The organism is Sporosarcina sp. FA15, assembly GCF_051550195.1.
GTDB lineage: Bacteria > Bacillota > Bacilli > Bacillales_A > Planococcaceae > Sporosarcina > Sporosarcina psychrophila.
Map to the genome: position 1 here is coordinate 3,615,172 of NZ_CP188818.1, position 461,373 is coordinate 4,076,544.

A 461,373-nucleotide genomic window follows, 5' to 3' on the forward strand; every position below is an offset into this window, starting at 1 on the left:
TTGGGGTAGTAGTGGGGCTCGTGTGGCCAAACGTCGGAAAAGAAATGAAGCCACTAGGAGATACTTTTATAAATGCTGTGAAAATGGTCATAGCCCCTATTATATTCTTAACGATTGTACTTGGGATCGCGAAAATGGGAGATATGAAAAAGGTTGGTAAAGTTGGTGGTAAGGCTCTTATTTACTTCGAGGTTGTTACAACATTAGCGCTTGTTATTGGGTTAATCGTTGTTAATCTTGTAAAACCAGGAGCAGGACTCAACTACAATGAACTTGAAAAAGGCGATGTATCAAAATATACTGCTGAAGGTGGACAAAGTATTAACTGGATTGAGTTTGTCACTCAGATTGTTCCTTCTAATATGGTCGATGCGTTTGCAAAAGGCGATATTCTACAAGTGTTATTCTTCTCCATTTTATTTGGTGTAGGCCTTGCCGCTCTTGGCGAGAAGGGCAAATTGGTTATAGAGTTCATGGATAAACTCTCGCTCGTCTTCTTTAAAATTATAGGTTATATCATGAGAGCAGCCCCGATTGGCGCATTTGCAGCGATGGCATATACAATTGGTCATTACGGGCTGACTTCACTGGTACCACTGGGTAAATTAATGATGTCAGTCTATATTACAATGTTTTTATTCATCTTTGTCATATTAAATATCATTTGTAAGATGAATGGATTTAGCTTATGGAATTACCTGAAATTCATCAAGGAAGAAATACTAATCGTCTTAGGTACAAGTTCTTCAGAATCTGTTCTGCCAAGAATGATGGATAAGATGGAGCGTTACGGAGCATCAAAATCTGTTGTTGGCCTCGTAATCCCGACAGGTTATTCCTTTAATCTTGATGGTACATCTATTTATCTTTCAATGGCGGTCGTCTTTTTGGCGCAAGTGTTTGGTGTCGACTTAACACTAGGACAACAAATTACAGTAATATTAATATTAATGTTAACCTCTAAGGGAGCTGCGGGCGTTACAGGCAGCGGCTTCATCGTTTTAGCTTCAACTTTAGCGGCATTACAAATCATTCCTCTTGAAGGGTTAGCATTGCTTCTTGGTGTGGATCGTTTTATGAGTGAAGGACGTGCGATTGTGAATTTAATCGGAAACGGAATCGCTACAATGGTAGTGGCGAAAAGTGTTAATGAATTTGATACAACGAAACATCTGGAAGCTATTTCCGAAATGAAAGCCACCAAGAAGGCTGGGCAAGTAGCTGTATTGAACTCGACGCTTAAGTAAGGATGGAGAATGATAGTAAGGCATATAACGCTAAATTAACCACAATAGCAAAGAGTATATATGTTGAACAATTGGATACCTAAATAAACTGAGCGAAGGCGCCTTATAAGGAGTAGCCGATGCCCTAGGACTGGCGGCGAAGCTACTTGGCTTAGGGCGGGAGGCATCCCCGAGCGCTGTAGCGGATTTAAAGGGAATCTTTATTTCAACTTATCTAGAATAAAAAACTTGGGCATGTTTTCAAAATGTCCAAGTTTTTTTCGGGTGTTTTGATACAATGGGTATAAACAAGTTGGGAGAAATGGCTATGTATGATAAAGAATGCGATCGGTTACTGCGCATTAATACTGTTGGAGTGCGTGAATGGCTGCATCAGTCCTCTCATTATAACCGCTACGAAGCGACACCCTATAAAGCATTGGATGATTTTTTTGAGGTCTATGAATTAAAGAAAACCGACAGATTAGTGGATTTTGGGTGTGGCAAAGGCAGGCTGCCATTTTATATACATAATCGATGTGGTGTTTCGGTTACAGGCATTGAAATGAGTGGGCAACTGTATCAGGAAGCACTTGAAAACCAAGCAAGTTATATGCAAAAAGTCAAACGGTCAAACACGTTCATCAGCTTTGAATGCTGTCTGGCAGAGGAATATGAAGTGGAGGCGGAGGATAACCGGTTTTATTTCTTCAATCCTTTTTCAATCCAGATTTTCATGACGGTTATTGCTAACGTTCTACGGTCAGTCGACCAGCACAAGCGATCTGTAGATATTATCCTTTACTATCCAACAAGTGATTATATTGAGTTCCTTGAAACGAGCACTCCTTTTGAGCTGATAAAGGGAGTAAAGGTGTCCAGCATGCATGAAAAAGACCCCAACGAACTTTTTTTGGTGTTTCGACTTGGAGATTAATCCGACAAAAAGTAAAGCCACGTTCCAGGCGGAACGTGGCTTTACTTTTCTCTTATAGATGAAGTATTTCGTTATTTTTAAAAAGCTTTAGGAGTATTCGTTGTTAGTAAGTTGCGAAGATCTTTTAAAGCAGAAACGCCCGATAATGAAATGGAAACTTTCATTTCTTGAAGGATATTCTCCAATACTTTTTCAACGCCTTTTTGTCCATCTACCGCTAATCCGTACACGAATGGCCTGCCGATTAAAACTGCATCAGCCCCCAGTGCAAGTGCTTTGACAACATCTGTGCCTCGACGAACTCCGCTATCTAATAGTACAGGAATTTCACCTCCTACCGCTTCTACGATTGCTGGTAGAGCATCAATACTAGTAATAACCCCGTCAAGCTGACGCCCGCCGTGGTTTGAAACGATAATGCCATCAATGCCGTTTTCGATAGCGAGCTTTGCATCTTCCGGATGTAAAATCCCTTTTAAGAGGATTGGCAAGGACGTTCTTTTCTTTAACTCCATGACTTTGGCCCAACTTAGTGTAGGGTGGTAAACATTATCCAGTATCCCTTGAATGATGGAGTCAAAATCGTTAGTTGGAATGGAGGACAAAAATACCGGATCTGTTTCATAGTTCGCTTTGCCGAATCCTAGTTTCAAAGGGGAATATTGATTGCGTACGTCCTCTTCACGCCATCCCATCATCACTGTGTCAACTGTTAAGACAATGGCCTCAAAACCAGCTTCCTCGGCTCTCTTGACCATGCTATAACCAATTTCATCGTTAGTGCTTGACCAGTAGAGCTGAAACCATTTTGGACTGTCGCCAGTAGCTTCTGCAACCTCCTCAATTGAAAAGCCAGATACTGTACTTTGAATGAATGGAATGCCAAGCGTGGCTGCTGCTTTAGCGGTAGCAATCTCGCCCTCTTCATGTGCGATTTTTTGCATGCCCACAGGTGCAATTAATAGAGGAGAAGGATATGTATGGCCGAATAATTTTACAGACGTGTCCAATGTAGAAACATCATTTAGAAATCGGGGGACAATGGAATATTTTGAAAAAGAGGAGACGTTTTTTCGCAACGTCTCTTCACCACCCGCCCCAGATTGGATATAGCCGAATGCACCAGCGGGCATCTTTTCTTTAGCAGCCGCTTCCAATTCTTTGAATGAAACCGGAAATGATTCATCAGGTGTGATGTTTTGTAATAGTAAGTCGTTGTTTCTAGTTAAAGTCAAATCGATTCATACCCTTCATAAGGAAATTGGTTTTCTTTTAATAAAAAACACTTGAATCTTTGAAATAAGTTTTACTAGCTGGCCGCTCTTCTAAGAAGTTTTTCATAGAATTAATAATAGTAGTAATCGTATATTCATTTGAAATTAAAGTCAATCGCAATTTATTTAAAATAGTCTAAAAGTACAGGCGGTCTATGCTGCATGAATAAAACAACAATGGGTCACGTCTGTTGATTAACCATTTATTCGAATAAAATACTGGTGAGCAGGGCTTAAAATAATCCTTTTTCACTGGATCATTTCCGGTTCGCTTTCGGCGAATTAATCACGACACATTTACCGTGAGGCAAGTGTGGCTAGAAGTGACTCCGTCACTTCTAGCCACACTTTTTTCAGTAATCCTGTTGCGAATAGTTGCGTGTCGCATTCCTACATATCTAGACGTCCCGGTAATCGTATAGAAGTCACTCTATCCAAAGCAGTCCAAAGTCAACTATACACATAGCGCCCAGTAGGTGGTCACGTTACTCACTGGTTACTTTGGTTAATCAACAGACATGACAATGGGTTTTATTTATAAACAATGCATTGCCTTCTCGGCTTCATCCCACGGGACGGAATAGCCTTTTCCTTTGGTCAAGAAAATGGAAGTGGATGAGTATTCGGGATCCGCTTCTTTGTTATAACCGATTTCTTCAATGACTTGTTCCTGGTTATGACAGCGGTCATAGCCCCCGAATAACAGGCTAAGCGTTCCTTTACCGTGGGTGAATGAAGCAAAGACGGTGCTGTAATTCATAAAAGTAGCAACTGGCACACGCCCTTTTACAATAACTTTTTCGCCAATTGTTTCTGGTGCGTCAAAGCTGCCATGTGCTTGTTGAATGTCTGACAGCACTCTTCCCATATTATCCAAGTCCACTTTTATTTTGAAATCGTAGTAGGGTTCGAGCAACTTATTGGGTACTTGTTCTAAACCTTGTCGCAGAGCCCGGAAAGTAGCCTCTCTAAAGTCACCTCCAGATGTGTACTCGTTATGACTTCGTCCTGTCAGTAACGTTACTTTGACATCTGTGAGAGCTGAGCCGGTTAATAAACCATGATGCTCTCGTTCGAATAAATGGCTGCGTACTACGTTTTGGTGACCAATAAGTAAATCGTTTGCATGGCAGACGTTGTCGAACTGTATGCCACTATTCCTTTCGGTTGGTTCAATTAAAAGATGTACTTCCGCGTAATGCCTTAAAGGTTCAAAATGACCATAACCCGTTACGGATGTTTCAATGGTTTCCTTATACAGGATTTTAGGTTCACCGAAGGAGACTTGAATCGAAAAACGCTCGTTAACAATTTGTTGGAGTACTTCGAGCTGGATGACGCCCATAACGTGAACATGAATTTCTTGAAAATGTTCATCCCAGAAGACGCGCAAAGAAGGATCCTCCGCATCGAGTAGGTTAAAACATCGAAGTACTTCTTTCACATGGATGGCAGCGTCGAAAATAACTTTTGACTTAAGGGTAGGCATCATGTCAAAGGTCGCTTTTTCTTCTAGTGCTCCAACGCCATCACCAATGGCCGCTTGCGTTAATCCAGTAACGGCGAACAGTTCACCGGCATGAACATGATCGATTGCTTTGAACTTATTACCGTTATAAACGCGTATCTGTGTCACTTTCTCCGTGTAATCTCCATAATTCACTCCATCCCTGACGCTTAGCGTACCGCTTAGTGATTTAAGGAAAGTGACCCTGTTACCACTGTCATCATGGCGGATTTTATAGACCTGTGCAGCGAAATCACTATCATCATCGTAAGAAGTTGTTGTCAATAAATCGAGCTTCTCGAAAAACGCCATGACACCAATGTCCTTGAGTGCAGAACCGCTGGAGAGGGCGAAGATTTTATTGTCGCTAATCATTTTCTTTAATGTTGCAAGCCACAAATCGTTGTCGTAACCTGATTCCAAATAGGTCTCAAGAAGTGCTTCATCACGTTCTGCGATAAATTCAATGAGTTCATCTTCCATAATTCCTTCATTGAAAGAGGATGTAAGGTCACAGATGTCTTCCGATAGATTGGTGCGAATTTCATGGAGTACACTTGCAATGTCGGTTCCTTCACGGTCCGTTTTATTGATGAAAAAGAATGTGGGTACCTGATGTTTGCGGAGCAGTTGCCACACGGTTTCCGTATGACCTTCCACGCCATCGCTTGCGCTAATGATAATAATGGCATAATCCATTACTTGAATAGCGCGTTCCATTTCAGGAGAAAAATCGACGTGTCCAGGTGTATCGATAATGTAGTAGGTAGATCCGTTATAGGAAATGGATGCCTGGTCTGCAAAAACCGTAATACCTCTTTCTTTCTCAATTGTATGGCTATCGAGGAAGGCGTCTTTATGGTCCACGCGTCCTCTCTGCTTAATGCTTTTTGTATGATAAAGCAGTTGTTCAGAAAAAGTTGTTTTTCCTGCATCTACGTGTGCAAGTATGCCAATTGTTTTATACATGATGTCGCTCCTGTCCATTTCTTGCTACTACCAGTAGTATAGCAAATCTGAATTGGGCGAATGACCTTAAATAGGTGTTATACTGTAAAGACAAACTGAATGTGAAGGAGGAATCAGATTTTGAAATATTCAAGAACGAAAATGGAACAGCTTGTAAAGAATGATAAAGAGCTGTCAAAACGTTTGAAACAGATAATGGCAGAGCTTGACTTAGAGAAGAGTTTTGCTTTGAAAGCGTTGTATCATGCGGATGTAAAAGACGGTGGTACGCATCAGAGGAATTATCAGGAACTGTAAGTACATTAAAAGCGTGGAAAGTCTATTATGACTGCCACGTTTTTTTTGATGCCTTTTTCACTGGATCATTTCCAGTCTGCTTTCGGCGAACTATTTATAACATCTTTACCGATGGGCAAGTGTGGCTAGGAATTGCAGTTCATTGCTCCTAGATAATCCTGTCGCATCCCTACACATCAAGACATCTCGGTAATCATATAGAGGTCAGCAATCCAAAGTAATTGTACAAGAAGCGGCTATATATGTTGAATTAAAGAATCCTATTGAATCAGTTGTGGTGCTCAATAATGAGAGAGCTGTTATTCGGGTTGTGGATTGTAGATCGCTTGGCGCTTTGGGGATGCCTCTCGCCCTAAGCCTGGATTAACGCTTCGCATCCAGTCTTACGGCTTCGGCGACCCCTTTGCCGCGCCTGCGCTAGGTTATTCATTATCGAGAGAAATGTCATTTTGAGATGTATAGGGCGAGATTGTAAGGTGATTACTAGTTGCTACTATAAAAATTGAAATAAAGAATTCCATTGAACCGCTACGGCGCTAGGAGATGCCTCCCGCCATAAGCCAAGTAGCTTCGCCGCCAGTCTTATGCCCCTGTTAAGGCGCCTTCGCTCAGTATATATACCGAATTCAACATATATAATTATAGTCAAGAAAGACGCAATCCAGGTTGCAGATTTCATCCCAGATAATGAAATGCGCTTTCTCAAATAGAACACCCAGCGCAGGCGCGACTTCGCGGGAGGCATCCACAAAGCGTCGAAGCGGTATTGGTAGGAATTCTAATTTGCTCTAATTATTAGGGCTTTTTCAGTGGCCTCCCAAAAGCCCTTGTAGCGTAAACGCCGTATTCATTTGTTCAACATATATAGTGTTGGATTCAGTTATTTACTGGTTGTTTTTTAAGCTTAATCTTCTGGTGAACCGATTACTTCGTGTTTGATTTCATCGAATGCTTTTTGGAGGTTACGTGAATAAAGTTTTTTTACCTCTTCGTTTATAGACGTTGTTTTTCCAATCTGTTCTTCGTAATAAGAATAGGTTGAAGACAGTGATTGTGATTCGCTTATGATGAGATTTGTCATTAAGACATGTTTGAATGCGTCCAGATAATATTCTTTTGTTCCAAGTTTCATTGGCTAAAATCCCTTTCTTTTATGGAAATAAAAAAGCATCTTCCTAGTTAAACGTAAGGAAGATGCTAGTATGCGTAAATTTGTATGGTCGCTTGTTGCCGTAACGAATGGTTCGTAAACAGAAGTACACTATTGACTGCACAGTGAAATAAGAGGTATTGAGTCCTCTTATGTTTCTTTTGTATTACGTTCTTTCGTACGGCGGCTTTTACAAGAAATTGCTCGATCATAGCCGCACTTAACACCTCCTATCCGCGTAGGGAATTGGTGTGTACTGAAATAGGCAGGTCTCCTGGCTCATGATCATCGCGTTCTTTTCCCTTCCCATTCGTAACGAACAGTGGATTTGAAAAGAGTACTCCCATTTACAGTTGCGGGACAGCGTCGGTTTTTCACCGAACTTCCCTTTTAAGCTTTTATACAAAAGTAAAAAAGCACCTAATTTCTACACGTTATTCAGTTGTGCTTTTACTATAACATACATATTGTCTGACTTAACACGATTGCTAAACAAGGGGTTCATTAATGGCCCATTACCGCAAATTTGGACAAGAAAATGTCTATCCCTCTTACTATAATCAAGCTGGGGGGATAGAAAATGAATAAAATAAAAACAAAAGATCCATATCGAGTTTACATTTCTACATGCTTCTTATCACAATTATTTTTCACATTTATATTTACGGTGAACTTGTTGTACCATGTGCAAACTGTAAAGCTTGATCCGCTTCAACTTGTGTTAATTGGGACCGTTTTGGAGCTTTCCGTTTTTCTTTTTGAGATTCCAACTGGGGTTGTTTCGGATTTAAAAAGTCGGAAGTTATCTTTAATAATTGGGTATATATTAATAGGAATCGGTTTTTTAATTGAAGGGGTATTTCCCTATTTTGTAACAGTGCTAGTGGCTCAAATTGCATGGGGGATTGGCTATACCTTTACTAGCGGCTCTCAGCAAGCCTGGATTGCAGATGAAATAGGGGAGGAACGTGCTTCACTGGCATTTATAAAAGGGGCAAAGGCCGGTAATCTTGGCCAAATTATAGCTATTCCGCTCAGTATTTTAATGGGCTATTTTATGATTAACCTACCAATCATTATCGGCGGGCTATGTATGATTGGATTAGCCGTCTATTTAATGATTTTTATGAAAGAAGAAAACTTCAAACCGTTAGATAAAGAAGGAAGAATATCTACGCTGGGAAGTATGAAGGAGAATATGGGCAATATTATTTCCTATTCCAAAGCGAGCTTCATCATAAGGATGCTATTTCTCATTGCTTTATTTATTGGGTTTTATAGTGAAGGTTTTGACCGATTATGGATCGCTCATTTTTTGGAGGTCTCAAATATATCTTCGTTAACGATTGAGAAGTTAGTTGTGATAATGGGGGGAATTCAGTTCATTGTCGTGCTTATTTCCTTTGCAGCACTCCATTTTCTGAATCGAAGTGCTATCCACCAAAATCTAAGGCAGATTTATGTTGTTCTTTTTGTGGCCAGCTTCTTCATCGTCATTTCATTAATTGGCTTTGCGTTCTCAACGTATATGATCAGCTTGCTGATTTTTTATGTAATCATTCAAGTGACAAGGCAAGTCATGTATCCATTAGAGGATATTTGGCTTAATAAAATTATTCCTGATTCCTCTGTACGTGCAACATTCTTTTCGGTAAAGGGACAAGTGGACGCTATTGGTCAAATTGGAGGTGGTCCGGTAATTGGGGGTGTAGCATCGAGCTTTACGATAAAAATTGCTATCATTGTTAGTGCCATTTTGTTAACTCCTGTATTACTTTTATATAAAGTTGTCTTAAACAAGTCTAGAGAGTGAATCGATCACTCTCTATTTCTTTCTTTGATCGGCAAGTAAATTTCCATATATATTTTTTCATAATCCCAGTCATGACAGTGTTCATCGTAATACTCAAAGTCATAGCTTGTTTCATCGACTTCATAAAGAGATTGAGGCAACCAATCTTCTAAAATATAGAGCCAAGTTCCCTTGATGGAAGAGACAAACTGTTCGACTTCAACAAGTGGAGTCCTAAAAACCGCATAAGTAGCATCTGGAATTTGCAGTTTTGTCAGTCCAGCAGGTAGTTGAACATCTCGATCATAATTTACCGCGAATAAATAAGTAAATCTATCATCTATTTCGACGCTACTAAGATTGATACAATATTCTCCATGTTTTTTTGGAGATAATGCTTCGTACAGAGTGCTTTCGATTGATTCATCCGGGGAAATTCTTTGGTCCCAAAAGGCAGGTGCATCTCTTGTGTAAAAGACATTTTCGATAACACTCTCAAATGTTTTACCGGCAATAGTAAAAGCTGGTTTCTGAACAATTTTCGGTTGCATAACAATGCCACCTACTTTTTTTTGCCTAAGGCTCAAAAGGTCAATTTTTTGAGGTAATGATAGCGGACAGTGGAGCCTATATAAGCTTGGTGGACTGCCAAAATATTTCTTGAAAGCCTTTGTAAAGCCAGAATGCGTCTCAAATCCATAGTCTAATGCAATTTGAATTATTTTTTCGCCTTTTACTAATTCATATAATGCGTATTGCAGTTTTCTTTTTAAAACATAGTCCATAATTGTATAACCAACATGGTTATTAAAAATCCTATAAAAATGATAAGGAGAATAACCAACCAGTTTAGCTAGTTCCTCAGGTTTAATGTCCTCTTTAATATGGTCCTCTACATAATCAATTACTTGCTGCAATAAAATTAACTGTTGGATATCAATCGCCTGCCTCTTCGCTCTATAAAATAGCTAATCATCCCTAACAGAGGGAACTGTCCTATAGCAACTCTATCATTTAGAAGGGGAATGTGAATACAATTTTTGGGCTATAGGGACTCTTTTTTATTTTGGTAATACGTTATAAAAATAGGATAATCAAAGTTTGAGAAGTTATTTTACTATGATCCAAGATTTGAATGAAAGTACAACAGGCACATGATGCATCCTTTCTTTCTTGTTAATGATGTATTTGGTTAAGTGAAAAACTAAACAACAGCAACGTTTAGTGTTAAAATTTGGGTAATGGGAAATTGATTGAAAACATAAGAAATAAACTTACTCGATCTTTTATGCACTCTATATGTTGAACAAATGTATACCTGCATAAAGAAAGCGTGGGCACCTTAAAAGGATTTAAACGATGAAAGTGGAAAAGTTCAATTCAATAACTTTGAGGGAGGAAGTTACTTTGAAGAAAATAATCATGTTATTAATAGTAATACTGGTTTTAACAGCTTGTGCAAAAAGGGTTAGCAATGATTATAAATTTAAAGGAGAAAGTGAACACTGGGAAGCCGAATATGTTTATAGGGGAACGGAAGTGTGGAAGAAAGATAACGGCGATAGAACGTACTCCAACGAAGATAGCTATCAATTTTTATTGAAATACAAAGGATCTTTAGAAGAGTTGTCTTCAATAAGGAAACTTGAATACGCTCATAAAACGAATTCTAGTGACGGGGAAACGACGAAAGAATTTGATGGCCCCCCTGAAGAGCTATTATTTACAGCTAGCGGGGCTTCAGAAGGTGGAACAAAAATAAACGAAGATGAAGTTATACAAGTAAATGTAAAATGGGGTGACCTTGAAGAGTCATTTGAATTGCATAATAAAAGTAAGTAACCTTGTTTGGGTACTTGGTACTTGCATAAAAAAGGGGAAATAGGGGGTTTTGGCGAAAAGAAGTTTTAGAAAGATATTTGGGTGGGGATTGTGGGCTCAAATACTTACATAAAATGAGGTGTGTATATGAAAGATCACGTGATTACAAACATTGTAGAATGTATGGCTTCCAGTGAAGAGGTTCAACGAATTCAGACAGAGCATCGTCTTAAGCTCGTTGAGTCCTGGGGAATAAAAGAAGGAAGTAGTGTTTTAGAAATTGGTTGTGGGCAGGGGGATACGACGGCTGCGTTAGCTTATATCGTCGGAGAACAAGGATTTGTTCACGGGATAGATATTGCATCTCCAGATTATGGAGCCCCGATAACTGTAGGTGATTCTGCTCGTTATTTACAGCAGTCTAAGTTAGGAAAGCAGCTTAAAATGGAATTTAACGTTGATGTTTTATCAGCAGAGGTAGATTTTCCTGAAAAAAGTTTTGACTATATTGTTTTCTCACATTGTTCCTGGTACTTAAAATCATTTGAGGAACTCGAGGGGATTTTAAAGAAGGTTAGAAAATGGGGCAAGACCTTATGTTTTGCTGAATGGGATTCAAGAATTCAAATGATTGAGCAATACCCTCATTTCTTGGCCGTGCTTATTCAATCCCAGTATGAGTGCTTCAAAGAAAGCAGTCTTTCAAATGTACGTACCTTATTTACACCAATGGATATAAAGCGTGTTGTCGAAATTGCAGGCTGGACAATTGTAAATGAGCAATCCGTCCATTCACTTAAGCTACAAGATGCGGAATGGGAAATTGCGATGACCGTAGCTGATTACAAAGAGGAGATTAATAACCTTGTTGATCTGCCTGGAAAACTAAAATCACTAATTCAATCTGAAGTGATTTTGTTAGAAGAAGCTCAAAAGAATCATGCGATTAAACCGATGTCAACCTACGTATTTATCGCAGAATAGTGAAGTTGTACGATTGTAAAGTTTTGATTTTTCATTATTTTTCAACACCCCTTATTGTACACTGTAAGTAGGGAGTGAGAGGGGGAATGAGGGCGTGAAGAAGTACAGTAAAGAGGAGAACAGTTGGATTTTCTATGACTGGGCAAACTCGGCATATTCGATTATTATCACGACTGCAGTGTTTCCGCTTTATTATAAGGCGGTGGCGACAGATGCAGGCGTGAGTATGTCGAATTCAACTGCTTATTTGGGGTATACAGTTGCTATTGCAACATTCATACTCGCGATGATTGGACCTCTTTTAGGAACGATTGCCGATTATGAAGGATTAAAGAAGAAGTTCTTTCTATTCTTTTTCCTTATGGGGACAGCTGCGACACTTTCATTGGCATTCGTACCGGGCGGTAACTGGTTATGGTTATTGATCATCTACACCATCACAGCCGTTGGTTTTCATGGGGCAAATATATTTTACGATGCATTTTTAGTGGACGTTACACCAGAGGAGCGAATGAACAAGATATCGGCAAGGGGCTTCGGGTTGGGCTATATCGGGAGCACGATTCCGTTCATTATCAGTATTGCTATTATTCTTTTAGCTGGTAAAGAGATTATTCCACTTACGACGTCAACCGCAAGTAGGATAGCCTTTGTCATTACAGCGATTTGGTGGTTTGTGTTCACAATTCCGATGGTCAAAAATGTTCATCAAATCCATGGTATTAAGCGTGAAACAAATTTATTGGCAAGTAGTTTCAGACGTCTTGGCGGTACATTTAAAGAAATCCGCAAATACCGGACAGTTTTTTTATTTTTATTGGCTTATTTCTTTTATATAGACGGAGTTGGAACAATTATTTCAATGTCCACGGCTTACGGATCGGATTTAGGGATTAGCGCAGAAAACCTTCTTATTATCTTGTTTGTCACGCAGGTTGTGGCGGCGCCATTCGCAATTCTTTACGGCAAATTGGCGCAGAAGTTTACCGGGAAAAAGATGTTATACGTGGGAATCTGTGTTTATATCATTGTGTGTATTTATGCATTTTTCATGAAAACAACGATGGACTTCTGGATCTTGGCGATGCTTGTTGCAACGTCACAAGGCGGCATTCAAGCATTGAGTCGTTCATATTTTGCAAGGCTTGTACCAAAAGAAAAGTCGAATGAGTTTTTCGGCTTCTATAATATTTTCGGCAAATTTGCGTCCGTCATGGGGCCTTTACTGGTAGCAGTGACTGCCCAGATGACTGGAAGCTCTGCATACGGGGTATTCAGCCTGATAATCCTGTTCATTATCGGAATCATTATTCTCTCACGTGTTCCTGAACCAGATGTAAAGATAACAACGACATATTAAAATTGAAAAGCGTTGCACACATTGTAGGATGTGTGCAACGCTTTTCGATTTGTCTCTCAATCAACTTTATCGATTTTATCGACTTGCAGAATTCTGAAACCGCCTTTTTCAAGTTTTTCGGTTAGTTTATCGATTTCTGCATCAGTCTTTCCGCTTTCAAGTGTGATAACTACTCTTCTAGCAAGAACGGAGCCATTATCCAGCGTAAACATGCCTTCAATATTTTCACCGCGTAACGTTTTCGTCAGTTTTTCAATCATACCTTTAGCTTCAGTTGAAGATAGCGTAAGATTGATGCCCCCCGTTTTTAATCCGAAGGCATCTTCCAACACACTTTCAACTCTATTATGCGTTAATATCCCAACGAGTTTCTCGTTTTCTACAACGCTTAAAAAAGGTAGTGACTTAATTTCGATGAGTGCACTTAAAAAAGAGGAACGTTCTGTTATGAATGTATCTTGATGCTTCAACAAATGGTCGATTTTTGAATTCTCATCCCCATTGTCTTCGTACAGATATTCTATCAAGTGAACTTTATAAATCATACCTTTATAGAAGTCTTCGCTGTCAACAACGGGAATACATCTATATCCACTCGCATTGATTTGATCCAGCACTTCTCTCACGGTTTGATCGATCTTCACTGTGGCAACGTCAAGTCGCTCTAAAAGTAGGTCTCTTACATGCATGCTTGTTCCTCCTCGTTATTTCATTTTTGTTATTATCACAATTTTTAGTCTATGATAGTATTTATTATAATCAAGATATAGGAAGTTGTACAATTAATTATACAACAAATCTTGTTAATCCCAGTATACATAGACTCCAAAGGGGGGCACTGAAAAAGTACGATATCTTTCAATCTCGTTGATTTCCGTTCCGAGCGGACGCTTTCCGCGGGCACGGCTTCAGCCAATCGAACTACGAAGAGTTCGATTGGCCGTATTTCTGCGTTCTTGGCAGAAATTAAGGCATCATTCCCTCGCGTTCCTGCGGGGTCTTCAGCTCGCGCTGTTCCCGCTGGAGTCGCCGCTCTTCACTATAATCAACTAGTTCTTACTATATAAAAAAACTTTTTCAGTGGCTTCCAAAGGGGTTCCATATTTTTTGCCAATCAATTGCACGAACTTCTAGTATAATAGAAAGAACGCAAAAGAATAAATCGTGAAATGAGTAAAAGGGGTATTAAAAATGGAGAATTTAAGTCTCAGTGCGCTGTTAGATGTCATTGGGGAAGTGTTTTCAGATGAAATCTCTATAGTGGTGTCGAATACGGAGGAGTACCTCTATTATCTGCCCAGCAAGCGGGTTGATTTAAAAATTAGGCCGGGGGATCCCGTGAAGGAAGGCACGATCGCACAGAAGGCTATTTCCCAGAAACAAAAAGTGTCGGAGTTCATCAACCGTGATGTGTTTGGTGTCCCTTATCATGGGATGGCGGTTCCGTTTTATCATGACGGGGAACTAGAGGGGTGTGTAACTGCAATATACCCCGTGTATACGGATGGGAAATCTGTCGTTACCGTAAAGACACATGATGGATGGATTCCTGTTCCTTTCGCAAGCGTAAAATATGTTGAGGTGAAAGACCGGAAAACATATGTGATGGCGGAGGGTTTTTCAGGAACTCATAAAAATACGTTACAAGAGTTTGAATATTTATTGCCGCGAGAGTCATTTGTACGATGCCATCGCTCCTTTATCGTTAATGTTCATCACATCAAGGGGATTTATCCTGATACGCACTCGACTTTTGTCTTGGAAATGGATAATGGAACAAGAATCCCAGTTAGCCAATCCTATTCCAGTTACTTTCGTAAACTTTTAGGGTTTTAACTTGATTCGTGCTGCTTTAATCATGTATTTTAGTGCTTCACCGGATAATTCCTTGTCCAACGCCTAATTCCTCATTCATGTAAGTGCTTAAGTTAAAATTAACTAAAAGTTATGAATTGAGGCGTCTATGGATGGAAAATCATATGGATCGAATTAAAAATGTTCAATTGAGAGACGTTGTTGTCTCACCGACAGAGGCGGCGTCTTGGATTGAAGACGGTATGACGCTAGGGTTAAGTGGATTTACACGTGCGGGTGACGCAAAAGCGGTTCCACTGGCATTGGTGAAACGTGCGGAAACGGAAACGTTCAAAGTGAATGTGTTTACGGGCGCATCGTTAGGGTCTGATATCGATCGACTGTTTGCTGAAGCTGATATTATACATAAAAGATTACCATTCCAAGCAGATCCAACGATGCGGAAAAAGATTAATGACGGCGATCTTCTGTTTGTGGATCATCATTTGTCGCATACCGCAGAACTTATTCGTGCTGAAGTTGTCGAGCCAATTGACTTTGCAATTTTGGAAGCGGTTTCAATAACGGAAGACGGAATGATTATTCCAACGACCTCGGTTGGTAACTCATTGACGTTCGCGCAACATGCAAAAGCAATTATTATAGAAATTAATATGGCGCAGTCTACACAATTGGAAGGGCTGCATGATTTATACGATCCGGGTAAACAGGGTGAAAGGTCGCCAATTCAGTTAATGAAAGTAGATGACCGGATTGGTACGATTGGCATTCCTATTGACATGAAAAAGGTAAAAGGAATCGTCTTCACAGACCAACTGGATTCTCCTTCTACGATTGTAGCGCCTGATCAAGAAACAGAAATTATGGCAGAGCATTTATTAACGTTCCTTCGTACTGAGATTCAAGCAGGTCGATTAACTGAACGTCTGGCACCATTACAGTCAGGAATTGGATCGGTAGCGAATGCAGTTCTTCACGGAATGATCAACTCAGAGTTCAAGGATTTAGAAGTGTATTCAGAAGTACTGCAGGATTCCGTGTTTGATTTGATTGATGCAGGAAAAGTACGTTTCGCATCTTGTGCATCAATTACATTATCTGAAGAGAAGATGGATCAGGTCTTTAATAACTTTGAAAAGTATCGAGACAAGCTTATCATGCGTCCGCAGGAAATTTCGAACCATCCGGAAATTATCCGTCGTCTCGGCTTAATATCCATAAATACAGCACTTGAACTCGATATCTACGGCAACGTCAATTCGACGCATGTTTCAGGGACGAAGATGATGAACGGTATCGGCGGATCAGGTGATTTTGCCCGCAATGCACGCCTTGCTATTTTCGTTACGAAGTCAACGGCAAAAGGCGGTAACATTTCAAGTATCGTCCCGTTCGTTTCACATGTGGACCACACAGAGCATGATGTCGACATTATTGTTACAGAGCAAGGCTATGCAGATTTACGCGGACTTGCCCCAAGGGAACGTGTGGAGCTCATAATCGAACGTTGCGCACACCCGATGTACCGCGAGCAACTTCGCGCTTATTACGAAGAGGCGCTTGAAAGAGGCGGTCATACGCCACATGTCTTGGAAAAAGCATTCTCATGGCATGCGAATTTGGCGAAGAACGGAACAATGCGCGAGCTTGTTGAAGAGTTGGTATAATAAACAAATAGAAAAAGGGTTACCTGACGAGGTAACCCTTTTTCTGTTTTTTTGGTGGGGGGTTATTTGATAGCATGAAGCTTGCCACCCGATCAAATAGCGTGCGACCCGAGCATATAGGCTTGCTACCCGATCATATAGCATGCGACCCGAGCATATAGGCTAGCTATCCGATCAAATAGCATGCGAACCGAGCATAAAAGTTACTACCCAATCAAATAGCGTGCGACCCGAGCATATAGGCTTGCTACCCGATCATATAGCATGCGACCCGAGCATATAAGCTTGCCAACCAATCAAATATCGTGCGACCCGAGCATATAGGCTTGCTAACCAATCATATAGCTTGAGAGACCGAGCATATAGGCTTGCCACCCAATCATATAGCTTGAGAGACCGAGCATATAAGCTTGCCAACCAATCAAATATCGTACGACCCGAGCAAATAAGCTAGCTACCCAATCATATAGAGTGAGAGACCGAGCATATAGGCTTGCCACCCGATCATATAGCGTACGACCCGAGCATATAGGCTTGCCAACCAATCATAATAGCATGAGAGACCGAACCATATCCCCTCCGCGAACGGATCAATACATCACACTGCTGTTATGCTTTTGCTGCAAGTGCTCTTTCAAATTCCTCTTTCACGCGATGAAGAAGTTCGGCATCCGTTAGCAGCCTATACCCCGTAGACGCAAGTGCTTTCGCTCCTGTAATCAATGCTTGGTTGCCAAGCTCCGATTTTGCAGCTTCCCTGAATTCAACCGTATGGGCAATCAAGTCATCTGGCCCGATTTTAATGTATGGATGTGCAGTCGGAACTACATAGCTAATGTTGCCCGCATCCGTCGAACCTTTGCCTTTCCGTTTTTCGGTATGGACGACTTCACCAAGTGTTTCAAGTTCCACGTGTAACGTTTCATCCAATACGGAGTTCAGAACGAGGTCTTTCACTTCGTTTTGGAAACGTTCAATTTTAACGGTTGCACCCGTTGCAAGGGCGGCGCCTTCAGCAATATTCCGGACTTTGTCAGAAGTCTCGACTGTTTTCTGCCAAGATTCCGCACGGATGTAAAAACGTGCAGATGTGTATTCGGGAATAATATTGGGTGCATCGCCGCCGTGTGTAATAATACCGTGGATGCGGACCTCAGAAGGCAGCTGCTGACGCAGGGCGTTAATGCCGTTGAACAGTTGGATGACAGCGTCCAGCGCATTGATACCTTGTTCAGGAGAACCTGATGCGTGAGCTGGTTTTCCGTAAAAATGAAAATCGAGTGGGTCCACAGCGAGTGATTCACCTGTTGTAGCTGTCTTTCCAGATGGATGGATCATGAGCGCAACATCTACGTCCTTTAAATAACCGTGTCTAACGAAGCTGCCTTTTGCGCTGCCATTCGGACCGCCTTCTTCAGCTGGTGTGCCTAAAACGACAACGCGGCCGCCCGTTTCAGGAAGCGCTTCGGCAAGTGCAATCCCCGCTGCAACACTTGTTGTTCCAATAATATTATGTCCGCATGCATGTCCTAACCCAGGAAGTGCATCATATTCAGCAAGGTAAGCGATTGTCGGACCTTCTTTTCCACTGTCTTTCACAGCATAAAACGATGTTTCATGACCAGCAACCGCTGTTTTTACTTCAAACCCTGCATCTTCCAACAGCGCAACATGTTTAGCACTTGCATACACTTCTTCGTTTCCGATTTCCGGGTTTGCATGAATTTCCTGACTCGTTTGAATATATAAGTCATGGTTCTGTTCAATTGAATGGAATAATATGTTCGTCTTTTCATTTACAATGCTCATTATGAATGCCCCCAGTTCAATTATTTTTTAAGGTCTTCAAAGACGGTATCAATCTCTTCCGGTGTTAACTTAATAAGATATGATCCGCCTTTTGTATCTTCTTCGATAGCTTTTTCAATATCTTCTTCTTGATATAACTCAACGATCCGTTTGAATGTTTTATTGTTTTTTTCTTTCCCGCTTGCTACGATTAAATTCACATATGGGTAAATACTCTCATCGTCACTTGATTCTCTAAAGAGTGGATCCTCTCCTGGTGAAAATCCTGCTTGTCCAGCAATTCCGTTGTTAATAATCGCGGCAGTCACATCTGGCAATATACGAGGTGTTTGTTGAGCAACCATAGGAATGATTTCTAGGTTCAATGGATTTTCAGTGATTTTTGTCGGGTCACCAAACAATCCAAAGTCATCTGAAAGTGAAATTAAATCAGCACTTTCTAGTAGGCGTAGCGCACGTGCTTGGTTTGAAGGGTCATCTGGAATCGCAATTTTGTCGCCTTCTTTGATTTCAGAAATATCCTTAATTTTTTCAGAGTAAACGCCAAGTGGTGCAAACATCGTCGAGCCAATTGGAACAAGTTCATTTTTACTTTCTTTTACATATTGGGATAGGAACGAGAAATGTTGGAATGCATTTAAGTCGATATCGCCTTGTGCAAGTGCATTATTTGGCAATGTGTAATCTGCGAATTCGACAAGTTCGATTTCAATTCCTTCTTTTGCCGCTTTTTCTTTCAGCAATGGCCATTGGACACCATCTGCACCGTTGACACCAATTTTCACTTTGACTGTATCACTATTTCCGCTTTCTTTCCCGCCGCAAGCAGCGAGTACAATAGCAGTTAATACTGCTAAACTTACTAACCATAATTTCCTCATTTAATTCGTCTCCTTTTAGTTGAATGATTGTATTTTTTAAAGATTATTAAGTATAAGATTCTTTGACCTGGAACAGTGTCTAGCTCCAGGCATCTTGCACTTTTCCCAGATTACCGACGCATGATTTTTTTAGAAAGTGTATTGCCAAGCCATTGTGCTAATTGCACCATGATGATTAAAATGACGACCGTAACGAGCATGACACTACCGTCGAACCGTTGATAACCGTATGTCATCGCGACATGTCCAAGACCTCCGCCGCCAACTGTTCCGGCAACTGCCGAGAAATCGATCAGACTGACGGAAACGAAGGTAAGTCCTAAAATAAGTGGACCCAATGCTTCTGGTATCAAAACCGTGAAGATAATCCGAAGAGGGCTTGCACCCATTGCCTGTGCTGCTTCAATAACGCCAGGATCAATGCTGACCAAGTTATTTTCAACAACTCGGGCAATGACGAATGTTGCAACAATTGTCATCGGAAAAATGGCTGCTGCGGTTCCGATTGTTGTCCCGACAACTAATCTTGTCAGTTGTGAAATGGCTACTAAGAAGATGATGAACGGAACAGGCCGAACGATGTTAATGACTATATTTAATATTTGAGAAACAAGTTTGTTTTCCAAAATATTATTTTGCCTAGTGACAAATAATAGCAGGCCAATTGCAATTCCAAAAATGGAACCAAAAACGAGAGTGGCGATTACCATGATCAGTGTTTCACCGGTTGCTTCTACAATCCGGGGCCAAAATGTAAGCCAATCAACGTTCATCTTGTAGGACCTCCTCTATGTCTACAATTAATTCAAGTTCTTTTAATACATGGCTTACAGCATCCGTTTCTCCTTCAAATGAAACAAGTAGATTGCCAAAAAATCGTTCCTGTAATTCTCGAACTGAACCGTAAACGATGTTGAAATCAACATCGTGTTTACGTGTAACTTTTGAAAGAACAGGATCACTTGCAATATCTCCTTTGAAAATAACTCGATATAACTTGGTACCACCTTTTGATTGCCACTCATTAATCAATTTTTCTGAAGGTAGATCCTGCTGCACGGATTGGATGAATCGTTGTGTTGTCGAATGTTGAGGATCAGTAAATGTTTCAAAAACATCACCTGTTTCGATTACTTCTCCATTTTCCATGACCGCTACTTTGTCGCAAATTGTTTGAATAACATGCATTTCATGTGTGATAAGGAGGATTGTAATACCCAAATCCTTATTCACCTTTTTCAACAACCGCAGTATATCGGCGGTCGTATCAGGATCTAGTGCAGATGTGGCTTCATCACAGATTAGGATGTCTGGTGAAGTGGCGAGTGCTCTGGCTATACCTACGCGTTGCTTTTGCCCTCCTGATAGTTGGTCCGGATAATCTTTAGCTTTATCGGCCAGGCCAACGAAGTCCAATAATTCCTCGACGCGTTCCGCAATTGCTTTTTTTTGCATTCCGCCAAGTTTCAAAGGATACGCGATGTTTCCTGCAACTGTCCGTGAGTTCAGCAAGTTGAAGTTCTGAAAAATCATGCCGATGTTGCGACGTTGCGTCCGTAAATCTTTTGAGGATAATGTACTGACGTCGATGTCTCGAATGAAAACAGAGCCTGAAGTCGGGCGTTCAAGCATATTTACTAACCGTAGCAATGTGCTTTTTCCAGCGCCGCTAAAACCGATGATGCCGAAAATTTCACCTTTTTCAACGAAAAGAGAAACATCTTTTACCGCATGTACCTCACGCTTCCCAAGGGCGAACGTCTTGGATGCATTTTTAAATTCAATCATGTATTGACCCCCTAAGTACTTCGTTAATTCTGTGCGGACAACGGATGCAACTAGCAAAATGACTTGTGACCCCGAGCATCTGGCCGCTGAAGCTAGATAGTTGTAAGAACGAAAAAAATCCCTCTTTTTCTTAAAATAGATAAGAAAAAGAAGGATTCTAATAAAAGAAGCCATCTCGTTCTCATCTTCCAAACGCATACGCGTCTGTAGGAGTTGGCACAGTGTTCATTGGTCATGAACCTGTTGCCGAGATGTCATAGGGCCTGTCCCTCGATCTCTCTGGATAAGAAAGTGATGTAGTGCTATTCGATTGTTGCAAGAATTGAATCTAACTCTAGTGTGCAAATTAGGTAAAGTCAATGAATTTACTAAAGTAAAATAATTCAGATTACTAATAGTCGTAAACAATTTCAGAATTCTGATACACTTAAAGTGATAGAGAAAGCGGTGTGAGAATGACAATTTTTATATTTATTAGCATTATACTTTTTGCGTCCATTTTACAGACAAGTACAGGATTTGGTTTTTCGATCATGGCGACACCTTTTCTACTCATGATTTTCAATCCGATGGAGGCCATTCAGATAAACCTAGTTTTGTCGCTTGTTATTTCGAGCGCACTTATTGCTAAAATACGTAAAGATGTGGATACAGACCTATTAAAAAAGTTGATAATCGGGAGCTTATCTGGACTGCCAATTGGTATCATTTTGTTCATTTCGGCGGATATCAACAAATTGAAAACGGGCATAGGCATTGTTCTTCTTTTGCTAACACTGCTGCTTGTCCTGAACCTTCGAATTAAGAGAACTAAACGTGGGGACTTTGTTGTTGGCGGATTATCCGGTACATTGACGACAGGAATTGGCATGCCAGGTCCGCCGCTTTTGCTCTACTTTGCAGGAACAGCTATGCAAAAAGAAACATTACGTGCAACGACACTCGCGTTTTATTTATTCATCTATTCCGTTAGTCTACTCATTCAAGTGCTTTTTGTTGGTACAAATAAAGGTATCTGGACCTCAATCGGAATGGCACTGCCGCTAGTATTTGTTGGATTGTATCTAGGACAACTACTATTCCGTCATATCAGTCAAAAGACCTTTCGGATCTTCACATATGGTATTTTACTATTTACGGGCGTTTATTTATTAATAAAATGAGAAAGTAATTTATAGAATGGAGATGTTTCTTATGAAAATCGCATTGTTTGGGGCAACAGGGCGTGTGGGTGGGGAAGTCCTAAAATTAGCATTAGCAGAAGGGCATGAAGTGACGGTACTTGTCCGTTCACCTGAGAAATTGGCGCCACATGATAGGTTGACGATTATCCAAGGTGATGTCCGTGATGTTGTAGCAGTTTCGGATGCCGTTGCTGGAATGGACGTTGTATTCAGTTCGCTAGGTACAGACCAGACAACAACGTTGACTGAGGCAGTTCCTCATATGATAAGAGCGATGGAGGATACGGGAATTAATCGGCTAGTCACAATTGGGACAGCAGGCATCTTGCAAAGTAAGATTGATCCCGAAAAACTGCGTTATGAAGCTGGAGATACAAATCGTCGACTAACTTTTGCAGCGGAGGAGCACCATAAAGTGTATGACAGGCTGCGTCAATCGAGGCTTGAATGGACAATTGTCTGTCCTACTTATTTGCCGGATGGTGTTGCGGTGGGTGACTACAGAACTGAGCGCGATTTGTTGCCAGAGGAAGGTAAACAAATATCCGTTGGTGACACAGCTGCTTTTGCTTACGGCGAACTACTGCAAGGCGATAATATCGGGTTTCGTGTAGGAATTTCATATTAGTAAACAGAGTAGTACTGTCGTTGACAGTGCTATTTTTGTACGGAAAAGCATCACTCTTTTATGGAGTGATGCTTTTTATTTGGAAAATAAAAAGTTACTTTGCTGGCCACCATAGTAACAATGTTTCATGTGAAACACTGCGTTGTTAACCCCATAGTAACGGGCAGAACCCCCATCCCGATTGAAGTTTCACTTTATAAATAAGTTCCAAAAAATGCCTGAAACGAAAATAAAGATCATCCGTCAAATCAGTTAGCAGCCAAAGTAACTGCTAGTTGAAAGGTTGGGGAGGAATTTTTTATGAAAAAAAAGTTTGGAATGCTTATATGTGCAATGGTTATCTTTACGATGGTGGGTTGTTCGGGATCAGGATTAAATGACGGTATAAAGGACGAAGTTTCCGTCAAAGACATAATGGAAAGTGTTAAGGGGCAAGTTGTACAAGATATAAAAGATGCAGGATTCGACGATGGACAAACTGATGAGGAAATTCTTCAAAATTATGTGGAGACGAATTTAGTAAATGCTAAAACAGACGATTCAATGACACAAATATTTATGGAGCGAACAGAACTTGATAAAGAGTTACTAGCAGAAGGTTTGATGTTCAACTCTATGTTTAATATCAATTCGGATGAAATAATTGTCTTGAAAGCGAAGAATGAGGAGGACGCAGAATCATTGAAAGCCTCGATGCAAAAAGAATTAGATGCACAAATACAAACATGGGAACAATATCTTCCTGATCAATATGAAAAAGTGAAAAACAATGTGTTAAAAACGACAGGTGATTTTGTTCTATACGTTACGTATGGCAATGTAGATGCAGTAGAGCAGATTTTTGATGAAAAAGTAAAGTGAATTCTAAAGGTGCTTATTTCGCGACTTTAGAAGCCTCTAGCGGATGTCACGGATTTTGAAGGAATCTAAGTTTGCCGCGTCCTGCGTCAATGTTTGCATGCCTGTATCCTGCAGGCACATGCTCAATTCAAGATTCGGACTAAAACACAGGCCGAGGCGTATTTGAAGGGCGCTGAATATAAGCGCCTTTCTACATAGCAAAAGCTAGGAGAGTGATTGTGTGGTATTCAGTAGCTTATTATTTCTATTTTTCTTTTTACCAACTACATTACTCCTTTATTTTTGCGGTTCTAGAAAGATGAAAAATGGCATTCTCCTTATCGTTAGTCTTATCTTTTATGCATGGGGAGAACCTGTTTATATATTTTTAATGATTTTTTCGGCTATTACAGATTATTTTCACGGGTTATTTATTCAAAAATACAGGTTAACTGCGCCGCTTAAAGCGAAGCTCGGATTACTTTCATCTATTGTTATTAATCTAAGTTTATTGTCTTTTTTCAAGTATGCAGACTTCCTAATTGAAAACATCAATAATTTATTCGGCATGAATGTAAATGCCTTAGACCTTCCATTACCGATTGGCTTATCTTTTTACACATTTCAAACGATGTCGTATGCAATCGACGTGTATCGTGGACGGGTGAAAGCACAACAAAATCCGTTGACGCTTGCGCTATATGTTTGTTTGTTTCCACAGCTTATTGCAGGACCTATCGTACGATACGAAATTATTGAACATGAACTTAAAAACAGACGTGTTACGCTTAATCAATTTTCAGAAGGTGTGAAGATTTTTCTTATCGGGCTTGGTAAGAAGGTGTTGCTCGCCAATAACATAGGATTTTTATGGAGTGAAATTCAGCAGCAAAGTCCTGCTGAATTGTCAGTATTATCGGCTTGGATGGGGATTGCAGCATTTGGTTTGCAACTGTATTTCGATTTTAGCGGTTATTCTGATATGGCCATTGGCCTCGGGAAAATGTTCGGTTTTAATTTTCCGCAAAACTTCAATTATCCGTTTGTTTCCCGCAGTATCTCTGATTTTTGGCGAAGGTGGCATATGACGCTTGGCGGTTGGTTCCGGGACTATGTGTATATACCACTAGGCGGGAGTAGAAAAGGTAAATACAGGCTCTATCTAAATTTATTCATCGTTTGGGGTCTGACCGGATTATGGCATGGGGCTGCATGGAATTTCGTGGCTTGGGGTCTTTACTTTGGTGTATTGATTGCGATTGAAAAGGCAGGGTTACTGGTGCTACTCGAAAAAATGCACCCGATTTTCCAACACATTTACGCGTTTGTTATCATCATGATTAGTTGGGTACTATTCGTTTTTGAAGACCTCTCCATGAGTTTTACCTATTTGGAAATTATGTTTGGGTTTTCGGGACAAGCATTGGTAAATGAGCGATTCATGTATGATGCGTATACAAATGCTATTCTCTTTCTGTTAGCTTTTATTGGCTCGGTTCCAATTTTGAAAACGTTGAGGAATAAAATGACACGTTGGCATAAAGTGATTGACGAAATTTTAATTCCTGTATTTTGTTTACTTATTCTCGTCTTGTCGACCGCTTACTTAGCGGATGATTCATACAACCCATTTCTTTATTTTCGCTTCTAGGAGGTGACACATTGTCTATTCATAAAAAGTGTTTTGTAGGTGTATTTTTGGTATTCATTTTTGGAATAGGGTTATTCAATGTGGTAGCTAGCGACCGTGCTTTCTCTGAGAGAGAAAACCGTCCATTAGCTCAAATGCCTGAATGGACATTGCCAAATTTTTATTCTGGAAAGTTAACGGCGCGTTATGAAACGTATATGTCTGATCAGTTTATTTGGAAAGATGGTTGGGTGAGGCTGAAGGCGATGTCGGAAAGGGCTTCATTGAAAAAAGAAAATAACGGGGTTTTCTTTGGCAAAGATGGATTCCTTATTGAACCATTTGAAAAACCTGGCGAACAGTTTGATAAAAACATTGAGTATGTGAAAAGGTTTGCTGCAAATGCAGAAGGTATTCAGTCGTATGTATTACTTGCACCAACTTCGATAGCGCTATATGAGGATAAACTGCCCCTTTTTGCTCAAACTTCCAGCGAAAGAGAAGCATTTGAAACCGCGAAAGAAAAGTTGGATTCCATAATGGAGGTAATTGATGTATACGATGCGCTCAAATCGCAAAGTAACGATCAAATCTATTTTAAAACAGATCACCATTGGACGATGCGGGGGGCATATCTAGCTTACAGAGATTCAGCAAGAGCGTTGGGGATAAAGCCATATGAAGAAGACGACTTTCGTATTAAAACGGTAGCTGAAAATTTTTTCGGAACACTCCATTCCAAGACGAATGCGATCGGTGTTGAGCCGGACAAGATTGAAGTTTATTTGCCAAAGTTTGAAACTACTCAAACAGTGACCTATGAAGACGGACGACAATCTGAATCATTATACGAATGGGATTATCTTGAGAAAAAGGATAAGTATTCGCTATTCTTGGATGGTAATCATACACTTGTAAAAATTAAAACAGGGGTCGGAAATGGCCGTAAGTTGGCGATTGTTAAAGATTCCTATGCTCATGCATTTATCCCCTTTTTAGCGAATCACTTTGAGGAAATACATGTACTAGATCTTCGATATTATCATTCGGATGTCCTTATGTATTTGAATGATCAAAACATCTCTGAAGTATTATTTTTATACAATGTTGCTAATTTTACAAAGGACCCAAATATGATTTGGTTGTCGCAAAGTACATTGAAATAAAATTTTAGTACGAATGGGATCGTTGGTTAATGCGAAGATGCCGTAGAACGAGCGATGCTTTATTAGTGGATTACGCTTGATGATAAGAAAAGGAGTTGCTTTACTCATAATGAGTGAAGCAACTCTTTTTTTAACATGAATAAGTGAGTAGTATATTTCATTAAATAGTTATACGGCTACTTCACTCATCAGCGCATGCGTATTCCCCTCGGTATCATTGAAAAACACCATCCACGTTTCTGTGGAATCCATTTTTGCGACGACATGCGGTTTATCGATAAATGAAACTCCTTTTTCTTTCATCTGACTATAGCTTGCTGTGATGTCATCTACTTGGAAATAAAAGACGGAACTTGCGTTTGTGAATTGTTCCTTTTCGGGAAGACTAAGCATTAAGCGGATACCGTCGCAGTCGAAGAAAGCCATTGTGTCAGTGTTGAATAAAAGCGGTAGTTCAAGTAAATCTTTATAAAATAAAATAGCTCGATTAATATCTTTTGCGGGAATCCCAATTTGGCCGATACTTTTTAAACTTGTCACAAAAGTAATCCCCCTATTCAGTAATCTTTTCATTTAGTATAGCATACCGGTTTTTATCCAACGAAGCGGAGGGACAAGAAGATGGATATTCTTTATAGTGGTTTGTTAAAAGATAATCATCCGTTTTATATTCGACGACTGCACCTGAAAGACCTTCATGAAATTATACGTGTACAGAATGAGGTGGTTTATGTACTTGATAATCCAAGTTCGTTATCTTCATTATCCCAAAAAGAGTACGAATATATTTTGGCTGACGGCGGTAAGATGGTAGGGGTGTTTGCAGATGAACGGCTCGTCGCATTCCGTGCATTACTTGTCCCAGGAGCAGATGAAGAGCATCTCGGTTCCGACGTTGGGCTTGATTCGACGGAATTTGAGTCTGTTATTTATCAGGAGATATCGACTGTTTCGCCACGCTATCGTGGCTACCGTCTGCAAAAGATTATGGCAGACGTCTTAATGGAGCAGTTGAAAGTGGCAGACTATAAGTACGTTTGCGCAACGGTTGCTCCGTTTAACATCGCAAGTCTCAAGGACAAGTTTTCACAGCAGATGGAAATTGCCGCGCTGAAAAAGAAATATAACGGGGTGTTGCGTTACGTTTTTGTGAAACATCTTCATAAAGAGGGGGACGAATGGGAAGTGGAGCAATTCATTCCGATGCAAGATACAAAAGCTCAGCAAAAACTGCTTGAAGAAGGATGGCGAGGGACTGGGATTTCAGGAAGTACGGATGGCTGGCTTGTACGGTATTGTAAATAGTTTATCGACTTTCATGACAAGTAGAAAAGGAGCGACTTCACCCAAATGAGTAAAGCCGCATCCTCTTTGATTCACATCAATTTTGAAATGAACATTGTCGCGATTCCGAAATAAATCAAAAGCGACAATATATCATTGATGGTAGTAATAAGCGGACCCGATGCAACTGCAGGATCCACATTGAATTTGTGCAAGACGAGCGGGATGATTGTACCCGCCAGCGTTCCGATAATAAGTGTGATAAGTAAAGAGACGCCAACGACAAGTCCGAGTACAAAACTACCTTGCCAAATATAAGCAATAATTGAAATGACGATGGAACAGACAATACCGATTATAATTCCGACTAACAGCTCTCGAAAAATAAGTTTCAGCATTTTTTTCGTATCAAGATCCTCGGATACAAGACCGCGGACAACGACGGCGAGTGATTGAGTTCCAGTATTCCCGGTCATTCCGGCAATCATAGGCATGAAGAAGGCGAGCGCGACAACGGCTTCAAGCGTCGCTTCGAAACGGGATATGATACTTCCAGAAACAAGTCCAATGAACAGCAGTAAAATTAGCCATGGTAAACGTCTTCTGGCGGCAACTAACGGCTTCGTTCTGAAGTCAATCGCTTTTCCGGAGGCCAGTAGCATTTCAATATCTTCATTCGCTTCCCGGACGACAATATCAAGGACGTCATCCACCGTGATGATACCGAGCAGAACACCTTCATCATCAGTGACAGGCATTGAAACGAAATCGTAACGGCCAATAATCTTAGCAACTTCTTCTTGTTTGGTCATCACACCTACCTTGACGATATTCCGTGACATGATGTCTTCTATTTGAGCTTCGGGTTCTGCGAGCAACAGGTCTCTGTACGATGCGACACCGATAACTTTTTTGTCATCATCTAGAACGTACAGATAGTTTAGATACTCCGCAAGTGCAGCGTAACTCTTTAGTTTCTTTACTGCCCGCTCGACAGAATATGATTTATGAATCCATACGAAGCGGTTCGTCATCGCTCTTCCGGCCGTTTTTGGCGGATAATTCATGATCTGCCGGATGATGTCCATTTCTTCTTGTTTCATTTCGGCAATTAATGCATCGGCTTCTTTTTGGGGAAGTCCCGATAACAGGAAAGCAAGGTCATCATTTTTCATAAGATCCAATATATCCGTGGAGCGGGCAGGACCGATTGTTCGCAAAGCACGGAGCTGATCATCCTGTGATAAATGACGTAATAACCCGGTTAATTCATCTAACGTAAGGAATTCTAAAAATAACGGCCGATGTTTCACTGGTAAATTTTCATATTGGTTTGCAATATCGAAAGGTTTCAATTCCTTCATGATTTCATGGAATGTCTCTCTTTTTCCTTCTTTTAATATATGGATTAGCGCAGTTGCGATTCCATTCTCAGGGTCTTTATGAGCCAAAATATACACCTCTCTAAAAAAATGGTGAGAGATGGATCAGAGTGCTGCCGTTTCTCTCTCTATAGCTTTATCCCCTATTTCATTCATCGGAAAACCATTTTGATTGTTTATTAAAAGGAATAATTTACTTAACTGGGTGGGAGGCGAAGATCGATTGAAAAAGAGCCAGCAATTGAAGTTGATAAGCGTACTACTAGTAATTGTAATGATTGTCTTGCTGATAAACGGATTTAAAGGTAAGGATAACCATACCACCGCTCCGGACAATACGACAGTATCCGTTGCTAAAGTTGATGAACCAGTCGATAAACCGCAAAAACCGTATGCATTTCATGACATTGATGAAATTTTGAAAGACCCGAGATTACAAGGTGCGACGACTGTGGTAAGTATTCGTGAGGCAGCAACCGGCGAAGTTGTCTATTCCCATCTAGGAGATACGCGAGTCCACCCCGCATCCGTCATGAAATTACTGACAGGCGCTGCGGCATTTGAAACACTTGGAGAAGGGCATACGTTCAAGACTGAGTTGTATATGGATGGGCGAATAGAGAACGGCGTGCTGCACGGCAATCTCTATTTAAGAGGAAGAGGCGATCCGACACTGACGAAGAACGACCTGAAGGCATTCGTATCCGAATTAAAAGCGAAGGGAATCAGCTCCATCGCAGGAAACGTCTACGGGGATGATACTTGGTACGATGACATTAGACTTTCCCAAGACCTAAACTGGTCTGATGAACCCTACTATACAGGTTCCCAGGTGTCTGCACTGACGTTATCTCCAAATGACGACTATGACGCAGGTACGGTCATTGTCGAAGTGAATCCTGCCAAGAAATCAGGACAGGCGGGACAAGTCGCCATGGTACCAGCAAATAACTACCTGACAGTCGTCAACAAGACTCAAACGGTAGCTAAAAAAGGCAAGAAAAGTATTACGGTTGAAAGGCAACACGGTACAAATACGTTTATCGTATCCGGGACGATTCCAGAAGGCTCAACAAAAACACGCACTTGGGCATCTGTCTGGGAACCGACAAACTACACGATTAGCATCTTCAAAAAAACAATTGAAGAACTGGGCATTACGTTTTCGACAGCTCCGAAAGTCGAGCGCAAAAAAGTGACTAAAGGGGCTACTTTACTGACGTCAAAAAATTCAATGCCACTACATGAATTGTTCATTCCCTTCATGAAATTAAGTAATAACGGACATGCTGAAGTACTAGTTAAAGAGATGGGGCGTACTATAGGTGGCGAGGGCAGTTGGGATAAGGGGCTTTCGATCATAGAAGCAACACTCTCTACTCTAGGACTTGATACAAAAAATATGCTGCTTCGCGATGGATCAGGCATGTCCCATAAAAACCTTGTCACGGCGAATGAAGTGACAAAACTGCTTTACACAGCACAGACAAAACCATGGTATCCAGCATTTTTGAATGCGCTTCCTGTAGCAGGGAATGGAGAACGGTTTGTTGGAGGAACATTGCGCAATCGTATGACAGGGACAACGGCAGCAGGCAACGTCCAAGCGAAAACGGGCGCATTGAACGGAGTCACCGCGTTGTCTGGCTACGTTACAACAAAAGATGGAGAAATACTTACTTTTTCTATTATGATTAATAACTATTTGAATGACACGACGCCTGAAATACTAGACAAAATCGCTATTACACTTGCGAACTATCAGTCAAAGTGAGCAATTTGATATGCAATAAAATGCATATTTCGTGCATATTTATGTTTAGCAGAAAAAGAATAGGGAACGAGATAGAGAGTAAGGTAAAAACCGGAAAAACATCCGGGATGATAAAAAGGGGAGAACTTTTACTATGGGGAAGTTGAAAGTACTATTTCTATTGTTAACTGTTTCGGTGTTGGTGTTATCGGCATGCGGGACAAAGAAGGATGCCGGAGCAGAAAAAAGTGACGGCGATGGAAGCTATGAACTTATGAAAAAAGGGAGTCTGACTTTTGCCGCGAGTGGTGTTTATAAGCCATTTAATTTTGAAGAAAAAGGGAAATTAACTGGTTTTGATATAGAGATTGGTGAGGCAATTGCTGACAAGATGGGGCTAGAGGCGAACCCAGTGACAAATCCCTTTGAAACAATTATGCAGGGGCTAATCGGTAAGAAGTTCGATGCAATCATTGGATCGATGGCTTATACGAAAGAGCGTGCAAAGCAGGTGAACTTTACTGAACCTTACTATTACTCGGGCGGAATGATTTTTGTATCCGAAGATAATAAGGATATTAAGTCTGAGGATGATTTGAAAGGTAAAAAAATCGGTGTCGTGGCCCAATCTACATATGAAAAACCCGCACAAACCCTTTCGGACAATATCCAGTATTATAGCAGTGATGTAGTTGCACTAAAAGATTTGACTATAGAAGGCCGTCTCGATGCAGTTATCACAGCCGATATCGTAGGCTATGAAGCGATTGATAATGATTTTAAAATTAAGGAAGTCGGAAAGCCGCTATGGGTAGAGCAGCCATCCATCGCTGTACGACCTGACAATGATGCATTAAGGGAAGACATTGACAAAGCGCTGAAAGAAATAATTGAAGATGGTACGTATGATGAAATTTCAAAGAAATGGTTTGATCGAAATCTACTAGACCTTGATCTGGAAGGTGTGGAGCTTTTAGAATGAATGACTCCACAGACTTGACTACAGAAAGAGGGTATAACTAGTGCCAGAGATATTTATAACACTTTATGAGGTATTCATACGAACGTACCCAGGATTTTTAAAAGCTGCACTTATCACGTTGGAAATTACAGCAATTGCACTCGTGTTAGGTACTGCACTAGGTATAGTTTTTGCATTAATGAAGATATCCAAATCAAAAATTTTACAGACAATCGCAAACCTGTATATTACTTTAATCCGGGGGACTCCGCTGATTGTCCAAATCATGTTTCTCTATTACGGAATTACGAATATCGTCGTCCTTTCGAATTTCTGGGCCGGTGCAATCGCGCTAGGTATTCATAATGGTGCTTATATTGCGGAAATTTTCCGGGGCGCCATACAGGGAATCGATCGCGGGCAAGAAGAAGCAAGTCTTGCGGTTGGTATGAACCGCCGGCAAGCAATGCGGAGAATTATTTTTCCGCAAGCGCTTCGCCGTGCGATTCCGCCACTTGGAAACCAGTTCATAATTACCATGAAAGATTCATCACTTGTGTACGTTATTGGTGTTTCGGAAATGTTCGGACTGGCAAACAGGGAAGCGGCAGCATCATTCCAACCATTCGAAACATTCCTAGTCGTCGGGGTTTATTATCTCGTACTTGTACTAATCTTCTCGGCACTGCTGAAATGGTATGAGAAAAAGCTGGATGTTGACAGTATATGAGGAGGAAATTAAATGATTAAAACAAAAAACCTCCACAAGTCATTCGGCGATCTTGACGTGCTGAAAGGAATCGATCTAGATGTGGAGACCGGAGAAGTTGTTGTGCTTATCGGAGTCAGCGGATCGGGTAAAAGTACGTTGCTTCGCTGTTTGAACTTCCTTGAAATGCCGAATGAAGGTGAAATTATAATTGATGGACGACAAGTCGATCTGAAGAAAGATGACTTGTCGAATGTGCGTGCCGAAGTAGGAATGGTGTTCCAGCATTTTAACCTTTTCCCACATAAGACAGTGCTTGAAAACATCACGGAGGCACCAATCATTGTCAAAAAGATGAAGAAGGAACGCGCAGAGAAAGAGGCGCGTATTATCTTGGAAAAAGTCGGCTTATCTGATAAAGCAGACGTCTATCCAGGTAAACTATCAGGCGGGCAAAAACAGCGTGTTGCTATTGCTCGGGCACTCGCAATGGAACCCAAAGCGCTCCTGTTCGACGAACCGACATCAGCGCTTGACCCAGAACTTGTCGGGGAAGTACTTCAAGTAATGCAGGATCTCGCCAATGAGGGTATGACGATGGTCGTTGTCACCCATGAAATGAAGTTTGCAAAAGAAGTTGCCGACCGAATTGTTATGCTGGACGAAGGCTGTATCATTGGAAATACAGATCCGCATACATTTTTCAACCATTCGACCAACGAACGGACACGCCAATTTTTAGAGATGGTTGACGTATAAGGCAGTGAATAAAAAAGATATCCAACACCGGTGTTAGTAGGTGCGGGATATCTTTTTTATATTAGCGTTTCGGTTCATAATTCAACATCTTGAACATTTCCGACAGTTCCTCGTCGGTCAAGTCACGCCACTGACCATTCGGCAAGTCACCAAGATGGATGTTCATAATGCGCGTACGTTGTAATTTTCGAACATTATAACCAAGTGCGGAACACATGCGGCGGATTTGGCGGTTTAAGCCTTGCGTCAATGTCATGTTGAATTTACGTGGTCCTAGTTGTTTTACTTTACATGGTTTTGTTACCGTATCTAAAATCGGGACGCCTGACTCCATCTGTCTGATGAATTCCTTCGTGATTGGTTGGTCGACAGTGACGATATATTCTTTTTCATGGCCATTTTCTTCGCGCAAGATTTCATTGACGATATCGCCGTCATTTGTCAGAAGAAGAAGTCCATCTGAGTCTTTGTCGAGTCGACCGATATGGAAAACACGTAGCGGATGATTGACGAAGTCGACGACATTACCTTTAATATGGCGTTCCGTCGTGCTAGTAATGCCAACGGGTTTATTGAGGGCAAGATAAACGAGTTGCTCTTCCGTCTTCACTAGTTTTCCATCAGCATGGACTTCGTCGCCATCTTCGACTTTACTGCCGAGCTCGGCAAGTTGCCCGTTAATCGTAATGCGTCCATCTTCTATCCATTTATCCGCGCCACGACGGGAAACAATCCCGGCTTCGCTTAAATACTTATTAATTCTCATGTATGTCATCCTATCTAAGAAAGTTCTTTCTTCTATTGTAGCGCGTCTACGGAAAATGTTCAAAACCGTGGAGTTGGTATTAGAAGTGCAGAGTTGCTATTAGAATCAAGAAGTTGACATTAGAAGTTCGAAGTTGACATTAGAAGTTCGAAGTTGCAATTAAAACCAAAAAGTTGCAATTAGAATTCGGAATTTGCAATCGGCGCAAAAGAAGATGCCCCGATTTTAAATCAGATACGAATGAAACAGAAAAGATTGACAACTAACTCGCCTTGTAATACGATGGGAATAACATTTTACCAAAGACGGGCAGAAGGTACCGAGAGCGGTGCCGCCCACGATAGACGAGTTGAGAAGAGCATAGCTGAGAAATTGATGAATAAGAAGAGTAGCACAGGAGCGCGATTGTAGAGAGTCAGTGGGTGGTGAAAACTGATTCGCGGCCGGTGTGAATGGACTTATGAGAGTCTACTTGAATCGTTTTTCAAGTAGGACGTGAGATCCCACGTTACGGGATGTGTCTTATGGGCACGCTAAGTGGAAGCAGCAATGCTTCAATTAGAGGTGGCAACGCGGTCTATTCCGTCCTCTGCAATCGGACTAATCTGTCCTTTTGCAGAGGACTTTTTTTATACCTAAAAAGAGGAGAGTTGAGCTGAGATGAGTAGAGAACAGACGAGTTTACGGACGACCATGAAGAAGTTAAATGGGGATTCATTAACACCCATATTGATTTTCAGAAGAATGCAGGGCCAGCGAAAGTTTTTACTAGAAAGTTCTTCGAAGCACGAGGGATCAGGGCGCTACTCCTTCCTTGGGATGGATCCACTGAAGTCTTATAGCGGGCGCGATGGGAAACTTGAAGAACATGTTTATGCTACTGGCAAGAAATATGTACACGAGGGCGATTTGTTTGTGCTGTTGAAACGATTGATGCCGCGAATTACGGACGATATCGATTTTCCTTTCACAGGCGGAGCGGTCGGCTACGTTGGTTACGGAGCGGGTTCCGACAGTGTGACGCGTTCCCATGACGATATGGGATTTCCGGATGTTAATTTTAATATTTACGAAACCATTATTATTTTCGACCATGTGTTGAATGAAGTGACATTGCTGCATACGGAAATTAATCCGGAACAAAGTGCTCCTGATTTGGACGCACTGGCAGAAAGTATGTTGTCCGGACCGGAAAAAGAAGAGTTGGCTTTTGCGCTCTCGGATTATAGCTGTTCTGTCACACAACAACAATTTGAAAATTTGGTACGCGAAGCAAAAGGGTATATCGAGCAAGGAGAGGCTGAGCAAATCGTACTGTCTAGACGTTTAGTGGCGGACTTTAACGGCGATCCATTTTCATTATACCGAAAGCTAAGAAAGCGTAATCCTTCACCCTATATGTATTATATGGAATTCGATGATCACGTCGTTTTAGGTACGTCCCCGGAAAGTATCGTAAGTGTATCAAATGGCAAAGTGATGACGAATCCAATTGCAGGGACGCGCCGACGTGGTGTAGATAAAGCAGAAGATTTAGCACTTGAAAAAGAGTTGTTGGCGGATCCAAAAGAACTCGCGGAACACGATATGTTGGTCGAACTTGGCCGTAATGATTTGAAGAAAGTATGCCTTCCAGATTCGGTGCAAGTCACAAGTTATATGGAAGTCGTCCGTTACGAGCATGTTATGCACATTGTATCGGAAGCAGAGGGGACATTGTCGCCGGTGCTACATTCATTGGACGCGTTAACGGCATGCCTTCCGGCGGGTACAGTAACAGGTACACCGAAAAAACGAGCAATGGAATTGATTGATGAATTGGAGAAAATGGACCGGGGTATTTACGGCGGGGCAATTGGGTATATCGGTTTCAATGGTAATATGGATTTTGCGTTGACGATCCGCACGATGGTTGTGAAAGGCGGTAAAGCATACGTCCAGGCAGGAGCAGGAATTGTGCAAGCGTCAGATCCAACAGCTGAGTTTATGGAAACGGCCAATAAAGCCAAGTCCTTGTTGGAAGTCATTAACTAAATCGATGATGAATTGATTATGAGAAAGAGCAGAGCAGAGGAGAGATTGAGATGAGAAGTTTTGTTAGAAGAGTAGAGTTGGGCGAGCATTTGATGTATGAAGAAATGGTGGAAGCTTCTAAGCTGATGTTTAATGAACAAACCGAATCGCAGGACATAGTAGATTTCCTTGTGGCGTTGTCACGAAAAGAAGAAACGGCCCATGAAGTAGCGGCTCTTGCTTCGGTTATGAAATCGTTCGCGCTGCGGGTAAATGTTCCACGGGAAACATTTATGGATAACTGCGGAACAGGCGGAGACGGCTCAAATACGTTCAATATTAGTACAGCATCCGCGTTCGTATTGGCAGGAGCCGGCGCATCCATCGCTAAGCATGGTAATCGGAAAGTTTCGAGTGCCGCGGGAAGTTCTGATGTATTGGAAGCCCTTGGCATTCATATAGACTTCAGCTTAGATGAAACCATCGAACTTCTTCAACAGGAAGGAATCACCTTCTTATATGCGCCAAATGTTCACCCGAAAATGAAACGAATTGGTGCAATCCGGCAGCAAATTGGCAAGTCGACTATCTTTAATCTAGTAGGTCCTTTGACAAATCCAATCCCTTTGAAAACACAGTTCACGGGTATTAACAGACCGGACTTCACGATGGAATACGCATCCGTATTGCGCATGCTTGGCAGAGAGCGGGCAATTGTCGTATCGGGAGCGGGAGGAATGGACGAAGCGTCACTTGCGGGACAAAATGCATTTGTTCTTCTTGATAAAGGCGATTTGATCCCATTTTCGCTAACCGCAGATGATGTGGGGCTTGCATATGCTCCGATTTCAGCTATACGTGGAGGCGACGCAAAGGAAAATGCAGCAACCATTCGGGCAATTTTCAATGGACGACGCGGTCCTCATTTCGATACAGTCGTTTTCAATGCAGGCATCGGATTATTTGCAAATGGGCGAGCAGCGACAATTCAAGAGGGCGTAAAACAGGCGACTGAAAGTATTTTATCTGGCAAAGCATTGCAAAAGCTTGACGCTGTCGTAGCATTCAGTCAGAAAATCGGTGCAAAGGCGGTGGCAAGATGACGATTTTAGACAAGATTTTACACGAGAAACGGCGTGAAGTACAAGACATGTTGGCAGAGCAGGATGTACGACAAGAAGCACGTCCAGCGCGTCCGTCTTTATTCAACAAGCTATATAAAACAGAGCATTTGCAAGTCATCGCGGAAATGAAGCGCGCATCTCCTTCGAAGGGGCTTATCGCGGAAGGCGCTGATCCCGTTGCACAGGCAATTTCTTACCATCGCGCAGGTGCAGCGTGCATCTCTGTATTGACGGATAGTCACTTTTTCAAGGGGTCATTCGAAGACCTAGCAGCTGTCGCAGACAATGTTCCTATTCCGTTGCTATGCAAGGATTTTATCATCCATCCTGTACAGATTGACCGAGCAAAAAGGGCCGGAGCCTCTGTCATCCTGTTGATTGTTGCTGCACTTACTGAAGATGAGCTCGCTGAATTTCATACCTACGCGCTGCAATCTGGCTTGGAAGTATTGGTAGAAGTACATGATGAGGCGGAACTGAAACGCGCAATCGCCATCAACGCAAAATTGATTGGTGTAAATAATCGCGATCTCCGCACATTTAAAGTGGATTTAAAGAGAACAGAAGAGATTGCAGCCATTTTTCCGTTCGATGAAGAACGTGTCCTCATCAGCGAAAGTGGTATCTGGGAATCAGAAGATGCGTTATTTGTAGCAGATGCTGGTGCAAGTGCAGTGCTCGTCGGCGAATCGTTGATGCGAAGTGGTGAAGTCGCTACAGCTATCCAATCACTGCAAGTCGCATTACCGAGGGTAGTCCGATGACGAAGGTGAAAATTTGTGGACTAATGGAATCACAACACGTGAAAACGGCAGTCGATGCTGGAGTAGATGCAATCGGCTTTGTCTTTGCTCCAAGCCGACGACAAGTGACAATTGCCAAAGCGCAAGAGTTGGCAAAGAATATTCCACCTGGAGTGCTGAAGATAGGGGTATTTGTTGATGCATCACAAGATGATATTGAGCAAACTTTCCGAGAAGTACCGCTAGATTTTGTTCAATTTCATGGTGATGAAAGTTCAGATTTCATCGAAAAAGTCGGACTTCCTTCCATTAAAGTGTTATCAGTTTACAGTGATGAAGATGCAAAGCGATTCGCACACTATGAAACAGACTACTTTTTGTTTGATACACCTGGAACGGACTTTAAAGGTGGAAGCGGAAAAACTTTTGATTGGCAACTAATGAAAGATGCTGGTGTACAATCGGACAAAGTTATTCTGGCGGGTGGACTGAACGCGGACAATGTTGCACAAGCAATCAGGACGGTACAACCATATATGGTGGACGTTTCAAGCGGAGTAGAAGTTATGAGAAGAAAAGATGACAAGTTGATTCGCGCATTCATTAAAGCAGTCAAAGATGAGGAGAGATAAGCAATGGTACAAGAATTGGGTGCAACTCAAACTACACAGGCAGGACGATATGGACGATTTGGTGGGCAGTTTGTTCCTGAAACATTAATGACAGCACTTATCGAACTGGAAGCTGCTTATGATGATGCGATTGCCGATCCAGCTTTCACGGACAAAGTAAATTATTACTTAAAGGATTTTGTCGGACGGGAGACGCCGCTGTACTTTGCAGAAAGACTTACTAAAGAAGCGGGCGGTGCGAAGATTTATCTCAAACGGGAAGATTTAAACCATACCGGCGCACATAAAATTAATAATACGGTTGGGCAGGCACTCCTTGCGATGCGCATGGGCAAAAAGAAAATCGTTGCGGAAACCGGGGCGGGTCAGCACGGAGTAGCGACAGCAACAGTATGTGCTTTGTTTAATCTCGAATGCGTTATTTACATGGGGAAAGAAGATATTCGCAGGCAGGAATTGAATGTGTTCCGTATGGAGTTACTTGGAGCGAAAGTCGTTTCAGTCGATAAAGGATCAGGCACACTGAAAGATGCAGTCAATGAGGCGCTGCGTTACTGGGTGGCAAATGTGGAAGACACGCATTATATATTAGGATCTGCGCTTGGTCCGCATCCATTCCCGAGAATTGTTCGTGATTTCCAACGTGTAATCGGTGTGGAAACGAGAGGACAAATTATGGAGAAAGAAGGGCGTTTGCCGGATGCAATTGTGGCGTGCATCGGCGGTGGGAGTAATGCAATCGGCATGTTCCATCCTTTTATTGATGATGAAGACGTTGCTTTGTATGGTGTTGAGGCGGCGGGAAGTGGTATTGAAACAGGGCTTCACGCAGCTGCAATTGCGGATGGCAAAGAAGGCGTTCTACACGGAGCATATATGTATGTATTGCAAGACGCCGATGGATTTATCCAGGAGGCGCATTCCATTTCAGCGGGTCTCGATTACCCCGCAGTTGGTCCGGAACATAGCCATTTACATGATATCGGGCGCGTTACATACTCGTCTGTCACGGATGCGGGTGCATTGGAAGGATTGCAGTTATTGGCGAAAGTGGAAGGAATCATCCCTGCCCTTGAAAGTGCACATGCGGTTCACTATGCAGTCGAATTGGCAGGTACGATGGGGGAGGAAGAAATTCTCGTTATTTGCCTTTCAGGACGTGGCGATAAAGATGTCCAAACGGTACGCGATGCTTTAGGAGGTGGCTTGAATGACTAAGCAAGACTTAACTAACGCGATTACTGATTGTGTAACCCGAGGCGATAAAGCATTTGTGCCCTACATAATGGCGGGCGACGGCGGTCTTGAAACGATTAAGAAAAACATATTATTTCTCCAACAAACAGGTGTGACTGCAATCGAACTGGGTATTCCTTTTTCGGATCCGGTCGCAGATGGCCCAGTGATTGAACAAGCGGGAGAACGAGCACTTGCTAAAGGGGTAACACTTCGTAAGGTATTGAAAGAACTCACTTTATTCAAGGATGAAGTCACTGTTCCGCTTGTAATCATGACTTATTTGAATCCGATTTTGAGCTATGGCATTGATCAATTTGCGAAGGATTGCCAGAACAGCGGTATCAGTGGACTTATTGTGCCTGACTTGCCACACGAAGAAAGTGGACTATTGCAGAATTCTCTTACAAAATCCGAGATTGCACTCATTCCACTAGTCTCACTAACGAGCCCACCAGAACGGATTAAGAAAATAACAGCGGCAGCTGAAGGCTTTGTGTACGCAGTGACGGTAAACGGTATTACAGGGGTGCGGGATGGATTTGGCGATGATCTTGCTGCCCATTTGGAGCAGCTGAAAGCGGTGAGTCCTGTCCCTGTACTAGCAGGGTTCGGGATTTCAACACCTGAACAAGTCCGGTCAATTGGTGCGCTTGCAGACGGAGTCATTGTTGGAAGTGCGATTGTTGCTGCTTTTCATAGAAATGACTTAACAGCAGTCGAGGCATTAGTAAAAATGTCGAAAAAAGAAATATATAGTTAAGAAAAACGCCCTTCCTTGCGTGAGAAATCACACGAGGAGGGGCGTTTCTTATACAGTGATGCTGCTTTGTCGTATAGTGCTAGAATAGGGTTGTACAGTTTCTATTTTTAGTCAACGACCACTTCTGACATTCTTTTTTCAGTTATCCATACAGTCCCAAACTCAACAAGCGGTTTCATCGGAACGACTTTGCAAAGGGCTTGTCCTAACTTGCCGTCGATAGCAATGCCGGGGTTCATTTCCTCGAACGCGGTACCCAATTCGGGGAAAATATCCGAATCGACATCGACCATATCAAAAGTGGCCCAAATTCGTTCACCGTCTTGCATGATGGCTGCACCTTGAGGAGAGACTGTATATTCAGGAGCTAGGTATTCAGCTAAATGAAGTGCGGTGCATGATTCATAACTGACTCCAATCATAATGACCTTCACATCCACATTCAACATTTTTCCGAGTGGAGAACTCGTTCCGAATGAATCATCGAGCGGATGTTCACTCATCCAGTCATCTGCGTGGCGGCCCCACGCCATGAACGAATGGGCGGGGTGAGAACTTCGAATTGTTTTTGGATGGCGATGGAAGCAGTCAGCGATTTTCCCCATTCCACGTAGATGGGTTAAGTTCGGGTCGTAAGCGGGAATAGATTGACGTATAGGTTCATGCCACGCTTCTGGGACAGGGGGAAGCATCCAGTAAGATGGTTCCGAATTGTCGGCAGACTGCGCGGGCATGATGATTGTCCCGTTTAACGTCACTGTTTCCATCAGCGCTTCGACGACGGCTTGTGCACCACCTGCAATCCACCCCATCAATTTAAGGGATGAATGGACAATAATATGATCACCCGATTTAACACCAAGTGAGTTAAGCTGCTCTTTTAGTGTCTCTTTCGATTGGAATGAATGGGTATCGAGAATCGTTTCAAATTCGGTCATGTGGATCACTCAATTCTATAGATATTTTCGAAAAGCATAGCAAGCAAGAAAGGTTTTGCCAAGTTTTATGAAACCTTTCTTGCGGACGAGCGTACATATATAAAAGGAGATGTGTTCAATGGATGCGAATGTGATTAGACAGGAAGTTGAAACGACATATGAAAAAGTGAAGTCGTTGGCAGGTTGGACGGTGGATAAAAACGTCGTGCTGACAATTACATCGTACTATGTCACATCTGAAAGGGAGTTTGACGCGGAAAGTTTGAGTCGAGTAATGGATGCACTAAAAAGTAAATCCAGCTGGCTTTCTCCGCTACGCGGCAATCTACTTCCGATGATGGCTGCATTTCTAGATAAGCCTGGGACAGATATCGACAAAGAGGTGAATCGTTTATTCGCGAAGCAACAAGTCTTAAAAGGTATAGGCTTCCGCAATACAATCCATTCATATTTGGCTGCGCTCCTGTTGACCAACGATACAGAGCTCTATGAAAACGAGGCGCGTCAAGCTAAAAAACTATATGATGCGATTAAGAAACGGCATTTTTTCCTGACGTCAGACGATGATTACGCATATGCAGTATTGTTAGGGAAAAGGGGCGCTGATCCAATGGAGCATGCGAAGTCGATGCGTGCGTATTATGACTCATTGCGAACCGAGGGATTCCGTTCGGGAAATGAACTACAATGGCTGTCACAAGTGATGACTTACATACAGATCAAGTTTGATCCAAGTCTCATAACCAGGGCTGCGGAAGTACTAAATCATTTCAAGCGCAATACGAAAGTAAGACCTGTGCATTATCCGATGATTGGATTTCTTACCGTATTTGGAATAGATGATATAGAACTGCAGAATATTGTCGAACTTACGCATTCATTGGAGGAATCTAAACCTTTTAAATGGAATCGGGAAATGGCGTTGTCTATTGCGATTGGGTACATTATGCATAAATTGACTGAAAGTGCAGAAGCAGAAAGTGTTAGTCTTGCGACGTCAGTGGAATTGATTATACAAGCACAGCAAGCGGTGATGGCTGCGACGATTGCAGCGATGGTTGCGTCTACGTCAGCAAATTCAGCAAATAATTGATTGTGATTCGCTTAATTCCCATCCAGTTTCGATTGGCTTTTCCATCGTGGGAAAAGTAGACCTCCAAAACTCGATTTCAACTCCGTGTACCTCGTCGATGAACTGGTAACACCTAAAAATTTTTTTATGATGAACACGTCCTGTTGAATACAAAAAAAGATTTCATTCCAAATCGGAAATGGAATCTTTTTTGCGTTTTATAAATAAAATGACAAATTTTTATTTTTAAAAAGCTAAAAGTATTTCGGGTCAGGAAATGCTTTCAGGTCAACGTTTGTAACCTATTTGTAACCTAATTGTCACACGCGGAGTTTTTTATGTATTTGGTATTCTGGAAAAATAGTGTTGTCATCCATAAATTTGTATAGTATATTGGTGCAAGTGATTCAATATCAGAAAATTTACTATTAATAGTTTGGGAGTTTAAGTAATGTAGGGAGGAAGTTTTCTTGGGAAACCCGGTATTGGAAATTAAAAATCTCCGCACATCGTTTCGAATTAAAGATAACTACTATGCAGCAGTTGATGATGTATCATTGACTGTTGAAAAAAATGAACTGCTAGCCATCGTAGGAGAATCGGGTTGTGGGAAGAGTGCATTTGCTTTTTCAATAATGGGTCTGCATAGTCAAGCAAAAGTGGAAGGGAATATTTACTTTAAGGATCAGAATATAGTGAATATGTCTCCAGCTAAGCTAAATGAATTGCGTGGGAATAAAATGGGGATGATTTTTCAAGACTCGCTTTCCGCATTGAATCCATTAATGACTATTGGCGATCAAATTGATGAGATTATATATATCCATAACAATAAGCTACCGAAAAAGGAACGGAAAGAGAGAGTCATTGATTTGCTGAATAAGGTTGGAATTGTCAATCCAGCATTTACTTACGATCAATACCCCCATGAATTATCAGGTGGAATGAGGCAGCGGGTAGTGATCGCGATGGCGATTGCCAATGAACCGGAGCTATTGATCGCCGACGAGCCGACGACCGCCCTGGATGTGACCATTCAATCTCAAATACTTGATTTAATAAAAAAGCTCAAAGAAGAGATTCACGCGGGGATTATTTTGATTACCCATGATTTAGCGGTTGTTGCTGAAATGGCGGACCGAGTTGCTGTCATGTACGCAGGTCAAATTGTTGAGATTGCAGATGTTTATACGTTATTCGAAAACCCTTTGCATCCTTATACAAGGTCGTTACTGAACTCAGTTCCGAATTCAAATGAAGAGCAATCTGAACTTCATGTAATTGAGGGTATTGTCCCGTCCTTGCAGAAGTTGGTCCGTAATGGTTGTCGGTTTAGCCCTAGAATTCCTTGGGTGGATGAGTCAGCTCATGAGGAGAATCCGGTATTGCACGAAGTAACCCCGGGTCACTTCGTACGCTGTACCTGTTACCGACAGTTTAGCTTCCCTGATAAAAGCAAGGAGGATCAGTACCATGGCGTTTCTTGAAGTAGAAGATTTAAAAGTCCATTTTCCGATTCAAGGTGGCGTATTTGGTAGGACTATTGACCATGTCAGAGCAGTTGATGGTGTCTCATTTTCGATTGAAAAAGGGAAAACATATGGGCTTGTTGGTGAATCTGGGTCCGGTAAAACAACAACTGGACGGGCAATCATCGGTTTAAATAAAATTGCTTCTGGAAAAGTTACTTTTGACGGACAGGACATAACTGATATGAGCCGTTCAAAAGTGGGTGCACGTAGGGATATACAGATGATTTTTCAAGATCCCTATTCCACATTGAATCCAAAAAAACGAGTACTTGATATTGTATCCGAACCGCTTCGTAATTACGAAAATTTTTCAAGAAGTGAAGAAAAGAAGCGTGTCGGAGAACTATTAGAGCTTGTCGGTTTAAGTCCAGAAAGTATACATAAATACCCGCATGAATTCTCAGGTGGACAACGCCAACGGATTGGGATTGCTCGAGCAATTGCTCTAAAGCCAAAGCTAATTATTGCTGATGAACCTGTGTCAGCGCTTGATGTTTCCGTTCAAGCACAAGTCTTGAACTTTATGCAAGAGATTCAGAAAGAATTGGGTCTTACTTATCTTTTTATCAGCCACGATCTTGGAATTATCAAGCATATGTGTGATCGAATTGGGATTATGTATAAAGGACGTTATGTGGAGGAAGGGACTCCGGAAGATATCTTTAAAAATCCACAGCATATTTACTCAAAACGGCTGGTTGCTGCAATCCCTGATATTGATCCTAGAAAACGTGAGCAACAGGTACAATTCCGCCAAGCGGTAAAAGAAGAATATGAGCAGTCGTACGACAATTATTTCGATGACTTGGGCTTGGCCTATAAATTACAGCCTGTATCGGACACACATTTAGTGGCTTTGCCTGGGAAAGGGTGAATGGTATGTGGAAATTCACTGTACGTCGAATTGGAATAATGATTCCGCAAATTGCATTACTCAGTATTTTGATATTTATCATGGCAAAAATGATGCCTGGTGATGCGTTAAGTGGTTTGATCGATCCGAATATTGATCCAGCTACGATTGAAGCGATGAGACAAAGATTGGGCCTAGATAATCCTTGGTATATTCAATACCTGGACTGGGTTAAAGCGTTGTTTCAAGGAGATTTAGGACAATCCTTCCGCTTTAAAATGCCAGTCACCGAATTAATTTCTCAACGACTTGTTAATACATTTTGGCTGTCTCTAGTTACGTTAATTTTGACTTATTTAATCGCGATTCCTCTTGGCATAACAAGTGGACGGTATAACGATTCATGGGCCGACCGATTAATAACTGGTTATACGTACGTAGGATTCGCGGCCCCATTATTTATCTTTGCTCTTGTTATGGTTTGGGTCTTTGGTTTCCAATTTGGTTGGTTCCCTACTGGTGGTAGTGTAACTCCAGGGCTTAGTCCAGGTTCGTTCGAATATGTACTAAGTAAAATAAATCATTTATTGCTCCCTTCATTATCAATGGCTCTCATCGCAACGGTTTCGACCGTTCAGTATTTGCGAAGTGAGATTATTGATACAAAACAGAAGGAATTTGTGGTGACAGCACGGGCGAAGGGTGCATCTGAGTCAAGGGTCTATAACCGTCATATTTTAAGGAATTCATTGTTGCCAGTTGCCGCATTTTTCGGGTATGAAATTACGGGATTAATCGGAGGAACTATTTTTATTGAAAGCATCTTTGGATATCCAGGAATGGGTCAGCTGTTCCTAGAATCAATTTCACTACGTGACTTCAGTGTGGTGACATCAGTTGTTCTAATATTTGGGATTGCAGCGATTTTAGGTGCATTACTTTCAGATATTATATTAAGTATTGTTGACCCACGTATTCGTATAAAATAAGAACTCGATAGACTTTGAGGTGGTTAAGGTTGGAAATGAAAAATGTCCATTTACCCGACAGTACACTGGATGCAGATAGAAGCCCATCCGGTTGGAGTATTATCTGGCGCGAAATTGTTCGAGATAAACTAGCTTTTATATCATTAGTTTTTCTTACACTCATTATGGTATTTGTATATGGTGTATCCCTGTTTTTAGATCAGAAAGAAATTGTGACAGTAGACTTGTTTTCTATTCATAAACCTCCGTCCGCGGAGTTTTGGTTAGGCACAGATTATGGGGGACGAGATGTTTTTGGGCAGCTGATTATCGGGACACGGAATTCACTTTCGATTGGGATTCTTGTAACAGTAATGACAGGCGTCATTGGAATTACTGTTGGCTTAGTTTCAGGTTATTTTGGTGGGAAAATTGATAATATAGCCATGCGGATTGTTGACTTTTTCATGATTTTACCGTTTCTGATGATTGTCATTGTGTTTGTATCAGTTTCGCCTAAATATACCATTTTGACATTTTCCTTGATTATGACAGCCTTTTTGTGGATGGGAAAAGCACGGTTAATCCGGTCGAAAACATTGCAAGAAACAGAACTAGATTATGTGCAGGCTTCGAAGACGCTCGGCTCCTCTAATCTGAAAATTATGTTTACGCAGGTGTTACCGAATTTAAGTTCAATTATTATCGTTTCGATGACATTGAGCTTAGCTGCAAACATTGGTTTGGAATCCGGGCTGTCATTTTTAGGCTTTGGTTTTCCGGAAAGTACGCCAAGCCTTGGGACACTTGTCAGTTATGCAAGAAACCCACAAACTTTGGAGTATAGATGGTGGATCTGGTTACCTGCATCACTGCTGATTTTAGTGCTGATGTTGAGTATAAATAATGTCGGTCAAGCGTTAAAACGTGCGACTGATGCACGACAAAGAAGAGGATAAGAAGGGGGAGAAATTTATATGGTAGGGAAGAAAAGTCTAAGAAAAGTTCTATTCGCAATGATGCTTGTTCTATTACTTGCGTTAGCCGCTTGTAATAAAGCAGAAGACGCGGAACCAGCAGATTCTGGAACTAAGAAAGAAGAAGGTAAGAAGGAAGAGACCAAGAAAGAAGAAGTCGCAGATGATGGACTCTATTCGATCGATGATTTTAGTAAGATTAAAACAAATGAAGGTGAGGCAATTGAAGGGGGTTCGTTTACATACGGACTTGTTTCAGATACAGCCTTTGAAGGAACGTTGAACTGGAACTTCTATTCAGGCAAGCCTGATGCATATGTTCTTGATTGGTTTGACGAAGGAATGTTGACATGGGATTCAAGTTTTGTGTATACACAGGATGGTGCTGCAACATATAAATCATCTGAAGATGGAAGAACATTCACGTTTACGATTCGTGACAATGTAAATTGGCATGATGGTAAGCCAGTTACAGCTGAAGACTGGGCATTTGCACATGAAATCCTTGGTCATGCTGACTATGATGGTCCGCGTGCAGGAGATGTACTTAACATTGTAGGTATGGATGAATTCCAAGCAGGTACATCGGAAACAATTTCCGGTATTGAAATAGTAAGTGATAAAGAATTAAAAATCACATATAAAGAGGCAACGCCGTCACTTATCACAGGTGGTATTTGGACATACCCACTTGCTAAGCATATCTTTGGCGATATGCCTGTTAAAGATATCTCATCTTCACCGGAAGTACGTCAGAAACCAATCGGTTTTGGTCCGTTTAAAGTTGACACAATCGTACCTGGTGAATCAGTTACGTTTACTAAAAACGAAGACTATTGGCGCGGGGCACCAAAGCTCGACACAGTTACTTTAAAAGTAATCAATCCAAACGTCGTTGTTCAATCACTTGAAAAAGGTGATGTAGATACAGTAAGTGATTTCCCAGTACCTCAGTACCCTGATAATGCTGAGATGTCAAACGTCGAATTTTTAGGCGATGTAGATCGCGCTTATTCGTATGTTGGCTTTAAACTTGGTACTTGGGATAAAGAAAAGAAAGCAGTGAAACCTAATCCCGATGCGAAGATGGGGGATGTGAATTTACGTAAAGCTATGTGGCATGCGGTTGATAATAATACGGTAGGTGAGAAGTTCTATCACGGCCTACGTTGGGCTGCAACAACATTGATTCCACCATCACACCCAGAATATCATGATGCTACAAATCCTGGTACACCGTATGACCCTGAAAAAGCGAAACAATTGCTTGAAGAAGCTGGATTTAAAGATGTTGATGGTGATGGTATCCGTGAAGACAAAGAAGGAAAACCATTGGTTATCAATTATGCTTCTATGTCAGGCGATGACATCGCTGAACCATTGGCACAATATTATATTCAAGCGTGGGAAGCTGTTGGCTTGAAAGTAGCACTGTTAGATGGTCGCTTACAAGAATTTAATACATTTTATGAAGGCGTTGGCCAAAATGGAGATGACAATCCTGAAATTGATATTTATTCAGCTGCTTGGGGTGTAGGTATCGACGTAGATCCTAGTGGTCTATACGCTAAAAACGTATTATACAACTTCGCGCGTTGGGAAAATGCAGACAATGAGCGCCTGTTAGCTGAAGGTATCTCTGAAGATGCATTCGACGTTGAAAAGCGTAAAGAAATATACAATGAGTGGCAACAACTGATGACAGATGAAGTTCCTGTATTCCCAACATTGTATCGTGCACAATTGGTACCAGTTAACAACCGTGTGCTAAACTATGCAATTGGTGATGGAACGGAAATGTATAAGAGTGATATCGCAGTAACGCAAGATAAGTCTATCCCTGCGAAAAAGTAAGTTAAGACGCATATCTGTAACTTGTAGAGGAAAAGAGTCATTTTTCTTCTACAAGTTTTTTTATTGTTAAAAGAAAGTGTGAATACACTTGAAAGTAACCTGAATCTGAACAGGAAAACATGATTGGATAGCGGAATATGATAAGCTTATAAGGACACTAAAAATAGGCGTAACAGCTTCTTAATGAAAGGAAGTTAGCAATATGAAAATAAGACCACAGCGTCTCCAAAAAGGAGACACAATTGGCATTATTGCACCGTCGAGTCCGCCTAATCAGGAAAACTTAGAGCGCTCACTCGCGTTTCTTGAACAGCTAGGATTGAAATGGAAGTTTGGGAAACATGTCTTGAATGTGCACGGATATCTAGCAGGGACGGACGAAGAACGACTTCAAGATTTGCATGACATGTTTGCCGATCCTACTATTAAAGGAATCATCTGTGCGGGCGGAGGATACGGCTCAGCTCGCTATACGGATAAAATCGATCTGCAGCTTATGAAAGAGAATCCGAAAGTCCTTTGGGGATTCAGTGATATCACATTCCTTCATACAGCGATGGGTCTGTATTCCAACCTTGTCACATTCCATGGCCCGATGCTTGCATCATGTGTTGGGAAAGACACGTTCCACGAATTGTCTGCGAAAATGTTCCAGCAGTTATTTGAGCCCATGGAACTTCATTACACGGAAGCGATTTCACCCCTTGAAACCATTACAGCGGGCGTCGCACAAGGTGAACTTGTTGGTGGGAATCTGTCGTTGCTCGCCAGTGGAATCGGCACTAAGTTTGAAGTGGACACGAAAGGCAAGCTTCTCTTTATAGAAGATGTCGGTGAAGAGCCATACAAAGTCGATGGTCTTCTCAATCAATTGCGCATGGCTGGAAAGCTTAAAGAGGCAGTGGGAATTGTCATAGGCGACTTCTCAGATGCGGAACCCAAAAAACGAAAAGAAACACTAACTCTTGATGAAGTATTCGCAGATTACACGGCTAATCTTGGAATACCGGTTGTCAAAGGATTCAAAATTGGCCATTGTCAGCCGCACTTTGCCATACCACTTGGTGTCGGTGCAAAGCTCGATGCTGATAACAAGACGCTGACGATATTACCTGGCGTCGAGTGAAACTAGATACGAAAGCGGTTTACGCAATTCAATCACATGGAGATTTGCCGCGAAATTGAGGCGGCTCTATGTGTTTGGGCAATAATGCTTTTGGGTATCATATAGGAGAACGCAACCAAGTAATGAAGCTGAAAATACAAGTATTTATTTGTGATAGTTAAAAGTAAAGTTTCCAGTAGAATTGTAAAAAAACAATTCGATTTTCCTATGCCTTTTTAAGTCATTAAGTTGAAAAAAAAGCCATAAACCATTATAATAGTTTAGTCATCGACATTCTTCGACACATTCCGCAAAAGCCCGATTTAGAAGGGCCCCAATCCACTGGACGGTTGTCCAAAATGGCATATTCATGCAAACTAAGTTAAAAAAAGTAACAGAGAACATTAATTCAATTAATTTTCTGAATCGTACAAGATTTGGTTTTTTTATTAATTAAAAAAAGAGGTGCTTTGAATTGAAATTATCACCGGTCGAACAGGAAAAATTGCTGTTGCATGTTGCAGGAGAACTGGCAATTAAGCGTAAGGAACGCGGAGTTAAGTTGAATTATCCGGAAGCTATCGCACTAATTTGTCACTACATTATGGAAGGCGCGCGTGACGGAAAGACTGTTGCACAACTGATGAGCGAAGGGAAACAAGTGCTTACGGTTGAGGATGTAATGGAAGGCGTCGGCGATATGATTAGTGATGTGCAGATTGAATGTACATTCCCAGACGGTACAAAACTTGTGACGGTCCACCGTCCAATTCAATAATAGGAGGCTTTAACAATGATTCCAGGAGAAATTAGAACAGCTGAAGGCTTGATTGAAATAAATGCCGGACGCCCCGTGAAAGCGGTACGCGTTGCAAACACTGGCGATCGTCCGATACAAGTCGGATCTCATTTCCATTTCATTGAGGTTAATAAATTTCTTGAATTTGACCGTGAACAGGCAGTTGGAATGCATTTAAATATCCCATCTGGTACCGCTGTGCGTTTTGAACCCGGCGAAGAGAAGGAAGTTGAATTAGTTGAGTTCGGCGGAAAACGTCACGTGTTCGGACTGAATAATTTGACGGAAGGTTCGACGCATAATAAGGACGAAATTTTAGATAGAGCAGCAGAAGCAGGATTTAAAGGAGCCGAGGATAAATGAAAGTAACACACGAACAATATGCGAAAATGTTCGGACCGACAGTAGGCGATAAAGTGCGTCTTGCTGACACGGATCTTTGGATTGAAATTGAAAAAGATTATACATCATACGGTGATGAAGGTGTTTTCGGTGGAGGAAAATCACTTCGCGTATCGATGGGCCAAAATGGTAAAAATGTTCGCGCTGAAGGTGTTCTCGACACAGTCATTACCAACGTTATGATTATTGACCATACAGGTATTGTGAAAGCAGATATTGGTATTAAAGATGGCCGTATCATCGGAGTCGGAAAAGCAGGAAATCCGCTTTCGATGGATGGTGTAGATCAGGATATGATCATCGGCGTGGGAACAGAAGTGTATGCGGGTGAAGGATTGATTGCAACTGCGGGTGCTGTCGACACGCATATTCACTTCATTAGTCCTCAGCAAGTCGAAACTGCACTTAACGCAGGTACGACTACATTCATCGGTGGTGGGACAGGCCCGGCCGCAGGTTCGAAAGCGACGAGTTTGACGGCGGGCGAGTGGCATCTTCATAGAATGTTACAAGCAGTTGAAGATTTACCAATCAACGTTGGGTTACTTGGAAAAGGGAGCGCATCTACAACGGAACCAATTATTGAACAAGTCCGTGCAGGTGCAATCGGTATGAAAATTCATGAAGACTGGGGTGCGACTCCAGATGCTCTTAATCAGAGTCTTATCGTTGCAGATGAATTCGATATCCAAGTCGCGCTTCACTCCGATACGCTCAATGAAGCTGGATTTGTTGAAAATACGATTGAGGCAATTGACGGGCGTGTTATCCATATTTTCCATACAGAAGGAGCAGGCGGCGGACACGCGCCAGACCAACTGAAATTGGCTGCATACCCAAATATTTTGCCGGCATCGACGAATCCGACAAAACCATTTACGACAAATACAATCGATGAACATTTAGATATGCTTATGGTATGTCACCATTTGAAACACGATGTACCTGAAGATGTAGCATTCGCAGATTCACGTATTCGTCCTGAAACAATCGCTGCAGAAGACATTATGCAAGATCTAGGTATTCTTAGTATTATGTCATCCGATTCACAAGCGATGGGACGTGTAGGTGAAGTTACAATGCGTACGTTCCAAACAGCAAACAAAATGAAAATGCAACGCGGTCCACTTCCGCAAGACGAAGGAAAAGACAATGATAACTTCCGTGTAAAACGTTATATTTCAAAACTAAATATTAACCCAGCGATTGCACACGGAATCAGCCATGAAGTCGGTTCACTCGAAGAAGGGAAACTGGCGGATATTGTCCTTTGGGAGCCTGCGTTTTTCGGTGTGAAAGCAGAAGTTGTTATTAAAGGCGGAATTGCTGTTTACGCAATGACTGGTGATCCAAACGCGTCTATTCCAACTCCGCAACCGATGATGGGACGCCGTATGTTTGGTTTCCACGGTCAAGCACCACAACACGCGGCAATGACGTTCCTTCCTAAAATTGCAGTAGAAGAAGGCCTACCTGAAAAATTGGGTCTTAAGAAAATGATTGGTACTGTTAAAAACTGCCGTAACATTGGTAAAGCAGACATGAAACATAACAGTGAAACACCAGAAATTGACGTCAATCCAGAAACATATGAAGTGAAAATTGACGGTGTACTTGCTACGTGTGAACCAGTAAGCGTTCTCCCGATGGCACAACGTTACTTCCTGTTTTAATTACTAAAAATAATGAAGGGGAAAGCTCGAAATGGTTGAAAAGATATTTTACAGCCATTTCGGCCTCATCCTATTGAACATGCCGATAAAGGAGGATGCCAAATGCTTATAACTAAAGTCATTGGTAACATTGGAACGGAAGAAGAAATTGCTGGTAAACAGACAGAGTGGATTGAACTTGACTGGGAAGAATTGAGTAAACGCATTCTACGCAAAGAAACAGATCAAGGTACAGATGTCGCGTTGTCACTTGAACAACAAGAGCACCATGAGGACCACGAACATCATGACCACGACGATCATCATCATCATGAACACCAGCCGTTACAATATGGCGATATCTTATTCGAGGATGACTCACGTCGTATTGCCGTTCGCACAAAAATGGAGCCGGTTATCGTGATTAGCCCGAAAAACATGACGGAAATGGGTAAAACGGCTTTCGAACTTGGAAACCGCCATACACCGGCATTAATCGAGGAAAACGAAGTCATCGTGCGTGCAGATCATACGTTGAATAAATTGCTAGATGAAGTGGGTGTCGCATATGAAACAACTGAAAGACGATTCAAACAACCATTCAAATACCGAGGACACTCTCACTGATCTTGCCCTTTTACGATTAATTCAAATTCATGATTCCGCGTTTCCGATTGGGTCCTTTACGCAGACGTATGGCATGGAGACGTATATTCAGGAAGATGTGATCCGGACGAAAGAGGATTTGGTCGCTTATTGTACGTCGTTTCTTTTTCAAAACCTGGTGCGTGGGGATGCGATTTTAATTCAAGAAGCGTATGCTGCGGCTCAGGAACAGGATATCGAGCGACTTCTCTATTTGGAGCAATTATGCGGGGCAATCAAACTTGCGAAGGAATCACGTGAGGCAAGTGTGAAACTAGGAAGACAGTTTATTAAAACTGTGTCTCCACTCGGAACAGATGATTTCCTTGCGGACTGGAAAGCCCGTATTGATGCAAAAGAGATTAAAGGTCATTACGCCATTCTTTATGGTATTTACAGTGCGACGACAGGCGTCAGTGCGCATCATGCGGTCATGACGTATTTGTTTGCATCGCTTAACGGACTCGTCCAAAATGCGGTCCGTGCTGTGCCGTTCGGTCAAACAACTGGCGTCCAAGTAACGTATGAATTGATTGGACATGTGACGGAAGCGGCTAAATTAGTTGCTACGTTGACAGAAGCCGATATTAGTAATAACGCGTTAGGTATTGAACTTGCTTCTATGAAGCATGAGTATTTGTTCTCAAGATTATTTATTTCATGATGGATTGAAAGGAGTTTTTATAAATGAAACCAGTACGTATTGGCATAGGTGGACCAGTTGGATCGGGCAAAACATCGCTCGTCGACCAACTTACACGTGCGATGCACAAAGAATATAATGTAGCGGTCATTACGAACGATATTTACACGCGTGAAGACGCTCAATTTTTAATAAATAGCGGTGTACTTGAAGCGGATCGCATTTTAGGTGTTGAAACGGGAGGTTGCCCACATACGGCTATCCGCGAAGATGCTTCTATGAACTTCGCAGCAATTGATGAACTGAAAAGTCGTTTTGAAGACCTCGATATTATTTTCGTGGAAAGCGGCGGAGACAACTTGTCCGCTACATTTAGCCCAGAGCTTGTCGACGGCTATATTTATGTTATCGACGTTGCAGAAGGTCAGGATATTCCGAGAAAAGGCGGACCTGCTTTGACGCGTTCTGATCTTTTATTGATCAATAAAACGGATCTTGCTCCATACGTTGGCGTTGATCTTGAACTAATGGATAGCGACGCAAAAAAAATGCGTAACGGACGTCCATACATTTTTACAGATGTAAGAACACAGAAAAATGTTGACCAAGTCGTTGCTTGGATCAAGCACAATATGCTATTAGAAGGTGCGGGATCCGCTGGTTCAAATGCTTAAGCCGTCTCGCGCCATCCACCACGGAAAACTTGACTTGGAATTTGAGCCAAGAAGAGGCTACACACGGATGCCTCATGTTTTCCAACAGCCTCCATTGAAGGCGAGTCGTGAACTGTACGAAGGGAAAAACCCGACAGCGACTGTCTACATAATGGAGTCCTCTGGAGGCATGGTCGCCGGGGATCGAAATGACATTACAGTGAAGCTTGCTCCAGATAGTAGCGTAAGGTTGGTTCAGCAGTCCGCTTTAAAGATCTATCCATCGCATACCGGAGACACTTGTGTACAGACCATTAACATCGAACTCGGAGAAGGGGCACGCCTTGAATGGATGCCAGAAGTAATTATTCCTTTTGTAGATGCAAAATTCCGAGGTGACACGACACTTCGAATCGCACGCGATGCAACCATATTATGGGGTGAAATCGTTGCCCCAGGACGTGAAAAGCGCGGTGAGATATTTGACTACCAATCGTTCAATACGAATTTCAAAATTTTTGTCGAGGATGAATTAATTGCTTTTGACTCTCTGCATTTCTCACCAAAAGAAACGGCACTTGGTGATATCGGTGTACTGGAAACTGCAATGTATATCGGTTCAATCTGGCTCGTATCGCCGAAAGCCGCAGATGTCGACGTCCGCGCAATACAAGAAACATTGCGGGTTGAAGAAGGTTTAAAAGCTGGTATGACAAGGCTTGAAGGAAATGCAATCCATTGCAGATGGCTTGCCGTTGATCAGTGGACGATGCAGGAAGAGATGAAGCGTGTATACGCGTTGTTGGCAGAAATAGTTTAAGAGGACACTCCAATGAGGGGTGTCCTCTTTGGGTTTGATGTTTTACATCACTTCGATACCCTTTTTTTATTCCATTTTTTTATTAAAAAATCCATCAACCAGGTATAGAGAAACATCGAACCGACTAGGACAACAGCGATGTAAATGTATTGCAAGAAAACTGGAATGTTATACTTCTTTATGAAATCCCCTGAATAAAGCATGATGAAAACCAGCGCTATAAGAAGTACAATCATACCTATCGCATAAATAACCATAGTACTTAGAGGCGTTGTCCGAAGTGTCTTACGGATGGAATCCCTAGATTTTAAAGCTCTTATAAGTAGATATAAAAATAATACGAGTGATAGATAGTCATTTGCTACAAACAATAAAATAAGTCCAAGTAATATAATCGACCAGGTGATTTTTTCATAGTATTTATCAATAAATTTCAGCATTAATCTTCCCCCAGTATGTGTATACTATATATACGGAATGATTGATGGAAAAGTTTCCTTTTATCACAAATTGAATATGTTCTACTACAAAGGAGTTTGTCGTATGCAAGAAAAAAGACCAATGGGCCAATCACGAACAATCCAGACGAAGCTAGTACTGCCGCCAGATACCAATCATCTGCAGACAATTTTCGGCGGAAAAGTTCTCGCGTATATAGATGAAATCGCTGATATCACGGCAATGAAACATTCAAAAACAGCGGTTGTAACTGCTTCAATCGATTCAGTCGATTTTGTATCGTCGGCGCGTGTTGGAGATGTACTTGAACTTGAGGCAATTGTCACGTCAACAGGCCGTACATCGATGGAAGTGTTTGTATCGGTCCATTCAATGAACCTGCTTACGGGCGAAACAAAACTAACAACCGAATCCTTCCTAACGATGGTTGCCATGGATGAAAATAACAAGCCTACTCCTGTGCCGGGCATTTATCCGGAAACAGAGGCTGAAAAGAGTCTATTTGAAACAGGCCCCGCACGCCGTGAACATCGGAAATTGCGGAGTGAGATGAAACATTAAATAATTTGTTATGGAAAAGCCCACGCAAGTTGTGGGTTTTTTTCCGTTGTGCCGCGTATCATTTCAAAGCCATTTCTACTTTTCACATAAAATGTTTCATTGTAAAAACTAGTATAATCTAAATAATTAATGTTTTGTGTATTGACAATCTATTCGGAAGACTGTATTGTACTAATTAACAACTAAATACGTAACTTTCTTATCCAGAGAGGTGTAGGGACTGGCCCGATGATACCTCAGCAACAGACTTGTAAAAGTACTGTGCTAATTCCAGAAGCGTAAGTGTAATGCTTACTGCTTGGAGATGAGAAGAGCAAATAGCGAATTCGCCAAAACCTCTTCTTGAAATTTAGAAGAGGTTTTTTGTTTCGTCTAGGCTCCGGGCGCCAGATGCTTGGGTCATAAGTTAAAGCTGCTCTGCGGCAAAGAACGCCGCTACGCATCTTCATCTTATGCCTGACGCATCTAAGCGGGCGCCCTTCGCTTTTGTTACTTCTGGAGACTAAAGTTACCTTCAAAAAATGAAGGGAGAATTATTGTGTCAAATGAATTAATCAATGCAATTGCTTTATTAAAAAAGAAAGAATGGGTTGATTTAACACATACTTTCGGGCCTGACTCACCCCGTTTTTCAGCATTTGATGCAGCAGAGTTTACAACATTATTTGATCACGATGATGGATTTTTCGCACAGAGCTTTAAATTTGCGGGACAGTACGGCACACATATTGATGCACCAATTCACTTCGTTCGTGATACAAGATACTTGGATGAATTGGGTTTGAAAGAATTGGTATTACCGCTGGTGGTCATCGATAAATCGAAAGAATCTGATGCAAACCATGATTTTACATTAACTGTTGAAGATATTCTGAAGTTTGAAGCTCAGCACGGGCAAATTGAGGCAGGTACATTTGTGGCATTACGCACAGATTGTGGCAAACGCTGGCCGGATAATGAGGCATTTTGCAATAAAGATGCCGATGGGAATAACCGTATACCGGGTTGGGGCCTTGCTGCTTTGAAGTTTTTATTTGATGAAAGAAAAGTAAAGGCTGTCGGTCATGAAACTTTCGATACGGATTCAGCCATTGATTTTCAAAAGAACCAAGCTCTGTTAGGTGAATATTATGTTCTTGAACAAGATACCTACCAAATTGAGCTATTAACAAACCTAGATAAAGTGCCCTCAAAAGGCGCGGTCATTTTTAACATCGTTCCGAAGCCAGAAAAAGCATCGGGATTCCCAGTCCGCTCATTCGCGATCCTGCCGTAAGAAAAGAAAAAGGGCCCGCTCATTCGCGCTCCCGCCGTAAGAAAAGAAAAAAGGTCCGCTCATTCGCGTAATAGCCATAAGAAAAAAAGAGGATTTGCTCATTTGCACTCCTGACCTAATAAAACCGTAATTTACTTCTAAAAAAGAAAGAAGGAATATACCATGACAAATCAATCGACAACACTAACGAAAGCACCATTCAGAGCGGATCACGTTGGAAGTTTACTACGACCAGATAATTTGCATAAAGCGCGCAAAGACTTCAAAGAAGGCATAGTTACTGCACAACAATTACGAGAAGTAGAAACACAGGAAATTAAACGGGTGGTTGATAAGCAAATCGAAGTTGGCTTGGAACTTGTAACAGACGGTGAATTTAGACGTACGTGGTGGCATTTAGACTTCTTGGAGCATTTGAACGGAATTGAAGGGTATGTGCCAGAGACTGGCTACGTATTTGATGGTATTGAAACAGAACGATATAACGTTCGAAACACAGGCAAGATTTCGTTTGACCCTAATCATCCATTCATTCAAGACTTTGTTGAGTTTAATGAAATCGTAGGCGGCCGTGCCGTTGCGAAACAAACGATTCCAAGTCCGAATCAGCTCTTTAATATCGGAATTCGTGATGAAACGATTTACCCTGACATTGAAGAATTTGCCAAAGATGTTATTCAAGCATACAAAGATGCTTTGAAAGCATTTTACGAAGCTGGTGTACGCTACTTGCAGTTGGATGATGTCTATATTGCGGGGCTTTCTGCGCCGAATATCCCGTTTAACGACGGAGCCTATTCAAGAGAACAACTAATCGACTTGGCACTACGCGTCATTAATGGCGTTTTGGAAGACAAACCTGAAGATCTTTTCGTAACAACACACCTATGTCGTGGAAATTACCAATCGACGTGGGCGTTTGAGGGAAGCTACGCACTGATTGCACCCACACTTCTTGCAAAAGAAAAAGTGGATGGCTTCTTCCTTGAATATGATGACGAGCGTTCAGGAGACTTTAAACCGTTGGATCATGTGCCAAACGGCGGAGCGAAGGTTGTCCTTGGTGTTGTTACTTCGAAAAATGGAGAAATGGAAGACAAGGATGCGGTCATTGCGCGTATTCAAGAAGCCGCACAATACGTGCCACTTGAACAACTATGCTTAAGTCCGCAATGCGGATTCGCTTCAACGCATCACGGCAATAAGCTAACAGAAGAGCAACAATGGGAAAAGTTGAAATTCATTGTGGACGTGGCAAAGGAAGTTTGGGGTTAAACTGATAAACCGGAACAAGGCTCATATGCTTTGTTCCGGTTTATTTCTTATTCCACTGAAAATGGCACAGCAACGGATAATTCGTGCATTGGCGCGCCTGTTGAAATAAATGTTTTCACAAGACGGTATTCACCTGGAATCAGTGTCACGCCGAGCGCGTCGACCGAAAAGGTCTGCCGTGCTTCGCTGCCGGCTGACAACACATTTCCAAAGTCTTTAAAGGACGGGTTCTTTAAGAATACGGCATCTGAATATGTAATAATATACCACTGGCCATCTGTATTTACTTCTATATGATAAAATTCGCCCAACTGGTAATCGGATGTGCTGTTATTTCGTACAAGCGTCTTAATGATGGATGGCGAACCGACGAATGAATCTTCGTCCAATACAAGTGATAAACCTTCTTCTGATGAAAACATTTCCTGGTCAGGCACGGGATCGGGCAGTGTAGAAACTGCGGGTTCTTTTCCGCAGGCGGAGAGGGGGAGTATAAGAACGATTGCAATTAACAGCAGTTTATTCATGATGGAAACACCTCCACTTCTAGCATATACCTTTAAGGGTGGATAAACCTTGATTGATAGCAATAAATAGCTGTGGATAAGTTAATTCCCATGAAAATTCATTGATTGTTATCCACATGTGGGTAAAATATAATGTGTAAATGAAACTTCATCCACTTATTTTCGTATAACAGAGAAAGGGGTGGAGTCAATGAGACAGGAAATACAAGAACGACAAATGGGATTGACGATGATACGTACTGAGCACAACCGTGTGAAAAGGCGTCTTGAGGGCACGGAGGTAAAACTTAAAGACGCAATTATACAACGTGATAACTTGCATGAAAAACTGACAAAAGAACAACAGGATGTAGTGAAGCTTGGCAAGTTTTCTTTTATGAATAAGATAAGTGAGTGGACAGGCAAGTGGGATGAAAAAATGGAGAAGGAGATTTCAGAAGCAGCGGATGCGGAGCTCCATTATAATGAAGCAGAAAAAGTAGTGGCGGACTTGGAAGCGGAAGCGGTCCGATTACGTGAAGAGATTAAAAATCCAGACTTCGACTATATCGAGGAAGAGTGGGCGGATTTTCTGAAGGAGAAAGAGACGTGGATTCGATTCAATGACACAATTGCGAATGGGACGTTACAAAAAATAGCAGATGATAGAGTAAGACTGCGTTCAATGCTGCGTGAAATTGACGAAGCCTGCGATGCAGGTAACAAGGCAAATCGGGCACTCGATGCGGCGCTGGAGAAGCTTGGGGCGGCAGAAGGATTGTCGGTATGGGATACGTTCCTTGGCGGTGGCTTGCTAGTATCGGCTCTTAAATACTCCGAAATTAATAGCTCCGATGATCTTGTCCATCGCGCGCAACGTGCCCTCCGCCATTTTGAGACGGAACTGATGGATGTCCAAAATGCCGCGACTGAATCATTCACGGTGAACAAAAGTGACATCTTTACATTTACAGATCTGTTTTTCGATAATATTTTTTCAGACTGGATGATTCATTCCCGCATTACAGACGCGAAAAGTAAGCTGAACGATGTGCTTCAAGATGTGCGCAAGGTTCAAGACCGACTTGCGAGAAAGCGTGATGAATTGCTGCATGAATTAGAGAGGCTAGATGTACAGGAGCGAGAAATTATTGAAGCGTAATGGATTGCAAAGGTAATTAGGACGACTGTCATGGCAAGCGAAGAAACTGTGAGGACAATCCATGGAACTGTCATGGCAATCGAAGAAACTTTGAGGACAATCCATGGAACTGTCATGGCAAGCACAAACTGTGAGGGCAACACGTCAAACTGTCATGGCAATCGAAGAAACTGTAAGGACAATCCGTGGAACTGTCATGGCAAGTACAAACTGTGAGGACAACGCGTCAAACTGTCATGGTAACCGAAGAAACTGTGAGGACAACGCGTCAAACTGTCATGGCAATCGAAGAAACTGTAAGGACAATCCGTGGAACTGCCATGGCAACCGCAAACTGTGAGGACAACGCTTCAAACTGTCATGGCAACCGAAGAAACTGTAAGGACAATCCATGGAACAGTCATGGCAAGCGCTAACTGTGAGGGCAATGCGTCAAACTGTCATGGCAACCGAAGAAACTGTAAGGACAATCCATGGAACTGTCATGGCAAGCACAAACTGTGAGGGCAACACGTCAAACTGTCATGGCAACCGAAGAAACTGTAAGGACAATCCATGGAACAGTCATGGCAAGCACAAACTGAGAGGACAACGCGTCAAACTGTCATGGCAACCGAAGAAACTGTGAGGACAACCCGTGGAACTGTCATGGCAACCGCTAACTGTGAGGGCAACGTGTCAAACTGTCATGGCAACCGAAGAAACTGTGAGGGCAACGCGTCAAACTGTCATGGCAACCGCTAAAACTATAAGTGAAAACCACCTCATTCTTGAAACAGCAGGACGGAGCTTTTGCATCCTGCTGCGCTATGAAACGAATTTTGAGCAACTTCCGTATTGCTTCATTCAAATTCCAAAAACTCAAGTCGGTTGCCAAAAGGATCATGTGTAAAAAAGCGTGATCGCCCTTCGATTGGAAGTTCTTCACTAAACGGATAATTAGCTTCTTCCAACCGTAATTTCAATTGCTCCAGTGCATTCACTGTAAAACCGGGATGCGCTTTTTTCGCAGGCATGAAATCCTGCTGAATACCGATATGCACTTCTTGTGAGCCACAAAGGAACCAGCAACCCCCGCGCCCCTTCAAGTTTTCTGGTTTTGGAATCTCCTCCATACCGAGCAATTCCCCGTAAAACTTCCGTGCTTTATCTTCAGACTCGGGCGGCGCTGCAATTTGGATATGATCAATTCCTGTTAGAAACTTGCTCATTGCTCAACACTCCTCTGAACGTAATACCTTCAGTATAATCTCCATTCAGCTGTTTCACTAATACCATTTTCCGAGACTAGTACATAAGGAATCCTTATCAGCTTGAGTGAAAGTGATTGATTTTCCCAATTGGTTAAATAATCGTATACTATAAATGAAGGAAGTGTGGGGAATGGATTACATACTTATATTTTTCATTGGAATGGCTGCGATGACACTTGGAACGCTTGCAGGTGGGGGTGGCCTGATTACGGTCCCGGCTATGTTGCTCATGGGTATCCCAATTCACTCTGTCCTTGGGGCTGGGAAGATTTCAACAACAGTTAGTTCGTTTTCTACTTTTATAACAGTCCTACTGAAAAAGCAGGTTACATTTAAAGAATCATTTTGGATTATACCTATATCACTTTTCGGTGGATTTACAGGTGGTTTTATAGCAACACGCTTGACGGAAAGTACAATGTACATTATAGCGGTTATTCTTCTTATCATTGCTTTTCTTACATCATTCCTTTCCAAAGTAGACTTCTCAGGGGAAGAAAGCTTAAGGCCGACGAAAGTAGCGATTCCGGGATTACTCGGAATTGGAATATACGATGGGATGTTTGGACCGGGGCAAGGCACTCTACTTCTGTATTTGTTCGGTCACTTACGAATTGCGTACATTCGGGCAATTGGCTTTGGCCGTCTAGCAACGTTTTCAAGTGGATTTGGTGCAGCCATCAGCTATATTGCCATGGGTAAGATTATTTGGCCAATTGCCTTTGTACTCATGGCCGGTTCCTTATCGGGCGCACAAATCGGTGTGCGACTTGCTGAAAGGTTGAATCCGGATCACGTTAAAATATTATTGCGCATTATTACGATAGCGTTGATCGTCCAGCTTATCGTCAATAGTTTTCTTTAACTAAAACACCTCATCCGCTTGAAAGGAAGAGGTGTTTTTTGAATGGGTGAATTTATCCCAACAAATCCCTTTACAACATCCTTGCATATAGTGTACTATTTAACTAATACACCGACATGTAGAGGGGGAACGCTGATGAAGCAGTGGAATGGATTGTTGAAAAAAGAATGGGTGACGTTGAAGTGGCCGTTACTCGTTAGTGCATTGCTTGGGATTATTGTAATGTCGTTTGTTCCACATCTAATAGCCAACATTTTTGGTCTTGAAGTACATGTTTTTGAAGTGGTGCTTGTTATCTGTTTTATTTGGGCGGGTGCAAGTGTATTAGCACCGGTTATTGCATTGTTTATTATGTTGGAAAGGGAAATAAAACGTCCGGATGTGTGGTTTCATTCGACGGCGTCCATTTTTAAATTGGTTGGAGCGAAAGCATTTTTTGCATCCCTTATTGGTGCTGTGGGATTGTTAATTCCAACACTGGTTCTTGCCGTTCAACACGTATTATTCAGCTCTACAATGGCTACATTTGATGATTTGTTTTTCTTTGGAAGTATTTTTATAGTCATGATTTTTGCAGTATCGATAATATTCATGAGTATCGGGTTTTTCTTCTGGGTCATAGACCGACTTATGAAGCCATATTTAAAGGGATTTTCAATTGTTGCTACGATTATTATATTCCTTGTTGCTTCTCGGCTATATAGTTTATTTGTCCTCTCCGAACTATATGAGAAACTAATTCTAATAGGCCCTATTGATTTAATGAAAATCAAAAATCCGAAAATTAATGTGGATTTTATTTACCTCGAGCATGCTGAAACTTTTTTTTACACGGGTGAAATTGTATTCGATATTTTCTTCACGTTCATAATGTTCATCATTGCAGCTGTCCTTTTTGAGAAGAAAGTGAGGTTGTAGACCATATGAAAAAATGGAAAGGATTATTGCGAAAAGAATGGGCGCAAATGAAATGGAGACTTGTTATCTTTGTATTAATCACTAGTGTGATTCAATACTTGGGAGTAAATCGCATAGCTTATGGGTTGCCGGAAGACTTTTACGCTTCAATTCAACCGATGATTGCACTTTGTTTCATGCTCCATTTGATTATGGCGGTATCGTTACTTTTCGATAGCCTTGGAAAGGAAATGGGGCATCTAGACATTTGGCTTCATTCCCCGACATCAATACGGCAGCTTGTTTACGCAAAGTTCTCACTGATTGTCCTAACTGTCGGCTGTTCGCTTTTGTTGTGCGGGACGATTGGAGCTATCTCCAATTACGCACGCGATGGGGCGGTTCCTCTTGTAGATGATCTGTTTTTATATCTTAGTGTGGGTGTTGTCATTTTGTTGAACGCTATTTATGTAATGGCAATCGTTTTTTTCTTCTGGTCGACATACCAAGTGTTTCGTTCCCATATTGGCTTGTTCTCAATCATCGTGATTATTGCCTTGGTCAACATATGGATCATTGGTTGGGGATATGTCTGGTTTACGGAAATACTCCAACTAGTAATGGAAATGGGGCCAATGCACGGCCCGATTAAAACGGTAGACATCTTAATGTTTAACAATTATATTGTCCCGAGCGGATCGATTTTAACAATCGGCAGTCTTATCCTCTACGGTTTGTTGACGGCACTCTATTTCGTTGCTGGAGCAATGTTGTTTGAAAAGAAAGTGAGGTTGTAATGATGGGCATAGATTTTCTTCCAGACAAACCAATTTATCAGCAGCTCATCGACCTGATTACGGGCGATATTATTCGTGGAACGCTGAATCCTGGGGAGAAATTGCCATCCGTTCGTGATTATGCTGTTGAAGCCGGTGTGAATGCCAATACGATGCAACGCGTCTATAAGGAGCTGGAGCAGATGGAAATCACCGAAACGAAGAGGGGCCAGGGATCTTTTGTGACGGAAGATGAATTGAAGATCGCTATGCTTCGTAATGAAATGAAGGAACAGCTTGTGACGTCATTCATTCAAAGTGTTGAAGCACTGGGTTTTACGACGACTGAAATGCTGCAGCACCTACAAGAACGGGGTGGAAAAGATGATTGAACTGAAGAATATAACGAAAAAGTACGGCCGGAGGAAAGCACTTGAAGACCTTACGCTTTCCTTGCCGCAAGGAAAAATCATCGGCCTTGTCGGAGAGAATGGTAGTGGAAAAACGACGCTGTTGAAACTGATTTCTGGGTTAGTGACGCCGGATTCGGGAAGGGCAACGTTCAGCGGAAGTCGCATTACACGCAAAGTGGCAAGCAATATTGCTTATATGCCAGACGCGGATCTATTCTATCCGTATTTTACGGTAGGTCAGCTTATTGAGTTTTATGAATCTCAGTTCGTTGATTTTAATACGGCGAAAGCTAAAGAAATTGCGCAGTTTTTGAATTTATCTCTGGATTCGAAAATAAAAAATTTGTCAAAAGGGAACCGCGGACGTGTCAAAATTGCAGTGACTCTTGGGCGTGAAGCTGATTACTATTTGTTAGATGAACCGTTCTCCGGCCTGGATCCGATGGTGCGTGATGATATCGCGAAAGGGCTTATCCGTTTTACTGATCCGGAGCGACAAACCGTCCTTTTGTCGACGCATGAATTAAAAGAAGTGGAACCATTGCTCGATGAAATCGTAGTACTAAGAGGGGGACGAATAATCGCGCACGAAGCGGTTGACGTAATCCGCGATACGTACGGGAAAGATGCCACCTCATGGATGGTGTCACTGTTTAGGGAGGGAAGTTGACATGGAAATGAAACCGATAGTCGAATTGAAGAATTTATCGAAAACGATTGGCAAGAAAAAAATTATCGACAACTTGAGTTTGTCACTGTATCCGGGACAAATTACAGGATTCCTCGGTCCAAACGGGGCGGGGAAAACGACGACAATTCGTATGATGGTTGGACTGATGGAGGCGACGGGCGGAGATATCATCATCGACGGAAAATTACTTGCTGATGATTTTGAAGAGGGGCTTTCCAAAGTCGGCGTTATCGTTGAAAACCCGGAAATGTATAAGTTCATGTCCGGCTATAAAAACTTATTGCATTTTGCACGTATGCACGATGGCGTTACGAAGGCACGAATCGAAGAAGTTATTAACCAAGTGGGCATGCAGAACCGTATCCATGAAAAGGTCTCGACGTATTCACTTGGGATGAGGCAACGACTGGGGCTTGCGCAGGCACTTTTGCACCGTCCGAAGTTTCTGATCCTCGATGAGCCGACGAACGGACTGGATCCTGCGGGAATTCGCGAGTTCCGGACGTATCTCAAAATGATTGCAGAAGAAGAAGGTGTTTCTGTTTTTGTTTCGAGCCATATGCTGTCGGAAATTGAACTTATGTGTGACCGGATTGCGGTCATTCAGAATGGCAAACTAATTGATATTCGCGATATGACAGAGGAACAGGAATCGCATTATTATATTGAAGCATTCCCAGCGGAAACAGCGGAAAGTATGCTAAAAGCTGAAGGGTTCAATGTGGAAGCGCACAAAGGAGGATTTATCATCAATGCAGAGAAAACACAAATTCCAGGGCTCATCCAGCAGATTGCGGCACATGAGATGCAATTGTTTGCAGTTCAGCCACACCGCAAGACGCTCGAAGATCAATTCCTAGAAATGACTGGAGGTGGCCAGATTGCTGAAGCTCATACAAAATGAATGGATGAAACTATGGAGTAAAAAAGCAACTTGGATTATGACCGGTCTACTCGTTGTTGCGATTTTAGGAATGTTAGGTCTGACGAAATGGATCGACACGATGTCTAATTACGATGAACCAGATTGGAAAACATCTGTGCAAGGCGAATTGACCATTACAAAAGAGCAGCTTGGAACCACAACACTTGTGGACAGCGAACGGGAACGTCTAGAAGACAAAGAGAAAGTTCTTGAATACCGCCTTGCGAATTCAATAGAACCGCTGAACGGCAATAGTCGGGAAAGTATGATTATGAATTCAAGTGGTATCGGCTCCATCGCTGTTTTACTGACGGTTATTGTTGCTGCGGGGATTGTCGCTTCTGAATTTACGCAAGGAACGATTAAGATGTTATTATCCCGTCCTGTAAAGAGATGGAAAATATTAACGTCGAAGTATGTGACAGTCATCTTGTTCGGTATTCTACTTATGCTCATCGGGTTCATTGTATCTATACTTGGCGCATATCTCTTCTTCCAATCCGGCCAAGGGCAAGAACTTGTTTGGAATGGTAAAGAAGTTGTTGAAGTATCTGTTTGGGGGAAAGGGCTCTATATATTGCTCCTGTCATTCGGAAATGTTTTTGTGACAGCAACGTTTGCATTCATGATTGGTAGCGTCTTCCGTTCCAGCTCACTTGCAATCGGGCTATCATTATTCATCTACTTTATGGGCTCGACATTGGTTATGCTGCTGGCAAAATATGAAGTCGTGAAATACATTGTCTTTACGCATATGGATTTGACAATCTATGAAACGGACTTTCGGATTGTAGAAGGCATTACGATGTCGTTTTCACTCGCCGTTCTTGCAGTTTATATCGTGATCTTCCTCATTATCAGTTATACAACATTCATCAAACGCGATATAACCGCGTAACATGCAAAAAAAGCCCTCCGATAATGGAGGGCTTTTTTCATGTACTTATTTATGACTGCTGAATGTACGAATTAGACCTGCGATATTACCAACGAGTACGAATGCAAACAGTGCGAACATGATGTATATGAACCACATTGACTATCACTCCTTTTAGACAATAAATCCTGTTTCCATTGTACCACCACTGAGATTGACAGGCAATGTTATCTAGGGCGTAGTGTTGCCAATTGTGGCGGATTGGTTGTTGGATTAAATCTGTTCCTGCTTGGTGAGTGATTATATTATCTACCTTGACCGAGCATAAGCGTCGCCTACCGATTATATCCATGCTAAACCAATCATGTATTTAACCAATCGATCATATCTGACTCCAACCGAGCATATCCATTGCTAGACCAATCATATATTTATCAAACCGATCATATCCTGCTCCCGCCGATCATATCTATTGCTAAACCAATCATAAATTTATCAAACCGATCATATCCTGCTCCCGCCGATCATATCCATTGCTAGACCAATCATAAATTTAGCAAATCGATCATATCCTGCTCCCGCCGAGCATATCCATTGCTAGACCAATCATAAATTTAGCCAATCAATCATATCTGGCTCTAACCGATCATATCTTTAGCAAATCGATCATATTCATTGCTAGACCAATCATAAATTTATCAAACCGATCATATCCAGCTCCCGCCGATCATATCTATTGCTAGACCAATCATATATTTAGCCAATCAATCATATCTGGCTCTAACCGATCATATCTATTGCTAGACTAATCATATATTTAGCCAATCGATCATATCCATTGCTAAACCAATCATATATTTAGCCAATCAATCATATCCGACTCCAACCGAGCATATCCGTTGCTAGACCAATCATATATTTATCAAACCGATCATATCCAGCTCCCGCCGATCATATCTATTGCTAGACCAATCATAAATTTATCAAATCGATCATATCCGGCTCCAACCGAGCATATCCATCTGCCAACCGATCATAAATAACCTCAAACCGATCAAATGCCTGACAATCTGTTGTTTGGAGGAAGATTTTTTGGCTTTTGATAATTGGAATCGTAGAACACTATCTCTCACTATAATCAAAAAAGGACAATCCCAACGTCGGGGTTGTCCTTTTTCAAAATAAATCTTAAAGTGTTTTTCCTTCTTTCAGCAAGTCGCGGATTTCTATGAGTAGCGCTTCTTTAGGGTCCACTTCAGGTACTGCTTCTTCAACTAGAGGTTCTTCCTTACGTTTAAACTTCGCCATCAGACGAATTACCATAAAAATTACAAATGCGACGATGAGAAAATCGAAAATCGATTGGAGGAAAACGCCGTATGTAACATCTGCTTCTCCGATTTTCTGATGCATACCTGAAAAGTCAATACCACCAGAAATTACTCCTATAAGCGGAGTGATAATATTTTCAACGAGTGAGGATACAATTTTACCGAATGCAGCACCAATTACAACCGCAATGGCGAGGTCGAATACGTTTCCTCTGAGTGCGAATTCTTTAAAGTCTTTTAGCATATTTTTCATTCCCTATCTATTCATAATTTCATAACACGGGTAAGCGGTAAAACGTTAATACCCTCTATGGAAACAGTATAAGTTAGTTCCATAGAACTTTAATATAGATAAACGAAAGTTCCCTAACACATCCTATCATATCGATTACAGATTTACAAAAAGGGATGCTGAGAATGTACCAATCCCTCTTTAACCCTCCTCGCCGTCAAGAGGAAACCAGCGATATACAGTTAAATCTACCTTTCCATCCTCATTAAATTTAATTCCTTCCATCTCGAGTAATCCCCGTTGGTCATACCCTTTGCTTTCCGCATTGGCGGGAGCTGAAATACCGCCTTGCACATTGATGATCCGATGCCAAGGTAACTCATATTTTTTACTCATTGAATGCAATACCCGCACGACTTGTCTAGCACCGCGTGGACTTCCAGCTGCAGCTGCAACTTGGCCGTACGTCATGACATGGCCAGCAGGTATACCTTGGATGATTCTGATGACACGTTCTGTGAATAAATTCATAAACAACAGCCTCCTCGCGTTATTTTCATTGTACCAAAATCCGAATGAAACTAATTCCATTAACGTACGTATAGTTACATAGAAGAGTTCGAAAATGGAAGGGATTGACTTGTATGGGCGAATTATTCGCAAAGCGCACAGGTATTGGGTTCGCGTTAAAAGTTGTCGGACTGGCTGTGATTGCATGGGGCATTATTCAGGGATTTGTATTTATCATGACGTTCGGTGGGGTATTTTCGAATGGAATCGGGATAGGCAGTTTTCTGTATCCCATTTTCACATATTCTATTTACGGGATTCTAATCATCGGTTTCGGGGAGGTTATTGATTTATTGCAAAAGATTCATGACCAGAATGACCCGAAAGCGCAGGCGTTACAGTCTATTGAAGATAACTCGGTCGCTATTGCTAACGCGTCAATCCCTTTATCTATCGCGCAGGAAATAAAAGATTATTATTCGACTAAAAATATCTGGGCCGACTCGATATCGCCTACGAAAACCAGTAATGTTTTCATTATAAAAATAAATGGACACACAGAGTACATTGAACTTGGAGGGCTTACGCCAAAAATACTTTCAGAGGAAGAAAAAACCAGGTATTTTGGATAGATTGTAGTAAAGCTTTCCTAATCGGAGTTTAATACGATTTTTATGGGGATAGCGAGTTTTATAGTAGGTATTAAAGCAATTAAATCAAAAGAAATTGGTTCCTTAAAATATATTGGAATGGGAATTATTTCGCTAATTATTATAGGCGATGCATTGCTGATTGTCATAGTTGGCGTTGGTGGTTTTGGAGCATAGTACTACCTTGTGGGGATTTCCCAGGAAATGAATTAAAAAAGGCCAGTCTCTTTAACTGACTAGTCGTGCAGCTTAAATAGACAGCTTCACGTCATTCATCGACGTGAAACGGTCTTCTTAAGTTTGTTCTGAAAATACGCGTACGCTGAAATGGCAATCGTTACCCAAAGTGCACTTACTGCGTATCCTCCAACAATATCGCTTGGATAGTGGACACCAAGGTAAATACGACTTGTGCCGATCATGATGATCATAACGGCAGTGAATAGAACAAGAACAACACGGCTCGTTGTTGTTTTTACATTACGCCAAGCGATATACGCAATAATTGCGTAAAGAGCGAATGCCATCATCGAATGACCACTCGGAAAGCTAAAGCCGTTTGCATCCATAATGCGATGAATTTCCGGTCGTTCTCGCTTGAAATAAATTTTGAGCGCGCTGTTTAACAAGACGGTTCCGGCAATCACAGCAATCAGTAGAAACGCCTGATGACGATAGCGCAGTACAAAGTATAATACGATAAATCCGATCAAGGCAATTGGAGCAACGACGTAACCTGAACCAATCCACGTAAACACTTTCATAATAGATGTCAGCCATGGTGCTTCCAGTCCTTGGACAAATCCAATAACAGCAGTATCGAAATGTACAATCGATTCATTCCCGACAGCGGCAGCGATATATCCAAAAGCTATACCGAAGAAGATGCAAAGAACAAATGCTACTAGAAGACGAAATGATAGTTCCCGCACTGAATGCACTCCTTTCAATTAACTATAATTGTATACTACTTCTAAGTGAAAACGACAAAGAATAATCAAGACGGACAAGTTGAAAAGTTTTTATAAAAGTTCAAGAAAGATGCTACACTAGAAAGAACCTATCATTTACCATAAAGGATCGATTATGACACTCATACTTTTAGTAGTTGGCTCGTACATATTGGGAAATGTGCTGACAGGCTCGATTATTAGTAATTTCTTTTTTAAGAAGAATATACGAATAGAAGGAAGCGGAAATCCTGGAGCGCGTAATGCCGGGAGGGTGCTTGGCAAAAAAGCATTCGTTGCGACATTCATCGGAGACGCATTGAAGGGGGCACTGGCTATTTTCGTTGCCAAGTGGCTTGGATTCGGAGTGGTCGTAGAACTTTGTGCGCTATTCGCTGTGACTTTGGGACATGTGTATCCACTATTCTTGAAGTTTCGTGGCGGGATGGGAGTATCCACTTTCATAGGCGGTATGCTTGCATTCAATCCACTACTGTTTGCTGTGTTTGTGGGCTTATTCTTCGTATTCTATCCGTTCCTAAAAAGCTTCACATTAGCCGGACTAACTGCTGTCCTATTGATGCCGATTTTAGTACTAGCATTTTCATATGGAATTCCTGTATTCATTGCAGCCTGCTTATTATCGCTACTTCTTTTATTTACACATCGAGCTGACTTGAAGCAGAAACTTATGCCAGAAAAGGGTTGATAGAATGAGTTTTATTTATAAAATTGCAGAAACGGCTTTGGAATTCGAACAGATTCATGAGTTGAATTACCGTACGTTTGCCGAGGAGATTCCGCAGCATGACCAAAACGAATCAAGAAAGCTTGTCGACAAATTTCATGATGAAAATACATATATAATTTGTAAGAAAGATAATCGGGTCGTCGGAATGATCGCGATACGAAGTGAACGTCCATTCTCGCTCGATGGAAAAATTGGTCCAGTTGAACATCACTTACCGTTTCAATCCAAAAACCCTGTAGAAATCAGGCTTCTTGCGATTGAACAGGACTATCGGAATGGCAGGGCATTTCTTGGCCTTACCCAGGCGTTAGTCCAATATTGCCTTAAAGCGGGCTATGATGCTGCGCTCATCTCGGGAACGGTTCGAGAACAGAAATTATATGGACAACTAGGGTTTTTACCATTTGCACAATTGACGGGGACAGCGGAAGCCGCCTTCCAGCCGATGTATTTGACGAAAGAAACATTTAAAGCGGGCATTGCGGGAAGGATTTCAAAACCACTCGTCAATTTCCTACCAGGTCCTGCAACAATTTCTGAAGACGTAAGAAAGGCCATGATGACAGAACCATTCTCACATCGCTCATCTGAATTTGAAAGTGTTTTGCAACGCGTGAAGGACAAGCTGACCGCGCTGACTGGTGCAAAGTACGTCCAACTTCTTCAAGGGACAGGTACGCTTGCGAATGACGTTGTTGCGGCTCAGTTAAGTATGCACAGTGGTAAAGGTCTTATACTTGTGAACGGGGAATTTGGCTTGAGACTCACTGATCATGCCCAGCGTTTTGGAATGGGGTTTGACACAATGGAAATCGAGTGGGGGACCCCTTTCGATGCCGATGAAATTGAAGCTGCATTATGCTCGGGTCGCTACAGTTGGTTATGGGTTGTCCATTGTGAAACGTCGACAGGTGTGCTGAACGATTTGAATTCATTCAAAAAGTTCTGTTCACAATTCGGCATTACACTCGCTGTGGATTGTGTGAGTGCGATTGGGACAACAGCAGTTGATCTCACTGGAGTTGCTTATGCAACAGGTGTCAGTGGCAAAGGACTATTAAGTTATACAGGTCTATCTTTCGTATTTCATAATGAAGAAATCGCCGCAAATGATAACTTGCCGCGCTATTTGGACTTAGGTACTTATGCAGCAGCACGAGGGATTCCGTATACCCAGTCATCCAACTTGGTATCTGCGCTCGACACGGCTTTACTGACATTTGAGCAGCCGGCAGAAGTCTTTGCGGCTATTTCAAACCGTGCACGTAAAGTTAGGAACGCCGTTGAACAGGCAGGTTTGACAATTTTGGCGTCGGAGAAATATGCTGCAGATGCAATTGTTACGATTGCTTTACCGAAAGGTTTATCCGCAATGCAGCTGGGGGATAACCTGTTTTTGAATGGTTTCAATGTTCATTACGAGAGCGCTTATTTACGCGAAAGAAATTGGCTTCAAATTTCATGTATGAACAATGTAGCGGATAAAGAGTTAAACAGAATGCTTGAACTGCTCTCTTGGTTAACATCCATAGATGAGCAAGTGTTTACGACTAACACTAACGGGAAAACATATTAAATAGAAGGAGCTGAAGATCATGAAAGAATTACGCACTGTTAATGAGTGGTATGACGTATTGGAACAATCGAAAGAGAATCCTTTGTTCGTTTTAAAACATAGTACGACATGTCCAGTTAGTGCAGCAGCCTACAATGCATTTGAGTCATCTGCAGAGGAGGTACCGAAATACTTTCTTAAAGTACAGGAAAGTCGGCCCGTTTCCAATGAAATCGAAAGTAATCTGCACGTTGAACACCAATCGCCTCAACTGTTTCTATTGAAAGATGGAGCAGCGGTTTGGCAGGCGACTCATTACTCGATTAGCGGCCCCCAGATTAAAAAAGCAGTGGAAAACTACGGAAGTTAATAATGTGGAACAGGTACTCCATTCGAGGGGTATCTGTTTTTTATTGTCTATGAAATTATACAATCTCGTCCTGTATGAGGCTTTCCAGGAGAGATTGAGCTGCATCCTTACTATTAGATAGGGTTGAACAAACGCTTGCGCTTATGTTCTTGGAAATTTCCTTATGGCGTGCTAATAAATATGGTAATATAAGAGTTATTAAAATAGTCTATTAAATCATAAGCGAAAGTAGGTTCTTTACATGCGTTTACAATATAAAACCGTGGTCATAACAGGTGGAGCAAATGGAATTGGTGCAGTCGCTGCCAAGCTTTTTGGGAAAAATGGAGCACAGATTGCTATCGTTGATTTTGATAAAAAGGCTGGAGAGGCGAAAGCGCAACAACTGCATGAATTGGGAATCGAGGCCGCTTTCTTCCAGGCGGATGTGTCCGATAGTGAAAATGTCAAAGAGATGGCCACAAAAGTGATTGAACAGTTTGGCAAAGTGGATATCCTCATTAACAATGCTGGTATTACAAAAGATGCGATGATGCTGAAGCTTGAAGTGGATGATTTTAAGCGAGTGATTGACGTGAATTTGACGGGTGTTTTTAATTGTACGCAAGCGTTCCTTCCGACAATGCTTAGCCAAGGGAAAGGGAAAATCATTAATACGTCTTCGATTGCGGGAACGGGTGGTAACATCGGTCAAACGAATTATGCCGCAGCAAAAGCGGGCGTCATTGGTATGACAAGAACGTGGGCGAAGGAATTTGGTCGACAGGGCATCAATGTAAACGCTGTCGCTCCCGGTTTCATCGAAACAGATATGATTGATACGATTCCAGAAAAGATCTTAGGGCAAATTAAGATGATGACGCCGTATACTCGACTTGGTACGCCAGAAGACGTAGCGAATGCTTATCTGTTTTTAGCTTCCGATGAATCTGATTTTATAAACGGGACCGTCCTAGAAGTAGATGGTGGTATGTTGAAATGACGGTGAAGGAAAAGAGATGGGGTGTGAAACCGAACGCTATTTTCAACCTATCCCTTTTTCTAGCTGCAGCTGCTTTGTCTCTCACCGCGGAAAAAGTGGAGATTGAAGCGCAGCATTTCTACTTCGGCCTTTTCTTATTTTGGTTATTTTCGATATTGTATAATCATTTACAAACCTGGACGAAAACAGGGAAACTTAATATTGAATATGGCATCAGTTATGGCTTGGCATTCGTTCTTTTTGCTGGTCCATATGGTGTATTTCTCTATCAGGTCGTATACAGGACGTCTGTCTATCTGCTAAGGAAAATAAAGAATGAAAAACGCTCAGATTCAGTCATTGATACACTGTACAATATCGGGGCGTTCACGTTGTCGAATGTGGCAGGGTATTATTTGTTTTATGCATTCATCCCTTATTTTACCCCGTTCCCATTTGGCTTCTGGTTGCTCATCCTTTTACTCAATGGCATAACGATGTATATATCGGATTTGACGTTATTAATTTTGCTGTACTTGGAAAAAAGTATTCAAACCCGTCAAGCTGCATGGGCGTTCCTAAAGGATCGGAGTATACTTGATCTTTGGAAAACGGGTTTTACAAATGCCCTGCTATTCGTTTTTCTGATAGAAGGACGATGGGAATCACTCATCGCACTGTTCATGCTGAATTACATCGTCAGTCGTTCGTTTGTATTGAAGTCGCAAAATATGCAAGACAAATTGGAGCGCAACCAATTTGAAGAAATGGCATACACAGATTTTCTGACAGGGGCTAGAAATCGGGCGTTTATGGATAAACAAATGGGACAGCCTAAATTGTACGATGCACCATTCGGGGTAGTCGTATGTGATATCGATCAGTTCAAAAAGGTGAATGATACGTTTAACCACGCGGTCGGTGATACTGTAATCATCCATTTTGCAAAGCTGCTGCAGAATCATCTAGAAAAAGATGATTGCCTGTTTCGGACGGGTGGTGAAGAATTCACGCTCTTTATACGCAATCGTAACTATGACGGGGTAAAGGAACTTGTTGAAAGTTTGCGTCTGGATGTGGAAAGAAGTTTTGTAGAAGCTGAGTTCAAAGGCGAGCTACAACATATCTCATATACTGCTTCGTTCGGCCTTTTCTACAAGCGTTTTACAGATCATACAAGCATCGAAAAGGGCCATACATATGCAGATGACTTATTGTTCGATTCAAAACGGACAGGACGTAATCGTGTGACTGCTGAAGATGGTAGTTAAATAAGGACAATGTAAGAAGGGCTTAACCCGGAAATCTGAGTTAAGCCCTTTTTGTATCGAAAATCTATCCTTGTGAATTAATTCACAATAAGTGACACCTGTCATATCGAAAATCATGACAGTTATGTCTTCTGTGAAGTCCGAAAGTTCTTTATCATTAGATTCAAGATAGCGAATCAGAAAAAGAACATAAGATTGAAGGAGGATAATACAACATGTCTAAAGAAAAAACAAAACAGCTACACAAAGACGTTGCCCCTTTTGCTAAGTCAGATAAAAAGAAAAGTATAATGCAGCTTATCAATACTGTTATACCGTTTATAGTCCTATGGTTCTTGGCGTACCAAAGTTTGTCGGTGTCAATTTGGTTAACGCTTGGACTTTGTGTTATTGCAGCAGGATTTGTCATTCGGACATTCATCATCTTCCATGATTGCACGCACGGTTCATTCTTTAAAAACAAAAAAACAAATGATATTGTCGGTACCATTACTGGTGTTCTTACACTGTTTGCCTATGAAAAATGGAAACGTGAACACTCGATTCACCATGCAACAAGCTCGAATCTCGACAAGCGCGGTACAGGTGACATTTGGGTCATGACGGTTGAAGAGTACGTTGAAGCATCAAAATGGCAGCGTTTTGCTTACCGTTTATACCGTAACCCAATCGTTATGTTTGGTTTCGGACCGCTTTTCCTTGTACTTATCTCAAGTCGTTTCAACCGTAAAGATGCACGCAAGAAAGAGCGTAACAATACGTATTTGACGAACGCAATACTTGTTGCCCTTTACACAGGTATGATTTTACTTATCGGCTGGCAGGCATTCGTTCTTATACAAGGAACAACCATGTTCGTTGCAGGAGCACTAGGTATCTGGTTATTCTACATTCAACATACATTTGAAGACTCGTATTTTGAAGAGGAATCTGAGTGGGATTATGTGAAAGCTGCTATTGATGGCAGTTCATACTACAAGTTACCGCGTGTGTTGCAGTGGGCGACAGGAAACATCGGTTTCCATCATGTCCATCACTTGTCACCACGTGTTCCGAATTACAACTTGGAAATAGCACATGAATCGACACCACCTCTTCACCAAGCAACAACGATTACGATTAAAGAAAGTTTGTCGTCAATCCGTTACCGTTTATATGATCCCGAGAAAAAAAGGTTTATCGCGTTTAAAGACGTGAAGCATATGCTGAAATCAGCAAGTTCTTCAATCGATTTGAAACCGAAACGCACAAGTTTCGACGCAGAATAATACTTAAAACAGCCATCTCTTCAGAGGATGGCTGTTTTTTTTGTCTCACTATTTGGTACAATGGAAAGTATAGACAGGACGGTGAAACAAAGATATGCAAAGTTGGTATAGTATTTTCCCGAAAAACCCTTGGCTTAGTATTTATGCGTGGGCAGTATTTTGTTTTCTGCCATTCTTTTTCATATTCAGATCATCGTCGCCCATTGAAATTTCCATTGGAATTTCATTGTTATTCTTATTTTTCCTGTCGTATCGATTTTCATTCAAATCGAAAAGTGGACTTGTTTATATGTGGATCAGTTTTGAAATTGTGATTAACGTCGTTATGACACTGTTATTCGGCTATGTGTATTTATCCATATTCACTGCGTTTTTCATAGGTAATATTCGCAATCAAGTTGGATTCTTCATTATATACGGGCTACATATTGCCATTACAATCATTGCGATTGTCGCAGGTTTTTTCATCGAACTCGAGTTATTTCTTCCGCAAGTTCATTTCATCCTCATCTCGGTGATTGGTATCGTATTATTGCCATTCAATTTATACAACCGAAATAAGCGTGAAAACTTGGTAGGTCAATTGGAACATGCCAACGAACGGATTTCGGAGTTAATTATAGTGGAGGAGCGGGAACGGATTTCTCGTGATTTACATGATACACTTGGCCAAAAGCTATCATTGATTGGCTTAAAGAGTGATTTAGCTGGCAAGCTAGTGTCTCGTGATCCTAGAGCTGCCGAAAGAGAGTTACAGGATATAAGACAGACAGCCAGCACAGCGCTGAAGGAAGTTCGGGAGTTAGTGGCGGGCATGCGGGCAACGAAATTGGAAGATGAAGTGATTCGCATTAAGCAGATGTTGAAGGCAGCTGAAATGGAGTACACCATTAAGGGGAATCCATCGTTCACCAACATCCCGGCCATCGTGGAAAGCGTGCTAAGTATGTGCTTGAAAGAAGCAGTGACAAACGTTGTGAAGCATAGTTATGGCAAAACTTGCTGCGTGTCGTTTGAACAATTGCCGAATGAATTTGTCATCAATGTGGTAGACGACGGAATCGGCATTACTAGGGGCGGAGAAACGTCACCTGGCAATGGTTTGACTGGCATGCGCGAGCGACTTGAATTTGTTAATGGAAGCCTTCGAGTCGAGGGTGGCGAAGGAACAAAATTATCGATTCGTGTTCCTGCGGTCATACAACATATTATGGAGAGTGATTGATGTGATACGTATTGTCATAGCGGAAGACCAAGGGATGATGCTTGGAGCACTTGGATCATTATTGAATATGGAAGATGATATGGAAGTCGTCGGAAAAGCAAAAAATGGGGAAGAAGCGGTTACGCTGGTGAAAGAACATCAGCCGGATGTCTGCATCATGGACATTGAAATGCCGGTGATGACGGGGCTTGACGCAGCAGAAGCGCTGCATGATGAACCTTGTAAGATCATTATCCTGACGACATTTGCCAGAACAGGTTACTTCGAACGTGCGAGGAAAGCAGGCGTACGTGGTTATTTATTGAAAGACAGTCCGATTGAAGAGCTTGTCAGTTCAATCCGAACGATAATGGACGGCAGACGGATTTACGCACCAGAACTCGTTGACATTGCCTACGGGGACGGGGATGAGACGGTAAATCCGCTGACGGAGCGTGAAAGCCAAGTGCTCGGACTTATTGCTGAAGGGAAGACCACGAAAGAAATCGCTGGCGAGTTGTATTTGACGCCTGGTACAGTGCGAAATTACATCTCCACGATTTTAGATAAGCTCGGCGTTGGGAACCGGATTGAAGCGATATCCCGGTTTAAGGAGAAGGGCTGGTTTAAGTGAATTGAGTATATAAGAAGACGGTAAGCCGACAGTGATGTCGGTTTTTTGTCGTCTGGGGTTGGTGTAGTGGGGTTGAAGTATGTATACCGAGCATAAATTCGTCGAACCGATCATATCTCGCTGGCAATCGAGCATAAACTCGTTGAACCGATCATATCTCGCCTGCAATCGAGCATAAATTCGTCGAACCGATCATATCCCGCTGGCAATCGAGCATAAAACCGTTGACCCGATCATATCTCGCGGGCAACCGAGCATAAAACCGTTGACCCGATCATATCTCGCCGGCCCCCGAGCATATACCCGTTGACCCGATCATATCCGCAGGCAATCGAGCATATCCGCGCCGCCCCGATCATATCTAGCCGACACCCAAGCATAAAACCACTGACCCGATCATATCTTGCCTGCACCCAAGCATAAAACCGTCAACTTGATCATACCCGCTGGCCCCCAAGCATATAACCGTCAACCCAAGCATATCCCACCCCAAACCAAGCATAACCCCACCCTTACCCCAGTAATAAACCTCGTTACGAGCACACCCCAAATATGTTACACTTTTACTAAAGACGGAAAGTTCACGCAAGGGGGAACCGAACATGTTTGGTATCGATTACGCAAGAAAACTCGACGGAAAAGACAATCTCGCAAAATATAAAGACGAGTTTTATCTACTCGAAAACACCATCTATATGGATGGTAATTCACTAGGATTACTGTCAAAGCGAGCGGAGCGAACGCTGCATAATTTACTCGATTCATGGAAAACACTGGGCATCGACGGCTGGACAGAAGGTGATAATCCGTGGTTTTACCTATCTGAGTCGGTCGGCGAAAAGATGGCGCCACTTGTTGGGGGAACAAAAAGTGAGGTCATTGCAACGGGCTCGACAACGACGAACTTGCATCAGCTTGCCGCAACATTCTACAACCCATCAGGGACTAAAACAAAGATTCTCGCCGATGAACTCAATTTCCCTTCGGACATTTATGCGCTAAAAAGCCAGTTAGCACTGAAAGGTTTTAATCCAGATGAACATCTTGTCCAGGTGAAAAGCAGGGATGGTCGATTTTTAAATGAAGACGATATCATCGAAGCGATGACAGAAGACATCGCACTCATCGTTTTGCCAGCTGTTTTATACAGGAGTGGGCAAATCCTCGATATGGAGAAACTTTCGAAAGCTGCGAATGAAAAAAGTATCCCGATTGGCTTTGATTTATGTCATTCGATTGGTGCAGTTGAACACGCCTTGCATGATTGGGGCGCGGATTTCGCTTTCTGGTGTACATATAAGCATTTGAACGGGGGGCCAGGGTCCGTCGCAGGACTGTTCGTCCATGACAAGCATTTCGGCACAACGCCAGGTTTGGCAGGGTGGTTCGGTTCGAAAAAGGAATCGCAATTCGATATGGATCATACAATGGATCCGGCACTGGACGTCGCTGCCTATCAAATTGGGACGCCTCACGTACTCAGTTTAGCGCCGGTCATTGGTACGCTGGAATTGTTTGAAGAAGTAGGCATTAAAAAAGTCCGTGAAAAGTCACTTCAGCTGACGGACTATATGCTGGCGTTAATTCAACAGGAACTGTCTGACCACGACTTCACAATTGGCAACCCAGTAGACGCCTCACGTGGGGGCCATATCTTGCTTGAACATGTCGAGGCTGCACGTATTTGTAAAGCGTTGAAAGAAGATGGCGTCATCCCGGACTTCCGTGCGCCAAATGGTGTTCGACTTGCGCCGGTTGCGTTATACAATTCCTTCGAAGACGTCTGGCATACTGTGCAGAAACTAAAACGGATTATGGATGAAAAACGCTATGAAAAATTTGAGAATAAAAGAGGTGTCGTCGCATGACGGGGAAATGGATTGATATTTCACAACCGCTGCAAAATAATATTGCCGAATGGCCTGGTGACACACCATTTTCATATGAAGTTGCCTACTCTAAAGCAGAAACAGGTTCAGTCAATATTGGTAAGTTAACGACAAGTACGCATATGGGGACGCATATCGACGCACCGTTTCACTTCGATGATAACGGATTAAAAGTGCTCGATTTATCAATTGATTTATACATCGGACGGGCGCGTGTACTCGATGTTTCAGGAAAAGAGAGTATTGGAAGGGCTGATCTAGAGGACCTTGATTTCGGTGGAGCAGAACGGATTTTATTGAAAACTGGGAGCCGTCCTGATCCGAATGTATTTCCGGAAAATTTTACGTATTTGCGTGAGGATATCGGTCCTTTATTGAAAGAGAGAGGGGTTCGGCTCATCGGTATTGACGCGCCATCTGTTGACCCTGAAACAAGCAAAACAGTCAGTACCCATCATTCCCTCAATGAAAACGGCGTGATGATTTTAGAAAACATCGTCCTCAGCGCAGTGGAACCGGGCGATTATGAACTGATTGCATTACCGCTTCCGCTAAAAGACGGCGATGGTAGCCCAGTTCGTGCCGTATTGCGATCAATGGCAGGGGGGCATATCAATCATGACTGAAAAAGGAATTCACACGGATTTTAAAGATAATATGACCTACAGCGAGTATTTGAATCTCGATAAATTGCTGTCGAGCCAGCAACGTTTGTCCGGCCATCATGATGAGATGCTGTTTATCGTCATTCATCAAGTGAGTGAGTTATGGATGAAACTCATTTTGCATGAGCTCAATACAGCCATCGACTTAATCGAAAAAGATGAATTGCCGGAAGCATTCAAAATGCTGGCACGCGTGTCAAAAACACAGACGCAAATTATCCAGGCGTGGGATGTGCTGTCGACATTGACGCCTGCTGAATATATGGAGTTCCGGGACAGTTTAGGTCGTGCATCTGGCTTTCAATCCTACCAAAACAGGCTTATTGAGTTCGCACTTGGTTATAAGCAACCGCATATTTTGAAGATTTACGAGAAAGATCCCGAGCTCGCAAGTGATTTAGAGGACGCATTCCGTTCACCGGGGATTTACGATGTGGCAATACGTGCGCTGTCACGTGCCGGCTTCGCGATAAACCCAGAACTGCTCGAACGCGATTTCTCAGTTACATACAAAGGGGATACGACAGTGGCGGATGCGTGGCTAGAAGTATACCGCAACGTCGATGATCACTGGAATTTATATCAGCTGGCGGAGAAGCTTGTCGATATCGAAGACAGCCATCAGCAATGGCGCTTCCGTCATATGAAAACTGTTGAACGGATTATCGGCTTTAAAATGGGGACGGGCGGTTCGTCAGGTGTGAATTATTTGAAGTCTGTCCTTGATCATCAGTTCTTTCCGGAGTTATGGGATGTTCGGACGAAGTTATAATCAAGCAAAGAATGATGATCAAAAAAAATAGCCCTAGAAACTCCGCCAACAAATATAGTTGGCGGAGTTTTAGTATTGTATTTATAACAACTTCAAATCTAATTTTCTTGTTCACTAATTGGAGGCAAGTGTGCCAGCAATAAACCTGTCGAACTGATTGCCCGTCGACAGTAGTTCCCCTCCGCGAACCGCTGTGGTTCATTGCCACAACCTTGAAATATCCAGTAAGCGAACTATGTGCTTGAATTTATGTTTTCCTATCGATGTTTGTGAATGAAATTACCAATCATCGATAGGTGGACTCATTGTTAATTCCATTAATAAGCACCACCATTACTGAGTTGTTATAGTAGCATATTCCGGAAGGACGGGGGTTGTGTGTGCGTTCCAAATTATGGGCAGTCGCCTGCAATCAATGATAGAATTAGCGCATTGGATTTAATAATCGGGGATCATGATTACAGTAGAAATGGGGGAATAAACATGCGTTGGATACTAATTATTATCTTGGCAATTGCGGTAGAGTTATTTGTACGTTTTCTGACGAGAAATATGGAAGATAAGCAGAAGAGGGAAAAATTGCTTGCACGTATTTGGTTTGTGTTCGGTGCAATTTTAATAACAGTTTGGTTAATTAATCGTTTTTATAAGTAACCCGTGTACTAAAACTTAAGAAATTCTTCATGTTTATACTAGGCGATTCTTCATTATTATCATTCATAATTAAGGTAATGAACTCTTATTACTGCAAAGGTGTGGAAAACATGAAGAAATTAATCTTTATACTAGTGATCATTATATTGAGCGTTACAGTTGTGATGAATAACAAAGAAAAAACCTTGGAGACAGTAGATTTAGCAACTGCTGCAAAAGCGATCATTCTTATCGATGCGGATACGGGTAAAGTAATTTACGAAGAAAATAGTGCAGAACCATTACCAATCGCAAGTATGTCCAAATTGATGACGCAGTATCTCGTGCTGAACGCCGTCAACAGCGGTAATTTAGCATGGGAAAACACATACAAGCCAAGTGAGGCGCTACAACAAATTGCAGGACAATCAGCTGCCGTCAAACTAGGAATGACAGCGGGAAACGTTTATACATTGAAAGAATTGTTTACTGCGATGACGGTCAACTCTGCAAATGACGCGGCGATGGCGCTTGCCGAAATGGTTAGCGGAACGGAAGAAGCGTTTGTTGAATTGATGAATAAACAGGCGAAAAGTTTCGGTCTGAAAGAGACGACTTTCTTCAATGCCAGCGGACTTGACGGCGATTATATTGGCAAAGGGTATGAGCAAACGAATCATGCCTCTGCAAGTGATGTGTCAGTAATTGCACAAAAGCTCATTGCCAAGCATCCCGAAGTGCTCGACTATACAAAGTTGCCGAGCTTCAAAACGGGTAATGGCACTACGTTGTGGAGCACCAACTTGATGTTGGCGGGTATGCCTCAAGCATTGGCGGGAATCGACGGATTGAAAACCGGCTTCACAGATCAGGCGGGTTCCTGCTTCGCTAGTACTGGAGTCTTTGATGGCCGACGCATTATTTCAGTTGTCATAGATGTTGCAGCAGAGGGCGGAGATACCGCAACTCCTCGATTTGATTTGACGAGAGAGCTGATTGAACGATTTGTGTTGAATTAATAGATATGTGCTTAAAGTGGAATATAAATTAACTAAATATTTGAACACATATAACCTACGTTCTATAATGAAGTGAATACTAAAACAGGAGGCGCTTAAATGGTCGCACTTGTAAGGGAAGAGCCGGAGAAGTATTCAGGTAGGTTATTAGACGTAAGGAATGATCTTGTGTTTAAAGCAATTTTTGGGAAGGAAAAAAATAAGAGTCTTCTTATTCTTTTGCTGAATGCAATATTGACTGAAGAAGTAGAAGAGATTATGTTCCTAAATTCATACCTCGGGGCAGAATATGTGGACGAGAAATATTCGATTTTGGATATTCGGGTTCGAACAACTGAAAATGTAGAAATTGATATCGAGATGCAATTGGAGTATCATAGCGGTTTTGAAAATCGTATGCTGTTGTATTGGGCAAGAATGTATCTTGGACAATTAAAGTCTGGTGAGGCTTATGAAAAACTTAACAAAACAATTCAAATATCTATTACAAATTTCAAGTTCTTGCAAAATGACCATTTTCATAGTACGTTTCATTTAATGGAAAAAGAAAAGCTTATCAAATTTACAGACCACTTAGAAATTCACGTTTTGGAGCTGCCCAAAGTGCAGATGACTGAAGAATTGACTGATGAAGATCTATTAACCAAGTGGATGTTATTTCTGTCTGGAGATGATAAAACAAAGGAGGAGGTTGCGATGACTGACATGGGAATCGAAAAGGCCTATGATGAATTGCATCGGATTAGTGAAGATGAAGTAATGCGTGAACGTGCAATAGCACGCGATAAATGGCTATCGGACCAAGCGACGAGAAGGGAGCAAGCTAGGAGGGAAGGTAAAGAGGAAGGTGAAAAAGAAACTGTTCTCAGCATGCATGCAGAAGGGTTTTCAGTTGAAATGATTACGAGGGTTATGAAAATGCCCGAAGAAAAAGTACATGCTATCATCAATCAAATACAATGAAAAAAGTGTAGCCTTACCGATACTCTTGGTAGGGCTGTATTTAATTATTAGAGGTATTCATGAAGGGATACGACGAGGAATATGATTCTAAATCACCTCTCATGTTATACTGTTCATACAACATTCAAAAAAATGAGGCGATAAAAATGATGGAAAAAGCACAAGTAAATGAATGGAAAGAGAAGCTTCCGCTCATCGGACAGATGACAGCACGTGAAGAAGTGCTCTGGCTCAATCCCTTAGTTGAATCAACATCAACTGGTCTTCAAAAAACAGGTGTGACTGCAGAAAACGTCAAAGATGCATCAGACCGTCTGAAACGTTTCGCGCCATATATCGAGCGTGTCTTCCAGGAAACAAAAGTGTCGAACGGTATTATCGAATCACCGATTACCGCTATTCCAAACATGAAAGAAGCGCTTTCCAATCAATACAAAGCAGCTATTTCAGGTGAACTTCTCCTGAAAGAAGACAACGCACTGCCGATTTCAGGTTCAATCAAAGCGCGCGGTGGCATTTACGAAATCCTAAAACATGCCGAAGCACTTGCGATTGAGCACGGATTGATCACAACTGCTGACAACTATACTAAATTTGCAGAGCCTGAATTTCACAACCTGTTCTCAAAACATAAAATCGCTGTCGGATCGACAGGAAACCTGGGCCTAAGCATCGGCATCATGAGCGCCAAGCTCGGTTTCGATGTTACTGTCCATATGTCAGCAGATGCGAAACAATGGAAAAAGGATATGCTGCGCGAAAAAGGCGTCACAGTTGTTGAATACGCCGATGACTACAGTAAAGCTGTTGAAGAAGGGCGTCGCCAAGCGGATGCAGATCCTTCTTGTCATTTCGTTGATGATGAAAACTCACTCGACTTATTTTTAGGCTATGCAGTGGCGGGGGAACGTGTTGCAGCGCAGTTGAAAGCGCGTGGCACAATCGTTAACAAAGACAACCCGCTGTTCGTTTATCTGCCTTGCGGTGTCGGTGGCGGCCCTGGAGGTGTAGCATTTGGACTGAAGCTCGTGTTCGGCGATGCAGTCAGCTGTTTCTTCGCAGAGCCGACGCATTCCCCGTGCATGATGCTCGGCATGATGACTGGTCTTCACGACAAGATTTCAGTTCAAGACTTCGGTCTAGACAATAAAACCGTTGCAGACGGACTCGCAGTTGGCACAGCATCTGGTTTTGTTGGCAAGACAATGGAACCGTTATTATCCGGCTGTTATACGATTGCCGACGAAACGATGTTCAAGTTATTGAAACTGATCGCAGACACAGAAAATATTCGACTCGAGCCGTCCGCACTCGCGGGGATGACTGGTCCAGTACAAGCTATCCATGGAAATGTAAAGGGTGCTAATTCAGCAAATGCTACCCATCTTGTCTGGGCAACAGGTGGCAGTATGGTCCCTGAAGCAGAGATGAATTCGTATTATGATATGGGCGGGAAATAATCCCGTTATTTCCCGGGAAATCGACATTAAGTTGGGAAATAATTGCGAATAATAAAAAACCTCACACTTGTGTGAGGTTTTTTGTCTTTATTGGGTACCAACTAGCTCATCTTCTCTTTATGTGAAAATGGACATTGTCCTTGAATCGGTTCCACATCATCCCCAATGAAAAACTGTTTCCATTCGTTGTGCTCTGGATCTCCGAAATGGCTAATATCCGGATGCTTTGGTAACTGATCCCACACTTCGACGCGTTCACGAACTTTTTCGCGCGACATGACCCCGCCTTTTTCCGTTCCTTTCAATCCCTCGAATATGCGACGAGGCTGAAAACCGAGTACCATTGCATTGCCAAGATTCCGCGTCTTCCGTTGCTTGTAGGCCGGTGCATTGCCAAACACAAAAATCGGCTCGCCATGAAAACGGAAATCCCATAGATGATGAGCAGGATCGTGGGGACTATCGGCAGGCCATTCAATTTCATCTACTCCGTGCAAGTACTGCAACATTTCCCAGAACTGCTGTCGATACTCATCCAAAGAACCTTCTGTTTCAAATGGCTCAACAAACACGAATAATCCATGCCGTTTATGCGCGGGGTTGTCGAAAAGCGCCAAAAACGACTTCAACGTTTCCGGCAAATTGGACCAGTCATTCTGTGTCACATATCCATAGCGTAATTCGCCCTTGAGCTCTCCTCCCATACCGAAATAACAAGGAAACGTCTTATCCGTCACCGTCTCATGGAACGTTTGGTATTCCTTCAACAGCCAATTAGGCAGATCGGTACGCTCCGTAAAATCCTCTTTTGTCAATAAAAACTTATCTTTCAGAATCATTGTTTCCCCTCCATTTATCTCAATCTCTATATATACCCATTCCCCTTAGGCGGGGGACAAAACCATTAAAATGTTTAAATAGAATTTGATGGGGAAGTGTAAAGAAGACAAAAAATAATTGGAGGATCCAGCATGAATTCCCCTATAGAAAATTCAGACACTACAAAATGCAATACAGAGTATGATACGCTACGCCGTGTAATCCTATGCCAGCCTAGGTTTATGGCTATTGAAGAAGTGATTAACGACGTACAGAAAGAATACGAAGATGAAAATATAAATGTTGAAATGGCAATGAAACAACATAAACAATTTGAAGAACTCCTTAAAGAACACGGAGTTGAAGTCATCAAACTGCCATCATCCAAAAAATTTCCGGAACAAGTCTTCACAAGGGATATCGGATTTACTGTAGGAGATGACATTTTTGTCTCCGAAATGGCAAGCGATATTCGTAAAGGGGAAGAAGAAGCACTCGAGGAATGGCTTGAGGACGAGGATATTTCATTCCAAACCACAACCGATCATGTAGAGGGTGGAGACGTCATCGTCGATCGCGGCACATTGTTTGTCGGCATTAGTAGCCGGACATCCATAGAAGCCGCTGAAAAGTTAAAAGATGATCTTCCAGATTACACGATTATTCCTGTTCCTTTCGATGAAAAATACCTGCATCTAGACTGCGTATTTAACATCTTATCACCCGAAGTAGGACTTATTTTTTCGAAAGCATTTGATCCAAGCATTGTCGATATGCTGACAGCAACATACAAGCTCATTGAGGTTTCCGAAGAAGAACAATTCACAATGGGCACCAATGTCTTGTCAATCGGCGATAAAAAAGTATTCAGCCTTCCTCAAAACAAACAAGTCAATGCACAAATACGTGCGCACGGATTCGAAGTTATTGAAGTCGAATTCGATGAAATCATTAAATCCGGTGGCTCTTTTAGGTGTTGTTCAATGCCTGTCCATAGGGAATAGAACGATTGTGAACCTCGCTGTGAAGTGGGGTTTTTTGATTGTTAGGGAATATAAAGGTATTCCTACATAGCCATTGTCTTAATATCAAAAAGAAAGCACCCATCGAGGGTGCTTTCTTGTGCATCAGCTATCAAGCAAATTCCCTTGTGCCGGAATTGGATGTTCTTTCAGCATTCTAGCAAGATGGATCGTATTATAAGCAAGCAATTCAACATGCTTTTTTGTGAAATCATTTGTTTGACCTGCAGCGATATAAGATGGTCCTGGTCCTGCTTCTCCAACCCAATATGTATCGACATTCGGAGGAATGACAAACCCAATATGCGATAACCCATAAAGAATGGAAGCGGCGGCATGCTTTGCTCCGTCTTCGTTACCTGTTACAACAACACCGCCTACTTTATTATAATAAATGGCTTGTCCTTTATCATTTGTCTCTCCGCTACTTCCATACAATCTTTCAATGGCAAGCGTTGCTATACTACTTTTTTCTCCAAGCCAAAGCGGTGTACCAATAATAAGAATATCGGCTTCTTTGACCTTTTCAAATACTTGTGGCCACTCATCGCCATCTCCCATATCAGGACTCATTCCGTAGGAGATCGCGTAATCTGCCAGTCTAACGACCTCTGCCACGATATTTTCATTGTCATAAATTTGGTAGACCTTCTTCGCAAGTGCCTCCGTATTCGATTCCTCCTCCGAACTTTTCAACGACGCATTCAAAATTAGTGCTTTCAACGAGCGCATCAAAATCCTCCTCTGTAATTTTGTCTTCTACTCTATGAGTACCCTGTAGGGCCAATCAAAAACGTCTTGAAGAACAATTCAGAATGGACATGAACGTCCTACCGATTGGGAACAAAAAGGATCATAAACCCACAGCTAAGGGGGATTTTAAATTTTGAGCGACAATAAAAATAGTACGTCAAAGTAGCCAATAATAATTGTCTGCCGTACAGGGCGAAACGGTCAGTCGGCTAACTACCTATCGTCATATAGTATGGTAGGGGGGCAATAAGATCATGGAGAGACATAAAAAGTGTAAAAAAGTAGTAAGAATGATTGATTACAAAAACTATAGCAAAAAGATTGTATGCCAGACACCTATAGAAGTTATCCCAACAAATAACACTGAATTTAGTATCATACCGACTGTGAAAAGATATTTTTATATCCCAGTAGCTAATATTAATGTGACTAACGGGGTAACTATTCCAGCAAATCTATTTTATAACGATGATGGGAGTCCAACGATTGAATTTATGAATTTCAGCCCAAATGGCTATGCTAATTTATACATCAATGCATTAATGCAAGAAGGTGGAATGTATGAAGTGAGTACGAATAGCCTAACGATTAGCCCGGCTAATGCCATAATTTATGCGCGTACGCCCATTATTGTTGAATTGCTGTCATTTTCGACTAAACTAATTTAGTGAAATTAGTTTAGCTTTTTAGATGGACAGCCCTGTCATTTTATCGAATTTCGCATTTACTATACTATAGACGAAAGGAGGTGAATTAAATGGCGCTTACCCTTATTAATATTAACGTGAACGTTTCAGGTACTTCGACGAGGTTTTTTAATGTATTGGCAGCACCTTTAGTTGTCGAAGATGGTACTACTGTCGCTGCAACTACTTTTTTGGATGACAGTGGAACGGCTGCAACGGCTTTTCCTGTAGTAACAAATGGCTACTATAATTTTTATTTAAATGGTGTGTTACAAGAGGGCGATTCGTATACAATTTCTGCAACAGAATTGACCTTTAATACTGTCACCGGCAGTATATCTGCTGGAACTCCATTGGTTATAGAAGCAGTAGAGTTAGTAACAGTAACTTAACTGGAACTTTTGGCTATGTGGGACAAGCTTATCGATGGATATGGGTACCAACCTATACCCGATTTAAATTACTCACAGGAAGAAATTCCAATCCTCAAAAAGTAATTTTCCCCGCGAATCTGCCAATTTCAGCTATCAAAAAGAGAAGATATCCGTGATGGGTATCTTCTCTTTTTCTCATGCTATTCCACTTTAGAAAACAAATCATTCAGCGCCTCACTCATCGAGGGATGTGTAAAAATGGTATCCCGCAAAAATGTATACGGCAGTTTTGCTTCCATTGCAATACGTACTGTATTGATCATCTCACTGGATTCAGCACAAAATAGTGTGCAACCTAAAATCTCTTTGGTGTCTGGATCTACAAGGGCTTTCAATAATCCGTCCGTTTGTTTCACGATACGGGCACGAGGAATCGCGGCTGCCGGAAGTGTGACCACTTTGTAGGCAATCCCTTTTTCTTTAGCCGTTTTTTCATTCAACCCTACCTGCGATAAAACCGGATCGATGAAAACAGAGTAGGGTACGTTGCTTCGGGCTTTCCTCGTGTAGTTACCATCGCCAACTAATTGGTCTTTGATAATACGGAAATCATCTAGTGAAATATAAGTAAACTGTGGTCCACCATTCACATCACCCAATGCCCAAATGTTTTTAGCGTTTGTTTTCAATGAATCGTCAACCATGATTGCCTCTCTATCATTTACTTCTACAGAAGTATTTTCGAGACCTAATCCTGCAGTGTTTGGTTTTCTGCCTGTAGCCAGTAAAACTGCGTTTCCGTAAGCTTCTGCATGATCAGCGTCACCCGTCTTATAAGAAACGACCACACCGCCATCAAGATTTTCAATTGACTCGACGCTGCTGTCTACTACAAACGTGATATTTTTTGCCTCAAGCACTTTTTTCACTTCTTCTGCGATATCACGATCATCATTCCGTAAAAACTCAGGTGAATGGTCAATAACCGTCACCTCTGAACCAAAGCTCGCATAAATCGAAGCAAACTCCAGACCAATATAACCTCCACCAATGATGACCAACTTTTCAGGAAGTGTATCTAATTGTTGAAGAGTAGTCGAATTATAAATGAAATCAGCCCCCTCTAATCCCTCAATTGGCGGAGTAATAGGGGAAGATCCTGTGTTAATAAAGAATTTATCCGCTGTTAACTCGAATTGTTCATTGGCAGTTTTCACTTGAATCTTATCATCGTCTAAAAAGGAAGCGACTCCTGTAAAGACCGTAACCTTTTCAAGGTCATCTAGCATATGAAAATTCTTATCGCGCAGAAATGAAGTTAAATGATTTTTTTCTTCAATCGCTTCTTTATAAAATTCCATTTTAGGTACTTCTGAGTATTTACGATTATTAGATTGAAAAACGAGTGATTTCGTTGGAATACAAGCAATGTTGATGCACGTTCCACCATACATTTCTGCCGACTTTTCAATCATTGCAACGTTCTGACCCTCTTTAGCGAGCATTGCCGCCAGTGTCTTTCCACCTTTACCAAACCCAATAATGACTGCATCAAATTTCTTCATTGTTCACCCTCCTTGTCTATCTATTACCTTGTTAGTGGAAGTGTAAACGGAAGGTTTTTAAGAACTATGAAGGAAATGACTAATGGATGGGCTACTAACGAGGGGGCGTACCATGTGAGAACTACATAAAAAATTCTTATTGAAACTAATCCTGCTTTCAAAACGTATCTTAAGACAATGAGATTATTAGAAAGGAGACACCATATGAACATTTACGCGTGGTTTGGGTTAACGGCAGTTGTTGTCCTCACACTATTACCTTTGTTAAGTAAAAAGTCCCGTACAAAAATGGAGATACGGAAAGCATTATTGAATGTGGCTGTTGTATTCGGGATTATCATTGCGGTACTAGTATTTAACGTGAATTATTTATTTGCCTTACTGGTCGCGTTCTTTATCTTTATATTGTTCGATAAAAAAACATATACGAAAAAGCGGTTGATTATCTATGGATCCATTATTTTAGTCATAGGAATCGCGGGCTTCGCCATATTGAGAGACAATCCGGAGTATGTCTTAAACCATCTGAAGGACAATCCACAAACGACATCCCTGTACCTAGCGGAAAACGGTGTGGCATTAATCACGTACCAATCGGATGTAGTACGACCGCTAGCAAGTACCGTGAAGATACTGATTGCTGCCGAATACGCTATGCAAATCGATGCAGGCCAGCTGAACAAAGACAGTTCCGTACCGCTTGCAGATTTAAACCGCTACTACTTAAAAAACTCGGATGGCGGGGCTCATGAAGAGTGGTTAAAAGCGATGCAAAGTGAAGACAAAATCAAAAATAACGAAGTGACATTGCATGATGTCGCAAAAGGGATGGCCACCTATAGCTCCAACGCCAACACGGACTACCTAATCGACCTGCTCGGAATATCTGCCATCAACGAGCGGGCAAAAACCCTCGGACTAACACAGCATGAGGACGTCTACCCGATTGTCAGCGCAGTCTTAATTCCAAATCAAATAAAAAGTGAATCGATGAACGATAAGCAATTAATCAAAAAGCTCGAGGCCATGTCGATGGAAGAGTATCGCACATTAGCTGAAGAACTAAGTGTACAAATGAAAGAGAAAACCATCAGAATTGAAGATGTGATATTTGATTCGTCTAGTGACGAACAAAAAGTGTGGTCAGACCGTTTAATAGGTGCAACCGCTAACGATTATGGAAAATTACTATCCGCGATTTCGAATGACCAACTCCCAACGACAGCCGCCGAAACCATAAGAGATTTACTCGAATGGCCTATGCAGCTAAACGAGAGCAATCATTACCGTTTTGTCCATGTAGGAGCAAAGGGTGGATCAACCGCATTCGTACTGAACGACGCATTGTATGCAGAATATCACAATGGGGATAAAATCGAAATCGTCCTCATGACAGACGACCTGAACTTCTGGCAAGGAATGCTCGTCGGAAAAAACATGCATTTGTTCGAATCGAAATTACTCGAAAGTGAAGATTTCCGAGACGAGGTCCAGAGGAAACTCATGGGGTTGTAATGAATCTAGAAAAGCCATCGTCGATTGAAATGTCGACAATGGCTTTTTCACGCTTATTGCTTCATGGGGGTAATAAAGAACCAACCAAGCTAAACTAATCGCTTCTTCTGTTCAATCAACCAGCCCTAGTTCGAGCCCTCTAGCGAATTAGTCCAATACTTATCATTCGTTAATTCATTATAGTTAAGGCTTTCTTTTAGGCTGTTTAAAAGGAATATGTGATTACTTTTCTTCTAAAAGAAGTAAGAATTTCATATCGAAGTCGAGAGGTAAATTCATCGTGTCGCGAACTTTTACATAGTTTATAGGATCTGTTTTTTTATATTCATCGAACATTTGGTTTAGGGTAGAGATATAGGATATAAGTCGCTCTTTATCTGTTGAATAAAATTTAGCGATTGCAATTGAAAGTGTGTAAAAGTCATTTTTTCCTATCCCTTTTACAAACATATCTTTTGTTATATCAAATTGGTTATAAAGTTCTTTTGAAAAGGGAAGTTCTTCCCTTGTTTGGTGATTGAAAATACGGCTACCGTGTGCGGCCCAATTTCTAAAACGTCTAAATATATCCATGGATTTACGGAAAAACTCTTTAGTGTGCTCAGTAATTTCAGAGGCGTCAATTTGATAAACACGTGAAATCATTTCAATTTTTATATCTGATTTTGAAAGCTGATGAAGGTTACAGAGATTCCCAAAACTCATTCCTTTCACCAATATCCATGGAGGAACGTTTTGATATTTCGTACGATAATACTTTATTGGATCAGAATCCCTTTTGCATATAGTTTTAAATTCTTGTAGCATTATATCTCTTTGGTACAATTTGTTTATTTTATTGAAATAACAGGATTTGAAGTTATTTGGGTTGAGATAATCGGATTCAAGATGTCCATATTTTTCAGAATATAAATATGCAATATTAGCATTATAAATATTTTCAATCTCTTGGAGAGTAGATAGAATGTGTATTCTCAAACTCTTATCGAATAAATAAAGATTTACAATATGCTCAAAATGGATTTCATCTTGAAATTTTTCTTCTTTAGAATTTGGACATAAAAAAATATCTTTATATCCATTTATTAAATTGTAATAGGTTTCTCTTGATAACATCTTTTTTGCGAACCCAAAATCGTCGATTATTAGATTACGTCCTCTTAGAATTTCAATCTGCTCTTCTATAGCTTTGAAGGGTTTTTCCAACTCATCACCTCAAATTAGCTAACGTATGTGCATATGCTAATTGTACTACATTAGTGCATAAAAGTATAAAAAAAGAAAAACTCCCTAAAAGGGAGTTTTTCTCTAGCTGATAAGCCAGCCTCATTAATCTATTGTATTCAATTTATCACCAAAATATACTTTTGTAAAGTGAAATGAAAATCTGAAACGATCTCCATTATCAACTTGCCGCGCAAAAATCTATGTTCTTAAACTTCTAAATTCCCGAAATAACAATTCAGTATCCTTATCCGTTATCCCTTTCAATTAGTTGATAGGGAATAGAACGGGATTGGAAACCTCACTATGGAGCGGTTTTTTCTAGCTTGATTAAAGAAATTAAGCCATGGTGGTAATAATTCTCGCCATACTGGAAACAAGGCTTCACATCAATACCTTCCATATGGACTATCTTTAATGTGTTGAACGATAATGTTTCTTGATATGTTGGGTGAATTGCAGACAGCCCATCCACCAACGTCCTACACTGTAAACCGCGCCATATCAACTTGAAGCGTTTCTGCAATTTCTGCCAACGTTTGTGCACTGGCCGCTATTTCTTCTGTTGCCGCAAGTTGTTCTTCCGTCGCGGCGCTAGAGGCCTGTGCTTCGACTGAGGCTTGCAGGGCAAGCTCTTGCACTTTGAATGATCCATCTGAAACAATAACTGTCACTCCACGAATCTGTTCAATTGCTGCGGAAACCGTTGCGAGCTTTTCGCTCATATCGTTCGCTGCATTTTCAATCTGATGAAAGACGTCGTCCGTTTTCCCTGTTGCAACGAGTCCTTCCGCCACACGACGGTTGCCGTCTTCCGTATGGGCAACAACGCTTTCCACGTCGTGCATCATCGTGTCAATCATTCGCCCGATATCGGCTGTGGATTTTTTCGACTGTACCGCGAGTTTACGGACTTCATCTGCGACCACCGCAAATCCTTTTCCATGTTCACCAGCATGCGCCGCTTCAATCGCCGCGTTCAAAGCCAATAAGTTCGTTTGTTCCGCAATTGCTGTAATGAGTGCTGTCACACTTCGAATTTGTCCCGAATGTGTAGCCATGTCACGTATCATACTGGCGGATTGCTCGTTTGTTAGTCGAATGGTATCCATTTGCTGTGTGAAATCTTGCATGAGTGCGGCTCCTTCATCGACGAGTCGAACCACTTCTGCGGAAGAAATAAGCAAAGCCTCATTGTCATTCGTCATCCGATGGATACCTGTCGCCATTTCATCCATGGACATAACAGATTCCTTCACAGTGTCCGCTTGAAGTTCACTCGACACCAAATTCCGCTCGGTAATGTCTGCGACCATTTCAGAAGCCGCAAGACTTTCTTCCGAGCTTGCAGACAATTCTTCTGCATGAACCGCGAGCTGACCAGCAGAATGTCGTGCATTTATGATAATCCCACGCAGATCTCCTACCATGCCATTCAAAGCACCTGCCATTTCCCCAAGCTCATCTTTGTTGCGAATCTTCACGGGTTCCACGGCAAAATCCCCAGTAGCGAGTTGTTTAAGCACCGCCGTCATCGTTCCGACAGGACGTGCAATACTTCGGCCAATAAGATTTGCAATGGTTACGGTAACGATGACGGCAATCCCGATTAGGCTAGCAATCAGTATTCGAATCCAAGCTAGTCCATCTTGTAACTCCTTTTCAGTCTGGGTGTGCTGGATAGCTTGATACTCAATCAATTCTCTTAGCGTGTCACTAACGATTTCCTCGTAAATCTCACCCTCAGTCGCGATTTTTTCTGCTGTTTCCAAATTGCCTTCTTGGACATCGCGTATCGCAATGTCACTGATATCCCGGTAACTTAAAGAAGCCTCTTTCACCGTTTTCAGCAGTTCACGCTCAGCAGGTGTTTGTACAAGTTTATCCAATTGCTGAACTTTATCTTTAAATGAAGCAAGCACTTCATTTCGCTGCGTTAAATACGATTCTTCTTTGTAAATAAGAAAGCCATGCATATTTTTGGCGTCTTCGTTTTGATTGGACAATAATTGCTCAAATAACAAAACACACTTTACATTATTGTCAATGAAGTTACGATACTCCCCATCCAACTTCGTCAATGCCCATAATCCAGACGCACCGACAACCATCAAAATAGCCAATATGGCCGTAAAGCCAATCCATAATTTTTTCCCTACAGTGATGCGCGTGACTAAAGACCTCCTATGCCTGATAGCTCTATATAATTATAGAGTGTAGGAGAGACGTTGAATGTTATAGTGTTGTAAAGTTTGTAAAGGAATGGTGAAGGTGTACCTGCGCTTATTTTAGACACTGTATTCGATACTCCAATCTATATGTCGTGGGATTTCCCCTTAATAAGGACCAAATAGGGAGTCTGAAATCGAAAATAAGAACCACTATCAATGGAAGATTATTGAACCTAAAATGGACTTTTGAAGCATACAAACCTAAAGCCATCATCGATTGAAATATCGGCAATGGCTTTTTCACGCTTATTGCTTTAAGAACCAATCAAGCTAAACTAATCGCCTCTTCTGTACGATCAACCAGCTTTAGTTCAAGTCCTAAAGCAATCGATAGTTTCAATAAAGTCGACACTTTAGGCACATCAATTCCATTTTCGATTCTTGAGATAGTTTTCTGCGGGACACCCGATAACGTTGATAATTGGGCTTGGGTCATCTTTTTAAGATCCCGTGTAGCCATTAAAGTTCCTACCATCCCCATTCAGTTCAAGCTATCTTGAAGGATGAACTGTTCTGTGATAATCCCGTTGATACCTTTTCTTGCATTCATAAAACCGTTCCCAAAAGGGACTTTCATTACGTCTAAGATTGGTGTTGAATATGCATGCTTTTTTGCAGGTTTTGAAGTACCGAGAAATTATATAAGAAAAGCTAGGCTACATTGTTCATATAATATCTTCCTTGGATATAGAGGTAAGGATTTTACGAATGGAAACAATTTCAAGTCTTAAACCGTGGTTTGATGGGACCACTCTTCTATTCATTATGTTTATTTTATGCTAAAGTATTGTGTATAAGTAAGATTCAATAAGGTGTTCATTTGGATTGAATTGAGAGTAAGAGAGAAAATAAGATCCTTATATAAGATGAAATGAAATTGAATAACAGTAGTATTTTATTTTATTAAAAGTCGAAATTTCAATTGTCACTGTGAATATAAATCGTGAGGGTGTGCCGAGAAATGTTTAATGTAATTGATTTATTTAGTGGTTGTGGTGGGCTTTCTTATGGTTTTGAGATGGCCGGCTTTGAAGTACTATTGGGCGTTGATAATGATAAGGCCGCACTTGATACTTTTTCACATAACCATGAAGGCAGTAAAACGCTCTATGGTGATATCACAGAGATCACCAGGGAGGATATCGTTAATCTAATTGGAGACAAAGAGGTAGATGTAATAGTAGGTGGTCCACCTTGTCAAGGGATGTCGTTAGCTGGGCCGCGACAGTTTAATGATCCACGTAATAAACTATATTTATCTTTTATTAAAAGTGTTTCTGATTTTAAACCCAAAATTTTTGTAATAGAGAATGTACCTGGGCTAATAGGATTATTTAAAGGTCAAATTAAAGATAGTATCATTTCTGAACTTACTGAACTAGGATATCATGTAAAGTTTCAAATGTTAAATGCAGCAGAATATGGTGTCCCTCAATTAAGAAGGCGAGTATTTTTTGTAGGCGTGCGAAATGACATTAATATTGATTATGAATTTCCAGCACCAACAAAGTTATTTGACCATGAAATGGTTACTGCTCAAGAGGCAACAAGCGATCTACCCCTATTAGGAGAAGATTTGGGTGAGGAAATCCAAGAATACAGAATTGAAGCCCAGAATGAATATCAAAAAGTAATGAGAGATAAATCCCTTAGGATTTATAATCATATTGGTACAAACCATACTATGCAAACTAAAAAAATAATTTCCTTGGTTCCTGAAGGTGGGAATTTCAAAGACTTACCAGAAGAGTTGAGAGAAACCAGGAAATTTAATGTTGCTTGGACGAGATATCATAGTGAACGACCAACCTCCACGATTGACACCGGTCACAGACATCATTTTCATTATAATGAAAACCGTGTCCCTACAGTAAGGGAAAATGCACGATTCCAGTCTTTTCCTGACCATTTCATCTTTAAAGGGAACAAAACCCAACAATATAGACAAGTGGGAAATGCTGTACCTCCACTACTTGCGAAACAGCTGGCAGAGAGTATACTTCCAATACTAAAAAAGGAAAGTGATCTAATTGGTATATCAAATCCCAGATAAGAGCTTTGTTAGATTACATCATCCTAGGCCGAGATTTAAAGGTAATATTGAAGAAGTCTTAATTTATATGGCTAGTGAAATAGCACGTATTGGAAAAAAGGAAAAAGGGATATTTAATAAAGAACTTAGAGAAGCAATCAGGAGATTCCCTGGTAATTTGAGAAAAAAGGAAAAGACAATAAATAATTGGCGGACTGAAATAGATGCACTCTTGGGATTAATCCAATTTGATGAGAAGTACTGCTGGCCTACACGATTAGCCATAGAACTCGCTAATGAACAAGATTTAGTTAAGTTCTTTAAGATTTTTTGTTATAGATTTCATTATCCTTCAGGTGCGATGAAGCCTAGGAAGGTGAAAGAATTACTAGACCTGGGTGTTAACTTCCGACCTGCCATTTATATAGTGCAATTATTGAAAGAGGCCGAAAGCAAAGAGGGGAAAAGAATCGGAATTAAAAAGTCTGAGGCTACCCATTGTATATTCAATGATCTAAGAGTCGTACGGGATGGAAGAGATGTCTTTGAAACTTGGGAACTAATAAAAAGTAATCGCGAAAGTAATATTCAGTACGATTGGAATGGAGACATTATTCGTTATGCAGGAGACATTTTAGATTACTTAGAGCAAGCAAACATTTTAAAAAGACAGCCGAACTCGAAGTACTATTTAAACCATAATGAAGATCTAGCTATTCACAGATTTATATCTCCGGATGCCAATTTCATCGATTATGCGCTTTTATCAAAACCCTATAGCGTCATAAGTATTAAGAGTATCGAAAACTCCTGGATTAATTATCTTAATATAGACGTCGGAGAGAGATATTTCGATACGGATGTTCTTGCATTGGTATCCGAGACTAAGGAAGAATATGTGAGCTTAAGGGAAAATTTCAAGATAGAGCAGTTGTTCGATCCGGGTTCTGATGTTAATATTGGATATGCAGGAGAAAGTTTAATATTTAATCACGAACAACTCTATTTAAAGAAAAATGATCGAAAAGATTTAGTTCATTTAGTACAACGTATTCCCAGCAATTATGCAGTGGGTTATGACATCAACTCTAGGGATATTAATACTCAACATAAAATGATAGAGGTTAAGACTACAGCAAGCTCTAGTTTAGTGAATTTCTCCAGATTCCATTTAACACCAAATGAATGGTCTGCTGCTGAAACACATAAAGAAAATTATTATGTCTACAGATTGATAGTAAATAAGAATGGGGCCAAACTCCACGTTATTCAAAATCCAGTTGAACGCTATAAAGCAGGAGAACTTCGTATACATCCTCGGGATGGTATTGATATAACTTTTGATCCAAAAGTATGTGGGCATGAGGCACCGTTACTTATTACTGAGTAGTGGGAGGAATAGCATTGTACAAAATTGTTTCATTATTTTCAGGTTGTGGTGGGGGTGACGTGGGATTACACGGAGGATTTAAGTTTTTAGGTAAGTATTATGAGGAATTACCTTTTCAAACGATATATGCAAATGAAATAGATCCTAAAATTGCAGGATTATTTGATCTTAACTTTGGAATAAACCCGGAGATTAAGGATATTAGGGAAATAAATCATAAAGATATACCCAACCATGACGTTTTGGTAGGAGGGTTTCCTTGTGTTTCCTTTTCTATGGTTGCTCAAAATCCACCGAGGTTAGGAATTAACAATGATTTAAGTGGGAAACTATTTTTTGAAATGGTTCGAATCTTAAAAGAAAAGCAACCTAAGGCTTTTATTGCGGAAAATGTAAAAGGCTTACTTTCCGCAAATGCGGGGAAGGCATTGCCTTTAATTTTAGAGTCGTTTACAGATGCAGGTTATGATGTTTTTTATCAATTATTGAACTCGGCGGATTATGGGGTACCCCAAAAAAGGGAAAGAGTATTCATCGTAGGAATACGAAAAGATATAAAAGGGAATTATACTTTTCCAAAGCCTTTATTTTTTCCAGAAGGAGAAGATGGCCCTAATTACGTCAACCTTAATCAGGTAATATTCCCTGAAAGTGAGATTGATGAAAAGTATTATTTTAGCGAAAAAGCTATTCAAGGAATGCTAAATGCTAAAAAGGATATGAATAAGGGACGAGCGCAAGATACATCAAAACCGTGTAATACGGTTGGTGCCCATTTAGCGAAAATGAGTCTAAATAGTACTGATCCTGTTTTAAAAGTAAACGGAAGGTATCGTAGGTTTACTCCTCGTGAAGTGGCTAGAATTCAATCTTTCCCTGAAACATACCAGTTAGACTTTGCAGATAGTGTTCAATTTAGAGCTTTAGGAAACGCTATTCCACCAGTTATGATGTGGCATGTTGCTAGGGGCTTAATGACTTCATTGGGTATTTACGGATTAGTATCTGACGGCCAATTATCCTTACATGTATAAAAGGAAAAAGTATATAATAAATAGTTAAGTACCACTCCCGATTTTCATGAGAGAGTGGTTTTTTTGCATAGAGGATTAATTAAATGGTCTTGTGGTAGATTAAATATCAGGTTCTTCTGCAAGAAATAATCATGACCGTTTAAATTTCCGTGGTTGTACTTCAAGTAGATTCATTTTGTTGGCATTAACAAAATGAATCTATTTGAAGTATCTGTGCAAAAAAAAATGGGGATTTAAACAATTGTGAATTTGAATTACGAAGGAACGCAACATTAATTCGATTTAGAGATGTTCTGAAAAAAATGGGTGCACAAAATTATTATATACAATTGAGACTAATAGGCGAATACTGAGCACCGGAAGTAGTTTTGATTATTTCTCACAGGTATGATTCTAGGAACTTCCGTAGGTTTCTTTTACCTTTTTAATAAACTCCACTGTATCAGTTATAGTTTTATTGAAATTCTCCTTGATTTCATGTTCTCAGATCCTCTTCACATACCAATTATTTTCGGTGTAATAAGCTGTCACCTCCAGATCTCTTTCGATATTTCTGGCAAGCTTTTTGTCCCAATACTCTTGATTACTCTTCGGCATTTTGAAATGAATAGGGCATGCATGCCAAAAACAAGAATCGATAAAAATAACAATTTTATACTTTTGGATTGAAACATCTGGATTTCCATAAAGTTTGCGTACGTTTTTACGAAAACGTACGCCCTTTTTCCATATTGCTTTTGTAAATAGGTTCTCTAGTTTAGATTGTGACTTAATTGCAGACATATTTTTACTGCGCTGTTCCTTAGATATGATATCAGCCAGTATAATCATTCCATTTACCATAATAAGCTTAGTTATTGCCGAGGGACTTTGCGTTTATACTGTAAAATAGAAAAGATACTGCCATTGAAGTTGACAGTATCTTTTCTTAGAATTAGTCGCCTAGGATTCAATTTAGCCAGCCTCCATTTTAAATTAAGAATCTTACTATCTCCACCTTTGCTCTTGTCGATGAACCGGTGTATGCACTACCGTTTCTGTGATGAACAATGCTTTATAAGAAATGAATCAAGTTCAGGAAATTTTTTATCCGAAACTAACTAACAGTATGACGACTACAACCTACCAGGGACAGCTGAAACACAATTGAAAGAGATCTTTACTTCAATTTATATTGTTCGTGGATGAAATACACATTATGTATACCTTTTGTTCAGAAAACACAATGATGGTTGACTTTTTTCGTTATATATGCAATATTGTATATATAATTATCGTTATTATAGATCGGGGGATGAATATGGCTTCTATTAAGAGTAATGTAAACTTGTTGAAAAAAATGACACAAGCTTTTTCGGATAGTTGTAACGAAGAATTAGTAGATATTAAAGCTGTTACTGGTGGGAAAACTAGTAATGGCAAAAATCAAAACATTTGGGATACTAAGTATTCCCGTTTACATGCAGTAGCAATGGAAACGGGAAATACACCCCTGCATATTAAAAGAACTGCTTTATGGGAATGTGTCACTATTTTAGATAACGAAACGAAAGAGCTATTTGTATTTTTCAGGGATCAGAATTATAAAAGTATTATGAGGAGTCTGGGAAAAAAGCCATTTCATTACTTAGATTGTTTACTTGTGAAAAATAAATATGTAGATAATCAAGCTCCTTTCTATCAACCCGATTTTTTAGATGACACTTCCTATAATGATGAAAGGGAAAAACAATCTAGAGTAATATTGGGGAATTCATATGAACAAGTTAATAACATTGTTGTTTTTACGCTAGAAGAAGCAAAAGGAATTGCCACAACCGTTAAGGCTATCTTGTTAACAAGTAATGGCGAGTTGATTGATGAAATGAATCTATCTAGATATATGTCAACTAACTATTCTACTAGCGCTGCAATTAATGACAAAGCACCAGAAAAAGCTATTGTGAAATTAAAAGATAAAGTGAAAGATAAAAATGAAAAAATTAATAAGATTAAGCTATCTAAAAAAGCAAAAGAGGAGAATAATGACACGACCTCTTCTTAAGCTAACTTGGAGGAATTAGTAATGTCTGATGTTAAATTTAACGGAAATAGGTTAAGGGAGGCAAGACGCTTTAGAATGAAATCCATTACTGATTTAGCTGATGAAATTGGTGTCACTAAACAAATGATATCAAAGTATGAGAACAACAAGGCTGTCCCCAGTCTCGAAATCCTTTTTCAAATAATAAATATTCTTAAGTTTCCAAGAGAGTTTTTCTTTGGGGAAGATACCTTCCATATGGAAACGGAAGGAACATTTTTCAGATCTCGCTTAACATCGACCCAAAAGGAAAAGAAACCGAGTGAATTCACGAAAAATATGACGGTTGTCATAAGAGACTTTTTGGAAAACTATATAGATTTTCCGACATTACCAGTCAAGCCGAATACTGATGATTTTGAGTCGATTGAAGCCCTTGCCTATCAGGTGCGAAAAGATTTTGGATTATCCGATAAGCCTATAAGTAATATCTTAAGAATTTTAGAAGAACAGGGTTTTGTCGTTGCATTAATTTCGAATAATATGGATAGAGTCGATGCCTTTAGTAGTCAAACAAAAATCAATGGGAATGTTTACTACACTGTAGTACTAGAAGGAGTAGATTATTCATATTACAGACAACAATTTAGCGTAGCGCATGAATTAGGGCACTGGGTTTTACACTCTGAGGTATTAGACCCACAAAGTTTAGATAAAGGTGAATATAAGGAAATGGAAGAAGAAGCTAATGAATTTGCTGCTTGTTTTATGTTACCTAAGGAATCCTTTTCAAAAGATATAGGCTTAGATCCTCTGAATTTAGATTACTACGTTAATTTAAAGAAAAAATGGCAAGTCTCTATTGGTGCTATGGTAATGAGAGCTTTTAATTTGGGATTGATTTCTAATGAGGATTATCAGAAATTACAAAGACAAATAAGTTATAGAAAATGGAGAACTAGTGAACCCCTAGATAATATAAAATCAATTTCGAAACCAATCGCACTAAAACAGTCCACGGAATTATTGGTTGAAAATAATATCTTCAAAGGGCATGAAATACCAAAAGAAATTTTAAAACACTATAATTTACTACTACCTACAGACTTCATTGAAGAAATTACAAATGTTGAGCATGGCTACCTCGAGTATGCGGAACCGCAAATTGTAACATTAATTAGTAAGAAGGAAAATAGAAATAAAGCATAAAGCAATAGCGTGGATTGATTTAAGGTATTTGTGTAAGAAGTAATCATGAATTTGCTTTCCAAAGGAACACATCATTATTTCATTTTAAAAATGTTCCTAATAAAACACTTGAAATCCATAGGCAGAACAACGATGGATTTCAAGTGTTTTTTGTTGTTAAATGAATCCAAATAAATTTCAGGTACCTGTGCACTATTCCGACAATACAATTACATATTTATAAGGTGTGGATTAGGTATTTACTTCAATATCTAATATTATTTGAATTTTTATGTAGTTCTGTTAATTGTTCGTTGTTTTTTGTTACACAGGTGCCGATTTTAAATTCAAAAGACAATCCCTACAATACACGACAGCTCGGAACGTTCATTATTCGGGAATTGTTTCAACCCTAAAACAATTAAGGTGCCTGGTCCTCAACACGTAAATATTGTTGGGACCCAAGCACCTTATTTCATTTCACATAATCCCTAGCGGCATAAACCCCAGATCCATATAGACGGTACTGGACATCATTGATAGTATGAGAAAAGTAAGACTACTTTCAAATAACGCGAAATAATGCAGATATGGAGAATAAAATGAAGAAATTTGTATGGATTGCTTCCCTAATTTATTGTTTGAATGGGTTTGGTCATATTATTATTGGGACCGTTTTAGAACCTATGGTGGATTCGTATGGGATTCATTACAAGGATGGCGGACAGTTGATTATGAATCAATTTTTAGGTTTTTTAGGTGGAGTAATGATCGCGCCGCTTATCGTCAATCGAATTGGTCGGAGAATGACGATTTTTCTTGCCTTACTCATTTTTGCGCTTTCCCAGTTTGTGTTTAGCGTCTTACCCAATTGGAATGTGATGTTAGCTATTGCTCCATTTGGTGGGGCGGGAATAGGGATTGCTGAAACAATTGTTGCTTCCCTTATTATTGGCCATTTAAAAGAAAAGAAGGCTACGACACTTGTTATAGTTGAAATCTTTTTTGGGGTAGGCGCATTGGCGATTCCAGTCATTTCTGCATTTTTGATTATGACGGGTGTATGGAACTTTTCGTTTACATTTGTAGCCGTGTTTGCTTCGGTCATTATGCTACTCTGGTTATTTCTTTCGTTTGGAGAATTGGATCCGATTTTAACAAGGCAGACGAAGGCTTTACCTGAAGATGGGCAAAAACCTGAGAGAAAGCGTTACTCTAAGAGGCAATTGCCGATTATTGCGACGGGTGCGTTGTTTTTCTTTATGTATGTGGGAACGGAAATGGTTTTGCCAAACTACTTGCCAACAATCTTGAGCAAAACAACGAATTTAGATGCTTCCACGCTGGCTTTAAGCATTACGGTCTTTTGGGCAGCGATGACACTTGGACGTATCAGTATGACTGGTATTATAGATAGAATAGGTTATAGCAAGCTCTTTATTATTTGCTGTACGGGTCAGTTTTTCACCCTCTTAATGTTTGCTTATTCAACCTCTGTCATGTTTAGCTTTATCTCGATATTTTTAACGGGTTTATTAATGGGAGGGGTTTTCTCAATTGGTCTCTTGATTATTAATGAAACGTCTAAAGGATTAGAGGAATGGACAACAAGCATACTGATGGCAATGGGGGGATTAGGTGGTGCATTCCTGCCAAGAATTGTTGGCGAACTGATAGACCGATACCCAATCAGTGTTACCCTATGGTCACTTGTATTATGTACCTTTATTCTTGCGTGTTTAATGGCCGTCATTTTTCACTTTAGAAAAAAAGCAATGGACTTTAAAGGATTGCAACCGATAAAAGCGAGTAATGTTGTATAAACTACAGTGAAGCCTAGGTGCAAGGGAGCACCTGAAGAGATCAGCTCATGATAGTGAAAGTGCCCTTAGTAAGCAGGCGACGTTTCAAAACTATATGTTGAACAAATGAATATCTGCATTAACTAAGCGAAGGCACCTTATTTTAGGTACCAGTTTAGAGTAAGTCTGGAATTATATATGCTGACAAATGCATGATAAAGCTGATTGAATGGATCAATGAACCACGGAGGGCTTTCTGCAAGTATGGAGCCAGCATGCAATTTTAAAAGGTTTTATAAACAGCCATGACGGAACAAACATATAAATACAATAAGGGGTAGTTCCCACAAGTTTATTTGTGATAAGGGACTGCCTTTTTTGTATAAGCATTGGTTAACGTAATTACATGTGATATAGATTAATTTTGCTGGAAAGGAGGATATTCGAGTGAAGAATAAAAGCGAAATCATGACGATTATTCAGCAATTGGACCATCATATTGCAGATGATTTTGAAGCGCAGGACCTAGACTTTAAACAGTGGAATTATAGTTCTGAGGAGGAAAATGTCAATAAAATGATTAAATATGCTGTTTGCATGGCGAATGGCGGCGGGGGCAGCGTTGTTTTCGGCGTGGCCGACAAAGTGCGGGGAATAGACAATGTTTTAATAGGGATCCCATTTGATGTAGACATAAAGGAATTAGAAAAAAGGGTATTTGAAAATACAGATCCACATATTATTCCTTCATTTGATGAACTATTTTATAAAGATCATTCGATTCGGCTCCTGGTCATGAACGTTTTGCCGGAAACCCCACCTTATACAACAACGAATGGTACAGCAACCATTAGGCAAGGAAAAGAGTGCCTGCCGTATAGGAACAATTCGTAGGGATAGTCTGATTTTATGATTAGGTAAAGGGGTCCTTATAAATAGTGACTGCAATGAATTGTTCTCCGTTTTGATCACTAATAATACGATAAAAAGAATATAACCCACTATGGTGAGGAGGATTTCATGTTCCTAGATAAACTAAAAAACCAGTTAAATGAAAATCAGCCCCTGTTTATTGGGGAGGAAACAGCTTTACGTTCAGCGGTTTTAATCCCACTTGTTCAAGTGGATGAAGAATGGCATATCCTTTTCGAAGTACGTTCATTCACCATGAGAAAACAGCCAGGTGATATTAGTTTTCCTGGCGGTCGAATCGACTCCACAGACCCATCCCCAATGGCAGCTGCTTTACGAGAAACACATGAAGAATTAGGTGTCGACCCAAAAACGGTTACGATAGTAGGGGAATTAAGTCCTTATGTTGCCTCCTCTTCATTTGTTATCTATCCATTTGTAGGAACCATTGATTACAATCAACTTCTTCCCTCATATAACAAGGAAGAAGTTGAAGAAGTTTTTACGATACCTCTCAAATGGCTATTGAATTATGAGCCTTATATGCATGTAGTATCCGTTGAACCAGTGCCTTCGCTAAACTTTCCTTATGAAAAAATAATGAATGGCACACAGTATCAGTGGAGAGCTCGTTCAATGGAAGAATAGTTTTACGATTATGAAAACTATACAATTTGGGGTTTAACGGCTAGGATTTTGAAACATTTTATAGGAATTATAAAATGAGTGTAACTTGTAATCTTGAAGAAGCGCCGATTATGAAAATTAATAAACCTCACTTAGTACCATAAGTAAATGAGGTTTTAAATGGCTTGCCTTTGCCCGATAGCTTACTTAAAAGTAAAGGCTGTTCCACTCAAAAGTGTTGAGTGGAGCAGCCTTTTCATATTAACTTTCATTCTTTGTCGTAAAATCAGGGACGAGCCAATAAATGAGCAATCCAGCGATCGTCGCGTAGGCGATACCATGAGCATATCCAACTCCGATGATAAAGATAACTGCGACAATGACCAAGTTTTTCATATTCGCCAGATTAACTTTTTCCTCAATGATGTGACGGATCCCCATGCCTGCAATCATACCGAATAACAAGATACAGATGCCGCCCATCACGGCAACTGGAATGGATTGGATAGCAGCTCCAACTTTACCGAACAGACCTAGAATAATCGCAATAACAGCAGCACCTTGAATGATTCTACTGGAAAATTGGCGTGTGATGGCTAAAACTCCGAGGTTTTCCGCATAAGTCGTTTGTGCAGGCCCGCCGATGAAACCGGAGACTAATGTTGCAAGACCATTCCCCCATAGGATTCTTGAAAACCCAGGATCCTTTGTTACGTCTTTACCTGTAATCTCTTTTAGTACCATCATATGTCCAAGGTCTTCGATGATGGTAACCAAGGCAATCGGCGCCATCCCCAAGATGACGACCCATGTGAATTCTGGCATTACGAACTGTGGAAGGGCAAACACTGGTGCATTGGCAATGGTACCAAAATCAACTAATCCACGCACCGCAGCATAGACATAACCTACTCCAAGACCAATGAGGAGCGGGAAAAGGCGGATCATCTTAGTACCTGCAAGCGTAGCAAAGATTGCTGCAAGAAGGCTGACGATAGCTACATCCCAATTGACAGCAGCCATGTTGTTCACCGCCGTGCTTGCTAGTGCAAGACCGATGATACTGACTACTGGTCCAACAACAACTGGAGGAATTGCCTTTCGGACTTTTTCAAAACCGACATATGAAATGATAATAGATACAATGGCATAAACAATGGAAACACCGATAAGACCTGCAACGGCCTGACCGGGTGAATTTAACTCTCCTACATACAATGCTAGAGGAGCAATGAAAGCGAAAGATGAACCTAAATAAGTAGGAACTTTTCCTCGTGTAATAAGATGGAAAATTAACGTTCCTACACCACTGGCAACAAGTGCACTCCCTGGATCAAGACCAGTTAGTGCTGGAACTAAAACTGTCGCACCAAACATTGCAAACAAATGCTGTAAGGATAATGGTATAGCTTTCAAAAAACCTTTCAAATGTGTCCCCCCTTTACTAGTGTTAATACATGATATTTCTCCTATTTAATATTTAGAATAAGAATTAAAGAGTAATACTGAATAATACTTTACGCTTACATGGAAAAGTAATTTTCACATCACAAGAACTATCATAAGAAAGAAAAGGATATCACTTATAATTTTATTCAGGAGTGAGACAAATGAATGAGTATATACAGCTTATGATAGATTGGGTTGAAGAACATTTAAACAAAGAGTTTTCACTAGATGAATTGGCTAATTACATGGGTTATTCCCCTTATTACTGTTCTTTTAAATTTCATCAGGCAACAGGGATCAGTATTAGGCGCTATGTTCTTTTAAGAAGGCTATATTTATCTACAGCAGATTTGTCGAGCAATCAGAAGGTAATTGAAATAGCTTTTGAATATGGCTATTCATCTCAAGAGGCTTATAGTAGAGCCTTTAAAAAAGTTTTTGGTGTAACTCCAAGAGAATTTCAACTAAATAAGTTGCCTGTACAGTCATTTGTTAAACTTACTGTCGATCAAAGCGAGGATGGGGATAGCGTGTATATGTCTAGAAAAAATGAGGTTGAACAGTTACAAAAAGTGAAGAGAGAACTGTTTGACAAAGACGTACTTAACGTATTGAATGGTCAAGTTATGTATGAAGAGTTTAAAGCAGAAAAACTGATGGGGGATTCTGATTATGTACCATTCAATGAGGCGATGTGTGTACATGCGACGACGGCACAAGTTTTTGACGACGAGTTTATTCAAACAAGAGCATTAGGACATCATGTGTCAGTAGAAAACTACATCAGGAAGGTTATTTATCCCTTCAATACTATTTTTAAGGAGGAGTATAAATATATCGTTCTATGGTTTGGTGAAGACATGTTTTGTCAGATGAATCTTCTTACAATTCTTACTTACTTTGAACAGTCCGGATACAAAGGAAAAGTATTCTTAAATAGCTTTAGAGAGGATGAATTTAAAGTCAGCCAAACTGAGCTTCAATTAGGAGATTATGAATCTGTATATAAAGAAGTATTGATAAACCATAGAAAGCCATCGAATGAATTACTCCCAGTAATGTATCAGGCAATAGATATATTTTTAGATATGTTAAAAGAAAATAATGAAGTAGTAAAATATATTTCCAAAAATAAAGATCTTTCAACAGCGGAATTAGTTAATAGGTTATTTGATCTTTTTCCCACAATAGGATACGGAGATTCGCAATATATAGAGCTTATTAATAAAGCTAAGTGAACTTAAATAATTTTTATACAAAAAACTTCACTTAGTTACATCACGGAGAACCGTATCAGAAGTAAATGCGGTTTTTTCAGAAAAATAAAAAGCCAAAAATGAACAAGTTATGAATAGAACCTTGCTCATTTTTGGCATTTATAAGGAAGAACAGCATTCGTTACAATAGTAAAGCCTTTCTAATTAAAAATTAAAGGAAAAGTAAATGTAACGAAAGCTGCCCAAAGTACGTAGACCGGCAAATACTTAGTAACCGCATCTTGGATGGTTGAAGGCCCGGTTTTGTTTTGTAGAAAACGCATATAGGAGACCATGATCCAGATTAGATTTCCCCAGATAAGTATGTTTACGCCTAAAACAGCAATTCTGTTGGGTGTAATCCCATAAGAAGAAAGTCTGAACACTATGGCTGACAAAGCCACACTGTCAATGATAAGAGCAAGAATAATTAGGGCGAAGCTTATATAATCAGAAATGTTCTTTTTCTTGTCTGTACCGCTTTCGGTAATGGAAAATATGGTAACGGCCAATACACTAAAGAGTATCCCGTTGAAGACTAGCAGGAAATTGCGATCCAAGAATGGATTTTTTCCGACCCAAATAACCGTTATAAGATAGACCAACAATGTGGCCAGAACAAGAGGACTAAAAATTTTAGCGATATAGGGTGTAATATTCTTAGCAAGTCTAAGATTCATCGATACCAGGTATGTAGCCACAATAGCGAGAGCGGCAGCACCGAATAAAACGACATTTCTAAAATAGAAGTCTTCTATATCCAAACCGACAAAACTAAATAACTGCATGGTTAATGCTGCTAGCAACATTCCGCTAATTGCCATGCTGGCGTAGAGTATGCAAAATTCCAAATTAAATTTAAGATAGGCTAATCTTGTGCTGCCTATACCATATTCATTTCCTATAAATGCAAGCCCAATCAATCCCCATAAGAATATGGGAAGGTGTAAATAAGCAAGGATAATACTGTCATTATGATTTGATGGCAGCATATTAAGATACAACCCAGAGAGTAGGAACATCAATACAATGGTGTAAAGAACCTTTTTTTGGGGGGTATTTTTGTATACAAAATAAGCTGCAATGAAGGGAAGAATCCCAAAAGCAAGGTTAATTGGGGCAATTGCTTCCTGTTCGACAAAATGGAAAATGATCCTGGTGCTTATCCCCGCTAGAATGGCTAAAATGCCCATGAACAAGAAACCTTTCTGAAGCAAGGAGGTTTTTTCTGTATGTGCCGCCTCCTTGAAATTCAATCTTTCATACCAAACGGCAAGAACCAGCGAATCAGGGTTTTGTTCCCAGGCGTGTGAGAATGACTTTTTAAAAGCTTTGGGGTCTTCTCTAAACATTCTCTCCAGCTCACGGGGATTGGCAATGTTTTTACTAATCGAATTGTCGATTTCCACGGTTATACCTCCTCTAATAATTGTCAGACTAAGTCCTACTTTCCTCCACAATGCATTTAACCAAACTTTAAATGTCTTCGTCACTTTTGTATTCTGAAATATCTCCAGGTGACATTCTAAAGCCTTACGAATCGCCTCTAGAGTTGACAATCGAATGGGTTTTGCCTTTCCATATTTTCAATATAGAAAGGTTAGCCATTGATTACACCGCATATCGTTAAATCATTTCTGGTTTCATGAAAAGCAATTCACATATATATTGTATGTTTCATTTTAACGCATTATTTATTGTTTATCAATAAATATTTATTAACTTTAGCGACATTATTGTTGTTATAGTATGAATTAGACAAAATATAAAACATTCCTCATTACAAATAAAACTCATGCAACTAACCTGTCTGTGACTTCCATAATGAATAAGGGCTAAACTGGAATTAAACTTTTGAGGCATAAAAGATGGATTCTAGATAAAATTGAAGGCTATAAAGAAAGTTAAAATAAACGTAAGTAATGTAGGTGCACACGGGGAACCGTATCATAAGTAAATGAGGTTATTTATTAACGGAAAAACAAAGGTCGATTTTCTAAGTTAATAGAAAATCGACCTTTACAAACCTTATATGGATTTTTCATGTATTAATATTATTGTGCAGTTAATCCACCATCGATAACGAATTCTGAACCTGTTGAATAGCTAGACTCATCAGAAGCTAAGAATAGTACCATGTTAGATACTTCTTCTGGTTGTGCTACGCGTTTTAGTGGAATATGTTTAGAGAATGCTTCTACAGCTGCTTTTGTATCTTCCTGAACCACCATTGGTGTAGCGATTACGCCTGGGTGTACAGAGTTTACACGAATACCCATTGGCGCTAAGTTGATGGCAGCTGCTTTCGTCATACCACGTACTGCAAATTTTGTATCAGTGTAACCTACAGCGCCAGCAACCAAGCCGTTCATAGAAGAAATATTGACGATTGAACCACCGCCAGCTTTTATCATTGAAGCTGCTACAGTCTTCATGCCCAAGAATACTGACACTTGGTTAATGTCCACGATACGACGGTATTCTTCTACTGTAATATCAAGCATATTTTTCGCCATTGTAATACCGGCGTTATTTACTAATACGTTTACTGGACCGAAAGTTTCTTCTGTTTTCGCAATAACTGTCGCCCAATCTTCTTCAGATGCTACATTTTGTTTAATGAAAAGTGCATTTTCACCTAATTCAGCTGCGAATGCATTTCCTTTTTCCTCATTTAAATCTGTTAAAACAACCTTTGCACCGTGCTCAATGAATAATTTTGCATGTGATGCACCCATACCTTGTGCTGCTCCTGTAATAATCGCTACTTTACCTGATAACCGACTCATATAAAATTCCTCCTAGAATAGATTCGCAAAAGGTGATAGTCGACTATCACTTTTATACTTACTAGTAAACAGCTTTCTCATGCGAATGTCAATTCATATGGCCCTAATTTTATGGCTGAATATAGCGTAAAAATACATCCTTCATCATCGCCAGCTGCTTGTCCGAAGTAAGCAATGTCGAAAGATTGGTATCATGCTTTGTTAGGCTTGATTTATAAGTGAATAAGCTGAAATTTTGTACCATTGTCATGATAAATAGATCCAAATCAACATCCGATCTTAACGAACCGTCTCGCTTGCCCTGTTCACTTACTGTTAATAAAATACGAGCTAATTTGCTCCGTACAGATAAGTATTCAGCATAGTCTTCAGGCGATTCTTCTGCTATTTTTTCATATAAATTAAAGGACTCGAAATATTTTGCTAAACGCAGTTGTAGATCCTTCGTTATGCTCATATAATACTCCAAAATTTGTTCGGTTTTTTCATATGCCGTCACCGGCTGCTCGACAATCTGCCCAATATCCGTGGCCATTTCATCTGTAATCGCATTCGTCGCCGCAATCATTAAATACTCTTTTTTAGGGAAATAGCGGAATAACGTTGCAATCCCAATACCAGCAGAAGTCGCAACATCTTGCATTTGTATAGTTTGCACACCTTCTTCCAAAAATAAATCCTTTGCAATTTGGATGATGTTTTGACGACGTTGCTGTTTTTGTTGTTCTCGTTTACTCATTTTCGTCACTCCAACTGTTTTTCATGCATTGATTGTAACATGTTTATTTTGTATCAACTTGTATTCGCATCGGGGTAAATACTAAAATTTAAGCATGATATTTTAAAGAAGTTGATAGGGGAGTGGTTCGATTATTCCCCAATATATTCAATTGAAAATATGTGAGTTTTCGTTAACGCAATAACTTCTTCGATAAATTCTTCTTGAGATTCTTTGAAGTCACTGTTAATCCAATTCAGAATAAGTCCGTAAAATCCAAAGGCAGTATAACGTTTAAAATAATCCATGTTTACAGGGATATTGTTAATCGTTTGGAAATTAAATTGTTCTTGATAAATTTTTAAAATTGTTTGAGGAAATCTTGTATGCAATCCTGGTAAAGGCTCATCATATTTGATCAGAAAAAAAGTCCGGTTTTCATATATGTAAGAAATGATATTAAAGAAGGTGTATTTAGCTTTGTTGTATAAAATTTTTGACCAGGTATATATGGCTTTCCTACTGAATTTTCTAAGCCTTTCAGCATCGATTCAAGTAAGTCTTCTGCCAATTGAATTTTATCTTGATAATGTACATAAAACGTACCGCGATTATATGAGGCGTGATTGAGGCATCCCCAAAGCGCCAAACGTTCTACAATCCACACCTCGAATTACAACTCTCTCATTATCGAGAACCACAGCAGATTCTATGGGATTCTTTAATTGTCAATCTTTACATGGTACGATAAAAAGAATATAACCAACTATGGAGAGGGGGATTTCATGTTCTTAGATCAACTAAAAAACCAGTTAAATGAAAATCAGCCCCTGTTTATAGGGGAGGAAACAGCTCTTCGTTCAGCGGTTTTAATACCACTTGTTCAAGTGGATGAAGAATGGCATATCCTTTTCGAAGTACGTTCATTCACTATGAGAAAACAGCCCGGTGATATTAGTTTTCCTGGTGGTCGAATCGATTCCACAGACCCATCCCCAATGGCAGCTGCTTTACGAGAAACACATGAAGAATTAGGTGTCGACCCAAAAACGGTTACGATTGTAGGGACATTAAGTCCTTATATTGCCTCCTCTTCATTTGTTATCTATCCATTTGTAGCAACCATTGATTACAATCAAATTATTCATTCGTATAACAAAGAAGAAGTTGAGGAGGTATTTACAATACCCGTTAAATGGCTATTGAATTATGAGCCTTATATGCATGTAGTATCCGTTGAACCAGTGCCTTTGCCAAGCTTTCCCTATGAAAAAATAATGAATGGTACGCAGTATCAATGGAGAGCTCGTTCAATGGAAGAATGGTTTTTTGATTATGAAAACTATACAATTTGGGGTTTAACGGCTAGGATTTTGAAACATTTTATAGGAATTATAAAGTGAGTGATGTTTTTAATTATGAAGGAACTACTTATTACATTGAAATAACCTCACTTTGTACCATTATGGAGAGTCTTTTCAATGTAATCACATGTTGACTATGAATCTGCCGAGGGAGTCAATTCATCTGGAAACTGCATGTAATAGTATTAAATTTCAGGTGCCTGGTTCTGATACAATTCGGGATTGCGTTAGCACCTTTCATAACTTTATAAATATAGAATTGCAAAAAGGAATCGGAAACGAGTACAAATTATACTGTATTCCATTCCTATTTCAAGGAGGACTTTATGGGCTTTAAAGACGATTTTAAACGTGAGATGCGTAACATAAAGAAAGACGTAGAAAAAGAAGTACATAAAACCTGGGAGATGGATTACAAAGGGCATCGGATTGAAGTTATAAACCAGATGAAAGAAGAGTTACTTATCATTGATGGTGTAACAGTTGATCGAAATAAACGAAAATCTTTACTTTCTCATATTATCCCGTATTCCAAGTTATCAGGCATACTTGATCTGCAAGATGGCAGAAAGCATGTCATTTCCGTTAAACTCGGTGGTTATGTAAAACTTATTTGTATTGTGAAAATAGATAATGAAACGGTTTTAGACGACTCCCTGAAGTTAGATTTTCTTCCGTGGGATAATAAAGAAAAAATTGTGGCCTTTATTCAACAACAAATTCAAACGCACAACAAAATAGTAGATGATCATTTACCAGATGAAGAATATTTGTATGATGAAAATCATCTACGAATGGCTTCAGGTATGTTCGATAATGTTGCAGATGATATACCTACACCATTTTACGTGAAAAAACTACTGAAGCTCTTTGAAGAGCAGCTAAATCATCCTTCTATCAAAACACGAAAAGGTACATATGAAAAAATCACTTTTGACAATATGGCCAACTACAGTGATGAATTCATTGAACGATTCAAGCAAGCCCAATTTGACGAATCCCGTGTACAACAAGAGGCATTATGGCTTCTAGAGCATGCAGCACATAGGGAGGTTGTAAAATTTTCAATCACTGTACTTGGATGTACGGATTGTGAAAAATATAAAGAGCTATTATTCACATTGGGTATGCATGAAGAGTTTACACCCTATGTCCTATTTGCATTGAAGAATGGTACAATGCGGGCAAACAACCAAGTTTGGCAACTTGCTCAATCCGTTCATGGTTGGGGGAAGATTGCGGCTGTTGGCCAACTGGAAGCAACAACGCCAGAAATAAAACAATGGTTACTGACAAAGGGCTGCAGAAATAAAATTATGGATGAGTATTTAGCCTATAGTTGTGCCGTAAAAGGAGAGCTTGACGTAGCTCTATATGAAGAAACGATTTCGAAAGAGCTATATGATGGAGCAGGTCTTATCATCCAAGCCCTTCTTAATGAGCGTGCTCCAGAAAGTATCGAAGATTATCCATATGCAAGCGCGGTTCTTTCACGCTTCGTTTACCATGCACGTACTCACTGTAAAACACTTGAGGATTTTTATCCGTTAATGAAAATAAGTGAATTTTTAAATGCCGATAGTGAAGTTTGGGTAGAACGTTTTAACGATCAGTGGAAACAACAAGAGTACGCTTCCATTCAGCAAGCGATTCAACCTATTATAAATGAACCTAAATGGTCACAGCTTGTATTGGAAGCACTACAGAAAGAAAACAATATGAAAGCACTTAAAATCGCTCTCTTTTATCAAGTAGACGTTACACAGAATTTGTTTGATATGCTAGAGAAAGATCCCGAAAACAGTGAACTATATGTAGTGGTTATGGATACAAAAAATCATAAGTATATCGAAGACATCTGCATATTTGCAGAAACGCATTTATCGTTATCAAGTCTGTCAAATGAAGAACAACATTGTCTGCAATGCATTGTTCAAGATTTGTATGGGTATGAAGGAGTGGGATTACCACTGATTCAAGCTGCTCTTGCATCAGATAATGGGAGTTTGCAATACCATGCACTCAGTGTGCTAGAAAGGTGGTCTCCATCGATTTCCCAACAGCCTGCTTTGCAGAAAAGCATTAAAAATATTGCAATTACGACAAAAGATAAAGAAGACCGCCAGCTAGCAAATAGATTATTGGTAAAATAATAAAAGAGATTTATTCAGTATTCCTCGATTTCCTTGACGCTTCTTGCAATTGGTGAATTACCTTCATTCACTGTAATTTAAGGTACCTGGTTCAGATGCAATTCCGAATTGTATTAGTATCGGGTACCTTTTTGAAATTAATTCCATTTTCATAATTTCTCGCTTTTAAGACAAGCTATATAAAAGGAGAAAGGTGATTAAATGGATATTAATTATGGATTAGGTAGTTCGCAGTATGAATAAACCCTTCACACCACAGCTTGTCTATTTTGAGCCTAATGCACTTGAATATCCGCTTGGAAAAGAATTAAAGGAAAAGTTCGAGAAAATGGGGATTGAAACGCGCTTTACGACCTCACATAATCAGATTCGGGACTTGCCGGGTGATACGGACGCTCAAAAATACCGTATCGCGAAATCTACCTTGGTCGTAGGCATTCGGAAAACGTTGAAATTTGAGACGTCGAAACCATCAGCCGAATATGCAATCCCGCTTGCGACAGGGTGTATGGGGCATTGTCATTATTGTTATTTGCAAACGACGATGGGCAGCAAACCCTATATTCGAACTTACGTTAACGTGGAGGAGATTTTAGAAGCTGCTGATCGCTACATCGAAGAACGTGCGCCTGAAATTACCCGATTCGAAGCTGCGTGTACATCCGATATTGTAGGAATTGACCATTTGACACATTCATTAAAAAGAGCAATTGAACATATTGGTCAAACAGAATTAGGTAGGCTGCGTTTTGTGACGAAATTCCATTTTGTAGACCATCTATTGGATGCTAAGCATAATGGCAATACGCGATTCAGATTTAGCGTAAACGCTGATTATGTTATCAAGAACTTCGAGCCCGGCACTTCTCCTCTGGATAAAAGAATCGAGGCTGCAGGGAAAGTCGCGAGAGCTGGTTACCCACTAGGCTTTATAGTTGCTCCCATTTACCTTCATGAGGGCTGGGAGGAAGGCTACCGCTACTTGTTTGAGCGACTTGACGAGGAATTGCCGCAAGATGCAAGAGAGGATATTACTTTTGAATTCATTCAACACCGATTTACGAAGCCTGCGAAAAAAGTAATTGAAAAGAACTACCCGAAGACAAAATTGGAGTTAGATGAAGATAAAAGGCGCTACAAGTGGGGCAAGTATGGAATCGGTAAGTATATTTACCAAAAGGACGAAGAGGATGAAATCAAATCATATTTATACGGCTACATGGAAAAGTACTTTCCGAATGCGAAGTTGGAGTATTTTACTTGAGCCACCAAAAAAGCATAAGGGCCCAGGTAAACCGTGGCTTTACGGGGATTTGTATGAAATATGGATGATATAGATTGAGTGCAACAAGAAAACAGCCACCTGATTCAGGTGGCTGTTCCATGTTATTGAACTATTCCTATAAAGTCTTCGAGTGCATCCTGCCAAATGGTTACACCTTGGCTCATTGCGGAACCGCCGCCTAGAGCCGCAGCCACCCCAATTGCCTCCATCATTTCTTCCTCAGTGCCACCCGCATCCAGGCAACCCTTTGTATGATAGAGGATGCAATATTCGTTATTTGCGTGCACGCTAATGGCGAGAGCGATTAGCTGTTTGTCTTTCTGATTCAATTTGCCGTCTTCGAAACACGACTCAGTGAATGCATGAAACGCCCTAGCCACCTCCGGCAATTTTTCTGAGAAACTGCCCATTCCAACTTTGTATTCCTGTAATACGGCTTCTGAATAAGTGATTTCATCCATTTAGTACCCTCCTATTCGAAGGTAGTATTAGCGAGACGGAGGAAGGCATGCATGCATTGTTTTTAAGATAAATAAATTCCTTGCTTTTAAATTGATATAGCCTCTTCCGTGCATACTTTTAGAATATTTCACAATACTAAGTGCGCTGTAACTTATTTTATTTGTAGGAAGGGAAGAGGTATAAATGGCTAAGCGTTCTGATACAAGTTGGAAGAAGGATAATCCAAACACATTTTTAAGCAACTCTGTTCAAAAGGCGGATCGTGCAGTGAAGCAAGCCATGACGCACCCAGAAGAGATTGCAGTTGAGCATGCTTTCAATTCGATATCACGCGCTGACAAGGCACGCTTACATGCAGAACAGCAGGATGAGCCAGCAAATTCAGTCCAGCAAAACAAAGAACAGCTAGATTTGATAAAGGGGCAATTAAACGAAGCCAATGGGATTGTGAAAGATCATTAAAATGAGGCAATCACCCCCACAGGTTCCGTAAAGCTTTTGGGGGAGAAACAGTCCTCGTTTTACGTACCTAGTTTAGTGTTTCCCTTCAAATAGGATGAAAAATAGCATGGGATAAATTACGAAAGAAACACTACAGTGACTTGCTGTAGTGTTTCTTTCGTATGAACGGAAATACCTGGCGAATAATTAGGAGTAAGTAGGGGGAGATGGGGTAATTCAGATAATAGAGTAGCTACCGAAACGCTCCATTGTTTCGGAAACAGCTAACCTTTGAAAAACGCAAAGGAGGAATAGACTAAAATGGATAAAATGCAACAGCCGATACCAACACACCCGCCCACACTCGGGCAATATCTTTTCGACAGTCTAAAAGCGGAGGGTATTACCGAAGTTTTTGGCGTTCCAGGCGATTATAATTTCACCCTTCTGGATACGTTGGAGCAATATGATGGAATTTGTTTCATAAATGCACGCAACGAGCTAGGGGCGGGATATGCAACTGATGGCTACGGACGACTTCATGGCTTGTCAGCGTTCATTACAACTTTTGGTGTTGGCGAGATGAGTGCCTGCAATCCTATCGCGGGTGCGAACAGTGAATATGTGCCACTCATACATATCGTCGGAGCTCCCAAATCAATGGATCAGCAGGCGCATAAATTAGCGCACCATTCCCTACTGGACGGCGATTTTGACGTATTCCGGCAAGTGTCTACGCATCTGTGCGCCTATACAGCAATCGTGACGCCGGAAAATGCCGAACAGGAGATTTCAGCAGCAATCCGCATAGCTAAACAAAAACGCAAGCCGGTCTATTTGATGGTAGCTATGGATTTGGTCACGAAGCCCATCGTTCAGCGGGGTGTTCCGGAAGTCACTAAAGTCACGACGTATAAACCAGCGCTTGAGGCTGCGATTCAGCATATAACGAGATTGTTGAACGGTACGAACAATGTAGTTCTTTTATCGGATATGCTGTCGCTCCGTTATGGACTTAGAGATAGCGTTCACCAGCTGGCATCGAATTTTAACGTACCGGCTGCTTCGCTTATGATGGGCAAGAGTAGCTTCGACGAACAGCACCCGAATTATATCGGTGTGTATGGCGGAGCATTAGGAAGTGAACAGGTCAGAACAATCGTTGAAAGCGCGGACTGTGTGATTGCGATTGGTATGATTTGGAACGACACGAATTCTGCGAAGGAAACGGCAATGCTTCATCAGCTTCGTCTCATCGACATTCAGCCTGAGTTTGTACGGGTCGGGGAATCCATGTACGAGCAGGTGATGGCGGCAGATCTCGTCGCTGCCTTGAACACGTGCGGGTGGACCCGAAGCGGGGCTTTACCTCAAGTTTCCTTCCCTTATGATGAACTATCTGGTGAGCCGGAGCAGCCAATTCGAGCAGCATCTTATTATCCACGCTTCCAGCGGATGTTGAAGGACAAAGACATTGTTGTGGTTGAGACTGGAACCTTTGGGTATGGGATGTCACAAGTGCGACTGCCGGCAGGAGCCGAATATATTAGCCAGCAAGGTTGGCAGAGCATCGGTTATGCAACGCCGGCTGCATTCGGGGCATGCATCGCGGAACCGGACAGACGTGTGCTGCTGTTTACTGGGGAAGGTTCGCTGCAGGTGACGGTTCAAGAAATCAGTACGATGCTGGATAATGGCTGCCGACCCATTCTGTTCATCCTCAATAACAGCGGCTACACAATTGAAAAATACTTAAATATCAAGACGTCTAACCAGCAGTACAACGAGATTCCAAACTGGCATTATACGCAGCTAGCTGAAGCCTTTGGCGGAAAGGCATTCACGGTTGAAGTGCGCACAAACCAAGAGTTGGATGAGGCGATTTCCGCAGCGGAGCAAGCACAGACGAGCCAGCTGTGCATGATTGAAATGATTGTCACTGACTCGATGGATGCACCGGATTATTTAATCCGGCTTCGCAAGCACTTAGAAGAACAGGAACGTCTGAAAGAGTAGCTGTATGCTGATATTTCAAATAAGGAATTGCATTGAGCGCACTTCTCGGAGTGCGCTTTTATGTTTATTAGACTACAAGAACGTTACCCGCAACCCGTAACACAACAATGCATAAACCTAAGTGAAAACATGGGGAATAAGTAATCCCAATTATTTTTCCAATCGATTTACAACTACCGGCAGAAAAACCCCTCAACTGGCAAGTCGTAATCCATAAATGCATCGCTGAATAAAGCCTTGCCGATGAGTTCGCGCAAGACACCTGAATAATAGCCGGGCAAATTCCGGACTTTTTTCTGTTTCGTTGTTTGAACCGCAATACGAAGGGCTTGCATGGCCAATTGCTCGAAAAGCTCCCCCTTGTCTTCGTGAATGCTGAACTTTAGCATTTGCAGGGACTGTTTCCGGTAGACGCCGTAAAAATTGCGTGCTAATTTACTTTCTCCGATTGTTGAAGAAAGAAGAGATTTCATCTTGCCGAAAAGTGTAGTAGGCACAACTTCCGTAGGAGACGTTCTTTTAAGGTCTTTAGGTTTTATCGCTTTAGAAAGAAAAGCTTCGGTTTGTAGATTAGCGGGTTCAAACTTACTGCTAGAAGGTTTTTCGTCATTCTCTGGGGTGTTCAATTTCGACTGGTCATTAGTAGGTTTAATGACATAAATGTTAGCGCCTAGACCGCTCATGACTGGGCGGATATAGTGAATCCTTTCGATGATTTCGAGCTTTTCTAATTTGCGGATGGCGCGTCGTACAGTTGCGTTGGATTTCTTGATAGCCTTTTCGATTGTTTCGTGTTTCAAATGTGCAGCACCGTATTTAACGGAGTAACGACGAATCATATCAAGAACAGCCCGCTCTGTTTGATTCATGTCGTTCCAGTGCGTGAGTACATGTTGCCTAGTCGCCGCGTCTAAATCGTGTTTGTTTGTGAAGTGCGCGTATTCCGTTAGGTAAGTTGTCATAAAGAATATCCCCTTTATTCTTTATATAGAAGGGAATTGAGGTTTAGGGGACAATGTTGTGAAAAAAGTTTTTGTGATTTTATCAGAAGAGCGCAAGCAAATTTAAACTTGTTTGCCTGGACTCATCTATTCAGTCAAAATAGTGAGATCTGGATGTAAATCGTTTTTTACTAAATTGGATTAAAGTCTGCCATGATTGTTGAGCGTTCTACAATCGTAGTGATGTTCATTTGAAAATTATATTCTGAATAGAAAAAAGGACTGAATGGCACATTGGCCATTCAGTCCTTTTATAAGCTCAGCGCTTAGTGGTTTTGCTATTAACCATCTGTGCCGGCATCAGTATCCGTACCTTCGTCAGTATCTACATCCGCATCCGTATCTGCATCGGTATCTGTGCCCTCGTCAGTGTCTACATCCACATCCGCATCTGTACCATCGTCAGTATCTACATCCACATTTGTATCTGTACCGTCATTAGGATCGACATCTTCTACAGGGTTATTAACATCCACGTCGACGTCGTCTTCACCGTCGCCGCACGCTGCAAGCATCCCGACAGACAGGATTGTTGCTGCACCAAGTTTCAACCATTTCTTTTCTCCTGTGAGTTTCAAAGCCATTATAATCTCCTCCAAAATTTTGTCTAGTTGTATAAGTGAAGCATGTCCTTGTTATACCCCGATTTTAATCTCTTAATCATGTGGAAGACGTCGCCGTATCATTCGAAGTTGATTGTGGTTCTACCATCATCAAAAACATTGCTATAATAAGGGAGTGTCAAATGCTGAATCAAAGCATTGACGCTCTTTTTAAGTTTATAATGTGAGTTTTACATTCGACATGACAGAATATACTAGTTGGGGAGTTGAAATAGAGATGAATAAGAAGGACATTGCAGCGATTCGCAAGCAATTTAAGTTGGATACGGATTTACTGAAAATCACTGACATTTACAAAGTGTATATTAAGCAGGAGAGCAGTGATTTCTATCATGAGGAAAGCCAGCCATTTGCCCTATTGGACAGAGAGCAACAGGAGTTGTTTCTGACCAACTTTAAAAAAGTGTTAGGTGGAAAACTGGGTTTGAAATTATTTGAGGTGAAGTTTCAAGAGCAAGCGGAGGAGCAAACGGACCATACGCAACGGCTTTTATATGAGGGTCTCCATACGAATGAAGTAGAAGAGTGGAAAACGAATATGGAAAGCATCGCCCGAAAGATGGTGCAAGACGCTCAATATGAAAAGGACGTCGTAGTGACTTTTATTCGCGGTAATTATTATAAACCGACGAAAAGGAATCATGATGAAGAGGAAGTCGCAAAGCAGGATGAAGTGTACAAGAACCCATTCATTCTTTGCAGCATGAATCAGACTGAACTGCCGAAACGGTCACTTATATTTGATTTCAATGAGAAGGAATTTAAGTCGCGTGACATGCTTGATCCGATTATCAATTTAACTTCTCCAATTGGTGGATTTGTGTTCCCTTGCTTTACTGACAATGCAGCAGACGTCAATCACATCTTGTATGCTGCTGGCAAAGCGAATAAGCCAGATTACCACTTCATTGAGAATGTGCTGGACGGCGAAGAGATTATGACTGCAGAGGATGATAAAGCCGTCTTTGAAGAAATCGTAAAAGAAGTGGCTGGTAATGAGATGAATACAAAAACCCTTGCCAGTGTATATGATGAATTAAACAGTATGTTGCTTGTGGAAAACGAGGAAGAAGATGAAAGCCTTTCTACTTTGGATACTAAAGAAGTGGAGCGTGTGCTGAAGGCAAGTGGAGTGAAAGATGTGAGCGCAGAAAAAGTGGAAAGAGCATTTCAGAAAGTAATCGAAGACAAAACATATGAAATGAAGGCAAGCCACATCCTTCCAAGTTACGCATCCAAGTCCATCAAGATTGAAACGAAAGTAGCAAATATTGCTATCAGCCCGCAAGACTTGAGGTATGTGAGGCAGGTCACTGTTAATGGAAAACGTTGCATATTGATTGAGGTGGAAGAAGACACGATAATTGAAGGGTTTACGCTACTTGAAGAAGAATTGTTGGAGTAGACAAGACAATAACCTCATTTTGATGCGCTATGGTAGCCTTATCATTAGTAGGTGAGGTCTCTTATTTGAGAAAAATACTAGTACTATCAAATTTCAGGTACCCCTCATTCAAAGGAGTTGTCAATTATGCATATCCGTTGTACGAAAAAACTTTTAGTTGAACTCAAAGTCGAACCTGAATCAGTTACCGAGGACAATCCACTTTTCTCTTGGCATGCAAATTTAATCACGGTTAATCGTAGGAAAGCGGTTGTGTTAGTGAATGATGATAATCGTTATGCCGTTGTGTTGTACGGACTGAAAGCAAAAGACTTTAAAAGGTTCAACGAGATTGCCTTGCAAGGAATCCGCGAAACATTTCAGGCAGAAGGGATATCGGACAAGGTGATTGACCAGTATTTACTTCATACTGGTGAAGTTTGCATTACAAAGACAAAGAATCGGACTTCTGTGGCAAGGATGAATAAGGCTTGTGATAATGTATACTTTTTTGATGAGTTATGGGATGTAGATTCTATTTTCCAGCCGGACATGGGTATCAAGATTAGTCGCATGTTAGTCGGAGACGGAAAGAACAGTTATTTTCTACCGCATGAAGAGATGTATAAGGATCTCAACCTTTTTGCTGGCCAATCAACTTTTGAAGCGAAAGCCGCAGTCCTGAAAGTTACACTTAGGTTCGAAAATCGTCAAGTATGGCGGCGACTTGTGGTCCCTGTAAATAAAACATTTAACCAATTACACCAAATTATACAGACGGCCTTTGGATGGCAAGATTACCATCTTCATGACTTTTTTGTTTATGGTAAGGCGGACAATACGGGGAATCACATCACTGAAGGGCATAATGAAAAAATCCAAAAACCAATCATCAATCTTGTTTGCACCGAAGAGGCTTTTGATTATCCCGGGCAAGTAAACATGAAGCTTGAAAAAGACGTGAAGCTATCGGAATATATTCCTGCATACGAGAAGCTGACATACAATTATGATTTTGGTGATGACTGGAACCATGATATCGAAGTAGAAAGCATTATAGAGAACTATGAGTCCAACTATTCTGCTTGCTTGGAAGGTGAAGGGAATACACCACCAGAAGATGTAGGCGGTGAGTATGGTTATGAAGAATTTCTCAAGATTCTTGCTGATCCCGACCACCCTGAGTATGAGCATATGGTTAATTGGGGACGGATGCAGCGTTATCAGGAATTTGCTATTGACTCTATAAATAGAGGGTTGAAGGGACTTTAATCGACTAAGGCAGAAGTCTCCTTCCTCAACGCAAAGCGTAGGTGGGAGATGAATGCTTGCCGAATTTATGGAAATGTTGCTTTATAAATTAGAAGACTGAATGATTCTATCCACTCGATTTACTATCCTATCGCCAATAAAACCCCTCCACTGGCACATGAACCTCCTGAAAACAGCACTAAACAAAGCCTTCCCAATGAGTTCAAGAAGCACTAGATACGTTTTTTCTTTGTTATTTTACCCCCGCGATTCCGTATCATTGAACGAGTTTTGATGGAGAATTGCGAGTAATTACCCGCTTAGTTCCGTCTTGATTGCGTAATAAATTAAATTTAACATATTGAAACTCCTCAGACTTCAAGTTCGAATGAAAAGATTCAATCACCGCATTGTCCCAACAGTTTCCTCTACGCGGCATACTGCAGACAAGGTCGCGCATATGACGTGTAAATACTTCCTTGATCTGAATCCACAATCACACCTTCAGCTAATTTGTTGTATAGAAAAAGCACCTACAATAAATTCGTTTTCTTCAGCTGTATAAATCCATCCTTTGATCGATGCGCTATTTTGTAGTTCACTAATATTCATTATTAATTAGAATAGCAGATAATAAAAAAATAATAATGGAGGAAGAACAAAAAAATTATTAAAGTAAAAAAGATTTAAGTAACAGAGGGCAATGCTGAGTAAATGGGTGATCGTTTTGCAGGTCATCGTGCCAACAGAGTCAAACCAGCACCTTCTTATATTATCGATAGCCGTCAAGAGCTTTATCATATGCGTAGTCAAAAAAAGTATTTTGATGCGTCAGTAACTTGAAAGGTAGAACATAACGCCCGATTTATAGAAGTTATTAAATAGGGCGTTTCTGCTTATGCTTTTGTTCTTAGAGTGCCCTGCACCTATCAAAATGGTAATCATCATTTTTTACTGTGACCTGTTTTGGATCAATAGGTCCTTTGACAGTTGAGACATTTTCAATATTCATGTAATATGTACTCATAAATGATAATGATAATCATTATCATTTATGAGTATGATGTGTAGCTATTAGTCTATTGTTATCCTGTAAATTCTTAATTTTCTTTTTAATTAACAGGAAGGTATATCATATGTCAGCAACAAATTTGTTTCCATTTACTTCTTATATGAGTCTTTCTAATTAGGAAGACTAATTTTTTTGGCGGTAAATGATAATAGTTATCATTCACTAGTGAAAGGCTCTATGAAAGGATGGTAAATTACATGCAACAGGTTGCTAAACAGATTGCAGAAAATGCAACGTTTCAGGCGTTTATGAATTGTTATATACGAGAAGTGAGTAGCGGACACTGGGTCAAAAAGGAGGAGTGGATAAAAGAACAGCGACTATCTATCCTGATTACAGATGCACATATGTTAGAGCTTGAGTTGCCGATGCAAAACACCCGTTTTGCATTTGGTGTGGAATACAAATCTCTTGTTGGAAGACATACATTTGGTGTCGCGTTGAAGTATTGTACGAAACAAAAACAATGGCTTCTTGAAGATAAATTAACGATACTCATCACGCTCATTCAAGAACTACATTTAATGGCTAAGGCAGATGGATGTTCTGAACTTTCTTCCTGTTTTGATGAACTCATTCTTCGCATAATTGAGAGCTATCAAACGATGGCAAATTATATTGAAAAGAGTTTGGAAGATAAGAAACCAAATGGAGCTAACGATACGTTTATTGAAGCTGAGCAGTCTCTCTTATTTGGACATTGGCTTCATCCGACACCTAAAAGCAGACAAGGGATGGCAAATTGGCAACAAACGAGTTTTGCTCCAGAGCTACAAGGTTCTTTCCAGCTTCACTATTTTCGTGTCGACCGTAAAATTGTGAAAGAGTCCTCTGTATTAGAAAGAAGTGCGAGTGAACTCATTTCTCAGTCTTTAACAAAATCACAACCTGATTTTGTTAAGTCAGAGAAGGATTGCCTCATTCCGATGCACCCGCTTCAAGCACAGTGGCTCTTACAGCAACAGTATGTAAAAAAAGCAATTGCCGAAGGATTGATAAAATACGAAGGTGCGCTTGGAGCATTTTATACAGCAACCTCTTCGATAAGAACGGTATATAGCTCAAATGAGGAAATGATGTATAAGTTTTCAATTCCAGTCAAAATAACGAATTCATTGAGGGTAAATCGAACTCATGAACTAAAAGCGGGAATTGTTATGGCTCGGTTGATGAATAAGATTGATTTCTTACAGAACCATTCATCTTTTCAGATGATTGATGACCCAGCCTATATGACTGTAGAGTTTCCAAATCAGACGGAATCAGGGTTTGAAGTTATTTTTCGCTCAAACATATTTCCTAAAGGACATGATGAAGGAATCTGCATGATCGCTGCTCTTGTTCAAGAGCCTCTGCCAAAAGAAAAATCGAGACTGTGTCAGCTCATCATGAAACTCTCTCAATCAGAATTCCGCTCATTAGAAAGTGTAAGTTTAGATTGGTTTAAAGCCTATTGGAAATGTGCTATTGAATCATTATTAAGGTTATACGATGAGTATGGGATAGCTCTCGAAGCACATCAGCAAAATAGTGTGTTAAACATTTCTTCAGGTTATCCAACTACTTATTATTATCGTGATAACCAAGGATATTACTTATCAAAAACGTATAAAGAAGAACTTCTTTCAATAGAGCCTTCTCTACATGAAACAGAAGAGCTATTTTACGAAGATGCCCTTATTCATGATAGATTTGCCTATTATTTGTTTATGAATCAATTATTTCCCGTTATTTCCCGATTTGGAGCAGATCGGCTAGTCGATGAAAAAATTCTTTTGAAGTGGTCTATCGATCAACTGCACTTATTAGAAAAAGAATTTACAGGTCACGGGAAGGCATTTGTTCGTAACATTCTAAAACAAGAAAATCTTGCGTTCAAAGCAAATTTACTAACAAGGTTTCATGATGTAGATGAACTAGAAGCCGAGCTTGAACAGGCGGTATACACGAAAATTCCAAATCCGTTTGTGCTTCAGTATGAGGAGGCAGAATATGCAGCAGCTACAGCCTTTAGCTTCTAAACAAGGAGAGCTACGTGTAAGACGGCAGCTTGTGGAAGCAATGATTTTTGAAGGATTAATCAAATATGAAGAAACTCGTCTAGATAAATGGACTTCAATCCTTACTCTTGTTGGACAGAAGTACACCTATCGTTGTGAAGGCCGAAGAATGGCATTTGATCGCATCCGAATAAAGGGAGATAGCATTTTTCAAGTAGGAAGAGATGAAACTTTACTAGAGGCGACGCTTGAGGATCTAGTAGATGAATTACTTTCGACTCTTAGTGACAAAGTTCGATTACTGAAAGAACTTTATTTAACGAGTAAGCTTTGTGAATGGAATGATCGTCATCTACAAATGCCAATGTCGAGAAGAAATTCGAGTTATGAAGAATTAGAATCAGAAATCATTGAAGGACATCCATATCACCCTTGTTATAAATCAAGAACCGGTTTTACAATCGACGACCATAAAGACTACGGCCCTGAGGCAAAGCAATCATTTACCCTCCAATGGGTTGCAGTGAGAAGAAGCTACGTACGAATCACTGTTCTTGAAGAGGAAGAGAGTTTTTGGAAAAGAGAGCTAGGGCATTTGATGTGGGAAGGCCTTCTTGCAAAGCTTGCAGTATTCAATGGAACATATGAAGAATATACGTTTTTACCGGTTCATCCTTGGCAGTGGTATAACCTGAAACATGAACTAGCTGAATTAATTGAGCAAAAAGATCTAATTCCTCTAGAAGTGAAAGGAGATTACTATCGGGCATCCCAATCGGTGCGAACATTATGGAATTTTTCAAATCCTGAAAAGGCGCAATTAAAATGCTCGATGAATATGGTGAATACCTCTTCATTACGAAATTTGCATTCTCATGCTGTTTGTGCCGCTCCTCATATTTCAACATGGCTTAAACAGGTGATTCAATTAGACTCCTATTTACAAAAAGAAGCGTCTCTTATTGTACTGGAAGAATATGCAGGGATTATTTTTGAACCGAATGCAAAAGAGCATAGCAAAAAATTAGAAGGTCAGCTTGGCTCGATATGGCGAGAAAGTGTGCGCTCGTATATGAAGGATGATGAAGAAGCGGTACCATTTACGGTGCTAATGATGATGGAGAAAGATGGGCGTCCGTTTATAGATGATTGGCTTTTCCGATATGGAACGGAGAAGTGGGTAAAACGCTTGATCGAAGTGAGTGTTATTCCTGTGTGGCACTTGCTTGTCGCTCACGGTATTGCTGTTGAGGCCCATGCGCAAAATATGATTTTATTACATCAAAATGGCTGGCCGACTCGGGTTGTACTGAGGGATTTCCATGACAGTATCGAATATACTGAAGAATTTATTGCAGACAGAAGCCTCATTCCAGACTTTGAAACGATACACGAACGTTTTAAAGATGCACCTGTCGATCATTATTATTGGATGTCTTCTGTAGAGGCTTTACGAGAGTTAGTGATGGATACATTATTCGTGTTTCATTTAAGTGAACTATCTAATTTGCTAGAAGAGCAGTATGGATTTGCAGAAACATGTTTTTGGAGTCAAGTTAGGGACGGAATACAAAAGCACTTTGAACGGTTTCCATCATTATGCTCAAGAAATGAACAGCTTCAGCATACTAACATACATATTTATGTTGAATCTTTGTTAACAAAAAAACTTCGAAATCAAGAAGAAGGTAACTTTCGACATATCGTCAGCAATACATTGGCGCAAGCGAATAAGAAGGGGAAATGATGATGTTTTATGTCAATGATCAATTTTATACAGTAGAAGATATAGAGAAGCAATATGAAATATATGAAAGTTTATCTCATCTAAGAGAGTGTAATAATCGCAGACTAGCAATTTGTACGGATGATACTTTCCAATATATAGCTCTTTGTTTATATATTCGCCAAAAAGGTGGATCAGTCGTCCCAATCCATTCAGCGACGCCAAAAGAGGGAGCTGTGCGGCTTGCTTCTTCAGCAGGTAGTCATCTTTTGTTGTTCCAATCGATCGATTCTTTCATCGAACTATCAAATCATTCCAATAACCAAGAAGGAGTATTAATTCAAATGAGTTCAGGTACAACAGGAGCTCCGAAATGTATTGAACGAACGTGGAGTTCAGTGGAAGAAGAGATTGAAAGCTATGTGAAGACATTACCTGTCGATTCCTTGACAAATTCTGTTGTCGCTTGTCCAGTTACTCATTCTTATGGATTCATTTGTGGTGTCTTGGCCTGCATAAGAAGGGGAGCAAAGCCGGTTATTATTACGAATAGTAATCCTAAATATATTCTGAAAAAGCTAAAAGAATATCCTAAGCACATACTCTATGCGGCTCCAGCGTTACTTTATACATTAAGTCGATTATTGCCTATTGATCAACAATTTGATCGTGTGATGACGTCAGGAACTGTGATGCCGCATAGTTGGTTGACATTATTAAGAGAGAAATCTCGCCAAGTATTACAGCAGTATGGATGTTCTGAATCCGGGTGTGTTGCGATTCACCCTAATATGGAGGATCCGAAAGAAATGGGCTATCCCCTTCCTCATGTGAAGGTGACAGCTGGTGACAAACAAACACCGAGCGAAATTATCATTGAATTGTCTTCACAAACGATTTATACAAAAGATCTTGGCTATATAGAAGATAATGTTCTTTCTTTTCTTGCAAGAATGGATGACACGATTAATGTAGCAGGCTTGAATGTGTATCCGCTAGAAGTTGAAACCGTGTTAATGGATGACCCAAGAATAGTCGAAGCGGTCGTCTATAAGAAACAAAACAACCTATCAGGAGAGAGAGTATGCGCACAATACGTATCTACTGAACCAATCGATAATATGGAACTTAGAGAATGGTGTCGGAAATTTCTCGCTCCACATCAAATTCCGATGGAGTTTGTATTTGTTCATGAAATTGAAAAACTGCCAAATGGAAAGGTAAGTAAAAAAAAACTTGGAGGCATACCAGTATGACGAGACAACAATTAATCAAGGGCATCTATGACATTATGGAAAATTCATTAGAGTTGCAGACACTGTCTTCTTTTAGTGAAGATGCTCGGTTAAATGAGGATTTGTATATGGATTCAATTATGGTCCTTCAACTGATTCTTCATTTAGAGTTGGATCTTGGCATTTCCATTCCCGATGAGATTCTCGTTCCTAAAGATTTCAAAACAGTAGGAACACTAGCAAGCTTTCTAGAAAAACAGCAAAAAGTACAATAATCGGAGGGGAAAAATGATAAAAGTACATTGTTTTGTAAGCTGTGTTTGTGAAGTTATTAAGAAAACGAAAGGCGTTGATCATAGGCCCTACTATTTTGGGGTATGGGATGCAGATTTTGATGTGCTCGATAATGGAGTGCTAACATATCACTCAGATCGAATTGATCATCATTTCTTTCAAACATGGTATGAAATGCTCTATGGAATCAAGCTTTACAAATGGTATGACGAAGAACAATCAAAACAAGAAAATATAAACAAGCTGCTAAGGTTATTAGAAAATAAATCTCCACATCAACATGTGATGGTGATGCTGGATTTATCGATGCTTCCAGAGCGAGAGAATAAATTTCATCAACGTCCATTTCCACATTATGTGATGCTAGAATCGACAGAAAATGAAGCAGAGTGGTTTATGTATGATCCTGATTTTCGCTGGGAAGGGATTTTGCCGAAGGAGAGGATTATAGGTGCAATCCAAGAGCCAACTGTCGGTGGTGGCTATTACTTTGATTCAGAGACAATTATTGCTCCAACTACAGAGGCAGTTGAAGCCTATTTTAATACATGTATAAAGCTTCATTGTAATCCGGTGACAGACGCAATTACCGAGATTATTAAAGATTATACCGTAGGAAAAGAAAAAGAAAGTATGTCAAAACTTCCAACTGCATTAAAACAATTGCCGGTTTTAGCGATTAGAAAGTATGCATATGAACATGCATTCGCCTATTTTTGGGAAGCTCTTGGACGCGATGAGGAAGGCTTTGAAACTTGGTGTGATGAAATTGAGCGTCTAGTGAATGGTTATACAACGATTCACTATCGAGCGATGAAACTTGCGATGACGCAAGATTTGTTATTAGCTGAAGATATTTTTGCGAAGTTAGAAGAACAAAATCTCCTTGAGTTCAAGATTAAGCAAGGATTACAAGATTGTTTTCAAGCATGGTTGACATTACAGCACAGGAAAGAGGTTGTACTATGAAACTATCTATCTGTACGATCTCGTTTCGGCACCATCTCCACTCGATTGATCAATTAGCTCACTTTGCAAAAACTCAAGGTTTTCAAGGAATCGAGCTCTGGGGTGTTCATGCAAAGAACTTGGCAGATGAACTTCATTATGGAGCAGATTGGCTAAGCTCCTACGGTTTGGAAACAAGCATGCTTAGTGATTATTTGCCATTAGAAGCACCAATTTCTGAGATGATGGCTGAAACAGAAAAGTTATCTTCACTTGCAAAGCGCTGGGGAACGAATAAGATTCGTACATTTGTAGGAAAACAGGGCAGTTCAGACACGAGTAAGAAAGAAAGGAAAGAACTGATTTCCAGGCTCAGAATGCTCTGTGATTATCTTGAGTCAAAAGGACAAGATTTGCTTGTTGAAACTCATCCGAACACATTGACAGATAATCTACCTTCAACGATGCAGTTACTCGAAGAAACGAATCACTCAAGCCTACGAGTGAACTTTGACGTTTTGCATATATGGGAATCAGGGATAAACCCTATTGTCGCCATGAAGCAACTTCGTCCTTATATCTCACATTTCCACTTTAAAAATATTGCCTCACGTGCACAACTTGGTGTTTTTTCTCCAAACAATGTTTATGCTGCATCAGGGTCTAGAGAAGGGATGGTCCCATTGTTTGAAGGTGCAATTGATTATGATGAATTCCTAGCAGGAGTACTATCACTGAAGGAGGTAGATGCGTCATTGGAATGGTTCGGATCAAATGTGAAGAGCGTATTAGCAAAAGATGTTCAGGAGGTTAAGAAGGCGTTGCAGTTGGTGCAAGTATAACGTAAGTTTGTTTAAAATATATATGAGAATCGCTTGATTCAATCTAAATTTAGTTTTTGGTACCTATGTAAGAAATATTCATGAATGTTTGCTAAAAAGATCCCTTTTGTTGAGATTAACAAAAGGGATTAGGAGTCTAACGAGATAATAGATGGATGGTCTTTTGCGTAATATGGAAGTTTATCTAACAAACTCTGTGTAGACAGTTACATATAAAGCAACGTTGTCCGATTTTGTGGCAGGGTTGCTTTATAAATTAGAAGAATGAATGATTCTATCCACTCGATTTATCATCTCTATCCTATCGCCAATAACCCCTCGATATATGGTACTCCAGAAAAATAACACTAAGCAAAGCCTTCCCAAAGAGTTCGAAAAGCACAAGGTATGTTTTTTCTTTGTTATTTTAGCCCCGCGATTCCGTGTCATTGAACGAGTTTTGATGGAGAATTGCGAGTAATTGTTCGGCCATATAATCCGGTGAATATAAGAATTCGCTGTCTATCCAAACAGTAATCATCCCCCAAATTGCGTATGCCTGGTAATTGGCTAACATCTTGATGTTGATTTTTGTGTGTATGGTTCTATTGGAAATGTCTTGAAGGACAAGTTGTGATAATTCGTTGCAGACACGGGCTTGTAAACCTGCTAATATATTTGATTTTCCTAGTAATGTATAAAAATTGGCGTTAGTAGCCACGTGTTCGAATATTTTAATGGCTGAAGCAGTAAGCTTGCTGACTTCGAAAACAGTCAGACTTTCATAAGGTGCACGGTATGATGTGATTAAATCCTTCATGACTTCATCGATTATTTCTTCCAACAGTTCTTCTTTGTCTGGGTAGTGTTTGTAAAATGTTCCCCGATTAAGATCGGCAAGTTGGACAATATCTGTAATTGAAATATGTTTGAAGTCTTTTGATTGCATTAAGCTTAAAAGCGCGTTTTTTAGTGCTACTTTTGATTTTCGAATTCTTCTATCCACGCTTGGTGGTGTAGTGGACATTAGTAAACCTCCTCATTTTTTTTTGATAAACGAACAAAATTCGGATAGATTGTCTAGTAATCAACAAGTTGATGTTGATTTGCCGATTGAATGAAGTAGCTTGAATTGATTATACTATAATTGAAAGATATTAAACATCTGTTCATTATCGTAATTGTGAAAGCACATTCAGTTAAAAATAGGAGGGAATAAAATGAAACTTCAAGACAAAGTAGCGGTTGTAACAGGGGCTGGTTCAGGCATGGGGAAAGCAATAGCTACGCTCTATGCGCAAGAAGGGGCAAAAGTGGTTGTGTCCGATATTAACGGTGATTCTGCTAATACGGTGGTAGAAGAAATTAAATCAAATGGTGGGGAAGCCATTGGTGTCGTTGCGAATGTTGCTAAAGAAGAGGACATTCAAAATTTAATAGACACAGCTGTCAGCACGTATGGCACGGTTGATGTGTTGGTGAATAATGCGGGTATCATGGACAATTTTGAAGCCGCGGGTGATATTGAAGATGACAAATGGGATCGAATTTTTGCGATAAATACGACGAGTGTTATGCGTTCAACTCGTAAAGTATTGCCGATCTTTTTGGCGAAAGAGCAAGGCGTGATTATTAATATAGCTTCAGCAGGGGGATTATACGGTGCTCGTGCGGGTGCAGCATACACAGCTTCTAAGCATGCTGTTGTTGGCTTTACAAAAAATACGGGCTTTATGTACGCTAAGCAAGGCATTCGTTGTAACGCCATTGCACCAGGGGGAGTAGAAACGAACATCGGAGCTTCGATGACATCCATCAATGCGTTTGGGATGGGACGTATTCAACCGGGACTAGCAATTAATCCGCGTACGGGCAAATCTGAAGAGATTGCGAAGGTGGCATTGTTCCTAGCTTCAGACGATTCGAGCTTCGTCAATGGTACGGTCTTAACGGCAGATGCAGGATGGACCGCTTATTAAATGAAATATAGGTACCTGGATCTGAAACGACTCTAAACCGTTTCGGATCCAGGTATTTTTATTAGTAGCGGTTTATGGAGACTAAATTTCAGGTGCAGGGAGTCGTACCATAAGTAAGTGATATTTTTGCTTTAAATTTTTCAAATTAGATATGAATACAAAAATAAAGCCGATTTTCTGAGCAAACAGAAAATCGGCTTTTACAAATTTTTATGTACTTCAAGTTATATAATTTTCTAAGATTTTATATTGAATCAGGAAACACAGAATCGTCTATTCGGCATAATTATATTTACTTAGGAAAAAACTAAGAAAGTCTTAAGAATTGGTGTGCGTGTTTGTTAAGATTTAAATAGTATCATATCCTTATACAGATCCTATAGGGGTGATCACATGAGCCTAAAGAGATGGAGGAATGAATGTAGTTGAACATTTTGATTTGTGATGATGATAAAGAAATTGTAAGAGCGATTAGCGTTTATTTGGAAAATGAGGGATATCAAGTATTCAAAGCTTACAATGGGATAGAGGCAATCGATCTTATTCGAGATCACGTTATTCACCTAATTATTATGGATATTATGATGCCAAAAATGGATGGGATTACGGCGACGATGAAGATTCGACAAGATAATATGATTCCGGTAATTATGCTTTCTGCCAAGTCTGAGGATTATGATAAAATACTTGGATTAAATATCGGAGCAGATGATTATATGGCCAAGCCGTTTAATCCATTAGAACTTGTGGCTAGAGTGAAATCGCAGCTAAGAAGGTATACGACATTCGGGAGTCTTGAGGCGAGTAGTTATGTACTTCAAACGGGCGGGCTCATGATTGATGATGAACAGAAAATCATTACCGTTGATAAACAAGAGGTCTATTTGACACCAGTGCAGTATAAAATTTTAAAGCTTCTCACAGCAAATGCTGGGAGAGTATTCACGATTGAAGAGATTTATGAAAAGGTATGGAATGAAAGGGCTATTAATCCAGAAAATACGGTTTCGGTTCATATTCGAAAGATTCGAGAAAAAATTGAAATTAATCCGAAAGAGCCGAAGTATTTAAAAGTTGTATGGGGAGTTGGGTATAAAGTTGAGAAATATTAGTCATGCACTCATTACGAAAGTGGTTGTGTTTCTGATTGCCATCGTTTGTTTAACTGGTGCAGCGAAGGCAATTATCAACATGGAATTTAATGAGGTTCATCTAAGTAGTATAAATCAAGATAATTATTTTGAGAGCCGAGTATTTGCTGATGAAAGTTACGATCTTATTACCTCTTTAACGCAATTAATCGGAAAGTATAAAAGTGAAGAATATATTTTAGGTGGTAAGGCACTGACTAAAGAAGATAGACGAGGAATTGAAAACGAGTTATTCAATGAATTTCATTACAACGGATATGATTACGACTTAAGTGAAGGGGACAATAAGCGCATCTTTAAAGAAGAATATGCAGATGACATCAATCGTAAAAAAGATGAACGCATGAAAGAACAGGTAAGAGAATTTTATCGGTTACTCAGCACACTAGAAGCATATGAAGGAAGCGTGTATTATGCGAGTGATGGTGAACATGTATTCTCCAATAGTGAACTAAATAAGAAAGAGCAATTTGAATCATTTGGTGCATATATGCTATTTGAGGATTATCAACAAAAGCTTTATCCAAATGAAGTGAAAGAAAGTCAATACCTCGATTACTTTACACACAATGTTGAAAAGTTGAATCCACAAAAAGACGTCATTTTTGTGGCGTTTAAAGAATCTTTCTTACAACAAAAAATGCAGGGATGGGAAAAAGACAAAGCGATTGCCAAAAGTTTTCTTAATGAATTAATTGTATTTCTAGCAGGATTTATTTTATCTTTTGTTTATCTAATCATGGTTATTGGAAGAACGTCATTTAAAGATAAAGAAATTCATTTTCATGTCATTGACAAACTATATAATGATCTCAATATTGTGATAGTCGTTTCTTTAACAGCGATGTGGATAGCAATGATTGTTGAAGTGTTGCACGATATGCACACGCTTCTCACGGCACCTATTTTTATCATTGCCTTACTGATGATTTTATCGCTCGTAAAGCATATCAAAAATAGATCATTACTTCAGCATACACTCATCTATCAAATTCTCAAAAAGGTTTTTCTTTCGGTGAAAAATGTATTTGATAGTGGCAGTATAGGTGTAAAAACTGTGCTGCTTGTCATCGGTTATCCAATAGTAGTTGCAGCAACGTTTTTCATGTTTCCCGTTACCATTGGTCTAGCTGCCTGGTTTGCGATGAAAAAGGTGAAGTCATTTAACCGCATTAAAGAGGGCGTAGAGCAAATTAAGAATGGGGATATTCATCATCGAATTGAAGTAGACGGAAAAGGGGAGTTTAGCCGACTCGCAGCGAATATTAATAGTATTAACGATGGGTTAAAAAAGTCAGTGGATAGTGAGATCAAGAGCGAGCGTTTAAAAACAGAGCTCATTACAAATGTTTCGCATGATATCAGAACGCCATTAACGTCAATCATTACGTATGTCGATTTATTAAAAATAGAAAACGACCCTGAAATAATTGCAGAATATGTAGACGTGTTAGATCAAAAATCGAAAAGACTCAAGCTCTTAACGGATGATTTATTTGAAGCGGCTAAAGCGTCAAGCGGAAGTATGCCTGTTCAGTTAGAACGAATTGATATCGTATCATTACTAACTCAAGGAATAGGAGAGATGGATGAAAAAATTGAAGCGTCATCATTAGATTTTAAGTTAGCTCACCCAACAGAAAAGGTGTATGTGAAGGCTGATGGTAAACTCCTATGGCGCTCCATCGAAAACTTATTCTCGAATATTTTTAAATACGCACAGCCTGCATCAAGGGTCTATATTGATGTTGAAGATTTAGGGAATGAAATACTCGTGACATTTAAAAATATTTCGGCATATGAATTAAATATTTCAGTCGATGAACTAATGGAACGCTTTAAACGAGGGGATGAATCTAGATCAAGTCAAGGTAGCGGATTAGGGTTGTCGATTGCTGAAAGCCTGATTCACATCCAGCTCGGACGGTTCTTAGTTCAAGTAGATGGCGATTTATTTAAGTCGATGATTTATCTACCGAAATTTCCAAATGAATAATGTAGCAAGGGAATAGGACATGAGAGTGTCCTATTCTTTTTCTGTGTATAGATGTAGCTAATAAAAGTGATAGAGATGTTGTTAAAGAACTTCAACGTTCTTCAAGTTTAAAAAACATGCTTATGCTAGAGAATTAGAGGATTGCGGATATTTAGAAAGAATACTGAAGGTAAGTATTGATGTGCAAATCGAAAATAATAATCAAATTGTAAAAGTATCTTATTCATGTGAAATGGACAAGGTACTTTTTTTCATGAAAAACCGCACTTAGCCACATCACGGAGAGCAGTATCATAAGTAAGATAATTAAAAAATTACCCATTTCATTTGGCCGTCACTTGATTGAAGACATTCACACTGTCTATTTGACAGGGGGTAGCTCAAATGGAATCAACTTTTGAAATTTTTATATAACTATTTTTTCTTCGATTTCATGGATGTATGAATTTAAAATACCAATTTGCTCTTCTAATTTTTTCTTATGCTGAAATAAAATTGCTTTAGTATTCATATCTTCATATTCTAAATTTATATTTGAAATGCTTGCTCTTATATCTTCAATCGACATTCCTAGATGTCGGAAACATCTTATTAAATTAAGGATTTCAATGTCTTTATCATCAAAGGTACGATGTTCTTGTTTATTTCTTTTTATTGGAGGAATTAAATTTATTTTTTCATAATATCTGATCGTGCTTGAAGGAATTTGAGCTAATAGGCTAGCTTTTTGAATAGAATACACAGCACGTCCTCCTTGACTTAAAGTATGGTTTAACCTTTAAGGTTCATAGTATCAAACAAAAAGGAGCATGTATAATGAAAAACATTTTAGTAGTTGTAACTAATATTTCTAAATATCCAAATCTGGAACGTGCAACAGGATTATGGTTAGGAGAAGCTGTTCACTTTGTAGATGAGATGGAAAAAGAGGGATATAAAATAGTTTACGTTAGCCCTAAAGGTGGATATACATCGATTGATCCACACAGCTTACAACCAGATCAAATGACTGAATTAGATTGGCAATATTATTCAAACGATGATTTTTTAAATAAGCTAGGTGCTACTTTATCGGCAGAAGATGTTAATCCTGAAGATTATGATGCCATCTATTATACAGGTGGACACGGTGTAATGTGGGATTTCCCTAATGATGAAAAGTTACAAAACATTGCTAGTAAAATATATGATAATGGCGGGATCGTCTCTGCTGTTTGTCATGGTACTGTTGGTTTATTAAATATTAAAAATGCGGCAGGTAACTATTTAATTGCCGACAAAAAGGTTGCAGGTTTTGCAAACACTGAAGAAATCGCACTTGGATTAGATAAAATAGTTCCATTTTTAACAGAAGATGAACTTGTTAACAGAGGAGCCAATTACGTGAAAGGCGAAGACTGGGCAGCGTTCGCTGTAGTTGATGACCGTGTTGTCACTGGACAAAATCCAGCATCAGGTGGTGCAGTTGCCAAAGGGGTATTAAAATTATTGAAATCAGCACGATAATATAACACTCGAGCTTCTGAAAAAAGCACTTCCTTGATCATTGATTGATCAAGGAAGTGCTTTTTTTTGCTTTCGAAACGGCGCTAAAATACTTCGGTTTAATGAAAGCTAGCGCAACTGGTCAATTAAAGGTACAAGGTATATTTCAAGGCATCTATGCAACGATGAGATAACTACGGCATGCAGACTAAGTCATCTTTTAAAAGATCTATTTAAAAAAGGAACTTTTTTTAGTGCAATGCAAACCGGAATAGCTACACAGATACCTACAATATTTTGAATGAGGTTTCCGGGAATTGAGGCTACCGGTATAATCCAACTACCAAATAGGACGCGTTCACAAATATAATAGACGCCTAACATAACGGGAATCGAACTGATGGTAGCTAGTAGATTGAATGTGAAACTGTTTCCTTGGCGGCCATTCGACCAGGCAATTTTTCCGACGATATATCCTTGTAAGCCTCGGGCTACAATCGTAAATGGTGCCCATAATGTCCAACCAGATACTAAATCAAATAACCCCATACCAACAGCACCGGCAATTGCTCCTTTTTTAGGACCAAATATGATGGAAATAATAAAAAGCATGCCTGTTCCAAGATGAACCAAACCGCCATTTGGTGATAGAGGTAGTTTGATATTTATTAAGAGAGTTGCAATGAATACGAGTGCAATTAACATTGATGTTTGAATTAAATCAAAAGTGCGTGATTTTGTGCTTGAATAACTTTTTGTTGTATTCATAGATATGATGTTCTGGTTCTTAGTCTTTTTGTCGGTTTGAACCAAATCAGATGTCTGTGAGTCTGTGTCGGAATAACCTTTTGTTGCGTTCATAGATCATTCCCCTTTTTTAGTAGTACTCTTATTTGTTCATAACCTTATCAAAGTTTTGGTACTTCTAAAAGTATCAATTTACACTAAAGTTTAGGGGTCAGTTTGTGGAAGAGGGATAAATTTTAGCAGGAATAAATAAGGTATATATGTTGAATTAAAGAATCCCATTGAATTTGCTATGGTGCTCAATAAGGAGAGGGTTTTAATTCGGGGTGTGGATTGTAGAACGCTTGGCGCTTCGGGAATGCCTTTCGCCGTAAGCTTGGATTAGCGCTTCGCATCCAGTCTTACGGCTTCGGCGACCCCTTTGCCGCGCCTGCGCTAGGGTGTTCATTATCGAGAAAAGTGTAATTTTGAGATGTATATGCTGAGATTATAAAGTGATTACTAGTTGCTGCTAATTATATTCAAGAAAAACGTGCTCCAGCTTGCAGTTTTCATCACAAATAATGAAATGCTCTTTCTCAAATAGACCATCCAGCGAAGACGCGACTTCGTGGTAGCCGGAGCGATAAGACTGAAAGCGGTCTCCTTTCTGGGTTATCGCGGGAGGCATCCACAAAGCGTCGAAGCGGTATTAGTGGGAATCCTAATTCATTCCAATTACAAGGGCTTTTTCAGTGGCCTCCCAAAAGCCCTTGTAAAGCGCATACGCCATATTCATTTGTTCAACATATATGGTTTCAAAATCAATCAACTAAAAACCGTGTAGGAGGGGTAATACATGGCTAGAAAAAATGATAAAGAGCAATTGGTATCTTACGATAACAGTATTAAAAAGAGTAACGAGTTTTCGATGGCGAATTTAAACCACGGCTTAACGTTAAATCAAATGCAGTTACTTGCTTACTCTATCTATTGCACACAACAAGACGGTAGCACAGAGTTTATCAAGGCTGATTTTGAAAGGAAATTCGGTCTTAAAAGATATAAGACCGAAGATGCTTATAAAGATAGCGAAAAGGTTTCTGCATTAAGATATAGCACTCAAAATTTAGAAGAAAAAAAGTTTAGGTTTACAGCTATCTTCACTGATCTCCAATATGACAACGGAACATTTAAAATTGAATGGAATCAAAAATTTGTCCCTCATATTTTGGAGTTGAAAGATTATTGTGTAACAACTGATTTAACGATTACATCAAAATTCAAAAGTAGCTTTAGCTGGACATTATACGAGTATTTAAAAGCTCGTTATGGGGCTTACTATGTATCTGCTTCAAAAGAGGCTTTCCTGCGTTTGTTTGGTGTTGAAAATAGAAAGACTTACATAGATAGTACAGCCCAATTTAAACGTGGTGTATTAGATGTAGCTATCAATGAAATTAACCAATATACCGAACTTGAAGTGTGGTTCAAAGAAAAGAAAAAAGGTCGGGCTATTGTCGGATTTGAAATACATTGGTCAACAGGTAAAACAGTTCCGTTAGCAACAGACAATCAATCAGAAGAATTAAAAAGACTGATTGACGATGTGTTTGCGCTATGGGGCGTTGTTCACAAAATGCAAAATGAAGATATTAAAGAAAGAGCGACCAAGCTAGTTATAGAAACAGAGGGTATGCGAAAAGGCAAAGGAGAACAAGTGACTTCAAAAGAAGCAAGTGAATATATTCCAAGGGCGAAAGGTTGAACAAGAACAGCCAACTTTCAATAATTTATTTATCCTTTTTTCTAACAAAGTAGTTTTTCACCGCAACTAGACAGGTTAGTTGAATATTACCCATAAAGGGGTGAGAGTTGAGGAAACTGAATGGTTGAATAAAACTTTTTTTACAAATATAACCTTTACATTATTTTACTATGCGGTAATATGTGGTAGTATTATAAAAAACGACATAGGGGAAATGATATGTATTCAATTCCGAAAAAGGGGATAATGACTTTAGTAGCAGCAGCGTGCTTCGCTTTGCCATTATCCATTGTCCAAGCTACAAACAGTGATGCCAATGAATCCAACGGAGGATTTGAAATTGTCTATGATACTGATGGTATGGTTTCAGCAAGGGCAGCCTTAGAATCTGGACCTAAAAATGGTGGGTATTGGATTCGTGGTAAAAAAGACAGTAATGTTTATTCCAGTTATAAACATTATGAAAAAATGGGATATGCTTCGGTAGTCAATGGTGAAGGGGATGCTGTTGAAGATGTATATAAGCCAGCGAACGAATATAGTACCGCTAAAGTAAAATGGACGTTGAAGGGGACAAATAAAGCTTATTACGATTTCAAATAACAAAATATATAATTAGTCTAAAAAAAGGGATGATAATCATCCCTTTTTTCAGTTAGGAGAATATTTACTAATGAAAAAAATCATCATGCTCCTTGTTTTTGTTCAACTAGTCTTATTGTCTGTCTTTTCGTTGAATGAGTATAATGCTTTTAAGAATAATCAATTGCTTTATAAAGACACTTCTAGTATTACTATTGAGATTAAATCACAGGTGGAAAGAGGAACTTCATTAAAATCGTTTGACTATTTACGGAATCTATCAGAAAAGTATCAGGTTAGTATATCAAAATATATTTTTCGAAATGAGAAGGATCTTATAATTTATACGACGGATACAATGTTAAATGGCCAAGTGGAGTTGGAAAAAGGTGCTTTTCCAAGCTTACATTCTAATCAGTTTGTATCTATGAAAAATAGAATTAGCGAGGATCAAGTCGGTATTATAAAGCAATCGGAACCTCAATTAATGATTACCATAAAAAACTTAAATGAAGCAAATAACTTCGGTGAGAATGGCATTTATTACATAGGAACTACAAATGATGTAACACTAAAGCAGATTGTATCAGATTTAAATCGCGATATAGCCACAGCTGAAATATTTAATGAGAACAATAGCTATATGAACTATACGACCTTTGGAGAAAATCTCTTATTAGTGGTGAGTATTGGAATCGTTGCTCTTTGTATATTTATCGCTTTTGCGTACTATATAGTTGATAAACTAAAGGTAATATCCATTTTAAGAACTGTAGGATTCAGTTCAGAGAGAGTAAGTCTATACCTCATTAGAGATATTCTAAAACCAATGCTACTCTCAACTCTCAGTGCTTATATTGTGTGTACTACTTATTACTGGTTATTTTACCAGGCTGATTATTTAAAAGAATTAAGTTGTATATACATGTTATATTCATTTTTTGTAGTGTTCATTTACGTCTTATTTCTATTTCTCAGTCTTTGCTTCATAGTGAGAAATAGTAGAATAACGGTCTCTATTAAAGGAAGGAAACCGTTTGCTGTTTTAGCATTTGTCAACTATTGTTTAAAGTTTATATTTGTCGGATTTTTATTGTTTTCTATTAATCAGTTACTGGAAAACACATCTACATTAGAAGCAAAGTTGTCTAACCTATCGGTATGGGAGAAAACGCAAAACGTATACACTACTGTAACTACATATACCGGGCGTGGGAATGACTATGAATTGAATAAAAAATTGAAGAATTATTATATAGATCTAGAACAAAATCACAAAGCTTTTTTAATGAATGCAGCTAACTATTCAGATACCGGAGACGGTGAACTTCTATATGAATTAAATACAAATGGTGAGGATACTCTTATATCACCAAGTGGGAAAATGGTTATTATAAACACCAACTACTTAGAATATAATCCAATTAAAGCATCTACTATTACAGTCGAGGACCAGATTATTGATAATGAAAATACTCTTAATATATTTGTCCCTAATAAATTAAAATCATTAGAGGAGAAAATATATGAGAAGTATAAAAGGTGGTTTTATTTCCAAAAGGTTGAGGTGGCTAATGTATACAACAAAGAAGCAAATAAAAAATTAGATAGTACTAAATTAGAAGAATTATCTATCAACATTATTTATGTAAAAGATAATCAAAATTACTTTACGTTCAGTCCAGATATAGGAGAAGAAAACGGTTTTCTTATTACAGATCCTATAGCTATTATTTTAAAACAGAATCTCGCTGATCAAGTATACAAAGCCTTTCTTTCTAGCAGTTTTTATTTTCACTCAAATAGTGCCGACCCTTACAGTATTTTGAGGCCTTTAATTACAAAAAATGATGTTCAATCCTCAATTCAGCGTGTAAAACCTGTCTATAATGTATATGGAAAAGAAATAGAGTCTTTACAATCACAAAAGAGAATGAATAGTATTATTGTTTTCATTTTAGCTATGTCAAATTTTATCGTGACATTTAATATCGTTGCAAGCTATTATCAAAAAAACAAGATAAAATTATACATCCAAAAGTTATTTGGCTATAGTATGTTAAAAAGAAATTGGTCAATGCTTATTTTACTAATCCTTATTAATGTTGTTCCAATTCTTATTGCGGTTATGATGTATGGGGAAAACCTACTTGTTTATGGAGGACTTATAATCGGGTTGGAAATTTTAGTTGGTATCTTTATTGACCAAGTTATATTTAAAAAGACTTTTAATTCTATAATCAAAGGAGAACATTAAATTGATAGAACTAATTAATATTTCAAAGAAATTTCATGGTAGAACAATATTTGAGGAGTATAATTTGAAAATTAAAAAAGGGGATTTTATATCTATTGTTGGAGAAAGTGGCACAGGAAAAACAACTCTATTAAACGTAATTGGACTGTTAGAACGACCTGATAGTGGTGATTTAATCGTTGATGGAAAAAGTAATTTAACAAAAAAGCAAATCTTGTTATTGCAAAGGAATAGTTTTGGATACTTGTTCCAAAACTATGCATTGATTGATAATGAGACAGTAGAGAAAAACTTATTAATAGCTCTTGCATATAGAAAAAACATAAATAAAAAAGAGGAAATTAAAAATGCTTTAAAAGCGGTTAATCTTTCTAACTATGAAAATAGAAAAGTCTATGAATTGAGTGGTGGGGAACAACAAAGAATAGCGTTAGCTAGAGTTATCCTGAAGAAATGTGATTATATATTAGCGGATGAACCTACAGGTAATCTCGACAAAAATAATAGTACTGTCATTTTTGATGTTTTAAAAACCCTTAATCGAGAAGGTAAAACTATTGTGTTTGTAACACATGACCTTGAATTAGCAAACCGCGCAACTACCAGAATTGAGTTATAGTCTTTTGGCACAAGTTTATAGGATCTAGGCAATAAGAAAAGCGTAGAAGAACATGCAAAAGCCATATGTGAAAATTCTAAGAAGTACGGATTCCCATTAAAATATAAACCCAAACAGAAAAGTTGAGCCCGAGAGCTCAACTTTTCTTTATTGAGTAGTTATTTTCTGGCCAAATACACGTTGATCACTTCAACTCGTTCATGACCAACTTCTTTTGTGACAATTGCTGCAGCTTGTAACTTAGAATAGCCTTTATCTATTTCTTGAACTTTCCGATAATAAAGGACTGAAAGATACATTTTCTATCCTATTGAAGCGAAAAATGGGAAATGGCGACAGGTTCCGTTGTCTGCTCAAGGTCGGCAGGTGATGGAAAGCAGAATTCAGGACGTTCCAAGAGGTGGCCGGCTGTTTATTCGTCCTGGAGAGAGGACACATGCAGCAGTAAATCGTTCGATTCTGGATGTAGTTGTATCGCAAACCGTGATAGGTTAAAGCATTGGCCTTTCCCTCATACATACGGATTTCTCGGCCTTCGATCGTTTCGAATTTTGGGAACATCCTTCTTGATTTTTGTATGATATTCCGTATTGCGAATTTTGATAACTCGCCATGAATCGAATGAAAAAAAGCCCCTGGTCCGATTTTTAATCACAGCAAAAAAGAACTGTGTCTCAATCGGTCCAAAGACCTCTATTAGTCATCACCGATCCCGCATGGGTTCGGTATTAAAAGTTAAAGTAAGTTGATATGCAATAAGTTTATCATTTCATTTCGAAGTTTTCAATTGCTATATTGAATTGTTTTGAAATATAACAGCGACCCTGTTTTTGTTACCTTTTAACTCTCATATAGATGCGGTTGACATAACACCCGTTCACGGAAGTAGTTAACTCCATTACTATTGAGTAATGGAGTTTGTAAGAATGTAAATACAGATAACTTGTGAGACAATTAGCACTTCCGTTCAGATATATGGATAGGTCGCTTTTTAACAAATCATCTTGACTTTGATTTCAGCTTAAAGGTTCATCGTGAATAGTATCAAAAATACCCTTATAACCCATTTTTATATAATCAATATTCTTAGGGTCTTTAGAAAGGATATTGATTACGTCTCCGCTCGCTCCGAAATGGATTAGATACTTACTCGTAACAATAATAAATAAAGCATTGAAAGCACAAGTGTTTTTATTGAGAAGTACATCTATTGTATATAAGATTGCCTCACTTACTGGTACATCTTTTATTGATGCAATCTTACCAAACCCATCGTCAAGATCAAACTCTTCACTTGTTAGTTTATATTCTTTCCAATTAACTAAACATATACGCTTTGATAAGTTTTTAGCAATATATTTCTTTCTCCTATTGTATTCTAGGGAAATGAATAGATCGATAGTTGGCTCACCCAACGTGAGGTCGTTAATAAACTTTTGAATACCTTTTACTCGAACTTCACTAAAAAAATCCGTGGAGAATCTAACACGATTCTCCACGGGTGCATCAAAATACATAGAAGAACTCCACGGTTCAGTTAGGAGAACCCCGGACTTAGTATTAATGGATTTAGTCGGCGACCCTGTCGAGTTTCGTATCATACGTACCACTCCTTCTATCTTTTGAACAGAGATTTTGCGGCGAAGTGCCACCTTTCCAAGCAGCCTTACCGCTATGATTATCTATATCACGAGATATATAACCAGGCCCTTTTGTGGATTTTTTCACCTTATCAAAAATCGCGGCTTTACCACATTTCTCACTAATTTTTTTATAACCAAGTTTTTTTGCAGCTGCTTCTGCTTCCTTATCTGTCTTGTATACAGGATCATTTTTAGAAAAAAGTAAATTTATGATATTCTTTGCAACTGAAGTAGTGGCTTCCCACATCACATCTCCAATAATAACAGCACCTGTTACAAGTACCATAACTGTTCTTCTCGGAAGTAGTTAACTTCATTACTCAATAAGATAAAGCTGCCCTGTAAAGGCAGCCGATACTTAAACTAAAGCAACCCTTTTGTTACTTCTCTTTTGGCACGGATTAGTGTGCTTTTAGAAATCCCTATAATTTCTTCTACTTGCGTATAGGAATTTGTTTCTAATAGCTGTAAAGCGTGTGCTACTTGCTTTTTAGTGAATTTCTTCGGTCTACCTTCACGAAAATCAGGATTCTGCTTCGCAATTGCTTTACCCTCTGCTAATCGTTCAACTATCATATCCCTGTCAAATTCCGCAATGGCTGATAACATTCTTAAAATTAATCTGCCCATTGATGTATCTTCTACAAGTCCCATATTTAATATGTGAACCTTGATTCCTTTTGAAAGCAATTCTTTGATTAGATTTACCCCATCTTCTGCCGATCTTGCGAAACGGTCTAGCTTCGTAACTACCAATGTATCCCCTTTTTTCAGCAATGAAAGTAACTCTACAAATTGGGGGCGATCCGCTTTAGTTCCAGTGAATTTCTCGGAATAAATTTTGTCACAACCTTCACTTTTCAATGTCTGTAGCTGTAACTCTAAATCTTGTGATGCTGTACTTACGCGACCATAACCATATTTCATATGTATTTGCCCCCCTTTTTTGCGGTCTATTTATGACACTTAGTTACGACACCGATTGATGCCTTGATATTACTGCATCCTGATTTTGGTGTCAATACTTAGAAGTTACGACACCTAAAGAGAATAAAAAAAAGACGGTCTATTGACAGTCCTGTTTAATAAGTTATCCCTTTATTAGAAAACACTTGTATATCATATTGTGCTAAATCTACTTTAGATAATTTTTTTTGTAAGTATGATTCAACTTTAGGTATATCATTTTTATCGTAAACATCTATCCGAATTACGAATCTCGTTTTATCAACTTCATCAATTACACCTTCTTCACCAACTTGGATACTTTGCACTTCATATCTGTCCATTGCAGACACAACAACGTTCTCTGCACTATATGACTCTTTTTGTGAATACCAAAATAGTGCAGATCCTATAACAAAACACGTTAAAAAGAAAATTACTGGCTTTCTTTTCAAACTCATTTTTCCACCTCCGTTTTTGTTCGATTATCTTTTTCCTTATTATACCATAATTGCGGCGACACCACTAGCACCACCACACCACGGATAGATGGAAAGGCAGACAGCTAGACAGTAAGGCGATGACAGCCCACCAAACCAACAGCAGCAGCGAGAGAGAACGCGAGATCCGCGAGGCTGAGATTGTCACAACCCAACACATATGACGGTCAAACAAGAACCCACTACCTACGCGGTTCCAGTACTATCTAAAGTCTATGTCTAATGTAGGGGGGGCCAATGCTACGGATTCGACGATTAACGATTAACCACTACCATTAGATTAGTAATCACTGTCATAGTCGGAATGGATACCCACCGAGGTACCTTGTCTGGGGGGTGGCTGTCTCCTGTACTTTTTGCATACATAGTAAATTTGAGAACCTCGTCGGGGGATTAATACTACATAAACACCACAAACAGCATACCTACAGTCAATATAGGAACGACTTCTCGATGTCCTACCCATCTAACCGCTAAATAGAAGGAAGGGTATACTTTCAATTTCAATATTCAATAGCAGCCATTAAAAAAATAATTTTTTCGGTGGGGAAATCCAAACCTTTTTTGGGAATGCTCACTTCAGTTGTAGAGGTTATCGAAATTATGTTACGAAAACGGTGGAATAATTTCCATTATCATACCGTTATTCTTCGTTTACCCCCTCGTTATACTCACCAATTCATTTTCCAGTTCACTTTTGGATTCATTTTCGATATGCCACCTAATAGTGGAAACATTGAGTCCCAGCTGCAATGCAATAAATAAGATACTTACATTCTTTTCTTACGCCCCCCTATACTCTACATGTTTGGTATATATATCTTTTGACCTTATTTACTTGACTTTATCCTTGACGCTTTTCACACTAGACGATTGCTTGCAAGTTGGGAGAGGAAGACAGATTTTAATCCCGTAGAAAATTTAGGGACTCAATACGCAATAAAAAAGCTACCTTGTAAAGGCAGCCGATACTTAAACTAAAATACCCGTTAGTTTATGTAGATTAAGGTGAAGGGATTGCAGTAGTTGAGAAATACATCAATAGTGAAACAAGCATTAAAGCCAGGATAAGTAAAAAGATACGTTTCATCAACTTCACCTCCCTCAAAAAGGAATGTTTCCATTTGTGAACATTAATCTGTCCCGTTAGTTTAACAAGTAATTGGATTAATTCCACGAGATCAAACTGTAAATACAGCGAACAGAACGTTGGACGATTGTGATTTATATTAAAAGAGTTACTGGGTTAATTGAATTACAGAATTTCGGAATCGAGTTAATCCGGAATTTGAATTTCTCGTTTTCTAGTGGAATCTTGTTCAAAATGAAAAACGGAATGCGGAATTCGGGATTTTGATTTTTGAAGAAAAAATGTATATGGGTTCTGGGAAACGTAATGTGAAATAGTGTATTTGATACTAAAGTGTGTTCGGGGTTCTTCGAATAGCGAGTTAATAGTAATTGTGGAAAATTGGGGAAAATTTTATTTTTTTGTGCTAATATGGAAAAGAATATCCTTCATTTTACATTTTATAAGTTTATTCAAATAAAAAAAGGCGTGATTCGAATGAAAAAAAGTAAAAATTATTTAGTTTTAGTTCTGTGTTTTGTATTATCATTTAGCACTATTTTTACCATGAGTAGGTCTGTTGAAGCTGAAGAATACTCGGCAGATGAGTTTATTGAATTATTTTTGTCTGGTGAAGTGAATAATGAGGTTTTAGAACTAGAACCATTTGAAATTGAATTGATAAATGAAGCTATAAAAGTTCATGAGAGAAATGGAAAATCTGAGATTAAAATGTTTGCAGCAGCAGTAGGAATCGGCAATTTTGTTACTAATATAACAATTATAGGTGTAGGGACGGTTGCAATTTATACTGGTGGCGTTATGATAGGAAATATTATAGCGAGTACGGGAAGTGCACTTTTTAATACAGTAAAATCTGTTGTTTCTCCATATATTACTGGGGCTACTATTCCAAAATCATTGAGGAAAGATGGTAACACTGTTGATTTAGGGCAATTTAAAGATAAACATCTTAATACTCCTTTGAATAAGAATTCCGGTGAATTTTTCAATGGAAAATGGAGTGTCGATAAAGATACAGGAGGACATGGAGGGAGGAAGTGGAAAATAAAGAAAAACGGAGACAGAAAAGCGTCCTTAGACAAGAATGGAAAAATTTTAGCTGATTAAAGGAGAGAGAGTATGAAAATTAATGAATGGACAATCGATATTTCTGAAAATCTTAAAACTTACTGGGATAAGGATAATAAGCGATTAGCTGTATTGACAAAAGATGATGACGAAATTCATTTAACTCTAGAGTTTGATGAGGAAAATAATGTTGTTATTCATCCTAGGTGGAACGTGAATTTCATTTTAAATGGTGAAAAGTCTATTAAAATTACTACCAATAGCTAATCTAGTAAATTAGAGAAAAAAAGCGTGGCAATTGCTACGCTTTTTTTTTTGCCTTTTCAAAAGGGGCAAGGTCTTATTTCCAAAACATCCACCATTTTTTTGTTGGGTGGATGCAATTTGTTTTTTTACTTCTTGGGTTTCTCTAAGAGCGATCAATAAAATTTTATCTCTTTCGACCTGGCGTATTTCGTGAGCTTCGAGTAGCTCCAATATTTTTTGATTAAATTCATTCTGTGATTAGTGAATTTGTTTTCACACAATTATGCTACATGCACAACAGGTTAACATAACGCGAGTTCACGGCAGTAGTTAACTCCATTACTCAATAAGAAAAAGTTGCCATGAAAGGCAGCCAATACTTGAACTAAATCACCCGTTAGTTGAAGAAGAAAAAAGAGACGCATATTAAACAATCGCGCCCGTTAGATAGAGTAAAGACTATTTCTAAAAACTTCTATAAAAATCATTGGGTAACTGGCACTTTTTCAATAGTCAACAAATGCCCTTCTTGCAATAAAAGTTGTTTTGGATCAATAATTTCGTGTAGCAGTAATTTATGTTTCTTCTGTACTCTCAGCTCCACTTTATTTGAGTTTAATAAATTAGCTACTTGCATTGTACACGCTTTATAAGGTGCGGTGTGGTTACGAATATATTGCAATAGCTCCCGCGATTCCCGTTCTTTTTCAATGCCATTATAAATTTCCAACTGAATTGGATAATCAAAACCTGGGATTACACCTGCATGTGTCTCAGTAAAGTCAACTGAACCATTGCCTAACCTCATTATTTTATCTGAGGCTAAATAATAATAATTTGTCATCTTACTACCTCTTTTCGATAAAATGGCCCGATTGTTGAACAAGAAATTGGATTCGCTACATGAGATCAATCTGCAAACCTTCGAATTGATCGCTGAACAATCTTGCATGCGCCATACACAGCAGGTTGACATAACACCAATTCTCGGCAGTTGTTTCCAACAGGCAACCCCTTGTCATGCCTCAGTTTCTCTCCTATAGCCCTTCCCTTTTTTATGCATCAAATTTTTATACATCGTTGAATTAACGGGCTTTCTGGTGATCGCTAGACGTGTCTAAACGAATAATTATACAAAATCCTTTCGCCATTTCTGCTGATCTTCTTCGGTTTTCTAAAAACGCTCACAGATAGTCTAGAATCATCCGTAAAAGAAGAGGTAAAGACATATACACCTATTTCCGTTTATCATTGGTCTATGAGCAACCTGTGCGTTTCCGTGGCTATATTTGATAGTCTGAGAGAGTAGGACTTGTCCTTTTTGAGGATTTATCCTCTTTTTTTCTAGTAAGATCCTTTTGTGTCTAAGTGTAATAATTCGTCTTGATTTTTTATAGAAAAAGAGAAATGCATGTTAATTAGCGAATTCTATATAATGATTTTATTTAAAGACTTAATAGACTTAGTAACCTTTAACAGACTCATGAACCTAGAGCCACAAGGTTTTGCGAGTTTAGGGTGGACCCTGCCGCAAGGGGGAAGTTTCGCTATTTGAGAAAACAGTAATATCCGAAAAAGCACATCAACGTATAAAGCAGATGTGCTTTTTCGGATAGCTTGCATTGATGTAGTTGATTGTTACTCTATCTCCATTTGGTCAATGCCCTTTTTCACAACAAACCCCAAATGCCTCCCACATTGTCTATCCTCTCGATAAGAAAAACCATCCGGATCTACATACGTGCAAGTTCGATCAATCGCAATCTGCTCAGCTGGAATTCCCGCCAACTCACATTGCCTTTTCACGGCGAGCTGATTATCGATGTGATATTTGTGAGTGTCGTCATTGTAATACATAAAATCATCCGCATAGCCAAGTGCTTTAAATTTTAAATAGACATCTTCATCGACTTCAAATTTTTCCTGGCTTAGCGCCGCACCAATCTGGACGTGAAAATCGCTCGGATTACAGCGTTCAACTTGTGTTAAATGTTCGAACAGTTTCGACGTGATTTCTTTGACTGTGCCTTGCCATCCAGAATGGATCACGCCGATGAGGCCGTTCACTTCATTGTAAAAAATCACAGGTACACAATCAGCAGTAAAGCTGCATAATACAAGATTGGGCTCATAGGTATACAAGGCGTCTGTGTCCGCAATGGCGGTGTCCATTCGCTCGGCACCTTGTCCTTTATCGTTGAGCGTCACGCGATAGAAATTAGCGCTGTGTGTTTGAGTGGCACAAACGAAGTCACTCAGCTCGAGTTGTAAGGAAGCGGCTAATCTTTTTCGGTTTTCAATTATATTATCGGTTTTTTTGCAGGCATGGAGCGCCATGTTGTTGTGTTCAAGTTCGGCTCCGTCTTTCATGGTCATCCCTGCTATAAATTTGTCATTGTTTACGTAAATCTTTGTTTTCATATCATCACCTAGCTTTACTATACCTTACTATCTATTCAAAAAAAATCATGGCTTTCGATAATGTTGATGAAGAAATTCATGAATTTTATGTTGCGGCTTACCGCTATATACTAGGCACTTTAAATTTATATTTAGAATTCAATAGAAACTTTAATAATCTCCTTGTACGACGAAGCGGTATTGGAAAATGCTCCCTAGTATTAAGCACAAAAAAACAACTTGCTTCCATTTTGTTAAGTACCGAGTATCTAGTTGCAAGAATGTGAAAATATGGTCACCCATTAAAGGATATAATTGTCCTTCAAATGGATGTCTGTTTACCTTGCGCTATCTGGTTGTCTTTAAAGGTGAATCTCAGTTAAATCACCTATATTGGTGACGAGTTCTCATTAAACTTCAAACTGTTCCAGAACCCCTACATTACCGAAAGCTTGTTTGGTATACTCAAGGTAATAAGCGAGAACCCGGAATCCGAAACGAGGGAGGAGGCAGACCAATGAATATAAAATTAAACCGAGAGTTAATTAAAGACAAGTGCGGTACAGTCTCCTTCAAAAGAGGTGAAGCTTTTTATCGGGCTAATAAAGTGACAGTTAAAAACTACGGTCCTAATGGTTGTGAAGCAACAGTTGCAGGAATGGATGATTTCCATGTCACCATTAAAAAGGATGAAAAAGGTGGTTTACTTACGAAATGTAGCTGTCCTGCACTAGCTTCCTTTCAAATGGATTGTCAGCATATTGCAGCCGTTTTACTATCGATTAATGCACTTCAGCGTCAGGAAATCCCCAATAGTCTAAGTGGATTCCAGTCTGATTCATTAACAAATCAAGAACTAACGGAAGGCTTACTGACACTTTTCAATGCCCAACCTAAACGCTCTAGCAGTCATCAGCTTCACTTTGAAAACAGGCAAGTGCTTGATGTGGAATTTACGTGCAAAGCCGTTACCCTAGGAGAGGGGCGGCATATATTTGGAATAAAGGTGAGGATTGGTCCGACTAATGTGCAGAATATCAGGGACTTTCTGAAGCATGTGAAAGACGGACATACTAGCGTGCTTTCTAATTCATTCACGTTTAACCCTAATCTTCATTGCTTTCAAAAAGAAACAAATGCTTTGATCCAGCAGCTTATCCAAGTAATTCATGATGAAGATGTATATGTTGATGAATTGTTGGGGAAATCAAATTATGTCAGCGATTATCATACACTACTGATTCCTCCATCTTCTTGGGACAGGCTATTTCCCATACTTGAGAGAGTACCATCGATTAAATTGGAATATGGCGGGAATATGTATGCCGGTCTTCGTGTATCGAACGAACCACTTTCTTTACAGTTTGACTTTGCTGAAGCTGAGGGCAAAGGCTATCAACTGAAGATCAAAGGGTTGAATCAAATGGTTGTGCTGAATTCATACAGCTCTGTCTTATCTGAAGGGAAACTAATCCAGCTGAAAAGTGAGGATTGTAAACGTCTCTCGGACCTAAAGGAGTTGCTTGATGGTTCAGGAACGAATCAAATTTCGATTCCTCAAGAGCAGGTTAGTTTTTTTCTAGAAAAAGTGGTGCCTGGTTTGAAGAAACTAGGCAATGTACAACTATCGGACAGTATGTATAAGCACCTTCTTAAGACACCGCTAATTGCTAAAGTGTACTTGGATCGTGTGAAAAACCGATTGCTCGTTGGGTTGGAGTTTCATTATGAAAATATTATGATCAATCCATTGGAACCTACTGGGGATATCCCGGCAAGCTCCACTTTTGTGAGGGATATGGATAAGGAAGAAGAGATCTTGCAGTTAATAGAAAAAAGCTTGTTTTCCAAGACAGACGGCGGTTATTTTTTGCACAATGAAGAATTGGAATATGAATTTTTGTATCATGTCGTTCCGAAGCTTAAAACGTTTGCGCAAATATATGCAACTACGGCTGTGAAAAATCGGATATTTAGAGGCAAAGCTCACCCGAAGATTACTGTGAAGATGAAAAAAGAGAGAACCAATTGGCTAGAATTCAAATTTGAGCTCGATGGTATCCCTGAAAAGCATATACGTGAAGTTCTATTGGCTCTAGAAGAAAAACGGAAGTACTATCGATTGGGTAATGGATCCATACTCTCATTGGAGACGAGGGAGTTTGAAGAAATGAACCGCTTCTTGAATGCACTTCCTGAACAGCATGAAGAATTGGAAAGCGGTTTGATATTACCATTTACTCAAGGTCTTCAGCTTCTTGATTCAGTCGATAATCGTGATGTGTTCACGTTAGAGAAATCGTTCCTGCAATTTTTGGAGAACGTCCACAATCCAGACAGTTTGGGGTTTGAAGTCCCAAAAAGTTTGGATCCAATATTACGGGACTACCAAAAAGATGGCTACAAATGGATGAAAACACTTGCTCATTACGGATTCGGCGGGATTCTTGCAGATGATATGGGGCTGGGTAAAACAGTGCAAAGCATCACGTTTATTTTATCCGAGCTTCCTAACATCCGTAAAAAGAAGCTCCCGGTTCTTATTGTCTGCCCATCATCTTTGACGTATAACTGGTTAAGTGAAATCATGAAGTTTTCTCCAGAGATTCAAGCTGTTGTGGTAGATGGTAATAAGACAGAGCGGAGCAATTTACAGAAGGATGTAATAGATATGGACGTTCTTATCACTTCCTATCCGTTGTTGCGCAGTGACATCATGTGGTACGAAAAACAGTTCTTTCATACCGTTTATTTTGATGAGGCACAGGCATTTAAAAATCCTGTGACACAAACAGCAAAAGCAGCGCGGAAGATACAGGCAGATAACCGCTTCGCCCTAACTGGTACACCGATAGAGAATTCATTAGAAGAGCTATGGTCCATTTACCGAGTTGTCTTTCCTGAATTATTTCAGGGTCTTAAGGAATTCAGTAATCTTCCGAGGAAGACGATTGCTCGGAGGATTCGTCCATTTTTGCTTCGTAGGTTGAAAAAGGATGTCCTTGCGGAGCTTCCTGAAAAAGTCGAGTGGCTGGAATCGGTGGAGTTGCTACCTGATCAGAAGAAGCTATATGCTGCCTTTTTGGCTAAGCTCAGACACGACACACTGAAACATCTCGACAAGGATACACTCCGAAAAAACCGCATCAAAATTCTCGCTGGTTTGACTCGGTTAAGACAGATTTGCTGTCACCCAGCCTTATTTGTGGATGGCTATAAAGGGAGTTCGGGGAAATTTGAACAGCTAATGCAGATTATAGAGGAATCAAAGCTGTCGGGAAGAAGGGTGTTGATTTTTTCCCAATTCACGAAAATGCTTGGACTTATAGGTAGAGAGTTAGCGAATCAAGAACTGCCTTATTTCTACCTTGATGGACAAACGCCATCAGAGAAACGAGTGGAAATTTGTAATCGATTCAATGCAGGTGAACGTGATTTATTTCTCATTTCCTTGAAAGCAGGCGGTACAGGTCTCAATCTGACGGGAGCAGATACCGTTATTCTATATGACATTTGGTGGAATCCTGCGGTTGAGGAGCAAGCAGCTGATCGTGCGCATCGTATTGGCCAGACAAATGTTGTACAAGTCATCAAGCTTGTTGCCCGCGGTACAATCGAAGAAAAAATAAATGAATTGCAAGATAAAAAAAGGCATTTGATTGAAGAAATCATCGATTCTGAGGAGAAAGCGTCATCTACTTTAACCGAAGAAGACATTCGGGAAATATTAATGTTATAAAGCAAGTTAAGAACAGTGTGAACACGAGGTGGCAATTAGTAGTGTTTACAAGGGAAAAGTCTTCAGTGACCTTTAAGATATTAAAGAAAAGTAATGGTCGCAAACCCGTTTACTACAAGTTAAAAAAGGTATCTGGTTCTGAAACAATTCTAAATCGCTTCAGGACCAGGTACCTTTGTCTATACTTCCATTATCTGAAGAACATGGTCAACGTTTACTGAAAATAGTGTGGGTATAAATTCTTGTGTGTCCAAATCCATTGTTTCATCTCTATGATCATATTTTCATAACTGGGTACTTTGAATGAAAAATCCTGTCGGTTATTTATCAATGTTTTATCAGCATTGACGGAATCGCTAGGCAAGATTGTTAACTCATCCGCTTTAAAATTTGCATTGAATTGATTTAATAAATCAAACTTACTTATACTCTGATTATTTACAAGGTGATATAACCCTGTTAAATCTTCGATTGCAGCCTTTTCCATAGCTTTTGCTAAAGTCAAAGTAGTGACGCCAGTCCAGATGGCTCCTGTAAATCCATTAATAGTTCCTTGTTGTTTCATAAACCAATCAAATAAACCAATTCCATTCCTTTTCATATCCGGACCAATAATTGAATTTCTAAAGGTTAAATTTTTGTTATCATTAACTTCGCCCAGAGCTTTTGTTCGATCATAAAAAGTTTCACCATCACGAATGCTATCTTCGGAATAGGGTCCTGATTTACCTGAGAAAACACAATCTGTACTCATATGAATTAATTTAGTGTTGGTGTTTTTTAATTTATCGGCTATAAGGTGTGGTAAGTAACTATTTAGATAGACAGCTCTTGACGGTACTAACTCACACGCTTCGTTTAAAATACCTATGCAGTTGATCACTACGTCATAGTTTTCTTTTACTAGAATTGAATTCAACAAAAAATCATCCATAATATCCCCATTTATGTTCTTGCAATAAGGAAATGCTGTTCTTGAAAAGGTAGTAACTTCATGCCCTTTCTCACTTAAAAATAATGAGATGGTGTGACCTGCCATTCCAGTTGCCCCAAGAACTAGGAATTTCATGTTATCCTCCATTCCATTTACGCAGTTCGTCTTTAACGAAATCTAGTTTTAACAACTTTTCTTTTATTTCATCTACTGAAAGGGTCTTTGTATTATTAGAGTTATATTCATCGGTTAACGTAATTTTAGGGGAACCTTCTTCGAGGTATTTCCCATAATTTAGATCTCGGTTATCAGCAGGAATTCTATAAAAATCTCCCATATCAATTGCTTTGGCTGCTTCTTCTTTCGTAAGAAGTACCTCGTAAATTTTTTCTCCGTGACGGGTACCAATGATATTAACTTCGTTTTTCGCATTAAATAATTCAATCAATGCTTGTGCTAAATCTTTTATATAACAAGCGGGGGATTTTTGAACCACAATGTCGCCATTCACTGCGTTTGTAAAGGCATATAACACCAATTCGACTGCTTCTTCAAGGCTCATCATAAAACGAGTCATTTTGGAATCAGTAACCGTTAACGGCTTTCCGTTCTTAATTTGTTCTATGAACAATGGTATGACTGATCCACGGGATGCCATCACGTTACCGTAGCGAGTTCCACAAATTAAGGTTTTGTCAGGAGTAACCATTCTAGATTTTGCAATGAATGTTTTCTCCATCATCGCTTTTGAAATCCCCATTGCATTGACGGGGTATGCCGCTTTATCTGTAGAGAGACAAATAATTTTTTTCACACCTGCGTTTATCGCTGCAGTTAATACATTTTCTGTTCCAAGAATATTTGTTTTTACGGCTTCTAAGGGGAAAAATTCGCAAGAGGGAACTTGTTTAAGGGCTGCTGCATGAAAAACGAAGTCTACATTGTACATAGCGTTATTTAAACTGCTACTATCACGTACATCTCCGATGAAAAATTTAATTTTGTTATTCTGATATAAAATGCGCATATCATCTTGTTTTTTTTCGTCTCTTGAAAATATCCTAATTTCCTTGATATCAGTAGTTAAGAATCTTTCTAATACAGCGTTACCAAATGAACCAGTTCCACCTGTTATTAGTAGTATTTTATCTTTAAACATATAGTTATAGGTCAACTCCTTTCATTGGAGAGGCTGTTCCAGAAATAGAACGACATTCATTTCCTTATTTCAGCCCTCTAAGATGCAAATCAGATTCGGAAGTTTCTCTAGGATAGTTATACCAATAGGCAAATAGTCCAGTATATTTACATTTGGGGTTATTATCCATTAATACTCTATTAAAATCCCAATCTCCGGCAAAATCTTTTCTCGTTGTGAACACTGCATCCCCTATAAAACTTCTTCGAATGATCTTAAATTGTCCACACCACGTATAAGCATCATCTTTACTTTTCACAAATTGTAGTCCGTGTTTCGTTAACATATTGTAGTAATAAATGTCATATTCACCGTCAACTTGTGCTAGTACATCCCGAATCGGAGGTAAATATTGATCATCGCTATCAATGATTGCTACATAATCCCCGGTTGCTTCAGCAATGCATCGATTATATGATTCACTAGCACCTCTATTTGCTTCATGCGTTATTATTTTTAATTGTGGACAAGTTTTTTCATATTCCTTTAGTAGTTCTACTGTTTTATCAGTGGAACCATCGTCGCAAACAATAATTTCATAAGCATATTCTTTCGGAATACTATCCAGCATTATCTTAATCCATTCTTCACTATTGTAAGCTGGAGTTAGAAAACTAATTTTCATTCAAAGACCTCATTCCTTTATTGATCAATTAATTAATACCAAGGTAGTAGAAAGCATGCATCATCTACCGTTAAATTTTCCAATTAGCGCAATTCGTAACAAGTTATTGTTGATACCTTGTTAAAAAGAAATCTCATACCTTATGCTTATCAAAAATACGTCTGTCCTCGATTAATATATGCGTGTGATTATTTAAACTTTAGGCCGATGCGTTTTCTGTAGGTAGAAATCGATTATGTATGAGGATGAGTAGCTGAGTTAATAACGTTTTAAGTCAAAATATCCAAAACAAATCCCCCTAGTCAGATGCTCATCTGACTAGGGGGATTTATGTTAGATGCGATAAGTAGAATTCAGTGCATCAGTTAACAGTTCTCTAGGGGGAAACTGACAGGCACTGTTTTCAACGCTTTCTTTTGTTTTTCTTACCATCTAAATTTAAAAATTCGCTTTCACGTGCAAACTCAACATCGTCTTTCGGCTTTGTATCGTATTTGAGGGCATTCCGCTGTTTACCTTTGTCTTTGTTTTTGTTTTTATTTTCTTCCGACATGACTTGAACCTCCTTTTGTAGAAAGATTTCATCCTAGCTATTGTGTCCAAGGTGCAGAGTTCTATGTAGGAGCATGCAAAATAGGTACCATTCCTTTTTGGATGAATTGCTTGGGTGATGCGATAGACTATCAGAAACCTTTTTGGTATTTCCTGTAATCGTATTGATTTCTTTCATTTTTCTCAGTTTCTCTACTATACTAATCATAGGCGTCATGAATGCTAAGAGACAGCATAGTAAAGGGGAATGAGTAAGATTCGAATCAAATGGAAGAGGCTACTTGTTCTTTTTGCTACAGTTTTCTTGCTGATCCAAATCATCGGCAGTTTCTTTTTTTATGAGCTAGCAGTCAAGCGGGGACCGAAAGATTTCTTGCAGAAGAATGCAGATTTGGAAGTATCCGATAAGGCAATGAACCTCTTTTTGAATGGAGATTGGATAGGTTGGGTCGCGGATCAAAATTTTGAACGACTCACTTTAACGTCACGCGACGGACTGAAACTGTCAGGTTACTATTTGCCGGCATCCAAGCCAACGGATAAATTGGTCATTTTAACGCATGGCTATTTAGGAAACGCGAAGCAAATGGGGCTATTCGGACAGCATTATCATAACGATTTGGATTATAATATTTTCATGCCTGATGCACGAGGGCATGGAAAGAGCGAGGGTAATTATTATGGATTTGGCTGGCCAGATCGGCTCGATTTGATTGATTGGACACAATTATTGGTGGAGAAACTTGGAACTGATATTAAAGTGGCCTACCATGGTTTATCGATGGGGGCGGCGACCGTCTTGATGGCTAGTGGAGAAGAAGAACTTCCTCGCCAGGTCAAAGCCATCATAGCGGACAGTCCCTATGCGTCCGTCTATCAATTATTCCAGTATCAAATGAATCGGATGTTTCATCTGCCAGCATTTCCATTGTTAGATAGCACCAGTGTGTTAACCAAAATCAGGGCAGGTTATTCATTCAGGGAAGCGAGTGCACTGAAAGAGGTGGAGAAGACGAGTGTCCCGATTCTGTATATTCATGGGGAAAGCGATACATTTGTTCCAACAGAGTTGACAAAGGATTTGTATCGACATACTTCAAGTGACGCAGAACTCTATCTTGTCCCGAATGCAAACCACGGTGAATCCATTGCATTGGACGAAGACAAATACAATATGAAAATAGATCAGTTTCTTAACCGTTATATTGAATTAAAATAGGTGCCACTGGTTCTAAAACAATTTGAGTTGTTTTCAGAACCGGGCACCTATTTTTTACTATCTACTAGTTAACTGAAAATTTACCATCAACTTCAACCGTCTCATAAATATTAATAAATGCGTCTTCATCATGCTTTCGGACAATCTTTTTAACATGCAGCGTTTCATAACGCGTGACGACCATCATTAAAATGTCTTTCTTCTCTTGAGTATAGCCCCCGTAACCTTCCGTAATCGTAATCCCACGATAGATGGATCCCAGTAACTCATTGCGTATTAAATCACCTTTTGTCGTGACAATCTGCATCGTCAGTTTGACGTGATCTGTGAAGATTGTATCGATCATTTTACCAGTGATATAGATAGACAACAGGGTATATAACGCGATTTCCCAGTCAAAGACAAATCCTGAAAGTAGCACGATTACGCCATTCATCCCCGTGAGGAGAAGGCCGATACTGAAAGAACTTGTACGGGAAACGATAATCGCAATAATATCCAAACCGCCAGAAGTTCCTGAGTATTTGAGGATAAGACCAACGCCCATACCACCAATGCCGCCACCGAAAACCGTTGATAACAGGATATTGTCTGTCACAGCAACGACTGGTATCACGTATAAGAATGCCGAGAGCGACACGACGCAAACCAGTGTGTTAATGGTAATTGTTTTTCCGAGTTTGTAGTAGCCTAAAACAATCAAAGGCAAGTTAAGGACTAGATTTAATAGACCGGTGTTAAATGGGCTGATTAGGCCGAGTAAAATTGCGATTCCGCTAATACCACTACTTAAAATCCCGAAAGGAACGAGAAAGCAGTTAAAAGCAAATGCAATAATGAGTGAACCTAAGACGACAATTAAATTTTTCATAACTAGTAAATCTCCTTCCAGCTTTGGCAAATAAAAAAACTCGACCCTAAAAAAGGGACGAGTTCGTGCTCGCGATTATACCCATAACTCCGCAGGTTTCTAAAAACAAACGGCTTTCAGTCAACGTATTCTCATACGTGCCCCAGATAACGGTGGAAAACCGTCAAAGCTAACTGACTTATCGGCTTTGTATCTCAGAGATGAATTTCGGATAAGGGCTGTTCGTCGACTTTCATTAAGCGCCAACTTATTAGGGAACAGGGGCCTTTTCGTACTTTTTCTCGTCATAGACTTTTAGTGTTAGATGTTAATTTAGCAGAGAAAAATTGACGTGTCAATACGTGTTTACCTGCCTTACTATGAATTGAATACCTTTTGCTATCAAACGGTAATGATTATTTAGTGTGCAATGTCTAAAGGGGTGGAGAAGAACTTCACATACCGTCAAGAAAATCCAGTTACGTTCACAGGCATCCGCATAATAAGTTGAATTTTGTTAATTAATCATACATATAACCCTGCTAGAAAAATCCCTAACGTCTCTTGATAAATTTCATCGAACTGGTCCAAGGGAAGCGGGTTTTTTCCTGAACCAAGTTCAACTGTGAATCCAGGTCTCCGCCATTCCTGAATAAACCAATCCTTATATCCAGCATAGCTTTCAATTGTTTGAACTGATTCGTATCCGCTGACCCTACTGAACTCGTTAACAAGAACTTCAGACTCAGGGGGTTCAAGGTTCTCGTACCCCCAATAAATAACTTCTCCCTGTGTATGAAGAGCGAGTACTCTTGCAAAATCCCGCCTTCTTGTCAGGTCCGCAATTGCAATTGCCTCAGGTTCGGACAAAGGACGCTCACCGCCATAATCTCTTGGACCCGGATACTTAGGATTACGAGCTCTTTCCCGATCCCAATTGGCAGGAAATTGATCATTCAGATCCACACCCCTTATATTGGCTTTCCAGTCCGAAAAGTCCAAGCTACCATTATTCAATTCAACAACTCTGCTTCGCCATGGCTCATTTGCAGGCGGACCATTTAACACCAAATTAACTCCGTCCGGATTGACCATCGGAACAATGGATAATGTCGTTTGTTGGTAAAAGGGGAATGTAAAAAGACCGCGGATAGTAGTTTGGTTCGTTAATGAAAGCAAATAATCATTTAAAAAGGTCAAAATGATAGGGGTAGTAATCCATTCATTCGCATGAAATGAACCATTATAATGAACTCGTTTAGTTCCACTACCAACCAAGATTTCTGGTATTTCTCGTTTTAAAACGGAATTTCCGATAGGAGCGGTTTGCAAAAATGGATAAACGGCTAGTAACCTTCTGATATCATTCATCATAATGTCGTAATCAAAATTTTGTTTCCCGTTTATAAGCCTCCAGGTAATCCTCTGAGGAATTTTAATCATCTGTCCAACTTGCAGGCCGTTCGGTTCAAGATTAGGGTTGACAAGAAGAAGTGAATACAAAGGAAGATTTAGTCTTTGTGCGATCAAACATAAAGAATCTCCTGTTTGAATTTTATAATTGGTAGCAACAAATCCAGGGATTTGAATTCGCTGACCTGTCGTAAGTATTTGTGTGTTGATGTTTCGGTTGGAATCGATAATCAGTTGAAGAGGCATCTTGAATACCTGGCTGAAATTCCAAAACGAATCTCCAGGTCTAGCAAATATGTCCATGCATTTCCTCCTCTTAGTTGGAAATACTCAGTAATAAGAGTATGTGAAGTATTGCTTAACAATTACATAAAACTAAAAAGGGAAATTAAAAATCTATATACGTTGAACAAATGAATACGGCGTATGCGCTTTATAAGTGCTTTTGTGAGGCCACTGAAACAGCCCTTGTACTTGGAATGAATTAGGATTCCCCACACTAATCCCGCTTCGACTACCACGAAGACGCGCCTGCGCTGGATGGTCTATGTGAGAAAGAGTATTTCATTATTAGTGATGAAATCTGCAACCTGGATTGCGGATTTCTTGACCATAATTATACAGTTAATGCCAAGAGGTTATTCCAGATAGGTTAAAGAATACCTCATCTGGCTTAAGGCGAGATGCCTCCCCTAGCGCCGTAGCGGTTCAAAGGAAATAAATCTACGTGGAAATGAAAACGATAAACAGGCACTAGGAAAGATTCCCTAATGCCTGTTTATTTTCTTTAAGCTTTACAGATTTTCATATGAAGTCATCTTATCCATATTACTCGCAACCAAAGCAATGAGTGTGCTCGCCTCTTCTTTTGTAAAGACGAAGCTGCTTTCCTCTTTGTGAAGCTCGTTGCCTTCCGACCAAAAGCGCTTGACCCTTCGAAGAACACCATCTCCAGTAGCATTGACTACCCCAAATTGATGCGTTATTTCTATTGCATCTTCGATTTGGAAAGCAGTGACTTCAGGTGTTTCCCATTCGACGCTCAATTCCTCAAACTCTGTATCAGCAATTTCACCCACGTAGTATTCTCCACTATTGACGGCGTCTAAAACGAACTCCTCGTCAAGATCATCTAGTTCATCATCACTGATGAAATCATGGAAGATATCATGAATAGCGTCAATTATATCTTCAATGTCAGTAAGAATGATTCTGGTTTGCTGTTCGAATTCAAAGTCAAAAGTTTCCACGTAAAACTCTGCGTTATGTGGATCAAAATGAAGGGTACAGAAGTAGTCCCTTTCGTCGTCCTCCGTTTCGACAAAAAATTCGATACGTGGATGTTTTGCACTTTGGTCAATCGACATATGACCGACTTGATCATATTGATCGCAAATTGAATTCAGATGATCATGAAGCTCAGTAGTTACTCTGTTAAACCATTCCATTGACATGCTTTAACCGCCCCTTTATTTTTATTCCTCAATTCATATCTTTTCCCAATTCGTGTATTTTATCTAAAAAAAATAAATAAAAAGTGTAAAATGTTCAAATGAAGCAAAAATCATGAAAATGGTGCAACTCATATCACGAAAATCACAAGAAATCGTTAGTAATTGGTTGGTCATATAATCAGATGAATACTTGAATTCACGATCGATCCGGTCGAATAGTATCGCCCCAGATTGCGCAGGCTTGGTAATTGGCAAACATCATAGAACGTTTCAGCCGCCAAAATTGCATCTTTGGCGGCTTTTCTCCAGTTAATAAGCCAGCTATTCTTTCATACCAAAGAGCTTCAGCACTCTGTGTACTTATACATTCAGACATCTCGGTAATCGTAATAGAAGTCATTCAATCCGAAGTAATCCAAAAACGCGACTATACAAGTAGTGCTAAGGGGGAGATCAAGTTATTTACTGGTTGATTTGGTTAATCAGCACGTGTGGTAGGTGTTTTTTTAATGGAACAATGCATTAGAGTTGCTTAACATATAGATGCAGAATAAAGTAAATAGGTAAGTTGTTGCTGAATAAAAGGAGGAGTTGGGATGCTTTATCTGAATTCAGATCATTTTATGTTGAAACCATTTTTGGCCACTATTCATTGTGAACCGAGCTGGCAATGGAAAAAACGTGATAAACCAATTCCCAACTATGATTTATTTTATGTTTGGGCTGGGGAAGGGACAGTAGTGCTCAATGGTAAGCCATATAATGTAGAAAAAGGGCATTGCTTTCTTTTTAAACCCGGCGATGAGACAACAGCCACACATAATCCGCAAAATCCCCTCGTGTTAACTTACATTCATTTTGATATAACTGAACCGTTCCAATTGGTACCTTCAGGTCACCGGGTCTTCAAAAATTCCATTACCTTTGAATCGCTTTTAACTCAATATGTTCGATTATTTCTAGTGCAGGCATTTGGTGCAAAAATTGAGGCCCAGCTAATCTTGAAGCAATTGATGATCCATTTATTAAGAGAAGAACGAGGACAAGAAAAACAAATGACTAATACGAGCAATAAATTACTAGAAACGATTCGAGAAATTGCCAATTATATTCAACAAAATCCAGGGTCGCCGCATACGATTAATAGTTTGGCTGAACGTGCAAATCTATCTCAACGGTATTTTTCACAGAATTTTAAACAAGTCATCGGCCATACCGTCAAGTCTTATATTGTCTATTCTCGTATAAAGCGAGCTGAGCATTTATTGCTTTTTACAGGACTCACAGTGACAGAAGTTGCTGATGCTCTAGGATATAACAACATCCATTTTTTCAGTAGACAATTTAAAAAGTACACTGGTAAAAACCCCTCAGAGATACGATAAGCATATTCGGAAATCTACCCATACGTTCAAGAGCCAGGCATTTAGTTGCCTGGCTTTTATGTATTTCATGAACTTTATCTATGAACATAAAAGTGTAAATGTTTGATCAGATAATCTAAATATCTTGGATCCTCTGGCTGATAGTATTGAAAGAGAAAAGGAGTTGAGGAGGATAGCCAATGAGCCAGTAAGTTTTTTTTACGAATGTTTATTCAGAGTTGTTGCTTGAGGATTTGCAATACTGGCGAACATAAAAGGGGGAGTATCCAGTACAGTCATGGCGCAAGCATGAACCGCTCTTGAAAGACTTAAGTGCTATTTATTGAGCACGTACGATTATCATTCGTTTCTTATCAAAGTTTCTGGGTTCGGCCTGCTCATGATAGGATCATAGCTCATTGCCTGCCTAAAGCAAATCAACATGTGGCTAAAACATTAACATAGTAACGGTATTGAAAACTGAAAGTGTCCTGGTGCTAGTTCCGCGTCACAAATAAATTAGAAGTATTAAAAAATAGGAGGAGGGAATTTTAGATGGATAACTTATTCTTATTAAATAGTGTCTGGATTATGTTGGGCGCTATTTTAGTCATTTTGATGCAAGGTGGATTTATATTATTGGAAGCGGGCTCGACAAGGATGAAAAATGCTGGTCACATTGCCGGTAAAACTATATTTACATTTGGAATTGCCTCACTTGTTTTTTGGGCAGTTGGTTACGGATTTATATTTGGTGAAAATGGGAACTTTTTTGTAGGGTGGTCTGACTTCTTCTATTCAGGCTATGAAATAGAGGGAAGTACCTATTCGACTGCCGTATTCTTTGTATTTCAGCTTGCATTTGCGGGCATTTCATTAGCAATTGCATTCGGAGGCTTTGCAGAGCGGGCTAAACTTTCCACCTATCTTGTCTTTGCCTTGCTGTTCTCAATTATCGTTTATCCGGTAGTAGCCCACTGGATCTGGGGCGGTGGATGGTTGGCAGAGCATGGAAAACAGGATTTTGCAGGGTCAACAGTCGTCCATTTAACAGGAGCAATGGCAGCATTGGCAGCTACGATTTTATTGAAGCCAAGAGCTGGAAAGTACAACGTCGATGGGACTGCTAACAACTTGAGCGGACATAACCAGGTTTACACTACTTTAGGTGTCTTGATCTTATGGGTAGGTTGGTTCGGTTTTAACGCTGGAAGTACACTTGGAGTAGAGAATGGATTCTTCGGATTTATTGCCTTAAATACTAGTTTGGCAGCATCAGCGGGAGCGATAAGTGCGTTGCTTATCTCATGGGTTGCTTTAGGAAAATCCGATGTTCCGACAATGCTGAATGGGACATTGGCCGGACTTGTTGCGATTACTGCTTCATGTGCTTTTGTAGAGACATGGGCGTCGGTAATCATTGGCCTTGTTGCCGGAATACTGGTATTTTATAGTGCTAGATTTTTTGAAAGACGAAAAATAGACGATCCAATTTATGTGCTTTCAGTTCATGGTATTGCAGGCGTATGGGGGACCTTATCAACTGGGTTTTTTGCCTCACCCAGATTGGCAACTGTTGGGCATGAGGGGTTATTCTATGGTGGAGGATTCACTCAACTTGGGGTCCAGTTCATGGGCGTGACCGTATCGGCTGCCTATGCGTTTTGCGTATCCTTCGCAATTTTGTTTGTCATGAAAAAGGTGATGACGGGATTGAGGGTGACGGCAGAACAAGAAACAGTCGGTTTGGACTATAGTGAACATGGAAGCTTCGGATATCCTGAAGCATTATCGATTACAGGGAAACTTGACGAAATGAACACGGTATCTCCGTACGGAATTGAAACGCCTGTTCCTCAACCGATAACATCAAGTTCACTAAAAAAACCACCGAAAAAGGCACTATCAGTCAGTCCTCTTAGCACGCTAAATAAGTAGCCAGGTAAATGTTAAACTGCTTTCTCTTTTGGGAGTTGAACAGAATTACGTAATACCTAGCGTGCAAAGTTTCTTAAATTGCATATTCACAGAGTAGAGGTTAGATATGTACGTTATATCTAATCTCTATTTCTTTTCTTATTTTAGGAAGTGTCACTTTCTATAGGGGCTTACATGATGTGGAGTATAGGTCTTACTAAAGAACACATTGTACAATCTCCCTCGTTCGTACAAAATCCTATCAACGAAAAAATCAACATTATAAAAGTAGGCAATATAACAGTTTTAAATTTAATAGAAATCACCACCATATTGTAATAGGAAACTAAATTTTCGGTAAAATGAAAGAGTAAAGAAGGGTTTTTCAGTGTTTATCTAATTTTACAGTATCAGAAGAAAGAAATGAATGAATAATTTATTCTTGAATTATGGTAACTTGGTTAGAAAAACAGAATAGTATGCTATAATATGTATAACTTTAAAAGAGGAAGGAATGACGTGTGGACAATGAAGTACTAATCTTTTGATTCCGGAAACTGAATTTTTTATTCGAACGGAAAATAGGATTAGTCTGTCCACATTTAAATAAGTTCCTTCCTCTTTGCACGAACAAGAGGCTTTTTAGAGAACTTTGAATTTGGATGAATAATGACTAATCCTTCCGATTTTATGTCGGAGGGATTTTTGTATTCCCTCCGAACTTGGAGGAATGGATATGCTTATTGGAACATTAAATCAAGTATCAGTAGCACATGGTGAAACGGTAATCTTTGATGGAGTGTCTGCGGATATTCCGGAAGGGGTGTGCATTGCGATTGTTGGAGCAAATGGTGCGGGGAAAACGACGCTGCTGTCATTACTAGCAGGGGAGAGAGTGCCAACGTCAGGTTCAGTTAATTGGAATGGCAAGCCGCCGTCCATCACCTATTTTAGGCAGGAACAGGAAGACGAAGGGACAATCGATTGGGAACGGGCAGAAACCCATACGTACCGGCGGAAGTGGAAAGTACCGGAGCGTGCTGAATATAGTTCTGCAAGCGGCGGAGAGCGGATGAAGATGCGGCTGTCGTCTGCGCTCGCTGAGAAGAGCAGGCTGAACCTTTTGGATGAACCAACGAATCACTTGGACAGTGACAGTCTGGAAGAATTGATCCGGATCATCAATGAGGATGTTGGTACGTATCTGATCGTCTCCCATGATCGGCATTTCATCGACAGGACGGCGGATTTCGTATTCGAAATTGAGCACGGCAAACTGACGGTCTACAAAGGAAACTATACGCAATACCGGAATCTGAAGGACGCGAATCGGGAAGTCCAGTTGAAGCATTATGGACAGCAACAGCGAAAGATTGAGCAAGTGGAAGAACAAATCGCCGAGTTGGAAAATTGGTCTGCGAAGGCACATGCGGAATCGACGAAAAAGGGCGGAAGAATGATGGGGGCAAAGGAATACTTCCGGATGAAGGCGAAAAAACGCGATGTCCAAATCCGCTCGAAGCATAAACGGCTAGAAGGGGAATTGGAAAAAGATCGTATTGAGAAGCCTAAAGACGAAATTGGCGTGTCTTTTGACGTCAAAGGTGGGAAGAAAAAAGGGAAGCGAGTCATGGAGTTAAAAGATGTCCGAAAGTTATTCAGCGGGCATGAACTTTTTGCAGACGTCTCGTTTACTGTACAAGCGGGTGAGCGGATTGGTCTTATCGGTCCAAATGGTGCAGGGAAATCGACGCTTTTCCGGATGATACTTGGAGAAGAAAATTATAAAGGAAATCTCTGGAAAACGAACGGAATGACGATTGGTTATTTGAGTCAGACAGCAACTGACTTTCCAAAAGACATGACGATGGCGAATTATTTTCATGTGGATACGTTCCGCGAACAGGGCGTAATCCGTACACATTTGACAAACCTTGGATTTTCAAAGCAACAGTGGGACCTGCCGTTGTCGGACCTCAGCGTTGGCGAGCGGGTGAAGGTTAAATTGATGCAGTTCATTGTCGAGGAAACGGATGTATTGCTGTTGGACGAACCGACGAATCATCTTGATTTACCTTCTAGAGAAGAGCTCGAAAAGACACTGGAGACGTTTCCAGGAACGTTGCTTTTCGCCTCACATGACCGTTATTTCACAGAGCGAATGGCAGACGGGCTGCTTCTATTCGAGCAAGGGACAGTGCGGAAAATACCGCTAACATATGCTGAATGGCAAGCGCGCAGTGCCACAGTGCAACCTGAAAAGACTGCTGATGAACGTTTGCGGCTTGAAACGGAGCTGCAGGCAGTGCTGGGACAGTTGAGTATGATGAAACAAGGGGATAAAAGGTATGCTGACCTCGATAAGGTTTTTAATGAGTTAAGTAGAAGATTAAGGGCATTGAAGTGAATGGAGAACTCTACATGTTGAACAAATGAATAGGGCGTATACGCTTTACAGGGGATTTTGGGAAGCCACTGAAAAAGCCCTAGTACTTGGAATGGTTTAGGATTCCCACTAATACCGCTTCGACGCTTTGTGGATGCCTCCCGCGATAAGCCAGAAAGAAGACCGCTTTCAGTCTTATCGCTCCGGCTACCACGAAGTCGCGCCTTCGCTGGATGGTCTATGTAGAAAGTGCATTTCATTATCTGTGATGAAATCTGCAAGCTGGAGTGTGTCTTTCTTGAATATAATGAGTAGCAAAAAGTAATCACATTATATACATCTCAAATTCACATTTCTCTCGATAATGAACACCCTAGCGCAGGCGCGGCAAAGGGGTCGCCGAAGCTGTAAGACTGGATGCGAAGCGCTAATCCAGGCTTACGGTGAGAGGCATCCCCAAAGCGCCAAGCGTTCTACAATCCATACCCCGAATTACAACTCTCTGATTATTGAGCACCACAGTAGATTCAGTGGTATTCTTTAATTCAACATATATTGACAATGTTTTTTCCGAAACAAATAGTCTAGTAGTGTGAAGATAGTGGAAACAAAGTGTTTTGTGGATAGAGACCACTGAAAGGGTTCTGTATTTGCTTTAAATGAAAATAGTCATTCAAAACAGCGTCTGCCAAAAAGGGACGCTGTTTTTCATTCCATAAAAAAGTTTCAGCATCTAATGGCGAATACACAAGTTTCTGTAGATAAAACTTTCCGCTAACAAGTAAGAAAAGGTGGTGTCCATTTGGTATAATTTGAGTATAAGTAAAAATGAGCGGGGTATGGAAGACCAGTCTTGTCAAAGGGGGAGTAAATTGTGGAACGGTTTCCGGATAACATCCAATTCTGTTATGAGTGGCGTTCATATCAGAGACGCATACTGAACGAACTGGAAAGTCATCTTGTGAATGGGCATCTTCATCTCGTGGCGCCACCGGGATCTGGAAAAACGGTCCTAGGTCTTGAAGTTATGCTTCGGCTTGATCGACCGACCTTGATTGTTGCGCCGACCGTGGCCATTCGGGCGCAGTGGATGGAGAGGTTCACCGAGCTATTCCTTGGAAATGAACTTCCTACCTGGATGTCGACTAATTTAAAGAAACCTGCATTTGTCACGGTGACGACCTATCAATCGTTACATAGTCTATTTAATAGACGAGAAGAAAAAATAACCGATGATGATGAAGGTCAGACTGACGATGAAACGGTAGAAGACAGTTTTACTGGAAGTGGTGACGATCTAATCCGTGAACTGGATCAGATTGGTTTTGGCACACTAATATTGGATGAAGCACACCATCTTCGCACATCTTGGTGGAGGACGATGATGGATGTGAAGGAGAGACTTGGTGAACCTGTTGTCGTTGCGCTGACTGCTACACCGCCTTTCGATGTAGGTGCTGCAGAGTGGCAGCGTTATGTCGCATTGTGCGGACCGATTGATCTGGAAATATCGGTACCCGAGCTTGTGAAAGCGTCGGAACTTTGTCCACACCAGGATTTTATTCACTATTCAATTCCCGAAGCGGATGAAATGATGCGAATTCTAGAGTTTCGTGACGAAGTGGATAAGTTCATCGAGCAACTGATCAAGGATAAAGAATTTGTGATGTATCTCGAAAAGCATCCATGGATAGCTGAACCAGAAGCACATGTAGAGCAGATTTTGTCCAGTCCAGGTGTTTTTTCCAGTATGCTTTTGTTCTTGAAAAATAACGGTTCACAAGCATACGTCCATGCCCTGCCTATCATCGGAATGAAAGATGAGCAAATGCCGGAGTTGTCGCTTCCTTGGCTTGAAGAGTTGCTTACGGGCTTGTTATTTCAGGTGGATGATAAAGATGTCATTTTAAAGGACATACGAAAACGTTTAACGCGTATCGGGGCGGTGGAACGTCGGAAAGTCGTACTTCTTTCAAATGCGTCCATAAAGAGGGGACTCATACATAGTGCATCAAAATTGAAGAGTATAGAAGAAATTGTGAAAGCGGAAAAAGCGCTTCTCGGTGAACAGCTCCGCATGGTTATTTTGACAGATTACATTCGAGCTGCGGATATGCCATTAAAAAAGGGGGATGAGCTTCCATTTGCTCGCCTTGGTGTCGTCCCCATATTTGAAGTGCTGCGTAGAAACCTCGGTCCGTACGTTAAACCGGGGATCCTAACTGGATCGATTGTCGTCCTGCCAGTGAGTGCATGGTCCATATTTGAGGAGGCAGCAAATAACCGTGGGTTGACAGTCGTTGCATCACCGCTTGACGTTGATGCGTCCTTTATCCGAATTGAGGTAGGCTCGGGTGATCGGCAACAGATGGTCGCAATAATGACCGAAGTTCTCAAAAGGGGCGGCGTGGATGTACTAACCGGGACGGCCGCCCTCCTTGGAGAAGGATGGGATGCGCCTTGCATAAATTCACTTATTTTGGCGTCTAATGTCGGTTCCTTTATGCTGTCAAATCAAATGCGCGGACGTGCGATTCGGACAGATCGAAATGATCAGGCTAAAACGTCTTCCATCTGGCATCTGGTCTGTGTGGATAGAATTGATGCAGGTGGAGGAGCGGATTATGATAATCTAACGCGGAGATTTCGATCACTAATTGGCATAGGAGCAAAGCGAGATATCATCGAAACGGGCATTGCTCGACTGGAGACTGGGGCTCCCCCAGGCACGGTGGAGCGCGTTACCATGTTAAATCATGAAATGGTACAACGTGCAAGCAAACGGGACACTTTTTTCGTCCGTTGGCAAAGAGCCATTGATGGAGGCCGTGAAATGACCGAGGAAATCGTGGCGGATAAACGCTCCTTGCCGCGTCCATATTATTTAGATAACACATTGAGAGGTCTTTTGTGGATCACGGGGTTTATCGCTTTAGAAGCAGTAGTCGATTTTAGCAATCTTTTCCGAAAGCTTGGTGCGTTTTCATTCGGAGAAGGAATGGCGATTGCGACAGTGCTCGGGCTCCTTTTTGCAGCACCTTCTTGCTATAAAACGGTGAAGTTGTATAGCAAGCATCCTTCCATAGAAGCGAGTATGAAAGAGATTGCGGAAACTGTCTATGCATCCATGCTTCATGCAGGTGCTGTTATAACGCCACTCCATAACAAGATGATCCGGGTGACGCGAGACGGCGGAGGGACATATACATGCTGGCTTGAAGAAGGGACGACGCATGAGAAGACAATCTTCATGACCGCATTGAAGGAATTTCTTAATCCAATTGAAAATCCACGATATATACTAATTCGTAAGGCAGGAAAACTTTGGAAGAGATCTGATTATCATGCTATCCCGCAAGTAATCGGACAAAAGAAAGAATACGTGAGCTTTTTCTTGGAAGAGTGGAAACGCCGGGTTGGAAAGTCAGATTTCATCTACACAAGAACTGTCGAGGGGCGTCTTAAACTGCTAGAAGTGCGGATGAAGGCATTATCCAGTTCGTTCGTACCAACAGTAGAACGGACCAGTGGATGGCGATAAGAAGGCATGTATATATGTTGAATTAAAGAATCCCATTGAATCTGTTATGGTACTCAATAATGAGAGAGTTGTAATTCGAGGTGTGGATTGTAGAACGCTTGGCGCTGTGGGGATGTCTTTGCCTCGCGAGCGCTAGGGTGTTAATTATCGAGAGAAATGTAATTTTGAGATGTCTATACCGAGATTATAATGTGATTACTAGTTGATACTATTCATAGTCAAGAAAGATGCACTCTAAGTTGCAGATTCCATCACAGATAACGAAATGCGCTTTCTCAAATAGGCCATCCAGCGAAGGCGCGACTTCGTGGTAGCCGGAGCGATAAGACTGAAAGAGGTCTTCTTTCTGGCTTATCGCGGGAGGCATCCACAAAGCGTCGAAGCGGTATTAGTGGGAATCCTAATTCATTTCAAGTACAAGGGCTTTTTCAATGGCCTCCCAAAAGCCCTTGTAAAGCGCATACGCCGGATTCATTTATTGAACATATTTAGTGTAGTTTTAAGTCGGAGATAGTCGCTAAGAATTAGCTCCAATTGGTGGTAAAGTAAACGAAGAGGTCATGTAAGAAGACTGCAGAATGGAGGCTGTTCATGAAAACGATTACGATTGAAGAGATAGTCAATACGTTTTCATTGGAAGTGTTAAGCGGACACGACCAATTGCATCGTATTATAAAAAAATCCAAAGTGCGTCGTCCAGGATTAGAGTTTATGGATATATTTGACTTTATTGCAAAAGAACATGTTCAAATTCTGGGGAAAAATGAAGTTAATTACCTTCATACGCTGACGTTTGAGGAGTGTATGCTACGGATTGCAAATATTGTTCAATATGCGCCCCCATGTATCATCATTACATCCCAGCAGGAAGAGCCACTGGGCCTGATTCAATACTGTACGGAAGAGAAAATTCCGGTGTTACGTACTCGTGATTCCACGAGTGAATTGAGTGCGAAATTAGATGCGTATGTTGTGAAAGCAATGGCTCCAGAAATTGCAATACACGGCGTTTGCGTCAATGTATCGGGAATGGGTATTCTACTCCGCGGCAAGTCTGGTGTAGGGAAAAGCGAGACGGCTCATACATTGATTGGTCGGGGACATCGGCTTGTAGCAGATGATGTCGTGGTGTTGAAAAAGCTTAGCCCACAAACATTACTCGGCACGCACGACGAAAACAGCAAAGAATTTCTTGCGTTGCGTAGTATTGGCTTGTTAAATGTGGTGCGCCTTTATGGAAGAGCCGCTTTCCAGGATGAAACGCGGATTGCACTGGACATCGAATTGACTAAGTGGAAAGAAAATGACTTGAATAATGAATTAGAGCAGGAAACGAAGTTTGTGGAATACATGGACGTCCAGATTCCGCATATCCAAATTCAACTTCAACCGGGGCGTGATATCGCAGGTTTGATTGAAGCCGCGGCGAATAACTGGTATTTAAAGCAGCAAGGTTATAGCGCAGTAGAGGAATTCATGAAACGGATTGAGTCAGATACGCCTTAGTATTGAGTAGCTGCGTTTGGTGGGTTTGGAATAATTAGTAGGAGTACGTAAACACGTGAAAAAGAGTAGACATTCAAATAGATGTCTACTCTTTTTCACGTTTTTTATTTTGGTGTATGAAATGGTTGTCATTTTGTCTTGTTTGGCCACCTATTATTAGTCAGGTTACTCCTAGATGTAGCTGGGGGCCTGGAGTGTGGCGTAAGCTAATTGGTGATTGATGATACTATTTAACCCGTAAAGGCATGTTAGAGGTGAATCTGAGAAGCCGAAATTGCTTGGTCAACAGCTCGCATGCTTGTAATGAAGGTGGGAACAGATCGAATAACAACTTATAATCACTGGCACTTTAGAAAAGTAAGGGAATGTCTAATGGGTTTTATTTGTGAAATACCCTTTTTATTGAATGGTAAGCAAGCTCTGCTTCAGCTTGAAGTTAGGAAGGGAAGGGGAAGGAGGGCTTATATCGAACTTGAGTAAACGTCCATCTTAACTATTTTTGTGGATGTATACATTACAGTGTACTTGTATACGTTAATGTATACATTTGTAAACATTAATGTGTACAAGTGTACAAACACGTACGCAACCAGTGGTGGCGCGTGTATACGCTAATGTGTACAAGTTTACAGCTGGGTACACATTATTACATTTGTGTGTTAAATAGTTGAATTGGATTGACCTGCCAACAAAATTCCAGTACCATTTCAATAGAAAGATAGAATAATTGGGGAGGATGATTTTTATGACAGAAACACGTATTGCAGCAATTGACGTAGGAAACGATTCATTAAAAGCCATTTTCGGTAAATTGGAAGCAGAACTCAATATACCCAATGTAATTGCACAAGATATTGCAGATCGTCCGATTATCGGCATTGAAGAACTAGACAACCAAGAGCCTACTGATGGCATTCATATTCGTTTGCACTCTCCAACATTAAAAGATAACAACGCTATTTACCGTGTTGGGAATCTTGCTACGAAAAGTGGTAATTCAACTGAACTAGATCCAGGTAGCAACAAATCTGAGGAAGATCAAACTTTGGTGATGTTGTTCGCGGCACTTGCAATAGATGCAGCTCGTGATGAGAATAAAGGTATTTTTAAACGTAATAATAATGTAATTGAAGCTACGTATACACTAGGTACAGGACTTCCACTGAGAGAAGTAAAGGAAGGGAAAGACGTTGGTTATCGTTCCCAATTGCTTAGCTCTGTTCACCAAGTAGAGTTTTTGGTTACACCTAAATATCAAGGTATAAAAGTAAATATTAAATTTGATGAAGTAAAGGTTTATCCGGAAGGCTTTGCTGCGTTTATCAACCTTGTAATGGATAATAATTTAAACATCATTAATAAAGAATTAATCGATAAACAAATCTTGATACAAGACATCGGTGGGTTATCAACGGATGTTGCGGTTATTAGGAATCGTAAAGTTGATGATGATAAGGCACAAGGCTTTAACTTGGGTGTTTCAGAGTCTCTGGATGCTATTCGGGAAGAAATTTATGTTAGACATGGCGTAGAGTTGGACAGTCGTCTAGATGTTGTGGACATTATAACGAAGAAAAATAACCGTAATCATATTATGGTAAAAGGAAGCCGGACAAGTGTTCATGACATTGTAGACCGGATTCTCTTGGAGCTAGCGAAAAAGCAATACCGCCATTTACGGAATGTATGGGCAAGAAACTCGCAATCTGAGATTTGCTATTTCATTGGCGGAGGCTCTATTGTCCTTAAAGACTATCTTAAAACGTTAAATAATAGCTTAGATGGTTATAATATCGATTTCTTTGAAGATGAAAAAGAAAGTGTTTGGATGATGGCCAACGCTTATTACAAGTTAATTTCAGACTTTGCGAAAAAAAATCAACAAGTCAAAATTAAAGAAGAAGAAAAGTTAGTTAAAACAAAGTAAGGTGACTATGCATGAATGACGCGGGATTAAAAAGGGGACAGCCCATTACATTTCGTCTCCCATCAGATACATCTGACCACACACTAAAGCAACTGCAAAAGTTAAAAGAAGTCGAAAGAAGAAACTTTTCCAGTAAAATTGCGGAGTTCGTGATAGATGGGGTGAATGACTCACTTTTAAAGCATAGAGAGGCCATAACAATTCCGCTCCCAAAAGGGTTAACTAAAGCGCAACGTGATTGGTTAAAGCACGAACATTCCGAGGCGCTACTAGGGAGTATCGTCTATCAGTTGATGTCCGATCCAATCCGCACAGCATCTCTCTTTGCATCATTGAACAGCAATGCAATAGATGTAAATGCAGCATTATATTTGCAGGAAGAAACGAGCGCTGCCGTTGAGGTGGAAACAGAACATCAATTGATTAACATAGAGGATGATCTGGATAATTTTGATTGGGAACAGTTAAAGGAGCCAGAAGAAACCTCTGTTGTAGAAGAGGAAGACCCTCTAGCTGACTTCCTTGCTCAGATGAATAAATAATAGTGAGTGCCTGCATAAGAAACCACCATGAATGTTTAAATTTTCATGATGGTTTATTGTACAGGCACTTTTTGTCGTGATTTCTAAGGAATCTAAGACATTGAGATGTTTTCTTTGGAGCATACAAGGGAAAAAGAGTAATAGGGATGACTACAGCTAGTTTGCGAATGGGTTGTATGTCTATTTAGTAAGAAGAATGGGGTGAAGCGGGTATGGAAAAAGTTATTTACATCGTGCGTCATTGCTCCGCAGAAGGACAGGCACCACACGCGGAATTGACTGCTGAAGGGATTTTGCAGGCGGATCAGCTTGTAGCGTTTTTCGAAGATATCGAAGTGGAACGGATTATTACGAGTCCGTTTTCTCGTGCACGTCAGACGGGCTGGCCTATAGCTGAGCGGAAGAAGTTGCATGTAGAGGTGGATAGTCGGCTTATGGAGCGCGTGCTAAGTTCAATGGATTTCGAGGATTGGTTGATAAAGCTGGAAGATACGTTTTTTGACCTTCATCTAAAATATGAAGGTGGGGAATCTTCGAGTGAAGCGATGTCGAGGGTCTGTGATGTTGTGGATGAGCTGGGTGACGGTTCGCGGACAGTGCTTGTGACACACGGGAATTTAATGGCGCTATTATTAAGGTGTTATGATGAGCGATTCGATTTTGGGCAGTGGCAGGCACTGACGAATCCAGACGTGTATGTTATACGGATTAAGGATGGGGACTCAGAAGTGGAAAGAATTTGGGGTTCTGAATAAAAAAACAGGCCGCTGTGATGTCGGCCTATCTAGGTTTTAGTGAATGTTAACCCATTGTAAGATTAGTAATAATGACCACTGCAATAATAACGAGTGCCCCGAAAAGACTGATCCACATGGATTTGTCGGGATTATTCGGTCTGCTGTCTGCTTTATGCATAAACTGCGCCTTCTTTCTGTTTATGTCATTAACTATACTCTTATCGACGATAGAATGGAATAAACTGTTACCACGTGAAACGAGTTTATTATATATATTGAACCTATTTGATGGAGTTTTTTATTTCCATTACTCTATGCTTCTATTGAAAATGGACCAAACATTCCCACAATCTCACACTAGATATGTTACACTTGCTACAAAGCTGAATAGTTTAACAACCACTAGGGGAGCCTTTTTTAGGCTGAGACGTGCATGAATGCGCGGACCCTTGGAACCTGATCCGGATTATACCGGCGTAGGAAAGTGGGTACGCCTTTTACGAATAGTTAAATGGCTAGCCGCTTTCTTACGCCACCGGGAAGCGGCTTTTTAGTATAAATAAAAGGGTGGCGAATCGAATGGTACGTGTGGCATTGACAATTGCGGGGTCGGATAGTGGTGGTGGTGCGGGTATTCAGGCAGACTTGAAGACGTTCCAAGAATTGGGTGTTTTCGGTACGTCGGCACTGACAGCGGTGACAGCGCAAAATACATTTGGAGTGACGGCGATACAGCCGGTTGACACCGCTATTATTAAAGCGCAAATACAGGCAGTTATTGAAGATTTTGATGTTAAAGCGATTAAGACAGGGATGCTCTTTTCGACAGAAATTATCTATGCAGTGGGAGAGGCGTTTCATTGGAGCGGAATTCCACTTGTCATTGATCCGGTAATGATTGCGAAAGGGGGTGCTTCATTGCTAGAAAGACAGGCGGTTGAAGCGTTGAAGACTGTACTTGTACCTCTTGCAGCTATTGTTACACCTAATATTCCAGAAGCAGAAGTGCTTGCAGGAATGGAAATAAAGACGAATGCAGACATAGAACGAGCGGCGAAACATATAATAGCGTTGGGCGCGGGGGCGGTTCTTATTAAAGGGGGCCACCGGAAAGAAGCGCCTTATGCGGAAGATCTGTTCATGGGGGCTGACGGGGAACGGTTCTCGGTTCGCGCACCATGGATTGATACGAAAGATACGCATGGAACAGGGTGTACGTATTCGGCGGCACTGACAGCGTTTTTGGCAAATGGGGAAACGGCAGCGAATGCAGTTGTTTCTGCAAAATGTTTTATCCACGCAGCAATTGAAGATGGACTTAAAATTGGTGGCGGCCATGGTCCGACGAATCACTGGGCATATGGACGCCGCGGTAACAAGACAATGGAAGGGGTTGTAGTTTATGGATAAGCAAACAGTTAACTTATATTTCATCATGGGTACAGTGAATTTGGCGGGACGCGACCCGTTACATGTCTTAGAAGAGGCGTTAAAGGGTGGTATAACGAGCTTTCAATTACGTGAAAAAGGGCCTGGTGCATTAACGGGTGAAGAATTGAAGGCTTTTGCACAAGCGTGTCAGCAATTATGTGAACAATATAGTGTACCTTTCATTGTCAATGATGATATAGGTCTTGCGATTGAAATTGGTGCAGACGGTATTCATATCGGGCAGGAAGACGGATATATTTCAGCAGTGCGTGACAAGGTTGGTCCAGACATGCTAATAGGTGTTTCTACGCATAATGTAACAGAAGCGATTGCGGCAGCTGATGCTGGGGCTGATTATATCGGTCTAGGTCCAGTTTATGAGACACAGACGAAAATGGATACGCAACCGGTTATTGGTATCGAGACAATTAGGGAAGTGGCATCGTTGTTACCTGGCTTACCAATTGTTGCGATTGGCGGAATTTCAGAACGCAGAGCCGGTGCTATCATTAAAGCGGGTGCGTCAGGGGTAGCGGTTATTTCTGCAATTTCTGGAGAAGAAGATCCTGGAGAAGCAGCAAGTCGTTTAAAAGGTGCGGTCCTTCTTTCATTAACAGGTATTGAAATGTAATGTTTAACTGCTCGCGAAATATACCACACTTCCAAGTAAGGGGTGTGGTGTGCGGATGAAAAAGAAACTGTTTGAAATACAAACCGTTTTGCATAAGGCAGATCTAATCTATTTCACATGGAATGATGTCGGCGGAACTTACAAAGTTTATAGAGACGGGCATCATTTGTATGAAGGAACGGTCTCTGAATTTAGTGACGGTGATTTCAAGCATGCGAAACTATATAATTACGTAATCGAACGTGTTGAAGATGGTATTGTAATTGACGTTATTGCATTGCAAACGTCAGCATTTGCTGAACAGAAAAACAAAGAAAGTCCGCTTCAGTCACTTGTCATGACAACGATTGTCGCAAAGACGCAAATTGCATTGTCTTGGGAGGAAATTAAAGATGTCGCTGAATATGATGTCTACCGAAATGGGACGCATATGACAACGGCGGTCGGTAATTCTTACATCGACAGGGATTTTTCGTTGGATGAAATCTATACGTATACGATTAAATCTAAGCGTTCACTTGCGAAGTCGGAAGAACGATTCAACGTCTTTCAGTCGATTGTCTCCACTGTTTTTGGGCTGTTGAATCCGGTTTCGTCGAAGGCAGAAGCGGTGATTGAACAGTTTTCGGTGACAAAATCCATTGCCAAGCCGAGGGAGTTGCTGACGCCTGTTCAAGACAGAGTTCGTCTCCCGAATGTAGATAGGTGGGGGTTCCGCTACATGACGTTTTTGCAGGATGACTGGGTGTTGAATCCGAATCTTTTATCGCGAAATCGTTATTTTAAAGGGGATGACAGGGGATTCGATTCAAATGGAGCCAGTTATCGGACCCGAGTGGACATCGAACTGGCATATGACCTTGAACGTTCTCCGTTGACGTTTACAAGGGATGTTGGGCCATCGATTGTCTATGATGCTTTTAAGCGCTTTAGGAAACAAGCAACCGCTTCACACGATGGGATTACGTTGAAACGGACAAATCACGGGGAAGACGAAGCGGGATTTCATCTTCTGCATGCTGTCGGCAATCCCCTTACAACGGCCCCTGACATTAACTATGAAGTGCGGGCAGTTATGAGGCAGGACGGAACGTTTGATATGACGGGTTACCACGATCAGGCGCCCCATCATGAGATTTACCTGATGCGCGGTGAAGAGAATGAATGGAAACCAATTCACCAAGCGGAAAGTAAGGGGCTCGCGTGGATGTCCGAGGTAATTGCTTGGCAGTACTGGCGAATCTCTAATTTTGAATAGTAAACAATGAACTCCTTCCGTTGTCATAAATGGAAGGAGTTCATTGTTTATCCGGAAAGGAAAAATATGAGTTGCGTAGATAGCGAATTATGCATCCCTACTATTCGATAGGATGAACCTTGGTAATAATGAATGTACTGTGACAAGAGGTTATCTTAGATAGCCTCTTTATTTATTTTTTAGCGTCTATCATTTAACAAGACAGGCGGTGACTCGTTTCTTACATCTGATTTATTCACTTCAAGCCAACTCGTTGACAAAGAAAACTCTGCTTGATATGATTACCTTGAATTCAAGATAAATAACTTTCTACTAATTCGAGGAGAGAATTGATATGACGAAAAAATCAATGGGCATTCATCACATAACTGCAATCGTCGGACATCCGCAAGAAAACGTCGACTTTTACGCGGGTGTTCTTGGGTTGCGTCTTGTCAAGAAAACCGTCAACTTCGATGATCCGGGGACGTATCATCTTTACTTTGGTAATGGAAACGGTGCACCGGGTACGATCATTACGTTTTTCACATGGGCTAATGCTCGCCAAGGAACAATTGGGGATGGTCAAGTCGGTGTTACGTCGTACGTAGTACCGGTCGGGGCAATGACTTTCTGGGAAAACCGTCTTGAGAAATTTAAGATTGCGTTTAGCAGATCAAACCGCTTTGGTGAAACGTATGTATCATTTGATGATCCACACGGTTTGAGAATTGAGATTGTCGAGCGAGAAGATGGGGTAAAGAATGAATGGATGGTTGGTGAAATAACAGCGGATGTCGCTATAAAAGGGTTTGGCGGCGCAACGCTATTATCTACACAACCTGAAAAAACGGCTCATCTTCTTGAACAAGTTATGGGGCTTGAAAAAATCGGTGAAGAAGGCGAATACATCCGGTTTCGCTCAACAGCGGACATTGGCAATGTCGTCGATTTGAAAACAACATCATCAGGTCGTGCACAAATGGGTGTCGGCACTGTACACCATATCGCTTGGCGCGCTGAAGATGATGCGGATCAACTGGACTGGAAATCACTTGTTGAAGAGAATGGTTATGGCGTGACTCCGGTGAAAGACAGAAACTATTTCAATGCGATTTACTTCCGAGAACACGGAAATATTTTGTTTGAAATTGCAACGGATGCACCAGGCTTTGCACATGACGAGTCCGTGGAGACGATGGGAGAAAATCTTATGCTTCCAACGCAATATGAGCACAGTCGCGAACAGCTGGAATCTTCTTTGATCCCTTTTGAAGTGCGAGAAATTGATTGATACGAGGAGAGATATACTATGAAACATATTTATAAACCAGGAAAAGATGCTTCAAAACCGGTGTTACTTTTGCTTCACGGCACAGGAGGCACAGAACAGGATTTACTGGGACTTGCCGACTTAATTGACCCCGATGCTGGGGTACTAAGTGTTCGAGGAAATGTCCTTGAAAACGGCATGCCGCGTTTCTTCCGTAGATTGGCGGAAGGGGTATTCGATGAGGAGGATTTAATCTTCCGTACGAAGGAATTGAATGCGTTTCTGGATGAAGCTGCAAAAGAAAATAGTTTTGACAGGTTGAATGTCGTTGCGGTTGGTTATTCTAATGGAGCGAACATCGCAGCAAGCCTGCTGTTCCATTATGCAGAGGCTTTGAAAGGCGCAATTCTTCATCACCCGATGGTACCGAGGCGTGGGATCGACTTGCCAGATTTAGCCGGCATTCCGGTGTTCATCACCGCAGGAAAAAATGATCCGATTTGCCCTGCGAAGGAGTCAGAAGATCTCAAGGAATTATTGGCAGGCGCGGGCGCAGTGACGGAAGTTCACTGGGAAATGAATGGTCATTCGCTAACGCGTACGGAAGTGGACGCAGCGGCAGAGTGGTACAAAACAACATTTGTGAAATGAAAAGAGAAGCGGAGATAAAAAAATGAGTTTTTTAGACAGGTTATTCGGCAAAAACACTACAACAAGTAAAGAGGAGACGGTAAACATGACAAAAACAAAAACAGCAATCGTATATTACAGTTCAGGCGGTACGAACTACCAATTGGCACAGTGGGCTGCAGAGGCGGCTGAAGCAGCAGGTTCTGAAGTACGACTGATGAAAGTGGCTGAAACAGCTCCACAAGCTGCAATCGATTCATCTCCGGGCTGGAAAGCGCATGCTGAAGCAACGAAAGATGTACCTGTTGCAACAGGAGAAGATCTTGAGTGGGCGGACGCGATTATCTTTAGTGTACCGACACGTTTCGGTAATGTACCTGGGCAAATCCAGAGTTTCATCGATACATTAGGTGGTCTTTGGTTCCAAGGCAAGCTCGCTAATAAAGCAGTAAGCGCAATGTCTTCAGCACAAAACCCACATGGCGGTCAGGAAGCAACAATTCTTTCCTTATACACAACAATGTACCACTGGGGAGCAATTGTTGCGGCACCAGGTTTCACCGACGCAGTTACATTTGCAGCTGGTGGTAACCCGTACGGTACAAGCGTAACTGTCGGACAAGATGGAAAAATAGCGGATGACGAAGCGGCAATTAAAGCGGCAGTTGCTCATCAGGCGGGACGTACAGTAAAAGTTGGAACAGCATTGAAAAGTATGAACGCATAACACGTAATACGAAGAAAGCCGACCTTATGATAGGTCGGCTTTTTCAATTTTTATACATAAGTAGAACGTAGATGACAGGCTAGGTGTATTTTCAAAGAGTCTTCATTGTCGTTTAAGTCGAGTTGCAGTACGTGTTCAATTTTTCGAATGCGCTGATATAGTGTGTTGATGTGAATATGTAGTTTTTCAGCTGTTTTTGTAGCGGAACGGTTTGATTCGAAATAGGTCAGCAAGGTTTCTTCCAACTCGGACTTTTTTTCATGAGGGTAGGATAGGGGAAGAAAGACCTCATCGATAAATTGTTGGATTTCCCTGGGCGGCTGATTTAAAAAAAGCTTGTTTAATCCAATGTTTTCGTAACGAATGATATCCAGTCGATTACGTGAGGTTAGGTAGGTCAGTGTTTTGTTCGCTTCTTCGTAAATCTTTTTAATGGCGTGTAATCCTTTATAAGTCGAGCTAATGCCAGCGCGGAAAGAATGTTGATCCTTCGCATCCCACTCTTCTTTGACGATGTCGAACTTTTGTTGGAAGATCTTAAAGTGGCTGGATTCTGTTATAGAGGCGAAGAAGATGACTCGATTTTGTAACCCATAAATCATTGTTTCAGTCTTGGTTAGTTCGTTTTTTAATTTCAGGACTAGATGGTGAATCTTGATTTCCAGTAGCTGCAAATCTGTGTAATTCGGTATTTCAAAAATCGCCATAAACCAATGTGTGGAGGCGTTTAGACCGAACTCCTTTGCTAGTGTTTCAAGATGTTCATCGTTTTTTGCGTTTAACAGCGCAAGGAATTGTTCGTGCGTCTTTTTATAAAAGTATTCAGTGACGGTTTGATTTTTGATTAATTCCAAAGCTAATATGGAACTGCCTTGTTCGAGTGCAATTCGGTCTGACTCGGAAATTTCTTCGGTCACGTGAATCAGGAAACACCCAAGAAAAACAGGGCCATTATAAACAGGGTAGATATAATAGGTTTTTACGGAAGGGTGATTCGCTTTGAGGTGGATAGGTTTCCTTCTTGTTAAAAAGATTTTTTTCAGTTCAAATTGATCGAAATTAGGTATTTCATTAGGGTCATGTAAATAGAATTTGTCTTCAATGACGTTGAAAAAGGTAACGGGTGAATTGAGCATTAGGTTGAATTCATGGACGATTGCCTCGAGACCTTTATTCTCCAACGAAATAGTGGTCAATGTTTCATGCACTTTATGCCTTTTTTGAAGTTGAATATTTCGTTCTTCCAGCTGCGCACTTAATTGTGTGATTTTTTCGATTCGATTATTTGCTTCTGTAAAGTACTGTGCATTTTGAATGGCGATAGCGGCTTGTTCAGCAAACGCCTGCAGTAGGAGAAGATCATGTTCATCTAACACTTTTTTTCGATGCCATTGATGGGTAATCATGATGCCAATCCTTTTATCTTCAATGGAAATGGGTACGCAAATAAGTGCTTCTGGGATGTTTGCGGATGAAATAATATGATGAAAGTTCGATTTTGAAACATGGTGCTGATCCATTGCCTTGAGTATTTCTTCTTTGGAGTTGAATATCAGTCCTAGCCCATCCTCGAATACAGTCCCTGTAATAGATTCTCCTGGTTTCACTTTGAAATTGTAAATGTTGTCATTAAACCCAAGTGGTGCTTTTACTAGTAGCCGCTCTGTCCCCACGTCGTAAAGCATTAAATACCCTGCATCTGTAGCTGGAATCACTTTGAGTGCATTCCGCATGATTTCCCCCAAAACTTCGTCAAGGTCCAAACTGGAAGTGATTGAACGAATGCTGTCGACTAAAACTGTCAGTTCGACATCCCTTAACTTCCCTTGTAATAAAGGATTAGTTGTCTTATCTGTTTTCATCTCTTTTCTCCTTTCGGTGGTGTAGAAATATCTATATAATTCACTAAAACAGTGTATGAATGAACATTGTTATCACACTAATTCCAGTGTATAGTAATGAACATAAATTGAAAAGAGTAAAAATTCTAACAATGTGAGCGCTTTATTATTTACCCTATGAATTAGTTGTAATACGAAAATAGTAACCGTATAAAATTGCCGGTGACAAAACGTAATGAGGAGGAAAGAAGATGGAACAAGTTTTGAAAGTAGCAAACAGCTTCCCAATATGGATTATTGCGGCTCTCGTCATTGGTATTGTTATATTTCAAGCAGTTGTCTTCATCAGGCTTGCTTCAAAAACAGCTCCCTCTGTTGGACTGACAACTTTGGAGGTGAGGTCGGTCGTGCGGACGGGGGCAATCAGTTCGTTAGGGCCTTCTTTTGCAATTATTATCGTCGCGATTTCCTTAATTACTTTCCTTGGAAATCCGGTTACACTCATGCGAATCGGTATCGTCGGATCGGCACCAATCGAAACGGTCGGCGCGAGTCTAGGAGCACAGGCGGCCGGCTCGGAACTGGGTTCGTCGACATTTACTGAACAAGCATTCACGACTGCAGTTTGGGTCATGTGTCTTGGTGGAATGGGCTGGTTATTGGTTACTGCGTTATTCACGAAATCACTAGGTAAGTTTCAAGAGAAAATTTCGAGAAAAAATAGCAATGTTAGACTGTTGAGTATTGTTTCGACTGCAGCAATGATAGGGGCTTTTGGTTATTTTGGTGCAGGGCAAATGATAAGAGGGATCAATGAGACGGTGGTATTTATAGCTGCATTTCTTGTCATGCCGGTTATCATATGGGCTTCTAATAAGTTTAAAATGAATTGGTTAAGAGAATGGTCTCTCGGATTAGTGATTGTTGTGGGGTTATCAATAGGACTGTTACTAACTTAACGAGGAAGGCAGGAGAAACGGTATGACGATTATGAATGAAGGGGAAACTGAAGTGATGATGCAAGGGGATTTACGGACGGACGAGACAGATGCAACACTCGACTTTGCAACGTTTCATGCTAAATCACATTTTTGGGGACGCTTGACGATTTGGAGTGTTATCGTACTGACGTTGGCTTTGCCTCTCTATCTATCGTTTGGTCTTGATTTTCATCCGGGATGGTCACCAATACTGTCCGGGTTCCTTGCTTATGCATCGATTATTGCGGTAGTGTGGTTTATTGAGCCAATTAGTTATTATCCGATTTTGGGTGTTTCGGGCACTTATCTTGCTTTTTTAACTGGCAATATAGGTAATATGTGTCTGCCAAGTGCATCAATTGCTCAAAGTGTAGTCGGTGCAGAACCTGGGACGAAAAAAGGGGAAGTAACAGCAACACTCGCTATAGCAGCCGCTTCCATCGTCAATACAGTCATTCTTGTGTTCGCGATTCTTTTCGGTTCATATCTGATTGCATTGTTGCCGGCAACATTGACAGCTAGCTTCCAGTTTGTCCTGCCAGCCATTTTTGGTGGGGTTATTGCTCAATTTGCCATTAAGAAACCGCTATGGGGCATCGTTGGATTGGCTTTTGGACTACTGGTTAACTTGGGCCCAGTGCCGGCTTCAATGAAAACGTTTCTTTGTATACTAGGAACAGTCGTTGCTTGTATACTTCTTGAGAAGTATACAAGCAAAAAGGCAGCAGAATAATAAAGGGGGCTACTAGTTATGAGTCAACGAGTAGAAGAAGTAATTGAGACGAAAAAGGAATTAATGCAACTGCTAGAAAGTCGTAAAGACGAAATGATAGCAATTCGACGCTTTTTACATGAGAATCCGGAACTGTCTTTTAAAGAAGAAAAAACTGCACAATATATCGCTGACTTTTATAAAGGAAAAGATGTAGAAGTGCAGACGAATGTTGGCAATGGATATGGAATCATCGTAACAATTAAAGGGGATAAGCCCGGTAAGACAATCGGACTCCGTGCTGACTTTGATGCGTTGCCGATTCATGAAGCGACAGATGTTCCGTTCAAATCGAAAAATGACGGCGTGATGCATGCATGTGGACATGACGGGCATACCGCGTACATGTTAATTCTTGCGGATTGTCTCATTCAGATGAAATCATCGATTGCGGGTACAATTAAAATTATTCACCAACATGCGGAGGAAACGCCGCCGGGTGGAGCAAAGAGTATTGTTGAATCAGGTGTGCTAGATGATTTGGATCTGGTTTTTGGGACGCATTTATTCCCTTCGCATTCAACAGGTACGATTGGTTATCGCAGCGGCTTTGCAATGGCGGGGAGAACGTATTTTAAATTGGTGATTCAAGGAAGTGGCGGTCATGGATCATCCCCGCATCAGTCGAACGATCCGATTATTGCAGGTGCTCATTTTGTAACGGCAATCCAGACCATTGTCAGTAGGCGTTTAAATCCGTTTGAAATGGGTGTTGTTACAATCGGTTCATTTGACGGAAAAGGTTCGTTTAATGTTATCAAAGATAGCATAGAGCTTGAAGGTGATGTCCGGTATATGAATGAGGATACCCAGCAGTTAATTTCCCGGGAAATTCATCGTATTGTTAGCGGCATTGAACTGGAGTTTGACGTCACGTGCGAGTTGACGTATACGGCTGATTATCCGCCGCTTTATAATGACCCAGCGGTGACTGCAGAAGTTGTCTCCATTTTGAAAAAATCAGATGATCCCGATATCAAAGAAGTAGTGGAATTCCCCGTCTTTTCGGGGTCAGAAGACTTTGCGTATTACTTGGAAAAAGTTCCAGGCGTTTTCTTTAATATCGGTTGCAAGCCTAAAGGTGTAGAAAGGGCGTTCATGAATCATCACCCGAAATTTGATATTGATGAAGATGCTCTTCTGGTTTCAGCAAAGTCTGTTGCTGAAGTAGTTTGTAGTTATTACGCGATTGATTAACGAAACGAAAGCCGGCCTATTGAATAGGTCGGCTTTTTTGTTTGGAAACTAGTTGACCTTTGGTGAAAGAATGGGTGATCATAAAACCTCAGTGCGTCCGAGCGTATATGTTGTGAACCAAGCATAACCCCGGTGTGGCCGATCATATATGTTGTGAACCGAGCATAACCCTGGTGTGACCGATCATATAACAAGTGACCCGATCATAACCCCGTGCTTCCGATCATATAACAAGTGACCCGATCATAACCCCGTGCAGCCGATCATATAACAAGTGGACCAAGCATAACCCACGCGCGTCCGATCATATAACAGGCGAACCGATCATAACCCCCATGCGTCCGATCATATAACAAGTGACCCGATCATAACCCCCGCGCGTCCGATCATATAACAGGCGAACCGATCATAACCCCCGCGCGTCCGATCATATAACAGGCGACCCGATCATAACCCCGGCGCATCCGATCATATATCAAGTGAACCAACCATAACCCCATACACCCGATCATATGCCTTATAAAAACCGAAGTATGTCTAGGCATCTGGAGTACTATTAAACGATTAGAACAGAAATAAGTAACTTCATCTCAAAAGCCGATCTTTCGAAAAGATCGGCTTTTGCAATTAGCTTATTTAACTTTCTCTGGACGCGGCCAGATGAAGTACGAAATAGAAATGACAAAGTCAATCCCGAGGACGAGTGCCCATACTTTCAAAGTAGAGGATAGTACTTCTGTCCTTGCTGGATCCCCAATGAAATAAATCATTGCGACAAGGAAAGCACCGCCGATAATATAAGCGAGCAGATGCTGCAATGTGCCTTTCATCGAGTGTCGAGCGTATTCAAATCCGGCTTTACGCACCGGTTTTGTGCCCGTTTTTTGAATGTAGTAACGAAACCGTTCATCAGCCCAGCGGATTATGCTTTTGCCGAACGCGATAGAAGATCCGAGATAGATTGCAGCAATGGCGTGCACTTGTGTTGCGGTTGCCCCGTTGTATAAATCGGTGGCTGTGACGATGAGTAAAAGTAAATCGATAACTGGTGTCAAAGCAAGGAAGAAAAAGCCGAGCTTATCGCGTTTGAAAATATAGCGGGTGATAAGTCCGAGAGCAATGACGACCCAGAAACCAATTTCGCACGCAACGATTGTCCAAGCAATGAAATTCATAGGAACACCTCTTTTCAATCGAGTTGTAGTGAGTAGATTTATCATAGCACACCGATTATATGACTAACTGCAACAAGATTATCACCGCTGCGGAGTATATTGTCACCGACACAACTGTGTTTATCACCGGCATGGAGCGTGTTATCACCGACTCAACTGTGTTTATCACCGCCAAGCACAAAAAAACGGAAAAGCCAAATCAGCTTTTCCGTTCCTTTAATCTATCACTTATTCAAATAAGCCCATGCATACTGCGCATATAGTTCTGCTCCAGTAACGAGCGCATCTTCATCGATATCGAAGTTTCCATGGTGATGTGACCACTCCGTATCTTTTTCAGGATTACCACTACCAACAAGTGCAAAACTGCCGGGCGCTTTGTCGAGGAAGAACGAGAAATCTTCGGCGCCCATCGTCGGTTTTTCATCATAGACAACGTCTGGACCGAATGCTTCAGCTGCAACTTGTTGAACAAGGTTCGCACTCTCTTCGTCGTTGATAACTGGTTCTGTTCCACGAATATACTCAACTTCCGCAGTTGCGCCGAACATGTCAGCGACGCTTTTGGCGTATTGTGAAATGCTTGTTTCGATTTGATCGCGGACGTCTTGATTGAACGTACGAACGGTTCCTTCAATCAGAGCATTCTCAGCGATAATGTTGAAACGCGTGCCGACCTCCATTTTACCTACAGTCAGGACCGCTGCTTGTTGCGGGTCAATCGTCCGTGAAACGACAGTCTGGACATTCATGACGAACGAAGAAGCAACGAGTGCTGCATCGATACAGTCTTGAGGCATGGCACCATGTCCGCCTTTACCTGTGAAGTGGACTTTGAAAATGTCAGCTGCAGCGAATGAGGGGCCTGGTGTACAAGAAACTTTATGCGTCGGCATTTGCGACCAAATGTGGATGCCGAAAACATTGTCGACGCCGTCCATGGCACCTTGATCGACCATCGCTTTTGCGCCTTGCGCAATTTCTTCTGCGGGTTGGAAGAGCAGGCGTACGTTACCCGGCAGTTCATCTTTCACATCGGATAATGCTTTTGCAGCGATTAGCAACATCGATGTGTGTGCATCATGGCCGCATGCATGCATTTTCCCTTCAATCTTGGAGGCATAAGGTACATGCGTGTTTAATTGTTCAACAGAGAGTGCATCCATATCGCCGCGCAGTGCGACTGTTTTGCCGCCCGACGTACCTTTGATTTCAGCAATAACGCCAGTAGGTTCCGTCTTGCGGTAGGGAATACCGAGTTCGTCTAGATAGGCGCAAACGAACGCTGTTGTTTTTACTTCTTCAAACGACAGTTCTGGTTCGCTATGTAATTTGCGTCGCAGTGCCGTCAGTTCGTCGCTATAGTTTGTGATAGCATCTTTTATTTTTTGATTGATCATGTTGTTTTAGCCTCCGTTAATCGCTTTACCGCTTCATAGATAATAGTCGTGCCGTCTGCAAGGTGACCTGGATCCGACCATTCTTCCGGACAATGACTTAGCCCGTCTTTGCTTGGGATGAACACCATTCCGCAAGCCGTATAATCTGAGAATACCATTGCATCGTGGCCCGCACCGCTATTAATTGAACAATAAGGAATTTCAAGATGGTCGCTCGCTTCTTTTAATAAAGAGCGGATGCTGCTATCGAGTTCTTTCGGTTCAATGTAGAGTTGCTGTTCAATTGACGTGCGAATACCATTGCCATCTTGTTGTACAATCAATTCTTCCACTTTGCGAACTGCATTCAGTACATGCTCTTCTTTACCTGAACGAATGTCTACGCTGAAGACAACTTTATCTGGGATAACATTTGCGCCATTCGGAAAGACATTCAATCGACCCGTTGTAATGACAGTACCTTCGCCTTCACCGCTCGCAATACCTGGGAGGGCGGCAATGATGTGCGCCGCGGAAACAAGCGCATCGGAGCGCCGATCCATTGGTGTTGTACCGGCATGTCCAGCTTGGCCTTGCACAGTCACCTCTAATTGTGTTAGTCCAACAATGGCTTCAACGACACCAATTTGAATGTTTGACTCCTCGAGAATAGGGCCTTGTTCGATGTGCAACTCTAGGAAGGCTTTAATCGTTTTCGGATCTCGTTTTTTCTCATTCGCTGGGTTGACCGAGATATCTGCCATCGCATCTACTGCTAAAACGCCATCTTTATCAGCAAGTGTTTTGAAATCTTCTGCTGTCAATAAACCCATCATCCCACGTGAGCCCATTAGGCCACCGCCAAAACGGGAACCTTCTTCTTCAACAAGCGCAATGATTTCAAGCGGGTAGGCTGGCTTAAGATTGTTCTCTTTGAACAGTGCAGCCACTTCTAATCCGACAACAACACCTGCAGCACCGTCATACGCGCCACCATTTGGAACAGAGTCAAAGTGAGAGCCGACGATAACGGAAGGTGCGTCAGGTAAAGCTCCTTCAAGCTTGCCGAAGATATTGCCGAACCCGTCTTCCGTCACTGTTAGATCGTACTCCACCATTTTTTCTTTAATATAATTCCGAGCCTGTAAATCTTCTTGGCTATATGTAAGCCGCGTTACACCCGCACCTGGTGTAGCTGTAAATCGGCTCAACAATTCGATATGTTGTTCAATCCGTTGTTGATAGGCTGTCATATCTAGTCCTCCTCGTTTGATTAGTTTCTAAATTAGCTCATTACAAGAATCCGACGAAGAGGCCCGCAAGGATAACCGAAACCATCGTGACACTTATAAATCCGCCGACGAGCATTGGCGGTAACATGTGACTTGTCAGTGCTTCTCTTTCTTTTTCATCTTCCGTTAATGAATTGATGACTTCGTTGGTAATAATATAGTCCGCTGGGAAGCCGTATAACGCAGTTAACGAAACAGCAAATGCCATTTCTTTACTGACTTTCAGTACTTTCCCCATGAACAACGAGAAGATGTACATACCGACGACGCCCAATACGATACAGCCGACGAGTGGATACAAAATTTCCATCATCATGGAAGGTGTCGCTTTTTTCAAACCGTCAAAGATGAACAGCATAAGTGCCATCATTGCTAATCCAAACCCATTTGCTTTTTGCAGTACGTGACGTTCCAAAAAGCCGATACTTGTTGCAATAATACCAAACAATAAGCAAAGCACATAAGGACTAATTACCACGATAGGTGCCAGCAATGTAGAAACGAGATACGCAAGGAATCCGACGAGTGCGAGTCGGAAAAACTTAAAGTAGTCTGTATTGAATTTATCCGGCATCTTCTTAAATAGCTTAAGTTCATGTCGTTCTGAAACTGAAGTTTGAGTACCGGTCTTTTGTTCCTTCAGTTCGCCTTTACGATACTTTTCAAGAAGCATTTTACCTTCTTTTTTAAGAACAATTGACGTAAGAGGATAACCCGCGAAGCCTTGCATCACGTAAATGACAATCGCGAATACAGCCAATGTTGCGAGTCCGGCGTTGGCAGCGCCTTCCGACATGATCAACGCAGATACAACGCCGCCGACGAGAGGTGGAATTGCAACGATAATTGTTTCAATACCAAATAGCATTGTGCCGATTCCGAATAGAGCAACGATAATCCCTAAAATTCCAGCAAGGGAAATTAAAATGGTTTTCCATTGTTCTTTCAGTTGTTGAAGTGATAGCAATGTACCCATATTGGTAATGAGTAGATAAATCATCATTGATGCGACAGTAGGCGGTACACCGGCAAGCGAAACAATATCTTGCGGGAAAAACGTCCAATAACCTAGCAGGAAGAGGACAGCGCAGACGAAAACGGATGGAATCCACGCTTTCGTCCGGACAGAGACGACATCTCCGATATATAAAATAGCGACCAAGATAACTAAAGCTAGCATTTGAGACATAGTATTCTCCCCTTTCAGACAATATAGAATTTTAATTAGAATAGCATAAAATTCTGTCGAATAGTAGCGAAATTTATACATTGTATATAATATATCGCGAAGGGAGTGAGTGAAAGCGCTTTCTAGCAAGTTGTAGTAAATCGACTATTTTAGTAGGTGAAATTCATCTGAAATGAATCAAATTGTTATGTATGTACAGCATATTGAAGGGTTTTATTATTCGTTTAACTATGTAAGCAGAACGAATAATAAAACCCTTCAACGCAGTATCTATCATTCTGCATTGAAGGGAGTCCGTTTTTTCGATATTTAACTTATTCTGTGAGTAACGAATTCTTAATCTTATAGTCTGATTTTACTTCATCTAACCAATTAACGTACTCTGCTTGTACACCTTCTTCTAGTAATAGTCCTTTTATTTCTTCTTTATGATCATCAAATGTTGCAGCTTTTGCTGCTTTCTTATCGGTTACATGAATAATATGATAACCGTGTTCTGTTTTTATAGGGTCGCTAATTGCATCAACTTTCATGGAGAATGCTGCTTCTTCAAATTCGGCTACCATTTTACCACGTGGGAAAAAGCCTAATTCTCCGCCACTTTCTGCACTCATTGTATCTGTTGAGAATTCTTTTGCAAGTGCTGCGAAATCCTCACCAGCTGCAAGTTTCTTCGCAACTTTTTTCGCTGTGGCTTCATCTTCCACTAAAATATGGCTGGCTGCGACTTGTTCTTCCTCGTTAAAGGACTCTTTGTTTTCTTCGAAGTACGCTTTGATGTCCTCGTCAGTTATTTCAATACGTGGCTCAATTATTTTTCGGATAGATAAATAGTCAATAATATTCTCTTTGAATTCTTTCTCAGTCATTGTATTCTGCTTAAGTGCTGCGTCAAACGCTTCTTGTCCACCTGCATTTTCGATATATATTGCAAGTTCTGCATCTACTTCTTTATCTGAAATAGAGATTTTTTCTTTTTTCAACTCAAGTGCAACGACTTTATCGTCAATCATTGCAGTAAGTGCTTCTTTTCCAGCAGATTGAACGAGAACTTCATATAATTCATCTTTCGTAATTTTTTCATCACCGACAGTTGCAACAGTTTCATCTGCCGCCTTTGAATCTTTTGAGCAGCCTGTTGTGACAGTTAGAATAATTGCGAGTAGACTGACTGCTAACAATGGGAATAACCTTTTTTTACGCATTTTTTAATTCCTCCAATGTTTGATATAACTTCATTCTACAGGAGAAATATGAACAAACTATTACGGAGAATAAAAAAACGAAAAAACAGATTCGTTTTTTCGTTCAGTCTTTTTATTCTTGGGTATTACTTTTTTCTGGTACTTGTGATTTCCCCCCATTGTCGTCTTTGTCATGGTCACGTCGACCTTCAAAATGTTCTCCTTTACCATCACGTGGTCTATCGAAGAAAAAGTCTTTTTCTACCTTAGAAGGGAACAAGTCCAAATCTTCAACTTTGTCGGCGTAATTTGTACGGATTTCATTCATTAGTTCACGTGCGGATTTGTTCGCTGTATCGATGCCAAGTTTTTCAGCAGCATTGAAAATTTCTTTGTCGCGTACTTCTTTCATTAAGTCATGATGATCTTTGTCATCTGTTTCAATACCCAGTTCTTTTGCTTTTTTTAAAACTTTAGCCTGCCCAACTTCTTTTGCAAGTGCTTTGAATTCTTTGCCAACAGTGGAGATACCAAGCTCTTTTGCTTCTTTCGTAATTTGTGCTTCGCGAATTTCTTTTGCTAACGTTTCATCGTCCTTGCCAGTTGCATCAATGCCCAACTCTGTAGCTGCTAGTTGAAGTTTCGCATTCCAAATTTCTTTCTGAAGGGCTTTTATTTCTTTACCTTCAGTATCAATGCCTAGTTCTTTCGCGTGTTTTAGGGTCATGGCTTTTTGTACTTCTTCGAAAATTACTTTCGTGTCCTTGCCGTCAGTTTTAATACCAAGTTCTTCTGCCTTCTCCGAAATAAACTTTTTAGCATCTCCTTGATCACCATGTTTATGTTCGAACGAAGGGGAGCTTTTCGTCGTCTCGCTGTCCTCTTTCGCATAGGCAGTCACCGACCCAATTACACCCAGAGTCAATACGGTTGCTAAAACATATTTCATTGCATTATTCTTCATTTATTTTCCTCCTTCATGGAACTGATTAATTTTAGTATGCCCGAAGAATATGAACGAATTATGACAGGCGTATGAACGAGATATTAAAAAAACTGCTATGCACAATACATAGCAGCTAAAACAGATTTTTAGTTTTCATTTTGTACAGGGAACGACAGCGTAAATTTTGTACCTTTTCCTTTTTCGCTTGTTACATCGATTGCGCCGTTATGCATCATGACGAGACTTTTTACAATCGACAAGCCAAGTCCGAATTCGCCGTATGGATTCGTTGTTCTAGATACAATGGCTTTATAAAAACGACCCCAAATTTTCTCGACATCATCAGGGTCAATCCCAATACCTGTATCTTCGATTTCAATGATACAGTTTGTATTGCTCATATAACCGCGAAGATAGATCCTACCGTTGTCGGTGAATTGGATACTATTTTTTGTGATATTGATCAATATCTGGGTGAGTCTGTCGTAATCTGCAAACACCAATATATTTGGGTCTACAGCCACAAAAATCTCGTTATTTCGTTCCGCCGCAACGCCATCGAGCTGATCTTTAATGATTTCTAATAGTTCAACGAGCTGGATGTCCTGTTTAAAGAGTGTGACTTGGTTGGAGCGGATTTTTTCGTAATCCAAGTTTTCATTGACCAGACGGATAAGTCGCAACGTTTCATTAGTGGCGAGTTGCAATCCCTTTTCTTTTTCAGATTCAGGAATCATATTATTTTTTAGTCCTTCAATCATGCCTCTTATTGTTGTAAGGGGTGTTCGTAATTCATGTGACACATCGGCCATGAATTGACGACGCCTGTTTTCGAGATTTTCAATTTCCTCCATTGAGGCATCCAACTTTTCAACCATCTCGTTGAAATCACCCGCAAGTTCACCGATTTCGTCAAAATCCGAGGAGGGGATGCGTACTGAGTAATCACCTTGTGCGACGGCAGAAGTTGCATCTTGAAGCCGTTTAATACGCCTAACGTGAAAAGTCGATAAAATCCAGCTGAGAAGAAGCGAAATGGTCAGTGCGATGAATGTTGTAATAAGCAAATAAGTATTCATTTGCGAAATAACTTCACGTGAGCCCTTTATGGGTGACGTCAAAAGTATACCGCCGACAAATCGATTGTTTTGGACATAGGGAAGTAGAACAAATGTGACGGCTTCGTTGAATCGTTTGAAATCCTGCTTCACAGTTACAGGTTGACCATTTTTAATATCGTGCCATTCTTTTTCACTCAAACTAATGAGCGGCGTTTTTATGCCTGTCGAATAAATGATGGCCGAGTTTTCGTCGAATAAACTATATTGAATATCCCGACCATTTAGGACTTGCCCGTAAGATTTTAAGATCCTGTCAGAACTTCGCTGATCTTGTTGGATGTCTCGTAAAATAGATTGCCCATATGTCTGAAGTTCTTCTGTTTTATTAGCATAGACAAATTGCTCGATATAGTGTGAAAATAGCAAGCTTAATAATAAAAATGCAATGACGATTACGCTAAAGTGACTGACAAGTTGCTGGTATAAGTATTTTACTTTCACTTTGAGTCACCTATGGTTTCGTCGAATCGGTAACCGACGCCCCAAACAGTATGGAAAAAAGGTTGTTCATCCGTCGAGACTTTTGTGCGAAGCCGTTTGATATGCACGTCCACAGTTCGGTCATCACCGTAAAAGTCATATCCCCAAACGTTATCCAGCAATTGTTCACGTGAGAAAACTTGTTTCGGATGCTGGACAAAATGGTACAGTAGATCGAATTCTTTTGGAGTCAGGTTTTGTATTCGTACTCCATCGAGCAATACGTCACGTGTGTTGAGGTTAATCTTAAAATGGGCGGTTTCGACGACGCCATCTTGCAGTGGTTTGTCTTTCAGCGTTGAATACCTGCGTGTTACCGCCTTAATGCGAGCCATTAGCGCCAGTGGACTGAAGGGTTTTGTGACATAATCATCTGCACCCATTTCAAGTCCGAGCACTTGGTCTGATTCACCATCTTTTGCGGTTAGCATAATAATGGGCGTAGCAATGTTTGCTAGCCGTAGTTTATGGCAAATCGAAATCCCATCCATGCCAGGCAACATCCAGTCGATAATGATGCAATCCCAGCCGCCTTGCTTCGCAATTTCGAACCCTTCCAAACCATTTTTTATGAATGAACCATGGATTTCTTCCTTCAAGAAGAATAGCTCAATCATGGAAGATACACTTTCATTGTCTTCAATTACTAAAATTCTCACTAAAACACGCCTCCTGTTGCACTGCCATTCCTTTCAAGGTAAATCGAAAACGAGAAATTAGCAACTGCAAACACCCCTCCCATGGAATGAAGGAGAGGTGTTTGGACGAATATATTAATTTGCCGTGGATACATTGCTCGTAAGTAAAACGTCAACCGTTTTCAACTCGGAACCGCGATAAATCGTAAATGTTGCTTTGTCACCGACAGCAAGATTCGTGTACAAGAACTTCCGTAGCTCTGTTGAGTTCTTCACTTCAGTACCATTAATCGCTGTTATTATATCTTCTACATCGAGGCCCGCTTTTCCTGCTGCAGATTCAGGATCAATATTTGCAATTACCACGCCAGCTTTAATTTCACTCGGAAGACCTTGCAAATAGGTCCGTGGCACCTGATCAAGATCCGCAAGTCCAATCCCGATATATGGGCGTTCAACTTGTCCATTTGTTGTCATTTCTTCAATTAATGGAATGACTTCGTTACTTGGAATCGCAAAGCCAAGTCCTTCGACACCACTTTCAGAAATTTTTAAGCTGTTAATGCCAATGACTTGTCCTGCTGCATTGAGGAGTGCGCCACCGCTGTTCCCGGGGTTAATGGCTGCGTCCGTTTGGATTACATTCATTTCCCATTCGCCCGCAGAAGTCTTCACGTTGATGGACCGATTGACTGCACTAACAATCCCTTGGGTTACTGTACCGGAGAAGTCGAGGCCAAGGGGATTACCGATGGCGATGACATCGTCTCCTGCACGAAGTTTATCGGAGTCGCCGAATTCTAGGGAAGTGTCTGCATACTTCGCATCGATAGTTAGGACAGCGAGGTCACTTAGTGCATCTTTTCCAACGAGCGTAGCCGTTGTTGTCTCTCCGCTTTCAAGTGAAACCTCAAGCTTTTCTGCGCCTTCGATGACGTGGTTATTCGTCACGATAAATGCTTTGTCACCATCTATTTTATAAATGACACCCGAACCGGAACCGCTCTTGGTACTTTCAGCTTGCTGTGAAAAAGGATTATTCCCTTTTTGGTAATTGACAATCCCGACAATTGCACCGGAAGACTGTTCTACCATATCGGAAAGTGACGGTATATCTTTAGTGCTTGTTTGCTGTACATTATAGGGAACCGTATCCGTAGTGACAGGTACCACTTCAGCGGAACCGCCTTGTAGTAGATCTGTATTGACTACGACCGCTAACGTTAATACCGAACCAATAACACCTGCTCCTAGTGTTGCTAAAAATCGTTTACCCGGTTTGTTTCTATTTTCTGTCTCCATGATAATTCCTCCCGTTTCATCTGATACTCTTTATTCTAGTTGGAAAATATGAACAAACTATTACCAAGAAGTTAACGATTGATGAAGTAGCTGTTTTGAGGGTATAGTTGAATCAATAATATGATTCCAAAGGTGTGAGTGAAGTGCAAAAGTTAATTACTGCGATGGATGTCGCAAAACATGCGGGCGTATCTCAATCGTCTGTGTCCAGAGTTTACTTTGAAGGTGCCACAGTGTCTGCGAAAACAAGGGAAAAGGTGCTAGCTGCCGCGAAAGAATTAGGCTATCGGCCAAATGAGTTGGCGAGGAGTTTAATTACGAATCGAACGAAAATCATTGGTATAGTGATGAAGGGTATTCAAAATCCTTTTTATCCTCAAGTTTTAAAGCAATTTACAACGACCTTTAAAAGTTTGGGCTATAGCATTATGTTTGTATACACGAATAATGACGAAATACAAAAAGAAGATATCGATATTTTATTTAATTATAATGTTGCAGGTGTCATTATTACAGACGCGTCACTGTCTTTAAATGCTATAGAAGACTTTAAAAGATATAAAATTCCTTTGGTGCTTTTTAACAGAAAAATCGCGAGTAATGATTTTTACTCTGTGTGTTGTAATAATTTAGAGGCAAGTAAGGAAATTGCACAATTTCTTGTTGATAAAGGTAGTTCGGATATCATTTATATTGCAGGGAATCAAAATACATCGACAAGTAAAGAGCGGGAACAAGGCTTTACTGAAGCTCTTACGAAAAATAACATTGCCCTGAAAAGGATTGGATCGGATTATACATATGAGGGCGGATATAAAATTGCCCAGCAAGTGATAAATGAAAATGGAATTCCAGATTCATTTTTTGTGGCGAACGATATCATGGCGTTAGGCGTGTTGGATGCACTTCGTGAAAGTTCGATTGCTATTCCAGAAGCTACGAAAGTAATTGGGTTTGATAATATTGAAATGGCTTCGTGGCCGACGTATAGTCTAACGACTTGGGCACAACCGATTAATGAAATGGTAAATCAAACAGTCAGTTATTTAATGTCGGAAATAGAGGAGTACACAGGTTTTGCTGACAATATAGAGGTAAATGGGATTTTAATCGAGCGTAAAACGACATAAAAAAAGGTTGACTTCCTAGAGTATTTGAAATACTCTTTACCTATAAAGTGCTTTGCATACGTATGCAAGAAAGAAAGAGGAGGAAATAAAATGGTTAGAGTATTGAAAGCTGGTAAATCACAAGAAGAATTGACTAAAAACAATCTTGAAGTATCGAAAATTGTAGCGAATGCTATTCAAGAAATTGAGAATAGAGGAGACGAAGCGGTTCGTGAGTTCTCCGAGAAATTTGATAAATGGTCGCCTGAGGCATTCAGATTAACCGAAGAACAAATTAAAGAAATCGTAGCGCAAGTACCTGCGGAAGTAATCGAAGATATTAAATTTGCTCAAAAGAACATTCGTGAATTTGCAGAAGCGCAATTAGCGTCAATGAACGATGTAGAAGTAGAAAACATTCCAGGCGTTATTTTAGGGCATAAAAATATCCCTGTAAGCAGCGTCGGCTGTTATATTCCTGGTGGACGTTACCCTATGGTTGCTTCTGCTCATATGAGCGTGTTGACAGCAAAAGTTGCTGGTGTCAAGCGTGTAATCGCTTGCACGCCGCCAATTAACGGTGAAATCCCGAATGCGACAATCACGGCAATGTATTTGGCGGGTGCGGACGAAATCTATTTATTAGGTGGAATCCAAGCGATGGCTGCTATGGCGATTGGAACTGAAACGATCCAATCTGTCGATATGATTGTCGGGCCTGGAAACGCTTTCGTGGCAGAAGCAAAAAGACAATTATTTGGTCGCGTAGGGATTGACTTGTTTGCTGGACCTACTGAAACATTAGTTGTTGCGGATGAAACAGCAGATGCTGAAATGATTGCTACGGATATTCTTGGTCAAGGTGAACACGGTCCAACATCTCCAGGTGCCTTAATCACGACTTCTGAAAAACTTGCTTATGAAACTGTAGAAGAAATCGAAAGACAACTTAAAGTGTTACCAACTGCTGACGTTGCACGTGTTTCATGGGATGATTACGGCCAAATTCTGTTAGTGGATAGCATTGAAGAAGCGCTTGTAGAAGCCGACCGACTAGCGTTTGAACACGTTGAAATTCTAACAGCAGATCCGAATTATTTCTTAGAAAACATGACAAATTACGGTTGTCTATTCCTAGGGCCTGAAACGAACGTTGCATACGGCGATAAAGTGATTGGAACGAATCATACATTACCAACAAAAGGCGCAGCCCGTTATACAGGCGGTCTATGGGTAGGTAAGTTTATCAAAACGGTAACGTACCAAAAAGTGACACCTGAAGCGAGTGCTTATATCGGCGAATACGCAGCGCGTCTCTGTCAATTGGAGAACTTTGCTGGCCATGCTGAACAAGCACTATTACGAGTAAGAAGGTACGGAAAGAAAGCATAATTTCTTTTCTGCAGAGGGGGCAGGCGATTCGATGTTAGGGATGATAGGGTTATTTGGGGGACTAGCATTATTGATTTATTTGACAATGAAGGGCATGAACTTACTAATTGCTGCTCCGCTGTCAGCGCTCGTTGTTGCACTATTAAGTGGCCTTCCATTATTTCCAGGAGTACCGGATGAAGGGATAGCTAACTTTGTGACAAATTATATGGGCGGCTTTTCAAGCTTTATCGGCTCATGGTATTTAATGTTCTTGACTGGAGCAATTTTCGGTAAAGTTATGGAAGATAGCGGTGCAGCAGAAAGTGTTTCGAAATGGATTGTAGGCAAGCTTGGTATGAAACGGGCAGCTCTTGCTGTTGTAATCGCTTGTGCAATCCTGACGTATGGGGGAGTTAGTTTATTCGTCGTTGCATTTTCTGTTTATCCAATGGCCATCAGTTTGTTTAAAGAAGCAAACTTACCAAGAAGATTCATTCCAGCGACATTAGCATTTGGATCTACAACGTTTACCATGACTTCTGCGGGTTCACCAGAAATTCAAAACTGGATTCCAATTGAGTTCCTGGGAACAACTGCGTATGCTGGATGGCAAGTAAGTGCAATTGTAGCTGCATTTATGGCGATCTTCGGCTATTGGTGGCTGAAAAAAATGATTTCAAAAGCGTTGGCAAAAGGCGAACACTTTGTTGATAGAGAAACGGATCATCATGAGGTGAGGGAGCATTTACCGAGTCCATTGTTAAGTGTAATTCCCTTACTTGTTGTTTTGATCATCTCATTTATATTCCATAACTCATTGGGAACATCAGCGTTAATTGTTGCTCTTACGAGTGGTGTAATCGCAACGTATTTAATCAACAGAAAGTATTTCTCGAACTTTGGGAAAGCGGTTTCAGAAGGAACAATGGGTGCAGTTATTGCAATTGCCAATACAGCCGCGGTTGTAGGGTTTGGCGGAGTCATAAAAGCAACGCCCGCGTTTGGTGACGCTGTTAGTTTTATGACGGCTATACCAGGTAGTCCTCTCATAGGAGGAGGACTTGCTGTAGCAGTTATTGCAGGTTTAACTGGATCATCATCAGGTGGACAGGCGATTGCTTTACCGTTGCTTGCACCGCATTATTTAGATTTGGGTGTCGATCCGGATGCGTTACACCGTGTGGTCGCAATTTCTTCAGGCTCTTTGGATTCATTGCCACAGGGCGGTTATGTTGTAACGACAATTCGTTCAATTGCTGGCGAAACGCATAAAGACGCATATCCTGCGTTTGGCGCATTAACGGTCATAGTACCAATACTCGGCGTCGTGTTAGCTGTCGTATTATTCTCATTAGGCATGTAAGTAATAGATACCCAACAAGCTAATTGTTATAGTTTGTTGGGTATTTTATCATATCGAAAAATGGAGGTAGACCGTTATGGAAAAACTAGCAATCATCGGTTGTGGCACGATGGGACATTCAATTGCGCTATCAGCAGCGTGGGCAGGGATAGAAGTCAAAATCTCTGGTATGAATGAACAAGACCTAGCAACAGCAGACAAAGGGCTTCGCAATAAATTAACGGTGATGGTACACAATGATTTATTTAATGAAGCAATGGCTGAGGAGATTCGTAAGCGCATTGTATTTTCAACTTCATTAGAAGAGATTGTAAGAGAGGCGACTTTTATAATTGAGGTCATTCCAGAGAATAGTCAAATGAAGCGGGAATTGTATAAAGAGATTGAAGCAATATGTGGTGAAGATACTGTTCTTGCGAGTAATACGTCTGGATTCACGCCAACTTCTTTAGCGGTAGAAATGGAGTACCCGAATCGTTTTATCGTTACACATTTTTGGAATCCGGGACATTTAATCCCCCTTGTCGAAGTGGTTAAAGGAGAGAAAACTGATCAGGAAACGATTGAGCGTGCTATGAATTTATTGAACGAAATGAATAAAAAGCCGATTTTGATAAACAAAGAAGTCCCGGGATTCATCGGGAACCGGCTGCAGTATGCTTTATTCCGCGAGGCACAATCGCTGCTTGATGAAGGGGTTGCTACGAAAGAAGATATCGATGCAGCTGTGACGTATAGCATTGGGAGACGTTTGCCGATAACGGGACCGTTAATGACTGCAGACATGGGAGGCCTTGACGTTTTCTCGGCGATTTCAAATTACTTGTTTGAAGATCTTAGCAATGAAAGTAAATCGGGAGTTCACTTATCAAATCTAGTCAATCAAAAGAAGTTTGGCGATAAGAGTGGTGAAGGATTCTATATGTGGGATCCAGAAACTTCTGAAACAATCAATGCAGAGCGGGAGAAAACGCTTATTCACTTCCTAAAAAACGATCGGAAAGAGTAGGAGGATGTTAATATGAAACCATACTTTTCAGATTTAGAAAACAAAACGGTTATTGTAACGGGCGGTAGTAAGGGTATTGGAAAAGAAATTGCCCGGACATTCGCTGAACTAAAAGCGAATGTCGTGATCGTAGGTCGAGATGAGAATGCACTACATAACACGCTAGTGGAATTACACCAATACAATACGAAATGTAAATCGATTCAAGCGGACTTAAAGGATATCAAGCAGGTTCGGGCGATGGTTGATGAGGTAGCGGCCCAATTTGGAACGGTAGATGTATTGGTGAACAATGCGGGGGTTAATATCGCTAAACCGGCGATAGAAGTGACGGAAGATGATTGGGATCAAGTGCTCGATACAAATTTAAAATCTACGTTCTTTTGCAGTCAGGAAGCCGCTACTTACATGATTCCGCAACGCAGTGGGAGGATCATCAATATCGTATCCCAAATGGCTTTTGTTGGTTATTATAATAGGGCGGCGTATTGTGCAAGTAAAGGTGGAGCGGTTCAACTGACAAAAGCGTTGGCAGTCGAATGGGCGCAAAGTGGAATAAATGTAAATGCCGTTGCTCCGACATTTATTGAAACAGAATTGACGACTAAAATGTTTGAAGATGAAGCATTTAAAAATGATGTAGAAAGTCGAATTCTCTTAGGCAAACTGGCACAACCGGGAGATATTTCAGGAGCGGTTCTTTACTTGGCATCGAACCTATCAAATTTTGTTACAGGTGAAACGATTAAAGTAGATGGTGGATGGACAGCAATCTAAAAGGTAAAGGTGGCAAAGAATATGATGCAAGATCAAGTGTTATTTATAACTGGAGCAGCAAGGGGAATCGGATTCGATATTGCAAAGGCATTTTCTGATGCTGGTGCTAAAGTTGTTATCTCTGATTTAACGCAACAAGCCGTCGATGAAGCACTTTCCAAAATTGAAAAAAATGTCGAAGGAATTGTCTGTGATGTTACAAAAGAAGAGGACATCAAAAAGGCAATTGAATTTACGGTTGAGAAGTTTGGGCGGATTGATATTCTTGTCAACAATGCGGGGATGCAACATGTATCATTTATCGAAGATTTCCCTACTGAAAAGTTTGAACTGCTTGTGAAAATTATGTTGACTGCACCATTTATAGCCATCAAACATGCACTGCCTCATATGAAGAAACAACAGTTTGGAAGAATTATTAACATGGCTTCTATTAATGGCGTCATTGGATTTGCTGGAAAAGCTGCTTACAACTCCGCAAAACATGGGGTAATTGGTTTAACGAAAGTAGCTGCTCTCGAATCGGCTGCAGATGGAATTACTGTCAATGCGATTTGTCCAGGGTATGTCGATACGCCATTAGTGAGGAACCAGTTTGCTGACCTTGCAAAAACAAGAAATATTGAAGTTGAACAAGTTTTAGAAGAAGTACTATACCCATTAGTTCCTCAAAAAAGACTGCTCGATGTGAAGGAGATAACGGATTTAGCTTTGTATATTGCAAGTGACTCCGCAAAAGGTATGACTGGACAAGCGATTATTTTGGATGGCGGCTACACAGCTCAGTAAAACCAGTGTTATTTAAAGGACCAACTCGTAAGTCGATTTATAGACTGATGGGAGGGTCCTTTATTTTACCCCGCACGGATAATAAAGTAGCCTCCGATGAACCTGTCAATCTATGTCGAACGATTTAAAAGTCTAGTAGTTGAAATAATCAACATAGTCTGACAGAATAAGAGGACAAGCTTCTTTTTTATTTCAAGTCTGTTGTAAGCGCATACATTAATTGTTTCTGGTAGAGGCGCATACGGAGGAAGTTTGCGACATATAGTGGCATTGTGTGAAAAATTCAACTCACAGGGAGGAATGGAAAAATGGTACAAGCGGTAGAAAATCAGATTTATGCTTTTCCGAATACGGAAGGTGCGAAAGTAAACTTTAAAGAACGCTACGATAACTTTATCGGTGGAAAATGGACAGCACCGGTTAAAGGGGAATACTTTGATAACGTGACGCCGGTAACGGGGAAAGTATTTACAGAAGTAGCACGCTCGACTGCAGAGGATGTTGAACTTGCGTTGGATGCGGCACATGCTGCAAAAGATGCTTGGGGCAAAACGTCTGTTACGGTACGTGCGAATACGTTACTGAAAATTGCTGATCGCATTGAACAAAACTTAGAAATGCTAGCTGTTGCTGAAACGTGGGATAACGGCAAAGCGGTTCGTGAAACATTGAATGCAGATCTGCCGCTTGCTATCGACCATTTCCGCTATTTTGCTAGTGCAATCCGTGCGCAAGAAGGTGGAGTTAGTCAGATTGACGACGATACTGTAGCGTACCATTTCCATGAGCCAATCGGTGTCGTTGGACAGATTATTCCGTGGAACTTCCCTATTCTGATGGCGGTATGGAAACTAGCGCCAGCACTTGCTGCAGGAAACTGTGTCGTGCTGAAGCCTGCTGAACAGACACCGGCATCGATTCTTGTACTTATAGAATTGATAGAAGATTTATTACCTCCGGGTGTTTTGAATGTCGTGAACGGTTTTGGTCTTGAAGCAGGTAAACCACTTGCATCGAGCTCACGTATCGGGAAAATTGCATTCACAGGTGAAACGACAACGGGGCGTCTGATTATGCAATACGCTTCACAAAACGCAATCCCTGTCACACTCGAATTAGGTGGTAAATCACCGAATATCTTCTTCGAAGACATTATGGACGAAGACGATTCGTTCTTGGACAAAGCAGTAGAAGGCTTCGTCATGTTTGCACTGAACCAGGGTGAAGTATGTACATGCCCATCGCGTGCATTGATTCAAGAATCCATTTACGATAAATTCATGGACCGCGCAATTGAGCGCGTAAAAGCGATTAAAACTGGAAATCCGCTTGACCCAACTGTCATGATGGGTGCGCAAGCGTCAACTGAACAGTTGGAGAAAATTCTTTCCTATCTAGATATCGGCAAACAGGAAGGTGCGGAATGCCTGATTGGCGGAGAGCAAAATCAGCTTGAAGGCGATTTGAAAGACGGCTACTACGTCAAGCCAACTGTCTTTAAAGGGAATAATAAAATGCGGATTTTCCAGGAAGAAATCTTTGGTCCTGTTGTTTCGGTTACAACGTTCAAAACAAAAGAAGAAGCGCTTGAAATTGCGAACGATACGCTATACGGCTTAGGTTCGGGTGTCTGGACGCGCGACATGAATACGGCATATCGTTTCGGTCGCGGCATCCAAGCGGGGCGGGTCTGGACGAACTGTTATCACATGTACCCAGCGCATGCTGCGTTCGGTGGTTACAAAGCGTCCGGTGTTGGACGTGAAAACCACTTAATGATGTTGAGCCACTACCAACAAACGAAAAACATGCTTGTTAGCTACAGCGAAAACAAACAAGGTTTCTTTTAATTTCATTCAGCGGGGGTTCAAACCCCGCTGAATTGTGGATCTCAGACTAAGAACGCCGCGTCCTGCGGCAACGTCTGAATGACCAACATCCTGTTGGCCCAAAGCCTCCGGCGGATGTCACAGATTTTGAAGGGAGTTAAGGAAGGCAGTCTAAGTTCGCGACTTCCTGTCGCAACGACTGCATGACCTACATCCTGTAGACCTCAAGCTCAATTCAAAATCTGGACGCAATCACGCCGAGGCGTGATTGATTCGAAAAGGAGGGAGGTAGTGCGGATGACGGAACGCGTACTCGCAACTGACGCTGCACTGGAACTCATTGCGTTTTTGGTAGAGAAACACGGTCCACTCATGTTTCACCAGTCGGGCGGCTGCTGTGATGGCTCATCGCCAATGTGTTATCCGAATGGGGAACTGATTATAGGTGATCAGGATGTCCTACTTGGTACTATTGGTGAAACACCGTTTTATATGCACAAAAACCAATTCGAGTATTGGAGGCATACACAGCTAATCATTGACGTTGTCAACGGTCGCGGCGGCATGTTTTCACTCGAAGGTGTTGAAGGCAAACGCTTTTTGACCAGGTCACGTGCGTTTACGGCTGAGGAAAACAAAGAGCTACAGGTGTAAGTGAATAACAAAAGGGCCCTCGATGAAAAATCGGCAGGCCCTTTTGTCGTTGGTTAAATAAAGCGTTTCCGCTGTTCTGGCGATGGCAACATACACGCATCTTCTTTCTTGCCAAACCATTTATAGCGATTTATAGCGACGTAGTTATATACGCCGTCACGGATTTTACGTGGTACGAGTATAAATAGGAAGAATAGATGCCATAATCCGTCCAGTTTTTTTGCGATACGGAGCGCTGCTGAAGACTTGGTGAACGCTTTACCGTTTTCAATCAAAACCAAGCTGTCAACGTCTTCCGGGATAGCATATTTTTTCGTGAGTTCCAGTCCTTTTTCGCTTTGTAATGAAGTAAATAGAAAATGATTGGCAGGATCTCGCTTTATAATGAACTGCACACTTGCATCACAAAAATTACAAACACCGTCAAATAAAATAATTCTTTTCATAAAATAACCTCCCGGCGTACTTATCTTCTATAGTATAGCCTGTTAGTGAATCGATAAAACGTGAAAGGTGTTACTATTTACATGTGACAGAATATTTAGTATAATGGTAGTGAAAAGAAATGGAACATGCTATAAACGTTTGGATGTTTTCCACCGCATTTAGCCCCGGCAAAATGATGAGAGGATGATAGACTATGGAACGTTTACCTATTGAATCGTCAGAAATGGAGCTTAGGACTAATAAGGATTTCATCGCCAAATTAAAAATGATTGGCGAAGGTGGTCCAATTTATGAGCAATATGAAATGCTTGAGAAAAGAAGAGAAAAGTCCGATTCCTTCGAGGATGAAAAAAAACTTCCGCGTGATTACCAATAACTAAACCTCACAGCGATGTGAGGTTTTTCTGTTTTTTAATGCTCTATATAGGTTGAAATAAAGAGCTTCGATGAGGCGGAACGAAAAGGGCAAGTGTGAAGAATAATGATTATGAATGGTATTATGGCGAGTTATTCAGTCGCATTGCTGACATTTGTGTTATGGATGAATTTTAATATTGATTATGATAGATCTCTCGTCCATAAAGTAATACTGGCTTTTCTGATTGCCAGTTCTATCAGCCCACTCTTTCTAGTGACTCGAGTGTTTCTATACTACAGAAGAATGCGTAATGCAGGAGTTCAAGACTAAGCGCTATAATCTATATTGAATATACGAATACATGTGGAAACTGGGTGAAGGCGCCTTAAAAGGGGCAGCCAACCGAACAACGAAGAGTTCGGTTTGTATAATTTTTGCGTACTTTGCATAAATTATACAGTTTATACCAAGAAGAAATTCTATTATTTCCTGTGTCCGCAATGGGAGGCAACCCCGAGCGCCACAGCGGATTTGAATGGAATCTTTATTTCAACATCTGTAGTTAGTAGATTATCCAATATTCATTAAAGTTCATAGTGTCTATCGCCCGTTTGTCTTCCTTCTTTTCACATCTACTAGAAGGAGGAGGTGATAGTATGATGCAACAAGGTAATTGGCAGCAGCCAAATTGTCATCAAGGGAATATGATGGGTGGCAATCAAGTACGCCCGGTAGTATGTCCGACGCAGTATCGTTGTCACGATCAATTTGTACCGCGTGAAGTTCCTTATATCCATCCGATCGTCAATGTGAATCGGGTGCATAACGTTGAAATTCCACGTCACTATTTCACAGAAACAACACAGAATGTGATGGGGCAAACACTCCCTGCTCGACCAGGTTTCGGTCCAGGAATGGGCGGAATGGGTCCAGGTATGGGACCAGGAATGGGCGGATTCGGTCCGCAAGTTGGCGGTATCGGTAATCGTCCTGGCTGTGGACATCGTCCCGGTTGTGGCTGTGGAAATCGCCGCGGCTGGTGATAGGTCAGATTTATGGTAGAATAAAGCTACCATAATGATATACAGTAGGTGAGTTTGTTGAGAGCTTTTAAATTTGTCATTCCAGTCATGCTGCTCGTTGGAGGGTTTGGCTGGATGAAATTGACGAAAGAATTCCAAGAAGTGCCCGGATTAACGCGCTTGGCTATTATAATTGGTGCGATGATTTTGAGCGGGATCATTTCTTACTTTTTATTTCCAAAAGACGAAGGCGAAAAATCCTGAAGAGAGACCGATAGCGAATTTGCTATCGGTCTTTTGTTTATTTGCTAATACGTCATTTGCGTTAACTTGATTTAAATATTTGTTGACTCATAATGTGTTATCTATTATTCTGTTAAAGATAACATAAACTTTAGGGGTGTATCAGATCATGACAACAGCTACAGTAAAAACAAAAAGTAAAAGCGCAATGAGTCCGTTAACACTTGTCTACAGTGGAATGTTCGCAGCACTGATGATGATTGGCGCAAATATTACCGCATTTGTACCATTTCTAGTTGTGGGTGGTGTGCCGATTACATTGCAGACATTTTTTGCGATTCTTGCGGGACTTATTCTTGGTAGTCGCAGGGGTGCACTGGCGATGGCGGTCTATATGTTCATCGGGCTTGCGGGGGCGCCTGTATTTGCGAGATTCAGTGGTGGTTTTGGATCAATTATCAGTCCGACATTCGGATTTATCATATCTTATATTTTAGTAGCATTCATCGTCGGGAAAATCGTTGAAAAGAACGGGAAATTACATGGTTATATTATTGCTGCAATCGTTGGAATGGTTCTAAATTATGTAATCGGAACGAACTGGATGTATTATGCCTATAAGCTCTGGGCTGCGGCACCGGATGCCTTTACATACAAAGTAGCGTGGCTATGGATGGTGCCGCCACTGCCGAAAGATATTATCCTTGCCGTCCTTGCTGGAATCTTTGGACACCGTATGTATAAGGTATTGAAAGTGAGGCGTTAATATGACGAAGTATACTGAGTTAGCTGAACGTGTTCTAGTGGGACATGTCCTGACGGATGAGGAAGCCCTATCGATATTGGGGAGTCCAGAAGAGGACTTGCTGCCGCTTTTGCACGCGGCTTATATAATCCGGAAACATTATTATGGGAATAAAGTGAAGCTTAATATGATAATGAATACGAAATCTGGCTTATGCCCGGAAAACTGCGGGTATTGTGCACAGTCGATTATTTCAAAAGCGCCAATCGAAAAGTATGCCATGATGAAAAAAGAAGAAATTGTAGCAGGTGCAGCTAGAGCAGCCGAATTGAATGCAGGAACCTACTGTATTGTGGCTAGCGGGAGAGGTCCTGCGAACCGTGAACTCGAAATTGTTATCAATTCCGTGAAGGAAATCAAGTCGAAGTATGAGCATATGACCATTTGTGCATGTCTTGGACTGTTAAAACCAGACCAAGCGTCCCGATTGAAAGATGCTGGCGTCGACCGTTACAATCACAACATCAATACGTCGGAAGCCCACCATGGAAGTATCACAACGTCTCATACTTATGAGGACCGCGTAAACACGGTCGATCTTGTGAAGCAGTCGGGTATTTCACCGTGTTCTGGCGTTATCATTGGTATGCGTGAAACGAAACAAGACGTCGTCTCAATGGCACGCAGTTTGTATGCAATGGATGCAGATTCGATTCCGGTGAACTTTTTACATGCCGTGGATGGGACACCCCTTGGCGGGACAGACGAGTTAACACCGATCTATTGCTTGAAAGTACTATGCTTGTTCAGATTCATTAATCCCACAAAGGAAATCAGGATTTCCGGCGGGCGTGAAGTGAACTTACGCAGTCTTCAGCCGTTAGGGCTATACCCGGCAAACTCGATTTTTATTGGGGATTATTTGACGACAACCGGCCAGGAAAGTGAAAGAGACTATCAAACGCTGAAGGATATGGGATTCGAAATAGACTTAGAACCTTTAGCAAAACAGCCTGTTCCAGTGTGATTGAAAAATGGACATCCCATTTCGACGGGATGTCCATTTTTTCATTCAGGTGTATCAAATGGTTGCAGAATATCTCTTTTGCCTTTTGTGTGAAAAATAAGTACTTTATCAGTAGGATCGTACTTTTTACCATAAAATGTTTCATCTTTATAAGTGTGGATTTCATCGTACGTCTGTGTCATTGCATTGTAGATTTCTTCTTCACCTGAATCAGTTGGTGACCAGTATAAGATTTCAAGTACCGTATTTTCGCCTGTTGCAAGGGAGCGACGATTATAGCCGATGCGCTGTGCATGTGTGAAGTTTTCACGCGAGTAAAATTTAAGTCGTTTTGCAGTATCTGTATCTTCATAATCGACTGGCTCCACTTCAAGGAGAATCGGTTTATTCTTGGATTTTAACATTGTTAATAATTTGCTGCCAAGTCCCATGCCGCGTGATTGTGTTGAAACGAACAAGTAGTCGACGAATATAAACTTCTCGAACTCGACATACATGAGCACATGATGAGGTCCTTCATCCTTCTTATAAACACTTTTCTTGTCAGTTAGTAACGCATCCATATGTTCCTTTGACTTCATCTCTTCAACGGGGAAGTATTCATTTAGCTTCTCATACCAATTCAAAATGTGTTGCCTCCAATGGTTTATTTACCCCGGAGTTTTTTGTTTTGGATTGTGAGACCGAGGAAAAAAGAAGGGTAGTAAAAAATCCTCTATTCTACTGTATACCCATTATTTTAAATAAATAAACTTGCTCGGTTTTAATTAAGTAAATGAAACTATTTCCTAGATTATCCGTATACTTAGCTAACAACAAAAAATCTTACTCAGTGGAAAAGGGTGTATATATGTTTAATTTACTTATATTCTCAATTATTGTGGGCATCGTGTTCAGTCTAGTTATTGTCCCATTTATATTAAGTACTCAAGCGAAGCGTGGTGCGGATGAGGAAGCTGTAAGAACTCCTTTTAATAGAGGAGCTGCGATTGTTACCGTAGCTATATTATCTGCTATAGCCGTATTCGTGTTTTACTATACGACAAACATGGACCGTAACTGGACGTCTCTGTGGATGGTGCTTTTAGTCGTTACATTGCTAGGTGCTTTGTCGGCAGGTGGCAAAGACCGCAAAGTGAAATTGGTCCTGTTCCTCGGTGCACTTGTTTTTGGTGCATATATACTTAGCGCGCCGCTCTTCAACGCCGACAAGAAATACAAAGCAGTTGAAATGGATCAGCAAGTGGAGATTTCAGCGTTCGATGAAACAAAAACGCCGGCAAGTGTTCCACCGAAGTTTGCGCGCAATAAGATGAAGAAAGCATTCGGGCAAGTTCCGAATACGAGTTACTATGAGCTCGGCAGTCTGCAAATTCAAAAAGTCGATGGCAAATTTGTCTACATTGCACCCGTGGAGTTTTCGGGCTTCTTTAAATGGTGGAGTGCTGATACAACGCCTGGCTACTTTACGATGAGTGCAACAGACTCGGCTGATAACCCGAAATTTGTGAAAGCCGAAATGACGTATACACCGTCGTCCTACTTCCACAAACAAGTGGAGCGTCATATACGGATGAAAATGCCGAACCTTATTTTTTACGGGGATGTTCAACTTGAAATTGACGACGATGGAAAACCGTATTATATCCGTTCTTATGGGGAATTCATTTCCGCGCGTAACGGCTTTGATGTAAAAGGGATTGTAATGGTCGATCCTGCTAATGGTGATGTGAAAAAGTATTTGCTTGCAGATATACCTGAATTCATCGACGGGGCTGTTTCACCTGAAGCGGTCAGTTTGCAAAATAGTTACTTCGGGAACTATATCCACGGTTTCTGGAATTCAGTCGTTGGGAAGAAAGATGTCAAGTTGCCATCTGATGAAGGAACAGAGGCGAATGTAAGCCCGATTTTTGACGAGAATGGTCATATGTATTACTTCACAGACTTTACAAGTCCAAAAGAAGGTGTCGACTCGATGCTTGGCTATGCGTTGACGGATGGTAAGACAGGAAAAGCAACGTATTATTCAGGTAATCTGGAAGAGTCCTATATGGATTCGCAAGGGGCACTGCAGATTATCGAGAAGAAATTCATCGAAAAGAAATGGTCCGGCGAAATGCCGGTCTTGTATAACTTCTACGGAGAAGCGAGTTGGTTAACGCCAGTGCTCGATTCAAATGGATTCCTGCAAAATTACTTCATTGTATCAGCAGCGAATCCGGAAATATCGGTTTACGGCAATACGCCGAACGAAGCATTGAAATTGTATAAGACAGCTCTTCAGCGCGGAGGTAGCGGTGTAGATGGTAGCTCGAGTGCGGAAGAGGCGAAAGCGGCCGTAACGGTCGTGCGTGTATTCAAAGAGCGCGTCGGTGATTTTACACTTGTTTCGTTTTTAGCGGATGATGGACGCAACTTCATCGTCTCTTCGGAAGCTGTGCCACTCTCGATCTATGTTCAACAAGGCGATAAGCTTGTTGTGACATATTTAGAGACGGGTGAACTATTCTTGCCTGTGAAAGAGTTGACGAATGTTAGCGTGGAATAACGGAAATGGAGTGCAAGGCGAATTCGCCTTGCACTCCATTTTTAGTTGCTATATATGTTGAATTAAAGAATCCCATTGAATCTACTGTGGCGCTCAATAAGGAGAGAGTATTAATTGGGGGTGTGGATTGTAGAACGCTTGGCGCTTTGGGGATGCCTCTCGCCGTAAGCCTGTTAAGGCGCCTTCGCTCAGTATATATACCGGATTCAACATATATAATTATATTCAAGAAAGACGCAATCTAGGTTGCAGATTTCATCGCAGATAATGAAATGCGCTTTCTCAAATAGACCATCCAGCGAAGGCGCGACTTCGTGGTAGCCGAAGCGGTATTGGTAGGAGTTCTATTTCATTCCAAGTATTAGAATTTCCGGCGGCCTACCAATAGCCCTTGTAAAGCGCATACATCGTATTCATCTGTTCAACATATATAGTAAACTATAAAATCTCGTACAGTGGATAACCTGCAAAAGGAGCAATTCCACGTCCGAACTCTTATGCTTCTGAACAGGCGCTTCCACTTTTGTTTTTTCGTACGGTTAAAACGTATTGTCACATGCCGATACTTGTTAAGTCTGGTGCGTATCGATTGCGGAACATGCGGAATATCATGTACAATCAAGTCAAAGATAGTCAAAGTCAACGGCTTATCCCCCGTATGAAAGAGGTGAGGGTATGAGAAACATTTCCGACATTATTGAAGGATATTTGAAAGCAATAATCGAAGAGGGACAGTGTGGAACCATCGAAATTAAGCGCAATGAAGTCGCTGAAAAGTTCCAGTGCGTCCCGTCTCAAATCAATTACGTTATTAAGACCCGCTTCACGGCGGAGCGTGGTTATGCGGTTGAATCGAAGCGTGGAGGCGGTGGCTACATACGTATTTTCCGCGTTCAGGCGAATTCCCGTAAAGAATTGATAGAACATATTTTAGGCGGTATCCAATCGGGAGCCTCTTATACGATGGCTTTAGATGTCGTTTACAGACTAATTGAAGAAGAAGTCATAACGGAGCGCGAATCAAAGCTCATTCTTGCTGCGGTTGATAGAAGAACTATCCATCAGCCACTTCCAGACCGCGATATCATGCGTGCACGCATTTTACAAGCAATGCTCTTGACGCTTATTTACGAACAGCGTAACTAATCACCAATCCAACTGATATGAGGTGGCTTTCGATGATATGTGAAAATTGTAAAGAACGAACTGCGTCCATTACGATTACGCAAGAAAGTGTAGTCGGATCGCTGGAACGCCATTTATGTGAGAAATGCGCATTTCAATCACAAACATTCCATTTCGACCCCAATCAAGAGCCGTTGTCCATTCAGCAGTTCCTATCTCACTGGTTTAGCGGTTCTGATCCTTTCCAGGCACAACCGCAAACGCGGGGAGAGTCGTTTGAAGGACCCGAATGTCCCTCATGTGGTTTAACGTTTCCGAAGTTCCTCGATATTGGGAAGTTTGGCTGTGCCGACTGTTATGACACATTTCGTGGCAGCTTACCGCAAGTTTTTGGCAAGCTTCACAATGGCCATTCAACTCATACCGGGAAAGTACCGGTTTCATTTAATGAAATATATGCAGTTAAAAAGAAAATTGAAGAGATCCGAGTGAAGATGAAAGAGGCAGTAGAAGCTGAGCATTTTGAAGAAGCGGCAGCTTTGCGTGATGAAGCGAATACACTAAAGCAACACCTTTCCCTTGGAGGTGAAGAAAACGATGTCGATTGAAAAATTCATGCGTGATGCGGTAACCCCTTGGATGACTGCTTACGGAGAGCACTCAGACATCGTTATGTCGACGCGAATTCGACTTGCACGCAACTTGACAGGCTATCGTTTTCCTATCGCGTTCACTGAAGAAGAAGCGATGGCGGTAGACAGAGCGGTTACGGGTGTTTTGCTTGATACCATGCAAAGTGGCTATTCCTATACTAAGATGTCCGATCTACCTGCATTGGAACGCCAAGTACTTGTTGAAAAACATCTGATCAGTCCGCAACTCGCAATTCCTGACAGGCATGGCGCAGTTCTTCTATCAGAAGACGAGACCATAAGTGTCATGGTGAATGAGGAGGACCATATCCGCATTCAATGCATCTATCCTGGGTTACAGCTTGAGGATGCCTATAAACAGGCTGATCAGGTTGACGATTACCTTGAAAAAGAACTGCCGTATGCTTTTGATGAAGACTTTGGTTATTTGACAAGCTGTCCATCGAATACGGGAACCGGCATGCGCGCATCTGTGATGATGCATTTACCGGCACTTACAATGACGAAGCAGATTGATCGTATTATCCCGGCTATCTCACGGCTTGGAATCATCGTCCGAGGGAGTTATGGCGAAGGAAGTGAAGCACCTGGCAATGTCTATCAAGTGTCAAATCAGACGACGCTTGGTAAAACGGAGCAAGAGATTCTCGCGGATCTTGGAAACATTGCATCTCGGTTAATTGGGCATGAACGGAAATCGCGGGAATTGTTACTTTCAAAGTCGCGAATTGCGCTTGAGAACAGGCTATTCCGTTCATTGGGTACAATTAGTTATGCGCGACTATTACCGTCAGGCGAGGCAGCACGATGCCTTTCGGACGTCAGACTCGGTATCGATCTTGGCATCATCCAGGACGTTGACATGTCGATTTTGAACGAACTGATGATATTCATGCAGGCAGGTTTCCTACAACAATATGCAAGCACGGAGTTATCACAAGAAGAACGGGATATATTCAGAGCGAAACTGTTTCGAGAACGACTCAATGTAGAGAAATCCTCTCCTCCGACTGAGATTAATACTGAAGAGTGAGCAGGTATTTTGCACATTGTCTTTTGTTTAGGTATAGTTAGGTCAAAGATAGTCAAAGTCAATTTTGCCAATAAAGGAGTTCCTGCGTGTTCGGTTGAATACGTATAAAAGGGTGGTTGTTTTCTTACCTCTTTCTAGAGAGGAATGAAAACATAAGGTTTACTGCATGGATTGGTGTCTAGACACCAGCCCCTAGGCCCATGTGCAATGGGAGGGACTGAAATGCATTCCTCCTACCTGTCGAGGCTGAACGGCGCCTTGCGCTTTTCTAGAAAAGGAATTCATTTGAGTAATGTATGGTTTTTTGGGGAATTGATTGTATATATATAGTATAGAAGGAGAGGACTGAATATGATGTTTAATCGATTTACACAGCGTGCACAGAAAGTATTGCAACTTGCCCAAGAAGAGGCAATCCGGATGAAACACGAGTCCATTGGAACAGAACATATTTTACTTGGACTTATTCGTGAAGGCGGAGGTATTGCTGCAAAAGCGCTTGAAGCGATAGGTGTCAACTTTGAAACAATCGTACAAGGTGTAGAAAAACTTGTAGGTGCTGGAACAAAGGATGTCGGTCCAATCGTTCATTACACACCTAGAGCAAAAAAAGTTATTGAATTATCCGTGGATGAGTCACGTAAGCTGGGTCATTCTTATATCGGAACAGAGCACATCTTGCTAGCACTTATCCGTGAAGGTGAAGGGGTTGCAGCGCGTGTCTTGAATAACGCTGGCGTTAGTCTGAATAAAGCGCGTCAACAAGTACTTCAGTTGCTGGGAAGTAATGATAGCTCGGCTACAGGTCAAGGCGTTTCGAATTCTGCTGCAACGCCGACATTGGATAGCTTGGCACGTGATTTAACGGAAGTGGCACGTGAAGGCTTGCTCGATCCGGTTATCGGACGTAGCAAGGAAATTACACGTGTTATTGAAGTATTAGCACGCCGAACGAAAAACAACCCAGTACTTATTGGAGAACCAGGTGTTGGTAAGACTGCAATTGCTGAAGGACTCGCACAGCAAGTCATTAATAACGAAGTGCCGGAAATTCTCCGTGACAAACGTGTTATGACACTCGATATGGGAACAGTCGTCGCGGGTACGAAATACCGTGGTGAATTCGAAGATCGCATGAAAAAAGTAATGGAAGAGATTCGTCAAGCGGGCAATATCATCCTATTCATCGACGAACTGCATACGCTGATTGGGGCAGGAGGAGCTGAAGGTGCAATCGACGCATCTAATATCCTGAAGCCTTCGCTGGCACGCGGTGAATTGCAATGTATCGGTGCAACGACGCTTGACGAATACCGTAAATATATTGAAAAAGACGCTGCGCTTGAACGACGCTTCCAACCGATCCAAGTCGACGAGCCAACTGTCGATGAAACAATCCAAATTCTCCATGGCTTGCGTGACCGTTACGAAGCGCATCACCGTGTGAAAATTACAGATGAATCAATCGAAGCGGCTGCTAAAATGTCGGATCGTTATATTTCTGACAGATTCCTTCCGGATAAAGCGATTGACTTAATCGACGAAGCGGGTTCAAAAGTACGCCTTCGTTCATACACGACACCGCCTAACTTGAAAGAGCTGGAATTGAAATTAGAAGCAATTCGTTCTGAAAAGAATGCAGCTGTCCAAAGCCAAGAATTCGAAAAAGCGGCATCGTTCCGCGACAAAGAACAAAAGATGAAAGAAGAACTTGAAACAACGAAAACAGATTGGAAAGAAAAGCAGGGTCAAAAAGAATCCGAAGTGACAGTTGAAGATATCGCAGAAGTTGTAGCGATGTGGACTGGAATACCGGTATCTAAAATAGCTGAAACGGAATCTGCAAAACTGCTCAACATGGAAGAAATGCTACACGAACGTGTCATTGGCCAAAGTGAGGCAGTAACTGCTATTTCCCGGGCAATACGACGTGCACGTGCAGGTTTGAAAGATCCGAAACGTCCGATTGGTTCGTTCATTTTCCTTGGACCAACAGGTATCGGGAAAACGGAATTGGCAAGAGCGCTTGCGGAAGTCATGTTTGGCGATGAAGATGCAATGATTCGTGTTGACATGTCCGAGTACATGGAGAAACATTCGACATCGCGTCTAGTCGGTTCACCACCAGGGTATGTCGGCTATGAAGAAGGCGGACAGTTAACAGAAAAAGTTCGTCGCAAACCTTATTCGGTAGTCTTATTAGATGAAATCGAGAAAGCTCATCCGGATGTCTTTAACATTCTCCTTCAAGTACTGGAAGATGGCAGATTGACGGATTCAAAAGGACGCTTAGTAGATTTCCGAAACACAGTTCTTATCATGACTTCCAATGTAGGAGCACAAGAATTGCGGAAAAATCGTTATGTCGGATTTAATCTGGGAGATGCGGGACGCGATTACGAAGGCATGAAATCAGCGATGCTTGAAGAGTTGAAGAAAGCGTTCCGTCCCGAGTTCTTAAACCGTGTGGATGAAATGATTGTCTTCCATGCACTTGAAAAAGAACATTTGCGTAAAATCGTCTCGCTTATGTCGAATGAATTGACGAAACGTCTAGGCGAACAAGAGATTGAACTAGAGTTGACAGATGAAGCGAAAACCAAAATCGTTGATGTTGGTTATGATCCGGAATATGGTGCTCGGCCACTACGCCGCGCTATCCAGAAACACATTGAAGACCGTTTGTCTGAAGAACTTCTAAAAGGAACAGTACTGGTAGGTAGTAAAGTACTTGTCGATGTGGTTGATGGAGAGTTTGTCGTCAAGACAGGAATCGACGCTGAACAACCGAAAGTTGCGAAAAAAGAAGAAGTACTCGAAAAATAAAGTGTGAACTGGATAGTCCATCCCACCGACAGTTCTTTTCGGTAGGAATGGGCTGTCCTTTTCGTGTTCGGAGGATTCCATGGCAAAAAGAAAATCGAAGTTTATGTGTAAATCATGTGGTTATGAATCGGCGAAGTGGATGGGGCGGTGCCCAGGTTGCGGAGAATGGAATACGATGGAAGAGGAAGTTGAAGTAGCCGTTCAAAAAGGGCCACGTGGTGCATTTCAGCATACAGAGGGCGTCCGTCAAAAGGCGCTGCCTATCAGTTCAATCGAGATGATAGTAGAACCAAGAATTGGCACAGACTTGGAGGAGTTCAACCGCGTTTTGGGTGGCGGAATTGTCCCCGGCTCACTTATTTTAATCGGTGGAGATCCGGGTATAGGAAAGTCGACACTCCTTCTTCAAGTATCTTCACTGTTGGCGAACAAAGGGCAACGTGTTCTTTACATTTCAGGTGAGGAATCAATTCGACAGACAAAACTACGTGCAGAACGACTTGGCGTAAAATCAGATGAACTTTATATTTATGCAGAAACTGATTTGGGATTAATTCACGAAACGATAGCGGATGTGAAACCGACGTTTGTCGTTGTGGACTCCATCCAGACCGTACATCATCCCGAAGTAGCATCAGCACCAGGAAGTGTATCTCAAGTGCGTGAATGTACAGCTCAGCTGATGCGCATTGCTAAAACGCAAAATATTGCTATTTTCCTTGTTGGCCACGTAACGAAAGACGGGCAGATTGCAGGACCGCGGTTACTTGAGCATATGGTGGATACAGTTCTTTATTTTGAAGGGGAGCGGCATCATACTTACCGAATTTTACGCAGTGTGAAAAACCGTTTTGGCTCTACGAATGAAATTGCGATATTTGAAATGTTGCAGTCCGGTTTGAAAGAAGTACTGAATCCGTCCGAGCTATTCCTTCGAGAAAGATCCCAGGGGGGAGCGGGTTCAACGGTTGTTGCATCTATGGAAGGAACCCGGCCGATTCTCGTTGAAATTCAAGCACTTGTCACACCATCTAGTTTTAACTATCCAAAACGTATGGCTACTGGGCTCGATCAAAACCGAGTGTCATTGTTAATGGCTGTACTTGAGAAACGTATGGGGATGCTGTTGCAGGCTCAGGATGCCTATATTAAAGTGGCGGGCGGCGTGAAGTTGGATGAACCGGCAATCGACTTGGCTGTGCTAATGAGCATCGTTTCCAGTTATCGTGACTTGGCGGCTGGTTTGTCTGACTGCTTTATCGGTGAAGTCGGGCTGACGGGTGAAGTACGACGAGTATCGAGAATTGAACAACGTGTGACCGAAGCCGCAAAACTCGGGTTCGAGCGTGCGATTATTCCCGCTTCAAATATTGGCGGTTGGGAATATCCGAAAGGCATTCGCGTAATAGGCGTAGAAACAGTCAGTGATGCACTGAAAATTGCATTTAAAGATTGAGTAGAAGACGGGGCTGCAATTGTGGCAGTCCTGTCACTTTTATACTGTAAAGATGCAGTAAATGAGAAACTTTCATATGTTGGAGGGAGTCCTAACAGAATAGAAGGAAATATCACACTTACCTGACCTTATAAAGGCGGTTTGAAGCGGAAACATGTATAATTAAAAAATAAAGGAGGTGGTTCATATGTTGAAAAAGGTAGTTCAAGTTTCATTTTTGCTTATCGGTGGAACACTGGGTGTATTATTTTTACCGCATTTATTTAAATTATTTTCTTTTACTACGAGCCCATGGATTAATAATCCATACGTGTCTGCAATCCTAGGAGCAATATTGCTCTTTTTAATCAGCCTTTTCCTAACAGAACCAATTGTTAATTTCATTAAATGGATGGAAGAAAGGTTATTGAAAGCACCGGTTTTTGATCTGATATTCGGTACAATCGGTCTTGTTGTCGGTTTGAGTGTCGCGTTCCTAGTCAGTTTTGGAGTGAGCAGTATCCAGATACCGATTATAACGTCTGTCCTTCCAATCCTGTTGTCGATTATTCTTGGCTATTTAGGTTTTCAAGTCGGGTTTAAGAAACGGGAGGAAATAATTCACACGGTGCAATCTACAAAAAGCGGTGGACTCAAAAAGAAAGAAGTGGAGGATACATCTACTCAGACTAAAGGTAAGCTTTACAAGATATTGGACACAAGTGTTATTATAGATGGTCGGATTGCTGATATTTCGGCAACCGGTTTTCTTGAAGGAGTGCTTGTTGTACCGCAGTTTGTGTTGACTGAATTACAACATATTGCGGATTCCTCAGACACGTTGAAACGGACGAAAGGCAGACGCGGGCTGGACGTTCTGAAGCGTATGCAAACTGATGATGGTCCGAATATCTTAATCACAGATGAAGATTTTGCTGGCGTTCCTGAAGTCGATATGAAGCTCGTCCATCTAGCGAAAAAGATGGGTGGACTCGTTGTGACAAATGATTTTAATTTGAATAAAGTAGCGGATTTACACGGTGTCTCCGTGCTAAACATCAATGACCTTGCAAATGCGGTGAAGCCGGTTGTTATTCCAGGTGAGGATATGCATGTTGTTATTGTTAAAGATGGTAAAGAACATAACCAAGGCGTCGCTTATTTGGATGATGGCACAATGATTGTTGTTGAAGATGGGAAATTCCACGTTGGCAATGCAATCGACGTTGTCGTAACAAGTGTATTGCAGACATCGGCAGGACGAATGATATTTGCGAAACTTAAAAACGGTAAGATTTCAAAGGTGAATTAAGTAGTTTTTAATCATGAAAAGAAAAGGAAGAGAAGTCTTGAACTATACAGTTATGATGCCAGCAGCTGGGAGCGGTCAGCGAATGGGCGCCGGCTACAATAAACTTTTTTTGAAATTAGATGACAAACCGATTCTTATCCATACACTTGAAGTATTCGAGGAGGATCCAGCGTGTGACGGGGTCATCCTTGCGGTAAAACCGGACGAACGTATGCAAATCGAGTCAATGCTTGAACAATTTGCGATTACAAAAGTGGTAGCAATGGTCGACGGTGGCGGGGAGCGACAAGATAGCGTGGCTGCATGTATGAAAGCGCATGGCAAGGGCGGCATTGTCCTTGTCCATGATGCTGCAAGGCCGTTCATTCGTCGAACAGTCATTACTGAGCTTGTAAAAGTGGCTGACGAGCACGGTGCAGCAATCGTAGGTGTGCGGGCAAAAGATACGATGAAATATGCTGAGGATGGCATTGTCGAGGAGACGGTGGATCGTGGCAGGTTATGGATCATTCAGACGCCCCAAGCATTTCGTTATGCATTGCTGAAAAAAGCATCTGACGAAGCACAGGCACAAGGCTTTCTCGGTACGGATGAATCGATGTTGGTCGAACGTTTTGGAGAATCCGTACGAATTGTTGAAGGTACGTATGACAATGTGAAGATGACCACTCAGGAAGATCTCCTGTTCGGAGAGATTTTATTGAGAAGAAAGAAAGTATAAGTTTTCAACCTGAACTAGTGTCTAGGAGCTCGGGTCATAAGTCAGCCCGGCTATGTGGCAAAGAACGCCACGTCGTGCCTGCAAGGATGCAGGTATGCAGTTGTTGCGACAGGAAGTCGCGACTTTAGACTGCGTTCATTTAGAACAGGCGCTTACGCTTTTCTTATAGAAAAATAGGAGGTTTTTTGATGATTCGGATAGGACAAGGTTTTGATGTGCATAAATTTGAAGAGGGTCGCCCACTTATCATTGGTGGTATAACGATACCGCATGACAGGGGGCTGACAGGGCATTCTGATGCGGATGTGCTTTTACATACTATTACTGATGCAGCACTTGGAGCAATCGCTGAAGGGGATATCGGCCGTCATTTCCCAGATACAAGTGCTGAATTTAAAGATGCTGATTCTGCGGTGCTATTAGAAAAGATTTGGGCTCTTGTAGAAGGGAAAGGCTATAAACTTGGCAATATCGATTGCACGATTATCGCGCAAAAGCCGAAGATGTCACCTTATATTGAAGTAATTCGTAAACGTATTGCTGAGCTATTGAAAGCGGATATTTCACAAGTGAATGTTAAAGCGACGACAACGGAACAATTAGGCTTCACTGGAAGAGAAGAAGGAATTGCTTCTATGGCGACGATTCTGCTCATTAAGGCGTAACACCTTTTAAACAGCCCTGGCAAGTGGTAAAATAGCAAACAGTAGTAAAATCAGATTGGAGAGAATTCATATGACTTCAGAAGTACGCGTACGTTACGCGCCAAGTCCAACCGGCCATTTACATATTGGGGGGGCACGGACAGCACTTTTTAATTATCTTTTTGCACGTAACCACGGTGGGAAATTCATTGTTCGAATCGAGGATACAGATACTGAGCGTAATATCGAAGCGGGAGAACTTTCTCAACTTGAAAACTTAAAATGGCTTGGCATCGATTACGATGAATCGGTCGACATTGGTGGTCCATACGGTCCCTATCGCCAAATGGAACGTCTTGACCTTTATACAAAATATGGTCAAGAGATGTTGGAAAGCGGTCATGCTTATAAATGTTTCTGTACATCAGACGAACTAGAAGCAGAGCGCGAAACGCAGAAGGCTGCTGGAATTGCGGCACCAATGTACGGTGGTAAATGCCGGAATTTAAGTGCAGAAGAAGCAGCAGCAAAAGAAGCTGCTGGACTTACACATACTATTCGCATGCGTGTACCAGAAAACGTAACGTATAAAGTGGAAGACTTAGTTCGTGGAACCGTATCATTCGAATCTAAAGACGTCGGCGACTGGGTTCTTGTAAAAGCGAATGGCATCCCGACTTATAACTTTGCGGTTGTTATCGATGATCATTTGATGAAAATCAGCCATGTATTCCGTGGTGAAGAACATTTGACGAATACACCAAAACAATTGATGATTTTTGACGTCTTTGGCTGGCAGTCTCCGCAATACGGCCACATGACACTCATCGTCAACGAAGACCGTAAAAAACTTTCAAAACGTGATGAATCGATCATTCAATTCATCTCTCAATATAAAGATCTTGGGTATCTACCTGAAGCAATGTTCAACTTCTTTGCGCTGCTTGGCTGGTCGCCGGGTGGAGAAGAGGAGATTTTCACGCACGAAGAACTTATCAAGATGTTCGACGTAAGCCGTCTATCTAAATCCCCTTCCATGTTCGATAAACAAAAACTGACATGGACGAACAATCAATACGTGAAAAAGATGAATCTTGAAGAAGTAATTGATTTTGCATTGCCACATCTGCAAGATGCCGGTCTCATTAATAAAGAAATGACTGAGTCAGAAGCTGCATGGGCACATGATTTAATCGCTCTTTATCAGGATCAGTTAAGCTTTGGTGCGGAAATTGTTGAATTATCTGCCCAGTTTTTCGATCACGAGATTGAATATGATGAAGAATCCCAAGCTGTACTCGCTGGGGAGCAAGTGCCTGAGGTAATGGCTGCATTCAAAGAAAAGCTAGAAGCATTAGAAACATTCGATGCTGCATCTATTAAAGACGCGATTAAAGCAGTCCAAAAGGAAACGGGCCATAAAGGGAAAAACTTATTTATGCCGATTCGTGTTGTAACAACTGGTCAAATGCATGGACCTGAATTACAGGCATCTATTGCATTGATTGGGAAAGAAAAAACAATTGAACGAGTCGCTAAATACGCAAAACAATAACGTTGACTTTCATCGTTTGAAATGTAAAATGAAAGTTAATAACTAAACCGTAGAAAAGGATAAGTACACATTGCAAGCTCTTCAGAGAGGATCATCATCGGCTGTAAATGATCTGTGCCTCTGTAATGTGGAAATGCCCCTTTGAGTGCTGTGCCGAAAGTATAAGTAGGCCGGACGCATCGCCAGCGTTATAGGCGTCAAGCGGGAAGGCCAACACCTTCCAAGCGGAGTGGAACCGCGCATTCAATGCGTCTCTGTCATTTATTTGACGGGGACGTATTTTTTTTATGAGAAAAGCGAAATCGGCCGTGTAGATGCGACAGGCATAAGACGGACCTGCGAAGCGGAGCACTATCCCGCGTAGTAGGGCTGGCTTATGACCCGAGCATCTGGCCGATGTAGCTAGACAAGAAAAGCGGAAGCGGCCTTTACAAATGAACGCAGCTTAAGTGCGCCACTTAAGAGGAAGGCAGTCTAAAATCGCGACGTCCTGTCGCAACGACTGCATGACCAGCTTCATGCTGGCCTTGGCAACAAAGAGGGATGTAGTTCAATCCCTCTCCACTGCATGACCTACATCCTGTAGGCCCGTGACAGGCATAAGACGGACCTGCGAAGCGGAGCACTATCCCGCGTAGTAGGGCTGGCTTATGACCCGAGCATTTGGTCGCTGGAGTTAGACACAGAAATTATAGGGGGGAACGAGTTGTTTCAGAGAATGAAAGAAGACGTTCGATGTATATTTGAACAGGACCCGGCAGCACGTACTGTTTTTGAAGTTGTTCTAACTTACTCAGGTTTACACGCATTATGGTCTCATCGTATTGCACATGCTTTATATAAGCGGAAGTTGTTGTTTTTGGCACGGCTCGTTTCGCAAATTAGCCGATTTTTCACAGGTATTGAAATTCATCCTGGTGCAAAAATAGGGCGTAGGTTTTTCATAGATCATGGAATGGGTGTTGTAATTGGGGAAACATGTGAAATCGGCAACGACGTCACTATTTACCAAGGCGTGACTCTTGGTGGTACAGGTAAAGAAAGCGGCAAGCGGCATCCGACACTTCATGATAATGTACTTGTTGCATCGGGTGCTAAAGTGCTCGGTTCCATAACAATCGGTGAAGGTAGTAAAGTAGGAGCGGGTTCAGTTGTCCTGAAAGACGTCCCGCCGGAATCGACGGTTGTAGGTATTCCGGGGAAAGTCGTCATTTCGAACGGTGTTAGAGTGAAGAGTAAACATGATCACCGTGACATGCCGGATCCTGTGGCAGATAGATGCCAGACACTTGAAGATGAAATTAGTGAATTGAAAAATAGGCTCGAACATTTAAATGTTTCCAAAGTAAAGGAAGGAGATTTATCATGACAATTCAAATTTACAATACGCTGACACGCAAAAAAGAGCCTTTCATTCCATTGGAAGAGGGCAAAGTAAAAATGTACGTTTGCGGTCCCACTGTTTACAACTACATTCATATCGGAAATGCGCGTCCGGTTATCGCTTTTGATACAGTGAGACGCTACCTTGAATATCGAGGGTATGATGTAACGTACGTTTCGAATTTCACGGACGTTGACGACAAGATTATTAAAGCGGCTAATGAACTAGGGGAAGAGGTCGGCGAGCTAACAGACCGCTTCATCGCTGCTTACTTTGAAGATGTTTCAGCGCTCGGTTGCGGTAAGGCTGACGTACATCCGCGTGTGACGGATCATATCGAAGACATCGTCAAATTCGTGAAAGTACTAATCGATAAAGGTTTCGCTTATGAATCGCAAGGGGATGTCTACTATCGTACGCAGAAATTTGAAGGCTACGGAAAGTTGTCCCACCAATCGACGGATGAGTTGAAGGTCGGTGCACGTATCGAAGAGGGCATCAAGAAAGAAAATCCACTGGACTTTGCCTTATGGAAAGCTGCTAAGGCTGGCGAAATTTCATGGGAAAGTCCATGGGGATTGGGACGTCCGGGCTGGCATATCGAATGTTCTGTTATGGCAAGAGAACACCTTGGCGATACAATAGATATTCACGCAGGTGGCCAAGATTTAACGTTTCCACATCATGAAAATGAAATTGCGCAATCCGAAGCGATGACAGGCAAACAATTTGCGCGCTATTGGATGCACAATGGTTACATTAATATCGACAACGAAAAAATGTCTAAATCACTTGGCAATTTTGTTCTTGTGAATGATATTAGGAAGCAGATTGATCCGAAAGTACTTCGCTTCTTTATATTGTCAGTTCATTACAGACACCCAGTCAATTTCTCGCAAGATCTTGTTGTCAGTGCAGAGAATGGACTTGCGCGTATCCGTACAGCGTACAATAATTTGAAGCACCGACTTGCGACGTCTGCGGATCTCGGCGATCAGAAAGATATCTGGATTCATAAAGTGGATGAAATCAAGAACGACTTTGAAGTGGCAATGGATGATGACTTTAACACAGCAAACGCTATCGCATCGGTATTCGAATTAGCGAAACTGGCAAACGTCTATTTAGTAGAAAAAAACACACAATCCGATGTGCTAGAGCATTTCATCCGCACATTTGACGGACTACTGACGGTTCTTGGATTGCCGATGGACGAAGAAACAGGACTGTTGGATGAAGATGTCGAAGCGTTAATCGAAGAACGACTCGAAGCTCGCCGTAACAAAGACTTCAAGCGTTCGGATGAAATTCGTGATGAATTGAAAGCGCAAGGTATCATTCTAGAAGATACAGCACAAGGCATGCGCTGGAAAAGAGGATGAGCAACGTATATAACTTACGTGATATAGATGTGAAACAAATAAAAGCACTGGCTCTTGCCTACATGGGCGACGCGGTGTACGAACAGGCGATACGGGAGCACCTTTTGCGTTCGGGGCGTGTAAAACCGAATGTGCTGCACAGAGAAGCAACGCATTATGTCTCCGCGAAATCACAGGCAGCTACACTCAAGATGATGCAGGCATCAGGCTTTCTGACGGAAGAAGAAGAGGCGGTCATGAGACGTGGCCGCAATGCGAAATCTGGTTCAGTACCTAAAAATACGGATGTCGTAACGTACAATTACAGTTCAGGCTTTGAAGCGGTCATCGGTTATTCACACTTATTAGGAAGAACAGAACGCGTGCAAGAAATAATCAGTGAGGCAATTCGATTTATTGAAATGCCGAAGGAGGAAGAGTCAAAATGAATGAACATGAAAACGAAAATGAAGTTGAATCTGAATTAATCGGCGGGAAAAATCCAATTGTAGAAGCACTGCGCTCGGGTAGGGAATTAAATAAGATATGGGTTGCTGAAGGACTTAATATGAAAAGCATCGGTGAAATCCTATCGTTGGCAAAAAAAGCAGGAATTATCGTGCAGGCGGTCCCGAAACAAAAGTTGGATGGTTTGCTTGATGTAAATCACCAAGGGATTGTCGCTTCGGTTGCGGCTTACGAATATGCGGAACTCGAAGATCTATTTACTGTTGCAACCGAGCGTGGAGAAGATCCATTGTTCCTTATTCTTGATGAACTTGAAGATCCTCATAATCTGGGCTCCATATTACGGACAGCTGACGCGTCGGGTGTTCACGGAGTCATTATACCAAAACGCCGTGCTGTCGGGTTGACGGGTGTTGTTGCAAAGTCATCCACTGGTGCAATCGAACATATCCCTGTCGTGCGTGTGAACAATCTTTCGCAAACGGTGGAGGACCTGAAAAAACGTGGTGTTTGGATTGCGGGGACAGATGCTGCTAAATCGGTGGATTACAGACTAATGGATGCGACTCTTCCGCTTGCTATCATTATTGGAAGTGAAGGGAAAGGAATGTCGCGTATTTTGAAAGAGAAATGCGATTTCCTCTATCATTTACCGATGGTTGGGCATGTTACATCATTGAACGCGTCTGTAGCAGCCTCCCTTCTTATGTACGAGGTACTGCGCAAGCGTCAACCGCATACGTCTGGCAGATGACAACAGATATACTCCTAGTCGATGGATACAATATCATCGGAGCATGGGAGGAGCTGGGCGGGATGAAGCGGAAAAAGCTCGCGGATGCACGTGACCGTTTGATCGAAAGAATGGCAGAGTACAAGGCGCATACAGGGTGGCGGGTCATTATTATTTTTGATGCGCATCTTGTGCCAGGTATTGAAAAAAAGAAACGGCATCACAATGTCGAGATTGTCTTTACTCGGGAAAAAGAAACAGCTGATGAAAGAATTGAAAAGCTCGTCTCTGAATTGAAGGGGAGACGGGTACAAATTCATGTAGCTACATCAGATTTGACAGAACAATGGGTCATTTTTGCGCATGGTGCACTCCGAAAGTCAGCTCGTGAGCTAGAACTTGAAGTAAATAAAATCGATGATCTCATTACGGCAAAAGTGAAGGCAATCCAAGGGCAGCGGCCGCTTTCGAAGATTCCTTTAACTGACGAAGTTGCTGAAATATTTGAAAAATGGCGACGAGGAATGAAATGAACGGTTGACGTAAAAATTTCCCATACGGTATACTTGTTATATAATAGTGATAACGAACCGGGGTGATCCAGGTGGTGGAGAAAACATACGTTGAAGGCAGCATATCGGATTTCACCGGATTATCCGACGGGGAAATCATAGCAATCATCCACGAAGGTAACACGGATGCGCTTAATTTCCTTATTAGGAAGTACCAATCTTTTGTTAGATTGAAAGCGCGCTCATACTTTCTTATCGGTGGAGACCGGGAAGATATCATTCAAGAAGGTATGATCGGCCTGTACAAAGCAATTCGTGATTTTAAAGAGGATCGATTGAGTTCATTCAAGGCGTTTGCGGAACTTTGCATCACGCGGCAGATTATCACGGCTATTAAAACTGCGACAAGGCAGAAGCATATCCCGCTTAATACCTCGGTGTCATTGGACAAGCCGGTATTTGACGAAGAGTCCGATCGCACATTGCTCGACGTAATAGCCGGGCCAGTATTGGATGATCCTGAAGGCCTCATGATTCACAGGGAAGATTTTGTTCAAATGGAAGATGAAATGAACAAAGTACTAAGTGGTCTTGAGAAGCAAGTACTGGCACTGTACTTAGACGGCCAGTCTTATCAGGAAATTTCCGAGGAGCTAAACAGGCAAGTTAAGTCTGTAGACAATGCGCTTCAGAGGATAAAACGTAAACTCGAGCGGTATATGCAAGTTGATACAGTGCGGTAGACGTCCATTTCCCTTGTATTGACATCATGAATGGTAGATGGTACCCTTTAGCAAGACTATGAGAAGATGTTCAAGAAGTCAGGGGACATAAGGTTGCAGCACTATTTATCAGCTTTTATCTCTGCTCCTAGCGCATTTTAACATGCGTTACCTCGACTCTTTTCGGATTTAGAACATTGAGTCGTAAGGGGTGAGGGAATGTCTAAAAAAATTATTTTAAGTTGCGATACATGCGGATCACGAAACTATTCCGTGCCGGCACGGAAAGATAAGCCAACAGAACGTTTGTCGATTAAAAAGTTTTGCAGGCATTGCAATGCACATACATTGCATAGGCAAACGGCATGAAGCGGTTAGTTAGGAAGCAGGATCATACTTATATTCGGAGGTTTACGGTATAATGAGCAAGTTAACTGGTTTTTTCAAAGACGTTGGCTCGGAAATGAGAAAAGTCAGCTGGCCGAGACGTAAAGAATTAACGCGTTACACAATTGTTGTTCTTTCGACAGTCGTTTTCATGGCAGTCTACTTCGGACTTGTTGACCTTGGCATTTCACGAGTGTTGGAATGGTACATTGCGTTATAATAAAAGCACTATAAATATTCCCCTTGAAAAATATCCCGTCTGACAGTATGAACGGGATTTTTCAATTGCCTAAACTCCAGCGTCTCTTTAATCCAGGCGCTTGCGTTTTTATTTAATTGTAGGGAAAAAGGAGGGACGGACGTTTAGTCCTCGTCACTATGGATATGGAAAAAAATTGGTACGTCGTTCATACGTACTCCGGTTATGAGAATAAGGTGAAAGCCAATCTGGAAAAACGTGTTGAAACGATGGGTATGTCTGACAAGATATTCCGAGTTGTCATCCCGGAAGAAGAAGAAACGGATTTCAAAGATGGTAAAAAACGCACGGTCCTGAAAAAGACGTTCCCAGGTTATGTTCTTGTGGAAATTATTATGACGGACGATTCCTGGTATGTTGTACGTAACACACCGGGCGTGACGGGTTTCATCGGTTCGTCAGGCGGCGGCGCAAAACCGACACCACTACTTCCTGAAGAAGTCGAATTCATCCTCAAACAAATGGGTGTTAAAGAGCGTAAAGTTGAAATTGACTTCGCGCTTGGCGAAATGGTTGAAGTACTTGAAGGACCATTTGCGAACTTCCAAGGTAAAGTGGAAGAAATTGATGAAGATAAAGGTAAAGTGAAAGTATCTGTCGATATGTTCGGCCGAGAGACAAATATGGAACTCGACTTCGAACAAGTACAAAAAATATAAACGTTTACCACTTGCATATATCGTGAAATAGTGGTATCATTTCAAAGGTCAGACTGTAAACAAATGGTCTGGACGAACTATCAAATTCTACCGACGTAAGTCGGCAGGCACATATGAGTGGGAGGGGCAACCCTATTACCACATCACGGACTTAAGGAGGTGTGTCTCGTGGCTAAAAAAGTCATTAAGGTTGTTAAATTGCAAATTCCTGCAGGGAAAGCGAATCCGGCTCCGCCAGTTGGACCGGCGTTAGGACAAGCAGGTGTGAACATCATGGGATTCTGTAAAGAATTCAATGCGCGTACTGCAGATCAAGCAGGTCTTATTATTCCTGTTGAAATCTCTGTATTCGAAGACCGTTCATTTACTTTTATTACAAAAACTCCACCGGCAGCAGTTTTGCTGAAGGTTGCAGCTAATCTTACAAAAGGTTCAGGTGAACCGAATAAAAAGAAAGTTGCTACTGTGAAACGTGATAAAGTTCGCGAAATAGCAGAACAAAAGATGGAAGATTTAAACGCGGCGTCAGTTGAAGCAGCGATGGCAATGGTTGAAGGTACTGCTCGCAGTATGGGAATCACGATCGAAGACTGATCTTGATTTTATAAATCAATAGTTGTTTGTAGTGGGGGTTGCGCTTGTTCTCCGGAGCGCGCAACCCTTATTCGTGGGAGGTTTAACCCGTTAAAACCACAATCGAGGAGGAAATATTAAATGGCTAAAAAAGGTAAAAAGTTCACAGAAGCTGCAAAGCTAGTTGAACACATGAAAGCATACGGCGCTACTGAAGCGATCGAACTTGCGAAAAAAACAAGCACAGTTAATTTCGACGCAACTGTCGAAGTTGCATTCCGTCTTGGAATCGACACTCGTAAAAATGACCAACAAATCCGTGGGGCAGTAGTACTTCCAAACGGTACTGGTAAAACTCAACGCGTTCTCGTTTTTGCTAAAGGCGAAAAACTTAAAGAAGCTGAAGCTGCTGGTGCAGACTATGCAGGCGATGCTGAATATATCGCTAAAATTCAATCAGGTTGGTTTGACTTTGACGTTATCGTTGCAACTCCTGACATGATGGGTGAAGTAGGGAAAATTGGTCGTGTTCTTGGACCAAAAGGACTTATGCCTAACCCGAAAACAGGTACAGTAACATTTGACGTAGCGAAAGCTGTAGCAGAAATCAAAGCAGGTAAAGTTGAATACCGTGCGGACAAAGCTGGAATCATCCACGCTCCAATCGGAAAAGTTTCATTCGACGATGCTAAACTTGCGGAAAACTTCGCAACTGTTTTTGAAACTGTTCTTAAAGCGAAACCAGCTACTGCAAAAGGAACATACATGAAGTCGGTTAACATTACGACGACAATGGGTCCTTCTGTAAAAGTTGATCCTTCAAGCGTAGCAGTAAATAAATAATATTGACAAACAGATAATCTTTTGATAAGATGATTTTTGTTGTGAATATAACCATTTGTACCGTAGACAGCAGGAGCGCATGCCGCTTAAATATTCCTGCCGAGGACAAGACGCTCTTTTTCTTTTAAAAGATGACGACTTTTCAGCCCTCAGTCTACTTAGGTAGATTGAGGGCTTTTTATACCGGTATAAGTGACCCAAACTTTTTAGGAGGTGTCCAAATGAGCACAGTATTAGAAGCTAAACAAGCAGTAGTTGGTGAAATTACTGATAAGTTGAAATCAGCAGCATCTGTTGTTGTTGTCGACTACCGTGGTCTGACTGTAGGTCAAGTTACGGAACTTCGTAAACAACTTCGTGAAGCAGGTATCGACTTCAAAGTTTATAAAAACTCGATGTCACGCCGTGCTGCTGAAGCTGCAGGACTTGAAGGGTTGAACGAACATCTAACAGGCCCTAATGCGATTGCATTTTCAAACGAAGACGTTGTTGCTCCTGCAAAAATCCTTAACGATTTTGCAAAGAAAAACGATAAGCTTGAAATTAAAGCTGGCGTAATCGAAGGTCTACTTGCATCAGAAGCAGACATTAAAGCATTGGCGGAACTTCCGTCACGCGAAGGTCTACTATCTATGCTTCTCAGCGTACTTCAAGCTCCAATGCGCAACTTTGCGCTTGCAACAAAAGCAGTTGCAGAGCAAAAAGAAGAACAAGGCGCTTAATAAAGCAGCCTGAAATACCACTTGCGGGTTAAGCCCGACAAAAAAAGAATATTAGGAGGAAATTATAATGACTAAAGAAAACATCCTTGAAGCGATCAAAGAAATGACAGTACTTGAACTAAACGACCTTGTAAAAGCAATCGAAGAAGAGTTTGGCGTAACTGCTGCTGCACCTGTTGCAATGGCTGGTGCTGGTGCTGCTGCTGAAGAAGAGCAAACTGAATTCGAAGTAATTCTTACTGCTGCTGGACAAGAAAAAATCAAAGTTATCAAAGCAGTTCGCGAAATTACAGGCCTTGGCTTGAAAGAAGCGAAAGCAGTTGTTGATGAAGCTCCAAAAGCAATCAAAGAAGGCGTAACTAAAGATGAAGCTGAAGAAATCAAAGCGAAGCTTGAAGCTGTAGGCGCAAGCGTCGAAGTTAAGTAATTTTTGAATAATGAAGAAAAGCTTGTCGGATTTGGGCAAGCTTTTCTTCGTTTTTTTATCTGAACTTGTGACAAGCAGGTCATCGAACCGATAGTGTACGTAAGCTATCTTATTTTTTTGCGTTTCAAGTCTCTATACGAGGGGGAAGACTGGTATGTCTGAACATTACTACTCGGAAAATCCGAAAGTGAAGAGTGATCCAAAAGAATGGTCTGCAGAGTTACGCGGAAAAACATTTCGATTTAAAACGGATGCTGGCGTGTTTAGTAAAGGTGAAGTGGATTTCGGTTCGCAACTTTTAGCTGAGGCTTTTGTCTTGCCGGAAACGGAAGGTTTAATTCTCGATATTGGTTGTGGGTATGGTCCAATTGGTTTATCGATTGCCGCATCTTTTCCGGAACGGAGCGTTCACATGGTCGACGTGAATGAACGTGCACTCGCTCTTGCTGCGCATAATGCAAAACAAAACGGCATTTCAAATGCAGAGATTTATCCAAGTGATGCATTATCCGATGTCACGGCAGAGGGGTTTGCTGCAATTTTGACGAATCCGCCTATCCGTGCAGGAAAAGAGACGGTATTCAAATTTTACGAAGGCGCTTTTTCGAAACTTAAAGTTGGCGGTGAGTTGTGGATCGTCATTCAAAAGAAACAGGGTGCACCTTCGACGATAGATTGTTTAACAGGGCTTTTCGGCAATGTTGAGACAGTCGTTAAGAAGAAGGGTTATTATATTTTAAGAGTCGAAAAAAATTGACTCGATAGTATTGATATGGTAATGTTATAAAATGCATAAATTATTATAGTGCGGTCGTATGCCCTTTTGCATGAATAATGGAAATGAAAGGCATACTGACAATGTATAAAAGATGGTAAAACCGAAAATGAGCTCTTGCCAGAACTCGTTTTCTTTTTGTTTTTTCGATATCATACACTATTTTTGTGGTTTCGCAAAGAACTAATATTGTTTTATAAGGGGTGAAAGAGTTGACAGGTCATTTAGTTCAGTATGGTCAACACCGTCAGCGGAGAAGTTTCGCACGGATCAGCGAAGTGCTCGATCTGCCGAATCTGATTGAAATCCAGACGGCATCTTATGAGTGGTTCTTAGAAGAAGGACTGCTGGATATGTTCCGCGATATTTCTCCGATTCAAGACTTTACGGGAAATCTATCGTTGGAGTTCATCGATTATACTCTTGGGGATCCTAAATACCCTGTAGAGGAATCGAAAGAGCGTGATGTAACGTTTGCAGCGCCGCTACGTGTAAAAGTCCGTCTCCACAATAAAGAGACGGAAGAAGTAAAAGAGCAAGATGTCTTTATGGGTGATTTCCCGCTCATGACAGAAAATGGTACATTTGTTATTAATGGTGCGGAGAGGGTAATTGTCTCCCAGCTCGTCCGGTCTCCAAGTGTTTATTACAGTGATAAAACGGACAAAAACGGTAAACGTGGTTTCGGTGCAACTGTTATTCCGAATCGCGGTGCTTGGCTTGAGTATGAAACAGATGCAAAAGATGTTGTTCACGTCCGCATTGATCGGACACGTAAGTTGCCAGTTACAGTACTCCTTCGTGCACTCGGATTCTCATCCGACCAGGAAATCATTGATTTGATCGGTGATAATGAGTATTTGCGCAACACACTTGAAAAGGACAACACTGAAAGCTCTGAAAAAGCATTGCTTGAGATATACGAACGTCTTCGTCCAGGTGAGCCACCAACACTAGATAGCGCGAAGAACCTTTTGTTCTCACGATTTTTTGATGCAAAACGGTATGATTTAGCGAATGTAGGTCGCTATAAGATGAATAAGAAGCTTCATGCACAAAATCGCTTGTTCAACCAGGTTGTCGCTGAAACACTTGTCGACCCTGAAACTGGTGAAATTCTGCTTGAAAAAGACCAACTCATCGATCGCCGTGCATTGGACCGTCTTCTTCCGCATTTGGAAAAAGGAATCGGTTTCGAAGAGATCACTCATGCAAGTGGAGTTCTTGACGAAAAAATAACAATCCAGTCCATCAAAATTTATTCTCCGAAAAGTGAAGAAAAACAAGTAATCAACGTAATATCGAACGCGTATGTCGATGATTCTATCAAGCATGTAACGCCGGCAGATATCGTTGCTTCAATTAGTTATTTCTTCAACCTTCTTCATGGTGTGGGTAACACGGATGATATCGATCATCTCGGTAACCGTCGTCTACGTTCAGTGGGTGAACTTCTTCAAAACCAGTTCCGTATCGGGCTTTCTCGAATGGAACGTGTCGTAAAAGAACGTATGTCCATTAATGATACGCAGTCAATCGTACCGCAACAGCTGATTAATATTCGCCCCGTTATCGCATCTATTAAAGAGTTCTTTGGTAGTTCTCAACTTTCTCAGTTCATGGATCAGACGAATCCGCTTGCCGAATTAACACATAAACGCAGGCTGTCTGCACTTGGACCTGGTGGTTTGACAAGGGAACGTGCAGGAATGGAAGTACGTGACGTGCATTACTCCCATTACGGACGTATGTGTCCAATTGAAACGCCAGAGGGACCGAATATCGGACTGATTAACTCACTCTCTACGTTTGCGAAAGTGAATAAGTTCGGATTTATTGAAACGCCATATCGAAAAGTTGATCCTATCTCTGGTCGGGTCACTTCTAGAATCGATTACTTGACTGCGGATGTAGAAGATAATTACGTCGTAGCACAAGCAAACGCAATACTTGCAGAAGATGGTTCTTTTGTTAGTGAAGGAGTCGTCGGTCGTTTCCAAGGGGATAACACTGTCTTTAAACGCGAACAAATTGACTACATGGACGTTTCGCCTAAACAAGTAGTTTCTGCGGCAACAGCATGTATTCCATTCCTTGAGAATGATGACTCGAACCGTGCCCTTATGGGAGCGAACATGCAACGTCAAGCAGTCCCTCTTCTCAATCCGGAATCACCTTTCGTAGGAACTGGTATGGAACACATATCAGCACGCGATTCAGGTGCAGCTGTACTTGCGAAGTTTGATGGAATTGTCGAACATGTCGAGGCTAGAGAAATTCGTGTTCGTCGTATTGAAACAGTTGATGGAAAAGAAGTAAAAGGCGATCTTACAATATACCGTCTTGAAAACTTTATCCGTTCGAACCAAGGGACATGTTATAACCAACGTCCAATTTGTAGTGTAGGGGATCGCGTTAAACCTCTTGATATTCTTGCAGATGGTCCTTCAATGGAGCAAGGAGAGCTAGCGCTTGGTCGTAACGTTCTGATGGCATTTATGACATGGGACGGCTACAACTATGAAGATGCGATAATCATGAGCGAACGTCTTGTGAAAGATGATGTCTATACTTCGGTCCATATCGAAGAATACGAATCTGAAGCGAGAGATACGAAACTTGGTCCTGAAGAAATTACGCGCGACATTCCGAACGTTGGTGAAGATTCGCTTCGTAACTTGGACGACCGTGGAATTATTCGTATCGGAGCCGAAGTTCGTGATGGTGATATTCTTGTTGGGAAAGTGACTCCGAAAGGCGTAACTGAACTGACTGCTGAAGAAAGACTTTTACATGCTATTTTTGGTGAAAAAGCACGTGAAGTCCGTGATACATCCCTCAAAGTACCGCATGGCGCGGGTGGGATCGTTCTAGATGTGAAAGTATTTAATCGTGAAGATGGCGATGAATTGCCACCGGGCGTTAACCAATTGGTCCGCGCATACATCGTTCAAAAACGGAAAATTTCCGTTGGGGACAAAATGGCTGGACGTCACGGAAACAAAGGGGTTATTTCCCGCATCTTACCTGAAGCGGATATGCCTTATTTACCGGACGGCACACCAATTGACCTCATGCTTAACCCGCTTGGTGTTCCATCACGTATGAACATCGGACAGGTTCTTGAAATGCATCTTGGCATGGCATCTCGTACTCTCGGCATCCATATGGCGTCTCCTGTATTTGATGGGGCGAACGAACAGGATGTTTGGGAAACGATGGAAGAAGCCGGGATGGATCGTGACGGAAAAACTATTCTGTATGACGGTCGTTCAGGTGAAGCTTTCGATAACCGTGTATCAGTCGGTGTCATGTATATTATCAAACTGGCCCACATGGTCGACGATAAACTTCACGCCCGTTCAACAGGACCATACTCTCTCGTCACACAGCAACCACTGGGCGGTAAAGCTCAGTTCGGTGGACAACGTTTCGGTGAGATGGAAGTGTGGGCACTTGAAGCCTATGGGGCAGCTTATACGCTTCAAGAGATTCTGACTGTGAAGTCGGATGACGTCGTAGGACGCGTGAAGACGTACGAAGCGATTGTTAAAGGTGAAAGTGTTCCACAACCAGGTGTTCCAGAATCCTTTAAAGTTCTTATAAAAGAACTTCAAAGTCTTGGTTTGGATGTTAAGATGCTATCGATTGATTTTGAAGAAATCGAGTTACGCGATCTTGATGAAGACGATGATATGCAACCAACAGATGCTTTGAATCTTATAAAAGAAAATCAGCCTGTTTGATTAGCCTAGTGAATGATATAAATGAATCTAAGGGGAAATTAACGTTTTCCCCTTTATCTTTTGAATATAAAGTGTGCGCTTGCTCGGAAAAGCCAATTGCAGCGATAAGACTAGAGGGAGGTAGGCTCCTTGATAGATGTAAACAATTTTGAGTATATGAAAATAGGGCTTGCTTCATCTGATAAGATCCGTTCATGGTCATATGGTGAAGTGAAAAAGCCGGAAACAATTAACTACCGAACATTGAAGCCCGAAAAAGATGGTCTGTTCTGTGAACGTATTTTTGGACCTACAAAAGATTGGGAATGTCATTGCGGAAAGTATAAACGCGTTCGTTATAAAGGCGTCGTTTGTGACCGTTGTGGAGTAGAAGTGACGCGTCAAAAAGTCCGCCGTGAACGTATGGGACATATTGAACTAGCAGCTCCAGTTACACATATTTGGTACTTCAAAGGAATTCCAAGCCGAATGGGTCTTATCCTTGATATGACACCACGTGCTCTGGAGGAAATTATCTATTTCGCGTCTTATGTAGTCGTTGACCCTGCGGATACTCCGCTTGAAAGAAAGCAACTGCTTTCTGAACGGGAATACCGTATCTACCGCGAAAAGTATGGTTCTAAATTCCAAGCGCTCATGGGCGCTGAAGCAATTGAACGTCTTCTTGCAGCTATCGATCTTGAAAAAGAGATGGAGTTCTTGAAAGAAGAATTGAAAACAGTTCAAGGGCAACGTCGTACGCGTGCAATCAGGCGCCTAGAGGTTGTTGAAGCTTTCCGTAACTCGGGCAATAAGCCTGAATGGATGGTTCTTGAAGTGTTACCAGTCATCCCGCCGGAGCTTCGCCCGATGGTACAACTTGATGGTGGACGATTTGCAACATCCGACTTGAACGACCTGTACCGAAGGGTCATCAACCGGAACAACAGATTGAAACGCCTATTAGATTTAGGAGCACCAGGAATCATTGTTCAGAATGAGAAGCGGATGCTGCAAGAAGCAGTCGATGCGCTCATCGATAATGGTCGTCGTGGCCGTCCGGTTACAGGACCTGGTAACCGTCCATTGAAATCCCTTTCTCATATGTTGAAAGGTAAGCAAGGACGTTTCCGTCAAAACTTACTAGGAAAACGTGTTGACTATTCTGGTCGTTCCGTTATCGTCGTAGGACCTAACCTGAAAATGTATCAGTGTGGTCTGCCGAAAGAAATGGCGATTGAACTGTTTAAACCGTTTGTTATGAAAGAACTCGTTGAACGAGGTCTTGCGCACAACATTAAGAGTGCCAAACGTAAAATTGAACGCCTCCATTCAGAAGTGTGGGACGTTCTTGAAGAAGTCATTAAGGAGCATCCGGTCTTATTGAACCGTGCCCCGACTCTTCACCGACTTGGTATTCAAGCATTCGAACCAATCCTTGTAGAAGGGCGTGCGATTACGCTTCACCCACTGGTTTGTACAGCTTATAACGCTGACTTTGATGGTGACCAAATGGCAGTCCACGTTCCGTTATCCGCAGAAGCACAAGCGGAAGCGCGTCTACTTATGCTAGCAGCACAAAACATTTTGAACCCGAAAGACGGAAAACCGGTCGTTACGCCTTCTCAGGATATGGTTTTAGGAAACTACTACCTTACACTGGAACGTAAAGGCGCGTCAGGAGAAGGTACTTCATTCCGTGATGCGGATGAAGCACTAATTGCTTATCATAACGGTTTCGTGCATCTTCATTCACGTATCGCTATTCAGGCAAGGTCTTTGAATAATCCTACTTTCACTGAGGAACAGAATGCAAAACTTCTTATAACGACAGTCGGAAAAGTGATTTTCAACGAGATTCTGCCGAAATCGTTCCCGTATATTAACGAACCGTCAGACTTCAACTTGCAAATTGAAACACCAGACAAGTATTTTGTATCTGGAACTGTCAATATAAAAGAGCATGTTGCTGAACAGGAACTAATTGAACCGTTTAAGAAAAAAATCCTTGGAAATATCATTGCGGAGATCTTCAAACGTTTCCATATTACAGAAACGTCAAGAATGCTTGACCGCATGAAAAATCTTGGATTCAAATATTCTACTCGTGCAGGAATTACAATTGGTATATCCGACATTGTCGTTCTACCTAATAAAGATGATATCTTGCATGAAGCACAAGCAAAAGTGGATAAAGTGTTACAACAGTTCCGTCGTGGTCTCATTACAGAGGAAGAGCGATATGATCGCGTTATCTCTTACTGGAGCCATGCTAAGGATGTAATCCAAGACAAACTAATGGACTCACTTGACCACTCAAACCCGATTTATATGATGAGTGACTCGGGTGCCCGGGGTAACGCGTCAAACTTTACGCAGCTTGCTGGTATGCGTGGTCTGATGGCCAATCCGGCCGGTCGAATCATTGAACTACCAATCAAATCGTCATTCCGTGAAGGTCTGACAGTGCTTGAGTACTTCATCTCAACACACGGTGCTCGTAAAGGACTTGCGGATACTGCTCTTAAGACAGCCGACTCAGGTTACTTGACACGTCGACTTGTCGATGTTGCACAAGACGTAATTGTCCGTGAAGATGATTGTGGTACAGATCGCGGATTGGATATCGGAGCACTTATGGATGGAACGGAAGTAATCGAAGGTCTAGATGAACGTATCGAAGGCCGTCACACGAAGAAATCGATTTATCATCCTGAAACAGGCGCTTTGATTCTTAAACGAGATGGCTTGATTACTGCTGATGCAGCTCGTGCCATTTTGGATGCGGGACTTGAACAAATAACAATTCGTTCTGCGTTCACATGTAATACGAAGCACGGCGTTTGTAAATTATGTTACGGCATTAACTTGGCAACAGGTGAAACAGTCGAGGTTGGTGAAGCGGTTGGTATTATCGCTGCACAATCTATCGGTGAGCCGGGTACACAGCTTACAATGCGTACGTTCCATACAGGTGGAGTTGCGGGGTCCGACATAACACAAGGTCTTCCACGTATCCAGGAAATTTTCGAATCGCGTAATCCTAAAGGGGTTGCAGTTATTTCGGAAATCAAAGGTCAAATCATTGAAATTGATGAAATACGTGAAGGTCAGAAAGAAATTACGATTGAAGGCGAAGTAGAAACGCGGAAATATCTGACGCCATACAACGCCCGTCTTAAAGTTGATGTCGGTGATATGATTGACCGAGGTGAAGTCATAACAGAAGGTTCTATCGATCCGAAAGAACTGATTGTTGTTAAAGACGTCGTTACCGTTCAAGTCTATCTCTTGAAAGAAGTTCAAAAAGTTTACCGTATGCAGGGTGTTGAAATCGGTGATAAGCACATTGAAGTAATGGTTCGCCAAATGCTTCGTAAAGTGCGCATCATCGAAGCAGGGGACACGGATCTATTGCCAGGTTCACTACTCGACATTCACCAATTCTCAGATGCGAATGCGGAAGTACTTAAAGTCAATAAAATTCCAGCGACTTGTCGTCCTGTTATTCTCGGTATTACGAAAGCTTCACTTGAAACGGAATCCTTCTTATCAGCAGCATCATTCCAAGAGACAACTCGTGTCTTGACAGATGCAGCTATTAAAGGGAAAACGGACGAGTTACTAGGCTTGAAAGAAAACGTTATTATCGGGAAACTTGTTCCAGCTGGAACAGGAATGCAGCGTTACCGTCATATTGTAATGGAACAAGAAAAAGAAAAAGCTACAACTAAGTAAGTTATGATTCTGTAACTTAAACTGAAAACGGGGGAATACGAAAGTAACTCCCCCGACTTTTCGTTTATGTGTTGACAGTTTACCTTACAGGTGATAAAATACAAAAGGTTGATAGTTGGATGTCTGTACTTTGGAGGATATGGAAATGTCTTATGAAAAAGTCGAGCAGGCAAAGAAGACAATCATTGGTACAAAGCAGGCAGTGAAAGCAATCCGTGCAGGGATAGTGATAGAGATTATTATTGCGCAGGATGCAGAAGAACGGATTATTGCTCCAGTAATGGAGGAAGCCAAACTTCGTGACATTCAAGTGACGTATGTTGATTCGAGAGATAAACTCGGAAATGCATGTGGCATTCAAGTCGGTGCAGCTGTGGTTGCGATTACTGATTAATAGTTTTTGTGCATTGAAGCACAAAGACTTTGTTTTTACCCCAAAAATGAACCACCTGGATGTGTGGTCTTACAAAAAGAAGTTCGAAAGGAGGAAAAACCGATGCCTACAATTAATCAATTGGTCCGTAAACCACGTAAATCAAAAGTGACGGGATCTAAATCACCAGCACTCGGAAAAAGCTATAACAGCTTCAAAAAGTCAATGACAAACGTAAACTCACCACAAAAAAGAGGTGTTTGTACGCGTGTTGGCACAATGACACCGAAAAAGCCAAACTCGGCTCTTCGTAAATATGCACGTGTACGCTTGACTAACCAATTGGAAGTCAATGCATACATCCCTGGTGAAGGCCACAACCTTCAAGAACACAGTGTTGTTCTACTTCGCGGAGGACGCGTAAAAGACTTACCAGGTGTTCGTTACCACATCGTTCGTGGAGCACTTGATACAGCTGGTGTAACTGGCCGTATGCAAAGCCGTTCTATGTACGGAGCTAAAAAACCTAAAGTTAAAAAAAGCTAATTAAAATAATCATGATTGATGGTTATTTAAGCGAAATCGCTTAAAAACCTTGAAAGGAGGAATACAACATGCCACGTAAAGGCCCTGTTGCAAAACGTGACGTACTTCCGGATCCGATTTACAATTCGAAGCTCGTTTCACGTCTTATTAATAAAATGATGGTTGACGGTAAAAAAGGTACATCTCAAAAAATCCTCTATGGTGCGTTCGAGCTTGTGAAAGAACGTTCTGGAAAAGATCCACTTGAAGTATTCGAAGCGGCACTTACTAATGTAATGCCAGTTCTTGAAGTTAAAGCACGCCGTGTAGGTGGAGCAAACTATCAAGTACCAGTTGAAGTACGTCCTGATCGCCGTACAACTCTTGGACTTCGTTACCTTGTTAACTACTCACGCACACGCGGAGAAAAAACAATGGAAGAACGTCTTGCGAATGAAATCCTTGATGCTTCTAACAACACTGGTGCTTCTGTGAAACGCCGTGAAGAAATGCACAAAATGGCTGATGCTAACAAAGCATTCGCTCACTATCGCTGGTAAGATTCAGCGATTCATTACTACTCTAATCCGAGACGGAAGGAGATCATATCATGGCTAGAAAATTCTCCTTAGAGAATACACGTAACATTGGTATCATGGCTCACATCGATGCTGGTAAAACAACAACGACTGAGCGGATCCTTTATTATACTGGTAAAATCCACAAAATCGGGGAAACGCACGAAGGTGCATCTCAAATGGACTGGATGGAGCAGGAGCAAGAACGCGGAATTACAATCACTTCAGCTGCTACAACTGCTGAGTGGAAAGACCACCGCGTAAACATCATTGATACTCCAGGTCACGTAGACTTCACTGTTGAAGTTGAACGTTCACTTCGTGTTCTTGATGGAGCTGTAACGGTACTTGATGCTCAATCGGGCGTTGAACCGCAAACAGAAACAGTATGGCGTCAAGCGACTAACTACGGCGTACCACGCCTAGTTTTCGTAAACAAAATGGACAAAACTGGTGCTGATTTCCTTTATTCAGTAGGTACACTTGTAGACCGTCTTGGAGCAAACGCTCATCCAATTCAATTGCCGATTGGTGCAGAAGATACTTTTGCAGCAATTATCGATTTAGTTGAAATGAAAGCAGTTTTCTATGAAGATGATACAGGTTTAAATGCTGAAACAAGAGAAATCCCAGAAGAATATCGTGAGCAAGCAGAAGAATACCGTGAAAAGTTAATTGAAGCGGTTGCTGAATTCGATGAAGCTCTTATGAACAAATTCTTGGATGAAGATGAAATTACAAACGCAGAAATCAAACAAGCGATTCGTAAAGCGACATTGGCTGTTGAGTTCTATCCGGTTGTATGCGGAACTGCTTTCAAAAACAAAGGTGTACAACTTGTTCTTGATGCTGTTATCGACTACCTTCCATCACCACTTGACATCCCACCTATGAAAGGTACAGATCCTGATACTGATGAAGAAATCGAGCGTCACTCAGACGACAGCGAGCCTTTCTCGGCACTTGCATTCAAAGTTATGACGGATCCTTATGTAGGTAAACTGACATTCTTCCGTGTGTATTCTGGAGTTCTTCAATCAGGATCATACGTACAAAACTCTTCAAAAGGTAAGCGTGAACGCGTAGGACGTATTCTACAAATGCATGCGAACTCTCGTGAAGAAATTTCTGAAGTACATTCAGGAGAAATTGCTGCTGCAGTTGGACTTAAAGATACAGGAACTGGCGACACACTTTGTGAGGCTGGTGCACTGATCATTCTTGAGTCAATGGACTTCCCGGAACCAGTAATTTCACTTTCTGTTGAACCGAAAACAAAAGCCGACCAAGATAAAATGGGTATGGCTCTTGCTAAGCTTCAAGAGGAAGACCCGACATTCCGCGCACATACAGACCAAGAAACTGGAGAAGTAATCATTGCTGGTATGGGTGAGTTGCATCTTGACGTTCTTGTAGACCGTATGCGCCGTGAATTCAACGTTGAAGCTAACGTCGGAGCTCCGCAAGTATCTTATCGTGAAACATTCCGCGCTTCGGCGGAAGTTGAAGGTAAGTTCGTGCGTCAATCCGGTGGACGTGGACAGTTTGGTCACGTTTGGATTGAATTCTCTCCTAACGAAGAAGGAAAAGGATTCGAATTCATTAACAACGTTGTCGGGGGATCAGTTCCACGTGAATATATTCCTGCAGTAGAAGCGGGTATCCGTGATTCACTTAATAATGGTGTAATCGCTGGTTATCCTTTGATCGACATTAAAGCCCGTCTATTCGACGGTTCTTATCATGATGTCGACTCAAACGAAATGGCATTTAAAATCGCTGCATCTATGGCGTTGAAAAATGCTGTATCAAAAGTTAACCCAGTTCTACTTGAACCAATGATGAAAGTAGAAGTTCAAATTCCTGAAGAATACATGGGCGATATCATGGGCGATGTTACATCACGCCGTGGCCGTGTAGAAGGTATGGACGCTCGTGGTAATTCACAAGTAGTTCGTGCAATGGTTCCACTTGCTAATATGTTTGGTTATGCAACATCTCTACGTTCTAACACACAAGGACGCGGAAACTTCTCAATGTCATTCGATCACTATGAAGAAGTGCCGAAATCAGTTGCAGAAGAAATTGTTAAGAAAAACAAAGGCGAATAATTTTTATTTTAGCCTGCTATCCATTAAATTAATGAATAGATAGATATGGGATGTTAGAGGGGGCCCCCTTTAGCACCTATATCTATATAAAAACAAAAAAACTTTTATATTTCGAGGAGGATTTCCATAATGGGAAAAGAAAAATTCGACCGCTCCAAGCAGCATGCTAACGTTGGTACAATCGGTCACGTCGACCATGGTAAAACTACACTAACTGCAGCAATCGCAACAGTTCTAGCAAAAAGACTAGGTGGAACAGCAGCATCTTATGCTGACGTTGATAACGCACCTGAAGAAAAAGAACGCGGTATTACAATCAATACTTCACACGTTGAGTATGAAACTGCAACTCGTCACTACGCACACGTTGACTGCCCAGGTCACGCCGATTACGTTAAAAACATGATCACTGGTGCAGCACAAATGGACGGCGGAATCCTAGTTGTTTCTGCAGCTGACGGCCCTATGCCACAAACACGTGAGCACATCTTGCTTTCACGTCAAGTAGGTGTTCCACATCTAGTTGTCTTCATGAACAAATGTGACATGGTTGATGACGAAGAGCTTCTTGAGCTTGTTGAAATGGAAATTCGCGACCTTCTTTCTGAATATGACTTCCCTGGCGATGACATTCCTGTCATTAAAGGTTCTGCTCTTAAAGCGCTTGAAGGCGACGAAGGCTATGAAGATAAAATTATGGAACTTATGGCTGCTGTTGACGAGTATATCCCAACACCACCACGTGATACTGAAAAACCATTCATGATGCCTGTTGAGGACGTATTCTCAATCACAGGACGTGGAACTGTTGCTACTGGTCGCGTTGAGCGTGGAGTAGTTAAAATCGGTGATGTTGTTGATATCATCGGTATCGTTGAAGAACCAAAAGCTACTACTGTAACAGGTGTAGAAATGTTCCGTAAACTTCTTGATTATGCAGAAGCTGGCGACAACATTGGTGCACTACTTCGTGGGGTATCACGTGATGACATCCAACGTGGGCAAGTTCTTGCTAAACCAGGAACTATCGTTCCACACACGAAATTTACATCTGAAGTTTATGTTCTTTCAAAAGAAGAGGGTGGACGTCATACTCCATTCTTCTCTAACTACCGTCCACAGTTCTACTTCCGTACAACTGACGTAACTGGTGTTATCGAACTTCCTGAAGGCGTAGAAATGGTTATGCCTGGAGATAACATTGAAATGACAATCGATTTGATTGCTCCAATCGCTCTTGAAGAAGGTACGAAGTTCTCTATCCGCGAAGGTGGACGTACTGTAGGCGCTGGCGTTGTAGCAACAATCCTTAAATAATTATTTCTTAAAACCGCCCTTTGTGGCGGTTTTTTTGTTGCCTAGGAAACTATAAAATCTCGTTAAATGGACAAGCTACAACATAAGGATTACTCATTGAAGATCCTGACTCTGATGCTGCGCTAAAAATTCATTGACAGAAGAAATATCCTCTGCTATCTTAATAACTATGCTTCATCACTTTAGCTGGATAAAGAAACAAATCATAGGGGGAATACAAATGAATGCAGTTATTATCGCCATAGTCGTTATGTTGGCTTTAAGTTTATTACGGGTGAACGTTGTATTAGCCCTAGTTGTAGGAGCGATTGTGGGAGGATTTACAGGAGGCTTATCAGTTGATGAAACGATTGTCTCGTTTACTGGTGGTCTAGGTGAAGGAGCAACAATTGCCCTTAGTTATGCATTACTTGGTGGATTCGCGGTAGCTATATCGAAGACTGGCATTCCTCAATTGCTTGTTGAAGCTATGTTGCGGATTGTGAAGAAAGAGGGGGAGCCTGATCGTACAGCACTAGGAAAAGTATTGATTGTCTTAATGCTTCTAGCGATGGCCATATTCTCGCAAAATCTTATTCCAATCCATATTGCATTTATTCCTTTATTGGTGCCACCGATTATACATGTCTTAAATATGTTGAAAATAGATCGTCGTCTCATTGCATCTGTTCTGACATTCGGGTTAACAGCACCATATATCTTGCTTCCATATGGATACGGATTCATCTTCCATGAAATTCTTGCTAAGCAAATGGCGGCAGCGGGTATGGCGATTGATATGGCGGACATACCGAAAGCGATGGCACTTCCTGTTCTTGGTCTGTTCGTAGGGCTGCTAATTGCTATTTTCTTCTCTTATCGCAAGCCGAGAGAGTATGTGGACAAGCAGTTAAAAATCACTGAAGAAGTGGTGGTTGTTAAAACACGTAATATCATCTTTACAGTACTAGCACTTATTGGCACACTTGCTGTACAGATACCAACACAGTCTATGATTGCAGGTGCGGTGACTGGGATTGCGATTCTGTATATTACGGGAGCACTTAAGTGGAAAGATGCTGATGGTTTAATCAATGAAGGAATGCGTATGATGGCATTCGTAGGATTTGTCATGATTACAGCAAATGGATTTGCTGCTGTGCTTCAAGAGACAGGAGATATTGTTAAGTTGGTGGAATACTCGAGCACTGCTCTAGGGGATAATAAGGGGATGGCAGCATTCGCTATGTTACTTGTCGGGTTAATCGTTACAATGGGTATTGGCTCATCATTTGCGACAATCCCAATTATTGCATCGATTTTCGTGCCGCTTAGTATGGCATTTGGATTCAGTCCGTTAGCCATCATTGCACTTGTTGGGACAGCAGCGGCTCTTGGTGATGCTGGTTCGCCTGCATCTGACTCTACGCTTGGGCCAACTGCGGGACTTGATGTCGATGGACAACATAATCATATATGGGATACATGTGTACCGACATTCATTCACTACAACATTCCGTTGTTGTTGTTTGGTTGGGTAACAGTCATGCTCTTTAATTAAGTAGTCAATAGTCCGAGTTAGCACTCTCGGACTTGCAATGAGTGAGAGAAAGAATTATAATAATAAAGTTGAGAAAAGAATTTCGCCAAGGCACTTGCGTTATTCTTTTTTTATGTGTATAATATTGAATGTTGGTCTTTGACTGCGATGAAGCGAGAGGTTGCCGACACACCAGGCCGCTTTGCCATGGCATGTGTGTGGGAAATTTTCGTGGAGAATGTCTATAACAAAATAGGCGCAAGGGAGGGAAAATAATGGCAAAACAAAAGATTCGTATTCGTTTAAAAGCATATGATCATAGAATTCTTGATCAATCAGCTGAAAAGATCGTAGAAACAGCAAAACGTTCGGGTGCTAGTGTATCGGGTCCGATTCCACTACCGACTGAAAGAACTGTCTACACGATTCTTCGTGCGGTGCATAAATACAAAGATTCGCGCGAGCAGTTCGAAATGCGTACTCACAAACGTCTAATCGATATCGTTAATCCGACACCACAAACTGTCGATGCTTTAATGAAACTCGATTTACCATCAGGCGTTGACATTGAAATTAAACTTTAATCGATACTAAATAAAGCACACATTAATTCAGGAGGTGGACTAAATGACCAAAGGAATCTTGGGAAGAAAACTCGGTATGACGCAAATTTTTGCTGAAAACGGAGATCTTATCCCGGTAACAGTGATTGAGGCTGGACAAAACGTTGTTCTTCAAAAGAAGACTACGGAAACAGACGGCTACGAATCAATCCAAATCGGATTTGAAGATAAACGCGAAAAGCTTGCTAACAAACCTGAAAAAGGGCACGTTGCAAAAGCTGATACTGCACCTAAGCGCTTCATTCGCGAATTCCGCGAATTAGACGTTAGTGGCTACGAAGTTGGTCAAGAAGTCAAAGTTGATACTTTTGCTGAAGGCGATATCGTCGACATCACAGGTACATCAAAAGGTAAAGGGTTCCAGGGTGTTATCAAGCGTCACGGATATTCACGCGGACCTATGACCCACGGATCACGTCATCACCGCGCACCAGGTTCAATCGGATCTGTTGACGCTCAACGTGTATTCAAAGGTAAAAAAATGCCAGGTCGTATGGGTGGCAAAACAGTAACAGTTCAAAACCTTGAAATTATACGAGTTGATCTTGAACGCAACTTGCTACTAGTTAAAGGTAACGTTCCTGGAGCACGCAAATCACTTTTACAAGTGCGCAGCGCTATCAAAGGAAACTGACTACTAAAGAAAGGAGGAAACAGGAATGCCTAAAGTATCCGTATTAAATCAGGCAGGAACTTCTGTCGGAGACATCGAACTAAATGAAGCAATCTTTGGTATCGTACCAAACGAATCTGTTTTATTCGAAGCATTGGTTCAACAACGTGCTTCATTGCGTCAAGGGAATCATAAAGTAAAAAGTCGCGGCGAAGTTGCTGGTGGAGGACGTAAACCATGGCGTCAAAAAGGTACAGGTCGTGCCCGTCAAGGTTCAATCCGATCACCACAATGGCGTGGAGGTGGTATCGTATTCGGTCCATCACCAAGAAGCTATAGCTACAAATTACCGAAGAAAGTCCGCAGATTGGCTCTTCTTTCAGCTCTTTCTACGAAAGTTCGTGAAGAAGATGTAATCGTTCTTGAAGGACTAACATTCAATGCACCAAAAACAAAAGATTTTATCAAAGTACTTGCTGATCTTTCGATTAACAGAAAAGCGTTGATCGTAACAGCTGACTTAGATGAAACTTTGGCTTTGTCTGCACGTAACATCCCTGGAATCAGTGTCGTAACAGCGACAGGTATTAACGTACTTGATCTTATCGGTCACGATAAACTTGTTATGACTAAAGCAGCAGTTCAAAAAATAGAGGAGGTGCTAGGTTAATGGAAGCACGTGATATTATAAAACGTCCGGTCATTACCGAGCGTACTTCTGAACAAATGGAATTCAAAAAGTACACTTTTGAAGTTGACACGCGCGCTAATAAATCATTTATTAAGCAAGCTATCGAAGAAGTTTTCGGTGTTAAAGTTGAAAAAGTGAACGTACAGAATTACAAAGGTAAACTTAAGCGTATGGGCAAGCATTCTGGTTATACGAACAGACGCCGTAAAGCGATTGTTACACTAACTGCTGACTCAAAAGACATCGAACTTTTCGAAGTCTAAGTTAAACAACTAATAGATATCTAATTATATGAAGGAGGGAACACAAATGGCGATTAAGAAATACAAACCTACCTCCAACGGACGCCGTAACATGACTACATCCGATTTTGCTGAGATTACTGCTGACAAACCGGAAAAATCATTGCTTGCACCGCTTAAGCGGAAAGGCGGCCGTAACAACACTGGTAGGATTACTGTTCGTCACCATGGTGGAGGCCACAAGCGCCAATACCGTGTCATCGATTTCCAACGCCGGAAAGATGGCATACCAGGACGCGTTGCTACGATCGAATACGATCCAAACCGTTCAGCTAACATTGCTCTAATCAATTACGTAGACGGAGAGAAACGTTACATTCTCGCTCCAAAAGGTCTTGTAGTTGGAGCAACTATTATGTCAGGCCCGGAATCAGATATCAAAGTGGGTAACTCACTTCCACTAGAAAACATTCCAATGGGTACTACAATTCATAACATCGAAATGAAACCAGGTAAAGGCGGACAACTAGTACGTTCAGCAGGAACTTCTGCACAACTACTTGGCCGTGAAGATAAGTATGTTATTGTACGTCTTCAATCTGGAGAAGTTCGCATGATTCTTGCTGTATGCCGCGCGACAATAGGTCAAGTTGGTAATGAGCAACATGAACTAATCAACATTGGTAAAGCAGGACGTTCACGTTGGATGGGTAAACGCCCAACAGTTCGTGGTTCTGTCATGAACCCTAACGATCACCCACACGGTGGTGGTGAAGGTAAAACTGGTATCGGTATGAAGTCTCCAGTAACTCCATGGGGTAAACCGACACTTGGTTATAAAACACGTAAGAAAAACAACAAATCCGACAAGCTTATTGTACGTCGTCGTAAGAAGTAATAGTAATGCACTGCGGTTCAATGATTGGACCGTAGTACAAACACGGAGGGAGGTTCCGACATGGGCCGCAGCTTGAAAAAAGGACCATTTGTAGACGATCATCTAATGAAGAAGGTCGAAGCACAAAGTGGATCTGAGAAAAAACAGGTTATCAAAACATGGTCACGCCGTTCAACAATCTTCCCGACATTCATCGGAATGACAATTGCTGTATATGACGGACGTAAACACGTTCCCGTCTATGTAACTGAAGATATGGTTGGTCACAAACTTGGTGAATTTGCACCTACGCGCACATACAGAGGTCATGGCGCCGACGATAAGAAAACAAGACGTTAATTGAGAGGAGGTTATTCTGATGCAACAAGCAAAAGCTACTGCCCGCACAGTCCGTATTGCCTCTCGTAAAGTCCGTTTGGTCGTTGATCTTATCCGAGGCAAAAAAGTCGGTGAAGCTATCGCGATTCTACGCCTGACGCCAAAAGCGGCTTCTCCGGTTGTAGAAAAAGTTTTGAAATCAGCGATTGCAAATGCTGAACATAACTATGAAATGGATGTCGAAAACCTATTTATCAGCGAAGTATTCGTTGATGAAGGTCCGACTATGAAACGTTTCCGACCACGCGCACAAGGACGTGCGAGCGCAATTAATAAACGTACGAGCCACATCACATTAGTGGTATCTGAAAAGAAGGAGGGATAATTCGTGGGTCAAAAAGTACATCCTAACGGTTTACGGGTCGGTATCATCCGTGACTGGGAGTCTAAATGGTACGCAGAAAAAGACTATGCGACTCTCTTGCACGAAGATTTGAAAATCCGTGAGTTCATCGAAAAACGTCTTGTAGAAGCTTCTGTTTCTAAAGTTGAAATTGAACGTGCTGCAAAGCGTGTTAACATCAGCATCCACACTGCTAAACCAGGAATGGTTATTGGTAAAGGTGGTACTGAGGTCGAAACACTTCGTAAAATGTTGAACGACATCACTGGTAAACGCGTTCACATCAACATCATTGAAATTAAACGTGCGGATCTTGACGCTAAACTAGTTGCAGAGTCAATTGCTCGTCAACTAGAAACTCGCGTATCATACCGTCGTGCACAAAAACAAGCAATCCAACGCACAATGCGTTCTGGCGCTAAAGGAATTAAAACACAAGTTTCTGGACGTCTTGGCGGTGCTGACATCGCTCGGTCGGAACATTATAGTGAAGGTACTGTCCCTCTCCATACATTACGTGCAGATATTGATTATGCACATGCTGAAGCAGACACAACGTTTGGTAAGCTTGGCGTTAAAGTATGGATTTATCGTGGAGAAGTCCTTCCAGTGAAGAAACAGAAGAACTCTGAGGAAGGAGGCAACTAATATGTTAATGCCTAAACGAGTTAAATATCGTCGTGTATTCCGTGGTAAAATGCGTGGTACTACAAAAGGCGGAGCAACAGTTCAATTCGGAGAATACGGTCTACAAGCTCTTGATTCGGCATGGATTACAAACCGCCAAATCGAAGCAGCACGTATTTCAATGACACGTTACATGAAACGTGGCGGTAAAGTATGGATCAACATCTTCCCGCACAAACCATATACAAAGAAGCCTCTTGAAGTACGGATGGGTTCAGGTAAAGGTGCTGTAGAAGGCTGGGTAGCAGTTGTTAAACCTGGTCGTATTATGTTCGAAATAGCAGGTGTATCGGAAGAAGTTGCGCGTGAAGCGCTTCGCCTGGCATCTCACAAACTTCCTATTAAAACTAAGTTTGTAAAACGTGAAGAAATCGGTGGTGAATCTAATGAAAGCTAATGAAATCCGTGACTTAACAACTGCAGAGATTGAGCAAAAGGTGAAATCACTGAAAGAAGAGCTTTTCAACCTTCGCTTCCAACTTGCGACAGGTCAATTAGAAAACACTGCACGCATCCGAGAAGTTCGTAAATCGATTGCGCGCATGAAGACAGTTATACGTCAAAGAGAAATCAGTGCAAATAACTGATGAAGGAGGTTGCAGCCATGACTGAGGAGCGTAACCAGCGCAAAGTATATACAGGCCGCGTTGTATCCGACAAAATGGATAAAACAGTTACTGTTATGATCGAAACGCAAAAGAAACATTCTAAATACGGTAAACGTGTTAAGTATTCTAAGAAATTCAAGGCCCACGATGAGCTGAACGAAGCTAAAATCGGAGATGTTGTTCGTATAATGGAAACTCGTCCATTGTCAGCAACAAAACGTTTCCGTCTACTTGAAGTAGTCGAAACAGCGGTCATCATTTAATTAACGTTCGGGTATATAAATCCGGGAGGAGGTAGCCTCAATGATCCAACAGGAAAGTCGTATGAAAGTCGCCGACAACTCAGGCGCTCGTGAAGTACTTACAATTAAGGTATTAGGCGGTTCAGGCCGTAAAGTAGCAAACATCGGTGATGTAGTCGTTGTAACGGTGAAAAAAGCAACACCAGGTGGCGTTGTTAAAAAAGGTGAAGTTGTCAAGGCTGTTATCGTTCGCACGAAGAGCGGAGTACGCCGTAAAGACGGTTCATATATTACATTTGATGAAAATGCTTGTGTTATTATCCGTGACGACAAGAGCCCACGTGGAACTCGTATTTTCGGACCAGTTGCTCGCGAACTTCGTGACAGCAACTTCATGAAAATTATTTCACTTGCTCCTGAAGTTCTTTAATCACATGATAGTGCCAAATCAAGGAGGTGCGACAGAATGAATGTTAAAAAAGGCGATAAAGTTATGGTCATCACAGGTAAAGACAAAGGTAAAACCGGTGTGATCCTAGTTGCTTTCCCTAAAAAGGATCGTGTGCTTGTTGAAGGTGTTAACATCGTCAAGAAACATACGAAACCTAACCAGGAAAATCCTCAAGGTGGAATCATCAGCCAAGAGGCAGCTATCCATGTATCAAACGTCATGGTGATCGATCCTAAGACAGGCGAGCCTACTCGTGTAGGATACAAGATCGAAAATGGCAAAAAAGTTCGTGTTGCTAAAAAATCCGGAGAATTGCTGGATAACTAAGTAACGGATGAAAGGAGGTCCAACAGATGAGCCGTTTAAAAGAAAAGTTTAAAAGCGAAATCACTCCTGCTCTTATGAGCAAGTTTGAATATACATCAGTTATGCAAGTACCAAAAGTCGACAAAATCGTCATTAACATGGGTGTTGGTGATGCTGTTCAAAACACGAAAGCACTAGATGCGGCAGTGGAAGACTTAACAATTATTTCAGGTCAAAAACCTGTTGTCACAAAAGCAAAGAAATCAATCGCAGGATTCCGTCTTCGTGAAGGTATGCCTATTGGAACGAAAGTTACACTACGCGGTGAGCGTATGTATGAATTCCTAGACAAACTGATTGCTGTTTCGTTGCCTCGTGTACGTGACTTCCGTGGTGTTTCTAAAAAAGCATTCGATGGTCGCGGTAACTATACGCTTGGCGTAAAAGAGCAACTAATTTTCCCGGAAATTGATTATGATAAAGTTTCTAAAATACGCGGTATGGATATCGTCATCGTTACGACTGCAAACTCGGACGAAGAAGCACATGAGTTACTAACGCAGTTCGGCATGCCGTTCCAAAAGTAAATAAGAGGGAGGCGTAAACGTGGCTAAAAAATCAATGATTGCTAAACAAAAACGCACACCAAAATTCGCGGTACAAGCATACACACGCTGTGAGCGTTGTGGTCGTCCGCATTCGGTATATCGTAAGTTCAAGCTTTGCCGTATTTGTTTCCGCGAGTTAGCATATAAGGGACAAATTCCTGGCGTCAAAAAAGCCAGCTGGTAAACCCCTAAATTTGGGAAGGAGGTAAATGTAATGACAATGAGTGATCCGATCGCAGACATGCTTACACGCATTCGTAACGCCAATATGGTTCGTCACGAAAAGCTTGAAGTACCTGCTTCAAACATGAAAAAAGAAATCGCAGAAATCTTGAAACGTGAAGGTTTCGTACGTGATGTTGAATATGTCGAGGATAGCAAACAAGGTATCATCCGCATTTTCCTTAAGTACGGTCAAAATAACGAACGTGTTATTACTGGTCTTAAACGTATTTCAAAACCTGGTCTTCGTGTTTATGCTAAAACTAGCGAAGTTCCTAAAGTTTTGAACGGTCTTGGTATAGCCCTCGTTTCTACATCAAATGGCGTACTTACAGACAAAGAAGCACGCGCTAAACAAGTAGGCGGAGAAGTAGTAGCTTACGTCTGGTAATTCGTAACAAATGAATGGAGGTGCACTTGAATGTCCCGTATTGGCAAAAAGCCGATTGAGGTACCTGAAAACGTGACAGTTACTATCGCAGAAGGTAACTTCGTTACAGTTAAAGGTCCTAAAGGCGAACTTACAAACACATTTAACTCGGATATTAAAATTGAACAGGAGAACAACGTGATCACTTTGATCCGTCCTTCTGAATCCAAAGAACACCGTTCTATTCATGGAACGACACGTTCACTTATCAATAACATGGTGGTTGGCGTTTCAGAAGGTTTCGAACGCAAACTTGAACTAGTTGGTGTTGGTTACCGTGCTTCACTTCAAGGTTCGAAATTAGTGTTGAACATTGGTTTCTCTCACCCAGTTGAATTTACACCTGAAGAAGGAATTGAAGTTGAAGTTCCTGCTAACACTAAAATTACTGTTCGTGGTATCAACAAAGAACGCGTTGGTGCTCTTGCATCGAACATCAGAAAAGTACGCCCACCAGAGCCGTATAAAGGCAAAGGGATTCGCTACGAAGGAGAAGTTGTCCGTCGTAAAGAAGGTAAAACTGGTAAATAATGCCGCTTAAGGCATCTGGAAGGAGTGATCACGATGATTACGAAAAAAGACAAGAATGCTACTCGTAAGAAACGTCATGCACGCGTACGTCGTAAAATCAGCGGGACTGCAGCTCGTCCACGCCTAAACGTATTCCGTTCAAACAAGCATATCTATGCTCAGTTGATTGATGACGTGAATGCAGTAACGATTGTAAGTGCTTCTTCAATGGAAAAAGATTTCGGATCTGAATCCAAAGCAGACACTGCAGCAGCAGTAAAAGTCGGCGAGATGATCGCAAAGAAAGCTGTTGAAAAGGACGTTAAGTCAGTAGTATTTGACCGTGGCGGATACCTATTTCACGGCCGTGTGAAAGCTCTTGCAGACTCAGCACGTGAAAACGGTCTGGAATTTTAATTAAGAAGGAGGTATACATTTCATGCGTCGTAATGATCAGAATAAAAGCGAATTCGAAGAACGCGTAGTTACCATTAACCGCGTAGCGAAAGTTGTGAAAGGCGGACGTCGTTTCCGTTTCACTGCTCTCGTAGTTGTCGGAGATAAAAATGGCCGTGTCGGTTTTGGTACTGGTAAAGCACAAGAAGTTCCAGATGCAATCCGTAAAGCTATCGAAGATGCGAAGAAGAATTTAATCGTTGTACCAATGGTTAAAGGAACTACTCCGCACCTAGTGCTTGGACATTTTGGAGCAGGTAAAATCCTTATCAAACCAGCAGCTCCAGGTACTGGAGTTATCGCAGGCGGACCTGTCCGTGCGGTACTAGAACTTGCAGGCATCACGGATATCCTTTCGAAATCACTTGGTTCAAGCACACCAATCAACATGGTCCGTGCGACATTCGAAGGATTATCGAATTTGAAACGCGCTGAAGATGTTGCTAAATTGCGCGGTAAATCCTTGAAAGAACTGTATAGTTAAGGGGGGAAATGCAATGGCGAACAAACTTGAAGTCACCCTTACAAAAAGTGTAATCGGCTCGAAGCCAGCACAGCGTAAAACTGTGGAGGCGCTTGGACTACGTAAATTACACCAAATGGTCGAACATCAAGATAATGTTGCAATTCGTGGCATGATCAACAAAGTAGACCACCTAGTAACAGTTAAAGAACTATAATTACGATTTTTTGAATAAGGAGGTGCCAATGAGATGAAATTACACACTATGAAGCCTGCTGCAGGTTCACGTACTAAGCGTAAGCGTATTGGTCGCGGAATCGGTTCAGGTTTTGGTAAAACTTCTGGTAGAGGTCACGGTGGACAAAACTCCCGTTCGGGTGGTGGCGTACGTCTTGGATTCGAGGGTGGTCAAATTCCACTTTTCCAAAGACTTCCTAAACGTGGTTTTACGAACATCAACCGTAAGGATTATGCAATCGTAAACCTAGACACACTTAATCGTTTCGACGAAGGTACTGAAGTTACGCCTGAGCTACTAATTGAATCAGGCATCGTGAGCAATGCTAAATCAGGTATTAAGATTCTGGGTAACGGAATTCTTGAGAAAAAGATCACTGTCAAAGCTCACAAATTCTCTGCTTCTGCTAAAGAGGCAATCGAGAAGGCGGGCGGACAGACCGAGGTGGTTTAATGTTTCAGACAATCGCCAACTTTATGCGAGTAAAAGATATACGGTCTAAAATCTTTTACACACTACTGGTACTCATTGTTTTTAGACTAGGAACATTTATTCCGGTCCCAAACGTTGATGCAACTGCACTACAGCAAACTGATAATAATCTTATTGGCCTACTGAACGTGTTTGGTGGGGGTGCCCTTGCGAACTTCTCGATCCTTGCAATGGGAATTATGCCTTACATCACTGCATCTATCATCGTGCAATTATTGCAGATGGATGTCGTACCTAAATTTACTGAATGGGCGAAACAAGGAGACGTTGGAAGACGGAAACTTGCGCAGTTCACGAGGTATTTCACAATAATCCTAGCCTTTATTCAAGCAATTGCTATGTCATTTGGTTTCAACCAAATGTATGGTGGTACGCTGATAAAAGACGAAGGTGTTTCGACATACGTGGTTATCGCGATCGTATTGACGGCAGGAACTGCATTTCTTTTATGGCTTGGTGAACAGATTACAGCAAAAGGTGTTGGGAATGGTATTTCCATCATAATCTTCGCTGGTATCGTCGCAGCAATCCCAAATGCAGTCAACCAACTTTACGCAACTCAGATTCAAGATGCGGGCGACGCACTGTTCATTAAACTGGCAGTTATGGCTCTTCTACTCGTCTTGGTCATTGCGATTACTGTCGGAATTATATACTTCCAAGAAGCACTACGGAAAATTCCGATCCAATATGCGAAACGTGTCACTGGACGAGGTCAAACGACTGCAGGCCAACAGACACACTTGCCCTTGAAACTTAATGCGGCAGGGGTTATCCCGGTAATCTTTGCTTCTGCATTTTTTATTACACCACAATCAATAGCGACCTTCTTTGGCACTAACAGTGTAACAACTACAATTACAAACGTTTTCGATTATACGAAACCGGTTGGAATGGTATTTTACCTGATATTGATCATTGCATTCACATACTTCTACGCATTCATCCAGGTGAATCCGGAGAATATTGCGGATAATTTGAAAAAGCAAGGCGCTTATATCCCGGGCATTCGTCCAGGACAAAATACACAAAATTACCTAACGAGCACTTTGTATCGATTGACATTTGTGGGGGCAATATTCCTCGCTACAGTGGCAATCATGCCGATATTCTTCATCAATATCGCAAACCTTCCACAGTCTGCGCAAATTGGAGGAACAAGTTTAATCATCGTCGTCGGGGTTGCACTTGAAACGATGAAACAACTTGAATCACAACTTGTGAAAAGGCATTACAAAGGATTCATGAAGTAATAATCACAAAGGTTCATCTCTATGTGATGTGAATATGAATGGGAGTGCAATACGTATGAATATCGTATTAATGGGTCTGCCAGGAGCCGGTAAAGGTACACAGGCAGACAGAATTGTCGAAAAGTACGGAACCCCTCATATTTCTACAGGCGATATGTTCCGTGCTGCTATCCAAGAAGGCACGGAACTTGGAGTCAAAGCAAAATCGTTCATGGATCAGGGAGCACTTGTCCCTGATGAAGTGACAATCGGAATTGTTCGTGAAAGACTAAGCAAATCCGATTGCGATAATGGATTCCTACTCGATGGTTTCCCACGTACAGTTCCACAAGCTGAAGCACTTGATCAGCTTTTGGCTGACATGGGTCGGAGAATTGAGCATGTTCTCAATATCCAAGTCGAGAAAGAAGAACTTATCGCGAGGCTGACAGGCCGCCGCATCTGTAAAGTTTGCGGTACATCCTATCATTTGCTTTTTAATCCTCCACAGGTTGAAGGTAAATGTGATAAGGATGGCGGAGAACTTTATCAGCGAGCCGATGACAATCCGGAAACTGTCACGAACCGTCTGGAAGTAAATATGAAACAAACTGCACCACTCTTGGCGTTTTACGATTCCAAAGAGGTGTTGGTAAATATCGATGGACAAAAAGACATCAAAGACGTTTTCAAGGATCTGGACGTTATTCTGCAAGGAAGCGGACAATAATCCTTTTCGAACTTAGATATTATACGCATTTTTTGGGCAGTATAGCATAGAAGCATAGAAGGACGTTTCAACGAGCTGCAAAAGCATATGATGCCCGGTATAACAACTAGATGGTTTTTAGCAGGGTTATGGTTCTGAAACATAGTAAATGCATTTTCTTGCTTTGGTAGGTATAATGGATTTCGTGGAAAGAACTGTATAACGTAACTGGGAACTCATCCACGGCATTCTGGACAGTCGTGTCCATTTCGACGCGATTTTCCATAACAAGAAGTCGAGGACGGACTTAAGGGAAACGGAATGTGGCAGACCTCTTTCGAACATCACTCATGCAATCCGGACATATGTTGAAGGAAGCTTTAAAGGCGACTGATGCCGCTCGATGGTGAGAACCTTTATTGGATATAGAAGGGAGACTGGGTTGATGGCGAAAGATGATGTAATTGAAGTTGAAGGAACCGTACTCGAAACACTGCCAAACGCAATGTTTAAAGTAGAGCTGGAAAACGGCCATACGATTCTTGCGCATGTATCTGGCAAAATCCGTATGCACTTTATCCGTATTCTACCTGGCGATAAAGTGACAATGGAACTCTCGCCTTATGATTTAACACGTGGTCGTATCACATACCGTTTTAAATAAACTTTTGTAACTCCGGAATACTGAAGGAGGTTGGGTAAGATGAAAGTTAGACCATCTGTAAAACCGATGTGCGAAAAATGTAAAATTATTCGCAGACGCGGCCGAGTAATGGTAATCTGTGAAAATCCAAAACATAAACAAAGACAAGGCTAATTCTGAAGGAGGTGCACAATATATATGGCACGTATTGCTGGTGTAGACGTTCCGCGCGATAAGCGCGTAGTCATTTCATTAACTTACATTTTCGGAATCGGAAAAACAACTGCTCAAAAAGTATTGGCGGCAGCTGGAGTATCTGAGGACGCACGAGTTCGCGATCTTACTGACGCAGAGCTTGATAAAATCCGTGAACAAATGGACACGCTTAAAGTTGAAGGTGACCTTCGACGTGAAACTTCCCTTAACATCAAACGTTTGATGGAAATCGGTAGCTTCCGTGGTATCCGTCATCGTCGCGGACTTCCTGTTCGTGGACAAAACACGAAAAATAACGCACGTACTCGTAAAGGTCCTAAACGGACAGTAGCGAACAAGAAAAAATAATAGGTAAAGGAGGTATCTTCTTAACATGGCACGTAAACAACAAACTCGTAAACGTCGTGTGAAAAAGAATATTGAATCCGGTATTGCACATATCCGTTCGACGTTCAATAATACAATTGTTACAATCACTGACATGCAAGGGAACGCAATATCTTGGTCAAGTGCAGGTGCATTAGGCTTTAAGGGTTCTCGTAAATCAACACCTTTCGCTGCACAGATGGCTGCTGAAGCGGCTGCTAAATCATCTATGGAGCACGGTCTGAAAACTTTGGAAGTTACTGTTAAAGGTCCAGGTGGTGGACGTGAAGCAGCAATTCGTTCATTACAGGCTGCAGGTCTTGAAGTTACTGCAATCAGAGACGTTACCCCGGTTCCACATAACGGATGCCGCCCGCCAAAACGCCGTCGTGTATAATGGCTTCTTCTCCATATGATTGAGAAACACAATTTATGTCAACAATGATTGTGCGATTGCAATTTGCCGTCTATGAAAATCGATTTCAATATGGAACGGCCTATACATTGATGTTTTGAAGGAGGGTAAATGAATGATCGAGATTGAGAAACCGAAGATTGAAACAATTATGATCGCCGAAGACATCAAGTTCGGTAAGTTTATCATCGAACCACTTGAACGCGGATACGGAAATACGTTAGGAAACTCCCTACGTCGCATCCTTCTATCTTCACTGCCAGGAGCTGCTGTTACATCTATCCAGATTGATGGTGTGCTTCATGAATTCTCAACAATTGAAGGTGTCGTCGAAGACGTCGCATCAATTATTTTGAACGTGAAAAAACTGGCTCTCAAAATCTATTCAGATGAAGAGAAAGTGATTGAGATAGACGTGAAAGGCGAAGGAGTTATCACAGCTGCGGACATTACACATGATAGTGACGTAGAAGTGTTGAATCCTGAACTTCCTATCGCGACACTTGGTAAAAACGGTCACTTGCGCATGCGTATGTATGCTGTACGTGGACGTGGTTACGCACCTTCTGATCAAAACAAACGTGAGGATCTCGCAATTGGCGTTATTCCAATCGACTCTATTTACACTCCGGTTTCACGAGTTAACTTCCAAGTGGAGAATACTCGGGTTGGCCAAATGGCGAACTTTGATAAGTTGACACTTGATGTTTGGACAGATGGTAGCATCGGTCCTAAAGAAGCTGTTTCACTTGGGGCAAAAATCCTAACTGAGCATCTAAATATATTTGTCGGCATGACAGATGAAGCACAAACTGCAGAAATCATGGTAGAAAAAGAGGAAGATCAGAAAGAGAAAGTACTCGAGATGACTATTGAGGAACTTGACCTTTCAGTTAGATCTTACAATTGCCTAAAACGTGCAGGCATCAATACAGTTCTTGAACTTGCTAGCAAGTCAGAGGACGAAATGATGAAAGTACGAAATCTTGGCCGTAAATCACTTGAAGAAGTGAAAGCGAAATTGGACGAGCTTAACCTAGTGTTACGCACCGAAGATTGAGCGAATTTATAGATTGAAGGAGGGAAACTTCTATGGGATACAGAAAACTTGGACGTACAAGTTCACAACGTAAAGCAATGCTTCGCGACCTAGCGACAGATCTAATCGTACACGAACGTATTCAAACGACAGAAGCTCGTGCGAAAGAATTGCGTTCAGTTGTTGAGAAAATGATTACGCTTGGTAAACGTGGAGACTTGCATGCACGTCGTCAAGTTGCACAATTTATCCGTCGCGAACTGGTTACAGTGGCAGACGGTGAAGGCAACGAGAAAGAAATCTACGCAATCCAAAAACTTTTTGATAATGTTGCACCACGTTACGCTGAGCGTCAAGGTGGATATACACGTATCATGAAAATGGGACCTCGTCGCGGCGACGGAGCACCTGTCGTTGTAATCGAACTCGTTTAATATATACAATGGCAATTGATTAAATCTTCAAGGGGTGTGTCTGGCGTACCCAGAGCCGCACCCTTTTTTTAAAAATTTATACGACAACTTTAAAAGCTGAGTGTTACGATCGTCGGTTTATACCGTCTGGTCTAGCTCTACGCACCTCATCCGCGGTACCGGATTGAGCACCTGGTACCAGTCATAGATATGAGCGCATTTCTTCGGATGAGGTGCGCGCTTTTTTTTATCCAAAAATAATGTCCAGATTTTTCAATATATAAGTTTTTGACTAATATGATGTCTAGGCACCAGACGCACGGGTCATAAGAGGGTAAGCTAGGAAGGATTAAACTTGCTTTTCTTTTACGCCTTCCTTGGCAAAGAACGCCGCTTCGCCGGTCCCTCTAATGCCTGCCGCGGACCTACAAGATGTAGGTCATGCAGCTATTACCCCTGGAAATGGTGTTCTTAAGCTGCGTTCATTTGTGACGGTGCCTAGCGCATTTTTAAAAAAGGATTCCTTGTCAATTGGCAGGGGATCCTTCGTAGTATACATAATGTGAATGTAGCCGGAGGTGGTAGGCGATGAAGGAAATTCTGTCGATGGATAATGTGTCTTATTCCTATGACTCTGAGGACGAGGTAGCAAAGAAAGCAGTCGACGGCGTGTCGTTTACGGTACAAGAAGATGAATGGATTGCTATTGTTGGCCATAATGGTTCCGGTAAATCGACACTTGCGAAATTGATGATTGGACTTTTGTTCCCAGAAGAAGGGGACGTTAACGTATTTATTGAAAAACTGACTGAGAACAATATATGGGAAATTCGTTCACGGATGGGTTTTGTTTTTCAAAATCCAGATAACCAGTTTGTTGGTTCGACAGTTCAAGATGATGTTGCATTTGCGCTAGAGAACAATGGAGTTCCCTTCGAAGAAATGGTGACTCGGGTTCATGAGGCACTTGCGCAAGTAAACATGAGTGATTTCCTCGACCAGGAGCCTCACCATCTCTCAGGCGGACAAAAGCAACGAGTTGCAATAGCTGGGGCGCTCGCGTTACATCCAAAGCTTCTTATTATGGATGAAGCGACGTCGATGCTTGATCCACAGGGACGTAATGAAGTAATTCATTTAGTTGAAGAATTAAAGCGTAAGACGGGCCTCACGGTCATTTCCATTACACATGATTTGGAAGAGGCGCTGTTGGCAGATCGTATTATTGTCATGAACAAGGGGAAAGTTCTGACTGTTGGTACGCCGGAGCAGATATTTGCTCGGGGAAATGAACTTGAGGAAATTGGTTTGGACTTACCATTCGCTTTAAGAGTATCCAGTTTGTTACGTGAAAATGGGCTGGATCTTGTCGGTGAGCATATGACGGAAGAAGAGTTGGTGAATGAATTATGGACATCTCACTTCAGCAAGTAGGATATTTGTATGGAAAAGATACTCCTTTTGAGAAAAGGGCATTGCAGAGTGTAGATGCGACAATACATTCTGGCTCTTATTCTGCAATAATTGGACATACCGGATCAGGAAAATCGACACTTCTTATGCATCTGAATGGTTTGTTAAAGCCTTCAGAAGGGATTGTGAAAATTGGAGATACGACAATTACTGCCGGTACGAAAGCGAAAGGACTGAAAGATGTCCGGAGGCATGTGGGTATTGTATTCCAGTTTCCAGAGCATCAGCTTTTTGAAGAGACTGTTGAAAAAGATATTATGTTCGGTCCTATGAACTTTGGTGTACCTGAAGAAGAGGCAAGGAGACGAGCGCATCAACTGATAGAATTGCTAGGACTTCCTCCAGAGGTTGCCCAGCAGTCTCCTTTCGATCTTTCGGGAGGGCAGATGCGCCGGGTTGCGATTGCGGGTGTACTCGCGTTTAAACCTTCTGTGCTCGTATTGGACGAGCCGACTGCGGGACTTGATCCGCGGGGGCGGCTTGAAATTATGGAACTTTTCAAACGTCTCCATGTGGAAGAAAAACTAACGACAATTCTTGTGACGCATAGTATGGAAGATGCTGCACGTTATGCGGACAATATTATCGTTATGCATAACGGAAGTTCAGTCATGTCTGGGACGCCTCAGGAAGTGTTCGCTGACGAAGAGAAGCTGACCTCCTTTAGATTAGGTCTACCGCGCTCAGTAAAGTTCCAGCGTGACATTGAGAAGTTAATTGGTCGTCCTCTCCAGGGACTGGCATTAACGGAAGCTCAGCTTGCCAAGGCAATTGCATTTGCCGCTACGGAAGAAGGTGGCCGTTAATGTTGGAAAAGATGATTTTCGGACGCTATATTCCAGGCAATTCATTTGTCCACAAGCTCGACCCTCGTTCGAAGCTGTCATTTGTTTTTCTTTTCATCATTGGAGTCTTCCTTGCAAATAATACTGTTACGTACGCCGTGTTATTAGGATTTACGTTACTCGTAATTTTAAGTTCAAGGATTCGGTTGTATTTCCTATTTAACGGATTGAAACCAATTCTTTTCTTGATTATTTTCACGCTACTCATGCATATCTTTTTTACGAAAGAAGGAGCACTTCTCGTCGATTGGAAGTTCATCAAGATATATGAAGAAGGGTTGAGGCAAGGTATTTTTATTTCCATTCGTTTTCTTGTATTGGTTTTGCTGACGTCTATCTTGACGTTGACGACATCGCCGATTTCAATCACGGATGGTATGGAAGACTTGCTGGGACCATTTAAGCGAATTAAATTGCCTGTTCATGAGCTTGCGCTGATGATGTCAATTTCCCTGCGCTTCATCCCCACATTGATGGATGAGACGGATAAGATATTGAAAGCGCAATTGGCGAGAGGTTCGGACATTAGTACGGGTTCTATTAAGCAGCGAATTCGTGCAGTCATTCCTTTGCTCGTACCTCTCTTTGTGAGTGCGTTCAAACGCGCTGAAGACCTTGCAGTCGCCATGGAGGTTCGTGGCTATCGTGGAGGCGAGGGGAGGACGAGGTACAGGCAGCTGAAGTGGCACTGGCGTGATACCACGATAATGGTATTGCTTGCTGTTCTAGTTGTCGTCCTCTTTCTGCTTAGGGCATAGGAGGTGGATACAAATGCAACGTGTTAAAGCAATTGTTTCGTATGATGGTACTCGATTTTCTGGATACCAGATACAGCCGGGAATGCGAACGGTGCAATTGGAAATTGATAAAGCATTAGTGAAAATGCATAAAGACAAGGAAATTTTTTCGGTCGCAAGCGGCCGGACGGATTCGGGTGTACACGCAAATGGCCAAGTGATTCACTTTGATACACCGCTGAACTTGCCGATAGATCGATGGAAGCTGGCGTTAAACGTCCTTTTGCCTACAGATATCCGACTGGTTGAAGTTGAATACGTCAGCGAAGATTTCCATGCGCGTTATTCTGCTACTGGCAAGACGTACGTTTATAAGTGGTCCTATAGCGAAGTGCATAGTCCGTTTGAGCGTGATTTTTCCGTTCATCTCGGTAGATCACATCCTGATATTGAGTTGATGAAGGAAGCTGCTGCCTATTTAATTGGGACGCATGATTTCACAAGTTTCTGTTCAGCAAAAACCGCGACTTCCAATAAAGTCAGAACGGTGAGAATGCTGACACTCGAAAAAAAAGGCGATTATCTCATCATGACAATTGAAGGAAATGGCTTTTTATATAATATGGTAAGAAGCATTGCAGGTATGCTTCTTGTCGTAGGGAACGGCTGGAAAACGCCGGCAGACGTCAAGCAAATACTTGAATCTTGCAGCCGTAAAGCGAACGTTAAAACCGCGCCAGCACACGGTTTGTATCTAGATGAAGTGAGCTACAAAGACTAAGGCAACTTTTCCTAGCGTATTTAGAGGAATCGCTTGACTTAATGTGGAATTCAGTATAAGATGAGTAATGGTATTTCAATAACCCCACAAATAAGCCCCGGAAGGTAAACTTGTGTTTAGGGATAGAGAAAACGGGAACTAATAGAGATTCATTTAGGAGGATAAAATTATGCGTACAACATTCATGGCTAAAGGTCACGAAGTAGAGCGTAAATGGCTCGTTGTCGACGCTGAAGGACAGACGCTTGGTCGTCTTGCTTCTGAAGTTGCATCACTTTTGCGCGGCAAACATAAACCTACGTTCACACCACACGTTGATACAGGTGACCACGTCATCATCATCAATGCAGAAAAGATTCATCTTACAGGTAACAAATTGAAAGACAAAATTTACTACCGTCACTCAGGTTACACGGGTAGCATGAAACAACGTACGGCTCTTGAAATGCGTACAAACTTCCCGACAAAAATGCTTGAACTTGCAATTAAAGGAATGCTTCCAAAAGGTCCTTTAGGCCGTCAAACATATAGAAAACTTAATGTATACGCTGGACCAGATCACCCGCACGCAGCACAACAACCAGAAGTATTCGTACTTCGCGGTTAATTAAAGAGGAGGAAACAACTTGGCACAAGTACAATATCTCGGCACAGGCCGTCGTAAAAGCTCAACAGCTCGTGTACGTCTAGTTCCTGGAGATGGCACAATTATCATCAACAAACGCGACGTAGAAGACTACGTACCATTTGCAACACTTCGCGAAATCATCAAACAACCACTTGTAATTACGGAAACTCTTGGAAGCTACGATATCCTTGTAAACGTTGATGGTGGTGGATACACTGGACAAGCAGGAGCAATCCGTCACGGAGTTGCACGTGCTCTACTTCAAGTAGACCCTGACTTCCGTCCAGCGCTTAAATCAGCAGGACTTCTTACTCGTGATGCAAGAATGAAAGAACGTAAAAAACCAGGTCTTAAAGGCGCACGTCGTGCACCACAGTTCTCAAAACGTTAATCTTTCAATTAAAAAAAGCCCTTTTCCATTCGTGGAAGAGGGCTTTTTTATGGTTTTATCCTGAGAAGGTAGTTAGTTAATTAAGAAAATCACTTGACCTACAGTATATGGCAATTCATAATTAGAGCTATTAGAGCATAACCGGATATAACTAGTTATATTCAGTTATAACTGGTATAAGAATAGGGAGGCTTAAGATGATCAAAAAGATGAGTTATTTCCTTGTTTTACTATGCTTGCTATTGATTTCGGTAGGGTGTTCTAATGGTCAACAACCAATTGTCAGTGGTTCAGATGATGAAGTTGAATTAACAATTTCAGCCGCGGCCAGTTTAACAGATGCATTGAATGAACTGAAAACTAGTTTTGAAAGTGAACATTCGACCATTACCTTGTCGTTCAATCCCGGGGGCTCAGGTAAATTAGCGCAACAAATCGAGCAAGGTGCACCCTCAGATGTGTTCCTATCGGCAAGTAAAATAGATATGGATAAGCTGCAGAAGGGAAATCTGATACTTGAAGATACACGACTAGATTTTGCTACAAACGAGCTGGTGTTAATTACGAATAAAGAAAAACCATTCAATTTGTCCTCATTTGAAGATATAGATTCAGCAACAATTGATCATTTTGCTATCGGCGAGCCAGAAAGCGTGCCTGTTGGCCGTTATTCGAAAGAAGTACTTGAAACACTGAAGCTTTGGGAGCCGTTACAAAGTAAGTTGGTTTTGAGTTCGGATGTACGCCAAGTTCTGACACATGTTGAAATGGGCAATGCGGATATTGGCGTTGTGTATGCCAGTGATGCATTGATTTCAGATAAGGTAAAAGTAGTGGCTACGGCTAAACCTGAATGGCATGATCAAATTGTTTATCCGGGGGCCGTCATTGCCGACTCGAAGCACCCTGAAGAAGCGAAAGCATTTTTAGCGTTTCTCGCAGGCGAGCAAGGCAAAGAAATCTTGAAGAAATACGGATTCAAGTAAGTAGAAAGAGGGATGCATGTGAATGAGACGGATTATACGCCATTACTTTTATCGTTAAAAGTAGCGGGCATCTCCACTCTTTTCGTTTTTATAGGAGGAGTCTTCTTCGCACGAATACTGGCACGCAAAACGTTCTTTGGAAAAGGGTTTATCGAAACGTTATTCCTTTTGCCACTCGTTTTACCTCCGACTGTCGTTGGGTTTGGATTACTGATACTTTTTGGGAAGAATGGGTTTATTGGAAGTTGGCTATATTCCGTGTTCGGTATTCAAATCATTTTCTCGTGGCTTGGCGCGGTTATAGCTTCAATTGTCGTCTCATTTCCTTTGATGTATCAAAGTGCAAGTGCGGCTTTCGAAAACTTGGATTCAAAGTTGGAGAATGTGGCTAGAACAATGGGAGCTTCGGAGTGGCGTGTTTTTTGGACCATTTCGTTTCGTCTTGCTTGGCCGGGTCTTCTTGCTGGTTTAGTCCTCTCTTTTGCAAGGGGACTCGGGGAATTCGGGGCTACGTTGATGTTGGCGGGCTATATTCCTGGAAAAACAGATACGATTCCGATGGCCATCTACTTTGCGGTAGAATCGGGGCAAATGGAGAAGGCTACCTTTTGGGTAGTTATTATCGTTGCTTTAGGATTTAGTACAATCATGTGGTTAAATTGGTGGAGCAGGCGGAACATGCGTCGCTATAAAAATGACAATGGATAAGAGGATGATTGTATGCTCGAAGTACACATCAAAAAAAAGCTACCTCACTTTTTGTTGGATATTGAATTGAAGGTAGAAGATGAAATTCTTGTTTTATTTGGACCCTCTGGATCCGGGAAAACATCAATTTTAAATAATATAGCAGGGTTGGACAAACCCGACGCAGGATATATCAAGTTAAATGGAAAAACGTACTTCAGTGAAGGAGGCAAACCGCTACCGACTAAAAACAGAAACATCGGCTATCTCTTTCAGGATTATGCACTTTTCCCTCATATGATTGTGGAAAAAAATATTGCCTATGGAATGAAAAAGAAAAAAGAGGGTGAGCCCCCGTTTCGGATTGAACACTTAGTAAGCGTGTTAGGGATAGAGCATTTGTTACAAAAATATCCCCACCAAATTTCTGGCGGAGAGAAGCAAAGAGTTGCACTTGCGCGTGCCTTAGCAACAGAACCATCCATTTTATTACTTGACGAGCCCTTGTCTGCGTTAGATCATGAAACGCGGATTGAGTGCCAGGACGAACTGTTAAGACTCCATGAGATTTGGCGAATTCCGTTCATTATCGTTACGCATGACATGAATGAGGCGGAGAAGCTTGGAGATACAATCCTGTATCTTGAAAAGGGGTCGGTAATAAAGACTGTCGATAATTTGCATAAAAGGATAGCTGTTTCGAATTGAAAAAAGTTCCTCCCTTCAACTGAGTCAAATCGTTGAAGGGAGGAACTTTTTTAGACTTCGTTAAAATGTTTCATAGATGATTTTCCCTGTTTTGGATAAATCGTAACCGCCAATTGATTGGATCTCTTTCTGAAATGAATCTGAATGTAAAATATGTGTTATCAAATTAATAAGCCCTTCATTTTGTGGAGTTTTCAATATGACGAGATCATACTGTTCTTGGATGAGGGGAATAAAGTCAACGTCAACGAGGTGGGCAGTTTTCTCAGTGCCTATCCCTACATCGGCTTCTTCGCTTGCAACTTTGCTGGCAACTCCTATGTGGTTCAATACTTCTACTTCATAGCCAGATACATGTTGAGGAGAAATGCCTTCTATCCGAAACTTCTCGTCAATTAAAACCCGTACACCGGACCCTTTTTCTCGGTTGACCATTGTAATTCCTGGTTTCGTTAAATCGGTCCAAGATTGAATATTTTTAGGGTTTCCCTTTCTCACGTAAAAGCCTTCCCAGCGTGATAGGAAATTGATGATGAGGTAAGGTTGTCCGACGAGGATTTTGCGGATGTACGGAATATTATATTCCCCTGTGTCTCCGTCAAACAGGTGAGTACTTACGACATCTGCCTCCCCTTGGTACATGGAAACTAAACTATTCAAACTGCCTGTATACGAGCGAAGCGGACGATACCTAGTCGAATTCTTCTCAATGTAATTAGCCAATATGTCTAAGCTCAAATCCTGCCCGCTAATTATGATTTGTCTAGTTGGTGTGGTAAATGACTTACTTTCATCGGGAGGGTTTCCGTTAAAGTGCGCGTCCACTCTATTTACGTTTCTTCTACTTTTAGTTTGTTCTTTATAATCAGCCAAGTCATGGGCGTCTACTCGTATTTGTCGTCCAACCCGGTACGAGGGCAATTGTTCTTTTTTGATCAAATCGTAGACCGTCAATTTGGACACTTTCAAAATCTGAGCAATTTCTTCGGTCGTGTATGAAATATCTTCTTTCATGCTCGATTCGTCCTCCTTCGTGCTGCATGATAATCTAGATTCCACCGAGGTATTAAAGACAGTGTATAAATAGAGTACAAGCCTCTTTAAAGCACCGTAGTGGATTTGAAAGAAGTCTTAATTTCAATTTATACTAGTTCTCAAATCATTTCTAACTATACATGTCGGACAAATGAATACCTATATAAACTGAGCGGAGGCGCCTTACAAGGGGTAGCCGAAGCCCTAAGACTGGCGGCGAAGCTGCTTGACTTAAGGCGGGAGGCATCCCCGAGCGCCAAAGCGGATTCAATGGGATTCTTCATTTCAATATATGTAGTATACCAAAGCTTTTAGGCAGAACCTAATTGAGCTTCAGCTGGAACTTGTCGTTGAAGGCAGCTGTTTTTCGTGAATATCACCGCTTCTATGGTAAAGTAGAAAGGATAAAATGTGAGGAGGATTTGCTATGAAAGAAATCACAACTACCGAATTACAAGAACGGATAGAAAAAGGTGAGCAGCTTAACTTGGTCGACGTGCGCGAGGCAGATGAAGTAGCGGCAGGGATGATCCCTGGTGCAATTCACATCCCTCTAGGCGAGGTACCGGTGCGTATGAGTGAACTTGATAGCTCTAAGCCATATATACTGATTTGCCGTTCAAGCGGCCGTAGTGGGCGTGCGCAAGAGTTCCTAGCGGATGAAGGCTATGATGTTACAAACATGCTAGGCGGCATGCTGGAATGGGAAGGCGCTACTGAATAAGTACTTTTGGAAAGGAACCTTGCGGGGTTCCTTTTTTGGTTTTAGGAATATAGGGGTACAGTTGGCTTGTTGTTTAGTTTAAGGGAAGCGTTGTGGAAATTTATGAAAGTGTTGTGAACTATTGCTGTAGTCTCGTTTGGTTTTGGCAAAGCATTGCTTCGTTCAGTAAAAACTAATTCTACCCCCAATCTCTACTCAAAGTAGGACATATCTGCCGCTGAATCTGCGTATAGTGAAGGAAAAAGGCGGTGTCCATATGAAACGGTGGTTTGTGATCTGTTTATTATTTGTGTGTTCTCTTGGAATTGTCATGTATGGCGTTAAGGCTTCGTCAGATCGGAATTTTTTCATGCCCGCAGAGCTTGGTGGGGTGAAGATACTTATCGACCCGGGACATGGAGGTATGGACGGGGGCGCTTCATCCGGAGATGTCGTAGAACGGGATATTACACTGAGTATCTCTCATGAATTGAAGAAGCGGCTTGAAAAGAAAGGGGCGACAGTTATCATGACGCGGACACAAGATGGCGACGCGTTGGCCGAACATGCCCCGGCTGAGAAATTCGGAACAACTCGCGAACGCAAAATGGCTGATTTGAAATTGAGGGAAAGCATTGCAATCAGTGAAAAACCTGATATGTTCATCAGCGTTCACGTTAACGCAATACCAGAGGAAAGATGGCGCGGGTCTCAAGTTTTTTATCATCCGGGGGGAGATCCTAATGGTGAATTTCTGGCAAAAGCTATTCAAGAATCATTCCAGACTAATTTAAAAAATACGGAACGAGTAGCAATGGCAATTAAGGGTGTCTATTTGCTGAAAAAAGTACCGACTCCAGCAGTTCTCGTTGAAACAGGTTTTCTGTCAAACAATGAAGAAAGGGCCCTCCTAATTGACCCTGCTTATCAAGGCAAGGTAGCTGATGCGATCATGGAAGGTATCGTTGAATTTCATACTGCAGATGAAAAGTGAGAGCCTTAATGGGATTTGCGGGTAGCTTATTATGGTATACTTGGAGGTGAATGAATAAACCTCCAAGGGGTGTCTACATTGATGAATGAAGAAACAGTACGTGAATTGTTGGGGCAACTGAAAGATCCGTTTTTACATAAAACGCTTGCGGAGACGAGTGGAATTACAGGCGTAACAATCAAGCCAGAGAAGAAGCATGTTAGCGTGAAGATAGCTATCGCTAAAATTAATACTGCTGAACAGATGGGTCTTCAAACACAAGTGGTCGATGCATTGAAAGGAGCAGGTGCTGATTCTGTTGGTATCCGTTTCGAAGAATTACCGGCAGAAGTGCTGGAACAGTTCCGTGGAAAAGTGACGGAATCGGAAGCACAAGATTTATTGTCACCGCTGAATGACGTTGAATTTATTTCAATAGCGTCTGGTAAAGGTGGCGTAGGGAAATCGACTGTGTCGGTTAACCTTGCTGTAGCGCTTGCGCGTCTAGGGAAAAAGGTCGGTTTAATTGATGCTGATATTTATGGCTTTAGTGTACCAGATATGATGGGTGTAACTGATTTGCCAGTTGTTCGGGGTGACCGGATTATCCCAGTTGAACGTCTAGGCGTAAAAGTTATTTCTATGGGCTTCTTCGTTGAGGATAACGCACCAGTTGTATGGCGCGGTCCAATGCTTGGGAAAGCACTCGACCAGTTCTTCCGCGACGTTGAGTGGGGAGATCTTGACTACCTATTCCTCGATTTGCCGCCAGGTACAGGGGATGTTGCGCTTGATATCCACCAGATGATTCCGACGTCTAAAGAAATCGTTGTAACGACTCCGCATCCGACAGCTGCATTTGTTGCTGCGCGTGCAGGAGCAATGGCGCTTCAGACCGACCATGAATTGCTTGGTGTAATTGAAAATATGTCTTGGTTCGAATCGAAAACGTCAGGTGAACGTGAATTCGTATTCGGTCAAGGCGGCGGCGTAAAATTAGCTGAGGAACTTCGTACAGAGTTACTTGGGCAAATTCCTCTTGGCCAACCGGACTGGGATGAAGAAGATTTTGCACCTTCCGTCTATGCAGAAGATCATCCTATCGGGAAAATTTACATGGACATTGCGGAAAATATTATTAAAAAAACTACGAAACAATAATGGATGTAAAAAGGTGGAGAAGGCTATTTGCCTCCTCCGCCATTACTTTTTTCCTGCTTGTCTTCTCCGCCACTTCCGCCAGCACCTCCGCCACTACCTCCACCGCTCTCCTCTGGTTTCGGTTCACCGGCTTTTAAAATCAGTTCTTGCCATTTCGTTTGCAGTAAAGGGCTGTTAATGGTTTCTTCAACAACTTTTTCAAGATGTTTCTTCATATTTGCCGACTGGGTAACGGTTTCTAACTGCTTTAACATGTCGGGCTGGGTGAAAAACTCTTCCAACTGTTTTTGGAATGATGAATCATCCATCAGTTGTTTCATGATATCTTGCTGCTGTTCCTTCATGCTTTTTGCAATGGTTTCAGTGAACTTTGGATCTTCGAACGTTTTTTTCCAAAAATCTTCCCCTTTTTTAGAAAGGAGAGTGTCTTCGACGGATTTCTTTACTTCAGGTTGTTCTAGAATAAGTAGTTCCTTAAATTCCGGATCTGCGAACATTTGCCGAACCGCTTTTTTCCCCTCCTCCGTCTGGAGTGCATCGGTCATCATTTTTTTTGTTTCGTCGTATGTCGGAGCAGCCTGCTGCATGCTACATCCAGTCAATAAAAGGGCCGAAAACAGGAATAGACCAATTCTTTTTTTCATGGAAATCAAATTCCCTTCCAGATGCATTTTCATTTATTGTTCACAATACGACGTAGAATATGCATGAATCGTTTAATGAAATAGATTTTTCAGCAAAACGTTGTTACACTATTGGAAGGAAAAACAAAACGGAGGATCACTATCGTGACAATACGAAATTGGGTCAAATTCTTTTTTACAGCATTACTAATCGGAGGCTTCATGACGGCGGTTGTAGGATTAATTGTCCGCTGGGAGTTCTTCTCTCAATATTTATCCAATGGTGAATACGGTCAATTCATAGGTGCATTTCTGTGGATGATCTTCCTTGGGTTTACGATGAGCGTAGTTGCGCAAATGGGCTTTTTTGCTTATTTAACGGTCCATCAATTCGGTGTGAATATCTTTAAGACACTCACATTGTGGAATTGGGTTCAGCTATTAATCATTGCGATTGTCCTATTTGACCTTATCTTCTTCAGATTCCAATTGACGTCAGATGAGACGGGTCGTACAGTTCTGTACTTAGGATTACTTGCAACACTAGTAGGTGTTTCCGCGATAACCGCTTATTTCAAGGCGAAATGGACGAAGAAACACACGCTCATTTCAGCACTATTCTTCATGATCGTTATTACAACACTTGAATGGTTACCTGCGTTGATGGTACGTTCAGGTAATATCGATTCATGGGTCACAATCCTGCTCTTCCCGCTTCTTGCAGTGAATGCGTATCAAATCTTAGTACTGCCGAAGTTCAACAAGCAGTCTGATGAAGATAAGGTGAAGCTGGAAGCACGCAGAAAAGCACGAGGCAAAGTTACGAAGTCTGCTAAAGCAAAATAAAAAAACAGCACACCAGCCAGTTGATAATGGCGGATTGTGCTGTTTTTTTATAAGAGTAGGTGAGGCGGTTGGGTTATTCGGGTATTTTTTTGACATTCACCTTCGTTCCGAATAACATGGCTTCCACAGATATAAAAGTTCGATCTTTATCTAACTTTTTTAACTCAGCCAAATTAACACGGTTTTCCCGGTGATGGGGGACAGAAATAATTTCTCCTTTAGTGACAGAAGGGAGGTCGCCACCATTCCAAACAACAGATGAACCCAGTGCATTAACTTCCGCATCCCAGAGCATACTATGCAAGTTCGCTGGAAAAACTTCATCAATGGTACGAAACCAAAGAGGTTTTACCCCGAAAGTTTTTTCGAACTGCTCAAGTTGTTCTGTGAACAAAATTGTGTTTTGTTCATAGGTTACACCCTTATCGCCGAGTAACCCTATAGAAATATTTTTTTCTTTGATGAGTTGCACGGTTTCTGGAAAACGACCAGCCCATTTCATATCAACGAGTAGAAGTGGATAAGGTTTACTGAGTTCTTGGATCCATTGTTCCACTTCTATATCCCCGAATGAAATATTTACGGTCAGTGCGGAACCACTAGCGCCGCGTACAATAACAGCAGGTTCCTCCGTTACGCGGAACACGGATACAAGAGATAGTTGTTTAGGTAAAGCGGGAAGGAGCAGGAAGAGCGCGCAGCAAATAATGGCAGTGATCATGTACTTGTTTCGCATATGTTGTCCCCTTTTTGCACAATCTACCGTAAGTTTATGAAAGTGTGTTGACAAATATGCAAAAGACGTGATAATATATATAAGTTGCTGTCGGGAACAAAACAAACTTTAAAAAAGGTCTTGAAAAATATTTAATGTTTGTTATAATGGAGTTTGTCCTGAACGACATGAACAAATTTAAATGAATACTTATTATTCCGCAGTAGCTCAGTGGTAGAGCAATCGGCTGTTAACCGATCGGTCGTAGGTTCGAGTCCTACCTGCGGAGCCATATGCTTCCATAGCTCAGTAGGTAGAGTGCTTCCATGGTAAGGAAGAGGTCACCGGTTCGAATCCGGTTGGAAGCTCCAGAGCAACTTTAAGAATGAGGCCCCTTGGTCAAGCGGTTAAGACACCGCCCTTTCACGGCGGTATCACGGGTTCGAATCCCGTAGGGGTCATTAAAACTTTTTCAGCGTGAAATGTTGAAAGAAGTTTGCTTGTTACTTAAGGTTTTGAATCTAATAATACATATTTTAACATGGTGGGGTAGCGAAGTGGCTAAACGCGGCGGACTGTAAATCCGCTCCTTCGGGTTCGGCAGTTCGAATCTGCCCCCCACCACCAATACTTTTTCAACGCTTGCGTTGAAAACAGTATTCCTTGATTTTAACGTTTCGCGTTAAAAAGAGTTTACTTTAAGGTTGTTATGTAAAGCATTGAATAGAGTAGATCTTACTTTAATGCAAAGCACCGAAAAGAATTAAACTTAAATACTAATGGGGTATAGCCAAGTGGTAAGGCAACGGACTTTGACTCCGTTACTCGTTGGTTCGAATCCAGCTACCCCAGCCATTTTCTTGCTTTACCAAACCATGTGAATTGCAAATAGCTTTATTAACCCTTTCGCCAAAGTGAAAGGGTTTTTTTCTATTTTCAACTAGATATAATTCTCTATATTGAACAAATGAAATACCGATATGAACTGAGTGAAGGCGCCATAAAAAAGATAGCTGAAGTCGGCAGGTATCCCTTAGCTCCGAAGCGAATTTACTGAAGTTCTTTATTTCATCATATATAGCCCGAAAGAACGAATTTATAGTAGAGTAAATGGGGTTATAATTATTTTTGCAGGCCCACGTAGGTTGAAAAAGGTTTTTAGGAAAGAAGTGATTTTATGCAAGGAAATAATAAAATGGTAGATGATTTAATTCGCCATGATGGTAGTCATAGTCCGGAAAAAATGCTTAGGGACATTGCCTATGCACTTGATCAGTCAGCTATTGTTGCTGTCACAGACCAGACTGGGAAAATAGTGTATGTGAATGAGTTGTTTACAAAAATAGCGCAATACAGTGTGGAGGAACTTGTGGGGGCAGACCATCGGATTATCAATTCAGGCTTTCATCCTTCTTCGTTTTTCAAAGAGCTATGGGCGACAATCGGCAGGGGAAATACATGGCGTGGTGAAATCTGTAATAAAGCCAAGGATGGATCTTATTATTGGGTCGACACGATGATAGTTCCATTTTTAAATGATAACGGAAAGCCCTATCAATATATATCCATCCGCTATGACATCACTAAGAGTAAAGAGTCTGAGCGGATGATACGCGACCTTGCTTATAATGACCAATTGACCAGTTTACCTAATCGAACTTCATTTCGGAAAATGTTTTATCAAGAAATAGAAGTAGCGAAAAAACAGAGAACAAAACGAGCCTGTATCTATATGAATGTCGACCGTCTTCGCTATGTGAATGATTCGCTTGGACACGAGGTAGGTGATTATATTTTGTCTGTTATTGCGAAGAGGTTAAGGACAATTCTAAAAGAAAAAACTGTTATTGGCAGACTTTCAGGTGATGAATTTGCATTCCTTCTTTTAGATGTACGTGATGCACAACACGCTGAACAACTGACAAAAGAAGTTCAGCAATATATTGAGGAACCTATTGAAGTAAAGGACCAAATGCACACACCATCTTTAAGTTTCGGGATTGCCTTGTATCCGGAGCATGCTAAAAAACCTTCAGAGCTTGCAATGAAAGCAGAAAAAGCTCTTTCTATCGCCAGAACGCATGGCGGCGGAGGATGTGAGATGTATCAGCACGGAACAGCGGCCAAAACATTGGAGCGGATCTTGCTGGAGAATGAATTACGGAAAAGCGTTCATTTGGGTCATCTCCATCTTGATTATCAGCCTAAAGTGAACTTGAAGACAGGGAAGTTGATAGGTGTTGAAGCGTTAGTGCGGTGGAATCATCCCGATCTTGGCAGAATACCACCCGATAAGTTCATTCCCGTGGCGGAAGAGACGAAAATCATCATACCTCTCGGGGAATGGGTACTGCGTGAAGCTTGCGGGCAGGCAAAAAAGTGGCAAGATAATGGATATGGACCGTTTCGGGTGGCTATCAATATGTCAGCCGTGCAATTGGAAGAACCAACTATTTTGCATACGATTAAAACAATTCTTGAAGAGACGGGTGTCACAACAGATTTGATTGAAATCGAATTAACTGAAAGTGCATTTGCCGACCGGGAAGATATGCAGGGAAGAATTCGTGAAATAAGGGCGTTGGGTATTACGGTGTCTATCGATGACTTTGGAACAGGTTATAGTACGTTTAGTTATATCAAAGAACTACCAGCTGATACGATTAAAATCGATATGTCCTTTGTGCGCGATATACACCTGAATGAAGATAGCCAGGCAATCGTTAAGGCTATTGTAACTTTAGCAGATACTGTGGGCTTAAACGTCATTGCGGAAGGTGTGGAGTATGAAGAACAAGCCGTTATCCTAATGAATTTAGGTTGTCGTGAGGGTCAAGGCTATTACTATAGCAAACCAACGTCTCCTGATGCATGTGAACAGTTCATGGGGAAAAGATTGTAAACGAATAAATATTCAGATACTTGTTGAGTTGAGCCAAACCTTCTCATGGACTTATACTAGAGATATAGATAAGGGGAGGTAATTTGACATGCAACATTTGAATATTTCATTAATCGGTGTACCACTCGATTTTGGACAAAGTCGTCGTGGGGTGGATATGGGGCCAAGTGCAATCCGATATGCAGGTGCTGTAGGGAGAATTGAATCGATTGGCCATCAGGTTACGGATGAGGGCGATGTTCAGGTAAGTGCTGTGGAAAGAAAAAAACATAGTGATACGAATTTGAAGAACTTAGATGAAGTCATTCAAGCGACTACGGAGCTTGCGCGAAAAGTTGCTGAAGTTGTGGATGCGGGTAGATTCCCACTTGTTTTAGGAGGCGATCACAGCATCGCTATTGGAACACTTGCTGGCTTGTCGGAAAAATATAAAAATCTCGGTGTCATCTGGTATGATGCGCATGCAGATTTTAATACTGCAGAGACATCGCCTTCCGGTAATATTCATGGAATGCCTCTTGCCGTAAGTGTTGGGCTAGGGCACGAAAGTCTCGTTAATATACATAGTGAAGGTCAAAAAGTAAAACCGAAGAATGTTGTCATCATCGGAGCACGTTCTGTGGATCCGGAAGAACGTCAATTGCTCAAGGAGCAAGGTGTCAAGGTGTTCACGATGCATGAAATCGATCGCTACGGAATGACTTCGGTTATGGAAGACGCTCTCGCCTATCTACGTTCACGTGATGTCGACGGTGTCCACTTGTCGCTTGACTTAGATGGACTTGATCCGCTGTATACACCAGGAGTCGGAACGCCGGTACCGGGGGGAATTAGTTATCGGGAAAGCCATTTAGCGATGGAAATGCTGGAAGACTCAGGCATGATTACTTCGGCTGAATTTGTAGAAGTAAATCCGATTTTGGATGAGAAGAATAAAACAGCTGATGTTGCGGTAGGTTTAATGGGCTCACTGTTTGGAGAAAAACTAATTTAATCAGTTCTTGAAAGCCCATCTGGTAACTTAGATGGGCTTTTTTTTGAGGGGAGCGAGTATAAACACTGAAAGAGCCATGCATTCCACGGGACAACCGTTTCGAATCCTGCATTTCACTTCAATCATAAGCCACTTACTTTTCTAATCATAAATATAGTGAGGAAATAACTAACAATATCTGTTAAAATAAAATTAATGAAAAAAAATGAAACCTGTCGACACCTTCAAACGTATAGAAGGGACAGCCGCATAGAGCGGAGGGTGAAATACATTGGATGAACTGATCAATAAACGAATAAATGAAGTCTTGAAAGGCGATCAAAATGCATTTGAAGAAGTAGTGACTTTATTTCAGCATCGCCTATACCAAGTATGTTACAGGATGCTTGGCAACGCACAAGAAGCAGAGGATATTGCGCAGGAAGCATTTGTCCGTGCCTATATCAATATTCATACATTCGATCAAAAACGGAAGTTTTCAACGTGGCTGTTTCGGATTGCGACGAATTTATGCATCGACCGAATTCGAAAGAAGAAACCTGATTATTATCTCGATGCAAATGTCCCGGGTACAGATGGTCTGAATATGTACTCACAAATTGCCGCATCCGGCGAGCTACCTGAAGATGAAGTCGAAAGAATGGAATTACAGGAACGAATCCACTACGAAATCGGAAGACTTCCTGATAAATACCGTTCCGTCATTATTTTAAGGTATATCGAGGAATTACCGCTACAAGAAATTGGTGACATTTTGGAATTACCACTAGGGACCGTAAAGACCCGTGTCCATAGAGGGCGGGAAGCACTTCGGAAACAGATAGGTAATATGTAGGAGGGAATTAATATGAATACGTGTCCGGAACAAATCGTTCACTATATGCACGCGTATTTAGACGGTGATATTAGCCGTGACGAAGAGCGGCTATTGAAAGAACACCTAGATAGCTGCAAAGAATGTAAGGAAATTATGAATGGATTAACTGAGTCTATTGCTTTTATAGGAAGTGCTGCAAAAATAAAGGCACCGGACAGCTTTGTCAACGGTGTTATGGCACGACTTCCCAAAGAAAAATCCCAAGCGGGTGTTCAACGCTGGTTGCGTAGCCATCCACTTTTGGCAGCTGCAGCCATGTTTTTAATCCTTATGAGTGCAACACTATTTTCAAGTTATGGAAACGACCAGCAGTTTTCGGTGACGAAACAGCCGAATCTTGTTGTCGAAGGACAAACGGTACTCGTGCCCGCCGGTGAAACAGTTAAAGGTGACATAGTCGTTAAAAATGGCACCCTCCGTATCGAAGGAGAAGTGGATGGCAACGTTACAGTTATTAGGGGTTCTAAATACATGGCCTCTACAGCGATTGTAACTGGTAAGAGCGAGGAAATTGACAAAGTGTTTGACTGGCTTTGGTATAAAATGAAAACAACAGCTAAAGACATCTTTCCATCATCAAAAGATGACAAGCAAGATGAAAAGTAGACAGGGCGACCCCGCGACCGTTTAGAGTTGGTAACCGGTCGCTCTTTTTCATTGCTTAGGAAACTATAAAATCACGTACAGTGGATTGGCTGCAATATAGAGACTTCACGCAGACATTGCCGCAGGACGTGGCATACTTTGGCTGTGTTCATTTATAACAGCTGCTTGCGCTTTTGTTCTTTTCTAAGAAAGGACAGTGCAGTGCTGTTATGCTATACTATACGCATAAGAAACTGTTTATGAAGGTAGGCGAAGCACATGCCAAAATGGCAAGAATTAGTTGATTTCAGTCCAGTAGCGGCATTTATTAATATTGTAGATGTGCTTCTCGTCTGGTTTGTTTTTTATAAATTGATTACGATTATAAAAGGAACGAAAGCGGTTCAACTTTTAAAAGGGATTTTTGTCCTTCTCATTGCTCGTATTCTGACTGAGTTTTTTGGACTTGATACGCTTCAATGGATGATGGATCAGGTTCTTCCGTTTGGATTTCTGGCTATTATTATCATCTTCCAACCCGAGCTACGGCGTGCGCTTGAACAGATTGGTAGAGGACGGCTATTTGCTCGTACAATGATGCAGGAAGAAGAGGAACGTGATCGTCTGATTGAAGCGTTTGTGAAATCTGTTAGCTATATGGCGAAACGGCGAATTGGTGCGCTTATTTCAATTGAAAAGGAAACAGGTCTAAGTGAATATATTGAAACCGGTACAGGTATGGATTCGCTGATTACGTCAGAACTTCTTATCAATATCTTCATCCCGAACACGCCACTCCATGATGGTGCAGTCATTGTCCAGCGTAATCGCATTGCGGCAGCAGGATGCTATTTGCCGCTGTCGGAGAGTCCGTTCATCTCAAAGGAGCTTGGAACACGACATCGTGCAGCCCTTGGAATTAGTGAAGTAACGGATGCTGTAACGATTATCGTGTCAGAAGAAACTGGAGCAGTAAGCCTTACTGCAAATGGGGATATAGATCGGAATCTTGATATGGAGGAATTTGAAGCGCGGTTGCGGAGAGTCTGGTTCGGTTTAACAACTGAAAAGCAGGATTCTTCCATCTGGAAGTGGAGGTGGAGAAAAAATGGATAAGTTTATGAATAGCCCATGGTTTCTTCGCTTGACAGCCTTATTCCTTGCAATTATTCTTTTTTTTACTGTGCAGGCAGAAGAAAAAAAGGGTAGCAAAGCAGTTGGAGATGCGAGGGACATCATTCAGGATTTCCCTGTACAAGTGTTTTATGACAATGAAAATCTTGTCGTGACGGGAGTTCCAGAAACGGTCAATATGACCATTGAAGGCCCAGCGAATATTGTCCAGACAACGAAATTATTAAAAGACTTTACGCTACGAGTCGATTTGTCTAGTTTGCCAATGGGTAAGCATACAGTTGAGATTCAAAGTGAGAATGTTTCTGAGAAGCTGAAAGTCATCTTCGATCCCGCGACAATCGAAGTCGTAATCGAAGAGAAAATCACACAAACATTCCGTGTTGATCCTGAACTGAATGAACGTCTGCTTGCTGAAGAGTTCAATGTCGTTAAGATAGATGTCGATCCGTCAACTATCGAAGTGACGGGGGCGAAGAGTGTTATTGAATCGATCAGTTTTGTAAAAGCCTCAATAACAGGAGACAAGGAAATTAACAAATCATTCGAGCAGCAAGCACGGGTTCGGGTCTTAGATAAAGATTTAACGAAGCTGAATGTGACGATTGTTCCTGAACAAGTGACTGTCAAAGTTGAGATTTCCGAATATAGTAAAGAAGTGCCAATCGTACTTAAATCGCGTGGAGTTCCTGTTACTGGTGTCACTGTCGATGCCATTTCTGCTCAGGATAAAACGATTAGTTTATTCGGTCCACGGAAAGTACTGGATCAAATTAAAGAATTCAGCGTTGATGTGGATGTATCCGAAGTAAAAGGACAAGGAACAATGGCGATTGATTTGAAAAAACCTAAAGGTGTTACAAAGATGTCTTTAGATAAAGTTAAAGTGAAAATAGATGCAACAGTGATTGATTCAGACTTGGAAGTAATCAATCCGGAGCCGCCTGTTGAGGATGTAAAAGTAGTTACGAAGGAATTTAAAGACATGCCTGTTACTGTAAAAGGACTTGATGAAAGTTTCACGAGTTCATTTCAGAAACCGGCGGCCGGTTTGGTTGTACTAACTGTCACGGCGGAACAGGATGTAATTGATACATTGGAGAAATCAGATTTCACCGTTTATATCGATGCGTCTGAAACCACGGACGAAGGAGAACAGAATTTCTCAGTCTTGGTTGAAGGACCCCTAGATGTGAAATGGATACTATCAGATAAAGAAGTAACGATGCATATTGAACTTGCCTGACATACAGTTGAATGTGCAGGATTGAAAGGGAGAATGAAAATGACAAAGTATTTCGGGACCGATGGCGTCCGTGGGGTTGCAAATAAGGAATTGACACCGGAAATCGCATTTAGATTGGGTAGAATTGGTGGGCATGTGTTAACAAAAGAATCATCAGGGAAGTCACAAGTACTCGTCGGCAGGGATACGCGTATCTCGGGTCAGATGCTTGAAAATGCCCTAATTGCGGGTCTTTTATCGACGGGGATTGAAGTGATGACTCTTGGGGTTATTAGCACACCAGGTGTCGCTTACTTGACGCGCGTCATGAATGCACAGGCCGGAGTCATGATCTCAGCTTCACATAATCCTGTCGAAGACAATGGCATCAAGTTTTTTGGTGCAGATGGTTATAAACTGACGGATGAACAGGAAGAAGAAATTGAGCAACTGTTAAACGTACAAGAAGACTCGTTGCCGCGTCCGACTGGAGCAGACGTTGGTTTTATAACAGAGTATTTTGAAGGCGGACATAAATATATTCAGTACTTAAAACAGACGGTCGACGAGGAATTCGCGGGAATTCATGTTGCACTCGATTGTGCACATGGTGCGACATCTACACTGGCAACACATTTGTTTGCTGATCTTGATGCAGACCTAACAACAATGGGAGCATCGCCAAACGGCTTGAACATTAATGACGGTGTCGGTTCGACTCATCCTGAAGAATTGGGTAAACTCGTTGTTGAAAAAGGTGCCCATATTGGTTTAGCGTTTGACGGAGACGGAGATCGTCTTATCGCTGTAGATGAACGTGGAGAAGTTGTTGATGGTGACCAGATTATGTTCATCATCGCACGTCATTTACATGAAGGAGGCCGCCTTAAATCAGGAACGATTGTCTCAACGATTATGAGCAATCTAGGTTTCTATAAAGCATTGACGGAACACGGCATGAAGAGCATTCAGACAGCCGTTGGTGATCGGTATGTTGTAGAAGAAATGAGAAAAGGAAATTATAATCTTGGCGGTGAGCAATCAGGCCATATTATCTTCCACGATTACAATACAACAGGCGATGGGCTTCTTACAGGACTTCAGCTCGTTAACATTATGAAAATAACTGGACGTAAGCTATCTGAACTTGCGGCAGGCATGAAAATTTATCCGCAAAAACTTGTTAATGTACGTGTTACGGATAAGAATGCTGTGACGGATAATGCATTAGTAGCAGAAGTAATAGCAGAAGTAGAAAAAGAGATGGCAGGCAATGGCCGCGTTTTGGTTCGTCCTTCGGGCACTGAACCGCTTGTGCGCGTCATGGTAGAAGCGCCTTCTGAAGAAGATTGTGTACGTCTTGTTCAGCGTATTGTTGACGTTGTGCAAGCAGAAATGGGAACTGAATAAGAGACTAAACCATTGATCGAAGATGTCGTTATTGACGATATCTTCGGTTTTTTATTTTGCCGAAAACAAAAAGGCATCTCAAGATAGTGAGGAAAACACTAACTCGAGATGCCCTTTTTGTTTACCAAATGAGATTATCAACCGAATCGCCCGTTGATGTAGTCATCGGTGCGTTCGTCTGTCGGCGTACTAAATAGTGTGGATGTACGATCGCATTCTACGATTTCTCCGTTTAGGAAAAATGCAGTGCGGTCGGAAATTCGTGCTGCCTGTTGCATGTTATGTGTAACGATTGCTATTGTTACATCGTTTTTGATGTTGCGAATCAATTCTTCGACTTTATGTGTCGATACCGGGTCTAGTGCTGAAGTTGGCTCATCCATTAGGATTACTTCTGGGTCAACTGCGAGGCAGCGTGCTATACAGAGCCGTTGTTGCTGTCCGCCGGAAAGTCCATATGCGCTTTTGTTCAGACGGTCTTTTACTTCATCCCATAAGGCTGCTTTACGTAAGCTGTCTTCAACAATTGTATCTAACATTGCTTTGTTACGGATACCGTGAATCTTCGGCCCGTATGCAACGTTTTCATAGATGGATTTCGGGAATGGATTGGGTTTTTGGAATACCATGCCGACTTTTGAACGAAGCAATTCCACGGACATCGCTTTGCCAAGAATATTATTGCCCATAAATGTAACATTACCAGAAATGGTGACGTCGCCTACGTTTTCTACCATCCGATTTAGTGTTTTTAAATACGTAGATTTTCCGCAGCCGGAAGGGCCGATGATTGCTGTTACTTCTTTTTCATTGATGGACAAGTCGATGTTTTTAAGCGCGTGCGCCGTGCCATACCAGAGATTTAAACCGTTTGTTTCATAAACTGCTTTTGTCCAATTTTCATTTTTCATGACACGAAGCTTAGCATCTTCAGTAGGTCGAACGAGTGTTTTTGTCATAATAATCCTCCTATCAATTTTTAAGCTTTTTTTGTGATCTATTTCTAAAGTAAATCGCAAATCCGTTCATTGTAATGAGTAAGATCATAAGCACGATAATTCCTGCTGAGGCAGCATCTGCAAATTCGGGTTGTGGGCGTTTAGCCCAGTCGTAAATTTGCATCGGAAGAGCTGTAAATGTACTAAGCGGTCCAGTTGGCAGGAATTGAACGATAACCGGTATCCCAAGAACAATGAGCGGTGCTGTTTCACCGATGGCACGTGAGAAGGATAAGATGCTACCTGTCAAAATAGAACCTGCTGCGGACGGTAAAATCACATGAATGATTGTTTGCCATTTTGTTGCACCCATGCCATATGAAGCTTCTCGAAGTGTGTCTGGAACGGAACGAAGTGCTTCTTGGGAAGCTACGATGATGATTGGTAAGATTAGCAAACTCATCGTCAATCCAGCAGCCAAGATACTATTGCCTAATGATGATGCACGGACAAAAACAGTTAGACCAAGAAGTCCGAAGACAACGGAAGGAACGCCGGCAAGGTTACTGATATTCATTTCAATAAAAGAGGTCCATTTATTTTTTTTAGCATATTCTTCAAGGTAAATAGCGGAACAAAGGCCTAGGAACATGGATACCGGAATAACGACGGCCATGAGAGCCAGTGTACCGACAAGAGCTGCTTTAATGCCCGCCTTTTCAGGGAAGCGGGATCCGAAATTCGTAAAGAATGAAAAGTTCAACCGTCCGACACCATCTGCACCAATGCCGTAAAACAGGAAGAATGTAATTCCGAGGACGGCGGCAGCGATTGCACCGAACAGCCATTTCATCGCTGAATCTTTTGTAAGTCGACGATTTGTTTTTGACTGAAGAACGCGGTCCATATTAGTATTCCTCCCTGAATTTCGTCTTGATGTACAAAGCGGCCCGGTTCATTAGGAATGTGAACAAGAATAGCATGAACCCGACAGCGTAAATGGAATAATAGATTGTTGTGCCATAGCCTGCGTCGCCTGTTGCGACTTGAACGATATAAGAAGTCATCGTTTGAATTGAACCTGTAAAGTCCATATTGAATATTGGCGTGGAACCTGCGGCAAGTGAGACAATCATTGTTTCTCCTACAGCCCGTGAAGCAGCAAGGATAATCGATGCTGCAATACCGGAAATTGCTGCTGGAAAGACGACTTTGATAGCTGTTTCAAATTTTGTAGACCCAAGCGCGTAAGACCCCTCGCGGAATGAAGCAGGAACAGCAGAAAGTGCATCTTCCGAAAGCGAGATTATCATTGGTAAAATCATAATACCGACTACAATACCGGCACTTAGTGCGTTAAATAACTTCAATTGTGGAATGAAAGACTGGAGCCATGGTGTCACGACTGTTAAGGCAAAAAATCCGTAAACAATCGTTGGAATTCCAGCCAGTAACTCAATAATTGGTTTGATGAACTTTTTGATTTTTGGTGACGCATATTCACTGAGGAAAATTGCACACGCAAGTCCGAAAGGGACCCCGATAAGAAGCGCAACACCTGCGATTTTTAAAGTTCCGACGATTAAGGGAAGTACACCGAATGCCTGATCAGCATTGGAGAAAGGTGCCCATTCAGTTCCAAAAATGAAGTCAGTGATCTTTATTTCTTGAAAAAAGATGAATGTTTCTTTCAGTAATGTATAGATAATCCCAAATGTTGCCAGTACAGTGATGGAAGTGACAGCGAGTAAAAGATGCGGGATGAGTTTGCCAAACTTCTCATTCTTTTTAGCAGCAGCAATGACATCGCGTGTTCGCAACTTATCTGTCGGTTTTATTGAAGTCAATCTATGGACCTCCTATTGGATAACGTTGTTTAGTTACGGTGTTGAAAGGATAATGGCTGCCCTACTATGCAGGACAGCCAGGAATCGTTCTATTATTTCAGAGAATCCAATGCTTTACGTCCTTCTTCATAGTCTGCTTCAGGCAGTTGTACATAACCAACTGCTTCGGCCATTTCTGCTGAGTTGTCGATAACAAACTCCATGAAGTTACGAACTTCTTTTTTCTCTTTAACTGCATCGTTGCTGACATAAATGAATAGTGGGCGAGAGAATGGAGTGTATTCGCCAGACTCGATTGTTTGTGCATTCGGTTCAATACCATCTATTAATACTGCATTTAGCGCGTCTTTATTTGATTCGTAGTAAGCATAACCGAAAAATCCAATTGCATTTTTGTCACCTTTAATTCCTGTAACAAGAACGTTGTCATCTTCAGAAAGTGTTGCAGATTTTACAAGGTCAGCATCTTCCAAGACAACTTCATTGAAGTAGTCATATGTGCCAGAATCTGTACCTGGTGAATAGAAGACGATTTCTTCAGCTGGCCAGCTTGGGTTGATATCAGACCATTTTTTTGCTGATCCATCTTCTGCCCACATTTTCGCGAGATCTTCAACAGTAAGTGAATCGACCCAAGTGTTTTCTTTATTTACAACGATTGTTAAACCGTCGTTTGCAATTTTAAGTTCTGTATAATCAACGCCTGCTTCGTCAAGCTTTGCTTTCTCTTCATCTTTAATGGGGCGGGATGCATTTGAGAAGTCTGTTGAACCAGCGATGAATTTTTCAAATCCGCCACCTGTACCGGAAACACCTACGGATACTTTAACGTCTTTTTCAGCTTGTGCATATTCTTCAACAATCGCTTCCATGATTGGCGCAACAGTCGACGATCCGTCCCCTGCTACACTACCGCTTAAGCCTTCACTAGTTTTAGCTGATGTATTACCGTCCGCTCCACCGCAAGCAGCGAGAAAGATTGAGCATGCAAGTCCGAGTGTTGCGAGTGTTTTCATGTTTTTCATCTGTTGTTGCCCCCCTAGAGTGTTTTGACTACAATTCAAATGATAGAGGAGAATTGTTGAGCGGGTATGAAGGAATCGTTAAGGTTTTGTAAACGAGATAGGGGGATATGATCGGTGTGGAAGGGTATATGATTGTTCTTCGCGGTTGTATGATCGGTGTAGGAACGCCATTAAAAAAGACTGCCCTGATGAGGACAGCCCGTGGGATGGTATTTAAAAAGGTATAAGTTTTTTCAACCTGGAGCAGTGTCTAGGCTCCAGGCGCAAACCCTCGGGTCATAAGTCGTTTTGCTATGGGGCTGAAGTACGCCTCCTCGCAAACCGTCTTATGCCTGTCGGGGCTAAACGGCAGCTTGCGCTTTTCTTAGTTCATTCGAAAATATAATGCAGTGCTTTTACAGCCTGATCGACAGTTTCGACGGTAGCGTTTGCTTTGCGGGACAATTCCTTTAGTGCATGATGATGTGCTTCATTACGAATTAGGATGAGTGGTTTGCCGAATGCGACGGCGGCACTCGCGTCCATCGCGGTATTCCACTGCTTATATTTCTCCCCAAATAAAGCGATGACAAGATCGGCTTGCTTCATTAATAGCTCCGTACGCAAATTATTAAAGTTTGATGCCGCAGCATCTTTGGAAATTGAATTCGGCTGCTTGCCTAGAATATCTTCCCCGATGTTATCAGAACGGTCATGGTCTTCCATGGGACCGACGAAATCGATTGGCAACTTAAGTGCAGCCACTTTCATCTTTACTTCCTCACGCCATGAACTATGGATTTCCCCTGCCAGGTAAACAGTTAATCTCAACTTAACCCCTCCTAATCATTAATCTTAATTGTAGCATTCATATTCAAAATGTTGCTCGTGAATGACCGAAAGTTTAGACTATAACTAGAGAGATAGGGGGAATTGAGATGAAAACACTTTGGCATAATGGCACGATGTATACGATGGAGCAAGAAGGAGACCAAGTTGAGGCGCTGCTCACAGAAAACGGTAAGGTTAGTGCAGTTGGCACATATGGCGATTTAAAAGAACGAGCAGATAATGAAATTGACTTACAGGGTTCCGTTCTTTATCCAGGATTCGTCGATAGTCATATGCATATGATTGGTCACGGCGAAAAATTACTAAGTTTGGACTTATCGAAGGCAACGTCCGCTGATGACATGATGGATATGCTGATAAATGCTCATCCTGATTTGAAATCTGACGAATGGTTTATCGGAGAGGGATGGAATGAAAATAACTTCCCAGATAAAAAGATTCTCACGCGACATGAATTGGATAAGGTCACGGATTCCCCTATGATTTTGAAACGGACATGTAGACATGCGGCGCTCGCCAATTCAAAAGCGCTTGAGCTGGCAGGTATTTCAAAAGATACACTTGATCCCGAAGATGGTGTCATTATGCGTGATGCGAACGGGGAACCTACGGGCTACTTGAAAGAAGGAGCGCAGGAGATTGTACTTGCCCTTATTCCAGAGCCGACAGAAGAATCATTGACTCGGGCCTTACAAAAGTCAGTTGATGATTTGCTATCACTTGGACTGACAGGGGGAGTGACGGATGACCTCGGGTATTATGGGGATTATAAAAACCCGCTACAAGCATTCAAAAACGTTATTGGTGAACAGAAGAAATTCCGCGCACATTTATTACGACGGTCAATTGTTTTCCAGCAATTGAAGGAAGAGCAAGCTACTTATAATGAACCTTGGATTGAGCCCGGCGAGATGAAGTTTTTCATCGACGGAGCGCTTGGCGGTAAAACGGCTTTGTTAAGTAAACCGTATGCAGATACGCCCGAAACATTCGGCATGACAGTCATTACGGATGAAGAAATTGGTGCGATAGTGTCGCTCGCACGCAAGTATGGCGAAGCAATTGCTGTTCATGTCATTGGGGATGCAGCTGTTGAAAAAGCACTAGATGCGATAGAGAAGTACCCGGTACCTACTGGCAAACGTGATCGACTTATCCATGTAAATGTCTTGCGTGAAGATCTAGTCGAGCGGATGGAAAAGTTGCCAGTCATCCTTGATATACAGCCGGTGTTTGTATCATCAGACTTCCCATGGGTCATGGATCGTTTAGGGGAAGACCGTCTTGATTGGGCCTATGCGTGGAAAAAGCTGCTTGACCGTGGATTCATTTGCGGCGGCGGTTCGGATGCGCCAATCGAGGAGGTCGACCCATTGCTTGGCATCTATGCAGCGGCAACGCGTCGGAAGCCTGGGGAAACCCACGAAGGCTATTTGCCAGATGAAAAACTAAGTCGCTTTGAAGCGGTCGGCCTCTTTACGACGGGGAGTGCGGGAACAATCGGAAAATCGGACGTCCGCGGTAAGCTTGCGCCCGGGTTCGATGCTGATTTCACTGTGCTCGACAAGGATTTATTCCGAGTGGAAGATGAAGAAATCGTGAACGCGAATGTTGTGATGACCGTTGTTGCGGGTGAAGTGATGTATAGAGGGTGAAATGGGACTCGCCTAATCCATGATTCATGTTTAAAGGAGGGGTGGAATTTGCGACCAATCGAAAAAGCAGAAATCTGGGTGCAGCAAGAAGTAGGGGGTGTCGTCCATTGGATGAAACGACTCCCAGGCAGTACATCCTCACTTCTTTATGAAGTGAAGACGGAAGACTCGGAAATGGTTTTACGACAATTTGACAATGAGGAGTGGCTTCTTGAAGAACCTGATCTCGTCAAGCACGAAGCGGCGAGCCTTCGAAAAGCTTCGGATAGTGGGCTGCCGACTCCAGCGCTGATTGGGTCTGATGAAACAGGAAAGCTGAGCGGGTTACCGTCTATCCTTATGACGAAAGTTGAAGGGAAAGTAGAGCTTCTGCCAGATGATTTCAACCAATGGACGGATGGATTGGCAAAAGTACTTGTGCAAATTCATCAAGTTAAAGCGAATGATTTTACATGGAAATATGCGCCGTATACAAAACGGGCGGACGTCAAATTCCCCGAATGGACGAAGAAACGGGATGTGTGGCAGGCGGCATTTGAACGTTTCCATGGAACGGAGCCTGAATTTCTCGAGACGTTTATTCACCGCGACTTTCATCCTGCAAACGTGTTGTGGACTAACAAAGAAGTCAGTGGGATTGTCGATTGGCCGAATGCATGCCGCGGTCCAGCGGGTATCGACGTGGGTCATTGTCGTGTGAACCTCGCGCTGTTGCATAGCGTCGAAGTGGCAGACCTATTTTTACAAGCATATCAAAGACATGCTGAACCCTCATTTTCGTATGAGCCCTATTGGGATATTGTCTCCGTGTTTGATTTCTTGGACGGACCTCCTGTTGTATATAGTGGCTGGGCGGCATTTGGTGTTACAGGTTTGACGGATGAAATGATGGCAGCACGATTGGATCAATATTTGGAGAGTATCAGTAACAAAGAGTAGAATCATTAAAAAAGCGTCCGTTCCCCACAAAAGGAACGGACGCTTTACGTATTATATCAACCTCTGAACGGCCACCATACCCCTCTGCCAAACGATACAGTAATCGCCGGAATGAGTAATGGAAGAATGATGAGTCCATACAGAAGGAGTCCTGTAATGACAATTGTAGCGATTTGTACGAGACTCAACACGCCTGAAGGCATCATTGCACCGAATGTTCCGGCGAGTATGATGGATGCAGTAATGATGACCGTACCCATTTTAGCCATCGACATCGTAAGGGCCTCTCGTATATTCAGCCCATTAATGCTCTCCTCACGGAAGCGGTCGAGTAAGAAAATGGAGTAATCCACACCGAGCGCAATAAGCAGAATGAAGCCAAAGAATGGAACTGCCCAGCTGATACCATCATAACCCAACATATTGACAAAGATGAGTTCAGTTACAGCGATAGATGTGTAATATGTGAGCAGCAAGGAGCCAATCATATACAAAGGCATGATTGCAGAACGGAATAAGAACGTCAAGACGACGAACAAACTGGCAAGCATAATAATGACTGTGCGCTTGAAGTCTTTTGACGAAATATCATATAGATCCGAATTCATGCTGGATACACCGCTATACGCAAGCTCTGCGTCAAAGAAAGGTGTTCCGATAACTGAACGGCTTACACTGTCTTTAATGTCATGCACCGTTTGGATCGCTTCCCTTGAATAAGGATCATAGTCCAAAATCACTTCAAGTAAAATCCCTGATTCGGCTCCGAACGTATAACGGTCAATCACCGGCTTGAACGTTTCATTGCTGAGCGTGCCTGACGGGATGAACAAACCGGTAGCACGCACACTGTCCGACTCACTCATTTCTTTTAATGACGCGGATAATTCGCCAAGACCGGAACCGATTTCATCCAGGCCTTTAGTAGAAGCACCAACACCTGCAGAAAGCTGCCCGATACCACCTGCGGCTTGTGCAAGTCCAGCACCATTGACTTCAGCTGCAGAACCGGTAGAAAATATGCCGGTCACTTGGTCCAGTCCGCCTTGAACTTCTGTCAGTCCTTTTTTTACCTCATCCAGTCCACCAGTCGCATCACCAAGACCCTCTGACATAAGACCAAGCTGGTGGTCTACATACAAGTCTTCGATAATTTCACCAGTTGGACGCGTAATCGTCCGGACCGTTTTCACGCCGTCAATCTTCTCGATATCCCGGCTGATTGCTTCGAGATAGGTGACGTCAGTTTCATTGACAATCGGGCCGTCTTTTTTCAATAAAACCTGGATTGGCAACGAATCTCCTTTCCCGAATGCTTCAGAAATAGCATTGAGGCCCATGACCGATTCTTTACTCTTATCAATCTCATCGACTGTGTTGAATGACAAATCATTATCATATGTCAATAGAAGAGGGACTGTGATAACTGCCACAATTAGCATAGAAATGAGCGGCCGCTTGACCGAAACTTTACTGAAGGCAACCCATATTTTACTGTCTTTATGCGATGCAGCTTGTTTTGAAGGCCAAAACAATTTGTCTTTCAATAAAACCATGAACAATGGAACAACTGTAAATAGCACGACCATCAACACGGCAATTCCGACCGCGACGGCCACAGCTGATTTAAAAATCGGGAAGTCTGCAAATCCGATTGCTGCAAATCCGATAAAGACGGCAAGACCGCTGATGAACAGTGTACGACCTGCAGTTTTATACGTATTAACGACTGCATCCTCGACGCTATGACCTGCTAGCAATTCTTCTTTATAACGGCTGAGCAACAGAATACAATAATCCGTTCCTAGTCCGAAGAGGATAGCTACAAGGAAAATCTGTGTGTAATTAGAAACAGGGAATCCGAACCAGTCAATGAAAAAGGCAACAAATGATTGACTGAGTAAATAGGAGATCCCTACCGCAATAAGCGGTATAAATGGTGTGACAATTGAGCGGAATACGATGAGAAGCAAACCGAAAATAAGCACGACGGTAATAATTTCTGTTTTTTTCAAGCCGTCTTGTGCGCTTTGGTTTACATCATTGCCGATAATCGCTTCACCTGTTAAATAGACTGTCTGGTTTTTGGATAAAATATCACTATGAATTTTATCAGCAAGGGCAATAATTTCATCAAATGTACCGTCCACAGTAATTGGTACGAGGACTGTCTTCTGATCTTTTGAAACAAGTTGCGCTTCCAGTTCTTTACTTTCAAATGGGTTAAGTATTGCTGAAACTGGCTTGCCCAGGGCTTCAAGTTTGTCTACAACCGATTGAATTTCTTTTTTCATCGCAGCATCTACTGGTTTTTTCAGCGGATAGACGAGTGAAATCGTATCTTCGGAAGCACCGGCTTTTTCTAGCATATCAGCCGCTTTTTGCGAATCAGCACTGCTTGGAAGTTGTAGTGAGCCCGCTTCTTCTGCTTGTTTTGCCAAATTTGGTGCTAAAATGAATAACGCAATTGTCAATGTAAGTAAGCCGATGAAAATCGGCCATTTGAATTTTATAATAGCTCTCAAAATTACATCTCCTTCATTTGTAAAATCTCTTTAAGTTTTCGGAAGGTCTTAACGAATGTCTCCAGTTCCTTTTCATCAATCCGATCTTTAAAAAGTTTTTCAATATTTTCATAGACCGCATTATTGGACGTTTGAAGAACCTCGATACCTTCCGATGTAAGTCGTATGATTTTGGCTCGCTGATCGTTTTCGTCACGCTCGGATGTCACAAGTCCTTTTTCCTCCAACTTTTTTAAACGGCTCGAGACGGCGCTTTTATGTACACCTTGAATTGTGGCAAGCTTTCCGCTCGAAAGTGCTCCATAAGTAGAAAGGATTTTGAGTACTTGAATTTGCTCTGGAGAATACTCTTTCCAAATGGGAATATCCATGTTTTTAATAACATGTTCTGTCCCGAAAATCATTACTTCTTCGAATAAATCAACAGCTTCTAGTAGTTTTTCTCTCAATATAGTCTACCCCCTAAACCAATAATAGTAGTTTAGGGGGTAGACGAATAAATGTCAATGGCAAAGTAATCGGCCATTTTGTGATAAACTGAAGGAAGCAGATACAAAGGGGACTGAGAAGCTATGACAAATATGTGGCATGAACGTTTTTCCGTTGAAGAATACGTCTATGGCAAAGAACCCAACGGATTTCTTATGGAGGCGGCACAGCAATTACCGAAGGGTAAAGTGCTTTGTATCGCGGAAGGTGAAGGGCGTAACTCAGTCTACTTGGCAACGCTTGGCTTTGATGTGACAGCATGGGATTATGCGCCGGCAGGACTGGAGAAGACAAAGCAGTTGGCGGGTGAAAAAGGTGTCGTTGTAAAAACGGAACTGCACGATTTGGCAGAAGTGGCATGGGAAGAAGAGCAGTGGGATGCCATCGTTCATATCTTCGGACATTTCCCGGGAAACGTTATGGACCGTACACTAGCAGGGATTAAAAAGGCATTAAAACCTGGTGGATGCTATGTAAGTGAGTTGTATACGAAAGAACAGCTCCAGTACGGAACAGGCGGCCCACGGGTTGAAGAAATGCTGTGTAATCCTATTAAGATGCTCGAACAATTCGATGGTTATTTCGTCAAACACTTCCATATCGGGGAAGTCAATCGCGTGGAAGGCCAACTTCATACAGGAACCGCACACGTCGTGCAAAGTATGTTTCAAAAAAGAGAGGAAGAATAATATATGAATGGACAGAATCGTGCAGATGTAACACCAGGCTTAAAAGTAGCAGTTATCTTGAAAAAAGATCAGCGGTCGGGCTCGAAAACGGAAGGTGTCGTTAAAGATTTATTGACGAACTCAAGTTTCCACCCGCATGGCATTAAAGTACGCTTAGAAGACGGACAAGTTGGACGGGTTTGCGAGATTTTATAATAAGAAAAGGCCTAAAAAGGATAACCATGCGCAGTCTATTGCCGCGCGTAGTTATTCTTTTTAGGTAATAATTCAGGTTGGGGTGGACCATCAATGAACTTGAAATAAGGAAAGACGATACCAATGATAGATACCAAACTTATCGCTAATCCAATCATTATATATAAAGGTCTAATTCCCCATAACTCACTAATAATTCCTCCAAAAACAATCCCAATTGGCATCGCCGTTCTACTAATTACTAATCTAACCGACATCACTTTCCCCATCATATGATTCGGAATCGCCCGCTGACAAATTGTGATGTTGTGAATACTGAAGAAAGCCATCATAATTCCTGCAATAATTTCGACGATAATCGCTAAAATGATTGCATTAATAATTCCTAACGAAATGTAGGTTAATCCACCGATTACTAGGGATCCTAACATGAACATTCTTCGACTTCGGAATTTTATCTTTCCAATTAACAGAGATCCGATGACATAACCCAATGGAAAGCCAGCCATAAAGAGGCCATAATCTTCATAATTCCCCTTCAGCACATCCGTGATATACGGTAAATTAATCACCATTGTGACACCAACGCCAAATTGGACGAATGCAAGGAAGATTCCCAGCCACACGATTGTTCGTTCTTTAAAAAAGTAATGGATGCCTTCCTTGAATTGTTCCAACCAAGTCTTCCGTATATCTTGAGGAACTCGTTGCTCGTCCATCCGTAACAGCAAAAATCCACTTAGCGCAAGCAATATAAACACGAGTAACAGAGTGAAATCCGTCCCTATATAATTAATAACAACTCCACCAGCCATGGGTGCTAAGAACATCATAAGCCTCGTTGTACCATCGAGATAAGCATTGGCCGTACTTAACTGTTCCTTAGCTACGATTGTCGGTGTAATCGCTTGACTTGCAGGAACGTAAAGTGGGGTGACAAGGCCAATGATGACCTGAACTACATAGATATGCCAAACTTCCAAATGGCCAAGGAACATTGATAAAAGTGGCACCAGAAAAATCAATGCCCGTGTCCACTGGGAGAAAATCATAATCCATTTGCGACTCCATTTATCAATGAACGGCCCACTGACGAGTTGAAACACGATTGAGGGGAGAAAGTACAGTAACCACATACTACCCAACGCCAGTTTTGACCCCGTGAGTTCATAAACAATAATCGAATTGCAAAACGTGCCAAAGGAGCCGCCCAGTTCGGATATGGCACTCCCCGCCCACAATGAAACGAAGCCCCTATTTTTTAAGACAGTAGTGTTCATAAGCTGCCGCTCCTTCAAGTATTATTGGGTTAAATAGAGTTCCAACTCTTTGGGCAAGGAAGCAACGGACTTTTCTTTCAAATAATAATTGGAGGATTTTTGACCAACTAAAGAGGCGGCCTTTAAAATTTTTAAATGATGATGAACAGTTGATTTCCCTAATTCGAGCTGCTCAGTTATATCCTTTAACGTGCAATCTTGTTCAGATAAAAGCTTAACCATGCGAAGCCGGACTTCATCTCCCAATGCTTTATGTTTCTGAATTAAAAAGTAATCGGGAAGGTACTTATCAGTTGGATCAATGCTTGTGTTCGGAATCGGATAATAAAAAACTTTCGTTTCTTCAATATCCGATACAATCGTCCAAGGCCGGTACGTCAATTGGGGAATCAGTAAAACACGATGAACGCTTGGCTCAGGAATATACTCTGTTCCATTTGTGGCCCATGCAACAAATTCTTCAGGCGTCAGTTTGTCTGTCATACTTCTTTTTTCATTGAGATCTCTTTCCAAGATGGCCAACAAGTGATTTGTGTCTGCATCAAGAACTGTTTCAGTCCACAAAGACATGACAGTTAGTAAATGCTTTTTAAAGTCAACGCCATTTACATTGCTGATAAAGTCAATATAAGCAGGTAGAAAAGGGTTTTCCTTTGCTACTTGTTTTATTAAATCGACAGCAACTTTATCACCATTCGCCGCAAGCATCCTACTTTCTTGTAAATCTGTTCCGAAGTATGGGAGACAAGTATACTTCAGTTCAACATCGCTTAAATTGTTGACATAAATCTTGAATTTTTCAATGTCATTCGAATTTCTTTCAAAAGCGTGTAAAAGTTGAAGTAAACTTTTCCATGTATTGTGTTCTTCAACGTAATTCAGTTCGATAACTAACTCGTCAGGTATTTCATTTCGAAGTAATTCAAATGTCCTTTTTTTCTCGAGCGTGTCTAGCAGCGGTGTATTTGTGATCGCTGCAATACCTAATGCACATTCCCATAATAGAGAATACTCGAGCTCCACTTTGTACGATTCTCTTTTTCTGCCTGTAATTGTTAGTGTATTCATACTAATCCGCCTCCTACTTGGTAAAGTATACCTATTTGGAATGCGAAGTTCAATAATTATAGAATATTTCGTTCAATTAATTTTGTACTATGACATATAAATCATAAATAGATAGGTTGTGACTTTTATCCATCAAACGTGAAAGTTTAAAAAATCACGTTTGTTTTAGAGTTGTTTGAGAGCGATGGACGAGTGAGCGTTCACCCTACGCAGCAAGAAATCCTAATAATGGTGCAGTAGTCGTTCAGTCCAAAGTGATCCGAGAGCATCAGTGTATAGGGCGTCTAGTGTTTAAACACAAAAGCAAGCAGTCATTCACTGGTTAATCAACAAATGTGTATTGGAAACATTTGTATGGAAAGAAACGTCTCGATAGGAGTGGGTGCACAATGAAGATTGTTCTAAAAGTAACCGGAAAAATCAAACGAAAATCGTTTGGATTGATAGTAATACAGTTTCAATCAACGGTGTTGAACTTAATGTGCAAAAAGATGTGTATGATTGGAGAGAACAGTAACGGGCTCAAATGAGGTTCGCTATACAGAAATGCTTTAATACTAAGGGGGACTCAGCTTGAAAAACATCCTAATGATTGCAACCATCCTAATGATTATTGTAGCGGCGACGATAGTGGCGTTGCCATTGGCTTTTATATCTGTTTTATTCATAACGCCGAATATGTATTATATAATACCTTTGCTTATTGCAATCTACGTAATACTGGTTGTTCTGATTCTATTCAAAACGATAGGTTGGACGAAATATCCGAACGGAAAAAAAGCTTTTTATGGCGTTGCTGCGCTGATAGCCGTTGTGGCATTGTCTTTCACGGCTTCCGGTATATATAAGCAGAACTTGGACAGGTTGGAGGATACAGAAGTGAACCTGCAACAATACAGTCCGTTCGCATCTGGGACGAAAGCTATGAAACTGGACGAGCCAGCGACCTTGAAGCTGGAATCGGATTTACCTGTCATAGATGGTGCGACCGCGCTTTACCCAATGTATGCTGGATTCGCACAGGCAGTCTATCCAGAAAAGGAATACAACCTCTATAACAGTGAAGTGATGTCGAATATGACAAACGTAGCCTACGAAAAGCTCATTGATGGGGAAGTCGATATAATTTTTGTAGCAGGTCCTTCTTCTACTCAATTGGCATCAGCAGAACGAGCTGGCAAAGAATTAACGCTGACACCAATCGGTAAAGAAGCGTTCGTTTTTTTCGTCAATGCGAAAAACCCTGTAAAAACCTTGACGATGAATGAAATCAAAGGGATTTATTCCGGAGAAATAACAAATTGGAAAGACGTAGGCGGAAAGAAAAAAGCGATACGGGCATTCCAGCGGCCACAAGACAGCGGCAGTCAGACTGCACTTCAAAACTTGATGGGTGACGTGCCGATCATGGATCCTCCTGTTGAAAATGTGATTGATCTTATGGGAGGAATTATTAATGAGGTATCGGACTATACGAACTACAACAATGCATTAGGCTTTACATTCAGATATTATTCAACCGAAATGGTCACTAACGATAAAATCCGATTGCTTCAAATTGAAGGGGTTGAACCGTCATCAGAAACAATCCGGTCCGAAGATTATCCTCTTACGGCTGATATTTATGCCGTGACTGCGGGCAGTGATAATTCACATATCGGGGAATTCATCGATTGGATTTTGTCTGACCAAGGACAGGCAATCATCGAGAAGACGGGGTATGTTACAAACCGATAGGCTGAAAACGGGATTGCTTTACTCGTAATAGTATAAGGAATAAAAACACTTCACGAATTTTTCACAACGAAAAGCTACACTGAAATTGATTTGATTATCTTCAAGTTTTTAAGTCCATAGTTTTAATCAGCAATTAAATTAGGAGGAATTACAGTGAAAAAGTTATTATTAATTACATTTGTCTTCATGTTTACTTTTACTACCAGTGCTCTGGCACATACAGGGTTAGAAACGTCTTCCCCAGAAGATGGAGAAGTTGTTACAGAAGAAATGCGCGAGATAGCCTTAACCTACGAAGGGAAAATCGAACAAGGCGGAACGTTAGAGGTCAGTAATTCAAATGGCCAATCTATTCCAGTTGAAGATATTTCCATAGCAGATACGCAAATGACAGGGACGTTTACAAATGCCTTGGAAAATGGTGACTATACAGTTGTTTGGAATATTATTGGAGCAGATGGTCATCCGATTGCAGGAGAATTTTCTTTCACTGTAGATGTTCCTGTATCTGAAACAGCAGTTGAAAATGAATCCGAAGCCGAAGCCAATTCACAAGATGTAAATCAAGATGAAACACCATTAGAAAATGTTGAAGATACTAAAACAAATGAACAAAGTCAATTACCTTCTTATCTCATTCCTGTAATCGTTATTGTCTTAATTGCAATTATTATGGGGATTTTCGTCGGGTTAAGGAGAAAAAAATAATAAATGTTTATGGTAATTGTTAGTGAAATACTTTTATATCTTTGCGTATCGCTTCTTATAGGAAGTTTTCTTATAGCTCTAGTACCGAGTTCTTTTCGACCGGAAGTAAACATACCAAGAAGTGTACAAATTATAGCTACAATCGGTATCGCAGTTTTCTCATTTGCGCCTGTTTTAGTGCTAATCATATATTTGTACGAGAATATGGGGCTTTCTGAAACACTACAGACAGTTCTACTTACTTTTGAAGTCGGCAAAGCATGGATTTTCACTTTTCTAGTTGTCAATGTCTTATTCATTTTTATCGTTTGGTTTGATGATCGTAAGAAACCAATCTACTCTTATATAGGAATCATTTTTGTTGTCATTTTAATCATGGGAATTGGTTGGGCTAGTCACGCTAGTTCCCTTGATCATGTCAAAGGATTTTTAACGCATACAAGCCATTTTACAGCGGTGAGTATTTGGGTAGGAATCTTGCTTGTTGTTAGCTGGTTTTCAAAAGATCATTCAAACTGGTTGAATTTCTTGAAATGGTTCTCGCCTGTTGCCATTATTTGTTTTAGCATCACCTTTGTGTCAGGACTTATTTTAATGACATTTGTAGTGGAGTTTAATGAATATGCCAATGCGTGGATGCTTCCGTATGGTCAATTATTGTTATTAAAACATTTAACGATCATTCCATTACTGGTATATGCAGGGATCAACAGCATACTTATTAGAAAGAAGTTACTTAAGGATAATGACTTTAATCCAATACCTTGGATAAGAGCGGAAAGCATACTTATTTTGGTTGTTTTTTCGATAACGGCTGCATTAGGTCAACAATCGCCGCCTAGCGAAAACATATTGAAAAATGAAGGACTTTCCAAGCTGTTCAGTTTCTTTTATCAAGGTCAGTTTCAGCAAGGAATGAATGTCGAACTTGTAGCAGATGCCACAGGTCTCTCTCTTATACTGTTAGCGATTCTTTTCGTCGTTTTAACTGTGTACTCATTTATTAAGAAAGCACCGGTAATCGTAACTTTCATTTTGAGTATTCTTTTCATCTTTACAAGTTATTTAGCTTTACTACTTAGTATCCAATAGAAAAAGTGAAAGGTAGCTGACTTAGCTACCTTTTTTTCTATATAATGGGTACTATAGAGATTAAAATAAAGAATTCTAGTGAATTCGCTTCGGGATGCCTCTCGCCCTAAGAGAGATGAGGTACCCCTTAACCTATATGGAATAACCTCTTGTCATTAACTATATAATTTCTGCAAAGAACGCAGAAATTATACAAACCGAACTCTTCGTTGTTCGGTTGCCTACCCCTTGTGAGGCGCCTTCATTTGGTTAATATAGGTTTCATTTGTCCAACATATATAGCGGTATTTACGTTGAACGCAGAGAATTGGAGGAGAGTCGAATGAATAAGCTGAATTTGATGGCAATGTTAGGAATCGAGCATCCAATCATCCAAGCACCAATGGCGGGTGTGACGACGCCAGAGTTTGTAGCAACATCTGCAGAAGCGGGGATTCTCGGTTCAATTGGGGCTGGGTATCTTTCGGCCGAAGAGACGCGGAATTTCATTCGTGAAGTGAAAAGTCTTACGATGAAGCCATTTGCGTTGAATTTGTTTGTTCCAAAAACGGTGAATCCGAGTCAGGAGCAATTACGGGGGGCATATGAAGCACTCCAACCGATAGGTAAGGAACTCGGGATTCCTCAGTGGAATACGCCATTTTCAAAAACGGAATTTGAAGGGCAAGTTCAGGTACTAATAGAAGAAGGTGTGAAAGTCTGTTCATTTACTTTCGGACTGCCGGACGAAAAAACTGTGCAATTATTGAAGGGAAATGATGTATTTCTAATAGGGACAGCGACTTCAATAGAAGAGGCAGAACTGGCGGAGCAGGTGGGAATGGATGCGGTTGTAGTACAAGGTAGTGAAGCAGGTGGGCATCGTGGTTCCTTTGTAGGCGAATTAAAATTGATTTCATTGAATGAATTACTGCTGAAAGTAGTCTCCTCCGTTCGACTTCCAGTTATTGCAGCGGGCGGCATTGCAAGTAAAGAAAAAATGGTGGATGTGTTAGCTAGCGGGGCACAAGCTGTTCAAATCGGAACTGTACTTCTAGCTGCTGACGAAAGTGGTGCACATCCGCTTTATAAGCAGGCAGTTTTGGACGCGGATAAAAGATGTACAGTGTTAACAAAGGCGTTCTCCGGTAAAATGGCACGCGGAATTAGCAACCGCTTCATCAGTGAAATGAATGAAGCAATCATTGCTCCGTACCCATTTCAGAATGATTTAACAAAAGAGATTCGTAAAGAGGCGGCAAAGCAAGGGGATACTGAATTCATGTCATTATGGGCGGGTGAAAGTGTGCATTTAAGCACCAGTGGAAAACTCAAGAACATTATTGAAAGATTTGTCTAACAACATAGTCCATTCATCAATCTGATTTGGTACACTAGATATAAAAACGGCGGTGCATCATATGCGGAAATATATTGGGGAAATTGGACTTATCATTACAGCAATTATTTGGGGCAGCGGGTTTGTGGGCAGTGCCGTAGCCTTGGAATACTACACGCCGTATCAAATACTGGCAGGGCGCTTTTTAATCGGCGTACTCATTTTAGGAATCGTATTTAATAAACGGCTAAAAACGATAAAGAAAAGCACATTTATAAAAGGGTCGATATTAGGGATTTTCCTCTATATCGCTTTTGCTCTTCAAACGGTAGGTTTACAATATACGACTCCTTCAAAGAATGCATTCTTAACTGCTATCAATGTAGTTATTGTTCCTTTTATAGGGCTCGTCATTTATAAAAAGAAAATCGATATTTTTGAACTCGGTGGGGCATTTATGGCGATAATCGGAGTAGCGGTACTATCACTTAAATTCTCTTCTGAAGTCAACGTAGGGGATCTACTAACATTATGCTGTGCAGTTGGATTTGCTTTCCATATTTTCTACACCTCTAAATTTGTAAAAGACGAGGACCCTATCCAGCTAACGATTATTCAAATGATGGCAGCAGCAGTCATCGGGTGTCTGTTTGTAGTATTTAAAGGTGAAACAACTTTTTCTACGCAAACGGAAGGTTTGATTCCACTCCTCTATCTGGCAGTTTTTTCGACAACAATCGCATTTCTATTACAGACAGTTGCCCAAAAGTACATAACAGAAACAAAAGCAGCAATCATTCTATCTACCGAATCATTTTGGGGCATGGCATTTTCCGTTGCGATTTTAAGTGAAGTGATGACGGTGAAAATGGGTATTGGAGCGATTCTTATTCTTGGAGCGATTGTATTATCCGAGACAAAGCTTAGTTTTTTGAAAAAGAAACAGGTGACTGGAATGCTTGAAAGGTGGGATGACGGTGTCTAAGGCTGTTTACTGTGAAAAGTGTTCTAAAGAAATTAAGTTTAGGGGAGATTTAGTAACCGCAACTTTATTTTTTGTTATAGTCGCTTATCATGAAGATTGTTATGTAAAAGACTTGAAAGGGTTCAGAGGACTTTTCTTAGATAATCAACCGCTTAACGGTTTTCCGGGTAACTTTTTGTTTGTCGCCGCAGTCTTGGTGAGTATCGGATTTGCTTTTGGTTCGATGAAGTGGGTCTCAATTATAGCCTTACTTCCAGTGTTATACAGGATATATTCTTACTTTAGGTTTGAAAGAAAATTGGGAAAGTAGATAGGGAGTGTCCATCCCTCTCAATCCTAGACAGTAAATTTTCGGTGGCAGTCACGGAAAAGATGATTTAAAGAAAAAGGAGATTACAATGGAAATACACTACAAGTTAACTGAGGAAGATTACATACACTTCAATTTGTATCACATCAAAAATTCTAAAACTGGTAAGCGGGCGTTGGCGTTACAAAGGTTTATAACGCCATTATTCTTTATCATTATTTCCTATATTTACTCCTTGATAAGTGACATGTCGTTTCTACCGCTGTTTATCATTTTTTTAGTAACGAGTATTCTATGGGTTATGTTTTATCCGAAGTATTTTTATGGCCTCATTGCCCGTAATGCTAAGAAAATGATTAAAGAAGGTAACAATGATGGCCTAATAGGGAATCATCAACTGAAATTGATGGAAGAAGGATTAATGGATACGTCTTCAAATAAAGAAACAAAAGTAACTTGGTTAGGCATTACAAGTTTTCAAGAAGACGATGGATATTTCTTTCTTTACAATAGTTCAGTGAGTTCCTATATCCTGCCTAAAAGAGAGATAGATGATGTAGACGAAATGAGACAATATATCCAATCGAATTTAATGCAGTAAAAAAGCAATTGAAGAACTAAATGCATAGAAGTTTTTTTGAAGGGAGAATAAAAATACACCGAAAATGTATTCACTCTTTTAGCACTTTAATTTCTGCCTGCTGAAGTGAAAAGTATACATTTTTCGTACCGTCATTACGGTTTATCAAAGGTGGGACTTGGTTGAGAGCGGGTTATAGCATTTTAAGGGAAACTCATAGGAAAAGTTTCATACCTAAAGCAAATGATTACGGGTTAAAAGAAAGAGAGTTTGAAAACATTATCTTTTTTTAGAGAACAAAGGGTATCTAGAGAGAGTTTTAAGGATAAATGATGAATTCTCTCTAAATGCAGCCCGTTTAACTCAAAAAGGAATTGAGTTGTTGGAAGAACATAAAAAATACGAAGAATCATACCCAGGGCGGGAACAGTTAAAAGCGTGGGTGCAAATTGAAAAAGAGCTGTATTCCAAGGGGGCAGAAAAAAGGTGACAGGCACTCGTTCAGTCGTGAATGTTCAAACAATCCCATTTGTTTGAAATGACATGATTGTTTTAGTGCCAGTGCCTTTTTTAAAACTGAGCGAAGAAGCCTTCCAAGGGGGGCCTCCCACCATAGCGGATTCAATGGAATTCTTTATTTCAACCTATATAACGCAGCATAGACAAGAAAACCCGTCGATGAAGAAGGACGGGGTTTTTGCGTTTTATCTTACGACTTTGCTTGTAAATGGCTTCCTTGGCCCGTACTAAATAGTAATATATGCTAAGATGTAATTAATATTGGGAATAAATATACTTTATATATGAGGAGACATATTATGAAAGTTAAATTAGAAGATGTTGCGAAAGCAGCCGGGGTGTCCCCAACGACTGTATCTCGGGTATTGAATAATAGAGGTTACATTAGTGAGCTGACGAAGAAAAAAGTAGAGGACGCCATCGAAGAATTGGATTATTACCCGAATGACGTTGCAAGGTCTCTGTTCAAAAAGAGAACGAATTTTATCGGACTAATCGTTCCGACGGTTAGTAATCCTTTTTTTGGAGAATTATCGTTGTATATTGAAAATATCTGCTCATCTTTAGGGTATAAAATTATTCTTTGTAATAGTTCAGGGCAATTTGAAAAAGAGAAGGCTTATTCGACGATGCTGATTCGACATCAAGTAGACGGTATTCTTGTTTGTTCGTATAACCGGGGAATCGATACGTATAAGTATCCGAAGCTCCCGATTGTTGCGATTGACCATTACTTGGCACCGACAATACCTGTAGTCGGTTCTGATAATTATATGGGTGGAAAATTGGCGGTTCAGCATTTAATCGATCGAGGATGTCTGTCAATTATTCATATTAATGGTCCTCTTGAATTAGAAACCCCCACCCAATATAGAAGAAAAGCTTATGAGGATCTGGTCGATAATCCCGTTACATATGAACTGCAGTTTGATGAAGAAGATATTGTATTATCAATCAGAAAAATTTTATTGGAACGTCCCGAAACAGATGGTATATTCGCCAGTGATGATCTGATGGCGGCTGCTTGTTTGCAAGTTGCTAGAGAATTGAACATCCAAGTGCCTGAGCAACTAAAGGTCATCGGCTATGATGGAACGAAAACGACCAGAAGTTTATTACCTCAGCTCACGACAATTAAACAACCGATCGAGGAGATTGCTAAAACATCTGTGACAAAGTTGATGGATATGATTGATAACTCGGAACTTTCAGGTCCGTATGAAACGGTGTTGCCAGTTCAGCTATTAATCAATGAGACGACCTAATTTTCATGGGATTAGGTTTTTTTATTTTATTTTATGTCAAGCGGTTGACATATGAAAGCGGTTAACATAATATTAACTCACAAATCAAAAAATACTTAAGGGGGCTATGTATAGAGATGATTACTGATTCAAAAACAAACGTATCCCGTAAGAGAAAAAGTTTGTTTCAGTATATGAAACAAAACTATATGCTGTATTTATTTTTAGCTCCAGCGATTATTTTGACAATTATCTTTAAGTATATTCCAATGTACGGATCAATTATTGCCTTTAAAGATTTTAGTCCTATGAAAGGGATATGGGGAAGTGATTGGGTAGGGTTTGACCATTTCACAAAATTTTTAACGTCCCCCAACTTCGGAGACATTTTTATGAATACGCTTAAACTAAGTGTTTTCGGGTTAGTGTTAGGATTTCCGGTACCGATTATTCTGGCATTAATGTTGAATCAGGTGAAACGAGCATCCATTAAGAAAAATATTCAACTCATTCTGTATGCACCGAATTTTATCTCGGTTGTTGTTATTACAGGGATGCTATTTATCTTCTTGTCACCAACGGGACCTATTAATACGATTTTATCGTTTTTCATGGACAAGCCGATTTCGTTCATGTCTGATCCAGATGCATTTGTATCCATCTATATTCTTTCGGGTATTTGGCAAGGTGCAGGCTGGGCTTCTATCATTTATGTGGCAGCGCTTTCTAATGTGGATCCTCAGCTACATGATGCAGCAACCATTGATGGAGCATCATTGTTGCAAAGAGTAAAGCATATCGATCTTCCGACATTAAAACCTATGATGGCTGTTCTATTTATCCTGGCGGCAGGTGGAATCATGGGCATTGGATTTGAGAAAGCCTATTTGATGCAAACCGCCATGAATATTCCAACGTCTGAAATTATTGCAACCTATGTTTACAAAGTGGGGCTACAAGCCGGAGACTATGCATACTCATCGGCAGTTGGATTATTTAACTCCATTATCAATGTGATTTTGCTTATTTTTGTGAACTACGTAGTTAAAAAACTTAATGAAGGTGAAGGTCTTTATTAAAAGGGGGACAAGATAGAGATATGAATTATTCGAAAAAAGATCGATTTCTGCTCATGATAAATAAGTATTTCCTCATTATTGCGACGTTGATTATTCTGTTGCCTTTGCTCTATGTGCTGTTAGCCTCATTTTTAGAACCTAACGTTTTGCTAAGTAAAGGCATATCGTTCAATCCGGACGATTGGAGTGTGCAAGGCTATGTGAAAATTTTGCAAAACGAAGCGATTATTAGAGGGTTCTTTTACTCGATTCTGTACTCCGTTGGATTTGCTTTGGTGACAGTTATTGTTTCCATACTAGCTGCTTATCCATTATCGGTTGAGGGCTTTAGGGGTACGAAAGTCATTATGATTTTCTTCCTTATCACAATGTTTTTCAGTGGTGGTTTAATCCCGACGTATTTAGTGATCAAGGATCTAGGGATGTTAAATAGCATATGGGCTATTATTTTGCCAGGTGCGATTAGTGTCTGGAATATTATTTTAGCTAGAACATATTTCAAAGCCATTCCTAAGGAACTACAGGAAGCGGCAAAAATCGACGGGGCATCTGATTTACTTATATTCTTCAAGATTATTTTACCGCTATCTAAACCGATTATTTTTGTTCTTGCCTTATATGCCTTTGTAGGACAATGGAATTCTTATTTTGACGCCATGATTTACTTAGAGGATGCTAAATTGCATCCATTGCAATTGGTGTTACGTTCGATTCTTATCCAAAATGAAGTACAGCCTGGTATGATTGGCGATCAGCTTGCCATGGCAGAGTTGAAAAAGATGTCGGAAATGATTAAATACTCATCTATTATTCTTTCTAGTTTACCTCTAATCATTATGTATCCTTTCTTCCAGAAGTATTTTGAAAAAGGCGTAATGGTTGGTTCAATAAAATAAAAAAATGGGGGTTTTAGTATGAAAAAGAGCAACAAGGCACTATCAGCTTTACTCGTGACGGGATTATTATTTGCGGGATGTAGCAAAGATAGTGGCACGTCATCTGAAGCTTATGAGCTAAAAGATATCACATTTCCATTGGAAGAAGCAGTGAGCTTAAAATTCATGACACAAAGCTCACCTTTAGCACCGACAGACCCGAATGAAAAGCTAATTTACAAACGATTAGCAGAAAAGTCGGGTGTCAATATTGAATGGAAAAACTATACGACTGATTCATTTATTGAAAAGAGAAACTTGACGGTTGCGAGTGGTGATTTGCCAGATGCTATTCTAGACGCCGCTTACAGTGACTATGATCTTCAAAAATTAGGGAAGGATGGCACGATTATTCCCGTGGAAGATCTCATCGACCAGTATATGCCGAATTTGCAAAAGGTATTAGAAGCAAAACCGGAATACAGGTCTATGATTACGGCAACAGATGGCCATATCTACGCATTCCCTTGGATTGAGGAATTAGGAGCAGGTAAAGAAAACATTCACTCCATTGACACGTTTCCATGGATTAACGTGGATTGGCTAAACAACTTAGGATTGGACATGCCAACCAATGTAGAAGAGTTAAAAGAAGTGTTGCTAGCCTTCAAAGATGACGATCCAAACGGCAATGGACAAGCCGATGAAATCCCGCTTTCTTTCATCATTAACAAAGGTGGGGAGGATCTTGCATTTTTGTTCAATCCATTTGGCTTGGGGGATAATTGGGATCACACGGTCGTTTCCAACGACGGTGAAGTAATCTTTACAGCAGCAGACGAAGGTTACCGTGATGCCATGATGTACTTTGCGGACCTGTATAAAAATAACCTCATTGATGAAGAAGCTTTTGAACAAGACTTCAATACGTATGTGGCAAAAGGAAAAGACGAGAAATATGGTTTATATTTCACGTGGGATAAAGCGAACATTAGTGGCGACAACGATCACTATGAACTGATGCCTCCGCTTGCTGATGCTGAAGGTAATATCCATGTTGCGCGCACAAATGGCATGGGCTTTGACAGAGGGAAAATGGTTATCACAAGTGCCAATGAAAACTTAGAGTTAACAGCTAAATGGATTGACCAACTTTATGATCCTGTGCAATCTGTGCAAAATAACTGGGGAACTTATGGAGATACAGAGCAACAAAATATCTTTGAGTTTGACGAGAATACCAATAAGCTAAAACATCTTGCACTGGAAGGAACTGCCCCCGTTGAGCTAAGACAAAAAACAAATATTGGCGGACCATTGGCTATTCTTGATGAATACTATGGCACTGTTACGACAAAGCCAGATGACGCAATAGAAAGATTGGATTTAATGAAGGAAGTCATGTCACCGCATATGAATGCCGACAATATTTATCCGAAAGTATTTTTCTCTCTTGATGAGTTAAAAGAGCTATCGACAATCGAAGCAGATTTATTCGCTTATGTCCACAGAAAACGAGCGGAGTGGATTAAAAATGGAAAGGCAGAAGAAGAGTGGGGCGAGTATTTGGCGGAGCTAGATCGATTGAATTTCCCTACTTGGCTACAAATTAAACAAGATGGCTATGACCGAAATTCAAACTAACAGAGGAGGAAATAGTAATTGCCGACTTATAATCTTGAGAAGTATAGACCAACCTTGCACTTTGCACCACAGAAAAATTGGATGAATGATCCGAACGGAATGGTTTATTTTAAAGGTGAATATCATTTATTCTTTCAGCATAATCCAAATGATAGCATATGGGGTCCCATGCATTGGGGCCATGCTGTCAGTCGGGATATGATTGAATGGCAGGAATTGCCGATCGCCCTCTATCCAGATGAACTAGGGACCATTTTTTCAGGAAGTGCTGTAGTAGACTGGCATAATACAACGGGTCTTTTCCCGGATGAGCCAGGAATTGTAGCGATTTTTACGCATCATTTGGATAAGGCTGATGGAACGACGGCTATTCAAACGCAAAGTCTTGCCTATAGTCATGACCAAGGCCGAACATGGACGAAGTACGAAGGGAATCCTGTACTCGGGCACCCGACAAAAGTAGATTTTAGGGACCCGAAAGTGTTTTGGCATACTAAAACGGCAAAGTGGCTGATGACGTTAGCAACAGGACAAACGGTGACTTTTTACTCGTCACCGAATTTAATAGACTGGCAATTTGAAAGTGAGTTTGGGGATAATATTGGCTCCCATGATGGTGTTTGGGAATGTCCTGATCTATTTGAATTAGTCGTGGATAATAGTGAAGAGAAGAAGTGGGTGTTATTGGTCAGTATTGGGGACAACCCTCAATTTGATAGTGGCTCAAGAACGCAATACTTTGTAGGTTCTTTTGATGGCTCTACTTTTACAGCTGACCATCAAGAGATTCAATGGCTAGATTTTGGAAAAGACAATTATGCTGGTGTTAGTTTTTCAGATATTCCTACTGAGGATGGTCGAAGAATATATCTGGGCTGGATGAGTAATTGGCGCTATGCCAACGAAGTACCGACTGAGGGTTGGAGAAGCCAGATGACGTTGCCGAGAACGTTAGCGTTACAACATGTTGGAGATCAGCTACTGGTCGTTCAAAATCCCGTCAAGGAACTAGATTCATACTTTACGAAAGTTGTTGAAATTGACGATGTGCTAATCAACGGCGAAGAGACAAAAACGTTTGCGGTGGATAAGTCGAGTGTGGAGATTGTTTTAACGATTGATAATCATGATGCGAAGCAATTCGGTGTCGAGTTGTCCCATACGGAAAGCCAAAAAACGTTGCTAACGATAGATGCAGAGACGAATTATGTCACGTTGGATAGAAAGAATTCGGGAGAGATTACATTCTCGGAAAACTTTTCGAATCGCCAAGAGTTGAACCTGCAAGTTACAAATCAGATGAAATTGCGTATTATTGTAGATTCTTCTTCTATTGAAATATTCTTGAATGAGGGTGCTTATGCTGTAACGAGCCTGATTTATCCAGATAAGGTCTGTGAAGAGATTGCCCTATTCGCATCAGGTGGAGCTATCCAATTAACAAATAGCTATATTTCAGTATCTCACTCATTATAAGTATGGAGAGGAGAATGTATCTTGCTAGGTGCAATTGAAGCGGGTGGAACAAAGTTTGTCTGTGCTGTGGGGGATATGGATTTTAATGTAATTGAGCTGATTGAAATTCCAACAACAACCCCTACTATGACTATGGAGAAAGTTCAGGAATTCTTACAACAATTTGAGATTCAAGCATTAGGAGTGGGCTTATTCGGTCCGGCTGATATTAACCCGAACTCTGCAAGTTATGGTTGTATTACAACGACGCCTAAAGTACAATGGCAGCATTTTAATATCCTGTCTTCGTTAAAAGAGTACTTGGATGTCCCGATAGTGTTCGATACGGATGTCAATATTGCAGCATTGGGAGAGGCGGAGTTTGGAGCTGCTCAGGATGTTGATAGCTGTATCTATATCACGATTGGGACTGGAATCGGCGTGGGCGCGGTGAATAATGGCAAAATGCTGCATGGAATTAGTCATCCTGAGATGGGGCATGTCACGGTCAGAAGACATCCAGATGATCATTTCGAGGGCGGTTGTCTATTCCACCTAGATTGTTTGGAGGGACTAGCTTCTGGACCAGCGATAGAAAAAAGATGGAACCAGAAAGCTATGTTGCTTGAAGGTCGACCGGAAGTGTGGGAAATCGAAGGCTATTATATCGCTCAAGCGTTAATGACGTATATTCTAACGCTATCACCCGAAAGAATTATTCTAGGTGGTGGGGTCATGAGGCAAAGACAATTGTTGCCCGTTATTTACAAACATTTGCAGGCGATGAATAATCATTATTTGGTTTTCCCGCAGCTGGAGGACCAGATGGCTAATTATATTGTAACACCTGGCATTGAAGGGTTTTCGGCGATTAAAGGTGCATTTTATTTGGCGAAGGTTGAGTTGGAATAGGGAATCCTTTCGCTCAAATTTTATAGTAATAGGGGAGACCTACAATGAAAACAGAGAAAGAAAAAATGCTAGCTGGCGAATTGTATTGTCCCTCGGATCTTGAATTAACAAAAGAACGGGAAAACGCTCGTCGTTTAACGAGGTTATTTAATGGGACGATGGAAAATGAACATAGGGAACGGACTAAATTATTAAAAGAGCTATTTGGTTCAACTGGTAAGGAACTTAATATTGAGCCTAGCTTGCGTTGTGATTATGGATCTAATATTCATGTCGGTGATAACTTCTACGCTAATTTTGATAGCGTGTTTTTGGATGTATGTGAAATTAGGATTGGTGATAATTGTATGATTGCTCCCGGTGTACATATTTACACAGCTACACATCCAGTAAATCCATTGGAACGAATTTCGGGTGTAGAGTATGGCAAGCCAGTCACAATTGGTGATAATGTGTGGATTGGCGGGAGAGCTGTTATTAACCCTGGAATAACCATCGGAAATAATGTAGTGATCGCATCAGGAGCGATTGTGACAAAAGATGTACCGGATAATGTGATTGTAGGTGGGAACCCGGCGAAAATTATTAAAGAGATTGATGTAGAGGGACGCCTACTTAATTCAGCGGATTTTGAGAAAAGCGGGTAGATTCATAATACGAAGAAAAAATCGGTTAGAGAAATAATCATTTCTCTAACCGATTTTAATTTGCACAATATATTCAGCTTGGCAGACAACGATGGGCGAACACAAGAATCCCGTAACTGTTTGTCCAAGATTTAAAAGAGGTTTGAGTGCTGAACGTTGACCTTTAAACAGTAAAGAACTTTAATGCGTAAGTTTTACAGCTTTGAGATTTAAGCCTTGAGCTTTTATCATCATTACTTGTAGATTAAGTTGTAAGTTGGGTGTTGGTTTTACTTGTTCCCCAAAGAAATACCAACAAAAGAAGGGTCTTGTGGATATCGTTTTCGAATACTCATGCAAGGCTAGTTATACGTTAACTGTTGTAAGTGCATTCGATTCAGAAAGCACTGCGTCTACTTCTGCTTTGAAGTTTGTAATTTTTTCATCTAATGCTTCGATTCGTGTACTGATTTTGAGTGGATCGATTAAAATATATTCATTTCGTTCCATGAATGCCTTTGTATGTAGCTCAACTTCTTCTTTTTTTGCGTTTTCTTTGCTACCTAAAATAGCCGTTAAGTACTCTTCTAAGCGTTTTGGAAGGGACTCATTTTCTTTTGTGAGCTTGTTTATGGCTATTCTCCGGGCTTCAATCATGGAGGTCAGTAACTTTTCTTCATTTTCAATAGAGGTTTTACGCTCGATTGCTTTGGCAACAGTCATAGTTTCACCAGCGACGATTACTTCTGTCATTGCGTTCGATTGTACAATCGCATCTTTAATGTGGATGCGTCGTTCGATTAATGAAACGACTTTATCAAAACCTGATTGGATTGTTCTTTCGTAGTCTTCGATGGAAAGGCCTTTAATTTTTTGAGCAGATTTGCGGTCTGTTGCCACATGATCTGCTTCATTAATAGCTTTCGCAATGCGCTCGTTTAAGGTTTTTAATTCTGATAAAGCGCGATGGATCGACATTGTTTGCATAGTCGTCATTTAATCATCCTCCATAATGGCTTTGTTTATGAAAGTATACCATAAATAACCAGTATTGACAGTGAGGAAGTGGATAGATGACATTGGTAGTTTTGGACAAGGTTTGTGAAATTATCCTCGGTTATTTACAGGGAACGGTGTTGCTTTTGCTAATCATAAACTCACTCCCTGCTTTATTAAAAACTGAAAATAAAGATATGTATACAAGTGAGTTTAAAGTATAATTTAGGGAATGTTCTTTTTAAATTGGGGGGATTTCGCTGTTAGACTTGCTTGTCATAATGTTGGAAAGAGTGGGTATGATTGTAGCAGTTGCCTTCATTTTAACTCGTTTTCAGTTCTTTAAAGATTTGGTTCATCATGACAAATTGAATCGCAAGCAGGAGCTTACGGCGATTTTGTTTTTTGGTTTTTTCGGTATTGTGGGTACGTATTTTGGGGTTGCGCTTAATATGAATACACTGCATTTTAATAGTGTTGCAACGGTATTGACTTCGGATGAGGCAATTGCGAACTCGCGTGTTATTGGCGTTGTTGTTGCGGGTTTGTTAGGTGGCTATCGTGTGGGGATTGGGGCTGGACTGATTGCCGGTATTCATCGCATGACCTTGGGTGGGTTTACTGCAATCTCTTGCGGTCTGTCAACAATCGTTGCAGGCGTGGTGGCTGGTGCTTTTTATCGGAAGGGGAAAGCACTTAAACCGCTTACCGTTTTTGGCATTGGTGCACTTGCGGAAGCCATGCAGATGAGCATGATTCTGTTGATTTCCAAACCGTTTGAGAAAGCGTTCACTTTGGTTGAGGTAATCGGCGTGCCGATGATTCTGGCCAATGGTGTCGGTACGGCCCTTTTTCTGTTGATCGTCCATAATGTCATCAGTGAACAGGAGAAAGTGACGGCAATGCAGGCCCAGAAAACGCTGCGCATTGCGAACCAGACACTCGGCTACTTGAGAACTGGCATGAACACTGACACCGCGCAAGCTGTCTGCACGATTTTATTCCGTGAATTACAACCCAGTGCGGTCGCCATGACTAATAAAACGGATATCCTTGCCCATGTTGGAATAGCGAGTGATCATCACAAGGTAGGCAGCCCGATTCGTACGGATGAAACAAAAGATGTCATTCGTCATGGCAAATTGGTTGTTGTCAATGATGGTACCATCCATTGTGATTATCCGGGCTGTCGATTAGGAGCAACAGTAATTGCTCCCCTCATAAGGCGTGGAGAAACGATTGGGACACTAAAACTGTATTATCCATCTGAAAAAGTGATTACGGATGTCAGCATCGAACTGATTGCCGGACTGAGTTCACTATTAAGTAACCAATTAGAAATTGCGGAAACCGATCGTGCGTATCAGTTGGCAAAAGAAGCGGAAATCAAGGCATTGCAGGCTCAGATTAGTCCTCACTTTTTATTTAATTCTCTAAATATGATTATGTCCTTGATTCGCACGGATCCCGATCAGGCGCGAAAGTTACTGACGTCTTTGTCTTACTTTTTACGGCAAAACGTGACAGGTACAACGGCAATTCAAATATCCCTAGAACAAGAACTATCGCATGTAAAATCATATTTGGAAGTTATAGAAGCAAGATTTGTAGATAGACTGACGATTTTGTATGATGTCGATGACAATCTATTGGATGAAAAGATTCCCCCTTTCACATTGCAGCCAATTGTTGAGAATGCGATTCACCATGGCATTAATGATATGGAGAAAAACAGTATCATCAAAATGACCGTGCATAATGTAGGTACAGAAATCGAAATCAGAGTGGAAGACAATGGGAAAGGAATCACTCCTGAACGGATTGCGATTTTGGGCTCGGCCCAGATTGAGTCTGAAACTGGAACTGGAGTGGGGCTATTCAATGTCAATCGCCGCTTAATGATGACGTTTGGTGACCAAGCCGCATTATCAATCAAGAGTGAACGAAATGAGGGGACAACAATTTCGTTTCGTATTCCCAAATTGGAGGTAGGCGTGTGATACGAACAATCCGTACCTTAGTCGTAGATGATGAACGATATGCCCGTGAAGAATTAACATATTTACTCAGCAAATTTCCCGATGTGCAAGTGGTGGGGGAGGCAGAAAGTGGAGAGGCTGCCATATTAAAAACAGTGCAGTTAATGCCAGACGTCGTTTTTTTGGATGTGGAGATGCCCAAAATGAATGGGGTTGAGGTAGCTAAAGTACTGGTAGAATTAAAAAAAGTCCCGCTTATCATTTTTGCAACCGCTTATCCCCAATTTGCAGCGGAAGCGTTTCGAATTAATGCCATTGATTATTTATTAAAACCGTATGATGAAGAGCAGTTGAAGCAAACGATTCATCGGATTGAAAAAATAGTGTATCCATCTCTACCACCTGATACCGCAGAAAAACTTGGAAAATTGGCAGTAGAAGCAGGTGGCGAGATTGATTATATTCTTCCACAAGATATTTTGTATATGTATCGGGATGAAAAAGTGACCAAAATCATTACTCGAACGGATAACTATGAAATACGGACAACATTAAAAGAACTTGAAAGTCGATTGGTACCGTTTTCATTTTTTAGGATTCATAAAGGCTACCTCGTTAATTTGATATATGTCAGCCGATTGACGCCCTGGTTTAACGGTGCTTATCGGCTTGAACTGGAAGGTCTGGATGAGAAACTTTCCGTCAGTAGAAATTATGTGAAGAATTTGCGGGAAAGGTTGGAATTATGATTTTCAACTGATTCTAATTCTTGTTAGCTATAATCACCGCGTGAAAGTCTGAAGTGGTTTAACTTGTTAATTCATTATATACCTGTTGAGCCTCCTTGTTTGCCTGTTATTCTGCCAAACTAGCATGTTACGCCGAAAAGCTTCTATTTCAGAAAAATTGCCATAGACTGAATATATGGGATTACATTCTGAAAAGGGGAATGAAGAGTAGGCAGTGTGGCACGGTAGATTTAACAAAAGTGAATAGGGGTGTATAAATGATTACATTTTTTAGCGCAATTGTACTGTTAGTTGTCGGATATTTTACGTACGGAAAATTCATTGAAAAGATTTTTGATCCTGCTGATGCTCGAAAGACACCTGCTTATGCAAATGCAGATGGCATTGACTATGTGCCGATGAATAAACATAAAAATGCGTTAATCCAACTCCTGAATATAGCAGGAACAGGCCCGATTTTTGGACCTATTATGGGTGCTTTATTTGGACCAGTTGCGTTCTTGTGGATTGTTTTTGGAGCGATTTTTGCTGGGGCAGTGCATGACTATTTAACGGGCATGATTTCAATTCGGAATAAAGGGGCACATATTCCGGAATTGGCAGGGAAATTCTTGGGTAACGTTTCTAAACATATTGTAAACGTTTTCGCTTTGTTACTCCTTCTATTAGTTGGGACTGTATTTGTCACGACTCCAGCATCGTTATTAAGTTTATTATTAAATGGCAAAGTAGCTATATGGATTTTGATAACTGTCATTTTTATTTATTATTTCCTATCTACAATTCTTCCGATTGATAAAATAATTGGTAGACTATACCCGTATTTTGGTGCTGTTCTGTTGATCGGAACAGTTGGGGTCGGAGGCGCTTTGCTATTCTCGGATTATACGATTCCGGAATTGACATTAGCCAATTTGCATCCAGATAATGTACCGATTTTCCCAATTCTTTTCTTCACTATTACTTGTGGTGCTTTATCTGGATTTCATGCGACACAATCACCAATTATTTCTCGAACAGTGCAAAAAGAATCACAGGGACGTTATGTATTTTATGGCATGATGATTACTGAAGCTGTTATTGCGATGATCTGGGCAGCTGCAGCGATGAGTATGTTGGATGGGCAAACATTAAGCGAATTCATCAAAACAGGTACGCCTTCCTCTGTTGTCAATGAAGTATCCATGACATTATTAGGAGCTGTTGGTGGAACGATTGCTGTATTAGGTGCTGTTGTACTACCCATTACGTCAGGGGATACAGCGTTCCGTGCCGCACGATCTATTATTGCTGATTACTTGAAGATTGATCAGAAAAAATTAGTGAAACGTTTAATGATTGCTGTTCCTTTGTTTGTTGTATCTGCTTTATTAACACAAATTGACTTCAACCTGTTATGGAGATACTTCTCTTGGGCAAACCAAGCGACTGCCGCTATCGCATTATGGATAGCGACCATGTATCTATTTATTAAAGGGAAGAACTACTTTGTGTCGTTAGTACCCGCGTTGTTTATCACCTATATGGTATTCGTTTATATCTTAAATCAAAAGATCGGATTTAATTTAGATTTAAAATTATCGTTTATAGTTGGGATTGTGTTAACTGCTATTTTGGCGGTGATGTTCTTTGTGAAAGCTAAGAAAAATAAAGCAAATAAGATAGAGACAGATGTAATTATTGAATAAGGATAAAAAGATGGACTCAATTGAGTTCATCTTTTTTATGGACAGCAAAAATTCCTCTGATTGAATTATCATTGTATAGTTGAATAAAGGAGGAGATTCACATGGAAACACGCGTCATTGAAGTTGAGGAGTTCAATGTTAAAGGGTATGGATTGAAAGGACCGCTGTCAGAAATTCCGGGTAAATGGGATGTGCTGAATATGGAACTTGCCGAGAACGGAATCGTTGCAGAAGAATCATTTGGACTTTGCTTAGCGATGAAAGATGGGGAAATTCACTACATCGCCGGCGTCAAATCGAATCTTGCCAAAGGATTGCAGAATACAGAAGAAGCTGTGGTCCCAGCTGGCAAGTTCGTCGTTGCAAAGGTAGAAGGTGGAGTCCACGCGATACCAACCGCGTTTAATGCACTTATGAAAACGGATGGTATTCAACTGCGAAATTGTTTTAGTTTTGAACGATATGTTCATCCTGAAGGTTCGAACGGGTATGACATTGAGGTTTGGCTACCGATTGAGTGATAGAAAAAAAGGTAACGAATTGTGTGTAATGAAGAGATTACGGTTCAGTCCGTGGATCTCTTTTTTATTGTTAGAACATTTGGATAGTAGTTGACAATTGGTAGTCTAATCCATCAACATAAATGTAAGGGATGGTGAGGAAGAAGATTGATAGAAATCTATAGAAAGACATGGATTTCCGGTTTTGTTATCGGGATAGGGTTGGCGATTTTTTGCATTTTATATTATTTCATTGGTTATACAAGTTTCATGGAAAATGGAGATGTGCTAGTTATAAACGGCATATTTGCGTTATGTTCGATCGGGACGGGATTTCGATTCAAAAGCGTACATGAGAAATTAGTCAATGAAACAATCGACATATCAGTGAGCACATTGAACTTGGAGAATTTAGATGAATTGATTCTCAAACGAATTCCTTCTTTTTTGTTCAAAATGTATAACGTCGATTCAGAGGGCAATCCACTGTTTGTCATTGAACCATCCAAAGGGCGGTTATCGAGATGGCTAACATTTTTCGAGCTATTTGAGAAGGGGTTTATCATTCCGGTGCACTACGACATCTTAGATACAAACGGACAACTGCTAGCGACAATCACAATCCGAAGTAATATAAAGCGTGACGAACTTACATTAAAGGAACCGGATGGTACAGTCATGGCCGCTTACGTGCAGCAACATTGGAAAGCAAAACTCAAAAATCAAGGCGTTTTGTATCATGCAGATGGTTCGGTCTGGCGAGAACTTGAAGCGAAGTCAATAGCGGGCGATCTCGACGTGAAAGATGATGAGGGGCGTATGACGGCCAGATACCGTTTTGGTATTTTTCCGTATGCAATGAGACCGATCTTTCAAAGTACTGCCCATCATGAGCATATCCAGTTCGGGGCACATATTTCATCCGATGAAAAGCTGGCGTATACAATGGTGTTTTTCCTATGGCTCAAAGGATGAATTAAATCTCTTTTAGGTGTTGACTCTCACGTTACGTCATACTTTATAGTTAGTTTTGAAGGGAGGCGGGTAGCGATGAAAGTGAAAGAAGTATCGCAGTTGACCGGTGTTAGTGTGCGCACACTCCATCATTATGATGACATCGGTTTGTTAACGCCGGATTGTACGACAGAAGCAGGGTACCGGCTTTATTCGGACGATAATTTGGCGACGTTGCAGCAAATTCTGTTCTTTCGTGAACTTGGCTTCTCTTTGAAAAAAATCAAAGAACTGCTTACGAGTCCTGCATTTAGTCGGCAGGAAGCTTTTGAAATGCAGCGTAAAATGCTCCATGAAAAGCGCAAGCAGCTTGATAGTATGATCAAAACGATTGAGAAGACAATTCAACATGGAAAAGGGGAATTAGTAATGACAAACGAAGAGAAATTTAAAGGGTTCGATTTCAGCAAGGACCCATATGAACAAGAGGCGAAAGCGCGTTGGGGCGATAAAGCGGTAGATGCATCTAAAAAGAAGGTTGCACAGTTCGGACCGGAAATTCAAGAGGAAATGAATCGCATATACTTTAATCTTGCGGAGCTCCGCAATACTTCACCGTCTTCGGACGAAGCGCAAGAAGCAATCGGCGATTGGTTCAATATGCTGAATACTAATTTTGGAACGTACTCGCTTGAGGCCTTTAAAGGACTTGGTGAAATGTATGTTGCGGATGAAAGATTTACGAAGAATATCGACCAGTTTGGAGATGGCCTTGCACTGTTTATGAGGGATGCGATGGCGGTTTATGTCGAAAAGGGAAAATAAGACAGAGAGTCTAGGATATAACTTTGCATCTCTGTAGGTCTGTGTTAAAGTCATGTATAATGGCTCACGAGAGACGTATAGTAGAACAAGGACTTTAAAATGGGGGCACCCGAACAAATGGGTGTCTATTATGGCTGTACTAATTCGCAGAGCGAACAAATTCGTTCGCTCTGTTTTTTTTGATTCGGTATCCGAACCTTCTCGGGAAAATGAAACCCCAGCCCCTTATGAAACGTATAGTAAGTATAAAGAAATTTAGTTTATCCCGCATTAACGGGCAGTAAGATCCCCACTTCAAGTCATCAAGGACACGAGAAGAATAAGTGGGGGATCAACTGCCCGTAAAAGCCCGAATGGTTAAACTAACAATCAGAGGGGGATGATAACCCCCCTCTGATTGAAGATTAACTTTATCAACTGTCTTAAATACCCGTTACTATCTAGGTCCCGGGTCTTAGACAGTTTCCATCCACAGCCGGTTTAGTTAACCTATCGGAACGTACATAATGGATGTAACAGTAAGAGATCGCAAGGGGTTGATAGTCATGAAAAAAACAATATATATCGTGCTTACGGATACGGGGACGTTGCTGTCAAAAGCGATTGGGATGTATACGCGGAAGGATTTAAATCATACGTCAATCGCGTTTGATGAACAGCTGAACGAGATGTACAGTTTCGGTCGAAAGCAGCGGCATAATCCTTTCGTAGGTGGGTTTGTGAAAGAAAGTGCTACAGAGGGCATATTCCGGCAAGCAACATGTGAGGTTTATAGTTGTGAAGTGACAATTGAAGAATACACACGCATGCTTGATAAAATCCGCTTAATTGAACAGAATAAAGAACTTTATAAATATAATTTCATTGGTTTATTTGGCGTGGCTCTGAATAAGGGAATTCAACGCAAGCATGCATTTTTCTGTTCACAATTTGTGGCGATGGTCGTAAATGAAGGCGGCTTACAAATGTTTAATATTTCACCAAGTTTAGTGCAGCCACATCATTTTTCACAATTGCCCTGTTTGGAGCCTGTTTTTGAAGGTGATTTACAGACGTATTTGGATCAGACGAGGGGCCAACAAGAACGACAGCCTATCCGTATGAGTGTGTGGAAGAGTTTAGCATTTCGATTACTGGCCTAAATAAGTAACCTATTTATCGTGAGAGTACTTCGGTTTATCGAGGGGACTCTCTTTTTTATACCCGGTTTAAGTTCTTTGAAACTAGTAAGTAGGAAATGAGGGATGAAGTTGGATGAAGAACTGAAGGTTATTTTGCAACGGGTGTCTGATCTAGAAGGGGAAGTAAGCACGTTGAAGCGGCAATTGGCTGAAATGAAAACCCCTCCAAGCCCTGTTCCGGAGAAAGTGGAAAAAGTTCATTTAGCCTCGATAATGGCACGTTTGCCTGAGCAACCAGTTCGAGAAGAAGTTCCGATTCAGCAGAAAATAAGGAAAGAATTCGATCTTGAGAAAGCGTTAAGCAACTGGCTTCCGCGAATATTTATGTTTATTCTACTACTTGGAGTTTTATGGGGATTGAAAGTTGGAATGGATAATGGATTTATCACCAATCCAGTACGAGTTGGAATGGGCTACACAGGAACAATTTTGCTCTATTTTCTTGGGATGCATTACTACAATGGTGGAAAAAAAGGGTTTGGTCTAACATTACTTGGCGGTTTTATCGGACTCGGAATTTTGACGACATTCGCGGCACATCTTTTATATGGCTATCTGAATTTCACGATTGCATTTGTGATAGGCGTGGCTTATATTATCGCAGGGTTGTTGTTATCGAGAAAAACAAAATCGGAAACGTTGACGATATTTTCTGGGATTGCAGGATTTTTACTTCCTTTTTTATTAGAAGGAGAAGGAGCAACTTCCATTCAATTCTGTGCGTACATCCTGTTGTTATTTTTATCACTGTTTTATGTGTCACTCAGTCAAAAGTATAAGTATACGTTCTACGTCATGTTCTCACTATTCCATTTAACGTTGTTCGTTTATGCACTTCTCGAGAGTGCGTTTGCGGAAGAATCGATACTTGTTGCGACGGTGTTAATTCAGCATGGTGTGATTTTATTGTTTTACTTAAAAGGTCGAATTTCAAGGGATGTATTTTCAGAAGCACTTCTCTACTCGAATTTTGTCTTAACAATCGGCTGGATAAAACTACTTGACCATATGCAGGAAGTGACTGTTTACGGCTTGTTGGCGCTGTTGTATAGTCTGCTTGCGGTATATTCTTTTTGGAAGAAAGAAAGCGCGCTACGAGGTATTTTGTCTGCTGTAGCCGTATTTGCAGTCACTGTATTCATCCTATCCTTCGACATGGATGATACTCGGGTTGTTCTAATATTGCTTCTAGTGAATGGGGCAATTGGAATTTGGGTAGGTTTGCGTTTCAACACACTTAGGACAATTGTGACCGGTTCAGTAATTTACTTATTTACGGTTCCAGCAGTCCTGACTACAATGCAAATAAATGTATTTTGGTCCATGGAGAATGCGGTGTGGCTTGTCTTTATTGGTTCATTCAGTTGGATATTTTACACGCTTTACCGATTTACGCCTTCTCGTTTATTGGGGAAAACGAAGTCAATTGACAAAAGTTTGATTGTTGGTCAACTACTTGTTCTTGTCTATATTTTTAAATTAACAAAGCTAGGGCTTGCGAATACTTATGTATCGTTTGACACAGCTAATCATGTTCATGCGTTTGTATTATTGGTGGTACTTAGTGCTATGTATTTCTTCCACAAGTGGAGTAAAGGACTGTACTTGACGCATGGGGCAGTTATTCTGTTTCTGATAGCAGGTATGATAGTGCTGCTGACGGGCTTGGGTTCATATTATAAACACGGCGAGTTTTTATTTAATTTCTTTGTGCAATTAGCTTTTGTGGCCGCTTTTACGGCTGTAGTGTGGGCGATTGTAAAAGACCGTTTCTATCTTTCGAGCAAAGAGCTGAAGTGGGAGACGCCGCAACTGGCGATTGTACTGCAAATTATCTATTTCATCGTCCTAAATAAATGGTACTTTGCCTTCACGACAGCTTATGAATGGGATTTGGAATATGTGTTGTTTGCGCATACGTTCTTACTGTTTGCTTTTGCGTTTGTGTCCATCAGTATCGGTGGGAAAATGAATTGGAAGTATGTCAAAATAATCGGAGCTGTGCTCATTATCATTTGTGTGCTGAAGCTCTTCATCGTCGACTTATCAAGCATATCCATTCTTGTTCGGGCAATATTGTTCACCATCGTTGGTGTTGTCGGACTGGTATATTCACGGACGTTATTGAAGGCAGACTAAAAAAAGAAGCAATATGAAAAAGCAGCGGAATGATTAGTTCCGCTGCTTTTTCATATAAGTAGAGGAAGATATAAGTTACCTTATGTCGGGTATTTTTGACTTCATGATTCGATTTTCAGTATAATTCTGTTAACGGGAGGTTTACCATGACAAAGAATTTACGAGTTAAGGCTGCGCGGGCGGCTAAGGATATGTCACAAAAGGATGTTGCAGAGGCAATCGGAATTACGAGGCAGACGATGAATGCCATTGAAAATGGTGAATACAATCCTTCCCTGAAATTATGCATTGCCGTATGTAAAGTGTTGGATAAAACATTAGATGAATTATTTTGGGAGGGATGAAAGATGCAAAATAATCGCTTTGATGAATTTCAAATTGCGAAGAGACATCGTATTGGTTATCAAGCATTCATTTTGACAATAGCGCTCATTGTTGTGAATGGCATTATAAAAATGAATTATAGTTGGGCGGATCCTCTGATGGAAGTATTGGTACTCATTTATATTCCGATGATGTACTTGACGGTGATGGCAATTTGGAAAGGTGCGTATACGAGTAAAAAGGAGAAAAATCCAAATGTCTATATTCCGATGTTTGGGCTTGTTGTATTATTTGGTTGGTTTGTCATTGGACAATCGATTTGGAGTGATGTGTTTATCTTTACAGAAAACGGCAAACTGTCTAATAGCTCGGGCATATTATTTTCAACGACTTTCTTTACAGTGACCACAATTACGATGATTATTCGAAGAGCTATAGATTTTCGGATGATGCGGACGGAATCTTGAATAAAACTTGCCGGTTTCGCAATTAATGATAAAACGTGCGATAATAAAGAAAACGATCAAGTAAGGATGACGAAATGACAAAAACAATCGATTTACAAGTAAATGCAAGAAATATTAAAGATTTCAAAAAAGGCTATCCGTTAATTTTAAAAGATGCGATTATTAATTCTAGCGTGCTTGCAACGGAAGCGGAAGGAACGATTGTACGATTAGTGGATAAAGATCGTCGCTTCGTTGCGAAAGGCTATTACGGCTTGCAAAATAAAGGTCTCGGCTGGGTACTGTCGAGAAAAGAGGAAGAAGTAATCGATTTTGACTTCTTCGAATCAAGAATTGCCGCAGCATTTGCGAGACGTGAAGCTTTATTTGCGGATGCCTACACGACAGCGTTCCGCGTGTTCAATGGTGAAGGCGATGGCATCGGCGGACTGACAATTGATTATTTCGACGGCTATTTTATGGTGAGTTGGTATAGCGAAGGAATTTATTCGCTGAAGCATCATGTCTACAGCGTCTTTGATAAAATCATTGATTACAAAGGTATTTATGAGAAGAAACGCTTTGACACAAAAGGCGGATACATCGAACAGGATGATTTCGTTAAAGGGGAGCAAGGTGATTTCCCAATTATCGTCAAAGAGAATGGCATGAATTTCGCAGTCAATTTAAATGACGGCGCAATGACTGGGATTTTCCTTGATCAGCGTGATATGCGTAAAGCGGTTCGCGATAAGTATTCCGAGGGAAGAAATGTGTTGAACACATTCTCGTATACGGGCGCATTTTCCGTTGCAGCACTACTCGGCGGCGCAGTTAAGACGACAAACGTTGACTTGGCGAAGCGTAGCAATGCGAAAACAATCGAGCAGTTCAGTGTGAATGCCATAGATTACGAACAGCAGGATATCAAAGTGATGGATGTCTTCGACTACTTCCGCTATGCAAAACGGAATGATTTGAAATTCGATCTAATCATTCTTGACCCGCCTAGTTTCGCTCGTACTAAAAAGTATACGTTCAGTACAGCGCAGGATTATCCGGCACTTCTTATGGATGCGATTGCGATTACTGAGAAAAACGGCATCATTGTTGCATCGACAAATAATGCGAGTTTCGGAATGAAGAAATTCAAAACGTTCATCGAGCAGGCCTTCGAAGAAGCAGGATCTAGGTATAAAATTCTTGAGGAATCAACATTGCCGAAAGACTTCCGGACAAACCGCGATTACCCTGAATTCAACTATTTAAAAGTTGTTATTGTGCAGAAGACGAAATAAATGTGGAATACAAAAGCCGTGCTAGGATTCTTCTGGTGCGGCTTTTTTTTATTCATAAAAGAGGACTAAGCTTTTCAATCGAGAATTGATTAGGATTGAGATTGAATAGGGGTGGGCATGTGACTGAGGCAATTTTACATGGAATTATCCTTGCATTTGGACTTATTGTGCCATTAGGTGTCCAAAATGTGTTTGTTTTTAATCAGGGGGCATTGCAACCGACATTCATGAGAGCCCTACCTGTAGTCGTGACCGCGGGTATTTGTGACACAATCTTGATTGTTGCGGCGGTGTCGGGCGTATCACTTCTTGTCCTAACGTTTGCCTGGTTGGAAAACATTATCTTCAGTATCGGTATTCTCTTTTTACTCTATATCGGTTTTGTCTTATGGAAAAGTGATGCGATGTCGACGAAGGTGGATGGAGAGAGATTTTCTACAAAAAAGCAAATCATTTTTGCAGCATCGGTTTCTTTATTGAACCCTCATGCAATCCTCGATACGATTGGAGTTATCGGGTCAAGCTCACTCAATTACGAGGGGGACGTAAGAATTGCATTTACGCTGACGACAATCATCGTTTCATGGCTTTGGTTTATCGGGCTTGCAACGGGCGGACGCTATTTCGGAAAGTTGGATTCGAGTGGGAAACTAATGGCGCTGCTGAATAAAGTATCCGCTTTAGTCGTTTGGGGAGTTGCTGTGTATATGGCAATAAGACTTATCAAGAATATGATGTAAGAGCCGTGCCGAGTAACAAACTGGCACGGTTTTTCTGTAATTTAACCTATGCCGGTCATAATCAGCCTCATGGAGAGCATAACCACGTCCATGGCGGTCATAACGTGCATCGTATCGAGCATAACTACTTCCATGCTGGTCATAACACAAAGAATAGGAATGAATAGTAATATATCAAAGCTCCTGGAGTTCCGCATTCAACTTCTTCGCCTGCCCTCTGAAATACAGATAGAAGGAAGTCCAAAATATGGAATAGCAGACAACAAACATTCCGAATACGAGTAAAAAGCTTTTCACTGTAAATGGAACCCAACCGATTCCGAACGCGAGGATGAAGTAAAGGATAACTACCGTAACGAAATGTAATGCGGTCTGTTGGGACAAACGCAAAGACGTATTTTCAAAAAAGAGTGGCGTAACTGTGAAAAACCAACCACAGAAGATGGAACCGAGTGAGTTTTTTAAGAATAATTGTCCGTCTAGCATATCTTTACCGCTGAATAGCACAACAGAATTCGTCAATATGACTGCAATAAATGCACCGAACAGAATACCGATGAAGCTTCTATATAAAAAGGTTTTCATTCGCCTTTCCTCCTATTCATTTTCAAGGATTCTTTAATGGCATTGACGTATGTTCGAGAGACGTATTCTTTTGTACCTGATTTAAAATACACGCAAAGTGTTCCATTAAACGACGCTTCGAAGCGGCTTAATTCATGTAGATTTGCAATGACAGATTTAGAGAGCCTAATGAATTTACTCGCCGGAAGAATTTTTTCAAGTTCGTATAACTTTTCTTTTAGTTTAAATGAGCCAGTAGAAGTCACGGCGATAACGCTATCTTTTTCTGTATGGAAAAAGTGAATTTCTGCCGGTTTTAAAATATGTTGCATATCGCCGTCTTTTCCGACGAGGAATTCTGTGTCTTGCCCTTTGATAAAATCTAGAATTTCTTGTACGGAATCATCCAATGTCGGGCATTCAATCGTCACCTTGGTTTCTTCATAATCGCGATCAATGTTTAATGATACTTTCATTGCGATGCACCCCTATCGGCAATAGTATATACATTAAATTTACCATTGCCTGGTAGTCTGTCAAATACGTCTTTTAGTAGAAATATGGAGAACGAACAATGCGACAATCACTAAACAAGAAATATAGACGACGGATATAAGCGTACTGTTGTCAAAAGTAAGCTGTTCATTCCAAACACCAATGAACAAATTATTCATATGATAGAGCGGATTAAATTCGGCGATAACTTGTATAAATTTCGGCATCATATTGATTGGAAATGCAAAGCCACCTGTAAAGATAACGACTTGGAAAATAACGATGGAGAACACTAATGCACTTTTCATCTCGTTGAAAAAAGAGTAGATGGCAGATGCGATAACGAGCAGAGCAGCATTGAGTGCGATGAAAAATCCATAGGCCAAGATGAAATTCAGTACGTGAAACTGCAAATCATACAAGAGCATACCAATCGCATAAACGAACAGGTAGCCAAAACTTGTAATGATAATGGAGCGGATAATACTGGATAGCAGAAGCATATTTTTAGAAACGGGAGAAAGTCTAATTCGTTTTTCGACACCCGTCGTACGATGCGTCACCTGGTCAAACCCGAAAGCGAAAAATACAGTGGTGAACGTGATAAGTAAAATATACGAGGGTGTATATGTTTGTGCATAACTTAAGTTACCCGCGTAGGTTTGGTCTCCGAACAATTGCCCCATGAAAATGTACGTAACAGGCGGTACCACAATCGTGAAAACTAAGTAAAATAACTCTCTTGAAAACATGAGTAAGTCGTATTTTAACTGAGTCGCTAACATATTTTCTCCTCCTTATATGGATACTTTCTCGAGATAAAATTCATTGATGGATTTATAGCCTGATGCCAAAATAGCTTCTGTCGTATCGAAGACTTCATTCACACCATTGTCTATAAGCATTACTTTGTCGCAGTACAATTCGATTTCATCCATATTATGTGTTGTCAGAATGACTGTACCGCCTGTTTTCTCGTTGTAATCGGTAATATACGTCCAAAGAATATTGCGCATATGCGGATCCAGACCAGTTGTCGGTTCATCTAAAATTAGAAGTTTTGGTTGTGATAAAAAGGCAATGGCTAAGCTTACAATCTGTTTCCATCCTCCAGAAAGTTTATCGAAGTACTTTTTTCGATGCGGTTGTAACTTAAAGTCAGAGATGATTGTTTCGATGTCAATTGGGGATTTGTAATAGGCTTTAAATAACCGTAGTAACTCTTGTACTTTCAGTGTCTGATAGAACTGTGTAGGCTGCAGGACGACGGAAATTTGTTTTCGAACTTGTTCCATCCGGTTTATTGAAAGTGCTTTAATATCTTCATCGAAAACGAAGACTGTTCCAGCGTCGTATTGTTTAATGGTCATAATAATTTCAAGGAACGTTGATTTGCCCGCCCCGTTTTTCCCGATAACCCCAATTACTTCGCCTTCTTGTGCTTGAAAATCCAACCCTTTTAAAACGACGTTTGTTCCGTAAGCTTTTTTCAAGTTGCTAACGTTGATGATATTCATTGCTATCCCTCCGTTTGAAAGTTCTTTGTAACCAAAGTGTATGTTGTCTCGGTCTTGCTGTCTTCGGTATTCCCGTGAACCGCAATAATAGGAAGGTGACTTGTAGAAAGCGTCCTATGAAATGCATTTGGTTTTCCGAAAAATTAAAAGGACAAAGCTGGTAGAGAAGAGAATAAGTAGAAGAGGGGATGACGCGGATGAATTCATTGCAACCAAAAAAGCGCAGCAAGTTGCGAATATTCTTCGGGAAGAAAGTGTACCGATTGAGGCGGTATTCGGAGTGGTACATGGACGGAAAAAAGTATGCAACAAGGCGGTCAATGGAGAAATTAAACCATGTCATCTTCAAACATCGAACGCCGTTGCTTCGCAAATTGAAAGATGTAGAGATGGAATTGCAAACAAACAAAATTACGAATTTGAAAATAGCAGCAAAACGATTGAACGGAATTATGCTCCAGCCTGGAGAGACATTTTCCTATTGGCGCTTGATAGGCAGTACGACGAAGCGAAAAGGTTACGTTGACGGAATGATTTTGCATTACGGGCAAGTAACGAAAGGCGTTGGAGGCGGTTTGTGTCAGTTGTCGAACCTGATTTACTGGATGACACTTCACACGCCGCTCACGATTACTGAGCGATACCGTCATAGTTATGACGTATTCCCAGATTCGAAACGGAAACAGCCATTCGGAAGTGGTGCCACATGTGCTTATAACTATCTAGATTTACAAATAAAGAATGAAACGAATGTTCCCTATCAGCTCCTCATCTATTTGACGGACACATCGCTTGTTGGTGAATGGCGTGCGCATATGGGTGCGAATCGAACGTATAAAGTATACGAAAAAGACCATAGTTTCACGCGTGAATCGTGGGGCGGCTATGTGCGCCATAATACGATCTATAGGAAAGCGTACAACCTGAACGGAGAACTTATCGATGACGAATTCATCACAGAAAATCATGCAATCACGATGTATGAGCCATTTTTGACATATGAGAAGTGAAGCGGGAATATTCGGTTGATCCCACAAGTGAAGTCTTAAATTGGGAGTGGGTTTGGAATGTTAGGTTTAAATAAAGACGTAGTGAAATTAGTGGAGCACACGAATAACTGGAAAAAACTTTTCAAGGTGGAAAAAAGTCTATTGAACTCGTTGGTAGGTGAGCATGTAGTAGATATCCAACATATCGGTAGCACGGCGATTGACGGAATCGCCGCTAAGCCGCTTCTCGATATACTCGTGGGCGTTAGGTCGATGGGAGACGCGCAGAAATTTGATAAGCACAAGTTGAAAGAGGCGAACATTTACCATTTAGCTCGTGTTCAGATCGAAGGGAAAGAAGTGTTTGCCAAGTTCTCAAATTTGGAGAACTTAACGAAGACACATGTCCTTCATGTTGTGGAATATGGTGGGGACTGGTGGCAAAAGCACATATTTTTCCGAGATTATTTAAATGACCATCCCGAAGTCGCAAAACAATATGAAGTACTGAAGAAGGAAATGGCGGAAGCGTTTCCTACAAATGAGCGTTCCTATGCAGAGGGTAAAAAGGCTTTTGTAGACAGGATAATACTCTTGCGAGAAGGGGAGATTGATGTAATTCGTTGAGCCTGGATTTGGGAACAGATGGTTGTTGAGGACGGAAACAGAGTTAGAAGATGGTACTGAATTCGAAGAATAAGGCATCATCGGTCCGCTAAAAATTCATGCGATATATATGAGAGTGTGGATATTTAAAACTGTTTTCATATTGGATATAAGAGAAGGTTTTAAAAGGGTGAAAAAGAGCCGCAACAAATTTAAATTGATTTTTGGTGTGGTTAGTAAATGATTTTGAATTCCAAGCAAAGAGGTGAATGAAATGCTGTTTCAAAAAGGAAATCTACTCATCCGCGAATTGGAATGGAAGGATAAGTACCTCCTTTCCAAATGGCTTTCAGATCCAGAAATTTTGCAGTATTACGAAGGGCGGGATAATCCGTTTGATGTGAAGAAAGTGGAACAGAAGTTTTTCGAAGCAGAAGCCGATGCTACACGCTGCATAATTGAATTCGATGAGGGCCCAATAGGTTATGTCCAGTTTTATGAAGTCGATGAGGATGAAAGACAAACCTATGGCTACAGCGACTCAATAGAAACACTCTATGGGATGGATCAGTTCATCGGGGAATCAGCGTATTGGAATAAAGGCGTCGGGACACAAATTGTCCGTGCGATGGTAGCTTATTTAATTCAAGAAATAGGCGCGGACCGGATTGTGATGGACCCACAAACGTGGAATGAACGAGCCATTCGTTGTTATGAAAAATGCGGGTTTGAAAAAGTGAAATTGCTCCCGAAAAATGAATTGCATGAAGGGGAATACAGGGATTGTTGGTTGATTGACTATACACTATATAGACCTTGAAATTGTAAGGAGAGAGATGAGTATATGAACAGTATCAGATTGCAGCCCATTGAAGCCGCAAAAAGGTTTATAACAGAACACTTCGCGGATTGCCAAGCTGCATTACTTGCGGGGAGTGTTATCAGGGGCGAAGAAACAGCAACATCAGACTTGGATATCGTTGTTTTTGATGAAAAGATAGAATCGGCGTATCGTGAGTCGCTTATAGAGTATGGATGGCCAATCGAAGTGTTCGTTCATAACTTTACGTCTTACAAGGTGTTTTTTAAGGAAGACTGTGAAAGGGCTCGACCTTCATTGCCGCGAATGGTGTCTGAAGGAATCATCTTATTCGATTCAGGAGTTGTTTCTTTAATAAAGGAAGAAGCTAATGAACTATTGAAAAAAGGTCCTGAAGTATGGTCGATAAAAACGATAGAAATGAAACGGTATATGATAACGGATGCGCTCGATGATCTGATTGGTTCAACCAATCGTGCGGAAGAAATCTTCATAGCGAATACACTTGCCGATGCCATACATGAATTCTTCTTGCGGACAAATGTTCAATGGATTGGTGCGTCAAAATGGATTATGCGTGCTTTAAATCAATTTGATAAGAACTTTGCGCGAACGTTTGTACAAGCATTCGATGCATTTTATAAAACGGGTAATAAAGATGCAATTATCGATCTTGCAGATGAAGTGTTGAAACCATATGGTGGCAGGCTATTTGAAGGGTATTCAATGGGGAAAGGAGACCGTATATGACAAGTACATATGTAGATTGGGGGGGCCATAAGCTGAAGCTGACATGGGAAAGTGGTTTTTTGCCGGAAAGGGATTTGATCACGAGTGTCCATGGCTTCTGTTTTAAGGACGGGCAACTGTTGATGGTCGATTTGGATGATCGGGGTTGGGATTTTCCGGGCGGTCATATTGAAGTCGATGAAACTGCGGAGGTGTGCTTTAGACGTGAGGCAATGGAAGAAGGTTATGTAACGGGAGATTGTGTACTCCTCGGTTCAATAGAAATCGACCATAATGAAAATCCGTTGTGGAATGAACACAGTCCTTATCCGAAAGTGGGTTATCAGGTTTTTTACAAAATGGACATAACTGAATTACATCCTTTTGAAGCGAAGTATGAATCAAGCAGAAGAATTTTCATCCCCTTTGAAGACGTCTCCAAATACTATAAAGGTTGGCATGCAACGTATGAAAAAATTATGTGTGAGGTGCAAGGAAGGTGCCTAAATGAAAATCAGGAAATTACTACAACATGAAGCCCCACCTTTCGAACTCTTGCTACTTGCCGACCCATCGCGAGAACAGGTAGAGCTGTATATAGCTAATGGGGAGTGCCGTGTTGCTGAAGAGGAAGGCGAAATCGTAGGTGTCTATGTGCTAGTGAAGTTAGGTATAACAACGATGGAGATTATAAATATAGCTGTAGATGAGCGTATACATGGTCGCGGGCTTGGGAAGAAGTTAATGAGTGACGCAATCCAGACCGCAAAGGTGTTGGGCTGCAAGTTCCTGGAAGTTGGGACGGGTAACTCCAGCATTGGTCAATTGGCTTTTTATCAGAAATCTGGGTTTCGTATCGATGGTGTTATAAAAGACTTTTTCGTTGATCACTACGAGGAAGAGATCATTGAAAACGGTATCCAGTGCAGGGATATGATTAGACTGTCGATGGAAATTGTATAATCATAAAGTAATCTATGCTTGATTACAGCTATGAACCATTTCATCTACTTTGTCACAAATACGTCCCGTGACAAGTCACTATCCATCTAGTAAAATAGAAGTGATATGTTGTGAATTTTCTGTAAGGGGCGATGACGCTATGAAACGGATACTCATACTTCTTTTCATTGTTGGTATGATGGCAGGCTGTTCGAATGTGTATAGCGCAGAAGAGGGCTATCGCATGGCGGTTATCAATCATGGTTTCCCGGTTCCGAAAAATGCGAGTGAACTAAAGCCAGAAGCGTGTACGACGGAAATTTCGAAATCGGCAAAGTACAAGTTGAACGATATTGGCGGGGAGCAGGGAGAACCGCCGGAGCACTACTTGGAGGAAATAAAAAAGTGGGGCTGGACGGAACTTGAAGATGAACAAAAAGGGAATATCCACTTCTACGAAAAAGAAGGGAAAATCATGTCACTCATTTTTAAGGAAAATGTCTTTGATGTGTTTGAAATGAGTAGTGCATTGAAGATGTAGGAACTTAAGTGCTGTGGATTTCTTTTTTTTGAAACCATTTGGCATGTTCGTACGTACTAGTAACAAGAGATGATTGTGATGAACTGGAAAGTAGTCATTATTGCATAATATCTGTGCTATATGATATTGCTGTCAACACAAGCATTGTGGAATCCAAGATGTTTGGATGGTTCGTCAGGTCATCTTTGAGGTTTACTATTCATTATCCAATGACGATTAGAATATTCATGAAAGTTGAATTTGGCATTGCAGGGTGGAAAATGCTATAGGTAATCATCATTTTGGTAGTTCGGTATCAGATGTAGTAAAATATATAATGATGGTGTTTTTACGAAAAGATAAAAAATTCATTAAAATGTAAAGGAATGATTGGTTTGGCAATTATTTTACAAAAGGGTCAAAAAATTGATTTAACAAAAGGTCATCCAGGTCTTGAGAAGATTATAGTAGGCCTCGGTTGGGACCCAATTCAAAGTCAGAAAAAAGCTGGCGGATTACTCGGCGGACTTTTCGGTGGTGGTGGTAGCGGTGCTACAAATATGGATATAGACGCTTCTGTTATCATGCTTCAAGACGATAAGTTTGCGAGCAATGACAACTTGGTTTACTTTGGTAACTTGAAAAGTAAATGTGGTAGCGTAACGCACACTGGTGATAATATCACTGGAGAAGGCGACGGAGACGACGAGCAAGTGATTGTTGACTTGAAAAAGGTACCCGCAAACGTTAACAAACTTGTATTCGTTGTTAATATTTATGATTGTGTAAAACGTAAGCAAGACTTCGGCCAAGTAGAAAATGCGTTTATCCGTGTCATGAATTCAGCGAACAATGAGGAATTACTTAAATTCAACCTGTCCGAAAACTATGCAGGTTCAACTAGTTTAACTGTTGGAGAAATTTATCGTCACGGCAGTGAATGGAAATTCGGCGCTGTTGGATCAGGATCATCTGATGCAGGTCTTGGCGAAATGGTTAAAAGGTACTCATAAACTATAAAAAACAGAAAAGAGGATGACATAAATGGCTATTTCATTGAGTAAAGGACAAAAAGTAGATTTGACGAAAAGTAACCCGGGATTAACGAATATTACGGTTGGTGTTGGCTGGGATACGAATAAATATGACGGTGGACAAGATTTTGATCTAGATTCTTCTATATTCTTATTGAATGCAGCGGGTGTATGTGCAAATGAAAAAGATTTCGTTTTCTTCAATAACCTTGAGGGTGGAAATGGTTCCGTCGTTCATACTGGTGATAACTTGACTGGTGAAGGTGATGGAGACGATGAGCAAGTCAAAGTTTCCCTTTCAACTGTACCAACTACAGTTGAAAGAATTGCATTCGCAATTACAATTCATGATGCAGAACAACGTAGCCAAAATTTCGGGCAAGTTTCAAATAGCTATGTACGAATCGTCAACGATGCAAACGGTGAAGAGTTAATCCGTTATGACCTTGGCGAAGACTTCTCTATTGAAACGGCTGTTGTTGTAGGGGAACTTTACAGACATGGTAGTGAGTGGAAGTTCAATGCAATTGGTAGCGGCTATCAGGGCGGACTTGGTTCACTTGTTAAGGACTACGGACTACAAGCTTAATTAATTGATATAACTATATATGTTGTTTCCGGTGCCAGTTGCTGACATCGGGTTTGTATTTGAACTTCAGTGTAGGCGCCTTACAGGGGGAGCCGAAGCCGTAAGACTGGTGGCGAAGGCTTTCTGGCTTATGGCGCGGGAGGCATCCCCTAAGCGCCGGAGCGGAGTTGAATGGAATCATCTATTCAATCTATATAGTTATGGAAGTTTTGAATTCTAATCATGATAAACAGGAGTGATTCAGATGGCGATTACTTTATCAAAAGGTCAAAAAATCGATTTGACGAAGACAAATCCCGGCCTTGTAAGAGGTGTTATCGGACTAGGTTGGGATACGAATAAATACTCTGGCGGTCAGGAGTTTGACCTTGATGCATCGGCGTTTCTTGTCGATGCAAGCAATCGTTGCCAGAATGATCATGACTTCATTTTCTATAATAATCTTAAGCATCCGAGTGGCGCTCTTCTACATACTGGCGATAACCGGACGGGCGAAGGAGATGGGGATGACGAGCAAGTAATCGTTGATTTCCCTAAAATCCCTGCGTACGTTGACCGCATTGGTATTACGGTTACGATTCACGATGCAGAAGGAAGAAGTCAAAACTTTGGTCAGGTATCAAATGCCTTTGTTCGATTATCGGATGAAGCGACCGGAGAAGAGGTGCTACGTTTCGATTTAGGAGAGGATTTCTCGATTGAAACGGCAGTTGTTTTTTGCGAACTGTACAGGCACGGTAACGATTGGAAATTTAATGCAATCGGTAGTGGCTTCTCTGGAGGGCTAGGGGCACTTTGCCGGAATTATGGTTTAGAAGTATAAATTTACGGGCTGATAAAAGGTCGGAGTCTTTTATTGTTTTATTATCAGGAGGAACTAATGGAGATACTTAATGGAATAATCGATACATATGCCGCTTTTTTTGATTGGGGTATGTGGGTGGAAGTATTATCGGATCCAGTCAGTTGGGGCTTAATCGGTACCCTCATCATACTTGAGGGGCTATTGTCAGCTGATAATGCTCTCGTTTTGGCGGTCATGGTCAAACATTTACCAGAAAAACAACGAAAAAAAGCTCTGTTTTACGGGCTTCTTGGTGCTTATGTCTTCCGCTTTATCGCAATTGGGGTCGGTGTTTTCCTCATTAAATTGTGGTGGGTCAAGGCATTAGGTGCGGCTTATCTCGCATGGTTGGCGATTAAATACTTTATGGATAAGTCTAAAGAGGCAGGTAATGACGAAGAAATTGCAGGGATGAAAACAGAAGGTATTCTAATCCGTCTTTTCGGTACATTCTGGGGAACAATCGCTGCTGTAGAGATTATGGACATCGCCTTTTCAGTAGATAGTGTTCTTGCTGCTTTCGGTGTCAGTGAACAGATTTGGGTACTTCTTCTTGGAGGAATGCTCGGTGTCTTGATGATGCGTGGAATTGCCGGCGTATTTTTGAAGTTAATCGACAAGGTACCAGAACTTGAAACGTCAGCATATGTGCTGATTATGTTAATAGCGATTAAAATGGGATTGAGCGTTGTTGGTATTGACGTCCACCACTACGTATTCTTTATCATTCTAATCCTTACGTTCATTGCCACATTCGTTGTTCACAACATGAATAAAAAGAAAATGGCTTAATACAAAGAAAAAAAGAAGGCTAGCCCCTTCTTTTTTCTTTTACCCTAAATCGAATAATAAATAAGGTTGGTGCTCAGATTGAGGTATTTTAATGACTTAGCTGCTATTGGCTTAGAAGATTTATTTTATCGGAAACCGGAGACGGTTACGAAGCATACCGATAAACAACGGCTATCATACAGTCTGGGGGCTTTATTGTATATGCCAGCAACCCGTGAGGATATAGCCCATCTCATTATTACCAACAAATTTAAGGAGCTTGTCACAGTAGCGATCTGTCTTGAAGATGCAATAGGTGATCATGAAGTTGAACGGGCGGAAAATAAACTGATTACGCATATGCAACAAATTAGTGCTGCAGTTCAGGATGGTCGACTTACGGAAGAAACGACTCCACTTATTTTTGTTCGGGTAAGAAGTGCACAACAGATGCTGGACATAGGGGAGCGGCTCGGTGATTCGTTGAAGAACCTCGTAGGCTTTGTGTTTCCTAAGTTTGCATCGGATAATGCGGAGGACTACTTATCGGGTCTGCGACAGTTGAATGAGCAAGCGAATACAGTTTTATATGGTATGCCAATTCTTGAATCGCCGAATGTTCTTTACAAGGAGCGTCGCTTGGCAGAGTTGCTTAGTTTAAAGGAGATAGTTGATCGGTATGCTGACTTCATTCTGAATATCCGGATTGGTGCTACGGATTTATGTGGACTTTACGGGTTGAGGAGGGATAGTGAGACGACTGTCTATGAGATTTCCATTGTCAATGAGCTAATTACGGATGTTGTCAATATATTTGCCAGGCAACATGACGGTTTCGTGGTATCGGGTCCAGTGTGGGAACATTTCTCATCAAACGGTCGTATCTTAAAACCACAACTGCGTGAGACGCCATTTCAAGAAAGTTCAGGTTCAGTGGGTCTTCTACTCAGAAAAGAATTGATACGGAAAGATTTTGACGGGCTAATTCAGGAAACGTTGCTAGATAGAGCGAACGGCTTAGTTGGGAAAACAATCATTCATCCGTCTCACCTTTTGCCTGTGCAGGCATTGCATGTCGTCACGAAGGAAGAATATGTGGACGCACTTAGTATCTTCCAGCAGGCCACAGGTGAAAAAGGTGTGTTCAAAAGTGAATTTATGAACAAAATGAATGAGATTAAGCCCCATTTATACTGGGCACAAAAAGTGTTAATTAAGTCTGATATATACGGGGTGTACAATGAAAACATTACATTCATCGATTTATTATCCGAGTAGGTACACGCATGAAGTTTGCGAAACCATGCAAGTACATGTACAAATTGACCAAAATCCATATGAGCTTTCAGTTGAAAGTTTATATGAGATGGCCGCAAGAATTAACAAAAAACGTTCTTTTTTATTCGTCAGTAAAGTACTCGGGAAACATATTTCTATTCCGCCTCAACTGCCCTTGATTGCATCAGCATTGCTGGCCTCTGCTTATTATGAAGGTAAGACAAGCAAACAAATGCCTGGAAAAGAACAGCTCATCGAAGCAGTTAAGGACGGTTCCACTAAAAACTTGCAAACAGCATATTCAATTGTACAGGAACTACACTGTCAACTTGATGAGCCGGTTGTGTTCATCGGTTTTGCGGAAACGGCAACGGCCCTCGGTCATGGCGTTTTTGACTGTTTTTCGGATGCTACCTACATTCATTCGACTAGAGAAATGCTTGCTGATGAAGAGGTGACGCTCTACTTTGAAGAAGAGCATTCCCACGCTACAGATCAGCGTTGCTATGCACCGGAACAGTATTTGAATAATGACCACTCGATTTGTCTGGTAGATGATGAAATTACGACAGGCAAGACAGCATTGAATATCATCGCTTCTATTCAAAAGCGTTTTCCACGTAAGGAATACACAATACTATCCCTGTTGGACTGGCGAAGTGTAGAAGATCAGCAACGATTGAAGGCATTTGAGAAATTGCATGATGTACGCATCACGACGTATGCTTTATTGACGGGAACAATCCAATTAGAAGGCACACCTGGTTTAGCTGAAGATGCCAGTGTCATTGACGAATTGGTTGTTAAAGTTCCCGATTTTGAGAGAATCAGTCTGAAGTCATTGCCTATCCCTCTTCCTCACTATCCTTATTCTTCAATTGATTCTTTTGGATTTAAAAATGATTCAAGTTATTTGTCTCTGACTGGTAGATTCGGTATCTCGTCGGACAACAAAGAGGATGTTGAAGCATACTGTCAGAGTGCAGGAGAATATTTGAGGAAGTATCGGACAGGAAAACGGACATTATGTTTAGGTACTGGGGAATTCATGCATATCCCCATGAAAACGGCTGTTTACATGGGCGAAGGTGTATCTTATCATTCAACAACGAGAAGCCCGATATTCCCAATTGACCGAGAAGGTTATCCGATAAAAAGTCGAATGGCTTTTGAAAGTCCTGAAGATCCAGCAACTATGAATTATGCATATAATGTATCCGACATGAAATACGATGAAGTCTTTTTATTTTTTGAACGTCCTATAGATGACAACAGGCTTGAACCGATATTACGCCAGTTCAAAGGATTACCTGCAATCTATATTGTAGACTTCACTTGAAAGGTGTGAGTAGAAAATGCAACAAATGACTAAAACAGTGACTGGAAGTTATTCATCTGAAGATGTCGTTTTTCTATTGAAAGATCTGTCAGATGCGAGCCTTGAAAGAAGCCTGAATGAACGGGAAGAGGCTATTCAAGGCGGCGCCCATTATTCGGAAATGCTTCCCATTGAATATGAGCCAACCGAAGCCTATTTAAATCTTTTTTACGAGTCACTCAATACTTCAAAGCGAAAAGTAGCAACAGCGGTCGGCGCAGTTTCGGAACTCCTCATTGAGAAAAAAGGGAAGGAACTTGTTCTTGTTTCCCTTGCGAGGGCTGGGACGCCGATAGGTATCTTGATGAAACGTTATATTAATGCGGTATATGGGTTGAATTTACCGCATTATAGCATATCGATCATTCGAGGACGTGGCATCGATGAAAATGCGATGCTGTATATTACGAGTCAACATCCTGATAAGCGCGTCGTTTTTGTCGACGGTTGGACTGGTAAAGGTGCGATATCTATGGAGCTGACAAAGTCTGTGGAGTCGTTTAAAGAAAAATATGGTATCCTACTGGACGACGAACTCGTTGTATTGGCGGATCCGGGTCACTGCTCTTCCTTATATGGGACGCGGGAGGACTTTCTAATCCCTAGCGCCTGTTTGAATTCAACAGTATCAGGCCTAGTTAGCCGAACGGTTCTGAACAGCCGCTGGATAGGAGCGACGGATTTCCACGGAGCGAAATTCTATTCGGAACTTCAGGATAAAGATGTATCGAATCATCATATTGATGTCATTACGGCAGAATTTGAAGCGGCAGCAATGTTAATCGAAGCGGCGAAAGAAGCTTTAAAGAAAACAGATATGAGCCCGACATGGCAGGGAATGAAAACAATTGCATCAATTCAGGAGCACTACGGCATTGAAAATGTGAATCTCATCAAACCTGGTGTTGGAGAGACGACACGTGTTCTTTTACGACGTCTACCATGGAAGATATTAGTTAAGGATTTAAACGATGTGCGGCTTAAACATATTTTCCAACTTGCAAAGGAAAGAGCTGTACCTGTGGAGGTTTATGAACAGATGACTTATACTTGTTGTGGACTTATTAAACCGTTGGAGAAAAAAGTATGATGTTCGCAAGCGATTTAGATGGAACACTTATTTATTCGAAACGGCGCTTTGGCGAGGAAACCTTGAATGTATCTGTTCGTAATATTGAAGTATATAATGGAAGAGACATTTCATTCATGACAGAAAAAGCGATTGCGCTATTACGCGAACTGTCCGATGAGATGATGTTTGTTCCTGTAACGACAAGAACAATTGAACAGTATAATCGAGTCTCACTATTTCATGAAGAAATACGTCCTACATACGCGATTACTTGTAATGGCGGCGTTGTGCTGAAAGATGGACATATAGATACGCACTGGCAGGATTATATCCGTACTAAAATAGATGGAAGTACCGCTTCAGTGGATGATGTGAAGCGGAAAATAGAAGAGACTGCGGATGCGTCTTGGTTGAAATCCATTCGTGTGGTAGAGCGATTTTTTGTGTACTTGATTATTGAACCACCGCTATCAGCTGAGCGGATCAATTATTATTCACAGTGGGCGGCAGCGCATGACTGGGCATTTTCAGTTCAAGGCAGAAAAGTTTACTTCATTCCATCATTCATCAATAAATGGGATGCGGTGGACTATGTTGCAAAAAAAGAAGGAAAGCAAACGGTTTATACGGCAGGGGATTCCAATTTGGATGTCTGCTTGATTGAACAGGCGGAGTTTGGTCTGATACCACGGCACGGGGAAGCGGCAGCTAAATTTGGTCATCTAGGACTGACACAAAAAACAGGGATTTTGGCATCGGAGGAAATCATTGAAGCTATTCTTTCGAAGCGTCTCCAATTAACTCCTGGAATCCGTTGACGATATCGGACTACGCCCCTTCCATTGACGCAAAAAAATAGGTGATTGGGGGGAGTGAAGATGATAAGGAAACTGATACTTAAGAAGGTTGAATACTCGAATTGGGCAACCGAACTCAGCAAGCCAATTGCTACCCGCCCTGATTATCAATTGGGAGAAGAACGTATACAATACAGTCAGATTGCTACACGTATTGTCGGATCAGGTTTTGATGAAACAGAATATATGATTGAATTATACACAGCGAGCCAGGCCCCTGGTGTGTATGTATTATCTGAAACACTTGATAAGAACATGCCACCAGAACGATTTCAAGCCATCCAGCGAATTTATGATCTTATTCAGGAAAAACCGAATCTATCGATTAACCGCTTTGTAGCTTTTTTGGAGGGGGCACAGTTGCTTCCAAAATACGGCGAAGACCCTGATTTCAATAGATTAATCCGGTCAACACTCATTGAGGTATTTGAACTATTCAAGAAAAATCATGCGGGTGCATTTCATCATCCGGAATTCCGACGAGTTTTTCTTGATATCATCAAATGGACGTGGAATCATATTGATCCATGGGTCAAGGGAACACCGATCGATAAGGATATCCCACACATTATCTGGTACGGCGATATGAACAAAAGTCAGATGTATTTTCTGTTCTATACAATCTTATTGGGAATGGATGTTGTCATTCTTCATCCGGAAGGAAAAGACGATTTTAAAGAGCTTGATCCTGACAACAACTGGTCCTTCTTGACGGAATATCCGACCACCATGAAAATCCAACCTTTTCCGCAAGAAGAACCGAAACGACAAGGGACAGTCGCATACCGTGCTTCGAAAGAAATCGATCACGTACTTCACCATGAAGGTTCTGCTTATTATAAGCCATGGCAATTCCGCAACCATCTCCCCGTGGCAGTTACATTAAAAACGACATATGACGAGATTTTTCTATTGGCGAAAGAAAAGGCATTTATACGACCAAATTTCTCTGCCAATGGGGATGAAGTGAAGATACCCGCATTGTTCGCGAAAGTTTCCGGCGTTTCAACCAGCCGAAAAGAATATTGGGATAAAATGCATCGGCTCACTAGCCAACCGAATTGTGTAGTAGTGAAAAAATTCCCATTCATACAAGAAACGAAAGCGAATAACCAATATCATTACCAGCATGCACTTGGCAAAGATGGTCGTTTGGTCCCGGAAAAAATGATGCAAAGCAACTGGTGGCAGTACGGTCAACTACATGACGGTGCTCAACTAGGACTCGCGGCGGCCATTTCAAGGATTTGCGCCCATTCGAAAATGAAGGCACAACCGGGGGAAACACCGGAACAAGTCTCTCTCTATTTGTTCACACAGGCAACTTCCATACCGGAAGAATTGATCAATCTTTTGCAAACGTTTGATTATGCGCAAGAGGTTCCAAAAGTGATTTTATATAACAATGAAGTTAATGGTATTTTGTCTAGAGCAGATGCAGCATTGCTGTTACTGTTGAATGAAATTGGACTTGATATTATCTTATACAATCCACCCGGTCACAATGATTTGGAACACTTCATAAGGAAAGAATATTTTGATCATCATATGCTGGAAGATATGGTGTTCGATCTATCCTTTCAGGAGAATAAAAAGGATGCATCAATTGTAAGCGGTTTTTTAAATCGACTTTTTAACGGAAGGGATTGAATGGCATGGAAGAAACAAAGAATTATGAAGTGGAAGTATTGACGGAAAACAAAGCGGAAGCACTACGCTTACAGTTACGACAGGATCCAGAGGTTCAAAATTTAGTCCGGTCAATCGATACTAGAAACCAGACCGGATTATTAGAATTTGGGAAAGAACCGGCCGTTGAAATTTCCACTTTTGCTGATCGCATATTGGCTTCCATGCGTTCATCGAGTGTAACTGATTCAGGCGAGATGTTGAAACAACTTGGGAAAACGATGGATAAATTCGATAAAAATGACTTTGACGAGCCAAAAGGTTTTTTGGGCAAGTTTTTCAAGCGTGGAGATAAATTAATTGAAAAAGTGTTCGGCAAATACCAAACGCTCGGCAAGGAAATCGAAGGCATACACATCGAAATTTCAAAGTATAAAGACGAAATGATTCGTTCAACGACCAATATGGACGAAATGTATGACCAAAACTATAACTATTACATGGCACTTGAAAAGTATGTTGTAGCTGGGCAGATTAAAGCTGAAGAGCTGCGGGCGCTCGTTCCAGGTCTTGAACAAAGATCAGCAGGCGGCGATCAATTAGCGCAGATGGAATTAGATACTATGAATAATGCGATACAGTCGCTTGAAGAGCGGGTCTATGACCTTGAAATGGCAAGAATGGTCGCGTTGCAGACAGCACCCCAGCTCCGGGTCCTACAACGCGGAAACACGAAACTTATTGGGAAGATCAATTCGGCATTCATTACAACGATTCCAATATTTAAAAACGGCATTATCCAAGCAGTTGCTGCGAAACGTCAAAAACTTGTAGCGGATTCTATGGACGAACTTGATAAAAGGACCAATGAAATGCTACTAAAAAACTCGCAGAATATCGCTAGGCAAAGTGTGGAAATTGCCCGTACTGCAGGTGGTCCGAGTATTAAAATTGAAACGATTGAAGAAAGTTGGAGCACAATCGTGAAAGGGCTCGAGGAAACGAGAGCTATTGAAGATGAAAACAAACGTACAAGGGAAGATGGCATGAAACGGATTGCACAGCTACAGGACAGCATGAAAAATTTCGGTAAGTGACTGGAGGAACCGATATGATCGAACTGAAGAAAAAAGGGCAGTCCATAAATTTAACGAAAAAAGGAAATGATGTAGGTGAGATTCTAGTTAACTTAAACTGGAATCAAAACTCCAAAGCGGCTAAAAGTGGCGGATTCCTATCCTCGCTGTTTGGTGGCGGACAGAAAAACTTTGATTTAGATCTTGGTTGCCTGTATGAATTGAATTCGGGAGAAAAGGGCTGTGTTCAGGCCCTTGGTAACGCATTTGGCTCGTTGAAGGATTTCCCTTATATTCAGCTGGACCACGACGATCGTACGGGGGCTTCCACAGGCGGAGAAAATTTACGTATCAATGGTTCTCGTATTAAGGACATTAAACGAGTGCTTGTATATGCATTCATTTATGAGGGCGCTGCGAATTGGTCAGAAGCGGGCGGGATCGTCAAGTTGACATACGGCGGTGGAGAAGATATTGTCGTCAAGCTTGATGAGCACCGCAACGGACAAATTATGTGTGCAATTGCAATGATTGAAAATGTACAAAACGAGACGTTTAGCGTCAAAAGACTTGTCGACTATTTTCCAGGGCATGCCAAGATGGACCAGGCTTATGGATGGGGAATGAGTTGGCAAGCTGGTTCGAAGTAAAATCGGTATCTACTAAAAATGACCAGACATCAATTGATGTCTGGTCATTTTTAGTACTGTATATGTTGAACAAATGAACACCTATGTTAACTGAGCGAAGGTGCCTTACAAGGGGGGGCAGGCATCCCCGAGCGCCGTAGCAGTGTTGAAGGGAATCTTTATTTCAACTTATTTGGAATTCAGTGTTATAGGTTTATTTAACTTGATCGCCTTCACGTCTAAAGAATCCGTAAACACCAGCAGTTTGAACAATATTCGTAAACGCATTTGGATCTATTTCATTAATTATTTTTTCCAAATCATATAATTCATAACGAGTGATCACAAGATAAAGCATATGCTTATCCTCTTTTGAATACGCACCTTTTGCGGGAAGAATCGTTATGCCACGTACCATTTTCTGATGAATCGCATGCTGTAATTCGTCTGCCTTTTGTGTAACAATCATTGCGGTCACTTTTTCGTGACGTGTATGGAGTGCGTCAATCACAACTGTAGTTACATACAATGCTAACATCGTATATAATGCGTTTTCCGGTTCATACAGAAAACCTGCCAAGACGATTATGATACCGTTCAGCAGTAAAAAATAGGTTCCAATAGGCTTATCTTGTAAGCGTGATAGGACCATAGCGATAATATCCATTCCGCCTGTAGATGCCCCAAGTTTCATCGAAATCCCAACTCCTACACCTGCAATTACACCGCCAAACACGGCATTTAGAATAATATCGTTTGATAGAGATAGGACAGGTAAGAGTTCTAAGAAAATTGTAACAAAGATAACGGAAACGATGCTATAGATGGTAAATCCTTTACCTACTTTGTACCATCCTAATATAAAGACGGGAATATTGAATAGTAACAATAATATTCCTGTACTAATCTCAACGCCGATGAAATCATTTAATACACTAGATGTCAGTTGCGCAGCACCCGCAAATCCGCTGGCATAGACATTTGCATTGATTAAAAAGAAGTTAAGCGAGATTGCAAGTAACAAGGAACCAAAGATAACGACAATAATGCGTTTTGCTTCTAAGAAAAACATGACAACCTCCTGTTGTTTTCAATAAAGATAAAATAACTTGTTAGAACTTCCATTGTAACGAACCATATATAGAAATGGTACCCTTAAACGTTTGATGAAATTCCTGTTGGAGGGAATTTATGTTGTGTTTGATGAGAGTGGGGAGGGGAAGTACTGCTAGCATTATTAAAAAGCTGTCCTTAAAGCATGTATATGGCGGGAATTGTATTTTATAAGTTGACGTAAAGAATACCATTGAATTCGCTGTGGCGCTCGGGGATGCCCCCCACGATAAGCCAGTAGAAAAACCACTAGCCGATCTCGTGGCTCCAGCTATTCCTGTTAAGGCGCATTCGCTTAGTTTATGTAGGTATTCAGTTGTTCACCATTTTTAGTTTTCGCAATTAGGGGGGACCATTTGGTTTACCTTTACGAGGGGGAACTGAAAAAAGAGCATAAAAGCTATGCTCTTTTTTCATTCAACAATTATCCTAGCAACCCGGCAGCAATTTTCTTCGCAGTTACAATATCTTTCGTTCCATGTACAAGCATGCGACCGTCACGGAACAGCACGATGCGGTGACCGTTGTATTCACAGGCAACAAGATGTGGGTTGTGAATTAATTTTGAGACGCTTCCGCGAATTGATTCGGCAAAAGGGAGGAGTTCAAACTTTCTACTTTTAGGCCAAGACAATTGAACGGTGTCACGTCCACAAAGCACCGCTGTTTTCATAGACTCACGGGCAGAAAGGAACGGATACACTGCATTTTCGGAACAGCTTGGACAACCGGCTTTCTTCATGCTTGCAACTCCAATTGAAGCGCGGTCGCCTGTCCATAAATCAGCAGATTCGAGTTTCGGTCCAAAAGGTGTTCCCGTTATATATTTCAACACGTCAGTAACTTGCCGAGCCGCTGTAGTAACCACAACCGGGCTGATGACGCCGACTGTATCACATGTTAATGTCTGTGATGGCAATGTTTCTAGCAAGCAATGTAGACACGGCTGGTTGTCTTGAATGCCAATCGGAAACGTTAGGCCATAACTTCCGACACATGCCCCCATGAAAAAGGGGATGCCGAGTTTCAGCGCTGCATCGTTCGCTAGCAGCCGTGTTTCAATATTGTCTGTTGCATCCAAAACTAAATCATGGTCGGTCATTAGATCGAGGACGTTTTGTGGCGTTACATCGACTACAATACCTGTTATAGCTACATCGCTATTAATCGCCGTCAATCGTTTCTCCGCCGCAACTGCTTTTGGCAATTGCTCAATGACGTCTTGTTCCGTATACAATTGCTGGCGATGCAGATTGGTCGACTCGATAATATCCCGGTCCACAATCGTTACACGTCCAACGCCTGCACGGACGAGCATTTCAGCACCGGATGAGCCAAGCGCGCCGGCACCTAATATGAAAATACTAGTTTTACGAATCCTTTTTTGGCCGACATCGCCAATTGGAGCGAATAATGCCTGACGTGAATATTTTTCAATCAATTCGTTACAAGTCCTTCCAGTGGGCTACTTGCAACCGCATAATCGCGCATCGGCATCCGGCCTGCTTCATAGCCGAGTCGTCCCGCTTCAATCGCGAGCTTCATGGCAAGGGCCATTTTAATCGGATCTCCAGCTTCTGATACCGCTGTGTTCAATAAAACTGCGTCAGCGCCAAGCTCCATTGCATAAGCTGCATCTTTCGGCGAGCCAATTCCTGCATCGATAATAACGGGTACATTGGATTGTTCAATGATGAACGACAAGTTAAGTGGATTCAAAATACCGCGCCCTGATCCGATAGGGGATGCGCCTGGCATGATTGCATGAACGCCCATTTCGCATAACCTACGTGCGAGCACAACATCATCTGACGTATAAGGCAGGACGATGAATCCTTCATCTAACAGCATTTCAGTTGCCCGAAGTGTTTCTACTGGATCCGGGAGTAATGATCGGTCACAACCGATGATTTCAACTTTAATCATGTCACAAAGTCCTGATGCTTTCGCCAGTTTCGCGATGCGTACCGCTTCTTCCGCTGTTTTTGCGCCCGCTGTATTTGGTAATAGTGTATATTTCGAAAAATCGAGTTGTTCCAAGAAATTTGGTTGTGATGGCTCGAAGATATTCATACGTCTTACTGCGAACGTAAGAATTTCTGACTCCGATACACGCACTGCCTCTTTTTGCACATCAAATGACGGGTATTTTCCTGTACCTAGTAATAGTCTTGAATTGAATGTTTTATTGCCGATTGTTAGCATAATTATCCTCCTCCTACAAAGTGAATGATTTCTATTTGGTCGCGGTCGTTGATCGGTTTGTCATATGCGTCTTTCGCAAGAATATCTCGGTTCATTTCCACGATGACGATGCGTTCCGCAAGTTCCAGATGCCCAAGCAGTTCCTGCACATTTTCAACTTCTGCGGGCATGTCATACCGATTGCCGTTCAGTTCGATTGTTCGCTTCATGAAAAATCCCCCTTTTCGGATCAAATGCCTTAATCCGTTCTGTATTCACTTCATTTCCGATGATCAAATCACGAATCAAGCAGGCGGTTGCGGGCGCCAATAAAATCCCATTTCTGAAATGACCAGCTGCAATATACATATTTTCATTCCCTGGAATCCGACCGATATACGGTAAGTCGTCAACGGTTTTTGGACGTAGACCTGCCCATCTGTTCATAACAGGAAGGCGGGAAAGACCAGGTATAAAACGTTCCGCAATAGCACTTAATGCCAAATTACCGGCATCAGTTATCTGCAAGTCTGTATGTCCGTATTCCATCGTGGCCCCGATGACGAGCGTTCCACCCGAGCGTGGAATTACGTAACAGCCTTTATGGAAAAGTGTATAAGGTAATTGCATGCCTACCGCATTGAGTTGCATACATTGGCCTTTCACTGCGGTCATTTGCAGCCCTGACACAAGCTTGGTGCTCGCTGCACCGCTTGCGATGACTAGATGTTTTGCGTTGATAATGGACGACGCAATGCGTATCTGATAGCCACCATGTAACAGTGTGATTTCATCGACTGTGGCCTGTTCTGAAATAGTAGCACCCAAATTTTTAGCCGCTGCGCAAAATGCCAGACAAGCCTTTTCAGGATGAACATGGACGTCTTCTTCAAAAAGATACGCACCAAAAGCAGGTGGAGCAACATGCGGAATTCGTTCGCGAACTTGTTCAGCTGAAAGATGAACTGCGTTTTTCCAACGGGAGAGGGCAATTCGTTCTTCTTCGGAACAAGCAAACTGAACAATACCGCCAGCTGTATAACCGAAGTCCGCCCCTGCATCACGTTGGAATTCTGAATACAGTACCTGACTTTCTTGCGCGAATGAATAAAAGGTGTCATTCAAATATTCAGAGTGTGCACCAAGCATGCCGCCAGCCGCCCGAGTAGTGCCTTGAGCGATTTTATCGCGTTCAACAAGGTGAACTGACAAACCCTCTTTTGCTAAATAATAAGCTGTACTGCAACCAATAATCCCTCCCCCAATAACGACAACATCAACTGGTTGTGACATGGTTGGCATCCTTATAGGCTGTTGTGGCAACTTCAGGATTGTCACTGCCAAAAATGGACGACATCACTGCAATTCCTGCAACTCCGCCTTGATTTAATTGCGGAAGGTGATGGGGCTGAATTCCACCAATTGCATAGATGGGAATTGCTAGCGATTCAACGATTTGAAAAAGCTCATCGGTTCCACGGGGGAAGAGGCCAACTTTTGAACTTGTCTCGAATAAATGACCATAAAGAATCCAGTCAGCACCTTCTTTATAAGCAGTTTCAGCTTCACCATAAGAGTGGACAGATCTGCCGAAGGAGATAGCCGGGAATTTTTTTTTGAGTAGCGTTAGCGGTTCGCCGTATCCGGGAAGTTGAACTTTGTTAATCCCGGTAATTGAAGCGACATTCGTTCGCCCATGGACAATTAGTTTAGTTGAATCAAAGCCAGATTCGATTAATTGTCGAATCAACGCTATTATTTCTGAATCCATTTTCGATTTCTCACGTAAGATGGCTGCGTCGATAAAAGGTTCGATTGCTAGCAATGTATCAAGCAATTGGCTACGTTCCATTTTGTCATCTGTTACGGCAATTATCTTCATCGAACTCCTCCTTATCGAAAAGAAATAGTATATGTTTTCACCTGGGAATAGGGTCTAGTTTCAGGCGCCAACCCCTCGGGTCATAAGTCGTTTTACTGCGAGGGCTGAAGGACGCCCTCTTCGTAAACCGTCTTATGCCTGTCGGAGCTGAGCGGCGCCTTCTGCTTTTCTTGATAAAAAAAGACCACTTTCCAGGTATGGAAAGTGGTCTGTCGATGGCATTAGAATGCACTGATAGGAAGACACGCCACTTCCCTACGCAGGTACAAACCTGTTCAGGTGATAAGGGTAGCGGAGTGGAACTCGTTTCTCAGTCCTTTAAAAGGATTCCCCTAATGGTCGAATATGTTATGAAGTTGTCAATCTATTAGTAGCATAGCACGTCAATGGAATGAATGAAAGGATGAACAGTTGCGCTTAGTCGTCTAAGTGGACGTTATGATGCACTTGTTGAACATCTTCCAAATCATCCAGTACGTCAATCATTTTCTCGAATTGTGCTTGAGCTTCTGGTGACAGAGTCAAGTCGTTTTGTGCAAGCATTGTTATTTCAGCGACGTTAAACTCTGTAATACCGGCACTTTTTAAAGCTGCCTGAACAGCATGGAACTGGTCTGGCTCAGCATAGATGATGACCGACTCCTCTTCATCTAGAATATCACGCACTTCGACGTCCGCATCCATTAGAAGTTCGAGAACGTCGTCGGCGGACATACCTTCAATTCCGATAACTGCAGTCGCATCAAACATATAGGAAACAGATCCGCTGACACCCATATTACCGCCATTTTTACCGAATGCGGCGCGTACTTCTGATGCAGTACGATTGACGTTATTTGTCAGTGTATCGACAATAACCATCGAGCCATTTGGTCCGAATCCTTCATAGCGAAGCTCGTCAAAGTTTTCTTCTGAACCACCTTTTGCTTTTTCAATTGCCCGGTCAATAATCGCTTTTGGTACACTATATGTTTTTGCGCGTTCTACGACAAATTTTAGCGCTTGATTCAATTCAGGATCAGGCTCGCCTTGCTTCGCTACTACATAAATTTCACGTCCGAATTTAGCATAAATGCGACTCGTGTCCGCATCTCTTGAAGCTTTTTTCTCTTTGATATTGTTCCATTTACGGCCCATGAATTTCCACTCACTTTCGATTAAGCATAGATTTACTACAATAAGTATACAACAATTATATGCAAGTAGACGAGTGGGAATTATTAAAAATGGGCTATTAGGTTGTGTAAGGGAGAAAGTTTTTACCTATTTAAGTTGAATTAAGGAATCCCACTAAATTTACTGTGGCGCTCAATAAGGAGAGAGTATTAATTCGGGGGGGATTGTAGAACGCTTGGCGCTTTGGGGATGCCTTTGCCGCGCCTGCGCTAGGATGTTCATTATCGAGAGAAATGTGATTTTGAGATGTATACGCCGAGATTATAATGTGCTTATTTTTTGCTACTAATTCTATTCAAGAAAGACACACTCCGGGTTGCAGTTTTCATCGCAGATAATGAAAAGCTCTTTCTCACATAGACTATCTAGCGCAGGCGCGTCTTCGCGGGAGGCATCCACAAAGCGCCGAAGCGGTATTAGGGGGAATCCTAATTCATTTCAAGTACAAGTTTTTTTTCAGTAGCCTCCCAAAAGCCCTTGTAAAGCGCATACGCCGTATTCATTTGTTCAACATATATACTGTCTTTCAATTATGAGAATTTGTCTACTATCGTACAGTTTTGGCGTGATGGAAAGAACATTATCCGATATTTAAGAAAAACTCTTTTTCTTATGACGATTCTCAATTATACTAAAGGTGAACGTTCATCCTACTATAGAAGGGAACAGACGCATGGAACTCATATATAAAGGGAAGACGAAAGATGTATACAAATTGGACGGCAACAATGTACTACTGAAATTTAAAGATGATGTAACCGGAGAAGACGGGGTTTTCGATCCTGGTGCGAACACAGTTGGCTTATCGATTGAAGGCGCGGGGCAATCCGGACTTCGGATGACGAAATATTTCTTTGAAAAAATGGCGGATAAAGATATTCCTACTCATTATGTAGATGCTAATATTGATGAAGTAACGATGACAGTACGATCAGCGAAGGTATTCGGCAAAGGCCTTGAAGTGATTTGCAGATACCGCGCTGTTGGAAGCTTCTTGCGTAGATACGGTGCGTACTGTGAAGAAGGACAACCTTTGGATGCCTTCGTAGAAGTCACGCTCAAAGACGATGACCGTAACGACCCGCCGATAAACAAGGATGGACTAGCACAACTTGGTCTATTGACAACTGATGAATACGTTACGCTCGAAGCATTAACGAAAGAGATTTCAGGCGTAGTTAGAGCTGAACTTGCAGCAAAAGGTCTTGACTTGTATGATATTAAACTCGAGTTTGGACGCGACGCTGAATCAGGTAAGATCATGCTGATTGACGAAATTTCCGGTGGTAATATGCGCGTCTATAAAGACGGTACATATATTGCACCAATGGATCTTGAAAAATTGATACTTGCATAAATGACAAACCGCTGTTAATTCCACGAAACTGGAGTTGGCAGCGGTTTTTATTACAATCAAATAAATGTACTTTACGAGTACTGTAAGATAAAATTCGATAAAGAGGATAATGAATATCTACATTAGATTAATAAAAGAGGCGAATTTTATGCAAATGAAAACAGGCGTTGAGCAGTCTGTTTATGCGATTCTCATGCTAAACATGCTGCCGGATAGAGCAGTACTACCAGGAGATGCAATCAGCCAGCAACTGGGAACCTCACCAACATATTTTCAAAAGTTGTTGAGAAAACTGGTCAGTGCAGACTTGATTACTTCTGTGTCAGGTGTAAAAGGTGGGTTCAAATTAAAGAAAAAGCCCGAAGAGATCCGGATATACGATATTTATCTCGCAATAGAGGGTCAGCAATCCCTTTATTCCGCGAGTGGGATTCTCGACGACATGCTTGATTTGGAAAAAGAAGATACAGGTTGTTTGTTAACGGACTTAATGGGAGAAGCTGAATCGGTTTGGAAATCCGTACTGAAGCGTGAAACAATCGCATCCCTATCAGATGGAATTCAGACAGAGCGCTATCAAGAGAAAGTGGAATTTCTACAAGAATTGATTCGCGAAAAAATGGTTCTGTGATTGAAAAGAGTGGCAGCTAGGAGGATGGCATTATGGGGAAATTCCAATCACATAATGGTTTTACACGAACGTTTAAGGAAAACAAATTAACGCTTGGGTTTATGTTTCCTTTGGAGCCGGATGCTGGAAGTCTCCCCAAGATGGATTTGAAAGAGCAAATGACGCTTGTGAATAAAGTAGAAGATCTAGGATTTGCTTCTTTGTTTGTTAGAGATTCACCGTTATTCGATCCTAAATTTGGAGATACAGGTGTTATATATGATCCTTTTATTTTTCTCGCCTATGTAACAGCACATACGAATAAACTCGCGCTTGGTACTGCAAGTGTCGTCACAACATTACGTCACCCCCTGCACTTAGCCAAATCAGCTGCATCTTTGGATGAAATGTCTAATCAACGTTTCTTGTTTGGCGCTGCAACTGGTGACCGCCCAATCGAATTTCCCGCATTTAAAGTGGAGCATAATGATAGGGCAGAATTGTTTCGGGAGTCGTTAACGGTCATGAAAAAAGTGTGGGAAGAATCATACCCACAGGTTCATACAGAAAGGGTTGCCATGACAGAAGGGGATATTATTCCCAAGCCTGTCTTAGCCGATATCCCCGTTTTAGCAACAGGCTATTCTGGTCAAACGACTGAATGGCTGGCAGAACATATGGATGGCTGGATGTTTTATGCGCAAGAAGCGAATCACCAGCGTGAAATGATCAAACTTTGGCGACAGGCAACGGGTGAGTTTAAACCATTTATACAACCATTGGTTATCGACTTATCAGAGAATCCGTTGGCCGCACCGAACCCAGTACCTATAAAAGTAGGCTTTAGGTCAGGTCATAAGTTTCTAATCGATTACTTGTATGCTTTACAAAATATTGGTGTTAATCATGTCATATTGGGTTTGAAAACGGGTAACCGCCCCGTGGAAGATGTAATTCAGGAAATAGGGGAATATGTACTTCCTCACTTTCCATCAATTGAGAAGTGAAGCCATTGAAAAGTAAATGATAGGGGAAGAGGGAGAAAAAATGATTAAAGACTTAGACCGCATTAATGAGCTAGCAAAAAAACAACGTGAAGAAGGTTTGACAAATGCCGAAATGGTTGAACAAACAGTATTGCAGCAAGACTACTTACGAGAAATTCGTGGGCAAGTTCTGAACACTGTTTCAGGTATAACTGTGATTGACCCACTTGGGGAAGACGTCACACCTGAGAAGCTTCGCCAAGAGAAGGGACGTTAAACATATGAGATTAAGTATACTAGATCAAGCACCTGTTACTAGTGGAAATACTGCCCCAGGTGCTTTGAAAAAAGCAGAAGAACTGGCTATCTTGGCAGATGAATTAGGCTACCATCGGATGTGGATGGCTGAACATCATGGAACAAAATCATTTGCAAGTTCAGCACCCGAAGTAACAGCAGCTCACTTGGCTGCCAAAACGAAAAACATTCGTATTGGTACAGGCGGTGTAATGATGATGCATTATTCGCCATTGAAACTAGCTGAAGTGTTTAAAACATTGAGTGCGTTTTCTCCTGGTCGAATTGACTTTGGTGTCGGTCGCGCGCCGGGTGGGGATAACCAAGCCATTTATGCATTATCAGAAGGCCGCAAACCGATGGTCAATGATATGTATGAGAAATTTGAGACGGCACTCCAATTGATTAACGATGAAGTGCCGGAAGACAATTTGTACAACAAAACAATCGCAACCCCTTCTACTATCGTTTTACCGGAAGCATGGTTGCTTGGTTCGAGCGGCAACAGCGCAATCCAGGCAGGTCGGATGGGTGTAGGCTATTCGTTTGCGCAGTTCTTCAACGGCGGTATGACTAAAGAGATTTTAGATGCATATAAAAAGAATTTCCAACCCTCGGTGTTCTTGGAAAAACCGGAAATCAATGTGTCCTATATGGTAACGGTAGCTGAAACAAAAGAAGAGGCTGAATTCGAAGCTGTACCTCAGGACATTGCCCGTTTAATGCTAATGAAAGGTCACCTCGGGCAATCCTTAACACCTGAAGAGGCCCAAGATTATCCGTTGACGGAAATGGATCGTATGACCATTAAAGAAAATCGTAAACTGCATTTAGTGGGAACAGCTAAAGAGATTGCGACGCTGTTACAAACAGAGCAGGAGCATTACGGATTTGATGAAGCCATGATTTGCAGCATTCCTCATTCGCAAAAGAAACGCTTGGATGTTTATCGTCTATTAGCGAAGGAACTGTTTTAAAGTTAATTAAATAAAAGAGATAAACCGCCGCCAATTCGACGTAAACTGGAATTGGTAGCGGTTTTTTTACTTGTTTGTATCATCTGCCGATTTCTCAAGTGTATAAAATATAGTGAAGATACCTAGTGAAATAACGATTAGTTCACGAACAATGGTTCCACCCAAATTTAATTCATCGGCTAGGATTCCACCAAGAATTCCAGTATAGCCAGCAATACCTATCGACATAACTGAGATGATGTAAAGTAAATACTGAGCTATTCCAAGCTTTTTACTTCTCCAAATAAAGACAATACTTGATAGCAATCCGATGATTAACAATTCATCAATTTTATTCAAATAACTTTGCAAATCAGCTAAAGACATTGTAATTGTCAAGAAAGACATGCGATTTCCACCCTTTCTGTCAAAGGTAAGACGAAGTGATATGGAATTAGTTTCCTGGTGTGTTAACCCGATCTGTGTTTAAGCAATCGCAGAAGAAAATATAAGATATAGATAATTGAACATATGAATACGTGTAAAAAGGGAGTGAAGGCACTCCCTAAGCGCTGAAGCGTAATTGAAATGAATCATTATTTCAACTTAGATAGGAAAATAATTCTACTTTCCATACATATTAAAATGAATTAAAGCCATCCTCCTTAGTAAAGAGATAGTGAGGAGGAATTATATTGAAACAAAAAATTGTACTATCCATTATGTTGTCTGCGCTATTGATTGCTGGTGGGTGTGGAAAGAATGGAGTGAAATTACCAGTCACTGGAGAAAGCGTCCAGTCGGTGATGTCGCCGATTTTGAACACGAAAGGGGATAAAATTGGTGAAGCCAGCTTTGTTGAAGGAATCGACGGTGTGACAATCAATATCCAGGCTGAAGGATTGTCGCCAGGCAAACATGGCGTTCATATTCACGAAATGGCTGTGTGTACACCACCTGATTTTAAATCTGCAGGAGACCATTTCAATCCGGGACATAAAGAACACGGGTTTGATAATCCAAAAGGGTTTCATTTAGGTGATCTACCGAACCTCGAAGTCGATGCAGATGGTAAGGTCACTGCTGAAGTGACGACTGCATTAGTTACGCTAAAGCCAGACGTTAAGAACTCACTTCTTGACGCTGACGGCAGTTCGCTTGTTATTCATGAAAAAGTAGATGACTACAAAACGGATCCATCGGGTAACTCAGGTGATCGAATTGCCTGTGCGGTTATTAAAAAGAAGTAAGGGATAGTCATAAAAAGTATACTTTAGACCACGAAAAAACCGGCGGATACATCACTAAGATGTGCATCCACCGGTTTTTCATTCAAGGCTTCAATATGACTTTAATACACTCATCTTCATGATCGTGAAAACGCTGATAAGCGGTAGCAGCTTCTTCAAGTGGGACCACGTGGGAAATGATTTCTGTCGGGTCGAATTGGCCTTTCGTGATTTTATCGAAAAGCATCGGCATGTAATGAATGACAGGCGCTTGTCCCATTTTTAGCGTAATATTGCGTTCGAAAAGATTACCGAGAGGAAACATATTGTAAAGGGAACCATAAACGCCTGTTAGCTGGATGGTCCCAAACTTTCGAACGGATTTATAAGCGATATCAATAGCGCTTAATGTTCCGCCTTGCAGCTTCAATTTCTGTCCAGCTTTCTCAAGCATGTTCTTTTTACCGTCCATTCCGACACAATCAATGACTATGTCGACCCCGCCACTGGTCATCTCTTTAATGTGGCTGCCTATATCGTCGAATTTTTCGAAGTTCAGTGCTTCCACTTTATTCATTTTAACAGCATGGTTTAGGCGATATGGAACGTGATCGATTGCCAACACACGTTTAGCGCCTTTCATCCAAGCAAACTTCTGAACCATAAGACCGACTGGCCCGCATCCGAGGACAGCGACCGTATCACCTTTTTTAACACCCGCATTTTCTACGCTCCAATAAGCTGTCGGCAGGACGTCCGACATGAAAAGAAGGGCTTCATCGGGGAGCTCACATGTTTCAGGGATGACAAACGGTGTAAAGTTGCCATAAGGAACACGTAAATACTCGGCTTGTCCGCCTGGGTAATTGCCGTAGCGTTCGGTGAATCCAAGATAACCGCCCGTGTCCACATGGGGATTCGGATTCGAATTGTCGCATTGACTTTCCATTTCATTGTCACAATAAAAACAATGCCCGCATGCCAAATTGAACGGGATTACGACGCGATCCCCTTTTTTTACTTTCGTCACATTGGGCCCGACTTCTTCGACAATACCCATCGGTTCATGTCCGATGACATAGTCCTTATGCGTCGGTATAGCGCCCAAATAGATGTGCAAATCTGATCCGCAAATGGCAGTAGAAGTTACCTTGACGACAATGTCATCATGCTTTTCAATTTTTGGGTCATCCACTTTTTTTACTTTAATATCTTTTGCACCCTGGAATGTAACAGCTTTCATTGATAAATCCCCTCCATTATGCTTAATAGTCTATCCAATTCCCTGAATATGACCCATTAATCCTAAATGGAGCTTATTTCAGCAAAAAGTTCTCTGTATAATAAGGCTGCAATTTATCATTGAACGAAACGCCCGTCCCCAGGTGGCTGTAAGTATCTAGCAAAATGTTTTCGCGATGTCCCTCTGAATTCATAAGGCCTTCATGCGCAAAAATACTGCTTGATTGGCCATATGCAAGATTTTCACCTGCACCCCGGAAACTGACGCCGTCATCTTTCATTCGATCGAATGGGGATTTCCCTTGCTTGTTTTCGTGGCTAAAATAATCATTATCTGCCATATCCGCACTGTGTTTGCGCGCTGTAACTGCTACGTTTGACTCCCATTTTAGGATGGAAAGCCCGTGACGGACGCGCGCTGCATTCGTTAAGTCGAAAAGTTGTTGTTCGAACCCGTTTCGTAAGTTTGCATCACCGCCGGCATAGATGCCGGTTTTTTTCTTTTCCAATGAATCGTTAATTAGCTGGATGGCTGTAACTTTGTCATTTTGATGTAAATCATAAAAAACATAAGTGTAGGTATCGCCTGATTTGAAGACGTCAAAACCCTCACTTTCCTGGAGCATGTAAATGTTCAAACCTTTTCGAATTTCTTTAATCGGTTCGCCGAATGTTTCGCGCACCGTTGATTTTAAAGAACCGTATTTGATGCCAGCAGTTGATGAAATGAGGTCGTCATTTGTATAAATGGCGTTCACTATCTGTTTATCATCGAACGAAACCATGACGAAGTTTTGATAGCCATCATGATAAGTGAACCATTCGGTACCGTATTCGTTCATGGATTGATTTTTTGGTTCCCCAAGTTCAGCTGTCACGTTTTCTTGTGGGCTACCAAGTTCGATATTGTGGATTGAGACCTGGGTTTTCAAGGGTTTATCCAACACTGGTTTTTCTGCAACAGGGATAGATTCTTCGGTTTCAGTTGTCTTTGAAGTTAGGTAAGATAGTGCTTTATCTATGGTGTTGCTGATGGAACGGATTGTTGTGTCGAGGGATTCCTTTGTCAAAAGAGTATCGATTTTTTCATCGACAGGTTCTAGAAAAGAGATGTCGACATATTGTGAGACTGGTTCTTCCCAGTACGGTTTTGTGAAATAAAGTGCAGCAATGAAAAGGATGAAAAGGAATAATCGTTTCATGGAATCGCCTCCTACCTGCTATTGTAACCCCATGGGACTAGTTGAATACAGTATGAAGGTATTTATGGTGACGGTAATAAACTGGGTTCGCTCCATTTCCAGTACTCGTCGAAAAGCTGTATACTAATAGAACAACTGATGAACGGGGTTTTCAACGTATGACTATATCAAAAAAAATATTCAATGCACAAGTGATGGAAAGCAACTCGCATTTATTTAGATGTCCAATCTGCGCATCTGGAATGGTCATGGAGGACAAGTCGCGGCTCGTTTGTGTAGACAATCACTCATTCGATTTGTCAAAAAATGGCTATGTCAATTTAGCACCGCAGGCACATGTGACGAAGTATGATAAATCGCTATTTGAAGCAAGAAAAACGGTAATGAGCAGTGGGTTTTTCAATCAGGTTCTGGAATTTATTACACATAAAGTTCATGAGCATATAGAAGGGCGGGAACAGGCCTTCATTCTGGACGCGGGTTGCGGGGAAGGCACGCACTTGTCGGCAATTCTTTCACAGCTGCCTGGTAAAACAACTGGAATAGGCATTGATCTTGCAAAAGAGGGGATTACTGCGGCGGCGAAAGAGTATCCAGGTTCAATTTGGAGTGTCGCGGACCTGGCGAACTGCCCGTTCCAAGAAAGCCAATTCGATGTTATTTTAAATATTTTATCGCCGGCAAATTACGCAGAGTTTACACGTCTTCTAAAACCAGATGGATTGTTTGTGAAAGCAGTACCGGAAAGCGGTTATCTAAAGGAGTTACGAGCTGTTTTTTATGATGATGAAGAGCGCACAGGCGATACGGATCCCGTTGCGCGCTTTGCGCAACACTATGACGCTGTCACAACGGAACGGATTACGTATGTATTCCCGTTATCGTCGGGGCTTCTTGCACCGCTTATCCGCATGACTCCGCTCACGTGGGGCGCGAGTGAGGAAAAGATTGAAGAAGCGCTAGGAATGGATATACAGAACATTACAATCGACTTCACCGTCATTTCAGGTGTGAAGAGGGTTGAGTAAAGAAAGGGGCGAGGAAGATGTTTGGTGGAATTAGCAGTGTTCCAAGCTGGTTTTATATTCTCGCGATTGCGGTAGTTATACTATTTATTATTATTATGGAATGGAAGACGCGCTAAAGGGGGATTCATTTATGACTAAAAAAAAGGTTAGTAAACGACAGAAACCGAAGTTGTCTGTTACTCATAAGGCTATGCAAGTGGAAGCGATTCTCGATAATGAAGGATACATTGAAAAAGTCCGCATTGACGGAGGTCATATGACAGGTGCGGAAGGTGGAAGACTGACTTTCGATGACGTGATCTTTAAAGATGTATCGTTTGCGGGAAGTGATTTAGCGGGAGCAGAATTTGTTGATGTAGTGTTTGATACGTGCGATTTATCCAATGTTAATTTTCAAAGTGCCATGTTCCACAGGTGTGAAATCGTTAATTCGAAACTGACGGGTACGGACTTTGCGAATGCGAAAGTGGGGCATACGTTAATCAAGGAATGTGATGGGCGCTATATTAACTTCAGCTTCTCTAGCATGAAGGAAGTTGAATTCGCTGAGTGTAATTTAACAGATGGCGATATTTATGAAAGCTCATTTAATAACGTGCAATTTAAGTTGTGTAAGCTGGATAATATTAACTTCACTGAAACGGACTTGAATGGTGTTGACTTGTCTGATAGTACATATGACCGGATTGAAGTCACGCTCCCGAAAATTGCAGGCTGTATTGTGTCAAAAGATCAGGCAATTGGCTTCGCACGTGTGCTTGGATTATCCGTGAAAGAAGAATAATGGTATACTTAAACGAAATCAGAGTGGAAAAGAGTGAACATATATGTTGACATTTGAAGAGAAACAACAGATTATCGAAACAATTCCCGAACTTACACGTAAAGATGTGTCAATGAAACGGGTCAACTATCATTATGAAGAAAGCTTATATGAAAAAACAGTCGTCGTTCAGCATCTTCACCCGAACGGTAACGGTTTTATCTATGTAGCGGGAATTCCTGGTTATGATACGGATGAACGTGGTCTCGTCAATATCCGTGAAGCTTCAGAAGAGGAACTACGGAAAATTATTGCAGATTCTATCAAGGCTTTATCTGAAGGAGCACCTGAACCGCAGGCTATTGTACAAAAGTTTGTGAACAATGAAGGTGAAGAGCTAATCCTTATGGAAGAGCAAGGCTTCTGGAATTTGTATCACGGCTTGAATCTTGAAGAAAGTTTCGGGGATTATAACGAAGCGGACGTCTATTTGATTGAAGAGGAATTCGTCAGAGTTGAAGACGAGGATGATGCGCAGTGAAAGGTAAAAACCTTGTCATCGGCCTTGTGCTAATTACGTTATTAAGTATTATTGCTGTTTATTTCACGATGAAGGCAACAGTCAATAATATGGAAAATGGGATGGCGCCGATTGTGACGGTTGTTGAATTGATAGAAGAAGTTGATTATCGCTAATTGAAAAAGCACACCAGGGATTAATCCCTGGTGTGCTTTTTCTAAAGCTAAAATATATACGTTTTTTCCACTGTGGTCGATGTCTAGCTCCAGCGGTCAGATGCTCGGGTCATAAGTCGAACCGGCTATGCGGTAAAGTGCACCGCTTCGCCAATCCGTCTTATGCCTGTCGCGGGCCTACAGGATGTAGGTCATGCAGCTGTTGCCACAGGAAGTGGCGTACTTAAGCTGCGTTCCTTTTAGGCACCTTCCGCTTTTCTTAATGCCAATTTCCTGGCTTATAGGGCCCTTTTCTAAACGGTAACCACCAGTTCCATTTGCCGAACAGTTTCATTAAGCTTGGAACGAGCAGTAGGCGAATAATCGTTGCGTCAATGGCGACTGCTATCGCGATGCCGACACCGATCTGCTTCACTGGCATAACGTCCGTAAAGGCGAATGCCCCTGTCAGAACGATCATGATCAGTGCCGCAGACGTGATGATCTTACTTGTTGTTGCAAGACCTTCAACAGTTGAGTGGTCATTATCCAATGTTTTCGCATACTCTTCCTGCATCCTTGAGATGAGGAACACTTCGTAGTCCATACTTAGTCCAAAGACAAGACTAAAGACGATGACAGGGATGATAAGCGCAATTGTGCCTGCTTCCAATCCGAAATGACCATACTGGAAAATATAGACGAGAATACCGAATGTGGCAGCCAATCCGACGATGTTCATCAAAATTGCTTTAATCGGTATTAAAATAGATTTAAAAGCAATCATTAGGATGAAAAACGTCGAGACAAGGATAACTAACAGAACGTACAAAATCTTATCCAGTATTTCATCGAAGATTTCCTGATTGAACTTTGGTTGTCCGCCGATGGATAAGTTCCACTCCGTTTGCTTGTCGGACCAGTCGCGCGCCCAATCTTGTGCGGCATCTGAACTGCCATTAGCTCTAAGTGTCACAGGAATCATCAGCTTGTCGTCTTTCACAAATGTTTCAATAAGAGGGGAGAGTCCGGCGGCGATTTCAGGCGCCAACATCGCTTGCTCCCATTGTTCGACGGAATCGATGTCACTTGCAGTAAAAATTGTCGTTACTTTATCCACAAGCGGATCGTTTGAAAGTTCTTTTTCAAGTTCTTTCATGGACTGGAGACCTTTTTCATCCACCCAGCCGTCCGCACGTTCTGCAATGACATAGACAGCGGCTTGGTTAGCCAGACCAAACTCTTTATCAATCAATTCAAAAGATTGGCGCGTATCATACGACTTTGGCAATGAATCAATTGCTGGAATTGTTAAATCCATATTTTTTACTGGAATTATTGCGATACCGAGTAGGATAAATGCAACAATTGATATCATAACGGGACGCTTAATAACTGCGTTGGCAAATTTGCGCCAACCGTTCGCTTCAGCCGATTTTTCTTTCAATAGCTGCCATTTGTCAATCCGGTCGCCAAGCGCAATAAGTACGGACGGTAACAAGGTTATAGATGCAAGGACAGCCATTGCTACGACAATCATACCGCCGATTGCAATGTTTTGGAAAATGTCGACCTGTATAAGCATCATTGCGCCAAGTCCGATGAACACACAGAAAGCGGAAAAGATGACGGATCTTCCTGCTGTTCGAATCGTAGTGGAGATAGCTTCATGCATCTCGCTCTTTTTGCGTTCTTCACGATAACGGCTGATGAACAACAAAGCGAAGTCTATACTAAGCGCAAGTCCCAGCATTGGGATGATATTCAAGACAAAAATGGACAGGTCCATTTTCCCGCCAAGAATGGCCAATACACCGAACGAGGATACGACAGTTACAATACCAATAATTAATGGTACGAATGAAGCGACGACAGTTCCGAAAGCGAAAAGAAGTATAATAATTGCAATCGGTAACCCGATTGCCTCTGCTGTCATTAAGTCACGTTGGCTAGCAGTGTTAATGTCCTTTGAAATAGCGGAAGCTCCTGTAAGTGTGATTCCTTTTTCATTACCGACAGCCTCTCGGATATCCGTGACGACAACAGACATATCTTTCTCCGCGTTATCAAAATGAAGAAGTGCGTAGGAAGCAGTGTTTTTATACTGTGTATCGTTGTCTAGCGGTGACACAATTTCTGAAGCGACCTTAAGTTTATCTACGTTAGTGAGTGTAGATGCTATTTTTTCATCTGGCACATTCTCGAAAACGAGGAACATGGTTTCTGCCGGCATATCGAATTCATCGGACACAATATCCATGACTGCGGCATGTTCGCCATCTGTTTGGAAGCCGTCACCTTCTAAAAGTCCGGGCAACTTAATCGCGAATAGCGTCAATATGACGAAGATTGCAATCCATGCAAAGATAATATATTTATGTGCGCTTGTTACAAAACGCGCAAGTGTACGCATACAATCATTCCTTCCTGTGTATAGATTGACTCTATTCTTCTATAATAACGGAAAATGATGGGAATGTCTTTTATCGAAGGAGGCGGCACAGGTTAGGGAATCTAGCATGAGTGAAAATCCGCAAGCGGTTACTAAACGAGTCTATGTAGGTAATAATAGGTTGCATCCTGGAGGGAAGTTCATCGTATATAGGTTGAAATAAGAATTACATTGAATTCGCTAGGGGATGCTACCCTCCAGTCTTAGGGTTTCAGATACTCTTAGTAAGGCTCCGATGCTCAGTTTATTATAAGTATTTAGTAGTCACCACAATTAATCTTGGACAAAGAAAAAAGCCATTCCCCGAAGGGAATGGCTTTTGAATGGTTAATTCAAATTAGTTTTTGTTTACGTTTGTAGCTTGAAGACCGCGTTGGCCTTGCTCGATTTCAAACGTTACATCTTGGCCTTCTTCAAGAGACTTGAAGCCTTCTCCTTGAATAGCTGAGAAGTGTACGAATACATCGTCTCCGTCTTCGCGTTCGATGAAGCCAAATCCTTTTTCTGCGTTAAACCATTTCACTTTACCTTGTTCCATGTGTGTTTCCTCCTCGTATGCTTTGTGCATACATTGTATTACTATCCTTGCTCAAGTCTTGAAGCGGTCAAGATTTATTCGAGACCATCATGCCGAACAAAAATAATTCTTCTTTATCATAACAGGGATATTAGCACATTGCAAGAGAAATGTTTGAATTAAAAAAACAAGTTAAGGATCTGATAGACAATCGCAGCGATTGTTGCTGAAATTGGTAAAGTAATAATCCATGTCGTGACAATCGTTCTAGCGACTCCCCAATTGACACCTTTTACACGTTGAGCTGAACCTACACCCATGATTGCGGAAGAAATGACGTGTGTTGTACTAACCGGTAAATGGATAAGTGTCGCTCCAAAAATAATCATAGCAGATGACAAATCAGCTGCTATGCCGTTCACTGGACGGATTTTCATAATCTTGCCGCCGACAGTCTTAATGATTTTATAGCCACCGATTGATGTTCCGATCCCCATCGCTGTCGCGGCAGCAATCCGGACCCAAAGTTGAATATCGTCCGACGTCTGCAATTCTGCTGCAATCAATGCCATTGTAATTATACCCATGGCTTTTTGCGCATCATTTGTACCGTGTGTGAACGATTGAAGCGCTGCTGTTCCGATTTGCATATAACGAATTCGTTTATTTGCCTTAAATAAATTCTTGTTCTTCAAGGTCACTTTGAATATCGACATTACAAGGAAGCCGCCTGCAAGTGCAATGAACGGAGAAATAAGAAGCGCTTGTAATATTTTTAGGAAACCGCTGTAATTTAAAATGCCGAAACCTGCTGCTGAAATAGCCGCGCCAGCGATTGAACCGATTAAAGCATGGGATGAACTGGATGGGATTCCGAAATACCAGGTAATCAGATTCCACGCAATTGCTGATATAAGTGCCGCTAAGATGACAAGCGAACCGTTTTCGAGAACGAATGGATCGACAATGTCTTTTGAAATCGTTTTTGCGACTCCTGTAAATGCGAGAGCGCCGACGAAGTTCATGACAGCTGCCATCATAATAGCAGTTCTCGGTTTCAGTGCACGAGTCGAAACGGATGTTGCGATGGCATTCGCCGTGTCATGAAATCCGTTGATGAAATCAAAAGCGAGTGCGAAAACAACGACTAGTATGGTAAGGAGAAGTATTGTATCCATTTGGCTCCCCCTTATGCGTTACGCATAATAATTGATTCGATTGTGTTGGCAACATCTTGGCAATAATCGGCGACATCTTCAAGCTGTTCATATATGTCTTTGAATTGGATAATGCGAATTGGATCCTTTTCATTAATGAAGAGTTGTTTGACCGATGTACGGAAAACTTCATCACAAACTCGTTCGTAATCTTTAATAAGTACTGCATGATCGTGCATCGCTTCAAGTTTTTTCCTCGCAAGCAATTTCATCGCTTTAACGATTTCGTCGGTACTTTTCACAATGTTTTCCATGAATTTCTGTACATACTCATCAATTTCAGTAAGAGAGAACATTTCAAGATGTGCTGCAAAATGTTCAATACCATCAAGAACATCATCCATCTTAATGGCCAAATTCATGATATCTTCCCGCTCAATTGGTGTCATGAACGACTTGTTAAGCTTAGTAATGAGATCGTGGATGAGTGTGTCACCTTCCGTCTCGTAATTTTTAAGTTTAATGCTTACTTCTTTCAAGTCGGCAACTGTCACCACTTTAAAGTCGTTGGCATAATGAACCGCTTCTTGCACATTTTCAGCAATGGTTAATAATGCTATGAAAAAAGGGTCAGGTTTACGTGAGCTGAACATTGTTGTACCTCCGTCCCAGTATGGGAAATAATTTTTTAACAATCCCATCATATCAAAAACAATTTGAGATACCTACAAATTTCGACGATATCTGCACAAACTTTACACAATCTTTACAAAGACCCTACAAAGGATTCACAAAAATCAAATCTGTATAGAAAAAGTGACAATTGTCATGAAGGAAAAATGACTCAATGTACTCCACAGAATACCCTCTTTATCAGTAAAGTTAACGTAAGAGGTGAGAGTATGTTGGGAATTATTAATCTTTGTGTGGAGTTTAAACGGAAAAACGTGTTAAGAGATATTAACTTGGAAATTGCATCTGGGGAAGTAGTTGCGCTATGTGGAGCAAATGGAGCGGGGAAATCAACAATTGTATCCGTTATAGCAGGAATCGTCCATCCTTTAAGCGGGAGAATTCTACTGGCAGGGAAACCACTAGGAAGGAAAATGAAATCGGAAATAGGCTTCATGTTCCAACACGCCGAATTCATGGATAATGTGAAGGTCAAGGAGATGCTTTGTTTATTTCAATCCTTCTATAGAAGTCCTTACTCATTCGACGAGCTTGTCCGTCTAGGATTATTGCAAGATATGCTCCTTAAAAAGACACATGAATTATCAGGCGGTGAGCGTAAGCGGCTGTCATTTGCATTGTCGATGGCAGGTAGACCACTCGTGCTGATTGCGGATGAACCAACTGCGGGAATGGACGAGGAAATGAAAAAACATTTCTATCAACAACTAAAGCTTGCTGTTGATGAAGGGCTTGCCGTTTTACTGATTACACATTCCAGGGAAGAAAGAGAAGTTCTTGCACATCGAATTGTGTTGTTGAAGGAAGGGGTTGTGCAATGACTAAGCCCTTTTTATTGTTGACAAAAATTGAAGTGTTGCGCATGCTAAGAAACCGCTATTTTGTCATTTATGCCATCGTTCTTCCCATCGTCTACTACCTAATCTTTTCGCTTTCGAATGAACCAGAGCACTATGCATATCTACTTATCGCAATGCTTGTCTTCAGTTTGTTGTCGGGAGCTGTCACGACATTTGCTATTGGGCTTGCATACGACAACAGCAGACCTTGGCGTACATCTATGAAGGCATTGCCGGTTTCCGAATTAGTCGTTTCAGGTGCGAAACTGATGTCACAGCTTTTATTGAATAGTATCACGGTTGTGATCTTAATCGTTTTTGTTCAGACGATTCACGGGCTCCCAGGCAGTGTAGGGCAATGGTGTATGATTGCGGTATGGTTTATCGGTGTGTCCGCGGTGTTCATGACGTTGGGTGTGGCCATCAGTTCATTTGGGAAACAGGGTACTGTTTCTGGTATTGCAAACTTTACGTGGATATTTGTGATGTTTTCTGCAGGGACGTGGATTCCGATTGAACAGTTTCCGGGCTGGGTGCAACCTATTGCAAGCGGGTCTCCAGGAGCAATCGCGATAGCGGGTGCCTTCCGTTTACTGGGTGGAGGTTATCCCTTGATTGGTCAAATGGGTGGACTTATCTTTTATTCGATGCTATTTATAGGGGTTTACTGGGTTGGAGGATATATAAATAGAAGGGCGGCGAATTAATGAGCAGGAGATTTGCAGTATTTCCCGAAGGTTTAGGTAGGGAACCGTATACTATTTTAATCTATATGTTGTTTCCGCTCATAGGGGCGTTCTTTTTAGAGGGCATGGAGCGTATGTTTTCAATCCTTCTACTTGCTCCCTTTTTATTCGTCTATCGCCAGTCCTATTGGCGTAACAGCTATCTAGTGTTCGTCATTGTGCAAGCGATTATTATTGGTTTTTGGGTGTATATGTTCGGACCGGTTTTTTTCTGGCTGAGTGCCTTCTCTTCAAATATGATTTCGTTATTGTCCGGACGCAAGCGCATCGCGGCTGTTGGCGTCTATATAGTGGTTGGGATTGTCTATGGCGTGGCTAAGGACTTAAATATAGTGCAAACATCCATGTCGCTTGTACCTATTCTGCTCGCCATCTTTAATGCCTATATGATTTCATCAAGACGAAAATGGAATGAATCCCAGCGAGAATTGGAGAAAGCACATAGTCGGATTGATGAATTGGTGAAGCAGCAAGAACGCCAGCGAATCGGGCGTGATTTGCATGATACACTTGGACAAAAGCTGTCGATGATTACATTGAAAACTGAGCTTGCCGAGAAGCTACTCGTTTCAGACACAGAAAGAGCTGCGGGGGAGTTACGGGAAGTGATTACAATCTCGCGCGAAACATTAACACAGATGCGGGAGCTTGTGGAAGACCTTGATACAGGCACGCTTGTCGATGAATTGACTGCCAGCCGGCAACATTTACACAGTGCAGGAATCAATTCTGAAGTAAACGGAGAAATCCATTCCATTAATCGTGGGTATGAAAAGATTGCTGTGATGGCAATTCGGGAACTTGTGACCAATGTCGTTAAACATAGCGCTGCATCATGGTGTCAAATTAACATTGCACGTTCAGTGGAAGGTGTATTAATTGAAGTCGCTGATAACGGAAAAGGTATCGATGAAGCGGTTCCAAATCATGGTATGACAGGCCTGCAAAACCGGATTGGGCTTATTAATGGAACGATTGGATGGAAAAGCGGTAAAGAAGGGACAGTCGTTCAGTTATTCATTCCGCTACCGAAAAGTATTGAAAAGGTGGGTGTCGTCTCGTGATACGCGTCGTAATTGCAGAAGATCAGGCGATGGTGAGGGGGGCTTTAATAGCACTTCTTTCTATAGAAGAGGACTTAGAAATCATCGGTGAGGCAGCAAATGGCTTGGAAGCGATTGAAGCAGTCGAGCGATTACTGCCTGATGTCTGTATTTTAGATATTGAAATGCCGATTATGAACGGCTTGGAAGCTTCAGAAAGATTAGTGGAGAAATACCCCGGCGTGGCGATCATCATGTTGACGACGTTTGGCCGAACTGGTTATCTACAGCGTTCAGTGAATGCAGGCGTAAAAGGTTTCTTATTGAAAGACGGACCGAGTAGTGCACTTGCCGAAGCAATTCGCATAGTAGCCGCGGGTCAGCGAGTTGTCGATCCAGAACTGGCCTTTTCACTATTTACAGAAAAAGATCAGTTATCCGAGCGGGAGCAAGAGCTTCTTATGCTGGCATCAAAAGGTTTGGCGAATAAAGAAATCAGCAAGCAGTTATTTTTGTCGGAGGGAACAGTAAGAAACTACTTCTCGGACATCTTTCAAAAGTTGCAAGTAAAAAGTCGGACAGAGGCAATTCACGTTGCCAGGAAAAACGGTTTAATTGATATGGAATAAATTTGTGAAAAATTTTCAGTAAATTGAAACTTTCGGGATGATGGGACGTATATATAGGTGAGACAAAAAAGGTGAAAGTGGGGTGTTGAAATGGAACTGTTTGGGATGCCAATTGTGCAAGTCTATATGGTTGGGCTAATTGTTGCAGGCCTTGCAACGTTACTTTATATCTTATTTAGTGACATGGCGGAAGGAATCGGCGATGCTAGTCCTTTCTTGGATCCGGCGGTGATACTTGCATTCATAACATTTGTAGCGGCTGGCGGTTATATATTAGAACTTGTTACAACATGGGGCAGCGGAATCATTTTGGTAATTGCACTTGTTACTGCTTTTGTACTCGATCTTCTATTGTACTTATTTGTCCTTCTTCCACTGAAATCGGCTGAAGTGTCCCTCGCGTATACGGATGAGTCGCTGATGGGCAGGGTTGGAAAAGTGATTGTACCTGTCCCTGTTGATGGATTCGGTGAAATTGTTATCGAATCGGTGAATGGCATGATTTCTAAGAGGGCGGTAGGGTACGAAAACACCGCAATTGAGTACGGAAAAGAAGTATTGATTATTGAAGTGAGAGATGGAACATTCATCGTTAAAGAGTATGAACCATTCCGCTTCAAATAAAAAAGGGGGAAAAACAGATGGAAATTTGGATTGCAATTGGAGTCGTCGCGTTTGTTTTACTGGCGCTGGTTCTCGTCTTCATCACAAAGTACCGCACAGTCGGGCCAGATGAAGCACTAATCGTGACAGGAAGTTATCTTGGTTCTAAAAATGTACATAAGGATGATTCGGGAAATCGTATTAAAATCATCCGCGGCGGCGGGACGTTCCTGTTGCCAGTGTTCCAACAAGCGGCACCGCTTAGCCTTTTGTCAAGTAAGCTTGAGGTTACAACGCCGGAAGTGTACACGGAGCAAGGCGTTCCTGTTATGGCAGATGGAACAGCAATTATTAAAATTGGTGGCTCAATCATAGAGATTGCAACAGCTGCTGAACAATTTTTGGGGAAATCAAAAGCTGATCGTGAAAATGAAGCAAAAGAAGTATTGGAAGGTCATTTGCGCTCGATTCTTGGTTCAATGACAGTGGAAGAAATTTACAAAAATCGCGATATGTTTTCTCAGGAAGTGCAACGTGTTGCTTCACAGGATCTTTCCAAAATGGGACTCATCATCGTTTCATTTACAATTAAAGATGTGCGCGATAAAAATGGCTATCTCGATTCACTCGGGAAACCACGTATCGCACAAGTGAAGCGTGATGCGGATATCGCAACAGTTGAAGCAGAAAAAGAAACGCGTATTAAAAATGCGGAAGCATCTAAAGAAGCACAAAAAGCAGAAATTGAACGTGCGACTGAAATTGCGGAAGCTGAAAAAGAGAATCAATTGAAGGTTGCGGATTACCGACGTGATCAGGATGTTGCAAAAGCACGTGCCGACCAAGCTTACGAACTTCAAACGGCCGTCTCGAAACAGGAAGTTATGGAACAGGAAATGCAAATTCAAATCATTGAACGTCAAAAACAGATTGAACTTGAAGAGAAAGAGATTCTGCGTCGTGAGAAGCAATATGATTCTGAAGTTAAGAAAAAAGCTGACGCGGATCGCTATGCAATCGAACAAAATGCAGAAGCTCAAAAATCGAAACAAATTACGGAAGCCGATGCTGAAAAGTACCGCATTGAAGCACGTGCGTTTGCGGATGCAGAAAAAGTTCGTCTTGACGGGCAGGCGAAAGCCGATTCAATGCGCGCACAAGGGGAATCTGAAGCTGACATTATTCGTCTGAAAGGTCTTGCGGAAGCGGAAGCGAAACGTAAAATTGCTGAAGCATTTGAACAGTACGGCCAAGCTGCCATGCTTGATATGATTGTTAAAATGATTCCAGAATATGCGAAACAAATTGCAAGCCCGCTTGCGAATATTGATAAAATTACTGTTGTTGACACGGGTAGTGGTGAAGGCGGCGGAGCCAATAAAGTAACGTCGTATGCGACTAACTTAATGGCAACATTGCAAGAATCCTTGAAAGCATCATCGGGCATCGACGTTAAGGAAATGCTTGAAAACTACACGGGCAAAGGCAATATCCGCCCAAGTATTGACCAGCTGACAAATGAGATAAAAGCAACAAATATGAAGCAACCCACTCAACAAGTGATTGCAAGAAAAGAAGTTGCAGCTGACGAAGCTGAATAATATCTAACTAGAGGAGAGTCCCGACGCAGTAGTGCGTCGGGGCTTTTTTTATGTTGTTGGCCCCCTCAGCGAGCGTAGAGTAAGGAAACAATCATAAAGCTCGCACGACCGATCATAAAAGCTGCCAACCGATCATAACCCTCGCACGACCAATCATAAAAGCCGCTAACCGATCATAAGCCTCGCACGACCGATCATAAAAGCCGCCAACCGATCATAAGCCTCGCACGACCGATCATAAAAGCCTCCAACCGATCATAAGCCTCGCACGACCGATCATAAAAGCCTCCAACCGATCATAAGCCTCGCACGACCGATCATAAAACTCCCTAACCGATTATAACCCTCGCACGACCAATCATAAAAGCCGCCAACCGATCATAACCCTCGCACGACCGATCATAAAAGCCTCCGATCGATCATAACCCCTGCCAGACCAATCATATATCCAGCATCCACCTCCAACATCTTAAGAAATTCTTCATATCTATCCTTACAAACCCTTAAGATTCTCCCTATATAATGAAGGAAATAAAGAAAGTTGGAGGGGAACAGATGATTAGTGTGCAAAATTTAAATCATTCATTCAAAATCGGCAAGAAAGGTAAAGAAAAGCGAGTTCCGGTGTTGAAGGGGTTAACGTTTGATGTTGCGGAGGGTGAAATTGTATCGATTGTTGGCAAAAGTGGTTCGGGTAAATCAACGCTTCTTCATATTATGGCAGGATTCCTAACGCCTGAAAGTGGAGAAATCAGTGTGCAAGGCATTCAGACCTCTGCATTCAACGAGGTGGAAAGTGCGAAGTTTCGATTAGATCATTTCGGTTTCGTCTTTCAAAACTTTCAACTCATGCCTGGATTGACAGCATTTGAAAATGTTGAACTGCCACTGACATTAAAGGGCATCAACAAAAGCGAGCGACAGAAGAAAGTAAAAGACCTGATGCAGAGCGTTGGACTCACGGATGTGCGAGACCATTATCCAAATGAATTATCGGGAGGTCAGCAACAGCGAGTCAGTATTGCGCGTGCGCTTATAACGGATCCGCCAATCATTTTCGCCGATGAACCGACAGGTAGTCTCGACTCGGAAACAGAACAGGACGTTCTTTTGCTTATCCAGTCGCTCAATAAAACACGGGGCATCACATTCGTCATCATTACACACGACGATGAAGTGGCACAAACAGCGAATCGTGTATACAGAATGCATGACGGCGTATTAACGGAAGGCGGTGCACAGCATGCAATTTAAGGACCAGATTAGTTTCGTAGGGCAACATATCAAGAAAAATAAAATGCGTGTTTTTATGACCGTGCTTGCGGCCACGATGGGAACAGCTTTTTTAATTGTGCTCGCGTCCGTTGGATTCGGCCTTCACGAAACGATTCGGGGAGAGGTCTTATCGAACCGACTTGTGACACAAATTGAAGTGTTCTCAAGTGAGATGGATGAAGATAAAGTTGTAGAGCTGAAGAAACGGGATCATGTAAAAGCAGTTGTATTCCGCCAAAACTTAGGGGCAGAACAGCTGTCTTCAATTGGTGATTTCACTGGGAATAGTCAACTCGTTGTGACGGATTTTACAGAAGAAAAGAAAGCGAATTTCGAGCTTCAGGAAGGACGTTTACCTGAAAAAATGAACGAAGTCGTCGTGGGAAGCAATTTCGCAGATTCCTTAATGAATCAACAAGATGAAAATGAAGATGGTGAATTTACTACTTATGACGGAAAATTGATTGGTGAACAGTTCAACTATCAAATCGGTGACGATGAAGGTGAAATGATTGAGGATAAAATGATGCTCACGATAGTGGGAATCGGAAAGAAACCTGCGAAAGATTGGGAGCAGGATCAAAAAATATACGCTGACGCATCTATTATTCCAGAGTTAGAAAAAATCTATTATGCACATGTAGACAAGCCAGTGGATGATAATACAGACGCACAGCAATTATTTTATGGCAATGTAAACGTCTATGCGGATAAATTAGAAAATGTGAAAGCAATCTCTACTGAATTAAAAGACGATGGATATAGTGTGTATTCCATATCCGAAGAACTTGATCAATTAGATGTCTTTTTCCTAGCGTTGAAAGCTGGACTTGTATTCGTTGGGACAATTGCGATCTTAATTGCATCTATCGGAATATTTAACACGATGACAATGGCTGTGACAGAGCGGACGCGTGAAATCGGAGTTATGAAAGCAATCGGGGCAGATCCGAAATTAATCCAACGACTATTCCTGATGGAAAGTGCGTGGATTGGTATAGTTGGGACGGTTCTTGCAGTTGTTATTTCCTATGGGGTGAGCATTGTGTCGAATTATGTGCTGCCAATAATTGTTACGGCGGCGCTCGGTGAAGAAGATTTTGGAGATATGACTGTTACGTTCTCCGTTATTCCGTGGCAACTTGTGGTTATCGCTTCTACGATCAGCATAGGCGTCGCAATGATTTCAGGGTGGCGACCAGCGCGTAAAGCGACGAAAATTGATGTCATCAATGCGTTGAGGCAGGAACTCTAATCGACATATTTTTGCATCAATCGAGTAAAGGTGTATGAAACGTTGGCGTGCCTTGTTATAATGGTAATATTCAGACATGCCTTGATGATCATATGCCTTAACCCTAGGAGTACGCTTATGTACACTATTTTAAACCAGTCGTATAGCAATCAAACTAGCGAAGGATATCCGGTACTTCATCTCGGTTATGCGGATGTCGTATTGCTCGGAAGATGGAACGGATTGTCAAATGCGCTTTATTCATTGCACAAGAATGGCTCGTTTTGGGTCCAATACGATGCCGAAGACGCCTTCATAGAGTCCTATAAGCTTCTTAACGGGGTCGTAGAAATGGAATACGAAGGAAAGCGCCGTCTGTTGGAAATCGGTGAGACAGTTGAAGCATCGAATTATGAACATATTATTTCGTTTTATGGGAAAACGGAAGCAGATATTTTAATTAAAATGGAAGCTGAAAGTTTTGAGTACAGATTTTTCGAAACGCAACTCCTCCAAGAAGAGGCGGATGCGATTGCATCGGTCGATGGCTATACTTATATGCATTGCAACCGAATTAAGGATTATTCAATCGAAGTGTGGAAACAGTTGGAACTCCCAACAGAAAGCCTTAGCACTTTGAGATGGGGCGCCTATTTTCATGATGTCGGCAAGCGCGTTGTCCCGCTAGAAATTCTTAATAAACCTGGGAAACTGACAGCTGAAGAGTGGGAAATTATGAAGACTCATACGACAGAAGGTGCAAAGATTATGCGTGAGCATGCTGTCGTATGGCTAGCAGATACTGCATTCATTGTCGAACAACATCATGAAAGACACGACGGAAAAGGCTATCCGTATGGTCTCAAAGGTGATGAAATTGCGCTAGAATCCGCCATCGTATCGGTCGTTGATGCATTTGATGCAATGACAACCGATCGAGTGTATAAGAAGGCCCTTTCTATACAAGAAGCTGTGAAAGAACTAGAGGGCGGAAGAGGGACACAATTTAACCCTAAAGTAGTCGATGCATTTATAGAGATATTAAAGAAAAACCAATTCAATTGGAAATGAAGAATGGAAAAAGACTCGGGAAACCGGGTCTTTTCTATATAAAAAAAGGGGGGAATGCTATGGATTACATTCAAACGATGAGGAAAATGATTGGTAAGGAATCACTACTAACGGTGGGTTGCGGCGTCATCATTATAAATGAAGATAAAATCTTGCTTCAACACCGCACAGATGAGGACAATTGGTGTATTCCTGGTGGTGTGATGGAGCTTGGAGAAACGTTTGAAGAAACGGCGAAAAGGGAGACATATGAAGAAACGGGACTGCATGTGGAGGGGCTTCAGCTATTTGGTCTTTATTCCGGAGAGGCCTGTTTTGTGACGTATCCGAATGGTGATCAAGTATATAGCGTGCAAGTTATTTTTCAAACAGAAAACTATTCAGGCGAACTACAACAGGGCGGTACAGAAAGCAAAGCACATCGTTTTTTCGGAAAAGATGAATTGCCGACGAACCTAAACCCTAGGCAAAAAGCATTTATCCGAGACTGGGCGGATGAAAAAAAGGTGCCAATCAGCGATAATGGAAATACTTACAATTGAAAGAGGGATGAATGATGGATTATCGTATTGAACACGACACATTTGGTGAAATTAAAGTACCTGCGGACAAGCTATGGGGAGCGCAAACGCAACGCAGTAAACAAAATTTTAAAATTGGCGGAGAAAAAATGCCAATTGGTGTTATTCGTGCATTTGCCCATTTGAAAAAATCTGCAGCAATCGCGAGCCATGCACACGGTGCTATCTCAGAAGCAAAAATGAAGGCTATCTCTGCAGCGGCGGATGAAGTAGTCTCTGGCAAACTGGATGATCATTTCCCACTTGTCGTTTGGCAAACAGGAAGCGGTACGCAGTCAAACATGAATATGAACGAAGTGCTTGCACACCGTGGAAATCAACTTCTTGAAGAGTGGGGCGAGGAAGAACGCCTTCATCCGAACGATGATGTCAATAAATCACAAAGTTCAAACGACACATTCCCTACAGCGTTGCATGTTGCAGGCGTCGTGGCAGTACAACAACAACTCGTACCGGCAATTGGTGTATTGAAAGAAACACTTAACAAGAAGTCCGAAGAGTTCATGGATATCATTAAAATCGGCCGTACGCATTTACAAGACGCGACACCTTTAACGCTTGGCCAGGAAATTAGCGGTTGGCACCGGATGCTCGAGAAAACAGAAAAAATGATTACGGACAGCGTCGAGTCGATGAAAGAACTTGCAATCGGTGGAACAGCTGTTGGTACAGGACTTAACGCACCTGCAGGATTTGGGGACCGTGTTGCTACTGAAATCAGTACAGCAGTAGGAATCGAATTTACGTCTGCGGTAAATAAATTCCATTCACTTACGAGCTATGATGAAATTGTTTACGTTCATGGCGCTATCAAAGCACTTGCAGCAGACCTAATGAAAATTGCGAATGATGTGCGATGGTTGGCTAGTGGACCACGTTCAGGTATTGGTGAAATTACAATTCCTGAGAACGAACCAGGCAGTTCCATCATGCCTGGAAAAGTGAACCCGACTCAAAGTGAAGCATTGACGATGGTTGTCGCACAAGTGATGGGGAATGACGCAACAATCGGTTTCGCAGCGAGCCAGGGGAACTTCGAACTGAACGTCTTCAAACCGGTTATCATATTCAACTTCCTTCAATCCGTGACGTTGTTGAGCGATGCGATGATCAGTTTCAACGATAACTGTGCAGTTGGAATTGAACCAAATCGTGAAGAAATTGATCGTAAAGTTCAAAACTCACTTATGCTTGTGACGGCACTTAATCCTTATATCGGTTACGAAAATGCAGCGAAAATCGCGAAAACAGCACATGCGGAAGGAACAACGCTAAAAGAGGCGGCACTTAAATCTGGCTTGCTGACAGAAGAACAATTTGACGAGTATGTCGTTCCTTCAAAAATGATTGGGAAATAAGGAGTCGACTTCAGTATGTACGAAAAAGAGTGTCCATATTGCAATTTGCTAGCGGATCCTGAGCAACAAATTATCTTTGAAAATGCGACATGCGCTTATATTCAAAAGCCTTCCGAGCAAACTGTGTTGGAAGGGAGCGGGCTCATCGTTCCGAAACGGCATGCAGTCGATGTATTTTCATTAACCGCGCAGGAATGGATTGATACACAGGAACTGCTAATGAAAGTGAAAGCTTATTTGGAAGAGCGGTACGGGCACGATGGTTATTCGGTTGGTTGGAATACGGGAAAAACAGGCGGGCAATCGATTTCGCACGCGCATTTACATGTGATTCCGAGATTTGCGGATGAGCCGTATGCCGGGAAGGGTATCAGGCATTGGATTAAGCAAGAGGCTAATCACCGTCGTGTTTGATCCCTCATTAACGGGCAGTAAGACCCCTCTGATTGAAGATTAACTTTATTGTCCATCAAACTGTAACTTATAAACGTGTTGTTTTGGGTTATGATGAAAGGACAACTACGCGAATAAGGGGTGGGCAGTATATGAAAAAGAAATGGATATTTATCTTGCTTGCAGCAGTTCTTGTCCTTTCAGCATGCGGAGAAAAAGCGCAGCCAAGTGAGAAAGAACATGACATGGCACATGGGGAACAGCAGCATGTACCAAACGGTGACTTGCAAGAAGTAACAGCTTCTGCTGATATTTTACCGTCGTTCCTAGATGACAAGTCGGAGGATATGCGTCTTGTCTATCAAATGGCGGGAACTGCAACGGATATTATTGAGTGGATGCCTTGCTATTGTGGGTGTGGTGAAAGCGCAGGTCATGACAGTAACTTGAATTGTTTCATCGACGAAGTTCGTGAAGACGGTTCTGTTGTCTGGGATGACCATGGCACACGTTGCCAAGTTTGTCTGGATATCGCCGTGCAATCTGTAATGATGAAGCAAGAAGGTAAATCGTTAAAAGAAATCCGTGAATTCATCGATGAAAATTATAAAGAAGGCTACGCAGAACCAACAAAAACGCCGATGCCAGCATAATTGAATTATAAAAAGCAGACACGCGAAAGTGTCTGCTTTTTTATATAGGAAAGGGATTAGTTAATGTATGTGTCACTGACCAGTAAATCACTCAAAATTTCTGACGGAATTTCAAACGTCACGACACCCATATAACCAGGTGCAATTTCATATTTATCGAATGAAATGACAAGCTTATTATCAGCTGTAATATAGAATGACTGATCGGCTTGGATTGTTTTGAAGTCATCGAAAAATTCGCTATTCAAAAAGTAAGAGACCTCTTCATCTGCTGCCATTTGTCGCTCCATTTCACTTACTAAATATGAGCTAATAGCATCGACGTATTTGTCATCTTTAAAAAGACTTGGCAATGTGATTAACACGTTGTTCTGCTTATCAATTGTGTCGTACTTCATTGTTGTTGAAGAGGATCCGACCGTATTCACCTCATAGCGAGCAATCGATAGAAGCTGGTCAGTATCTGTTTTCACTTCGTAGCCAGTGTCGATGCCAAGATGACCGCCACCTGCCTTTTCCAATTCCGCGGCCTCTTGTTGGAACTGTTCGAAAAGTACTTTGTTTTCCTCAAGGTATTTCTCATTCAGAGAAGCTTGCAGTCCTTCATCAGTCAATCCTTCAATTGCTGGTGTGGCGACATTTGCTTGGTACGTTTTTTCATCGACAGTCAATTGTTGTGCGGTAAATACATCCACAATCGCCCCAAGAAGCGGAACATTTGCCATTGCCTGTGCGAAGGATGGACTGACATTTATACTACCGATGAATAGAGCAGCAGCAGCGGCGGCTCCAATCGTCCATTGTTTTAGAAATGGACGTCTTTTCTGTGACGCTTTTGCTCGACGAATCGAAGCTTTTACGACGTCTTCCAACTCAGACGGAATCTCTGTTTCGTCATAGTTCTTTTTCAACTTTTTCAATTCTTTCATAACCTGAATTCCTCCCCAACTTCAATGCGTAACTTTTTCAATGCTGCATATAATCTTGTTTTAATCGTATTCACATTTTCATCCATCACTACAGCGATTTCATCAATTTTCAAATCCTCGAAAAATCTAAGAATAATAAGAGATCTGTATTTAGGAGGCAACTGGTCAATGGCATCATGTAAGTCCATGTCGATAATGTCATCCTCTAACTGTGGCAAATGAATGCCGAGAATGTCATCATCCATCACTGTAATACGCTGATGTTTTCGGATGAAATCAATGGATGTATTAACGATGATCCGGTAGAACCAAGTTTTCAAATAGGAAATCTCTTCAAGTCGATCAATTGAATTGAGGGCTTTTAAAATGGCATCTTGTACAATATCAAGTGCATTTTCTTTATTTCTAACATAGCTGTATGCAAGGCGATAATGGGCTTCACGATTCTCTACTATAAATTTTTCTACAAGCTCAAACTTCTCATTTTTTGTCATGACAAAAGATTCACCTTCTCCAATTTCCAACATGTCGCGAACACGTTATAGTTATTTGACGGGGTACATGTCTGAAAAGTTTTATGTTTTCATTCGCTGAAAAAAATCAATTAAAAGAATCCTTTACGAAACATTGGAAAATTCATGGTAAAATAAATATAACGTAAGGGTGTAGGCCATGGCGATAATGTAGATTTTAGTATTGTGTTTCTAGGAGGATTTATAGTTCTTTAAAGTTTTATTTCTTTTTTGCAAGGGAGTTTTCGGATCTTGAAAAGCACTGCGAAAAAATTGCTGATCTTGAGAGAGAAGTACTGATGCTTAAAAACAAAAAAATCTGCTATACGGAGGAGAAATCAAGATGGAGGATATATTATTTGTTGCATCATGGAGCGGCGGAAAAGATTCTGCGATGGCTTATTACCGCGCAATGAAAGCGGGTGGCATTCCGAAACGGTTATGGACAATGTTTGAAGAGGATGAAGAACGGTCAAAATCACATGCGCTGCCGTTTGAAGTCGTAGCAGCCCAAGCTGAAAGGATCGGCGTCCCTTTAATGATACGGGGAGCAAGCTGGAAAGGGTATGAAGAGCAATTTTTAGACGCGATGAAAGAATGTGTTGAGTCAGGCATCAGCCACGGGGTTTTCGGGGATATCGATCTTGAAGACCATTTGGAGTGGGTTCAAGAAACATGTGCGAAAGTCAATATGAAAGCAGTTCATCCATTATGGATGGAGCCGCGTCGCAAGATATTGGATGAGTTTATAGAGGGCGGATTCGAGGCATACATCGTTGTCGTCAATACAACAATGATGCCTGCCCACTTCATAGGCCGTAAATTTACTATCGAACTGATGGATGAACTCGATGCGCTCGGCATTGATTCATGCGGGGAATCTGGAGAATTTCACACTGTGGTTGTAGACGGACCGATTTTTAGTGAACGGGTCCCGGTCGTTTTTTCAGGGCAGCATAAACGGGATGACTATGTGTTTTTGGATGTATCATTGGGGAAATAAGTGTGGATGGTAAGTTTCGTAAGGGAAGAAGTCCGCGAACTTAATGTCGCGGACAGCATTGCATTATTAAGTAGGGTGAACCATCGGGTATCAGTCTTCTTCAACATCCATAAGGAAAATCTGCTCTTCGAATCCGCCGCGTTTCTCAGCCTTTTCTACTCTTACCTTTTCTAAATCTTCAAATGATACCCCGTAATATGAAACGGCTGCATGGATGAGCTCCAACAAATCCGCAAGTTCTTCGATGGCGTCATCTGTCGTCTCGGTGGATTCGTATTCCTCCAGTTCTTCGTGCATTTTTTTGTTGATTTCGTTAATGTATTCGTCTTCATTCAAAAGGCGTGTATTGCAAATCAGACCGGACTTTTCGATGATTTCGGGAATACGATCGCGTACTAATTTATTATATATCGGCATGTTGTTGTCTCCTTTTAATCACTAAATCTAATTATTCTAAATGATAACATGTGATTCTTTAAATTGAAAAAGCCATCCACATTCGCATGAGGCAAATGTGGATGGCTTTAATCATATATTCAATAAATCGCCCAGTTCTTTCTCTAAAAAAGGATCTGCATTCAACAGCTTCCTAAATTCAGTGTACCGTTTCACTTCATCAGCAGAAGCTTCTCGTCCGGTCTGATAAGCTCGAATCAAAATGTTTTTGGGTGTGTGCTCCATGTCGATGAATTCGAGTAACTGAGCCTCGTAACCCACGAGTGATAACAGCTCGGCACGAATGGAATCAGTAGCAAGTGCTGAGAACCGTTCTTTGATGAGTCCGTGTTGAAGCATAACGTCGAGCGCGGGGGAATTAACCTGCGAGAATAGTTCGTGCTGGCAACATGGAACGCTCAAAATGACTTTCGCTCCCCATTTCACCGCACGGGCAAGCGCCATATCTGTCGCAACATCGCATGCATGTAAGGTGACGACCATGTCAACTGACGTTTCGTCATTATAATCATTGATATCTCCTACTAGAAATTCAAGATTATCGTAACCAAGATCCTTCGCAATGGTGCTACATTCCTCAATCACTTCTTTTTTCAAATCAAGCCCAGTTACCTTGATATCCAGTCCTTTTTCGATACGTAAATAATGATAGAGCGCAAATGTTAAATATGATTTACCGGAACCGAAATCAAGAATACGTACAGTTCGATCTTTCGGTAAGTGCGCAAGAGAATCGTCGATGAATTCGACGAACCGGTTAATTTGCCTAAACTTGTCGTGCTTTTGTTTTTTCACTTTGCCGTCGGGCGTTTGGACGCCAAGTCGTACTAGAAATGGATAGGGAGTATTTTCATCCAATAAATAATTTTTCTTGCGGTTGTGTGAAAGGTCAACTACTTTTTCAGATGCTACTTTTTCAGACTTCCACATTACTTTAAATTTTTTCGTCAGCTGAACCTGGACTTTTTCATCCGAAAACTCAGCGTGTATTTGTCTGAAACGCTCGAGCAGTTGTTGTAAATGTGCTCGCAATGCATCAGGGGTAACATTTTCATGGTTCAGCACTCGTTCGTACTGGTATTCAAATTGAATATGCAGCTGTCCTTTTATTTCCACAGGTTTTACTTTCACCCGTTTTAATTCATCTGTTTTTGTGCGGGATTGGCTGATTGTCCCGCCAATGAAAGACCCGTCTGTTATCCGTCGTGTGAATTCGTCCACTAATTCCTCAAATTGCATTGTCATCACTCCTAGTTAAACTCAAATCCCTGTTTCTTCAAAAAATCTTTCATATGCGTTCGACGAGGGACTTCTAAAAAGTCTGCCATGGAATCGGACCAGGCGGCGTCTTTACGGTTTGAGCCACGGCTTAAATAATAGTCGTTCATTGTTTCATCATACTTAGGTATAAGTTCGTCGTATTTATCGGTATTGTAGCTGTTTTCGTGAATAATTGCTTCTACCGGTAAGCGCGGTTTCACTTCATTCGCTTCGTCAGGAACGCCGATTGTCATGGCGAATAGTGGAGCAACACCGTTGGGAAGCGATAGCAATTCGCTTATTTCCTCAGGTGCATTACGTACTCCCCCGATATAACAGATGCCGTAACCTTTTGATTCGGCCGCAATCGCTACATTTTGGGCGAATAAAGCAACGTCAATGGAGCCGACAAGGACACTTTCAGCAGAGGAGAAATCAATGTCTTTTCCGACTAAGTTAGCTGCCTTTTTCAATCGACAATAGTCCGCGCAGAAGACCAAAACGGCGCCAGCTGATAAAATCTGTTGCGGGTTCTTTGCGAATTCCGCTAGTTTCTTGCGTTTTTCAACATCCGTTACATAAATGACAGAGTATGCTTGGACAAAGTGCGAACTTGCGGCATGCTGCCCGGCCCGAATGAGTTCAAGTACTTCTTCTTTTGATAGTGTAATGTCTTTATATTTTCGCACAGATGCGTGGGCAGATAATAAGTCGATAACCATGGAATCCCTCCAAAAAATGTTTTATTAATTAAGATTAACAGACTGTGATAGTGGTAAACTACCTTTAAAGCTTAACAAAGGGGTGTTGTTATGAATTGGGCGGAAAGTATTTCAATTACCACGGCGTTGTTAATTTTATTTCTAGTCATCTTACCAATTACAATTGCCATATATCTATACTTTTATGACAAAAGCCAAAAGCAACATGCGATTCTTCGGAATTTCCCGATTTTAGGGCGGATGCGTTATGTGATGGAGAAGACGGGTCCTGAGCTTCGTCAATATCTGTTTGACGACGATAATGACGGCGAACCATTCAATCGTGAAGAATACCTACACATGGTTATGCCAGGGAAATATTTGAATAGTGTCATTGGCTTTGGCTCGAAACGTGATTTTGAAGAATCGGGTTATTATATCCGCAACGCAATGTTTACGAAGCAAAATGAGGAAATGCGCGTTGATAATTCAAACCTTATAGATACGATGCGTTATGTCGTTGATGAAGATAATCTCTTTTCACGTAAAGAACACCGCGAAGATATTCCGACATTGCCTTGGTTGTTGCCAGAAGAGGATGCAATCGTCATTGGTCCGAACTGTGAGCATCCATTTCATGTCCGCAGCATGCTTGGTCAATCCGCGATGAGTTATGGGGCACTCGGGGAAAATGCAATCACTGCATTGTCAAAAGGGATTGGCATGGCGCAAGGGGCTTGGATGAATACCGGCGAAGGAGGTCTGTCCCAGCATCACTTGGCGGGCGGTGCAGATATAATTGCACAAATTGGCTCGGGTTTGTTCGGATTTAGAACGGAGGATGGCGAATTCAGTTTTGAGCGGGTTCGTGAAAAAGCGGATATTCCGCAAGTCAAAGCGTTTGAAATTAAATTAGCGCAAGGTGCGAAAATGCGTGGTGGGCACGTTGAAGGGGCGAAGGTAACGGAAGAAATTGCGGCAATTCGTAATGTTGTTCCGTTTGTCTCTATTAATAGTCCAAACCGCTTTCACCAGTTTGATGATTACCCAACACTTTTTGAATTCATTGATCAAATTCGTCAGCATTCGGGTAAACCGGTTGGTATTAAGGTTGTCCTCGGTGGGAAACAGGATGCAGAGGAACTTGCGTCATTCATGCATGAAACAGGTATGGGTCCCGACTTTATCTCATTAGATGGTGGGGAGGGCGGCTCGGGCGCTACATACCAGGATCTTGCTGATAGCGTTGGATTACCGTTGCGGTCAGCAATTATTCTTCTGGACGATGCACTTCGAAAATTTGAAGTACGTGACCGCGTGAAAATTATTGCATCGGGTAAGATTACGACACCGGACCGAGCAGCAATAGTTCTAGCAATGGGAGCAGATCTTGTTCAGGTTGCGCGTGGTTTTATGATCTCGGTCGGTTGCATTATGGCGCACCGTTGTCATACGAATGATTGTCCAGCGGGCGTTGCGACAACAGATAAGAAATTACAGCAAGGCCTCGTCGTCGAAGAGAAAAAGTACCGTGTCACGAATTATATTTTGACGATGCGAGAAGGACTTTTCCGTGTCGCTGCAGCGGCAGGTCTGGATTCGCCAACGAAACTCGAACGACATCATATCGTTTACAAAGACGAACGGGGACGCGTCTTCCCTGTGGAATGAATTGAAGTATGCCGTTCTGCCTTGAGAGGTGGAACGGTATTTTTTATGGTGTTCGCAACGTTTCGCCAAAAGAAAACAACACTCCATCGGAACCTCACAACAAATACACTACAACCTGAAATTAATTTTCAATAATCTGAACTTCGTGATAACATATTGCTATATGATTGTTTCAGAAAAGGGGAATGGACATGACATTGCTACGTAAAACAGTGGGGCAAATTGTAAGGGAACAAGCGGAGCTTTATCCGAACCAGGAAGCTTATGTCTATCCGGAACATGGAATTCGAAGAACATATAAAGAATTTGATAAAGAAACGGACAAACTTGCAAAAGCATTTATTGCTATGGGCATCGAAAAAGGGGAAAACATTGCCATATGGTCAGACAATAAAAGGGAATGGCTGCTTAGCCAATATGCAACAGGGAAGATGGGGGCAGTCCTGGTCACCGTAAATACGAATTACCAAGCTACAGAACTGGAATATTTGCTGAAGCAATCTGATGCAACTACGCTCATTCTGGATGAAAGCTTTAAAGGAACGAGTTACATAGATATTATCCGTACGGTTTGTCCTGAACTGGTGACGAGTGAGAGGGGCTCTATATCAAGTGTCAAACTGCCTCATTTCAAACGAATCATCCTGATGACGGAACGAGAAGAACAAGGTATGTACAAATGGTCGGAATTCATGGCGCAAGCTGATAAAGTAACGGATGAGCAGTTTGAGGGACAATTTCAATCGCTTGATCCCGATGATGTCATTAATATTCAATATACTTCTGGCACAACAGGCTTTCCTAAAGGGGTCATGCTGACACATTATAACGTCGTGAATAACGGTAAACAAATTGGGGATTACATGAAACTGACAGAGCAGGACCGCGTTTGTATTCCTGTTCCATTTTTCCATTGTTTTGGTTGTGTACTAGGAACGCTCGCGGCGGTTACGCACGGTTCTGCGATGATTTTACTCGAACAGTTCGATCCATTGCGTGTACTTCAAGCGGTACAAGATGAGAAGTGTACAGCACTTCATGGGGTGCCGACGATGTTCATCGCAGAGTTGAATCACCCTGACTTTAAGAACTACGATACATCTACGCTTCGTACCGGTATTATGGCTGGATCTGTCTGTCCGATTGAAGTTATGAAACGTGTTATTGAAGATATGGGAGCAAGTGAAATTACGATTTGTTACGGCCAGACAGAGGCGTCCCCTGTCATTACACAGACGAAGACAGATGATCCAATCGGAAAACGCGTATCGACAGTAGGCAAGCCGCATCCGAACGTTGAAGTCAAAATTATTGATCCTGTAACGGGTGAAGAGCTGCCGGTTGGCGTGCCAGGGGAACTTTGCACGCGTGGTTATAACATTATGAAAGGGTATTACAACAATGCGGAAGCAACACGTGAAGCGATTGATGCAGAAGGTTGGCTTCATACGGGCGATATTGCAGTGATGGATGCAGATGGCTACATCGATATTACGGGGCGCATCAAAGATATGGTCATCCGTGGTGGCGAAAATATTTACCCGAAAGAGGTTGAGGAATTTCTGTATACGCATCCTGATATCGCAGACGTACAGGTCGTCGGTGTGCCAGATGCGAAATACGGTGAGGAACTAATGGCGTGGGTTATTCTGAAAGAAGGCCTGAATCTTGATGAAGAGTCCGTACGCGCATTTTGTAAGGGGCGTATTTCACATCATAAGATACCAAAGTACATTGAGTTTATAAAAGAATATCCAATGACTGCTTCGGGGAAAATACAAAAGTTCAAACTGCGAGAAATGTCCGTAGAAAAGTCATACCAATAAAAAACGAAACCATTGAAAAAGTTCTTTTTATAGTTAGAACTAATTGATTGTAGTGAAGAGCGGCGACTCCAGTGGGAACAGCGCGAACTGAAGACCTCGCTCGGACCGGAAATCAACGGGATTGAAGGAAATCGTACTTTTTCAGTGCCCTCATAAAAAACAGGTGTATACCTCTAGACATAGGGGTATACACCTGTTTTTGTGTGTTATAAAAAGGTTGCTTGTCGAATATGCATTATTTCCTGGGAAATGTAAGGTGAATGAAATAACTTCGTCGTATTCTGTCTATTCAATATACATTATTTACTATCGGTTATTTTAAAAAACAGATTTTTATTTATTAAAAAGGTGATATGATAGAGGCAATCTAATAAAAGGAGGATTCATCATGTCAAATGAAGGGTATCAATTAATTGCAATTATTATATACATGGCGGCGATGATTTTCATTGGATGGTATGCATTCAAACGCACATCCAATCTCACGGATTATATGTTAGGTGGGCGTTCGCTTGGGCCGGCTGTAACCGCTCTCAGTGCTGGTGCTGCTGACATGTCGGGCTGGTTGCTTATGGGGTTGCCGGGTGCAATCTATCTCAACGGTTTAGTTGAAGCATGGATTGCGGTCGGTTTGACAGTTGGAGCATATTTGAACTGGGTCTTTGTTGCACCTCGTTTACGTGTGTATACACAAGTTTCAAGTGACTCCATTACAATTCCAAGTTACTTGGAAAGTCGTCTGAAAGATAAATCCCGTCTCTTACGTATTGCTTCAGGGATTATTATTCTAATATTCTTCACGTTTTATGTGTCTTCGGGAATGGTTGCAGGCGGGAAGTTCTTCCTTAGCTCATTCGGGTTGGACTATCACGTAGGCCTATTGATTGTTTCGGGTGTCGTTATTTTCTATACACTATTCGGAGGATTTTTGGCGGTTAGTTACACGGACGTTGTCCAAGGTATCGTTATGTTCTTTGCGCTCCTACTTGTGCCGATTGTCGGTATCTTCATCACAGGAGGATTTACAGAAACTGCGACAAGTATCCGTGCTGTGGATCCACAATTGCTGAATTTCGTATCTGGTGCAACGTTCCTAGGTATTTTGTCTGCAGTCGCGTGGGGACTGGGTTATTTCGGTCAACCGCATATCATCGTCCGCTTTATGGCGCTTAACTCGCACAAAGAAGCGAAAAAAGCACGTCGTATCGGAATTAGTTGGATGTTCTTGAGTTTATTCGGTGCAGTTGCAACTGCACTTATCGGAATTGCTTATTATCAGCAGAACACGAATGCAACACTGGTGGATAATGAAACGGTATTTATTGTCTTAGGGCAGATTATCTTCCATCCATTCATTGCGGGAATCATGCTTGCGGCTGTTCTTGCAGCTGTTATGAGTACAATTTCTTCGCAACTGATTGTATCCTCTTCTGCGCTAGTTGAAGATTTATACAAAACGTTTATGAAAAAAGACGCAACGGATAAGCATTATGTGTTTTTAGGTAGAATGGCCGTCCTTGCAGTTTCAGTAATTGCTATGGTACTTGCTTGGCCTAACAATGAATCCATTTTGAAAATCGTATCGTTTGCATGGGCTGGATTTGGAGCTGCGTTTGGTCCAATCATCTTGCTATCTCTTTACTGGCGCAAACTTACAACGAAAGGTGCACTGTGGGGAATGATAGTTGGAGCAATAACAGTTATGATTTGGGGGAACGTCGATGCTTTATCGGGCACCCTTTATGAAATCGTACCTGGTTTCCTCCTCTGCCTGATTGTTACAGTTGTCGTTAGTAATATCACATATAAACCAAATGCCGAGATTGATAAAGAATTCTCAGCAGCACTTGAAATCCTTAACGAAGATAAGTAATTTGGAAGCCTGCGGTATCTACTACTGCAGGCTTTTCATTTATTTAAAATTAAGAAGGTGGGGTTATTACTATGAAGCTTGATCATACTGTCTATTTCACGAATAAAGAACCGGAGAAAACCGTAGTGGAACAGCAAGCGAGTGGACGTCACGCTGTAGTCGGTGGTCGTCATGAGCAATGGGGTACGCATAATGCACTACTCTATACGAAGAATGCTTATATTGAATGGTTGTCAGTCGAGAAAATGGGAATTGCGCAACAAGTGGAGCATCCGCTGACTAAGTTATTGCTGCATGATCTTGAACAAAGCGATGGGTGGGGGACGATTTGTCTGTCTGTCGAAAGTATTGAGAAATTCAATGATGAAGTTGAAAATAAAGGGTTCCGAACGTCAGGTGTGCTCGATGCTGAGCGAAGAACGGCTGATGGCCAATTGCGGAAGTGGAAAATGTTGTTCATCGATCAACCCGTATCGAATGAGTTACCCTATCCATTTTTCATCGAATGGGAGGAGCCAGAAGAAACACGTTTTGTGAAATTACGTGAAGAGGGAACGCTTTCCCTGGACAATGAACAGCTGGAAATTACGGAGTGTGTTTTTAGTGTCGAAGATCCATTAAGAGTAACAGCGGAGTGGGCCATTTTATTGTCGAAGAAAGTTGGCAATACTGATGACATCGTCTTGCCGAATGTTGTGCTGAAATTTGTTGCACATGATGGCGACAAAGATAGATTGACGGATGTTATCGTTGGGCAAACTGACCAACAGTGACAGAGTAGTTGTGCAGTTCGACCTTTCTGACATACAATTTCGTCACATATGGTAGACTAAACATACTTATAGCTTGTCTGGAAGGGGTAGTTCTATGGAATTTTTAGTCGAACGCGCAGTAATTGTGGGGGTCCATGAACAAAAGGATCAGCACTTTGAATATGCAATGGAAGAATTAAAAAACCTTGCTAAAGCAATCGATGTTGAAGTCGTTGGAGAAGTGACGCAAAACATGGAAAAGCGTAACCCGTCTACTTATGTCGGGAAAGGGAAAATGGAAGAGATTCAGAACTTCTACGAAGAATTAGATGCTAACCTTGTTATCTTCAATGATGAATTGTCTCCGTCTCAGATTCGTAATTTGGAGCGGGAACTGGACTGTAAAGTGATTGACAGGACAATGCTCATTCTTGATATTTTCGTACGGCGTGCGAGAACGAGTGAATCGCGGATGCAAGTTGAACTTGCGCAACTGCAATACATGCTTCCTAGACTTGTCGGTTTACGTGCATCCCTTGGTAGACAGGGCGGCGGAGCAGGCGGCGGTGTTCAAAATAAAGGGGCAGGAGAAACGAAACTGGAACTCGATCGTCGAAAAATCGAAGACCAGATTTCCAAACTTGGCCGTGACCTTGATCATGTGAAGGATCAGCGTGAAACTCAGCGCAAGCAACGTAAAAAGAGTGGTATCCCTGTTGTTTCGATTGTCGGTTATACGAATGCAGGCAAGTCGACGATTATGAATAAATTGTTGCTGAAGATGGACGTAGACAATGCGAAGCAAGTGTATGAGGAAGATATGTTATTCGCGACACTCGATACGTCAATTCGGAAAGTGAAGCTTGAGGATAACAAAGAATTCATCTTGACGGATACAGTCGGTTTTGTTTCGAAACTGCCACACCATCTTGTAAAAGCATTCCGTTCAACATTAGAAGAAGCGCGTGATGCGGATCTCCTATTACATGTAGTGGATGTGTCGAATTCGGAACACGGCTATATGATGGAAGTAACAAATGACACATTGCAGGCAGTTGGAGTAGAGAATGTAGCGACGCTTAATATTTACAATAAAGCTGATCTTGCGGATGTTCCCTATCCAGTAGTGAGCGATGATAGTGTGTGGATTTCTGCACGTGAAGGAAAAGGATTAGATGAACTTATCGAGTTGATCAAGAAAAAGATTTTTGAACAATATAGTACATGCAAGCTACTTATTCCATTTGACCGTGGTGATATCGTGTCCTATTTGAATGACAAAGCAAACGTCAAAAGTACGGAGTATGAAGAAGATGGAACGCTGATGACTGTGGAAATGGATATTTCAGAGCGAGCCAAGATTGAAGAATTTATCGTAAGCCACTAAGAAAAGCTCCAGGCGCCTGCTTAGTCGCGACAGGCATAAGTCAATCCAGCGACGTGGCGTACTTTGCCACATAGCTGGATTGCTTATGACCCGAGCGGCTGGCGCCTGGAGCTAGCCACTAAGAAAAGCGCAAGCGCCTTGGTAGACCCGACAAGCGCTGGAGGGCCTGAAGATAAAGGCGCACTTTGCCTTTAACTTCAGGACTGAAGCGACTCGAGGGGCTAGGCGCTGGAGCTAGACACTATTCTAAGTCCAAAAAACTCATACTTTCTTATCTTTTAAAAAACAAAAAACAGCACCACATGACTAGGGAGGTCATGTAGTGCTGTTTTTTCTATCTAAGAGAAAGGGGGTGGAATAGTTCTAGTATGCCCGCTTATATGAAAGTTAAACCTCTTGGAATTGATTGTTGTGCAGTCGGGCAAAAATCCCGCCTTTCTTCACAAGCTCATCGTACTTGCCATCTTCCGCAATCCCGTTTTCTGTGACAACGACAACGCGATCAGCATCACGGATTGTCGCCAATCGGTGTGCGATAACAAGGGTTGTCCGGTTTTCAGCAAGTTCAGCGAGCGACTGCTGAATAATGCGTTCCGTTTCTGTATCGAGAGCTGATGTCGCTTCATCTAAAATAAGAATTGGCGGGTTTTTCAAGAACATGCGGGCAATGGCAAGACGTTGTTTCTGGCCGCCGGATAATTTCAAGCCGCGTTCTCCAATCTGTGTTTCATAGCCATAAGGAAGTGAAGCGATGAAGTCTTCTAGATGCGCTTTTTTCGCTGCTGAAATAATTTCATCATCCATCGCATCCAATTTTCCGTAGCCAATATTTTCTTTGATGGTCCCGGTGAATAAGAAGACGTCCTGCTGAACGATACCGATTTGTGAACGCAAGGAGTGTTGCGTCATATCACGGATATCGATGCCATCAATAGAAATCGCACCTTCAGTGACATCGTAAAAACGCGGAATAAGCGAGCAAATCGTTGTTTTTCCCGCTCCAGATGGCCCAACAAATGCAACCGTTTGACCCGCGCGTATGTTTAAATTAATACCTTCTAGTACGGCTTTGTTATCGTCATAGTGGAAATCTACATCATCGAAGATAATATCTCCGTTCAAATGGGCAACAGCCACTGCGTCTGGACGATCTTTAATTTCAGGCTCTTGTTCAATTAATTCACGGAACCTGCGGAATCCTGCCATACCCTTTGGATACAGTTCCAATAGCGCGCTGATTTTATCGACAGGCTTAATGAGCACATTGACGAACAGTACAAATGCTACGAGTTCGCCACTCGACAATTTGTCGTTGAGTGTGAACCACGCTCCAACAACAAGTACGATAAGTGTGACAAGCCGGGTCATCATGAACATACTCGAATGGGTCCAGGCCATCACTTTATAGGCGACAAGCTTGGCTATTCTGAAATTCCCGTTGTCTATGCGGAAGCGCGCAATTTCGAAGTCTTCGTTCGTGAATGATTTGACAACGCGTGAACCTGACACGGAATCTTCTACGCGTGCATTGACGTCAGCAATTTTACCGTACATGTTTTGCCATGCCGCATTCATTTTGATGTTACAGAATGTGACGAGGATAATGAGAAATGGAACCATAATAATTGCGATCAGTGCAAGTTCAGGGTTGATGCTGTACATGATGGCAAATGCCCCAATAAGCGTCATGATCGCGATGAAGACGTCCTCTGGACCATGGTGGGCGAGTTCCCCGATGTCGAACAGATCATTGGTGATCCGGCTCATAATATGTCCGGTCTTCGTGTTGTCGAAAAATCGGAAGGATTGCCGCTGTACATGGTTGAATAGCTGCTGGCGCATATCGGTTTCGATATTGATGCCGAGTTTGTGACCAAGATAGCTGACGATATATTGAAGGAATGTACTCAGTAAATAAACGACCAATAATAGAATACTTATCGTCGTGATTTGTCCCCAATTGCCTTTAGGCAGCAAATCATCAATGAACCACTGGACCGCGACTGGGAACGCAAGGTCGAGCAATGCTACGAAAATAGCACTTGAAAAGTCGATGATGAAAAGTCGCCTATGTGGTTTGTAATATGAAAAGAACTTTTTGAGCATATCGTTTTAATCCCCTTTAGTCTGATAATTGCTAGTATAGCGGAAAAAGCGACAGAAGACGATAATTAATTTCTGAAACCGAAATAATACTCATGTAGTTCAATAGATGTGAATAAGTAATTGAGTAATAATATTCAATTACTTTGAAATGTGGAACTCTTTGTGTTTTGAGCCGTATGAGTATATGTAGATAAAATTAGCAATTGGAAGGAAGTGGATAATATGAACAATTTGATGAAGGGTATTGCAGCAGGAATTCTTGTACTTGGACTTGGTGCATGCGGTAAGACAGCGGAGCCGAAAACAGATCCTGATACGGGCAAGAAGGTAGAAGTCCAGAATAAGAGCGACATGACAGCGCAGGAAGTTTATGAGAAGGTGATGGCAGTTTCGGAAGAGCAAAAGAGTATGCACGCCAAAATGGATATCGATCAGCTGATTAAAGTACCAAGCCAAGAGTTTGAAATGAACAGTAAGATAAATATGGACATGGATATGGTTATGGAACCACTCTCGATGTATCAGAAGATGAATATGGACATGGGTGAGCAAGGGAAGATGGACATGGAAATCTATATGACAGATGCAGGCTTCTTCATGAAAGATCCGGAGTCGGGTGATTGGATTAAGCTACCAAATGAAATGTATGAGGAAATGAGTGGCCAACTGTCCGGAGGAGCGGATCCGACACTTGACATGAACATGTTCAAAGAATTTACAGATGACTTCAAGTTTGAGCAAACGGATGATGCTTACATCCTTACATTATCCGCAGCAGGCGATAAATTCAGCAAGCTATTCAAAAAAGTTGCTACTGAAAACATGCCTGCTGGTATGGAAATGAATGAAGAACAGGCGGAAGTGATGGAAAATATGGAAGTGAAATCACTCGAGTATGAAATCTTCATCGACAAAAAGACATTCTACACAAATGCGTTCAATATGAATATGGATATGACGATGGAAGTCGAAGGCGAAGAAATGCATATTGACCAGAAAGTAAAAGCCGACATCAGTAAAATTAACGAAATCGACACAATTAAAATTCCACAAGAAATACTAGATAACGCTGTCGATATCAATGAATCGATGGGGCAGTGAAACAATGGGCACCGGTTATCCACTCCGGTGTTTTTTTTTATTGCAATAAGTAAAAACAAGGGAATCTATCAGAAACACTGCCAGACCAGTAAAAAACTCAGACCAATCATAAAACCCGGAAGATTAATAACAACAAATCCCAAACCGTCCATAAACTCGCATGACTGACTATATGAAAAGTGGTAGCCAAGGGTAGCCTACTTGTTCTTGTATTCTCACTGATAATGATTTTCAGTTATTCATTGACAGTTGTTTCTAGCATGCTATAATTGAATTTGCGCTAATTGATAACTGTTTTCATTAACGGATTCTCAATTGGTAGTAAATAATCGATATCGGGGATACCCATGAAGATACGTTACTTAGTCATCGCACTTATCAGTCTTTCATTCCTATCGCTATTTGTTGGAGTGAGCCATATTACGCCAATGGGTCTGCTTGATTTTAAATCGGAAGCAACCGAAATTTTTCTAATCAGCCGCGTGCCGCGACTTGTCGCTATTCTTCTTGCAGGAGCAGGGATGAGTATAGCAGGTCTCATTATGCAACAGCTGAGCCGAAATAAATTCGTTTCACCGACAACAGCAGGAACTTTGGATGCGACACGGCTCGGGATTCTTGTTTCGATGCTGTTATTCACAAACGCATCCACAATTGAAAAGATGATTGTCGCATTTGTATTTGCGCTTGCCGGCACGCTACTGTTTATGCAAATCCTTGACCGTATCAAATTCAAGGATGCGATTTTCATTCCGTTAGTTGGGCTTATGTTCGGTAATATTTTGTCATCTATTGCGACGTTTTTCGCTTACAAAGCGAACGTCATTCAAAATATGTCGGCATGGTTACAAGGTGATTTTTCGATGATTATGAAAGGACGTTATGAACTTCTATACATAAGCATTCCCGTGCTAATCATCACATATTTGTACGCAAACCGGTTTACTGTTGCGGGAATGGGTGAAGATTTCTCGAAAAACCTCGGGCTTGCTTATAGGCGGATCGTCAATATCGGACTAATCCTTGTTGCGCTTATTACCACTACCGTCGTCTTGACGGTCGGAATGATTCCCTTCCTTGGATTGATCATTCCGAATATCGTTTCTATTTTTAAAGGAGATCATTTACAGAAGACATTGCCTCATACAGCACTGCTAGGCGCGATATTCCTGCTTGTCTGTGACATTTTAGGTAGAGTGCTTATCTATCCGTATGAGATTTCAATTAGTTTGATGGTAGGCGTTATTGGCAGTGGAATATTCCTCTATTTATTGTTTAGGAGGAAGGCCTATGCGTAACTCAACGAAACTCATCATTCTCTCTGTAATCGCAGCTATATTCTGTATTCTGTATCTTTTCCAAGGGTTAAATGGAAGCTTTGACTATGCGTTACCGCGCCGCGGTATCAAAGTGATGGCAATGGCCATCACGGGTGTTGCAATCGCGTACTCAACGGTCATTTTCCAAACAATTACACATAACCGTATTTTGACACCGAGTATTATGGGTCTTGACTCACTGTACTTATTGTTGCAGACCGCAATCATTTTCTTCCTTGGTTCGGGTCATGTGATAATCGTCAATAAACAGGTGAATTTTATAATATCTGTTTCTGCAATGGTTGTATTCGCGCTTATCCTCTATCGATTTTTATTCAAGGGGGGCAAACGCCCAATTTATTTCCTGCTTCTTGTAGGAATTATCGTCGGGACATTTTTCGGAAGCATATCGACATTTTTGCAAGTGTTAATTGATCCGAACGAATTCATGCTTGTACAGGATAGGATGTTTGCCAGTTTCAACAACGTCAGCGGTGAACTTGTTTGGTGGGCATTTGCCATCGTTATCATCAGTCTCGTCATTGGATGGAGATACTTCAACCAACTTGATGTTCTGTCACTTGGAAGGGACACCGCACTTAACTTAGGTGTCTCTTACGACAAAGTCGTCAAGACCATGCTAATCCTATCTTCTGTTTTAATAGCGGTCTCAACTGCACTAGTAGGTCCAATCACATTTTTTGGTTTGATCGTTGCGAATTTGTCCTATCAGTTTTTCAAAACGTATAGGCATAGCATCCTTATTGCGGGTGCGTCTATTATGAGTATTATCGCGCTTGTCGGGGGACAATGGGTTGTTGAACGAATATTCACGTTCTCGACGACTCTCAGTGTCATTATTAACTTCATCGGCGGCATTTACTTCATCTACTTACTATTAAAGGAGAGTCGATCTACATGATCCAAGTCCGTGAGCTATCGAAGTTTTATGGTAAAAAAGCGGTCGTTGAAAAAGTAAGCGTGAATATCCACCGCGGAAAAATCACGTCTTTTATCGGACCGAATGGTGCTGGTAAATCGACACTTCTATCAATGGTAAGCCGTCTGCTAGATGCAGATACGGGGGAAGTGCTGGTTGATAAAGACAATGTAAAACAGATGAAATCGAACGATTTTTCAAAACGAGTTTCGATTTTGAAACAGTCGAACTTCATGAACGTCCGTTTAACAATTCGTGAACTAGTGTCGTTTGGTCGTTTCCCACATTCAAGGGGGAGGCTGACGGCCGAAGATCTTCGTTTCGTCAATCAAGCGATGGATTATATGGATCTAATGGATATGCAGGACGATTACCTCGACGAACTGTCAGGTGGACAGCGCCAGCGGGCATTCATCGCAATGGTTATCGCGCAGGATACGGATTATATATTGCTTGATGAACCGCTGAATAACTTGGATATGAAGCACTCCGTCCAGATCATGAAAATATTGAGAAGACTTGTAGATGATTTAGGGAAAACAGTTGTCATCGTCTTACATGACATTAACTTCGCATCCGTTTATTCGGATCGGATTGTTGCGCTTAAAGAGGGACGTGTCGTCAAAGACGGTCCGACAGATGAAATCATCACTTCTGATGCATTAAAGGATATCTACGATATGGATATTCCAATTAAACAAATGGCTAATTGTCGTATATGTGTGTACTTCGACTCTTAATCAAGAAAAGTGTAGTTACCTGGAGTTTATAAATCGATTCAAGTAAAGAGGTTTAAACTTACAATACAACTAAAAGGATGGTAATGATGAAGAAAATACTAATGACAATGATGTTGTTCGCATTAATGGCTGTACTTGTAGCTTGTGGATCGAAAGACGAAGATGCAACAGACGATAAAACAACTGGTGACAAAACAGAGCCAAAAGTTGAAGAAACTGAAACAGCAGAACCAATGGTAATTACGCACGACCTTGGCGAAACTACAGTCGAAAAAAATCCTGAAAAAGTTGTCGTATTCGATTTTGGTATGCTTGACACGCTAGACGAGCTTGGCGTTGAAGTAGCAGGTGTTCCACAAAAGAACATTCCTTCATACTTGTCAAAATATGAAGATTCAAAGTATGTAAACGTTGGCGGTCTTAAAGAACCTGATTTTGAAGCAATCCATGCAATGAAACCAGATGTTATCCTCATCTCAGGACGTCAATCTGCTATGTACGATGAACTAAGTGAAATTGCTCCAACAATCTTTGTAGGAGTGGATACAACAAACTACATGGAGTCATTCAAAGAAAACATGGAAATGGTTGCTGAACTCTTTGGTAAGGAAGATGAAATGAAAGCAGAACTTGCAGACATTGACGAAAGAATTGCAGCGATTAATGAAAAATCAAGCAAGAGCGATGCGAAATCATTGATCATTCTTGGAAATGAAGGAAAAGTAAGTGCTTATGGACTGAGTTCACGTTTTGGTATTATTCATGATGTATTTGGCTTTAAAGCAGCTGATGAAAAACTTGAAGTATCGACTCATGGTCAAAGCATCACATTCGAATATATCCTTGAAACAAACCCAGACATTCTCTTTGTTATAGACCGTGACGCTGCGATTGGCGGCGATGCAAGTGCAAAAGATTCAATTGAAAACGACCTTGTGAAGAAAACAAACGCTTATAAAGACGGTAAAATCATTTACTTAGATCCTGACTATTGGTACCTGTCTGGTGGCGGACTTCAATCTGTGAAAGAAATGATTAAAGAAGTCGAAGCGGTATTGTAAAAATAGCAAGAGAGCCGATTCACTGAAAAGTGAACCGGCTCTTTTTTTGTTGTATAGAAAAATATAAAACTATCGGCCTGTGGACAACACTTAGCGAATTAGGTCGCATTTACACATTTACTATCTAAACACTGGGTATAATGATAGAAAATACAGAAAAATATGATAAGATTAATGTACTAGCCTAAAACGGAAATTAGATTTGAAATGGGGGGGAAGATATGGGGAAATCTATTACGGTAAAAGCAGAAACGATTGAGGAAGCTGTCCGGCTAGCCTTATCGATTACAGAATTGAAATTGGAAGAAGTCCATATTGAAGTGTTGTCGAATCCGCGAAAGAATCTTTTTGGCTTACGAAAAACGCTGGCTGAAGTAAATGTTACACAAATCATAGAATCACCAACCGCTACGACAAAGACGCAAGATCGGAATCTGGCAATCGAACAATATTTCGATAGATTAGTACCAACAGAAGGGACGAATCGGGAATGGAACGATGCCCAGCCTCTGGGTGGCCTGTCATCAACAATTAGTAAAGTAGCTGGGGCACGTATTAGCAATGAAAAGATTGATATACAGTTTTTAGGTAAAAAATACCCCATAGTCGTTCCTGGTTCAAATGTTAATTTCTCAATCAATGGAAAACAAATAAAGCGGCAAGCAATTATTTCACCTGGAGATAAAGTAAAAGTGACAGTAAGCGATGGGCTTATTCCACCACATTTTGAAATTCAATTGATTGAGCATGACATGCTTGCCATGCTTATTTTCACACCTGGGAAAAAGGTGAAGCACACTTTACGCGATACGGAGTTCGAACAAGTTCTTCATATTGAAGCAGATGAGGAAATTGAGTACTACAATGATTTAGACCCTCAAGTAATTGTTGAGCACCTGAAATCATTAGGCATACAAAAAGGGTTGCTCTTCCCGGCTATCAAGAAAGTGACGGACGCGATCAAACCGTTTGAAACGATTGTGGCAAAAGGGGTACCTCCAATTGAAGGACTGGATGGCGATTTAGAAATGCATATCGACTATCAGGAAAAAACACCGGGGGAATTGGAAAAGGTGGATTTTCATGAGATGAACCTGATTGTGTCGGTAGAAGCTGGACAAGTCATTGCAACCTATATACCACCGGTTCAGGGAACACCAGGCAGTAGCCTTCTTGGGAAAGCGATCCCTGTGAAAAAGGCGAATGACATTGTCCTGCGTCTTGGTGTGAATGTAACACAGGTGGACAATGATATTGTTGCAGCGATTTCAGGGAAACCATCCGTGGAATGGCGAAATAAGCTTGTGAAAATTGATGTCAATCATGAATTTCATCACCAAGGGGAAGTCGATATGACGAGCGGAAATATTCGCTTTGAGGGGAACGTAAGTATACAAGGGAATATACAACCTTCAATGTTCGTGGGGGCGACAGGAACTGTTAACATAGGGGGGGCTGTGACGAAAGCGACGATTCATGCCATGAAATCGGCTGTCGTAAAAGGGAATGTTTTTTCCTCCACAATTAGCGTCGGGCAACATGAGTTTATAATAGGAGAACTAACAACTCAACTTAGTGAAATTAAGGGGTATCTGGAACTAATTCAAGCTGCAATCCAACAGATACTCCTGATACGGGGAGAGACGGACGATAGCCTCAGTTCAGCTGAGTTGAACCATCTTATTAGGCTCTTGCTCGAAAAGAAATATACGGCATTCCAAGATTTGAATAGGCACTTCCTCCAAAAAGTTAAAAATCATTCTCTCCAGTTGCCGGTAGAATGGAGTGAAATGGCAGCCAAATTATATGAGGTATTTATAACTTCTGAAAATAAGCAATTGAAAGACATGGGTGGTTTCGAACTTTTAATCGGGGAAGTAAAAACGCTTGTGGAATTGTATGGTGAGAAAGCAGCTCCGAAATTATACCTTTCAGTACCCTATGCTATTAATAGCGTGTTATATAGTAATGGCAATATTGAGGTGACCTCGAAAGGGCTTTATCATAGTTCGGTTACAGCAGGTCACGATATAAAAGTGCGTGGTGTTTGCCGCGGTGGGGAAATCATCGCAGCCAATAAAATATCCCTCCAAAATACAGGGTCCGTAAACTTAATTAAGACAGTTGTCCGAACAGGAGAAAAAGGGAATATCACAATTGGGCATGCGCATGCGGGAACAGAAATTCATGTTGGAAATAGGTCTTATACATTTACAGCCAATGAAATGGGTGTTTTTGCTCGTCTGGATGATGAAGGAATGCTATTGATAAAATAAAGAATTCCTGTTGAACATGAAAATAGTACAGGCCAGATGTTGAGTTAGGGAAACTCATAGCATACAATAGTTCTAACCTAGAAATAGAAAGAAGATGTATACATGGATGGAAATGTACTGTTTGCATTCGCCCTTACTCTTTTTGCGGGACTTGCAACGGGAATCGGTAGCTTACTTGCATTTTTCACAAAAAGGACGAATACAAAGTTCCTCTCGATAGCCCTCGGATTTTCAGCGGGCGTTATGATTTACGTGTCACTTGTCGAAATATTTGTAAAAGCTAAAGATGCACTTGTGTTAGATTTGGGCTTAACCAATGGCTATTGGGTGACAATTGCCGGCTTTTTCGGCGGAATGCTGTTGATTGCAATTATCGATCGTCTGATTCCTGCGATTGGGAATCCGCATGAGGTAAAGAGTGTAGAAGACGTGAATGCAGGTCCGACGAATGACGAATATGCCAAGCTGAAAAAAATGGGTATGTTTACAGCCCTCGCTATTGCCATACACAACTTTCCAGAGGGAATTGCAACATTCACTTCGGCGTTGCAAGACCCTACGCTTGGAATTGCTATTGCCATCGCAGTTGCGATACACAATATTCCAGAAGGGATTGCTGTCGCCGTACCTATTTATTTTGCGACGGGTAATCGTAAGCAAGCATTTAAGTTATCGTTTCTTTCTGGATTGGCAGAACCAGTTGGTGCGATTGTGGCCTATCTTATTTTGATGCCTTATTTGAACGGTATTATGTTCGGCGTTATCTTTGCTGCTGTAGCAGGAATTATGGTATTCATTTCAATCGATGAATTACTGCCTGCTGCTCGGGAATACGGCGAAGCGCATTTGTCGGTCTACGGTTTTATGGCTGGAATGGCGGTAATGGCTGTTAGTCTCGTGCTTGTCGCGTAAAAAAAAACCTTTGTGTGGATTCGGTGTGTAAGGTATAATGACAGGTGTAAAGACACCAGGTTACACACTACACTACGAGGGGTAGAGACGTTATGAAGAAACAGAAACAGGAAATTTCCCGAAATAAATTATTAGGGCTTGCGGGAACGGGCTGGATGTTCGATGCAATGGACGTCGGAATTCTGTCGTTCGTTATCGCGGCACTTGCAGTAGAATGGCAGTTGACGCCATCTCAAATGGGTTGGATAGGCAGCGTCAACTCGATTGGGATGGCAGTTGGTGCATTAGGATTTGGAATGCTTGCGGATAAAATCGGTAGGAAAAACGTATTTATGATGACGCTTGTCCTGTTCTCTGTGGCTAGTGGATTATCTGCGTTGACGATGACGCTTACTGCTTTTCTGATCCTCCGCTTTTTTGTCGGAGCAGGACTTGGTGGCGAGTTGCCAGTCGCATCGACATTAGTATCTGAAAGCGTTGAGGCGCATGAACGGGGGCGTGTTGTCGTGCTCCTTGAAAGTTTTTGGGCAGCAGGATGGTTGCTAGCCGCAATCATCGCCTACTTTGTTATTCCGAACTATGGCTGGAGACTTGCGTTAATTATTACAGCATTACCGGCATTTTACGCCATCTATCTTCGACGCAGATTACCGGATTCTCCGAAGTTTGAGCTGGATGGCAAACCGAAACAGTCAGCTGTAGAAAAGATTAAAACACTGTGGTCGAAAAAGTATGCACGACGAACACTCATGCTTTGGATCGTCTGGTTCACGGTAGTATTTTCATATTATGGCATGTTCCTGTGGTTACCAAGTGTTATGGTAATGAAAGGCTTTGATTTGATTCATAGCTTCAAATACGTTCTTATTATGACGCTTGCTCAATTGCCAGGCTATTTTACAGCTGCTTGGTTAATCGAGAGAGCAGGACGGAAATTTGTTCTTGCCACGTATCTTCTTGGAACTGCAGCAAGTGCATTGTTCTTTGGTAACGCAGAAACACTTCCATTGCTTCTCACTTCAGGTGCATTGTTATCTTTCTTTAACTTAGGTGCTTGGGGAGCTTTGTACGCGTATTCGCCAGAACAATATCCGACTGCAATCCGGGCAACAGGATCTGGAATGGCGGCAGCGGTTGGCCGTATTGGAGGTATATTCGGACCGTTACTCATCGGTACACTTCTTGCGGCAGGTTACGGATTCGATTTGGTATTCGGTATCTTCTGTGGCGCGATTATTATCGGTGTGATAGCCGTTGTCTTTTTAGGAACAGAAACGAAACAGACTGAATTGGAATGAATGATGGCCTGCCTTTTGTGATAAGGGCGGGCCTTTTATTTATTCAACTGAATAAGGACATTTTACAGCGGGTATCTCTTTAGATGAGAATCTTTTGGTTTCGAAAACCACAATATGACTTACGTATATACGTAAGTCATATTGTGGTGAAAACTTAGGTAAAATGTGCTATAATTCAGTCGGTGGTAGGTCGAAAAAACCATCTTTGGGTATTAGTGGGAGAAAGCAGTTGAGTATCATTGAGTCTGATATGATAAGGAAATCAATAGAGAAAGTTATTTATGAACAAATTAAGCAAAATAAATTGAAAGAACAGCTTTTAGAGTTTGTTGATTATCAATCAAAACAAGGATTTCCTTTTGGGGAATTGCTCGTTTTGCACTACAACCAATTTAACGGGACAAAAACGGAAGAAATCTACTTGGTTGCTGCAGCAGTAGAAATTTTAATTTTATCCTTTGATATGCTAGATGATTTCGAAGATGATTATTTTAAAGACAAGCCATGGTCAACAGAGTCTAAATTAGCGTTGAATGCAACGACAGCACTCCTTTTTTTGAGTGCAAATATTATAAGGAATACAGGCTTTAAAAACAAATATAGTGCTGTATCTATTCTGTTGAAATATGGGCTTCGATCGATAGACGGTCAACATATGGATCTTTTAAATATGTGTAGGAATGAAACTGACTACATCAAAATGACTTTAGAAAAATAGGGTTCGTTAGTTGCTCTCGCTTGCTTAGTTGGTGTGGTCCTAGCAACTAACGACTATCCAGAAGAGATAGTCGTTTACTCCGAATTGATTGGTTTAATAGGGCAAATTAATAATGATTTAATGGACATAAGAATATGGAACGAAAAAAACGACTTATTAAATAAGAAATTTACTCTGCCAATCATCTATTTTCTAAATTAAAAGGATGATGAGCTTCAGTTTATACCTGACTACTATGATAATAAGTTAGATGTAAGTGAAATAGTGAAGAATCAAGAGTTAATCGATCGCAAATTTATTGATACAGGGGCTATCGTTTATACCGAGGTTATAAAGAAGATACACCAAGACAAAGCAGAGACGGAAATTTAGAAGCTTAATATTGAACAATATCAAATTGATTCAATTAATAAAATAATACCAGAGGTGAAATATGGATACTGAAAAAATAGTATTAGATGTTGAGAAGTTAACAAAAAAATATATCGGGGAAGCGTGTGAAGTGGAAGCACTAAAAAATGTGTCCTTCAAGCTACATAAAGGTGAAATGATTGCGGTAATGGGAACGAGTGGTTCAGGAAAGAGTACTTTATTGAATATATTAGGAGCTCTTGATGAACCCACTTCAGGTTCAATTAGGCTTAATGGACAGTATAATAAAGACCTTTTCCGTGAACCTTCTGCTTCTCTCTACAGGCAGGAAAACATTGGATTTGTGTTTCAATCATTTAATTTACTGAAAGACTTATCGGTAGAAGAAAATATGGGCCTTCCGTTGATTCTCAAAAATGTCGATAAAGAAACGATAAAATTAAAAGTGAAGGATATGCTGGAACTTATGGGATTAACGAGTTGGAATAAGCATCGACCTATTCAACTTTCGGGAGGACAGCAACAACGAGTGGCGATAGGTAGAGCAATTATTACAGCACCTCCGATCGTGTTAGCGGATGAACCAACAGGTAACTTAGATTTTAATACCTCTACTGAAATCTTGCGTATTTTGGTAAATATGAAAGAGCAATTTAAACACAGTATATTGCTTGTGACACATGACCCGACTGTTGCCACATATGCAGACCGTGTTCTGTTTTTTCATGATGGTCAAATTGTTGATGATTATGTATGCGGAAAACAAAATGATTTGGATTACATACTTCAAGCATTTAAAAACATTACAGAAAGAAGCAAAAAGTAATGTATTCACTTAAAGGTCTTGCACTTCGACTGTTTCGGGCAAATAAATTTATTGTGTTTTCCTCAATTCTCAGCATTGCAATCGCTACGACATTAGTAATCACCATGGTTTTATATTCAATGGGCGCTAAAGATACACTTGAAACTGATTTGAAGACATTGTATGGGGACATGGACTTATCGGTTGGATATGATCCCAATCAGGAGAAAATCATATCTGATGAGTTCGTCCAACAACTGCAATCGCATAAAGATGTAAAGCATCTCTCTAAAGTCTCTATCACGAATTTAAACCTCAATCAACTAGGAGCAGAAATCTACACAATAGGGCTTGAGAATGATAGTTTAGCGAAAAGTCGTTATCATTTCTCGATTCCACTAGACGAAAAAACGGCAATTATTAATAGAGGACTTGCAGACGCGTTGCAGTTGAAAGTTGGAGACGAGATTGTAATAGAGAATCGCCCTTTTACTTTAGTTGAAGTAATTAATAACTTCTCTGCTTCAGCTAATTCACCAGATATCTTGATATTAAGTAATGAAACAGTTAAAAGATATATACGGCAAATAGCGGATTTAGATTCAGAAGCTACTTATCTTTTAGTAAAGGCCAATAAAGAAACGAATTTGTTTAGTTTAGCTGATGACTTCAAAATGCTTGACAGGGAATTGCGAATCGAGATTACTGAACAGGATTCTTTTATCAAGGATAATTTGAAGTCGTTAAGTGTATTCATCATTATCTTATCTGTTTTAGTTTTACTCGTTACATCGTTATTGATCATATCTAATTTCGAATTACTGCTTTATAAGATGAAAAATCAATTTGCTATCATGCGATCACTTGGTGCGACGACAAAACAAATGAGTGAGTTAATCTTTATTCAAAGCACTATTATCAATCTCATAGGTGCACTACTGGGATTCTTCTCGGCATTTATCACTCAAAAATTACTGTTTGGCTGGATGGAAAGCTGGTTTTCACTTCCTCCTTCGACCGTTGGATTTCACTTCTTCACTGCTTTTATCATAGCGACTTGCTGTTTTGGAGTCATTCAATTGTTTCTATTGTTACCAACATACAGAAGCGCTCAAATTCTTCCCCTAAAAGTTATGGAGCAAAATGAAAAACTCGACTTTGGTTATTCAAAAGCACGACTTATTACTTTCAAAGTATTATTCTGCATCATTTTATTTTTAATAATTAGTAGTCAGGTTATTCCTGCAAATGGGGGAAATGGTGTTTTCTTGATACTGGTAGCAGCCCTTTTGATGTTAGTGGCCCTATTTTTAGTTTTTCCAATTTATCTTACGAAACTTTTTGAGTGGATACTCACTTGGGGACAAAAATTACTTGGTCGGGAATCCTATGTAGCGATTAAAAATATTATCCCGCAAGTGAAGAAAAATACAGTTGTTATTTTAACAATCTGCTCATTAATGATTATTGCTGTATTTGGATCTGTAATGTTAAAAACTATACATGAGGGATCAGGGGAGTACTTAAAGAGTCAGTTTCCAACGCCAATCGTGGTTGAAAGTCGACTGGGTTATGAAACAAAGGTAAACCCGGTAGAGCTAAGTGAAAAAGTTGAAATGATACCAACTGTAGAACAAACATACACAGTCAGTACCTTTGGTTTAGGAAATCTAAAAGTAGGCGATACATTTGAATCCTTTGATTTTCGTCTTGTGGATTTAAAAAGATTTCAAGAACAAAAGCTATTTCCAAGGTTGATGAATCAAACGTTTAGCCAAACTGTTGTCATTTCAACAAAACTTGCGAAGAAGCACCAATTAAAGCAAGGTGATAACATCGAACTAGGACTGTATTCGAATCTAAAGCAAGCTGTGGAATCAAAAGGAAGTTATACGATAGGCGCATTGTCTAACCAGTTATTGGGCGATACTGAAATGTATATGGACTGGAGTAATCAAAGTTTTAACGATGAATCTACGATATTTGAGCAATTATTCGTTGATGCCAGCAATGTAACAGAAACGGTTAACCAGTTAGAGAATTTGAAGATACAATATCCTGAACTTAAAATAAATAGTTATGAAGTGGTTCTGAAAGAATCTGCAGAGATGTTTTATCAACGCTGGGCAATTTTTATTATGGTACTTGTTGTATTAGTATTTTCAACAACAGTAGGAGTATTTAATTCATTGGCTAATACTATTTATTCAAAGAGAAAAGAATTTGCGATTTTACGAACAATGGGAATAAAACCTGCAGGTATTCAAAAAATCATTCTCACACAAGTTACTCTTTTTATAATCATTGGCTTAGCGATGGGTACTTTCGTGGGCGTGTTGCTGACACTTATCTTGTCTTTAGTGGACCCGGGTCCATTATTTATTGATTACAAAGTGATTTTAATAATTGTTGTATCTATGCTGCTTATGGGTGTTATACTTTTTACTTTTTTGGGGGGGAGAATAGGACAACAAAATATTACCATAGAACTATCCAATGATAATAAGTGATACATCTTACATTAAAGGGGAGCAGGAGTTTTATTGTGTCGGGATCTAAGTGTTTACGAAACCATTGCCTTGAAAAAGGAACTGCTGCCAAAGAGCAACCATTATCCGCTTCTCCTTGGGAATTAACAAAGAACCCCCTACTTTAGTTGCTTACTGAAGTAGGGGGTATTTTTTGACTTAATCAAGGGTGGGTCTTTTTTATCGTCTGAAAATAGGCTTTACACAACATTTACTTCTTTCTCACATTTGCTTAATGTTTGGATTGTAAAGTATTAGATGCAAGCAAATACAAACAAAAGAAAAACAAACAAATGGAGGTTTTACGCAATGTCTATTACGTGCATCATGAAAAAAGGTCTCATAGGTATACTTGCATTATCGGTTTTAACCGCGTGTTCTACAGATTCTACGACCAGTTCTGTGGAAAAAGAAAACGACTTGAAACTGGATGAAATTATTGAGAAAGCAAAGGTAGAAGGTGAAATCAATTCGGTCGGCATGCCGGATACATGGGCGAACTGGGTGGAAACTTGGGAAGAGCTAGGCACAGAGTATAGCCTAACACATACAGATACAGACATGTCGAGTGCTGAAGAATTGGCTAAATTTGAAGCGGAAAAAAAGGATGCGACGGCTGATATCGGTGATGTTGGAATTGCATTTGGACCAATTGCTGAAGAAAAAGGACTAACACTTCCTTATAAAACAAGCTATTGGGATGACATTCCTGATTGGGCAAAAGATGATGAGGGCCATTGGATTGTTGGTTATGCAGGCACAATTTCATTTTTAACAGATAATAATAACGTATCAAATCCACCGAAATCATGGAATGACATAAAAAATGGCGATTATGTCGTTAGTATTGGAGATGCGTTAACAGCGAACCAAGCGCAGTTTGCTATTCTAGCAGCGGCATATGCATACGGTGGAGATGAATCGAATCTGGAACCGGGAATTGAGTTTTTTGCTGAATTGGCGAAGCAAGGTCGTTTAAAAGGAGATCCAACTGTTGCGAATCTTGAAAAAGGTGAAATTGATGTAGCAATTATGTGGGATTTCAATTCGCTAGGTTATCGTAGTCAAATTGAAGAAACGCGCTATGAAGTCGTTATACCGGAAGAAGCATCAGTTATTTCAGGTTATGCAACGGTTATTAACAAATACGCGAAAAACCCGCATGCTGCAATGTTGACACGTGAATATATCTTATCGGATGAAGGACAAGAAAACCTAGCAAAAGGGTTTGCACGTCCGATTCGTGAGAATGTAAAATTGACAGAAGAAGTGACGGCTTTGTTATTACCGCAGGAAATGTACGCAAATGCCAAGCCAGTTGACGATCAAAAAGCTTGGGAAGAGACAACAAAACAAATTCCGCAACTATGGCAGGAAAGAGTCTTAATTCATGTCAAATAATGGTGTTGTATTAATTGTTGTGGATGCCTTGCGCTATGACACGGCCTGTACACATATGGGGTTCATGCAGCATTTAGTGGAAAGTAATCGTGTTGCACGTTATAAAGTGCAATCAGAAGTACCATCGTTATCGCGTCCTTTATATGAAACGATATTAACAGGTACACCGCCAATCATTCATGGCGTGGTGAGTAATTTTACACAACGATTATCAAAGCAGCAAAGTTTATTTCACTTAGCCCGTAGTAGCGGGAAGAATACTGCTGCGGCTGCTTATTACTGGGTGAGTGAGTTATATAATCGTTGTCCGTTTAATCATTTTGAGGATCGTATTCAAATGGATACAGAACAGCCGATTGAGAATGGCTTGTTTTATTTTGAGGATCATTATCCCGATAGTCATTTATTCGCAGAGGCTGCATGGTTGCTCGAACAAAAAAAACCGAACTTTCTCTATGTCCATCCGATGAATGTAGATGACGATGGCCATAAATATACAGCAGATTCAAAACAGTATCGTAATCGTGTTTTAGCAGTTGATAGTTACCTGTCGTTATTCATACCACGGTGTCTTGAGCAGGGCTATGAAGTCGTTGTCACAGCTGATCATGGGATGACCGACGATGGAAATCATGGGGGTAATACGAATGAGGATCGGCAGGTACCGCTATTTATCCTTTCAAGTAAAGTAACACCAGCTGTCTATGAAGAAGTTGTTTCTCAGCTTCAAGTAGCGCCTCTCATCTGCCGTTTGTTGGAGATGGATCCATCTGATGAAATGGTTCCGCTGTTATTACAAGGAGTTCATTGATATTAAAAGGGGCCTAATGCCCCTTTTCTACATTACTAAGAAAGAAGGGCTCCTGTTGGCTTCGAAAAAACAATTTTTGTTCTTACTCTTGCCATTCCTGGTTCTTGTTCTTTTGTTTTTTATAGTGCCGTTGGTTTACATGGTGTTCTCGAGTTTTAGCAATAGCGATGGCTTCACACTCATGCAATACAAAGCTGCACTGAATAACAGTTTCATTCTTCAAGGTTATAAGAACAGCATTACGCTATCGTTAGTTTCAGCATTGGTTGCATTGATTGTCTCGTTGTTTTCTGCCTATGCGATGATGCGATTTTCCAAGTCCGTACGTGAAAGAATACTAGTGATTGTAAATTTGACGTCTAACTTTTCAGGGATTCCTTTAGCTTTTGCATTTATCGTGCTGCTTGGAAATAGTGGGCTCTTTACATTGTTATTTGAGAAATGGGGAGTAGATGCTTTTTCGTCATTCTCTTTGTATGGATGGAGCGGTTTACTACTTATTTATATCTATTTCCAATTGCCTTTATCGTTGATGCTTCTGTATCCAATTTATTATGGTATCCAACAGCAATGGAAAGATGCAGCGTCGTTACTTGGCGCATCGAATTTTAAGTTTTGGACAAAGGTTGGTATACCGATTATGCTACCTGGGATTGTCGGGACATTCAGTATTTTATTTGCCAATGCGATGGGTGCGTATGCTTCCGCTTACGCACTGACAGGCAGCAACTATAATTTAGCAGCGATTCGAATCGGAGCGCTGTTAACCGGTGACATTTTTGCACAGCCGGAACTTGCTAGTGCCATTGCGGTGATACTAGGTGCAACGATGATAACGGCGATGTTGTTGAGCGAGTGGAGTATTAGGAAGACAAGGGGGAACTTGTAATGAAAAAAAGAGGTTTGTCTGATGTGTTTTTACTCTTTCTCTCTCTTTATCTGTTATTGCCGATATTGGCTACTTCCTTGTATGCCTTTGCAACGAATTGGAATAAGACGATTCTGCCTGAAGGACTCACGCTGAAATGGCTATTGGCACTGTTTCAAGATATGGACTTCCTGCAGTCGTTCGGCAGATCAGTATTATTATCAGGAGGAGCAGTGATCGGTGCATTTATCTTCATTGTGCCGGCGATCTTTGTTATTGTTCTCTACTTTCCTAAATATGAGAAGTGGATTCAAATAATTGTCGTCATGATCTATGCATTTCCAGGTGTTATCTTAGCGGTGGGGTTAATTCGTACATACTCACAGACGGGAATAGAAATGATATGGATGGTATTGGGAGCGTATATTATTAGCATTTTACCTTATATATATCAAGGAACGCGCAATAGCTTGCGTAATGTCAATGCCGTACAGTTGCTAGATGCGGCGGAACTTCTCGGTTCTTCTAAATTGCAGGCATTTTCAAAAGTGTTATTGCCGGCTGTTTATCCTGGTTTACTTGTTGGAGCATTGTTATCGTTTTCAATTTTGTTTGGAGAATTTGTACTTATCAACTTAGTGGTAGGATCTAGATTTGAAACGGTTCAAATTTATTTAATGAAAAAGTTGAATTCAAGTGGCCATATTGCGAGTGCTGTTGTCTTTGTTTACTTAGTATTAATGGGCTTTTTAATGGCTGCAATAGCTGTGTTAACGAAAAGAACGAAAGGTGCTGTGAATACATGAGTTATGTTGTGATAAAAGACCTCCATAAAGCGTATGGATCCACTTCAGTGTTGGCCAATATTCAGATGACTATTGAAAAAGGAGAATTTGTTACGTTACTAGGACCAAGTGGCTGCGGAAAAAGTACAATCTTGCGAATTATTGCCGGGTTAACTGAAGCTACTTCAGGTATGGTGAGCATCGATGGAAACAATATGCAGAACATCCGGCCGAAAAACAGGGAAGTAGGAATGGTATTCCAATCATATGCGTTATTTCCGAATATGACAGTAAAGGAGAATGTGGGATTCGGTTTGAAAATGAAGAAAGTGAATCAGCAGGAGATTGAACAAGAAGTGCGTAAGATGCTGGGAATCGTGAATTTATTGGATAAAGAAAATGCGTTTCCAAATGAATTATCAGGCGGTCAACAGCAACGTGTCGCTCTTGCACGAGCACTTATTGTACGTCCAAAAGTTTTATTACTAGATGAACCGCTCAGTGCACTTGATGCACAAATTCGGAAAAAGTTACAGTCGCAATTACGTTCCATTCAAATGGAATTGGGTATTACGATGATTTTGGTCACTCATGACCAGGAAGAAGCAATGGCAGTGTCGGACAAAATATGGGTCATGAGTAGCGGAGAAATTGCACAAACCGGTACACCGACAGAAATTTATACAAAGCCTAAAAGTGAGTTTATTGCAAATTTCATTGGTAATTATAATGTGTTTACACGTCATGAATTAGAAGAGTTAATCGGTCAGGAACTGCCGAGTGTAGGTGGGAAATTTGCAATTCGACCTGAAGCTATTCATCTGGAAGACCGTTCAACCAATTATAAATTACGAGCTATTGCCAAGGAATCCATAATGAGTGGGAATGTTATTCGGACGACTTTCCAAGCTGACAAGCGTTCTTTTTCAGTCGAACAGCTTCATCAACGTGCGCATTCTTTTGAAATTGGAAAGACCTATACCTGTTACATTGAGCGGGAGGATGTGATTGCGTTAACATGAGCTACTCAAAAATAGAAAGACATGCACATTTGGTAAATAAATTAAAGGAGGAACAAAAAATTATTGTGGCAAGTGTTGCTGACGAGTTGAAGGTGACACCTGAAACAATTAGAAGGGACTTTTTCGAATTAGAGGAACGTCATTTGTTAACGCGTGTCCATGGTGGAGCGGTAAAGTATACACCTTTGCGGAAAGAACCGGAATTTAGTAGGAAATTGGATATTGAGAGAGAAGCTAAACGTCAAATTGCAAAGATCGCCGCCGAGAAAATTTGTGATGGTGATACAATCGCGGTAGATGTTGGAACGACAACTGTCCATATTGCAGATTTCATAAAAGGCATAAGTAACGTAACCGTTGTGACGAACTCTATTGCCGCAGCAACACGTTTTAATAGGGCTATTGAAGAGGAACGACTGATGGGGAAAGTCATTTTATTAGGCGGTATTACCAATCCTACACAGTCTTCAGTTGCCGGTGCGATGACACTTGAATGGCTTAATAAAATGAGAATGGATAAAGCCTTTTTGTCCTGCGGTGGTATTGATGACGGCGTTGTCTATGATTATGATCTGGATGAATCCCTTGTTTCATCCACCATGATGAAAAAAAGTAATTCTCGTATATTATTAGCCGATGGAACAAAAATTGCACAACAATCATTTTATAAAATATGTGGATTGAATGAAGTATCTGAAGTAATTTGTAATTTGGAACGCCCAAGCGGGTGGCATGGTTTTAATAGTGTTTGGACTATTGCGAATGGGGGGAAAGGTCAATGACAATTGACTATCATGTACATTTGGAAGAAGGGCCTTATTCATTTCGGTGGCTGGAAAGGACTTCTCGGGCAATCACATCTCTCGTGCAGCCAAAGGGTAAAGGGACAGGCTTTAAAGAAAATATGATTTGGCAAGTAGATCTCTTGAAAACAAGAGTAAATGAAGGTTGCTACAGTGACGATTGGCTGGACCTATATTTAATAAAGGCCAAGCAGCTGGGATTGAAAGAGGTAGGGATTGTGGATCATCTCTATCGCTTTAAAGAATGTAAGGCTTATTTTCATAAAAATATTAATTTGAATGAAGATGATCCTATTGGAAAAGTTCAAGCAGATTGGCTGGATAAAGTGATGACGGAAGACATGGGTGCTTTCGTAGAAGCAATTGTGCAGGCAAAGGATCGTTGGAGAAAAGAGGGCGTTGAACTAAGGCTTGGAATGGAAGCAGATTATTTTGCGGGAAGTGAAGAGGAACTCACTCAATTGCTCGGAAAACATCCTTGGGATTTCGTCATTGGTTCCGTTCACTTTGTAGAAGGTTGGGGATTCGATAACCCTGAAACAGCATATGCTTTTGAATCTCTAGATTTAAAAGGCTTGTATGAGCGTTTTTTCACTACAGTTGAACAAGCAATTTGTTCAGGCTTATTTGACTTTGTTGCTCATTTGGATAACTTAAAGGTGTTTGATTTCAAAGTGAAGGATGAAGTGTTTACTGGAAATTGGTACGAAAGAATTGCCAGTGCACTGGTGGAAACTAATACAGCCACCGAAGTAAACGCTGGCTTGTATTATAGATATCCTGTGAGAGAAATATGTCCAAGCCCTGAGTTTTTACAAATTCTGATTGCAAAAGGAGTCGAGTTTACGATGTCATCAGATGCGCATTTTCCTGATGATTTGGGACGTTACATAATTCGAAATACTGAGTTGCTGAAAGAATTAGGCGTTGAGAAACTTGTCGCATTTCATAGTCGTGAAAAAGTCTATCATCCGATTAGTTAGCGTTATATCATACAGGCGCTTAACTTTACGAATCCATAACATACACTCCATCTTCCCTTAACATTTGTACAGGAAAGTAGGATATGAAAGAAGGATTCAATCGAAAAGGGGAGATCTGTATTGAGGACGCTCAAACCGAATGTAGAAATGGAAACTTCGTCAAGTAGAACGACCGGTTTTAATAACAACGACTCTATTTTGGAAAAAGTCGCATGGATTATCACGAAAAAAGAACGGCTGCCAAAAAACAGACATTATCAACTTCCCCCTAGAAAGTAATATAGGTAACTCTTACTTCAGTTATTTAATGAAGTAGGGGTTATTTTTTTGACTTAATCAATTGAAACTTCCACCGCTATTCATCCGTAAAAGAAGGTAAGGATAAAGGGGATGATAATATGTCAGTACGCGAATTTACTGTATCTATTTTACCAGCGGCGGCAATGGATGTTATTGAGCAATTTGTAGTCAGAGGGAGTATCAGTGGAACGCTTGTCGATCGGTATGTGAGGCAGCTAGGCGAATATGAAGTCCATGTCCTAGTGTTGGAAAAGTATTATATGAGGTCCAGCAACCGTGCGTCGCTTACTGTGACAATCGATAATTTAGAAGGACAAACGAAAGTCCATGCGGTCGCATCTGGCGGTTCAGAAGGGATGTTCCTGCGCTTTGATTGGGGCGCTGGAAATAATTTTGCAAACAGTGTGGAGTCCGCATTGGGATCGTATATAGTGGGTTAGAATGAAGAGATGGGCCAAAATAATCAACGCAACAAACCAATAGCGACAAAGTTCAGAGTCTTTCCTTTTGATGGAAAGGCTTATTTTGTTAAAATGAAAACACAAGAGAGGGGTGCTTAGATGTTCCGTATACCTGAATCGATTGCGAATCTTGGCCGGGAACGGATAGAAGGTTTTCCTGTGGAGGGGTTTCTTTACGGAGAAGGTCCCAAAAAACCGGAGCTGATGTTAATCGGCGAAGCACCTGGTGAATTCGAATTGGTTGATGGCATTCCTTTTATCGGTCGTGCTGGGAAGGAACTGATGAAGTCACTCGAGACAATCGGTTTAACACGTGAAGACGTTTATATTACAAGTGCAGTCCGCAGCAGGCCATATAGATGGGGAACGAAAAATAACCGTGACGGAACCACGACAGAACGGAAATATAATCGGCCACCAACCATGAAAGAAATTTTGGCACATGCGCCAGTGCTCGATTATGAACTAGCAAATATTGAACCGAAGCTCATTGTCACGCTTGGTAACGTCGGATTGCAGCGATTACTTGGCAAAGAGGCGAAGGTGACGGAGCTTCACGGGCAGCTATTGGATCGCCCCATTCAATTTTTAAATGAATTAGATGATACGAGCTTCAACTTGACACAGAAGTTGTACAGGATAGTGCCGACATTTCATCCCGCGTCTATCTTTTACAGGCCGTCGCATAGACCCTCATTAGATGCAGATTGGCTGGAGATTGGCCGTTTATTGGGGGAGATGAACTAGTGGAAGCGATTCATAATAAAAAAGTACTAATTATCGGGTGCAGTGGAGCTGGAAAGTCGACCCTGTCACGCAAGCTCGCTATGAGGTGGGGATTGCCTTTGCATCATCTTGATGCACTGTTTTGGAATGAAGGGTGGGTACCTACACCAAAACCGGAATTCCATGAGATATTGAAAGACGTGGTAGCGCAGCCTGAATGGATCATCGATGGGCATTTCAATTCCACACTTGAAATGAGAGCACAATATGCGGATCTAATCATCTTTCTTGATTTTTCGAACTGGCTTTGCTTATCACGGGTCACGAAGAGGGTATGGAGTTATTGGGGACAGACACGTCCGGATATGGCGGAGGGGTGTCCCGAAAAAATTGATATGAAGTTTGTCCGCTGGATTTGGCGCTATCCGAAAGATGTTCGACCAGGTGTGTTAGACATTTTGCGGAAAACTAAAGCGGATGTCGTACTGCTGAAGACATCGGTTGAAGTTGAAAGATGGTTAGCGTCTTCGCCGCAAAGAAATACAAAAGGAGGAGTTCTATGATTCGCTTTGATAATGTAACAAAACGTTTTGCGGATGGAACGGAAGCGTTGAAGAATGTATCCGTGACAATCCCTACACATAAGTTAACGGCCATTATTGGACCTTCTGGCTGTGGAAAGACGACGCTTATGCGGATGATTAATCGGCTGGAAGTACCGTCAGAAGGCGCCATCTATATCGATGAGCTGCCAATCTTCGAACGAGACGAAGTGGAGCTACGCCGTTCAATCGGCTATGTCATTCAACGAATCGGTCTCATTCCTCATATGACGATTGAAGATAATATTGCACTTGTTCCTGAATTACTCAAGTGGGATAAAGAGAAAACTGCTGTTCGTGTCGATGAATTACTTGATATGGTGGATCTTGATCCGGCTGTATTTAAGAAACGTTACCCTTTTGAGCTATCAGGCGGTCAACAGCAGCGGGTCGGCGTTAGCCGGGCACTTGCGAGTGACCCGAACATTATTTTAATGGACGAACCCTTTTCGGCACTCGATCCTATCAGCCGTGAACAGCTCCAAAAAGAATTGAAGAAGCTACAGAAGAAAATCAAAAAGACAATTGTATTTGTAACACACGATATGGACGAAGCACTCGAAATTGCGGATGTAATTATCGTGATGCGGGAGGGGCAAATTGAGCAGATATCTTCGCCTGATGAATTGATTGAAAATCAGGCAAATGATTTCGTTCGTGAATTCATTGGACAGGAACGAATTGACAGACAGCGTAATTTCGGTCAGAGGCCTATTAAAGAGTTCGTTAGATTCTATGATGAAACATGGACAGGCGAAGTAAGAGAAGTGACTTCAATGCTGACAGTCGATGATGCAATTACTGTCCTGGATGCCCATCCTAGCAGTCGTCTTGCCGTAGCTGAAGATGGAGTTGTGATTGGCTATATTGGTCATCATTCGCTCTTGCAAGCGTCAATGGATAACGGGAAGTGGGTGAAATCATGAAGAACTTTATCGAGACAGTGACTAGTCGTTCAGACATGATTACAGAAGCTTTTCTCCAACATATCTTTCTGTCTTTCGTAGCACTTGCCATCGGGATACTCATTGCTCTACCAACTGGAATGCTGGTTGCCCGTCATCGTCGTTTTGCAGAGCCAATCATTGGTGTAGCAGCGATTTTACAGACGATACCAAGCCTTGCATTGTTCGGTTTTCTTGTTCCGTTAATCGGAATAGGCTCAAAAACGGCTCTTATTGCACTTATTATTTACGCATTGTTACCAATCGTGCGCAATACATATGCGGGTCTTACAGGTGTCGATGAGGCGATTGTCGAAGCGGGACGCGGGATGGGGATGACGCCCAACCAAATCTTGAAGAAAATTGAGTTTCCGATTGCCTTGCCTGTTATCATGGCTGGTATTCGGACAGCGACTGTGCTGACGGTAGGTATTGCCACGCTTGCAACATTCGTCGGGGCAGGCGGACTGGGAGATGTTATTTATAGGGGTTTGCAATCTTATAATAATGCGCTTGTTCTTGCAGGAGCGCTGCCAGTTGCATTACTCGCCATCGCTTTTGACTTCATCCTAAAATGGGTAGAGAAGAAGGTAACTCCAAAAGGCGTACAACATTGATAGGGGGAAGAAAGATGAAAAAAGGATTAGGAATTATTTTAATGTCGTTGACACTGCTACTTGGGGCGTGCGGCGGAAAAGATGAAATTGTTATCAGTGGTAAGCCATGGACAGAGCAATTCATACTGCCGCATATTTTAGGGCAATATATTGAGGCAGAAACGGATTATAAAGTGAAGTATAAAGATGGTCTAGGTGAAGTAGCTATCATGACGCCTGCACTTGAAAAAGGCGATATCGATCTTTACGTAGAATATACAGGAACGGGTTTGAAAGACGTTCTGAAAGAAGAATCGAAAGCGGGAGAGAGTTCTGAAAGCGTTTTGGAACGTGTGAAAAAAGGCTATGAAGATAAATTTGGAGTGACATGGCTAGAGCCACTTGGTTTCGAAAACGGCTATACGTTGGCTTTCACGAAGGATAAAGAATACAATGCGAAAACATACTCCGACCTCGCAGGAATTTCCGCAGATGAAGAAATGATATTTGGAGCACCGCATGCTTTCTATGAGCGTAAAGGTGATGGCTATGATGATATGGTAATTTCTTATCCATTTACATTCAAAGACACGAAGAGCCTGGACCCAAATGTGATGTATGAAGCGGTGAAAAATGGGGATGTTGATGTTATTCCAGCATTCACAACAGACAGCCGTATTCAGATGTTCGATCTTGCCACAACGGAAGACGATCTAGGATTTTTCCCGAAATATGATGCAGCACCAGTCGTGCGTCAGGAAACATTGAAGAAGTTTCCTGAACTTGAAAAAGTGCTTAATAGCTTAGCAGGAAAAATTACGGAAGAAGATATGCTGAAAATGAATGCCCGCGTTGATTTGGATAAAGAGAAACCAGAAGACGTTGCCCGCGCGTTTTTGATTGAAAAAGAATTAATTAAGGAATAAAGAAAAGCGTAAGCGCCTTGGTAGAGGCGACAGGCATAAGACGGGCTAGCGAAGCAGCGTTCTTTGCTGCATAGCTGGACTGACTTATGACCCAAGCCTCTGGGCGCTGTAGCTAGACAATAAAGAAAAGCGCAAGCGCCTTGGTAGACCCGAAAAGCGCTGGAGGACCATAAGAGAAAGGCGCTTTTTGCCTTTAACTTAAGGACTGAAGCGACCCGAGGGGCTAGGCGCTGTAGCTAGACAATAAGAAAAGCGCAAGCGCCTTGGTAGACCCGAAAAGCGCTGGAGGGCGTTAAGAGAAAGGCGCTTTTTGCCTTTAACAAAAACCGTTCCCGCAAGACTGGGAACGGTTTACTTAATTCATACAGGGTATTTCTCTGCATTTTTCTTCATCTTCGCACGTGCAGCTTCTTCCAAATCTATGCCGATGAGATCAGCGAATTGTAATAGATAAATAAATACGTCCGCTGCCTCATCCGCGATTTCCTGTTTATTATGAGCGACTGCTTCTTCTCCAGATTTCCATTGGAAGTGTTCTAGTAACTCACTTGCTTCCAAAGAAATTGAAATGGCTAGATTTCGAGCATCATGATTGCCGCCCCAATTGCGAGCTTTCGTAAATTCACGTATTTCAGTTTGTAGCTTTTCCAAACTTATCTCATCCTTTCGACAGTTTTTCTTGATGTCCAGCTTCAGGCGCCAACTCCTCGGGGCATTAGGAATTTTTTATTGCGAGGGCTGTAGAACGCCCTCTCCACAAACCGTCGTATGCCTGTCGGAGCTAGACGGCGCCTTGTGCTTTTCTTGAGTATACGTTACTTAGACTTGTGATTCTAGGGAATACTAATAATGAAGTGGAGGGCGATTGCGATTTATACACCTATAGATAAATTATTTTTTGAGGCACCTGTACTCGAATTGGCCCGAAATTTGCTCGGACAGTATATTGTGCACAAACAGCCAGAAGGGGATATTGTGGTTCGTATTGTTGAAACGGAAGCATATCATGGACCTGAAGACAGAGCGGCGCATAGTTTTGATAATCGTCGAACGAAGCGGACAGAAATCATGTTTGGAACCGCTGGACTTATTTATACCTATCAAATGCATACACATACCTTAATGAATGTTGTGAGCGGAGCAATTGGAACACCCCATGCCATTCTTATCAGGGCAGGAGAGCCAGTGACTGGATTAGAACTGATACAGGAGAATCGCGGCCATCATTTAAAAATGACAGATTGGACAAATGGCCCAGGGAAATTATCGAAAGCACTTGGTGTGACAATGAAGTATTACGGTCATCATTGGACAGATGAACCGCTATTTATTGCCGCAGGTGCTGCACCTAAAGAAATTATGGCAGGTCCCCGAGTGGGTATTGGAAACTCCGGGGAAGCAGTTCATTATCCATGGCGTTTTTATGAAAAAGATAATCCTTATGTCTCCAAGTATCGTCCTTAAGTTTAAATGTAGCTCAAAGAGGTATAGAACAAGAGTACAAACAAAAAAAGGAGTGCATTTAAATTGGCTAAAATAGCAACTTTAATCACGAATCTATTTGAAGACTCGGAGTACACGGAACCAGCAAAAGCATTCAAGGATGCTGGACATGAAGTAGTGACAATTGAAAAATCAGCAGGTGTAGAAGTGACCGGGAAGCAAGGTACTGCAAAAGTTAAGACGGATTTCGGCATCGATGATGTAAAACCGCAAGACTTTGACGCATTATTTATCCCTGGAGGATTCTCCCCGGATCAGTTACGTGCAGACGACCGCTTCGTGCAATTTGCGAAGACGTTCATGGATGATAAAAAACCGGTATTTGCAATCTGTCATGGTCCTCAGCTTTTAATCACAGCTAAAACCCTTGAAGGAAGAGATGCAACGGGTTATAAATCGATAAAAGTTGACATGGAAAATGCAGGTGTGAAATATGTGGATAAAGAAGTTGTCGTGTGCCAAAATCAGCTTGTGACAAGTCGTACACCTGAGGACATACCAGCGTTTAATCGTGAATCATTAAAACTTCTCGAAAAGTAAATAGTATTAGCAGAATAGCAAATAATACAAAGAAGGCCGATTATGCGGCCTTTTTTGTATTAGTAGGAGACTATAAAACTCAAACTGTGGAGAAGGTTTCACGTCTAAACTTCAATGCTTAAGGGGTGTGGGGGATATGCCAACTGAAACGCATCTCTGCTGTTCTGCCCTATATCTGCCGGTCTTGACTAGGCGCTTAATTTTTTGTTATTGTTGAAAAGGTATCCGAAGAGTGATAAATTAGAAGAGTACTATAACACTTAATATTAAAAATGTGACGGTTTTATGGAGTTGCTAATTTTTAGTGCCGTGTACTAACTAGGGGGACATCATGAAAAAAGTACTTAAAATGGGAAGCGCTTTCATCGGTATAATCGTTGGAGCAGGTTTTGCTTCCGGACAGGAAGTTCTACAATTTTTTACAAGTTTCGGTCTTCTTGGTATTGTGGGGGCAATTATTTCGACAGCATTTTTTGCTTATCTCGGTATGGTACTCACTCGACTTGGAAGTCGTATGCAGACCACTTCTCATAAAGAGGTCATTTATAAAATAAGTGGTCGTTACTTAGGGATTATTGTTGATTACATAATAATTATTACGTTATTTGGTGTAGGGGTTGTTATGATTGCAGGGGCAGGTGCAAACTTGAACCAGCAGTTCGGGTTGCCGCCATTTGTCGGCAGTCTTCTTATGATTGTTCTTGTCATGTTGACGGTTATGCTTAATGTCGATAAGGTCGTCGGCATAATTGGAAGTATTACACCATTCCTTATTCTTGCGGTTGTCCTTGTATCTATTTATTGTTTAACAACCATGGACACTTCTTTTGCAGTCCTCGATCCAATTGCTCAAGGCGTAAAAACGACATTGCCAAACTGGTTCATCTCATCAATCAACTATGTGTCGTTTAACATAGCTGTAGGAGCCTCAATGACCATTGTCATGGGAGGAACAGAGAAGGATGAGAAAATAGCGGCATGGGGCGGATTTGTCGGAGGACTTGGTTTAGGGATTCTTATCTTGCTTAGCCACTTGGCGATTTTCGCTAAAATCGAAACAGTTGGAGATGCTGAGATGCCAATGTTGGCAATCATCAACGATGTTTCGCCTATACTTGGCATATTCATGGCGTTCATCCTATACGGCATGATATTCAATACTGCGGTCGGCATGTTCTATTCTTTCGGAGCACGTTTCATTCAAATTGGTACGAAGAAATTCAATGTTTTCGTTTTGATCACCCTCATTATTGGATTTGGATTGAGCTTTGTCGGCTTTAAGGAACTTGTAGCTAAACTCTATCCAACAATCGGATATCTTGGTCTGTTCCTTGTTGTAGCGCTGATTTACGCATCATTCAAACTTCCGGCAAAGGTTAAGAGCTAAAGCTATTTCAAAAACAGGGACGGTCACGGAGCTGAGCTTCGATGACCGTTTTTGTTTTTTGTGGCTTGGGAAATTACAAAATCTCTTTCTATATATGTTGAACAAATGAATACCTATATTAACTGAGCGAAGGCGCCTTACAAGGGGGAGCCGAAGCCCTAAGTCTGGCGGCGAAGCTGCTTGGCTTAGGGCGGGAGGCATACCCGAGCGCCGTAGCGGATTTGAAGGGAATCATTATTTCAACTTATATAGTGAAAAGTGATAATTCACGTCTAGTCTCCAAGGCACTTGCGCTTTTCTTACTGCAGTTTGTGTCGAAAAGAAGTCGCTCTTTCAGAGAATAAAGCGATTGAACACTTATGAAGGTTGAGTTGGTTCCATGTATGATGGTTTAATAGACATAGTTAACTTGGAAGGGTGAGCAGCTTGCTTCACTATAGAACTTACGAAATTAGCCCGACAACCCCTTGGGTAACATTCATACATGGCGCGGGCGGAAGCTCTTCTGTCTGGTACAAACAAATTCGGGAATTTAGAAAACAACATAATGTTCTCCTAATTGACCTTCGGGGGCACGGACAATCTGCCGGTGGAATGTGGAAAAAAGGCGATACATTTATGGATATATCGAAGGAAGTAATTGAAGTGCTAGACGAGGTTAGCATAAAAGACACGCATGTTATCGGCATGTCACTCGGGACGATCGTCGCACAGACTATGGCAGATAACTTCCCAGAACGTGTAAACTCACTCATTCTTGGTGGAGCGATTATTCGTTTTGATATCCGAACAAAGTTATTATTATTGGGGGGGCGTGTAGTAAAGCGTTTTGTCCCTTATATGCTCCTTTATAAATTATTTGCTTATATTATTATGCCGCGTAAACAGCACGAAGAATCGCGAATGGCTTTCGTAAATGAAGCCAAAAAAGTGTACCAGAAGGAATTTATCAAATGGTTTTCCCTTACTAAGCTTATAAATCCATACTTGACCCGCTTACAAGCATCGACAACGGCCATTCCAACATTATTTTTGATGGGTGAGGAAGATTATTTGTTCATTCCGCCGATTGAGGAAGTTGTTCGTAAAAATAAAGGATTTGAATTCGTTAAAATTGAAAAGTCCGGCCATGTTTGTAATATCGACCAACCGGAAATGTTCAATAAGTTAGCCATCGATTATATAGCTAAAATCGAACAAAGAAAAGCCGCCATCCAACTGGGATGACGGCTTTTCTGCAGATTGACGAATGATCACGTCTGTTGAACAACCATTTATTTGCATGAAATACTGGTGAGTAGGGCTTGATGACCTTCATTTTCACTGCACTATTTTCGGCCCGCTTTCGACTAACTATTCATGACAGATTTACTGAGGGGGCCATACTCTTTTCAGTAATACTGTTGCGAATAGTTGCCTGTCGCGTTCCTTCAATGTTCAAGTGAAAAATGCAGTAGTTTTGGAAGAAAAGAATAGATGACATTCTATGGAGAGTGTAAGTGTCCGAAGATGCAATTTCGGGCACTCTTGCACTTTGTATAATTGGTTCCTTGCTTACTTTTAGCAAAGATTCTGCATGTAATTATGTGAGACCTTATAGAAAGCGACACTTCTTTACTAGTAAAGAAGTGAAAATCCTAAAGAAAGCATCAGCCGCCAAAATTGCATCTTTGGCGGCTTTTATCCGGGTAGATGCCCCTTTATTCTTTCGTCCCGAAAAGCTTTAGCACTTCGTGTACTTATGCATTTGGAGCGCGAAGGATGAAGGATCACCATACGATTACCGAAAAAATGTGTAGGGATGCGACAAAGTCGCATCCCTACACATCCAGACATTTCGGTAATCGTATAGAAGTCATTCAATCCAAAGTCAACTAAACACGTAGCACCCAGTAGATGATCATGTTATTCACTGGTTACTCTTGGCTAAACAACAGGTGTCACGGATTATGCGTTTACAAGTTCTAGTTCCTCAGCAGGGCCGAAGAATTCGAAGTTTATTTTTTCTTCTGGAACACCGAGTGCATATAGACCTTTAATGACAGCTTGCATGAAAGGTGTTGGCCCACAAACAAAGATATCGCTGCCTTCAATGACGTTAGCGGCAAGGAAGTCGGGGTTGATAAAGCCATCCCCCTCATCTGAGTAGAGCACGGCATATGTGGAACTAGGCATAGATTCATTCAACGTGCGTAATTTTGCATCGAATGCTTGGTGTTTGCGTGTACGTGCCGAATGTAGGAATGCAGCTGGCCGTTCTGGTGTTGTTTTGGCGATGGATTCATACATGCTCATCATTGGCGTGATACCAACACCGCCGCTAATAAGTGTCACTGGATTTTTACTTTCCATATCAAGGTGGAATACACCCGCTGGAACACTAACTTCAACTGTGTCACCGACATTCATTTCACGATGAAGGTTAACTGACATTTTACCGTTCGGTGTGACTTCATCTTCGCGTTTAACAGAAATGCGGTAGGAGTCGCCTGTTGGTGCTTGTGACAAACTGTATTGGCGATTCAAGATATAGTCTTCGCCTGGAATTGTGACACGTAACGTGATGTATTGTCCTGGTTTGTATGATGGTACTTTTTTGCCATCAACAGGTTTTAAATAGAATGATGTAATAACATCACTTTCAACTACTTTATCCGCGATTACAAAGTCTTTGAATGTTTTCCAGCCGTCATCCATTTCCTCAGCTTTGGCATACATTTCCTTTTCGATACCGATGAAGACACCTGCGATAACTTCATAGGCTTCTCCCCAAGCACCAATAATTTCGGGAGTTGCAGCTTCACCTAATACTTCTTTTATAGCGCCTAATAGGTAGTAGCCGACGATTGGATATTGTTCTGGTGTAATGTTGAGTGATTTGTGTTTGTGCGCAACTTGAACGACAGCAGGTAAAACAGCGCTGAGGTTATCGATATTTGCAGCTGCCGCGTAAACCAGTCCTGCAAGTGCGTTTTGTTGACGTCCTTGGGATTGATTGGCATGGTTGAAGATGTTCAACAGTTCAGGGTGAGCCTCGAACATATTTTTATAAAACACTGTTGTAATTGTTTTACCGTGTTGCTCCAATACAGGTACGGTTGATTTGATAATGGTAATGGTTTCTTGTGATAGCATGTTGTAGCACGACCTTTCGTAGTTGTTAACTCAAGCTTAAACTATAAAAGCGCTTAAAGATATATTTATAATACATCTTTAGAGAGTGTTAGAAAGTTAGTCACATTTCTTTCACGTAATTGCCACAAACGTTATAATGGTATTTGAAAGAGCGGTGAAGTTATGCGTCTAACGATGTACACAGACTTTTCGTTGCGTGTTTTAATTTATCTGGGAGCAAAAGAGCCAGGGGAATTATCAACGGTCCAGGAAATTTCAGATACATACAATATCTCGAAAAATCATTTGACGAAAGTAGTGCACGAGCTAGGGAAGATGGGGTTAATCGAAACGATACGCGGTCGTGGTGGTGGCATCAGGATGAAAGTGGAACCTAAAGACATCAACGTTGGAAAACTAGTTCGAAGGACGGAAGATGATTTTCATCTTGTTGAATGTTTTAATTCTGAGTCGAATAGTTGTATTCTTTCCCCGGTTTGCCGATTAAAAGGTGCATTACACGAAGCGTTGAATGCTTATTTAGCAGTTTTAGATAACTATACAGTGGCAGATTTTATCATTAATAAAGATGAGCTCAAAGCGATTTTGTTTGACCATCCATTATGATAAAATGAAAAAGAATATAAAAACAGGGGGCTATTTTTCATGGGAAAAGTTTTTGTTTTTGGACATAAAAATCCTGATACCGATTCAATTTCATCGGCAATCAGTTACGCGTATTTAAAGCAGCAATTGGGAATGAATGCAGAAGCAGTAAGACTCGGTGATGTAACGAATGAAACGGCATATGCGCTTGAATATTTTGGTTTTGAAGCGCCACGTCTTATCGAAAAAGCCGCGCCAGAAGTAGCGAAAGTCATTCTCGTCGACCATAATGAAAAACAGCAAAGTGTGGATGATATTGATGATGTGCAAGTAATCGAAGTTGTCGATCATCATAGAATTGCTAACTTTGAAACGAACGATCCTCTCTATTACCGTGCAGAGCCGGTAGGATGTACGGCAACGATTTTAAACAAACTATATAAAGAAAACGGTGTTGAAATACCGAAAAATATTGCTGGGCTTATGCTGTCTGCACTTATTTCGGATTCACTATTATTCAAGTCACCGACGTATACAGACCAAGACCGTGCTGCGGTTGAAGAATTGATTGCTATCACAGGTGTGGATGCACAAGAATATGGACTGGCTATGTTGAAAGCTGGTGCAGATTTAAGTGGTAAAACGCTCGAAGATCTTGTGAAACTTGATGCGAAAGAATTTGGTATCAATGAAGTGAAGATTGAAATTGCACAAGTGAATGCAATTGACATCAATGATGTTATGAATCGTCAAGCCGATTTGGAAGACCTTCTATACCGTGTCATTGCTGAAAAAGGGCTCGACCTGTTTTTGTTTGTCGTAACTGACATATTGAACAACGACTCAATCGTATTGGCACTTGGTAAAGAAGCGGGGCGCGCTAGCGAAGCATTCAATGTTACACTCGTGAACAACACGGCAACATTGAAAGGTGTCGTCTCCCGTAAGATGCAAATTGTTCCAGTATTGACTGAAGCATTGAAATGATATGAAGTGAATAGGAAAAGGTTGCAGTCCGCGTAAAGTGGATTGCAACCTTTTTGTTTTAATTGAGGATGAGCTGGTATCTCGGATTAGTTATGATAGCCATATCCTATTTCAAATCAAGTGATTTCGTCGCAGGGCCTTCGAGGACGGAGCCGTCTTTTCGAAAGCGTGAGCCGTGGCACGGGCAATCCCATGTTTCATCGCCGGCATTCCACCTCGTCCGGCAGCCCATATGCGTACAGATGGGGGAGTCCGTCCGTGTAATATGACCGCCAGTAAACTCTTTTAAGACAAGCCCAGTATTTTTCAAAGCTTGCAGTAAGAATGTACCAAACCCTGTTCGATCAGGCGAATAAAGTTCGGAAGCACGATTCTCTTTGCCGACAATTAGATCGCTGATAATCCGGGCGCTCGCCATTGAATTCGATAGTCCCCATTTTCGATATCCCGTACTTAAATAGACGTAAGGCATGCTAGAAGAAATAATTCCCGCGTATGGAATCAGATCGGGTGTCTGCGGGTCTTGCGCGGACCAGCCATGAGTCAGGGGAGAGAGGTTATACACATCTTGCAAATCGGTGTAAAGCCGATTGTAATGTATCTGTGTATCGCTTTCCATTCCCGCCTGATGACTTTCTCCAGACAGCAGAAAATACGTTTTTCCATCGATTTGTGCCGTTCGGATGGATCGTTTTGGTTCATCGACTGCAATATACTGCCCGCGAAGTGGCATATCACCTTCTGCCGCGACGATATAAGATCGATCGACAGACAATTTCATAATTTGTAGCCCACGCAGTGCTTCAATCGGGTAGTGTGAACATAATATTAGTTCCTTGAATTGAACTTCATGTCCCGATTTCATAGAAAGTAGACGTTTCTTTAAATCCATTAATAAAACATCCGATTGTTCGTAAATACGCGCACCTGCTTCAACCGCAAGACGCGCAAGATGTTGTCCGAATCGCACAGGATGAATCTGACTTTCGTTATTCAATGTAAGTGTTGCGTCAATCTGAATCGGTAATTCAGAATTCCTCCCCAGTTCACCTGGGATGCCAAGTTCCTTGTATGCATTCATTTCATAACGGAGTAATTCAGTGCCAAGCTTAGATTGAGAATAAAGAATAGAATCAGCTGCCTTTAATTCATCTTTTATTGCAATAGATTTCCCAAATTGAACGGCTTCTTCGTTCACTTCAAAATACATTTTTGCATTGTCTCGTCCAAACTGTTTTAGTAACTTTGCATAAACGAAGTCATGTTGGGCAGTCAGTTTTCCCGTGGAGTTGCCCGTAGCTCCCGCTAGGATTGTATCTTTTTCGAGAAGGATAACATCTTTCCCTTCTTTAGCTAGAAAATAGGCGTTTGCAATTCCACTTAGTCCGCCCCCGATGATGCAGACGTCGCAAGTGACATCGCCCTCAAGTTTTGGATATTGTTCACGTGGATATGCAGTACTAAGCCATAATGAATTGGACATAAAATAACCTCCGTCAAGTCTGCTTGAAATAGTAGTAAGCATATTCATTGTTCCCTTCTTTGATTGAATTTAAAATGAAGAGTATGAAAGGTGGCGGGAAAAATGAAAATTGAAATATGGTCAGATTATGTTTGTCCATTTTGTTATATTGGAAAGCGCAGATTAGAAGAGGCATTAGAGCAAACTGGTCTTGGGGAAAAGGCTGAAGTTGTTTTCAAAGCATATGAACTAGATCCGAATTCGCCCGCAGTATCCGATACACTGATGACAGAAGTCCTTGCGAAGAAGTATGGGATGAGTGTGGAAGAAGCGAAGAAGATGACTGATAATGTAGTTGACCAGGCAAAATCTGTGGGTCTGAACTATAACTTTGACGTAATGACGCCAGCGAATACATTTAATGCACACCGTCTAGCGAAACTTGCTGAACAGGAAGGTTTCGATAAGACTGTATCGGAAAGTTTACTGAAAGCTTATTTCATAGATGGTGAAAAAATAGGTGCAGAAGACGTATTGCTTCGCATTGCCGAAGAAGCAGGAATTTCACGCGACCGTGCGAAAGCAGTTCTTGATTCTGATGAGTTTGCAGATGATGTAAGAATGGATATCGCAGAAGCCCAGCAAATAGGTGTGAAAGGTGTTCCGTTTTTCGTTATCGATCGCAAATATGCAATCTCAGGAGCGCAGCCGGCAGAAGCATTTGCAAATGCACTTCGACAAGCCGCGGAAGAAGTTTAAACAAAAGAAATAAAAAATCGGCCATGTGATCATAATGATCGCATGGCCGATTTTTTAAGTTATTTATTAAATTATAAAATCTCGAACTAGGATAAGTTACAACATAGAGATTTCACGTCTAGACTCCAGCGCCTAGCCCCTCGAGTCGCTTCAGGCTTGCTGATAAAGGCAAAGAACGCCTTTCCCTTCAAGCCTTCCGGCGCTTGTCGGGGCTTAGCATGCGCTTGCGCTTTTGTTTTTATTGAGCTGGGTTTGCTTGTAAATCGATTGTGATTTTAATGTCGTCACCTACAAGAACGCCGCCTGCTTCAAGCGCTTGGTTCCATGTAAGACCGAATTCTTTTCTTGAAATTTTCCCTTCGACTTCGAAAGCAGCTACGTCTACGCCCCAAGGGTTTTTACCTGTACCTTCATACTCAGCTTCGAATGTAACTTTTTTCGTTACATCTTTAACTGTCATATCGCCAGTAACGTCATATTCGTTATCGCCTTTTTTTACGATATCTGTTGAAACGAATGTGATTGTCGGGAATGTTTCTGTATCGAAGAAATCAGCAGAACGAAGGTGGTTGTCACGATCGTCGCTATTTGTATGAATTGTTGTAGCGTCGATTGTGAAGTTGATGTTAGCACCCGTCAAATCTTCAGGATTCCCTTCGATTGTACCTTCTACACCTGTAAAACGTCCTCTTACTTTAGAAACCATCATATGCTTAACTGAAAAACCAACACCTGTATGTGAAGCGTCTACTGTCCATTTTGTCATTGGAAAAACTTCCTCTCTGAATAAGTTATGTTCTTACTATATTCGATAAGTATCTTGAAGTCAAGGTATTTAAATGAATTTAATTTGAATAAGGTGAATAGTAAGACCTTTATTCTAATTAGTATTCCTTGTCAAAGTATAAGTTTGCAAGCATACTATTAAAGATGAAAAGCTTTAAATTGAAAGGATTGAATGTTGATGTCGAAACATCAATGGTATGAAGAACTTCAGAAAACAATTACAACAGGTACATTATTAATTGACGAGTCGCTATGTAAATACACGATGACAAAACTTGGAGGAGCTGCAGACCTTCTTGTCATACCTGGAACAATAGATGAAACAGAGGCGACAGTACGTTACGCATATAAAAATAATATTCCATTATTATTACTCGGAAACGGGTCGAATATGGTCGTCAGGGATGGCGGTGTAAGAGGAATTGTCCTTCACTTGTCACAACTCAATACGATAAGGATTGAAGGATCACTTGTGCATGCCGAGGCGGGGGCACTAATCATTGACGTTTCAAAACGTGCGGCAGCGACTACACTGTCGGGTATCGAATTTGCCTGTGGAATTCCAGGCTCCATCGGGGGCGCAATGGCGATGAATGCCGGCGCGTATGGTGGGGAGATAAAAGATATAATTGTGCAGGCAACAGTGTTAACGAAAGCTGGAGAGCGGTTAGTTCTTTCAAAAGAACAACTTGAGCTCGGTTATAGGAAGAGTATTATATCGCAAGAGGGCTACTACGTTCTCTCGGCAGATTTCCAACTCGCACAAGGAGACCAGGGTGTCATTGATGGGAAGGTAGCAGACTTAACCTTCCAGCGTGAATCAAAGCAACCGCTTGAGTATCCATCGGCCGGAAGTGTGTTCAAACGACCACCGGGCTATTTTGCGGGCAAACTTATTCAAGACTGCGGTCTTCAGGGAAAAGGGCATGGCGGAGCAGAAGTTTCATTAAAGCATGCTGGTTTTATCGTCAATAAAGATAATGCGACCGCATCCGATTACATTCAGACAATTAACATGGTGAAAGCGGAAGTGAAAAAAGTATTCGGCGTTGAACTGGAACTTGAAGTGAAAATCGTCGGCGAAGAAATAACGGAATAGCAAAAAGCGGATGACCCATGATTGGGCTATCCGCTTTTTTGTTTTTTTAGGAAACTATATGTTTTTTGACGTAGAGCAGTGTTTAGGCTCCAGGCATCAATCTCAACACAAAGTCGCAAATTTAGACTGTCTTCTTTGAGTTTCAGTCCTTTATTTAAAGGCAGAGATCGCCTTTTTCTCCAGCGCTTGTTGGGGTTAAAAGGCGCCTTGCGCTTTTCTTATCATCTGGCGTTTTTACAAGAGAGCAGTGCAGGGTCGGTTACCTGGTCGTCTGTAATGTGCACTTGGCACATTTTATTGTTACTCATGAATTTGAAGATCCCATTGTTGAAGTCAGTTCCAACTTCTTTGAAGAAAATACCTTCAAAGCGAACTTCTTTTGAAAGCGTGAAGTTGACGCGGAAACCGTTACTGTCTTCGACTAAGTAGGCACGTACGCCTTTTTCGAACATGCCGTCAATCTCGTCTCTGATGGCGCGATCGACAGAAACGACATGGAAGTCGACGAATGTGATTTCTCGTAACAATACGTTCATGAACGAACCTTTAGTAATCTCTTCCCATCTACTCTGAGCAGTTTGCCCAAGAATGATTTGGGTAATGTTATGTGTATGAGCTACTTCCTTAATAACTTTTGCGGAAGTACGTTTTTCATTATCCCGGATTATGAAATCTTCTACTTCAAGTTCTTCAGCGAGTTCTTTCCAACGATCGATATATTCGGATTTTTCCGCGTCAAATTCATCATAAGGAAGCGGGTCCACTGTTAAAATATACATTGGACAATCCATGATCGTTGCAATTTTATGTCCGCGCCTAATGAGACGCTCACCATTTGGACCGTAGTAGACACAAACGAGAATACTCTCGTCCATACGACCTTTTACTTTGCCCATGACGGTAGTCACCTCTTAATTATATTTTGGTTAGTCGAATTCATGTTAGAAGTTTAGTACTGATTGAAAACCAAACAATTATATATGAAAATGAACGATTTGACAAGATGCGAATGCTTCAAAGTGCTAAGAGTATGGTAATAGTGTATAATTTATTGTGTAATCTCTTTGAGCTTCCCCTAATACTATTATCTATAGCTCCCTATTATCCCGCCAGTCACGCTGAAGGTCAAGTTTGCCCAATATAATAATGAGTTTTACAAGTAATACATAATATGGATTGTGTATTTCTGTAGATTTTCAGGTGGTTTATTACAACTGTTTTAAAAGGTAAGAAGGTACAAATTTTTCTACATGGGTCGATGTCTAGACTTCAGACTTCCTTCCATTAGCCTCGGTCTGGCTGAAAAGGCTTAGTACGCCTTTATCTTCAAGATTACCAGTAGGGAGGGTCCGAACTTAATCCCTTCTACTTATCGGGGCTAAACCGCGCCTTGCGCTTTTCTTAATCTGTTTAGTATTGGAGGTTTGCATTTGTTGGCGATAACGATAGCTATTTTTATCCCGTTTTTGGCTGCTCTACTCGTCCCGTTCATTTATAAGAGGGTGCGCAGTCGCAATATCGGGTGGTTTGTCATGTCCGTTCCACTCGTCCTATTCATATATCTTGCCAGTTTCATTCCCGCGATTGCAGGAGGGAAAACATATATACATACGATTAAATGGATTGATTCTGCTGGGATCAATTTTACGACGTATCTAGATGGTCTCAGTATGATTTTTGGCCTTTTAATTACTGGGGTAGGGAGCCTCGTAATTCTCTATTCCATATATTATTTGTCTGAACGCGAAGCATTAGGGCGTTTTTACGTTTATCTTTTGATGTTCATGGGCTCGATGCTTGGAGTAATATTCTCGGACAACTTAATGGTGCTATATGTTTTTTGGGAATTGACGAGTATTTCGTCGTTTCTTTTAATCGCATTTTGGTACCACCGCAAAAAGTCTAGGTATGGTGCACAAAAATCAATGCTCATCACTGTATCTGGCGGAGTAGGGATGCTTGTTGGTTTTATCATGTTGCATACAATGACTGGGTCGTTCAGTGTGCGCGAAATCATTGCAACAATTGGTCAGTATACAAATGAAAGTTTGTTTTTACCGGCAATGCTACTCGTTTTGCTTGGTGCATTTACGAAGTCAGCCCAGTTTCCATTCCACATCTGGCTACCAGATGCCATGGAAGCGCCGACACCGGTCAGTGCTTATTTACATTCCGCGACAATGGTTAAGGCAGGGATTTACCTTGTCGCACGCTTCACACCTGTATTTGGTGGGGAAGCGGTGTGGTTTTATACAGTTACTGGCGTGGGGATATTTACATTGTTCTGGGGATCCGTCAATGCGGTGCGGCAAACGGATCTGAAGGCATTGCTCGCCTACTCAACAATTAGTCAACTGGGTCTGATCATGAGCCTCTTCGGACTTGGTTCAGCGGCGCTTAACGAAGGCTACAGCGCGGACTCAGTTATTTATACACAGGCGACATTTGCCGCTTTGTTCCATCTTATTAACCATTCAACGTTCAAAGGTGCTCTCTTTATGGTCGTTGGTATTGTCGATCATCAAGTTGGAACGCGAGATATTCGTAGACTTGGCGGACTGATGTCACTCATGCCCGTGACGTTTACAATCGCTGTTATCGGCAGTTTTTCGATGGCAGGATTACCGCCGTTTAACGGTTTCCTTAGTAAGGAAATGTTTTTCGAATCCGTACTGAATGTGCGTAATCTCGACATTTTCGCAATGGGGCCGCTTATGGGAAGCTTATTGCCTGTTGTTGCTTGGATTGCAAGCGTGTTGACATTCGTTTATAGCATGATTATCGTTTTTCAGACATTTCTTGGGAAACATCAACCGGACCGTCTTGATAGAAAAGCATTTGAAGCGCCAGTTGGGATGCTGATTGCTCCGTCGATTCTTGCACTGTTCGTTGTAGGTATTTTCTTCTTCCCGAATGTAGTCGGAAAGTATTTGTTAAAGCCTGCAATGGCTTCGGTTTTACCTCCGTTTGAAGGTGCGGAAGGCCTTGTCCCGCATATAACTGCTTGGCATGGTTTTAATGGAGCTATCATGATGACAATTGGTGTTATCGTAGTGGGCGCATTGCTATACTTCTTCCTTCGTTATTGGCGCGGGGTTTACTCGCTTGCACCTATGCGCTGGAATCTCGATTCTATGTATAACGGCTTGTTGACGCAGGCGGAGAAAGCTTCATCTTTCTTGACTCGGACTTATATGACGGGATACCTCAGGGATTATCTTGCATATATATTTGTTTTTTTCATCCTAACTGTCGGTGGCGGCCTGTTATGGACCGGTGGGTTTTCAATCGATTTTTCTAACGATGCTCCCATCACGGTTAGCGAGTATATCATCATCTTCGTAATGATGGGTGCGAGTATTGCGATCATCTTTGTAAAATCACGTATGACGGCAATCCTGTTAAATGGTGTTCTCGGTTATTCAATTGCTATTCTCTTTGTCGTGTTCCGGGCACCAGATTTGGCTTTGACACAAATTATCGTAGAAACAGTGACGACTGCGTTATTCCTCTTATGTTTCTATTTCTTACCTGAATGGAGCAAGGAGAAATCGACAAGGTCATTAAAAGTTTTCAAAGGCATTATTGCCATTTCGGTAGGAACGGTTGTTACAGTTCTTGCACTCGTCGTACAAGGCAATAAGATGTTCGAGTCGATTTCAGTATACTTTGAAGATGCTTATGAGTTGGCGGGAGGAAAGAATATCGTCAATACGATATTGGGTGACTTCCGGGCATTCGATACGATGCTCGAAGTAGTTGTACTTTTTATCGCCGGTATTGGCGTGTTTACATTGATTAAACTGAAGGCTGGAAAGGGGGACGAGGACGTTGAAGATTAATGATGTCATTTTACAGACAGTAACGAAGATTGTTGTCTTCATCATTTTGACGTTCGGCGTGGAATTGTTCCTTTCCGGTCATAATAATCCGGGAGGTGGATTCATTGGTGGTCTCGTCCTATCTTCCGCGTTCGTTCTTCTCTATTTGGTGTTCGATATCGAAACAGTCCATAAGGGCATCCCATTCGATTTCAAGAAGATTGCAGCGTTTGGTGTATTGCTTGCAGTCGGAACGGGTTTAGGATCAGTTCTATTCGGTGCTTCATTCCTTACACAGACGGCTAGTCATTTCAACTTGCCAGTGTTCGGGGAAACGGAATTAGCGACGGTCGTGCTGTTTGAGGCAGGGGTTGCACTGACTGTTGTCGGTGTTGTTGTAACGATTATTTTAAGTATTAGTGAGGATGTGTAGCTGTTGGAAACGTTAATAACGATACTCGTTGGAGTCCTTGTAACGGTCGCTGTCTACTTGCTGCTATCTAAAAGTCTAGTTCGGGTCATTTTAGGGACGGCAATCCTGTCGCATGCTGTGCATTTGCTATTAATGACGATGGGCGGCTTGAAAAAAGGAGCAGTCCCACTATTAGGTGAAAATGCGGAGAGCTACACGGATGCTCTTCCACAGGCACTTATCCTGACTGCAATAGTGATCAGTTTCGCAGTGACTTCCTTTTTACTGGTGCTTGCATATCGAACATACAAAGAGACTGGGTCGGACAATCTCGCTGCATTGAGAGGGTTCAAAGATGAATAATATTATAGTTATGCCAATGATTATACCTTTGTTAACAGGGATTTTACTTGTATTTCTCCGGCCTTATGTGAAAGTTCAACGGGCGTTCAGTCTTGTTTCAATCGTAGCAACCGTAGCGATCAGTGTTTATATTTTGAACATGATTCAGGCGGACGGTATTTTACGGCTCGATTTCGGGGGCTGGTTGCCACCATACGGAATTTCATTTGTCGCAGATTCATTCTCTATGCTACTTGTATTGACGACAGCGATTGTAACAGGAATCCTTCTAATTTATGCGTTCTCGTCGATTGGTCGAGCGCATGAGAATATGTTCTTTTATCCGTTCGTTTTTTTCCTGATTGCGGGCGTTAATGGTTCATTTCTAACGGGTGACTTGTTCAACTTATTCGTCTGTTTTGAAGTTATGCTTCTATCTTCTTATGTGCTCATAACACTTGGAGGCAGGAAAGTTCAACTCGTCGAATCAATTAAATACATAACTATAAATGTACTGTCATCGTGGTTTTTCCTCGTTGGAATCGCGTACTTATATGGTACGGTAGGTACGCTTAATATGGCACATCTATCAGTACGTATTGCAGAAGTCGGGCAAGGGCCGCTGTTGACAGTGATTAGCATTGTCTTCCTCATTGTATTTAGTTTGAAATCTGGACTACTTCTATATTTCTGGTTGCCAGGGTCATACAGTGCACCACCGACAGTAGTTGCAGCTTTGTTCGGTGCTTTGCTTACGAAAGTCGGTATCTATGCAATGTTCCGCGTGTTTACGCTCATTTTTTATCACGAGCCTGGTGTTACACATTTGATGATTGGCATTATGGCGGGAATCACGATGATTGGCGGTAGTATTGGTGCAATCGCCTACAATGATATCCGGAAGATTGTGTCCTATAACGTCGTCATTGCAGTAGGGTTTATACTCGTTGGCCTTGCTGTCTCGACAGAAGTGGCGATTCAAGGGTCTATTTATTATCTTATCCATGACATGATTATTAAAGCTTTGTTATTCCTTATCGCAGGGACGATGATCTACTTAACTGGAACTGCAAGGATTGAAAATATGAGTGGGTTGATTCGCAATTATCCATTACTTGGGTGGCTGTTCTTCATCACAATGCTGTCACTTGCGGGAATTCCGCCGCTTAGCGGGTTCATCGGAAAGGTGTACGTTGGCCAAGGGGCGATTGAGGCGGGTGCGTTCGTCTTGCTTGCAATCGCGTTCCTATCAAGTATTTTCGTTTTGTATTCACTTCTGCGGATTTTCCTAAACTGCTTTTGGGGCGAAACGATTATCAATGAAGATGACGATGTACCGCTTAAAAAAGGGATGCTTATTCCACTCGTCCTGTTTGGTGTACTGACAATTGCGCTGGGAGTTGGAGCAGAGGCACTTGCGCCATACGTTTCAGATGCAGCCCGAACACTGACAAATCCTGATATCTATATAGACGCGGTTTTGAATGACAACCGTTAATCGAAGACAATCCCGTCCAATGACCGAAAAGAAGAGGTGAAGGCTAATGCCAGCCCAGTTACTGTTGAATTTATTTATAGCTCTGCTCTGGATGCTCTTAATCGATGAGGATGAGCTAAAGTTTACGACTTTCTTTGCCGGCTTCCTGGTTGGGATAGGAATCATATTTTTCATGCATAGATTTTTCGGCACGCAATTCTACTTGCGCCGTTTGTATGCGACATTCAAGCTGCTTTTCATCTTCATATCCGAATTGACCAAATCGAGCGTAGTTGTATTGAAACAAATACTTAGCCCAAAGCTGAAAATTAAACCGGGTATTTTTAAATATGAAACAGTCTTAGAGAGTGATTCAGAAGTGACGATGCTGTCGTTGCTTTTGACGCTGACCCCGGGGTCTGTCGTCATGGAAGTATCCCCTGAAGGAAATGTCCTGTTTATTCACGCGATGGACGTCGAACAATCTCGCGATGGACTTTTGATGCAACTGCATAACTTTGAAAGAGCAATCATGGAGGTGACCCGCTGATGATTCAAGCAATGCTGACGACTTCGCTCGTATTATTCTCAATAACGATTGCAATAGCTGTCATACGAATCATTCTCGGCCCTTCGATGCCGGACCGCGTTATCGGGCTCGATATGATTGGTGTAAACTTGATTGCTATGATAGCCGTAATTTCAGTGGTGATGAACACGAAAGCATTTTTAGAAGTCATTCTTATTTTGGGAATTCTATCGTTCATCGGTACAATTGCCTTCTCTAAATTCATCGAGAGGGGTGTTATCGTTGAACGTAAACACGATAGGTGAATTCGTAGGCGCATTTCTGATTTTAACAGGCGGAGTTGCGAGCGTAATCAGTGTCTTTGGATTGCTTCGGCTGCCTGATGTCTACACGAGATCTCATGCTGCGACGAAAAGTTCGACGCTCGCTGTTTTGCTAACCTTGTCAGGCGCTTTTATTTACTTTTTGTTCAGTCAACATTTCGTAAGTGTACGCCTTCTTTTAGGAATTGTGTTCGTCTTTCTAACTGCACCGGTTGCCGGACATTTGATCGTCCGAGCGGCTTACCGGTCGAATGTGAAGTTAGCGGATATTTCTACTGAGGATGAATTATATGAGGTTTTGCATAAGGATAAAATAGAAGAGGATGGGACCGGCCGTTAGTGGCTGTCCTATCCTTTTTTTGTTGAGGGGATTTGGATGGATGATTGGTTGTGCTGTGTTAATGCTCGGTAGCGCGGATATATGATCGGTTGTGTTTCGTTAATGCTCGGTATCGCGGATATATGATTGGTGAGATGCGTTAATGCTCGGTGTCAGGGATATATGATCGGTTGTGTTTCGTTAATGCTCGGTATCGCGGATATATGATTGGTGAGATGCGTTAATGCTTGGTATCGCGGATATATGATCGGTTGTGATGCGTTAATGCTCGGTGTCGGGGATATGATTGTTTGTGTTGTGTTAATGCTCGGTGTGAGGGATATATGATTGGTTGTGATGTGTTAATGCTCGGTTGTGATGTGTTAATGCTCGGTGTCGGGGATATATGATCGGTTGTGTTTCGTTTATGCTCGGTATCGCGGATATATGATTGGTTGTGATGCGTTAATGCTCGGTAGCGCGGATATATAATCGGTTGTGTTGAGTTACCACTTTTGCCCTAAGGTTTGTTTGGAGAAAGAAGGAATATAAATGAAATAGTAGAATACCATTAAGGGAGATAGGGAAGGTGCGTGAAATGGTGAAACAGGGGAAACGGATGGGGAAATGGCCAAAAATTATGTTGTCGGTGTTTGGATCAATTATAGTTTTGGCTATTGTGGTACTACTTATTGTAAATAGTTACATAGCGAAGTCGAAACCATTTATTGATGGAGAAGTAAGTGTGGAAATTCTAGATGAAGATGTGACAATCGTCCGGGATGAGTTTGGCGTACCGCATATAACGGCGGAATCGGACGCGGATTTGTATAGGACTCAAGGCTATGTGCAAGCTCAAGACCGTTTATTCCAAATGGATATGGCTCGTAGGCAAGCGAGTGGTCGATTATCCGAAGTAGTTGGGGAAGTGGCTGTTGGAACGGATAAGAAGTTCCGTACATTTAGTTTGCGCTCGGCGGCCGAAGCGTCTTATGACGGCTATGGTGAGGAAGGGAAAAAGGTGCTCAGCTGGTATGCGGAAGGAGTCAATGCATTTATTGAGGAGGCGGAGCGAGATGGGAAGTTTCCGTATGAATTCAAGGTCCTGGGCTACACGCCTGAACCATGGACAGAAATCGATTCGCTGACGATAGGTAAGTATATGGCTTATGACCTCGGCGGAAACTGGGATAGTTTAGCGGTCAGGCATTGGGCGTTGAATAATTTCTCGGAAGAATTAGCACGGGAGTTGTTCACCGTTTATCCGGAAAATGCTTCTTCTATTATTGAGGCTAACATTGCGAATCCGGTCGCTGTGGCTGGTCAGTTCGACCCTGGTCTTGTGCCGCCTGAATTCAACGGTAGTAACAACTGGGTCGTGTCGGGGGATAAAACGGCTTCAGGATTACCGCTTCTAGCAGATGATCCGCATCTCGGGCTTGATACGCCGGCGATCTGGTATCAGATGCATTTGCAATCACCTGAACAAAACGTTAGCGGTGTTATTTTTGCAGGGATTCCAGGAATTATTCTTGGGCATAATGACGACGTTGCATGGGGTGTGACGAACGTTGGACCTGACGTACAAGATCTATATATCGAAACTCCGAATCCTGAAGATCGGACACAATTTCTCTATGATGGAGAATGGGAACAGGCTGAGGTAAGAGATGAAACGATTTCTGTAAAAGGCGAGGAGGATGTACCGTTTGAAGTAATGGTTACGCGACATGGCCCGATTATTTCGGACATTCTTTACAAAGATGAAGATCCAAACGCGCTGTTTTCAATGCAATGGACAGCACTGGAACCGACAAAAGAACTCGAAGCGATTATGAAGATGAACAAAGCTTCCAACTGGGAAAGTTTTGAGATGGCTTTGGAAGACTTCCATGCACCAGCACAGAACTTTGTGTTTGCGGCGAATGACGGCACTATTGCTTATAAAGCGAACGGTCGTATTCCTATCAGGAAACAAGGGGATGCGCAATTGCCTGTACCAGGCGACTCTTCCGATTATGGCTGGACGGGCTACATTCCATATGATGAATTACCGCGTGTCGTGAATCCTAAAGAAGGGTTCATTGCCACAGCAAATAATCAAATTGTTGACGATTCATATCCGTATCATATTACAAAACTTTGGGCACAGCCTTATCGCTATGAACGAATAGCGGAAGTGCTTCGCGAAGGAGATAATTTCACGGCGGAAGATATGATGAAATTGCAGATGGATCAGAAGAACTTATACGCTCGTGAGTTCTTGGACGATATGATTGGTTCAATTGAAATGAAAGACGCCGCTGTCGGAAAGTACAAAGAAATTGTAAAAATGCTTCGCGAGTGGGATCAATATGATTCCGCAGATGCGGCGGCACCACTTGTCTTTCATAAATGGATAAAACAATTGCCAATTGGCATGCTCAGTGCAACGATGCCTGAGGACGTTTATGAGCTTCTGCCGGCGAAAGGGACAATTACCGACAAAATGTTGCGCGACGCTTATGCGAGTGAACCAGGGGCCTGGGTGGAAGAGTATGGCGGTGTTGATAAGTGGGTCTTCGATTCATTTGTAAATTCAATCGAAGAGATTGAAGGATTGTTCGGTGATAAAATCGCGGATTGGCAATGGGGAGATTTCCATCAGTTGGAGTTTCCGCACGCTCTATCAGGCGCATCTCCAATCTTTGAATATTTCTTGAATCCGAAGAAACAGGCAATCGGCGGTTCGAATGTTACAGTCCAGGCTGCAGCATTTCAGGCAGATGGTACTGTAAATCACGGTGCACCTTGGCGCTTTGTTGCCGATTTGTCCGATTTATCGAAAGCGAATCATATTGTAGGGCCGGGTCAAAGTGGCCACATAAAATCGCAATGGTTCCACGATCAAGCAGATGACTGGGTGAATGGTAATTACCATGAAACTGTTTTGGATGGGGACATTAAAGAAGGATATACGTTGAAGTTAAAAGCGGAGCGCTAATGCGCCCCGTTTTTAATTTGGTGAAACTTTGGAAACGCGGGTAAACCGATGCATTATCTTATCCACCGCTAAGAGCCTCTGTTATTTAACAATCAAAACCGGTGCTGTCACACGTTTTGCTACTTTATGACTCACACTGCCTAGCACCATTTCCTGAAAAGTATTCAGGCCACGGCTACCGAGAACGACAAGATCGAATTCACCACTATTGGCAAAATTAACGATGATTGGTCCAGGGTCACCGTGTTTGATGACGAGCTTAAAGGGGATTTGAAACTGCTCGAAAGCCTCCTCGATGGGCATGAGTCGCTTCTTGCGATCGATATGGAGATCATCACTGCTGGCATTATCAAGTACATCTGAACGTGTTCGGTCAAACTCAAGGATATAAAGGATTTCAACGGCCACTCCTTGGCATAACGAGGCAAGTTGAGCGGCATGTTTGGCTGCGCGGTGCGAGTTTACTGAGCCGTCGACCGCGACTAGTATTCGGTTATACATCGGAATCCCTACTTTCGTATGTCTGACATGTAAAGTTACATTGTTAGTAAGTATAAGTGTTCTACACCTATCTGTTAAACCCTTCTTTTGAGTAATTAATTAAATGGGAAATATACATTCAAAGCGCCGTTTGATTAGCCTTGCAATTGCAAGAGGAATTACATATACTAAAGTTAATCAAACAACCATTTGAATGAGGTGTAAATATGACGGTAAAAGAAGTTTGTGAAGTGACAACGGTTCATGAAGAAGTTGTGAATCGGGTACAGAAGGCGCTCCCTGATGTGGGTGCGGCTGTTGCGATATTTAAGGCATTGGCGGATGAAACTAGATTAAAAATTGCTTTTTCGCTGACACTAGAAGAAGAAATGTGTGTATGTGACGTTGCGGCAGTGATTGGTTCTTCCGTTGCGACAGCTTCCCATCACTTACGTTATTTGCGCGAACAAGCACTTGCTAAATCAAGGAGAAAAGGGAAGATGGTTTACTATTCGCTCGCAGACGATCACGTCCACCAACTTGTGAAAGTCGCACACGAGCATACGATAGAGGGTGTTGAGCATGGCAACGGTTGAGAAAAAAGAATATAGGTTGGAGAATTTAACATGTGCCAGTTGTGCGATGAAGTTTGAAAAAAACGTTAAAAACCTGCCTTCTATTGAGGATGTACAAGTGAATTTCGGTGCATCAAAATTAGCGTTTAGTGGCAGTGCAACGATTGAAGACCTCGAAGCGGCAGGTGCTTTTGACGGCATTAAAGTTGTCCCACTTCAGAATAAGAAGATTGAGCCGAAAACGTCTTTCTTTAAACGGAAAGAAAATCTCGTTACCCTTTTTTCATTGCTTTTCTTACTAATAGGGATGTATGTGTCATTTCGTTACGCTGAAACACATCCTGCAGCGATTGCCCTATTTGCAATTGCCATTGTAATTGGTGGAACGAGCATATTCAAAACAGGATTGCGAAATTTAGTCCGTTTCGAATTCGATATGAAAACGCTGATGACGATTGCCATTATTGGTGCTGCCATTATTGGGGAATGGCGTGAAGGTGCGGTTGTCGTCTTCCTGTTTGCGGTTAGTGAAGCGTTAGAAGCCTATTCAATGAATAAAGCACGACAGTCCATCCGACAATTGATGGATATTGCACCGCCTTCCGCCCTCGTAAAACGAGGGGAAACGTTTATGGAACTTCCGACAGAAGACATCATCGTTGGCGATATTCTAATCGTAAAACCAGGTCAGAAAATCGCTATGGACGGCGCTGTTCTAACGGGTTCATCTACGGTCAATCAAGCAGCGATTACAGGGGAATCCATCCCTGTCCAAAAAAAATCTGGTGATAATGTATTCGCGGGCACGCTTAATGAAGAGGGTGCACTTGAAGTAACGGTTACAAAGCTTGTCGGCGATACAACAATTGCGAAGATCATCCATCTCGTAGAAGATGCGCAAGCAGAAAAAGCACCATCTCAAAAGTTCGTTGATAAATTCGCGAAATACTACACACCTGCAATCATCGTGATTGCAATTCTTGTGGCCATAATACCACCATTACTCGGTGGCGATTGGAACGCGTGGATCTACCAAGGTCTTGCTGTACTCGTCGTCGGCTGTCCGTGTGCACTTGTTGTCTCTACACCAGTTGCGATTGTCACAGCGATTGGTAACGCGGCGCGTCAAGGCGTGCTGATTAAAGGCGGTATCCACCTCGAAGAAACAGGAAGACTTGACGTTATTGCGTTCGATAAAACCGGAACGTTAACGAAAGGGTATCCGGAAGTAACGGATTTCATCGTAGGTAAAGAAATCGCTCAAGAGCAATTATTAAGTGCAATCGCAGCAGTCGAGTCAATGTCACAGCATCCGCTTGCAAAAGCGGTTGTCGATTACGCGCATCAACATGGTGCGCAGAAAGTCGCTGTGTCCAATTTTCAATCGGTTACCGGAAAAGGCGCTTATGCTGAAATTGATGGCATGACGACTTATATTGGCAGCCTAAGCTGGGCACAAGAACTTTCTTCATTGCCAGAAGATATATTACAGCAAGCGGCATCCCTTCAACGACAAGGAAAGTCTGTCATGGCGATTGTCACGGGTACTGATTTTAGCGGACTGCTAGCCGTGGCGGATCCCATACGTGCGGAAAGTCGTGACGTCCTTGAACAACTGAAAAGTATAGGTATCCGTCATACAGTCATGCTGACAGGCGATCACCAAGTAACGGCAGAAGCAATTGCTGCTGAGCTCGGTGTTACGGATGTACGCGCCGGACTAATGCCGGAAGACAAATTAACAGCGATTAAACAATTGAGTGACGAATATGGCCGTGTTGCCATGGTTGGTGATGGCATCAATGACGCGCCTGCCTTAGCTGCAGCTTCAGTTGGTATAGCAATGGGTGGAGCGGGAACGGACGCTGCATTGGAAACAGCAGATATTGCACTAATGGCAGATGATTTAGGGAAATTACCTTATACAATGAAATTAAGCCGAAAAACATTGCGAATCATCAAAGAAAACATTATGTTTGCATTAGGCTTAAAAATTATAGCATTGCTTCTTATCATTCCCGGTTGGCTGACATTATGGATTGCCATCTTCGCGGATATGGGTGCCACGCTACTCGTTGTGCTGAACTCGTTGCGGTTGCTACGCGTTCATAAGTAAGTAGTTTCTATACGGAGGCGAATTCTAATGTATTTACAAGAGTGGACAATGGAAGAGCAGGAGCAACTTATTCATTTCATGACAACTAATACGTGGCCTTACCACGGTAACTCTGATCCGGGACGTCATTTGATTGAAAAAACAATCGAAGAGGGCGGCTATGAGTCGGATGAAGTCAAAACGTTTTGGGTGGAAAATGACGCCGGAGAAAAAGTAGGAATCGTAAAAATTTACGACTTGCAAGATGAAATTCCGTTGTTCGATTTACGTATTGCAGATATGTCGAGGGGATATGGCTACGGCCCGAAGGCTCTTCGACTTGTCGCGGAATATGTATTCGGATTGCCAGGCAAGAAAATTCGTCTCGAAGGTCATACGAGACAAGATAATCTTGCGATGCGAAAAACGTTCGAACGTGCAGGCTTTGTCAAGGAAGCACATCTTCGGAAAGCTTGGTTTTCGCCTAAAGAACATTCCTATTATGATGCAGTGACCTATGGTATTACGCGGGAAGATTTCATGGCGGGAACGACAACGCCTGTGATTTGGGAAGACGGAGAGAAGTCACGAGGTTCTGCGGCATCCCCTCGTATCCCGGATTTCGCGGAGTCATTCGAATCAGAACGGCTTGTCATTCGGGCTCCTGAACTTGGCGATGCAACAGATGCTTGGAATGCGATTAGGGCTTCATTACCTGCGCTTCGCAAGTGGATGCCATGGGCGCAACCGGAACCGGAGCTGCATATGACAGAAGAAAGCTTGCGAAAAGCAGTTGCAAATTTCATCACAAGACAAGACCTGCGCTTCCATGTTTACCATAAAGAAACCGGGAAGTTTGTCGGTTCATCGGGACTACATCGAATCGATTGGTCGATTCCGAAATTCGAGATTGGCTACTGGCTAGCTACAGAATTTGAAGGCCAGGGCTATATGACCGAAGCCGTTAAACATATTGAAAAATTTGCCTTCGAAAAGCTTGGAGCGCGCAGAGTGGAAATTCGTTGTGATGAAGAAAACATGAAAAGTCGTAGCGTCGCAGAACGTGCAGGGTTCACCCTCGAAGGAATTTTGAAACAAGATTCCTTATCCCCCGATGGTAATGTTTTACGAAATACATGCATCTATGCGAAAATAGACTAAAGAAAAGCGGAAGCGGCCCGTATAGACGCGACAGGCATAAAACGGACCGGCGACGCGGTGCTCTTTACCCGGGAAGGATGCAGTTCAATCCTTCCTAGCTGGTCTGGCTTATGACCCGAGCGTCTGGCCGCTGTAGCTAGACAATATAAGGAATGCAGCTTAAGTGCGCGACGTTCTGTCGCAACAGCTGCATGACCTACTTCGTGTAGGCCTAAGCTCCAGGCGCCGTCTAGCTCCGAAAAGCGCTGGAGGTCTTTCAGAAAAAGGCGTACTTTGCCTTTATCTGAAAAAATGAAGCGACTCGAGGGGCTGGCGCCTGTAGCTAGACAAGAAAAGCGGAAGCGGCCCGCATAGACGCGACAGGCATAAGACGGACCGGCGACGCGGTGTTCTTTACCCGGGAAGGATGCAGTTCAATCCTTCCTAGCTGGTCTGGCTTATGACCCGAGCGTCTGGCCGCTGAAGCTAGACACTAAAAAAGGGATGCCGACTAATGTCGACATCCCTTTCGTTACACGCTTCGTTTTCCGGAAATAAGATTGAAAATAAATGCAATAACCGCGATGACTAGAAGAATGTGAATTAGTCCTCCGCCAATCTTGAATACGAGACCTAACAACCAAAACACGAATAATGCTACAATGAGTAACCATATAATTCGACCCATGTGAATTCCCCCTTTACTGATGTATTCTATCTTTACCCCCGCCAATTAAAAGTTAAACTAGGGACGTTTGAAAAGTAGTGATTGGGAATGAGACTGGGTATACATACTGGAGGCGGTACAGTTGGCAACACCAGGTATGGAAGATTATCTTGAACAGATTTATTTGCATATCGAAGCGAAAGGCGTTGCACGTGTATCGGATGTAGCTGAATCCTTGGCGGTTCTCCCTTCATCCGTTACAAAAATGGCTCAGCGTCTCGACAAGGAAGGCTATATTGTTTATGAACGCTACAAAGGTCTCGAATTGACAGGAAAAGGGTTTTCGTTCGGAAAAAAACTTGTTCGACGTCATGATCTCCTTGAACAGTTTCTTCGCATTATTGGAGTCGATGAAGAAAATATTTATGGGGACGTGGAAGGAATTGAACATCACCTAAGCTGGAATGCGATGGATCGAATAACTGATCTGGTCGAAGCGATGGGACAAGACGAAGAATTTGTTAGAAAATTACGTGTAATGGATCAGGAGAAAGAGGTAGATAAATAATGGAACAACTAAAATCAGGTTATGCGGTGGAGTTAGAAGTGTTGGAGCAAGACGGTTCAAGATGGATATTGGGTGGCGATAGCGAACAAGAACATATTATGTTGAATGCATCTGATGCAGACGAAAACATTCAAGAAGGAGATAAAGTAAAAGTTTTCCTTTACATGAATAGACGCGGAGAGCTTTCTGCGACGATGGAGATTCCACACATGACAGCTGAGACATTTGGCTGGGCACGTGTAATACGTGTGGATGACCATGAAGGTGTTTATGTTGATATCGGTTCTTCAATCGAAGTGCTTGTGAATAAAAATGATATGCCTAAAGTGCGGGCTCTATGGCCAAAGGTAGACGATGCGTTGTATATGACGCTTCGAATGGATTTGGGCGGTACTATTTTCGGCCGACTTGCTACAGAAGAACGCGTATTAGAACAAATCATTGAAGCGCCTACTTCCGTCTTTAACATGGACTTGAAGGCAAGAGCGTATCGCTTGTTACCAGTTGGTTCGTTTATGCTTAGCATTCCTGAAAATTACCGTATTTTCATCCACAATACAGAACAGGAACGTGAACCTCGTCTCGGCCAAGAAATGACTGTCCGTATTATTGGTGTCCGTGAAGATGGAACAGTGAACGGATCGATGTTGCCTCGTAAAGAGGAGCGTCAGGGAGACGATGCTGAAAAAATCCTTCGTTATTTGAATGAAGCTAAGGGACGTATGCCCTTCACGGATAAATCAACACCTGACGAGATAAAAGAAATGTTCAATATGAGTAAAGCATCATTCAAACGTGCACTTGGTAAACTCATGAAAGAAGGCAGAATTGAACAGAATGATGGATGGACATTGTTGAAATAATACCGAAGTTCGGGAACCTTTATCAACCGGGAATCGTATTAATTCCTAGAAAGAGGGGGAATCAACATGAAACGTCTACTGACAATAATGATGGCGGCTGTACTGGTAATCGGAATCACGGTTCCGGCGACCGTACATGCAGAAGATCCAGTCATCAATGAAAAACTAGGTGTACCAATCGTTGTTTACGGTGCAGATTTATCAGACGCAGAAAAAGAAAGTGTGAAGAATAGTTTGGGTGTTGCACAAGAAGCGGAAGTGGAAGAAATATCCGTTGATGGCAGTGACCTTGTGAAATATATTAAAGATGGCAATGGCAAGGCACGTATGTATTCTTCAGCTAAAATCACGAGGCAGGAAGAAGGCAAAGGGCTTGTCATCACTATTGTTACACAGGATAATATTACACAGGTGACACCAGAAATCTATGCAACGGCAATGTTAACGGCCGGAATCGAAGACGCAATTGTCGAGGTAGCCTCACCGAAAAAAGTGACGGGCCATTCCGCGTTAGTTGGAATATACAAAGCCTATGAAGTGACTGGTGAGAAACTTGATACAGAGCGGACTGATGTCGCAAATGATGAATTGAATCTTGCGACGAAGTTTGCGAAAGAACCCGGTGTCGATAGTGACAAAGTAGCCGAGCTTCTAACGGAAATTAAAAAGCAAATCGCAGAGAAAAATCCGGCGACAAAAGAAGAGGTTGAGAAAATTGTCACAGAGCAAATGAAAAAGCTTAATATTAATTTAAGTGATGCGGATCGGCAATTGCTCATAGACTTAATGGACAGAATTAGAAATTTAGATATCGATTTCAATAAATTATCTGAGCAATTATCGGATATGACATCGAAAATAAAAGAAACACTCGGTGATATTGATCCTGGCTTTTGGGAAAGTGTGAAGGAGTTCTTTGCGAACCTTTTCGAATCCGTTCAGTCTTGGTTTAAGTAATCGGGAAGTAAAATGTTGTATTATGAAGGAGAATTTATTGAAAAGGGGTAGTTTAGATGGAATTCGAATTTGTTGAATTGGGCGGGGATGCATTCGCGTTCCGTTATGAACAAAATGGAGCGATGCTTGCAGAAATTACATGGACAATTCTTGGGGATGTGATGGTGATGGATCATACATTCGTTTCACCTGAACTCCGAGGACAAGGCGTTGCAAAAAAAATACTGGACCGTGCAGCGAGTTATGCGCGTGAACAAGAGTTAAAAATGGAGCCTGTCTGCTCGTATGTTGTAACAGCTTTTGAACGCTACAAAGATTATGATGATGTAAAAGTGTGAAAAATAATAAAAGGCAATCCATTTAGTTATAAAACTAAGGATTGCCTTTTATATTTCACGCGGTAAAGTTCGATTCATTCAAATCCCTCACAATAAAGTAATTAAGTACACTATACTAGTTAATACAGTAGCTCCGGCGACAGTATACATCATGTCGGCTTGACTGAAAATCAGTTTCTTCTCCATTTGTATCGTCCCCTTTCCTAATTTGGGCTATGATGCCTGCATATATACAGAATACCCGTTCACTATTTAATGAAACATCTTTGTCATGTTATTGTTTGAAAAAGTGAAACCTATCCTTCAGTTGAACGTATAATCATATATAGAGATTAAGAGAGAGGTGTATATCATGAGCCGTACAGTAGAAAGAGTATTATCGATAATAAGTGTCATATTTACGGCAGTAGGTGTTATTCTAAGTTTCGCCTCACTGGCTTTATTTAACTATGTGAAGTCGGAGCCGATGTTCCGTGTAGAATTCGATTCGGAGATGATGGCATATGATCCGACGCTAACACCAATGGAACTAGAGTCAATTTATTCGGTCTTTTCCCTAGTAGGTGGGTTTATGTGGTTAATCATTATCAGCTTAATCATTAGTTTTATCTTGACGATAATTGGGATTGTGAGCATTTGGAAGAACAAAAATCCTAAGCTTGCTGGGATTATGTTCATTATCGCAGGTTTGACTGCAGGGATTCTTTCCTTGACTTCAATTCTTCTGTACATTGCTGGAATCCTTTGTTTTACCAAGAAACCACCACTAACACAGGAGTCGCAGTTCGTGGATGATAAGTATGATGGAACAATGAGACCTTTATAATAATGTAAAAAAAACACTTTCCTCCAATTGGGGGAAAGTGTTTTTTAGTGTAAGGCAAGTGCTGGGGAATGAATACAAAATACATATTGGGCTGTTACTACAGGGTAACCCTCGAAATATTCTTCAAAGATATCAAGTAACTCAAAGCCTTGTTTCTCATAAAAGGCTCGTCCAACCGTATTGCGTTCGTCTACATAAACAAATAGTTTTTGTGCGTCTGAAAGTAACGACAAAGAGTATTCAACTAACTTTTTACCATAGCCCATTTTCTGATGCGATGGTAAAATATACATAGCAGTCAATTCAGAATCGCCATCTTCATCTTTTTTCGTGAAACTGGAAAAACCGATAGGAATACCTTCACATTCGGCTACTAGCACATACGTTTTCTCCATGCGCTTCAATAGCATCGCTTCTGAGTAGGAGCGATTGATAAATTTCTTTTGGATTTCTGCTGGAATAATATCTTTATAGGTTTCGTTCCAAGTCTTAAAAACAATCTGTTGAACGTGCATACTATCCATGGCAGTCATTAGTCGGATCATTGCACTGTCACCTCTGCATTTCTTTTTGTAATCATAACAAATAACTTGGATGAAAACTACCAATGTAATGAAAATGATATATATGGGAGAGATGCTGGATGAAGTGGACTTATAACGGATTTGGGGAATTAAGCGGTCATGAAGTATATGAAATGTTGAAGTTACGTGTTGATGTATTCATCGTGGAGCAAAATTGTGCGTATCATGAAGTTGATGGTCATGATTACGATGCGATTCATATATTCTGTAGCGATGAGGAAGGACTGGCCGCCTATGCACGGCTTCTTCCGGCTAGTGTGAAGTATTTGGAGCCATCCATTGGTCGGGTCATCATCAGAGAGGACAAAAGGGGCACAGGGCTTGCACATATTCTTATGGAACGAAGCGTTGACTTTACCAAGAAACATTGGAAACCTGAAAAGATTCGATTGCAGGCTCAGCAACATCTTGTTGGATTTTATGAGAAGCATGGATTTAATGCGATTTCGGAGCCTTATGAAGATGGTGGAATTCCGCATGTGGATATGATTTTATCAAACGTATGAAAATGAAAGTTTCTAAACTGGCAGATGAGGGTATACTCTCTATACAATACTTTTTTCATTAAATCTGGGAGGAATGATTTGAATGGGTCGTAAACGAAATAATAATTTATTACTTGCAACGATGGCGGCGGGGGCTTATGCCTACTTCAGTAAAAAAGAAAATAGGGATAAGGCACAAGTGGCTTTTAGTAATATGAAAACAAAAGTTGATTCATTCATCGAATCACAAAAGTTGAATAGATCTTCCGAAACTAAAGTCGGACATTCGGATCCATATGATCTTCAAGATAACAAAATGGTAAGTGAAGGTGCTCAAACGAGTGTCCACTATTATAACCAAGAAATTGAAGATGATGTGAAGATGACCCCTGAAACAGATGGACTCTACCATAAAAAAGAACAAAACGAATTAGGCGCGGAACAATCCATCAAATAAAAATGTAGTACGATACCAAAAACACTTCCTACATGGAAGTGTTTTTTTATTAAATTATGTTAGGGATTCTTGCATTTGGGTATTGAGGGAAGAATGAAAAATATATACGACAGGCAACAACCCAGAAGCTCCTCCAGGATTCTACTCGTGAAGACGGAACAGAATGAAATTTATGAAGTACATACGAAAATTTTGTGCTCTGGAAGAATCTCAATACTACCTATGTTTTCCTGAAAATAAAATTTCTGATATATCTGAGCGATTCTATTTTGTAATCAAAGTTATTTCACACGCATAGATAAAAAATAAACCGGTCAAACACCTAGGCAATTCCGAAGAGGTCTGGCAGGAGATTATTTTCGTTACTCCATTACTGGGGAAGAAAAAATTTTCCGAACGGTCAATCGTTGTAATTTGAGGACTAGGTAAGGTATACTTTTTAATAGTTTGAAATAGTGAAGGTGAATCTAATGAAGAAGAAAATTGGATTAGTTACGATGTTAATGACCACTGCCGTTTTTCTAAGCGGTTGTGCAGGCATCGAGAACAAAGAAGGTACATTTTATAATCTTTTCGTTAAGCCGATGGATTGGTTACTGCATTTTTTCAGTGATTTCTTCAATGGGAATTACGGCCTGTCGATTATACTCATTACGGTATTAATCCGGTTGGTCCTAATGCCGCTTATGCTGAAAAACTATAAGTCGCAACAGAATATGAAAGTTAAAATGGATGCGCTCCGCCCTGAGATGGAAGACATTCAAAAGCGTTTGAAAGAAGCAAAAGAAAAAGAACAAAAAGATGAGCAAGTGAAGCTTCAGCAAGAAATGATGGGACTTTATTCGAAGCATGGTGTCAATCCACTTAATATGGGTTGTCTTCCGTTAGTCATCCAGATGCCAATCATCATGGGTCTCTACTTTGCTATCCTCAATTCTACTGAAGTACAAACACATGAGTTTCTTTGGTTTAATCTCGGAGAGCCGGATATGATTATGATGGTTCTTGCTGGTGCAGTTTACTTCGTCCAAGCACGTGTATCACTATGGACAATGCCGGAGCAGCAGAAGAAACAGATGAAAGCATTTATTTACTTATCGCCAGTTATGATTATGTTCATTTCATTCAAGGCGATGGCAGCACTACCCCTTTACTGGGCAGTTGGGGGACTTCTCCTTATCTTCCAAACGTACTTAGGCCGCAAGTTCTATTACAAGCATCCTGAACTGGTTGTAGAAGATGCTGAAGAGGTTATAAATGCTGAAGAAGTAAAAGAAGTAAAAGAAGTAAAAGAAGTAAAAGAAGTAAAAAAGATAGACACTAAAGACGATAAATGAAAGTAGGCTGGAGAGAAATCTTCGGCCTTTTTTCTGGTCAGATTACAGGAATCAGATAATGGTCAACATATGTAGATTACAAGGCATAGGAGGATATCGATGTGCAGACTAAATGGTTATTTGGAATCGGGATTGTAGCAGCCGCATTAGCTTCGGTCTATTTCATCATCAAGCTCGACTTGAACAACGCTGTTTTGTCGATGGTGGCTCTGTTTTCATTGACAAATGGGGCTCGGGCGAAATCATTTCGTGAGCAGGGTATGGTACGCGAGTCGAAATGGATGTTATGGATGTCTATTTTTTTCGGAGGCGCTTTTGTAGTGTTGCTCATATTTAATATTGTTAGGTAAGTTGAACATATGATTAACTATATATGTTGAATGAGTGATTCTATATAATCTCCAGCGAAGGCGTCCCCTAGCGTTGTTGGTAGGATTCTTTATTTCAACACATATAGGTAAAGAAAAGACGCTTACCGGGAACTGAAATTTCCGGTAAGCGTCTATTCTATTAATAGGTATATTTCTTTCTAGTCATCAGCACGATGATGATAGCCGGAATAGAACAAATAATCATACCGAGAAATGCGAGCCGTGGTGAAACGTCATATAAGTAACCACCTAAAAATGTCAGGATTGCGGTGCTCAGGCTCATCGCGAATGCTGCATACATTCCTTGTGCTGTAGCAAGTTGATCATGGGGCAGTTTTTGAGAAATGAATTTTATGAACGCAAAATGGGCTACACCAAACGACAAGGCATGGAGTATTTGAGTACCGATGAAAACAGATATGTATGGAAATAAAGCAATTAGTACCCATCTTACCGTGGATCCGATCCCTGCTATGAGAAACATCGTGGAGACTTTAAGGTTTGCAAGCAATCGATCAGCACGTGTAAAAAACAATATTTCAAATAACACTGCTATATTCAAGATAATCCCGATATAAAGACCATTAACACCAAGATTATCTAGGAAGATGAATCCGAAGTTATAATAGGACGCATGCGCCCCTTGTAAAAGGATGGCGAGTAGCAAGACGATTGCAAATTCTTTGGACGTCAAGAGCGATTTGAAATTGATGGCTTGTTTAGTGGTGTCGTCATGAACTGGATTTAATCGCAAAGCTTCTGGTGCTGGTCGCATGAAAAATAATGTTAAGATAGTTAACCCAACAATCATTATGTAAAGGATTGCTTGCTCAGTCCAAATAGCTGTAGCTGCTCCGATTAACAACAAAGCAACAGTGTAGCCAATTGATCCGAACGATCTGCTCTTTCCGTAATGAATTCCTTCTATCTGCATTAAAATAGACGCGCCGCTTTCGACGGCAGGCAATATCATCGGATAGATTGCACTGAATAGGACGGTAATAATAAGAAGTACGATGAAAGGTGAGTCTGGTAAATAGAGGAGCGTTAAAATAAGTGCTGTAAGTGAAATCCATTTCATCACACGGATCATGGATATTTTTCGAGTCAGATACGGGAAGATAAGGAATGTGGATAACGATCGTGCAATCATTCCAGCACCCATAATAAAACTTGCTGCTGTTACGGATAAACCTTTTTCAATTGTTAGCCAGCCAGTCCAATAGGGAAGAAATACGCCCCAAGTAAAGAAAAAAGCGAAAAAACTCATCGAAAGCCATCTTTGGTTCTTCATCCTATCGCTCCCTTGCAAACTATTCAATAATCGTGAAATTAAATGATAGCATACGCAGACCACAAAGAAAAATGATGGTAGACTATACATATATATTGAGAAGGTAGGCTTATTGATGAAACGAAAAAACAACTATACCAATAAGAAAAAAAAGGGTAAAGCTTTAACAATCACTTTAATTATTTCCGGCTTCATTATGACAGGACTCCTAATTGGACTTGGAATGAATGACTGGGATGTAGAAAAAAGTATTAAAAAAGGGCAGGAAGTCATTGGTATGTCTGTTGCAAATGGGGATGAGGACGCAGCCCACGAAACAGAACCAACCGAACTCCCTGACCTTGTAGAGCAACCAGATGCTGAAGAAACGAAAGAAGAGGACGAACCGGGGAAAGTGCAGGAGGTTACGCCTGAATCTCCATCCAAACCAACAAAAAACAACGGTGCAGGATCTGGTACTGAAGTAAAGCCGAATCCAGCGATTGACAACGGAGGATATATCGAAGGTCAGACGCTTCCTAAAGAACCGAAGTTTGTAAAAGGGATTTTACTCGCCAATAAAAAGTATCCGCTTCCGGCAACATACGCACCTGGAGAAGACAAAAAAGCGCGTGGGGCATTTGAAAGAATGGCGGCAGAAGCGAAACTTACAGGTTTTAATCTCAATGCATTCAGCACCTATCGCTCATTTGAATACCAGACGACACTTTACGAGAGATATGTTGCTCGTGATGGTGAGAAAGCGGCCGATACCTACAGTGCACGCCCGGGTTATTCTGAACATCAAACAGGGCTGGCATTCGATATTGGTGAAGTGAATTTCGAACAGCACTTTGCTTCATCATCATTTGGGGAAACAGAAGCAGGAAAATGGGTGGCAGCAAACGCTCACCGATTCGGCTTCGTTATGCGCTATCCAGTGGGGAAAGAACAGATTACAGGATATATGCATGAATCTTGGCATTTCCGTTATGTTGGTCTTGAAATTGCGGACGAAATTTTCAAACGCAATATCACATTGGAAGAATATCTAGGAGTCCAATAAACAGATTAGTGACTCATATTTTCATAGAACAAAAGGGACGTACCATTTTAGCGGTGCGTCCCTTTTGTTCTATGAAAAGAAAGTATTTAGGTCGGTGTTTAGACTCCAGACACCTTGCGCTTTTCTTAGTGTCTAGCTTCAGGCGCCAGCCGCTCGACTTATGCCTGTCGCGTCTAGCGGGCGTATTACGCCTTTCTTATATCATAAGATTGGTGAAAGTAGTCTTGAAACTGATTCTTTTAATTTAATGAGACGAGAACGTTCCAAATACATTTCATAGGTTAATTCAGTCGATAATTGCATATCCTGTTCGAAAAGCTCAGCTAATTCATGTGATTTTTCACGATCATAAATGAAGGCGTTGACTTCGAAATTCAATTTGAAGCTACGGACATCGATATTGGCAGTTCCGACAGTCGAAAGCTCATCATCAACGACAATTTGCTTGGTATGCAGGAAGCCGTTTTCATAAATATAAACTTTGGCTCCTGCTTTTAATAATTTACCAACATTTGAATAGGTTGCCCAGTATACAAACATATGGTCAGGCTTGTTCGGAATCATTATCCGCACATCGATTCCAGAGAGACATGCAATGCGTAGCGCGTCCAAGAAGCTGATATCTGGGATGAAATAAGGCGTTTGAATATAAATATATTTCTTCGCTATGAAAATCATTTTCAAATAACCGTCTTTAATCTGTTCCCATTCTGAGTCGGGTCCACTCGACACAATCTGCATCCCGACGGAACCTTTACGAGGGATAGCAGGGAAGAAGTGCTCTGCATATTCGATATCATTTTTTTCAGATGCTTGGTTCCAGTCCAATATAAACCTCGTCTGAAGCGGGTGTACCGCACTTCCTTCAATCCGCAGATGTGTATCGCGCCAATAGCCAAACTTCTTGTTCAGCCCCAAGTACTCATCGCCTACGTTGAATCCGCCAACATAACCAATTCGCCCGTCGATAACAACGATTTTACGATGGTTCCTGAAATTCATTCGAGGATTGATAAGCGGCATAGTAGCTGGGAAAAACGCTTCAACATCTCCTCCGTTATCAATCAGTTCCTTCAAGTGTCTCTTGCGAAGCCCTCGTGAACCGATATCATCGAAGAGTACACGCACTTTTACGCCTTGCTTCGCTTTTCGTATTAAAACGTTTAGTATCCTAGTCCCCAGGGTATCCAATTTGAAAATGTAAGTTTGAAAATGAATATGATCCTTTGCTTGCTCGAGGTCATGGATAAGTGCATCAAATTTAGCTGCGCCATCGTTGAAAACCTGAACGTCATTGTCTTGCGTCAAGACAGCGTGGTTATTTCTAAGATGAAGGTAAATCATATCCTTGTAGTGAGCTGTATCATCTAGCCTAAATTCGAGGGTATCTTCTTCTATTGCTTCAATTTGATAATCAATCAATTGATCGATACCAATTTTACTCCGTCCTTCCCACCGGAAAAGGTGTTTTTCCCT

General features: G+C 41.4%; 460 protein-coding genes, 5 tRNA genes, 4 pseudogenes, 5 riboswitches and 3 other annotated features (2 of these 477 cut by a window edge). Of the genes and pseudogenes, 357 read left to right on the forward strand and 112 right to left on the reverse strand.

Features of this window, described 5'->3' with window-relative positions; genetic code table 11:
• Positions 1-1,247, forward strand: the 3' portion of a protein-coding gene (gene dctP, locus ACP8HG_RS17040; RefSeq protein WP_438297290.1) for a C4-dicarboxylate transporter DctP. It extends 49 nt beyond the left edge of the window; the window shows 1,247 of its 1,296 coding nt (coding positions 50-1,296); its start codon lies beyond the left edge, outside the window; it ends in the stop codon at positions 1,245-1,247.
• Positions 1,248-1,554: 307 nt separating this feature from the next.
• Positions 1,555-2,163, forward strand: coding sequence for a class I SAM-dependent methyltransferase (locus ACP8HG_RS17045; protein ID WP_187046301.1), 609 nt, complete (start codon positions 1,555-1,557; stop codon positions 2,161-2,163).
• Positions 2,164-2,240: 77 nt separating this feature from the next.
• Here ACP8HG_RS17045 and ACP8HG_RS17050 read toward each other — a convergent pair whose 3' ends face one another.
• Together ACP8HG_RS17050 and ACP8HG_RS17055 are read right to left on the reverse strand one after the other, a co-directional pair.
• Positions 2,241-3,398 carry an alpha-hydroxy-acid oxidizing protein gene (locus tag ACP8HG_RS17050; RefSeq protein WP_342539335.1) on the reverse strand — a complete coding sequence of 386 codons (1,158 nt, stop codon included), beginning with the start codon at positions 3,396-3,398 and terminating at the stop codon, positions 2,241-2,243.
• A gap of 574 nt (positions 3,399-3,972) precedes the next feature.
• Positions 3,973-5,913: a GTP-binding protein gene (locus ACP8HG_RS17055; protein ID WP_438297293.1), complete on the reverse strand. Its 1,941-nt coding sequence runs from the start codon at positions 5,911-5,913 to the stop codon at positions 3,973-3,975.
• A gap of 120 nt (positions 5,914-6,033) precedes the next feature.
• On the opposite strand from ACP8HG_RS17055, the gene ACP8HG_RS17060 reads away from it, so the two are divergent.
• On the forward strand, positions 6,034-6,210 hold the full coding sequence (locus tag ACP8HG_RS17060) for a hypothetical protein (RefSeq protein ID WP_187046304.1): 177 nt from the start codon (positions 6,034-6,036) through the stop codon (positions 6,208-6,210).
• 904 nt (positions 6,211-7,114) lie between these two features.
• Here the strand turns inward: ACP8HG_RS17060 and ACP8HG_RS17065 are convergent.
• Complete coding sequence (locus tag ACP8HG_RS17065) at positions 7,115-7,342, reverse strand: hypothetical protein (protein WP_067204199.1); 228 nt, start codon at positions 7,340-7,342, stop codon at positions 7,115-7,117.
• 265 nt (positions 7,343-7,607) lie between these two features.
• A riboswitch (cobalamin riboswitch) is annotated at positions 7,608-7,799 on the reverse strand.
• A 141-nt stretch (positions 7,800-7,940) separates the two neighbouring features.
• Between ACP8HG_RS17065 and ACP8HG_RS17070 the strand changes: the two genes are divergently transcribed.
• A complete protein-coding gene (locus ACP8HG_RS17070) occupies positions 7,941-9,173 on the forward strand; it encodes an MFS transporter (protein ID WP_438297295.1) in 1,233 nt (410 codons plus the stop codon).
• A gap of 5 nt (positions 9,174-9,178) precedes the next feature.
• Here the strand turns inward: ACP8HG_RS17070 and ACP8HG_RS17075 are convergent, their stop codons facing one another.
• A complete protein-coding gene (locus tag ACP8HG_RS17075) occupies positions 9,179-10,069 on the reverse strand; it encodes an AraC family transcriptional regulator (protein ID WP_438297297.1) in 891 nt (296 codons plus the stop codon).
• A gap of 490 nt (positions 10,070-10,559) precedes the next feature.
• Here ACP8HG_RS17075 and ACP8HG_RS17080 point away from each other — a divergent pair, with 490 nt between their 5' ends.
• The 3 genes from ACP8HG_RS17080 (at position 10,560) to ACP8HG_RS17090 (ending at position 13,317) form a co-directional block, all read left to right on the forward strand.
• Complete coding sequence (locus ACP8HG_RS17080) at positions 10,560-10,994, forward strand: hypothetical protein (protein ID WP_231885748.1); 435 nt, start codon at positions 10,560-10,562, stop codon at positions 10,992-10,994.
• Between the two features lie 126 nt (positions 10,995-11,120).
• Entirely contained in the window at positions 11,121-11,957 is an 837-nt protein-coding gene (locus ACP8HG_RS17085; RefSeq protein WP_438297299.1) for a class I SAM-dependent methyltransferase, read from the forward strand.
• A 94-nt stretch (positions 11,958-12,051) separates the two neighbouring features.
• Positions 12,052-13,317, forward strand: a complete 1,266-nt coding sequence (locus tag ACP8HG_RS17090; protein ID WP_438297301.1) for an MFS transporter — start codon at positions 12,052-12,054, stop codon at positions 13,315-13,317.
• Between the two features lie 56 nt (positions 13,318-13,373).
• On the opposite strand, the gene ACP8HG_RS17095 is transcribed toward ACP8HG_RS17090, so the two are convergent.
• Positions 13,374-14,006: a CBS domain-containing protein gene (locus tag ACP8HG_RS17095; RefSeq protein ID WP_338654330.1), complete on the reverse strand. Its 633-nt coding sequence runs from the start codon at positions 14,004-14,006 to the stop codon at positions 13,374-13,376.
• A gap of 502 nt (positions 14,007-14,508) precedes the next feature.
• On the opposite strand from ACP8HG_RS17095, the gene ACP8HG_RS17100 reads away from it, so the two are divergent.
• Both ACP8HG_RS17100 and ACP8HG_RS17105 read left to right on the forward strand, forming a co-directional pair.
• A complete protein-coding gene (locus ACP8HG_RS17100) occupies positions 14,509-15,153 on the forward strand; it encodes a LytTR family DNA-binding domain-containing protein (protein WP_067204215.1) in 645 nt (214 codons plus the stop codon).
• Positions 15,154-15,284: 131 nt separating this feature from the next.
• Positions 15,285-16,799, forward strand: a complete 1,515-nt coding sequence (locus ACP8HG_RS17105; protein ID WP_438297304.1) for an acetyl-CoA hydrolase/transferase family protein — start codon at positions 15,285-15,287, stop codon at positions 16,797-16,799.
• Positions 16,800-17,408: 609 nt separating this feature from the next.
• Here ACP8HG_RS17105 and ACP8HG_RS17110 read toward each other — a convergent pair.
• From ACP8HG_RS17110 to ACP8HG_RS17125, 4 genes are all read right to left on the reverse strand, one after another.
• Positions 17,409-18,608, reverse strand: coding sequence for a M20 family metallopeptidase (locus tag ACP8HG_RS17110; protein ID WP_438297306.1), 1,200 nt, complete (start codon positions 18,606-18,608; stop codon positions 17,409-17,411).
• A gap of 20 nt (positions 18,609-18,628) precedes the next feature.
• A complete protein-coding gene (locus ACP8HG_RS17115) occupies positions 18,629-19,489 on the reverse strand; it encodes a MetQ/NlpA family ABC transporter substrate-binding protein (protein ID WP_067204224.1) in 861 nt (286 codons plus the stop codon).
• 110 nt (positions 19,490-19,599) lie between these two features.
• Complete coding sequence (locus ACP8HG_RS17120) at positions 19,600-20,262, reverse strand: methionine ABC transporter permease (protein ID WP_067204226.1); 663 nt, start codon at positions 20,260-20,262, stop codon at positions 19,600-19,602.
• Positions 20,252-21,277 (reverse strand): methionine ABC transporter ATP-binding protein, encoded by a 1,026-nt coding sequence (locus tag ACP8HG_RS17125; RefSeq protein WP_187046314.1) that lies wholly within the window; start codon positions 21,275-21,277, stop codon positions 20,252-20,254. Before ACP8HG_RS17125 ends, ACP8HG_RS17120 begins: the two co-directional genes overlap by 11 nt.
• 178 nt (positions 21,278-21,455) lie before the next feature.
• Positions 21,456-21,567: riboswitch (SAM riboswitch) on the reverse strand.
• 165 nt (positions 21,568-21,732) lie between these two features.
• Between ACP8HG_RS17125 and ACP8HG_RS17130 the strand changes: the two genes are divergently transcribed.
• From ACP8HG_RS17130 to ACP8HG_RS17150, 5 genes are all read left to right on the forward strand, one after another.
• The gene (locus tag ACP8HG_RS17130) at positions 21,733-22,440 is read left to right on the forward strand and encodes a sulfite exporter TauE/SafE family protein (RefSeq protein WP_187046315.1); all 708 of its coding nucleotides are present in this window, start codon (positions 21,733-21,735) and stop codon (positions 22,438-22,440) included.
• Positions 22,441-22,471: 31 nt separating this feature from the next.
• Positions 22,472-23,089 carry an NAD(P)-dependent oxidoreductase gene (locus tag ACP8HG_RS17135; RefSeq protein WP_187046316.1) on the forward strand — a complete coding sequence of 206 codons (618 nt, stop codon included), beginning with the start codon at positions 22,472-22,474 and terminating at the stop codon, positions 23,087-23,089.
• Positions 23,090-23,389: 300 nt separating this feature from the next.
• On the forward strand, positions 23,390-23,950 hold the full coding sequence (locus ACP8HG_RS17140) for a DUF4358 domain-containing protein (RefSeq protein WP_187046317.1): 561 nt from the start codon (positions 23,390-23,392) through the stop codon (positions 23,948-23,950).
• A gap of 220 nt (positions 23,951-24,170) precedes the next feature.
• Complete coding sequence (locus ACP8HG_RS17145) at positions 24,171-25,580, forward strand: MBOAT family O-acyltransferase (protein ID WP_340741159.1); 1,410 nt, start codon at positions 24,171-24,173, stop codon at positions 25,578-25,580.
• Between the two features lie 11 nt (positions 25,581-25,591).
• Complete coding sequence (locus tag ACP8HG_RS17150) at positions 25,592-26,725, forward strand: DHHW family protein (RefSeq protein WP_438297310.1); 1,134 nt, start codon at positions 25,592-25,594, stop codon at positions 26,723-26,725.
• A gap of 168 nt (positions 26,726-26,893) precedes the next feature.
• Here ACP8HG_RS17150 and ACP8HG_RS17155 read toward each other — a convergent pair whose 3' ends face one another.
• A complete protein-coding gene (locus ACP8HG_RS17155) occupies positions 26,894-27,265 on the reverse strand; it encodes a VOC family protein (protein ID WP_421101966.1) in 372 nt (123 codons plus the stop codon).
• An 81-nt stretch (positions 27,266-27,346) separates the two neighbouring features.
• Between ACP8HG_RS17155 and ACP8HG_RS17160 the strand changes: the two genes are divergently transcribed.
• Positions 27,347-28,030, forward strand: coding sequence for a GNAT family N-acetyltransferase (locus ACP8HG_RS17160; RefSeq protein WP_438297313.1), 684 nt, complete (start codon positions 27,347-27,349; stop codon positions 28,028-28,030).
• Positions 28,031-28,101: 71 nt separating this feature from the next.
• Here the strand turns inward: ACP8HG_RS17160 and mgtE are convergent, their stop codons facing one another.
• Entirely contained in the window at positions 28,102-29,460 is a 1,359-nt protein-coding gene (gene mgtE, locus ACP8HG_RS17165) for a magnesium transporter (protein ID WP_438297315.1), read from the reverse strand.
• Positions 29,461-29,614: 154 nt separating this feature from the next.
• Between mgtE and dacB the strand changes: the two genes are divergently transcribed.
• From dacB to ACP8HG_RS17185, 4 genes are all read left to right on the forward strand, one after another.
• Positions 29,615-31,165: a D-alanyl-D-alanine carboxypeptidase/D-alanyl-D-alanine endopeptidase gene (gene dacB / locus ACP8HG_RS17170; RefSeq protein WP_438297317.1), complete on the forward strand. Its 1,551-nt coding sequence runs from the start codon at positions 29,615-29,617 to the stop codon at positions 31,163-31,165.
• 133 nt (positions 31,166-31,298) lie between these two features.
• Complete coding sequence (locus tag ACP8HG_RS17175) at positions 31,299-32,126, forward strand: transporter substrate-binding domain-containing protein (protein WP_187046322.1); 828 nt, start codon at positions 31,299-31,301, stop codon at positions 32,124-32,126.
• Between the two features lie 40 nt (positions 32,127-32,166).
• Positions 32,167-32,835 (forward strand): amino acid ABC transporter permease, encoded by a 669-nt coding sequence (locus tag ACP8HG_RS17180; protein WP_067204259.1) that lies wholly within the window; start codon positions 32,167-32,169, stop codon positions 32,833-32,835.
• Between the two features lie 12 nt (positions 32,836-32,847).
• Complete coding sequence (locus ACP8HG_RS17185) at positions 32,848-33,573, forward strand: amino acid ABC transporter ATP-binding protein (RefSeq protein WP_438297320.1); 726 nt, start codon at positions 32,848-32,850, stop codon at positions 33,571-33,573.
• 61 nt (positions 33,574-33,634) lie between these two features.
• On the opposite strand, the gene rluF is transcribed toward ACP8HG_RS17185, so the two are convergent.
• Positions 33,635-34,339 carry a 23S rRNA pseudouridine(2604) synthase RluF gene (gene rluF, locus ACP8HG_RS17190; RefSeq protein ID WP_067204263.1) on the reverse strand — a complete coding sequence of 235 codons (705 nt, stop codon included), beginning with the start codon at positions 34,337-34,339 and terminating at the stop codon, positions 33,635-33,637.
• A 366-nt stretch (positions 34,340-34,705) separates the two neighbouring features.
• Positions 34,706-34,932: a binding site (T-box leader), on the forward strand.
• 67 nt (positions 34,933-34,999) lie between these two features.
• On the opposite strand from rluF, the gene ACP8HG_RS17195 reads away from it, so the two are divergent.
• The 6 genes from ACP8HG_RS17195 to trpA are packed head-to-tail and all read left to right on the forward strand — an operon-like array spanning position 35,000 to position 40,850.
• Entirely contained in the window at positions 35,000-36,373 is a 1,374-nt protein-coding gene (locus ACP8HG_RS17195; RefSeq protein WP_342539350.1) for an anthranilate synthase component I family protein, read from the forward strand.
• 50 nt (positions 36,374-36,423) lie between these two features.
• Positions 36,424-37,455: an anthranilate phosphoribosyltransferase gene (trpD, locus tag ACP8HG_RS17200; RefSeq protein ID WP_342539351.1), complete on the forward strand. Its 1,032-nt coding sequence runs from the start codon at positions 36,424-36,426 to the stop codon at positions 37,453-37,455.
• Positions 37,452-38,240, forward strand: a complete 789-nt coding sequence (gene trpC / locus ACP8HG_RS17205) for an indole-3-glycerol phosphate synthase TrpC (RefSeq protein ID WP_187046325.1) — start codon at positions 37,452-37,454, stop codon at positions 38,238-38,240. Before trpD ends, trpC begins: the two co-directional genes overlap by 4 nt.
• Positions 38,237-38,851, forward strand: a complete 615-nt coding sequence (locus ACP8HG_RS17210) for a phosphoribosylanthranilate isomerase (protein WP_187046326.1) — start codon at positions 38,237-38,239, stop codon at positions 38,849-38,851. Before trpC ends, ACP8HG_RS17210 begins: the two co-directional genes overlap by 4 nt.
• Before the next feature lie 3 nt (positions 38,852-38,854).
• Positions 38,855-40,069, forward strand: a complete 1,215-nt coding sequence (gene trpB / locus ACP8HG_RS17215) for a tryptophan synthase subunit beta (RefSeq protein WP_067204275.1) — start codon at positions 38,855-38,857, stop codon at positions 40,067-40,069.
• A complete protein-coding gene (gene trpA / locus ACP8HG_RS17220) occupies positions 40,062-40,850 on the forward strand; it encodes a tryptophan synthase subunit alpha (RefSeq protein WP_187046328.1) in 789 nt (262 codons plus the stop codon). The genes trpB and trpA overlap by 8 nt, the downstream gene beginning before the upstream one ends.
• 107 nt (positions 40,851-40,957) lie before the next feature.
• Here the strand turns inward: trpA and ACP8HG_RS17225 are convergent, their stop codons facing one another.
• A complete protein-coding gene (locus ACP8HG_RS17225; RefSeq protein ID WP_438297324.1) occupies positions 40,958-41,788 on the reverse strand; it encodes an aminoglycoside N(3)-acetyltransferase in 831 nt (276 codons plus the stop codon).
• Positions 41,789-41,906: 118 nt separating this feature from the next.
• Between ACP8HG_RS17225 and ACP8HG_RS17230 the strand changes: the two genes are divergently transcribed.
• From ACP8HG_RS17230 to ACP8HG_RS17295, 14 genes are all read left to right on the forward strand, one after another.
• Entirely contained in the window at positions 41,907-42,881 is a 975-nt protein-coding gene (locus tag ACP8HG_RS17230) for a DUF4003 family protein (RefSeq protein ID WP_340741169.1), read from the forward strand.
• 449 nt (positions 42,882-43,330) lie between these two features.
• Complete coding sequence (locus ACP8HG_RS17235) at positions 43,331-44,347, forward strand: ABC transporter ATP-binding protein (RefSeq protein WP_067204287.1); 1,017 nt, start codon at positions 43,331-43,333, stop codon at positions 44,345-44,347.
• Positions 44,334-45,266: an ABC transporter ATP-binding protein gene (locus ACP8HG_RS17240; RefSeq protein ID WP_340741170.1), complete on the forward strand. Its 933-nt coding sequence runs from the start codon at positions 44,334-44,336 to the stop codon at positions 45,264-45,266. Before ACP8HG_RS17235 ends, ACP8HG_RS17240 begins: the two co-directional genes overlap by 14 nt.
• 5 nt (positions 45,267-45,271) lie before the next feature.
• Entirely contained in the window at positions 45,272-46,234 is a 963-nt protein-coding gene (opp4B, locus tag ACP8HG_RS17245; protein ID WP_340741171.1) for an oligopeptide ABC transporter permease, read from the forward strand.
• A gap of 35 nt (positions 46,235-46,269) precedes the next feature.
• Complete coding sequence (locus tag ACP8HG_RS17250) at positions 46,270-47,172, forward strand: ABC transporter permease (protein ID WP_340742563.1); 903 nt, start codon at positions 46,270-46,272, stop codon at positions 47,170-47,172.
• An 18-nt stretch (positions 47,173-47,190) separates the two neighbouring features.
• The gene (opp4A, locus tag ACP8HG_RS17255; RefSeq protein WP_340741172.1) at positions 47,191-49,044 is read left to right on the forward strand and encodes an oligopeptide ABC transporter substrate-binding protein; all 1,854 of its coding nucleotides are present in this window, start codon (positions 47,191-47,193) and stop codon (positions 49,042-49,044) included.
• Between the two features lie 202 nt (positions 49,045-49,246).
• Positions 49,247-50,170, forward strand: a complete 924-nt coding sequence (locus tag ACP8HG_RS17260) for a S66 peptidase family protein (RefSeq protein WP_438297328.1) — start codon at positions 49,247-49,249, stop codon at positions 50,168-50,170.
• Between the two features lie 454 nt (positions 50,171-50,624).
• The gene (gene ureA / locus ACP8HG_RS17265; RefSeq protein ID WP_067204300.1) at positions 50,625-50,927 is read left to right on the forward strand and encodes an urease subunit gamma; all 303 of its coding nucleotides are present in this window, start codon (positions 50,625-50,627) and stop codon (positions 50,925-50,927) included.
• A gap of 15 nt (positions 50,928-50,942) precedes the next feature.
• On the forward strand, positions 50,943-51,311 hold the full coding sequence (locus ACP8HG_RS17270) for an urease subunit beta (RefSeq protein WP_187046336.1): 369 nt from the start codon (positions 50,943-50,945) through the stop codon (positions 51,309-51,311).
• Positions 51,308-53,023 carry an urease subunit alpha gene (gene ureC / locus ACP8HG_RS17275; RefSeq protein ID WP_187046337.1) on the forward strand — a complete coding sequence of 572 codons (1,716 nt, stop codon included), beginning with the start codon at positions 51,308-51,310 and terminating at the stop codon, positions 53,021-53,023. Before ACP8HG_RS17270 ends, ureC begins: the two co-directional genes overlap by 4 nt.
• A gap of 102 nt (positions 53,024-53,125) precedes the next feature.
• Positions 53,126-53,629, forward strand: coding sequence for an urease accessory protein UreE (locus ACP8HG_RS17280; protein ID WP_067204309.1), 504 nt, complete (start codon positions 53,126-53,128; stop codon positions 53,627-53,629).
• The gene (locus ACP8HG_RS17285) at positions 53,571-54,311 is read left to right on the forward strand and encodes an urease accessory protein UreF (RefSeq protein WP_231885750.1); all 741 of its coding nucleotides are present in this window, start codon (positions 53,571-53,573) and stop codon (positions 54,309-54,311) included. Before ACP8HG_RS17280 ends, ACP8HG_RS17285 begins: the two co-directional genes overlap by 59 nt.
• Positions 54,312-54,334: 23 nt before the next feature.
• Positions 54,335-54,964, forward strand: coding sequence for an urease accessory protein UreG (gene ureG / locus ACP8HG_RS17290; RefSeq protein ID WP_067204312.1), 630 nt, complete (start codon positions 54,335-54,337; stop codon positions 54,962-54,964).
• Between the two features lie 67 nt (positions 54,965-55,031).
• Complete coding sequence (locus ACP8HG_RS17295; RefSeq protein ID WP_438297332.1) at positions 55,032-55,763, forward strand: urease accessory protein UreD; 732 nt, start codon at positions 55,032-55,034, stop codon at positions 55,761-55,763.
• 47 nt (positions 55,764-55,810) lie between these two features.
• Here ACP8HG_RS17295 and ACP8HG_RS17300 read toward each other — a convergent pair whose 3' ends face one another.
• Positions 55,811-56,203, reverse strand: coding sequence for a hypothetical protein (locus ACP8HG_RS17300; RefSeq protein WP_438297334.1), 393 nt, complete (start codon positions 56,201-56,203; stop codon positions 55,811-55,813).
• A gap of 103 nt (positions 56,204-56,306) precedes the next feature.
• On the opposite strand from ACP8HG_RS17300, the gene ACP8HG_RS17305 reads away from it, so the two are divergent.
• The 3 genes from ACP8HG_RS17305 (at position 56,307) to ACP8HG_RS17315 (ending at position 59,334) form a co-directional block, all read left to right on the forward strand.
• The gene (locus ACP8HG_RS17305) at positions 56,307-56,783 is read left to right on the forward strand and encodes an acyl-CoA thioesterase (protein WP_067204320.1); all 477 of its coding nucleotides are present in this window, start codon (positions 56,307-56,309) and stop codon (positions 56,781-56,783) included.
• 196 nt (positions 56,784-56,979) lie between these two features.
• Positions 56,980-57,094, forward strand: a riboswitch (SAM riboswitch).
• 227 nt (positions 57,095-57,321) lie between these two features.
• Positions 57,322-58,059, forward strand: a complete 738-nt coding sequence (locus ACP8HG_RS17310; RefSeq protein WP_438297336.1) for a cyclase family protein — start codon at positions 57,322-57,324, stop codon at positions 58,057-58,059.
• A gap of 162 nt (positions 58,060-58,221) precedes the next feature.
• The gene (locus ACP8HG_RS17315) at positions 58,222-59,334 is read left to right on the forward strand and encodes a 5-methyltetrahydropteroyltriglutamate--homocysteine S-methyltransferase (protein ID WP_438297338.1); all 1,113 of its coding nucleotides are present in this window, start codon (positions 58,222-58,224) and stop codon (positions 59,332-59,334) included.
• 47 nt (positions 59,335-59,381) lie between these two features.
• Here ACP8HG_RS17315 and ACP8HG_RS17320 read toward each other — a convergent pair whose 3' ends face one another.
• On the reverse strand, positions 59,382-59,861 hold the full coding sequence (locus tag ACP8HG_RS17320; protein WP_438297340.1) for an immunoglobulin-like domain-containing protein: 480 nt from the start codon (positions 59,859-59,861) through the stop codon (positions 59,382-59,384).
• A gap of 190 nt (positions 59,862-60,051) precedes the next feature.
• On the opposite strand from ACP8HG_RS17320, the gene ACP8HG_RS17325 reads away from it, so the two are divergent.
• From ACP8HG_RS17325 to ACP8HG_RS17335, 3 genes are all read left to right on the forward strand, one after another.
• Positions 60,052-61,002 carry a hypothetical protein gene (locus tag ACP8HG_RS17325; RefSeq protein WP_438297342.1) on the forward strand — a complete coding sequence of 317 codons (951 nt, stop codon included), beginning with the start codon at positions 60,052-60,054 and terminating at the stop codon, positions 61,000-61,002.
• 103 nt (positions 61,003-61,105) lie between these two features.
• Positions 61,106-61,342: a hypothetical protein gene (locus ACP8HG_RS17330; RefSeq protein WP_438297344.1), complete on the forward strand. Its 237-nt coding sequence runs from the start codon at positions 61,106-61,108 to the stop codon at positions 61,340-61,342.
• A 51-nt stretch (positions 61,343-61,393) separates the two neighbouring features.
• Positions 61,394-61,630 (forward strand): hypothetical protein, encoded by a 237-nt coding sequence (locus ACP8HG_RS17335; RefSeq protein ID WP_438297346.1) that lies wholly within the window; start codon positions 61,394-61,396, stop codon positions 61,628-61,630.
• Positions 61,631-61,844: 214 nt separating this feature from the next.
• Here the strand turns inward: ACP8HG_RS17335 and ACP8HG_RS17340 are convergent, their stop codons facing one another.
• Positions 61,845-62,213 (reverse strand): VOC family protein, encoded by a 369-nt coding sequence (locus tag ACP8HG_RS17340; RefSeq protein WP_438297348.1) that lies wholly within the window; start codon positions 62,211-62,213, stop codon positions 61,845-61,847.
• A gap of 172 nt (positions 62,214-62,385) precedes the next feature.
• Between ACP8HG_RS17340 and ACP8HG_RS17345 the strand changes: the two genes are divergently transcribed.
• The 7 genes from ACP8HG_RS17345 to ACP8HG_RS17375 all read left to right on the forward strand — a co-directional run bounded on the left by ACP8HG_RS17345 (position 62,386) and on the right by ACP8HG_RS17375 (position 67,720).
• Positions 62,386-63,120: a sulfite exporter TauE/SafE family protein gene (locus tag ACP8HG_RS17345; protein ID WP_342539368.1), complete on the forward strand. Its 735-nt coding sequence runs from the start codon at positions 62,386-62,388 to the stop codon at positions 63,118-63,120.
• A gap of 135 nt (positions 63,121-63,255) precedes the next feature.
• Positions 63,256-64,038 carry a hypothetical protein gene (locus ACP8HG_RS17350; protein ID WP_187046344.1) on the forward strand — a complete coding sequence of 261 codons (783 nt, stop codon included), beginning with the start codon at positions 63,256-63,258 and terminating at the stop codon, positions 64,036-64,038.
• Between the two features lie 5 nt (positions 64,039-64,043).
• Positions 64,044-64,814 (forward strand): hypothetical protein, encoded by a 771-nt coding sequence (locus ACP8HG_RS17355; protein ID WP_438297350.1) that lies wholly within the window; start codon positions 64,044-64,046, stop codon positions 64,812-64,814.
• Between the two features lie 2 nt (positions 64,815-64,816).
• On the forward strand, positions 64,817-65,185 hold the full coding sequence (locus ACP8HG_RS17360; protein ID WP_187047744.1) for a GntR family transcriptional regulator: 369 nt from the start codon (positions 64,817-64,819) through the stop codon (positions 65,183-65,185).
• Positions 65,178-65,876 carry an ABC transporter ATP-binding protein gene (locus ACP8HG_RS17365; protein WP_187046346.1) on the forward strand — a complete coding sequence of 233 codons (699 nt, stop codon included), beginning with the start codon at positions 65,178-65,180 and terminating at the stop codon, positions 65,874-65,876. Before ACP8HG_RS17360 ends, ACP8HG_RS17365 begins: the two co-directional genes overlap by 8 nt.
• A gap of 1 nt (position 65,877) precedes the next feature.
• Positions 65,878-66,801: an ABC transporter ATP-binding protein gene (locus tag ACP8HG_RS17370; RefSeq protein ID WP_438297353.1), complete on the forward strand. Its 924-nt coding sequence runs from the start codon at positions 65,878-65,880 to the stop codon at positions 66,799-66,801.
• Positions 66,770-67,720 (forward strand): ABC transporter permease, encoded by a 951-nt coding sequence (locus tag ACP8HG_RS17375; RefSeq protein ID WP_231885752.1) that lies wholly within the window; start codon positions 66,770-66,772, stop codon positions 67,718-67,720. Before ACP8HG_RS17370 ends, ACP8HG_RS17375 begins: the two co-directional genes overlap by 32 nt.
• A gap of 1,167 nt (positions 67,721-68,887) precedes the next feature.
• Here the strand turns inward: ACP8HG_RS17375 and mscL are convergent.
• Together mscL and ACP8HG_RS17385 are read right to left on the reverse strand one after the other, a co-directional pair.
• Positions 68,888-69,274 (reverse strand): large conductance mechanosensitive channel protein MscL, encoded by a 387-nt coding sequence (gene mscL / locus ACP8HG_RS17380; protein WP_340741183.1) that lies wholly within the window; start codon positions 69,272-69,274, stop codon positions 68,888-68,890.
• A gap of 189 nt (positions 69,275-69,463) precedes the next feature.
• A complete protein-coding gene (locus ACP8HG_RS17385) occupies positions 69,464-69,793 on the reverse strand; it encodes an MGMT family protein (protein WP_340741184.1) in 330 nt (109 codons plus the stop codon).
• A gap of 113 nt (positions 69,794-69,906) precedes the next feature.
• On the opposite strand from ACP8HG_RS17385, the gene ACP8HG_RS17390 reads away from it, so the two are divergent.
• Both ACP8HG_RS17390 and ACP8HG_RS17395 read left to right on the forward strand, forming a co-directional pair.
• Positions 69,907-70,404, forward strand: a complete 498-nt coding sequence (locus ACP8HG_RS17390) for a hypothetical protein (protein ID WP_438297356.1) — start codon at positions 69,907-69,909, stop codon at positions 70,402-70,404.
• Positions 70,405-70,446: 42 nt separating this feature from the next.
• The gene (locus ACP8HG_RS17395; RefSeq protein WP_438297358.1) at positions 70,447-70,599 is read left to right on the forward strand and encodes a hypothetical protein; all 153 of its coding nucleotides are present in this window, start codon (positions 70,447-70,449) and stop codon (positions 70,597-70,599) included.
• Positions 70,600-70,694: 95 nt separating this feature from the next.
• Here the strand turns inward: ACP8HG_RS17395 and ACP8HG_RS17400 are convergent, their stop codons facing one another.
• The gene (locus ACP8HG_RS17400) at positions 70,695-71,354 is read right to left on the reverse strand and encodes a phosphatase PAP2 family protein (RefSeq protein ID WP_187046351.1); all 660 of its coding nucleotides are present in this window, start codon (positions 71,352-71,354) and stop codon (positions 70,695-70,697) included.
• A 154-nt stretch (positions 71,355-71,508) separates the two neighbouring features.
• On the opposite strand from ACP8HG_RS17400, the gene ACP8HG_RS17405 reads away from it, so the two are divergent.
• The 15 genes from ACP8HG_RS17405 (at position 71,509) to ACP8HG_RS17475 (ending at position 86,787) form a co-directional block, all read left to right on the forward strand.
• A complete protein-coding gene (locus tag ACP8HG_RS17405; protein ID WP_399630078.1) occupies positions 71,509-72,081 on the forward strand; it encodes a glycerol-3-phosphate acyltransferase in 573 nt (190 codons plus the stop codon).
• Between the two features lie 4 nt (positions 72,082-72,085).
• Positions 72,086-73,699, forward strand: a complete 1,614-nt coding sequence (locus tag ACP8HG_RS17410) for an aminotransferase class V-fold PLP-dependent enzyme (protein ID WP_438297360.1) — start codon at positions 72,086-72,088, stop codon at positions 73,697-73,699.
• Between the two features lie 19 nt (positions 73,700-73,718).
• Positions 73,719-74,048: a bacillithiol system redox-active protein YtxJ gene (gene ytxJ / locus ACP8HG_RS17415; RefSeq protein WP_187046354.1), complete on the forward strand. Its 330-nt coding sequence runs from the start codon at positions 73,719-73,721 to the stop codon at positions 74,046-74,048.
• A 241-nt stretch (positions 74,049-74,289) separates the two neighbouring features.
• Complete coding sequence (gene fabG, locus ACP8HG_RS17420; RefSeq protein ID WP_187046355.1) at positions 74,290-75,030, forward strand: 3-oxoacyl-ACP reductase FabG; 741 nt, start codon at positions 74,290-74,292, stop codon at positions 75,028-75,030.
• A complete protein-coding gene (locus ACP8HG_RS17425) occupies positions 75,027-76,280 on the forward strand; it encodes a GGDEF domain-containing protein (protein WP_354313410.1) in 1,254 nt (417 codons plus the stop codon). The genes fabG and ACP8HG_RS17425 overlap by 4 nt, the downstream gene beginning before the upstream one ends.
• 215 nt (positions 76,281-76,495) lie before the next feature.
• Complete coding sequence (locus tag ACP8HG_RS17430; protein WP_187046356.1) at positions 76,496-77,548, forward strand: fatty acid desaturase; 1,053 nt, start codon at positions 76,496-76,498, stop codon at positions 77,546-77,548.
• Between the two features lie 94 nt (positions 77,549-77,642).
• Entirely contained in the window at positions 77,643-78,773 is a 1,131-nt protein-coding gene (locus ACP8HG_RS17435; RefSeq protein WP_438297363.1) for a sensor histidine kinase, read from the forward strand.
• A 1-nt stretch (position 78,774) separates the two neighbouring features.
• Entirely contained in the window at positions 78,775-79,386 is a 612-nt protein-coding gene (locus tag ACP8HG_RS17440) for a response regulator (RefSeq protein WP_438297365.1), read from the forward strand.
• Between the two features lie 602 nt (positions 79,387-79,988).
• Entirely contained in the window at positions 79,989-81,254 is a 1,266-nt protein-coding gene (kynU, locus tag ACP8HG_RS17445; protein ID WP_438297367.1) for a kynureninase, read from the forward strand.
• The gene (gene kynB / locus ACP8HG_RS17450) at positions 81,251-81,901 is read left to right on the forward strand and encodes an arylformamidase (RefSeq protein ID WP_438297369.1); all 651 of its coding nucleotides are present in this window, start codon (positions 81,251-81,253) and stop codon (positions 81,899-81,901) included. The genes kynU and kynB overlap by 4 nt, the downstream gene beginning before the upstream one ends.
• Positions 81,894-82,712 carry a tryptophan 2,3-dioxygenase gene (kynA, locus tag ACP8HG_RS17455; RefSeq protein ID WP_438297371.1) on the forward strand — a complete coding sequence of 273 codons (819 nt, stop codon included), beginning with the start codon at positions 81,894-81,896 and terminating at the stop codon, positions 82,710-82,712. The genes kynB and kynA overlap by 8 nt, the downstream gene beginning before the upstream one ends.
• 483 nt (positions 82,713-83,195) lie before the next feature.
• Positions 83,196-83,366, forward strand: coding sequence for a hypothetical protein (locus ACP8HG_RS17460; RefSeq protein WP_438297373.1), 171 nt, complete (start codon positions 83,196-83,198; stop codon positions 83,364-83,366).
• Positions 83,367-83,476: 110 nt separating this feature from the next.
• Positions 83,477-84,364, forward strand: coding sequence for a D-alanyl-D-alanine carboxypeptidase family protein (locus ACP8HG_RS17465; protein WP_187046361.1), 888 nt, complete (start codon positions 83,477-83,479; stop codon positions 84,362-84,364).
• Positions 84,365-84,463: 99 nt separating this feature from the next.
• Positions 84,464-85,327, forward strand: a complete 864-nt coding sequence (locus tag ACP8HG_RS17470) for an Rpn family recombination-promoting nuclease/putative transposase (RefSeq protein ID WP_187046362.1) — start codon at positions 84,464-84,466, stop codon at positions 85,325-85,327.
• A 149-nt stretch (positions 85,328-85,476) separates the two neighbouring features.
• Positions 85,477-86,787, forward strand: coding sequence for a D-serine ammonia-lyase (locus ACP8HG_RS17475; protein WP_438298672.1), 1,311 nt, complete (start codon positions 85,477-85,479; stop codon positions 86,785-86,787).
• A gap of 101 nt (positions 86,788-86,888) precedes the next feature.
• Here the strand turns inward: ACP8HG_RS17475 and ACP8HG_RS17480 are convergent, their stop codons facing one another.
• On the reverse strand, positions 86,889-87,626 hold the full coding sequence (locus tag ACP8HG_RS17480) for a YqcI/YcgG family protein (protein ID WP_187046364.1): 738 nt from the start codon (positions 87,624-87,626) through the stop codon (positions 86,889-86,891).
• Positions 87,627-87,758: 132 nt separating this feature from the next.
• Between ACP8HG_RS17480 and ACP8HG_RS17485 the strand changes: the two genes are divergently transcribed.
• Positions 87,759-88,610, forward strand: coding sequence for a dimethylarginine dimethylaminohydrolase family protein (locus tag ACP8HG_RS17485; RefSeq protein WP_438297375.1), 852 nt, complete (start codon positions 87,759-87,761; stop codon positions 88,608-88,610).
• A gap of 123 nt (positions 88,611-88,733) precedes the next feature.
• Here the strand turns inward: ACP8HG_RS17485 and ACP8HG_RS17490 are convergent, their stop codons facing one another.
• The gene (locus ACP8HG_RS17490) at positions 88,734-89,360 is read right to left on the reverse strand and encodes a flavodoxin family protein (RefSeq protein ID WP_438297377.1); all 627 of its coding nucleotides are present in this window, start codon (positions 89,358-89,360) and stop codon (positions 88,734-88,736) included.
• Between the two features lie 275 nt (positions 89,361-89,635).
• Between ACP8HG_RS17490 and ACP8HG_RS17495 the strand changes: the two genes are divergently transcribed.
• Both ACP8HG_RS17495 and ACP8HG_RS17500 read left to right on the forward strand, forming a co-directional pair.
• Positions 89,636-90,049, forward strand: a complete 414-nt coding sequence (locus ACP8HG_RS17495) for a DUF4183 domain-containing protein (protein ID WP_354313401.1) — start codon at positions 89,636-89,638, stop codon at positions 90,047-90,049.
• A gap of 89 nt (positions 90,050-90,138) precedes the next feature.
• Positions 90,139-90,459, forward strand: coding sequence for a DUF4183 domain-containing protein (locus tag ACP8HG_RS17500; protein ID WP_067204413.1), 321 nt, complete (start codon positions 90,139-90,141; stop codon positions 90,457-90,459).
• Positions 90,460-90,641: 182 nt separating this feature from the next.
• Here the strand turns inward: ACP8HG_RS17500 and ACP8HG_RS17505 are convergent, their stop codons facing one another.
• Positions 90,642-92,006 (reverse strand): FAD-dependent oxidoreductase, encoded by a 1,365-nt coding sequence (locus ACP8HG_RS17505; protein ID WP_438297380.1) that lies wholly within the window; start codon positions 92,004-92,006, stop codon positions 90,642-90,644.
• A gap of 204 nt (positions 92,007-92,210) precedes the next feature.
• On the opposite strand from ACP8HG_RS17505, the gene ACP8HG_RS17510 reads away from it, so the two are divergent.
• Positions 92,211-93,521: a serine hydrolase gene (locus ACP8HG_RS17510; protein ID WP_438297382.1), complete on the forward strand. Its 1,311-nt coding sequence runs from the start codon at positions 92,211-92,213 to the stop codon at positions 93,519-93,521.
• 222 nt (positions 93,522-93,743) lie between these two features.
• Here ACP8HG_RS17510 and ACP8HG_RS17515 read toward each other — a convergent pair whose 3' ends face one another.
• From ACP8HG_RS17515 to ACP8HG_RS17525, 3 genes are all read right to left on the reverse strand, one after another.
• A complete protein-coding gene (locus ACP8HG_RS17515) occupies positions 93,744-94,727 on the reverse strand; it encodes an Abi family protein (RefSeq protein ID WP_438297384.1) in 984 nt (327 codons plus the stop codon).
• 500 nt (positions 94,728-95,227) lie between these two features.
• Positions 95,228-96,940 carry a methyl-accepting chemotaxis protein gene (locus ACP8HG_RS17520; RefSeq protein ID WP_438298673.1) on the reverse strand — a complete coding sequence of 571 codons (1,713 nt, stop codon included), beginning with the start codon at positions 96,938-96,940 and terminating at the stop codon, positions 95,228-95,230.
• 301 nt (positions 96,941-97,241) lie between these two features.
• Positions 97,242-97,436: a helix-turn-helix domain-containing protein gene (locus tag ACP8HG_RS17525; RefSeq protein ID WP_438297386.1), complete on the reverse strand. Its 195-nt coding sequence runs from the start codon at positions 97,434-97,436 to the stop codon at positions 97,242-97,244.
• Positions 97,437-97,937: 501 nt separating this feature from the next.
• Between ACP8HG_RS17525 and ACP8HG_RS17530 the strand changes: the two genes are divergently transcribed.
• Genes ACP8HG_RS17530 through dcm form a run of 3 tightly spaced genes read left to right on the forward strand, consistent with a single transcriptional unit; the run spans position 97,938 to position 101,432 of the window.
• Positions 97,938-99,029: a DNA cytosine methyltransferase gene (locus ACP8HG_RS17530; RefSeq protein WP_438297388.1), complete on the forward strand. Its 1,092-nt coding sequence runs from the start codon at positions 97,938-97,940 to the stop codon at positions 99,027-99,029.
• A complete protein-coding gene (locus ACP8HG_RS17535; protein WP_438297390.1) occupies positions 99,007-100,398 on the forward strand; it encodes a protein NO VEIN domain-containing protein in 1,392 nt (463 codons plus the stop codon). The genes ACP8HG_RS17530 and ACP8HG_RS17535 overlap by 23 nt, the downstream gene beginning before the upstream one ends.
• 14 nt (positions 100,399-100,412) lie before the next feature.
• Positions 100,413-101,432: a DNA (cytosine-5-)-methyltransferase gene (dcm, locus tag ACP8HG_RS17540; RefSeq protein WP_438297392.1), complete on the forward strand. Its 1,020-nt coding sequence runs from the start codon at positions 100,413-100,415 to the stop codon at positions 101,430-101,432.
• A gap of 483 nt (positions 101,433-101,915) precedes the next feature.
• Here the strand turns inward: dcm and ACP8HG_RS17545 are convergent, their stop codons facing one another.
• The gene (locus ACP8HG_RS17545; protein WP_438297394.1) at positions 101,916-102,263 is read right to left on the reverse strand and encodes a very short patch repair endonuclease; all 348 of its coding nucleotides are present in this window, start codon (positions 102,261-102,263) and stop codon (positions 101,916-101,918) included.
• A gap of 469 nt (positions 102,264-102,732) precedes the next feature.
• Between ACP8HG_RS17545 and ACP8HG_RS17550 the strand changes: the two genes are divergently transcribed.
• From ACP8HG_RS17550 to ACP8HG_RS17570, 5 genes and pseudogenes are all read left to right on the forward strand, one after another.
• Positions 102,733-103,476, forward strand: coding sequence for a DUF5986 family protein (locus ACP8HG_RS17550; RefSeq protein WP_438297396.1), 744 nt, complete (start codon positions 102,733-102,735; stop codon positions 103,474-103,476).
• Between the two features lie 21 nt (positions 103,477-103,497).
• Positions 103,498-104,664, forward strand: coding sequence for an ImmA/IrrE family metallo-endopeptidase (locus ACP8HG_RS17555; RefSeq protein WP_438297398.1), 1,167 nt, complete (start codon positions 103,498-103,500; stop codon positions 104,662-104,664).
• 581 nt (positions 104,665-105,245) lie between these two features.
• Positions 105,246-106,466: an MFS transporter gene (locus ACP8HG_RS17560; RefSeq protein WP_438297400.1), complete on the forward strand. Its 1,221-nt coding sequence runs from the start codon at positions 105,246-105,248 to the stop codon at positions 106,464-106,466.
• Positions 106,467-106,892: 426 nt separating this feature from the next.
• Positions 106,893-107,339 (forward strand): ATP-binding protein, encoded by a 447-nt coding sequence (locus ACP8HG_RS17565; protein ID WP_438297402.1) that lies wholly within the window; start codon positions 106,893-106,895, stop codon positions 107,337-107,339.
• A 126-nt stretch (positions 107,340-107,465) separates the two neighbouring features.
• Positions 107,466-108,083 (forward strand): annotated as a pseudogene (locus ACP8HG_RS17570) (NUDIX hydrolase).
• A 162-nt stretch (positions 108,084-108,245) separates the two neighbouring features.
• Here ACP8HG_RS17570 and ACP8HG_RS17575 read toward each other — a convergent pair.
• The gene (locus ACP8HG_RS17575) at positions 108,246-109,412 is read right to left on the reverse strand and encodes a solute carrier family 23 protein (protein WP_354313389.1); all 1,167 of its coding nucleotides are present in this window, start codon (positions 109,410-109,412) and stop codon (positions 108,246-108,248) included.
• Positions 109,413-109,594: 182 nt separating this feature from the next.
• On the opposite strand from ACP8HG_RS17575, the gene ACP8HG_RS17580 reads away from it, so the two are divergent.
• Complete coding sequence (locus tag ACP8HG_RS17580) at positions 109,595-110,671, forward strand: helix-turn-helix transcriptional regulator (protein WP_438297404.1); 1,077 nt, start codon at positions 109,595-109,597, stop codon at positions 110,669-110,671.
• A 179-nt stretch (positions 110,672-110,850) separates the two neighbouring features.
• Here ACP8HG_RS17580 and ACP8HG_RS17585 read toward each other — a convergent pair whose 3' ends face one another.
• From ACP8HG_RS17585 to ACP8HG_RS17600, 4 genes and pseudogenes are all read right to left on the reverse strand, one after another.
• Positions 110,851-112,098, reverse strand: coding sequence for a DUF4153 domain-containing protein (locus ACP8HG_RS17585; protein WP_438297406.1), 1,248 nt, complete (start codon positions 112,096-112,098; stop codon positions 110,851-110,853).
• 645 nt (positions 112,099-112,743) lie between these two features.
• Positions 112,744-113,478: a glucose 1-dehydrogenase gene (locus ACP8HG_RS17590; RefSeq protein WP_187046389.1), complete on the reverse strand. Its 735-nt coding sequence runs from the start codon at positions 113,476-113,478 to the stop codon at positions 112,744-112,746.
• 109 nt (positions 113,479-113,587) lie between these two features.
• A complete protein-coding gene (locus ACP8HG_RS17595; RefSeq protein ID WP_438297408.1) occupies positions 113,588-114,217 on the reverse strand; it encodes a TetR/AcrR family transcriptional regulator in 630 nt (209 codons plus the stop codon).
• 131 nt (positions 114,218-114,348) lie between these two features.
• Positions 114,349-114,827: pseudogene (locus ACP8HG_RS17600) on the reverse strand (TetR-like C-terminal domain-containing protein); the annotation flags it as partial.
• A gap of 154 nt (positions 114,828-114,981) precedes the next feature.
• On the opposite strand from ACP8HG_RS17600, the gene ACP8HG_RS17605 reads away from it, so the two are divergent.
• From ACP8HG_RS17605 to splB, 3 genes are all read left to right on the forward strand, one after another.
• Positions 114,982-115,599 (forward strand): NUDIX hydrolase, encoded by a 618-nt coding sequence (locus ACP8HG_RS17605; protein WP_340741202.1) that lies wholly within the window; start codon positions 114,982-114,984, stop codon positions 115,597-115,599.
• Between the two features lie 287 nt (positions 115,600-115,886).
• Positions 115,887-117,713: a hypothetical protein gene (locus ACP8HG_RS17610; protein WP_438297410.1), complete on the forward strand. Its 1,827-nt coding sequence runs from the start codon at positions 115,887-115,889 to the stop codon at positions 117,711-117,713.
• Between the two features lie 235 nt (positions 117,714-117,948).
• Positions 117,949-118,977, forward strand: a complete 1,029-nt coding sequence (splB, locus tag ACP8HG_RS17615) for a spore photoproduct lyase (RefSeq protein ID WP_338654161.1) — start codon at positions 117,949-117,951, stop codon at positions 118,975-118,977.
• Between the two features lie 122 nt (positions 118,978-119,099).
• Here splB and ACP8HG_RS17620 read toward each other — a convergent pair whose 3' ends face one another.
• Positions 119,100-119,459, reverse strand: coding sequence for a carboxymuconolactone decarboxylase family protein (locus ACP8HG_RS17620; RefSeq protein ID WP_338654159.1), 360 nt, complete (start codon positions 119,457-119,459; stop codon positions 119,100-119,102).
• Between the two features lie 184 nt (positions 119,460-119,643).
• Here ACP8HG_RS17620 and ACP8HG_RS17625 point away from each other — a divergent pair, with 184 nt between their 5' ends.
• Positions 119,644-119,922 carry a hypothetical protein gene (locus tag ACP8HG_RS17625; protein ID WP_187046395.1) on the forward strand — a complete coding sequence of 93 codons (279 nt, stop codon included), beginning with the start codon at positions 119,644-119,646 and terminating at the stop codon, positions 119,920-119,922.
• 300 nt (positions 119,923-120,222) lie between these two features.
• Positions 120,223-121,917: an alpha-keto acid decarboxylase family protein gene (locus ACP8HG_RS17630; protein WP_438297413.1), complete on the forward strand. Its 1,695-nt coding sequence runs from the start codon at positions 120,223-120,225 to the stop codon at positions 121,915-121,917.
• A gap of 173 nt (positions 121,918-122,090) precedes the next feature.
• Here the strand turns inward: ACP8HG_RS17630 and ACP8HG_RS17635 are convergent, their stop codons facing one another.
• Complete coding sequence (locus ACP8HG_RS17635) at positions 122,091-122,879, reverse strand: helix-turn-helix domain-containing protein (RefSeq protein WP_438297415.1); 789 nt, start codon at positions 122,877-122,879, stop codon at positions 122,091-122,093.
• A 320-nt stretch (positions 122,880-123,199) separates the two neighbouring features.
• On the reverse strand, positions 123,200-123,502 hold the full coding sequence (locus tag ACP8HG_RS17640) for a hypothetical protein (RefSeq protein WP_438297417.1): 303 nt from the start codon (positions 123,500-123,502) through the stop codon (positions 123,200-123,202).
• 256 nt (positions 123,503-123,758) lie between these two features.
• Here ACP8HG_RS17640 and ACP8HG_RS17645 point away from each other — a divergent pair, with 256 nt between their 5' ends.
• Together ACP8HG_RS17645 and ACP8HG_RS17650 are read left to right on the forward strand one after the other, a co-directional pair.
• Positions 123,759-124,946 carry a DUF4317 domain-containing protein gene (locus tag ACP8HG_RS17645; RefSeq protein WP_438297419.1) on the forward strand — a complete coding sequence of 396 codons (1,188 nt, stop codon included), beginning with the start codon at positions 123,759-123,761 and terminating at the stop codon, positions 124,944-124,946.
• A gap of 126 nt (positions 124,947-125,072) precedes the next feature.
• The gene (locus tag ACP8HG_RS17650; RefSeq protein WP_438297421.1) at positions 125,073-126,197 is read left to right on the forward strand and encodes a plasmid pRiA4b ORF-3 family protein; all 1,125 of its coding nucleotides are present in this window, start codon (positions 125,073-125,075) and stop codon (positions 126,195-126,197) included.
• A 340-nt stretch (positions 126,198-126,537) separates the two neighbouring features.
• On the opposite strand, the pseudogene ACP8HG_RS17655 reads toward ACP8HG_RS17650, so the two are convergent.
• Positions 126,538-126,691, reverse strand: a pseudogene (locus ACP8HG_RS17655) (IS3 family transposase); the annotation flags it as partial.
• A gap of 199 nt (positions 126,692-126,890) precedes the next feature.
• Between ACP8HG_RS17655 and ACP8HG_RS17660 the strand changes: the two are divergent.
• The 7 genes from ACP8HG_RS17660 to ACP8HG_RS17690 all read left to right on the forward strand — a co-directional run bounded on the left by ACP8HG_RS17660 (position 126,891) and on the right by ACP8HG_RS17690 (position 134,293).
• A complete protein-coding gene (locus ACP8HG_RS17660) occupies positions 126,891-127,019 on the forward strand; it encodes a hypothetical protein (RefSeq protein ID WP_438297423.1) in 129 nt (42 codons plus the stop codon).
• Positions 127,020-127,445: 426 nt separating this feature from the next.
• Positions 127,446-129,269 (forward strand): IucA/IucC family protein, encoded by a 1,824-nt coding sequence (locus ACP8HG_RS17665; RefSeq protein WP_438297425.1) that lies wholly within the window; start codon positions 127,446-127,448, stop codon positions 129,267-129,269.
• Positions 129,241-130,995, forward strand: a complete 1,755-nt coding sequence (locus ACP8HG_RS17670) for an IucA/IucC family protein (protein ID WP_438297427.1) — start codon at positions 129,241-129,243, stop codon at positions 130,993-130,995. The genes ACP8HG_RS17665 and ACP8HG_RS17670 overlap by 29 nt, the downstream gene beginning before the upstream one ends.
• Positions 130,995-132,230, forward strand: a complete 1,236-nt coding sequence (locus ACP8HG_RS17675) for an AMP-binding protein (protein WP_438297429.1) — start codon at positions 130,995-130,997, stop codon at positions 132,228-132,230. The genes ACP8HG_RS17670 and ACP8HG_RS17675 overlap by 1 nt, the downstream gene beginning before the upstream one ends.
• On the forward strand, positions 132,227-132,484 hold the full coding sequence (asbD, locus tag ACP8HG_RS17680; RefSeq protein WP_187046403.1) for a petrobactin biosynthesis protein AsbD: 258 nt from the start codon (positions 132,227-132,229) through the stop codon (positions 132,482-132,484). The genes ACP8HG_RS17675 and asbD overlap by 4 nt, the downstream gene beginning before the upstream one ends.
• Positions 132,485-132,497: 13 nt before the next feature.
• Entirely contained in the window at positions 132,498-133,472 is a 975-nt protein-coding gene (locus tag ACP8HG_RS17685) for a DUF6005 family protein (RefSeq protein ID WP_438297431.1), read from the forward strand.
• Positions 133,469-134,293 carry a sugar phosphate isomerase/epimerase family protein gene (locus ACP8HG_RS17690; RefSeq protein WP_187046405.1) on the forward strand — a complete coding sequence of 275 codons (825 nt, stop codon included), beginning with the start codon at positions 133,469-133,471 and terminating at the stop codon, positions 134,291-134,293. Before ACP8HG_RS17685 ends, ACP8HG_RS17690 begins: the two co-directional genes overlap by 4 nt.
• Before the next feature lie 406 nt (positions 134,294-134,699).
• On the opposite strand, the gene ACP8HG_RS17695 is transcribed toward ACP8HG_RS17690, so the two are convergent.
• Complete coding sequence (locus ACP8HG_RS17695) at positions 134,700-135,299, reverse strand: TetR-like C-terminal domain-containing protein (protein ID WP_438297433.1); 600 nt, start codon at positions 135,297-135,299, stop codon at positions 134,700-134,702.
• Between the two features lie 193 nt (positions 135,300-135,492).
• On the opposite strand from ACP8HG_RS17695, the gene ACP8HG_RS17700 reads away from it, so the two are divergent.
• From ACP8HG_RS17700 to ACP8HG_RS17710, 3 genes are all read left to right on the forward strand, one after another.
• A complete protein-coding gene (locus ACP8HG_RS17700; RefSeq protein ID WP_438297435.1) occupies positions 135,493-136,251 on the forward strand; it encodes an SDR family oxidoreductase in 759 nt (252 codons plus the stop codon).
• A 425-nt stretch (positions 136,252-136,676) separates the two neighbouring features.
• On the forward strand, positions 136,677-137,363 hold the full coding sequence (locus ACP8HG_RS17705) for a response regulator transcription factor (protein WP_067204501.1): 687 nt from the start codon (positions 136,677-136,679) through the stop codon (positions 137,361-137,363).
• A complete protein-coding gene (locus ACP8HG_RS17710) occupies positions 137,350-139,398 on the forward strand; it encodes a histidine kinase dimerization/phospho-acceptor domain-containing protein (protein ID WP_438297438.1) in 2,049 nt (682 codons plus the stop codon). Before ACP8HG_RS17705 ends, ACP8HG_RS17710 begins: the two co-directional genes overlap by 14 nt.
• Positions 139,399-139,804: 406 nt before the next feature.
• Here the strand turns inward: ACP8HG_RS17710 and ACP8HG_RS17715 are convergent, their stop codons facing one another.
• Positions 139,805-140,140 (reverse strand): MerR family transcriptional regulator, encoded by a 336-nt coding sequence (locus ACP8HG_RS17715; protein WP_187046409.1) that lies wholly within the window; start codon positions 140,138-140,140, stop codon positions 139,805-139,807.
• A gap of 74 nt (positions 140,141-140,214) precedes the next feature.
• Here ACP8HG_RS17715 and ACP8HG_RS17720 point away from each other — a divergent pair, with 74 nt between their 5' ends.
• Positions 140,215-140,904, forward strand: a complete 690-nt coding sequence (locus tag ACP8HG_RS17720) for a type 1 glutamine amidotransferase domain-containing protein (protein ID WP_342539424.1) — start codon at positions 140,215-140,217, stop codon at positions 140,902-140,904.
• Positions 140,905-141,096: 192 nt separating this feature from the next.
• On the opposite strand, the gene ACP8HG_RS17725 is transcribed toward ACP8HG_RS17720, so the two are convergent.
• On the reverse strand, positions 141,097-141,651 hold the full coding sequence (locus ACP8HG_RS17725; protein WP_438298674.1) for an ECF transporter S component: 555 nt from the start codon (positions 141,649-141,651) through the stop codon (positions 141,097-141,099).
• 817 nt (positions 141,652-142,468) lie between these two features.
• Between ACP8HG_RS17725 and ACP8HG_RS17730 the strand changes: the two genes are divergently transcribed.
• The 4 genes from ACP8HG_RS17730 (at position 142,469) to ACP8HG_RS17745 (ending at position 146,835) form a co-directional block, all read left to right on the forward strand.
• Positions 142,469-143,377 (forward strand): replication initiation protein, encoded by a 909-nt coding sequence (locus ACP8HG_RS17730; RefSeq protein WP_438297440.1) that lies wholly within the window; start codon positions 142,469-142,471, stop codon positions 143,375-143,377.
• Between the two features lie 219 nt (positions 143,378-143,596).
• Complete coding sequence (locus ACP8HG_RS17735) at positions 143,597-143,980, forward strand: lactococcin 972 family bacteriocin (protein WP_438297442.1); 384 nt, start codon at positions 143,597-143,599, stop codon at positions 143,978-143,980.
• A gap of 70 nt (positions 143,981-144,050) precedes the next feature.
• Positions 144,051-146,216: a DUF1430 domain-containing protein gene (locus ACP8HG_RS17740; RefSeq protein ID WP_438297444.1), complete on the forward strand. Its 2,166-nt coding sequence runs from the start codon at positions 144,051-144,053 to the stop codon at positions 146,214-146,216.
• Between the two features lies 1 nt (position 146,217).
• Positions 146,218-146,835 carry a putative bacteriocin export ABC transporter gene (locus tag ACP8HG_RS17745; RefSeq protein WP_438297446.1) on the forward strand — a complete coding sequence of 206 codons (618 nt, stop codon included), beginning with the start codon at positions 146,218-146,220 and terminating at the stop codon, positions 146,833-146,835.
• 158 nt (positions 146,836-146,993) lie between these two features.
• Here ACP8HG_RS17745 and ACP8HG_RS17750 read toward each other — a convergent pair whose 3' ends face one another.
• The 5 genes from ACP8HG_RS17750 to ACP8HG_RS17770 form a co-directional block, all read right to left on the reverse strand.
• Entirely contained in the window at positions 146,994-147,134 is a 141-nt protein-coding gene (locus ACP8HG_RS17750) for a hypothetical protein (RefSeq protein ID WP_438297448.1), read from the reverse strand.
• 717 nt (positions 147,135-147,851) lie between these two features.
• Positions 147,852-148,352: a hypothetical protein gene (locus ACP8HG_RS17755; RefSeq protein WP_438297450.1), complete on the reverse strand. Its 501-nt coding sequence runs from the start codon at positions 148,350-148,352 to the stop codon at positions 147,852-147,854.
• A gap of 52 nt (positions 148,353-148,404) precedes the next feature.
• The gene (locus ACP8HG_RS17760; protein WP_438297452.1) at positions 148,405-148,764 is read right to left on the reverse strand and encodes a toxin C-terminal domain-containing protein; all 360 of its coding nucleotides are present in this window, start codon (positions 148,762-148,764) and stop codon (positions 148,405-148,407) included.
• A gap of 77 nt (positions 148,765-148,841) precedes the next feature.
• A complete protein-coding gene (locus ACP8HG_RS17765; protein WP_438297454.1) occupies positions 148,842-149,405 on the reverse strand; it encodes a recombinase family protein in 564 nt (187 codons plus the stop codon).
• Positions 149,406-149,560: 155 nt separating this feature from the next.
• Positions 149,561-149,884 (reverse strand): hypothetical protein, encoded by a 324-nt coding sequence (locus ACP8HG_RS17770; RefSeq protein WP_340741223.1) that lies wholly within the window; start codon positions 149,882-149,884, stop codon positions 149,561-149,563.
• 1,540 nt (positions 149,885-151,424) lie between these two features.
• Here ACP8HG_RS17770 and ACP8HG_RS17775 point away from each other — a divergent pair.
• Positions 151,425-152,123, forward strand: a complete 699-nt coding sequence (locus tag ACP8HG_RS17775) for a hypothetical protein (protein ID WP_438297456.1) — start codon at positions 151,425-151,427, stop codon at positions 152,121-152,123.
• Between the two features lie 12 nt (positions 152,124-152,135).
• Positions 152,136-152,351 (forward strand): hypothetical protein, encoded by a 216-nt coding sequence (locus tag ACP8HG_RS17780; RefSeq protein ID WP_354313353.1) that lies wholly within the window; start codon positions 152,136-152,138, stop codon positions 152,349-152,351.
• 9 nt (positions 152,352-152,360) lie between these two features.
• On the opposite strand, the gene ACP8HG_RS17785 is transcribed toward ACP8HG_RS17780, so the two are convergent.
• The 3 genes from ACP8HG_RS17785 to pgeF form a co-directional block, all read right to left on the reverse strand.
• Positions 152,361-152,561 (reverse strand): DUF3967 domain-containing protein, encoded by a 201-nt coding sequence (locus tag ACP8HG_RS17785; protein ID WP_438297458.1) that lies wholly within the window; start codon positions 152,559-152,561, stop codon positions 152,361-152,363.
• Positions 152,562-152,814: 253 nt separating this feature from the next.
• Positions 152,815-153,174: a hypothetical protein gene (locus ACP8HG_RS17790; protein ID WP_438297460.1), complete on the reverse strand. Its 360-nt coding sequence runs from the start codon at positions 153,172-153,174 to the stop codon at positions 152,815-152,817.
• A 794-nt stretch (positions 153,175-153,968) separates the two neighbouring features.
• Positions 153,969-154,751, reverse strand: a complete 783-nt coding sequence (gene pgeF, locus ACP8HG_RS17795; RefSeq protein ID WP_354313350.1) for a peptidoglycan editing factor PgeF — start codon at positions 154,749-154,751, stop codon at positions 153,969-153,971.
• 496 nt (positions 154,752-155,247) lie between these two features.
• Here pgeF and ACP8HG_RS17800 point away from each other — a divergent pair, with 496 nt between their 5' ends.
• Positions 155,248-158,469, forward strand: a complete 3,222-nt coding sequence (locus ACP8HG_RS17800) for an SNF2 helicase associated domain-containing protein (RefSeq protein WP_438297462.1) — start codon at positions 155,248-155,250, stop codon at positions 158,467-158,469.
• A gap of 214 nt (positions 158,470-158,683) precedes the next feature.
• Here the strand turns inward: ACP8HG_RS17800 and ACP8HG_RS17805 are convergent, their stop codons facing one another.
• The 4 genes from ACP8HG_RS17805 to ACP8HG_RS17820 form a co-directional block, all read right to left on the reverse strand.
• Entirely contained in the window at positions 158,684-159,538 is an 855-nt protein-coding gene (locus ACP8HG_RS17805; protein ID WP_438297464.1) for an SDR family oxidoreductase, read from the reverse strand.
• A 1-nt stretch (position 159,539) separates the two neighbouring features.
• On the reverse strand, positions 159,540-160,562 hold the full coding sequence (locus tag ACP8HG_RS17810) for a polysaccharide biosynthesis protein (RefSeq protein WP_067204520.1): 1,023 nt from the start codon (positions 160,560-160,562) through the stop codon (positions 159,540-159,542).
• A 64-nt stretch (positions 160,563-160,626) separates the two neighbouring features.
• The gene (locus ACP8HG_RS17815) at positions 160,627-161,226 is read right to left on the reverse strand and encodes a glycosyltransferase family 2 protein (protein WP_067204523.1); all 600 of its coding nucleotides are present in this window, start codon (positions 161,224-161,226) and stop codon (positions 160,627-160,629) included.
• A 403-nt stretch (positions 161,227-161,629) separates the two neighbouring features.
• Positions 161,630-161,779: a hypothetical protein gene (locus tag ACP8HG_RS17820; RefSeq protein ID WP_187046415.1), complete on the reverse strand. Its 150-nt coding sequence runs from the start codon at positions 161,777-161,779 to the stop codon at positions 161,630-161,632.
• A 246-nt stretch (positions 161,780-162,025) separates the two neighbouring features.
• On the opposite strand from ACP8HG_RS17820, the gene ACP8HG_RS17825 reads away from it, so the two are divergent.
• The gene (locus ACP8HG_RS17825; protein WP_438297467.1) at positions 162,026-162,997 is read left to right on the forward strand and encodes an alpha/beta hydrolase; all 972 of its coding nucleotides are present in this window, start codon (positions 162,026-162,028) and stop codon (positions 162,995-162,997) included.
• A 64-nt stretch (positions 162,998-163,061) separates the two neighbouring features.
• Here the strand turns inward: ACP8HG_RS17825 and ACP8HG_RS17830 are convergent, their stop codons facing one another.
• The 3 genes from ACP8HG_RS17830 to ACP8HG_RS17840 all read right to left on the reverse strand — a co-directional run bounded on the left by ACP8HG_RS17830 (position 163,062) and on the right by ACP8HG_RS17840 (position 166,714).
• A complete protein-coding gene (locus ACP8HG_RS17830; RefSeq protein ID WP_067204532.1) occupies positions 163,062-163,868 on the reverse strand; it encodes a YitT family protein in 807 nt (268 codons plus the stop codon).
• A gap of 504 nt (positions 163,869-164,372) precedes the next feature.
• Positions 164,373-165,563: a M14 family metallopeptidase gene (locus tag ACP8HG_RS17835; protein WP_438297470.1), complete on the reverse strand. Its 1,191-nt coding sequence runs from the start codon at positions 165,561-165,563 to the stop codon at positions 164,373-164,375.
• Positions 165,564-166,054: 491 nt separating this feature from the next.
• The gene (locus ACP8HG_RS17840) at positions 166,055-166,714 is read right to left on the reverse strand and encodes a hypothetical protein (protein WP_067204537.1); all 660 of its coding nucleotides are present in this window, start codon (positions 166,712-166,714) and stop codon (positions 166,055-166,057) included.
• A 596-nt stretch (positions 166,715-167,310) separates the two neighbouring features.
• Between ACP8HG_RS17840 and ACP8HG_RS17845 the strand changes: the two genes are divergently transcribed.
• The 14 genes from ACP8HG_RS17845 (at position 167,311) to wrbA (ending at position 186,563) form a co-directional block, all read left to right on the forward strand.
• On the forward strand, positions 167,311-168,099 hold the full coding sequence (locus ACP8HG_RS17845; RefSeq protein ID WP_067204540.1) for a helix-turn-helix domain-containing protein: 789 nt from the start codon (positions 167,311-167,313) through the stop codon (positions 168,097-168,099).
• A 534-nt stretch (positions 168,100-168,633) separates the two neighbouring features.
• Positions 168,634-170,016, forward strand: a complete 1,383-nt coding sequence (locus tag ACP8HG_RS17850) for an ammonium transporter (RefSeq protein WP_438297472.1) — start codon at positions 168,634-168,636, stop codon at positions 170,014-170,016.
• Between the two features lie 715 nt (positions 170,017-170,731).
• Entirely contained in the window at positions 170,732-172,402 is a 1,671-nt protein-coding gene (abc-f, locus tag ACP8HG_RS17855) for a ribosomal protection-like ABC-F family protein (RefSeq protein WP_438297474.1), read from the forward strand.
• Between the two features lie 853 nt (positions 172,403-173,255).
• Complete coding sequence (locus ACP8HG_RS17860; protein WP_438297476.1) at positions 173,256-175,922, forward strand: DEAD/DEAH box helicase family protein; 2,667 nt, start codon at positions 173,256-173,258, stop codon at positions 175,920-175,922.
• A 591-nt stretch (positions 175,923-176,513) separates the two neighbouring features.
• Positions 176,514-177,428 (forward strand): HPr(Ser) kinase/phosphatase, encoded by a 915-nt coding sequence (gene hprK, locus ACP8HG_RS17865; protein ID WP_067204553.1) that lies wholly within the window; start codon positions 176,514-176,516, stop codon positions 177,426-177,428.
• Positions 177,429-178,173: 745 nt separating this feature from the next.
• Positions 178,174-179,355 (forward strand): ParM/StbA family protein, encoded by a 1,182-nt coding sequence (locus ACP8HG_RS17870; protein WP_067204556.1) that lies wholly within the window; start codon positions 178,174-178,176, stop codon positions 179,353-179,355.
• A gap of 11 nt (positions 179,356-179,366) precedes the next feature.
• Positions 179,367-179,897 (forward strand): hypothetical protein, encoded by a 531-nt coding sequence (locus ACP8HG_RS17875; RefSeq protein WP_187046424.1) that lies wholly within the window; start codon positions 179,367-179,369, stop codon positions 179,895-179,897.
• Between the two features lie 212 nt (positions 179,898-180,109).
• The gene (locus tag ACP8HG_RS17880; RefSeq protein ID WP_438297479.1) at positions 180,110-180,652 is read left to right on the forward strand and encodes a histidine phosphatase family protein; all 543 of its coding nucleotides are present in this window, start codon (positions 180,110-180,112) and stop codon (positions 180,650-180,652) included.
• 376 nt (positions 180,653-181,028) lie between these two features.
• A riboswitch (TPP riboswitch) is annotated at positions 181,029-181,134 on the forward strand.
• Between the two features lie 79 nt (positions 181,135-181,213).
• Entirely contained in the window at positions 181,214-182,044 is an 831-nt protein-coding gene (gene thiD / locus ACP8HG_RS17885) for a bifunctional hydroxymethylpyrimidine kinase/phosphomethylpyrimidine kinase (protein ID WP_438298675.1), read from the forward strand.
• Positions 182,037-182,696: a thiamine phosphate synthase gene (gene thiE, locus ACP8HG_RS17890; RefSeq protein ID WP_067204577.1), complete on the forward strand. Its 660-nt coding sequence runs from the start codon at positions 182,037-182,039 to the stop codon at positions 182,694-182,696. Before thiD ends, thiE begins: the two co-directional genes overlap by 8 nt.
• 55 nt (positions 182,697-182,751) lie before the next feature.
• Entirely contained in the window at positions 182,752-183,954 is a 1,203-nt protein-coding gene (locus tag ACP8HG_RS17895; RefSeq protein ID WP_438297481.1) for a DUF3238 domain-containing protein, read from the forward strand.
• 334 nt (positions 183,955-184,288) lie between these two features.
• Entirely contained in the window at positions 184,289-185,227 is a 939-nt protein-coding gene (locus tag ACP8HG_RS17900) for a ring-cleaving dioxygenase (protein WP_187046427.1), read from the forward strand.
• An 18-nt stretch (positions 185,228-185,245) separates the two neighbouring features.
• Positions 185,246-185,857: an alpha/beta hydrolase gene (locus ACP8HG_RS17905; RefSeq protein WP_067204585.1), complete on the forward strand. Its 612-nt coding sequence runs from the start codon at positions 185,246-185,248 to the stop codon at positions 185,855-185,857.
• A gap of 22 nt (positions 185,858-185,879) precedes the next feature.
• Positions 185,880-186,563 (forward strand): NAD(P)H:quinone oxidoreductase, encoded by a 684-nt coding sequence (wrbA, locus tag ACP8HG_RS17910; RefSeq protein ID WP_082786455.1) that lies wholly within the window; start codon positions 185,880-185,882, stop codon positions 186,561-186,563.
• Between the two features lie 50 nt (positions 186,564-186,613).
• On the opposite strand, the gene ACP8HG_RS17915 is transcribed toward wrbA, so the two are convergent.
• On the reverse strand, positions 186,614-188,425 hold the full coding sequence (locus tag ACP8HG_RS17915; RefSeq protein WP_438297484.1) for a helix-turn-helix domain-containing protein: 1,812 nt from the start codon (positions 188,423-188,425) through the stop codon (positions 186,614-186,616).
• Positions 188,426-188,655: 230 nt separating this feature from the next.
• Here ACP8HG_RS17915 and ACP8HG_RS17920 point away from each other — a divergent pair, with 230 nt between their 5' ends.
• Genes ACP8HG_RS17920 through ACP8HG_RS17930 form a run of 3 tightly spaced genes read left to right on the forward strand, consistent with a single transcriptional unit; the run spans position 188,656 to position 191,353 of the window.
• A complete protein-coding gene (locus tag ACP8HG_RS17920) occupies positions 188,656-189,363 on the forward strand; it encodes a DUF5058 family protein (RefSeq protein ID WP_067204592.1) in 708 nt (235 codons plus the stop codon).
• A 22-nt stretch (positions 189,364-189,385) separates the two neighbouring features.
• Positions 189,386-190,117, forward strand: a complete 732-nt coding sequence (locus ACP8HG_RS17925; RefSeq protein WP_438297486.1) for a small-conductance mechanosensitive channel — start codon at positions 189,386-189,388, stop codon at positions 190,115-190,117.
• An 18-nt stretch (positions 190,118-190,135) separates the two neighbouring features.
• Positions 190,136-191,353 (forward strand): M20 family metallopeptidase, encoded by a 1,218-nt coding sequence (locus ACP8HG_RS17930; RefSeq protein WP_342539457.1) that lies wholly within the window; start codon positions 190,136-190,138, stop codon positions 191,351-191,353.
• Between the two features lie 632 nt (positions 191,354-191,985).
• Here ACP8HG_RS17930 and ACP8HG_RS17935 read toward each other — a convergent pair.
• The 9 genes from ACP8HG_RS17935 to ACP8HG_RS17975 all read right to left on the reverse strand — a co-directional run bounded on the left by ACP8HG_RS17935 (position 191,986) and on the right by ACP8HG_RS17975 (position 202,059).
• Positions 191,986-192,528, reverse strand: a complete 543-nt coding sequence (locus ACP8HG_RS17935; RefSeq protein ID WP_438297488.1) for a hypothetical protein — start codon at positions 192,526-192,528, stop codon at positions 191,986-191,988.
• Between the two features lie 224 nt (positions 192,529-192,752).
• Positions 192,753-193,928, reverse strand: a complete 1,176-nt coding sequence (locus tag ACP8HG_RS17940; protein ID WP_438297490.1) for a M20 metallopeptidase family protein — start codon at positions 193,926-193,928, stop codon at positions 192,753-192,755.
• Positions 193,925-195,160 (reverse strand): Zn-dependent hydrolase, encoded by a 1,236-nt coding sequence (locus ACP8HG_RS17945; protein ID WP_438297492.1) that lies wholly within the window; start codon positions 195,158-195,160, stop codon positions 193,925-193,927. The genes ACP8HG_RS17940 and ACP8HG_RS17945 overlap by 4 nt, the downstream gene beginning before the upstream one ends.
• A 40-nt stretch (positions 195,161-195,200) precedes the next feature.
• Positions 195,201-196,388, reverse strand: coding sequence for a hypothetical protein (locus ACP8HG_RS17950; RefSeq protein WP_438297494.1), 1,188 nt, complete (start codon positions 196,386-196,388; stop codon positions 195,201-195,203).
• 314 nt (positions 196,389-196,702) lie between these two features.
• The gene (locus ACP8HG_RS17955) at positions 196,703-197,593 is read right to left on the reverse strand and encodes a peptidylprolyl isomerase (protein ID WP_340741252.1); all 891 of its coding nucleotides are present in this window, start codon (positions 197,591-197,593) and stop codon (positions 196,703-196,705) included.
• Between the two features lie 112 nt (positions 197,594-197,705).
• Positions 197,706-198,536, reverse strand: a complete 831-nt coding sequence (locus ACP8HG_RS17960) for a hypothetical protein (protein ID WP_438297496.1) — start codon at positions 198,534-198,536, stop codon at positions 197,706-197,708.
• A gap of 128 nt (positions 198,537-198,664) precedes the next feature.
• Positions 198,665-200,080, reverse strand: coding sequence for a sensor histidine kinase (locus tag ACP8HG_RS17965; RefSeq protein WP_342539464.1), 1,416 nt, complete (start codon positions 200,078-200,080; stop codon positions 198,665-198,667).
• Complete coding sequence (locus tag ACP8HG_RS17970) at positions 200,077-200,778, reverse strand: response regulator transcription factor (RefSeq protein WP_067204618.1); 702 nt, start codon at positions 200,776-200,778, stop codon at positions 200,077-200,079. The genes ACP8HG_RS17965 and ACP8HG_RS17970 overlap by 4 nt, the downstream gene beginning before the upstream one ends.
• Before the next feature lie 114 nt (positions 200,779-200,892).
• Positions 200,893-202,059: a S1C family serine protease gene (locus ACP8HG_RS17975; RefSeq protein ID WP_421102063.1), complete on the reverse strand. Its 1,167-nt coding sequence runs from the start codon at positions 202,057-202,059 to the stop codon at positions 200,893-200,895.
• A 134-nt stretch (positions 202,060-202,193) separates the two neighbouring features.
• Here ACP8HG_RS17975 and ACP8HG_RS17980 point away from each other — a divergent pair, with 134 nt between their 5' ends.
• The 8 genes from ACP8HG_RS17980 (at position 202,194) to ACP8HG_RS18015 (ending at position 210,963) form a co-directional block, all read left to right on the forward strand.
• Positions 202,194-203,189, forward strand: coding sequence for a LacI family DNA-binding transcriptional regulator (locus ACP8HG_RS17980; protein WP_438297499.1), 996 nt, complete (start codon positions 202,194-202,196; stop codon positions 203,187-203,189).
• A gap of 90 nt (positions 203,190-203,279) precedes the next feature.
• Positions 203,280-204,560: a histidinol dehydrogenase gene (gene hisD / locus ACP8HG_RS17985; RefSeq protein ID WP_067204627.1), complete on the forward strand. Its 1,281-nt coding sequence runs from the start codon at positions 203,280-203,282 to the stop codon at positions 204,558-204,560.
• Positions 204,561-204,591: 31 nt separating this feature from the next.
• The gene (locus ACP8HG_RS17990) at positions 204,592-205,905 is read left to right on the forward strand and encodes a GntP family permease (RefSeq protein ID WP_187046443.1); all 1,314 of its coding nucleotides are present in this window, start codon (positions 204,592-204,594) and stop codon (positions 205,903-205,905) included.
• Positions 205,906-205,981: 76 nt separating this feature from the next.
• Positions 205,982-206,914: a 3-hydroxyacyl-CoA dehydrogenase family protein gene (locus ACP8HG_RS17995; protein ID WP_438297502.1), complete on the forward strand. Its 933-nt coding sequence runs from the start codon at positions 205,982-205,984 to the stop codon at positions 206,912-206,914.
• Between the two features lie 12 nt (positions 206,915-206,926).
• Complete coding sequence (locus ACP8HG_RS18000; protein WP_340741259.1) at positions 206,927-207,691, forward strand: SDR family NAD(P)-dependent oxidoreductase; 765 nt, start codon at positions 206,927-206,929, stop codon at positions 207,689-207,691.
• A 21-nt stretch (positions 207,692-207,712) separates the two neighbouring features.
• Positions 207,713-208,480, forward strand: a complete 768-nt coding sequence (locus ACP8HG_RS18005; protein WP_354313324.1) for a 3-hydroxybutyrate dehydrogenase — start codon at positions 207,713-207,715, stop codon at positions 208,478-208,480.
• A gap of 308 nt (positions 208,481-208,788) precedes the next feature.
• A complete protein-coding gene (gene adh / locus ACP8HG_RS18010; protein WP_340741261.1) occupies positions 208,789-210,330 on the forward strand; it encodes an aldehyde dehydrogenase in 1,542 nt (513 codons plus the stop codon).
• Positions 210,331-210,606: 276 nt separating this feature from the next.
• Positions 210,607-210,963: a DUF779 domain-containing protein gene (locus ACP8HG_RS18015; RefSeq protein ID WP_340741262.1), complete on the forward strand. Its 357-nt coding sequence runs from the start codon at positions 210,607-210,609 to the stop codon at positions 210,961-210,963.
• A 53-nt stretch (positions 210,964-211,016) separates the two neighbouring features.
• Here ACP8HG_RS18015 and ACP8HG_RS18020 read toward each other — a convergent pair whose 3' ends face one another.
• The gene (locus tag ACP8HG_RS18020) at positions 211,017-211,409 is read right to left on the reverse strand and encodes a thiol-disulfide oxidoreductase DCC family protein (protein ID WP_338654046.1); all 393 of its coding nucleotides are present in this window, start codon (positions 211,407-211,409) and stop codon (positions 211,017-211,019) included.
• 194 nt (positions 211,410-211,603) lie between these two features.
• On the opposite strand from ACP8HG_RS18020, the gene ACP8HG_RS18025 reads away from it, so the two are divergent.
• From ACP8HG_RS18025 to bioB, 5 genes are all read left to right on the forward strand, one after another.
• Entirely contained in the window at positions 211,604-211,786 is a 183-nt protein-coding gene (locus ACP8HG_RS18025; RefSeq protein ID WP_340741263.1) for a hypothetical protein, read from the forward strand.
• A 638-nt stretch (positions 211,787-212,424) separates the two neighbouring features.
• Positions 212,425-212,811: a hypothetical protein gene (locus ACP8HG_RS18030; RefSeq protein ID WP_067204654.1), complete on the forward strand. Its 387-nt coding sequence runs from the start codon at positions 212,425-212,427 to the stop codon at positions 212,809-212,811.
• Positions 212,812-212,868: 57 nt separating this feature from the next.
• Entirely contained in the window at positions 212,869-213,054 is a 186-nt protein-coding gene (locus ACP8HG_RS18035; protein WP_156475936.1) for a histidine kinase, read from the forward strand.
• A 148-nt stretch (positions 213,055-213,202) separates the two neighbouring features.
• Entirely contained in the window at positions 213,203-213,799 is a 597-nt protein-coding gene (locus ACP8HG_RS18040) for a biotin transporter BioY (protein ID WP_067204657.1), read from the forward strand.
• A 1-nt stretch (position 213,800) separates the two neighbouring features.
• On the forward strand, positions 213,801-214,805 hold the full coding sequence (gene bioB / locus ACP8HG_RS18045) for a biotin synthase BioB (RefSeq protein WP_067204660.1): 1,005 nt from the start codon (positions 213,801-213,803) through the stop codon (positions 214,803-214,805).
• Positions 214,806-214,846: 41 nt separating this feature from the next.
• Here bioB and ACP8HG_RS18050 read toward each other — a convergent pair whose 3' ends face one another.
• Positions 214,847-215,431, reverse strand: a complete 585-nt coding sequence (locus ACP8HG_RS18050) for a GNAT family N-acetyltransferase (protein ID WP_067204662.1) — start codon at positions 215,429-215,431, stop codon at positions 214,847-214,849.
• 224 nt (positions 215,432-215,655) lie between these two features.
• Between ACP8HG_RS18050 and ACP8HG_RS18055 the strand changes: the two genes are divergently transcribed.
• The 70 genes from ACP8HG_RS18055 to ACP8HG_RS18400 all read left to right on the forward strand — a co-directional run bounded on the left by ACP8HG_RS18055 (position 215,656) and on the right by ACP8HG_RS18400 (position 274,141).
• On the forward strand, positions 215,656-217,356 hold the full coding sequence (locus ACP8HG_RS18055) for a hypothetical protein (protein ID WP_438297508.1): 1,701 nt from the start codon (positions 215,656-215,658) through the stop codon (positions 217,354-217,356).
• A 675-nt stretch (positions 217,357-218,031) separates the two neighbouring features.
• The gene (locus ACP8HG_RS18060; protein WP_067204668.1) at positions 218,032-218,502 is read left to right on the forward strand and encodes a CtsR family transcriptional regulator; all 471 of its coding nucleotides are present in this window, start codon (positions 218,032-218,034) and stop codon (positions 218,500-218,502) included.
• 32 nt (positions 218,503-218,534) lie between these two features.
• Positions 218,535-219,089: a UvrB/UvrC motif-containing protein gene (locus tag ACP8HG_RS18065; protein WP_067204672.1), complete on the forward strand. Its 555-nt coding sequence runs from the start codon at positions 218,535-218,537 to the stop codon at positions 219,087-219,089.
• Positions 219,079-220,167 (forward strand): protein arginine kinase, encoded by a 1,089-nt coding sequence (locus ACP8HG_RS18070; RefSeq protein ID WP_067204675.1) that lies wholly within the window; start codon positions 219,079-219,081, stop codon positions 220,165-220,167. The genes ACP8HG_RS18065 and ACP8HG_RS18070 overlap by 11 nt, the downstream gene beginning before the upstream one ends.
• A 351-nt stretch (positions 220,168-220,518) precedes the next feature.
• Positions 220,519-222,993: an ATP-dependent Clp protease ATP-binding subunit gene (locus ACP8HG_RS18075; protein WP_067204678.1), complete on the forward strand. Its 2,475-nt coding sequence runs from the start codon at positions 220,519-220,521 to the stop codon at positions 222,991-222,993.
• A 79-nt stretch (positions 222,994-223,072) separates the two neighbouring features.
• Complete coding sequence (gene radA, locus ACP8HG_RS18080; protein WP_438297511.1) at positions 223,073-224,449, forward strand: DNA repair protein RadA; 1,377 nt, start codon at positions 223,073-223,075, stop codon at positions 224,447-224,449.
• A gap of 187 nt (positions 224,450-224,636) precedes the next feature.
• On the forward strand, positions 224,637-225,740 hold the full coding sequence (locus ACP8HG_RS18085; protein ID WP_067204683.1) for a PIN/TRAM domain-containing protein: 1,104 nt from the start codon (positions 224,637-224,639) through the stop codon (positions 225,738-225,740).
• Between the two features lie 37 nt (positions 225,741-225,777).
• Positions 225,778-226,461, forward strand: a complete 684-nt coding sequence (gene ispD / locus ACP8HG_RS18090; RefSeq protein ID WP_354313468.1) for a 2-C-methyl-D-erythritol 4-phosphate cytidylyltransferase — start codon at positions 225,778-225,780, stop codon at positions 226,459-226,461.
• A 188-nt stretch (positions 226,462-226,649) separates the two neighbouring features.
• The gene (gene ispF, locus ACP8HG_RS18095) at positions 226,650-227,126 is read left to right on the forward strand and encodes a 2-C-methyl-D-erythritol 2,4-cyclodiphosphate synthase (protein WP_067204689.1); all 477 of its coding nucleotides are present in this window, start codon (positions 226,650-226,652) and stop codon (positions 227,124-227,126) included.
• A gap of 70 nt (positions 227,127-227,196) precedes the next feature.
• Complete coding sequence (gene gltX, locus ACP8HG_RS18100; protein ID WP_338654025.1) at positions 227,197-228,660, forward strand: glutamate--tRNA ligase; 1,464 nt, start codon at positions 227,197-227,199, stop codon at positions 228,658-228,660.
• A gap of 41 nt (positions 228,661-228,701) precedes the next feature.
• Positions 228,702-228,919: a binding site (T-box leader), on the forward strand.
• Between the two features lie 447 nt (positions 228,920-229,366).
• The gene (gene cysE, locus ACP8HG_RS18105) at positions 229,367-230,029 is read left to right on the forward strand and encodes a serine O-acetyltransferase (RefSeq protein ID WP_067204694.1); all 663 of its coding nucleotides are present in this window, start codon (positions 229,367-229,369) and stop codon (positions 230,027-230,029) included.
• Entirely contained in the window at positions 230,026-231,426 is a 1,401-nt protein-coding gene (cysS, locus tag ACP8HG_RS18110) for a cysteine--tRNA ligase (RefSeq protein WP_067204697.1), read from the forward strand. Before cysE ends, cysS begins: the two co-directional genes overlap by 4 nt.
• Complete coding sequence (locus tag ACP8HG_RS18115; protein WP_067204700.1) at positions 231,423-231,854, forward strand: Mini-ribonuclease 3; 432 nt, start codon at positions 231,423-231,425, stop codon at positions 231,852-231,854. Before cysS ends, ACP8HG_RS18115 begins: the two co-directional genes overlap by 4 nt.
• Complete coding sequence (gene rlmB / locus ACP8HG_RS18120; RefSeq protein ID WP_067204702.1) at positions 231,851-232,627, forward strand: 23S rRNA (guanosine(2251)-2'-O)-methyltransferase RlmB; 777 nt, start codon at positions 231,851-231,853, stop codon at positions 232,625-232,627. The genes ACP8HG_RS18115 and rlmB overlap by 4 nt, the downstream gene beginning before the upstream one ends.
• Positions 232,624-233,139 carry an NYN domain-containing protein gene (locus ACP8HG_RS18125; RefSeq protein WP_067204704.1) on the forward strand — a complete coding sequence of 172 codons (516 nt, stop codon included), beginning with the start codon at positions 232,624-232,626 and terminating at the stop codon, positions 233,137-233,139. The genes rlmB and ACP8HG_RS18125 overlap by 4 nt, the downstream gene beginning before the upstream one ends.
• Positions 233,140-233,213: 74 nt before the next feature.
• The gene (gene sigH / locus ACP8HG_RS18130) at positions 233,214-233,861 is read left to right on the forward strand and encodes an RNA polymerase sporulation sigma factor SigH (protein ID WP_187047753.1); all 648 of its coding nucleotides are present in this window, start codon (positions 233,214-233,216) and stop codon (positions 233,859-233,861) included.
• Between the two features lie 198 nt (positions 233,862-234,059).
• Positions 234,060-234,209, forward strand: coding sequence for a 50S ribosomal protein L33 (gene rpmG / locus ACP8HG_RS18135; RefSeq protein ID WP_082786457.1), 150 nt, complete (start codon positions 234,060-234,062; stop codon positions 234,207-234,209).
• 52 nt (positions 234,210-234,261) lie between these two features.
• Entirely contained in the window at positions 234,262-234,447 is a 186-nt protein-coding gene (secE, locus tag ACP8HG_RS18140; RefSeq protein ID WP_067204707.1) for a preprotein translocase subunit SecE, read from the forward strand.
• 164 nt (positions 234,448-234,611) lie between these two features.
• The gene (nusG, locus tag ACP8HG_RS18145) at positions 234,612-235,145 is read left to right on the forward strand and encodes a transcription termination/antitermination protein NusG (RefSeq protein WP_187046454.1); all 534 of its coding nucleotides are present in this window, start codon (positions 234,612-234,614) and stop codon (positions 235,143-235,145) included.
• Positions 235,146-235,313: 168 nt separating this feature from the next.
• Positions 235,314-235,739, forward strand: a complete 426-nt coding sequence (gene rplK, locus ACP8HG_RS18150) for a 50S ribosomal protein L11 (protein ID WP_067204710.1) — start codon at positions 235,314-235,316, stop codon at positions 235,737-235,739.
• Positions 235,740-235,859: 120 nt separating this feature from the next.
• Positions 235,860-236,561, forward strand: coding sequence for a 50S ribosomal protein L1 (rplA, locus tag ACP8HG_RS18155; RefSeq protein WP_067204712.1), 702 nt, complete (start codon positions 235,860-235,862; stop codon positions 236,559-236,561).
• A 42-nt stretch (positions 236,562-236,603) separates the two neighbouring features.
• Positions 236,604-236,751: a sequence feature (ribosomal protein L10 leader region), on the forward strand.
• A 31-nt stretch (positions 236,752-236,782) separates the two neighbouring features.
• A complete protein-coding gene (gene rplJ, locus ACP8HG_RS18160; protein WP_067204715.1) occupies positions 236,783-237,283 on the forward strand; it encodes a 50S ribosomal protein L10 in 501 nt (166 codons plus the stop codon).
• A 67-nt stretch (positions 237,284-237,350) separates the two neighbouring features.
• Positions 237,351-237,710 carry a 50S ribosomal protein L7/L12 gene (gene rplL / locus ACP8HG_RS18165; protein WP_067204716.1) on the forward strand — a complete coding sequence of 120 codons (360 nt, stop codon included), beginning with the start codon at positions 237,351-237,353 and terminating at the stop codon, positions 237,708-237,710.
• A gap of 154 nt (positions 237,711-237,864) precedes the next feature.
• On the forward strand, positions 237,865-238,467 hold the full coding sequence (locus tag ACP8HG_RS18170; protein ID WP_067204719.1) for a class I SAM-dependent methyltransferase: 603 nt from the start codon (positions 237,865-237,867) through the stop codon (positions 238,465-238,467).
• Between the two features lie 230 nt (positions 238,468-238,697).
• Positions 238,698-242,231 (forward strand): DNA-directed RNA polymerase subunit beta, encoded by a 3,534-nt coding sequence (gene rpoB, locus ACP8HG_RS18175; RefSeq protein ID WP_067204721.1) that lies wholly within the window; start codon positions 238,698-238,700, stop codon positions 242,229-242,231.
• A 129-nt stretch (positions 242,232-242,360) separates the two neighbouring features.
• The gene (gene rpoC, locus ACP8HG_RS18180; RefSeq protein WP_067204724.1) at positions 242,361-245,948 is read left to right on the forward strand and encodes a DNA-directed RNA polymerase subunit beta'; all 3,588 of its coding nucleotides are present in this window, start codon (positions 242,361-242,363) and stop codon (positions 245,946-245,948) included.
• Between the two features lie 145 nt (positions 245,949-246,093).
• A complete protein-coding gene (locus tag ACP8HG_RS18185; RefSeq protein ID WP_067204727.1) occupies positions 246,094-246,342 on the forward strand; it encodes a ribosomal L7Ae/L30e/S12e/Gadd45 family protein in 249 nt (82 codons plus the stop codon).
• Between the two features lie 102 nt (positions 246,343-246,444).
• Positions 246,445-246,867 (forward strand): 30S ribosomal protein S12, encoded by a 423-nt coding sequence (rpsL, locus tag ACP8HG_RS18190; RefSeq protein WP_067204730.1) that lies wholly within the window; start codon positions 246,445-246,447, stop codon positions 246,865-246,867.
• A gap of 68 nt (positions 246,868-246,935) precedes the next feature.
• Positions 246,936-247,406, forward strand: a complete 471-nt coding sequence (gene rpsG / locus ACP8HG_RS18195; protein WP_067204733.1) for a 30S ribosomal protein S7 — start codon at positions 246,936-246,938, stop codon at positions 247,404-247,406.
• A 50-nt stretch (positions 247,407-247,456) separates the two neighbouring features.
• Positions 247,457-249,535: an elongation factor G gene (fusA, locus tag ACP8HG_RS18200; protein ID WP_067204735.1), complete on the forward strand. Its 2,079-nt coding sequence runs from the start codon at positions 247,457-247,459 to the stop codon at positions 249,533-249,535.
• 129 nt (positions 249,536-249,664) lie between these two features.
• Positions 249,665-250,852, forward strand: a complete 1,188-nt coding sequence (tuf, locus tag ACP8HG_RS18205) for an elongation factor Tu (protein ID WP_067204738.1) — start codon at positions 249,665-249,667, stop codon at positions 250,850-250,852.
• Positions 250,853-251,072: 220 nt separating this feature from the next.
• The gene (locus tag ACP8HG_RS18210; RefSeq protein WP_421102075.1) at positions 251,073-252,392 is read left to right on the forward strand and encodes a Na+/H+ antiporter family protein; all 1,320 of its coding nucleotides are present in this window, start codon (positions 251,073-251,075) and stop codon (positions 252,390-252,392) included.
• A 254-nt stretch (positions 252,393-252,646) separates the two neighbouring features.
• Positions 252,647-252,955: a 30S ribosomal protein S10 gene (gene rpsJ / locus ACP8HG_RS18215; RefSeq protein ID WP_067204744.1), complete on the forward strand. Its 309-nt coding sequence runs from the start codon at positions 252,647-252,649 to the stop codon at positions 252,953-252,955.
• 43 nt (positions 252,956-252,998) lie between these two features.
• Positions 252,999-253,628: a 50S ribosomal protein L3 gene (rplC, locus tag ACP8HG_RS18220; RefSeq protein WP_067204747.1), complete on the forward strand. Its 630-nt coding sequence runs from the start codon at positions 252,999-253,001 to the stop codon at positions 253,626-253,628.
• Between the two features lie 25 nt (positions 253,629-253,653).
• Complete coding sequence (gene rplD, locus ACP8HG_RS18225) at positions 253,654-254,277, forward strand: 50S ribosomal protein L4 (protein ID WP_067204749.1); 624 nt, start codon at positions 253,654-253,656, stop codon at positions 254,275-254,277.
• A complete protein-coding gene (rplW, locus tag ACP8HG_RS18230; protein ID WP_067204752.1) occupies positions 254,277-254,561 on the forward strand; it encodes a 50S ribosomal protein L23 in 285 nt (94 codons plus the stop codon). The genes rplD and rplW overlap by 1 nt, the downstream gene beginning before the upstream one ends.
• A gap of 46 nt (positions 254,562-254,607) precedes the next feature.
• Positions 254,608-255,438 carry a 50S ribosomal protein L2 gene (gene rplB, locus ACP8HG_RS18235; protein ID WP_067204755.1) on the forward strand — a complete coding sequence of 277 codons (831 nt, stop codon included), beginning with the start codon at positions 254,608-254,610 and terminating at the stop codon, positions 255,436-255,438.
• Positions 255,439-255,498: 60 nt separating this feature from the next.
• Positions 255,499-255,777 carry a 30S ribosomal protein S19 gene (rpsS, locus tag ACP8HG_RS18240; protein ID WP_067204757.1) on the forward strand — a complete coding sequence of 93 codons (279 nt, stop codon included), beginning with the start codon at positions 255,499-255,501 and terminating at the stop codon, positions 255,775-255,777.
• A gap of 19 nt (positions 255,778-255,796) precedes the next feature.
• Positions 255,797-256,141, forward strand: a complete 345-nt coding sequence (gene rplV / locus ACP8HG_RS18245) for a 50S ribosomal protein L22 (RefSeq protein WP_067204760.1) — start codon at positions 255,797-255,799, stop codon at positions 256,139-256,141.
• Between the two features lie 3 nt (positions 256,142-256,144).
• Positions 256,145-256,807 carry a 30S ribosomal protein S3 gene (gene rpsC, locus ACP8HG_RS18250; RefSeq protein ID WP_067204763.1) on the forward strand — a complete coding sequence of 221 codons (663 nt, stop codon included), beginning with the start codon at positions 256,145-256,147 and terminating at the stop codon, positions 256,805-256,807.
• A 1-nt stretch (position 256,808) separates the two neighbouring features.
• Positions 256,809-257,243: a 50S ribosomal protein L16 gene (gene rplP / locus ACP8HG_RS18255; RefSeq protein WP_067204766.1), complete on the forward strand. Its 435-nt coding sequence runs from the start codon at positions 256,809-256,811 to the stop codon at positions 257,241-257,243.
• Positions 257,233-257,433 carry a 50S ribosomal protein L29 gene (rpmC, locus tag ACP8HG_RS18260; RefSeq protein WP_025783856.1) on the forward strand — a complete coding sequence of 67 codons (201 nt, stop codon included), beginning with the start codon at positions 257,233-257,235 and terminating at the stop codon, positions 257,431-257,433. The genes rplP and rpmC overlap by 11 nt, the downstream gene beginning before the upstream one ends.
• 17 nt (positions 257,434-257,450) lie before the next feature.
• The gene (rpsQ, locus tag ACP8HG_RS18265) at positions 257,451-257,717 is read left to right on the forward strand and encodes a 30S ribosomal protein S17 (protein WP_067204770.1); all 267 of its coding nucleotides are present in this window, start codon (positions 257,451-257,453) and stop codon (positions 257,715-257,717) included.
• Between the two features lie 40 nt (positions 257,718-257,757).
• Complete coding sequence (rplN, locus tag ACP8HG_RS18270) at positions 257,758-258,126, forward strand: 50S ribosomal protein L14 (RefSeq protein ID WP_067204773.1); 369 nt, start codon at positions 257,758-257,760, stop codon at positions 258,124-258,126.
• A gap of 36 nt (positions 258,127-258,162) precedes the next feature.
• A complete protein-coding gene (gene rplX, locus ACP8HG_RS18275) occupies positions 258,163-258,474 on the forward strand; it encodes a 50S ribosomal protein L24 (protein ID WP_067204776.1) in 312 nt (103 codons plus the stop codon).
• Positions 258,475-258,500: 26 nt separating this feature from the next.
• Positions 258,501-259,040 (forward strand): 50S ribosomal protein L5, encoded by a 540-nt coding sequence (gene rplE, locus ACP8HG_RS18280; RefSeq protein ID WP_067204779.1) that lies wholly within the window; start codon positions 258,501-258,503, stop codon positions 259,038-259,040.
• A gap of 19 nt (positions 259,041-259,059) precedes the next feature.
• Complete coding sequence (locus ACP8HG_RS18285; protein ID WP_067204781.1) at positions 259,060-259,245, forward strand: type Z 30S ribosomal protein S14; 186 nt, start codon at positions 259,060-259,062, stop codon at positions 259,243-259,245.
• Positions 259,246-259,275: 30 nt separating this feature from the next.
• The gene (gene rpsH, locus ACP8HG_RS18290; protein ID WP_067204783.1) at positions 259,276-259,674 is read left to right on the forward strand and encodes a 30S ribosomal protein S8; all 399 of its coding nucleotides are present in this window, start codon (positions 259,276-259,278) and stop codon (positions 259,672-259,674) included.
• A 30-nt stretch (positions 259,675-259,704) separates the two neighbouring features.
• Positions 259,705-260,244 (forward strand): 50S ribosomal protein L6, encoded by a 540-nt coding sequence (gene rplF, locus ACP8HG_RS18295; protein WP_067204786.1) that lies wholly within the window; start codon positions 259,705-259,707, stop codon positions 260,242-260,244.
• 33 nt (positions 260,245-260,277) lie between these two features.
• Positions 260,278-260,640, forward strand: a complete 363-nt coding sequence (gene rplR / locus ACP8HG_RS18300) for a 50S ribosomal protein L18 (protein ID WP_067204790.1) — start codon at positions 260,278-260,280, stop codon at positions 260,638-260,640.
• Between the two features lie 22 nt (positions 260,641-260,662).
• Positions 260,663-261,163 carry a 30S ribosomal protein S5 gene (rpsE, locus tag ACP8HG_RS18305; RefSeq protein ID WP_067204791.1) on the forward strand — a complete coding sequence of 167 codons (501 nt, stop codon included), beginning with the start codon at positions 260,663-260,665 and terminating at the stop codon, positions 261,161-261,163.
• Between the two features lie 13 nt (positions 261,164-261,176).
• Positions 261,177-261,359 (forward strand): 50S ribosomal protein L30, encoded by a 183-nt coding sequence (gene rpmD, locus ACP8HG_RS18310; protein ID WP_067204794.1) that lies wholly within the window; start codon positions 261,177-261,179, stop codon positions 261,357-261,359.
• A 33-nt stretch (positions 261,360-261,392) separates the two neighbouring features.
• Complete coding sequence (gene rplO / locus ACP8HG_RS18315) at positions 261,393-261,833, forward strand: 50S ribosomal protein L15 (RefSeq protein ID WP_067204796.1); 441 nt, start codon at positions 261,393-261,395, stop codon at positions 261,831-261,833.
• Complete coding sequence (gene secY, locus ACP8HG_RS18320; protein ID WP_067204799.1) at positions 261,833-263,125, forward strand: preprotein translocase subunit SecY; 1,293 nt, start codon at positions 261,833-261,835, stop codon at positions 263,123-263,125. The genes rplO and secY overlap by 1 nt, the downstream gene beginning before the upstream one ends.
• Before the next feature lie 55 nt (positions 263,126-263,180).
• Positions 263,181-263,834 (forward strand): adenylate kinase, encoded by a 654-nt coding sequence (locus ACP8HG_RS18325; protein WP_067204801.1) that lies wholly within the window; start codon positions 263,181-263,183, stop codon positions 263,832-263,834.
• A gap of 424 nt (positions 263,835-264,258) precedes the next feature.
• The gene (infA, locus tag ACP8HG_RS18330) at positions 264,259-264,477 is read left to right on the forward strand and encodes a translation initiation factor IF-1 (protein WP_067204804.1); all 219 of its coding nucleotides are present in this window, start codon (positions 264,259-264,261) and stop codon (positions 264,475-264,477) included.
• A gap of 39 nt (positions 264,478-264,516) precedes the next feature.
• Positions 264,517-264,630 (forward strand): 50S ribosomal protein L36, encoded by a 114-nt coding sequence (gene rpmJ, locus ACP8HG_RS18335; RefSeq protein WP_067204807.1) that lies wholly within the window; start codon positions 264,517-264,519, stop codon positions 264,628-264,630.
• Between the two features lie 24 nt (positions 264,631-264,654).
• Entirely contained in the window at positions 264,655-265,020 is a 366-nt protein-coding gene (gene rpsM / locus ACP8HG_RS18340) for a 30S ribosomal protein S13 (RefSeq protein WP_067204810.1), read from the forward strand.
• A 25-nt stretch (positions 265,021-265,045) separates the two neighbouring features.
• Positions 265,046-265,435, forward strand: a complete 390-nt coding sequence (rpsK, locus tag ACP8HG_RS18345) for a 30S ribosomal protein S11 (RefSeq protein ID WP_067204813.1) — start codon at positions 265,046-265,048, stop codon at positions 265,433-265,435.
• Positions 265,436-265,568: 133 nt separating this feature from the next.
• On the forward strand, positions 265,569-266,513 hold the full coding sequence (locus tag ACP8HG_RS18350) for a DNA-directed RNA polymerase subunit alpha (RefSeq protein WP_067204816.1): 945 nt from the start codon (positions 265,569-265,571) through the stop codon (positions 266,511-266,513).
• 32 nt (positions 266,514-266,545) lie between these two features.
• Positions 266,546-266,926 (forward strand): 50S ribosomal protein L17, encoded by a 381-nt coding sequence (rplQ, locus tag ACP8HG_RS18355; RefSeq protein WP_067204818.1) that lies wholly within the window; start codon positions 266,546-266,548, stop codon positions 266,924-266,926.
• Positions 266,927-267,493: 567 nt separating this feature from the next.
• Entirely contained in the window at positions 267,494-268,339 is an 846-nt protein-coding gene (locus ACP8HG_RS18360; protein ID WP_067204821.1) for an energy-coupling factor ABC transporter ATP-binding protein, read from the forward strand.
• A complete protein-coding gene (locus tag ACP8HG_RS18365; protein ID WP_187046455.1) occupies positions 268,315-269,184 on the forward strand; it encodes an energy-coupling factor ABC transporter ATP-binding protein in 870 nt (289 codons plus the stop codon). Before ACP8HG_RS18360 ends, ACP8HG_RS18365 begins: the two co-directional genes overlap by 25 nt.
• Entirely contained in the window at positions 269,184-269,981 is a 798-nt protein-coding gene (locus tag ACP8HG_RS18370) for an energy-coupling factor transporter transmembrane component T family protein (protein ID WP_067204827.1), read from the forward strand. Before ACP8HG_RS18365 ends, ACP8HG_RS18370 begins: the two co-directional genes overlap by 1 nt.
• A gap of 13 nt (positions 269,982-269,994) precedes the next feature.
• Positions 269,995-270,741 carry a tRNA pseudouridine(38-40) synthase TruA gene (truA, locus tag ACP8HG_RS18375; protein WP_187046456.1) on the forward strand — a complete coding sequence of 249 codons (747 nt, stop codon included), beginning with the start codon at positions 269,995-269,997 and terminating at the stop codon, positions 270,739-270,741.
• Between the two features lie 169 nt (positions 270,742-270,910).
• Complete coding sequence (rplM, locus tag ACP8HG_RS18380; protein ID WP_067204834.1) at positions 270,911-271,348, forward strand: 50S ribosomal protein L13; 438 nt, start codon at positions 270,911-270,913, stop codon at positions 271,346-271,348.
• 19 nt (positions 271,349-271,367) lie between these two features.
• Positions 271,368-271,760: a 30S ribosomal protein S9 gene (rpsI, locus tag ACP8HG_RS18385; protein WP_067204837.1), complete on the forward strand. Its 393-nt coding sequence runs from the start codon at positions 271,368-271,370 to the stop codon at positions 271,758-271,760.
• A 197-nt stretch (positions 271,761-271,957) separates the two neighbouring features.
• Positions 271,958-272,746, forward strand: a complete 789-nt coding sequence (gene modA / locus ACP8HG_RS18390; protein ID WP_438297534.1) for a molybdate ABC transporter substrate-binding protein — start codon at positions 271,958-271,960, stop codon at positions 272,744-272,746.
• Positions 272,747-272,764: 18 nt separating this feature from the next.
• Entirely contained in the window at positions 272,765-273,454 is a 690-nt protein-coding gene (gene modB, locus ACP8HG_RS18395) for a molybdate ABC transporter permease subunit (RefSeq protein WP_067204842.1), read from the forward strand.
• Positions 273,455-273,466: 12 nt separating this feature from the next.
• Positions 273,467-274,141 carry an ATP-binding cassette domain-containing protein gene (locus ACP8HG_RS18400; protein WP_067204845.1) on the forward strand — a complete coding sequence of 225 codons (675 nt, stop codon included), beginning with the start codon at positions 273,467-273,469 and terminating at the stop codon, positions 274,139-274,141.
• 60 nt (positions 274,142-274,201) lie between these two features.
• Here the strand turns inward: ACP8HG_RS18400 and ACP8HG_RS18405 are convergent, their stop codons facing one another.
• Positions 274,202-275,155 carry a helix-turn-helix transcriptional regulator gene (locus ACP8HG_RS18405; RefSeq protein WP_067204847.1) on the reverse strand — a complete coding sequence of 318 codons (954 nt, stop codon included), beginning with the start codon at positions 275,153-275,155 and terminating at the stop codon, positions 274,202-274,204.
• 448 nt (positions 275,156-275,603) lie between these two features.
• On the opposite strand from ACP8HG_RS18405, the gene ACP8HG_RS18410 reads away from it, so the two are divergent.
• The 3 genes from ACP8HG_RS18410 (at position 275,604) to ACP8HG_RS18420 (ending at position 278,013) form a co-directional block, all read left to right on the forward strand.
• Positions 275,604-275,900, forward strand: a complete 297-nt coding sequence (locus tag ACP8HG_RS18410; protein ID WP_338653939.1) for a rhodanese-like domain-containing protein — start codon at positions 275,604-275,606, stop codon at positions 275,898-275,900.
• Between the two features lie 256 nt (positions 275,901-276,156).
• On the forward strand, positions 276,157-276,873 hold the full coding sequence (locus ACP8HG_RS18415) for an N-acetylmuramoyl-L-alanine amidase (protein ID WP_067204853.1): 717 nt from the start codon (positions 276,157-276,159) through the stop codon (positions 276,871-276,873).
• 81 nt (positions 276,874-276,954) lie between these two features.
• Positions 276,955-278,013: an Mrp/NBP35 family ATP-binding protein gene (locus tag ACP8HG_RS18420; RefSeq protein WP_370569990.1), complete on the forward strand. Its 1,059-nt coding sequence runs from the start codon at positions 276,955-276,957 to the stop codon at positions 278,011-278,013.
• Positions 278,014-278,036: 23 nt separating this feature from the next.
• On the opposite strand, the gene gerD is transcribed toward ACP8HG_RS18420, so the two are convergent.
• Entirely contained in the window at positions 278,037-278,690 is a 654-nt protein-coding gene (gene gerD, locus ACP8HG_RS18425) for a spore germination lipoprotein GerD (RefSeq protein WP_438297538.1), read from the reverse strand.
• 111 nt (positions 278,691-278,801) lie between these two features.
• Here gerD and ACP8HG_RS18430 point away from each other — a divergent pair, with 111 nt between their 5' ends.
• A complete protein-coding gene (locus ACP8HG_RS18430; RefSeq protein ID WP_340741270.1) occupies positions 278,802-279,482 on the forward strand; it encodes a KinB-signaling pathway activation protein in 681 nt (226 codons plus the stop codon).
• Between the two features lie 73 nt (positions 279,483-279,555).
• Here the strand turns inward: ACP8HG_RS18430 and ACP8HG_RS18435 are convergent, their stop codons facing one another.
• Positions 279,556-280,218 (reverse strand): hypothetical protein, encoded by a 663-nt coding sequence (locus tag ACP8HG_RS18435; protein ID WP_187046462.1) that lies wholly within the window; start codon positions 280,216-280,218, stop codon positions 279,556-279,558.
• Between the two features lie 196 nt (positions 280,219-280,414).
• On the opposite strand from ACP8HG_RS18435, the gene ACP8HG_RS18440 reads away from it, so the two are divergent.
• From ACP8HG_RS18440 to glmM, 12 genes are all read left to right on the forward strand, one after another.
• Positions 280,415-280,489: transfer RNA gene (locus ACP8HG_RS18440), tRNA-Asn, on the forward strand.
• A gap of 3 nt (positions 280,490-280,492) precedes the next feature.
• Positions 280,493-280,568 (forward strand) — tRNA-Thr (locus ACP8HG_RS18445).
• A gap of 18 nt (positions 280,569-280,586) precedes the next feature.
• A tRNA-Glu gene (locus ACP8HG_RS18450) sits at positions 280,587-280,658 on the forward strand.
• Between the two features lie 82 nt (positions 280,659-280,740).
• Positions 280,741-280,824 (forward strand) — tRNA-Tyr (locus ACP8HG_RS18455).
• 153 nt (positions 280,825-280,977) lie between these two features.
• Positions 280,978-281,052 (forward strand) — tRNA-Gln (locus ACP8HG_RS18460).
• A 322-nt stretch (positions 281,053-281,374) separates the two neighbouring features.
• Positions 281,375-283,099 carry a GGDEF domain-containing phosphodiesterase gene (locus ACP8HG_RS18465; protein ID WP_067204866.1) on the forward strand — a complete coding sequence of 575 codons (1,725 nt, stop codon included), beginning with the start codon at positions 281,375-281,377 and terminating at the stop codon, positions 283,097-283,099.
• Between the two features lie 88 nt (positions 283,100-283,187).
• Positions 283,188-284,093: an arginase gene (gene rocF / locus ACP8HG_RS18470; RefSeq protein WP_067204869.1), complete on the forward strand. Its 906-nt coding sequence runs from the start codon at positions 283,188-283,190 to the stop codon at positions 284,091-284,093.
• A 271-nt stretch (positions 284,094-284,364) separates the two neighbouring features.
• Positions 284,365-284,928 (forward strand): RNA polymerase sigma factor SigW, encoded by a 564-nt coding sequence (gene sigW, locus ACP8HG_RS18475; protein WP_067204872.1) that lies wholly within the window; start codon positions 284,365-284,367, stop codon positions 284,926-284,928.
• A gap of 12 nt (positions 284,929-284,940) precedes the next feature.
• Entirely contained in the window at positions 284,941-285,576 is a 636-nt protein-coding gene (locus ACP8HG_RS18480) for an anti-sigma factor (protein ID WP_338653927.1), read from the forward strand.
• Positions 285,577-285,834: 258 nt separating this feature from the next.
• On the forward strand, positions 285,835-286,671 hold the full coding sequence (gene cdaA, locus ACP8HG_RS18485) for a diadenylate cyclase CdaA (RefSeq protein WP_067204877.1): 837 nt from the start codon (positions 285,835-285,837) through the stop codon (positions 286,669-286,671).
• Positions 286,664-287,935, forward strand: a complete 1,272-nt coding sequence (locus ACP8HG_RS18490) for a CdaR family protein (protein ID WP_187046465.1) — start codon at positions 286,664-286,666, stop codon at positions 287,933-287,935. The genes cdaA and ACP8HG_RS18490 overlap by 8 nt, the downstream gene beginning before the upstream one ends.
• A gap of 39 nt (positions 287,936-287,974) precedes the next feature.
• Positions 287,975-289,324, forward strand: coding sequence for a phosphoglucosamine mutase (glmM, locus tag ACP8HG_RS18495; protein ID WP_187046466.1), 1,350 nt, complete (start codon positions 287,975-287,977; stop codon positions 289,322-289,324).
• Positions 289,325-289,461: 137 nt separating this feature from the next.
• Here glmM and pstB read toward each other — a convergent pair whose 3' ends face one another.
• The 5 genes from pstB to ACP8HG_RS18520 form a co-directional block, all read right to left on the reverse strand.
• The gene (gene pstB, locus ACP8HG_RS18500) at positions 289,462-290,235 is read right to left on the reverse strand and encodes a phosphate ABC transporter ATP-binding protein PstB (RefSeq protein ID WP_231885811.1); all 774 of its coding nucleotides are present in this window, start codon (positions 290,233-290,235) and stop codon (positions 289,462-289,464) included.
• Positions 290,236-290,296: 61 nt separating this feature from the next.
• Complete coding sequence (pstA, locus tag ACP8HG_RS18505; RefSeq protein WP_067204887.1) at positions 290,297-291,169, reverse strand: phosphate ABC transporter permease PstA; 873 nt, start codon at positions 291,167-291,169, stop codon at positions 290,297-290,299.
• Between the two features lies 1 nt (position 291,170).
• On the reverse strand, positions 291,171-292,109 hold the full coding sequence (pstC, locus tag ACP8HG_RS18510) for a phosphate ABC transporter permease subunit PstC (RefSeq protein WP_156475937.1): 939 nt from the start codon (positions 292,107-292,109) through the stop codon (positions 291,171-291,173).
• A gap of 92 nt (positions 292,110-292,201) precedes the next feature.
• Entirely contained in the window at positions 292,202-293,134 is a 933-nt protein-coding gene (locus ACP8HG_RS18515; RefSeq protein WP_067204890.1) for a PstS family phosphate ABC transporter substrate-binding protein, read from the reverse strand.
• Between the two features lie 369 nt (positions 293,135-293,503).
• Positions 293,504-293,944: a YtoQ family protein gene (locus ACP8HG_RS18520; protein WP_338653922.1), complete on the reverse strand. Its 441-nt coding sequence runs from the start codon at positions 293,942-293,944 to the stop codon at positions 293,504-293,506.
• A 107-nt stretch (positions 293,945-294,051) separates the two neighbouring features.
• Here ACP8HG_RS18520 and ACP8HG_RS18525 point away from each other — a divergent pair, with 107 nt between their 5' ends.
• Together ACP8HG_RS18525 and ACP8HG_RS18530 are read left to right on the forward strand one after the other, a co-directional pair.
• Complete coding sequence (locus tag ACP8HG_RS18525) at positions 294,052-295,620, forward strand: amidohydrolase (protein WP_421102084.1); 1,569 nt, start codon at positions 294,052-294,054, stop codon at positions 295,618-295,620.
• A gap of 48 nt (positions 295,621-295,668) precedes the next feature.
• A complete protein-coding gene (locus tag ACP8HG_RS18530; RefSeq protein ID WP_421102086.1) occupies positions 295,669-296,559 on the forward strand; it encodes a phosphotransferase family protein in 891 nt (296 codons plus the stop codon).
• A gap of 56 nt (positions 296,560-296,615) precedes the next feature.
• Here ACP8HG_RS18530 and ACP8HG_RS18535 read toward each other — a convergent pair whose 3' ends face one another.
• Positions 296,616-299,084, reverse strand: a complete 2,469-nt coding sequence (locus ACP8HG_RS18535) for an MMPL family transporter (protein WP_438297545.1) — start codon at positions 299,082-299,084, stop codon at positions 296,616-296,618.
• A 2-nt stretch (positions 299,085-299,086) separates the two neighbouring features.
• Entirely contained in the window at positions 299,087-299,533 is a 447-nt protein-coding gene (locus ACP8HG_RS18540) for a MarR family winged helix-turn-helix transcriptional regulator (protein ID WP_338653916.1), read from the reverse strand.
• 123 nt (positions 299,534-299,656) lie between these two features.
• Between ACP8HG_RS18540 and ACP8HG_RS18545 the strand changes: the two genes are divergently transcribed.
• Entirely contained in the window at positions 299,657-300,262 is a 606-nt protein-coding gene (locus ACP8HG_RS18545) for a class I SAM-dependent methyltransferase (RefSeq protein WP_338653910.1), read from the forward strand.
• A 3-nt stretch (positions 300,263-300,265) separates the two neighbouring features.
• The gene (locus ACP8HG_RS18550; protein WP_338653908.1) at positions 300,266-300,457 is read left to right on the forward strand and encodes a YwbE family protein; all 192 of its coding nucleotides are present in this window, start codon (positions 300,266-300,268) and stop codon (positions 300,455-300,457) included.
• A 35-nt stretch (positions 300,458-300,492) separates the two neighbouring features.
• Here the strand turns inward: ACP8HG_RS18550 and ACP8HG_RS18555 are convergent, their stop codons facing one another.
• The gene (locus tag ACP8HG_RS18555) at positions 300,493-301,737 is read right to left on the reverse strand and encodes an MFS transporter (protein WP_338653906.1); all 1,245 of its coding nucleotides are present in this window, start codon (positions 301,735-301,737) and stop codon (positions 300,493-300,495) included.
• A gap of 21 nt (positions 301,738-301,758) precedes the next feature.
• Positions 301,759-302,805 (reverse strand): ArsR/SmtB family transcription factor, encoded by a 1,047-nt coding sequence (locus tag ACP8HG_RS18560; RefSeq protein WP_338653904.1) that lies wholly within the window; start codon positions 302,803-302,805, stop codon positions 301,759-301,761.
• A gap of 382 nt (positions 302,806-303,187) precedes the next feature.
• Here ACP8HG_RS18560 and ACP8HG_RS18565 point away from each other — a divergent pair, with 382 nt between their 5' ends.
• From ACP8HG_RS18565 to ACP8HG_RS18635, 15 genes are all read left to right on the forward strand, one after another.
• Positions 303,188-303,322, forward strand: coding sequence for a DUF5412 family protein (locus ACP8HG_RS18565; RefSeq protein ID WP_338653902.1), 135 nt, complete (start codon positions 303,188-303,190; stop codon positions 303,320-303,322).
• A 56-nt stretch (positions 303,323-303,378) separates the two neighbouring features.
• On the forward strand, positions 303,379-304,542 hold the full coding sequence (locus tag ACP8HG_RS18570) for a PstS family phosphate ABC transporter substrate-binding protein (protein WP_438297550.1): 1,164 nt from the start codon (positions 303,379-303,381) through the stop codon (positions 304,540-304,542).
• A 153-nt stretch (positions 304,543-304,695) separates the two neighbouring features.
• The gene (locus ACP8HG_RS18575; protein ID WP_399630376.1) at positions 304,696-305,250 is read left to right on the forward strand and encodes a copper resistance protein CopC; all 555 of its coding nucleotides are present in this window, start codon (positions 304,696-304,698) and stop codon (positions 305,248-305,250) included.
• A gap of 3 nt (positions 305,251-305,253) precedes the next feature.
• Positions 305,254-306,342 carry a copper resistance D family protein gene (locus tag ACP8HG_RS18580; RefSeq protein ID WP_438297552.1) on the forward strand — a complete coding sequence of 363 codons (1,089 nt, stop codon included), beginning with the start codon at positions 305,254-305,256 and terminating at the stop codon, positions 306,340-306,342.
• 322 nt (positions 306,343-306,664) lie between these two features.
• A complete protein-coding gene (locus tag ACP8HG_RS18585) occupies positions 306,665-307,681 on the forward strand; it encodes an NAD(P)H-dependent flavin oxidoreductase (RefSeq protein WP_438297554.1) in 1,017 nt (338 codons plus the stop codon).
• A gap of 61 nt (positions 307,682-307,742) precedes the next feature.
• On the forward strand, positions 307,743-308,645 hold the full coding sequence (locus ACP8HG_RS18590) for a DMT family transporter (RefSeq protein ID WP_438297556.1): 903 nt from the start codon (positions 307,743-307,745) through the stop codon (positions 308,643-308,645).
• A complete protein-coding gene (locus ACP8HG_RS18595) occupies positions 308,638-308,955 on the forward strand; it encodes a hypothetical protein (protein WP_438297558.1) in 318 nt (105 codons plus the stop codon). The genes ACP8HG_RS18590 and ACP8HG_RS18595 overlap by 8 nt, the downstream gene beginning before the upstream one ends.
• 88 nt (positions 308,956-309,043) lie before the next feature.
• Complete coding sequence (locus ACP8HG_RS18600; RefSeq protein WP_438297560.1) at positions 309,044-309,556, forward strand: YcxB family protein; 513 nt, start codon at positions 309,044-309,046, stop codon at positions 309,554-309,556.
• Positions 309,557-310,353: 797 nt separating this feature from the next.
• The gene (locus ACP8HG_RS18605; RefSeq protein WP_187046477.1) at positions 310,354-311,319 is read left to right on the forward strand and encodes a LacI family DNA-binding transcriptional regulator; all 966 of its coding nucleotides are present in this window, start codon (positions 310,354-310,356) and stop codon (positions 311,317-311,319) included.
• Positions 311,320-311,435: 116 nt separating this feature from the next.
• A complete protein-coding gene (locus tag ACP8HG_RS18610; protein ID WP_342539510.1) occupies positions 311,436-312,377 on the forward strand; it encodes an ABC transporter permease in 942 nt (313 codons plus the stop codon).
• 20 nt (positions 312,378-312,397) lie between these two features.
• On the forward strand, positions 312,398-313,273 hold the full coding sequence (locus ACP8HG_RS18615; RefSeq protein WP_187046479.1) for a carbohydrate ABC transporter permease: 876 nt from the start codon (positions 312,398-312,400) through the stop codon (positions 313,271-313,273).
• An 18-nt stretch (positions 313,274-313,291) separates the two neighbouring features.
• Entirely contained in the window at positions 313,292-314,896 is a 1,605-nt protein-coding gene (locus ACP8HG_RS18620; RefSeq protein ID WP_187046480.1) for an extracellular solute-binding protein, read from the forward strand.
• A gap of 18 nt (positions 314,897-314,914) precedes the next feature.
• Complete coding sequence (locus ACP8HG_RS18625) at positions 314,915-316,372, forward strand: glycoside hydrolase family 32 protein (RefSeq protein ID WP_187046481.1); 1,458 nt, start codon at positions 314,915-314,917, stop codon at positions 316,370-316,372.
• A gap of 21 nt (positions 316,373-316,393) precedes the next feature.
• A complete protein-coding gene (locus ACP8HG_RS18630) occupies positions 316,394-317,263 on the forward strand; it encodes an ROK family protein (RefSeq protein ID WP_438297564.1) in 870 nt (289 codons plus the stop codon).
• Between the two features lie 44 nt (positions 317,264-317,307).
• Complete coding sequence (locus tag ACP8HG_RS18635) at positions 317,308-317,910, forward strand: maltose acetyltransferase domain-containing protein (protein WP_438297566.1); 603 nt, start codon at positions 317,308-317,310, stop codon at positions 317,908-317,910.
• Between the two features lie 345 nt (positions 317,911-318,255).
• Here the strand turns inward: ACP8HG_RS18635 and ACP8HG_RS18640 are convergent, their stop codons facing one another.
• Complete coding sequence (locus ACP8HG_RS18640; protein WP_438297568.1) at positions 318,256-318,885, reverse strand: hypothetical protein; 630 nt, start codon at positions 318,883-318,885, stop codon at positions 318,256-318,258.
• Positions 318,886-318,962: 77 nt separating this feature from the next.
• Here ACP8HG_RS18640 and ACP8HG_RS18645 point away from each other — a divergent pair, with 77 nt between their 5' ends.
• The 13 genes from ACP8HG_RS18645 (at position 318,963) to ACP8HG_RS18705 (ending at position 331,708) form a co-directional block, all read left to right on the forward strand.
• The gene (locus ACP8HG_RS18645; RefSeq protein ID WP_438297570.1) at positions 318,963-319,109 is read left to right on the forward strand and encodes a hypothetical protein; all 147 of its coding nucleotides are present in this window, start codon (positions 318,963-318,965) and stop codon (positions 319,107-319,109) included.
• A 57-nt stretch (positions 319,110-319,166) separates the two neighbouring features.
• Positions 319,167-320,885, forward strand: a complete 1,719-nt coding sequence (locus ACP8HG_RS18650) for a LytS/YhcK type 5TM receptor domain-containing protein (protein ID WP_438297572.1) — start codon at positions 319,167-319,169, stop codon at positions 320,883-320,885.
• On the forward strand, positions 320,882-321,613 hold the full coding sequence (locus ACP8HG_RS18655; protein WP_342539517.1) for a LytR/AlgR family response regulator transcription factor: 732 nt from the start codon (positions 320,882-320,884) through the stop codon (positions 321,611-321,613). The genes ACP8HG_RS18650 and ACP8HG_RS18655 overlap by 4 nt, the downstream gene beginning before the upstream one ends.
• Before the next feature lie 257 nt (positions 321,614-321,870).
• Complete coding sequence (locus ACP8HG_RS18660; protein WP_187046485.1) at positions 321,871-323,301, forward strand: carbon starvation CstA family protein; 1,431 nt, start codon at positions 321,871-321,873, stop codon at positions 323,299-323,301.
• 101 nt (positions 323,302-323,402) lie between these two features.
• Positions 323,403-323,822 (forward strand): GyrI-like domain-containing protein, encoded by a 420-nt coding sequence (locus ACP8HG_RS18665; RefSeq protein WP_338653882.1) that lies wholly within the window; start codon positions 323,403-323,405, stop codon positions 323,820-323,822.
• A gap of 147 nt (positions 323,823-323,969) precedes the next feature.
• Positions 323,970-324,776: a hypothetical protein gene (locus tag ACP8HG_RS18670; protein ID WP_438297575.1), complete on the forward strand. Its 807-nt coding sequence runs from the start codon at positions 323,970-323,972 to the stop codon at positions 324,774-324,776.
• 75 nt (positions 324,777-324,851) lie between these two features.
• Entirely contained in the window at positions 324,852-325,580 is a 729-nt protein-coding gene (locus tag ACP8HG_RS18675; RefSeq protein WP_342539521.1) for a MerR family transcriptional regulator, read from the forward strand.
• Positions 325,581-326,125: 545 nt separating this feature from the next.
• Entirely contained in the window at positions 326,126-326,722 is a 597-nt protein-coding gene (locus ACP8HG_RS18680; RefSeq protein WP_255428558.1) for a hypothetical protein, read from the forward strand.
• Between the two features lie 102 nt (positions 326,723-326,824).
• Positions 326,825-328,900 carry a DUF2339 domain-containing protein gene (locus ACP8HG_RS18685; RefSeq protein ID WP_187046488.1) on the forward strand — a complete coding sequence of 692 codons (2,076 nt, stop codon included), beginning with the start codon at positions 326,825-326,827 and terminating at the stop codon, positions 328,898-328,900.
• A gap of 146 nt (positions 328,901-329,046) precedes the next feature.
• Complete coding sequence (locus ACP8HG_RS18690) at positions 329,047-329,244, forward strand: helix-turn-helix transcriptional regulator (RefSeq protein ID WP_340741298.1); 198 nt, start codon at positions 329,047-329,049, stop codon at positions 329,242-329,244.
• 3 nt (positions 329,245-329,247) lie between these two features.
• Positions 329,248-329,691 carry a hypothetical protein gene (locus ACP8HG_RS18695; protein WP_438297579.1) on the forward strand — a complete coding sequence of 148 codons (444 nt, stop codon included), beginning with the start codon at positions 329,248-329,250 and terminating at the stop codon, positions 329,689-329,691.
• A 74-nt stretch (positions 329,692-329,765) separates the two neighbouring features.
• Positions 329,766-330,968 carry a class I SAM-dependent rRNA methyltransferase gene (locus tag ACP8HG_RS18700; protein WP_338653877.1) on the forward strand — a complete coding sequence of 401 codons (1,203 nt, stop codon included), beginning with the start codon at positions 329,766-329,768 and terminating at the stop codon, positions 330,966-330,968.
• Positions 330,969-331,087: 119 nt separating this feature from the next.
• Complete coding sequence (locus ACP8HG_RS18705) at positions 331,088-331,708, forward strand: LysE/ArgO family amino acid transporter (protein WP_067204954.1); 621 nt, start codon at positions 331,088-331,090, stop codon at positions 331,706-331,708.
• A 174-nt stretch (positions 331,709-331,882) separates the two neighbouring features.
• Here ACP8HG_RS18705 and ACP8HG_RS18710 read toward each other — a convergent pair whose 3' ends face one another.
• The 4 genes from ACP8HG_RS18710 to ACP8HG_RS18725 are packed head-to-tail and all read right to left on the reverse strand — an operon-like array spanning position 331,883 to position 334,284.
• Positions 331,883-332,293 (reverse strand): DUF3021 domain-containing protein, encoded by a 411-nt coding sequence (locus ACP8HG_RS18710; RefSeq protein ID WP_067204957.1) that lies wholly within the window; start codon positions 332,291-332,293, stop codon positions 331,883-331,885.
• Positions 332,290-332,748, reverse strand: a complete 459-nt coding sequence (locus ACP8HG_RS18715) for a LytTR family DNA-binding domain-containing protein (protein WP_438297582.1) — start codon at positions 332,746-332,748, stop codon at positions 332,290-332,292. The genes ACP8HG_RS18710 and ACP8HG_RS18715 overlap by 4 nt, the downstream gene beginning before the upstream one ends.
• Positions 332,749-332,808: 60 nt before the next feature.
• A complete protein-coding gene (locus tag ACP8HG_RS18720) occupies positions 332,809-333,552 on the reverse strand; it encodes an ABC transporter permease (protein ID WP_338653869.1) in 744 nt (247 codons plus the stop codon).
• A 12-nt stretch (positions 333,553-333,564) separates the two neighbouring features.
• Positions 333,565-334,284, reverse strand: coding sequence for an ABC transporter ATP-binding protein (locus ACP8HG_RS18725; RefSeq protein WP_187046493.1), 720 nt, complete (start codon positions 334,282-334,284; stop codon positions 333,565-333,567).
• Between the two features lie 197 nt (positions 334,285-334,481).
• On the opposite strand from ACP8HG_RS18725, the gene ACP8HG_RS18730 reads away from it, so the two are divergent.
• The 19 genes and pseudogenes from ACP8HG_RS18730 to ACP8HG_RS18820 all read left to right on the forward strand — a co-directional run bounded on the left by ACP8HG_RS18730 (position 334,482) and on the right by ACP8HG_RS18820 (position 350,068).
• Positions 334,482-335,294 carry a VanW family protein gene (locus tag ACP8HG_RS18730; protein ID WP_399630412.1) on the forward strand — a complete coding sequence of 271 codons (813 nt, stop codon included), beginning with the start codon at positions 334,482-334,484 and terminating at the stop codon, positions 335,292-335,294.
• 57 nt (positions 335,295-335,351) lie between these two features.
• Positions 335,352-335,900, forward strand: coding sequence for a GrpB family protein (locus tag ACP8HG_RS18735; protein WP_438297585.1), 549 nt, complete (start codon positions 335,352-335,354; stop codon positions 335,898-335,900).
• 22 nt (positions 335,901-335,922) lie between these two features.
• Positions 335,923-336,123: pseudogene (locus ACP8HG_RS18740) on the forward strand (DUF3977 family protein).
• Positions 336,124-336,153: 30 nt separating this feature from the next.
• Complete coding sequence (locus ACP8HG_RS18745) at positions 336,154-336,699, forward strand: GNAT family N-acetyltransferase (protein ID WP_438297587.1); 546 nt, start codon at positions 336,154-336,156, stop codon at positions 336,697-336,699.
• Positions 336,700-336,723: 24 nt separating this feature from the next.
• Positions 336,724-337,449: a nucleotidyltransferase domain-containing protein gene (locus tag ACP8HG_RS18750; RefSeq protein WP_438297589.1), complete on the forward strand. Its 726-nt coding sequence runs from the start codon at positions 336,724-336,726 to the stop codon at positions 337,447-337,449.
• The gene (locus ACP8HG_RS18755; protein ID WP_067204979.1) at positions 337,446-337,964 is read left to right on the forward strand and encodes an NUDIX hydrolase; all 519 of its coding nucleotides are present in this window, start codon (positions 337,446-337,448) and stop codon (positions 337,962-337,964) included. The genes ACP8HG_RS18750 and ACP8HG_RS18755 overlap by 4 nt, the downstream gene beginning before the upstream one ends.
• Positions 337,936-338,391 carry a GNAT family N-acetyltransferase gene (locus ACP8HG_RS18760; RefSeq protein ID WP_340741306.1) on the forward strand — a complete coding sequence of 152 codons (456 nt, stop codon included), beginning with the start codon at positions 337,936-337,938 and terminating at the stop codon, positions 338,389-338,391. The genes ACP8HG_RS18755 and ACP8HG_RS18760 overlap by 29 nt, the downstream gene beginning before the upstream one ends.
• A 139-nt stretch (positions 338,392-338,530) precedes the next feature.
• On the forward strand, positions 338,531-338,911 hold the full coding sequence (locus ACP8HG_RS18765) for a hypothetical protein (RefSeq protein ID WP_067204984.1): 381 nt from the start codon (positions 338,531-338,533) through the stop codon (positions 338,909-338,911).
• Positions 338,912-339,285: 374 nt separating this feature from the next.
• Complete coding sequence (locus tag ACP8HG_RS18770; RefSeq protein WP_067204987.1) at positions 339,286-339,903, forward strand: TerD family protein; 618 nt, start codon at positions 339,286-339,288, stop codon at positions 339,901-339,903.
• A 31-nt stretch (positions 339,904-339,934) separates the two neighbouring features.
• The gene (locus ACP8HG_RS18775) at positions 339,935-340,513 is read left to right on the forward strand and encodes a TerD family protein (RefSeq protein WP_067204989.1); all 579 of its coding nucleotides are present in this window, start codon (positions 339,935-339,937) and stop codon (positions 340,511-340,513) included.
• 244 nt (positions 340,514-340,757) lie between these two features.
• A complete protein-coding gene (locus tag ACP8HG_RS18780; RefSeq protein ID WP_067204991.1) occupies positions 340,758-341,336 on the forward strand; it encodes a TerD family protein in 579 nt (192 codons plus the stop codon).
• A gap of 57 nt (positions 341,337-341,393) precedes the next feature.
• Positions 341,394-342,149 carry a TerC family protein gene (locus ACP8HG_RS18785; RefSeq protein WP_067204993.1) on the forward strand — a complete coding sequence of 252 codons (756 nt, stop codon included), beginning with the start codon at positions 341,394-341,396 and terminating at the stop codon, positions 342,147-342,149.
• A 78-nt stretch (positions 342,150-342,227) separates the two neighbouring features.
• Positions 342,228-343,406 carry an HpcH/HpaI aldolase/citrate lyase family protein gene (locus ACP8HG_RS18790; protein ID WP_187046499.1) on the forward strand — a complete coding sequence of 393 codons (1,179 nt, stop codon included), beginning with the start codon at positions 342,228-342,230 and terminating at the stop codon, positions 343,404-343,406.
• The gene (locus ACP8HG_RS18795) at positions 343,369-344,745 is read left to right on the forward strand and encodes a phosphoribosyltransferase family protein (protein WP_421102108.1); all 1,377 of its coding nucleotides are present in this window, start codon (positions 343,369-343,371) and stop codon (positions 344,743-344,745) included. Before ACP8HG_RS18790 ends, ACP8HG_RS18795 begins: the two co-directional genes overlap by 38 nt.
• A 25-nt stretch (positions 344,746-344,770) precedes the next feature.
• Positions 344,771-345,874, forward strand: coding sequence for a cysteine protease StiP family protein (locus ACP8HG_RS18800; RefSeq protein WP_438297594.1), 1,104 nt, complete (start codon positions 344,771-344,773; stop codon positions 345,872-345,874).
• Complete coding sequence (locus tag ACP8HG_RS18805) at positions 345,871-346,674, forward strand: hypothetical protein (RefSeq protein WP_187046501.1); 804 nt, start codon at positions 345,871-345,873, stop codon at positions 346,672-346,674. The genes ACP8HG_RS18800 and ACP8HG_RS18805 overlap by 4 nt, the downstream gene beginning before the upstream one ends.
• A 60-nt stretch (positions 346,675-346,734) precedes the next feature.
• Entirely contained in the window at positions 346,735-348,363 is a 1,629-nt protein-coding gene (locus ACP8HG_RS18810) for a YceG family protein (protein ID WP_438297597.1), read from the forward strand.
• Positions 348,364-348,368: 5 nt separating this feature from the next.
• A complete protein-coding gene (locus ACP8HG_RS18815) occupies positions 348,369-349,439 on the forward strand; it encodes a toxic anion resistance protein (RefSeq protein WP_067205006.1) in 1,071 nt (356 codons plus the stop codon).
• A 14-nt stretch (positions 349,440-349,453) separates the two neighbouring features.
• Positions 349,454-350,068, forward strand: a complete 615-nt coding sequence (locus tag ACP8HG_RS18820) for a TerD family protein (RefSeq protein WP_340741308.1) — start codon at positions 349,454-349,456, stop codon at positions 350,066-350,068.
• 193 nt (positions 350,069-350,261) lie between these two features.
• Here ACP8HG_RS18820 and ACP8HG_RS18825 read toward each other — a convergent pair whose 3' ends face one another.
• From ACP8HG_RS18825 to ACP8HG_RS18855, 7 genes are all read right to left on the reverse strand, one after another.
• A complete protein-coding gene (locus ACP8HG_RS18825) occupies positions 350,262-351,119 on the reverse strand; it encodes a YitT family protein (RefSeq protein ID WP_067205014.1) in 858 nt (285 codons plus the stop codon).
• A gap of 465 nt (positions 351,120-351,584) precedes the next feature.
• The gene (locus ACP8HG_RS18830; RefSeq protein ID WP_067205017.1) at positions 351,585-352,601 is read right to left on the reverse strand and encodes a ThiF family adenylyltransferase; all 1,017 of its coding nucleotides are present in this window, start codon (positions 352,599-352,601) and stop codon (positions 351,585-351,587) included.
• Positions 352,598-353,371, reverse strand: a complete 774-nt coding sequence (locus tag ACP8HG_RS18835) for a thiazole synthase (protein ID WP_438298676.1) — start codon at positions 353,369-353,371, stop codon at positions 352,598-352,600. The genes ACP8HG_RS18830 and ACP8HG_RS18835 overlap by 4 nt, the downstream gene beginning before the upstream one ends.
• On the reverse strand, positions 353,368-353,574 hold the full coding sequence (gene thiS, locus ACP8HG_RS18840) for a sulfur carrier protein ThiS (RefSeq protein ID WP_187046503.1): 207 nt from the start codon (positions 353,572-353,574) through the stop codon (positions 353,368-353,370). Before thiS ends, ACP8HG_RS18835 begins: the two co-directional genes overlap by 4 nt.
• Positions 353,537-354,637 (reverse strand): glycine oxidase ThiO, encoded by a 1,101-nt coding sequence (gene thiO, locus ACP8HG_RS18845; protein WP_342539545.1) that lies wholly within the window; start codon positions 354,635-354,637, stop codon positions 353,537-353,539. Before thiO ends, thiS begins: the two co-directional genes overlap by 38 nt.
• Positions 354,621-355,226 (reverse strand): thiamine phosphate synthase, encoded by a 606-nt coding sequence (locus ACP8HG_RS18850; protein WP_342539546.1) that lies wholly within the window; start codon positions 355,224-355,226, stop codon positions 354,621-354,623. The genes thiO and ACP8HG_RS18850 overlap by 17 nt, the downstream gene beginning before the upstream one ends.
• Positions 355,227-355,461: 235 nt before the next feature.
• Positions 355,462-355,570: riboswitch (TPP riboswitch) on the reverse strand.
• Between the two features lie 73 nt (positions 355,571-355,643).
• Positions 355,644-356,363 (reverse strand): YebC/PmpR family DNA-binding transcriptional regulator, encoded by a 720-nt coding sequence (locus ACP8HG_RS18855; RefSeq protein WP_067205029.1) that lies wholly within the window; start codon positions 356,361-356,363, stop codon positions 355,644-355,646.
• A gap of 712 nt (positions 356,364-357,075) precedes the next feature.
• On the opposite strand from ACP8HG_RS18855, the gene ACP8HG_RS18860 reads away from it, so the two are divergent.
• The 5 genes from ACP8HG_RS18860 (at position 357,076) to ACP8HG_RS18880 (ending at position 360,629) form a co-directional block, all read left to right on the forward strand.
• Positions 357,076-357,759 (forward strand): phosphoribosylaminoimidazolesuccinocarboxamide synthase, encoded by a 684-nt coding sequence (locus ACP8HG_RS18860; RefSeq protein ID WP_067205032.1) that lies wholly within the window; start codon positions 357,076-357,078, stop codon positions 357,757-357,759.
• Positions 357,760-357,907: 148 nt separating this feature from the next.
• Positions 357,908-358,390 carry an RrF2 family transcriptional regulator gene (locus tag ACP8HG_RS18865; RefSeq protein WP_187046506.1) on the forward strand — a complete coding sequence of 161 codons (483 nt, stop codon included), beginning with the start codon at positions 357,908-357,910 and terminating at the stop codon, positions 358,388-358,390.
• A gap of 32 nt (positions 358,391-358,422) precedes the next feature.
• Positions 358,423-359,376 carry an LLM class oxidoreductase gene (locus ACP8HG_RS18870; protein ID WP_338653841.1) on the forward strand — a complete coding sequence of 318 codons (954 nt, stop codon included), beginning with the start codon at positions 358,423-358,425 and terminating at the stop codon, positions 359,374-359,376.
• Positions 359,377-359,416: 40 nt separating this feature from the next.
• Positions 359,417-359,632, forward strand: a complete 216-nt coding sequence (locus tag ACP8HG_RS18875; protein ID WP_067205039.1) for a DUF896 domain-containing protein — start codon at positions 359,417-359,419, stop codon at positions 359,630-359,632.
• 4 nt (positions 359,633-359,636) lie between these two features.
• Positions 359,637-360,629 (forward strand): LLM class flavin-dependent oxidoreductase, encoded by a 993-nt coding sequence (locus ACP8HG_RS18880; protein WP_342539549.1) that lies wholly within the window; start codon positions 359,637-359,639, stop codon positions 360,627-360,629.
• A gap of 66 nt (positions 360,630-360,695) precedes the next feature.
• On the opposite strand, the gene ACP8HG_RS18885 is transcribed toward ACP8HG_RS18880, so the two are convergent.
• The gene (locus ACP8HG_RS18885) at positions 360,696-361,016 is read right to left on the reverse strand and encodes a hypothetical protein (RefSeq protein ID WP_342539550.1); all 321 of its coding nucleotides are present in this window, start codon (positions 361,014-361,016) and stop codon (positions 360,696-360,698) included.
• Positions 361,017-361,330: 314 nt separating this feature from the next.
• Here ACP8HG_RS18885 and ACP8HG_RS18890 point away from each other — a divergent pair, with 314 nt between their 5' ends.
• Positions 361,331-361,858, forward strand: coding sequence for a superoxide dismutase family protein (locus ACP8HG_RS18890; protein ID WP_438298677.1), 528 nt, complete (start codon positions 361,331-361,333; stop codon positions 361,856-361,858).
• A gap of 82 nt (positions 361,859-361,940) precedes the next feature.
• On the opposite strand, the gene ACP8HG_RS18895 is transcribed toward ACP8HG_RS18890, so the two are convergent.
• On the reverse strand, positions 361,941-363,080 hold the full coding sequence (locus ACP8HG_RS18895; RefSeq protein WP_342539552.1) for a zinc-dependent alcohol dehydrogenase: 1,140 nt from the start codon (positions 363,078-363,080) through the stop codon (positions 361,941-361,943).
• Positions 363,081-363,153: 73 nt separating this feature from the next.
• Positions 363,154-364,281, reverse strand: coding sequence for a CAP-associated domain-containing protein (locus ACP8HG_RS18900; RefSeq protein ID WP_067205050.1), 1,128 nt, complete (start codon positions 364,279-364,281; stop codon positions 363,154-363,156).
• 158 nt (positions 364,282-364,439) lie between these two features.
• Here ACP8HG_RS18900 and ACP8HG_RS18905 point away from each other — a divergent pair, with 158 nt between their 5' ends.
• The 4 genes from ACP8HG_RS18905 (at position 364,440) to ACP8HG_RS18920 (ending at position 366,768) form a co-directional block, all read left to right on the forward strand.
• Complete coding sequence (locus ACP8HG_RS18905; RefSeq protein ID WP_342539555.1) at positions 364,440-365,309, forward strand: putative RNA methyltransferase; 870 nt, start codon at positions 364,440-364,442, stop codon at positions 365,307-365,309.
• A gap of 130 nt (positions 365,310-365,439) precedes the next feature.
• Positions 365,440-366,093, forward strand: coding sequence for a pentapeptide repeat-containing protein (locus ACP8HG_RS18910; protein WP_342539556.1), 654 nt, complete (start codon positions 365,440-365,442; stop codon positions 366,091-366,093).
• Between the two features lie 43 nt (positions 366,094-366,136).
• On the forward strand, positions 366,137-366,613 hold the full coding sequence (locus ACP8HG_RS18915; protein WP_067205058.1) for a hypothetical protein: 477 nt from the start codon (positions 366,137-366,139) through the stop codon (positions 366,611-366,613).
• A complete protein-coding gene (locus tag ACP8HG_RS18920) occupies positions 366,610-366,768 on the forward strand; it encodes a hypothetical protein (RefSeq protein WP_187046511.1) in 159 nt (52 codons plus the stop codon). Before ACP8HG_RS18915 ends, ACP8HG_RS18920 begins: the two co-directional genes overlap by 4 nt.
• 259 nt (positions 366,769-367,027) lie before the next feature.
• Here ACP8HG_RS18920 and ACP8HG_RS18925 read toward each other — a convergent pair whose 3' ends face one another.
• From ACP8HG_RS18925 to ACP8HG_RS18940, 4 genes are all read right to left on the reverse strand, one after another.
• Positions 367,028-369,160, reverse strand: coding sequence for an MMPL family transporter (locus ACP8HG_RS18925; RefSeq protein ID WP_438297605.1), 2,133 nt, complete (start codon positions 369,158-369,160; stop codon positions 367,028-367,030).
• A gap of 376 nt (positions 369,161-369,536) precedes the next feature.
• The gene (locus ACP8HG_RS18930) at positions 369,537-369,737 is read right to left on the reverse strand and encodes a cold-shock protein (protein ID WP_067205063.1); all 201 of its coding nucleotides are present in this window, start codon (positions 369,735-369,737) and stop codon (positions 369,537-369,539) included.
• A 158-nt stretch (positions 369,738-369,895) separates the two neighbouring features.
• Positions 369,896-370,894, reverse strand: coding sequence for an inorganic phosphate transporter (locus ACP8HG_RS18935; protein ID WP_067205066.1), 999 nt, complete (start codon positions 370,892-370,894; stop codon positions 369,896-369,898).
• An 11-nt stretch (positions 370,895-370,905) separates the two neighbouring features.
• Positions 370,906-371,526 carry a DUF47 domain-containing protein gene (locus tag ACP8HG_RS18940; protein WP_067205068.1) on the reverse strand — a complete coding sequence of 207 codons (621 nt, stop codon included), beginning with the start codon at positions 371,524-371,526 and terminating at the stop codon, positions 370,906-370,908.
• Between the two features lie 249 nt (positions 371,527-371,775).
• Here ACP8HG_RS18940 and ACP8HG_RS18945 point away from each other — a divergent pair, with 249 nt between their 5' ends.
• From ACP8HG_RS18945 to ACP8HG_RS19005, 13 genes are all read left to right on the forward strand, one after another.
• Positions 371,776-372,387: an ATP-binding cassette domain-containing protein gene (locus tag ACP8HG_RS18945; RefSeq protein WP_399630463.1), complete on the forward strand. Its 612-nt coding sequence runs from the start codon at positions 371,776-371,778 to the stop codon at positions 372,385-372,387.
• Positions 372,384-373,112, forward strand: coding sequence for an ABC transporter permease (locus ACP8HG_RS18950; RefSeq protein WP_338653819.1), 729 nt, complete (start codon positions 372,384-372,386; stop codon positions 373,110-373,112). The genes ACP8HG_RS18945 and ACP8HG_RS18950 overlap by 4 nt, the downstream gene beginning before the upstream one ends.
• On the forward strand, positions 373,112-374,215 hold the full coding sequence (locus tag ACP8HG_RS18955; protein WP_067205077.1) for a sensor histidine kinase: 1,104 nt from the start codon (positions 373,112-373,114) through the stop codon (positions 374,213-374,215). The genes ACP8HG_RS18950 and ACP8HG_RS18955 overlap by 1 nt, the downstream gene beginning before the upstream one ends.
• Positions 374,212-374,823, forward strand: a complete 612-nt coding sequence (locus ACP8HG_RS18960; RefSeq protein ID WP_067205079.1) for a response regulator transcription factor — start codon at positions 374,212-374,214, stop codon at positions 374,821-374,823. Before ACP8HG_RS18955 ends, ACP8HG_RS18960 begins: the two co-directional genes overlap by 4 nt.
• Positions 374,824-374,913: 90 nt before the next feature.
• The gene (locus tag ACP8HG_RS18965; protein ID WP_067205081.1) at positions 374,914-375,447 is read left to right on the forward strand and encodes a hypothetical protein; all 534 of its coding nucleotides are present in this window, start codon (positions 374,914-374,916) and stop codon (positions 375,445-375,447) included.
• A gap of 17 nt (positions 375,448-375,464) precedes the next feature.
• Positions 375,465-377,027: an SPFH domain-containing protein gene (locus tag ACP8HG_RS18970; protein WP_438297610.1), complete on the forward strand. Its 1,563-nt coding sequence runs from the start codon at positions 375,465-375,467 to the stop codon at positions 377,025-377,027.
• Positions 377,028-377,582: 555 nt separating this feature from the next.
• Positions 377,583-378,281, forward strand: coding sequence for an ABC transporter ATP-binding protein (locus ACP8HG_RS18975; RefSeq protein ID WP_438297612.1), 699 nt, complete (start codon positions 377,583-377,585; stop codon positions 378,279-378,281).
• Positions 378,271-379,557: an ABC transporter permease gene (locus tag ACP8HG_RS18980; protein ID WP_438297614.1), complete on the forward strand. Its 1,287-nt coding sequence runs from the start codon at positions 378,271-378,273 to the stop codon at positions 379,555-379,557. Before ACP8HG_RS18975 ends, ACP8HG_RS18980 begins: the two co-directional genes overlap by 11 nt.
• Positions 379,558-379,674: 117 nt before the next feature.
• On the forward strand, positions 379,675-380,607 hold the full coding sequence (locus tag ACP8HG_RS18985) for an HD-GYP domain-containing protein (protein ID WP_438297616.1): 933 nt from the start codon (positions 379,675-379,677) through the stop codon (positions 380,605-380,607).
• Between the two features lie 59 nt (positions 380,608-380,666).
• Positions 380,667-381,149, forward strand: coding sequence for an NUDIX hydrolase (locus ACP8HG_RS18990; protein ID WP_438297618.1), 483 nt, complete (start codon positions 380,667-380,669; stop codon positions 381,147-381,149).
• Positions 381,150-381,163: 14 nt separating this feature from the next.
• Positions 381,164-382,546, forward strand: a complete 1,383-nt coding sequence (gene fumC, locus ACP8HG_RS18995; protein ID WP_067205095.1) for a class II fumarate hydratase — start codon at positions 381,164-381,166, stop codon at positions 382,544-382,546.
• A gap of 15 nt (positions 382,547-382,561) precedes the next feature.
• On the forward strand, positions 382,562-382,960 hold the full coding sequence (locus ACP8HG_RS19000) for an HIT family protein (RefSeq protein WP_067205097.1): 399 nt from the start codon (positions 382,562-382,564) through the stop codon (positions 382,958-382,960).
• Positions 382,961-383,091: 131 nt separating this feature from the next.
• A complete protein-coding gene (locus ACP8HG_RS19005; RefSeq protein ID WP_067205100.1) occupies positions 383,092-383,592 on the forward strand; it encodes a PCYCGC motif-containing (lipo)protein in 501 nt (166 codons plus the stop codon).
• A 56-nt stretch (positions 383,593-383,648) separates the two neighbouring features.
• Here the strand turns inward: ACP8HG_RS19005 and ACP8HG_RS19010 are convergent, their stop codons facing one another.
• Positions 383,649-384,521: an RsiV family protein gene (locus ACP8HG_RS19010; RefSeq protein WP_338653809.1), complete on the reverse strand. Its 873-nt coding sequence runs from the start codon at positions 384,519-384,521 to the stop codon at positions 383,649-383,651.
• A complete protein-coding gene (locus tag ACP8HG_RS19015) occupies positions 384,518-385,048 on the reverse strand; it encodes an RNA polymerase sigma factor (protein WP_156475939.1) in 531 nt (176 codons plus the stop codon). The genes ACP8HG_RS19010 and ACP8HG_RS19015 overlap by 4 nt, the downstream gene beginning before the upstream one ends.
• Before the next feature lie 328 nt (positions 385,049-385,376).
• Here ACP8HG_RS19015 and ACP8HG_RS19020 point away from each other — a divergent pair, with 328 nt between their 5' ends.
• Entirely contained in the window at positions 385,377-386,036 is a 660-nt protein-coding gene (locus tag ACP8HG_RS19020; RefSeq protein WP_067205105.1) for a diphthine--ammonia ligase, read from the forward strand.
• Positions 386,037-386,126: 90 nt separating this feature from the next.
• On the opposite strand, the gene ACP8HG_RS19025 is transcribed toward ACP8HG_RS19020, so the two are convergent.
• The 3 genes from ACP8HG_RS19025 to nfsA form a co-directional block, all read right to left on the reverse strand.
• Positions 386,127-386,453 (reverse strand): nucleoside triphosphate pyrophosphohydrolase, encoded by a 327-nt coding sequence (locus ACP8HG_RS19025; protein WP_067205106.1) that lies wholly within the window; start codon positions 386,451-386,453, stop codon positions 386,127-386,129.
• A 111-nt stretch (positions 386,454-386,564) separates the two neighbouring features.
• Complete coding sequence (locus ACP8HG_RS19030; RefSeq protein WP_187046522.1) at positions 386,565-387,731, reverse strand: class I SAM-dependent methyltransferase; 1,167 nt, start codon at positions 387,729-387,731, stop codon at positions 386,565-386,567.
• Between the two features lie 11 nt (positions 387,732-387,742).
• Entirely contained in the window at positions 387,743-388,474 is a 732-nt protein-coding gene (nfsA, locus tag ACP8HG_RS19035; protein ID WP_187046523.1) for an oxygen-insensitive NADPH nitroreductase, read from the reverse strand.
• Positions 388,475-388,564: 90 nt separating this feature from the next.
• On the opposite strand from nfsA, the gene ACP8HG_RS19040 reads away from it, so the two are divergent.
• The 5 genes from ACP8HG_RS19040 (at position 388,565) to hflX (ending at position 395,962) form a co-directional block, all read left to right on the forward strand.
• Positions 388,565-390,124, forward strand: a complete 1,560-nt coding sequence (locus ACP8HG_RS19040) for an FMN-binding glutamate synthase family protein (RefSeq protein ID WP_438297623.1) — start codon at positions 388,565-388,567, stop codon at positions 390,122-390,124.
• Positions 390,125-390,315: 191 nt separating this feature from the next.
• Positions 390,316-391,950: an AMP-binding protein gene (locus ACP8HG_RS19045; protein WP_438297625.1), complete on the forward strand. Its 1,635-nt coding sequence runs from the start codon at positions 390,316-390,318 to the stop codon at positions 391,948-391,950.
• A 388-nt stretch (positions 391,951-392,338) separates the two neighbouring features.
• Positions 392,339-393,823: a sodium/proline symporter PutP gene (gene putP, locus ACP8HG_RS19050; protein ID WP_187046525.1), complete on the forward strand. Its 1,485-nt coding sequence runs from the start codon at positions 392,339-392,341 to the stop codon at positions 393,821-393,823.
• 71 nt (positions 393,824-393,894) lie between these two features.
• Positions 393,895-394,596 (forward strand): VOC family protein, encoded by a 702-nt coding sequence (locus tag ACP8HG_RS19055; RefSeq protein WP_438297627.1) that lies wholly within the window; start codon positions 393,895-393,897, stop codon positions 394,594-394,596.
• Positions 394,597-394,690: 94 nt separating this feature from the next.
• Positions 394,691-395,962, forward strand: coding sequence for a GTPase HflX (gene hflX, locus ACP8HG_RS19060; RefSeq protein WP_067205122.1), 1,272 nt, complete (start codon positions 394,691-394,693; stop codon positions 395,960-395,962).
• Positions 395,963-396,349: 387 nt separating this feature from the next.
• On the opposite strand, the gene ACP8HG_RS19065 is transcribed toward hflX, so the two are convergent.
• Positions 396,350-398,068: an ABC transporter ATP-binding protein gene (locus ACP8HG_RS19065; protein ID WP_067205125.1), complete on the reverse strand. Its 1,719-nt coding sequence runs from the start codon at positions 398,066-398,068 to the stop codon at positions 396,350-396,352.
• A gap of 222 nt (positions 398,069-398,290) precedes the next feature.
• Between ACP8HG_RS19065 and ACP8HG_RS19070 the strand changes: the two genes are divergently transcribed.
• The 24 genes from ACP8HG_RS19070 (at position 398,291) to ACP8HG_RS19185 (ending at position 423,366) form a co-directional block, all read left to right on the forward strand.
• Positions 398,291-399,169, forward strand: coding sequence for a DUF6612 family protein (locus ACP8HG_RS19070; RefSeq protein ID WP_187046527.1), 879 nt, complete (start codon positions 398,291-398,293; stop codon positions 399,167-399,169).
• A 347-nt stretch (positions 399,170-399,516) separates the two neighbouring features.
• Positions 399,517-400,467, forward strand: coding sequence for an ABC transporter permease (locus ACP8HG_RS19075; protein WP_067205131.1), 951 nt, complete (start codon positions 399,517-399,519; stop codon positions 400,465-400,467).
• On the forward strand, positions 400,460-401,410 hold the full coding sequence (locus ACP8HG_RS19080; RefSeq protein ID WP_067205134.1) for an iron chelate uptake ABC transporter family permease subunit: 951 nt from the start codon (positions 400,460-400,462) through the stop codon (positions 401,408-401,410). Before ACP8HG_RS19075 ends, ACP8HG_RS19080 begins: the two co-directional genes overlap by 8 nt.
• Positions 401,407-402,168, forward strand: coding sequence for an iron ABC transporter ATP-binding protein (locus tag ACP8HG_RS19085; protein ID WP_067205137.1), 762 nt, complete (start codon positions 401,407-401,409; stop codon positions 402,166-402,168). The genes ACP8HG_RS19080 and ACP8HG_RS19085 overlap by 4 nt, the downstream gene beginning before the upstream one ends.
• Positions 402,169-402,254: 86 nt before the next feature.
• A complete protein-coding gene (locus ACP8HG_RS19090; RefSeq protein ID WP_338653797.1) occupies positions 402,255-403,229 on the forward strand; it encodes a siderophore ABC transporter substrate-binding protein in 975 nt (324 codons plus the stop codon).
• A 221-nt stretch (positions 403,230-403,450) separates the two neighbouring features.
• A complete protein-coding gene (locus ACP8HG_RS19095; RefSeq protein ID WP_438297632.1) occupies positions 403,451-405,505 on the forward strand; it encodes a flagellar assembly protein A in 2,055 nt (684 codons plus the stop codon).
• Positions 405,506-405,607: 102 nt separating this feature from the next.
• The gene (gene zupT, locus ACP8HG_RS19100; RefSeq protein ID WP_187046529.1) at positions 405,608-406,417 is read left to right on the forward strand and encodes a zinc transporter ZupT; all 810 of its coding nucleotides are present in this window, start codon (positions 405,608-405,610) and stop codon (positions 406,415-406,417) included.
• Between the two features lie 92 nt (positions 406,418-406,509).
• A complete protein-coding gene (locus tag ACP8HG_RS19105) occupies positions 406,510-407,715 on the forward strand; it encodes an MFS transporter (RefSeq protein WP_338653794.1) in 1,206 nt (401 codons plus the stop codon).
• A gap of 229 nt (positions 407,716-407,944) precedes the next feature.
• Complete coding sequence (locus ACP8HG_RS19110) at positions 407,945-408,433, forward strand: hypothetical protein (protein WP_438297635.1); 489 nt, start codon at positions 407,945-407,947, stop codon at positions 408,431-408,433.
• Between the two features lie 433 nt (positions 408,434-408,866).
• Positions 408,867-409,631, forward strand: a complete 765-nt coding sequence (locus ACP8HG_RS19115) for an ABC transporter ATP-binding protein (RefSeq protein ID WP_438297637.1) — start codon at positions 408,867-408,869, stop codon at positions 409,629-409,631.
• On the forward strand, positions 409,631-412,120 hold the full coding sequence (locus tag ACP8HG_RS19120; RefSeq protein ID WP_438297639.1) for an ABC transporter permease: 2,490 nt from the start codon (positions 409,631-409,633) through the stop codon (positions 412,118-412,120). The genes ACP8HG_RS19115 and ACP8HG_RS19120 overlap by 1 nt, the downstream gene beginning before the upstream one ends.
• A gap of 327 nt (positions 412,121-412,447) precedes the next feature.
• The gene (locus tag ACP8HG_RS19125) at positions 412,448-413,539 is read left to right on the forward strand and encodes an ABC transporter substrate-binding protein (protein WP_438297641.1); all 1,092 of its coding nucleotides are present in this window, start codon (positions 412,448-412,450) and stop codon (positions 413,537-413,539) included.
• Positions 413,529-414,350, forward strand: a complete 822-nt coding sequence (locus ACP8HG_RS19130; protein WP_438297643.1) for an alkaline phosphatase family protein — start codon at positions 413,529-413,531, stop codon at positions 414,348-414,350. Before ACP8HG_RS19125 ends, ACP8HG_RS19130 begins: the two co-directional genes overlap by 11 nt.
• Positions 414,351-414,366: 16 nt before the next feature.
• Positions 414,367-415,239, forward strand: a complete 873-nt coding sequence (locus tag ACP8HG_RS19135) for an ABC transporter permease (RefSeq protein ID WP_438298678.1) — start codon at positions 414,367-414,369, stop codon at positions 415,237-415,239.
• Positions 415,239-416,024, forward strand: a complete 786-nt coding sequence (locus tag ACP8HG_RS19140; RefSeq protein WP_438297645.1) for an ABC transporter permease — start codon at positions 415,239-415,241, stop codon at positions 416,022-416,024. The genes ACP8HG_RS19135 and ACP8HG_RS19140 overlap by 1 nt, the downstream gene beginning before the upstream one ends.
• A complete protein-coding gene (locus ACP8HG_RS19145) occupies positions 416,021-417,025 on the forward strand; it encodes an ABC transporter ATP-binding protein (protein ID WP_438297647.1) in 1,005 nt (334 codons plus the stop codon). The genes ACP8HG_RS19140 and ACP8HG_RS19145 overlap by 4 nt, the downstream gene beginning before the upstream one ends.
• A gap of 29 nt (positions 417,026-417,054) precedes the next feature.
• Positions 417,055-417,807, forward strand: coding sequence for a DeoR/GlpR family DNA-binding transcription regulator (locus ACP8HG_RS19150; protein WP_438297649.1), 753 nt, complete (start codon positions 417,055-417,057; stop codon positions 417,805-417,807).
• Positions 417,804-418,811, forward strand: coding sequence for a histidinol phosphate phosphatase domain-containing protein (locus tag ACP8HG_RS19155; protein ID WP_438297651.1), 1,008 nt, complete (start codon positions 417,804-417,806; stop codon positions 418,809-418,811). The genes ACP8HG_RS19150 and ACP8HG_RS19155 overlap by 4 nt, the downstream gene beginning before the upstream one ends.
• A gap of 398 nt (positions 418,812-419,209) precedes the next feature.
• Positions 419,210-419,551 (forward strand): DUF6054 family protein, encoded by a 342-nt coding sequence (locus ACP8HG_RS19160; RefSeq protein ID WP_438297653.1) that lies wholly within the window; start codon positions 419,210-419,212, stop codon positions 419,549-419,551.
• 120 nt (positions 419,552-419,671) lie between these two features.
• Positions 419,672-420,319, forward strand: a complete 648-nt coding sequence (locus ACP8HG_RS19165) for a uracil-DNA glycosylase (protein WP_438297655.1) — start codon at positions 419,672-419,674, stop codon at positions 420,317-420,319.
• Entirely contained in the window at positions 420,280-420,861 is a 582-nt protein-coding gene (locus tag ACP8HG_RS19170; protein WP_438297657.1) for an adenylate kinase, read from the forward strand. Before ACP8HG_RS19165 ends, ACP8HG_RS19170 begins: the two co-directional genes overlap by 40 nt.
• A complete protein-coding gene (locus tag ACP8HG_RS19175) occupies positions 420,858-421,826 on the forward strand; it encodes an ABC transporter ATP-binding protein (protein ID WP_438297659.1) in 969 nt (322 codons plus the stop codon). The genes ACP8HG_RS19170 and ACP8HG_RS19175 overlap by 4 nt, the downstream gene beginning before the upstream one ends.
• Positions 421,823-422,461, forward strand: coding sequence for an ABC transporter permease (locus tag ACP8HG_RS19180; protein WP_067205160.1), 639 nt, complete (start codon positions 421,823-421,825; stop codon positions 422,459-422,461). The genes ACP8HG_RS19175 and ACP8HG_RS19180 overlap by 4 nt, the downstream gene beginning before the upstream one ends.
• Before the next feature lie 14 nt (positions 422,462-422,475).
• Complete coding sequence (locus tag ACP8HG_RS19185) at positions 422,476-423,366, forward strand: glycine betaine ABC transporter substrate-binding protein (RefSeq protein ID WP_067205163.1); 891 nt, start codon at positions 422,476-422,478, stop codon at positions 423,364-423,366.
• 360 nt (positions 423,367-423,726) lie between these two features.
• On the opposite strand, the gene ACP8HG_RS19190 is transcribed toward ACP8HG_RS19185, so the two are convergent.
• Positions 423,727-424,017 carry a nucleotide pyrophosphohydrolase gene (locus ACP8HG_RS19190; protein WP_338653791.1) on the reverse strand — a complete coding sequence of 97 codons (291 nt, stop codon included), beginning with the start codon at positions 424,015-424,017 and terminating at the stop codon, positions 423,727-423,729.
• A 198-nt stretch (positions 424,018-424,215) separates the two neighbouring features.
• On the opposite strand from ACP8HG_RS19190, the gene ACP8HG_RS19195 reads away from it, so the two are divergent.
• From ACP8HG_RS19195 to ACP8HG_RS19210, 4 genes are all read left to right on the forward strand, one after another.
• The gene (locus ACP8HG_RS19195; RefSeq protein ID WP_338653790.1) at positions 424,216-424,830 is read left to right on the forward strand and encodes a DNA-3-methyladenine glycosylase; all 615 of its coding nucleotides are present in this window, start codon (positions 424,216-424,218) and stop codon (positions 424,828-424,830) included.
• 63 nt (positions 424,831-424,893) lie between these two features.
• Positions 424,894-425,409: a type 1 glutamine amidotransferase domain-containing protein gene (locus tag ACP8HG_RS19200; RefSeq protein ID WP_187046535.1), complete on the forward strand. Its 516-nt coding sequence runs from the start codon at positions 424,894-424,896 to the stop codon at positions 425,407-425,409.
• A 331-nt stretch (positions 425,410-425,740) separates the two neighbouring features.
• A complete protein-coding gene (locus tag ACP8HG_RS19205; RefSeq protein ID WP_338653788.1) occupies positions 425,741-426,796 on the forward strand; it encodes a YkvI family membrane protein in 1,056 nt (351 codons plus the stop codon).
• Positions 426,797-427,222: 426 nt separating this feature from the next.
• Positions 427,223-428,023, forward strand: a complete 801-nt coding sequence (locus tag ACP8HG_RS19210) for an alpha/beta fold hydrolase (RefSeq protein WP_067205172.1) — start codon at positions 427,223-427,225, stop codon at positions 428,021-428,023.
• Positions 428,024-428,743: 720 nt separating this feature from the next.
• Here the strand turns inward: ACP8HG_RS19210 and hmpA are convergent.
• Entirely contained in the window at positions 428,744-429,931 is a 1,188-nt protein-coding gene (gene hmpA, locus ACP8HG_RS19215; RefSeq protein ID WP_067205177.1) for an NO-inducible flavohemoprotein, read from the reverse strand.
• Positions 429,932-430,093: 162 nt separating this feature from the next.
• On the opposite strand from hmpA, the gene ACP8HG_RS19220 reads away from it, so the two are divergent.
• Complete coding sequence (locus tag ACP8HG_RS19220) at positions 430,094-430,537, forward strand: RrF2 family transcriptional regulator (RefSeq protein ID WP_067205180.1); 444 nt, start codon at positions 430,094-430,096, stop codon at positions 430,535-430,537.
• 39 nt (positions 430,538-430,576) lie between these two features.
• Positions 430,577-431,503, forward strand: a complete 927-nt coding sequence (locus ACP8HG_RS19225) for a manganese-dependent inorganic pyrophosphatase (RefSeq protein WP_338653784.1) — start codon at positions 430,577-430,579, stop codon at positions 431,501-431,503.
• Between the two features lie 106 nt (positions 431,504-431,609).
• On the opposite strand, the gene ACP8HG_RS19230 is transcribed toward ACP8HG_RS19225, so the two are convergent.
• The gene (locus ACP8HG_RS19230) at positions 431,610-432,986 is read right to left on the reverse strand and encodes an FAD-dependent oxidoreductase (protein WP_438297664.1); all 1,377 of its coding nucleotides are present in this window, start codon (positions 432,984-432,986) and stop codon (positions 431,610-431,612) included.
• A 102-nt stretch (positions 432,987-433,088) separates the two neighbouring features.
• Between ACP8HG_RS19230 and ACP8HG_RS19235 the strand changes: the two genes are divergently transcribed.
• Positions 433,089-433,724 (forward strand): DsbA family oxidoreductase, encoded by a 636-nt coding sequence (locus ACP8HG_RS19235; RefSeq protein ID WP_438297666.1) that lies wholly within the window; start codon positions 433,089-433,091, stop codon positions 433,722-433,724.
• Between the two features lie 238 nt (positions 433,725-433,962).
• On the opposite strand, the gene ACP8HG_RS19240 is transcribed toward ACP8HG_RS19235, so the two are convergent.
• Entirely contained in the window at positions 433,963-434,490 is a 528-nt protein-coding gene (locus ACP8HG_RS19240; RefSeq protein WP_067205190.1) for a YceI family protein, read from the reverse strand.
• A gap of 198 nt (positions 434,491-434,688) precedes the next feature.
• Here ACP8HG_RS19240 and murB point away from each other — a divergent pair, with 198 nt between their 5' ends.
• Complete coding sequence (gene murB, locus ACP8HG_RS19245; RefSeq protein ID WP_067205193.1) at positions 434,689-435,609, forward strand: UDP-N-acetylmuramate dehydrogenase; 921 nt, start codon at positions 434,689-434,691, stop codon at positions 435,607-435,609.
• A 221-nt stretch (positions 435,610-435,830) separates the two neighbouring features.
• Here the strand turns inward: murB and ACP8HG_RS19250 are convergent, their stop codons facing one another.
• On the reverse strand, positions 435,831-436,505 hold the full coding sequence (locus ACP8HG_RS19250; protein WP_067205195.1) for a histidine kinase: 675 nt from the start codon (positions 436,503-436,505) through the stop codon (positions 435,831-435,833).
• Positions 436,506-437,039: 534 nt separating this feature from the next.
• On the opposite strand from ACP8HG_RS19250, the gene ACP8HG_RS19255 reads away from it, so the two are divergent.
• From ACP8HG_RS19255 to ACP8HG_RS19290, 8 genes are all read left to right on the forward strand, one after another.
• Complete coding sequence (locus tag ACP8HG_RS19255) at positions 437,040-439,451, forward strand: Na+/H+ antiporter subunit A (RefSeq protein WP_197485357.1); 2,412 nt, start codon at positions 437,040-437,042, stop codon at positions 439,449-439,451.
• Entirely contained in the window at positions 439,441-439,863 is a 423-nt protein-coding gene (locus ACP8HG_RS19260) for a Na(+)/H(+) antiporter subunit B (RefSeq protein ID WP_067205198.1), read from the forward strand. The genes ACP8HG_RS19255 and ACP8HG_RS19260 overlap by 11 nt, the downstream gene beginning before the upstream one ends.
• Before the next feature lie 3 nt (positions 439,864-439,866).
• Positions 439,867-440,205 carry a Na(+)/H(+) antiporter subunit C gene (locus ACP8HG_RS19265; RefSeq protein WP_067205202.1) on the forward strand — a complete coding sequence of 113 codons (339 nt, stop codon included), beginning with the start codon at positions 439,867-439,869 and terminating at the stop codon, positions 440,203-440,205.
• Entirely contained in the window at positions 440,198-441,682 is a 1,485-nt protein-coding gene (locus ACP8HG_RS19270) for a Na+/H+ antiporter subunit D (protein ID WP_067205205.1), read from the forward strand. Before ACP8HG_RS19265 ends, ACP8HG_RS19270 begins: the two co-directional genes overlap by 8 nt.
• 46 nt (positions 441,683-441,728) lie before the next feature.
• Positions 441,729-442,211, forward strand: a complete 483-nt coding sequence (locus tag ACP8HG_RS19275; RefSeq protein WP_067205208.1) for a Na+/H+ antiporter subunit E — start codon at positions 441,729-441,731, stop codon at positions 442,209-442,211.
• A complete protein-coding gene (locus ACP8HG_RS19280) occupies positions 442,211-442,495 on the forward strand; it encodes a Na(+)/H(+) antiporter subunit F1 (RefSeq protein ID WP_067205211.1) in 285 nt (94 codons plus the stop codon). Before ACP8HG_RS19275 ends, ACP8HG_RS19280 begins: the two co-directional genes overlap by 1 nt.
• Positions 442,473-442,853 carry a Na+/H+ antiporter subunit G gene (locus ACP8HG_RS19285; RefSeq protein WP_067205214.1) on the forward strand — a complete coding sequence of 127 codons (381 nt, stop codon included), beginning with the start codon at positions 442,473-442,475 and terminating at the stop codon, positions 442,851-442,853. Before ACP8HG_RS19280 ends, ACP8HG_RS19285 begins: the two co-directional genes overlap by 23 nt.
• 577 nt (positions 442,854-443,430) lie before the next feature.
• Entirely contained in the window at positions 443,431-445,815 is a 2,385-nt protein-coding gene (locus ACP8HG_RS19290) for a penicillin acylase family protein (protein WP_438298679.1), read from the forward strand.
• Between the two features lie 81 nt (positions 445,816-445,896).
• Here the strand turns inward: ACP8HG_RS19290 and ACP8HG_RS19295 are convergent, their stop codons facing one another.
• The gene (locus ACP8HG_RS19295; protein ID WP_067205217.1) at positions 445,897-446,316 is read right to left on the reverse strand and encodes a universal stress protein; all 420 of its coding nucleotides are present in this window, start codon (positions 446,314-446,316) and stop codon (positions 445,897-445,899) included.
• A 206-nt stretch (positions 446,317-446,522) separates the two neighbouring features.
• Here ACP8HG_RS19295 and ACP8HG_RS19300 point away from each other — a divergent pair, with 206 nt between their 5' ends.
• Genes ACP8HG_RS19300 through ACP8HG_RS19310 form a run of 3 tightly spaced genes read left to right on the forward strand, consistent with a single transcriptional unit; the run spans position 446,523 to position 450,126 of the window.
• Positions 446,523-446,891 carry an ArsR/SmtB family transcription factor gene (locus ACP8HG_RS19300; protein ID WP_067205220.1) on the forward strand — a complete coding sequence of 123 codons (369 nt, stop codon included), beginning with the start codon at positions 446,523-446,525 and terminating at the stop codon, positions 446,889-446,891.
• Positions 446,878-448,986: a heavy metal translocating P-type ATPase gene (locus ACP8HG_RS19305; RefSeq protein ID WP_342539601.1), complete on the forward strand. Its 2,109-nt coding sequence runs from the start codon at positions 446,878-446,880 to the stop codon at positions 448,984-448,986. Before ACP8HG_RS19300 ends, ACP8HG_RS19305 begins: the two co-directional genes overlap by 14 nt.
• A gap of 27 nt (positions 448,987-449,013) precedes the next feature.
• Positions 449,014-450,126: a GNAT family N-acetyltransferase gene (locus tag ACP8HG_RS19310; protein ID WP_067205225.1), complete on the forward strand. Its 1,113-nt coding sequence runs from the start codon at positions 449,014-449,016 to the stop codon at positions 450,124-450,126.
• Between the two features lie 511 nt (positions 450,127-450,637).
• On the opposite strand, the gene ACP8HG_RS19315 is transcribed toward ACP8HG_RS19310, so the two are convergent.
• On the reverse strand, positions 450,638-450,793 hold the full coding sequence (locus ACP8HG_RS19315) for a lmo0937 family membrane protein (protein ID WP_370569949.1): 156 nt from the start codon (positions 450,791-450,793) through the stop codon (positions 450,638-450,640).
• A 121-nt stretch (positions 450,794-450,914) separates the two neighbouring features.
• Between ACP8HG_RS19315 and mntR the strand changes: the two genes are divergently transcribed.
• From mntR to ACP8HG_RS19340, 5 genes are all read left to right on the forward strand, one after another.
• Complete coding sequence (mntR, locus tag ACP8HG_RS19320; RefSeq protein WP_067205228.1) at positions 450,915-451,340, forward strand: transcriptional regulator MntR; 426 nt, start codon at positions 450,915-450,917, stop codon at positions 451,338-451,340.
• Positions 451,340-452,203, forward strand: a complete 864-nt coding sequence (locus ACP8HG_RS19325; RefSeq protein WP_438297675.1) for a CvfB family protein — start codon at positions 451,340-451,342, stop codon at positions 452,201-452,203. The genes mntR and ACP8HG_RS19325 overlap by 1 nt, the downstream gene beginning before the upstream one ends.
• A 66-nt stretch (positions 452,204-452,269) precedes the next feature.
• A complete protein-coding gene (locus tag ACP8HG_RS19330) occupies positions 452,270-453,160 on the forward strand; it encodes a DUF1002 domain-containing protein (protein ID WP_187046540.1) in 891 nt (296 codons plus the stop codon).
• Between the two features lie 56 nt (positions 453,161-453,216).
• Entirely contained in the window at positions 453,217-453,498 is a 282-nt protein-coding gene (locus ACP8HG_RS19335) for a GNAT family N-acetyltransferase (protein WP_067205236.1), read from the forward strand.
• Between the two features lie 352 nt (positions 453,499-453,850).
• Positions 453,851-454,324: a DUF4064 domain-containing protein gene (locus tag ACP8HG_RS19340; protein ID WP_338653771.1), complete on the forward strand. Its 474-nt coding sequence runs from the start codon at positions 453,851-453,853 to the stop codon at positions 454,322-454,324.
• A gap of 44 nt (positions 454,325-454,368) precedes the next feature.
• Here the strand turns inward: ACP8HG_RS19340 and ACP8HG_RS19345 are convergent, their stop codons facing one another.
• On the reverse strand, positions 454,369-454,869 hold the full coding sequence (locus ACP8HG_RS19345) for a GNAT family N-acetyltransferase (protein ID WP_187046542.1): 501 nt from the start codon (positions 454,867-454,869) through the stop codon (positions 454,369-454,371).
• Between the two features lie 98 nt (positions 454,870-454,967).
• Between ACP8HG_RS19345 and ACP8HG_RS19350 the strand changes: the two genes are divergently transcribed.
• The 4 genes from ACP8HG_RS19350 (at position 454,968) to ACP8HG_RS19365 (ending at position 457,537) form a co-directional block, all read left to right on the forward strand.
• A complete protein-coding gene (locus ACP8HG_RS19350) occupies positions 454,968-455,414 on the forward strand; it encodes a GNAT family N-acetyltransferase (RefSeq protein ID WP_354313201.1) in 447 nt (148 codons plus the stop codon).
• Positions 455,415-455,496: 82 nt separating this feature from the next.
• A complete protein-coding gene (locus ACP8HG_RS19355) occupies positions 455,497-455,850 on the forward strand; it encodes a hypothetical protein (RefSeq protein WP_187046544.1) in 354 nt (117 codons plus the stop codon).
• A gap of 470 nt (positions 455,851-456,320) precedes the next feature.
• A complete protein-coding gene (gene yidC / locus ACP8HG_RS19360; protein WP_354313199.1) occupies positions 456,321-457,187 on the forward strand; it encodes a membrane protein insertase YidC in 867 nt (288 codons plus the stop codon).
• A 101-nt stretch (positions 457,188-457,288) separates the two neighbouring features.
• Positions 457,289-457,537 (forward strand): hypothetical protein, encoded by a 249-nt coding sequence (locus ACP8HG_RS19365; protein WP_067205252.1) that lies wholly within the window; start codon positions 457,289-457,291, stop codon positions 457,535-457,537.
• A gap of 160 nt (positions 457,538-457,697) precedes the next feature.
• Here the strand turns inward: ACP8HG_RS19365 and ACP8HG_RS19370 are convergent, their stop codons facing one another.
• Complete coding sequence (locus ACP8HG_RS19370) at positions 457,698-458,852, reverse strand: MFS transporter (RefSeq protein ID WP_187046546.1); 1,155 nt, start codon at positions 458,850-458,852, stop codon at positions 457,698-457,700.
• Positions 458,853-458,967: 115 nt separating this feature from the next.
• Here ACP8HG_RS19370 and ACP8HG_RS19375 point away from each other — a divergent pair, with 115 nt between their 5' ends.
• Positions 458,968-459,897, forward strand: a complete 930-nt coding sequence (locus ACP8HG_RS19375; RefSeq protein WP_342539734.1) for a M15 family metallopeptidase — start codon at positions 458,968-458,970, stop codon at positions 459,895-459,897.
• A gap of 201 nt (positions 459,898-460,098) precedes the next feature.
• Here ACP8HG_RS19375 and cls read toward each other — a convergent pair whose 3' ends face one another.
• On the reverse strand, positions 460,099-461,373 hold the 3' portion of the coding sequence (cls, locus tag ACP8HG_RS19380) for a cardiolipin synthase (RefSeq protein ID WP_067205257.1). It continues 177 nt past the right edge of the window; only the last 1,275 of its 1,452 coding nucleotides appear in the window; its start codon lies off the right edge, out of view; its stop codon occupies positions 460,099-460,101.

Coding starts and splice junctions, on each gene's coding strand:
- ACP8HG_RS17045 (WP_187046301.1), top strand. CDS start 1,555: ATGTATGATAAAGAATGCGATCGGTTACTGCGCATTAATACTGTTGGA.
- ACP8HG_RS17055 (WP_438297293.1), bottom strand. CDS start 5,913: ATGTATAAAACAATTGGCATACTTGCACACGTAGATGCAGGAAAAACA.
- ACP8HG_RS17065 (WP_067204199.1), bottom strand. CDS start 7,342: ATGAAACTTGGAACAAAAGAATATTATCTGGACGCATTCAAACATGTC.
- ACP8HG_RS17070 (WP_438297295.1), top strand. CDS start 7,941: ATGAATAAAATAAAAACAAAAGATCCATATCGAGTTTACATTTCTACA.
- ACP8HG_RS17085 (WP_438297299.1), top strand. CDS start 11,121: ATGAAAGATCACGTGATTACAAACATTGTAGAATGTATGGCTTCCAGT.
- ACP8HG_RS17095 (WP_338654330.1), bottom strand. CDS start 14,006: ATGCATGTAAGAGACCTACTTTTAGAGCGACTTGACGTTGCCACAGTG.
- ACP8HG_RS17100 (WP_067204215.1), top strand. CDS start 14,509: ATGGAGAATTTAAGTCTCAGTGCGCTGTTAGATGTCATTGGGGAAGTG.
- ACP8HG_RS17105 (WP_438297304.1), top strand. CDS start 15,285: ATGGAAAATCATATGGATCGAATTAAAAATGTTCAATTGAGAGACGTT.
- ACP8HG_RS17110 (WP_438297306.1), bottom strand. CDS start 18,608: ATGAGCATTGTAAATGAAAAGACGAACATATTATTCCATTCAATTGAA.
- ACP8HG_RS17115 (WP_067204224.1), bottom strand. CDS start 19,489: ATGAGGAAATTATGGTTAGTAAGTTTAGCAGTATTAACTGCTATTGTA.
- ACP8HG_RS17120 (WP_067204226.1), bottom strand. CDS start 20,262: ATGAACGTTGATTGGCTTACATTTTGGCCCCGGATTGTAGAAGCAACC.
- ACP8HG_RS17125 (WP_187046314.1), bottom strand. CDS start 21,277: ATGATTGAATTTAAAAATGCATCCAAGACGTTCGCCCTTGGGAAGCGT.
- ACP8HG_RS17130 (WP_187046315.1), top strand. CDS start 21,733: ATGACAATTTTTATATTTATTAGCATTATACTTTTTGCGTCCATTTTA.
- ACP8HG_RS17135 (WP_187046316.1), top strand. CDS start 22,472: ATGAAAATCGCATTGTTTGGGGCAACAGGGCGTGTGGGTGGGGAAGTC.
- ACP8HG_RS17140 (WP_187046317.1), top strand. CDS start 23,390: ATGAAAAAAAAGTTTGGAATGCTTATATGTGCAATGGTTATCTTTACG.
- ACP8HG_RS17160 (WP_438297313.1), top strand. CDS start 27,347: ATGGATATTCTTTATAGTGGTTTGTTAAAAGATAATCATCCGTTTTAT.
- ACP8HG_RS17175 (WP_187046322.1), top strand. CDS start 31,299: ATGGGGAAGTTGAAAGTACTATTTCTATTGTTAACTGTTTCGGTGTTG.
- ACP8HG_RS17185 (WP_438297320.1), top strand. CDS start 32,848: ATGATTAAAACAAAAAACCTCCACAAGTCATTCGGCGATCTTGACGTG.
- rluF (WP_067204263.1), bottom strand. CDS start 34,339: ATGAGAATTAATAAGTATTTAAGCGAAGCCGGGATTGTTTCCCGTCGT.
- ACP8HG_RS17195 (WP_342539350.1), top strand. CDS start 35,000: ATGAGTAGAGAACAGACGAGTTTACGGACGACCATGAAGAAGTTAAAT.
- trpD (WP_342539351.1), top strand. CDS start 36,424: ATGAGAAGTTTTGTTAGAAGAGTAGAGTTGGGCGAGCATTTGATGTAT.
- trpC (WP_187046325.1), top strand. CDS start 37,452: ATGACGATTTTAGACAAGATTTTACACGAGAAACGGCGTGAAGTACAA.
- ACP8HG_RS17210 (WP_187046326.1), top strand. CDS start 38,237: ATGACGAAGGTGAAAATTTGTGGACTAATGGAATCACAACACGTGAAA.
- trpB (WP_067204275.1), top strand. CDS start 38,855: ATGGTACAAGAATTGGGTGCAACTCAAACTACACAGGCAGGACGATAT.
- trpA (WP_187046328.1), top strand. CDS start 40,062: ATGACTAAGCAAGACTTAACTAACGCGATTACTGATTGTGTAACCCGA.
- ACP8HG_RS17225 (WP_438297324.1), bottom strand. CDS start 41,788: ATGACCGAATTTGAAACGATTCTCGATACCCATTCATTCCAATCGAAA.
- ACP8HG_RS17230 (WP_340741169.1), top strand. CDS start 41,907: ATGGATGCGAATGTGATTAGACAGGAAGTTGAAACGACATATGAAAAA.
- ACP8HG_RS17240 (WP_340741170.1), top strand. CDS start 44,334: ATGGCGTTTCTTGAAGTAGAAGATTTAAAAGTCCATTTTCCGATTCAA.
- opp4B (WP_340741171.1), top strand. CDS start 45,272: ATGTGGAAATTCACTGTACGTCGAATTGGAATAATGATTCCGCAAATT.
- ACP8HG_RS17250 (WP_340742563.1), top strand. CDS start 46,270: ATGAAAAATGTCCATTTACCCGACAGTACACTGGATGCAGATAGAAGC.
- opp4A (WP_340741172.1), top strand. CDS start 47,191: ATGGTAGGGAAGAAAAGTCTAAGAAAAGTTCTATTCGCAATGATGCTT.
- ACP8HG_RS17260 (WP_438297328.1), top strand. CDS start 49,247: ATGAAAATAAGACCACAGCGTCTCCAAAAAGGAGACACAATTGGCATT.
- ACP8HG_RS17270 (WP_187046336.1), top strand. CDS start 50,943: ATGATTCCAGGAGAAATTAGAACAGCTGAAGGCTTGATTGAAATAAAT.
- ureC (WP_187046337.1), top strand. CDS start 51,308: ATGAAAGTAACACACGAACAATATGCGAAAATGTTCGGACCGACAGTA.
- ACP8HG_RS17280 (WP_067204309.1), top strand. CDS start 53,126: ATGCTTATAACTAAAGTCATTGGTAACATTGGAACGGAAGAAGAAATT.
- ACP8HG_RS17285 (WP_231885750.1), top strand. CDS start 53,571: ATGAAACAACTGAAAGACGATTCAAACAACCATTCAAATACCGAGGAC.
- ureG (WP_067204312.1), top strand. CDS start 54,335: ATGAAACCAGTACGTATTGGCATAGGTGGACCAGTTGGATCGGGCAAA.
- ACP8HG_RS17295 (WP_438297332.1), top strand. CDS start 55,032: ATGCCTCATGTTTTCCAACAGCCTCCATTGAAGGCGAGTCGTGAACTG.
- ACP8HG_RS17300 (WP_438297334.1), bottom strand. CDS start 56,203: ATGCTGAAATTTATTGATAAATACTATGAAAAAATCACCTGGTCGATT.
- ACP8HG_RS17305 (WP_067204320.1), top strand. CDS start 56,307: ATGCAAGAAAAAAGACCAATGGGCCAATCACGAACAATCCAGACGAAG.
- ACP8HG_RS17315 (WP_438297338.1), top strand. CDS start 58,222: ATGACAAATCAATCGACAACACTAACGAAAGCACCATTCAGAGCGGAT.
- ACP8HG_RS17320 (WP_438297340.1), bottom strand. CDS start 59,861: ATGAATAAACTGCTGTTAATTGCAATCGTTCTTATACTCCCCCTCTCC.
- ACP8HG_RS17325 (WP_438297342.1), top strand. CDS start 60,052: ATGAGACAGGAAATACAAGAACGACAAATGGGATTGACGATGATACGT.
- ACP8HG_RS17330 (WP_438297344.1), top strand. CDS start 61,106: ATGGAACTGTCATGGCAAGCACAAACTGTGAGGGCAACACGTCAAACT.
- ACP8HG_RS17335 (WP_438297346.1), top strand. CDS start 61,394: ATGGAACAGTCATGGCAAGCGCTAACTGTGAGGGCAATGCGTCAAACT.
- ACP8HG_RS17340 (WP_438297348.1), bottom strand. CDS start 62,213: ATGAGCAAGTTTCTAACAGGAATTGATCATATCCAAATTGCAGCGCCG.
- ACP8HG_RS17345 (WP_342539368.1), top strand. CDS start 62,386: ATGGATTACATACTTATATTTTTCATTGGAATGGCTGCGATGACACTT.
- ACP8HG_RS17350 (WP_187046344.1), top strand. CDS start 63,256: ATGAAGCAGTGGAATGGATTGTTGAAAAAAGAATGGGTGACGTTGAAG.
- ACP8HG_RS17355 (WP_438297350.1), top strand. CDS start 64,044: ATGAAAAAATGGAAAGGATTATTGCGAAAAGAATGGGCGCAAATGAAA.
- ACP8HG_RS17360 (WP_187047744.1), top strand. CDS start 64,817: ATGGGCATAGATTTTCTTCCAGACAAACCAATTTATCAGCAGCTCATC.
- ACP8HG_RS17365 (WP_187046346.1), top strand. CDS start 65,178: ATGATTGAACTGAAGAATATAACGAAAAAGTACGGCCGGAGGAAAGCA.
- ACP8HG_RS17370 (WP_438297353.1), top strand. CDS start 65,878: ATGGAAATGAAACCGATAGTCGAATTGAAGAATTTATCGAAAACGATT.
- mscL (WP_340741183.1), bottom strand. CDS start 69,274: ATGCTAAAAGACTTTAAAGAATTCGCACTCAGAGGAAACGTATTCGAC.
- ACP8HG_RS17385 (WP_340741184.1), bottom strand. CDS start 69,793: ATGAATTTATTCACAGAACGTGTCATCAGAATCATCCAAGGTATACCT.
- ACP8HG_RS17390 (WP_438297356.1), top strand. CDS start 69,907: ATGGGCGAATTATTCGCAAAGCGCACAGGTATTGGGTTCGCGTTAAAA.
- ACP8HG_RS17395 (WP_438297358.1), top strand. CDS start 70,447: ATGGGGATAGCGAGTTTTATAGTAGGTATTAAAGCAATTAAATCAAAA.
- ACP8HG_RS17405 (WP_399630078.1), top strand. CDS start 71,509: ATGACACTCATACTTTTAGTAGTTGGCTCGTACATATTGGGAAATGTG.
- ACP8HG_RS17410 (WP_438297360.1), top strand. CDS start 72,086: ATGAGTTTTATTTATAAAATTGCAGAAACGGCTTTGGAATTCGAACAG.
- ytxJ (WP_187046354.1), top strand. CDS start 73,719: ATGAAAGAATTACGCACTGTTAATGAGTGGTATGACGTATTGGAACAA.
- fabG (WP_187046355.1), top strand. CDS start 74,290: ATGCGTTTACAATATAAAACCGTGGTCATAACAGGTGGAGCAAATGGA.
- ACP8HG_RS17425 (WP_354313410.1), top strand. CDS start 75,027: ATGACGGTGAAGGAAAAGAGATGGGGTGTGAAACCGAACGCTATTTTC.
- ACP8HG_RS17430 (WP_187046356.1), top strand. CDS start 76,496: ATGTCTAAAGAAAAAACAAAACAGCTACACAAAGACGTTGCCCCTTTT.
- ACP8HG_RS17435 (WP_438297363.1), top strand. CDS start 77,643: ATGCAAAGTTGGTATAGTATTTTCCCGAAAAACCCTTGGCTTAGTATT.
- kynU (WP_438297367.1), top strand. CDS start 79,989: ATGTTTGGTATCGATTACGCAAGAAAACTCGACGGAAAAGACAATCTC.
- kynB (WP_438297369.1), top strand. CDS start 81,251: ATGACGGGGAAATGGATTGATATTTCACAACCGCTGCAAAATAATATT.
- kynA (WP_438297371.1), top strand. CDS start 81,894: ATGACTGAAAAAGGAATTCACACGGATTTTAAAGATAATATGACCTAC.
- ACP8HG_RS17460 (WP_438297373.1), top strand. CDS start 83,196: ATGCGTTGGATACTAATTATTATCTTGGCAATTGCGGTAGAGTTATTT.
- ACP8HG_RS17465 (WP_187046361.1), top strand. CDS start 83,477: ATGAAGAAATTAATCTTTATACTAGTGATCATTATATTGAGCGTTACA.
- ACP8HG_RS17470 (WP_187046362.1), top strand. CDS start 84,464: ATGGTCGCACTTGTAAGGGAAGAGCCGGAGAAGTATTCAGGTAGGTTA.
- ACP8HG_RS17475 (WP_438298672.1), top strand. CDS start 85,477: ATGGAAAAAGCACAAGTAAATGAATGGAAAGAGAAGCTTCCGCTCATC.
- ACP8HG_RS17480 (WP_187046364.1), bottom strand. CDS start 87,626: ATGATTCTGAAAGATAAGTTTTTATTGACAAAAGAGGATTTTACGGAG.
- ACP8HG_RS17485 (WP_438297375.1), top strand. CDS start 87,759: ATGAATTCCCCTATAGAAAATTCAGACACTACAAAATGCAATACAGAG.
- ACP8HG_RS17490 (WP_438297377.1), bottom strand. CDS start 89,360: ATGCGCTCGTTGAAAGCACTAATTTTGAATGCGTCGTTGAAAAGTTCG.
- ACP8HG_RS17495 (WP_354313401.1), top strand. CDS start 89,636: ATGGAGAGACATAAAAAGTGTAAAAAAGTAGTAAGAATGATTGATTAC.
- ACP8HG_RS17500 (WP_067204413.1), top strand. CDS start 90,139: ATGGCGCTTACCCTTATTAATATTAACGTGAACGTTTCAGGTACTTCG.
- ACP8HG_RS17505 (WP_438297380.1), bottom strand. CDS start 92,006: ATGAAGAAATTTGATGCAGTCATTATTGGGTTTGGTAAAGGTGGAAAG.
- ACP8HG_RS17510 (WP_438297382.1), top strand. CDS start 92,211: ATGAACATTTACGCGTGGTTTGGGTTAACGGCAGTTGTTGTCCTCACA.
- ACP8HG_RS17525 (WP_438297386.1), bottom strand. CDS start 97,436: ATGGCTACACGGGATCTTAAAAAGATGACCCAAGCCCAATTATCAACG.
- ACP8HG_RS17530 (WP_438297388.1), top strand. CDS start 97,938: ATGTTTAATGTAATTGATTTATTTAGTGGTTGTGGTGGGCTTTCTTAT.
- ACP8HG_RS17545 (WP_438297394.1), bottom strand. CDS start 102,263: ATGATTATACTGGCTGATATCATATCTAAGGAACAGCGCAGTAAAAAT.
- ACP8HG_RS17550 (WP_438297396.1), top strand. CDS start 102,733: ATGGCTTCTATTAAGAGTAATGTAAACTTGTTGAAAAAAATGACACAA.
- ACP8HG_RS17555 (WP_438297398.1), top strand. CDS start 103,498: ATGTCTGATGTTAAATTTAACGGAAATAGGTTAAGGGAGGCAAGACGC.
- ACP8HG_RS17560 (WP_438297400.1), top strand. CDS start 105,246: ATGAAGAAATTTGTATGGATTGCTTCCCTAATTTATTGTTTGAATGGG.
- ACP8HG_RS17580 (WP_438297404.1), top strand. CDS start 109,595: ATGAATGAGTATATACAGCTTATGATAGATTGGGTTGAAGAACATTTA.
- ACP8HG_RS17590 (WP_187046389.1), bottom strand. CDS start 113,478: ATGAGTCGGTTATCAGGTAAAGTAGCGATTATTACAGGAGCAGCACAA.
- ACP8HG_RS17595 (WP_438297408.1), bottom strand. CDS start 114,217: ATGAGTAAACGAGAACAACAAAAACAGCAACGTCGTCAAAACATCATC.
- ACP8HG_RS17605 (WP_340741202.1), top strand. CDS start 114,982: ATGTTCTTAGATCAACTAAAAAACCAGTTAAATGAAAATCAGCCCCTG.
- ACP8HG_RS17610 (WP_438297410.1), top strand. CDS start 115,887: ATGGGCTTTAAAGACGATTTTAAACGTGAGATGCGTAACATAAAGAAA.
- splB (WP_338654161.1), top strand. CDS start 117,949: ATGAATAAACCCTTCACACCACAGCTTGTCTATTTTGAGCCTAATGCA.
- ACP8HG_RS17620 (WP_338654159.1), bottom strand. CDS start 119,459: ATGGATGAAATCACTTATTCAGAAGCCGTATTACAGGAATACAAAGTT.
- ACP8HG_RS17625 (WP_187046395.1), top strand. CDS start 119,644: ATGGCTAAGCGTTCTGATACAAGTTGGAAGAAGGATAATCCAAACACA.
- ACP8HG_RS17630 (WP_438297413.1), top strand. CDS start 120,223: ATGGATAAAATGCAACAGCCGATACCAACACACCCGCCCACACTCGGG.
- ACP8HG_RS17635 (WP_438297415.1), bottom strand. CDS start 122,879: ATGACAACTTACCTAACGGAATACGCGCACTTCACAAACAAACACGAT.
- ACP8HG_RS17640 (WP_438297417.1), bottom strand. CDS start 123,502: ATGGCTTTGAAACTCACAGGAGAAAAGAAATGGTTGAAACTTGGTGCA.
- ACP8HG_RS17645 (WP_438297419.1), top strand. CDS start 123,759: ATGAATAAGAAGGACATTGCAGCGATTCGCAAGCAATTTAAGTTGGAT.
- ACP8HG_RS17650 (WP_438297421.1), top strand. CDS start 125,073: ATGCATATCCGTTGTACGAAAAAACTTTTAGTTGAACTCAAAGTCGAA.
- ACP8HG_RS17660 (WP_438297423.1), top strand. CDS start 126,891: ATGGGTGATCGTTTTGCAGGTCATCGTGCCAACAGAGTCAAACCAGCA.
- ACP8HG_RS17665 (WP_438297425.1), top strand. CDS start 127,446: ATGCAACAGGTTGCTAAACAGATTGCAGAAAATGCAACGTTTCAGGCG.
- ACP8HG_RS17670 (WP_438297427.1), top strand. CDS start 129,241: ATGCAGCAGCTACAGCCTTTAGCTTCTAAACAAGGAGAGCTACGTGTA.
- ACP8HG_RS17675 (WP_438297429.1), top strand. CDS start 130,995: ATGATGTTTTATGTCAATGATCAATTTTATACAGTAGAAGATATAGAG.
- asbD (WP_187046403.1), top strand. CDS start 132,227: ATGACGAGACAACAATTAATCAAGGGCATCTATGACATTATGGAAAAT.
- ACP8HG_RS17685 (WP_438297431.1), top strand. CDS start 132,498: ATGATAAAAGTACATTGTTTTGTAAGCTGTGTTTGTGAAGTTATTAAG.
- ACP8HG_RS17690 (WP_187046405.1), top strand. CDS start 133,469: ATGAAACTATCTATCTGTACGATCTCGTTTCGGCACCATCTCCACTCG.
- ACP8HG_RS17695 (WP_438297433.1), bottom strand. CDS start 135,299: ATGTCCACTACACCACCAAGCGTGGATAGAAGAATTCGAAAATCAAAA.
- ACP8HG_RS17700 (WP_438297435.1), top strand. CDS start 135,493: ATGAAACTTCAAGACAAAGTAGCGGTTGTAACAGGGGCTGGTTCAGGC.
- ACP8HG_RS17720 (WP_342539424.1), top strand. CDS start 140,215: ATGAAAAACATTTTAGTAGTTGTAACTAATATTTCTAAATATCCAAAT.
- ACP8HG_RS17725 (WP_438298674.1), bottom strand. CDS start 141,651: ATGAATACAACAAAAAGTTATTCAAGCACAAAATCACGCACTTTTGAT.
- ACP8HG_RS17730 (WP_438297440.1), top strand. CDS start 142,469: ATGGCTAGAAAAAATGATAAAGAGCAATTGGTATCTTACGATAACAGT.
- ACP8HG_RS17735 (WP_438297442.1), top strand. CDS start 143,597: ATGTATTCAATTCCGAAAAAGGGGATAATGACTTTAGTAGCAGCAGCG.
- ACP8HG_RS17740 (WP_438297444.1), top strand. CDS start 144,051: ATGAAAAAAATCATCATGCTCCTTGTTTTTGTTCAACTAGTCTTATTG.
- ACP8HG_RS17750 (WP_438297448.1), bottom strand. CDS start 147,134: ATGTATCTTTCAGTCCTTTATTATCGGAAAGTTCAAGAAATAGATAAA.
- ACP8HG_RS17755 (WP_438297450.1), bottom strand. CDS start 148,352: ATGTATTTTGATGCACCCGTGGAGAATCGTGTTAGATTCTCCACGGAT.
- ACP8HG_RS17760 (WP_438297452.1), bottom strand. CDS start 148,764: ATGGTACTTGTAACAGGTGCTGTTATTATTGGAGATGTGATGTGGGAA.
- ACP8HG_RS17765 (WP_438297454.1), bottom strand. CDS start 149,405: ATGAAATATGGTTATGGTCGCGTAAGTACAGCATCACAAGATTTAGAG.
- ACP8HG_RS17770 (WP_340741223.1), bottom strand. CDS start 149,884: ATGAGTTTGAAAAGAAAGCCAGTAATTTTCTTTTTAACGTGTTTTGTT.
- ACP8HG_RS17775 (WP_438297456.1), top strand. CDS start 151,425: ATGGAAAAGAATATCCTTCATTTTACATTTTATAAGTTTATTCAAATA.
- ACP8HG_RS17780 (WP_354313353.1), top strand. CDS start 152,136: ATGAAAATTAATGAATGGACAATCGATATTTCTGAAAATCTTAAAACT.
- ACP8HG_RS17790 (WP_438297460.1), bottom strand. CDS start 153,174: ATGACAAATTATTATTATTTAGCCTCAGATAAAATAATGAGGTTAGGC.
- pgeF (WP_354313350.1), bottom strand. CDS start 154,751: ATGAAAACAAAGATTTACGTAAACAATGACAAATTTATAGCAGGGATG.
- ACP8HG_RS17800 (WP_438297462.1), top strand. CDS start 155,248: ATGAATATAAAATTAAACCGAGAGTTAATTAAAGACAAGTGCGGTACA.
- ACP8HG_RS17805 (WP_438297464.1), bottom strand. CDS start 159,538: ATGAAATTCCTAGTTCTTGGGGCAACTGGAATGGCAGGTCACACCATC.
- ACP8HG_RS17810 (WP_067204520.1), bottom strand. CDS start 160,562: ATGTTTAAAGATAAAATACTACTAATAACAGGTGGAACTGGTTCATTT.
- ACP8HG_RS17815 (WP_067204523.1), bottom strand. CDS start 161,226: ATGAAAATTAGTTTTCTAACTCCAGCTTACAATAGTGAAGAATGGATT.
- ACP8HG_RS17820 (WP_187046415.1), bottom strand. CDS start 161,779: ATGTCGGAAGAAAATAAAAACAAAAACAAAGACAAAGGTAAACAGCGG.
- ACP8HG_RS17825 (WP_438297467.1), top strand. CDS start 162,026: ATGAGTAAGATTCGAATCAAATGGAAGAGGCTACTTGTTCTTTTTGCT.
- ACP8HG_RS17830 (WP_067204532.1), bottom strand. CDS start 163,868: ATGAAAAATTTAATTGTCGTCTTAGGTTCACTCATTATTGCATTTGCT.
- ACP8HG_RS17835 (WP_438297470.1), bottom strand. CDS start 165,563: ATGGACATATTTGCTAGACCTGGAGATTCGTTTTGGAATTTCAGCCAG.
- ACP8HG_RS17840 (WP_067204537.1), bottom strand. CDS start 166,714: ATGTCAATGGAATGGTTTAACAGAGTAACTACTGAGCTTCATGATCAT.
- ACP8HG_RS17845 (WP_067204540.1), top strand. CDS start 167,311: ATGCTTTATCTGAATTCAGATCATTTTATGTTGAAACCATTTTTGGCC.
- ACP8HG_RS17850 (WP_438297472.1), top strand. CDS start 168,634: ATGGATAACTTATTCTTATTAAATAGTGTCTGGATTATGTTGGGCGCT.
- abc-f (WP_438297474.1), top strand. CDS start 170,732: ATGCTTATTGGAACATTAAATCAAGTATCAGTAGCACATGGTGAAACG.
- hprK (WP_067204553.1), top strand. CDS start 176,514: ATGAAAACGATTACGATTGAAGAGATAGTCAATACGTTTTCATTGGAA.
- ACP8HG_RS17870 (WP_067204556.1), top strand. CDS start 178,174: ATGACAGAAACACGTATTGCAGCAATTGACGTAGGAAACGATTCATTA.
- ACP8HG_RS17875 (WP_187046424.1), top strand. CDS start 179,367: ATGAATGACGCGGGATTAAAAAGGGGACAGCCCATTACATTTCGTCTC.
- ACP8HG_RS17880 (WP_438297479.1), top strand. CDS start 180,110: ATGGAAAAAGTTATTTACATCGTGCGTCATTGCTCCGCAGAAGGACAG.
- thiD (WP_438298675.1), top strand. CDS start 181,214: ATGGTACGTGTGGCATTGACAATTGCGGGGTCGGATAGTGGTGGTGGT.
- thiE (WP_067204577.1), top strand. CDS start 182,037: ATGGATAAGCAAACAGTTAACTTATATTTCATCATGGGTACAGTGAAT.
- ACP8HG_RS17895 (WP_438297481.1), top strand. CDS start 182,752: ATGAAAAAGAAACTGTTTGAAATACAAACCGTTTTGCATAAGGCAGAT.
- ACP8HG_RS17900 (WP_187046427.1), top strand. CDS start 184,289: ATGACGAAAAAATCAATGGGCATTCATCACATAACTGCAATCGTCGGA.
- ACP8HG_RS17905 (WP_067204585.1), top strand. CDS start 185,246: ATGAAACATATTTATAAACCAGGAAAAGATGCTTCAAAACCGGTGTTA.
- wrbA (WP_082786455.1), top strand. CDS start 185,880: ATGAGTTTTTTAGACAGGTTATTCGGCAAAAACACTACAACAAGTAAA.
- ACP8HG_RS17915 (WP_438297484.1), bottom strand. CDS start 188,425: ATGAAAACAGATAAGACAACTAATCCTTTATTACAAGGGAAGTTAAGG.
- ACP8HG_RS17920 (WP_067204592.1), top strand. CDS start 188,656: ATGGAACAAGTTTTGAAAGTAGCAAACAGCTTCCCAATATGGATTATT.
- ACP8HG_RS17925 (WP_438297486.1), top strand. CDS start 189,386: ATGACGATTATGAATGAAGGGGAAACTGAAGTGATGATGCAAGGGGAT.
- ACP8HG_RS17930 (WP_342539457.1), top strand. CDS start 190,136: ATGAGTCAACGAGTAGAAGAAGTAATTGAGACGAAAAAGGAATTAATG.
- ACP8HG_RS17935 (WP_438297488.1), bottom strand. CDS start 192,528: ATGAATTTCATTGCTTGGACAATCGTTGCGTGCGAAATTGGTTTCTGG.
- ACP8HG_RS17940 (WP_438297490.1), bottom strand. CDS start 193,928: ATGATCAATCAAAAAATAAAAGATGCTATCACAAACTATAGCGACGAA.
- ACP8HG_RS17945 (WP_438297492.1), bottom strand. CDS start 195,160: ATGACAGCCTATCAACAACGGATTGAACAACATATCGAATTGTTGAGC.
- ACP8HG_RS17950 (WP_438297494.1), bottom strand. CDS start 196,388: ATGTCTCAAATGCTAGCTTTAGTTATCTTGGTCGCTATTTTATATATC.
- ACP8HG_RS17955 (WP_340741252.1), bottom strand. CDS start 197,593: ATGCGTAAAAAAAGGTTATTCCCATTGTTAGCAGTCAGTCTACTCGCA.
- ACP8HG_RS17960 (WP_438297496.1), bottom strand. CDS start 198,536: ATGAAGAATAATGCAATGAAATATGTTTTAGCAACCGTATTGACTCTG.
- ACP8HG_RS17975 (WP_421102063.1), bottom strand. CDS start 202,059: ATGGAGACAGAAAATAGAAACAAACCGGGTAAACGATTTTTAGCAACA.
- hisD (WP_067204627.1), top strand. CDS start 203,280: ATGGTTAGAGTATTGAAAGCTGGTAAATCACAAGAAGAATTGACTAAA.
- ACP8HG_RS17990 (WP_187046443.1), top strand. CDS start 204,592: ATGTTAGGGATGATAGGGTTATTTGGGGGACTAGCATTATTGATTTAT.
- ACP8HG_RS17995 (WP_438297502.1), top strand. CDS start 205,982: ATGGAAAAACTAGCAATCATCGGTTGTGGCACGATGGGACATTCAATT.
- ACP8HG_RS18000 (WP_340741259.1), top strand. CDS start 206,927: ATGAAACCATACTTTTCAGATTTAGAAAACAAAACGGTTATTGTAACG.
- ACP8HG_RS18005 (WP_354313324.1), top strand. CDS start 207,713: ATGATGCAAGATCAAGTGTTATTTATAACTGGAGCAGCAAGGGGAATC.
- adh (WP_340741261.1), top strand. CDS start 208,789: ATGGTACAAGCGGTAGAAAATCAGATTTATGCTTTTCCGAATACGGAA.
- ACP8HG_RS18015 (WP_340741262.1), top strand. CDS start 210,607: ATGACGGAACGCGTACTCGCAACTGACGCTGCACTGGAACTCATTGCG.
- ACP8HG_RS18020 (WP_338654046.1), bottom strand. CDS start 211,409: ATGAAAAGAATTATTTTATTTGACGGTGTTTGTAATTTTTGTGATGCA.
- ACP8HG_RS18025 (WP_340741263.1), top strand. CDS start 211,604: ATGGAACGTTTACCTATTGAATCGTCAGAAATGGAGCTTAGGACTAAT.
- ACP8HG_RS18030 (WP_067204654.1), top strand. CDS start 212,425: ATGATGCAACAAGGTAATTGGCAGCAGCCAAATTGTCATCAAGGGAAT.
- ACP8HG_RS18040 (WP_067204657.1), top strand. CDS start 213,203: ATGACAACAGCTACAGTAAAAACAAAAAGTAAAAGCGCAATGAGTCCG.
- bioB (WP_067204660.1), top strand. CDS start 213,801: ATGACGAAGTATACTGAGTTAGCTGAACGTGTTCTAGTGGGACATGTC.
- ACP8HG_RS18055 (WP_438297508.1), top strand. CDS start 215,656: ATGTTTAATTTACTTATATTCTCAATTATTGTGGGCATCGTGTTCAGT.
- ACP8HG_RS18060 (WP_067204668.1), top strand. CDS start 218,032: ATGAGAAACATTTCCGACATTATTGAAGGATATTTGAAAGCAATAATC.
- ACP8HG_RS18065 (WP_067204672.1), top strand. CDS start 218,535: ATGATATGTGAAAATTGTAAAGAACGAACTGCGTCCATTACGATTACG.
- ACP8HG_RS18070 (WP_067204675.1), top strand. CDS start 219,079: ATGTCGATTGAAAAATTCATGCGTGATGCGGTAACCCCTTGGATGACT.
- ACP8HG_RS18075 (WP_067204678.1), top strand. CDS start 220,519: ATGATGTTTAATCGATTTACACAGCGTGCACAGAAAGTATTGCAACTT.
- radA (WP_438297511.1), top strand. CDS start 223,073: ATGGCAAAAAGAAAATCGAAGTTTATGTGTAAATCATGTGGTTATGAA.
- ACP8HG_RS18085 (WP_067204683.1), top strand. CDS start 224,637: ATGTTGAAAAAGGTAGTTCAAGTTTCATTTTTGCTTATCGGTGGAACA.
- ispF (WP_067204689.1), top strand. CDS start 226,650: ATGATTCGGATAGGACAAGGTTTTGATGTGCATAAATTTGAAGAGGGT.
- gltX (WP_338654025.1), top strand. CDS start 227,197: ATGACTTCAGAAGTACGCGTACGTTACGCGCCAAGTCCAACCGGCCAT.
- cysS (WP_067204697.1), top strand. CDS start 230,026: ATGACAATTCAAATTTACAATACGCTGACACGCAAAAAAGAGCCTTTC.
- ACP8HG_RS18115 (WP_067204700.1), top strand. CDS start 231,423: ATGAGCAACGTATATAACTTACGTGATATAGATGTGAAACAAATAAAA.
- rlmB (WP_067204702.1), top strand. CDS start 231,851: ATGAATGAACATGAAAACGAAAATGAAGTTGAATCTGAATTAATCGGC.
- ACP8HG_RS18125 (WP_067204704.1), top strand. CDS start 232,624: ATGACAACAGATATACTCCTAGTCGATGGATACAATATCATCGGAGCA.
- rpmG (WP_082786457.1), top strand. CDS start 234,060: ATGTCTAAAAAAATTATTTTAAGTTGCGATACATGCGGATCACGAAAC.
- secE (WP_067204707.1), top strand. CDS start 234,262: ATGAGCAAGTTAACTGGTTTTTTCAAAGACGTTGGCTCGGAAATGAGA.
- nusG (WP_187046454.1), top strand. CDS start 234,612: ATGGAAAAAAATTGGTACGTCGTTCATACGTACTCCGGTTATGAGAAT.
- rplA (WP_067204712.1), top strand. CDS start 235,860: ATGGCTAAAAAAGGTAAAAAGTTCACAGAAGCTGCAAAGCTAGTTGAA.
- rplJ (WP_067204715.1), top strand. CDS start 236,783: ATGAGCACAGTATTAGAAGCTAAACAAGCAGTAGTTGGTGAAATTACT.
- rplL (WP_067204716.1), top strand. CDS start 237,351: ATGACTAAAGAAAACATCCTTGAAGCGATCAAAGAAATGACAGTACTT.
- ACP8HG_RS18170 (WP_067204719.1), top strand. CDS start 237,865: ATGTCTGAACATTACTACTCGGAAAATCCGAAAGTGAAGAGTGATCCA.
- ACP8HG_RS18185 (WP_067204727.1), top strand. CDS start 246,094: ATGTCTTATGAAAAAGTCGAGCAGGCAAAGAAGACAATCATTGGTACA.
- rpsL (WP_067204730.1), top strand. CDS start 246,445: ATGCCTACAATTAATCAATTGGTCCGTAAACCACGTAAATCAAAAGTG.
- rpsG (WP_067204733.1), top strand. CDS start 246,936: ATGCCACGTAAAGGCCCTGTTGCAAAACGTGACGTACTTCCGGATCCG.
- fusA (WP_067204735.1), top strand. CDS start 247,457: ATGGCTAGAAAATTCTCCTTAGAGAATACACGTAACATTGGTATCATG.
- tuf (WP_067204738.1), top strand. CDS start 249,665: ATGGGAAAAGAAAAATTCGACCGCTCCAAGCAGCATGCTAACGTTGGT.
- ACP8HG_RS18210 (WP_421102075.1), top strand. CDS start 251,073: ATGAATGCAGTTATTATCGCCATAGTCGTTATGTTGGCTTTAAGTTTA.
- rpsJ (WP_067204744.1), top strand. CDS start 252,647: ATGGCAAAACAAAAGATTCGTATTCGTTTAAAAGCATATGATCATAGA.
- rplC (WP_067204747.1), top strand. CDS start 252,999: ATGACCAAAGGAATCTTGGGAAGAAAACTCGGTATGACGCAAATTTTT.
- rplD (WP_067204749.1), top strand. CDS start 253,654: ATGCCTAAAGTATCCGTATTAAATCAGGCAGGAACTTCTGTCGGAGAC.
- rplW (WP_067204752.1), top strand. CDS start 254,277: ATGGAAGCACGTGATATTATAAAACGTCCGGTCATTACCGAGCGTACT.
- rplB (WP_067204755.1), top strand. CDS start 254,608: ATGGCGATTAAGAAATACAAACCTACCTCCAACGGACGCCGTAACATG.
- rpsS (WP_067204757.1), top strand. CDS start 255,499: ATGGGCCGCAGCTTGAAAAAAGGACCATTTGTAGACGATCATCTAATG.
- rplV (WP_067204760.1), top strand. CDS start 255,797: ATGCAACAAGCAAAAGCTACTGCCCGCACAGTCCGTATTGCCTCTCGT.
- rplP (WP_067204766.1), top strand. CDS start 256,809: ATGTTAATGCCTAAACGAGTTAAATATCGTCGTGTATTCCGTGGTAAA.
- rpmC (WP_025783856.1), top strand. CDS start 257,233: ATGAAAGCTAATGAAATCCGTGACTTAACAACTGCAGAGATTGAGCAA.
- rpsQ (WP_067204770.1), top strand. CDS start 257,451: ATGACTGAGGAGCGTAACCAGCGCAAAGTATATACAGGCCGCGTTGTA.
- rplN (WP_067204773.1), top strand. CDS start 257,758: ATGATCCAACAGGAAAGTCGTATGAAAGTCGCCGACAACTCAGGCGCT.
- rplX (WP_067204776.1), top strand. CDS start 258,163: ATGAATGTTAAAAAAGGCGATAAAGTTATGGTCATCACAGGTAAAGAC.
- rplE (WP_067204779.1), top strand. CDS start 258,501: ATGAGCCGTTTAAAAGAAAAGTTTAAAAGCGAAATCACTCCTGCTCTT.
- rpsH (WP_067204783.1), top strand. CDS start 259,276: ATGACAATGAGTGATCCGATCGCAGACATGCTTACACGCATTCGTAAC.
- rplF (WP_067204786.1), top strand. CDS start 259,705: ATGTCCCGTATTGGCAAAAAGCCGATTGAGGTACCTGAAAACGTGACA.
- rplR (WP_067204790.1), top strand. CDS start 260,278: ATGATTACGAAAAAAGACAAGAATGCTACTCGTAAGAAACGTCATGCA.
- rpsE (WP_067204791.1), top strand. CDS start 260,663: ATGCGTCGTAATGATCAGAATAAAAGCGAATTCGAAGAACGCGTAGTT.
- rpmD (WP_067204794.1), top strand. CDS start 261,177: ATGGCGAACAAACTTGAAGTCACCCTTACAAAAAGTGTAATCGGCTCG.
- rplO (WP_067204796.1), top strand. CDS start 261,393: ATGAAATTACACACTATGAAGCCTGCTGCAGGTTCACGTACTAAGCGT.
- secY (WP_067204799.1), top strand. CDS start 261,833: ATGTTTCAGACAATCGCCAACTTTATGCGAGTAAAAGATATACGGTCT.
- ACP8HG_RS18325 (WP_067204801.1), top strand. CDS start 263,181: ATGAATATCGTATTAATGGGTCTGCCAGGAGCCGGTAAAGGTACACAG.
- infA (WP_067204804.1), top strand. CDS start 264,259: ATGGCGAAAGATGATGTAATTGAAGTTGAAGGAACCGTACTCGAAACA.
- rpmJ (WP_067204807.1), top strand. CDS start 264,517: ATGAAAGTTAGACCATCTGTAAAACCGATGTGCGAAAAATGTAAAATT.
- rpsM (WP_067204810.1), top strand. CDS start 264,655: ATGGCACGTATTGCTGGTGTAGACGTTCCGCGCGATAAGCGCGTAGTC.
- rpsK (WP_067204813.1), top strand. CDS start 265,046: ATGGCACGTAAACAACAAACTCGTAAACGTCGTGTGAAAAAGAATATT.
- ACP8HG_RS18350 (WP_067204816.1), top strand. CDS start 265,569: ATGATCGAGATTGAGAAACCGAAGATTGAAACAATTATGATCGCCGAA.
- rplQ (WP_067204818.1), top strand. CDS start 266,546: ATGGGATACAGAAAACTTGGACGTACAAGTTCACAACGTAAAGCAATG.
- ACP8HG_RS18360 (WP_067204821.1), top strand. CDS start 267,494: ATGAAGGAAATTCTGTCGATGGATAATGTGTCTTATTCCTATGACTCT.
- ACP8HG_RS18365 (WP_187046455.1), top strand. CDS start 268,315: ATGGACATCTCACTTCAGCAAGTAGGATATTTGTATGGAAAAGATACT.
- ACP8HG_RS18370 (WP_067204827.1), top strand. CDS start 269,184: ATGTTGGAAAAGATGATTTTCGGACGCTATATTCCAGGCAATTCATTT.
- truA (WP_187046456.1), top strand. CDS start 269,995: ATGCAACGTGTTAAAGCAATTGTTTCGTATGATGGTACTCGATTTTCT.
- rplM (WP_067204834.1), top strand. CDS start 270,911: ATGCGTACAACATTCATGGCTAAAGGTCACGAAGTAGAGCGTAAATGG.
- modA (WP_438297534.1), top strand. CDS start 271,958: ATGATCAAAAAGATGAGTTATTTCCTTGTTTTACTATGCTTGCTATTG.
- ACP8HG_RS18400 (WP_067204845.1), top strand. CDS start 273,467: ATGCTCGAAGTACACATCAAAAAAAAGCTACCTCACTTTTTGTTGGAT.
- ACP8HG_RS18405 (WP_067204847.1), bottom strand. CDS start 275,155: ATGAAAGAAGATATTTCATACACGACCGAAGAAATTGCTCAGATTTTG.
- ACP8HG_RS18410 (WP_338653939.1), top strand. CDS start 275,604: ATGAAAGAAATCACAACTACCGAATTACAAGAACGGATAGAAAAAGGT.
- ACP8HG_RS18415 (WP_067204853.1), top strand. CDS start 276,157: ATGAAACGGTGGTTTGTGATCTGTTTATTATTTGTGTGTTCTCTTGGA.
- ACP8HG_RS18420 (WP_370569990.1), top strand. CDS start 276,955: ATGAATGAAGAAACAGTACGTGAATTGTTGGGGCAACTGAAAGATCCG.
- gerD (WP_438297538.1), bottom strand. CDS start 278,690: ATGAAAATGCATCTGGAAGGGAATTTGATTTCCATGAAAAAAAGAATT.
- ACP8HG_RS18435 (WP_187046462.1), bottom strand. CDS start 280,218: ATGCGAAACAAGTACATGATCACTGCCATTATTTGCTGCGCGCTCTTC.
- ACP8HG_RS18465 (WP_067204866.1), top strand. CDS start 281,375: ATGCAAGGAAATAATAAAATGGTAGATGATTTAATTCGCCATGATGGT.
- rocF (WP_067204869.1), top strand. CDS start 283,188: ATGCAACATTTGAATATTTCATTAATCGGTGTACCACTCGATTTTGGA.
- ACP8HG_RS18480 (WP_338653927.1), top strand. CDS start 284,941: ATGAATACGTGTCCGGAACAAATCGTTCACTATATGCACGCGTATTTA.
- cdaA (WP_067204877.1), top strand. CDS start 285,835: ATGCCAAAATGGCAAGAATTAGTTGATTTCAGTCCAGTAGCGGCATTT.
- ACP8HG_RS18490 (WP_187046465.1), top strand. CDS start 286,664: ATGGATAAGTTTATGAATAGCCCATGGTTTCTTCGCTTGACAGCCTTA.
- glmM (WP_187046466.1), top strand. CDS start 287,975: ATGACAAAGTATTTCGGGACCGATGGCGTCCGTGGGGTTGCAAATAAG.
- pstB (WP_231885811.1), bottom strand. CDS start 290,235: ATGAAAAATGAAAATTGGACAAAAGCAGTTTATGAAACAAACGGTTTA.
- pstA (WP_067204887.1), bottom strand. CDS start 291,169: ATGGACCGCGTTCTTCAGTCAAAAACAAATCGTCGACTTACAAAAGAT.
- ACP8HG_RS18515 (WP_067204890.1), bottom strand. CDS start 293,134: ATGAAAAACATGAAAACACTCGCAACACTCGGACTTGCATGCTCAATC.
- ACP8HG_RS18525 (WP_421102084.1), top strand. CDS start 294,052: ATGAAAACACTTTGGCATAATGGCACGATGTATACGATGGAGCAAGAA.
- ACP8HG_RS18545 (WP_338653910.1), top strand. CDS start 299,657: ATGACAAATATGTGGCATGAACGTTTTTCCGTTGAAGAATACGTCTAT.
- ACP8HG_RS18550 (WP_338653908.1), top strand. CDS start 300,266: ATGAATGGACAGAATCGTGCAGATGTAACACCAGGCTTAAAAGTAGCA.
- ACP8HG_RS18555 (WP_338653906.1), bottom strand. CDS start 301,737: ATGAACACTACTGTCTTAAAAAATAGGGGCTTCGTTTCATTGTGGGCG.
- ACP8HG_RS18560 (WP_338653904.1), bottom strand. CDS start 302,805: ATGAATACACTAACAATTACAGGCAGAAAAAGAGAATCGTACAAAGTG.
- ACP8HG_RS18580 (WP_438297552.1), top strand. CDS start 305,254: ATGTTTATGGTAATTGTTAGTGAAATACTTTTATATCTTTGCGTATCG.
- ACP8HG_RS18585 (WP_438297554.1), top strand. CDS start 306,665: ATGAATAAGCTGAATTTGATGGCAATGTTAGGAATCGAGCATCCAATC.
- ACP8HG_RS18590 (WP_438297556.1), top strand. CDS start 307,743: ATGCGGAAATATATTGGGGAAATTGGACTTATCATTACAGCAATTATT.
- ACP8HG_RS18600 (WP_438297560.1), top strand. CDS start 309,044: ATGGAAATACACTACAAGTTAACTGAGGAAGATTACATACACTTCAAT.
- ACP8HG_RS18605 (WP_187046477.1), top strand. CDS start 310,354: ATGAAAGTTAAATTAGAAGATGTTGCGAAAGCAGCCGGGGTGTCCCCA.
- ACP8HG_RS18610 (WP_342539510.1), top strand. CDS start 311,436: ATGATTACTGATTCAAAAACAAACGTATCCCGTAAGAGAAAAAGTTTG.
- ACP8HG_RS18615 (WP_187046479.1), top strand. CDS start 312,398: ATGAATTATTCGAAAAAAGATCGATTTCTGCTCATGATAAATAAGTAT.
- ACP8HG_RS18620 (WP_187046480.1), top strand. CDS start 313,292: ATGAAAAAGAGCAACAAGGCACTATCAGCTTTACTCGTGACGGGATTA.
- ACP8HG_RS18635 (WP_438297566.1), top strand. CDS start 317,308: ATGAAAACAGAGAAAGAAAAAATGCTAGCTGGCGAATTGTATTGTCCC.
- ACP8HG_RS18640 (WP_438297568.1), bottom strand. CDS start 318,885: ATGACGACTATGCAAACAATGTCGATCCATCGCGCTTTATCAGAATTA.
- ACP8HG_RS18645 (WP_438297570.1), top strand. CDS start 318,963: ATGACATTGGTAGTTTTGGACAAGGTTTGTGAAATTATCCTCGGTTAT.
- ACP8HG_RS18650 (WP_438297572.1), top strand. CDS start 319,167: ATGTTGGAAAGAGTGGGTATGATTGTAGCAGTTGCCTTCATTTTAACT.
- ACP8HG_RS18660 (WP_187046485.1), top strand. CDS start 321,871: ATGATTACATTTTTTAGCGCAATTGTACTGTTAGTTGTCGGATATTTT.
- ACP8HG_RS18665 (WP_338653882.1), top strand. CDS start 323,403: ATGGAAACACGCGTCATTGAAGTTGAGGAGTTCAATGTTAAAGGGTAT.
- ACP8HG_RS18675 (WP_342539521.1), top strand. CDS start 324,852: ATGAAAGTGAAAGAAGTATCGCAGTTGACCGGTGTTAGTGTGCGCACA.
- ACP8HG_RS18680 (WP_255428558.1), top strand. CDS start 326,126: ATGAAAAAAACAATATATATCGTGCTTACGGATACGGGGACGTTGCTG.
- ACP8HG_RS18685 (WP_187046488.1), top strand. CDS start 326,825: ATGAAGTTGGATGAAGAACTGAAGGTTATTTTGCAACGGGTGTCTGAT.
- ACP8HG_RS18690 (WP_340741298.1), top strand. CDS start 329,047: ATGACAAAGAATTTACGAGTTAAGGCTGCGCGGGCGGCTAAGGATATG.
- ACP8HG_RS18695 (WP_438297579.1), top strand. CDS start 329,248: ATGCAAAATAATCGCTTTGATGAATTTCAAATTGCGAAGAGACATCGT.
- ACP8HG_RS18700 (WP_338653877.1), top strand. CDS start 329,766: ATGACAAAAACAATCGATTTACAAGTAAATGCAAGAAATATTAAAGAT.
- ACP8HG_RS18710 (WP_067204957.1), bottom strand. CDS start 332,293: ATGAAAACCTTTTTATATAGAAGCTTCATCGGTATTCTGTTCGGTGCA.
- ACP8HG_RS18715 (WP_438297582.1), bottom strand. CDS start 332,748: ATGAAAGTATCATTAAACATTGATCGCGATTATGAAGAAACCAAGGTG.
- ACP8HG_RS18720 (WP_338653869.1), bottom strand. CDS start 333,552: ATGTTAGCGACTCAGTTAAAATACGACTTACTCATGTTTTCAAGAGAG.
- ACP8HG_RS18725 (WP_187046493.1), bottom strand. CDS start 334,284: ATGAATATCATCAACGTTAGCAACTTGAAAAAAGCTTACGGAACAAAC.
- ACP8HG_RS18730 (WP_399630412.1), top strand. CDS start 334,482: ATGAATTCATTGCAACCAAAAAAGCGCAGCAAGTTGCGAATATTCTTC.
- ACP8HG_RS18735 (WP_438297585.1), top strand. CDS start 335,352: ATGTTAGGTTTAAATAAAGACGTAGTGAAATTAGTGGAGCACACGAAT.
- ACP8HG_RS18745 (WP_438297587.1), top strand. CDS start 336,154: ATGCTGTTTCAAAAAGGAAATCTACTCATCCGCGAATTGGAATGGAAG.
- ACP8HG_RS18750 (WP_438297589.1), top strand. CDS start 336,724: ATGAACAGTATCAGATTGCAGCCCATTGAAGCCGCAAAAAGGTTTATA.
- ACP8HG_RS18755 (WP_067204979.1), top strand. CDS start 337,446: ATGACAAGTACATATGTAGATTGGGGGGGCCATAAGCTGAAGCTGACA.
- ACP8HG_RS18760 (WP_340741306.1), top strand. CDS start 337,936: ATGAAAATCAGGAAATTACTACAACATGAAGCCCCACCTTTCGAACTC.
- ACP8HG_RS18765 (WP_067204984.1), top strand. CDS start 338,531: ATGAAACGGATACTCATACTTCTTTTCATTGTTGGTATGATGGCAGGC.
- ACP8HG_RS18775 (WP_067204989.1), top strand. CDS start 339,935: ATGGCTATTTCATTGAGTAAAGGACAAAAAGTAGATTTGACGAAAAGT.
- ACP8HG_RS18780 (WP_067204991.1), top strand. CDS start 340,758: ATGGCGATTACTTTATCAAAAGGTCAAAAAATCGATTTGACGAAGACA.
- ACP8HG_RS18785 (WP_067204993.1), top strand. CDS start 341,394: ATGGAGATACTTAATGGAATAATCGATACATATGCCGCTTTTTTTGAT.
- ACP8HG_RS18795 (WP_421102108.1), top strand. CDS start 343,369: ATGAAAACATTACATTCATCGATTTATTATCCGAGTAGGTACACGCAT.
- ACP8HG_RS18800 (WP_438297594.1), top strand. CDS start 344,771: ATGACTAAAACAGTGACTGGAAGTTATTCATCTGAAGATGTCGTTTTT.
- ACP8HG_RS18805 (WP_187046501.1), top strand. CDS start 345,871: ATGATGTTCGCAAGCGATTTAGATGGAACACTTATTTATTCGAAACGG.
- ACP8HG_RS18810 (WP_438297597.1), top strand. CDS start 346,735: ATGATAAGGAAACTGATACTTAAGAAGGTTGAATACTCGAATTGGGCA.
- ACP8HG_RS18815 (WP_067205006.1), top strand. CDS start 348,369: ATGGAAGAAACAAAGAATTATGAAGTGGAAGTATTGACGGAAAACAAA.
- ACP8HG_RS18820 (WP_340741308.1), top strand. CDS start 349,454: ATGATCGAACTGAAGAAAAAAGGGCAGTCCATAAATTTAACGAAAAAA.
- ACP8HG_RS18825 (WP_067205014.1), bottom strand. CDS start 351,119: ATGTTTTTCTTAGAAGCAAAACGCATTATTGTCGTTATCTTTGGTTCC.
- thiS (WP_187046503.1), bottom strand. CDS start 353,574: ATGAAGCGAACAATCGAACTGAACGGCAATCGGTATGACATGCCCGCA.
- thiO (WP_342539545.1), bottom strand. CDS start 354,637: ATGTCACAACCAGTTGATGTTGTCGTTATTGGGGGAGGGATTATTGGT.
- ACP8HG_RS18850 (WP_342539546.1), bottom strand. CDS start 355,226: ATGAAGATAATTGCCGTAACAGATGACAAAATGGAACGTAGCCAATTG.
- ACP8HG_RS18855 (WP_067205029.1), bottom strand. CDS start 356,363: ATGGGCCGTAAATGGAACAATATCAAAGAGAAAAAAGCTTCAAGAGAT.
- ACP8HG_RS18860 (WP_067205032.1), top strand. CDS start 357,076: ATGGAACTCATATATAAAGGGAAGACGAAAGATGTATACAAATTGGAC.
- ACP8HG_RS18865 (WP_187046506.1), top strand. CDS start 357,908: ATGCAAATGAAAACAGGCGTTGAGCAGTCTGTTTATGCGATTCTCATG.
- ACP8HG_RS18870 (WP_338653841.1), top strand. CDS start 358,423: ATGGGGAAATTCCAATCACATAATGGTTTTACACGAACGTTTAAGGAA.
- ACP8HG_RS18875 (WP_067205039.1), top strand. CDS start 359,417: ATGATTAAAGACTTAGACCGCATTAATGAGCTAGCAAAAAAACAACGT.
- ACP8HG_RS18880 (WP_342539549.1), top strand. CDS start 359,637: ATGAGATTAAGTATACTAGATCAAGCACCTGTTACTAGTGGAAATACT.
- ACP8HG_RS18885 (WP_342539550.1), bottom strand. CDS start 361,016: ATGTCTTTCTTGACAATTACAATGTCTTTAGCTGATTTGCAAAGTTAT.
- ACP8HG_RS18890 (WP_438298677.1), top strand. CDS start 361,331: ATGTTGTCTGCGCTATTGATTGCTGGTGGGTGTGGAAAGAATGGAGTG.
- ACP8HG_RS18895 (WP_342539552.1), bottom strand. CDS start 363,080: ATGAAAGCTGTTACATTCCAGGGTGCAAAAGATATTAAAGTAAAAAAA.
- ACP8HG_RS18900 (WP_067205050.1), bottom strand. CDS start 364,281: ATGAAACGATTATTCCTTTTCATCCTTTTCATTGCTGCACTTTATTTC.
- ACP8HG_RS18905 (WP_342539555.1), top strand. CDS start 364,440: ATGACTATATCAAAAAAAATATTCAATGCACAAGTGATGGAAAGCAAC.
- ACP8HG_RS18910 (WP_342539556.1), top strand. CDS start 365,440: ATGACTAAAAAAAAGGTTAGTAAACGACAGAAACCGAAGTTGTCTGTT.
- ACP8HG_RS18915 (WP_067205058.1), top strand. CDS start 366,137: ATGTTGACATTTGAAGAGAAACAACAGATTATCGAAACAATTCCCGAA.
- ACP8HG_RS18925 (WP_438297605.1), bottom strand. CDS start 369,160: ATGCGTACACTTGCGCGTTTTGTAACAAGCGCACATAAATATATTATC.
- ACP8HG_RS18930 (WP_067205063.1), bottom strand. CDS start 369,737: ATGGAACAAGGTAAAGTGAAATGGTTTAACGCAGAAAAAGGATTTGGC.
- ACP8HG_RS18935 (WP_067205066.1), bottom strand. CDS start 370,894: ATGGATACAATACTTCTCCTTACCATACTAGTCGTTGTTTTCGCACTC.
- ACP8HG_RS18940 (WP_067205068.1), bottom strand. CDS start 371,526: ATGTTCAGCTCACGTAAACCTGACCCTTTTTTCATAGCATTATTAACC.
- ACP8HG_RS18945 (WP_399630463.1), top strand. CDS start 371,776: ATGTTGGGAATTATTAATCTTTGTGTGGAGTTTAAACGGAAAAACGTG.
- ACP8HG_RS18950 (WP_338653819.1), top strand. CDS start 372,384: ATGACTAAGCCCTTTTTATTGTTGACAAAAATTGAAGTGTTGCGCATG.
- ACP8HG_RS18955 (WP_067205077.1), top strand. CDS start 373,112: ATGAGCAGGAGATTTGCAGTATTTCCCGAAGGTTTAGGTAGGGAACCG.
- ACP8HG_RS18965 (WP_067205081.1), top strand. CDS start 374,914: ATGGAACTGTTTGGGATGCCAATTGTGCAAGTCTATATGGTTGGGCTA.
- ACP8HG_RS18970 (WP_438297610.1), top strand. CDS start 375,465: ATGGAAATTTGGATTGCAATTGGAGTCGTCGCGTTTGTTTTACTGGCG.
- ACP8HG_RS18975 (WP_438297612.1), top strand. CDS start 377,583: ATGATTAGTGTGCAAAATTTAAATCATTCATTCAAAATCGGCAAGAAA.
- ACP8HG_RS18980 (WP_438297614.1), top strand. CDS start 378,271: ATGCAATTTAAGGACCAGATTAGTTTCGTAGGGCAACATATCAAGAAA.
- ACP8HG_RS18985 (WP_438297616.1), top strand. CDS start 379,675: ATGTACACTATTTTAAACCAGTCGTATAGCAATCAAACTAGCGAAGGA.
- ACP8HG_RS18990 (WP_438297618.1), top strand. CDS start 380,667: ATGGATTACATTCAAACGATGAGGAAAATGATTGGTAAGGAATCACTA.
- fumC (WP_067205095.1), top strand. CDS start 381,164: ATGGATTATCGTATTGAACACGACACATTTGGTGAAATTAAAGTACCT.
- ACP8HG_RS19000 (WP_067205097.1), top strand. CDS start 382,562: ATGTACGAAAAAGAGTGTCCATATTGCAATTTGCTAGCGGATCCTGAG.
- ACP8HG_RS19005 (WP_067205100.1), top strand. CDS start 383,092: ATGAAAAAGAAATGGATATTTATCTTGCTTGCAGCAGTTCTTGTCCTT.
- ACP8HG_RS19010 (WP_338653809.1), bottom strand. CDS start 384,521: ATGAAAGAATTGAAAAAGTTGAAAAAGAACTATGACGAAACAGAGATT.
- ACP8HG_RS19015 (WP_156475939.1), bottom strand. CDS start 385,048: ATGTTGGAAATTGGAGAAGGTGAATCTTTTGTCATGACAAAAAATGAG.
- ACP8HG_RS19020 (WP_067205105.1), top strand. CDS start 385,377: ATGGAGGATATATTATTTGTTGCATCATGGAGCGGCGGAAAAGATTCT.
- ACP8HG_RS19025 (WP_067205106.1), bottom strand. CDS start 386,453: ATGCCGATATATAATAAATTAGTACGCGATCGTATTCCCGAAATCATC.
- ACP8HG_RS19030 (WP_187046522.1), bottom strand. CDS start 387,731: ATGCAATTTGAGGAATTAGTGGACGAATTCACACGACGGATAACAGAC.
- nfsA (WP_187046523.1), bottom strand. CDS start 388,474: ATGGTTATCGACTTATTATCTGCCCACGCATCTGTGCGAAAATATAAA.
- ACP8HG_RS19040 (WP_438297623.1), top strand. CDS start 388,565: ATGAATTGGGCGGAAAGTATTTCAATTACCACGGCGTTGTTAATTTTA.
- ACP8HG_RS19045 (WP_438297625.1), top strand. CDS start 390,316: ATGACATTGCTACGTAAAACAGTGGGGCAAATTGTAAGGGAACAAGCG.
- putP (WP_187046525.1), top strand. CDS start 392,339: ATGTCAAATGAAGGGTATCAATTAATTGCAATTATTATATACATGGCG.
- ACP8HG_RS19055 (WP_438297627.1), top strand. CDS start 393,895: ATGAAGCTTGATCATACTGTCTATTTCACGAATAAAGAACCGGAGAAA.
- hflX (WP_067205122.1), top strand. CDS start 394,691: ATGGAATTTTTAGTCGAACGCGCAGTAATTGTGGGGGTCCATGAACAA.
- ACP8HG_RS19065 (WP_067205125.1), bottom strand. CDS start 398,068: ATGCTCAAAAAGTTCTTTTCATATTACAAACCACATAGGCGACTTTTC.
- ACP8HG_RS19070 (WP_187046527.1), top strand. CDS start 398,291: ATGAACAATTTGATGAAGGGTATTGCAGCAGGAATTCTTGTACTTGGA.
- ACP8HG_RS19075 (WP_067205131.1), top strand. CDS start 399,517: ATGAAGATACGTTACTTAGTCATCGCACTTATCAGTCTTTCATTCCTA.
- ACP8HG_RS19080 (WP_067205134.1), top strand. CDS start 400,460: ATGCGTAACTCAACGAAACTCATCATTCTCTCTGTAATCGCAGCTATA.
- ACP8HG_RS19085 (WP_067205137.1), top strand. CDS start 401,407: ATGATCCAAGTCCGTGAGCTATCGAAGTTTTATGGTAAAAAAGCGGTC.
- ACP8HG_RS19090 (WP_338653797.1), top strand. CDS start 402,255: ATGAAGAAAATACTAATGACAATGATGTTGTTCGCATTAATGGCTGTA.
- ACP8HG_RS19095 (WP_438297632.1), top strand. CDS start 403,451: ATGGGGAAATCTATTACGGTAAAAGCAGAAACGATTGAGGAAGCTGTC.
- zupT (WP_187046529.1), top strand. CDS start 405,608: ATGGATGGAAATGTACTGTTTGCATTCGCCCTTACTCTTTTTGCGGGA.
- ACP8HG_RS19105 (WP_338653794.1), top strand. CDS start 406,510: ATGAAGAAACAGAAACAGGAAATTTCCCGAAATAAATTATTAGGGCTT.
- ACP8HG_RS19115 (WP_438297637.1), top strand. CDS start 408,867: ATGGATACTGAAAAAATAGTATTAGATGTTGAGAAGTTAACAAAAAAA.
- ACP8HG_RS19120 (WP_438297639.1), top strand. CDS start 409,631: ATGTATTCACTTAAAGGTCTTGCACTTCGACTGTTTCGGGCAAATAAA.
- ACP8HG_RS19125 (WP_438297641.1), top strand. CDS start 412,448: ATGTCTATTACGTGCATCATGAAAAAAGGTCTCATAGGTATACTTGCA.
- ACP8HG_RS19130 (WP_438297643.1), top strand. CDS start 413,529: ATGTCAAATAATGGTGTTGTATTAATTGTTGTGGATGCCTTGCGCTAT.
- ACP8HG_RS19135 (WP_438298678.1), top strand. CDS start 414,367: ATGCCCCTTTTCTACATTACTAAGAAAGAAGGGCTCCTGTTGGCTTCG.
- ACP8HG_RS19140 (WP_438297645.1), top strand. CDS start 415,239: ATGAAAAAAAGAGGTTTGTCTGATGTGTTTTTACTCTTTCTCTCTCTT.
- ACP8HG_RS19145 (WP_438297647.1), top strand. CDS start 416,021: ATGAGTTATGTTGTGATAAAAGACCTCCATAAAGCGTATGGATCCACT.
- ACP8HG_RS19155 (WP_438297651.1), top strand. CDS start 417,804: ATGACAATTGACTATCATGTACATTTGGAAGAAGGGCCTTATTCATTT.
- ACP8HG_RS19160 (WP_438297653.1), top strand. CDS start 419,210: ATGTCAGTACGCGAATTTACTGTATCTATTTTACCAGCGGCGGCAATG.
- ACP8HG_RS19165 (WP_438297655.1), top strand. CDS start 419,672: ATGTTCCGTATACCTGAATCGATTGCGAATCTTGGCCGGGAACGGATA.
- ACP8HG_RS19175 (WP_438297659.1), top strand. CDS start 420,858: ATGATTCGCTTTGATAATGTAACAAAACGTTTTGCGGATGGAACGGAA.
- ACP8HG_RS19180 (WP_067205160.1), top strand. CDS start 421,823: ATGAAGAACTTTATCGAGACAGTGACTAGTCGTTCAGACATGATTACA.
- ACP8HG_RS19185 (WP_067205163.1), top strand. CDS start 422,476: ATGAAAAAAGGATTAGGAATTATTTTAATGTCGTTGACACTGCTACTT.
- ACP8HG_RS19195 (WP_338653790.1), top strand. CDS start 424,216: ATGAAGTGGAGGGCGATTGCGATTTATACACCTATAGATAAATTATTT.
- ACP8HG_RS19205 (WP_338653788.1), top strand. CDS start 425,741: ATGAAAAAAGTACTTAAAATGGGAAGCGCTTTCATCGGTATAATCGTT.
- hmpA (WP_067205177.1), bottom strand. CDS start 429,931: ATGCTATCACAAGAAACCATTACCATTATCAAATCAACCGTACCTGTA.
- ACP8HG_RS19220 (WP_067205180.1), top strand. CDS start 430,094: ATGCGTCTAACGATGTACACAGACTTTTCGTTGCGTGTTTTAATTTAT.
- ACP8HG_RS19225 (WP_338653784.1), top strand. CDS start 430,577: ATGGGAAAAGTTTTTGTTTTTGGACATAAAAATCCTGATACCGATTCA.
- ACP8HG_RS19230 (WP_438297664.1), bottom strand. CDS start 432,986: ATGTCCAATTCATTATGGCTTAGTACTGCATATCCACGTGAACAATAT.
- ACP8HG_RS19235 (WP_438297666.1), top strand. CDS start 433,089: ATGAAAATTGAAATATGGTCAGATTATGTTTGTCCATTTTGTTATATT.
- ACP8HG_RS19240 (WP_067205190.1), bottom strand. CDS start 434,490: ATGACAAAATGGACAGTAGACGCTTCACATACAGGTGTTGGTTTTTCA.
- murB (WP_067205193.1), top strand. CDS start 434,689: ATGTCGAAACATCAATGGTATGAAGAACTTCAGAAAACAATTACAACA.
- ACP8HG_RS19250 (WP_067205195.1), bottom strand. CDS start 436,505: ATGGGCAAAGTAAAAGGTCGTATGGACGAGAGTATTCTCGTTTGTGTC.
- ACP8HG_RS19270 (WP_067205205.1), top strand. CDS start 440,198: ATGAATAATATTATAGTTATGCCAATGATTATACCTTTGTTAACAGGG.
- ACP8HG_RS19275 (WP_067205208.1), top strand. CDS start 441,729: ATGCCAGCCCAGTTACTGTTGAATTTATTTATAGCTCTGCTCTGGATG.
- ACP8HG_RS19280 (WP_067205211.1), top strand. CDS start 442,211: ATGATTCAAGCAATGCTGACGACTTCGCTCGTATTATTCTCAATAACG.
- ACP8HG_RS19290 (WP_438298679.1), top strand. CDS start 443,431: ATGGTGAAACAGGGGAAACGGATGGGGAAATGGCCAAAAATTATGTTG.
- ACP8HG_RS19295 (WP_067205217.1), bottom strand. CDS start 446,316: ATGTATAACCGAATACTAGTCGCGGTCGACGGCTCAGTAAACTCGCAC.
- ACP8HG_RS19300 (WP_067205220.1), top strand. CDS start 446,523: ATGACGGTAAAAGAAGTTTGTGAAGTGACAACGGTTCATGAAGAAGTT.
- ACP8HG_RS19305 (WP_342539601.1), top strand. CDS start 446,878: ATGGCAACGGTTGAGAAAAAAGAATATAGGTTGGAGAATTTAACATGT.
- ACP8HG_RS19310 (WP_067205225.1), top strand. CDS start 449,014: ATGTATTTACAAGAGTGGACAATGGAAGAGCAGGAGCAACTTATTCAT.
- ACP8HG_RS19315 (WP_370569949.1), bottom strand. CDS start 450,793: ATGGGTCGAATTATATGGTTACTCATTGTAGCATTATTCGTGTTTTGG.
- ACP8HG_RS19325 (WP_438297675.1), top strand. CDS start 451,340: ATGGAACAACTAAAATCAGGTTATGCGGTGGAGTTAGAAGTGTTGGAG.
- ACP8HG_RS19330 (WP_187046540.1), top strand. CDS start 452,270: ATGAAACGTCTACTGACAATAATGATGGCGGCTGTACTGGTAATCGGA.
- ACP8HG_RS19335 (WP_067205236.1), top strand. CDS start 453,217: ATGGAATTCGAATTTGTTGAATTGGGCGGGGATGCATTCGCGTTCCGT.
- ACP8HG_RS19340 (WP_338653771.1), top strand. CDS start 453,851: ATGAGCCGTACAGTAGAAAGAGTATTATCGATAATAAGTGTCATATTT.
- ACP8HG_RS19345 (WP_187046542.1), bottom strand. CDS start 454,869: ATGATCCGACTAATGACTGCCATGGATAGTATGCACGTTCAACAGATT.
- ACP8HG_RS19350 (WP_354313201.1), top strand. CDS start 454,968: ATGAAGTGGACTTATAACGGATTTGGGGAATTAAGCGGTCATGAAGTA.
- ACP8HG_RS19355 (WP_187046544.1), top strand. CDS start 455,497: ATGGGTCGTAAACGAAATAATAATTTATTACTTGCAACGATGGCGGCG.
- yidC (WP_354313199.1), top strand. CDS start 456,321: ATGAAGAAGAAAATTGGATTAGTTACGATGTTAATGACCACTGCCGTT.
- ACP8HG_RS19370 (WP_187046546.1), bottom strand. CDS start 458,852: ATGAAGAACCAAAGATGGCTTTCGATGAGTTTTTTCGCTTTTTTCTTT.
- ACP8HG_RS19375 (WP_342539734.1), top strand. CDS start 458,968: ATGAAACGAAAAAACAACTATACCAATAAGAAAAAAAAGGGTAAAGCT.